General features: G+C 41.3%; 398 protein-coding genes, 3 tRNA genes, 3 pseudogenes and 2 riboswitches (2 of these 406 only partly in view). Of the genes and pseudogenes, 222 read left to right on the top strand and 182 right to left on the bottom strand.

All coding sequences use genetic code 11. From position 1 onward, the window contains the following. The 3 genes from AAFH98_RS13100 to AAFH98_RS13090 all read right to left on the bottom strand — a co-directional run. Window positions 1-210, bottom strand: partial view of a flavin monoamine oxidase family protein gene (locus tag AAFH98_RS13100; RefSeq protein WP_342523188.1) — the 5' end (the start) only. 846 nt of this gene lie to the left of the window's left edge; 210 of the gene's 1,056 nt are visible here — the first part of the coding sequence; its start codon is at window positions 208-210; its stop codon lies beyond the left edge, outside the window. Between the two features lie 219 nt (window positions 211-429). After that, window positions 430-771, bottom strand: a complete 342-nt coding sequence (locus AAFH98_RS13095; RefSeq protein WP_342523187.1) for a cupin domain-containing protein — start codon at window positions 769-771, stop codon at window positions 430-432. A gap of 122 nt (window positions 772-893) precedes the next feature. Then, window positions 894-1,487: a class I SAM-dependent methyltransferase gene (locus AAFH98_RS13090; RefSeq protein ID WP_342523185.1), complete on the bottom strand. Its 594-nt coding sequence runs from the start codon at window positions 1,485-1,487 to the stop codon at window positions 894-896. A gap of 233 nt (window positions 1,488-1,720) precedes the next feature. Here AAFH98_RS13090 and AAFH98_RS13085 point away from each other — a divergent pair, with 233 nt between their 5' ends. From AAFH98_RS13085 to AAFH98_RS13075, 3 genes are all read left to right on the top strand, one after another. Then, window positions 1,721-3,463 carry a Na/Pi cotransporter family protein gene (locus AAFH98_RS13085; protein ID WP_342523184.1) on the top strand — a complete coding sequence of 581 codons (1,743 nt, stop codon included), beginning with the start codon at window positions 1,721-1,723 and terminating at the stop codon, window positions 3,461-3,463. 291 nt (window positions 3,464-3,754) lie between these two features. After that, window positions 3,755-6,355 carry a leucine--tRNA ligase gene (leuS, locus tag AAFH98_RS13080; RefSeq protein WP_342523183.1) on the top strand — a complete coding sequence of 867 codons (2,601 nt, stop codon included), beginning with the start codon at window positions 3,755-3,757 and terminating at the stop codon, window positions 6,353-6,355. Window positions 6,356-6,563: 208 nt separating this feature from the next. After that, a complete protein-coding gene (locus AAFH98_RS13075) occupies window positions 6,564-7,502 on the top strand; it encodes a sodium:calcium antiporter (RefSeq protein WP_342523181.1) in 939 nt (312 codons plus the stop codon). Between the two features lie 57 nt (window positions 7,503-7,559). Here AAFH98_RS13075 and AAFH98_RS13070 read toward each other — a convergent pair whose 3' ends face one another. The 6 genes from AAFH98_RS13070 to AAFH98_RS13045 form a co-directional block, all read right to left on the bottom strand. Beyond that, the gene (locus tag AAFH98_RS13070; RefSeq protein WP_342523179.1) at window positions 7,560-8,987 is read right to left on the bottom strand and encodes a GH3 family acyl-acid amido synthetase; all 1,428 of its coding nucleotides are present in this window, start codon (window positions 8,985-8,987) and stop codon (window positions 7,560-7,562) included. A gap of 93 nt (window positions 8,988-9,080) precedes the next feature. Further along, entirely contained in the window at window positions 9,081-10,244 is a 1,164-nt protein-coding gene (locus tag AAFH98_RS13065; RefSeq protein WP_342523178.1) for a citrate synthase, read from the bottom strand. Window positions 10,245-10,431: 187 nt separating this feature from the next. Next, window positions 10,432-11,214, bottom strand: coding sequence for a nucleoside triphosphate pyrophosphohydrolase (gene mazG / locus AAFH98_RS13060; protein ID WP_342523177.1), 783 nt, complete (start codon window positions 11,212-11,214; stop codon window positions 10,432-10,434). A 69-nt stretch (window positions 11,215-11,283) separates the two neighbouring features. Next, complete coding sequence (locus AAFH98_RS13055; RefSeq protein ID WP_342523176.1) at window positions 11,284-12,555, bottom strand: asparagine synthetase B; 1,272 nt, start codon at window positions 12,553-12,555, stop codon at window positions 11,284-11,286. Window position 12,556: 1 nt separating this feature from the next. Further along, a complete protein-coding gene (locus AAFH98_RS13050) occupies window positions 12,557-14,488 on the bottom strand; it encodes a tetratricopeptide repeat protein (protein WP_342523175.1) in 1,932 nt (643 codons plus the stop codon). Between the two features lie 16 nt (window positions 14,489-14,504). Continuing rightward, window positions 14,505-15,104: a Maf family protein gene (locus tag AAFH98_RS13045; protein WP_342523174.1), complete on the bottom strand. Its 600-nt coding sequence runs from the start codon at window positions 15,102-15,104 to the stop codon at window positions 14,505-14,507. A gap of 249 nt (window positions 15,105-15,353) precedes the next feature. Here AAFH98_RS13045 and AAFH98_RS13040 point away from each other — a divergent pair, with 249 nt between their 5' ends. The 7 genes from AAFH98_RS13040 (at window position 15,354) to AAFH98_RS13010 (ending at window position 23,006) form a co-directional block, all read left to right on the top strand. Then, window positions 15,354-15,596, top strand: a complete 243-nt coding sequence (locus AAFH98_RS13040; RefSeq protein ID WP_342523172.1) for a hypothetical protein — start codon at window positions 15,354-15,356, stop codon at window positions 15,594-15,596. A gap of 17 nt (window positions 15,597-15,613) precedes the next feature. Further along, entirely contained in the window at window positions 15,614-16,423 is an 810-nt protein-coding gene (locus AAFH98_RS13035; RefSeq protein ID WP_342523171.1) for a DUF92 domain-containing protein, read from the top strand. Beyond that, window positions 16,420-17,730 carry a dicarboxylate/amino acid:cation symporter gene (locus AAFH98_RS13030; RefSeq protein WP_342523169.1) on the top strand — a complete coding sequence of 437 codons (1,311 nt, stop codon included), beginning with the start codon at window positions 16,420-16,422 and terminating at the stop codon, window positions 17,728-17,730. The genes AAFH98_RS13035 and AAFH98_RS13030 overlap by 4 nt, the downstream gene beginning before the upstream one ends. A 96-nt stretch (window positions 17,731-17,826) precedes the next feature. After that, entirely contained in the window at window positions 17,827-18,723 is an 897-nt protein-coding gene (locus AAFH98_RS13025) for a tetratricopeptide repeat protein (protein ID WP_342523168.1), read from the top strand. A gap of 166 nt (window positions 18,724-18,889) precedes the next feature. After that, entirely contained in the window at window positions 18,890-21,850 is a 2,961-nt protein-coding gene (locus tag AAFH98_RS13020; RefSeq protein ID WP_342523167.1) for a lamin tail domain-containing protein, read from the top strand. A 4-nt stretch (window positions 21,851-21,854) separates the two neighbouring features. Next, the gene (locus AAFH98_RS13015; protein ID WP_342523166.1) at window positions 21,855-22,076 is read left to right on the top strand and encodes a PID-CTERM protein-sorting domain-containing protein; all 222 of its coding nucleotides are present in this window, start codon (window positions 21,855-21,857) and stop codon (window positions 22,074-22,076) included. Between the two features lie 111 nt (window positions 22,077-22,187). Next, a complete protein-coding gene (locus tag AAFH98_RS13010) occupies window positions 22,188-23,006 on the top strand; it encodes an aldo/keto reductase (protein WP_342523164.1) in 819 nt (272 codons plus the stop codon). A 61-nt stretch (window positions 23,007-23,067) separates the two neighbouring features. Here AAFH98_RS13010 and AAFH98_RS13005 read toward each other — a convergent pair whose 3' ends face one another. From AAFH98_RS13005 to AAFH98_RS12985, 5 genes are all read right to left on the bottom strand, one after another. Next, window positions 23,068-23,796, bottom strand: a complete 729-nt coding sequence (locus AAFH98_RS13005; RefSeq protein WP_342523163.1) for an acyl-[acyl-carrier-protein] thioesterase — start codon at window positions 23,794-23,796, stop codon at window positions 23,068-23,070. Window positions 23,797-23,946: 150 nt separating this feature from the next. Beyond that, window positions 23,947-26,979, bottom strand: a complete 3,033-nt coding sequence (locus AAFH98_RS13000) for an efflux RND transporter permease subunit (protein WP_342523162.1) — start codon at window positions 26,977-26,979, stop codon at window positions 23,947-23,949. Between the two features lie 18 nt (window positions 26,980-26,997). Next, window positions 26,998-30,282, bottom strand: coding sequence for an efflux RND transporter permease subunit (locus tag AAFH98_RS12995; protein WP_342523161.1), 3,285 nt, complete (start codon window positions 30,280-30,282; stop codon window positions 26,998-27,000). Between the two features lie 34 nt (window positions 30,283-30,316). Continuing rightward, window positions 30,317-31,372 (bottom strand): efflux RND transporter periplasmic adaptor subunit, encoded by a 1,056-nt coding sequence (locus AAFH98_RS12990; RefSeq protein WP_342523160.1) that lies wholly within the window; start codon window positions 31,370-31,372, stop codon window positions 30,317-30,319. 225 nt (window positions 31,373-31,597) lie between these two features. Continuing rightward, the gene (locus AAFH98_RS12985) at window positions 31,598-33,262 is read right to left on the bottom strand and encodes an amidase (RefSeq protein ID WP_342523158.1); all 1,665 of its coding nucleotides are present in this window, start codon (window positions 33,260-33,262) and stop codon (window positions 31,598-31,600) included. A gap of 158 nt (window positions 33,263-33,420) precedes the next feature. After that, a riboswitch (cobalamin riboswitch) is annotated at window positions 33,421-33,653 on the top strand. Between the two features lie 26 nt (window positions 33,654-33,679). Between AAFH98_RS12985 and AAFH98_RS12980 the strand changes: the two genes are divergently transcribed. From AAFH98_RS12980 to AAFH98_RS12960, 5 genes are all read left to right on the top strand, one after another. Next, window positions 33,680-34,873: an ABC transporter substrate-binding protein gene (locus AAFH98_RS12980; RefSeq protein WP_342523155.1), complete on the top strand. Its 1,194-nt coding sequence runs from the start codon at window positions 33,680-33,682 to the stop codon at window positions 34,871-34,873. Beyond that, the gene (locus AAFH98_RS12975) at window positions 34,873-35,946 is read left to right on the top strand and encodes an iron ABC transporter permease (protein WP_342523153.1); all 1,074 of its coding nucleotides are present in this window, start codon (window positions 34,873-34,875) and stop codon (window positions 35,944-35,946) included. Before AAFH98_RS12980 ends, AAFH98_RS12975 begins: the two co-directional genes overlap by 1 nt. Next, window positions 35,946-36,974 carry an ABC transporter ATP-binding protein gene (locus AAFH98_RS12970; RefSeq protein ID WP_342523152.1) on the top strand — a complete coding sequence of 343 codons (1,029 nt, stop codon included), beginning with the start codon at window positions 35,946-35,948 and terminating at the stop codon, window positions 36,972-36,974. Before AAFH98_RS12975 ends, AAFH98_RS12970 begins: the two co-directional genes overlap by 1 nt. Before the next feature lie 42 nt (window positions 36,975-37,016). Continuing rightward, window positions 37,017-37,227, top strand: a riboswitch (cobalamin riboswitch). 36 nt (window positions 37,228-37,263) lie between these two features. After that, entirely contained in the window at window positions 37,264-39,195 is a 1,932-nt protein-coding gene (locus AAFH98_RS12965; protein ID WP_342523151.1) for a TonB-dependent receptor plug domain-containing protein, read from the top strand. A 9-nt stretch (window positions 39,196-39,204) separates the two neighbouring features. Continuing rightward, window positions 39,205-40,284 carry a YncE family protein gene (locus AAFH98_RS12960; RefSeq protein WP_342523149.1) on the top strand — a complete coding sequence of 360 codons (1,080 nt, stop codon included), beginning with the start codon at window positions 39,205-39,207 and terminating at the stop codon, window positions 40,282-40,284. 31 nt (window positions 40,285-40,315) lie between these two features. Here the strand turns inward: AAFH98_RS12960 and AAFH98_RS12955 are convergent, their stop codons facing one another. Further along, window positions 40,316-40,570, bottom strand: coding sequence for a hypothetical protein (locus AAFH98_RS12955; RefSeq protein WP_342523148.1), 255 nt, complete (start codon window positions 40,568-40,570; stop codon window positions 40,316-40,318). Window positions 40,571-40,675: 105 nt separating this feature from the next. Between AAFH98_RS12955 and AAFH98_RS12950 the strand changes: the two genes are divergently transcribed. Further along, window positions 40,676-44,293, top strand: coding sequence for a vitamin B12-dependent ribonucleotide reductase (locus AAFH98_RS12950; protein WP_342523146.1), 3,618 nt, complete (start codon window positions 40,676-40,678; stop codon window positions 44,291-44,293). 221 nt (window positions 44,294-44,514) lie between these two features. On the opposite strand, the gene AAFH98_RS12945 is transcribed toward AAFH98_RS12950, so the two are convergent. The 4 genes from AAFH98_RS12945 to AAFH98_RS12930 are packed head-to-tail and all read right to left on the bottom strand — an operon-like array spanning window position 44,515 to window position 49,343. After that, window positions 44,515-45,348, bottom strand: a complete 834-nt coding sequence (locus AAFH98_RS12945) for a 1,4-dihydroxy-2-naphthoyl-CoA synthase (RefSeq protein WP_342523145.1) — start codon at window positions 45,346-45,348, stop codon at window positions 44,515-44,517. Between the two features lie 26 nt (window positions 45,349-45,374). Next, the gene (gene menH, locus AAFH98_RS12940) at window positions 45,375-46,190 is read right to left on the bottom strand and encodes a 2-succinyl-6-hydroxy-2,4-cyclohexadiene-1-carboxylate synthase (protein WP_342523144.1); all 816 of its coding nucleotides are present in this window, start codon (window positions 46,188-46,190) and stop codon (window positions 45,375-45,377) included. Next, the gene (gene menD, locus AAFH98_RS12935; RefSeq protein WP_342523143.1) at window positions 46,187-47,893 is read right to left on the bottom strand and encodes a 2-succinyl-5-enolpyruvyl-6-hydroxy-3-cyclohexene-1-carboxylic-acid synthase; all 1,707 of its coding nucleotides are present in this window, start codon (window positions 47,891-47,893) and stop codon (window positions 46,187-46,189) included. The genes menH and menD overlap by 4 nt, the downstream gene beginning before the upstream one ends. Further along, window positions 47,886-49,343, bottom strand: coding sequence for an isochorismate synthase (locus tag AAFH98_RS12930; RefSeq protein WP_342523142.1), 1,458 nt, complete (start codon window positions 49,341-49,343; stop codon window positions 47,886-47,888). The genes menD and AAFH98_RS12930 overlap by 8 nt, the downstream gene beginning before the upstream one ends. Window positions 49,344-49,559: 216 nt before the next feature. On the opposite strand from AAFH98_RS12930, the gene AAFH98_RS12925 reads away from it, so the two are divergent. Then, complete coding sequence (locus AAFH98_RS12925) at window positions 49,560-50,105, top strand: GNAT family N-acetyltransferase (protein WP_342523140.1); 546 nt, start codon at window positions 49,560-49,562, stop codon at window positions 50,103-50,105. A gap of 11 nt (window positions 50,106-50,116) precedes the next feature. On the opposite strand, the gene AAFH98_RS12920 is transcribed toward AAFH98_RS12925, so the two are convergent. Next, window positions 50,117-50,392, bottom strand: coding sequence for a DUF4290 domain-containing protein (locus AAFH98_RS12920; protein WP_342523139.1), 276 nt, complete (start codon window positions 50,390-50,392; stop codon window positions 50,117-50,119). Window positions 50,393-50,588: 196 nt separating this feature from the next. Between AAFH98_RS12920 and AAFH98_RS12915 the strand changes: the two genes are divergently transcribed. The 16 genes from AAFH98_RS12915 (at window position 50,589) to AAFH98_RS12840 (ending at window position 63,190) form a co-directional block, all read left to right on the top strand. Further along, window positions 50,589-51,581: a PLP-dependent cysteine synthase family protein gene (locus AAFH98_RS12915; RefSeq protein WP_342523138.1), complete on the top strand. Its 993-nt coding sequence runs from the start codon at window positions 50,589-50,591 to the stop codon at window positions 51,579-51,581. Between the two features lie 32 nt (window positions 51,582-51,613). Next, the gene (locus tag AAFH98_RS12910; protein WP_342523137.1) at window positions 51,614-51,934 is read left to right on the top strand and encodes a DUF3467 domain-containing protein; all 321 of its coding nucleotides are present in this window, start codon (window positions 51,614-51,616) and stop codon (window positions 51,932-51,934) included. A gap of 12 nt (window positions 51,935-51,946) precedes the next feature. Then, entirely contained in the window at window positions 51,947-52,801 is an 855-nt protein-coding gene (locus AAFH98_RS12905; RefSeq protein WP_342523136.1) for a M23 family metallopeptidase, read from the top strand. A 40-nt stretch (window positions 52,802-52,841) separates the two neighbouring features. Then, entirely contained in the window at window positions 52,842-53,297 is a 456-nt protein-coding gene (locus tag AAFH98_RS12900; protein WP_342523135.1) for a bactofilin family protein, read from the top strand. Between the two features lie 2 nt (window positions 53,298-53,299). Beyond that, on the top strand, window positions 53,300-53,512 hold the full coding sequence (locus AAFH98_RS12895; RefSeq protein ID WP_342523133.1) for an AtpZ/AtpI family protein: 213 nt from the start codon (window positions 53,300-53,302) through the stop codon (window positions 53,510-53,512). Between the two features lie 404 nt (window positions 53,513-53,916). Next, window positions 53,917-54,951 carry a F0F1 ATP synthase subunit A gene (gene atpB / locus AAFH98_RS12890; RefSeq protein WP_342523132.1) on the top strand — a complete coding sequence of 345 codons (1,035 nt, stop codon included), beginning with the start codon at window positions 53,917-53,919 and terminating at the stop codon, window positions 54,949-54,951. Window positions 54,952-55,012: 61 nt separating this feature from the next. Further along, window positions 55,013-55,234 carry an ATP synthase F0 subunit C gene (atpE, locus tag AAFH98_RS12885; protein ID WP_342523131.1) on the top strand — a complete coding sequence of 74 codons (222 nt, stop codon included), beginning with the start codon at window positions 55,013-55,015 and terminating at the stop codon, window positions 55,232-55,234. Between the two features lie 19 nt (window positions 55,235-55,253). Next, on the top strand, window positions 55,254-55,769 hold the full coding sequence (atpF, locus tag AAFH98_RS12880; RefSeq protein WP_342523130.1) for a F0F1 ATP synthase subunit B: 516 nt from the start codon (window positions 55,254-55,256) through the stop codon (window positions 55,767-55,769). A 4-nt stretch (window positions 55,770-55,773) separates the two neighbouring features. Further along, window positions 55,774-56,322 (top strand): ATP synthase F1 subunit delta, encoded by a 549-nt coding sequence (gene atpH / locus AAFH98_RS12875; RefSeq protein WP_342523129.1) that lies wholly within the window; start codon window positions 55,774-55,776, stop codon window positions 56,320-56,322. Between the two features lie 32 nt (window positions 56,323-56,354). Continuing rightward, window positions 56,355-57,977 carry a F0F1 ATP synthase subunit alpha gene (atpA, locus tag AAFH98_RS12870; protein ID WP_342523128.1) on the top strand — a complete coding sequence of 541 codons (1,623 nt, stop codon included), beginning with the start codon at window positions 56,355-56,357 and terminating at the stop codon, window positions 57,975-57,977. A 3-nt stretch (window positions 57,978-57,980) separates the two neighbouring features. Then, window positions 57,981-58,868, top strand: a complete 888-nt coding sequence (atpG, locus tag AAFH98_RS12865) for an ATP synthase F1 subunit gamma (RefSeq protein ID WP_342523127.1) — start codon at window positions 57,981-57,983, stop codon at window positions 58,866-58,868. 17 nt (window positions 58,869-58,885) lie between these two features. Further along, window positions 58,886-58,972: transfer RNA gene (locus tag AAFH98_RS12860), tRNA-Ser, on the top strand. Between the two features lie 99 nt (window positions 58,973-59,071). Then, complete coding sequence (locus AAFH98_RS12855; protein WP_342523126.1) at window positions 59,072-60,454, top strand: TolC family protein; 1,383 nt, start codon at window positions 59,072-59,074, stop codon at window positions 60,452-60,454. 1 nt (window position 60,455) lies between these two features. After that, window positions 60,456-61,070 (top strand): MlaC/ttg2D family ABC transporter substrate-binding protein, encoded by a 615-nt coding sequence (locus AAFH98_RS12850; protein ID WP_342523125.1) that lies wholly within the window; start codon window positions 60,456-60,458, stop codon window positions 61,068-61,070. Between the two features lie 55 nt (window positions 61,071-61,125). Beyond that, on the top strand, window positions 61,126-62,145 hold the full coding sequence (locus tag AAFH98_RS12845) for a hypothetical protein (protein ID WP_342523124.1): 1,020 nt from the start codon (window positions 61,126-61,128) through the stop codon (window positions 62,143-62,145). 151 nt (window positions 62,146-62,296) lie between these two features. Further along, window positions 62,297-63,190 carry a hypothetical protein gene (locus tag AAFH98_RS12840; protein ID WP_342523123.1) on the top strand — a complete coding sequence of 298 codons (894 nt, stop codon included), beginning with the start codon at window positions 62,297-62,299 and terminating at the stop codon, window positions 63,188-63,190. A gap of 36 nt (window positions 63,191-63,226) precedes the next feature. Here the strand turns inward: AAFH98_RS12840 and AAFH98_RS12835 are convergent, their stop codons facing one another. Together AAFH98_RS12835 and AAFH98_RS12830 are read right to left on the bottom strand one after the other, a co-directional pair. Further along, window positions 63,227-64,129 carry a hypothetical protein gene (locus tag AAFH98_RS12835; protein WP_342523122.1) on the bottom strand — a complete coding sequence of 301 codons (903 nt, stop codon included), beginning with the start codon at window positions 64,127-64,129 and terminating at the stop codon, window positions 63,227-63,229. A 2-nt stretch (window positions 64,130-64,131) separates the two neighbouring features. Next, the gene (locus tag AAFH98_RS12830) at window positions 64,132-64,614 is read right to left on the bottom strand and encodes a hypothetical protein (protein ID WP_342523121.1); all 483 of its coding nucleotides are present in this window, start codon (window positions 64,612-64,614) and stop codon (window positions 64,132-64,134) included. Window positions 64,615-64,700: 86 nt separating this feature from the next. Between AAFH98_RS12830 and AAFH98_RS12825 the strand changes: the two genes are divergently transcribed. The 3 genes from AAFH98_RS12825 (at window position 64,701) to AAFH98_RS12815 (ending at window position 69,252) form a co-directional block, all read left to right on the top strand. Further along, window positions 64,701-65,840: a glycosyltransferase family 4 protein gene (locus tag AAFH98_RS12825; protein ID WP_342523120.1), complete on the top strand. Its 1,140-nt coding sequence runs from the start codon at window positions 64,701-64,703 to the stop codon at window positions 65,838-65,840. A 91-nt stretch (window positions 65,841-65,931) separates the two neighbouring features. Next, the gene (locus tag AAFH98_RS12820; RefSeq protein ID WP_342523119.1) at window positions 65,932-66,678 is read left to right on the top strand and encodes a DUF3047 domain-containing protein; all 747 of its coding nucleotides are present in this window, start codon (window positions 65,932-65,934) and stop codon (window positions 66,676-66,678) included. 72 nt (window positions 66,679-66,750) lie between these two features. Next, on the top strand, window positions 66,751-69,252 hold the full coding sequence (locus AAFH98_RS12815) for an efflux RND transporter permease subunit (protein ID WP_342523118.1): 2,502 nt from the start codon (window positions 66,751-66,753) through the stop codon (window positions 69,250-69,252). Window positions 69,253-69,351: 99 nt separating this feature from the next. Here the strand turns inward: AAFH98_RS12815 and AAFH98_RS12810 are convergent, their stop codons facing one another. Further along, a complete protein-coding gene (locus AAFH98_RS12810) occupies window positions 69,352-70,866 on the bottom strand; it encodes a TrkH family potassium uptake protein (RefSeq protein WP_342523117.1) in 1,515 nt (504 codons plus the stop codon). After that, on the bottom strand, window positions 70,866-72,215 hold the full coding sequence (gene trkA, locus AAFH98_RS12805; RefSeq protein ID WP_342523116.1) for a Trk system potassium transporter TrkA: 1,350 nt from the start codon (window positions 72,213-72,215) through the stop codon (window positions 70,866-70,868). Before trkA ends, AAFH98_RS12810 begins: the two co-directional genes overlap by 1 nt. Before the next feature lie 180 nt (window positions 72,216-72,395). On the opposite strand from trkA, the gene AAFH98_RS12800 reads away from it, so the two are divergent. From AAFH98_RS12800 to AAFH98_RS12780, 5 genes are all read left to right on the top strand, one after another. Then, window positions 72,396-73,757, top strand: a complete 1,362-nt coding sequence (locus AAFH98_RS12800; protein ID WP_342523115.1) for an acyclic terpene utilization AtuA family protein — start codon at window positions 72,396-72,398, stop codon at window positions 73,755-73,757. Window positions 73,758-73,845: 88 nt separating this feature from the next. Continuing rightward, window positions 73,846-74,880, top strand: a complete 1,035-nt coding sequence (locus AAFH98_RS12795) for an NAD(P)/FAD-dependent oxidoreductase (protein ID WP_342523114.1) — start codon at window positions 73,846-73,848, stop codon at window positions 74,878-74,880. A 36-nt stretch (window positions 74,881-74,916) separates the two neighbouring features. Continuing rightward, the gene (locus AAFH98_RS12790) at window positions 74,917-76,719 is read left to right on the top strand and encodes an ABC transporter ATP-binding protein (protein ID WP_342523113.1); all 1,803 of its coding nucleotides are present in this window, start codon (window positions 74,917-74,919) and stop codon (window positions 76,717-76,719) included. 81 nt (window positions 76,720-76,800) lie between these two features. Next, entirely contained in the window at window positions 76,801-78,078 is a 1,278-nt protein-coding gene (rnz, locus tag AAFH98_RS12785; protein ID WP_342523112.1) for a ribonuclease Z, read from the top strand. A gap of 12 nt (window positions 78,079-78,090) precedes the next feature. Beyond that, a complete protein-coding gene (locus AAFH98_RS12780; RefSeq protein WP_342523111.1) occupies window positions 78,091-79,875 on the top strand; it encodes an ABC transporter ATP-binding protein in 1,785 nt (594 codons plus the stop codon). A gap of 6 nt (window positions 79,876-79,881) precedes the next feature. Here AAFH98_RS12780 and AAFH98_RS12775 read toward each other — a convergent pair whose 3' ends face one another. From AAFH98_RS12775 to AAFH98_RS12765, 3 genes are all read right to left on the bottom strand, one after another. Further along, the gene (locus tag AAFH98_RS12775; protein WP_342523110.1) at window positions 79,882-81,054 is read right to left on the bottom strand and encodes an aminotransferase class V-fold PLP-dependent enzyme; all 1,173 of its coding nucleotides are present in this window, start codon (window positions 81,052-81,054) and stop codon (window positions 79,882-79,884) included. Window positions 81,055-81,198: 144 nt separating this feature from the next. Beyond that, complete coding sequence (locus AAFH98_RS12770; RefSeq protein ID WP_342523109.1) at window positions 81,199-82,800, bottom strand: DUF5343 domain-containing protein; 1,602 nt, start codon at window positions 82,798-82,800, stop codon at window positions 81,199-81,201. Between the two features lie 111 nt (window positions 82,801-82,911). Next, window positions 82,912-83,304, bottom strand: a complete 393-nt coding sequence (locus AAFH98_RS12765; RefSeq protein WP_342523108.1) for a response regulator — start codon at window positions 83,302-83,304, stop codon at window positions 82,912-82,914. 253 nt (window positions 83,305-83,557) lie between these two features. Between AAFH98_RS12765 and AAFH98_RS12760 the strand changes: the two genes are divergently transcribed. Then, a complete protein-coding gene (locus tag AAFH98_RS12760) occupies window positions 83,558-83,953 on the top strand; it encodes a response regulator (protein WP_342523107.1) in 396 nt (131 codons plus the stop codon). Window positions 83,954-84,272: 319 nt separating this feature from the next. Further along, window positions 84,273-85,400, top strand: coding sequence for a tyrosine-type recombinase/integrase (locus AAFH98_RS12755; RefSeq protein WP_342523106.1), 1,128 nt, complete (start codon window positions 84,273-84,275; stop codon window positions 85,398-85,400). 68 nt (window positions 85,401-85,468) lie between these two features. Here the strand turns inward: AAFH98_RS12755 and AAFH98_RS12750 are convergent, their stop codons facing one another. Then, complete coding sequence (locus AAFH98_RS12750; RefSeq protein WP_342523105.1) at window positions 85,469-85,663, bottom strand: hypothetical protein; 195 nt, start codon at window positions 85,661-85,663, stop codon at window positions 85,469-85,471. 175 nt (window positions 85,664-85,838) lie between these two features. Here AAFH98_RS12750 and AAFH98_RS12745 point away from each other — a divergent pair, with 175 nt between their 5' ends. Further along, complete coding sequence (locus AAFH98_RS12745) at window positions 85,839-86,489, top strand: LexA family protein (RefSeq protein ID WP_342523104.1); 651 nt, start codon at window positions 85,839-85,841, stop codon at window positions 86,487-86,489. Here the strand turns inward: AAFH98_RS12745 and AAFH98_RS12740 are convergent. Together AAFH98_RS12740 and AAFH98_RS12735 are read right to left on the bottom strand one after the other, a co-directional pair. Then, window positions 86,486-86,797, bottom strand: a complete 312-nt coding sequence (locus AAFH98_RS12740) for a hypothetical protein (protein WP_342523103.1) — start codon at window positions 86,795-86,797, stop codon at window positions 86,486-86,488. The two genes, AAFH98_RS12745 and AAFH98_RS12740, sit on opposite strands and share 4 nt — an antisense overlap. After that, window positions 86,784-87,479: an SOS response-associated peptidase gene (locus AAFH98_RS12735; protein WP_342523102.1), complete on the bottom strand. Its 696-nt coding sequence runs from the start codon at window positions 87,477-87,479 to the stop codon at window positions 86,784-86,786. Before AAFH98_RS12735 ends, AAFH98_RS12740 begins: the two co-directional genes overlap by 14 nt. A gap of 90 nt (window positions 87,480-87,569) precedes the next feature. Between AAFH98_RS12735 and AAFH98_RS12730 the strand changes: the two genes are divergently transcribed. From AAFH98_RS12730 to AAFH98_RS12720, 3 genes are all read left to right on the top strand, one after another. Continuing rightward, entirely contained in the window at window positions 87,570-88,928 is a 1,359-nt protein-coding gene (locus tag AAFH98_RS12730; protein WP_342523101.1) for a Y-family DNA polymerase, read from the top strand. Between the two features lie 92 nt (window positions 88,929-89,020). Then, entirely contained in the window at window positions 89,021-89,608 is a 588-nt protein-coding gene (locus AAFH98_RS12725) for a hypothetical protein (RefSeq protein ID WP_342523100.1), read from the top strand. A gap of 160 nt (window positions 89,609-89,768) precedes the next feature. Continuing rightward, window positions 89,769-91,235, top strand: a complete 1,467-nt coding sequence (locus AAFH98_RS12720) for a hypothetical protein (RefSeq protein WP_342523099.1) — start codon at window positions 89,769-89,771, stop codon at window positions 91,233-91,235. 201 nt (window positions 91,236-91,436) lie between these two features. Here AAFH98_RS12720 and AAFH98_RS12715 read toward each other — a convergent pair whose 3' ends face one another. Then, window positions 91,437-92,492 (bottom strand): 5-methylcytosine restriction system specificity protein McrC, encoded by a 1,056-nt coding sequence (locus tag AAFH98_RS12715; RefSeq protein WP_342523098.1) that lies wholly within the window; start codon window positions 92,490-92,492, stop codon window positions 91,437-91,439. After that, on the bottom strand, window positions 92,489-95,848 hold the full coding sequence (locus tag AAFH98_RS12710) for an AAA family ATPase (protein ID WP_342523097.1): 3,360 nt from the start codon (window positions 95,846-95,848) through the stop codon (window positions 92,489-92,491). Before AAFH98_RS12710 ends, AAFH98_RS12715 begins: the two co-directional genes overlap by 4 nt. Window positions 95,849-96,001: 153 nt before the next feature. On the opposite strand from AAFH98_RS12710, the pseudogene AAFH98_RS15130 reads away from it, so the two are divergent. The 5 genes and pseudogenes from AAFH98_RS15130 to AAFH98_RS12690 form a co-directional block, all read left to right on the top strand. Further along, a pseudogene (locus tag AAFH98_RS15130) lies at window positions 96,002-96,172 on the top strand (competence protein CoiA family protein); the annotation flags it as partial. Window positions 96,173-96,211: 39 nt separating this feature from the next. Further along, a complete protein-coding gene (locus tag AAFH98_RS12705) occupies window positions 96,212-97,675 on the top strand; it encodes a hypothetical protein (RefSeq protein ID WP_473730266.1) in 1,464 nt (487 codons plus the stop codon). A gap of 169 nt (window positions 97,676-97,844) precedes the next feature. Further along, on the top strand, window positions 97,845-101,690 hold the full coding sequence (locus AAFH98_RS12700) for a type IIG restriction enzyme/methyltransferase (protein ID WP_342523095.1): 3,846 nt from the start codon (window positions 97,845-97,847) through the stop codon (window positions 101,688-101,690). 12 nt (window positions 101,691-101,702) lie between these two features. Then, window positions 101,703-102,635, top strand: a complete 933-nt coding sequence (locus AAFH98_RS12695) for a 5'-nucleotidase (RefSeq protein WP_342523094.1) — start codon at window positions 101,703-101,705, stop codon at window positions 102,633-102,635. Window positions 102,636-102,637: 2 nt separating this feature from the next. Then, entirely contained in the window at window positions 102,638-104,011 is a 1,374-nt protein-coding gene (locus tag AAFH98_RS12690) for a KAP family P-loop NTPase fold protein (RefSeq protein ID WP_342523093.1), read from the top strand. A gap of 405 nt (window positions 104,012-104,416) precedes the next feature. On the opposite strand, the gene AAFH98_RS12685 is transcribed toward AAFH98_RS12690, so the two are convergent. The 4 genes from AAFH98_RS12685 to AAFH98_RS12670 all read right to left on the bottom strand — a co-directional run bounded on the left by AAFH98_RS12685 (window position 104,417) and on the right by AAFH98_RS12670 (window position 109,052). Continuing rightward, on the bottom strand, window positions 104,417-106,813 hold the full coding sequence (locus tag AAFH98_RS12685; protein WP_342523092.1) for a DUF3987 domain-containing protein: 2,397 nt from the start codon (window positions 106,811-106,813) through the stop codon (window positions 104,417-104,419). A 78-nt stretch (window positions 106,814-106,891) separates the two neighbouring features. Then, on the bottom strand, window positions 106,892-107,296 hold the full coding sequence (locus AAFH98_RS12680; RefSeq protein WP_342523091.1) for a hypothetical protein: 405 nt from the start codon (window positions 107,294-107,296) through the stop codon (window positions 106,892-106,894). After that, window positions 107,289-107,552, bottom strand: coding sequence for a hypothetical protein (locus tag AAFH98_RS12675; RefSeq protein ID WP_342523090.1), 264 nt, complete (start codon window positions 107,550-107,552; stop codon window positions 107,289-107,291). Before AAFH98_RS12675 ends, AAFH98_RS12680 begins: the two co-directional genes overlap by 8 nt. A 99-nt stretch (window positions 107,553-107,651) precedes the next feature. Next, window positions 107,652-109,052, bottom strand: coding sequence for a hypothetical protein (locus tag AAFH98_RS12670; RefSeq protein ID WP_342523089.1), 1,401 nt, complete (start codon window positions 109,050-109,052; stop codon window positions 107,652-107,654). 284 nt (window positions 109,053-109,336) lie between these two features. Here AAFH98_RS12670 and AAFH98_RS12665 point away from each other — a divergent pair. The 3 genes from AAFH98_RS12665 to AAFH98_RS12655 all read left to right on the top strand — a co-directional run bounded on the left by AAFH98_RS12665 (window position 109,337) and on the right by AAFH98_RS12655 (window position 110,519). Beyond that, a tRNA-Leu gene (locus AAFH98_RS12665) sits at window positions 109,337-109,421 on the top strand. Between the two features lie 33 nt (window positions 109,422-109,454). After that, a complete protein-coding gene (locus tag AAFH98_RS12660) occupies window positions 109,455-109,928 on the top strand; it encodes a DUF411 domain-containing protein (protein WP_342523088.1) in 474 nt (157 codons plus the stop codon). 18 nt (window positions 109,929-109,946) lie between these two features. Further along, window positions 109,947-110,519 carry a TlpA disulfide reductase family protein gene (locus AAFH98_RS12655; protein ID WP_342523087.1) on the top strand — a complete coding sequence of 191 codons (573 nt, stop codon included), beginning with the start codon at window positions 109,947-109,949 and terminating at the stop codon, window positions 110,517-110,519. 5 nt (window positions 110,520-110,524) lie between these two features. Here AAFH98_RS12655 and AAFH98_RS12650 read toward each other — a convergent pair whose 3' ends face one another. From AAFH98_RS12650 to AAFH98_RS12630, 5 genes are all read right to left on the bottom strand, one after another. Then, window positions 110,525-110,881, bottom strand: a complete 357-nt coding sequence (locus AAFH98_RS12650) for a hypothetical protein (RefSeq protein WP_342523086.1) — start codon at window positions 110,879-110,881, stop codon at window positions 110,525-110,527. 4 nt (window positions 110,882-110,885) lie between these two features. Next, entirely contained in the window at window positions 110,886-111,338 is a 453-nt protein-coding gene (locus AAFH98_RS12645) for a DUF6483 family protein (protein ID WP_342523085.1), read from the bottom strand. A gap of 5 nt (window positions 111,339-111,343) precedes the next feature. Continuing rightward, the gene (locus tag AAFH98_RS12640; protein ID WP_342523084.1) at window positions 111,344-112,393 is read right to left on the bottom strand and encodes an endonuclease/exonuclease/phosphatase family protein; all 1,050 of its coding nucleotides are present in this window, start codon (window positions 112,391-112,393) and stop codon (window positions 111,344-111,346) included. 262 nt (window positions 112,394-112,655) lie between these two features. Further along, window positions 112,656-113,147, bottom strand: coding sequence for a 5-(carboxyamino)imidazole ribonucleotide mutase (gene purE, locus AAFH98_RS12635; RefSeq protein ID WP_342523083.1), 492 nt, complete (start codon window positions 113,145-113,147; stop codon window positions 112,656-112,658). Window positions 113,148-113,229: 82 nt separating this feature from the next. Then, complete coding sequence (locus AAFH98_RS12630) at window positions 113,230-114,390, bottom strand: 5-(carboxyamino)imidazole ribonucleotide synthase (RefSeq protein WP_342523082.1); 1,161 nt, start codon at window positions 114,388-114,390, stop codon at window positions 113,230-113,232. 175 nt (window positions 114,391-114,565) lie between these two features. On the opposite strand from AAFH98_RS12630, the gene prfA reads away from it, so the two are divergent. Next, window positions 114,566-115,648 (top strand): peptide chain release factor 1, encoded by a 1,083-nt coding sequence (gene prfA / locus AAFH98_RS12625; protein ID WP_342523081.1) that lies wholly within the window; start codon window positions 114,566-114,568, stop codon window positions 115,646-115,648. A gap of 63 nt (window positions 115,649-115,711) precedes the next feature. Here the strand turns inward: prfA and pckA are convergent, their stop codons facing one another. The 3 genes from pckA to AAFH98_RS12610 form a co-directional block, all read right to left on the bottom strand. Beyond that, window positions 115,712-117,313: a phosphoenolpyruvate carboxykinase (ATP) gene (gene pckA, locus AAFH98_RS12620; protein ID WP_342523080.1), complete on the bottom strand. Its 1,602-nt coding sequence runs from the start codon at window positions 117,311-117,313 to the stop codon at window positions 115,712-115,714. A gap of 401 nt (window positions 117,314-117,714) precedes the next feature. Then, window positions 117,715-120,336: a protein kinase domain-containing protein gene (locus tag AAFH98_RS12615; RefSeq protein ID WP_342523079.1), complete on the bottom strand. Its 2,622-nt coding sequence runs from the start codon at window positions 120,334-120,336 to the stop codon at window positions 117,715-117,717. A gap of 100 nt (window positions 120,337-120,436) precedes the next feature. Next, entirely contained in the window at window positions 120,437-121,015 is a 579-nt protein-coding gene (locus tag AAFH98_RS12610; protein ID WP_342523078.1) for a sigma-70 family RNA polymerase sigma factor, read from the bottom strand. A 345-nt stretch (window positions 121,016-121,360) separates the two neighbouring features. On the opposite strand from AAFH98_RS12610, the gene AAFH98_RS12605 reads away from it, so the two are divergent. After that, on the top strand, window positions 121,361-123,361 hold the full coding sequence (locus AAFH98_RS12605; protein WP_342523077.1) for a PKD domain-containing protein: 2,001 nt from the start codon (window positions 121,361-121,363) through the stop codon (window positions 123,359-123,361). 150 nt (window positions 123,362-123,511) lie between these two features. Then, entirely contained in the window at window positions 123,512-124,396 is an 885-nt protein-coding gene (locus tag AAFH98_RS12600) for a collagen-like domain-containing protein (protein WP_342523076.1), read from the top strand. Window positions 124,397-124,522: 126 nt separating this feature from the next. On the opposite strand, the gene AAFH98_RS12595 is transcribed toward AAFH98_RS12600, so the two are convergent. Continuing rightward, window positions 124,523-125,071 (bottom strand): hypothetical protein, encoded by a 549-nt coding sequence (locus AAFH98_RS12595; RefSeq protein WP_342523075.1) that lies wholly within the window; start codon window positions 125,069-125,071, stop codon window positions 124,523-124,525. Window positions 125,072-125,177: 106 nt separating this feature from the next. On the opposite strand from AAFH98_RS12595, the gene gatB reads away from it, so the two are divergent. The 4 genes from gatB to purD are packed head-to-tail and all read left to right on the top strand — an operon-like array spanning window position 125,178 to window position 130,136. After that, window positions 125,178-126,626, top strand: coding sequence for an Asp-tRNA(Asn)/Glu-tRNA(Gln) amidotransferase subunit GatB (gatB, locus tag AAFH98_RS12590; RefSeq protein ID WP_342523074.1), 1,449 nt, complete (start codon window positions 125,178-125,180; stop codon window positions 126,624-126,626). A gap of 45 nt (window positions 126,627-126,671) precedes the next feature. Next, window positions 126,672-128,045 (top strand): TlpA family protein disulfide reductase, encoded by a 1,374-nt coding sequence (locus AAFH98_RS12585; RefSeq protein WP_342523073.1) that lies wholly within the window; start codon window positions 126,672-126,674, stop codon window positions 128,043-128,045. After that, window positions 128,042-128,812 carry a triose-phosphate isomerase gene (tpiA, locus tag AAFH98_RS12580; RefSeq protein ID WP_342523072.1) on the top strand — a complete coding sequence of 257 codons (771 nt, stop codon included), beginning with the start codon at window positions 128,042-128,044 and terminating at the stop codon, window positions 128,810-128,812. Before AAFH98_RS12585 ends, tpiA begins: the two co-directional genes overlap by 4 nt. A gap of 43 nt (window positions 128,813-128,855) precedes the next feature. After that, window positions 128,856-130,136, top strand: coding sequence for a phosphoribosylamine--glycine ligase (purD, locus tag AAFH98_RS12575; protein ID WP_342523071.1), 1,281 nt, complete (start codon window positions 128,856-128,858; stop codon window positions 130,134-130,136). A 14-nt stretch (window positions 130,137-130,150) separates the two neighbouring features. Here purD and AAFH98_RS12570 read toward each other — a convergent pair whose 3' ends face one another. The 3 genes from AAFH98_RS12570 to AAFH98_RS12560 are packed head-to-tail and all read right to left on the bottom strand — an operon-like array spanning window position 130,151 to window position 133,608. Continuing rightward, entirely contained in the window at window positions 130,151-131,653 is a 1,503-nt protein-coding gene (locus tag AAFH98_RS12570) for an AMP-binding protein (RefSeq protein ID WP_342523070.1), read from the bottom strand. 6 nt (window positions 131,654-131,659) lie between these two features. Beyond that, the gene (gene menC / locus AAFH98_RS12565; protein WP_342523069.1) at window positions 131,660-132,733 is read right to left on the bottom strand and encodes an o-succinylbenzoate synthase; all 1,074 of its coding nucleotides are present in this window, start codon (window positions 132,731-132,733) and stop codon (window positions 131,660-131,662) included. Then, window positions 132,730-133,608, bottom strand: coding sequence for a 1,4-dihydroxy-2-naphthoate polyprenyltransferase (locus AAFH98_RS12560; protein ID WP_342523068.1), 879 nt, complete (start codon window positions 133,606-133,608; stop codon window positions 132,730-132,732). Before AAFH98_RS12560 ends, menC begins: the two co-directional genes overlap by 4 nt. 301 nt (window positions 133,609-133,909) lie before the next feature. Here AAFH98_RS12560 and AAFH98_RS12555 point away from each other — a divergent pair, with 301 nt between their 5' ends. The 17 genes from AAFH98_RS12555 (at window position 133,910) to AAFH98_RS12475 (ending at window position 154,950) form a co-directional block, all read left to right on the top strand. Next, a complete protein-coding gene (locus AAFH98_RS12555) occupies window positions 133,910-136,093 on the top strand; it encodes a glutamine synthetase III family protein (RefSeq protein ID WP_342523067.1) in 2,184 nt (727 codons plus the stop codon). 109 nt (window positions 136,094-136,202) lie between these two features. Next, the gene (locus AAFH98_RS12550; RefSeq protein ID WP_407935510.1) at window positions 136,203-137,525 is read left to right on the top strand and encodes an amidohydrolase; all 1,323 of its coding nucleotides are present in this window, start codon (window positions 136,203-136,205) and stop codon (window positions 137,523-137,525) included. A gap of 225 nt (window positions 137,526-137,750) precedes the next feature. Beyond that, complete coding sequence (locus tag AAFH98_RS12545) at window positions 137,751-138,380, top strand: rhomboid family intramembrane serine protease (protein WP_342523065.1); 630 nt, start codon at window positions 137,751-137,753, stop codon at window positions 138,378-138,380. 57 nt (window positions 138,381-138,437) lie between these two features. Continuing rightward, window positions 138,438-139,304, top strand: a complete 867-nt coding sequence (locus AAFH98_RS12540) for a rhomboid family intramembrane serine protease (RefSeq protein WP_342523064.1) — start codon at window positions 138,438-138,440, stop codon at window positions 139,302-139,304. 70 nt (window positions 139,305-139,374) lie between these two features. After that, the gene (ispG, locus tag AAFH98_RS12535; protein WP_342523063.1) at window positions 139,375-140,631 is read left to right on the top strand and encodes a flavodoxin-dependent (E)-4-hydroxy-3-methylbut-2-enyl-diphosphate synthase; all 1,257 of its coding nucleotides are present in this window, start codon (window positions 139,375-139,377) and stop codon (window positions 140,629-140,631) included. Window positions 140,632-140,650: 19 nt separating this feature from the next. Continuing rightward, window positions 140,651-141,292, top strand: a complete 642-nt coding sequence (locus tag AAFH98_RS12530) for a hypothetical protein (RefSeq protein WP_342523062.1) — start codon at window positions 140,651-140,653, stop codon at window positions 141,290-141,292. 56 nt (window positions 141,293-141,348) lie between these two features. After that, the gene (locus tag AAFH98_RS12525) at window positions 141,349-142,119 is read left to right on the top strand and encodes a tetratricopeptide repeat protein (RefSeq protein ID WP_342523061.1); all 771 of its coding nucleotides are present in this window, start codon (window positions 141,349-141,351) and stop codon (window positions 142,117-142,119) included. An 80-nt stretch (window positions 142,120-142,199) separates the two neighbouring features. After that, window positions 142,200-143,174: a 6-phosphofructokinase gene (gene pfkA, locus AAFH98_RS12520; RefSeq protein ID WP_342523060.1), complete on the top strand. Its 975-nt coding sequence runs from the start codon at window positions 142,200-142,202 to the stop codon at window positions 143,172-143,174. Between the two features lie 23 nt (window positions 143,175-143,197). Next, window positions 143,198-144,973: a glycoside hydrolase family 13 protein gene (locus AAFH98_RS12515; protein ID WP_342523059.1), complete on the top strand. Its 1,776-nt coding sequence runs from the start codon at window positions 143,198-143,200 to the stop codon at window positions 144,971-144,973. 2 nt (window positions 144,974-144,975) lie between these two features. Continuing rightward, entirely contained in the window at window positions 144,976-145,524 is a 549-nt protein-coding gene (locus AAFH98_RS12510) for a peroxiredoxin family protein (RefSeq protein ID WP_342523058.1), read from the top strand. After that, on the top strand, window positions 145,508-146,386 hold the full coding sequence (locus AAFH98_RS12505) for an aminotransferase class IV (RefSeq protein WP_342523057.1): 879 nt from the start codon (window positions 145,508-145,510) through the stop codon (window positions 146,384-146,386). The genes AAFH98_RS12510 and AAFH98_RS12505 overlap by 17 nt, the downstream gene beginning before the upstream one ends. A 3-nt stretch (window positions 146,387-146,389) precedes the next feature. Beyond that, complete coding sequence (pabB, locus tag AAFH98_RS12500) at window positions 146,390-147,673, top strand: aminodeoxychorismate synthase component I (protein ID WP_342523056.1); 1,284 nt, start codon at window positions 146,390-146,392, stop codon at window positions 147,671-147,673. Between the two features lie 157 nt (window positions 147,674-147,830). Then, window positions 147,831-148,850, top strand: a complete 1,020-nt coding sequence (locus AAFH98_RS12495; protein ID WP_342523055.1) for a LacI family DNA-binding transcriptional regulator — start codon at window positions 147,831-147,833, stop codon at window positions 148,848-148,850. 54 nt (window positions 148,851-148,904) lie between these two features. Beyond that, on the top strand, window positions 148,905-149,567 hold the full coding sequence (pgmB, locus tag AAFH98_RS12490) for a beta-phosphoglucomutase (protein WP_342523054.1): 663 nt from the start codon (window positions 148,905-148,907) through the stop codon (window positions 149,565-149,567). Window positions 149,568-149,594: 27 nt separating this feature from the next. Then, window positions 149,595-151,916 carry a family 65 glycosyl hydrolase domain-containing protein gene (locus tag AAFH98_RS12485; RefSeq protein WP_342523053.1) on the top strand — a complete coding sequence of 774 codons (2,322 nt, stop codon included), beginning with the start codon at window positions 149,595-149,597 and terminating at the stop codon, window positions 151,914-151,916. Between the two features lie 36 nt (window positions 151,917-151,952). Next, window positions 151,953-153,335, top strand: coding sequence for an alpha-amylase family glycosyl hydrolase (locus tag AAFH98_RS12480; RefSeq protein WP_342523052.1), 1,383 nt, complete (start codon window positions 151,953-151,955; stop codon window positions 153,333-153,335). 49 nt (window positions 153,336-153,384) lie between these two features. Further along, window positions 153,385-154,950, top strand: a complete 1,566-nt coding sequence (locus AAFH98_RS12475) for an MFS transporter (protein ID WP_342523051.1) — start codon at window positions 153,385-153,387, stop codon at window positions 154,948-154,950. A gap of 231 nt (window positions 154,951-155,181) precedes the next feature. Here AAFH98_RS12475 and AAFH98_RS12470 read toward each other — a convergent pair whose 3' ends face one another. The 5 genes from AAFH98_RS12470 to AAFH98_RS12450 all read right to left on the bottom strand — a co-directional run bounded on the left by AAFH98_RS12470 (window position 155,182) and on the right by AAFH98_RS12450 (window position 166,158). Further along, window positions 155,182-157,050: a glycoside hydrolase family 13 protein gene (locus AAFH98_RS12470; protein ID WP_342523050.1), complete on the bottom strand. Its 1,869-nt coding sequence runs from the start codon at window positions 157,048-157,050 to the stop codon at window positions 155,182-155,184. Between the two features lie 143 nt (window positions 157,051-157,193). After that, on the bottom strand, window positions 157,194-160,064 hold the full coding sequence (locus tag AAFH98_RS12465) for an alpha-amylase family glycosyl hydrolase (RefSeq protein ID WP_342523049.1): 2,871 nt from the start codon (window positions 160,062-160,064) through the stop codon (window positions 157,194-157,196). A gap of 73 nt (window positions 160,065-160,137) precedes the next feature. Then, on the bottom strand, window positions 160,138-161,220 hold the full coding sequence (locus AAFH98_RS12460; RefSeq protein WP_342523048.1) for a SusE domain-containing protein: 1,083 nt from the start codon (window positions 161,218-161,220) through the stop codon (window positions 160,138-160,140). A 44-nt stretch (window positions 161,221-161,264) separates the two neighbouring features. After that, window positions 161,265-163,163, bottom strand: coding sequence for a RagB/SusD family nutrient uptake outer membrane protein (locus tag AAFH98_RS12455; RefSeq protein ID WP_342523047.1), 1,899 nt, complete (start codon window positions 163,161-163,163; stop codon window positions 161,265-161,267). 25 nt (window positions 163,164-163,188) lie between these two features. Next, window positions 163,189-166,158: a SusC/RagA family TonB-linked outer membrane protein gene (locus AAFH98_RS12450; protein ID WP_342523046.1), complete on the bottom strand. Its 2,970-nt coding sequence runs from the start codon at window positions 166,156-166,158 to the stop codon at window positions 163,189-163,191. Between the two features lie 326 nt (window positions 166,159-166,484). On the opposite strand from AAFH98_RS12450, the gene AAFH98_RS12445 reads away from it, so the two are divergent. The 3 genes from AAFH98_RS12445 (at window position 166,485) to AAFH98_RS12435 (ending at window position 169,000) form a co-directional block, all read left to right on the top strand. Beyond that, a complete protein-coding gene (locus tag AAFH98_RS12445) occupies window positions 166,485-167,984 on the top strand; it encodes a sigma 54-interacting transcriptional regulator (protein WP_342523045.1) in 1,500 nt (499 codons plus the stop codon). 74 nt (window positions 167,985-168,058) lie between these two features. Next, window positions 168,059-168,274 (top strand): 50S ribosomal protein L31, encoded by a 216-nt coding sequence (gene rpmE, locus AAFH98_RS12440; RefSeq protein WP_342523044.1) that lies wholly within the window; start codon window positions 168,059-168,061, stop codon window positions 168,272-168,274. A 90-nt stretch (window positions 168,275-168,364) separates the two neighbouring features. Next, the gene (locus tag AAFH98_RS12435; RefSeq protein WP_342523043.1) at window positions 168,365-169,000 is read left to right on the top strand and encodes an MBL fold metallo-hydrolase; all 636 of its coding nucleotides are present in this window, start codon (window positions 168,365-168,367) and stop codon (window positions 168,998-169,000) included. A 1-nt stretch (window position 169,001) separates the two neighbouring features. Here AAFH98_RS12435 and AAFH98_RS12430 read toward each other — a convergent pair whose 3' ends face one another. The 7 genes from AAFH98_RS12430 to AAFH98_RS12400 all read right to left on the bottom strand — a co-directional run bounded on the left by AAFH98_RS12430 (window position 169,002) and on the right by AAFH98_RS12400 (window position 175,062). After that, on the bottom strand, window positions 169,002-169,631 hold the full coding sequence (locus AAFH98_RS12430) for a tetratricopeptide repeat protein (RefSeq protein ID WP_342523042.1): 630 nt from the start codon (window positions 169,629-169,631) through the stop codon (window positions 169,002-169,004). 84 nt (window positions 169,632-169,715) lie between these two features. Next, window positions 169,716-170,234, bottom strand: coding sequence for an LptE family protein (gene lptE / locus AAFH98_RS12425; RefSeq protein ID WP_342523041.1), 519 nt, complete (start codon window positions 170,232-170,234; stop codon window positions 169,716-169,718). After that, window positions 170,221-171,519: a sigma-54 dependent transcriptional regulator gene (locus AAFH98_RS12420; RefSeq protein ID WP_342523040.1), complete on the bottom strand. Its 1,299-nt coding sequence runs from the start codon at window positions 171,517-171,519 to the stop codon at window positions 170,221-170,223. The genes lptE and AAFH98_RS12420 overlap by 14 nt, the downstream gene beginning before the upstream one ends. A gap of 137 nt (window positions 171,520-171,656) precedes the next feature. Next, window positions 171,657-173,021, bottom strand: coding sequence for a tRNA (N6-isopentenyl adenosine(37)-C2)-methylthiotransferase MiaB (miaB, locus tag AAFH98_RS12415; protein ID WP_342523039.1), 1,365 nt, complete (start codon window positions 173,019-173,021; stop codon window positions 171,657-171,659). Window positions 173,022-173,225: 204 nt separating this feature from the next. Beyond that, a complete protein-coding gene (gene pyrE, locus AAFH98_RS12410; protein ID WP_342523038.1) occupies window positions 173,226-173,867 on the bottom strand; it encodes an orotate phosphoribosyltransferase in 642 nt (213 codons plus the stop codon). A gap of 87 nt (window positions 173,868-173,954) precedes the next feature. Then, window positions 173,955-174,428, bottom strand: coding sequence for a phosphatidylglycerophosphatase A family protein (locus AAFH98_RS12405; RefSeq protein ID WP_342523037.1), 474 nt, complete (start codon window positions 174,426-174,428; stop codon window positions 173,955-173,957). Further along, the gene (locus AAFH98_RS12400; RefSeq protein ID WP_342523036.1) at window positions 174,400-175,062 is read right to left on the bottom strand and encodes a CDP-alcohol phosphatidyltransferase family protein; all 663 of its coding nucleotides are present in this window, start codon (window positions 175,060-175,062) and stop codon (window positions 174,400-174,402) included. Before AAFH98_RS12400 ends, AAFH98_RS12405 begins: the two co-directional genes overlap by 29 nt. A 74-nt stretch (window positions 175,063-175,136) precedes the next feature. Here AAFH98_RS12400 and AAFH98_RS12395 point away from each other — a divergent pair, with 74 nt between their 5' ends. The 3 genes from AAFH98_RS12395 to AAFH98_RS12385 are packed head-to-tail and all read left to right on the top strand — an operon-like array spanning window position 175,137 to window position 179,392. Continuing rightward, window positions 175,137-176,423: a competence/damage-inducible protein A gene (locus AAFH98_RS12395; protein WP_342523035.1), complete on the top strand. Its 1,287-nt coding sequence runs from the start codon at window positions 175,137-175,139 to the stop codon at window positions 176,421-176,423. Continuing rightward, entirely contained in the window at window positions 176,420-178,492 is a 2,073-nt protein-coding gene (locus AAFH98_RS12390; protein WP_342523034.1) for a putative porin, read from the top strand. Before AAFH98_RS12395 ends, AAFH98_RS12390 begins: the two co-directional genes overlap by 4 nt. A gap of 15 nt (window positions 178,493-178,507) precedes the next feature. Next, on the top strand, window positions 178,508-179,392 hold the full coding sequence (locus AAFH98_RS12385) for a cell division protein FtsX (protein WP_342523033.1): 885 nt from the start codon (window positions 178,508-178,510) through the stop codon (window positions 179,390-179,392). Window positions 179,393-179,685: 293 nt separating this feature from the next. Here AAFH98_RS12385 and AAFH98_RS12380 read toward each other — a convergent pair whose 3' ends face one another. Then, window positions 179,686-180,429, bottom strand: coding sequence for an NYN domain-containing protein (locus tag AAFH98_RS12380; protein WP_342523032.1), 744 nt, complete (start codon window positions 180,427-180,429; stop codon window positions 179,686-179,688). 348 nt (window positions 180,430-180,777) lie between these two features. Between AAFH98_RS12380 and AAFH98_RS12375 the strand changes: the two genes are divergently transcribed. The 30 genes and pseudogenes from AAFH98_RS12375 (at window position 180,778) to AAFH98_RS12235 (ending at window position 221,993) form a co-directional block, all read left to right on the top strand. Beyond that, complete coding sequence (locus AAFH98_RS12375) at window positions 180,778-181,728, top strand: PstS family phosphate ABC transporter substrate-binding protein (protein WP_342523031.1); 951 nt, start codon at window positions 180,778-180,780, stop codon at window positions 181,726-181,728. Window positions 181,729-181,785: 57 nt separating this feature from the next. Beyond that, window positions 181,786-182,661: a phosphate ABC transporter permease subunit PstC gene (pstC, locus tag AAFH98_RS12370; protein WP_342523030.1), complete on the top strand. Its 876-nt coding sequence runs from the start codon at window positions 181,786-181,788 to the stop codon at window positions 182,659-182,661. Continuing rightward, a complete protein-coding gene (gene pstA, locus AAFH98_RS12365) occupies window positions 182,654-183,511 on the top strand; it encodes a phosphate ABC transporter permease PstA (RefSeq protein WP_342523029.1) in 858 nt (285 codons plus the stop codon). The genes pstC and pstA overlap by 8 nt, the downstream gene beginning before the upstream one ends. Window positions 183,512-183,544: 33 nt before the next feature. Beyond that, window positions 183,545-184,378 carry a phosphate ABC transporter ATP-binding protein PstB gene (gene pstB, locus AAFH98_RS12360; RefSeq protein WP_342523028.1) on the top strand — a complete coding sequence of 278 codons (834 nt, stop codon included), beginning with the start codon at window positions 183,545-183,547 and terminating at the stop codon, window positions 184,376-184,378. A 38-nt stretch (window positions 184,379-184,416) separates the two neighbouring features. Further along, complete coding sequence (gene phoU / locus AAFH98_RS12355) at window positions 184,417-185,115, top strand: phosphate signaling complex protein PhoU (protein WP_342523027.1); 699 nt, start codon at window positions 184,417-184,419, stop codon at window positions 185,113-185,115. 115 nt (window positions 185,116-185,230) lie between these two features. Beyond that, complete coding sequence (locus AAFH98_RS12350; protein WP_342523026.1) at window positions 185,231-186,268, top strand: hypothetical protein; 1,038 nt, start codon at window positions 185,231-185,233, stop codon at window positions 186,266-186,268. A gap of 93 nt (window positions 186,269-186,361) precedes the next feature. Then, complete coding sequence (locus AAFH98_RS12345) at window positions 186,362-187,393, top strand: LacI family DNA-binding transcriptional regulator (RefSeq protein ID WP_342523025.1); 1,032 nt, start codon at window positions 186,362-186,364, stop codon at window positions 187,391-187,393. A 165-nt stretch (window positions 187,394-187,558) separates the two neighbouring features. Next, window positions 187,559-187,834 (top strand): annotated as a pseudogene (locus tag AAFH98_RS12340) (glycosyl hydrolase 53 family protein); the annotation flags it as partial. 7 nt (window positions 187,835-187,841) lie between these two features. After that, a complete protein-coding gene (locus AAFH98_RS12335) occupies window positions 187,842-190,238 on the top strand; it encodes a glycoside hydrolase family 2 protein (RefSeq protein WP_342523024.1) in 2,397 nt (798 codons plus the stop codon). A 145-nt stretch (window positions 190,239-190,383) separates the two neighbouring features. Beyond that, window positions 190,384-191,487: a glycoside hydrolase family 53 protein gene (locus AAFH98_RS12330; RefSeq protein WP_342523023.1), complete on the top strand. Its 1,104-nt coding sequence runs from the start codon at window positions 190,384-190,386 to the stop codon at window positions 191,485-191,487. A gap of 120 nt (window positions 191,488-191,607) precedes the next feature. Continuing rightward, window positions 191,608-191,781: a hypothetical protein gene (locus tag AAFH98_RS12325; RefSeq protein ID WP_342523022.1), complete on the top strand. Its 174-nt coding sequence runs from the start codon at window positions 191,608-191,610 to the stop codon at window positions 191,779-191,781. Beyond that, entirely contained in the window at window positions 191,771-193,108 is a 1,338-nt protein-coding gene (locus AAFH98_RS12320; protein ID WP_342523021.1) for a BNR repeat-containing protein, read from the top strand. Before AAFH98_RS12325 ends, AAFH98_RS12320 begins: the two co-directional genes overlap by 11 nt. A gap of 413 nt (window positions 193,109-193,521) precedes the next feature. Continuing rightward, on the top strand, window positions 193,522-194,721 hold the full coding sequence (locus tag AAFH98_RS12315) for a glycoside hydrolase family 88 protein (RefSeq protein WP_342523020.1): 1,200 nt from the start codon (window positions 193,522-193,524) through the stop codon (window positions 194,719-194,721). A gap of 230 nt (window positions 194,722-194,951) precedes the next feature. Beyond that, window positions 194,952-198,038 (top strand): SusC/RagA family TonB-linked outer membrane protein, encoded by a 3,087-nt coding sequence (locus AAFH98_RS12310; protein WP_342523019.1) that lies wholly within the window; start codon window positions 194,952-194,954, stop codon window positions 198,036-198,038. An 18-nt stretch (window positions 198,039-198,056) separates the two neighbouring features. Then, window positions 198,057-199,754, top strand: coding sequence for a RagB/SusD family nutrient uptake outer membrane protein (locus AAFH98_RS12305; protein WP_342523018.1), 1,698 nt, complete (start codon window positions 198,057-198,059; stop codon window positions 199,752-199,754). A 55-nt stretch (window positions 199,755-199,809) separates the two neighbouring features. Then, window positions 199,810-199,974 carry a glycoside hydrolase family 97 C-terminal domain-containing protein gene (locus AAFH98_RS15110; protein ID WP_407935509.1) on the top strand — a complete coding sequence of 55 codons (165 nt, stop codon included), beginning with the start codon at window positions 199,810-199,812 and terminating at the stop codon, window positions 199,972-199,974. A 34-nt stretch (window positions 199,975-200,008) separates the two neighbouring features. Continuing rightward, window positions 200,009-201,586 (top strand): glycoside hydrolase family 30 protein, encoded by a 1,578-nt coding sequence (locus tag AAFH98_RS12300; protein ID WP_342523017.1) that lies wholly within the window; start codon window positions 200,009-200,011, stop codon window positions 201,584-201,586. Window positions 201,587-201,627: 41 nt separating this feature from the next. Beyond that, a complete protein-coding gene (locus AAFH98_RS12295) occupies window positions 201,628-204,054 on the top strand; it encodes a glycoside hydrolase family 2 TIM barrel-domain containing protein (RefSeq protein ID WP_342523016.1) in 2,427 nt (808 codons plus the stop codon). 133 nt (window positions 204,055-204,187) lie between these two features. Beyond that, a complete protein-coding gene (locus AAFH98_RS12290; RefSeq protein ID WP_342523015.1) occupies window positions 204,188-204,979 on the top strand; it encodes a 3-keto-disaccharide hydrolase in 792 nt (263 codons plus the stop codon). 101 nt (window positions 204,980-205,080) lie between these two features. Next, window positions 205,081-206,445, top strand: a complete 1,365-nt coding sequence (locus AAFH98_RS12285) for a BNR-4 repeat-containing protein (RefSeq protein WP_342523014.1) — start codon at window positions 205,081-205,083, stop codon at window positions 206,443-206,445. Between the two features lie 195 nt (window positions 206,446-206,640). Beyond that, window positions 206,641-209,784 carry a beta-galactosidase, LacZ type gene (gene lacZ, locus AAFH98_RS12280; RefSeq protein WP_342523013.1) on the top strand — a complete coding sequence of 1,048 codons (3,144 nt, stop codon included), beginning with the start codon at window positions 206,641-206,643 and terminating at the stop codon, window positions 209,782-209,784. A gap of 81 nt (window positions 209,785-209,865) precedes the next feature. Further along, window positions 209,866-210,090, top strand: a complete 225-nt coding sequence (locus AAFH98_RS12275) for a hypothetical protein (protein ID WP_342523012.1) — start codon at window positions 209,866-209,868, stop codon at window positions 210,088-210,090. A 232-nt stretch (window positions 210,091-210,322) separates the two neighbouring features. Beyond that, window positions 210,323-211,390 (top strand): aldose epimerase family protein, encoded by a 1,068-nt coding sequence (locus tag AAFH98_RS12270; protein WP_342523011.1) that lies wholly within the window; start codon window positions 210,323-210,325, stop codon window positions 211,388-211,390. 29 nt (window positions 211,391-211,419) lie between these two features. Further along, entirely contained in the window at window positions 211,420-213,057 is a 1,638-nt protein-coding gene (locus tag AAFH98_RS12265) for a sodium/sugar symporter (protein WP_342523010.1), read from the top strand. Between the two features lie 25 nt (window positions 213,058-213,082). Further along, the gene (locus AAFH98_RS12260; protein WP_342523009.1) at window positions 213,083-214,264 is read left to right on the top strand and encodes a galactokinase; all 1,182 of its coding nucleotides are present in this window, start codon (window positions 213,083-213,085) and stop codon (window positions 214,262-214,264) included. A gap of 30 nt (window positions 214,265-214,294) precedes the next feature. Next, entirely contained in the window at window positions 214,295-215,338 is a 1,044-nt protein-coding gene (locus AAFH98_RS12255) for a UDP-glucose--hexose-1-phosphate uridylyltransferase (protein WP_342523008.1), read from the top strand. A gap of 289 nt (window positions 215,339-215,627) precedes the next feature. Further along, a complete protein-coding gene (locus AAFH98_RS12250; protein WP_342523007.1) occupies window positions 215,628-216,074 on the top strand; it encodes a MarR family winged helix-turn-helix transcriptional regulator in 447 nt (148 codons plus the stop codon). A gap of 59 nt (window positions 216,075-216,133) precedes the next feature. After that, window positions 216,134-217,321 carry an efflux RND transporter periplasmic adaptor subunit gene (locus AAFH98_RS12245; protein WP_342523006.1) on the top strand — a complete coding sequence of 396 codons (1,188 nt, stop codon included), beginning with the start codon at window positions 216,134-216,136 and terminating at the stop codon, window positions 217,319-217,321. Between the two features lie 44 nt (window positions 217,322-217,365). After that, entirely contained in the window at window positions 217,366-220,518 is a 3,153-nt protein-coding gene (locus tag AAFH98_RS12240) for an efflux RND transporter permease subunit (protein WP_342523005.1), read from the top strand. Continuing rightward, complete coding sequence (locus AAFH98_RS12235) at window positions 220,515-221,993, top strand: efflux transporter outer membrane subunit (RefSeq protein WP_342523004.1); 1,479 nt, start codon at window positions 220,515-220,517, stop codon at window positions 221,991-221,993. The genes AAFH98_RS12240 and AAFH98_RS12235 overlap by 4 nt, the downstream gene beginning before the upstream one ends. A 133-nt stretch (window positions 221,994-222,126) precedes the next feature. Here AAFH98_RS12235 and AAFH98_RS12230 read toward each other — a convergent pair whose 3' ends face one another. Next, window positions 222,127-223,041: a c-type cytochrome gene (locus AAFH98_RS12230; protein ID WP_342523003.1), complete on the bottom strand. Its 915-nt coding sequence runs from the start codon at window positions 223,039-223,041 to the stop codon at window positions 222,127-222,129. A 192-nt stretch (window positions 223,042-223,233) separates the two neighbouring features. On the opposite strand from AAFH98_RS12230, the gene AAFH98_RS12225 reads away from it, so the two are divergent. The 5 genes from AAFH98_RS12225 to AAFH98_RS12205 all read left to right on the top strand — a co-directional run bounded on the left by AAFH98_RS12225 (window position 223,234) and on the right by AAFH98_RS12205 (window position 228,739). Continuing rightward, window positions 223,234-223,308: transfer RNA gene (locus AAFH98_RS12225), tRNA-Val, on the top strand. Between the two features lie 138 nt (window positions 223,309-223,446). After that, complete coding sequence (gene nusB / locus AAFH98_RS12220) at window positions 223,447-223,911, top strand: transcription antitermination factor NusB (RefSeq protein WP_342523002.1); 465 nt, start codon at window positions 223,447-223,449, stop codon at window positions 223,909-223,911. A gap of 12 nt (window positions 223,912-223,923) precedes the next feature. Next, on the top strand, window positions 223,924-224,589 hold the full coding sequence (locus tag AAFH98_RS12215; protein WP_342523001.1) for a metallophosphoesterase family protein: 666 nt from the start codon (window positions 223,924-223,926) through the stop codon (window positions 224,587-224,589). A gap of 45 nt (window positions 224,590-224,634) precedes the next feature. Continuing rightward, window positions 224,635-225,729, top strand: coding sequence for a redox-regulated ATPase YchF (gene ychF / locus AAFH98_RS12210; RefSeq protein WP_342523000.1), 1,095 nt, complete (start codon window positions 224,635-224,637; stop codon window positions 225,727-225,729). A gap of 106 nt (window positions 225,730-225,835) precedes the next feature. Further along, complete coding sequence (locus AAFH98_RS12205; protein ID WP_342522999.1) at window positions 225,836-228,739, top strand: tetratricopeptide repeat protein; 2,904 nt, start codon at window positions 225,836-225,838, stop codon at window positions 228,737-228,739. A 7-nt stretch (window positions 228,740-228,746) separates the two neighbouring features. Here the strand turns inward: AAFH98_RS12205 and AAFH98_RS12200 are convergent, their stop codons facing one another. From AAFH98_RS12200 to deoC, 4 genes are all read right to left on the bottom strand, one after another. After that, window positions 228,747-229,343, bottom strand: a complete 597-nt coding sequence (locus tag AAFH98_RS12200) for an SPOR domain-containing protein (RefSeq protein WP_342522998.1) — start codon at window positions 229,341-229,343, stop codon at window positions 228,747-228,749. A 14-nt stretch (window positions 229,344-229,357) separates the two neighbouring features. Further along, window positions 229,358-230,227: an aldehyde dehydrogenase family protein gene (locus AAFH98_RS12195; protein WP_342522997.1), complete on the bottom strand. Its 870-nt coding sequence runs from the start codon at window positions 230,225-230,227 to the stop codon at window positions 229,358-229,360. A gap of 105 nt (window positions 230,228-230,332) precedes the next feature. Further along, window positions 230,333-231,859, bottom strand: coding sequence for an aldehyde dehydrogenase family protein (locus AAFH98_RS12190; protein WP_342522996.1), 1,527 nt, complete (start codon window positions 231,857-231,859; stop codon window positions 230,333-230,335). Window positions 231,860-231,921: 62 nt separating this feature from the next. Continuing rightward, the gene (gene deoC / locus AAFH98_RS12185; protein ID WP_342522995.1) at window positions 231,922-232,821 is read right to left on the bottom strand and encodes a deoxyribose-phosphate aldolase; all 900 of its coding nucleotides are present in this window, start codon (window positions 232,819-232,821) and stop codon (window positions 231,922-231,924) included. A 230-nt stretch (window positions 232,822-233,051) separates the two neighbouring features. Here deoC and AAFH98_RS12180 point away from each other — a divergent pair, with 230 nt between their 5' ends. The 10 genes from AAFH98_RS12180 to nfo all read left to right on the top strand — a co-directional run bounded on the left by AAFH98_RS12180 (window position 233,052) and on the right by nfo (window position 252,253). Then, window positions 233,052-233,816, top strand: a complete 765-nt coding sequence (locus AAFH98_RS12180) for a hypothetical protein (protein WP_342522994.1) — start codon at window positions 233,052-233,054, stop codon at window positions 233,814-233,816. 462 nt (window positions 233,817-234,278) lie between these two features. Continuing rightward, window positions 234,279-235,658 carry a PAS domain-containing sensor histidine kinase gene (locus AAFH98_RS12175; protein WP_342523465.1) on the top strand — a complete coding sequence of 460 codons (1,380 nt, stop codon included), beginning with the start codon at window positions 234,279-234,281 and terminating at the stop codon, window positions 235,656-235,658. 12 nt (window positions 235,659-235,670) lie between these two features. Continuing rightward, window positions 235,671-236,342, top strand: coding sequence for a response regulator transcription factor (locus tag AAFH98_RS12170; RefSeq protein WP_342522993.1), 672 nt, complete (start codon window positions 235,671-235,673; stop codon window positions 236,340-236,342). A gap of 153 nt (window positions 236,343-236,495) precedes the next feature. Beyond that, window positions 236,496-236,948, top strand: coding sequence for an Hsp20/alpha crystallin family protein (locus AAFH98_RS12165; protein WP_342522992.1), 453 nt, complete (start codon window positions 236,496-236,498; stop codon window positions 236,946-236,948). A gap of 160 nt (window positions 236,949-237,108) precedes the next feature. Next, window positions 237,109-239,838, top strand: a complete 2,730-nt coding sequence (locus AAFH98_RS12160; RefSeq protein WP_342522991.1) for a cation-translocating P-type ATPase — start codon at window positions 237,109-237,111, stop codon at window positions 239,836-239,838. 116 nt (window positions 239,839-239,954) lie between these two features. Beyond that, window positions 239,955-240,281, top strand: coding sequence for a DUF5335 family protein (locus tag AAFH98_RS12155; protein WP_342522990.1), 327 nt, complete (start codon window positions 239,955-239,957; stop codon window positions 240,279-240,281). A 95-nt stretch (window positions 240,282-240,376) separates the two neighbouring features. Beyond that, complete coding sequence (locus AAFH98_RS12150) at window positions 240,377-249,025, top strand: glycoside hydrolase family 94 protein (protein WP_342522989.1); 8,649 nt, start codon at window positions 240,377-240,379, stop codon at window positions 249,023-249,025. A gap of 121 nt (window positions 249,026-249,146) precedes the next feature. After that, entirely contained in the window at window positions 249,147-250,280 is a 1,134-nt protein-coding gene (locus AAFH98_RS12145; protein WP_342522988.1) for a chemotaxis protein CheB, read from the top strand. Between the two features lie 590 nt (window positions 250,281-250,870). Continuing rightward, complete coding sequence (locus tag AAFH98_RS12140; protein ID WP_342522987.1) at window positions 250,871-251,290, top strand: DUF1761 domain-containing protein; 420 nt, start codon at window positions 250,871-250,873, stop codon at window positions 251,288-251,290. 120 nt (window positions 251,291-251,410) lie between these two features. Further along, window positions 251,411-252,253, top strand: coding sequence for a deoxyribonuclease IV (nfo, locus tag AAFH98_RS12135; RefSeq protein WP_342522986.1), 843 nt, complete (start codon window positions 251,411-251,413; stop codon window positions 252,251-252,253). Here nfo and AAFH98_RS12130 read toward each other — a convergent pair. The 4 genes from AAFH98_RS12130 to AAFH98_RS12115 form a co-directional block, all read right to left on the bottom strand. Then, complete coding sequence (locus tag AAFH98_RS12130) at window positions 252,250-252,990, bottom strand: class I SAM-dependent methyltransferase (RefSeq protein ID WP_342522985.1); 741 nt, start codon at window positions 252,988-252,990, stop codon at window positions 252,250-252,252. The genes nfo and AAFH98_RS12130 overlap by 4 nt on opposite strands. Before the next feature lies 1 nt (window position 252,991). Next, on the bottom strand, window positions 252,992-253,918 hold the full coding sequence (locus AAFH98_RS12125; protein WP_342522984.1) for a DUF1684 domain-containing protein: 927 nt from the start codon (window positions 253,916-253,918) through the stop codon (window positions 252,992-252,994). Window positions 253,919-253,999: 81 nt separating this feature from the next. Next, window positions 254,000-254,626: a hypothetical protein gene (locus tag AAFH98_RS12120; protein WP_342522983.1), complete on the bottom strand. Its 627-nt coding sequence runs from the start codon at window positions 254,624-254,626 to the stop codon at window positions 254,000-254,002. Next, complete coding sequence (locus AAFH98_RS12115) at window positions 254,623-255,648, bottom strand: glycosyltransferase family 2 protein (RefSeq protein ID WP_342522982.1); 1,026 nt, start codon at window positions 255,646-255,648, stop codon at window positions 254,623-254,625. The genes AAFH98_RS12120 and AAFH98_RS12115 overlap by 4 nt, the downstream gene beginning before the upstream one ends. A 107-nt stretch (window positions 255,649-255,755) precedes the next feature. Here AAFH98_RS12115 and AAFH98_RS12110 point away from each other — a divergent pair, with 107 nt between their 5' ends. Next, window positions 255,756-256,262, top strand: a complete 507-nt coding sequence (locus AAFH98_RS12110) for a metallophosphoesterase family protein (RefSeq protein WP_342522981.1) — start codon at window positions 255,756-255,758, stop codon at window positions 256,260-256,262. Window positions 256,263-256,344: 82 nt separating this feature from the next. Here the strand turns inward: AAFH98_RS12110 and AAFH98_RS12105 are convergent, their stop codons facing one another. Continuing rightward, window positions 256,345-257,820 carry a phytoene desaturase family protein gene (locus AAFH98_RS12105; protein WP_342522980.1) on the bottom strand — a complete coding sequence of 492 codons (1,476 nt, stop codon included), beginning with the start codon at window positions 257,818-257,820 and terminating at the stop codon, window positions 256,345-256,347. Between the two features lie 264 nt (window positions 257,821-258,084). On the opposite strand from AAFH98_RS12105, the gene AAFH98_RS12100 reads away from it, so the two are divergent. Continuing rightward, on the top strand, window positions 258,085-259,518 hold the full coding sequence (locus AAFH98_RS12100) for a S10 family peptidase (RefSeq protein ID WP_342522979.1): 1,434 nt from the start codon (window positions 258,085-258,087) through the stop codon (window positions 259,516-259,518). A 60-nt stretch (window positions 259,519-259,578) separates the two neighbouring features. On the opposite strand, the gene rlmD is transcribed toward AAFH98_RS12100, so the two are convergent. The 4 genes from rlmD to AAFH98_RS12080 all read right to left on the bottom strand — a co-directional run bounded on the left by rlmD (window position 259,579) and on the right by AAFH98_RS12080 (window position 264,397). Then, complete coding sequence (gene rlmD, locus AAFH98_RS12095) at window positions 259,579-260,988, bottom strand: 23S rRNA (uracil(1939)-C(5))-methyltransferase RlmD (RefSeq protein ID WP_342522978.1); 1,410 nt, start codon at window positions 260,986-260,988, stop codon at window positions 259,579-259,581. A gap of 18 nt (window positions 260,989-261,006) precedes the next feature. Next, on the bottom strand, window positions 261,007-261,555 hold the full coding sequence (locus AAFH98_RS12090; protein WP_342522977.1) for a cyclic nucleotide-binding domain-containing protein: 549 nt from the start codon (window positions 261,553-261,555) through the stop codon (window positions 261,007-261,009). Window positions 261,556-261,620: 65 nt separating this feature from the next. Continuing rightward, complete coding sequence (locus tag AAFH98_RS12085; protein WP_342522976.1) at window positions 261,621-263,966, bottom strand: BamA/TamA family outer membrane protein; 2,346 nt, start codon at window positions 263,964-263,966, stop codon at window positions 261,621-261,623. Window positions 263,967-264,142: 176 nt separating this feature from the next. Then, complete coding sequence (locus AAFH98_RS12080; protein WP_342522975.1) at window positions 264,143-264,397, bottom strand: DUF2795 domain-containing protein; 255 nt, start codon at window positions 264,395-264,397, stop codon at window positions 264,143-264,145. 193 nt (window positions 264,398-264,590) lie between these two features. On the opposite strand from AAFH98_RS12080, the gene AAFH98_RS12075 reads away from it, so the two are divergent. Genes AAFH98_RS12075 through AAFH98_RS12050 form a run of 6 tightly spaced genes read left to right on the top strand, consistent with a single transcriptional unit; the run spans window position 264,591 to window position 269,914 of the window. After that, window positions 264,591-264,803: a Sec-independent protein translocase subunit TatA/TatB gene (locus AAFH98_RS12075; RefSeq protein ID WP_342522974.1), complete on the top strand. Its 213-nt coding sequence runs from the start codon at window positions 264,591-264,593 to the stop codon at window positions 264,801-264,803. Between the two features lie 27 nt (window positions 264,804-264,830). Continuing rightward, window positions 264,831-266,363, top strand: coding sequence for an amidase family protein (locus AAFH98_RS12070; protein ID WP_342522973.1), 1,533 nt, complete (start codon window positions 264,831-264,833; stop codon window positions 266,361-266,363). Between the two features lie 15 nt (window positions 266,364-266,378). Continuing rightward, complete coding sequence (locus AAFH98_RS12065; protein WP_342522972.1) at window positions 266,379-267,152, top strand: SDR family NAD(P)-dependent oxidoreductase; 774 nt, start codon at window positions 266,379-266,381, stop codon at window positions 267,150-267,152. Further along, entirely contained in the window at window positions 267,145-268,131 is a 987-nt protein-coding gene (locus AAFH98_RS12060) for a M28 family peptidase (protein WP_342522971.1), read from the top strand. Before AAFH98_RS12065 ends, AAFH98_RS12060 begins: the two co-directional genes overlap by 8 nt. Before the next feature lie 20 nt (window positions 268,132-268,151). Beyond that, the gene (gene prmA / locus AAFH98_RS12055) at window positions 268,152-268,994 is read left to right on the top strand and encodes a 50S ribosomal protein L11 methyltransferase (protein WP_342522970.1); all 843 of its coding nucleotides are present in this window, start codon (window positions 268,152-268,154) and stop codon (window positions 268,992-268,994) included. Further along, complete coding sequence (locus AAFH98_RS12050; protein ID WP_342522969.1) at window positions 268,958-269,914, top strand: Ppx/GppA phosphatase family protein; 957 nt, start codon at window positions 268,958-268,960, stop codon at window positions 269,912-269,914. Before prmA ends, AAFH98_RS12050 begins: the two co-directional genes overlap by 37 nt. A 64-nt stretch (window positions 269,915-269,978) precedes the next feature. Here the strand turns inward: AAFH98_RS12050 and AAFH98_RS12045 are convergent, their stop codons facing one another. Continuing rightward, window positions 269,979-270,461, bottom strand: coding sequence for an outer membrane protein (locus tag AAFH98_RS12045; protein ID WP_342522968.1), 483 nt, complete (start codon window positions 270,459-270,461; stop codon window positions 269,979-269,981). Window positions 270,462-270,769: 308 nt separating this feature from the next. Between AAFH98_RS12045 and AAFH98_RS12040 the strand changes: the two genes are divergently transcribed. After that, window positions 270,770-271,408: an RNA polymerase sigma factor gene (locus AAFH98_RS12040; RefSeq protein ID WP_342522967.1), complete on the top strand. Its 639-nt coding sequence runs from the start codon at window positions 270,770-270,772 to the stop codon at window positions 271,406-271,408. A 7-nt stretch (window positions 271,409-271,415) separates the two neighbouring features. On the opposite strand, the gene queG is transcribed toward AAFH98_RS12040, so the two are convergent. The 5 genes from queG to AAFH98_RS12015 form a co-directional block, all read right to left on the bottom strand. Further along, entirely contained in the window at window positions 271,416-272,366 is a 951-nt protein-coding gene (gene queG, locus AAFH98_RS12035) for a tRNA epoxyqueuosine(34) reductase QueG (RefSeq protein WP_342522966.1), read from the bottom strand. A gap of 493 nt (window positions 272,367-272,859) precedes the next feature. Beyond that, window positions 272,860-273,543, bottom strand: a complete 684-nt coding sequence (gene ftsE / locus AAFH98_RS12030; protein ID WP_342522965.1) for a cell division ATP-binding protein FtsE — start codon at window positions 273,541-273,543, stop codon at window positions 272,860-272,862. Beyond that, window positions 273,525-274,319: a class I SAM-dependent DNA methyltransferase gene (locus AAFH98_RS12025; protein WP_342522964.1), complete on the bottom strand. Its 795-nt coding sequence runs from the start codon at window positions 274,317-274,319 to the stop codon at window positions 273,525-273,527. The genes ftsE and AAFH98_RS12025 overlap by 19 nt, the downstream gene beginning before the upstream one ends. Then, on the bottom strand, window positions 274,312-275,319 hold the full coding sequence (pdxA, locus tag AAFH98_RS12020) for a 4-hydroxythreonine-4-phosphate dehydrogenase PdxA (RefSeq protein WP_342522963.1): 1,008 nt from the start codon (window positions 275,317-275,319) through the stop codon (window positions 274,312-274,314). The genes AAFH98_RS12025 and pdxA overlap by 8 nt, the downstream gene beginning before the upstream one ends. 7 nt (window positions 275,320-275,326) lie before the next feature. Further along, a complete protein-coding gene (locus AAFH98_RS12015) occupies window positions 275,327-276,739 on the bottom strand; it encodes a GWxTD domain-containing protein (RefSeq protein ID WP_342522962.1) in 1,413 nt (470 codons plus the stop codon). Window positions 276,740-276,899: 160 nt separating this feature from the next. Here AAFH98_RS12015 and AAFH98_RS12010 point away from each other — a divergent pair, with 160 nt between their 5' ends. After that, window positions 276,900-278,534 (top strand): acyl-CoA carboxylase subunit beta, encoded by a 1,635-nt coding sequence (locus AAFH98_RS12010; RefSeq protein ID WP_342522961.1) that lies wholly within the window; start codon window positions 276,900-276,902, stop codon window positions 278,532-278,534. A gap of 64 nt (window positions 278,535-278,598) precedes the next feature. On the opposite strand, the gene AAFH98_RS12005 is transcribed toward AAFH98_RS12010, so the two are convergent. Beyond that, window positions 278,599-279,825 (bottom strand): ABC transporter permease, encoded by a 1,227-nt coding sequence (locus AAFH98_RS12005; RefSeq protein ID WP_342522960.1) that lies wholly within the window; start codon window positions 279,823-279,825, stop codon window positions 278,599-278,601. Between the two features lie 93 nt (window positions 279,826-279,918). Continuing rightward, window positions 279,919-281,451, bottom strand: a complete 1,533-nt coding sequence (gene lysS / locus AAFH98_RS12000) for a lysine--tRNA ligase (RefSeq protein WP_342522959.1) — start codon at window positions 281,449-281,451, stop codon at window positions 279,919-279,921. Window positions 281,452-281,610: 159 nt separating this feature from the next. Here lysS and AAFH98_RS11995 point away from each other — a divergent pair, with 159 nt between their 5' ends. The 9 genes from AAFH98_RS11995 to AAFH98_RS11955 all read left to right on the top strand — a co-directional run bounded on the left by AAFH98_RS11995 (window position 281,611) and on the right by AAFH98_RS11955 (window position 287,230). Then, a complete protein-coding gene (locus AAFH98_RS11995; RefSeq protein WP_342522958.1) occupies window positions 281,611-282,243 on the top strand; it encodes a 4'-phosphopantetheinyl transferase family protein in 633 nt (210 codons plus the stop codon). 21 nt (window positions 282,244-282,264) lie between these two features. Beyond that, on the top strand, window positions 282,265-283,029 hold the full coding sequence (gene amrB / locus AAFH98_RS11990; RefSeq protein ID WP_342522957.1) for an AmmeMemoRadiSam system protein B: 765 nt from the start codon (window positions 282,265-282,267) through the stop codon (window positions 283,027-283,029). 10 nt (window positions 283,030-283,039) lie between these two features. Then, entirely contained in the window at window positions 283,040-283,900 is an 861-nt protein-coding gene (locus AAFH98_RS11985; RefSeq protein ID WP_342522956.1) for a Rossmann-like and DUF2520 domain-containing protein, read from the top strand. Further along, window positions 283,897-284,226, top strand: coding sequence for an MGMT family protein (locus AAFH98_RS11980; protein WP_342522955.1), 330 nt, complete (start codon window positions 283,897-283,899; stop codon window positions 284,224-284,226). The genes AAFH98_RS11985 and AAFH98_RS11980 overlap by 4 nt, the downstream gene beginning before the upstream one ends. 11 nt (window positions 284,227-284,237) lie before the next feature. Further along, a complete protein-coding gene (locus AAFH98_RS11975; protein ID WP_342522954.1) occupies window positions 284,238-284,750 on the top strand; it encodes a TlpA family protein disulfide reductase in 513 nt (170 codons plus the stop codon). A gap of 5 nt (window positions 284,751-284,755) precedes the next feature. After that, a complete protein-coding gene (locus AAFH98_RS11970) occupies window positions 284,756-285,382 on the top strand; it encodes a thioredoxin family protein (protein ID WP_342522953.1) in 627 nt (208 codons plus the stop codon). An 87-nt stretch (window positions 285,383-285,469) separates the two neighbouring features. Further along, window positions 285,470-285,859 (top strand): 6-pyruvoyl trahydropterin synthase family protein, encoded by a 390-nt coding sequence (locus AAFH98_RS11965; RefSeq protein WP_342522952.1) that lies wholly within the window; start codon window positions 285,470-285,472, stop codon window positions 285,857-285,859. Continuing rightward, window positions 285,852-286,508, top strand: coding sequence for a 7-carboxy-7-deazaguanine synthase QueE (locus AAFH98_RS11960; RefSeq protein ID WP_342522951.1), 657 nt, complete (start codon window positions 285,852-285,854; stop codon window positions 286,506-286,508). The genes AAFH98_RS11965 and AAFH98_RS11960 overlap by 8 nt, the downstream gene beginning before the upstream one ends. Further along, complete coding sequence (locus AAFH98_RS11955; protein ID WP_342522950.1) at window positions 286,508-287,230, top strand: SDR family oxidoreductase; 723 nt, start codon at window positions 286,508-286,510, stop codon at window positions 287,228-287,230. The genes AAFH98_RS11960 and AAFH98_RS11955 overlap by 1 nt, the downstream gene beginning before the upstream one ends. A gap of 77 nt (window positions 287,231-287,307) precedes the next feature. Here the strand turns inward: AAFH98_RS11955 and AAFH98_RS11950 are convergent, their stop codons facing one another. Then, window positions 287,308-288,726, bottom strand: a complete 1,419-nt coding sequence (locus AAFH98_RS11950) for an NAD-dependent malic enzyme (RefSeq protein ID WP_342522949.1) — start codon at window positions 288,724-288,726, stop codon at window positions 287,308-287,310. Between the two features lie 304 nt (window positions 288,727-289,030). Between AAFH98_RS11950 and AAFH98_RS11945 the strand changes: the two genes are divergently transcribed. From AAFH98_RS11945 to AAFH98_RS11930, 4 genes are all read left to right on the top strand, one after another. Continuing rightward, window positions 289,031-290,356 carry an amidohydrolase family protein gene (locus tag AAFH98_RS11945; RefSeq protein WP_342522948.1) on the top strand — a complete coding sequence of 442 codons (1,326 nt, stop codon included), beginning with the start codon at window positions 289,031-289,033 and terminating at the stop codon, window positions 290,354-290,356. A 2-nt stretch (window positions 290,357-290,358) separates the two neighbouring features. Then, window positions 290,359-291,759, top strand: coding sequence for an amidohydrolase family protein (locus tag AAFH98_RS11940; RefSeq protein WP_342522947.1), 1,401 nt, complete (start codon window positions 290,359-290,361; stop codon window positions 291,757-291,759). A 27-nt stretch (window positions 291,760-291,786) separates the two neighbouring features. Beyond that, the gene (locus AAFH98_RS11935) at window positions 291,787-293,106 is read left to right on the top strand and encodes an amidohydrolase family protein (RefSeq protein WP_342522946.1); all 1,320 of its coding nucleotides are present in this window, start codon (window positions 291,787-291,789) and stop codon (window positions 293,104-293,106) included. A 103-nt stretch (window positions 293,107-293,209) separates the two neighbouring features. After that, window positions 293,210-294,025, top strand: a complete 816-nt coding sequence (locus tag AAFH98_RS11930; RefSeq protein WP_342522945.1) for a carbon-nitrogen hydrolase family protein — start codon at window positions 293,210-293,212, stop codon at window positions 294,023-294,025. A 239-nt stretch (window positions 294,026-294,264) separates the two neighbouring features. On the opposite strand, the gene AAFH98_RS11925 is transcribed toward AAFH98_RS11930, so the two are convergent. From AAFH98_RS11925 to AAFH98_RS11910, 4 genes are all read right to left on the bottom strand, one after another. Continuing rightward, window positions 294,265-295,431 (bottom strand): DUF445 domain-containing protein, encoded by a 1,167-nt coding sequence (locus tag AAFH98_RS11925; RefSeq protein WP_342522944.1) that lies wholly within the window; start codon window positions 295,429-295,431, stop codon window positions 294,265-294,267. Window positions 295,432-295,508: 77 nt separating this feature from the next. Continuing rightward, the gene (gene ybeY, locus AAFH98_RS11920; RefSeq protein WP_342522943.1) at window positions 295,509-295,964 is read right to left on the bottom strand and encodes an rRNA maturation RNase YbeY; all 456 of its coding nucleotides are present in this window, start codon (window positions 295,962-295,964) and stop codon (window positions 295,509-295,511) included. 5 nt (window positions 295,965-295,969) lie between these two features. Continuing rightward, window positions 295,970-296,428, bottom strand: coding sequence for a hypothetical protein (locus tag AAFH98_RS11915; protein ID WP_342522942.1), 459 nt, complete (start codon window positions 296,426-296,428; stop codon window positions 295,970-295,972). Between the two features lie 108 nt (window positions 296,429-296,536). Next, window positions 296,537-299,509, bottom strand: a complete 2,973-nt coding sequence (locus AAFH98_RS11910; protein WP_342522941.1) for a glycosyltransferase family 117 protein — start codon at window positions 299,507-299,509, stop codon at window positions 296,537-296,539. A 244-nt stretch (window positions 299,510-299,753) separates the two neighbouring features. Between AAFH98_RS11910 and AAFH98_RS11905 the strand changes: the two genes are divergently transcribed. Further along, window positions 299,754-301,256, top strand: coding sequence for a sodium-dependent transporter (locus tag AAFH98_RS11905; protein WP_342522940.1), 1,503 nt, complete (start codon window positions 299,754-299,756; stop codon window positions 301,254-301,256). Window positions 301,257-301,259: 3 nt separating this feature from the next. Here the strand turns inward: AAFH98_RS11905 and AAFH98_RS11900 are convergent, their stop codons facing one another. From AAFH98_RS11900 to AAFH98_RS11880, 5 genes are all read right to left on the bottom strand, one after another. After that, window positions 301,260-301,796 (bottom strand): PH domain-containing protein, encoded by a 537-nt coding sequence (locus AAFH98_RS11900; protein WP_342522939.1) that lies wholly within the window; start codon window positions 301,794-301,796, stop codon window positions 301,260-301,262. A gap of 32 nt (window positions 301,797-301,828) precedes the next feature. Beyond that, the gene (msrB, locus tag AAFH98_RS11895) at window positions 301,829-302,425 is read right to left on the bottom strand and encodes a peptide-methionine (R)-S-oxide reductase MsrB (protein WP_342522938.1); all 597 of its coding nucleotides are present in this window, start codon (window positions 302,423-302,425) and stop codon (window positions 301,829-301,831) included. A gap of 76 nt (window positions 302,426-302,501) precedes the next feature. Next, a complete protein-coding gene (locus AAFH98_RS11890) occupies window positions 302,502-303,764 on the bottom strand; it encodes a hypothetical protein (RefSeq protein ID WP_342522937.1) in 1,263 nt (420 codons plus the stop codon). A gap of 90 nt (window positions 303,765-303,854) precedes the next feature. Further along, window positions 303,855-304,358, bottom strand: a complete 504-nt coding sequence (locus tag AAFH98_RS11885) for an acyloxyacyl hydrolase (protein WP_342522936.1) — start codon at window positions 304,356-304,358, stop codon at window positions 303,855-303,857. 214 nt (window positions 304,359-304,572) lie between these two features. Beyond that, complete coding sequence (locus AAFH98_RS11880) at window positions 304,573-305,472, bottom strand: cation diffusion facilitator family transporter (RefSeq protein ID WP_342522935.1); 900 nt, start codon at window positions 305,470-305,472, stop codon at window positions 304,573-304,575. A gap of 514 nt (window positions 305,473-305,986) precedes the next feature. Between AAFH98_RS11880 and AAFH98_RS11875 the strand changes: the two genes are divergently transcribed. Further along, window positions 305,987-306,340, top strand: coding sequence for a site-specific integrase (locus tag AAFH98_RS11875; protein WP_342522934.1), 354 nt, complete (start codon window positions 305,987-305,989; stop codon window positions 306,338-306,340). A 2-nt stretch (window positions 306,341-306,342) separates the two neighbouring features. Here the strand turns inward: AAFH98_RS11875 and tadA are convergent, their stop codons facing one another. After that, window positions 306,343-306,834 carry a tRNA adenosine(34) deaminase TadA gene (gene tadA, locus AAFH98_RS11870; protein WP_342522933.1) on the bottom strand — a complete coding sequence of 164 codons (492 nt, stop codon included), beginning with the start codon at window positions 306,832-306,834 and terminating at the stop codon, window positions 306,343-306,345. Between the two features lie 68 nt (window positions 306,835-306,902). On the opposite strand from tadA, the gene AAFH98_RS11865 reads away from it, so the two are divergent. From AAFH98_RS11865 to AAFH98_RS11855, 3 genes are all read left to right on the top strand, one after another. Next, complete coding sequence (locus AAFH98_RS11865; protein ID WP_342522932.1) at window positions 306,903-307,445, top strand: adenine phosphoribosyltransferase; 543 nt, start codon at window positions 306,903-306,905, stop codon at window positions 307,443-307,445. A gap of 154 nt (window positions 307,446-307,599) precedes the next feature. Next, on the top strand, window positions 307,600-308,097 hold the full coding sequence (locus tag AAFH98_RS11860) for a hypothetical protein (RefSeq protein ID WP_342522931.1): 498 nt from the start codon (window positions 307,600-307,602) through the stop codon (window positions 308,095-308,097). A 2-nt stretch (window positions 308,098-308,099) separates the two neighbouring features. Then, window positions 308,100-309,344 (top strand): hypothetical protein, encoded by a 1,245-nt coding sequence (locus AAFH98_RS11855; protein ID WP_342522930.1) that lies wholly within the window; start codon window positions 308,100-308,102, stop codon window positions 309,342-309,344. 73 nt (window positions 309,345-309,417) lie between these two features. Here the strand turns inward: AAFH98_RS11855 and AAFH98_RS11850 are convergent, their stop codons facing one another. Next, the gene (locus tag AAFH98_RS11850) at window positions 309,418-309,819 is read right to left on the bottom strand and encodes a hypothetical protein (RefSeq protein ID WP_342522929.1); all 402 of its coding nucleotides are present in this window, start codon (window positions 309,817-309,819) and stop codon (window positions 309,418-309,420) included. 6 nt (window positions 309,820-309,825) lie between these two features. Further along, window positions 309,826-310,680 carry a 5'-nucleotidase, lipoprotein e(P4) family gene (locus tag AAFH98_RS11845; protein ID WP_342522928.1) on the bottom strand — a complete coding sequence of 285 codons (855 nt, stop codon included), beginning with the start codon at window positions 310,678-310,680 and terminating at the stop codon, window positions 309,826-309,828. A 150-nt stretch (window positions 310,681-310,830) separates the two neighbouring features. Here AAFH98_RS11845 and AAFH98_RS11840 point away from each other — a divergent pair, with 150 nt between their 5' ends. Genes AAFH98_RS11840 through AAFH98_RS11820 form a run of 5 tightly spaced genes read left to right on the top strand, consistent with a single transcriptional unit; the run spans window position 310,831 to window position 314,387 of the window. Then, window positions 310,831-311,289 carry an ATP-dependent zinc protease family protein gene (locus tag AAFH98_RS11840; protein WP_342522927.1) on the top strand — a complete coding sequence of 153 codons (459 nt, stop codon included), beginning with the start codon at window positions 310,831-310,833 and terminating at the stop codon, window positions 311,287-311,289. Window positions 311,290-311,297: 8 nt separating this feature from the next. After that, complete coding sequence (gene rimK, locus AAFH98_RS11835; protein WP_342522926.1) at window positions 311,298-312,221, top strand: 30S ribosomal protein S6--L-glutamate ligase; 924 nt, start codon at window positions 311,298-311,300, stop codon at window positions 312,219-312,221. Then, on the top strand, window positions 312,214-313,161 hold the full coding sequence (locus AAFH98_RS11830; protein ID WP_342522925.1) for a succinylglutamate desuccinylase/aspartoacylase family protein: 948 nt from the start codon (window positions 312,214-312,216) through the stop codon (window positions 313,159-313,161). Before rimK ends, AAFH98_RS11830 begins: the two co-directional genes overlap by 8 nt. Before the next feature lie 18 nt (window positions 313,162-313,179). After that, window positions 313,180-313,530 (top strand): DUF952 domain-containing protein, encoded by a 351-nt coding sequence (locus tag AAFH98_RS11825; protein WP_342522924.1) that lies wholly within the window; start codon window positions 313,180-313,182, stop codon window positions 313,528-313,530. Window positions 313,531-313,532: 2 nt separating this feature from the next. Continuing rightward, window positions 313,533-314,387 carry a M28 family peptidase gene (locus AAFH98_RS11820; protein WP_342522923.1) on the top strand — a complete coding sequence of 285 codons (855 nt, stop codon included), beginning with the start codon at window positions 313,533-313,535 and terminating at the stop codon, window positions 314,385-314,387. Window positions 314,388-314,560: 173 nt separating this feature from the next. On the opposite strand, the gene AAFH98_RS11815 is transcribed toward AAFH98_RS11820, so the two are convergent. After that, window positions 314,561-315,121 carry a DUF3124 domain-containing protein gene (locus tag AAFH98_RS11815; RefSeq protein ID WP_342522922.1) on the bottom strand — a complete coding sequence of 187 codons (561 nt, stop codon included), beginning with the start codon at window positions 315,119-315,121 and terminating at the stop codon, window positions 314,561-314,563. Between the two features lie 542 nt (window positions 315,122-315,663). Here AAFH98_RS11815 and AAFH98_RS11810 point away from each other — a divergent pair. Continuing rightward, on the top strand, window positions 315,664-316,362 hold the full coding sequence (locus AAFH98_RS11810; RefSeq protein WP_342522921.1) for a DNA-binding domain-containing protein: 699 nt from the start codon (window positions 315,664-315,666) through the stop codon (window positions 316,360-316,362). Between the two features lie 461 nt (window positions 316,363-316,823). Here AAFH98_RS11810 and AAFH98_RS11805 read toward each other — a convergent pair whose 3' ends face one another. The 6 genes from AAFH98_RS11805 to AAFH98_RS11780 all read right to left on the bottom strand — a co-directional run bounded on the left by AAFH98_RS11805 (window position 316,824) and on the right by AAFH98_RS11780 (window position 321,504). After that, window positions 316,824-317,648, bottom strand: coding sequence for a DUF3800 domain-containing protein (locus AAFH98_RS11805; protein ID WP_342522920.1), 825 nt, complete (start codon window positions 317,646-317,648; stop codon window positions 316,824-316,826). A gap of 148 nt (window positions 317,649-317,796) precedes the next feature. Next, a complete protein-coding gene (locus AAFH98_RS11800) occupies window positions 317,797-318,894 on the bottom strand; it encodes a hypothetical protein (protein ID WP_342522919.1) in 1,098 nt (365 codons plus the stop codon). 141 nt (window positions 318,895-319,035) lie between these two features. Next, window positions 319,036-319,254, bottom strand: coding sequence for a hypothetical protein (locus AAFH98_RS11795; protein ID WP_342522918.1), 219 nt, complete (start codon window positions 319,252-319,254; stop codon window positions 319,036-319,038). Between the two features lie 203 nt (window positions 319,255-319,457). Beyond that, window positions 319,458-320,150 (bottom strand): ABC transporter ATP-binding protein, encoded by a 693-nt coding sequence (locus AAFH98_RS11790; protein WP_342522917.1) that lies wholly within the window; start codon window positions 320,148-320,150, stop codon window positions 319,458-319,460. Beyond that, complete coding sequence (locus AAFH98_RS11785) at window positions 320,137-321,078, bottom strand: hypothetical protein (RefSeq protein WP_342522916.1); 942 nt, start codon at window positions 321,076-321,078, stop codon at window positions 320,137-320,139. Before AAFH98_RS11785 ends, AAFH98_RS11790 begins: the two co-directional genes overlap by 14 nt. Window positions 321,079-321,276: 198 nt before the next feature. Next, complete coding sequence (locus tag AAFH98_RS11780) at window positions 321,277-321,504, bottom strand: hypothetical protein (RefSeq protein ID WP_342522915.1); 228 nt, start codon at window positions 321,502-321,504, stop codon at window positions 321,277-321,279. A 340-nt stretch (window positions 321,505-321,844) separates the two neighbouring features. On the opposite strand from AAFH98_RS11780, the gene AAFH98_RS11775 reads away from it, so the two are divergent. After that, window positions 321,845-322,252: a nuclear transport factor 2 family protein gene (locus AAFH98_RS11775; protein ID WP_342522914.1), complete on the top strand. Its 408-nt coding sequence runs from the start codon at window positions 321,845-321,847 to the stop codon at window positions 322,250-322,252. A gap of 117 nt (window positions 322,253-322,369) precedes the next feature. Here the strand turns inward: AAFH98_RS11775 and AAFH98_RS11770 are convergent, their stop codons facing one another. The 27 genes from AAFH98_RS11770 to AAFH98_RS11645 form a co-directional block, all read right to left on the bottom strand. Further along, complete coding sequence (locus AAFH98_RS11770) at window positions 322,370-322,861, bottom strand: hypothetical protein (RefSeq protein WP_342522913.1); 492 nt, start codon at window positions 322,859-322,861, stop codon at window positions 322,370-322,372. A 152-nt stretch (window positions 322,862-323,013) separates the two neighbouring features. After that, window positions 323,014-323,433: a hypothetical protein gene (locus tag AAFH98_RS11765; protein WP_342522912.1), complete on the bottom strand. Its 420-nt coding sequence runs from the start codon at window positions 323,431-323,433 to the stop codon at window positions 323,014-323,016. Between the two features lie 210 nt (window positions 323,434-323,643). After that, window positions 323,644-323,988 carry a cupin domain-containing protein gene (locus AAFH98_RS11760; protein ID WP_342522911.1) on the bottom strand — a complete coding sequence of 115 codons (345 nt, stop codon included), beginning with the start codon at window positions 323,986-323,988 and terminating at the stop codon, window positions 323,644-323,646. Window positions 323,989-324,218: 230 nt separating this feature from the next. Further along, window positions 324,219-324,656: a GNAT family N-acetyltransferase gene (locus tag AAFH98_RS11755; protein WP_342522910.1), complete on the bottom strand. Its 438-nt coding sequence runs from the start codon at window positions 324,654-324,656 to the stop codon at window positions 324,219-324,221. A gap of 197 nt (window positions 324,657-324,853) precedes the next feature. Further along, a complete protein-coding gene (locus tag AAFH98_RS11750) occupies window positions 324,854-325,294 on the bottom strand; it encodes a hypothetical protein (protein WP_342522909.1) in 441 nt (146 codons plus the stop codon). A 605-nt stretch (window positions 325,295-325,899) separates the two neighbouring features. Continuing rightward, entirely contained in the window at window positions 325,900-326,472 is a 573-nt protein-coding gene (locus AAFH98_RS11745; protein ID WP_342522908.1) for a TlpA family protein disulfide reductase, read from the bottom strand. Window positions 326,473-326,572: 100 nt separating this feature from the next. Then, window positions 326,573-326,767, bottom strand: a complete 195-nt coding sequence (locus tag AAFH98_RS11740; RefSeq protein ID WP_342522907.1) for a DUF4177 domain-containing protein — start codon at window positions 326,765-326,767, stop codon at window positions 326,573-326,575. Between the two features lie 10 nt (window positions 326,768-326,777). Then, window positions 326,778-326,996: a membrane protein insertion efficiency factor YidD gene (gene yidD, locus AAFH98_RS15105; protein ID WP_407935499.1), complete on the bottom strand. Its 219-nt coding sequence runs from the start codon at window positions 326,994-326,996 to the stop codon at window positions 326,778-326,780. A 161-nt stretch (window positions 326,997-327,157) separates the two neighbouring features. Beyond that, on the bottom strand, window positions 327,158-327,859 hold the full coding sequence (locus AAFH98_RS11735) for a 2'-5' RNA ligase family protein (protein WP_342522906.1): 702 nt from the start codon (window positions 327,857-327,859) through the stop codon (window positions 327,158-327,160). A 130-nt stretch (window positions 327,860-327,989) separates the two neighbouring features. Then, window positions 327,990-328,397 (bottom strand): VOC family protein, encoded by a 408-nt coding sequence (locus AAFH98_RS11730; RefSeq protein WP_342522905.1) that lies wholly within the window; start codon window positions 328,395-328,397, stop codon window positions 327,990-327,992. Between the two features lie 156 nt (window positions 328,398-328,553). Further along, window positions 328,554-329,129, bottom strand: a complete 576-nt coding sequence (locus AAFH98_RS11725) for an HD domain-containing protein (RefSeq protein WP_342522904.1) — start codon at window positions 329,127-329,129, stop codon at window positions 328,554-328,556. A gap of 173 nt (window positions 329,130-329,302) precedes the next feature. After that, window positions 329,303-330,385: a DUF5694 domain-containing protein gene (locus tag AAFH98_RS11720; RefSeq protein WP_342522903.1), complete on the bottom strand. Its 1,083-nt coding sequence runs from the start codon at window positions 330,383-330,385 to the stop codon at window positions 329,303-329,305. Between the two features lie 179 nt (window positions 330,386-330,564). Beyond that, window positions 330,565-330,915 (bottom strand): VOC family protein, encoded by a 351-nt coding sequence (locus tag AAFH98_RS11715; protein WP_342522902.1) that lies wholly within the window; start codon window positions 330,913-330,915, stop codon window positions 330,565-330,567. Between the two features lie 138 nt (window positions 330,916-331,053). After that, complete coding sequence (locus tag AAFH98_RS11710) at window positions 331,054-331,425, bottom strand: hypothetical protein (protein ID WP_342522901.1); 372 nt, start codon at window positions 331,423-331,425, stop codon at window positions 331,054-331,056. Window positions 331,426-331,678: 253 nt separating this feature from the next. Then, on the bottom strand, window positions 331,679-332,224 hold the full coding sequence (locus tag AAFH98_RS11705; RefSeq protein WP_342522900.1) for a hypothetical protein: 546 nt from the start codon (window positions 332,222-332,224) through the stop codon (window positions 331,679-331,681). A 143-nt stretch (window positions 332,225-332,367) separates the two neighbouring features. Then, window positions 332,368-332,868 carry a hypothetical protein gene (locus tag AAFH98_RS11700; RefSeq protein ID WP_342522899.1) on the bottom strand — a complete coding sequence of 167 codons (501 nt, stop codon included), beginning with the start codon at window positions 332,866-332,868 and terminating at the stop codon, window positions 332,368-332,370. After that, on the bottom strand, window positions 332,859-333,521 hold the full coding sequence (locus AAFH98_RS11695; protein WP_342522898.1) for a methyltransferase family protein: 663 nt from the start codon (window positions 333,519-333,521) through the stop codon (window positions 332,859-332,861). The genes AAFH98_RS11700 and AAFH98_RS11695 overlap by 10 nt, the downstream gene beginning before the upstream one ends. A gap of 4 nt (window positions 333,522-333,525) precedes the next feature. After that, window positions 333,526-334,263, bottom strand: a complete 738-nt coding sequence (locus AAFH98_RS11690) for an SDR family oxidoreductase (protein WP_342522897.1) — start codon at window positions 334,261-334,263, stop codon at window positions 333,526-333,528. Window positions 334,264-334,341: 78 nt separating this feature from the next. Beyond that, window positions 334,342-334,914, bottom strand: a complete 573-nt coding sequence (locus AAFH98_RS11685; RefSeq protein ID WP_342522896.1) for a Crp/Fnr family transcriptional regulator — start codon at window positions 334,912-334,914, stop codon at window positions 334,342-334,344. Further along, window positions 334,907-335,803: a CPBP family intramembrane glutamic endopeptidase gene (locus AAFH98_RS11680; RefSeq protein WP_342522895.1), complete on the bottom strand. Its 897-nt coding sequence runs from the start codon at window positions 335,801-335,803 to the stop codon at window positions 334,907-334,909. The genes AAFH98_RS11685 and AAFH98_RS11680 overlap by 8 nt, the downstream gene beginning before the upstream one ends. Window positions 335,804-336,357: 554 nt before the next feature. Further along, complete coding sequence (locus AAFH98_RS11675) at window positions 336,358-336,780, bottom strand: hypothetical protein (RefSeq protein ID WP_342522894.1); 423 nt, start codon at window positions 336,778-336,780, stop codon at window positions 336,358-336,360. A gap of 165 nt (window positions 336,781-336,945) precedes the next feature. Then, window positions 336,946-337,407, bottom strand: a complete 462-nt coding sequence (locus tag AAFH98_RS11670; RefSeq protein ID WP_342522893.1) for a hypothetical protein — start codon at window positions 337,405-337,407, stop codon at window positions 336,946-336,948. A 612-nt stretch (window positions 337,408-338,019) separates the two neighbouring features. Continuing rightward, window positions 338,020-339,060, bottom strand: coding sequence for a TlpA family protein disulfide reductase (locus AAFH98_RS11665; protein ID WP_342522892.1), 1,041 nt, complete (start codon window positions 339,058-339,060; stop codon window positions 338,020-338,022). Window positions 339,061-339,332: 272 nt separating this feature from the next. Then, a complete protein-coding gene (locus tag AAFH98_RS11660; RefSeq protein ID WP_342522891.1) occupies window positions 339,333-340,052 on the bottom strand; it encodes a CPBP family intramembrane glutamic endopeptidase in 720 nt (239 codons plus the stop codon). Between the two features lie 252 nt (window positions 340,053-340,304). Then, window positions 340,305-340,631 carry a hypothetical protein gene (locus AAFH98_RS11655; protein WP_342522890.1) on the bottom strand — a complete coding sequence of 109 codons (327 nt, stop codon included), beginning with the start codon at window positions 340,629-340,631 and terminating at the stop codon, window positions 340,305-340,307. Between the two features lie 42 nt (window positions 340,632-340,673). Further along, a complete protein-coding gene (locus AAFH98_RS11650) occupies window positions 340,674-341,264 on the bottom strand; it encodes a hypothetical protein (RefSeq protein ID WP_342522889.1) in 591 nt (196 codons plus the stop codon). A 93-nt stretch (window positions 341,265-341,357) separates the two neighbouring features. Further along, on the bottom strand, window positions 341,358-343,349 hold the full coding sequence (locus tag AAFH98_RS11645) for a TonB-dependent receptor family protein (RefSeq protein ID WP_342522888.1): 1,992 nt from the start codon (window positions 343,347-343,349) through the stop codon (window positions 341,358-341,360). 257 nt (window positions 343,350-343,606) lie between these two features. On the opposite strand from AAFH98_RS11645, the gene AAFH98_RS11640 reads away from it, so the two are divergent. Further along, window positions 343,607-343,915, top strand: coding sequence for a DUF2752 domain-containing protein (locus AAFH98_RS11640; protein WP_342522887.1), 309 nt, complete (start codon window positions 343,607-343,609; stop codon window positions 343,913-343,915). Window positions 343,916-343,920: 5 nt separating this feature from the next. Further along, a complete protein-coding gene (locus AAFH98_RS11635) occupies window positions 343,921-344,265 on the top strand; it encodes a TM2 domain-containing protein (RefSeq protein WP_342522886.1) in 345 nt (114 codons plus the stop codon). 13 nt (window positions 344,266-344,278) lie between these two features. On the opposite strand, the gene AAFH98_RS11630 is transcribed toward AAFH98_RS11635, so the two are convergent. The 5 genes from AAFH98_RS11630 to AAFH98_RS11610 form a co-directional block, all read right to left on the bottom strand. After that, window positions 344,279-345,121: a DUF5777 family beta-barrel protein gene (locus AAFH98_RS11630; RefSeq protein ID WP_342522885.1), complete on the bottom strand. Its 843-nt coding sequence runs from the start codon at window positions 345,119-345,121 to the stop codon at window positions 344,279-344,281. A 10-nt stretch (window positions 345,122-345,131) separates the two neighbouring features. Then, entirely contained in the window at window positions 345,132-345,602 is a 471-nt protein-coding gene (locus tag AAFH98_RS11625) for a YceI family protein (protein ID WP_342522884.1), read from the bottom strand. Window positions 345,603-345,717: 115 nt separating this feature from the next. Beyond that, window positions 345,718-346,203, bottom strand: coding sequence for a c-type cytochrome domain-containing protein (locus tag AAFH98_RS11620; protein WP_342522883.1), 486 nt, complete (start codon window positions 346,201-346,203; stop codon window positions 345,718-345,720). Between the two features lie 39 nt (window positions 346,204-346,242). Next, complete coding sequence (locus tag AAFH98_RS11615; RefSeq protein ID WP_342522882.1) at window positions 346,243-347,535, bottom strand: hypothetical protein; 1,293 nt, start codon at window positions 347,533-347,535, stop codon at window positions 346,243-346,245. A 4-nt stretch (window positions 347,536-347,539) separates the two neighbouring features. Further along, window positions 347,540-348,067, bottom strand: a complete 528-nt coding sequence (locus AAFH98_RS11610) for an RNA polymerase sigma factor (protein WP_342522881.1) — start codon at window positions 348,065-348,067, stop codon at window positions 347,540-347,542. A gap of 339 nt (window positions 348,068-348,406) precedes the next feature. On the opposite strand from AAFH98_RS11610, the gene AAFH98_RS11605 reads away from it, so the two are divergent. Beyond that, window positions 348,407-349,129, top strand: coding sequence for a Bax inhibitor-1/YccA family protein (locus tag AAFH98_RS11605; RefSeq protein WP_342522880.1), 723 nt, complete (start codon window positions 348,407-348,409; stop codon window positions 349,127-349,129). A gap of 21 nt (window positions 349,130-349,150) precedes the next feature. Continuing rightward, complete coding sequence (mltG, locus tag AAFH98_RS11600; RefSeq protein WP_342522879.1) at window positions 349,151-350,215, top strand: endolytic transglycosylase MltG; 1,065 nt, start codon at window positions 349,151-349,153, stop codon at window positions 350,213-350,215. Here the strand turns inward: mltG and AAFH98_RS11595 are convergent. The 8 genes from AAFH98_RS11595 to metG all read right to left on the bottom strand — a co-directional run bounded on the left by AAFH98_RS11595 (window position 350,212) and on the right by metG (window position 360,224). After that, window positions 350,212-351,975: an ABC transporter substrate-binding protein gene (locus tag AAFH98_RS11595; RefSeq protein WP_342522878.1), complete on the bottom strand. Its 1,764-nt coding sequence runs from the start codon at window positions 351,973-351,975 to the stop codon at window positions 350,212-350,214. The two genes, mltG and AAFH98_RS11595, sit on opposite strands and share 4 nt — an antisense overlap. Window positions 351,976-352,049: 74 nt before the next feature. Continuing rightward, a complete protein-coding gene (gene guaA / locus AAFH98_RS11590; protein ID WP_407935508.1) occupies window positions 352,050-353,600 on the bottom strand; it encodes a glutamine-hydrolyzing GMP synthase in 1,551 nt (516 codons plus the stop codon). A gap of 51 nt (window positions 353,601-353,651) precedes the next feature. Continuing rightward, on the bottom strand, window positions 353,652-354,032 hold the full coding sequence (gcvH, locus tag AAFH98_RS11585; RefSeq protein ID WP_342522876.1) for a glycine cleavage system protein GcvH: 381 nt from the start codon (window positions 354,030-354,032) through the stop codon (window positions 353,652-353,654). Between the two features lie 14 nt (window positions 354,033-354,046). Further along, window positions 354,047-355,393 carry an acetyl-CoA carboxylase biotin carboxylase subunit gene (accC, locus tag AAFH98_RS11580; protein ID WP_342522875.1) on the bottom strand — a complete coding sequence of 449 codons (1,347 nt, stop codon included), beginning with the start codon at window positions 355,391-355,393 and terminating at the stop codon, window positions 354,047-354,049. A gap of 17 nt (window positions 355,394-355,410) precedes the next feature. Continuing rightward, entirely contained in the window at window positions 355,411-355,920 is a 510-nt protein-coding gene (gene accB / locus AAFH98_RS11575) for an acetyl-CoA carboxylase biotin carboxyl carrier protein (protein ID WP_342522874.1), read from the bottom strand. Window positions 355,921-355,936: 16 nt separating this feature from the next. Next, window positions 355,937-356,512 carry an elongation factor P gene (gene efp, locus AAFH98_RS11570; protein ID WP_342522873.1) on the bottom strand — a complete coding sequence of 192 codons (576 nt, stop codon included), beginning with the start codon at window positions 356,510-356,512 and terminating at the stop codon, window positions 355,937-355,939. Window positions 356,513-356,579: 67 nt separating this feature from the next. Continuing rightward, window positions 356,580-357,938 carry a sodium-dependent transporter gene (locus AAFH98_RS11565; RefSeq protein WP_342522872.1) on the bottom strand — a complete coding sequence of 453 codons (1,359 nt, stop codon included), beginning with the start codon at window positions 357,936-357,938 and terminating at the stop codon, window positions 356,580-356,582. Window positions 357,939-358,190: 252 nt separating this feature from the next. Then, a complete protein-coding gene (gene metG / locus AAFH98_RS11560) occupies window positions 358,191-360,224 on the bottom strand; it encodes a methionine--tRNA ligase (RefSeq protein WP_342522871.1) in 2,034 nt (677 codons plus the stop codon). Between the two features lie 244 nt (window positions 360,225-360,468). On the opposite strand from metG, the gene AAFH98_RS11555 reads away from it, so the two are divergent. The 4 genes from AAFH98_RS11555 to AAFH98_RS11540 all read left to right on the top strand — a co-directional run bounded on the left by AAFH98_RS11555 (window position 360,469) and on the right by AAFH98_RS11540 (window position 371,715). Beyond that, window positions 360,469-361,482, top strand: a complete 1,014-nt coding sequence (locus AAFH98_RS11555; protein ID WP_342522870.1) for a helix-turn-helix transcriptional regulator — start codon at window positions 360,469-360,471, stop codon at window positions 361,480-361,482. Between the two features lie 650 nt (window positions 361,483-362,132). After that, the gene (locus tag AAFH98_RS11550) at window positions 362,133-362,732 is read left to right on the top strand and encodes a phage tail protein (protein WP_342522869.1); all 600 of its coding nucleotides are present in this window, start codon (window positions 362,133-362,135) and stop codon (window positions 362,730-362,732) included. 22 nt (window positions 362,733-362,754) lie between these two features. Next, window positions 362,755-370,530 (top strand): cadherin domain-containing protein, encoded by a 7,776-nt coding sequence (locus AAFH98_RS11545; RefSeq protein ID WP_342522868.1) that lies wholly within the window; start codon window positions 362,755-362,757, stop codon window positions 370,528-370,530. A 36-nt stretch (window positions 370,531-370,566) separates the two neighbouring features. Beyond that, complete coding sequence (locus AAFH98_RS11540; RefSeq protein ID WP_342522867.1) at window positions 370,567-371,715, top strand: hypothetical protein; 1,149 nt, start codon at window positions 370,567-370,569, stop codon at window positions 371,713-371,715. 142 nt (window positions 371,716-371,857) lie between these two features. Here AAFH98_RS11540 and AAFH98_RS11535 read toward each other — a convergent pair whose 3' ends face one another. The 3 genes from AAFH98_RS11535 to AAFH98_RS11525 form a co-directional block, all read right to left on the bottom strand. Continuing rightward, window positions 371,858-372,115, bottom strand: coding sequence for a hypothetical protein (locus AAFH98_RS11535; RefSeq protein WP_342522866.1), 258 nt, complete (start codon window positions 372,113-372,115; stop codon window positions 371,858-371,860). Window positions 372,116-372,201: 86 nt separating this feature from the next. Beyond that, window positions 372,202-372,729: an RNA methyltransferase gene (locus AAFH98_RS11530; protein WP_342522865.1), complete on the bottom strand. Its 528-nt coding sequence runs from the start codon at window positions 372,727-372,729 to the stop codon at window positions 372,202-372,204. A gap of 229 nt (window positions 372,730-372,958) precedes the next feature. Then, a complete protein-coding gene (locus tag AAFH98_RS11525) occupies window positions 372,959-373,117 on the bottom strand; it encodes a YqaE/Pmp3 family membrane protein (RefSeq protein ID WP_342522864.1) in 159 nt (52 codons plus the stop codon). Window positions 373,118-373,427: 310 nt separating this feature from the next. On the opposite strand from AAFH98_RS11525, the gene greA reads away from it, so the two are divergent. The 21 genes from greA to AAFH98_RS11420 all read left to right on the top strand — a co-directional run bounded on the left by greA (window position 373,428) and on the right by AAFH98_RS11420 (window position 393,757). Further along, window positions 373,428-373,898, top strand: coding sequence for a transcription elongation factor GreA (greA, locus tag AAFH98_RS11520; RefSeq protein ID WP_342522863.1), 471 nt, complete (start codon window positions 373,428-373,430; stop codon window positions 373,896-373,898). Window positions 373,899-373,902: 4 nt separating this feature from the next. Next, a complete protein-coding gene (locus AAFH98_RS11515) occupies window positions 373,903-375,267 on the top strand; it encodes a UDP-glucose dehydrogenase family protein (protein WP_342522862.1) in 1,365 nt (454 codons plus the stop codon). Between the two features lie 75 nt (window positions 375,268-375,342). Beyond that, a complete protein-coding gene (locus AAFH98_RS11510) occupies window positions 375,343-376,305 on the top strand; it encodes a UDP-glucuronic acid decarboxylase family protein (RefSeq protein WP_342522861.1) in 963 nt (320 codons plus the stop codon). A gap of 12 nt (window positions 376,306-376,317) precedes the next feature. Continuing rightward, entirely contained in the window at window positions 376,318-376,767 is a 450-nt protein-coding gene (locus AAFH98_RS11505) for an NUDIX domain-containing protein (protein WP_342522860.1), read from the top strand. Further along, window positions 376,749-377,993, top strand: a complete 1,245-nt coding sequence (locus AAFH98_RS11500) for a BamA/TamA family outer membrane protein (RefSeq protein WP_342522859.1) — start codon at window positions 376,749-376,751, stop codon at window positions 377,991-377,993. The genes AAFH98_RS11505 and AAFH98_RS11500 overlap by 19 nt, the downstream gene beginning before the upstream one ends. Window positions 377,994-378,031: 38 nt before the next feature. Continuing rightward, complete coding sequence (locus tag AAFH98_RS11495) at window positions 378,032-379,750, top strand: caspase family protein (RefSeq protein WP_342522858.1); 1,719 nt, start codon at window positions 378,032-378,034, stop codon at window positions 379,748-379,750. Then, the gene (locus AAFH98_RS11490; RefSeq protein ID WP_342522857.1) at window positions 379,750-380,607 is read left to right on the top strand and encodes a hypothetical protein; all 858 of its coding nucleotides are present in this window, start codon (window positions 379,750-379,752) and stop codon (window positions 380,605-380,607) included. Before AAFH98_RS11495 ends, AAFH98_RS11490 begins: the two co-directional genes overlap by 1 nt. After that, window positions 380,604-381,596: a phosphate acetyltransferase gene (gene pta / locus AAFH98_RS11485; protein ID WP_342522856.1), complete on the top strand. Its 993-nt coding sequence runs from the start codon at window positions 380,604-380,606 to the stop codon at window positions 381,594-381,596. The genes AAFH98_RS11490 and pta overlap by 4 nt, the downstream gene beginning before the upstream one ends. Window positions 381,597-381,904: 308 nt before the next feature. After that, window positions 381,905-383,356 (top strand): Fe-S cluster assembly protein SufB, encoded by a 1,452-nt coding sequence (sufB, locus tag AAFH98_RS11480; RefSeq protein WP_342522855.1) that lies wholly within the window; start codon window positions 381,905-381,907, stop codon window positions 383,354-383,356. Between the two features lie 54 nt (window positions 383,357-383,410). After that, entirely contained in the window at window positions 383,411-384,187 is a 777-nt protein-coding gene (sufC, locus tag AAFH98_RS11475) for a Fe-S cluster assembly ATPase SufC (RefSeq protein ID WP_342522854.1), read from the top strand. A 5-nt stretch (window positions 384,188-384,192) separates the two neighbouring features. After that, window positions 384,193-385,533 (top strand): Fe-S cluster assembly protein SufD, encoded by a 1,341-nt coding sequence (gene sufD / locus AAFH98_RS11470; RefSeq protein ID WP_407935498.1) that lies wholly within the window; start codon window positions 384,193-384,195, stop codon window positions 385,531-385,533. A gap of 12 nt (window positions 385,534-385,545) precedes the next feature. Further along, complete coding sequence (locus AAFH98_RS11465; RefSeq protein WP_342522852.1) at window positions 385,546-386,799, top strand: cysteine desulfurase; 1,254 nt, start codon at window positions 385,546-385,548, stop codon at window positions 386,797-386,799. Between the two features lie 93 nt (window positions 386,800-386,892). Continuing rightward, window positions 386,893-387,444, top strand: coding sequence for a NifU family protein (locus AAFH98_RS11460; protein ID WP_342522851.1), 552 nt, complete (start codon window positions 386,893-386,895; stop codon window positions 387,442-387,444). Between the two features lie 21 nt (window positions 387,445-387,465). Further along, window positions 387,466-387,801, top strand: a complete 336-nt coding sequence (locus AAFH98_RS11455; protein WP_342522850.1) for a HesB/IscA family protein — start codon at window positions 387,466-387,468, stop codon at window positions 387,799-387,801. 3 nt (window positions 387,802-387,804) lie between these two features. After that, window positions 387,805-388,329 carry a DUF2480 family protein gene (locus AAFH98_RS11450; protein ID WP_342522849.1) on the top strand — a complete coding sequence of 175 codons (525 nt, stop codon included), beginning with the start codon at window positions 387,805-387,807 and terminating at the stop codon, window positions 388,327-388,329. Between the two features lie 78 nt (window positions 388,330-388,407). Continuing rightward, window positions 388,408-389,136, top strand: a complete 729-nt coding sequence (locus AAFH98_RS11445) for an SDR family oxidoreductase (protein WP_342522848.1) — start codon at window positions 388,408-388,410, stop codon at window positions 389,134-389,136. A gap of 2 nt (window positions 389,137-389,138) precedes the next feature. Then, window positions 389,139-390,161: a type 2 isopentenyl-diphosphate Delta-isomerase gene (gene fni, locus AAFH98_RS11440; protein ID WP_342522847.1), complete on the top strand. Its 1,023-nt coding sequence runs from the start codon at window positions 389,139-389,141 to the stop codon at window positions 390,159-390,161. A 63-nt stretch (window positions 390,162-390,224) separates the two neighbouring features. After that, window positions 390,225-391,220, top strand: coding sequence for a polyprenyl synthetase family protein (locus AAFH98_RS11435; RefSeq protein WP_342522846.1), 996 nt, complete (start codon window positions 390,225-390,227; stop codon window positions 391,218-391,220). A 13-nt stretch (window positions 391,221-391,233) separates the two neighbouring features. Beyond that, on the top strand, window positions 391,234-392,127 hold the full coding sequence (locus AAFH98_RS11430) for an outer membrane protein assembly factor BamD (RefSeq protein WP_342522845.1): 894 nt from the start codon (window positions 391,234-391,236) through the stop codon (window positions 392,125-392,127). After that, window positions 392,127-392,729: a nicotinate (nicotinamide) nucleotide adenylyltransferase gene (gene nadD / locus AAFH98_RS11425; protein WP_342522844.1), complete on the top strand. Its 603-nt coding sequence runs from the start codon at window positions 392,127-392,129 to the stop codon at window positions 392,727-392,729. The genes AAFH98_RS11430 and nadD overlap by 1 nt, the downstream gene beginning before the upstream one ends. Then, window positions 392,729-393,757, top strand: coding sequence for a S66 peptidase family protein (locus tag AAFH98_RS11420; protein ID WP_342522843.1), 1,029 nt, complete (start codon window positions 392,729-392,731; stop codon window positions 393,755-393,757). Before nadD ends, AAFH98_RS11420 begins: the two co-directional genes overlap by 1 nt. Window position 393,758: 1 nt before the next feature. Here the strand turns inward: AAFH98_RS11420 and AAFH98_RS11415 are convergent, their stop codons facing one another. From AAFH98_RS11415 to AAFH98_RS11380, 8 genes are all read right to left on the bottom strand, one after another. Further along, window positions 393,759-395,882: a vWA domain-containing protein gene (locus AAFH98_RS11415; protein WP_342522842.1), complete on the bottom strand. Its 2,124-nt coding sequence runs from the start codon at window positions 395,880-395,882 to the stop codon at window positions 393,759-393,761. A gap of 11 nt (window positions 395,883-395,893) precedes the next feature. Further along, entirely contained in the window at window positions 395,894-396,886 is a 993-nt protein-coding gene (locus tag AAFH98_RS11410; protein WP_342522841.1) for an AAA family ATPase, read from the bottom strand. A 4-nt stretch (window positions 396,887-396,890) separates the two neighbouring features. After that, on the bottom strand, window positions 396,891-398,336 hold the full coding sequence (locus AAFH98_RS11405) for a peptidylprolyl isomerase (protein WP_342522840.1): 1,446 nt from the start codon (window positions 398,334-398,336) through the stop codon (window positions 396,891-396,893). After that, on the bottom strand, window positions 398,329-399,261 hold the full coding sequence (locus AAFH98_RS11400) for a hypothetical protein (protein WP_342522839.1): 933 nt from the start codon (window positions 399,259-399,261) through the stop codon (window positions 398,329-398,331). Before AAFH98_RS11400 ends, AAFH98_RS11405 begins: the two co-directional genes overlap by 8 nt. Window positions 399,262-399,267: 6 nt before the next feature. After that, entirely contained in the window at window positions 399,268-400,602 is a 1,335-nt protein-coding gene (locus tag AAFH98_RS11395; protein WP_342522838.1) for a NupC/NupG family nucleoside CNT transporter, read from the bottom strand. Continuing rightward, window positions 400,599-401,237, bottom strand: coding sequence for a thymidine kinase (locus AAFH98_RS11390; RefSeq protein ID WP_342522837.1), 639 nt, complete (start codon window positions 401,235-401,237; stop codon window positions 400,599-400,601). Before AAFH98_RS11390 ends, AAFH98_RS11395 begins: the two co-directional genes overlap by 4 nt. 94 nt (window positions 401,238-401,331) lie before the next feature. Next, window positions 401,332-402,612, bottom strand: a complete 1,281-nt coding sequence (locus tag AAFH98_RS11385) for a lactate 2-monooxygenase (RefSeq protein ID WP_342522836.1) — start codon at window positions 402,610-402,612, stop codon at window positions 401,332-401,334. Between the two features lie 3 nt (window positions 402,613-402,615). Beyond that, a complete protein-coding gene (locus tag AAFH98_RS11380) occupies window positions 402,616-402,855 on the bottom strand; it encodes a hypothetical protein (RefSeq protein ID WP_342522835.1) in 240 nt (79 codons plus the stop codon). Window positions 402,856-402,938: 83 nt separating this feature from the next. Between AAFH98_RS11380 and der the strand changes: the two genes are divergently transcribed. The 5 genes from der (at window position 402,939) to AAFH98_RS11355 (ending at window position 406,734) form a co-directional block, all read left to right on the top strand. Beyond that, window positions 402,939-404,246: a ribosome biogenesis GTPase Der gene (der, locus tag AAFH98_RS11375; RefSeq protein ID WP_342522834.1), complete on the top strand. Its 1,308-nt coding sequence runs from the start codon at window positions 402,939-402,941 to the stop codon at window positions 404,244-404,246. A gap of 88 nt (window positions 404,247-404,334) precedes the next feature. After that, window positions 404,335-405,033 (top strand): NuoI/complex I 23 kDa subunit family protein, encoded by a 699-nt coding sequence (locus AAFH98_RS11370; RefSeq protein ID WP_342522833.1) that lies wholly within the window; start codon window positions 404,335-404,337, stop codon window positions 405,031-405,033. Between the two features lie 7 nt (window positions 405,034-405,040). Beyond that, entirely contained in the window at window positions 405,041-405,604 is a 564-nt protein-coding gene (locus tag AAFH98_RS11365) for a hypothetical protein (RefSeq protein ID WP_342522832.1), read from the top strand. Between the two features lie 23 nt (window positions 405,605-405,627). Continuing rightward, window positions 405,628-406,257 (top strand): hypothetical protein, encoded by a 630-nt coding sequence (locus AAFH98_RS11360; RefSeq protein WP_342522831.1) that lies wholly within the window; start codon window positions 405,628-405,630, stop codon window positions 406,255-406,257. Window positions 406,258-406,266: 9 nt separating this feature from the next. Then, window positions 406,267-406,734, top strand: coding sequence for a peroxiredoxin (locus AAFH98_RS11355; RefSeq protein WP_342522830.1), 468 nt, complete (start codon window positions 406,267-406,269; stop codon window positions 406,732-406,734). Between the two features lie 171 nt (window positions 406,735-406,905). Here AAFH98_RS11355 and AAFH98_RS11350 read toward each other — a convergent pair whose 3' ends face one another. Continuing rightward, complete coding sequence (locus tag AAFH98_RS11350) at window positions 406,906-407,391, bottom strand: methyltransferase family protein (protein ID WP_342522829.1); 486 nt, start codon at window positions 407,389-407,391, stop codon at window positions 406,906-406,908. 1,053 nt (window positions 407,392-408,444) lie between these two features. Here AAFH98_RS11350 and AAFH98_RS11345 point away from each other — a divergent pair. The 10 genes and pseudogenes from AAFH98_RS11345 (at window position 408,445) to AAFH98_RS11300 (ending at window position 414,473) form a co-directional block, all read left to right on the top strand. After that, a complete protein-coding gene (locus tag AAFH98_RS11345; protein WP_342522828.1) occupies window positions 408,445-408,891 on the top strand; it encodes a fasciclin domain-containing protein in 447 nt (148 codons plus the stop codon). A gap of 347 nt (window positions 408,892-409,238) precedes the next feature. Next, window positions 409,239-409,436: a hypothetical protein gene (locus tag AAFH98_RS11340; RefSeq protein WP_342522827.1), complete on the top strand. Its 198-nt coding sequence runs from the start codon at window positions 409,239-409,241 to the stop codon at window positions 409,434-409,436. 57 nt (window positions 409,437-409,493) lie between these two features. Next, entirely contained in the window at window positions 409,494-409,754 is a 261-nt protein-coding gene (locus tag AAFH98_RS11335; RefSeq protein ID WP_342522826.1) for a hypothetical protein, read from the top strand. 138 nt (window positions 409,755-409,892) lie between these two features. Beyond that, the gene (locus AAFH98_RS11330) at window positions 409,893-410,069 is read left to right on the top strand and encodes a YegP family protein (protein ID WP_342522825.1); all 177 of its coding nucleotides are present in this window, start codon (window positions 409,893-409,895) and stop codon (window positions 410,067-410,069) included. A 244-nt stretch (window positions 410,070-410,313) separates the two neighbouring features. Next, window positions 410,314-410,781, top strand: a complete 468-nt coding sequence (locus AAFH98_RS11325) for a GNAT family N-acetyltransferase (protein ID WP_342522824.1) — start codon at window positions 410,314-410,316, stop codon at window positions 410,779-410,781. 85 nt (window positions 410,782-410,866) lie between these two features. Beyond that, window positions 410,867-411,624, top strand: a pseudogene (locus AAFH98_RS11320) (lipase maturation factor family protein); the annotation flags it as partial. 66 nt (window positions 411,625-411,690) lie between these two features. After that, entirely contained in the window at window positions 411,691-412,308 is a 618-nt protein-coding gene (locus tag AAFH98_RS11315) for a lipase maturation factor family protein (RefSeq protein ID WP_407935507.1), read from the top strand. Between the two features lie 70 nt (window positions 412,309-412,378). After that, window positions 412,379-412,834 (top strand): dCTP deaminase/dUTPase family protein, encoded by a 456-nt coding sequence (locus AAFH98_RS11310; protein WP_342522823.1) that lies wholly within the window; start codon window positions 412,379-412,381, stop codon window positions 412,832-412,834. 46 nt (window positions 412,835-412,880) lie between these two features. Further along, window positions 412,881-413,855, top strand: coding sequence for a Gfo/Idh/MocA family protein (locus AAFH98_RS11305; RefSeq protein WP_342522822.1), 975 nt, complete (start codon window positions 412,881-412,883; stop codon window positions 413,853-413,855). Window positions 413,856-413,918: 63 nt separating this feature from the next. Beyond that, window positions 413,919-414,473 (top strand): tetratricopeptide repeat protein, encoded by a 555-nt coding sequence (locus AAFH98_RS11300; RefSeq protein ID WP_342522821.1) that lies wholly within the window; start codon window positions 413,919-413,921, stop codon window positions 414,471-414,473. A gap of 266 nt (window positions 414,474-414,739) precedes the next feature. Here the strand turns inward: AAFH98_RS11300 and AAFH98_RS11295 are convergent, their stop codons facing one another. The 6 genes from AAFH98_RS11295 to AAFH98_RS11270 form a co-directional block, all read right to left on the bottom strand. After that, window positions 414,740-417,331 (bottom strand): alpha/beta fold hydrolase, encoded by a 2,592-nt coding sequence (locus AAFH98_RS11295; protein ID WP_342522820.1) that lies wholly within the window; start codon window positions 417,329-417,331, stop codon window positions 414,740-414,742. A gap of 29 nt (window positions 417,332-417,360) precedes the next feature. Further along, the gene (locus AAFH98_RS11290) at window positions 417,361-418,134 is read right to left on the bottom strand and encodes a lysophospholipid acyltransferase family protein (RefSeq protein ID WP_342522819.1); all 774 of its coding nucleotides are present in this window, start codon (window positions 418,132-418,134) and stop codon (window positions 417,361-417,363) included. A gap of 3 nt (window positions 418,135-418,137) precedes the next feature. Next, window positions 418,138-418,899, bottom strand: coding sequence for a GNAT family N-acetyltransferase (locus AAFH98_RS11285; RefSeq protein WP_342522818.1), 762 nt, complete (start codon window positions 418,897-418,899; stop codon window positions 418,138-418,140). A gap of 107 nt (window positions 418,900-419,006) precedes the next feature. Continuing rightward, window positions 419,007-419,330, bottom strand: coding sequence for a hypothetical protein (locus AAFH98_RS11280; protein WP_342522817.1), 324 nt, complete (start codon window positions 419,328-419,330; stop codon window positions 419,007-419,009). 28 nt (window positions 419,331-419,358) lie between these two features. Further along, a complete protein-coding gene (locus AAFH98_RS11275; RefSeq protein ID WP_342522816.1) occupies window positions 419,359-420,123 on the bottom strand; it encodes a ParA family protein in 765 nt (254 codons plus the stop codon). A 188-nt stretch (window positions 420,124-420,311) separates the two neighbouring features. After that, a complete protein-coding gene (locus AAFH98_RS11270) occupies window positions 420,312-420,440 on the bottom strand; it encodes a hypothetical protein (RefSeq protein ID WP_342522815.1) in 129 nt (42 codons plus the stop codon). Window positions 420,441-420,599: 159 nt separating this feature from the next. Between AAFH98_RS11270 and AAFH98_RS11265 the strand changes: the two genes are divergently transcribed. Beyond that, window positions 420,600-421,094, top strand: a complete 495-nt coding sequence (locus tag AAFH98_RS11265) for a hypothetical protein (protein WP_342522814.1) — start codon at window positions 420,600-420,602, stop codon at window positions 421,092-421,094. Between the two features lie 94 nt (window positions 421,095-421,188). Here the strand turns inward: AAFH98_RS11265 and AAFH98_RS11260 are convergent, their stop codons facing one another. Beyond that, on the bottom strand, window positions 421,189-422,577 hold the full coding sequence (locus tag AAFH98_RS11260; protein ID WP_342522813.1) for a M28 family metallopeptidase: 1,389 nt from the start codon (window positions 422,575-422,577) through the stop codon (window positions 421,189-421,191). Window positions 422,578-422,719: 142 nt separating this feature from the next. Here AAFH98_RS11260 and AAFH98_RS11255 point away from each other — a divergent pair, with 142 nt between their 5' ends. Further along, a complete protein-coding gene (locus AAFH98_RS11255; RefSeq protein ID WP_342522812.1) occupies window positions 422,720-423,931 on the top strand; it encodes a dipeptidase in 1,212 nt (403 codons plus the stop codon). Window positions 423,932-424,001: 70 nt separating this feature from the next. Beyond that, window positions 424,002-425,093, top strand: a complete 1,092-nt coding sequence (locus AAFH98_RS11250) for an alanine racemase (RefSeq protein ID WP_342522811.1) — start codon at window positions 424,002-424,004, stop codon at window positions 425,091-425,093. 57 nt (window positions 425,094-425,150) lie between these two features. On the opposite strand, the gene AAFH98_RS11245 is transcribed toward AAFH98_RS11250, so the two are convergent. The 9 genes from AAFH98_RS11245 to AAFH98_RS11205 all read right to left on the bottom strand — a co-directional run bounded on the left by AAFH98_RS11245 (window position 425,151) and on the right by AAFH98_RS11205 (window position 437,146). Further along, window positions 425,151-427,067: an SPOR domain-containing protein gene (locus AAFH98_RS11245; RefSeq protein WP_342522810.1), complete on the bottom strand. Its 1,917-nt coding sequence runs from the start codon at window positions 427,065-427,067 to the stop codon at window positions 425,151-425,153. Window position 427,068: 1 nt separating this feature from the next. Then, on the bottom strand, window positions 427,069-427,941 hold the full coding sequence (locus AAFH98_RS11240) for a type IV pilus inner membrane component PilO (protein WP_342522809.1): 873 nt from the start codon (window positions 427,939-427,941) through the stop codon (window positions 427,069-427,071). 18 nt (window positions 427,942-427,959) lie between these two features. Then, complete coding sequence (locus AAFH98_RS11235) at window positions 427,960-429,663, bottom strand: PilN domain-containing protein (RefSeq protein ID WP_342522808.1); 1,704 nt, start codon at window positions 429,661-429,663, stop codon at window positions 427,960-427,962. Window positions 429,664-429,686: 23 nt separating this feature from the next. Next, on the bottom strand, window positions 429,687-430,937 hold the full coding sequence (locus tag AAFH98_RS11230; protein WP_342522807.1) for a type IV pilus twitching motility protein PilT: 1,251 nt from the start codon (window positions 430,935-430,937) through the stop codon (window positions 429,687-429,689). Window positions 430,938-431,180: 243 nt separating this feature from the next. Further along, the gene (locus AAFH98_RS11225; RefSeq protein ID WP_342522806.1) at window positions 431,181-431,684 is read right to left on the bottom strand and encodes a cyclic nucleotide-binding domain-containing protein; all 504 of its coding nucleotides are present in this window, start codon (window positions 431,682-431,684) and stop codon (window positions 431,181-431,183) included. A 92-nt stretch (window positions 431,685-431,776) separates the two neighbouring features. Then, a complete protein-coding gene (locus AAFH98_RS11220; RefSeq protein ID WP_342522805.1) occupies window positions 431,777-433,549 on the bottom strand; it encodes a GspE/PulE family protein in 1,773 nt (590 codons plus the stop codon). A gap of 170 nt (window positions 433,550-433,719) precedes the next feature. Further along, on the bottom strand, window positions 433,720-435,063 hold the full coding sequence (locus AAFH98_RS11215; RefSeq protein WP_342522804.1) for a type II secretion system F family protein: 1,344 nt from the start codon (window positions 435,061-435,063) through the stop codon (window positions 433,720-433,722). A gap of 69 nt (window positions 435,064-435,132) precedes the next feature. After that, a complete protein-coding gene (locus tag AAFH98_RS11210) occupies window positions 435,133-436,512 on the bottom strand; it encodes an O-antigen ligase family protein (RefSeq protein ID WP_342522803.1) in 1,380 nt (459 codons plus the stop codon). A gap of 196 nt (window positions 436,513-436,708) precedes the next feature. Then, window positions 436,709-437,146, bottom strand: coding sequence for a hypothetical protein (locus AAFH98_RS11205; RefSeq protein ID WP_342522802.1), 438 nt, complete (start codon window positions 437,144-437,146; stop codon window positions 436,709-436,711). Between the two features lie 823 nt (window positions 437,147-437,969). On the opposite strand from AAFH98_RS11205, the gene AAFH98_RS11200 reads away from it, so the two are divergent. The 7 genes from AAFH98_RS11200 to AAFH98_RS11175 all read left to right on the top strand — a co-directional run bounded on the left by AAFH98_RS11200 (window position 437,970) and on the right by AAFH98_RS11175 (window position 442,543). Further along, window positions 437,970-439,412: a carboxypeptidase regulatory-like domain-containing protein gene (locus tag AAFH98_RS11200; RefSeq protein ID WP_342522801.1), complete on the top strand. Its 1,443-nt coding sequence runs from the start codon at window positions 437,970-437,972 to the stop codon at window positions 439,410-439,412. A gap of 201 nt (window positions 439,413-439,613) precedes the next feature. After that, window positions 439,614-440,543: an acyl-CoA desaturase gene (locus tag AAFH98_RS11195; protein ID WP_342522800.1), complete on the top strand. Its 930-nt coding sequence runs from the start codon at window positions 439,614-439,616 to the stop codon at window positions 440,541-440,543. 70 nt (window positions 440,544-440,613) lie between these two features. Next, the gene (locus AAFH98_RS11190) at window positions 440,614-441,231 is read left to right on the top strand and encodes a carbonic anhydrase (protein WP_342522799.1); all 618 of its coding nucleotides are present in this window, start codon (window positions 440,614-440,616) and stop codon (window positions 441,229-441,231) included. A gap of 98 nt (window positions 441,232-441,329) precedes the next feature. Then, a complete protein-coding gene (locus tag AAFH98_RS11185) occupies window positions 441,330-441,929 on the top strand; it encodes a hypothetical protein (RefSeq protein ID WP_342522798.1) in 600 nt (199 codons plus the stop codon). Between the two features lie 19 nt (window positions 441,930-441,948). Beyond that, on the top strand, window positions 441,949-442,098 hold the full coding sequence (locus AAFH98_RS15100) for an oxidoreductase-like domain-containing protein (protein WP_407935497.1): 150 nt from the start codon (window positions 441,949-441,951) through the stop codon (window positions 442,096-442,098). Window positions 442,099-442,106: 8 nt separating this feature from the next. Then, window positions 442,107-442,331, top strand: a complete 225-nt coding sequence (locus tag AAFH98_RS11180) for a translation initiation factor (protein ID WP_342522797.1) — start codon at window positions 442,107-442,109, stop codon at window positions 442,329-442,331. A 32-nt stretch (window positions 442,332-442,363) separates the two neighbouring features. Further along, on the top strand, window positions 442,364-442,543 hold the full coding sequence (locus tag AAFH98_RS11175; RefSeq protein ID WP_342522796.1) for a hypothetical protein: 180 nt from the start codon (window positions 442,364-442,366) through the stop codon (window positions 442,541-442,543). Between the two features lie 483 nt (window positions 442,544-443,026). Here the strand turns inward: AAFH98_RS11175 and AAFH98_RS11170 are convergent, their stop codons facing one another. From AAFH98_RS11170 to nei, 4 genes are all read right to left on the bottom strand, one after another. Further along, window positions 443,027-443,944 (bottom strand): universal stress protein, encoded by a 918-nt coding sequence (locus tag AAFH98_RS11170; RefSeq protein ID WP_342522795.1) that lies wholly within the window; start codon window positions 443,942-443,944, stop codon window positions 443,027-443,029. Window positions 443,945-443,977: 33 nt separating this feature from the next. Beyond that, on the bottom strand, window positions 443,978-445,591 hold the full coding sequence (locus tag AAFH98_RS11165) for a BCCT family transporter (protein WP_342522794.1): 1,614 nt from the start codon (window positions 445,589-445,591) through the stop codon (window positions 443,978-443,980). A gap of 173 nt (window positions 445,592-445,764) precedes the next feature. Next, window positions 445,765-446,259: a putative metallopeptidase gene (locus AAFH98_RS11160; RefSeq protein WP_342522793.1), complete on the bottom strand. Its 495-nt coding sequence runs from the start codon at window positions 446,257-446,259 to the stop codon at window positions 445,765-445,767. Window positions 446,260-446,459: 200 nt separating this feature from the next. Next, window positions 446,460-447,284 carry an endonuclease VIII gene (nei, locus tag AAFH98_RS11155; protein WP_342522792.1) on the bottom strand — a complete coding sequence of 275 codons (825 nt, stop codon included), beginning with the start codon at window positions 447,282-447,284 and terminating at the stop codon, window positions 446,460-446,462. Window positions 447,285-447,359: 75 nt separating this feature from the next. Here nei and AAFH98_RS11150 point away from each other — a divergent pair, with 75 nt between their 5' ends. Both AAFH98_RS11150 and AAFH98_RS11145 read left to right on the top strand, forming a co-directional pair. After that, window positions 447,360-447,761, top strand: coding sequence for a hypothetical protein (locus AAFH98_RS11150; protein ID WP_342522791.1), 402 nt, complete (start codon window positions 447,360-447,362; stop codon window positions 447,759-447,761). Beyond that, window positions 447,748-448,959 (top strand): hypothetical protein, encoded by a 1,212-nt coding sequence (locus AAFH98_RS11145; protein ID WP_342522790.1) that lies wholly within the window; start codon window positions 447,748-447,750, stop codon window positions 448,957-448,959. The genes AAFH98_RS11150 and AAFH98_RS11145 overlap by 14 nt, the downstream gene beginning before the upstream one ends. Before the next feature lies 1 nt (window position 448,960). On the opposite strand, the gene AAFH98_RS11140 is transcribed toward AAFH98_RS11145, so the two are convergent. Genes AAFH98_RS11140 through AAFH98_RS11130 form a run of 3 tightly spaced genes read right to left on the bottom strand, consistent with a single transcriptional unit; the run spans window position 448,961 to window position 451,858 of the window. Further along, a complete protein-coding gene (locus AAFH98_RS11140; protein ID WP_342522789.1) occupies window positions 448,961-449,725 on the bottom strand; it encodes a lysophospholipid acyltransferase family protein in 765 nt (254 codons plus the stop codon). 34 nt (window positions 449,726-449,759) lie between these two features. Next, the gene (locus tag AAFH98_RS11135) at window positions 449,760-450,203 is read right to left on the bottom strand and encodes a hypothetical protein (protein WP_342522788.1); all 444 of its coding nucleotides are present in this window, start codon (window positions 450,201-450,203) and stop codon (window positions 449,760-449,762) included. After that, the gene (locus AAFH98_RS11130) at window positions 450,197-451,858 is read right to left on the bottom strand and encodes a DEAD/DEAH box helicase (RefSeq protein WP_342522787.1); all 1,662 of its coding nucleotides are present in this window, start codon (window positions 451,856-451,858) and stop codon (window positions 450,197-450,199) included. The genes AAFH98_RS11135 and AAFH98_RS11130 overlap by 7 nt, the downstream gene beginning before the upstream one ends. Window positions 451,859-452,039: 181 nt before the next feature. Here AAFH98_RS11130 and AAFH98_RS11125 point away from each other — a divergent pair, with 181 nt between their 5' ends. Further along, window positions 452,040-452,756, top strand: coding sequence for an FKBP-type peptidyl-prolyl cis-trans isomerase (locus AAFH98_RS11125; RefSeq protein ID WP_342522786.1), 717 nt, complete (start codon window positions 452,040-452,042; stop codon window positions 452,754-452,756). Window positions 452,757-452,816: 60 nt separating this feature from the next. Here the strand turns inward: AAFH98_RS11125 and AAFH98_RS11120 are convergent, their stop codons facing one another. The 4 genes from AAFH98_RS11120 to recC all read right to left on the bottom strand — a co-directional run. Continuing rightward, entirely contained in the window at window positions 452,817-453,518 is a 702-nt protein-coding gene (locus AAFH98_RS11120; RefSeq protein WP_342522785.1) for an inorganic pyrophosphatase, read from the bottom strand. Window positions 453,519-453,896: 378 nt separating this feature from the next. After that, window positions 453,897-455,762 carry an exodeoxyribonuclease V subunit alpha gene (gene recD, locus AAFH98_RS11115; protein ID WP_342522784.1) on the bottom strand — a complete coding sequence of 622 codons (1,866 nt, stop codon included), beginning with the start codon at window positions 455,760-455,762 and terminating at the stop codon, window positions 453,897-453,899. Continuing rightward, the gene (gene recB / locus AAFH98_RS11110) at window positions 455,731-459,345 is read right to left on the bottom strand and encodes an exodeoxyribonuclease V subunit beta (protein ID WP_342522783.1); all 3,615 of its coding nucleotides are present in this window, start codon (window positions 459,343-459,345) and stop codon (window positions 455,731-455,733) included. Before recB ends, recD begins: the two co-directional genes overlap by 32 nt. 3 nt (window positions 459,346-459,348) lie before the next feature. Next, a protein-coding gene (gene recC, locus AAFH98_RS11105; protein WP_342522782.1) for an exodeoxyribonuclease V subunit gamma crosses the window boundary here: on the bottom strand, window positions 459,349-461,373 show its 3' portion. Its footprint extends 1,212 nt past the window's final position; the window shows 2,025 of its 3,237 coding nt (coding positions 1,213-3,237); its start codon lies off the right edge, out of view; the stop codon is at window positions 459,349-459,351.

Below are 461,373 nucleotides of genomic sequence, written 5' to 3'. Positions count from 1 at the left end.
ATCAAGTAAATCCAGTAAATGAGTATGCTTTTTACCCAGCCAAGTGGCGCCCATTTCGATAGGAGCTTCAGCATCGTTACGCAGGGTGTGAATGCGTCCGCCAATGCGGTCTCGGCCTTCTAAAATGGTCGTGGAGATGTCTTCATTTTTGAGTAGGTAAGCTGTAGTTAATCCACTGAGTCCACCACCAAGTACAACTATATTTTTCATCTGCTTCTTATGTAATTTCTTTCTTTTAAAGATAATCTTTATCAATGGAAGGGAAATATATCCAATTTAATGGAGCCATTTGAAGCTGGGAATTGTTTTTTCCTCAAGCTTCATATAGGGAAACGGTTATAGAAAGTGGAATCAGTTGGCTTAGTATTCTTTCATAACCACCAGCTGAAATCGTTAAAAGATCTAATACAGGTGAGGGGCTTGCCTGGACTAAGATGATTGTTGCTCTCCAAAGACAATAGTTATAAGAACGATAGCATCTGATTTAACACTGTAGGAATAGGGCTGTCCCTTTTTGAGATATAACCAATCATCATGCGTTAATGAACTTGCCCTGCCATCTATTTGAAATAGTATTTCTCCCTGTAAGCATTGCACCGAAATTTCACTGTCCAGGACATGTTCTTCTACTGATTTACCCTGTGGCAGGGCCATGCGAATAACTTCCATGTTATCCGTTTTCACCAGCGCATAAGATGTGTCTACATCCAGCTCTTCACGCAAAGATTGAAGATTGATGGGATCCCCTGATTGTACGTGTCCGTAACGCATAATCAACCTCCGATGTTTTGGTGGGTATTGATAGAAGTAATCTAATCAGAATTAGCCAATAGAGAAAACAATAAGACGAATAAATTCTATTTATTACTAAGGGAGAAAAGTTTTTTGGTTTATCAGTCAGAAGTTGGTTTTTGCATTACAATGTAGATGTTTCGTCCCGATTGTTTTTTGGAACTAACAAGTCGAAATCCTGCTTGCGACAGTTCATCGATTGCAGTTTCAGCGGTAACCCCGTGTTGGTTGCCAGAAGAGCGTCCTTCGGGATCAGCCTCAGAACTTCGCGGTTCAAAATCTATGATTGCTAACTTGCCACCTGGTTTTAAGGATTGATACAAGCTGACGTTGAAATCTTTAGGATTAGTAATATGATGATATACCCTGCGTAAATATATAGCCTCGCAACATTGCTCTGGCAGATTGGTACGTTGCGGGTGACCTTCAAGGATTGTAATGTTAGCTGGGTCAGCGTTTTCTATTGCCTGCTTTAATTCTGCAATTTGCGCATCTCCCAATTCGGTACTGTATATTGTTCCCTGGGGACCAATATACTCAGCAATATCCAGCGTTTGGTCACCATCACCCGCGCCAATATCTGCTACTGTTGCACCTTTCTCAATATTGAGTGCTTCAATAATCCATTGAACATCCGATTGGTTGCCCGGTGCTTGCGCACAGGCCAGAGAAGTGAAAGCAAGTATAACGAGCAATATTAAAGGGACTCTCTTACAATAGAAATGGTTTGTGAAAGAAATCATAATCAGAGGATTTGGTTACAAGGAATTATTTAGAGCGAACCACCTTATGGAATAACACATTCGTACAAATAAATCTAAGTTTATTTCCAACTGTATAAAAACGTTGACTTCCGTTATATTAGCTCATCAAAATTTTAGGGAAGCAGTGTTGTACACTTTATTATCAGCATACAAATCGTAGAAGAATGACGTATACTTTTTGGGATTTTCTGCAACTCATTGGAGCCTTGGGAATTTTCATCTATGGGATGAAGGTTTTCAGTGATGGTCTCCAAAAAGTGGCAGGAAATAAATTACGGGCTATTCTTAAAGGGATGACCAGTACCCGCTTTCGGGGCATTTTAACAGGTTTTACTACCACAACCATTACTCAGTCTTCATCAACGACTACCGTAATGGTTGTAAGTTTTGTGAATGCGGGGCTTATTACATTTCTGGAGTCAACCGGGGTGGTTATGGGGGCCAATATTGGTACAACCGTAACAGCTTGGATGATTTCTATTTTCGGGTTTAAAATGCAGATAACACCGTTGGCTATGATGCTGATTGGGGTCTTCTTCCCGTTTATCTTTTTTGGCCGCGAAAAGTTGCAAAACCTTGCCGAGGCGATGATCGGTTTCGGGATTCTTTTTATTGGACTCGATTTTATCAAAAATGGAGTGCCTAATATCCAAGACAATCCCGAAATGTTTATGTTTTTGGATTCGTTTACGGAATTCGGGTTTGCTTCCATCCTTATTTTTGTCGTCGTGGGAACCCTGTTGACCTTAGTTACACAGTCATCTTCGGCCGCTTCAGCAATCACTCTTGTAATGCTATTTGAGGGGTGGATCGATTTCCCTATTGCGGCTGCTATGGTTCTGGGAGAAAATATAGGGACAACAGTTACCGCAAACATTGCAGCAGTGGTTGGTAATGTGTATGCAAAGAGAGCAGCTCGATTTCACTTTGTGTTTAATATCTTTGGGGTCTTTTGGATGCTGTTAATGATTGATCCGTTTTTGATGGGGATCGATAATGCCATGGGCTATTTTATGGCGGATTATACGTCTGTGCTCGGTGCGAATATTGATCAGGTCGGTCGTGCTAATGCAACCTTGGCGGTATCACTATTTCACACGGTATTTAATGTATTAAACGTGCTGCTACTGGTCGGGTTTGTACCCTATATCGTTAAATTCATTGAGAAGTATCAGAAGGAAGAAAAAGACACACAGCACCGACTGCAGTACATATCCTCAGGTATGATGTCTTCGCCCGAACTGTCTATGTCGCAGGCGCATAAAGAAATTGAATTGTTTGCCAAACTGATTGAAAAAATTCACTTTAGTTTTCAGGGGCTATTGTTCAATAAGCAGAACAGGCAAGACCGATTTTTGAAAAAGATCGAAAAGCGGGAACAAATTACCGATAATATTGAGCTGGAAATTGCCGAATATCTGACAAAGATATCGAGTTATAATCTTACTGAAAAAGCAACCCGTCGTATCCGCGGAATGCATAGTATGATTAACGACTTGGAACGGGTAGCTGATATTTATTACCAGATGTCGAAGACTTTTGAGCGGATGCAAAATGAAGGAAGTAAACTTCCGGATGATGCTATGAAAAAACTTGGGCAACTACTCGATTTAGTTCACGATTCCATTCGCAATGTTCGTGAGAATTTGGATAAAGACGGTAACGAAATCGATCTCGATAACTCGATGGAAATTGAAGATGCTATTGATGATTGTCGGGATGAATTAATGGAATTTCATTATGCCCAGCTTGAGAAAAAAATCTATTCAAACGAAGTAGGCTTTATATTTCTGGATTATTTGAATCGGTTAGAAAAAATTGGGGATCACTTGTTTAACGTTAACGAAGCCCTGGCCGGAGTGAAGGTGAAATCAGCTTATAAGACGGTTATGGAAGAAAGAGGCTGATTGCTCTAAGTTATACTGTTGGATTTATTACAACAAAGGAGAGGATGGAGAATCCTTTCTTCAAACCAGCCCAAATTTTGCTTATCTTTGGCGACTGATGATAAGAGCAGTAACGCGTATTTTAAAAATTTGATACTTGGTGAATCGCAGTATCTGTGTCATGCTGAACTGGTTTCAGCCTCTACATCTGATAGATCCTGAAATAAATTCAGGGTGACATAAGATTTATCAACCAGATCATTAGCGTGCTATTACGCAAAAAACTAATATCAAAGACTAAGAAATTACTGAATGAGTTCGTACAAGCCGGAAGATATTGAATCCAAATGGCAACAGTATTGGCAGGAGAACAAAACGTTTAAAACGCCAGAAGATCATGATAAGCCCAAATATTATGTGTTGGATATGTTTCCATATCCCAGTGGTTCGGGGTTACATGTAGGGCATCCCGAAGGGTACACGGCTACCGATATCCTGGCGCGCTACAAGCGCATGAACGGTTTTAACGTGTTGCATCCTATTGGATGGGATGCCTTTGGATTGCCGGCCGAACAGTATGCCGTGAAGACGGGCACGCATCCACGAGAAACCACACAGGAGAATGTAAATCGGTTTCGGGAACAGCTCCAGGATTTGGGTTTTAGCTATGACTGGGACCGCGAAGTGAATACCACTGATCCCGATTATTATAAGTGGACACAGTGGATTTTTCTGAAACTGTACGAGAAGGGACTGGCTTACGAAGATGATGTGCCGGTAAACTGGTGTCCTGAGTTGGGAACCGTGTTGGCTAATGAAGAAGTGATCGATGGAAAGAGTGAAGTAGGTGGCTTTCCGGTTGTGAAAAAGCCCATGCGTCAGTGGGTGCTTAAGATTACCGAATATGCTGATCGTTTGTTGGAAGGGCTTGATGATTTGGATTGGCCGGAATCTACTAAAAAGATGCAGCGCGACTGGATCGGAAAATCCATCGGCGCCGACATTGATTTTGAAATTGCCGGTTATGACGAAGAAATCCGCGTATTTACCACACGTCCCGATACTATTTTTGGGGCAACCTATATGGTACTGGCTCCGGAACATGATTTAGTTGATAAGATTACGACGGAAGATCAGAAAAAAGCGGTAGAAGACTATCAAGAAGAAGCGGCCCGAAAATCTGATTTAGAACGCACGGAGCTTAGTGATGAAAAAACGGGCGTATTTACAGGGGCCCATGCGATAAATCCCGCAACAGGGGAAGAGATCCCCATTCTGGTAGCTGACTATGTATTGGTGACGTATGGCACCGGGGCGATTATGGCTGTGCCGGGACATGATGACCGCGACTGGGAATTTGCCCAAAAGTTTGATCTGGATATCGTAGAGGTTGTTGAAGGTGGTGATATTACCGAAGGAGCTTATACGGATACCGAAGAGGGAACGCTGGTCAACTCGGAAAGTGATGATATTTCACTGAATGGATTGTCGGTTGATGAAGCGATTGAAAAAATCACTGACTGGCTCGAGAAAATCGGGCAGGGAGAAAAAGCCGTCAATTATAAGCTTCGTGATTGGCTATTCTCCCGTCAGCGTTATTGGGGCGAACCATTCCCTATTATCCACGTTGATGGTGAACCAAAGCCTGTTGGCAAAGATAACTTGCCGGTAACCTTACCCGAAATGGATGATTTTGAACCCACAGAAGACGGTGAGCCGCCACTGGCCAAAGCAACTGACTGGGTAAATACCGAGGATCCTGAAACTGGAAAACCGGCTAAGCGTGAAACGAATACGATGCCGCAATGGGCGGGGTCATGTTGGTATTATCTTCGCTATTGTAGTCCCGAATTTAATGAAGGGCCTGTAGATCCCAATGAAGAAAACTACTGGATGCCGGTGGATATGTACGTGGGTGGTGCCGAGCACAGCGTGTTGCACTTGTTGTATGCCCGTTTTTGGCACAAGGTATTGTATGATTGCGGAGTGGTATCTACCAAAGAGCCGTTCCAGCGATTGGTTCACCAGGGCATGATACTTGGTGAGATGGAATTTACTGGTTTCAAAAGTGAGGGCAATTGGATTTCTACTGATGCTGCCGATGAGGTAGAGGATGTTGAGCGTGTGAAGCTAAGTGAAGATCAGGTAGAGAAAAAAGGTGATAACTTTGTGATCAAAGGCACGGAAATCACCGTGGATGCCAAAGCGCACAAGATGTCGAAATCGCGCGGGAATGTAGTAAATCCCGATGATATTGTGGAGCAGTACGGCGCGGATTCCATGCGGCTGTACGAAATGTTTATGGGGCCGCTGGAGCAGGTGAAGCCGTGGAGCACCCAAGATGTGGATGGTGTATATCGCTTCTTGGGACGCGTGTGGCGTCTGATGATTGATGAAGATAGTGGGGCGTTAAATGATTCTGTTACGGATGAGGAACCATCTAAAGAACAGTTGAAAACCTTGCACGAATGTATTCAGAAAGTGACTGGTGATATTGAGGGACTGGCGTTTAATACGGCTATTTCAGCGATGATGATTTTTATCAATGAAGCCAATAAGTGGGATGACCACCCCAAGTCTATTTTGGAGCCTTTTGTTAAGCTTCTGTCTCCGTTTGCACCGCATATCGCTGAGGAGTTATGGAATAGGCTCGGTCATGATAAGTCGATCACTTATGCCGAATGGCCAGAATTTAACGAGGAATACTTGATTTCCGATACGCAGCTGTATCCTATCCAGGTGAATGGCAAGGTGCGTGGAGAGATTCATGTTCCCCGTGAAAAAGCCAAGGATAAAAAGTATGTACTTTCAGAGGCGAAGGCCGACAAGAATGTGAAGAAATATTTGGAAGACGGAAATGTTGTGAAAGAGATTTTTGTCCCCGAACGGATTGTGAATCTGGTTGTAAAATAAAATAGTTGCAGGTTTACATAGATTTAAATCGATAATTTCTGGTATTGTAGTGTAGCAAAAGTTCATCTGATGGTTGGGTTTGCCATCAGATGAATTAGTTTGTTAATAGCATTCGCCCAATTCGTGTTCTGATAACTTCCTTTTCTTTTTTGAGTTAGAAATACTTTTTTCAAGAGAGTATTAATAAAAGTATAACTGTGGGGGCGTTATGATATTTCCCATTGCGATTTTTCTGATTGGGATTCTGCTTATCGTCTATTTTTCCGAAAAATTGGTGGAAGCTACTGTTGGTACTTCCATAGCTTTTAGTATTTCTTCTTTCTTGATTAGCGTTATTGTGATTGGGTTTGACCTCGAAAACCTTGGGCTTGGAGTGGTAGCTTCTTATGAAGGAGTTTCGGGTATCGCTGTTGGTACTATCATTGGGTCGGCGATGGTAGCTGTAGGGCTTGCGCTGGGAATTACGGCATTGGTTGCGCCGATGAAGTTTAAAAAAGTACCGATGCAGATTTCGCTAATTCCTGTCGGGGCCGTGCTGCTATTTGGGACGCTCAGTTTTGATGGCCAATTATCTCGCATTGATGGAGTGATTTTATTACTGGGTTATATTGCCGCAATCTGGTATCTAATCTATCTCGCTCAAAGAGGGATAGATGTTCGTTCCACGGGTGAAGTTGCGGAAGTTTTAGAGGAGGGCAAAGAATTAAGCCGATTGCAGGCGATTATGATGCTGGCAGGGTCACTGGTAGCCATTGTAGTTGGCAGTGAATGGGTTCTATGGGCATCCCGGGAACTTATGGGGGGATTAGGATTATCAGATACCCTATTTGGAATGACAGTTATTGCTCTTTTGGTGAGTATTGAAGAGGTGGCCCGTGAGTTACCCGCAGCATTAAAAGGGCGTCCGGAGATTACTTTCGGGAATATAGTGGGGTCAGTGTTAGCTTTTTTTCTATGTAATGCCGGTATAATAGCGCTTGTTAATCCGGTACCTATAACGAATGAAGTGTTTAACTTTTATCTGCCCTTCAGTTTAGGCATTGTACTTTTTGTAACCTTATTGATGATAAAAAAATCTATTCCGCGTTGGGCAGGAGCGCTATTGGTTTTGGGATATCTGGTGTTTTTTGTCCGGGGATATTGGTAGTTAAATAGAATTTGAATGTCAATATTTTTCGGAGCAATCTTTCAATAACGAGATCAATTATTGAAAAAAAGTGATGTCTTGCTTATTCCGTAGAATAGCGGGCAGTTTACCCTGAGCTTTATCTTTCCCTTTACTGGCTAACCAGTTGTTTATTTGTTGTTGCGAAATAGTATGAATATCAGGTTGGGTTAGCGCGCTACTTTCTCGTCGGATGGCATAATGTCGATTAATTTTACGGAGTTCTTGGTCAATTTTTTGGGAGAGGGTGTTCAGGGTATCTCGATGCAGTGGAGTTTCGGTACGAATGAACCAAATATGTTTGGGAGCAGAGGCATCATCCTCAAGAATAGCTCCAATCGTAAAGTTACCGACTTCAAAATTCATTTCTTCTGAGACATTATGAAGGGCTTCTTCTGCTTCGTAGGCATAAAGTGCTTCCCCGTAATCATCCAACATTTCGCTTACACGTCCCATAACTTTAATTCGCGGGGGATCGGTCTGGGTAAACTCCACAATGTCGTTGAGTGCGTAACGCCACAAACCAGAATTAGTAGTAACCAACATAGCATAGGGCGTATTTGGTTTTACATCCCAAAGCGGAACTGTTTCTTGTACAGCCATTGAATCTTGATCGGGGAGGGGGTTGGGCACAAATTCATAAAAGATGCCGTTGTCAGCCACCAGCTTCATGTCTTTTTTGGCAAGCTTATCAGTAAATGAAAAATATCCTTCCGAAGCCCCGTAGGTTTCGATGAAACTGACATCCGGTTTATCGAGCAATTTTTCCAGATGAGGTTTATAGTTTGCCAGCTTTACGCCGCCGCAGACCAGCAGTGTCAGATTAGGCCAAACTTCCCGAATATTTGATGCTCCCGTTTTATTGAGCACTTCTTTAAACATGGTTAATATCCAGCTGGGTACGGCGGTGATGACCCGAATATCACTGTTTATTGCCTTGGTTACTGTTTGGTTAACTTTTTCATCAAACGGAAGCTGGCTGAGTTTGGTAGGATCAATCAGCTGGAATGGGGTCAGCCACCATGGCGCTTGCTGAGCGGTATAAGCACTTATCTCCCCGATTTGATAGCGATCTTTCTTTTCGAGCGTGCCGGGAATGCTGATATGTTTCCCCCACAGATCAAAGATATTGGGATGCTGCTTGAGGTAGTTTAATACGACCTTTCGCATGAAGGAGCGATCAGCATCAAGTCTTGCATCAGTCAAGGGCAGATGTTTGCCTTCTCCAGAGGTGCCCGCCGATACGGCATATTTGTTGACCTTGCCAGGCCAAAAAATATTTTCTTTTCCTTGTTTAAGAGACTCAATCCGGGATTTAATATCTTCGTAAAAAGAGATAGGGATACGGCCGGTAAACTCTTCAAGGGTATCAATAGACTTAAAATCATATTGTTGACCAAATTCAGTGTCTTGGGCTGTATGTAGTAAACGGAAAAGTTGTTGCTGTTGAATTTCTCGGATAGTCAAAACGGAGATATTTTGCTAATGTCGTTTTAGTAAGAAAATAAAAAAGCCCCGAAAGGTTCGGGGCTGAATATTTAATACAAAGAATTCACCAGGTTATCGGTTTTCAACGGAAACCCATTCTTTGTTCTTTTCACCAATATACAGGGCACGGGGTCGAACAAGGCGGTTGTTTTCGGCTTGCTCAATATAATGGCCCGTCCAGCCAGAAACGCGACTCATAGCGAAAATACAGGTATAAAGGTCAGGTTTGATTCCCATCGAGTAGTAAACAGTAGCAGAGAAGAAATCAACGTTAGGGTCAATATTTTTCTCATCCTTCATTGTTTTGAGGATAGCCTCTGACCATTCATAAAGATTTTCGTGACCGGTTTCTTCAGAAAGTTTTTCAGACATGCTTCGCAGAATACGAGCACGTGGATCCATCGTTTTGTATACGCGATGACCAAAGCCCATGATTTTTTCCTTGCGCTCCAGTCGACCGTGTACATAATCAACCGGATCGGCATCTTTTTCTTCAATATCTAACAGCATATTCATAACCTGCTGGTTAGCACCACCGTGTAGAGGCCCTTTAAGAGCGCCGATAGCACCTGTCACTGAAGAATACATATCAGACTCTGTTGAGCAGATAGCACGGTTTGTAAACGTCGAAGCATTCATACCGTGCTCGGCGTGGAGGATCAAGCAGAGGTCCATTGTTTTTTCGGCCTGTTCTCCGGGCTCTTCGCCGTTGAGCATATAAAGGAAATTGTAAGCTGTGCTTTTCTCACGAAGTGGCGAGATAACCTCTTTTCCATTTCTTGCCCGATCGTAAGCTGCAATAATAGTAGGAATTTTTGCAGTAATGGAAATAGCCTGGTTAAGACGGAATTCTTTTTCGTCGTTTGTTTGTACTTTATGGAAGTCGCCAAGCATAGAAACAGCCGTTCGCAATACAGCCATCGGTTCTGCATTTTTCGAAGTATTTTGCAGATAATTCAAAACCGGTTCGGGCAGTTCACGCTTATTTTGCAGCTTGGTGTTAAGCTCGTCTAATTCTTCCTGGTTGGGAAGGCGGTCATTCCATAAAAGAAAGCAAACCTCTTCAAAGCTTGCATTCTCAGCCAACGTATCAATATCGTATCCGGCATAAATAAGTTCTCCTTTTTCTCCATCGATAAAACTTTTGGTACTGCTAAAGGCAACAATACCTGCAAGACCTTTATTAATGTGCGGATACTGACTTAAATCAATTTCTGTATTTGTGCTCTCAGCCATTCTATACTCCGAAATTTTAGATTGGATATAAACTTTTTGTTGCGGTTAAATGTAATGAAAACAGATGAAAAAATCAGGGATAAGTTGAACGCTATCAATCATTAAACCCTGATTTTAAATATCTTAACGAAAGTTAGGTTAACAGCGTTTACTTAAAGGAGCTTTGATACGCTGAATAGGGAAGGGGCTACCCTTCGTTTAGCTTTTTAGCATCATTCCAGTGTTTGTCCATTTCTTCAAGCGAAGACTCTGAGATAGATTTATCCTCATCTTGTAGCGTTTGTTCAATATATTGGAAACGGTTGATAAATTTCTTGTTTGTTGCACGCAGACTATCCTCAGCATTAAGATCAAAAAAGCGCCCTATGTTGACGAGTGAAAACAACAAGTCCCCAAACTCTTCGCGGCTTTTTTGATGGTTTTCTTCTGCAAGAACCTCTTTGAATTCCTGCAATTCTTCCTCCAGTTTTTCCCAAACCTGTGAAGATTCTGGCCAGTCGAAGCCTACATTAGCAGCTTTTTCCTGCATCCGTTGGGCACGAATGAGGGCGGGAAGTTGTTTGGGGATGCCATCTAATACTGATTCTTTGCCTTCATCCATTTTAATATTTTCCCAGTTTTCAGCAACTTGGTCTTCATCTACAGCAACCTCATCCCCAAAAACATGCGGGTGGCGACGTATTAGTTTTTCTTGAATCGAATAGATTACGTTCTCAATCGAAAACGTATTGGTTTGCTCGGCCATCCTGCTGTGAAAAACGACATGGAGCAAAACGTCTCCTAATTCTTTCTCCAGTTCCTCAAAATCCTCTTCGTCAATAGCTTCAACAGCCTCATAAGCTTCTTCAATGAGATTATCTTTGATACTCTGGTGGGTCTGTTTACGATCCCATGGGCATTCGTTACGGAGAATTTTTACGATTTTAACAAGATCTTCAAAATTTCTGGTCGGTTTTCTGTCTTCTGCCATTGCGAGTTAAAAATGAAGAATTAGGAATTAAAATTACTGAAAATGAGTGATTGCTCATTGCCACCCATTTCAGGTTTTACGTTTTTTCTTTTTAGCAGCGGGAAAGAGAATATTATTGAGAATCAATCGATATCCCGGACTGCTGGTGTGTAAGCTTAAATCGGTAGGAGGGTCATTGACGCGATGTGTGTAATCCTCGGGATCGTGACCAGCATAAAAGGTAAAGGTGCCCTGCCCATAATTGCCATGGATATATTTCACCATACCACGGCCGGGACTTTCGCCTAACACGACAACCGATTCTTTGATTTTATCTTTTTGGAACGCTGTTGTTTGTCCATAGAATCCGCGGATACTACTTACATGATTTTGTGTAAGCATGGTTGGGACGGGGTCCCACTTGGCGGAAAATTCAAAGAGTGTAAAAAAGTCAATCGTTTTATCTACTTCATCAATTTGTACAGGGACATCAATATCAGCGTGCTCATATTCGGAGGGATCAGTACTGAGTACAAAATCAGTAAATGCCAGAGTGTTTTCGAAGTCTAACTTTTGTTGTGCATTGGGATCCATAGGATCACCGTCAAATTGTGACGGTACGATGTCGACTCCCTGAGATGCAAGAGCAATATCAAAAGTATCGGTGCCGGAGCACATAGCAAAAAGAAATCCCCCATTACCGACATATTCTTTGATTTCAGCAGCTATTGCTTTTTTCTCATTGCTTACCTTGTTATACCCCAACTCTTGGGCCATGGCTTCCATTTCTCGAACCTGTTTTATATACCAAGGCTGGTTGCGTGATGAAACCCAGAACTTGCCATACTGACCAGTAAAATCTTCGTGATGTAGATGTAACCAGTCGTACTCCGAGAGTTTACCATTAAGCACTTCCGGGTCCCACACCTTGTCGAATTCCACTCCGGCATACGTAAGGGCCAGCGTTACAGCATCATCCCAGGGAAGTGCTTGTTTGGGAGTATAAACTGCGATCTTGGGTGCTTTGTCAAGTTGAATAACAGAGGTGTTGGCATCGGGCTGTTCAACTTCACTAATTAGTTTTGCGGCTTCAGCATTGGAAATAACTTCTGCTTTAACATTTTTTAGTCGGGTTTTTTTGAGCAGGTTTTCCGAGTAGTTGGTCATAAAGCTACCCCCACGGTAATTGAGTAGCCACTGCGAAGAATTTCCATCCTGCAGATTGTTAAAGATGATGCCGTAGGCTTTAAGATGATTACTCTGTGAGGCATCCATGGGGATAAAAAGTTTATCCTGTGCCTGTATGGATGTACACAGTACAAACGTAATAAGTAGTGGAAGTAAGAGATTTCGGAATCTCATATTAAACCTGTATTTCTTCGAGTTCTTGAATGCGGTTGCGGACATAGGTGGCATAAAATCCATTGGGATATTGAAGCAATAACTCTTCGTATAATTCAATTAACTGTTCAGTAGTTTGGGGAATCGGAAAGTTCTTTTTTTGCGAGCTATCAGATACTGAGGTATCTAAATCAACAGAAGCAATATCATCGTTCGTTATAATTTGATCAGCCAGTTGGGCTTTAACCCACATTAGCCGTTCTTTAATGGGCGAATAGTTACCTTGTTGCTTTAAATACGACGAAACAGCGCGGTAGACGAAATGTGCGTTCTGATCATTTTTTGAATGGTCTAACTCAAGCAGGGCATATCCAATCATTGGATTGGTTGGCTGATTACTTAATAGCTTTTTTATTGTAGTAATTCCTTGTTGGTGTTTGCCGTGAGAAAGATGTTCCATAAAATTAGCAAAAGGTTGCAGCTGAGCACCTGAACTGTCAGCCTGTAATCCTTTTTGAATCCAAATTCGTAGTTTTACCGCATCGTTGGCATAGTAAGAGGTAGTTTGTCGCTCAAGGGCATTAAGCTGTATTTTAGCAAATTCGTAATCTCCGGCAAAAAAGTCAGTTAAGGCCAGGTAATAACGATTTTTTTGAGCCAGATCTCCAATGCGTTCTTGATTATTGCTTTTTGAAAATGAGATACGGGCCTGAGTATATTCTTGATTATAAAGGTACAGGCGTCCCCGAATGTGAGCCTCTTGGGCAGTATGTTTATTATCAGGCGAATTTTCTTTGAGCTGCTCCAGGTAATATTGAGCTTTTTCGGGATCATGAAAAACATCCAAGGCCAAATCACTTAACATTAGCAGAACTTGATCAAGGCGATGATAGGTTGAAGAATTTTTCTGTAGATCCTCAAGAGTCTCTAACGCTTTTTGGTAGAGCTGATCTTTTTGGGAGGACAAGTCGAGATTATGGTCTGCCAAATATTGTGCCCATTGGATGTAAACCTTGCCCAATTCTTCTTTACTGCGATCGGCTAAAGAGGCCACGTTGTTATCGACATAATAGGAGTAGGCTTGCTCAGCCAGCTTAAACTCTTCAGCAGCCAGTAGTTTAGATCCCAAATTATACAGCGTATAAGTAAGATTTGGAGATTGGGCTTCAGCATTTTTGGCTGTAGCAACAGCACGTTTATATAACTTGCGTTCTACGAGTAACCAAATTTCGAGCTGTTGCAGGTTTTGATAGCTTGGGTGATCAGCAGAAAGATCTTCAAGAAAATCCGAGATTTCTAAAATAGCTATGTCATAAATATAATCATCCCGGGCTCTTATTAGTTGCCGCTGGACGAAGCCGAGTCGGTCGGGATTAGTTTGAACAAGATTTAAAAATTCTTTTAGGGCTTGCTCATAATTGCCAGCCTGCATATAGGTTTCACCGAGTTCGGATGCGATTAGAGTAGAGTTGCTAAAGGAGGTTTTTAACTGTTGATAAATCTCAATAGCTTTTTGGTATTCTTTTCGCTCTGTTGCTGTTCTGGCGACGTTCAGATATGCCTGTTGATCTCCCTCTTTTTGCGAAAGAATTTCATCCCAAATGATAAGTGCTTGTTTGTTGTCGCCGCTGATATGATATAGTTCTCCAAGTCGAATCTTCGCCTGGATGCGTTGTTCATTTGCATCAATAGCTTCTTGGGTTATGGCAATAGCTTTGTCGTATTCCTTAAGGTTTATTAAACTTTCGGTAAGCTTGTTGAGATATAAATATCGGTATGGTTCATTTTGATAGAGTTGCTCAAACTTTTGGGCAGCTTCTTCATACTTTTGGGCTCTTAACAGCCGATCAGCCTCAAAATAGGTGTTACTTTGCTGGGCCTGGAGAGGCAGGGAGCAGAGCATCAGCAAAGGTATTGTAAGGATAAGCAATAGGGGGGTGCAACTTTTGTTCATTGGGATACCCATAGCATTATTGATGCGCCAAAAAATCAGGAGCAAAAGATTTCATTGTATTATAAAATCTGTGGAGCGGAAATCCCACTACATTGTAATAGTCGCCCCGTATTTCTTTTACAAAGAGTGCACCATGTGGATCCTGAATGCCATAAGCGCCGGCTTTATCCATGGGACTTCCTGTTGCTACATATGCATTTACAAGTTTGGGATCGAGATCTCCAAAGATAACTTCTGTTTTCTCAACAAACGTTGTCTGGCTAATAATGTTATTATCGTTATCTGTTTTTATAAGGGTTACGCCAGTTAGCACCTCATGTGTTTTTCCGCTCAGTTTTTGTAGCATGGTTTTAGCATCAGAAGAGGAGGAAGGTTTCTCCAAAATGGAATCATTAAATGCTACAATAGTATCAGCGCCAATAATAAGACCATGGTTATATTTGGGAGCTATATCTTCAGCTTTTCGTTGTGCAAGCGTACGGACAATTTCTGCCGGTGACCATTGTGGATTGTAATGTTCATCAACCTCACTGGGGGTAACTGTAAAAGTAAGGTCAATTTTGTTGAGCAGAGTTTTTCGTCGCGGACTTCCAGAAGCAAGAACGATAGTCTTCAAAATAGTAGAATATCCAGATTAAGTATATATTCGTCGCTTATAAGTAGGTGTAAAGCGATATTTTAAGTATTGATTGGGGAAGGTAACTAAAATCCAAACGTTGATCATCCCGAAAGATTTTGCAAATTGATTACTACTTTTTGTAGCTCAATAAATCAATCGTTACTTTTGCTGAAAATTGTGATGAAAGAAATTGAGTGTACAGACGTTACACTTTTCATGGTAATATCATAAAATGACTTTGGTGATATGAGTTCAAATAAAAGAGGACGACATCGTTCTAAGCAGCCAATGATTTTTGATGCCTGGAACTACAAAGTGCTGGCATTAGGAATATTTTTGGTCATTATTGGGTTTGCGGCAATGTATATTGAAAATGAAGTTCAAGGATTTATATCACTCTATGTATCGCCTATCGTAATAATGAGTGGGTATTTGACCGTTGTCGTTGCAATTCTTAAACACGATCAGGGCACTTCTAAGGCAAGCTGATAACAGTGGTGCACCTCATGGATCGTAAGCTCAATGCGTTACTACTTTTTGTAGGAGTCGTCATATTTATTGTTTCTGCTGATCCTACCCAGCAGTGGAATATTTTGGTCGGAATTGTATTGGCGTCTATTTTTTCTTTTGGAGCTTTTGTCTTTAAAGGACTTTCGCTCGATGGCATGTTTTCAGCAATTGTGGTAGGTATTTTCGCTTTTGGTCTTGGAGGATGGAAACTGGCCGTTGTGTTAGTGCTATTTTTTGTGAGTAGCGTCGCCATTTCTGATCGTCCAACATGGGGTAAAAATAATATTCCCGAGTACTCACGAAGAGATGGATTGCAGGTTTGGGCAAATAGTTTTTGGATGGTTGTTTTTTTGATATGTTCTACCATCTTTAAGGCCCCAATTTTTTTGATAGGAGCTATAGCTGCAATTGCAACGGCTACTTCAGATACTTGGGCTACTGAACTGGGTAGTAAAGATCGTGATAATACATATTTAATTACTACTTTTGAACACGTAGCCCCGGGCACTGATGGTGCAATAAGTGTTAAGGGTACGGGAGCAGCGCTATTTGCTGCAGTAATGATTTCTACCGTTAGCGTTTACGTTTTTTCACTTCATTTGTCTGTTTTTATCATCATTTTGATAACAGCCTTTTTGGGATGTTTTATCGATTCTTATTTAGGAGCAATTTTTCAACAGAACAAACGCATAGTAACTGTTCCAGCCACAAAGGTAGAGCTTAAAGTTTCTAATAATTTAGTGAATACTATTTCTACCGGTTTGGGTGGGTTACTGGCAATAATTTTTAAACTGTTTTTTGCATGAAGAAAGTATGGTATAAACAACTACATTGGCAGATTATCATTGGACTTGTATTAGGGTTAATATGGGGATTGGTAGCCAGTATAGGTGGCTTTACAGATTTTACAACAGATTACGTGCAACCAATCGGAACGATCTTTATAAATCTGTTGAAATTGATAGCAGTGCCACTGGTATTAGCCTCATTGGTTGTGGGTGTTACAAGTCTGAATGATGTTGCCAAACTTTCCCGAATGGGAGGTAAGACCATCGGTATCTATATAGTGACTACTATATTAGCTATCACTATCGGTCTTACGGTAGTAAATATTGTTCAGCCCGGTGACTTTTTACCACCAGAAACGCAAGAACAGTTAATGTCGGGTTATCAGAATAATATTGAAGGTTCTGCCGAATCGGCTCAGGAAGTCTTGGACCGGAGCCCCATGACGTTTTTTGTCGATATCGTACCCGAAAACTTTTTTGCAGCAGCCTCGGATAATGGAAATATGTTGCAGGTTGTTTTTGTAGCAATCCTGCTCGGTATTGGATTGATACAGATTCCAGCCGAGAAAAGTAAGTCACTTGTTAACTTTTTTGATTCTCTTAACGAGGTCATCATTAAGATTGTCGATTTGGTGATGAAAATTGCCCCGTATGGTGTCTTTGCTCTAATGGCAGGGGTTATTGTCGATTTGGCGGGTGACGACATCAGGCAAGCCTTAGACTTGCTGGGAGCACTGGCATGGTATACGGTTGTGGTGGTTTTAGGACTATTCCTTCATTTAATGATTGTTTATTCCGGGTTGTTTAAAATATTCAGCAATATGAAATTGCGCGACTTTTTTAAAGCTATTCGTCCGGCGATGTTATTAGGATTCAGTACGAGTTCAAGTGCGGCTACATTACCTGTTACGATGGAACGCGTCGAAAAAAATGTAGGCGTCGATGAAGAGGTGGCGAGTTTTGTACTACCTATTGGTGCAACCATCAATATGGATGGAACCAGCCTGTACCAAGCCGTTGCGGCCGTGTTTATTGCTCAGGCGTTGGGCCTTGAACTGGGAATTGCTCAGCAGCTAACGATTGTACTTACCGCGACTCTTGCTTCCATTGGGTCAGCAGGGGTTCCCGGAGCTGGCATTATTATGCTGGTCATTGTGTTACAAGCTATTCAAGTGCCGGTCGAAGGTATTGCACTTATTTTAGGTGTTGACCGTATTTTGGATATGTGCCGAACGGCAGTGAATATTACCGGCGATGCAGCTGTTGCTGTAGCGGTAGCTCATACCGAGGGATTATTAGGAGAAATGCATTTTGATGATGAATAAGTGAAAGGTGAACGTTGAAGAGCGGGATTCCCTTAGAACTAATGAACAGGTAAATATTATGATTCACGCACATAATCTTATGCTAAGTATATCGGGATGAGGATACTTTATGTTGTTCCCGTTCTCTTTTGTTGTTTCTTTTTGATGGGAGTTGCTGGCAGTCAGGCAAAAATTTCTGCAGATTCCACTTCTTATGAGCATCGATTGGAAGAGGGGATTGATGCTTTTTACAAGTCGAAATGGGTCAAAGCCCAGCGTATTTTTGATGCGTTGAAGCAACAACAGCCAACGGATTCAAGAGCCTATTTCTTTGACTCAATGATTCCATTTTGGAAATACTATTTTGGCGAAAAATCGTCTGAGGCTGCCGAGGAATTTATGCAGCGTTCACAAAAGGCGATTGAAGTGAGTACTCAGCAGCTCAATGAAAACTCCTCAGACACAACCATGGTTTTAATGCTTAGTGGATTGTATGGTTATCAGAGTTTGGTATTAGCAACAGAAGAAAATTATCGGGCAGCGCTTCAAGGGGGGATGACTGGATTTAAATACACCCGGCAGTTACTGTCTATCAATGATGATAATCCCAAAGCTTTAATTGGGAAAGGGATTTTTTATTATATGATAGGCAGTGTTCCCAATGGGTTAAAGTGGGTGACAAATATGGTGGGGATATCGGCCGATATGCAAGAGGGATTGGAGGTTTTGGAACAAGCGGCAAACTCTGACAGTTATATAAGTAATGATGCCAAGATGATTTTGGCCTATCTATACGAGCGGGAAGAGAAGTATGATCGGTCACTGACTCATTTGGAAGAGTTGTGTGAGCGTTATCCTGAAAATATAATTTTTCAATATAACCGAGCCCGGCTGTTAGAAAAAAATAATCAGCCTACGTTAGCCCGCAAAAAGTACCAACAAATTGTGAAAATGAACACGCAAGTATTAGAAATTCTTCAACAAAAAAGTAAGGCGCGTCTTCACAATTTATAACGATCTTTATTAAAAGATGTTTAATAACACAAATGTGAGGCTAAATTTTTGAAAAATAGTATTAAAAGTACGTAATTGAATTTATAATTCAGGATGAAAATTATTGATTGAATTTGAGTAGATGGGCCAAAAGTTACTACCTCTTTTAAATAAAAAAATCATACTTGTGGCTGTCTTTTTGGTGGGGATAGCATTTCAAGAGGGGTATGCCCAGACTACACTTACCTCCGGTGATTTGACCATTGTTACCGCAAATGCCGATGATGACAAAAAGTTTGATTTTGTACCACTCGTTGACCTTGAAACGGGAACAGAAATTTATTTTACTGATGTTCCCTATATCGAAAGTTTAGGGAGTCTGGATTCAGAGTCGAGGGAAGGGGTTCTAAAGTATACTACGCAGGCTAAAGTTGATGCGGGTTCGATTGTTTCTTACAGTGGCTCTGATGGTAATGGCTTTGAACAGATTTCGGGTAATTTTGCTCCCTTAGTCAGTGGTGATAATATAATTTCCTATCAAGCAGATACCGATACTACATTTTTGTATGGCATTGGTTGGGCACGAGGCAGTAGCTGGGATTATAATGAGGGATCAAATACATCCGATATTCCTCCAAACTTAAGTACGACTGCTAATACCATTTTAAATTTAGGCACAACTGATAATTATCAATATGCCGTTGGTTCTGGCACAGCGGGTACGGCTAATACGTTATTAGCTTTGATAGGAGATGAACAAAATTGGATAGATAACGATACAAATGCCTTTTCGCCTTTTGATTCTGACTTTACTCTTTTAGATCCACCCACCATAGCATTTACATCAGAAAAAACTACTGGTGGAGAAGGTTCTACAGTTGATATAGAAATAGAGCTGGTTGAAGCTAATGGGGAGGCAGTCGATGTTGAAGTGGCTTTTGTAAGCGACGCAAGCACGGCAACAAATGGAGAGGATTTTGCAACCTACGCTACTCAAACCGTTAACTTTTCGGACACAGACACTGATGGAACAATCAAGAGTATTGCCATTAATCTAACGGATGATTCTGACTTCGAAGGCTCTGAAAAGGCGGTTTTCCAGTTACAAAATAATTCTACGGGCGCGATCATTAGTCCAAGTACCACTACGTTAACTATAGAAGACAATGATACGCCCCGTATTGTAATTAATGAGATTCATGCTGATCCAGATCCTAATAATGGGGATGCTGATGGTAATGATAATGTAAGTAGCAGTGATGATGAATTTGTTGAGTTTGTAAATAACACATCATCAGATATTGATATTAGCAATTGGACTTTTTCTGATGAATCCGGATTAAGGCATACATTCCCTGCTGGGACATCCATTCCTGCTGAAGGTTCTTTGGTGTTATTTGCGGATGATGAGATTAATCCCAAAGGGAATTTTGGAGGCACCATCGTTCAGGGAAGCAATGAATCACCTACATTAAGTTTGAACAATGGAGGCGATACCATTTATTTGCATGATACAGATGGAAACGAAGTGCTTTCTTTAACATATTCTGCTGCAGATAATGACCAGTCAATTGTCAGAGATCCAGAAATTACGGGTGATTTTGTTGCCCATTCATCGGTAAGTGACAATGATGAGCTTTATTCTCCCGGCACAAAAGTTGATGGCACAGCTTTTGGATCTAAATATGCCATGGGTATTCGTGGCTCTGCGGGATGGCGTCTGCTTTCAACGCCGACTAAAAATACTTCTTTTAAGGATTTATTGGGGGATATTTGGATTCAGGGCATTCAAGGTTCGGATCATGATGGCGCACAATTTAAAAATCTCATGGGCTGGGATGAGGCAAACAAAACATTTACCCCTCCATCTTCAGTTGATGATAACTTAGTTCCCGGTAGAGGGTATGCCGTTTATGTCTATGAGGATGATGATGCAAGAGCATCAGGTATACAGGGCGGTTTTCCCAAATTAGTTAATACAAATCATACTGATGGAACCGAAAATGTTGAAAATGATAGCCCGGTCACGGTCAATGTTACAGCAAATGATGCTGATGGAAGTGGATCCATAGATGGTACTGAAGAAGGATGGAATTTACTTGGAAATCCCTTTGGTACCGATATTTCAGTTGATGCTCTTTTTTTAGCTCTTGAAAATGCAAATTCAAACGTGAATACTAATATTGCTGTTTGGGATCATGATAAATCTGGTGGGCCTGGATATGTACAGCTTAAAAAAGGTGATCAAGAACGATTAGCCCCCTTTCAGGCTTTTTGGGTACGTTATAACACTGATGGCATAGATGCAGATGTGACATTAAACAAAGAGGATTTAGCCGTAAATCAGGGGACTAATTTTATTAAGTCTGCCAGCAGTGAGGAGTTTGAATTTAGTATAGGTTTGCATGGAGAGCAGGGATATTTTGATACGTTTAAATTAGTGTTTAGTGAAGATGGGAATACGGATTTAAATAGATATGACGCTTATCAACTGACCTCGTTAGACGTACATTCTATTAACCTTTATAGTGTTATTTCAAACAATAGAATTACAACGAAGGAGTTGCCTGTTGAGTTGGAAAACGCCATGGAATTTCCTCTTTCTTTTTCTGCGAATGACCGGGATCAATTAACATTCCGGTGGGATGTAGATAGTGATATTCCCAATGGTTGGAGTATAAAATTGATTGATCAAGAATCAGGTAGGGAGATTGATATGAACAATTCACGGGAGTATCAATTTACAGTCAATGCTAAAAGTCAGACTAAAACTGGGGAAGAGGAAAACCTTCTGCATAAAGATACGGGAGAAGAAAAAAAACCTCGGTTCGTATTGTCAATTGATCCCAATATTGGATTAACAAATAGCAGCGAGATTCCTGAATCAGTGAAATTGAATCCCAACTATCCTAACCCGTTTACCAATTCAACGACAATTCCTTTTGAGCTTACAGAACAAGCGGATGTGACGCTAACAGTCTGGAATATGATCGGCCAAAAAGTAGCTACGTTGGTTGATGGGGTTCGAAGTCCAGATGATGATAATGCACCCCGCTGGGACGCCTCCAGCATGCCCAGTGGCATTTATATTGCTCGTTTTGAAGTAAATGGTAATGTGTTTACCCGAAAAATGACGCTAATTAAATAATGCTATGAAATCTGTATTACCCCGTTTTGTAAAAGAAAATTACCAATTGATTTTTGGGATTACAGTGTTTGCGTCATTACTATTTGTAATTCCAGATTCAATGACAGCTCAGCCCGAATTATGGGATGGAGAAGATTCACAGGAGGTTCCTATTGATGGTGGACTTGGAATTTTGGCAGCCGTGGGTGGAGCCTATGCTATTAAAAAATTACGTAATAAAGAATAGCTTTTTTAGATCTGATTTACATTCTCTATCTTCAATGAATCATTTAGTGCAAGAAACTGTTTTAAGCAGTGATCAAATTTTAACCAGAATGGAGTTTTCCTTTTAATACAAATGCAATACAAAAATATTCAGGGTCTCGAAGTACCCGAAATCGGTCTTGGAACCTATAAACTTCACGACAGAGAGTGTTCACAAATCGTACGGCAGGCACTTGATATTGGCTATCGACATATCGATACTGCTCAAATGTATAAAAATGAACGAGCCATTGGTGAGGCACTAAATGTTTCGAATGTGCCTCGGGAAGATATCTTCTTGAGTACTAAAATTTGGCACACCAATTTAGAGGCCGATGACGTCTTGCAATCAACGGAAGAGACGTTGCGGCAGCTCGATACGCCTTATGTTGATCTTTTGATGATACACTGGCCTAACGATCAGTATGATCTTCGTGCTACGATTGAATCGATGCTTGTACTGCGTGATCAAGGTAAGGCAATGAATATCGGGGTGAGCAATTTTCCTCTTCATTTATTGCAAAAAGTTAAAGAGGAGATCCGTGCTCCAATATTCTGTGATCAGGTTGAGTTTCATCCCTTCATAGATCAGCTTGATCTACTGGATTATGCTATTGAAAATGATATTATGATTACGGCATACAGTCCTTTAGCGCAGGGTAAAGTTGTAGAAAACGAAAATATGCAAGAAATTGCTGAAAAATACGGTAAATCACCGGCCCAAATCGCGCTCCGCTGGCTTATTGAACAAGAAAATGTTGTAGCTATTCCAAAAGCTTCGAGTGAAGAGCATCTCCGCGAAAATTTTGATGTGTTCGATTTCTTCCTTGAAGATGAGGATTTTGAACGTATTGATCAGCTCGACAAATCAATGCGTTTGGTTAATCCGAGTTTTGCTCCCAATTGGGGATAAGCTAAAATCTGAGAATAGAATTATTTTGAGCCCTGCATGTTGAATGCGGGGCTTTTTTATTTCAGCCAGAAACTGCTTGAGCTAAAATGTTATTGTCCGAGGGACGGCGCAACTGATGATAGAACGTATAATCTGTATCGTTTTTATATTCCTGAAATTGAGCACCAACGGTATCGCCTAATACAGCTTCGCCCAAAAATGAAATATCTACCTTCCTTACGTTTGTTTCTTCTGGTAGAGTAGCTAACGCCCAATCTACATAATGAACATTATTGACATGTTTGTTAAGGTCTAAATCAGTTTTGCGAACCTCATACTTGTGTTTGTATTTGGGACTTTCTATTTCGGGGAAATCTACCTCAGTTACAGGAAGAACATGTTGGGTATCGTTCGGAGCCATTTGCATAATTTCTTTTGGGATACGAACGGGACGTCGATTTTTAATATTTAAAATCAACCAGTAGCTCAGAGACTTACCGATGACCTCTTGATTACGATCAAGGATTAGAAAATCACGGTGTGCGCGAAGTCCGTCACCGCTCGAAGGCCATGTTTTAATTGTGATGGTTTCTCTCCATTTTGGAAAGCGATCTATCTCAACAGTAAGGCGATGCAGGACCCACGTAAGCTCATTTTTCTGTAGATCTGTGATATCAAACTCGAGCTCCCGTGCATGATTCCCAGCTACTTCTTGCAATAGATTGCAAATAGCTGGCAGGGTAGCTTTTTGTTCAAAATCGATTTCTGAAGCTCTTACTTTAAATGTTTCTTTGTAAGTGATGTTCGACATGGTTCATGGTAATCATTTAGCATTTGGAAAGGAGAAAATACATGTTTCTCACGCGTTTATGAAGCATGAATGGCGTCAAAAATGTAGGTCGGATAATTTATCCGACCTACTCGTACAGATAGAGATAAGTATCTATTTATAGTTACAAAACTAACTTCCTTTTCCACGATGCCACACCCGACTTCCCCAGAGTTTAATATCATCCAGGATAAGATAAATCGCAGGTAGAATGATTAGTGTCACCATGGTAGAAAAGGTGAGTCCGCCAACAATGGCCCGAGCCATGGGGAAATAGGGGGGACCATCACCGCCAATTTGGGTAGTGCCAAAGCAAAGGGGGAGCAGACCAAGTACGGTCGTTCCGGCGGTCATCAAAATAGGGCGCATACGATCTTTACATCCTTTGATGATTGCTTCAAATCGGGTAAGCCCGGTTTCTCGCATTTGGTGGATATGATCAATGAGCACAATACCATTATTAACAACAATTCCCATCAGAATAAGGATACCAATCATAGCCATAAATGAGAAGGTAGTACCAGTAATGGCGAAGAACCAAAATACTCCGATAATTCCAAAAAAGATGGACGTGATAATACTGGATGGGAACAGTACTGACTCAAACAGGGAAGCCATCACTAAGTAAATCAAAAACATGGCCAAAAGAATATTGACCAGCATTTCATCCATAGCTTCTTGGTCTTGCTGGAAGGTACGTCCTTTACTCCAGCCATAGCCTGACGGGTAATTTATTTGGTCAAGGACTGGGAAGATACGTTCTTGGGCCTCCTCCATGGTAATATCGTCGAGATTAATCGTTATACCCAGCGAAGTTTGACGATCTTCTCGCTGAATAGTCCGAGGTCCGCGATCCATCTGGTAGTCGGCCAATGAAGCTAATTGTACGGATTCTCCATTGCCCACATTAACTGGCAAACTCATTAAATCGGTAATCGTTTGTCGATCAGATTTCTGAATCGCAAGTACTACGTCTGTTTCGCCATGCTCACCGCGAACCCGGCGTAAATTCATACCGCGCATTGAGTTGGATACCAGACTTGCAACCTGTTGCGTAGATACATCCATATTGCGGGCACGTTCACGATTCACGCGAACTTGTACTTCTTCAGTGCCGGTCTCAGCCTCCGAACGAACATCAGCTAATCCCGGAACGTCTTGAAGTCGTCGTTCAACTTCTTGAGCAAGATCGGCCAATACATCAGTAGATTCGCCAATGACAAATATGCGGAGCTGCTCACCACCTGTACGATCACGATATTCAAAAGAAGGTTTTCCGATCGCGATTTTTGGCAGTCCTTCTTGTATTTCTTTTTTGATAACGGTGACATCTCTTTCGGCATTGTCATCATCCGTTAACAAAATGGTGGAGGTTGCATTACCTGTCTCGAAATAGGAATATACAGCATCAATCTCGAGTTGCTCCTTGTGAGCGTAGAGAAAATCTTCAATACGGGTTACAGATTCCTCAACTGTTTCAAGGGTATAGGTATCATTGAGATTGTAGTGCAGACGAAGTTCCCGCGATTCAGTGGAGGGGAACATGTCAGTATTGACAAGATTCATTGGAATAGCAACACTGAGGAGTGTTCCCAGTATAACAGCTGACGAAACATATCTGCGCTGTAGCAGCCATCGTAACATATTCCCGTATTTATCTTGTAAAGATTCAATCCAGTTTGATTTATCCGTTTTTTCAGGGGCTGCAATTTTAGATGTTAATAGGGGAATAACGGTAAGTGATATCAACAGGGAAGCACTCAAAGCCAGGATAATAGTTATGGCCACGTGGTAAAGCTGAATAGCAATCATCGAGTCTTCACTGATGATATTTGGCAGAAATACAATGATGGTCGTCAGCGTACCGGCCGTAACCGCCATACCAACTTGTTTTACACCACGTTTTACGGCTTCGATTTTATCATCCATCAAGTTTTGATTGCGATGGATGTTTTCGGTGACTACTACGGCATTATCTACAAGCATACCCACGGCCAGCATAAGTCCCATCATGGAAAGGATGTTGAGCGAAAGATCCAGGAAGTAAAGAAAGCCGAGTGTTACGATTAGGGAGAAGGGGACGGCCAGGGCAACAATCATGGTGGTACTAAAGCGGCGCAAAAACAGGTAAAGGATAATGATAGAAAAAAGGGCACCCAATAGGCCGGCTTTAAACAGTTCTGTAAGGGAGCTGATGATGCCGGTGGCTTGGTTGTGCATCTCAAAGATATTGATCCCCTGCATTTCGGGCAGCTTATTAATCTCATCAATTTCAGCTAATACCCGATCGCCAACTTCTACGGTATTGGCGCCCGACTCTTTAAAGACATCCAGTCCAATGGCATATTTTTGATCAAGATGACGCCCATAGTCGCGTTCGGGACTTCCATACCCAATGGTAGCAATATCACTCAGCCTGAGGTTATCTTCACCGATAATTAAATTTGCAAATTCACCGGGGGTAGTAAGTTCACCGGTAGGACGAACCAGGTAGCGTTTGCCAGCGTCTTCTACTTTACCGGCTGTTACCGAAAAATTAGTTTCACGAAGCTGATTTGCAAGTTCATTTAAATTAACATTATAAGCTCTGAGCCGTTCCGGGATGAGCTCAATACGAATCTGCTTTTTTTCTACCCCATATAGATCCACTTTGGCAACGCCTTGAATACGTTCAATACGCTGTTTGAGGTTGCGATCTAAAAGGTCATAAGCATTAGAAAGATCCCGATTACTCGAAATGCGCAGATTCATCATGGGATTGTCTTGCGCAGAAAACTTATTGATATAAAAGCGCTCCATATCATCGGGAAGTTGATCCCGAATCCCGTCAATTTTTTCTTTTAGCTCCATCGCTTTGAGGCTGATATCGGATCCCATCTTAAACTGTACAAAAATCCCTGCTTGATTTTCGCTCGAGTTGGAACTGATACGTTCGATACCACTAATAGTGGCAATAGCCTCTTCTACGGGACGCGTGATATTTCGTTCTACTTCTTCGGGAGTAGAATTTTGATAAGGTAGGGTAACGTAGGCGCCCGGGAATGAGATGTCTGGAAAATACTCCAGTGGTACCATTCTACTGGCGATAGTGCCGATTATTACAAAACTTATAAATACCATTATCGTGGTAACCGGTCGGCGTAACGAAAGATCTGTAAATTTCATAGCTGTAGGCCCTCCGTTTTAACTGTTAGATTGATCAAGTGCCGGTTTCCGTTTGTACACCTTGCGGTCCATGATGGCATACATTGTCGGTATTACGATCAAAGTGAGCAGGGTTGAGACAATAAGTCCGGCAATTACAGTGATAGCCATTGGAGCCCGCAATTCGGCTCCGTCACCAAATCCTATAGCAAGTGGCAACAGGCCGAGTGCTGTGGTAAGCGTTGTCATAACGATGGGGCGCAAACGCGATTTTCCACCTTCTAATATCGCTTTAATCTTGCTCATTCCACGCTCACGATACTGGTTGATAAGGTCGATGAGCACGATGGCATTATTCACCACAATACCAGCCAGGAGAATTAACCCAATAAATACTACAACGCTAATGGTTGAACCCGTAATCCATAAGCCAAGTATGGCACCTACCAAGGCCAGTGGGATGGTAAATAAGATGATGAATGGGTGGAGCAGCGATTCAAACTGTGAGGCCATCACCAAGTAGACCAAAAAGACGGCCAGTGACAGGGCGAATAGGAGTGATTGGAAAGAATCCGCCATCTCCTCATTTTGGCCAGTAATTTGTGCTTGAGTGCCAGTCGGGATAGCTGTTTGGCTAATAAGTTGTTCAATCTCTTCAGCGGCTGTGGCCAAATCACCATAATTTAGATTAGCTGACACAATAGCAACGCGTTGTTGGGCAACGCGACGTATTTCACTCGGGCCAGTAGCCACTTCGATGTTAGCAATACTGGATAACGGAATAGGTGCTTCACTGTTGGGGTTAATGATAATATTCTGGATATCCTCGACCGACGAGCGATCTTGCTCCTGAGAACGTACCAATACATCAATCTTTTGGTCTCTCCACGAATAGCGCGTCGCTACATCTCCACGAACTTTATTGACAATCAAATCAGCTACCTCATGGACTTGTAACCCAAGAGAAGCCGCCTTGGGACGATCAAATGTAATTTGGATTTCGGGATTGCCTTGTTCCATGGTAGATTTTACATCGGCAAAACGATCATTGGACGACATCTTTTGGAGAACCTCATCGCTCACTTTTTTCAAGTTTTCGAGATCATACCCAGCAACTTCCACCTCGATAGGTGTTTTAAACGTAAACAGTGCCGGGCGGGAAAATTTATATTGTAAACCCGGAATGCGCTGTAAATCTGTGCGCAATTCATTCATCGTTTGTTCCTCAAGTGCCCGATCGGCGCCCGATACCAACGAAACGTTGAGTTCACCCCAGTTTTCACCTCCTTGATTGGGGTTAGCATCCATCTGGTTACCGGTACCCGCAACGGCAAAGGTTGTGTTAATTTGGTTCACATCGTTAGCAGCTTGTTGAACATACTGCATCGCTTTATCAGTTTGCTCAATGGGTGTTCCCGGAGGCAAATTAAATTCCACATTGAATTCACCTTGAGACAGGGAGGGGATAAGTTCCATTCCCAATTGAGGTACAAGCATCAGCGATCCCAGCAGACTTAAGAAGGCGAATGAGATTACAGCAAAACGGTGGCGAAGCGACCAGCGAAGGGCATTGGGATATTTGTCTTCAAGGGTTGAAAACCAGTTCTCGAATCCATTCAATACGGGATTAAGAACAAACATAATGCCTTTGCCAATACCGGAAGTTACTTTCGAACCAATGCTAATGATATAGCTGGGGGCTGTTTCAAAAATGAATAAGCGGGCTGCCCTCATCCATTTACCTACTTTGGTTTTAGGTTCTTTAAGTTTCGGTTTTTCTACTTTTGATTTTTCTCGTCCTGCCAACGAGGAAAGCATAGGAATCAATGTGATAGCCACAACGAGGGAGGCCAGCAGGGAAAAGGTAACTGTCAATGCCTGATCGCGGAAAAGCTGTCCGGCAATGCCATGTACAAAAACGAGGGGAAAGAATACGGCAATGGTCGTAAGAGTTGAAGCAACCACGGCCATACCTACTTCTCCCGCTCCATCACTGGCAGCTTTAAGAGGATTTTTCCCCATTTCACGGTGCCGAGCAATATTTTCAAGCACTACAATGGAGTTATCCACCAGCAGTCCAATGCCCAGTGCAATACCCCCCAGTGACATAATATTGAGGGTGATATCATTACCATACATCAAATTAAAGGTGGCAATAACGGAGACCGGAATTGACAGTGAAATAATAACCGTAGCCCACAAATTGCGCAAAAACAAGAAGAGGATGATAATTGCTAATATACCTCCGATAATACCCGCATCTACCACTTCATCAACCGCAGAAGAAATAAAAGTTGACTGATCAAATACTTTTTGCATAGCCATGCCTTCAGGCAAACGCTCCGATAAGTTGTTCATCTGTGCCTCAACGTTGTTCGCTACATTTACCGTGTTGGCATCACCTTCTTTGTAGATCGCTATTTCTACGGCCTCTTGACCATTTAGGCGTGTGATGGCTTCTCGCTCTTTATATCCCTGCGTGATTTCCGCCAAATCTTTTAAGTATACAGGGTTCCCACCTTGGCTGCTTACTACCACATTTCGGATATCATCAACTGATTTAAACTGATTGAGTGTCCGAACCAGGTATTGTTGTGAACCTTCTTCGAGACGTCCGCCCGAGAGATTTACATTTTCGGCTCCCAATACTTGGTTAATACGTTCAATGGGAACACCAAGATGTGATAACCGATCCTGATTAATATTAACCTGGATTTCTTCCTCCAGCCCGCCGCTAATCTTAATTGAAGCTACCCCCAATGCCGATTGTAAATCTTTTTTCAGTTGCTCATCGGCATATCTACGCAGCTTTTTCAACGTATTAACTTGGCTAATATCTTGTTCATCTTGTAAGCTGGCAAAGTCGACATCCGATGATTGTTGCCTATCATCCTTGAGATAAAAAGCGTATCGCATAATAGGGTCGAGGCTGGGATCGAAACGTAGGATTACGGGCCGGCCTACTTCAAGGGGTAGCTGCAGGGCATCTAACTTTTCGCGCACATCAATACTGGCAAAATCCATGTCGGTACCCCAGGCAAATTCTAAGGTAACATCCGATTGACCAGAACGAGAGATAGAGCGAACCTCCTGTACATTCTTAACCACTCCCAACGCTTCTTCAATGGGTTTGCTTACCAGGTTTTCAACCTCAGCGGGAGCAGCGCCCTCAAAATCCGTACGCACGGTTAGGGTTGGATAGCTGAGCTCTGGCAGTAAATTGATGTTTAGTCGACTCAGTGAAACCATCCCAAAGAGAATGATGCCAATCGTAAACATGGCGATGGTTACCTTTCGGCGAATGGAGAAGTCAATTAATTTCATAGTAGATCCCCGTTAGATAAAATATGCTTATGTGTTATAAGGATATGATTTCAACCATTGCACTGTCTTGCAGGCTGCTTTGACCAATGGTGACCACCGTATCAGACGGAGCCAGCCCTTCGATTATTTCAATATTATTACCATTTGCGTAGCCAGTTCGAATATTTTTTCGATAAGCAAGATTATTCTTGATGACGTACACACTATTTATTCCATCTTCACTGATCACAGCATTCTTTGGAATAGTCAAAGCATTCTGACGAGTATCATAGACGATTTGAACGCGACCAAACATCCCGGGTTTGAGTTGTTTGGTTTCATCTTTTACAGAAACTGTTACCTCAAATGTTCCTGTTTGGGGATCGACAACGGGACTTACTCGAAGTACTTGCCCTTCAAACGTTTTGTTTTTGATGGCGTCTACCTGGATTAATGCTTGTTGACCCTTCTTGATTTTGGACATTTCGTGTTCAGGTACTTTAAGGATGGCAAGAATAGGATCGAAGTCTGTGATTTCGAACACCTCCTGATCCGTATTAATCATGTTACCGGCTTTAATAAGTCGATCAGAAATAACCCCACTGATGGGAGCACGAATTTTTGAATTCTTTATTTTTAGCTGTGCCAGCTCATATTCCGATTTCTGTGCTTCATACTCATATTTTGCATTTTCAAATTCTTGGGCACTAATTAAATTCTTGTTAAATAGTTCTTCCTTCCTATTCAGTTCATTTAACAATCTATCCATAGTAGCTTTCGCCCGTTGTGCTTCCAGTTCCAGCTGCTCATCTTCCAACTCGGCTAATATCTCATTGGTATCCACAAAGTCGCCTTCCTCAACGTGAAGTTTCTTTACAATGCCTCGAACTTTGGATACCACCATGGCTTCATCTTGTGCTTCCAGGGTTGCTGTACTTGAATAGTAAGCAGAAATATCCCCGTTTGAGGCTTTAGCAACTTCTACCGGAATAGCAGCAGTAGAATCTTTGTCAGAAACATTTTTTGATTGTGACTCAGAACCACAAGAAACCGTAAAAATGGTGAGGCTAAATGCTAAACCTAAAACAACCCAACCTGTAAAAGATTTCATATCAATAATCACTTTTTGAACCGTTATTATTTTTGAGAACTATTTGTTTTTCCACTACGTTTTGAATCTCAAAAATGTTACGATGTTTTTTATAGGAGGGAGATTGGACCGACAACTTGATTGCAGGATAGAAGCCTGAAAATGCTAATTATACGTTAGTAAGGAATAAAATAAGGCTGCATGATTGAAATCATACAGCCTGAAAATTGATCAAAAAAAATATAATTAGTTATTAAAATATTCGGGATGCTTTGTATGAAAATCTGTAGACTGCTGATATTGCTGGGAAATTCCCAATAGGGTTCCCTCGTCAAAAAGATCACCAATAAATGTGATGCTCGTAGGTTGACCTTCACCCGTAAAACCATTCGGAACGATCACAGAGGGATGTCCCGTAAGGTTGGTAAGCAGTAGATTATTTCCGCCGTACGTAGGGGATACATACAGATCGACTTCCTGCATCACCGAATCCATTTTTTGGATAAGTACTTGGCGGGCTCTGTTGGCCTGAATGTATTCCACGGCTGGTATAAACCGGGCTGATCGGAATAGATTTGGCCAGGCAGATTTTCCTTGCCGGCGCATTTCATCATCACGGTCAGAGAGTGTAAGTTGGTCAAAAGCAGTGGCGCCCTCGGCCGTTAGAATAAAGCTGAGATCACCAACAGGGTAGTCGGGCAATTCAACAGGAGTGAGTTCTGCTCCTAATTCTTTAAGTTTTGCCAAGGTAAGACTATCGCGACTTCGGTTCTCATAATCGCTGTGAAATGCTGATTCCAGGTAACCAATTTTAAGCGAACTGAGGTCAGTATCTGGCTGATAGTTAAACGGAAGGTTATATACTGTTTGGTCCTTGCCATCGGGACCACGAATGGCATCAAAGACGATCGCGGCATCTTCAACCGAGCGGGTAATAGGGCCGACTTTATCCATGCTCCAACTTAACGCCATAGCCCCGTGTCGGCTCACGCGACCGAAAGTAGGGCGGAGTCCCGTAGTTCCGGTTCTGTTAGATGGGGAGATAATAGATCCCCAGGTTTCGGTACCGATTGCAAAGGGAAACAGGCCGGCTGAGGTCCCCGCCGCTGATCCTGCTGACGAACCGCTTGAACCCTGTTCTAAATTCCACGGATTTTTTGTTGTGCCGCCAAACCAGACATCCCCATAGGCCAGTGCCCCGAGCGTAGTTTTGGCAATGAGTATGGCTCCGGCTTCTTCCAGTTTTTTTGCTACAGTGGCCGTTTCATTTCGCACTTGATCTTTATAGGGAGCCGCGCCCCATGTTGTCTTGTACTCCTTAACGGCAAAAAGATCCTTCAGTCCATACGGAATACCATGCAGCGGGCCGCGATAATTGCCGTTTGTGATCTCCTGATCCATTTTTTGTGCCTGCTGTAACGCGAGTTCTTCGGTAACCGTTACAACAGCTTCAAGGGTATCATCGTATTGTTCAATTCGTTCCAGAAAAAACTTCGTCAGTTCTACAGAAGTAATTTTTTGCTGCTGGATAAGAGAAGCTAACTCTGGTATGGAATAAAAAGCCAAATCGGATTTTGTTTTGGGAAGATCAATATCCGCTGGAATATCCCAGTCATTGGGTTGTTGTGTTTTGTCAAAAGTTTTATCCGAAGGTACGGGATTGAAGTTCAGGGCAGGAGGGACACTGTTATCTAATTTGAGATCCCTGATGTTTTGGTAAGAATTTCGATAATTTTGTAATTCAGTGATCATCGAATCTTTTTCTGCTTGAGTAAACTCAATGCCGATGAGTTTGGAAGCTTCTTCAACGACTTGCGAGGTGATTTCACTATCCAGGATATGAATAGCGGTAAAGGCCAGTATAAATCCCAAAGACAATCCGAAAAGAAGCGTACGATAGCGTTTAATCATGACAACATAATTTGTGAGTGGTTAAATCTTAAAATAGCAGAGTCACGCAAAAATAATAGCGATATTACATGCTTTAAATATTTGAGGCGTAATTTCAGGAATTTCAAAATTGGCTTCTGATTGCTAATACCGTTATTATCAGACATCGCAAAAATTTTACTTACTGATTCAATATCAGGTCTGCATCATTCATGATGGTGCAGTTAAAACGGGAATCCGGTGCTTTTCCTGCTCATTCGGGAGAAAAATCCGGAGCAGTCCCCGCTGCTGTAAGCTCCAACAGCTTTTGACCCTTCAAAACCACTGTTCCGCCCGGAAGGCTTTCGGACGGAACGGGAAGGTTGCCAAAAGTGGAGTAAGCCAGAAGACCTGCCGGTATTGATGACGGGAAAAGCTTTCGGGAGAAAAGCTCAATCCATGATTAATAAACGATTTTTTTATCTCTGTGCAGCGGCATTTTTATTGGGATGGTTCGTGCTGTTTTCATTTTTGGGAGGCTGTCAATCGAATCATAATAAAGATGCTGATTCTCAATCTGATGCCAAAGACCTTTCAGTCCAGTTTTCTGATTCGGTGCATGCCGATTATGCAGAAGGATTTCGCATTACCTATCAGGATGATCATAAGCTGCTGGAAATTTTAAAACCGTTTCAGGACCGAGTGGATACGCTTCGTTACTCGTTGGTGCCACGAGAGATCGTTGATGAGGTTGAGGTTGAAAATACGACTGAAATACCCATCCCCATAAAAAGCTTGTTGGCAACGTCTACAACACATATTGCCTTGGTTGAAATGCTTGATGCTGTTGATGTGATTACGGGAATGGCTGGGGCAGACTATGTTTATAATGAAGATATTCGGAAGGGGATCGGGTCTGGCGATATTGCCAGTTTGCCGCAGGGGGAACTCAACAAAGAGGCGGTGCTGGCTATGGGGCCCGATTTGCTTATGGTATCGGGTGGACAGTCTTCTGATTTTGATAATATTCGGATGCTGATGGATTCAGATATCAATGTGATGGTAAACTCTGAGTGGTTGGAAACGACCCCACTGGGTAAGGCTGAGTGGGTGAAAGTATTGGCGGCCTTGTTGAATAAAGAGACGCTGACGAATAAAAAATTTAATGCGGTTGCTGATAAATATAATCGCCTTCAATCAAAGGTTGATGGCGTTGGGGAAAAGCCGATGGTAATCAACAATATGCCATATAAAGGGGCTTGGTTTGTTTCGGGGGGACAGAGTTTTACGGCGCAGTTTTTACGGGATGCAGGAGCTGATTACCCATGGTACGACTCGGATGAAACGGGAGGGTTGCGAAAGAGTTTTGAGGTAGTTTATGAAATTGGGTTAGAAGCCGATATCTGGATCCATCCCGGGGCAGCAGAATCGAAAGAAGATGTTCTGGCAAAGGATTCTCGCTTCAAGGATTTTAAAGCGTTTAAAACGGGAGAAATTTATAATAATAACAGGAGAATGAGTCTGTCGGGTGGCAATGATTTTTGGGAGTCGGGCGTCGTGCATCCGGAAATTGTGTTGGCCGATTTGATCAAGATTTTTCATCCACAATTATTGCCCGACCACAAGCTTCATTACTATCAAAAAATTGATTGATGAACCGTACCGCTGATATAACGCCACAGCATAAGACGGGGATTAAGCCACTTTATTTTGTGCTATTATTGGTGGCTTTGACGGGATTATTTCTCGTCAACCTCGCTTTGGGATCGGTTGATATTCCGGTAAAAGATATAGTGCATATTTTGTTGGGAGGAGAGTCTACAGCTGATGCCTGGCAAAAAATTATTATAAATATTCGCATTCCCCGGGCTGTAACTGCAATTTTTGCCGGTTGCGCGCTTTCGGTTGGGGGGCTGTTGATGCAGACGCTTTTTCGCAACCCGCTGGCTGGTCCCTCGGTCTTAGGCATTACGGCTGGAGCAAGCTTAGGGGTAGCGATTGTGATGTTGGCAGGAGGAACGATCACCAGCATTTTTGCCATACAGCAATTGTCGGCCATGGGCAGTTGGGTCATTGTTATTGCAGCCAGTTTGGGTTCAGCAGCAGTGTTGCTGTTAATTTTGCTGATCTCTATCAAAGTTCGTGATAATGTAACTCTCCTAATTATTGGACTTATGATCGGTAACCTGACGATTGCCTTGGTGAGTATCTGGCAATACTTTAGTCGTCCGGAGCAAATACAGGATTACTTGATTTGGACCTTTGGCAGTTTGGGAGGCGTGCCGCTCGATCAACTCTGGATATTGGCTGTTGTCTCCCTGATTGGCGGTGGGATTGCCATGGCTTTATCTAAACCATTGAATGGCTTGCTGCTGGGCGAAAATTATGCCCGCAGCATGGGATTATCAGTAACGGGATCTCGTATTTGGATTATTGTGAGCACCAGCTTGTTGGCCGGTGGTATAACCGCTTTTTGTGGTCCCATTGGTTTTGTGGGAATTGCTGTGCCTCACCTTACTCGTTCACTTATGGGCACTAATGATCACCGGGTACTTATTCCCGCCACGCTTCTAATGGGAGCTATCCTGTTGCTGGGGTGTGATATTATTGCTCAGGTCCCTGGATCAACAACTACACTACCGATTAGTGCGGTTACTTCAATGGTGGGTTCCCCAGTTGTGATTTGGGTTATTATACAGCGTAAAAACCTACAGGCCTCTTTTTAATGAGTAATAGTCAGCCTATTATATCGACCCAAGATCTGGATATTGGTTTTCCGGCCAAAGGACGTCGGAAGTTGGCTACGGTTGTAGCATCACGGATAAATGTGGCTATGCAAAGAGGGGAAATTATTTGCCTGTTGGGTCCAAATGGATCGGGCAAATCTACGCTCATAAGAACGCTTTCAGGGTTGCATCGTCCGCTTAATGGGGATGTTATTTTAGAAGGGCACCAGCTAAACCAGTATGCCAATAAACACGTCGCCCGGAAAGTAAGTACCGTATTGACCGACCGTATTACCATTGGAAATATCAGTGTCTACGAGTTGGTGGCTTTTGGAAGATCTCCCTACACCGGTTGGTTTGGATCGCTAAATAAAAAAGATGAAGAAATTGTAGAATGGGCGATTGCATCTGCAGGTATTGAAGAATTTGTCGGTCGCGATGTATTGCATCTAAGTGATGGGGAACGCCAAAAGGTAATGATTGCCCGTGCTTTGGCACAAGATACGCCAGCTGTGCTTTTAGATGAACCTACAGCACACTTGGATCTGCCTAATCGTGTCGAAATTATCCGTTTGCTTCGGAGGTTAGCACATGATACAAATAAAGGTATTCTACTTTCAACGCATGAGTTGGATCTGGCGTTAAAAGCTGCTGATACGTTATGGCTTATCAACAGACAGGGAGAAGTTATTACGGGAACACCTGAAGATCTGGTACTTGAGGGTACTTTTGAATCGGTTTTTGAACGTGATAGTTTTGACTTTGATCGCAGTACGGGATCGTTTCAGTTGCATCAGCCTGCAAAGAAACCGATTTATCTTACGGGGGATACGGTTGGGGTATTTTGGACGCGGCGCGCCTTGGAGCGGGAAGGCTATCAAGTGAAAAAATCGAATGGCACAAAATTGAAGATTAATATTATATCTTCCCAAAATGAATTTCAGTGGGAACTCACAAATGGAAGTTGGGACATTACCTGTAGTTCTATAAAAGAGTTGTTAAATATACTGCGACAAAAATTATCATAAAACGGTTTTTATTTTAAACCGAAAGCCCATACTTTTATAACGCTCTTTGAAATAGTGATCGGTTCCCCATGAAAATGGGGTGAAAAGGGAATTTCGTGCTCCCGAGTATTCGGGAAAATCGGAAGCTGTACCCGCAACTGTGATTCCATTTAAATGTTGTCTCAAATCTTTTATGCCACTATTCCGTCTATTAGGAATGGGAAGGTTAGACAACTGGAAAAGCCAGGAGACCTGCCAATCAATTCTATTTCGAGAAACTTTCGGGAGTTAAAGTTTTAAGAAGATTATAATGACTACTACAAATTCTATGGCTTGCCATAGAGTACTGTATCTTACAGTATTTATGGCTTTTTTTAGCAGTGTATCTTACGCTCAACAAACCTATGTGGCTGATACACTGTCATTTGATGAGATTACGGTCACTGCCACCCGCATTCAACAGCCATTGAACCATCAGCCTACCAGTATTACCTTTATTGATTCTACTCTCATCAGTCTGTTTGAAAACCAGAATATTGGCGAACTGTTAGCGTCTGAGTCTTCTCTTTTTATTAAAAAGAACGGCCCGGGTTCGTTTTCGAATGCTTCGCAGCGAGGACTTTCGTCCGAACAAATTCAGGTGCTTTGGGAGGGTATTCCTATCAACAATGTGATGCTCGGGCAGTCCGATTTATCATTATTATCAGCTGATATGTTTTCAAATATCCAGGTGAGTTCCGGTACACCCAGCACGGCCTTTGGTGGCGGTAGTTTAGCAGGGGCATTGTATCTTTCATCGGATTGGGAAAGCGGTAACAGAGCGTCTTTTCAACAGGGGATTGGCTCATATGGACAGTGGCAGACGTCGATGAAGGGACAATACCAATCCAAGGGGTGGAATTTTTCGGTTCGTAGTCGGGTAGATCACGCCGAAAATGATTATCAGTATTACAATCGAGCCTATAATCGGGAGGAACGGCGTGATCATAATAGGAGTGAGCAAGAGCAGGTTATGGCGACTGTGGCTCATGAATCGGAATACGACTCTTGGGAATCCACGATTTGGTTTGCAGACAGCGACAATCAAATTCCCGGTACTATTCTAAACAATACCCAGGCTCGGCAGGAAGATCGTTCACTGCGCTGGTTAAGTACCTATCAGCGGGAGTGGGGAGAGACCGATATTACAGTGAAAAATTATGTTGACAGAGTAGAGCTCAATTATTTTGATTCCGATATAAATACTGAAAGCTATAGTTCGTATCGGCGATGGATGGTTAGTGCCGATGGCTCTACTCCGTTTAATGAATCTATTTTGTTGAAGGGAGAACTAAGCGGTTCGCTGACCGGTAGTGAGAGTACTAATTATGATGAGGACCATAGTCGCCGTCAGGTAAGTGTGCTTTTCAATCCGGAAGTGGTTCTTTTCAAGGATCGTTTTCGCATCTATCCTGCTCTGCGTGTTGATGCATATAATGATTTTGGAACCGTACTGAGCCCCTCGCTTGGATTAAATTACGAGGTTCTAAACAATAAACTATTTCTGAGGGGGCAACTAAGCAAAGATTTTAATCCCCCAACATTTAATGCTCTTTATTGGGGTAGTGGAGGGAATGCAGACTTGGATGCCGAGCGAAGTAACAGTGGAGAAGCCGGCGTAGTATGGACTCCTTATAGGGCTACTTTTTCGTCGTTAGAAGTAACCGGCTTTTATAGTCAGATAGATCATGGTATCCGATGGTATCCGGATAATAATGGACGATACTCCCCGCTGAACATTGATCAAATTACTACCCAGGGCATTGAAGGGAAATTGGAAAACAGTATTCATTTTGGACCAGGCATCCAGCTTCAGTTGCGGCAATCTATCAGCTTAACAAACACAGAGATAACAGAGCCGCGTTTTTCGGGTGATAACGCCGTTGGACATCAGATGCGATACGTGCCCAAATGGAAATATAATGCTTCTCTGCGTTTACAAAGAAATAAGTTGAGCGGCTTGCTGCAATACCGTTGGATGGGTCGCCGATATACTACTGATACCGAAGAGCTGAGTGCCTCACTTGATCCATACCAGGTAGTGGATGCTACTCTCCAGTTTCAACAAGAATTTTTTGGATTACTAATAGAGGCCCGCTCCAGTGTAAAAAATATTTTTGACCAGGATTATGAAGTCGTACAGTGGTATCCAATGCCACAGCGAAATTTTACTTTTTCACTCACAGCAACATATCAATTCTAATTAACTCGTATGTTTAAACGTTATCTACTTTATTTATTTGCAATTACAATTTTCACCGTATCCTGCGGTGATGACAACAGTACATCTCCCGAACCAGATCCACTGGAAACCACCTCGGTGTATGTGACCAACGAGGGGAATTTTAGTGATGGCAACGGTTCAGTTACCAGTTACGATCCTGCTGATAAAAGTAGCCTTAAAAATGCATTTGAAGATGCCAACAACCGTCCGCTTGCAGGTATCATTCAATCTGCCCATGTAGATGGTGATCGTATGTATTTGGTCATAAATTCGGCCAATAAAATTGAGGTCGTTGACAAAGAAAGTATGGAAAGCCTTGGCACCATTGAAATGTCGGTTTCTCCAACGGCCATTGAAGTTATTGATGATGAAACTGCTTTTGCTACTACGCTTGACTATCAAGCTGATATTGACAGTATTTCTGTTCTTGATTTGTCATCCATGGAAGAGACTGGCCAGCGTATAGGTGTGGGTAACTCTCCGCGTGACATTGTTCGTGTTGGTGATCAGATCTATGTTACCAACAATGGTTCCGGTTATGGAAATACGATTTCGATCATTGATGCAGAATCCAATTCGGTAGAACAGACCATCGAAGTGGGAACTGGTCCCAGCCAGATGGTTGTTGACAATGAAGACCGCATTTGGATAGTCTGTAATGGACGGGTTTCCTATGATGAATCTACTGAAGATGTCCCTGGCAGTATTTACCTTTTGGATGGACAAACCGGGCAAATCCTAAACTTTATAGAATCGGATGATATCGTTGCTTCATCGGGATATAAATACCGGTTAGCACTTAACATTGAAGATGCGCGGGGATATTTGCTCAATAATGGCATTTCAATGATTGACATGAACGATGTTACTCTTTCGGATGATAAATTGATTGATCGAGCATTTAATGCCATTGGTTATTTGGGTCCTGAACAGCGCATTTATGTTGGGCAGAGTAATGGATATAGCCAGCCGGGCCAAGCATTGCTTTATGATTTAGAAGGAGCAGCTGTAGATTCGTTTGCAGCAGGTATAGCGCCCAATGGATTTCATTTTGTCAACGAAAATTAAGGAGAGTTCAATTTTAATTTAAGATTGGATTTTAAATTATATCAGACACAGTGCTCTTTATCATCAAAAGAGTACTGTGTTTTTTTATTTTGTCTATTGGTTTGAGTATTTGGCCAAGTCTTGATTTCTCTTCGTTGTAACTGCTTATCAAGGTAAATTTAAAGTTATCCACAACCCGTTTTAAAATACGGCTGGATTTTTCGAAAAAATATTCTCCCAACCCGTTTTCAATGTGGATAACTCTGGCTTTTTGTGGAAAAGTTTTTGCCTTTTTGACTTGCTCCAAAGTACCAGTCCATTATATTTAATTGATGGAATAAAGAGACATCATTACTGCTTTTCAGTACCTACCAAATTGATATAATTTTTTAAATAAACCGGAGTTAGCTATATGAAATTTTCACGTTTTTATACACAAGAGAAGTGGGACAGCCCATACGGAGATATGAACTTTGTCAGTCGAAAGTCGGAAATTAAAAATCCCGATGGTTCGATTGTTTTTAAGATGGACGAGCTAATTGTACCTGAAAGTTGGTCGCAGGTATCAACCGATGTAATTGCTCAAAAGTATTTCCGTAAAGCCGGTGTGCCTCAGATTACGAAAAAGGTAAAAGAAAAAGGGGTGCCGGAATGGCTTCAGCGTTCAGAGGCTGACGAAAAAGCCATGAAAAAAGAAGGTATTGACGAGGATGATTTTTATGGCGGAGAGTACGACAGTCGCCAGGTATTCCATCGTCTGGCAGGTTGTTGGACGTATTGGGGTTGGAAACACGATTATTTCGATTCTGAAGAGGCTGCAAAAGTATTTTATGATGAGCTCCGTTATATGCTTGCCAATCAGATGGCTGCACCTAATAGTCCCCAGTGGTTTAATACCGGTTTACATTGGGCCTATGGAATTAACGGACCATCCCAAGGACACTATTATGTTGATGGCAAAACAGGCGAATTGACCAAGTCCGAAGATGCGTATTCGCATCCACAGCCGCATGCTTGCTTTATCCAGAGTATTGATGACAACCTCGTAAACGAGGGCGGTATTATGGATTTGTGGGTTCGTGAAGCACGCCTCTTTAAATATGGATCCGGCACGGGTAGTAACTTTTCGAAGGTCCGCGGTGAAGGTGAGCCATTGAGTGGTGGCGGACGTTCTTCCGGATTGATGAGTTTCCTCAAAATTGGTGATAAAGCCGCCGGCGCTATTAAGTCTGGTGGTACCACACGACGTGCTGCCAAGATGGTTACGCTTGATCTGGACCATCCTGATATTGAGGAGTATATCAATTGGAAGGTGAAAGAGGAGCGAAAAGTCGCTTCTATGGTTACCGGATCGAAGGTACTGGAGAAACATCTCAAGAAAATTATTAAGTTGTGTAACAAGCCGGTTGAGATTGATGGCCGTACTTTCAACGGTGCCGTCAGTCGTGATCCTGTTAAGAACAAAGAGCTTGGCCGAGCAATAAAAGAAGCCAAGCAAGATCAGGTTCCACTCAACTATATAGAGCGTGTGGTTCAGCTGGCAGAGCAAGGGTTTACTGATCTGGAATTTGAAACCTATGATACGGATTGGGATTCTGAGGCCTATCGTACGGTAAGTGGACAAAATTCGAATAACTCTGTTCGTATCCCCAATAAGTTTATGAAGGCCGTAAAAGAAGACGGCGAATGGGATCTGTACTGGAGAACAGAAAAGCGGAAAGCGGCCGAGGAAGGACGTGAGCCCAAGCCGTGCAAGTCGATGCCAGCCCGTGAACTTTGGGATGATATTGCTAATGCCGCATGGGCTTGCGCCGATCCGGGAGCACAGTATCACGATACAATTAATGAGTGGCATACATGTCCCAACGACGGACCGATTAACGGTAGTAATCCGTGCTCAGAGTATATGTTCTTAGATAATACAGCCTGCAATCTTGCGTCACTCAACTTGATGAAGTATTTCAAGACGGATGAGTGCCAGGAATTTGATGTGGAATCGCTACGAAATGCGTCGCGAATTTGGACGGTGGTGCTGGAAATATCAGTATTGATGGCTCAGTTCCCATCCAAAGAAATTGCCGACCTTTCCTACAAGTACCGTACGCTTGGACTTGGCTTTGCCAACCTGGGTGCTGCACTGATGGTACAGGGCGTTCCGTATGACAGCGATGAGGGATGTGCTATTGCCGGTGGATTGATGAGTATTATCCACATGAATGCGTACAAGACCAGTGCCGAGATGGCTGAGGATCTTGGAACGTTTGAGCGGTTTGAGGCAAATAAAGAGCCGATGCTGAAAGTAGTCCGTAACCACAAACGTGCGGCCTATAATGCAGATCCCGAAGAGTATGAAGATCTCACCGTGAAGCCGATGGGCATTGATGCCAATGAATGTCCCGATAACTTGTTGAAGGCGGCGCGAAAAGATTCTGATGAAGCCGTAAAGATGGGTGAGAAGCATGGCTATCGTAATGCGCAGGTTACGGTGATTGCACCAACCGGTACCATTGGTTTGGTGATGGATTGTGATACCACGGGAATTGAACCAGATTTTGCTCTGGTGAAGTTTAAGAAACTTGCTGGCGGTGGACACTTTAAGATTATTAACCAATGTGTGCCCAAAGCGCTGCAAAATCTTGGATATAGTCCCAAGGAACGTGAGGAAATTATTAATTACGCTAAAGGACATGGTTCGTTGGACGGCTGCCCACATATCAACGAGGAAAGTCTCCGCGAAAAAGGTTTTGGTGACAAACAGCTTGAAGCCATTGAAGAAGCGCTGCCAAGTAGTTTTGAAGTCAAGTTTGCCTTCAACCAGTGGACCCTTGGCGAAGATTTCTGCAAGGAAGTACTCGACATTTCTGATGAACAGTTGGGTAATCCACAGTTTGATGTCCTTAAGCATCTTGGGTTTTCCAAAGAGGAGATACAGGAGGCTAATGATTACGTATGTGGTACGATGACAGTAGAGGGTGCTCCGCACCTAAAAGACGAGCATTTGCCAGTATTTGACTGTGCAAATCGTTGTGGACGTATTGGTACGCGCTACATTAAGCCAAAGGGACATATTCGGATGATGGCAGCCGCGCAACCGTTCGTATCGGGTGCCATTTCTAAGACTATTAACTTGCCTAATGAGGCAACAGTTGAGGACTTTAAGGATGCTTATATGGATTCCTGGGAGCTGATGCTGAAGGCGAATGCGTTGTATCGTGATGGCTCTAAGTTGAGTCAACCATTGAATAGCCTGAGTGATGTGTTTGAAGATCTGGATGAAGAAGATCTGGACGAGGAAACGAAGGCACAGCAAGACAAAGTTGTGGAAACGGCTGAGCGTATTGTCCACAAATACGTAGCTGATCGCAAACGCCTTCCAAGTCGTCGAAACGGTTATACTCAAAAGGTGAAGATTGGCGGACAGAGTGTATACTTGCGAACAGGTGAATACGAAAACGGCCAACTTGGTGAAATCTTCTTGGATATGCACCGTGAAGGAGCTGCGTTCCGTAGCCTCACGAACTGTTTTGCCATTGCAATTTCACTTGGCTTGCAGCACGGTGTACCGCTCGAAGAGTTCGTTGATGCCTTTACATTTACCAAGTTTGAGCCCAGTGGAACCGTTAGCGGAAGTCCGCATGTGAAAATGACGACTTCGGTGATTGATTATATTTTCCGTGAGCTTGCTGTTACGTATCTCGGTCGAGATGATTTGGCGCATGTTCCTGCAGAGGATATCATGTCGCGCAAAATGCGACCATCCGAAGAAGAAAAACAGCGTTCTGATCGTTCAAAGAATCCGGCAAATAAGCCGGATGATAGTGCTGATCAACCTGAAACAGTAGTTGAATCGCAACCGACGAAACAGGCACAAGCTGCAGCTGATGATGACAGCTACCAGAGTGACTACGAAAAGGCCAAGGAACTGGGTTATACTGGTGATTCTTGCCCTGAGTGCGGTAGTATGACAATGGTCCGTAATGGAACCTGTCAGAAGTGTATTACTTGTGGATCAACCACTGGTTGCTCATAAATATTACTAAGGCTAAATACCTCAATTGCAAAAGCCCGCTGTGTTATGCAGCGGGCTTTTTTTATAGGCTAATATTTTAAGGCAGTGTCATGCTGGATTTATTTTAGCATCTTAAATCATATACTCCATAGATTCTGAAACGAGTTCAGGATGACACGGTAGCTGCACATTAGCTTTAGGATACTTTGGAATTTAATGAGTTTAATGCTTTAGTGGTCAAACTACCCAATCCAGGGATAATCATCCCAGTTGGGTTTGCGCTTTTCGAGGAAGGCGTCGCGGCCTTCGGCAGCCTCGTCGGTCATATAAGCCAGCCGTGTAGCTTCACCGGAAAATACTTGTTGACCGACCATACCGTCATCAACGAGGTTAAAAGCATATTTAATCATGCGAATAGCAGTAGGACTTTTTTCAAGAATTTCCTGTGCCCATTGGTAGGCTGTTTCTTCCAGCTCATCGTGAGGAACGACTGCATTCACCATCCCCATATCATAGGCCTCTTGTGCGGAGTAGTCTCGACCTAAGAAAAAGATTTCGCGCGCTTTCTTTTGTCCCACTTGTCGGGCCAATAGAGCCGAGCCAAAGCCACCATCAAAGCTGGCAACATCGGCATCAGTTTGTTTAAAGATAGCGTGCTCTTTACTGGCGATTGTGAGGTCACAAACCACATGGAGGCTATGTCCGCCCCCAACGGCCCAGCCTGGTACCACACAGATAACCACTTTGCCCATAAAGCGGATAAGGCGCTGTAAGTCGAGTACATTTAGCCGAGGTGTTCCGGCGTCATCTTTATAACCGGCCTTGCCGCGCACGTTTTGATCTCCACCTGAACAAAATGCCCATTTACCATCTTTAGGGGATGGGCCTTCACCCGTGAGTAGTACGACTCCAATGCTGGAATCTTCCCGGACATCCATAAAGGCATCTTGCAATTCAAAAAGCGTTTTAGGACGAAAAGCATTGCGGAGTTCAGGGCGATTAATCGCAATACGTGCTACGCCGTTGGACTTTTTAAAAGTGATATCTTCGTATTCATTGACGGTTTTCCAGTTCATAATAGTCGTGAATATTGAGTAGTGAGTTATAATTTTGTCAAAAAATTTTGTAGCTCCGATTCCAAAGCTTGAGGGTTGTCGAGGTGGATGCGATGTCCCGCCTTGATAGACGAAAAGGTAGCATTTGGCAGTTGTTTGGACAAATGTTGATTAATGTGTTGATATTTTTCGTCGGCCGATCCGGCAATTAAAAGCGTAGGTAGTTTTATGTTAGGGAGATGATCACAAATTGGTGTCATCGATCCCGTACCAAATCCTTGTAATGAAGCTGCGAGAGCCGAGGGCGATTGTTCAGATTGGATTTGATAATATTTTTGAGTCAGCGATTTATCTGGCCGTATTGGCGATGCAAAAAGATCGAGTTTCTTCCAGTCTGATAAAAATGCTTTGAAATCATTAGTGATAGATTCAGCTCGTTCAGCATCAATCTTCTGGCGCTTTTTTCGTTCCTTTGGATCAACAATTCCACAGTTGGTGCTTTCTAAAATTAATCCTTTAAATAATTGGACATGTTGAGATACGATATGAAGTGCCAAGCGTCCCCCCATGCTGTAGCCGTAAAGATAGAGTGGTTTATAATTAAGTTGTTGAATCAAAGAGTAAAGATCAGCTACCTGATACTTTTCTCGATATCGATTTTGGGAAGTAGGTTTAGCGGTTTTCCCGAATCCCAATAAATCGATGGTTACTGGATTACAAAAATTGCTAAGGTCGTCGATTAGATGGTTAAACACCCGCCGATCACCCATGAAACCGTGCAGCATCAATAGGTAGGGTAGAGAATTATCCTGTTGATGAATCGCTAAAGCATATTGCTGATTGTTAACGGTGATATATTTCATGGCTGAAAATCCCAGAGTTTTTTGCGCAATTCCATGGAAGCATCGGGATTGGTTTTACATTCCAGAATTGATAATCCATGATTAGTAGATAAGAATTCTGGCAAATCTATTTTGTTGAGAGCAGAAATAGTTTCAACCGAATGGTAAGGGATGTCATACGTCTCAGCGAGCTTGTTTATATTTGCTTGTTGAGGTGTTTCAAAATAGGTTTCGAAATGTTTTTGATTGTTGGCAATGGGTAGCATTCGAAAGATAGATCCGCCGTTATTATTGATCACAACTATGGCAAGCGACTGCTCCATATTTCTATGATTGAGCAGGGCATTGGTATCATGTAAAAAAGCCAAGTCGCCGGTGAAAAGTACTCCTGACTTTTGAAGTCCGCGGCTAATACCCATAGCTGTAGAAGTAATTCCATCGATACCACTGGCGCCCCGGTTTACAAAAAGCGGGATGTTTGATGCTTGTTCTCCAAATAAATGAATGTCGCGGGCGGGAAAAGAGTTTGATGCCATCACAAAATGTTGATCCGTAAGCTGAGGCGTCAGCCGGTGGTAGATAACGCCATCGGTAAGCGTATTTTTCTGCGAAATGATGTTTCTATAATGAGAGGCAAACTGTTTTGCTGCATCTTTCCATTGGTTGCTCCATTGAGATTTTGTTTGAGAAGAAATACCGGTGGTGCTGAATTTCTTACCCATCCATGCGATACGTTGACTATTGGATAAGGTGGCATCTTGCCAGGAGGTTGTACTGGCAAAATGAACGTGATGGTTGGGTGACCATTGGTCTAATGCAAGTTCCAGGCTTTTGTCAGTCGGTTGAAAGCCAAAGCGGAGGATCATATCTGGGGCAAGTTGAGTTCGCAAACTCTCATTGCGCAAAAATCCCGCGAAGCTATGTATTACTTGTTGTGATGAAATAGATGGCTCTGACAGAATAGGGGCATTTATCTTATTCGCCAGTTCTACAATGGAGGTGGTATCATCACCTGGGGCCAGTGGCCCTACTATAATCAGCGGTTTTTGAGCGGATGAAATCTGTTGTTGAAAGGAGTCATCTAAAGTGATCCCCGTTGAGACCTCCGGAGTATGCCCTTCAGAATCATCATTACTTTTTATATACTCCTGCTGAATTTTTTGCTGGTAATCTGTAGTAGGTTCAAGTGGCTTACGAAATGGAAAGTTGAGGTGAACCGGTCCCCGTTTTTCTCGGGAGATAGAAACAGATTGTTGAGCCAGCATCCGAAGGCGTTTTATATCTTTATCTCCAGTTTGAGGTTCGCCCACGTTCTGAAAAAAAACTGGATAATCCCCGAAAATTTTAAGCTGGTCGATTGCTTGGTTAGCACCGGTTGCATGCAAATGAGGGGGACGATCGGCGGTTGCTAAAATAAGGGGAACTCCGGATTGTCGGGCTTCAATAACTGCGGGATGATAATTGGCTAATGCTGTTCCTGATGTGCAGATTAGCGCGGCCGGCATATTGGTGGCTTTGCCTATCCCCAGAGCGGTAAATGCAGCTGATCGCTCATCCAAAATAACCTGCTTTTTTAACCTTGGATTTATGGCCGCCGCTAATGTCAGGGGTGTTGAACGGGAGCCTGGAGAGATAACGACGTGTTGCACTCCCGAACTTGAAAGGTGTTTGAAAAACGTGTTTGCCCAGCGTAAGGCAATATTACCTTGGTGTGATTCAATCATATTGAAGGGCAGAAAGCAAGGGCTTCAATTTAAGATTTGTTTCTTCCCATTCGGCTTCCGGATCGGAGTCTTCTACGATCCCGCATCCTGCAAAAAGATGTACGTTGTCTTTGTTAAACAGGGCACTCCGGATGCTTACGGCAAATTCAATATCGCCTTTGGCATTAATCCAGCCAATGGGTCCGGCGTACATGCCGCGTTCAAAATGTTCCAGTTCTTTAATATAGGGTTCGGCTTTGGTCCAGGGGTAACCACCTACTGCGGGCGTTGGATGTAATTGCTCGATAACTTCAAAAATGTTGGAATCACTGTTAAGTCGGGCCCGAATAGGGGTATATAAGTGCTGAACGTTTGATAGTTTTTTGATATCGGGACTGGCATGCCGTTGTAAATCATTGGTGAATGGTTCCAGTCGTTCCTCAATATCCTTTATAACAAAGCTATGTTCATCTTGGTCTTTGCGGTTGCCCGACAGCTGTTTCTCTAAGAGGGTATCTTCAGTCGCGGTGGTTCCCCGGCGGATGCTTCCGGCTAATGCTTCGGTGAGGAGTAGTTTATTACGTGCTGAGACCAATCGTTCGGGCGTGGAACCTAAAAAAGTTTTTCCTGATGGCTGGTGGAGCAAAAAGTTATAACAGTTGATATATTGCTCCCGAAGCTTATTGAGGACCTGTGTTGGGGTTGTATTGTTATTTTTGGGAAAGCTGAGATGACGGGCTAATACGATTTTCTCAAATATATCTTCCCGGATCAATTCTTTGGCTTCTGAAACAGATTTAACCCATTTTTGATGGTCAAATCTGTTGGAGGGTAGTGAAGGATTTATATCTGAACCCCCATTTTCTTTGTTGGCTTTCTGGGTCTCTTGCTCCAGGATCTGATCGAGCTGTGTAAGCTGATTGCTTAAATAAGTATTTAATTCGTTAGCTGTATCAAAGGTATCTAAATCAACCGTAAAAGTAACGAGTGAGAATTTGCCATCTTTTATGATGATCCATTCCGGAAGGGTAAAGGTTGCGGGAGCGAAAGAATCCCAGTTTGGACTGTTCAACTTATCAAAGAAGGAGAACCCACCGAGCAGATAGAATCCTGAGTTGGGGTGTTCTATCTCTGAATATTCGGCGGTCTTGTTGCGAATAGCCTGGAATTGATGATTAACTTCCTCAAATCGATTGGGACCATTAGCTGTAATTGTAGTGAGGGCCCCACTGGCAGCAATGGCAAACTCATCATTCGGTTTTTCCCAGTAATATTGAAAAGCATCATCTTTCCAACATATTTCCAAAAAGGCCAGAGGATCAATGGTATCGATAGGAAAACTAATACTGGCAAATTGTGTATCGGAATTGTCGAAGAGCTCCGATAGAAAAGCTTGTAGGTTATGAAAATTATTGGAGGCTGCAAGAGAATCCAAAGAAGCCGCCACCTCTGAAAATTGTTTGTGTGTCATGTATATATAATCTGTGGATCAATATCAGCTTTCAGAACTTTCAATATAAATTGAAAATTAGAATTTCCATAATCCATATTGATGGTTTTTGGTATTCTGCAGAGAGGATATAGCGCCACACGAATTACAATGAACTGGCTTATTGAGCTTAAGATTTTCAAAGTTTAGCCGAAAAAATAGGTATGTGATCCCCTTACTTTAATTTAGATAGGTCCTATGGTACAGATCAAAGCATTTAATTTAGAGAATGTTTCCACTCACTATAAATGGAACAATGACAAGGAGCTCAATTATTATGATTCTGATTATCCGCATCAGCATGAGAGTTTTGAGGCTTTTTTGAAACGTATTAAAGCAGTACTTAATACGGATAATAAAACGAGTGAGCTATTTGAGATCCATTTATCTGAAAGTAATACGTTAATCGGTATCGTAGATGTCCATGCTATCGATAAATACAATAAGCGGTGCTTTGTAAACTGTACGATCGGCGATCGGGATTATGCCGGAAAGGGATATGAGGCTGAGGCACTAAAAATGGTGCTTTCTCTTTGTTTTAATGAAAAGGGGATGCACAAGGTAGGGGCCGCTGCATTTGATTTTAATACCTCATGGATCGAAACTGTAGAGAAGCTTGGCTTTCAACAGGAGGGACAGCTCCGGGAGCATGTGTTAAAGGATGAGGAATACTGCGACAAGCTTATCTTCAGTTTATTGGAAAGCGATTTTAAAGCCGAACCCGTTGCCCCGGTTTTAGCATAGTATCTCAAAGGTTACTGAGCATCGTCATTTCCATCTGAATTAAATGGATTGTAGATACCATATTCATTAGGATCGTAATCAGCAAGTTTGAAAAAGTGTTCCCAAGCTGCTTGGCTTTTTCCATTGTCATCAACCCAATTGGGATGGCTCTGCTTAATGAGTCCCACTGCACGTTTGGCATATTCAATGCGCTCATCTTCGTCTTTAATACGCGGAAGTGATTTTATCATGCGATCTAAATTGTAACCACAGTCAAAATCCTTTGGTTTCTTCTGTTCTACAAACATAAGTTCTTTGTTTTGATGTTTTATTTTTGGTGAAGATAACAGAGTTCAAGCTTCGAATAAAGAAGTTTTTAGCGTAATACAAGTGGATAAACTTTTGAAGTAAATCTTTTTTCGAGTAGACAACTCAAAATTCCTATATTCACGGCACAAGATTAACAACTTTTAAAAGTTTAATAGTAACCATACGTATTATACGATGTATTACAATTCGATATTAGAAACAATAGGAAACACCCCGTTGGTAAAGTTGAATGAGGTTGCCAAAGAATTTGAAGGCACTGTGCTCGTTAAGGTAGAATATTTTAATCCGGGACAAAGTGTTAAAGATCGTATTGGCTTAAAGATGATTGAAGATGCCGAAGAGAAAGGGCTTATTGAACCCGGGGGGACGATTATCGAAGGGACATCAGGTAATACAGGTATGGGACTGGCCCTCGCTGCCACGATAAAAGGATATAATTGTATTTTTACAACTACTGATAAACAGAGTAAATCAAAGATTGATCTGCTTCGAGCATTGGGAGCTGAGGTCAAAGTTTGTCCGACCGATGTAGAGCCTGACGATCCTCGCAGTTACTATTCAGTGGCTAAACGATTAAGTGAAGAAATTCCCAACTCGTATTATCCCAATCAGTATGATAATCCCAGCAATACCAAGGCCCACTACGAGACGACTGGACCTGAAATTTGGGAACAAACCGAAGGAAATGTTACCCATTATGTAGCAGGAATGGGTACCGGGGGAACCATCTCAGGAACTTCGAAGTACTTGAAAGAACAAAATGTTGATATCAAAACGATTGGTGTTGACAGTGAAGGATCGGTATATAAGCATTATTATGATACCGGTGAATTTAGCAAAGACGAGATTCATCCTTATCTAACCGAAGGAATTGGCGAAGATATTATTCCTGAAAACATGGATTTTGATCTGTTGGATGAGGTTGTCCAGGTAAATGACAAAAATGCCTTTCAGATGACGCGTAGATTAGCTAAGGAAGAAGGATTGTTTGTTGGTGGATCTTGTGGAGCAGCTGTTTATGGAGCATTGGAATATGCTCGAAACAATGAATTCGACGAAGATGATACGATGGTTATCATTTTACCAGATAGTGGTACGCGGTATGTTTCAAAGATTTTTAATGATGAATGGATGGATGAACACGGCTTTTTGGATTCCGAAGAGTAATTAAGAAAGCTAATTATTAAGATACTTTTAACATGGCCGATCAGACTAAAGATTTAAAACAGGGACAAATTCAGATTGAATTGCCCGATGAGGAGGCAACCGGTACGTATTCAAACTTGGTGATGATATCGCATTCACCGTCCGAATTTATTTTGGATTTTATTTCGGTAATGCCGGGGGCACCCAAAGCTAAAGTGGTAAAGCGCATGGTGCTTACGCCTGATCATGCCAAACGATTGGTTAACGCGCTGTCCGAAAATATTAAACGGTACGAAAATGAAAACGGGACTATTTCCGATAGCGATGAGATCGATGTCCCATTTAACTATCGCGGACCTACACCGGAAGCGTAATCTCAATGTTTCATGCTTGATTTCTTAAAACGGTTATTTAAAAGTCAAGGCCAGGATCTTACATTTGTCATTTTTGATGATGATCCTGAGTCTTCGACATCCTATACATTTAAGCCTTCAAGACTGTGGAATCTATTCTACCTTTCCCTTTTGGGAGTTGTCATCATCGTTTTGTTAGTGGTGATGTTTACGCCCATCAGTGGATTACTATATGATTCTCATGATGCCCAGCTGCGTGAAGATGTTATCGAGATCTCGAAAGAAGTACAGGCTCTCAAAGATTCATTAGAGGCCCGGGATTCTCAGCTATCAGAAATGCAGCAGGTCATTGCCTCGGGTAGCGATACCTCTTTTTCTGTTAACAGGCAGCAGTCATTTGTAATGCAGGCAATGGGCTCAGAAAGTTCGGAACTTGATTTCACATCTGAGGTAAGTACAAAAGGAATGTTATCTCAAAATGAGATAATATTTTCGAAAATTTTTAAACAGGCACCGGAATTTCCTACAGATTTTCCCGTCAATGGTACTTTTACGCGGGGATATAATCCCGAGACAAACCATTATGGTATTGATATTGCAACCAAGCAGGGAATCTCTTTTGAGGCTATTGCCGATGGATCTATTGTAAATCAGGATTGGACTGTCAATTACGGATATGTAATTCATGTTCAGCACAGCAATGGTATTATTACGGTATATAAACACGCTGCAAGTGTTTCAAAATCTGTTGGGGATATTGTCTTAAAAGGAGATGTTTTAGGAACGACCGGTGATGTGGGAGTATTAAGCTCCGGACCTCATTTGCATCTTGAAGTTTGGAAGAACGGAGTTCCTCAGAATCCTAATACGTATTTAATTAAACCTTAAGCAGTTTATGTTTAATAACAATAAGAAAAGCAACGAAACCATGAGTTCTAATAAATCAAGCAAAAATTTGCCGTCTGTTAATATGATAAGTGAAGGCACCGACCTTAAAGGTACGCTGAAGACGAAAAATGATGTGCGTATCGCAGGTAAATTGGACGGTGAAGCAAAAGCGGAAGGGAAAATTATTGTTTCGTCAACAGGAAAGGTTGATGGAAATATTGAAGCAGTGGATGCCGACATTGCCGGGAAAATAGATGGTGAGGTGCGTGTTACCAATAAACTTATTTTGCGTAAATCAGCTATTATTGAAGGTGATATTTATACTAAAACCATTCTTGCTGAAGAGGGCTCGCAGATTAATGGTTCTTTCCACATGGGAGAAAATGTTAAGCAAGAAATGAAGAAAAACGGATTTTCCGGAAATTCTGTCAATTCGAAATCAAAGGACAAGAAAAAAGAAGATTCCTCAAAAAAGGGTAAGGCTAAGATTAATTAACGTTGGGAAATAAAAAAAAGCCGACAGATTATGTGGAATATATTTCGCTGGGGGGCGAAATAGCAGCTGCGTTGGCTGTACCTATCTTTTTAGGGTATTGGCTGGATACCTACTTTGATACCAGCCCTTGGCTGATATTAGTCGGTTGCCTGGTGGGTATAGTCAATATTTTTATCCTGATCTTTCAGCTTAGCGAACGGCTCAATAAAAAGTAAAGGAGGGTCATTAGTTGGATGTAAAGCTTCAGAAAATTGCGCACAATTTTTTGTGGAAATCCCTGATTGCCTTTTTTGTTTTGATAGGGGGAACCTTAGTTGCAGAGCCCCAATATCTTAGGGCAGGGGTCATCGGATTTTTGCTGAGTTTTTTATTTGTCGGCAGCAATTATTTTGTAATAAAACATATAAAGGCCGAAAATAGCTCAAAGTTTTGGGTTCGTTTTTACCTTTCGTTAGGGGCTCGTTTTATTGCAGTATTGGTAGTTTTCGTGCTGATTTTGAAGACAACAAAAATCCATCAAATTTACTTTACAGTTAGTTTCATAATTTCTTATATTTTCCACTCTGTAATCGAGGTGATATTAATCAATAAACTACTTGAAACTGATAATTAGAATTTAATGCTAAGGGCCTGCCGCCGACTGTTCGTAACGCTACTACTGGTTCTCTTCTTTACCCCATTAACCCAAGCTTCAGATAAATCTGCTCAAGATTCTGATGGTGCTCCTATTGATGTTGTAGGAAAGGTAGTTGACCATCATGAGTTAGCTGTGCCATGGGGCTATGTTCCATTGCCTCGTATTTTCTTGGTTGACGGCGGATTGTCTATATATAGTAGTACCGAATCGGCCCTTAATTCTGGTGATTTTGTTGAGCAGGAGGGGGCAATCACCCCTGCTAATGGATCGGAGATTACGCTTGATCTGTCTATTACTTCTCATTTAATGTATGTGTGGTTTGGGCTTATATTGACCGTTTGGCTTACAATTGCAATGGCTCGACGGTATAGGCAGGGGGTAGGTAGGAAGACCGAGCCCCAGGGATGGTTTCAGAACTTGTTTGAAATTGTCTTCGTATTTGTTCGTGATGATATTGCCAAAACGAATATCCCCGATGCGAAATACAAGAAGTTTGTCCCTTATCTGTTTACCGTTTTTGTTGGTATCTCTTTTATGAATCTTTTTGGGCTTCTTCCATGGGGGGCAACAGCAACGGCTGATGTTACGGTTACAGCTGTTTTGGCAACATTTACCTTTTTTATAACCCAGTGGAATGGTACCAAAGACCACTGGGAGCACGTATTTTGGTTTCCGGGGGTTCCGGGATGGATGCGTATTATTTTAACCCCAATCGAAATTATTGGGCTTTTTACGAAGCCGTTTGCGTTGGCTGTACGTCTGTTTGCCAATATGCTTTCCGGTAAAATTATGATCATCTGTATTCTGGGCTTAATATTTATTTTTGCAGATATCTTTGGAAGTGCAGCCGGTATCGGAATGAGCTTTTTTGCGGTACCATTGACGGTAGCGCTCTATGTACTCAAGGCTTTTGTTGGCGTGTTGCAAGCATATATTTTTACGCTGTTATCGGCAGTATTTATTGGAATGGCTGCTGAGGAGCATGCACATGAAGAAGGGGTTGAGGCCCACGCATAAGAACTTTTTTATTACTACATAATCTAAACCTAAACTTAAAACTAAATAACAGGTATATAATATGGGTTTATTAGCAGCAGGAATCGGAGCAGGAATTGTAGCAGTTGGTGCTGGAATTGGTATCGGTATGATCGGTAAAAGTTCAGTAGAAAGCATTGCTCGTCAACCTGAAGCTTCCGGAGATATTCGTGGCGCTATGATCTTGACCGCTGCTCTTATTGAGGGTGTTGCACTTATTGGTGCGATTGTTTGTATTCTTCTTGCTCTCGGAATCGGTCAATAATAATTATTCATTATAAATTATGATGCTATTTTTAGCAGGCGGAGGTGGAATCCTCTCGTTCAATAGTGGGTTTGCCCTGTGGGTAGCCTTATCACTGGTTATTTTTCTTGCTGTTATGGGCAAGTATGCGGTACCATTGATAATGGAAGCGCTGGAAGAACGCGAAACCCGAATTAAGGACTCTTTGGAATCAGCTGAGCAAGCGTTAGAGCGAGCTGAAAAGATTTCCAAGGATAATGAAAAAGCGTTGCGTGAAGCTGAGAAGAAGGCTCAGAAAATACGCAAAGAAGCTATTGAGGAGGCTGAAATGCTCCGTGCAGAACGGATAGAAAAGTCCAAGGAAGAGGCTGAAAAGATTATTGAAGAAGCCAAAGAAACGATTGAGCAGGAGAAAAAACGTGCAATGATAGAGCTTCGAGATGAAGTGGCGCGTTTGGCTGTAGAATCGGCTTCCAAGATCATCGATTCTGAATTGGATGACGAAAAAAATAATAAGCTGGTTGAAAGCTTTATCACAGACATCTCAAAAAACTAAGTAGATGCCTATAACAAAAGCAGCCCGTAGATATGCGACGGCCCTTTTAGAACTTGCTAAAGAGCGGGATGAGGTCGATTCTATTTTAGAAAATATCGAGCTTATCCATAATACGCTTGAAGGGTCGCGGGATCTGGTTCTATTTATTAAAAGTCCTGTAATCAATTTTGATGACAAGACGCAAGCTCTTGAAAAGATATTCTTCGATGAACTTGAAGAACCTACAAAGCTTTTCCTAAAGCTGTTATCTCGTAAAGATCGCATCAATCTGTTAGATCAGATTGCAGAGGCTTTTATTGAGAAGTATAAAGAATACGCCGGTATTATTACTGTGGGTGTATATGTAGCTCGGGAATTAAATGATGAGCAGCGCAATCTGTTGCATCAAAATTTAGAGCAAAAGACACAGAAGAAAGTGGATATGAATATCACTGTTGACGAAAGCTTAAAAGGTGGTATGGCTATTCGCATTGATGACACAGTAATAGACGGAACGGTTAAGCACAAGCTTCAGAAGCTTGAAGAATCGTTATTGTCAACAACTGTAGAATAGAAATTAAAGACGTTTAAATAACATTTGAACCAATGAGTCAAGTTAGACCAGACGAAGTTTCAGCAATATTACGCAAGCAATTATCCGGCTTCGATGATGAGGCGGATACCTACGATGTAGGTACTATCCTTGAGGTAGGGGACGGTATCGCCCGTGTTTACGGATTGGATAAAGTACAGGCCGGTGAGCTTGTTGATCTTCCTGATTCAAAAGACAAGGATGGCAACTCGGTTCGTGGAATGGTATTGAACCTCGAGGAAGACAATGTTGGTATTGTACTGTTTGGACCTACCAGCGCTGTTGAAGAAGGAGATACGGTTCGCCGGACAAAAAGTATTGCTTCTATTAATGTAGGTGATGGTGTGCTTGGTCGAGTGATCGATCCGCTGGGACGCCCCCTCGATGGAAAGGGACCAATATCAGGCGAAACAATCCGTATTCCACTGGAGCGTAAAGCACCCGGTGTGATTTATCGAGAGCCTGTTACCGAACCTATCCAGACAGGAATTAAAGCTATTGACTCATTGATTCCTATTGGACGCGGTCAGCGTGAGCTTATCATTGGTGACCGCCAGACAGGAAAAACATCTGTAGCTGTTGATACGATTATTAACCAGAAAGAAACGCAGGATACCGATAAGCCAGTACACTGTATTTATGTAGCAGTAGGGCAGAAAGGGTCTACTGTTGCGGGTATTGCCAAGGCATTAGAAGACAACGATGCTATTGATTATTCTACAGTTGTGTCTGCTCCGGCAAGTGCTACAGCGCCCATGCGATTTATTGCTCCTTTTGCAGGTGCTGCTATTGGGGAGTATTTCCGCGATACCGGCCGACATGCATTGGTGATTTTTGATGACCTTTCAAAACAGGCTGTCGCCTATCGTGAGCTCTCGCTTCTACTTAAGCGACCTCCAGGACGAGAAGCTTATCCCGGAGATGTATTTTATCTCCACAGTCGTTTGCTTGAACGTGCGGCTAAAATTATTGACGATGATGATATTGCACAGCAAATGAATAATGTGCCGGAAGAGCTCAAGCCTAAGCTTCAAGGTGGAGGTTCGCTAACAGCTCTACCTATTATTGAAACACAGGCTGGTGATGTTTCTGCATATATTCCTACTAACGTGATTTCAATTACAGATGGTCAGATATTCCTTGATACCGATCTGTTTAACTCTGGCGTCCGTCCCGCTATTGATGTGGGTACTTCGGTATCACGTGTAGGTGGTTCTGCACAGGTGAAATCTATGAAAAAACTTTCGGGTACAATGAAGCTTGATCTGGCGCAGTACCGTGAACTTGAAGCCTTTGCGAAGTTTGGTTCTGATCTTGATCCGGCTACGCAGCGTCAACTGAAACGTGGTGAGCGTACGGTTGAGCTTTTGAAGCAGGATATCTACGAACCGCGTCCTGTTGAAGATCAAATTGCACTACTTAAGATCAATAGTGAAGGGCTCTTGGAAAAACTTGATGTAGATCAGATTCAAGATTTCGAAGCAGAATATATCGAAACTGTTCGGGTCAAGTATTCTGATGAAATGGATGCCCTTGCTGACTCTGGTACGCTTGATGATGAGTTTGGTGAGAAGCTACTGGAGGTTGCAGAAACGGTTATTGCTCAACTTAATGCTACAGAAGAAGAGGAAGCATAATTCATGGCTAATCTTCGAGATATAAGAAACCGGATAGAATCTATAAAAAACACGCAGCAGATTACGCGTGCCATGAAAATGGTTGCTGCTGCCAAGTTGCGTAAGGCGCAAGACCGTATTATTGAAACCCGTCCTTATGCATCTAAGATGAAGGAAGTTGTAGCACGCTTGGTAAGGAACTCTTCCGAGGAAGATGTGCTGTTGCGCGTTCCTGAATCTAAAGATAACGTTTTGCTTATTGTTGTAGGTTCAGATCGTGGTTTATGTGGTGGATTCAACAATAATTTGTTCAAAGTTGTTGAGAAGACTGTAGAAAATGAATACAGCGAATACCAGAAAAGTGGTAATCTTTCGTTAATCTGCATTGGTCGCCAGGCAGTAAAATATTTCGGGAAAAGAAATTATAATGTTATCGCCGAATATCCCGGATTTTGGGATGATATCACCTTTAACAAGGCCACAGATATCATGAAGACGGTAATAGCAGATTTTAAATCTGGCGACTTTGATGAAGTAAAACTTGCGTATAACGAATTTAAGTCTGTTATTGCGCAAAACCGATTGGTTGAAACAGTACTTCCAATTGATCCGGAATCTTTGACAGAGGAAGAAGAGGATTCTTCTGCAACAGAATATATCTTTGAACCTGATGTGGAAAGTATCCTCAAAAAACTGTTACCTTTGCACTTGAATTTACAGCTCTGGAAGGCTATCCTTGAGTCGAATGCTGCTGAGCAGGGTGCTCGTATGACAGCCATGGATAACGCTACGGAGAATGCTCAGGAAATGAAGGAAGATCTTCAGCTTGAGTATAACAGAGCGCGACAGAGCGCAATTACGACCGAGATTTCTGAAATTATTTCTGGTGCCCAGGCACTGGAAGAAGCCTAAGTTTTTTAGTTACAACTGGAGGGATGGCAGAGCGGTTGAATGCACCGGTCTTGAAAACCGGCAGGCCCTTACGGGTCTCGGGGGTTCGAATCCCTCTCCCTCCGCTCTAACGAAAGCCCCTTCCTTATGGGAGGGGCTTTTTATTTAAATAAATCTGCCGGTTATTCGTTGGTAGATATATTTATATTCAAAGATCCTTAATCATGAGAAAAATCATATCTGCATTATCCTTTTTTGTATTGCTCATACCTGCTACATTAGTGGCACAAGATACGGTTCAGGTATCATTGCAATCGTTTATTGAGCGGGGAGTAGAAAATTCTGGTCAGATTGAGTTTGAGAAACAGAAGGTTAGCCTTGCAGAAAACAAGATTGATCAGGCACAATCGCAACGGTATTTACCTCAATTTAATCTTAGCACCCAGCACGGCATTGTACCGGGTGTGGTAAGTCAAACTAATCGTCCTGAGGATGAGTATTATTTGGATCCTGATCTTGAAAATGATTGGGAAAATTGGGCTATTTTTACTCGGGCAGAAGTTAATGCAGTTCAACCCATTTTTTCCTGGGGAGCGCTAAAAAATGCTGTTAAAGCTGCTAAATCATCAGCAATTGCTGCTCAAAAGCAGTTCGAAGGACAAAAAGCGGATATTCGACTTCGTCTTTTTGAATTGTATCAAAGTTATCTGCTTACGAATGAGATTTTGACTCTTCTCGATGAGGCTAAAAATCAGATTGACAAAATTGAGCAAAAAATTAAAGAGCAGCAGGAAGAGGGCGATACGGATGTGGATGAATCCGACTTGTTCAAGTTTCAGATTTTTAAATCAGAGTTTGATATTCGCGCTGAAGAAGTGCGTGAAGAAGCAGCAATGACTCAGCGCATCTGGAATTACGTACTAAATGCTGATGATAATACCGTGTATGTTCCCGATACGAATTTTTTAGATCCCGTGGAAGAAGAGCTAAAAGAGTTGAATTACTATCGATCGTACGCACTCCAAAATCGGGCTGAGATAAATGCTATTGAAGCAGGTATTGATGCAGCTGAATATGGATTGCAGGCACAGAAACAGAAAAACTATCCTACCTTGTTTATCGGGTTGAGTGGTAGTTTTGCAAATACCCCCAATCGTCCGCGGCAGAGTAATCCTTTTATTATTAATAACTCAAACTATTTGTCAGGATCATTTGGGTTAGGAATTCGTCAAAACCTGGACTTCCTAAGTATCCGGGCTGATGTGGAGAAGGGACAAATTCAACAGCGTCAGGCAAAATATTTAAAAGAGGCAGCCGTTGATGGAATTGTATTAGAGATTAACCAAGCATATAAAGAAACCTCGCTTTCTAAAGTAAAAGTAGATAAAACGGACGAAGCTCATGTGATCAGTAAAAAATGGCTACGGCAGGAACAATTGGACTACGACTTTGGTATGGGAGAGACCAAAGATTTAATTGATGCCATGAAAAAGGAACTTGAACTCCGTGTTAAATTAAAGCGAGAGACATTCGACTACAATAAAAATATTGCCAATTTATATCGAAAAACCGGGATGTCTATTTTAGATCTCAAAAATAAAAATTAATATGATGACATTGTTACAACGATTTTCTGTATTATTCTTAGTTACGATTGTGGGATTCGTCTTTATGATCCCTAAAGAAAGTGCTGCGCAGTTAGATAGCACGACTATTCGTACGCTTTTAGAAGAGCGTGATGCTGAAATTAAAGACCTTGTAGGTCCAAAGGGGACTGAGTATAGCCAAGAGCAGCGTGATAAGTTAAAGGATATTATTAATGGGATTATTGACTATCGTGCGATGGCCCAGCAGGCTTTACAGACGACCTACGATACATTGTCGGAGGATCAACGGGAGGAATTTGTTGACCTGTTTTCCACCATTATCCGAGATCAGTCGTTGAATAAACTGGATATTTATCGTGCTGATGTGAAGTACGAGAAAATAGCCGTTGATGACAGTTCGGCTACGGTTCAGACGTTGGCACAGCTCGAGAAGGTGCGAACGCCTGTAACCTATCAGATGAAATTTGAGGAATCCAAAGACCAGTGGGTAGTGACAGACATGATTATTGATGACGTTTCTACGGCGGGATCGTATCAGCGGCAATTTCAAAATGTTATTCGAAAGAAAGGGTACGATTCACTTCTTGAAACGCTTCGAAAAAGGGCTGCTAAATAACGTTTAACAAAGATCTGCTAATACTCTTATATTCGTCTCAACTTAATAACTGTTTATGCTAAAGTCTGTACAGCAAAAAAAGTTAGCCCCAGAGGGATATATCTATGCCACTTATGGCCATCCGCGGTATTTGAAACATGCGGTAGCATCAGTGGTTTCTTTGCGGCGATATGATGAGGACCGTCCGGTGGCATTAACCTGTACTGAAAAGCATAAACAGATTCTTGAAGAGCATAGTCTTACAGGTATTTTTGATCATATCCATATTCTGCCGGAAGAGAATGCTTCTATTGTGGGGTTTAAACACCACCTGCATAAATTTATGTTTTTCGAGAAGAATATATTTCTTGATAGCGATATTATCTGGTGTAAGGAACCTGATTCGCTGTGGCAGTCATTTGAACCATATCCGTTTACGATAACAGGGAACCAAATTTCTGATAATTTTTTCGGTGGCCCCAAAAATGTCGGTATTGTTGGAGATGTCTTATTTCGACGCCGTCAACGGACACTGGATCATTTTGGGCTCACTTATTTGAGCAGGGTGCAAACGGGGATGGTTTATGCCCAGGATTACAGCTTGACGAAAAAAGTGTGTGAACTATCCCAAAAAATGCTGGATCGTAAAAATGAGACCCATTTTAGAAGTCGTACGCTTGAGCAGGGTAGAAGTGAAGAGTCCTGTGAATGGAGTATGGCTATGGCGATGTCGAAGCTTGATATACCGGTTTATCCCTGGCTGCAGGGACATACGAGCCCTCAGTTAGACTATATTTCCGATCTAACATCCCATGATGCTGATTTCGAGTATGTAGTTTGCAAATACTATTGCGATCGCTTTGTGTACAGTTTTCGTGGGTTAAAGAGCAAATTCCTGCGGAAGTTATTAACCAAGATGTTTTCTTTGATACCGGGCAAGGGGGATTATCTGAAAACAACGCCGTACTGTCTTCATTTTGGATGGTATCATCAAAAACAGCCCTTCTTTGAATTTTCAGAGCGAACCTGGAATAAACTAAAGAAGAGTAATAGCCAGATATCTACCAAACAACGTTTGGCAAAATACTCTGAATAAAATAAATATAAGGAAGTCTTCTTTTTAGAATATAAAGCGATGGCCTACGAACTAAAGTAAACCTTTAAAAGTTTATAAGAGGATTGTCATTAATTTAGATCGGGTAAAGAATAGGTGGATTGCTTTCTGGCGTACAAGTTTTGGCCAAAAGTTGTCAAAGGTTATACAGTACAGCTTTGTAGCCGGAATTATATCCTATCTAATTTATCAGCTTACTGAAATTGGATGGCAGCGTGTTTGGGAGTCCCTGCCGGTTACTCCGTGGTTCTATATCTTATTTTTGTTCTTGTATTTTGCATTACCGGTGTCAGAACAATTCATTTATGGTACTTCCCTTAATTTTTCTTTTAAGAAGGGACTCCCGGTCTTTATACAAAAGAAAATATATAATGCTGATGTATTGGGGTATTCTGGGGAGGCTTACTTTTTTGTTTGGGCCAAAAAAAATCTTGAAGAATCCTCGGGTTATATCTTTGGAGTCATCAAAGATAATAACATTATCTCGTCAATTACATCCACTTTGGTGGCAGCTGTCTTACTATCTATTTTTTTATATGTCAGCCAGTTAAACTTACAACAGCTGATCGATATAGATCGCCAATACTTCTATTATGGTGCGGCAGTGGTTGTTTTGATATTGGCCTCGCTGATTTATTTCAGGCATTATATAATCACGATGCCCATGGAAATGGCATCGAAAATATTTGGGATCCATCTGGCTCGCTTACTTTTTGTCTACAGCGTAGAAATTATTCAATGGATGGTTGTAATGCCGGAAGTACCATTATACATCTGGTTCACGTACATGGGGATTAAAATAATTTCTACCCGTATTCCCTTTCTCCCAAGTCGAGATCTGTTATTTATTGGTGCCAGCTTAGAAATATCAAAGTTCCTGAATGTATCAGGGGCTGGTATAGCAGGCATTTTACTGGCAAGTAATGTATTAACCAAACTAATGAATCTTGGCCTATACTCATTTCTGGCATTCCGTGGACGGTTAATTAAAAAGAATGCCGATGACCAAGCGGGAAAAGATTCCTAATCGTTCCCAAGACGATACAAAAATAAGACGCCGGGGTTAGGATATCCTAATACTCCATTGATATGTTTTTCTTAAAAGCGGATTGCTTTCAAAGTTCAGGTAACGATCGATAAGTTTGGCCCAGGGATACCCTATAATGAGCAGTTCATAAATGTATACATCAAACATAATGCTCATCGTTAAATATACCCCAAAGTGCATCATGATAAGTGCAGTAGCTATATAAGGCCGCGTTTTATCGAACCACAAAAGAAAGCCAAAGAACTCGGCAAGAAGCCCGAATACAAGAGACAAGGTGCCTAAAAATCGATAGTCCAAGACCCACTCCTGGACAATATTGGGGATAAACTGTCCCTTTGCGGAAGCCACATCAACACTTCGTTCAGCAATCCAGAGCCAGAGATGTTTGCCAGAAGGCCATGTTAGTCCTGTTCCAATAAGTTTGCTTATTGCAGCGGAGGTATATCCCAATCCAAAGAAGAAAAAGATAAACCCCATGGTGAAGCGCCGGTACTGAACAGGATTATTTCCAAAGAAAAATAGTCCGAGACCCAATGCAAACAAGCTCATCCCAATAAAATTGGAGCCGTGCGATATTTCTCCCAGCGAAAAACGAGATACATAGTGCAGGTGAAAAAAAGCCAGGGCGATCAAGTAAGAATACTTTGGAAAGATCCTGACAAAGCCCAAGATTGCAAAAACAGAAATCAATGCAGCATTGACTAATGAGATATTATGTTCAAACATAAAAGATACGTCAACATATTGGGCAATACCCAAGGGTAGGACGACTTCGCCAATCTGTTGAATATAAGGACCCCATTGCCATGCATATTTCAGTACAAAAACGATAACAAAAAGCTCAAATATTTTAAAAAAAAGAGCTTCACCTTTGGTGGGTTTTTTATCGGTTTTAAATAAGTTATTCCAAAAATTCACGTCTACTTAACTCTTAGATTATTATTCAAAAGTGTGGTATCAGCCGTAAAGTATAGGTAAGGAATAAATTCAACTTTAGGTTTATCATTCTCGGTTAATGAGCCTCGTGCTTGATAAACCAACAGCGTACTATTATCCAATCTTTTTTTCAATAGTTTACGTACTCCTGATTGTTTTTTTTGAGTCCATACCTCAGTTTTAGATAAATAGTTAGCTATATCATTGGTGTTGACATTCAGGGGGTTAAGGGCAACGGTTTGGCCTGGCAAGCCACTTTTATCGGTTGTTTTCCATAGCGAATCGACATGAGTGTGGGTAATATCCTGGACAATAGCTCTCTTCCATGGGTTTCCAGCTTTGGAAAACATCGGGTAAATGCTAAACGGCCAAAATTCCCCGAGATGGGTGGCAACAAGCAAGCCGTAAATGACTAATGTGACAAGCGTTACTTTAACAGATTTCTTGAGTGGGCTTTCTCTCTTCAAAATAAACTCTTGGATAGTTAAAATTTCAGGTTAAATATATGTACTTTTGCCATATCAAAAAAACAAACTACGGCAAATTAATTCCAATGAATTTACTGCTTGTAACTCAAGACTTTCCACCAAAAACAGGAGGAATTGAAACTTATTCTTTTGAGTTAGCGAAGCGTTTCCAAAGAAATGTTGAAAAGTTTGCCGTAATTGCTCCTACGCATCCCAAAGCACCAGCAAGAGATATAAGTATGCCCTTTAAGGTTTTTAGGTTTCCCGTCAAGGATAGCTTGCTGCCACTGGCGACTCCCTTTGGACTGCTTAACGTGATGGGAAATGTCGCTTTTGATACGGTATTGCATGCCCAGTGGCAAACCCTCATTGGTTCGGTGATAACAAGGAAGCTTATCGGGTATCCCCAAAAAATTTTTGTAGCGGCTCATGCCAGAGAGCTGCTCATTGAGCCTTTTTCAGGCCAAGGGGGAGGGATTTCTAAAAGCTTGCATGAATTTAGAAAAAAGTTGTTTGGACAAGTGGATGGCTTTTTCCCGGTGAGCCGCTATACCGCAGATCTTCTTAAAGATGAGGGCGTTCCGAAAGATAAAATTCATGTAGTCAGCAATGGGACTGATCCCCAATTCTTTTCCCCAAAGGATGCCAAGATACTGGCAGAGCAATTAGGAATAGAAAACAAGAAAGTTATCCTTTCACTTTGTCGATTGGTGCCCCGCAAAGGGATGGATTCGGTACTTCGGGCATTAAAAGAGGTAATATATGACGAGCCAAATGTAATTTATCTTGTCGGCGGCAGTGGTCCTGATGCCAATCGTCTTAAAGAGCTACGGGATAGGTTAGGTTTGCAGGAATATGTAAAATTTATAGGACGTATCCCGGAAGAGGAGTTACCCGATTATTATAGTTTAGCTGATGTATTTGTGATGCCTGCAAAAAACGATCCTCCCGATGTTGAAGGGTTTGGAATTGTATTTTTGGAAGCTAATTCCTGCCAAACTCCTGTAATTGGGAGCAAGACGGGCGGCATCCCGGATGCTATCGTTGACGGTAAAACAGGACTGTTGATAGATGAAAATAGCATAGAACAATTAAAAGAAGCGATTTTGAAGCTCATTACCAATCCCCAACTGGCTTGCCGAATGGGCAAAGCTGGCCGGAAACGAATTTTATCAGAAATTAATTGGGATACTTCAGCCCAACACATTTTAGATGAGTTGAAATAATATCTTGATGTTATCAGAGTTTAAATTACATCATAAGACGGTTACAAAACTTAATTACTAATAATTATTCTTCATTGTGAAAACTATTTGTTTGAGAATCCTATTACTGAGTTTCCTCACTATTTTTACTTCTTCATTAAGTTTCGGACAGCCTGAGGTCAAAAAGTTAGAGAATGGCACAATTCTACTGGAAGATTTTGAAGATAATTGGGTGGGTGATTTGCCCGGAGATTGGTATGATCGAGATGGCAATAAACCTCTCTATAAACATAGCATAGAAGAACAGAGAACCTATAAATATAAAGTGCAAGAAGAGGGTGGAAATAAATTTCTTCGCTATGAAGGGACCCGTGCCAAGCATATGGGCTTTCCCTTGATAGATGGAAATAAAAACAATATTTATGACATTAACTTATATGAAACGCCCATTTTGTCGTGGAAGGTGCGAGCTCACCAGTTGCCAGAGGGGGGCGATGAAAAGTCGAGCGATTTAAATGATTCAGTAGCCAGTATTTATGTTGTTTTTGATATGGGACGCGTGGCTCTGGTTAAGGAGGTGCCTAAGTCAATTCGGTATTCTTGGAGCAGTACCCTGCCTAAAGGGGAGACAGGTTCTAAACTTTTTGGGAATCAACAAATTATCGTAGTAGAATCTGGTGAAGAAAAGAAAGGAGAGTGGGTTACATTCGAGCGTAATCTGGTTGAAGATTATCGCAATCGGTTTGGGGATGACCCACCTAAACATCCGTTGGCGATTCTAATTCTTAGTGATGGTAACAGTACGAATAGTCACGTAAAGGCAGACTATGATGATATCATGCTTAAGCCCAAAAAGTAAAACGATTCTTTATAGATAGTTTCATAAAATGGTTAACTTCACGGCCTATCAAAAAATAATGTTCTCATTTTAATGGAAAAGATTCTCCATTTCTTTCGTCCGCTTATAAAACTGAATGCCACTTACCCCTTTTGGGTATTAGCCATTGCTATTGCTTCAGCCATTTTCTTGGGAAGCTATGCTTTGCAGCTAAAAATAGATACCGATCTGGCTAATTTGCTGCCCGAAAAAAATCCACACGTATTAGTGCTTGAAAAATTGCAGGATACTGTGGGAGGAGAAACGGCTATGGAGGTTGCGGTAAAGTCTCCCAGTTTTGCAGATAACAAGCGTTTTATTGATGATTTGATTCGGGAGAGCCTTAAACTCTATGACCATAAATCTGATGATTATTTTTTCAAGCGGGCCCAATTTCGTAAAGAAACCGACTTTTTAGAAGATAACGCCCTCTATTTTGCGACGGCCAACGAGTTGGATGATATAAAATCGTATCTCCGTGATGAGATCCAAAAAGCCAAAGAAGAAGCCAATCCTTTTCTGGTTGATTTTGATGAGGAAGAGGAAGACGAATCGACAGATATACAGGAGTTTGAGGAAAGTTATGATGCACTTATCCCTTCTGAATATCCCGTAAGTGCAGACAGCACTGTTGCAGTATTCAAGCTATATCCCACCGGTTCTAAAAGTGATTTAAGTTATCTGCGTCGCACCTTTGCCTCCTACGACTCACTGTTAACCGCGATGAATCCCCAGCAGTATAATGCTGAAATGGAGGTTGAATACGGGGGGCGCCTAAAGCGACACCTCTCAGAGATTGATTCCATTATGAATGATGTGTTTAGCAGTTTTGCCTCGGGGATTTCGAGCGTATTACTGTTGGTGATGATCTACTTTTCGTTCAAAAAATACATTAACTACCGTCGGGGTAGCGAAGAGGGGAAAGAGCATAGCTTTTGGGAGCATCTGTTACGGCTACCTGTACCTTTACTTGTCATTGGCATACCACTGATCATAAGCTTGGCCTGGACCTTTGGCATCACATACTTTGTCCTTGGCACATTAAATACCATGACATCGGTATTATTTGTGATCCTTTTTGGAATGGGGATTGACTACGGCATCCACTATTATGCCCGCTATATTGAGTTTAGAGCCGATGGAAAATCTATCTTGGATTCGCTGTACCAAACATACGATAACACCGGTTCGGCAATTTTGGTAAGTGGGTTAACGACCGCATTTTCACTTTTCGTATTGGTAATTGCTCAATTTCGAGGGTTCTCAGAATTTGGATTCATCGCGGGCTCAGGCATTATCCTGGCATTATTGTGCATGCTCTTTATCATCCCATCGCTGTTAGTTGTTTTCGAGCGGATGAATTGGATACTCTTCAATGCAAGTGAGACAAAAAGTAGGGCGTCAGAAAACTTGTTTCACCGCTTTCCTTTTGCGCGTTCCATTGTGGTCATGGGATTATTGATATCTGTCGGCGTGGCATTGAATCATCAGCACTTAAACTTTCAGTATGATTTTGGAGACTTGGAGCCCGAATTCCCGGAATATGCTGAATTTAACGAGCTCGAAAATCAAGTTGCCAGCTCTGATAAGCGCAATCCCGCTTATATTTTGGCCGATAATCAAGAGCAGGTGATTGCAATTTTAGAGAAGCTGCGTCATAAGATGCGGACTGATACAACCAGTCCCACTATTTTGGATGTTGAGGCATTGCCAGAACGTTTCCCACCTTCGGATACCGCGGTTACCAACAAGCTTCAAGAAATTGCAGAAGTCCGCGAACTGCTTGGTGATCCTTTTTTAGTTGATCAGGATGATGAACAATTGGATAAGTTGCGGAGAGCAGCCCAAACGACGGAGCAGCTTAATATCAATCAGGTGCCTGATTATTTTAAAAGTCAATTTGTGACACAAGAGGGTGATATTGGCAATTTTGTTATTGTATATCCAAGCGTAGGATTATCGGATGGCGAAAAATCAATTGCTTTCAAGAATGACATAGGGAGAGTTGAGTTGGACAGTGGTGAAGTATTCTATGCCGCCAGTACTTCAATTATTGCAGCCGAAATGCTGGAGCTTATGCGCCAAGAAAGTCCCTATATGGTGGGAGCGACGTTTCTTATGGTATTTATCCTGATGTTGGTAGCCTTCCGATCATTCCGCTGGGCAATTATAGCAATGCTGCCGTTATTGGTGGGGCTACTGTTGCTGTTCGGTATTATGATGCTCACTGGGATGATGTTCAATTTTTATAACTTAGTAGTATTACCAGCCATCTTGGGGATTGGAGAAGATAATGGCGTCCATCTGGCCAGTCGCTATAGAGAAGAAGGCAAAAACAGCATGTGGGATGTACTATCGAGCACCGGCCAGCATATTACGATCGGTTCGCTAACAACCATGCTCGGATTTTCTGGCTTATTGTTTACGAACCATCCTGGCTTGCAATCGCTTGGTAGTATGGCGGTAATTGGAATTGGGATGACCTTGGTAGCAGCACTTACCTTTTTGCCGGCCCTCATTCAATGGCTCGAAGATACCGATTGGATTCGGTTTTAGAATACATTGTATTCTTTTTTTCTGGATGAAGAATACATAGTAAATCGGTTGGTCAATAATGGTTATATCCAGCTTCCGATATCTAACTTCTAAGATTCATTACTGCTTCCAGAAAGTAGGGGAGAAAAGTAGTAGTACGGTGAAGATTTCGAGCCGGCCAATCATCATCATCAGAATGAGTACCCATTTGCCTATTAATGGTATTTGTGCATAATTATCTGTGGGACCGAATTCACCCCATCCCGGACCAATATTGCCCAGACATGCAATACTTGCCCCTATAGCCGATTGTATATCGTATCCCATAGTCGCCATAATGAGTGCACCGATACCAAATAGAATTAAATAGAGTACAAAAAAGCTAAGTACGGTGCGTTGTATATTGTAGTCGATGGTTTTGTCTCCAATGCGGATAGGTAAAATTGCTTTGGGATGGACAATCTGTTTGATTTCTCGGAATGAGTTTCGAATGATAATCATCCACCGAATCATTTTTACGCCACCGCCCGTGGAACCGGCACAGCCCCCGGTAAAGAAAAGAAGAAATAGAAAGAAAGCCCCAAAAGAGTGCCAAAGTTCATAGTCTGCAGTACCAAACCCAGTAGTTGTAACAATAGAAACAACCTGAAAAGATCCGTATTGTAGGGCACCGCCAATGCCATATCCATCAAAAAGCCAGAGAGAACCACTTACTGCCAAGATAGAGATGGCCGTGATGAGCGTATAAAATCGCGTTTCTCGATTGTTGAAGAAGGAATCAAAATTGCCTCTGATGAGCCTGAAGTGCATGGCAAAGTTGATGCCAGCCAAAAACATAAATACGGTTATAACCGTATCAATATAGGCAGAGTCGAAGGCAGCAATGCTTCCATTTTTTGTAGAGAAACCGCCAGTGGCTAAGGTAGCAAAGGCATGGTTGATAGCCTCAAACCAATCCATAGAAGGGTGGAGCCACAGCAATAGAAATTCCACTCCGGTAAAGGCTACATAAACGCCCCAGAGTAGTTTGGCTGTTTCTTGTACTCGGGGAGTAAGTTTATCTGTTGTAGGTCCAGGGGATTCGGCTTGGAAGAGTTGCATGCCTCCAACACCAAGTAATGGGAGGATGGCCAGTGAGAGCACAATAATTCCCATGCCCCCCAGCCAGTGCGAAAGAGATCGCCAAAAGAGAAGACTTTGTGGGAGGGCTTCAATTTGGGGATTAGCGTATCCCCAGCTGGTGGTACCGCCCAGTATGGTAGCTCCCGTGGTTGTAAGTCCACTCATGGTTTCGAAAACGGCGTCGGTATAGCTGGGCAAGTATCCGGAAATAACAAAGGGCAGAGCCCCAACCAGTGAAAGAATGAGCCACGTTAGGCTTACAATTAAAAATCCATCCCGAATACGTAATTCTCCATCCGGACGAAATACGTAGTAAAGTATTCCCCCAAAGGTAAAAGCAATAGCAGCGGAATACAGAAAAGTGTGCCAAATTTCTTCGTCATAGACGAATGCAATAATCATGGGCAGGAGGAGTGCAAATCCCAGAAAAAATATAAAAGCGCCAAGAATCCCGAAAACAGTTGAAATATTGAATTGTCCTCTGCCAATATTGTCGAGATACGTTTTGGCCATTATTTGAATAATGAAGTTATCTTGTCGATTGCTTCGGGTTTACAAAAGATGATGACACGGTCGTTGGCCTGGATAGTAGATTCCCCGGTTGCAATGGTTGAAGAGCCGTTGCGCATAATCCCGCCAATTACACACTCATCGGGGAAGTTTATCTTGCGGATCGATTTTTTAGTGACTTTTGCATTTTCTGCAGCTTGCAGCTCAATAACTTCGGCTTTAATCCCTTGTAGGGCTGCCACTGATATAACGCGTCCGCCCCAAACATGGCGGTGTATTTCGTTAGAAGCTGCCGCCTTTTTATTGATAGCGGCATCAAGACCGATTGTTTGACTCAGAGGGATATAATCGGACTTGGATACGAGGGCTACAGTTTTTTTGACCTCAAGATGTTTAGCCATCAGGCAGGATATAATGTTGGATTCCTCATCGTCGGTTACCGAAATAAAAGCATCAGTATCAGTGATACCTTCGGTTGCTAACAAATCGGGATCGGTTGGATTGCCATTGAGCACAAGTACATCTTTAAGTTCTTTGGCAAGTTCTTGGGCCGTATCGAAATCAGGTTCAATAAGTTTGATATTCCATTTCTTTTCATCCCCGCAAAGAATACGTGCAATCATGGCTCCAATAGGGGTCCCGCCGGCAATCATAACTCTATTAATCTCGATATCGGGCTTGCCGGTTGTTTTTACGACCTCAGGGATGCATTCGGTTTTAGCAAGAATAAAAATTTGATCAAGCGCCTGAATATTTACTTTTCCCCGTGGAATAATCGTCATTCCTTTCCGAGAAATTGCGACGACCCGAAATGTTAGATCGGGATTTTCCTGGGCATATTCAATAATGGATTTCCCTACCAGTGGGGATTGCTTGCCAATGCGCAGCCCAATCATCTGCATCTTTCCATCTGCAAGGGTAACCAGATCATTCGCAGAAGCTCGTTTAATGAGTCGAACAATTTCTTGGGCAGCACTTAATTCCGGGTGAATTAAGACATCAATACCTAAATCGGTAGGCTTAAGTGGGGCATTGGGACGCGAAAGCTCGTCACTTCGAATACGGGCAATAACCATATCAGCACCCAGCCGCTTACTCATCATCGATGCAATCATATTTACTTCATCAATGCTGGTAACAGCGATCAGGATATCGGCGTCTTTAACACCGGTATCGACAAGATCTTTGGCTGATGTAGCATTACCTTGGTGGGTAAGCACATCAAGGTTCTCGGTAACTTTGTTTAAGCAATCCTCATCGCGATCGAGAACAATGACGTCGTGTTTTTCCTTTGAAAGTACGCTGGCCAAATCGTATCCAATTTCGCCAGCTCCAATTATAACAATTTTCACATTGTGCCCTGCTCATTAAAAAGTACGCTTAAGGTCATAAAGTGAAAAGAAAATCGCAATAATAAATAGTAACTCAAGGAACTTAGAGGGAATGAAGAAATTAAGTCTTCCCTTTTATAGTGTATAAGCAAGTCTTATCTTCGCCTCATAAAACATATAATTAACCAAACCGAAGATATCGTGAAAGATTCAATCAGGATTGCATCAGGACAAGGCTTTTGGGGGGACTTGCCCAACGCGCCCATTAATCAGGTACGCAAAGGACCTATCGACTATTTGGTGATGGATTATCTTGCCGAAGTTACCATGTCGATTATGCAAAAGCAGAAGTTGCGCAATCCTGATTATGGATACGCACGCGATTTTGTGGACGTTGTTAGTGAGATTTTGCCTGATATTGCTGAACGAGGTATTAAAGTGATTTCGAATGCGGGGGGCGTGAATCCTGAAGCTTGTAAAGAGAAAATTCTGGAAGCTATTGATGAGCAGGGCTATAAAGATATAAAAGTGGCGGTTGTTGATGGGGATAACATTTTGGATGATCTTGATTCCCTTATTGAGGAAGGTCATCAGTTAAACAATATGGAATCGGGTGAACCAATTACGTCTGTGAAGGATCAACTGCTTAGTGCCAATGTCTATTTTGGCTCGCGGCCGATTGTAGAAGCACTTAACAAGGGTGCTGATATCGTAGTTACTGGTCGTGTTACTGATACTGGATTGACGTTAGCTCCAATGATTCACGAATTTGATTGGTCGTTTGAGGATTATGATAAGATGTCGGCGGGCACCATAGCCGGCCATATTATTGAATGTGGGGCCCAGGTATCGGGCGGAAATTTTACGGATTGGGAAAAGGTGGACGGTTTTGTAGATATCGGATTTCCTATTATTGAGGCACAGCCTGATGGTAGTTTTTATGTGACCAAGCATGAAGATACTGGGGGACTAATAAGTCAGCAGACGGTTAAAGAGCAGCTCCTTTACGAAATCGGGGATCCCACAGAATATATTACTCCAGATTGTATTGCTGATTTTACCTCCATTCAATTACAAGATGCCGGTTCCAATCGCGTAAAAGTATCGGGTATTACGGGGCGGCCCGAAACGGATACTTATAAAATCTCGGCCAGTTATAATGATGGATATAAACTTTCATCAACGCTGGTGTATTCGTGGCCTGGAGCATTGAAGAAGGCTAAAAAAGCCGGTGAAATTTTGAAGGGCAGGGCCGACGCATTGGGATTAGCATATGATGATTTTAGAGTTGAGTATGTGGGAGTAAATGGATGCAGCGAGCAGCCTGTCACGGATACTCTTTTGGCACAAGAGCAGGAAGAAGTTCAGATAAGAGTTTCTCTTTCGGGTGATAGCAAGGAGGATCTAAATCGTTTTGGCAAAGAAATGGCTCCGCTTATCTTAACTGGTCCCAGTGGTGTTACGGGTTTTGCAGGGGGAAGACCCAAGGCCAGTGGAATTGTGGCTTATTGGCCTGCACTCTTGGATAAAGAAGCCGTATCACCACGTGTTCGTATCTATTAACAATTTTTTTGGTATTAACTTAGAAATTTGCTGTAATATTTCGGATTTTACAGTTCTGAAAAATCAATAGAAAAATAGTATTTGAGTAATGGTTATTGGAATTATTGGTGCAAGTATTTCGGGATTAATTGCCGGAAAACGACTGGCAGAAGCAGGACATGATGTAACAATTATTGAAAAAAATCGGTCGTTGGGCGGACGCCTAAAAACGGTAGCGTTGGATGACTTAACACTGGATGTAGGGCTCACTCATTTCGATGTTGAAACGAATACCTTTGGTTCTTTTGTAAGTGATATGGAATCTAAGGGAGCAATACAGAAATGGACAAAGGAATTTAGTCTTTTTGATGGGGCTGAGCTTTATGATGTAGATCCTAATTCAGATGCCCGTCAATATTATTGTGGTACTGCGGGACTTCAGGATATGGCAGAAAGCATGAGTCGTTGGGTGGATATCAAATCAGAGGAAAAAGCCGGTGGCTTAACCTATATTGGACCTGATCGCACGAGAAAACGTTCTTGGATGATCAATTTAACGGATGTTACTGTATTTGAATGTGATGCCGTTATTATTGCCACATCTGCGGTTGATGCGTATGGCGTTATACAAACGGCACAAAATAGAACGCAGACTCGTAAAATTATTCGCCATATTGATGAGGTGCGATATGATGGATGCTTTTCACTTGCGGCAACGTATGAAAATCAAGGTGTGCCTTCGTGGAGGGGTATTGAATGTGAACATAGTTCAATTCGGTGGATCAGCAATGAATCTTCGAAGCAAAATACTGATACCGCTGCTCTTGTAATTCAATCAACCCCTGACTTTTACCGAAAGCACGCACAAAAAAGCGAAAAAGAGATTCAGGAATTACTTCTTGAAGAAGCTTCTGAAATTATTGGAGGCTGGGCACATCGTCCAAAATCCACCTATGTGGAAAACTGGAAGTATTTTAATGCTCAAAATTCTATTGATGAATATTTTATGGAGCTTGAAATGGAAGACGCTCCACTTGCGTTAATTGGTGACTACTTAGGCGGTTCTTCTCTGGAAAACGCTTTTGTATCAGGATATAACCTGGCCGAATATTGGATTAAAAAATATAGCGAAGTAACTGTATAATAATCTGAGAGAGTCAGATAGAAAAAAGAACAATCTGTGGGCTCACTGCAAAAGCTCAATCAATACTTTAAAAAATATAAGGGAACCATCATCCTCGGTTCTCTTTTTCTTACCGCTTCAAATTTCTTTTTGATTTGGATACCGGTATATCTGCGTCGGACTGTGGATGAGGTATCGCAAGTTGATATCGAGGAATCGCCCGAGACTTTTGATTCCATTGTAGAAGTGCTTTTTAGCAGTAGTGCGAGCTGGATATTGGCCAAGAATGCTCTTTTACTGGTAGGAGCCGTATTGTTATCTGGATTGTTACTATTTGCCACACGGCAGACATTGATTGTAGCCTCCCGTAAAATCGAGTTTGATCTTCGTAATGACATCTTCAATAAGCTTTTAAAATTACCACAGCGATTTTATAGCAATTACAATTCTGGGGAAGTATATGTTCGTGCTACCGAAGATGTCTCTAAGGTGCGTGAGTATTTTGGTCCGGCCTATATGTACACGATCAATACGCTTACGCGGATGGGTTTTATCATCACGATGATGATCATTGTGAGTCCTGAGTTAACGATGTGGGCATTGTTGCCACTTCCGTTTCTTTCTGCATTTGCCTACTGGGTAAGTGGGTATATCAATGATTATTCGAGAATAATACAGGAACAATATTCTACCATTGCAGGACGTGCTAAAGAGTCTTTTTCAAGCATCCGATTGATTAAGGCATACAACCGTGAAGCATATGAGAGGCAACGTTTTGAGGATGAAAGCGAGTCGTACCGGCAGAAAAAGTTACGACTTGATTTGGTTGAGTCACTCTTTCATCCCACACTAAACTTATTGATTGGGTTATCGGTGGTAATTGTTGTTTGGAAGGCAGGGCAGCTGGTTATTGAGGGTCAGCTTACGGTTGGAAATATCTTAGAATTTATTGTGTATGTAGCATACTTAACGTGGCCGGTGGCTTCTTTGGGATATACCGTTAATCGATTTCAACAGTCAATGGCCTCATGGAAACGAATTGATCAAGTGCTTACCGAAGACGTTGAGATTGAGGACAAAGGTCATACTGATCAGGAAATAGATGAAATTAAAGGATCAATAGAATTTAAAAACGTATCCTTCAAGTATCCTGACGCCGAAGAGTATGCATTGAAAGAGGTAAACCTGAAAGTGGAAGCCGGGCAGAACGCAGCTATTGTAGGTCGAACGGGAAGCGGTAAAACAACGTTGATAGAATTGATACCACGATTGTTTGATGTAACAGAAGGAGAAATTTTAATTGATAATAAAAAGATCGAATCCATCCCGTTACAAGTATTACGAGAAAGTATTGGATTGGTTCCTCAGGACACGTTCTTGTTTTCTGATACGATTGGAGAAAATATAGCCTTTGGAACACATGATGCATCGCAAGAAGATGTGGAGAAGGCAGCTGAGAAAGCGCAGGTTCGTGACAATATTTTGGAATTTGATAAAAAATTCGAGACCATCTTAGGAGAACGAGGCATTACCTTGTCGGGCGGACAAAAACAAAGAACCGCAATCGCAAGGGCCTTGATTCGGGATCCTAAAATTATAATACTCGATGATTCGTTAAGTGCAGTAGATACAAAAACTGAAGAGGCCATTCTAAAACATCTCAGAAAAGAATTAAAAGGAAGGACAACCTTAATGATTAGCCATCGTATCTCTACAATCAAAGATGCAGATATTATATACTATCTGGAAGATGGCACAGTTGTAGAACAGGGGACTCATGAAGAGTTACTCGACAAAGAAGGCCGTTATTCAGTAATGTATAACAAGCAACTCATCGAAGAAGAGTTGGCTGAAATCTGACGAACAGAAATAGAAAATAAATATAAACAAAGATTGATTGTTTGACCGCAATCTAATCTAAAAATACAAAGAGGTATCACAATGATTATTGTACCATTAGGTGTTGGATCTGCTACACCAACGGCTACACGTCATCTTTCATCAGTAGCTGTATGGAGAGAAGGTAGCGTATATCTATTTGACTGTGGTGAAAACGCACAAATGAGAATGCTGCAGGGAGGATTAAAACGATCCCAAATCGACTGTATCTTTATTTCACATTTTGATACAGATCACTATTCGGGACTTGTTGGTTTATTATCGACCCTGCAACTGCAGCGAAGAGACCGAGAGCTTACAATTGTAGGTCCGGAAGGGATACAAGAGTATGTAGAATGGAATTTTGAGTTTGCAAATATCGATCTTAGCTATCCCATCAATTTTGTGGAAGTTGAGGAAGGTTTTGAAGAAAAACGTGTTGTTGACGAGGATGAATTTTATGTTGAAGCACGTCCGCTAAATCATACGAAGTTTTGTGTTGGGTATCGTTTCCAAGAGAAAGATAAGCCCGGAAAGGTTGATGCTGAAAAGGCTCAAGAACAAGGTATTAGCGAAGATTGGCAATACAAAGAGCTTAAAGCCGGCAATGATGTTGAATTGGATGACGGAACCGTCGTTAAATCAGCAGATATTGTTGGGCATCCGCGACCCGGTGATAGCTTTGCTTATATAACGGATACCAAATATTGCCCTAATTCTGTGAAGTTGGCGATGAATACAAATGTGCTGTTTCACGAATCTACGTTTAGTGAAAGCCTTTCGGAAAAAGCCGAAGAAACAGGACACTCAACAGCTAAAGATGCAGCACGGGTTGCTAATGAGGCAAAAACCAAGCTGCTTGTCATTACACACTTCTCGGCTCGTTACACGAACGAATATGTTCTATTGCGCGAAGCTCGTGATGATTTCTTCCCGACGTGGGTTGCTACCGAGCTGCGGCCAATCTTTACGGATCCGGCGCATGAGAAAGGGATTATTCAGCCCAAGGTTTATCTCAAAGAGATTAACCAAAATAACAATAGCGATAAGAATGGTGGAGGAGATTCTTCCTCTGGAAAGAAAAAGCGTGGCCGGAAAAAGAAGAAGCGATTCCGTAAGCGTAAGAACTATTCAGGAAAGGGTAAAAAATCCCGAAAGAAATACAGTAAAAGCAGTAGTAGCAGTGGTTCGCGCAAAAAGCGCAAACGGCGAAATAGCAATGACAAGAATAACAACAATAATAAAAAGAACAACGGCAATAACGGTGGTAATGGTGGCGATCAGCCTCAACCAAAGCAAATTACACCGCGTACGCCGTTCGATGATTTCGACCGCTTCTAAACTTCTTATAGTGTGAGCAATTCAACAACTGATAAAGCCGTCGATTCGGATCTTCTCCGGCGGCTTTATCAATTTATTCGACCCTATCGTTGGTATGTAGTACTGGGCATTGTACTTACTCTAAGTGCGGCCTTCATGGGGACGGTACGTCCAAAATTAACTCAAATTGCCGTTGATGAGTATATCCGTAATAAGGACTTCCAGGGTCTGCTTTGGATTATTTTGCTACTTGTTGGAGCACTGGTTGGTGAGTTTTTATTACTCGTAGCCAATACATACCTGACGAGGTGGTTTGGGCAAGGGACGCTTTTTAATCTGCGGAATGCTGTATTTGAGAAGATACAGTCATTACACGTGCAGTTTTTTGATAAAAATCCCATCGGTCGACTTATCACCCGAACAACCAGTGATATTGAAGCACTGAGTGATCTGCTTAGCGATGGTGTGGTTAATATTATTGGAGATATGTTCCGTATCTTCTTTATACTGTATTTTATGTTCAGTATGAGCTGGGAACTCTCGCTGGTGGCGATCTCGGTTCTGCCTATCCTTTTTTATGCTACTTTTGTATTTAAAGCTAAGGTTCGGGTTTCTTTTTTAAACGTCCGTGATCAAATAGCTCGCTTAAACTCTTTTGTACAAGAGCACATCAACGGTATGTCGATTGTGCAACTGTTTAACAAAGAAGAGCGGGAGCGAGATAAGTTTAAGAATATTAATGCCGCTCATCGCGATGCATATATCGAAACTATTTTTTACTTCGCCATATTTTGGCCACTTGTTGAAATTATTGCCAGTTTAGCGATGGCACTGGTGATTTGGTATGGAGGGGGACGTGCCCTTATGGGGGAGGTGACTTTTGGTATTCTGTTGGCTTTTGTACAGTATGTACGGGATTTCTTTCGGCCGATTCAGGGATTATCAGAGAAGTTCAATACCCTCCAGTCGGCGTTGGCATCCTCGGAACGTATTTTCAATGTGCTCGATACCGAAAATAAAGTTGATGATCCTGATGAACCAGAACACATCGATGAGGTGAAAGGTTATGTTGAGTTTGAGAATGTTTGGTTTGGGTATAATAAAGAAGAAACCGTACTGAAAGATGTCTCATTTAGAGCAGAGCCTGGTGAAACTATTGCGTTTGTTGGTGCTACAGGGGCGGGGAAATCAACCATCATTAATTTACTTCTGAGATATTATGATATCAATGAAGGGGCGATCAAACTTGATGGAACAGATATTAGAGATTTAACGCTAAAAGAATTGCGTTCTAACTTTGCTCTGGTTCTGCAGGATAATGCTCTGTTTTCGGGTACGATTATGGAAAACATAACACTGGGCAACCCGGATATTTCTAAAAAAGAAGTAAAAGAAACGGCGCGTGAAATTGGGGCTGATACCTTTATCAAAAAGCTACCCAATGGATTTAATTACGAGCTTAGCGAACGCGGGAAGTCCATTTCGATGGGACAGCGCCAGTTAATTTGTTTTATTCGAGCGATGGTCTACGATCCCAATATTCTTATCTTGGATGAGGCGACTTCGAGCGTGGATTCCGAAACTGAAGAAACTGTAAATAAAGCGTTTGAGAAGTTGATGAAGGGGCGTACATCTCTTGTGATTGCTCATCGTCTCTCAACCATTCAGGGAGCCGATAAAATTATGGTAATGCATAAGGGGGAAATCAGAGAGCGGGGTACACATAAGCAGCTTGTTGATAGAGAAGATGGTATCTATCGCAAGCTTTATGAGCTGCAATATAAAGATGAATTACTACCCGCTGTTAAAGAGGAATAGTATCTATCAATCAAGTATGGTTGATAGCGTAATAATGAACTGCTCAATTTCTTGCCTTGTGTTATAATAGTGGATAGAAGCTCTTACAACTTCGGTAAGATTACGTTCTTCCATATCCAGGCGCGTACTTTTGATTGATGATGTGCTTATATTAATTCCTTTTTTGTGCAGCTCTTTTTGGATTTCATTAGTTGAATGCCCATCAACGGTGAAGGTAACAAGTCCCCCTTTGGTTTTACCGATGTCTTGAACCGTGACGTTAGGCAATTCAATAAGTTTTGTTCGAAGCTCCTCAGCAAGCCCCACAATTCGGTTCCAGATGGATGTAATGCCGATAGTATTAGCATATGATACCGCTTCTTTCAATCCCAATATTCCTGCATAATTCATTTCCCAATTTTCAAATCGCCGGGCATCATTTCTGATTTTATAGTCGCCTGATGAAGTCCACTCAGCTGCATGCAGATCAACAAAAGGAGGGGTAAGGTCAGCTAAAACATCTTTATTTACATATAAAAAGCCGGTACCGCGTGGTCCGCGAAGGTATTTGCGTCCCGTAGCTGAAAGCATATCGCAGCCAATTTTCTGTACGTTGATGGGATATTGGCCTACTGATTGGCAGGCATCTACCAAATATAAACAACTGTAACTATGGGCAATTTCCCCAATCTCTTCAATGGGATTGACCAACCCACTGTTGGTAGGAATATGTGTTATGCTGATTAATTTTACCCGATCATCCATTAATTGTTCGAGCGCTTCTACTGAGGTTTGTCCAGCGTTATCACTGGGGATGACTTCAACCTTAACGCTCACTTCTTTTTTGAGTTTTAGATAAGAGATATAGTTGCTGGCATATTCTGCCTTTGAGGTCAAAATGCGGTCGCCTTCACAAAAATCGATTGCCCAAAAAGCCATATTCCAGGCTACCGTAGCATTTTCAATAAGAGCTATTTCGGTAGGTTTAGCATTAATGAAATTGGCAATAACATCATAGGTTTCATTAATTGACTGGCGATATTTATTAGCCGTTTCATAGCCGCCCCATAGGGATTCCTCTCGCTGATAATTAATTACGGCATCAGAAACAGATCTTGGCATTAATGAAGCTCCGGCATTGTTAAAGTGAAGTACATTTTTGGTGCCGGGGGTCTCTTTACGAAGCTTATCTATATCCATAAATCAAAGAAAAAGAATTTGAGTAAATGATATCCATGCACTGAGAAGATATATGAGGCTTAGGATATCTAAAATGGATGCAAATAAAAAAAGGCGATGTGGGTTAACACATCGCCTTTAGTGCGCTTGAAGCAAAAAATAGGATTACAGATTTCCGAACCTGTTTAAAAACTCATCATAGGCCTGTAAAGCAGCTTCGTCTTCGCCCATATTATCAAGTGTTTCGGCTCTGATAATCATGGCTTTTTGCAGGTAATCTTGATGATTTTCGGAGTCTTTAAAACGCTTGATAAGTTTTTTGCTGGCATCCAACACAATAGCATCTTCTTTCTCATTGATGAGCAAGTCAAATCGTTTGCAATGAATAAGGTTAAGTTTTTCTTGCAGCATCTTATCAGAACTGGTATCCATTCTGTCGATCACCGTATTGTATAATGGAAGCAATTCATCAGATGAAGCGTTTTTATTTTCCAGGATATTGACTTTATAAAGCATAGCTCGTGATGCCTGCTCATAAAATTCAGTATTCTCGGAGTCTTTAAAACGATTGATCACCGTCGTTAAAGCTGAAAGAGCTTCGTCATTTTTGCCGAGTTTCAGTAGTGCAATAGCCCGACGGATGATAGCGCGTTCAACAGCCTCCTTAAAGTCGGTTTGCTTGTTATCATATCGGTTGATGATATCTTCAAGCGTGGGTATAAGCTCTTCCCAGCGCTTCATTTTATGAAGAAGATCAGACTTTCGAATTAATGCCTTTTGTACAAATTGGTGTTCTTTAGATAGATTTGGCATAGAACTGGTTGGTTTGGTAGCCTCAGACATGGGTACTTCTAAATCAGTGGGATCAATGTCGGTATTGTTTTCATCGTCAGCTGATGTTGAAGCTGATTTATTATCGGTTGGTAATTGTTCATCATCTTCAAAATCAAAGATATTATCCTCCTCAGAATTCTCGTTATGTTGGTCAGACGTTGTTTCGGTATCATTTTGTTGCGTTATTTCATCTTTACCATTCTTGGTCATATTAAGAGGAGAGTCTTCACTACTATTCGCAAATTCCTGTATGGAGGAATTATCAGTGGTTTGGGACTCCTCATCTTCTATTTTTGAGTTCTCCTGTTCATCAGAGTCAGATTCCTCAAAGTAATTAAGAAAATCATCAATATTGTTATCACTGATTTCCTCGGGAGATATAAACGTATTGTCTTTCTCTACCGAATCGTTTTTTGAACCATTTGAGGTAAGTTGAGAGTTTTCGGCCATAACCGTTTCTGATTTGTACTCCTCATCAGCATTTGTAGTAAGCACCTTGTCAATTGTGGAAGGGCCTACGAAGGAAACAATTTTTTCGAAAGTTCCAGAAATGTACTTGATAATAAGATCAGTTTTATTGCCCTTGAAGTGAGCATCAAAAACTTCCTTAATTTCTTTAAGTGACCGTTGGTGGATATTGGGATGCTGGGCAAAAATACCTTCATAGGCATTTAAAAGTCCCTTGGCTAAAGCCACTTTTGTTGTTTCGGGATGTTGAAATTCCTCGAAATATTTGGACGGTTTGCCATCATTGTCAATAATAGAAAAGTCTTTAAGAATCCGAATAACCAGCAGATCATTTGGGTCAGAATAAGACAAGCGTTCTAACAAATCGCTGTTGATAGTAATATCCTCAGCATGATAATTTGCCAGCGTTTCAACGATGGACTCGAAATTTTTTGTATTTACTAAAAAAGCCTCTGATACTTTCATAACATGAATAGTTTGTTAGCCGTGAAATTCTATTTTCGAAAATTCGCAGCTAAACCACTAATTAAAAACCCCTAATAATGGGGAATAGGGGTTAGAATTTTGTAATAAATGTTACGAGGCGGTTGTAGGGAAAGCTTTAAGAAAAGCACTCTCGAGATTTTCCTTTGACAGAGGCTTTTTTAAATAATCAACGTAATTAGTTTGATTGGCCCGTTGGAGGTGGTTTGGATCATCCGAAGAGGTGATATACACTAATTTGACATTGCGGTGTTTCTTAATCTCTTTAGCAGCTTCTATACCATCAATTTCATCGGCAAGATTAATATCCATGAGAATAATATCGACCGCCCCAATGCGTAGGGCAGACTCGATAGCCTGGGCTCCCTTTGAGCTGGATCCAATAACCGTGTGTCCCATTTGGTTGATAAATCGTTCAAGGATAATCTGCTGAATATTATCATCCTCAACAATTAATACTTTTTTTGAAGTTTGGTCCGTTTCCATAATAAATTGAATTTCTGCAAATGGGATATAATGCCTCACATGAGTATGTAAAATTAGTATTAATTATACAATTTCCCTGATTTTATTTTTAAGATTTTTTCAGTGGGTTTTTACAGATTGAGTGAGCAATTTCGCCGCATTAAAAAACACTTAATTAACAAAACTTAAGCGATCAGTAGGGACAAAAGTCGTATTTTGTAAAGGATTGAAAACATATCCAAAACCCCTATAAAAAGTATTATCCTCTTTTAAAATGAAGCGGGAATATCCTCCAAAAATATTTATCGTCGATGATTCTGAAGTACAGTTAGTATTATTGAAAAAGGTATTGCGAAATGAAGGATATCAGGTAAAGGCATTTGTAACAGCACAAAAATTGTTAAATAGATTAACTGATGAGGACCCAGATTTAATTATCTCTGATATTGATATGCCTATGCTGAATGGATTTGAATTAGTTCAAAAGATTAAGAGTAGGGGGGATCTTAAACAAGTTCCCTGTCTTTTGGTTTCGTCTAAACCCCCTTCCACCATTCAGGAAAAAGTACGAAGGGTAGGTGCGGCCGGTTTTATCCAAAAACCATTCAAGCATCATTTCTTAAAAAATACAATCCATAGCTTGTTAAACAGGCAAGTAAGAAGCGCATAAGAACATTCACAGTTGATCCTAAAAAAGTGTAATTTCGGTTGTAGAAATAGCAGCTTATCTGTTATATTCAGTTTCTCAAAAATAAATGCCCGAGTGGCGGAATTGGTAGACGCGCCGGATTCAAAATCCGGGAAAACCCCTCCTCAAATGATGCAAAGGCTGATTATTCAATTTTAGACACCATTTAGACACCAGATTTACCCCCTCAAAGCGTACTTCTAATAACTGGATTATAAAAGTTTTTTACTATCCAGAGCCAATCTAAGGAGTATTCTCATTTTAGCCTTCCATTACAATTAAAACTAAATGGAGGTTTATTATGGACTTTTCTATTTACCCGTTGCAACGATACGACAAAAACCGACTATACATCTTTTTTGAAGATGAAAATGGTGATCGAATTCGTCGGTCTACAGGCGTAAGCTATCCTAAAGGTGCGTCGAAGAAAAAGCGAGAGCAGGCTCACAAGCAAGCAGAAGAAAAAGGGATAGAATTGGTATTGGATCACTTTAAAAATCATCGGCAACATCAGCAGGAAAAAGAGAAAGCCCCGCTTTTTTCTACTTATCTTGACGAGTATTATTTACCGGATCTTCGAAGCAGTAGGGCCGAATCAACCTATGATCGTTATAAACTTGCTTTTAACCACTTGCTTCGTATTTGTGGAGATTTACCTTTAGATGAATATGACCGGCAATTAATATCTAAGTATAAACTTTATCGCTTGAATAAAGACCAAGTAGAAAAAACGACCATTGATCTTGAATTGCGATCAATAAAAGCTTGCTTCTCTTGGGCTGAAGACTATGATTTCTTGATAAAAAACCCTTACGAAGGGAAGGATATTTTATATAATACTAAAAAAACAAAACGGGCATTTACCAATACAGAAATACAAAAATTACTCAAACATACTGAGGGAAAATTAATTGGATTGGTGATCCGCCTGGGATATTTCACTGGAATGCGTATTGGTGAAATGAATCAGCTAAAATGGAATATGATCAATTTTGAGGAGCGCTATATTGATATTCCACCGGAGATTACCAAAACCGATAAGGGACGTTTGGTTCCGTTAGAGAAAAAACCATTTAATATCATCAAGATATTTGAGCTTACACTGAACAAGAAAATGAAGAAAGCCCCGAAGTATTATAAAGGCAAAACAAAGAATAGCTGTTACGTGCTTCCGAAAGAGCGGGGGCATGGGCAATATTCACTGCGAAGTATCCAGCAAAAATTTAGGCGAACAATGCGGAAAATAGGTCTTCCGGATGAGTTGAAATTTCATTGCCTGCGCCATTCATTTGCAACCCATACGCTTGAAAAAGGAGGAGAAATGTATGCAGTAAGCAAGCTAATGGGGCATTCAAGTACCAAGGTTACCTCAGAATTTTATGACCATACGGATTCATTAAGCTTTCGAGAAACCGCTGGTTTATTATAAAATATAAAACTCCCTATGATAGTTTATACATAGGGAGTTTTAATCCTTCTTTCTAAAAAAAAGGTTAATTAACTGAAAGAAGCTTTTTCTTTCAATTTTTGAATGGATTCATCCAGATGGTTCATGTCATACATAATTTCATTAACCAACCACTCCATAGATGGATCCTCGGCAATAATTTTGAGTACATTGTCCAAGCCTATGATCGTGTTTTTTAAAGCCTCTTCAACTTGTTGAGAATTATTTTTTGTTTTGGTATTCAAGGTAGTCAGATTGAGTTACTTTTATTTAAGTGAATTAAAATTCCGGTTAATATAATCTGATTTAAGCTACCATATTCTATTTAATTTCACTTTTTCCAATTTTTATAGGGGAACCAGTAAACTTTTATTTCTTTTTCCTTTAGGTTAATTTATGTGTGAACACACATAAATAGCTATGGCTGACCTTACCAATAAACAACAACAGTTTTACGATACGCTGATCGCCTATGTCCGTAAGCACTTTCGTTGGCCAACCTACAAAGAGCTGGCCGACCGGCTTGGTTTTAGCTCAGAAAACAGCGTAACCCAGTACTACAATGCACTGGTAAGTAAGCAATTTCTTAAAAAGGATAGCCAAGGCAATTATACCTTTACCAATCCGACTGATGTTTGGATGGCCCGGGATGAGGAACAGGTGAGCCGTTCAATACCAATCTTAGGTGAGATAACTGCGGGTACGATGGAAGAAGCCATAGAAGCGGATTTAGGAGAAATTACCATTGGTGATTTCTTTCCCAATGCCTCGAATGTATTTGGGCTTCGAGTGAAAGGCGACAGCATGAAAGGTTTAGGTATCTCTACAGGGGACAAGGTCATTCTGTCAAAAACAGAACTCCGAGATGGAGACGTAGGAGCGGTATTATATAACGGGGATACGACACTAAAACGAGCTCATGTCAGAAAGAATGGCGTTCGCTTGGAACCGGCCAATCCTGACCATGATGATATTATTATTGAGCCCGGGGAATTTGAAGAGGTTCGGGTATTAGGCAAATACCTGGGACATATCAGTGAAGATGGACTGGTGAAAGCTTCTTACAATTAGTCCAAGAGCATGCCTGCTTCTTCATAGACCAGATACCAACCTACTTTTTTCGTGTCAAAAACAATATCCAGGTAGCGGTCGTCTTTGGTTTGCAGGGTGATATGGATCTGCTTGTGTCCGTGGCCAACTGGTTCTTCGTGGCATTTGCGAATTTGTTGCACGTGATGGACCTGTCCGTTTTGACGCTTGATGCGAATCGGTTGCAGGCGTTTGGTTATCCCGTTTTGCTTATCAGCAAAGGAGGCCACCGTCGTAATAACAATCAGTGGCTCAGGCTCTTTCTCGCTATGTTGGTTACTGCCACTCATCGACCTCTTCAATTAGCTCAGGACCATTATTTTTGGTGGAATTCACTTTTCGCGACACCGGAAAGCGGTGAATTGCTTCATCTGGATAGGGTTTGAAAATGCCACCATCATAGTAGACCTTGGTATTTTCATTGTCAGGGTCCAGCCAAAAGTCAAAATCCTCTTCGCTTAGGATAACCGGCATGCGACGTTTAGTATGGATTTCTCCAATAATATCGTTGCTTTCAGTCGTAATGATCGTAAACGAGGGAATCCGTTTGGAACCGTCCGGTGATTCCCACTCATGATATAACCCTGCCAGTGGCATGATAGGTTTTTCGGCCATTTCAAAGCCGTAGGGATACTTCTCTCCATTCGAACGTTTCCATTCGTAAAATCCCGAAATGGGTACAATACATCGACTTTTCTTAAATGGACCTTTATAGGCAGCTGTCTCCGTAAGTTTTTCGGCTCGTGCGTTAAAATAAGGGTATTTGGGCTTGCCTTCCTTTTCATAGAAGGGAATAAGTCCCCAGCGAAATTCTTCGATAGAACGGGTCCCATTTCGTTGCAACACAATTGGGTTTTGCGTGGTCGGTGCCACGTTAAAGTTCGGCAGTATCTCATCAATATCGAACGGAACTTCGAACATATCCTTGCAGGCCTCCTGAAATTTAATATCTCTCCAATATCGTCCACACATAAGACTCCTGTTTGATTATTGTTGGCAATGTTTTAATATATGTGTAAACACACATATATAATATAGCTTCTTTTTACTGTCGCTGTCAATATGAATATCCCTGATTTTAATAGTCTCCCTGAACTGCCCGATCCCGGTCGCTACCAACTAAATAAGAACGTCCACAACATCACGCGGTACCAAACCATAGCTGCCGACATGCAGCATCCGGGGAACTCTCCGCGTCTGTATGTGCACGTAGATATGAACGCCTTTTACGCACAAGTCGAGCAGCTCTGCTATAACCTGTACGGTATGCCAGTGGTCGTGGGCGGCTGGCGCAAGCCGGACGGAACGGTTAAAGGGATTGTGGCCACCAGCTCGTATGAAGCTCGGGCTTGGGGCGTGAAGACCGGCATGAGCGCTTTGGAAGCTTATAAGCTTTGTCCGCATGTAATCTTTAAGCAAGTGGACTACGAAAAGTACCGGGCGTTTAGCAAACGTATCAAAGATGTGTTGGACAGCTTTTCCCCGGATGTAGAAGCCTACAGTATGGACGAGTATTTCTTGGATATTACGTGGAAGCTGGAGGAATCCTATGAGCAATTGGTGGAATTCGCCTGGGAGATGAAGGAGGCTATTTATGAGGAAACCAGTCTTCGGTGTAGCGTTGGAATATCGACTTCTAAGACCTACTCCAAGCTGGCTTCGGATTTAGAGAAACCAGACGGACTTACGGTGCTGACAGAGGAGGAAGAAATTAAAGAGAAGATCTGGCCCTTACCTGTTGATGAGGTGTGGGGTATCGGTAGCCGTCGGTATGCGAAGATCAAAGGTCGGGGCATTACCACTATCGGTGAGGCTATCGCGCGGGGCTATCCGCTTTTTCAAAAGCTGTTTGGGAAATACTTTGGCAAGATGCTGTGGGAGACGGTGGCCGGAAAAGACCGGGCAATTGTAAGCGATGACAGCGAATATATTCCGGAGCGAGTATCATACGGCCATACGTTTTCGACGTGGACGGATGACCCGTGGAAGGTGGCCGGAGAGTTTGCCAAGGCGACTAAGCAGGTCTGCTACCGCCTAAGAGGATACGGAAAGAAATCAGACAAATATTTTGGCAATGTTCGCTTTCAAGGGCAAGAGAAAGAAGGATTCTCCTTTACGTTTCGAGCTCCGGGACTGACAAACTTAGATGGATACGTACTCCGAAACTGCCTGCAGAAAGCCCTGCCGATGCTATTCTACTGCAAAGACCAAGGCAAGAAGTTTCGGGCAATCATGCTGGGTACGACCAAGTTAAATATGACGACACAAGCCGAACTGTTTTTCCAGGAAAATCCCAAAGTAAAGCGAATGTACCAAGCTATGGATTATCTGAACAACCGCTTCGGATTAGATACCATTGATCACGGTATTGCTCAATTTGACGTGAAGGGGAATACCCATTTTAAAGAGCGGTCGATATAAAATGAGTGAATTTTGGTCTTAAATGAAAAAATATAGCATAGGTTAAATTTATTAGTAATATTCTTGGGCAATTAGAAATGGAAAGTAGTTATATGTCAATATTTGAAGATATTAACTTTGAAGAGAGGGCAAGAAATTTAACACTGCCTGAATTTGATCAACAATTGCTGTCTTATCCTTTAATACTAAAACAGTTTGATGGGGTATATAATATTGAGCCTGAATATATCATACTTGGTGTCGAATTAATTAAGGGATGGTTAAATTTACCTCAAGAAAGCTTCAATTATGACAGTGAAGATTTGGAGTTTATGGTTAATAAGTTCAATGGCGCATTTAACGAAAATATTTCTTTTCAGGAGCTAACAGACCTTGCTTTATATTTTGGGAATTTTGAAGCAACTACAGCCATGCTTCATTTTCTTAATCCATATAGTTATCCAATTCATAGCCCAGAAATCGACAAAGTTCTTTACAAGAAAACTGCTACCACCCTGAAATGGGAGGAACAATACCTTTGGCAATTCATTGAAGCCTGCCAGTCATTTAGTAGCTACGATTATGGTATGTCAACTCAGATAGAAAATACAGTTTCAGATAGACTGACAGAAGCGGGATATGACTATAAAGTTGATAAAATGCGTGCGATTGAAATGTGTCTTATTTATGGTGATGATTAAATCTAAAATCAATTAACCAATGTTTCCCAATTTTTAACTCGGCTTTCTGAAAAGGAACGTCCGTATTGAGGTTTTAAATCAAAGTTACATATTCATTGCTTAATGAAATTTCTTTTATCTTCAAGGCCAAAATTAAATTAGCTTTAGAAGTTCATAAATAATGCAATTTGCACTTGATAAAAATGGGAATAAAATAAGCCCCAAACATTCTGGCCAAAAAGCAAGATGTCCAGTTTGTCAAAGTATAGTGATAGGACATTATGGAGAGTTTAGACGTCATTGGCAACATGAGAGTAAAAGGGATTGTGATGAATGGTCAGGCGAAGAAACTCAATGGCATGTAGAATGGAAATCCCGATTCCCCGATGAATGGCAAGAAGTCGTAATTAGTAAAGCTGATGAAATTCATCGTGCAGATATCCAAACCCCAAGTGGAAAAGTACTGGAATTTCAAAACTCACCAATTTCTTCTTCTGAAATAAGAAGAAGGGAAAATTTTTACGGTGATATGATTTGGATAATTAATGCTGAAGAATTTAAATCACGTCTTCAATTAAAAAGTGTAGTCAATAAAAATTTACAACGAATAAAAAGGAATGCCCAAAGAGACCTAAGCATATTAAAACAAGGAGTATCAAAAAGAATAGATAGACTAAAAAATGAAATATCCTCAGTAGAATCCTCGATTGATTACGAAGTGTCAAAAATTGAAGAAAACGATGATTTAATTTCAAAATGCAAAGGTAAATTAAATAACATAACCTCTCTCGCTGATAAGATCTTAAATCATTGGTATTCAAACGATTTGATTTGGAACAACTTGATATCCAGAATAAAATGGGAGGTAGCAGATGTTTACAAAGAAGATTACCTAAATAAAAAAGAAAAAATTGAGCAGGTAAAAAATAAAATAAATTCCATTAAGGAGCAGTTATCTTACATCAATAATAAAGAGGAGTTAGAAATAAGGGAACAATCTTTTAAGATTGTAAGCTACAATGAAATTAGTCCCCAAAACTATACCAATACACAGGTAATCAAAAAAGAAGACAAAAATACTTTATTTCCAGAGTTAATGTCCATAAGTAGTGATAAAGAATTTGAACGTTATTCTTATCGAAGAAGAGACTACCTCTTTCTTTTGGACTTAACAGAAATAGTCAATTCGTTAAGGCGTAATTTGGAAAATCTGGAAAAGCAATTGATCAATCAAAAGGAACAAATTATCCTCCAAAAACAAGAGCTTATAAAAGATTTACATGAGTTAGTCGAGTCAAAAATTGATAAGCTAAACAAAGAAAACAACAACTTGTGGGCTAAAGTAGAAGAGTTGAAAGAATCAAAAAAGGAGTTAATTCAAAAAAAATCTAAAATAGTTAACTCAAAAGAAAGTTTTTTGAAAAAGGAAAGAGAAAAAATAGTTAGTGACACAAAAAGTAAGGGCTTTGAGATTATGCGTACCCAAAAAGGTCACTACGAATTTGATTGGAAACAAAAAAGAAAAAGCTGGAATATGGCTTCTTGTCCGCTATACTTAGATTTCGGGGAGGGTTATTTGTTTAAGAAAAGTCAGAATGAACTTAAGCGGATATCTATTGATGACTTTGTAAGGAAGTTTAAACAATAATCTAATTTTGATAAGTCTTTACAATTAGGTTCTTCAAGATCAAGGGCGTCTATGATATAGGCTTTTAAAATACTATGCATCAAGAAAAATATGCGAAGAGTAATTATTCATACCAGGCTTTAAGAAGAGCCTAATTCATACAGAAGTTCTATTTAAATTCCTCAAAATTTAGTTCTAATATTGGGATGTTTACAAAATTACTTATGCTGAAATATGTTTAATTAAATCTATTAGTTCGAAAAGTTCAGCCTCAATGTTTTCCCATTCGTTATTCAAATCTACTGTCTTAAACGTCAATGCTTGATCATTCCACGTATAAGTAGCATGAATGGAATCTCCCACATCCGGATAAAGCAACATGCCTTCTACCTTTTTATTTTCAGGATTGGGAATATGCTGCATATAGGCAAAGATCTGATACATATTGGGCGACTTAAATGAGATGGAGTCTATATCTTCACGACGGGCCATTGTTTTGGAATAAAACTTGGTATCAATAATAATGATACGCTCATCGTCTTCTAATACGATATCGGTAAACATAGAGGGCATTAATTCGTTGTGCTCCTCTATCTCAGATTTAAAGGGCCAAGGAAAGCTGGGACTTTTTACTTTGTATCGATTTTGTTCTCTCTGATAAAAGTTAAAGACAAACGCTTCAAAGAGACGAGCCAATTTTTGATGATCTCGGGTAAAGTCCCTGAATTGATATCGCTGCCCAGATTCATCCAGTGCTGAAGATTCAAATATTAGCTGGCAGATCTGTATCAAAAATCCGTAAAAGGCATTGTTCCGATGTATTTGAACTTGTGTAAAATGGTGACCTTGTAGGCGAATCTCTTCAACATCGGAAAATCGGTAATAGATCTCCTTTAACTCTCGATGCAAACCATTCTCGATTTCAGGCATTTGTAAGAGCCGCAATACCGTAGATTTAAGAATGCGATTGGGTAACACGTTGCGGCTTAGTTCATCATACTGGCACCAAGCTTTTTTATTCTGAAAAGAAAGACTACTTAATGATTCATCGATTAACAGCTTCCCTCGAATACCCGGGATTTCCTCTTCTTTCTGCCGGTAATTTCGATACAGTCCCCGCTTGAATAGATAGCTACAGCCGTTGGCTAATACTTTACCCAAAAGGTTGGCCACCTCCTCAAAATCGTCAATCCCAGCCTTGGTTAGCTCGGCTTCATCCAGCTTATCCCAAGCGTAGCTTAATAGGTAATAGATATTTTGGACCGGTACCTGCTTCATATCGTAAGCAGTTGCTCTTCAATTTCTTCTACTTTGGTAGGTTTATCAAACCAATATTCATTAAGAAGCGGTATAATTTCGTATTCGATGATATTTTTATACCAATCTTCGTCACCGTTCTTGGTACCACAAAAATAACTGTGTCCAATCTGGTAACCAGGTCCAGGCCCCAGCTCTTGTTTATCAGCTATTTTATTGTTCAGTTCACGGAGACGCTCTACAATGGTATCAATTAAATGCTCTTCAACACCTCGCTCTTTAAGGTGGTTCTGGAACTTATCCCCGAAGTTGGGCATCATATCAATAAAGACAAACCGTCGGCGAAGAGCATAATCAACCATAGCCAGCGATCGATCAGCCGTATTCATTGTGCCAATGAGATGTAGATTCTTCGGGATATAAAAGTTGGGATCATCTTCACCTTTCCTATAGGGCAACTTAACGGTAAAATCTTTACCACGCTTATCATTTTCGATGAGCATCATGAGCTCACCAAAAATCTTACTTAAATTTCCACGGTTTATTTCATCAATGACCAAGAAATACGGTCTATTTTCTGGGTCTGACTTTGCTCGCTTACACATCTGCATAAAAATGCCGTCCTTCAGCTCAAAGTGATCTTCTGTGGGACGATAGCCTCTGATAAAGTCTTCGTACGAGTAGGACTGGTGAAATTGTACGACTTCTATACGGTTTCGATCTTTAAAACCAGACATTAGCCAGGCTAAACGCTTAGCTAAAAATGTTTTTCCAGTACCTGGAGGACCTTGTAGTATGATATTCTTCTTATACTCTAACAGATCGAGAATATTTTGGAGCTCTTCTTCCTGCATGAACACTTCATTCAGTGCGTCCTCCATGGTATAGGGGGAATGTTGTTGGACCCCGTTAAATGCCAGATCTCGTATCGTCAAGAATTCATCTTCTGTAAGCTTAAATAGGCTGCCTTGGTTATTATTCAGGACAGAGCAGCTTTCCAATTCAGGAATCGATTGTAAGGCATCCCAACCCGGTTGATTCGGTGTAAACTCTTTTAACCTAAATGTAAATTTTTCTTTGTCGTCATCATCAGTATGCAGAGCTTCTGTAACTTCCAGTACGGCTTTAACGCGCTTTACCGGAGTAGATTCATATCCAATTATCAAGTCACCAGGCTCTACTTCTTGAAAATGTTGGTATATACGTCGTTTGTTTCCATTGTCATTGCGGGATGTATACCATTGCTCTTGTCCCACTTCTTTCTCAGAAAAACGCCAAATATCCGGATTCGCATTTAGCCACCAGTAATTGCGATCTTCTTCAGCTACCTCTTTACTGACATCCGATTCTTCTTTGGATACGTGATTTTCGTACAGCCAACTAAAAAACTGATCTAATTCCAACGGTATGGTTGTTTCGGTTCTCCTACCAACGATCTCTTTATAAAGTTCTATAAGTGGACTTAGCTGATTGTTATATCGAATAAAGAAATCACCAAACGATTCTCCACGTTCACGGGATATATCCAATTCCAAAAAGGAGGTAGCTTCTTTATCTCGGCGATTATAAAACACGTATTTTTCAGGGAATAAATACCCAACTAATTCACCGTAAAAGGATTCAGCCAAATATTTTAGATGATATTCGCTGTCATTATCCAGCATTGCATTGATTCGATCTGATAACGGATCATCGCCATAGGCCAGATATAAAAACGCCTTGCGATAGCGTTTGATGTCATGATTGGGATCGCCAAAAGCTCTTTTCAAGGCTAAAGCGTTAGTAGCAAGGCCATGGACTTTTTCCCCCATCTCTTGAAAATCACTCCACTCAGCTTGCTTCAAGTTTTCTTTTTTAAAGAAATCCTGAAAGTACTCATACCTTCGTTCTACAAAGGCTCTTTCTGTAAAATGTTGGTCAGCTACTTCTGAAAACTTTTTAAGATAGCTCTTAACCTTTGGTAATCTATCTGCTTCCATATCAAAAACGTCTTTAAATACTTCTCTTTTATATTGATCATCAAATACAGCTTTCTCAAAGAAATCGTTATTGTACTTTTTAAAACTGGAACTTTGAGTACGTTCTAATTCTTTTAGAGAAGCAGCTGTGATACTATCAAATTCTTCCTGCAATTCGGTATAGCTCTTAGTCCAATGGAAATATGCCTCTGGTGGTCCATTAAATTTTTCACCGGTTTTTGAGTTTACTCTGCTATTTGGATGAATAAATCTCCATGGTTTTTCCTTATCAGCATAGAAACTTAAACAATAGCGCTGCCCGATAGTTAGATTTAATCTTGGGCTGTCCGTGCGAACGCTAAAGACTACTCGCTGATCGGAAGGTTCTACCTTTAACTCTTTGACAACTTTTTGGAGGCCATTGAAATATTTTGAGGCTTGCTCATATTCCATTTGGTCCAAAACCTCTTTAAAATCACTTTCGGACTCTTTTTCACCTTCTAAGGTTCTGAATAAAATATCCTGAGCCAGTAGGTTTAGATTATCATCTTCGTAACAGTCATCTGTCAACGTTTTTCGAGATAATTCTATCAGCTCTTTATCCTTAGAGATAAACTCATCAATAAATTTTTCTATAAGCTCTAAATAATGAATATATCGTTCACCGGCTGAAGGTCTATCAATCCCTAATAAATCAGTATAATCTGAGTAAAAAGAATACTTATAGAAGGTGTATTTATCTGGATACCTAAAAGTAAGATAGGTAGCTATAGTACGCTCATCTTGAAATGATCCTTTATCAGGATAATGCTCTCTAACTAATTCTTCTGCTTGCTCACCAAAATCATCAATTCGTTTTTTCACAGGAATTGTCTCGTCATACAGCATCTTAAATAACGAGCGAGCCTCCTCCGGATAATCCTCTACAAAGTGAATAAGAGTCTTGCTCCTATAGTCCAATAGATTACCGAACTCAATACCTTGAGCCATTTCAGCAAAGTTTTCAGCATCAATATCCCATTTTTGTTGAAATTCTTTTACAAGCTGCCACTTATATAGCTCTTTTTCGTTGTTATCCGCTTGAATTAATTTCTTATAACGTTCAATTAACTCTTTCTGAATTGAATTGTAATCGGTGTCCGGTTCAGCTACTTCATCTTTCTTAGGAATAATGTCATATCCTAATTCTTTGAGCTTTTTAAAAGCGGGAGTCCCTTCACCACCTTTAAATTCACTTGGGTCCAGCTCTTCTCCATTAGCATATTTATTAGCTATGGAGAGGACTAATTTGGGAGGATAGGTCTTACCATCACAAAGAAGGTCGTATGTTGTTGAATGGCGACCTTGTGGCACTCCCTTTTTATCTATTTCTGCCAACGCATTGTTAATGTGCTCCTTCGTAATATTTTCAGGAATCATATCTCTAAACAAATGGATTACTAATTTATTAATTCATTTGTAATAAAAATTATTGTTAGCAATAAAAGAAATTTACTTCTGATTTGTTGATTCATAAATTTTAGATTAAAGTATATCACAAAATATACTTAAGTACTTTAGCCAAATATAGTTATGTCAGGGGATATAAAACTACCCTTTGGCCTCAAAGAGGGGCGATTATACCACATTACAAAAGTAGAGAATGGGTTAAAATGCAATTGTATTTGTCCTAACTGTGAAGCTAAATTAATTGCACGCAATCAGGGTAAGAAGAAGGTTCCACATTTTGCACATTATAAATCTACGCAATGCCCAGGTTCACTTGAAACGGCTATTCATCTTATGGCTAAACAAATTATACAGGATGAACTTTTAATTTATACTCCTAAGTATTCAAAAGAGACGATAGCCTATGATGATGAAGGGATACCTCATTACGGTAAAAACACTCATATCCCACCTGACAATGTTGAGTTTGACAGAGTCGATGTAGAAGTGTCAAAAAGTGGATATAGACCAGATGTTATAGCTTTTAAAAATGGGAAATCTTTAAATATAGAAATCAAAGTTTCTCATGAGGTGGATGAGGAAAAAGCTTCTTTGATTAAATCAGTGCAAGAACCAATGCTTGAAATTGATTTAAGTGATTTAACTGAAGACACACTTTTAGATATTGAGCAATTTAATTGGGAGGTAATACAGAATGTCGAAAATAAAGAATGGATTCACAATCCTAAGGGAGAAGAAAATTATGAAAAGAACTTGGCTCAATTAGAAATAAAAGTTGAGCAAATAAACAAAAAAATTAGAAAGCAGAAAGAAAAGAAAAAAGATTTCAAAGAGCTTAAGGAGAAAAAACGAGAGCTATATCAAGAGGATTTAGAAAGATTAGAAAAAGCGAAAGACAGTAAAGAAATAGAAGATCGTCTTGGCAAGTTGGAAAGTGCAAACTCTAATCTTATACGGAAGCAATTTCAACACATTGGTTATGAGGAGGAAGTAGGCCCCAAAATATTTTCTGTTCAAACTGATAGTGGTTGGATATTTCAAGTCCACCCAAAAGTTTGGCAAAGTGCTATTTTTCTAAAGTTCATACAGGATGAATCCGTTGATACTATAATAAAAGCCAACAAGGTCAAAAATTGGGTGGTAAACAAATATGGTATTTTAGACTTTGTTGAAACCTTGAATTCTATAAAACAAAAGCATAAAAAAATAGGCAAGAGAAGAGGGAAATGGTATGGAGAGAAAGGGGCATGGTTTTTTTCAGATGAGGAGAATTGGATGATTGATAGTCCCTATAAACCAATTGTACAGTATTTAAACTACCTTGCAGAGATTAATATTCTCAACACAGATGACGATGATTATAATAAATTTAGAATTAGGATCAATAGTTGGGATAAATATTTAGCTCATTTGAGAAGGTTAAGAGCTATAGGAAAGAGGAGGTACAAAATAGCGAAAAAGAGAAAGCGCGTTCAGTATCTATATAGTAAGTTGGTTAATCTCATGAATAGAAGACTTGTAATGAAAAGGATACAAGATATGATTGCATCTGAAAAGAGGGTGTTTGAGCAAAATGAGAAAGAGGGACGAAGGTGTAAGAAGTGTTTGTTATACTTTTCTAAATTGGATGGTGATAGTTGTCCGTTTTGTGAACATGATGACTTTAAAGAAGTTTTAATTTCAGAATCCAGTATAAAAAATGCTAAACATCGTCATGCTTGTAATACAAGCATTCCACAGGCAGTGGAAGCAGCACCAATTATTGACGATTCAATTCTTAATGTTAAGGGTAAGTAAGTATTCATTATTTGAAGCACTTAAAGATGTGTAAGCGGTAGTGTAAACTGAACTCTGTATTTAAGCAGAATATGTTGGCTAATTTTTAGTGTAAATTCTGTTTTGCTCTTTCCCTCTGCAGTCCTTAGAATGAGGCCTAACAAAAAGTTGGTTTTTTAACTATTTACTGATGCAGATAGCGACGATTTCCGCAAGACGAGCCGTTGATAACGCTTTCCTTCAAGAGTCTATCACAAAAACCGAATTTGAGACCTTTCGTCAGCGTTTGTTGAAGCTGTTAAATGAGGCGGATGATGCGGTCAAAGACAGCGAAACCGAAGAACACCTCAAAGGATTAATGAAGCCCTTCTTTGATAACACTAATTTTGAAGAAGAGCACTATATCAACACCAAGGAGCGGCAGGATTTAGCAATCCACAACGGTAAAACCCGCCAGTCGAAGGTAGGGGTGATTATAGAAGCCAAACGCCCTTCTAATAACAAAATGATTACCGGGGATGATCTGAATCGCAAGGCCTTCCACGAGACGATTTTATATTACCTGCGGGAACGCATCGATAATGGCAATGAAGATATTAAGCATATCATCATTACCGATACCTACCAGTGGTATATTTTCGATGCCCAGGATTTTGAACGTCATTTTTATGAGTCGAAAACCTTAACGGGATGGTATGAAGAGTGGAAACAGGGACAAAAGGTAAGCTCGCGTACCGACTTTGTATATAACCATCTTTCGGCGTTTGTTGATGAGCTGGATACCACGATTCAGGCAGCTAAGCTGGATATCACAAAATACCGTACGCTGTTAGAGAAAGAAGAATTAAGTAGAGATGAGCAAAAAAAGCTGGTTCCGGTCTTTAAACTATTTACGCCAACGCACCTACTCAAGCAACCCTTTGCCAGTGATAGCAACGAGCTCAACAAGGCGTTTTACAAAGAGCTGCTGTATATCATGGGGCTTAAGGAATACAAAGAAAAAGGGACCCACTATATTACGCGACTGGATGAGGAGAACCGTCAGCATGCCTCGCTTATTGAGAATACGATTACCCAGCTCAAAAGTGTGAATGTATTATCACGGCTGCCGAATCGATCGGAGTTTGGGGACGATGAAGAAGAGCAGCTATTTAATGTGGCCATCCAACTGCTGATTACCTGGATCAATCGCATCCTGTTTTTAAAGCTGTTGGAAGCCCAGCTCTTCAAATATCATCGCGAAGATGATCGGTTCCGGTTTTTAAATCACCGTGACATTGAGGAGTACGATGGACTGAATAAGCTTTTCTTTCAGGTATTGGCCGTACCGGTTGAAGAGCGTTCTGATCGCATTAATACGCATTTCGGTCATATCCCATACCTGAATAGCTCACTTTTTGATGTGGCTGATATTGAAGCGGATGCCATCTTTATTTCCGCTTTGGAAGACGGATTAGAAATGCCGGTTTATAACCGCAGTAAAATTACGGATCGGGATGGTCAGCGTCTGAAAGGAGAAGAGCTATCTGCGCTCGAATACCTGCTGCGCTTCCTGGATGCCTATAACTTTAATACCGAGGGCACAGCCGAAGTTCAGGAAGAAGCCAAGACGCTGATCAATGCGTCGGTACTGGGACGTATATTCGAAAAGATTAACGGCTATAAGGATGGCTCATTTTTTACGCCCGGCTACATCACCGAATATATGTGTCGGGAGACCATTCGTCGGGCGGTGGTACAGAAGTTTAATGATGAGTACAATGGGTGGGAATGTGAAGATATTGAAGAGGTATCCCAAAAGATTGCTCGTCATGAAGTCCCGTATGATGAAGCCAACAAGATTGTAAATAGCATTACCATTTGTGATCCGGCCGTAGGGTCCGGACACTTTTTGGTTTCGGCCTTGAATGAACTAATTGCTATTAAAAGTGATCTACGCATCTTTGTGGATGAGGAGAATCATCGCATTCGGGATGTGGATATTAGCGTGGATAATGATGAGTTAAGCATCTCAGTGGGACAAGATCCCTTCTTTGAATACCGGGTGCACCACAGTTGGAAGGAGAACAATCGTTTAGAGCGTACGGTCGGCTCTGATACCCAGCGACTGCAGAAAGCTCTGTTCCGCGAAAAGAATATCCTCATTGAAAACTGTTTGTTTGGGGTAGATATCAATCCCAATTCCGTCAATATCTGTCGGCTTCGCCTGTGGATTGAGTTGCTCAAGCACGCCTATTACAAAGAAGGTACGGACTTCCAACAGCTTGAAGTACTACCCAACATTGATATTAACATCAAGAAGGGCAACTCGCTGGTAAGCCGTTTTGATCTGGATGCCGACCTTTCTCAGATTCTGGCCAACAACGATGATCTGACGATTGAAGAGTATAAACAAGCCGTACGAAGCTACAAGGAAACCGGTGACCAGGAGGATAAACGGGCGCTGAAAAAGAAGATTAACTCTATTAAGGAGAGTTTCTCAGTGGGACTTAAAGAACTGCACCCCGTCCGACAAAAACTTAAAAAGCAGCGTGAGGTACTGATTAAGGAAGAAGCCAAGCTGGACTTGTTTGAGGGCGGAAAGAAGAGCAAAAAGGACCAGAAGAAAATAAAGAAGACCAAAAAGAAAATTGGCAAATTGGAAGAGGAGTTAGAGGAACTTGAAAGTGCTACCTTCTACGAACAAGCCTTTGAATGGCGGTTTGAGTTTCCTGAAGTGCTGGATGAGGACGGAAATTACACCGGCTTTGATGCAGTGATTGGAAATCCGCCTTATGTGCGACAAGAAGCGTTGAAAGATATAAAAGATTATTTGTCAGAGAGTTTTGAAGTGTATTACGGCACTGCTGACCTATATCAGTATTTTGTAGAACAAGGTATTAATTTGCTTACACATAAAGGTACCTTTCATTACATAGTTTCAAACAAATGGCTGAGGACAAATTACGGTCAACCACTTCGTGAATTTTTAAGTAATTATCAGTTAAAATCACTGATTGATTTTGGTGATCTACCAGTTTTTCAGGAAGCGTCTGCTTATCCATGCTTACTTCAGATCAATAAAACTGAGGTAACAGAAAGTTTTAAAGCAATGGAAATAGAATCTCTCGAATTCGAAGATTTAGCTTCGCTAATTGCTGAAAGTAGTTTTAGTGTAGACCAAACAAAGTTACTTGATGAAGGATGGACTTTAGTAGGAGAAAAAGCCCAAAAACTTATTGAAGAATTAAGGGCAAAAGGGACAAGAGTTGAAGACTATGCAAATGATAATATCTATCGGGGGATTATTACTGGTCTAAATGATGCCTTTCTGATAGATAAAGAAACTAAAGATAAACTTATAGAAAAAGATAGAAAGAGCACTGACCTGATAAAACCTTTTCTCGTAGGAAATGAGATTAAGAGATACAAAAAACCAATAAATGAGTCTTTCGTAATTCTAATACCTGATGGATTTACAGAGAATAATGCAACCTCAGAAAATAAATGGAATTGGTTTAAAAATGAGTATCCAGCAATTGCAAAACATTTAGAAAACTTCAAGAATAGAGCTAAGAAAAGATACGATCAGGGCGAATATTGGTGGGAATTAAGGGCATGTTCGTATTACGATCAATTTGCGGAGGATAAAATAGTTTTCCCCAATATTTGCAATCGTCCAGAATTTACTTTCGATACTGATAACAAAATTACTAATCAGAAATGCTACATAATTTCATTAAATGATAAATTTCTATTAGGTGTCCTTAATAGTAAAACCACGCATTTTTTATTCGAAGTCATACTTCCGAAACTTAGGGGGGACTACTATGAGCCAAGCTATGTCTATTTTAAAGAATTTCCTATCCCCAGTGCTAACAATTCAGATCTACCACAGAAAATAGAATCCCTTGTCGATCAAATCCTCACTGCCAAAGAAGAAGACCCTGAAGCTGACACCAGCAAGCTGGAGGAGGAGATAGACCAACTTGTTTATGAGCTTTATGGGTTGAGTGAGGAGGAAATTGGGATTGTGGAAGAGAGTGTGGGTAACTAAATCTAAACTACGATGCCATATCCAATTGAAAAAAAGCTTGTTGTTGGTATCTCATCCAGTGCCCTCTTTGATTTAAAAAAAGAAGACAAAATTTTTAGAAGAGACGGATTAGAGGCCTACAAGAAGTTTCAAATACAAAATCGTGAAACAATACTCGAAAAGGGTTTGGCATTCCCATTTGTAAAGAGATTCCTGAATATTAATGACGTCTATGATGAAAAAGTACCTGTTGAAGTAGTTTTATTATCTAAAAATAGTCCGGAAACAGGGGTACGAATTTTTAACTCAATTCAGGAATATGATTTAGACATTACAAGAGGAGTCTTCACCTCTGGGAAATCGCCCCATGTATATCTTCCATCATATAATATCTCCTTATTTTTAACTACGGATCAAGATGATGTGAATAAAAGTATTGATCTGAACTATCCAGCTGGTTTGATACTTAAATCAGATATTGAAGATGATGACGAGGAGATGGAACTAAGAGTCGCCTTTGATTTTGACGGAGTTGTAATTGATGATGAGGCAGAAAAAGTTTATCAAGCTGAAGACCAATTGGATGCTTTTCATGATCATGAAACTGAAAATGTCGTAAAACCTCATAGTCCCGGAATATTAGCTGATTTTTTTAGAAAATTAGCCTTCTTTCAGAAGTTAGAGTCGAAGAAAAAAGAAAAAGATCCTGACTATAATAAAATACTTAAAACTGCAATTGTTACTGCTCGTAATGCACCTTCTCATGAAAGAGCAATTAATACTTTGGAGCATTGGGGTGTTTCAGTAGATGAAATGTTCTTTTTAGGAGGGATTAAGAAAAAACGAGTACTGGAAGTGTTAAAACCTCATTTATTTATTGATGATCAAAAATCTCACCTCGATCAGGATTTAAAAAATATTACTTTAGTTCATATTCCATTCGGTATAGCTAATAAAGATAATTAGATATGAAGCATACAATTCCACCATACTACGAGAGAGTAAAGGAGGGGAGTGTACGAAATGATTTTTTCAATCGAGAGGATTTCAAGGATAATTTGACAAACCTACTCTCGTCAACCGAGGATTCTCTGACATTAACCATTAATGCTGATTGGGGTGAAGGTAAAACAACCTTCATCAAACTCTGGAAGGATGAGCTTGAGGAATCAGAACAATTTATTCCTATCTATTACGATGCGTTTGAAAATGATTTTGCCAGTGATGCATTTATTTCAATTGCCGTAACTATTCAAGAGGCTATAAAGAGACACTATGAAAAGTTTGATTTAGATCATGACAAGGAACACCTCATTGATGGTTATAAAGAAGTAGCCAAAAAATTAGGTATTGAACTTGTTAAGATGGGGGCTAATACAACATTAAAATTAGCTACCGGAGGATTGTTAAAAGCGGATAGTATATGGGATATATTATTTGATAAAGCAGAAGAACTGGATAAACGAGAGAATAAAGGGCTTGTATCAGAAAAATATGATGCCTTTTTAAATAGAAGAAAAACGATCCAAGAATACCAAGAAGCCCTGGAAGCTTTATTGGAAGTTGGGCCGGATATTAAAGATAAAAGGATAATATTTTTCGTAGATGAATTAGATAGGTGTAGACCCGATTTTGCTATTCATGTAATAGAAAAGATTAAGCATTTATTTAGTGTTTCTCATGTCAACTTTGTGTTGGCTATAAACCGGGAACAGTTGGTTGAAATTGTTAAACATGCTTATGGAGTAAATGAAGATGATGCATATGTATATTTACAAAAATTTGTCCATGTAGAAACAAATTTACCTACTCTAAAAGATTTACGGACTAATGACGATGATAATTTAAAGTTATACATTGAAGAATTAGTTGACTCATTTCAAATAATAGAAAGTATTTTTGATTCTGAGGGCCTTTATAATTTGATCCGAAAATCTTGGAGATATGTTGATTATAACCCCAGATCAATTGAACGGACATTAACTCTATTTTCTATTTCTATTAGTAGCTGTAGAGAGGAAAAGAAGAAGGATTTTTATCCCCATATTTTACTATTGAGTTTATTAAAAATACATATACCACCGATATATAAGGATGCAAAAGGAAATGGTCGAATTATGAAAAAAATTAGAAGTGAAGATGCCGTTGTAGGAGGGAATTTTATAGATTATTTAAAAAATGATTTTTTCCCAGAGTCTAATATTACAGGAGGTGCCTCTAACACTGTTGAAATAGAAAGTTTGAAAGAAGCTGCAAAAATAGTTGATATGTATGACTTACCTTCTGATTTAAAGATTAACAACATTAAAGTGAAAGATTTAGAGTACGAAGTTTCTGATTGATAAGCTTGTAATTGAGGTTGAAGAGTTAGCCGGAGATGTGTTTTCTCAATACGTCTGAAGTTGAAGGCAAAAACATAAAACCATAAAGCCGAACCATAAAACCATAATCCCATAAAAACATAACTGGAACTGTCTATTATGGGAAGTATTTAACGTTTAACAAGCTATGAAATTCAGCCTAATTGTTTGACAAAATTGTATAACAAAGAGCTTAGAACCATTAATAGAGACTATAGTACAAGGTTTTAGGAAAGTTTAAACGTCAGTGTTAGGTAGGGCAAAATGTAGAGCAAACGTATGACAAATAGAGAGGCTTACCTACCTTTTGCCAGGTTGCCATTCTTGCCTTTTGTGCCATTTGAGTTGAAAGCGGCAAGAATGGCAAATATGGCAACCGTGGCAAAATTAGTGATCCGTTTTGACATACGATCCGTGTGCTTTTTTATAAAGAAACTCTTGATCGCATAACTTTTTTAAATAGTTGCGTACGGTACGTTCGGGTATACCCGCTTCATAACCATAAAAATAGGCCTGATTGGTTTCAAATCGCTCAGGCAGGGCATAAAAAAAGCGATTCATGGTTTTGTTGTTAGAAGGTTTGGCGGAGCTACCGGGGAGCAAGTGAAACAGCCGAATGGCATGGTCCAGAAAGTTTTGCGCCAGCCCAATACTTACCTCCATGTCTGCATTGGTTACGATTAGTGTTGAGCGTTTAACAATTTCTGGTTTAGTTGCTATTATATTTCTGACAATACACATAATGGCGGCTATTCGAAGTGCTATTACCGCAATCCGTTGATTATTTGATTGCAGGTACCGGCTCATTCCATGGTCTTCGAGCTCCTGCATCTTATGCATAAAGGTATCATTGAGGTAGTCCCAATGACGGTCTTCTAATTGTATGACAAGCGGAGATTCTTTCTCTTTTAAGATATTATACGTTTTGAACATCACCGATGAAAAATGGTCTAACTTTTCAGCGAGTTGTTGGGAGTTATTCGTGGGACGGTGGGTCTTCCACGTCAATTTGGATTCAAATGTATAATAGGCATACCGGCTGAAGTGTCCGTTTTCTGCATTGTCAAACAGTTTCGAAAATTGGTCAAACGTACCAGACATAAAAATTGATAGCTCAGGCCGTTCGATATACATATTATCGTTCTTTCGTCTCATCGTTGAGGGTTCGTGATGGAATCCCTTTCGTATAACATCCGTAAAATCGCCCCAATCCTGTCGGGTAGCATTGACAAGGGTATCGATTTCGGTTTCAAAAATAAGTCCACGTCCATCGTTATGGGCTAAAAAGTCATACAATGCCCGAGAGCTGGTATTGCCCGGCAGGAATAGTTGACGCGGAATAGGCTTAGGGGTTTTCTCTTTATCCTTTTTGGGTAATCCTTCCCACTTTAGTAGTTCCTTTTTACCGTCTTCAATAAGTTTGTTGTTTAACTGATGACCAATCTTTCGAGCCTTTTCAGCGATTCCTTTGCCAGATCCCGGTTTTGCTATAACAATGGTATAAAGATCAGGAGAATAAGCTCCATCTCGATGAGGAATATGTACGTTAGGCAAATGGGCAGATAACACTGGAAGGGCTGCATTAAGGAACACATCACGTTCGGACTGGTCGGGAAATAGGTCCGTGATTTCTTTTAATGCTTTGGGCAGTCTTTCAAAAACCTTGTCGCCGTGTGGTTTGGCCTGTTGCACGTTCCATTCATTGCTGAATATATCCGAAAGACGCTTTTTTCTATGTTGGATTGTGGTTCCTTTGGCAAGAATCTTTTTATACACTTTTTGAGGGTCTGGCTCTTGCTTAAAATAATCCGTTATATCCTTGCATTTGTTGTTAGTGAGCTTCGAAATGTTAACCAATTCAACATTCACGTTATTATTAGTAACCGAACGGTTAACATGTTGGGTAAACGAGTGTGCAGTTTGTTTGACAGAGTTCGTATCACAGTCAAATAGAATCTTTATAGTATGAACGTGTTTAACGATTCGTTTTAAGTCATTGGCTTGTTTGTCAGACATTTCTGGGATTTCACCGGATGCAATGCTTATAACATCAATCACATCGCTGTATCGCTCGCTAAGCATCATCGCCTCACGAGGTGACTTACAAATAAACAGAATCGATTTACCGGTTAGCTGACCTGTGCCAAACCAGGAATCTTTCGGCTTGCTCCCTTTCATCATTCGGATAACTTTTTCCCCGTTTTCCCGACGATACAACTGCATACCTGTAGGATAGGGAATAGATAGCCAGTCTTTATCCCATTGTGTTTTAATACCACAATTGAACCTTTCAAGCGTCTCCTTGGAGATTAAATCGTATGACGATAGCTGTTTTAGTAGTGGGTGGTGAGGCTCATTTGTTAGGCGATTTCGATCGTTTTCATTGGGAAGTTCAGCTATAAGTTCATCAATATCTTTAGACAGTTGGTCGTCTGTATGACCATTTGAATAGTTTGATGTCTGAATATTTGCGTATTTGGTATTTGTTTGATCAACAAGGTTTAATAGTTGTCTACCAACCACTGGTTCTATCTTCTTTACGGCTTTATAAAAGCTAATATTGAGTATTTTTCGCAGTAACGTAATGATATCACCGCTTTCGTTAGTTCCATGATCAGTCCAATAACCAGTTTTAATATTAATACTAAAGGATGGGTTCTGTTCGTCCCGAAGGGGACTTAATATTGTTTGTTGTTCACTACCATTTGGAGAGATATTTAGGTTCAAAATAGTAGTTAAAATCGTTTTAACTTCGTTGGGATATAGTTTTTCAGATATACTCATCTTATAAAAAGTAATTTCTTTTGGTTGTACGGAGATAAGAATGGAGAGGGGGATTGAGTTCCCTCTCCATGTATTTGATTAGCTCACAAAGTTGACGACATCTTCCCACAGGTAACATGGTTGACCATAGAGATGCTTACTTTCCAACTCTGCTAAGTTATCGATGTCTAATTGGGCAATCGGAATCTCCCAAATACGGGCGATTTCCTTCTTGTCGACATACATCTTCAGGTCTTTCCGTAAGATCGCTGTGAGATAATCATTGAGATAATGGCAGCGAGGTTTCCCGCTGATAAGTGAAGTAAACTCGGTGATTATTCGGGCAAATACATCACGTGATCGGTTAAGCCTTCGTAGAGCTCTGCCATCAGGTACAAAACTGGTATCCAGGTTGTATTCCTCTGGGTTGAACTCATTGATATGTATGGCCATATGTGAAGCAAATATCCACAGATCGAAATCGTCTAAATTTAATCTATTCATTGGTGTCCTCCTGATTGTTTACAAGTGATCGTTCTTGGGTTAGAGATGGGCGTTTAGCACGACGAATTCGTAGGGCTTTGGCAGCCGCTTTGAGGTCGTCGGGCGACCACAATCGTCGTCCACCAATCATTTCAGGAGGATCTATAGCTCCAGCTCTTATTATATTGTCAAGGTCGTAATAATGGACCTCTTGCTTGATTTGTTGCTGTAGGTATTCTACAGCCTCACCAGTAATTAAGAAGTGTTGTATTTCCATGATTGAGATATTCGATTAACGTTTCTGCAAGAATTACTTGCATTGTAGTCGAATATCTCAATACCGGGAGAAGTGGGACTGGATAGTAAAAATATTTTACTATCCAGATATTAGATCATCAAAGAAATAATCGAGTTCGCTTTTCAATCCTTCATTGTGATCTCTTGAATAAAACCCAATATGTTTTGCCATTTCTACAAATAGATAAAGAGTAAGCTCAAATAACAGCCGTTTTTTAAAATCAAGTTTAAAGTCAGGACGTTGTTCAATCACTTGCAGATTGGGGTGTTTTTTTAGCTTTTTGGAAAAAATTGACGATGGCTTAATGTCTATAAGCTCATTAATTCCCTCGTTAATTATATACACATCTAATAACTCGACTAAATCATCTATGCTAAATTTTCTGTTATATAAGTTGACTTTATTTTTATCTCCATTATATAACCTGAATTCAATATTTGTTAATACTTCATCAATGCAAATGTCAATGATTTCATTTTCAATTGCTATGTATTCGGCACCAGTGAGAATAAGATGTTCCGCAAAAAAACGAGGCCATTCTTCAACAGGGCTGTTAAAAAGTTCTTCTTCCTTTAATTTTATGGTTTGATATCTTGTACCTTGAAACCAGATTTGTTGGTCTTCAAAGTGGTCAGGGGTTGGGAGAAAAGGATTGATTAATTTTTCTTGCTCTTTTAATGTCTTTCGATCTGTATTTCTGGACGAGCAGACATTAAATGGCACTTTTAAGGTTGGGTAATCAGGCAGAATATAAGGAAATGGCTTGGAATCAATTTTGGAAACATTATTATAAGAGACCTTAGAATATGTTTCTCTCAATGTGTTTAAATCCTTAGAGCTATAATTTCTCAGCGCTTTCATATATAGATTATTCAAGAAGGGAGCCGAACCTTGAACCCCACTTATGAAATAATTTTCATGGTCGTGGTGCTTAGGAGAATTTTCCTCATTATTTAAAAAACAGTCTATTAAGCTGAGCACACGAAGTCGAATATTTCTGTCGAAGAGGGGATAGACCTCCTGCACATTCAGAGGTCTATGGACGTTGAAATTCTTTAAAATAAATAGCTTTCTCTTTGTCGATAAGCCCTTGACGTATCTTGGCTCGGTTGGTTTATCTTCCTTAAAATCAAAATGAACATCATGAATAATACCTTTACGTGCCGACCTAAGACGTATTGAATTTTGGTGGGATACGCTTTGTATATAGGAGTCTCTAAAAAACTCATCAATTTTGTAATCTTCGTCAATTATGTCAATTCCTAATGCTTCGCCTAATAGCTCTCTGTAATTAAATACATCGTGGTCTTTGGTATAAGTTCTCCACTTGGATTCTCCTCGAATGCCAGAGGGCACTTCAACGGAAATCTTGGCATTATGCTCAATTAAATAGTCGAAAAACCTGATCACTCGCTCTTGATAAATTGAGATTACTTTCGATTTAATTTCTTTCTCTTTTTCCTCTTTAGTGTCAGCCATTTTTTATCTCAGTTTATTCTTGTTGCATTAAAAAAAATCGCTGAGAAAATACGAAAAGAATGTTGTAGAAGTAATACTCAAACTGTTATATTCATCGCGTATTCAAATACGTTCTTTTAAAAAATGAAGGCTGAATGAAATAGATAGTCCTTAGACACCAAATAGACACCAAATCAGGTGTTAAAAATGCCCTTTTTTACGGGCTTAGAAGTACGATGGAGGACATAGTTCTAAAATCATTTAATCGGCCTTAAGTTGTTGGGAAACAACGATTTAACACATTTGCCTGAGTGGCGGAATTGGTAGACGCGCCGGATTCAAAATCCGGTGGCCATTGCGGTCGTGTCGGTTCGAGTCCGACCTCGGGTACTTTTCATTTCTTTAACGGCAAGCAACCCTGTTATGAAGCCCAAAAAATTTCTTACTTACGCAACGCTGATCATATTAATAGCCGGTGGGGCCATCTGGTATATTGTTAACGATTATTATAATCGTCAGGACAATAGCGCCGCCGAAGTAACCATGTACAAAAACGAAGGATGCCAGTGTTGTGAGAAATGGGCTGTTTACATGCAAGGTAATGGATATAGTGTTAAGTCAATTAATTCGCCCAATCTGTATGGTGTTAAAGCTGACCAGGGGATCCCGCAAAATATGGGAGCTTGCCATACGGCTATAGTAGGTGATTATGTAGTAGAAGGGCACGTTCCGGCAGGGGATATTGAGCGGTTACTTACGGAAGAGCCTGACGCGCGCGGATTGGTTGTACCAGGCATGCCAGCCAGTTCTCCGGGGATGAATACAAAAATAAACGAGCCTTACAAGGTATATTTGCTTAAGAATGATGGTAGCACCGAAGTTTTTGCCCAACATTAATGGCGAATTAACTGGATTATGAAGAAATCGCTAAGCATTTTAGGACTTTTTCTGACTTTCAGTGCTTTCGTATTTTGGGGATGCAATTCAGAAAGTAATTCATCACAAGAAGGCCCCACAAAGCCACTTGAGCAACTTGATCCCAGTTCAGCAACGTTATATCCTGCCCAGCGCCAAGCAGAAGCGCGTGATTTTGAAGTTACGTTATTAAATGGTGATACATTCACCTTATCTGATTATCAAGGACAGGTCGTACTGTTGAATATTTGGGCTACCTGGTGTGCACCTTGTCGACAAGAAACGCCAGATCTGCAGGAACTCTACGAAAAATATAAAGAAGATGGCTTTATGATATTGGGTGTTTCTATTGATGAGCAGGGCGAATCGGTTGTGCGTCCGTTTATTGAAGAATACGATGTAAGTTATCCAATTGTCATCGACCAGGGAGAGATTATGGATAAGTACGGGCCTACCATGGGAATCCCAACAACATATATTATTAATAAAAAAGGGAATCTTGAGTATTTTGCGGTAGGAGCACTAACCAATAAAGAATTGGAGCCGAGAATTAAAACGCTTCTCGAAGAATAGTTTTTTTAGATATTTGTTGATTTACCGTGATCTTTAGGCGGCAAATTGCCCGTATAGCTAAGACTTTGGTCAATAAATTTCTTTAGTGCTTTTGAATGGGAATACACCTTTTCTTCAACCATGATAAAGTCATCATACAAGTCTTTGTCAGGTAAATATCTTCTGACTCCCTTTTTTGCGATTAGTGAGTTAGCCAGGGATTTACCGATGCGAGCAATGAGAAAATCCTCATAGATACCAAGACACATATTACCATTTAGAAGATACCCCACACCGCCACCTTCTTTTTTCTTTTCCAGCTCCTCGTTTGCAATCAGATGGTGATCTAACAAGTCTTCTAATCGTTCATTGTATTCAGCCACAGTACTATTTTTTTAACGCATTATTTACCTGATGAAGGTAATCGCTGTTCAGCTTTTGAGTAAGATGATCAATTTTTGTGCTGATATCCAGTGGAACCGTCGCTTTATTTTCTTTGAGTATCCTTCGATAGAGGAGAAGTGCCTGAGCGTAACATTTCTGGGATTGAGAATAGGATTCTTTCTGTTTCATCTTTCCTTCTTCAAATAGCAAATCGGCTGCGGCCGCGGCTAATTCTGATGTAAAATTTCCATCACGGCAAAAAATGCTGATAGTATCTGGCAAACTTAGTTCGTGAAAAGCATCAGGTCGATCTTTGGTAAGCCGCTCAAAGGCATTGTGGATATCCTGGATAGCCTCTTTAGGTTTTTGCTGATTCTTCTTAAAGATAACCTGTTGCAGCAACTGTGTTAAATATTGAATTTGCCGCATCAGAAAGTCTTGTTGAAATATTGACATTTCAGCTAAGTCCCTTCCTTGATTTTATCTTTAGCTTGTGTTTCTTCAGCGTCAGTAGATTCAGGTTCTTCTTGTTTGATGTCAGCATCTTGCTCGTAGCTTAATTTAATATAAACAGGAAAATGATCTGAACCTATATATTCAAGCCGTTGAAAGGTTACAAGTCTAAAATGATTGGAGTGAAAGAAATGGTCAAGCGAAAACCGAACAAATGGATATTGGGCATGAAAGGTATTATAAAATCCGCGCCCAATTCTGGGATCCAGCAGACCACTGATCTTTTGAAAGAGGTTGTTGGTTTTTGACCATGCCACATCATTCATGTCCCCCATTACAATTACTGGTGTATCTATATCTTTTATTTTTTTGCCAACGATTAAGAGTTCGGCATCGCGTTCGGTAGAGGTATTGTTTCCCGTAATAAAAGGGGGACGTGGGTGAAGCCCATAAAGAATAACTTCGTTTTGACCGAATAGTGTTATACGTGTTTTTATAGATGGAATGTCATCTTCAATCCAAAAATTAATTTCGCTGTCATGAAGTTCAAACTTAGAATATAAAGCCATCCCGTACTGATTATCTTGCGGCTGTTTTATATGATGGGGATAGCTACTCTCAACTTCCTGAAGTTCATTTAACCAACATTCATCTGTTTCAATAACCAGTAGTATGTCAGGATCATGGGTCTTGATCAGTTTTTTTAGTTTATTCGTATTGCGGTTGGTCATCTGCACATTTGAGCACATCAGGCTTACTGTAGAATGGTCGTTATATTGGTTTCTATGCTCTACTTGTGGTGATGCTATGATGGTATAAGGATAGATCATGTATCCTTGGTAGAGGGTACAAGCAGCCAAGATTGATAGAAGCAATTGATCGGTATGGTTTATATCAGGGCTGTAAAACAGGTACCCTGCCATAACCATGAGTGAAAGAATGACAATCTGCAGCCGAGGAAAATCAAATCCCCTGATCCACCAATTATCCTTAGGTATAAAGGGTAAAAGAGTGGCGGAGATTAAAAATATGCCCAATCCAAATAGTATAGTTTCCAATGACAAGGGATAATTTGATAAGGGTCGAAATTACTCTCTTCTCTTAATAGTAATATTGGGATAGATTTGTTTCTGTACAAAGAAGATTTTGTAATTCAACCTCTAATAAAGAATTTTAGCATAAACCCACTTCACCGTCTATTTGCCAAGGAAATGATTCTGTAGCTAACTAAAAGCAGGACAATAAAAAAACTCCCTCCTTAACTAAAGGGGGGGGTTTTAAGATGATTGCTAATGTAAAATTGGAGAGATAAATATAAATTTATGTCAAGTTCTTGGTTTTAGCCCGGGAATCCTCCGCCATCTGTTTGTGGTATTTGGATAACTTTTCTGCTAGATCGTTATCTCCAGTACTCAGCATTCGAATAGCTAACAGGGCAGCATTCCCTGCTTTCCCAATCGCGACAGTAGCAACGGGCACACCCGGCGGCATTTGTACAATAGAATAGAGGCTGTCAAGTCCGCTTAAAGTGCTTGTTTTAACCGGCACGCCAATAACCGGAAGCGTTGTATGGGCCGCAGTCATGCCCGGCAGGTGAGCAGCTCCACCTGCTCCCGCAATAATAACTTTGATCCCTTTGTCACGAGCTGTTTTTCCATATTCAGCCATATCATCAGGTGTACGGTGGGCCGAAACGACCTTTTTTTCGTAGGAGATATCGAACTCATCTAATATATCGCAGGCGGCTTTCATAGTAGGCCAGTCACTGTCACTCCCCATAATGACGCCAACTTTAGGCTTCTCGGAACTCATATAGTTTGATCAGTTTAGTTCAGTTTTTAATTACATCAAATATAGAATTCACAACTCAGAAATCAGAATTATAATGGTTGGTTTAAATTCTAATAGCGTCGGTTAACTGTTGGGCTTTTTTGTAAGTGGATTCCATTTCGTCACCTAACAGGGTATAGTGGGCCATTTTTCTACCAGGACGGCTGTCAAGTTTCCCATAAACATGGAGGTGACCATCAGTATTTCTAAGCCCTTCGAGCGCATTATCAATTTGGGCATCACGCTCATCGGTACCAAGCAGATTAATCATCGCCACGGCCGGGGCACGAAGTTTGGGTGATCCCAGGGGAAGGCCCATTACGGCACGGACGTGATTTTCGAATTGGGAAGTGATACATCCTTCAATGGTATAATGTCCTGAATTATGGGGACGTGGTGCAGATTCGTTAAGAAGAAGCTCTCCATCAGGAGTCAGGAAAAATTCGTAGGCAAAAATCCCCTTGCCATTGATAGCCTCAGTTGCTGTTACAGCCATCTGCTGGGCTTTTTCCTGGATGGATTTAGAAACCGGTGCCGGAGATTTGACTCCTACGCAAATATGGTTCTCTTGTACGGTTTCGCAGCAAGGATAAACAACATGTCCCGTCTCATTTCGGGCAACTTGAACGGCTAACTCATGGGTGAAATCAACAAAAGCTTCAGCAACAATATCGCGACCGCTGTGCCCGCCAAGATTTTCATAGGCCACGATTGCTTCGTCAATATCGCTGACGGTTTCGTTGCCATAGCCGTCGTAGCCTCCTTTGGATGATTTCAAAACGTAGGGCCAGCCGTGCTTTTCCCCAAATGTTGTTAGATCTGATTCCTCTTCAATAAGTTTGTAAGGGGTAACCGCAAGTCCAGCATCCTCAAAGGTTTGCTTTTCAATTAGCTTGTTTTCGATGAGCGAAAACGTATCGGGAGAGGGAAAAATATTCGTACCACTTTGTTCTTGTGCCGCCCGGAGAATTGCAGAATCAATAAATTCATTCTCCAACGTAAGAACATCGCAATTTCTGGCAAAATTAGTTAGGTCATCAACCGAGTCATATGAACCGGTTGTTGCGTGTGGCGTCATAAATTGGACGGGCTCGTTTTCATCCCGATCAGAAAAAACGCCTATTTGGATACCATAGCGAAATGCCTGCAAACCCGACATGCGAGCTAACTGTCCGGCCCCTAAGAAACCGAGTTTAAACGTTGCTGATAAAGGATTTTTCTGCATCAATCTGTGAACTTTAAAATTCTAAAATTTGGAAGCTGAACTTAATAATAATTCAGCTGGGAATTAAGGAAATAGATCGAATGATTTGAACCATATATCTATTCTTAATTTTGCTTAAAGTATCGTATTTTATGAGCCATAAAATAGAAAATAGTCTACTAAAAAGTAGAAGTACATGGATATTGAAGCAAAGTTAGAACAGGTTCGAGAACGATTTGAAGAGGTGACGGCGGCAATGAGTGATCCCTCGGTGTATGATGATCCAGCTCGATATACTGAGCTTACCAAAGAGCATAGCGAGTTAAAGGAGTTGGTAGAGCTTTACGAGGCATGGAAAGATACGAAGAGCCAGATTGCTGGAAATGAAGAGCTGATTGAAGAAGGAGATGATGCTGAGATTACGGAAATGGCTAAGCTTGAATTGGAAGAGCTAAAGCCAAGGCTTGAGGAGTTAGAGGAAGACATTAAATTTAAGCTTATTCCTAAAGATCCAGATGATTCGAAGAATGTGATTGTGGAGCTGCGTGCGGGAACTGGGGGTGATGAAGCGGCTATTTTTGTGGGAGATCTTTTTGATATGTACCGCCGATATGCTGATAAAAAGGGGTGGAAGCTAAGTATTTTGAGCTTCAGCGAATCTACGAAGGGGGGATATAAAGAACTTAATTTTGAGTTAGAAGGCGAAGAGGTGTATGGCGTAATGAAGTATGAAAGCGGTGTACATCGTGTACAACGAGTGCCGGAGACGGAAACACAGGGACGCGTTCATACTTCGGCGGCAACTGTTGCGGTATTGCCAGAGGCCGAAGAAGTTGATATCGAAGTAAATACAGCTGATATCCGTGTGGATACGTTTCGTGCCAGTGGGGCAGGAGGACAGCACGTAAATAAGACAGATTCTGCTGTGCGCTTAACTCATGAGCCCAGTGGTGTGGTCGTAGAATGTCAGCAGGAACGTTCGCAGCATAAAAATAAATCGAAGGCGATGAAGATGTTGCGTTCAAAGCTATATGAGAAGGAAGAAGAAAAACTTCGCAAAGAGCGTGAGGCGGAACGGAATAGTCAAATTTCCACGGGTGATCGAAGTGCGAAAATTCGCACCTATAACTTTCCACAAAGTCGGCTGACGGATCATCGCATTAATTTAACGCTATATAATCTGGAAGATATTATGAAGGGTGAGATTGAAGAGGTTATAGAGGCGTTGCGCGTACAGGATAATCTTGATAAGCTGAATGCTGTAATGGAGGAAGGGTAGTTATTGGTTATTAGCTATTGGGGAAATTTCCCCAATAGCTAATAACGCTTGATCAATAACTAATTATACTTTCGGTCCGGCTTTGATAAGTTCTTTGCTTGCTTCATCCTCAAACTGCTTGAAATTTTTGGCAAACATTGCCGCAAGTTTTTTCGCTTTCTCATCATAGGCTTCTTTATCGGCCCAAGTATTGCGAGGAATCAGTATTTCAGAGGGTACCCCATTAATCTCTTCTGGAATAGCTAATCCGAATACCGGGTCAATATCAAAAGTTGCATCATCGAGATTTCCATCTAATGCCTCGCTTAACATTTGGCGCGTGTGGGGAAGATCCATGCGATGACCTTCGCCGTACGGTCCGCCGGTCCAGCCAGTATTTATTAACCATACTGTTGAGTTGTGCTTTCTGATTTTATCGGCCAACAGCTCGGCATACACGGTTGGATGCAATGGCATAAATGGAGCGCCAAAGCAAGCCGAAAATGTAGCTTGTGGTTCAGTTACACCGCGTTCGGTACCCGCAACTTTTGCGGTATAACCACTTATAAAGTGATACATCGCTTGCTCGGGAGTTAACTTGGAAATTGGTGGCAACACTCCAAAAGCATCACAAGTTAGAAAAATAACATTACTGGGATGGTTGCCCATGCTGTCATCTGCCGCATTGGGAATGTAGTGGATGGGATAGGAACAGCGCGTATTTTGTGTATAGCTGGTATCGTCAAAGTCGGGAGACCGGTCATCTTCATGAAGAACAACATTTTCCAGAATAGTTCCCGGCATTTTTGTCGTAGCATAGATGAGGGGTTCGCCTTCTTTTGAAAGGTTGATGGTTTTAGCATAGCAACCACCCTCAATATTGAACACCCCATCTTCGCTCCATCCGTGTTCGTCATCGCCGATTAGCACTCTGCTTTGATCAGAAGAAAGCGTTGTTTTTCCGGTTCCTGATAACCCAAAGAATACGGCGGTATCTCCGTCTTTGCTCATATTCGCGGAGCAATGCATAGCCATCACATCTTGCTTGGGAAGCAGATAATTCATTACTGAGAAAATACCCTTTTTAACTTCCCCGGAATAGAGTGTTCCACCGATCAGGATAATTTCTTTTTCAAAGTTGACGAGTACAAATGCTTCACTACGCGTGCCGTCTACTTCGGGATCGGCTTTGAAGTTTGGAGCCGCCACGACGGTAAAGTCCGGATTGTGATTTTTAAGTTGCTCTTTGTTTGGACGAATAAACATATTATGTGCAAAAAGCCCATGATAAGCAGCTTCACTTACTACCCGTACATTCAGTTGATATTTTTCATCGGCACCGGCATAACAATCCTTTACATACAGCTTCTTATCCTGCATGTAACCGGTTACTTTTTCAAACAAATTTTTAAAAACTTCCTCATCAGTAGGCTGATTTATATCACCCCAATCGATATCATCATGAATCGAAGGTTGATCAACGATAAATTTATCTTGGGGAGAACGTCCGGTATATTTTCCAGTTAAAACTCGTAACGCATAATCCTTTGTTAAAATCGCCTCTCCATTTTCAATAGCTTCTTCGTAAAGTTCTGGAGGAGTGAGGTTCCAAATTACTTTTTCGTTTTCTTCTAACCCTAAATAGTCGAGTCCAACTTTGCTGCGGGGGTGTGAATGCTTACTCATTGATAAGTGATTTTTTATTCCTTTAGCAGTTTGATGTTACAGCGAGATGTAAAAAATTGAGGGGTAAGTAGCCCTCATTAACAGGTGCTAAGTATAAGAATAATTATGATGAATATATGTCACAAATAAGGAATATGAATTCTTTAGAGGTCGAAAGCGCTTACATCCTTAAATTAAAATAATTGATTCTCTATTTTGTTAAATTAATTACAGAATAATGTGAGTTTCAAAACTAAATAAAGTTTATCCAGTTATTAGGAAAGGACATACGCGGAACAAAAAAATAGGAGAATTTCAAAGTTACTACTATGGATTAATGGGATTTATGCTTTTTTGGGTAAAAGTGGGATTTGAAAGTATAAGAGGAATAGTAGAGGTAGAACTCGGGTTGAAGAGAATGTTCAAGCAGATTTTAACTTATTTACGCACTTATTAATAAGTTTTTTAGTTGCTTGTAGCTCTTTATCACTTTTTCCATTATAGTTTTCTATTTCAAGGGCTTCTTTTAAAAGAGGATGGGCTTTTTTATAGTTTTCTCTGCCTATTTCCATCTTTGCATAACTAATCAACATTTCTGCTAAGAGTGGATGTTTATCTCCCATCCCTTTTCTAAGGAAACTAATCGATATAGTAAAGTACTTTGCGGCTTTATCAAGGTCTTCTAACCCTATGTATATATTTGTATAAGTTGCATTAAAATGAGCTTTAAAAGTGACATTTGATGGGTAATTGGCATTAATGATTTTAATGGCTTTATCAGCTTTTTGTTTTGCTCTTAGAAACTGATTCATTTTTATCAAAACTTCAGCTTGTCCCCGAATGGTATAGGCATATCTCCAATGATCTGCTCCAAGAGTCTCTTTCAATATCGTCCCCGCCTCTTTTGTATATTTAAGAGCTTCTTCAAAATTACCCAGTTTGCGATTGATGAGAGAAAGCCCCCAGAGCGTTGATGCAGTTAAATTATGATTTGGTCCCAGAGCACTATTTCTAATTTTATATGCTCGTATGCTATATTCCAAAGCTTTTTCATACTGTTCTAAAGAGATATATACGTTGCTAATATTGTGATATATGGTACCAACCTCAGGATTATTTGCCCCATATACCTCTAATCTATATTCGAGAGCTTTTTTGTATATCGGTAATGCTTCTCTTAATTGTCCCAGGTTTTTAAGAGAAATGGCTTTATAATTATAGTAATCGCTTTTTTCAATGATTGCTTCTCTATCATCACCAAAAGTGCTTGGATCTAATTTATCAAGAATCTTTAATGCCTCTTGGTAATTTTTTTGTTCTGTGTAAAGGTTGACTAGATTGTACTTTAAAGTGCGGTATTCATATGTATTGGTAAGATTATTAGCTTTAAACAAAGAATCGCCTGTTTGAAATGCCCGTACCGCTTCTTCAAAATCACCAGCTTCATAAGCAATTTGGCCATATATAGTTGGAACATCTACCGTGTTGATATTATGTTGTTCTACAGAATGTGTTATTAAATCAAAAGCTTCGCTGCTTAGTTGTCGGGCAGATTCAATTTTAGAAAGTTTTACCTGTACTTGGGCAATCACGCCAAGTATTGTTGCACGATTAACCGGGTTTAGTTGCTGTTCATTTATATTCGCTATCCCCGCATCAATGACTGCACTTACTGGAATGTCTTTGCCAGGTGTACGTTCAGGCAAATTGCTATCAAACAAATCAATCATAAATTTAGAAACTTGTTCAGCTCGTTCAGCCTGACGTTCTGCTCGTTGGGCTTGTAGCTGTGCTTGATTTCTTTCCTGGGCTATACGCCAGGTATAAAATCCAGAAAGACCAATAAGCAGTAGGATAATTCCGACGGTGACAGTGATCCCTTGTTTATGCCGTTTAATAAATTTTTGGCTACGATAGTTAAAAGAGTTTTCATGTGCCGTAACTGGGATACCTTTTTGGTAATTCTTTAGTTCTTCCAGAAACTTATTAGCCATACGGTAACGATAGTCGGGTTCTTTGCGGATGGCTTTTAAAGTAATAGCATCCAAATCTCCTTTGAGTTGTTTCTTAATTTTAGGATCAGAAACTTTGGTGCTGGGCTTGGTAGGGTTCTGCTTAAGAATTATTTGCTCGGTCTGATAGGTGGTACAATTCGAGAAGTCAAAAGGTGGAACGCCAGCCAAAAGTTCATAAAAAATGATTCCCAGAGAATATAAATCCGTTGCGGTAGTAATATTCGTTTGTATAATCTGCTCGGGTGCAGCATATTTAGGCGTTAGAATACGCGATCCGGTTTGGGTAAGGTTTAGATCTTCATCCGATTCTAACAGTTTAGAAATACCAAAATCCAGGATTTTTATCTCATCATTATCATTGACTAATATATTATCTGGTTTTAAATCTCGGTGGATTACCAGATTTTCGTGTGCATAGCGTACCGCTTCTAATACTTGTTTAAAGAGATGGATACGTTGCTTTATTGAATAACTTTTTTGCTGGCAATATTTAGTAATGGGAATTCCGTCAACATATTCCATAATGATGTACGGAAAACCATCAGATGTAATGCCACCATCGTAGAGATGGGCAATGCCGGGATGATTGAGACCCGCGAGAATTTGCTGTTCTCTTTTAAAACGTTGAATATTTGTTTCAGTAGCCCGATTCTGGCGAATAATTTTAATAGCAACCTGATGATCAAACGAATCTTCTGTACGTTCCGCCCGAAAGACCAATCCCATACCGCCTTCGCCAATTTGCTCTTTAACAGTATAAGAGCCGAGTTGTGCACCTATAAAATCAGGAGTACCTGAGAGTGATTCCAAATCATCGGTAAGATCACTATAAAAATTATTGTGGTTACCTTTGAGTTCTTCGAGCCAACCTTCGGAATCAAAAATAGAGTCAATTAATTGGGTGACTTTCGTTTTTAGATGTTGGTTGTGTCCACAGGTCTGTTCAATGTACGAAAGCCGTTGATCTTGAGGAAGATCCAATACTTCGTCAATAATCGTTTCTATCCTTTCCCAATGTAGATCACTCATAATGATAGCATGATTGATTTATGATGTCCTGATTATGCAAGAGGAGTGAAATTCCCCTTTCTTTTTTGGATATACGTATTTAAGCAGCAAATTAGCTCACTTACTCTATTTCAAACCTGCTTTTTAGTTTGTTATATAGCCATCCCCGTGCCTTCATCCAATCTCTTTTTACCGTACTTTCTGATATATCAAGGGCTTCGGCCGTTTGTGCAATGGTCATTTCCCCAAAAAAACGCATTTCGATAACGCGTGCCAGGCGATCATTGAGTTCTTCTAACTCATCAAGAGCGGCATCAATATTTATTAATTCCTTGGCTTGCTGCTTTTGTGCATTTAAAATCCCATCGATAAAAGTAACATCTTTTTCTTTTCCACCTCTTTTATCAGCGTACTTTTTTCGGGCATGATCAATAAGGATTTGTCTCATACATCGTGAAGCGATAGCCAGAAAATGTGTCTTGTCATTAAAACTTATTTGTGTTTGGTCAATCATTTTGAGGTAAGCTTCATGCACAAGCTCGGTCTTCGAAAGCGTGTGATCGGGACTTTGCCGCGACATATGAGAGTGAGCGATGCGGTGCAACTGGTCATAGATAAGCGGATATAACTTATCAAATATACCATTTTCGCCCTTGCTAAGTCGCTTCAAAAGCTGCGTAACTTCAGAACTATTACCCATAGAACCCGTAGATTTTTTTCTGTGTTAGCACGTGCCGAAAATTATATGTGGCTGTTGTGCAGATGAATAGTTAGCTAATTAACGTAAATAAATTGGTTTAAGCCAGTTGATTAATCATGCAATAGTTATGTGGTTGGGTAATAGGAAATCACAAAACGGAATTGGACTATTTCCTGCCTGGGGATATTGGATGATTTTGGTATCCCTTACAACGAATAAAAAGAAATTTCGGGCAATTTGAACTCTTTTCGAAATACGTTTCGCATCTCATTAGTAGTGGGGATTACCCCTATAGATTCAACACAGGTTATCAACTAAAATCAAAATAAAAAACTACTTATGAAGATGACACGAACTTTACTTGGAATATCAATGGTGGTGTTACTATTGGTTAGCGCCTGCAGTGACAGTCCATCAGGAACAGATGATAATGGGAATGCAACAAATGATGCCCCGTCAGCGGTAGCTGATGCAGACAACGGAACAATTAATGTGGGAGAAGAAATTACTCTTGATGCTTCTGGTTCTACCGATCCCGACGGGGATGACTTGTCCTTTGAATGGAGTTTAGATACTCCCAGCGGCAGCAGTGTGCAGTTGTCGGATGATCAGGCTGAAGCTCCAACGTTTACCCCTGATGTAGCAGGAGATTATTTGGCTACGCTTACGGTTAGTGATGGCAATGGTGAATCGGATAAGGATGACGTGACGGTAACGGCAGAGTCAACAATTGTTGAGATTGCTGATGATATTACGGAAGATGAAACCTGGATCCCTGATAATCACTACCGGGTGTTGAATAAGATAGATGTGCGGAATGGTGCTACATTGACCATTGAACCAGGTGTAACAGTAGAATTTGCCTCTGATGCCGGTATTCATGTTAATGCTGATAATTCTGTACTTGTTTCAGCTGGAACTGAAGAAGAACCCATTACCTTAACCGGAGAAAATAAATCCAAAGGATACTGGAGTGGCATTTTTATTTCCTCAAATACCGTGGAGAATAAAATAACCCATACTACCATAGAATATGCGGGAAGTAATGAAGCCGGTACGTATTTTGGGGCTGCCGCTTTAACGGTTGACCGTGCAAAAGTACAACTCGCTGATGTTACCATTACAAATAGTGGTCAGCATGGCATTCAAACGCGCAGAGACGGGTCAGAATTTGCAATGCAAAACATGACCTTTGCCGAAAATGAGGGATATCACGCCTATATCCATATTAGCCAGATTGGATATTTTGACGCAGCAACTATCTTTGATGGGGGATACGTAACAGCTTTTGGTGGAGGCACTACCGGAGATATGAATGTATCAGCTCTTGATGGTGCTAAATATCAAATCGAAAATAATGTGGACTTTGAACATCATATCGTAATTGATGAAGGCGCGGAATTTGAGTTTGTTCCCGATGCGGGTATTGTGGTTCGTAACGGTGCTGTTATTGAAGCCGTGGGAACAGAATCCAATAAAATTGTATTTACCGGTACCAGTAAAACACCAGGAGCGTGGCGCGGTATATTTATCGGTTCCGCCTCCGTAGATAATATTATGGAGCACGTGGATATCAGCTATGGGGGCAGTACCGCTATGGCTACCTATTTTGGTAAAACCAATATGGTGATCGACAATGCCAAGATTACCCTTCGCAATGTTTCTTTTACTGGCAGTGCGGGTTATGGTATACAAACCAGACGATCGGGCTCCGAATTCAGCGTGGAGGATAGCTACTTTGAGAATAATACAACTCATGATATGCGTATTCATCCGACTCAGATTGATTTTATTGATAGTCAAACCAATTTCAATGGAGGGGATGTTGAAGTATATGGAGGAGATACGGAGTCAACGGGATCTGAGACCTGGAGTAACCTGAATAACGGAACATTCTATTTCACCTCTACGGTCTCTATCGTGAAAGATGTAACGGTAGAAGCCGGGGCTCTTTTTGAGATGGGAACAGATGTGGTTTTAAAAGTTCCTGGTGGAAATAGTCCGGGATATATTAAAGCCATAGGAACATCCAACGATCCTATTGTATTCACCGGTCGGTCTAAGGCTAAGGGGGCCTGGGGTGGCATATGGATTTCTTCGGGTTCACTGGAAAATGAAATGGACCATATCGTAATAGAATATGGAGGTGGCAAAGATCTGGATATCTATATGGATGCCGGAAACTTAGGGGTGCATAGTGATGCCTATTTGGAACTTTCGAATGCAGCTATTGAGAATAGCGCTAACTATGGAATCATTGTCAGAGATAGTCGGGGCGCCCAGCTCAATATGGGTAGTAATGTCACATATTCCCATAACAGCAATGACAATTTATATAACTACTAAGTTTGTAGGATAAATTCACATTCAAATAGCCTATAAAAGCGGGACGTTGATAGCGTCCCGCTTTTTTTTTGAGCTGATTCATGCTCTGTGTTTCGTAGATACCTATGGGATACCTCTGTAAAAAAATAATCAATTAAATTTTTGAGAGTTATGTATAAACTAAGTCGAATGGTGTTAAGTATTCTTTTAGTAAGTCTAATTGCATTAGCATGCGAAGGGCCGTCAGGTACGGAAGGACCTCAAGGCCCGCAGGGAGAGGTAGGTCCGATTGGACCCGCAGGTGAAGACGGTAGTGTTATGTATGCCGGTACAGGGGAACCGAGTGAAGACGTAGGAGATATAGGCGACTATTATCTTAATCAGGATACCGGCGAATTGCATGGCCCCAAGGATAATAATGGATGGGGCAATCCGATTATAGTACTGATGGGAGAGGATGGAGCCGATGGAGAAAACGGCAGCCAGATTCATTCCGGTACTGGAGCACCAGATGCTTCTTTAGGAGTTGAGGGAGACTATTATTTGGACAAGGATAGCTATGAACTGTATGGCCCGAAAACAGACAACGGCTGGGGAGCACCCTTAAACCTAAAAGGAGCTGACGGGAATGCAAATGTGACGCGGTACATTTTTCCAGGGCATGATTTTGAGCAAATTCAGGGTAAAATATTACAAATTCCAGATATTGATAGTGAAGAGCAGATGAATCAAAATGCTTGGTTTGTATATTTGATTGATTCTGATCCCAATATAAATTCAGTTCATATTCCAATTCCGGGTTATGGGTGGCGAATGGATACTCATTATGGGGTTTTTATAGGTTGGGACCATGATAGTTTCTATTTTTCCGAGCCTAGTGTATTATGTGTTATTGAAGTTGATGGTCCGGGAGAGGAATATCAAGGAATTGAAGTAGTCCGTATCGAGGCCGCCAACACCGAGGATATGAGTAAACAGAAGGCTTCTGTAATCCCCGATCATTTGGATCCTTCCAATTACAAATCTATTGCCGACTATTATGGATTTTATAAATAAATATTTCTGATAGAGATAGGCACCTTGGATGCCATCGCCTTAGGGCGGTGGCATTTTTTATTTTGGATGAAAAATAATCAATGAAATTATAATTGATTCAAATACCCAATGGTATTAAGATCGCTTTTATAAGTTAAAATAGGCCGCTTGCTCATTTGGGATATGAATATCAGGATTTTTATCACTGATAAATCGCATAATATCAGCAATATCGTCTACTTTTAGCGTAATAGAAGCAGATTGATCCCCAAGAAGTTTATAAAACGTTTCGTCGCCTTTCTTTTGATAGAGCAAGTGATAACTCGTAGAAAAATCGAACAGAGCTTCGTCGGCGTCTCGGGAGGTATGGGGCGTAAACTTCAGTTGTTGTAGATTATCGACCGGAATACGAAGGGTATCTGTTTTTAGATCACCTTTTTTGATATCTATCATCAAGTCTGAGTCTCTAAAATAGAGAATGAAATGATAAAGAGGTTCCGATAACTTGATAATGCCAGTGAAACTTATGGCATAGAGGCCCAATGCAAGCAGTTGCCTAACGTTAAAGGGATACCAATCCATTGTCACGAACGAACCAGCCAGCAGGTAGGTACCCACAGCAGTGGCAACCAAAATAATTAATCCCCAAAAAAGATGGTTGCTTTCTTCAAATACATGCAGTTCTTTATGTCTCATTGTTATTGCACGGTGAAGTACCGATTTTATATCAGAATGATTAATAAAAGTCCCAGACGTTTAATATCTTTCGCCATCAAAAATAACAAAGTAATAAATTTCAGCGATGAGCAGTTCGGTTTACGAAAATTATGAAGCAGTTATTGGGCTTGAAGTACATGCCCAACTTTTAACGGAAAGTAAGGCTTTTGCCTCGGTTTCAACAGAATTTGGTGGGTCGCCCAACACGCAAGTTACGCCACTTTGCCTGGGGCATCCCGGAACACTGCCTGTTTTGAATGAGAACCTGGTGCGGTACATCATTAAGATGGGATTGGCTACGAACTGTGATATAGCTCGTAAATCAATTTTTGCCCGTAAGAATTACTTTTACCCCGATCTGCCTAAAGGGTATCAGATTTCGCAGTACGAAACTCCCATTTGTAAAGATGGGCATATTTCTATTACTGCTGATGGCTACGATAAGGAAATTGGTATTACCCGTATCCATATGGAGGAGGATGCCGGGAAGTCTATTCACGATCAGGACCCGTTTAATACCCTGATTGATCTTAACCGTGCCGGTGTTCCGCTTATCGAAATTGTTTCGGAGCCGGATATCCGTACGGCCAAGGAAGCGTATGAGTATTTAAAACGTATCAAACAGATTGTACAGTATCTTGAGATCTGTGATGGTAACATGGAGGAGGGGAGTCTCCGCTGTGATGCCAATGTTTCGGTACGTCCAAAGGGACAAGAAGAGTTTGGTACACGTACGGAGCTCAAGAATATGAACTCGTTTCGCAATGTGGAACGGGCTATCGAATTTGAGATTGAGCGCCAGATCGACCTTATTGAGTCGGGCGGAGAAGTGGTGCAGCAGACGTTGCTTTGGGATGCCAACAAGATGGAAACGCGCATGATGCGTACAAAAGAGGAGGCGCACGATTATCGCTATTTTCCGGAGCCAGACATTCCTCCGGTGGTAGTTACCGATGAGATGCTTGATGATATCAAGTCAGAGCTTCCCGAGATGCCGGATGTACGCAAACAGCGCTTTATAGATGAGTTTGATATGAGTAAAGATGATGCACAGACACTCACCGAAGACCGGTATTTAGCAGATTATTACGAAGAGGTGTTACGACATGCTGGAAACCCTAAAGCGGTATCGAATTTAGTTTTAACGGAGGTGCTGCGAACTCTTAACGATCGTAGTATTGATATCCAGGAGTTTCCTATTGGGGAAGAGCGGTTGGCAGGACTTGTTCAGCTTCGCGAGGATGACAAAATTAATTCATCAGCCATGACCGAAATTTATGATGCGATGTTGAATGAGGATAAATCAGCAGAAGCATTAGCTAAAGAGATGAACCTTGTTCAAGTTTCGGATACTGGCTTCCTGGAACCTATTGTAGATGATGTAATTGAGGAGCATCCGGATGAAGTAGAGCGGTATCGAGACGGTAAGAAGGGGCTTATCGGCTTTTTTATCGGACAGGTTATGCAGCGTTCGCAAGGTAAAGCGAATCCACAAATGGTGCGGGAAATGATTACTGAACGTCTGGAAGCGTAATAAACTGGGATCAGTAAACTTAATGTTCTATTTTATTTAATGGCTATGTTCAAACGTATAAAAGGCTTGGTAGCGGTATTGCTTGTAGGGCTTGTTAGCTGGAGTTGTTCAAGCGAACCCGAAACAAAGAAAGCTCATATCTCAGGAAACTTTACGGTTTCCGACTCTATCGACAGCAGCGGAGATTTCTCCGGCATCGGTTTTACCGTCATTAAAAGAGATTCTGCCAACGCCGATGCGGATACCCTTTTCCATGCGGTTACTGATACAAATGGTAGCTTTTCGGGTTTTGCTAAATTCCAGGAAAAGCGACGTTATCCGGCTATTATTAGTCGAAATAATCGCAATTTAGGGCGCAGCGGTGTTATATTGGCTGATGGGGATTCAGTGTTTATAACTGGACAGCTACCCAACTTGCAAGAGACGCTGACTTATGATTCTCGAGAACACGACGCGATGGAGACATTTCAACGACTTGGAAGAAATTTTCGCAGGGTTATGGATTTGGCTCGTGCCGGTCAGATTAAGGGGGATACGTTGCGCGATGAACTCCAAAAGTGGACAAACCTTTATTGGGATGTTTATGATGATGAGCAAGGCACATTTGCATCTAATTTTGCAGCTCGCGAAGCGATCAAAATTTTGGAGATGTACGATCAACCCCAAATGATGAATCGCATTCGTTTGGTCGACGAGCATGATGATTTAAGTGATTTAGGGGCAACGTTTGGAAAGCAATATTTAGCAGAAAACAAAGGACTTGATTCTGCACTGGTCTATATGGATTCGTTAGCAAAAATGACTGAAACGGAAGATAATGCCAGTCGAATTGCACGTGAAAAAATAAAGCTATTATACGACAGTGCCCGGGTTGACCAAGCACAAGAAGAGCTTGCAGCTTTTAAAAAGCAGTTCCCTGAAGATTCGGCCAGTACTTGGGCCAAATCAATGACGTATGACCTAACGTATCTGTCTCCGGGTGATACTATTCCTAAATTTCAGTTCTCTCAAAATGGACAGGTATTTAGCCGCGACTCCTTGTTAGAAGCTCCGTATATTTTGGAGATTACTCGATTGAGTAATGGCTTATACCAAGAACAGTTTGATCGTACTGTTGTCATACACAGTATCTACAAAAATTATGGCCTTCAAATTGTGACATTACCATTGGATGATAGTCAGGTAACAGTAGATGCTTTTTTTGAAGAACGGGTAAAGCCATGGCCGGTAGCGGATGCAAAAGCATTTGATCGTGAAGAATTGCTGGAACTGTTTAATATCCGTTTAGTCCCCACTCGGTTTTTGGTTGACAAGGAAGGCCGAATTGTTAGGAAATACGTGGGTAACGAGTTTGACGATGTAATACAAGATATTCAAAAAATTATTAATAAAGACAATAACGAGGAACCTGCATCATGAGACGTTTTTTAATTGCTGGTAATTGGAAAATGAATTGCGGCCCTAAAGAGACTTCAACACTCTTACAGGGGATTGAGGAAGAGATGAATACCTTGCCAAAGGAGGTTGATGGGTTGGTTTGTCCACCTACTATTTCGCTAACTACAGCCGCTGATGAACTGCAGAACATTGATGGTATGGCATTGGGCGCCCAAAATATGCATTATGAGGATAATGGCGCGTTTACCGGTGAAGTGAGTACGACAATGCTGAATGAGGTAAACTGTGAATATGTGATATTGGGGCATTCCGAACGCCGTCAATATTTTGGTGAAACCGATAAAACTGTTAATGCCAAGGTTAACAAAGCACTGAATGACAGTTTAAAACCGGTTATCTGTGTTGGGGAATCTCTTGAACAGCGTAAAGCTGATGAGCATGTGCTACGTGTAAAAAAGCAGGTTCAAGGTGCCTTAATTGGGGTAGAGGATGAAGATGCTGATAATATAGTTATTGCATATGAGCCAATATGGGCGATAGGTACCGGTGAGACTGCAACTCCGGATCAGGCTCAGGAAATGCACAAGATGATCCGCGAAGTGCTTGCAGAGCTTTATACAGAAGCAGCAGACAGCGTTCGCATTTTATATGGCGGAAGTATGAAACCTCACAACGCTGAAGAGCTGTTGGAACAGCCTGATGTTGATGGCGGTTTAATTGGTGGTGCTTCACTAAAAGCCGATAGTTTTACCAAGATTATCAAAATTGCAGAACAGTTGTCCTCATAAATCCAAATTTTTTATCAGTTTTATTTAAAAGTAAGCGCATATTATGAATGTATTATTACTGGGTAGCGGTGGACGTGAACACGCTATGGCATGGAGTATTGCAAAATCTGATAACCTTGACCAGCTGTTTATTGCGCCTGGTAATCCTGGTACGGCCCAAGTAGGTACGAATGTAGATCTTTCGTTATCTGATTTTGAGGCGATTCTTGAATTTATTGAGGATAAAGAAATTGCTCTCACTGTAGTGGGACCAGAGAAGCCGCTTGTTGATGGTATCACTGATTTTCTCGAAGAAAAAGGACACAAGGTTTTTGGCCCCTCCAAAGTCGCAGCTCAGCTTGAAGGCAGTAAGGAGTTTGCTAACGAGTTTATGAAAAAGAATCGTATTCCTACGGCAGATTTCCAGACCTATTCCCGCAAGGAGTTTGACAAGGCGTTAAAGGTGATCAAAAGTAAAGATGAATATCCAGTCGTCTTAAAAGCAGATGGCCTTGCTGGCGGGAAGGGGGTATTTATTTGTGAATCGGCGGAGGAAGTGGAAAAACGCCTGGATGAACTAAAAGAAGATGAACGTTTCCAAAAAGCGGCCCAGAAGTTGGTGGTCGAAGAGTTTATGAAAGGCGAAGAAGCTTCTGTCTTTGTGATATCCGATGGGAAGACAGCTAAAATTCTTCACTATGCGCAAGATCACAAACGAATTGGAGAGGGCGATACCGGACTTAATACCGGAGGGATGGGGGCATATTGTCCAACACCGGTAATTGGGAATCGTATGTTACAGCGGGTGGAAAAAGAGATTATCTTACCCACAATTTCGGCTATGTTGCTGGACGAAAACCCTTATAAGGGGATTTTATATTGTGGATTAATGATTACCGAAGATGGTCCCAAAGTAGTCGAGTTTAATTGTCGGTTAGGGGATCCCGAGGCGCAGGCCGTATTACCGGCGCTGGAGTCTGATTTTCTTGAGCTAATGGAAGCCGCTGTGAACGAAGAGTTAAATCAAAAAGAAGTACGAGTTGATGACAATTATCGCTGCTGCGTGGTATTAGCTTCGGATGGATATCCTACTAAGTACGAGAAAGGGAAGGAAATTTCAGGGCTAACTGATGTTTCTGAGGATGCTCTTGTATTTCATGCTGGGACAAAAGAACAAGACAGCAAAACATATACGGATGGTGGACGTGTATTAAGTGTGGTTGGAGCGGGCGAATCTCTGGAAGATTCTATTACAAATACCTATCGAGAAGTGAAGAAAATTAATTTTGAGAATCGCTATTATCGCTCAGATATTGGCGCCAAGGGATTAAAGTATACCAGCTGAAATTAGTTTTTTATCTATCCTTCGGCTGATGTGAGAAATAGTTCGGGCAGATTTGCGCGAATTATTTTCTCTGTTCTTGTTTTAGGCAGGGCTTCAACATTGATTATCTCCTTGGGGATTTTATAGTTTGCTAATCGTTTTTTTAGCTTGTTTTTAACCGAATGGTAGTCGACATGTTTGCCATTCTTGGTTACAACAGCAGCAACGACTTTAGTCCCCCATTTTTTATCTTCAATACCGAATACGGCAGCTTCTTTTATGTTAGGCAGTTTACATAGCTCCGATTCTACTTCGAAAGGAGAAACATTTTCGCCGCCGGTAACAATACGGTCAGATCGGCGCGTATCAATAAAAAGTTGGTTGTTGGCATTAAAATAGCCAAAGTCACCGGTTTTAAACCATCCATTGTCATCAAAGAATGTCGTATTGTCAAGGTATTGGTAGCCATCAAATACCTGGGGACCTTTAATCCAAATTTCTCCAGAGGTGTTTATGCTAACAGGTTTACCGCTCTCATCACGAATTTGAATTTTGTTGGGCTTCAATACCGTCCCCACGCTTTTGATAGGTCCGTAAGTGCCACTTGGTTTAAGGATAGGATTGGCTGCAATTTGAGCACAGGTTTCCGTCATACCGTAGCTTGGAACCAAGGGAACGCCTTTGTTTCGGCATTTCTTGATGAGTTCTACATCAATAGGACCCCCTCCCAATAAAATCGCTTTGAAATTTTTGTGTACAAAAAAAGCTGGTTGCTCCAATAACCTGCGTAACATGGTGGGGACCAGAGACGCTACTTGGAACAGCTTGTTTTCTGTTAAAAAGGTGGTAATCATTTTAGGATGAAAACTTTTCATCCTAAAAATAGCAGATCCATAAAGAATAGAGCGCAGGATAATTGAGATTCCGCCGATATGATTTAATGGTAGGCATAAAAGCCAAAAGTGATTTTTGCGGGGTTTAAAATTATGTGCAGATGCGTGGGCAGCATACAACATTTGCCTGCGCTTGAGCGGAACAATTTTGGGGGTTCCAGAAGTAGTGCCGGAAGTAAAAAAGTATCCAAAGATCTGGTCTGGATCGTTTGTCGGGGTAAAGTTTTTAGCATCAAAACCAAGGACCACTTCCATATTCAGTGACCGTGGCAAATCCAGCTGCATAATGTCAATAAAGTCGGGATACTCTATTGTTGACTGTAAATCCTTATCGGCAAAAATAAGACCGGGATCAATTTGGCTAATTTGGCGATTAAGCTCTAATGGGGCTGCTTTAATATCAAATGAGACGAAAGGAATTCCCAGTTTCCAGCAGGCGGCAATAGCGAAGATGAGGGTGTCTGACGACTGGGCTAAAAACCCCACAGGTTTGTTGAAATCATGATCGAAATCGAAGAGAAACTGGAGGAAGAAGTCTTCGAATTTTTCCAAGTCGGCATACGAATGCAGCCCAAAACTGGATCCAAGGAAAAGATCATCGGAACGCGGTTCGGAAAATGTGGGTATGTCGTTTACGCCACTCACTGTGTGCTAAAATACATTGGTGAAAATTTGTTGCCGATTAAAATCGATGGTGCCTAATTTGCAATCCATTATTGCAAGATAACCGTTTGAAACAAATGAATCATCTTGCAAAACATCATCCTTTAAAAGATGACGGGTAGAAAGTCCATGTGCTATTTGAGAGGAGCCAATCCCCGCAGCCAAAATACCCGAAAAATAGCGACCCACACTACCTTCGAGGCTGGTTGTAACCACTACTTTATTATTATGAGTATTTGCAAGCCGTTTTGTTTCAAAATTTTTTTGAAAACTTCCCGTGACCATTGGTTTTAAGATTAAATAGTCGGTATAGGGGAGTAAGTTAGGCCAGTACGAATGCTGTGTTGTTGATTCATCAAGGGCTATGGGAATTGGTATATTTTGTGAGAGGGTTTCACAATTTTCCGGAGTATTATCGGTAAGTGGTTCTTCGCAGTATTCTATATTTAATGGGGCTAAGTCATTACAAAACGAAATGGCTTGATCCAGTGACCAGGCTTGATTGGCATCCAAACGAATGGTGATATCCGGGAAATGTGATCGAATTTTTTTGATCAATTTGAGTTCACGGTCGAAATCTATGCCAATCTTGCCTTTAAACGTCGTATATCCATTTTCTTTGTTTTCTTGGATTCGGGAAAGAATGCTTGAGTCGGTCAGGGAAATGAGCGCATTAACAGGAATTTTTTCTTCGTATTCTGAGAAGATATGTTCGACTAATCGTTGGTTATTGTTCTGTGCTTCAATTTGGTAGGCCAGAGAATCTAATCCAAATTGCAGAGAAGCCGGAATTAATTCCCTTTTATAAAGTTTTGATAAAAGTTGAATAGGTTTACCAGCGCTTAAAATATTGTTAATGTGATCTTTGTGAGTGATCAGCTTTTCTTTTACTTCGGCAATGTCCTCAGAAGAAAAGCCGGGAAGAGGAGCAGCCTCTCCATACCATTCGAATTGCTCGGTTCGATAAACCAAGATAATGCCATTCCGTTTGGCATATGTTCGATTACTTGTGGTAAGAGGGGTTACAAATGGGAGCTGATATTCGAAGCAGTTAAAAGTCATAGAGAATCCACAATTATTCCGATACTAAACAATATACCATAAGCCGTCATAAACTGGGCTGTTTGTTTTAATAAATTGTTGAAGGTTTCTTTATCGTCTTCAAACCAGACTTTCTTTAATAATAAAATTCCGAATGGAATAATTAGGAATGGAAGAAATATGATGGCACCATAATGCAGCTTGAAATAAAAATGAGGTGGTATGGCAAAGGCAAGGCATAGCATAGCCAGATATTCAATCCGTAAAAAATTTTCGCCGAACAATACACCCAAGGTATTTTTGCCAGCTCGGACATCTTGATCAACATCCCGTAGGTTATTGATCACCAAAATGTTTGTCGAAAGGGCGCCAACAGCAAGAGAAGCCCAAAATGAGCTGTTACTCCATTCCAGGGCATTTACATAGTAAGTGCCCATGACAGCGATTATCCCAAAAAAAATGAATACGAAGAGATCTCCGAGTCCATTATAAGCCAGTGGAAATGGTCCGCCGGTATAGAGTATTCCAAATAAAAGAGAGGCTATACCGATTCCGAAGATGACCCAGCCGGCATGCCATACAAGATAAAGTCCAAATAAAAAGGCAATGGCCATCGTAACGATCGTAGCATTACGCATTCCTTGTTCTGATATGAGCCCTTTTGATGTAGCTCGTTCAAAGCCGATACGGTCGTCGGTATCAGCTCCCTTTTTAAAATCGAAATAGTCGTTGGCGAAATTGGTGCCAATTTGAATCAAGAAAGCACAGAGCAGGGCAATAATAGAGGGGATCCAAAGCAGTTGCTGATCGTGAAATGCAAGTGAAGCACCAACGCATACTGGAACAAAAGCGGCGGCAAGGGTTTGGGGACGCGCAGCTTTTATCCAAATGCTCATCTTCGATGTATTTTTCATACCTAAAAAATGGGGAAAAGTTGTGGAAAAAGTTTCGGCCCAATTATAGCAATAAATTGATCGCTTAAAAAAACAAGCTATTTTTTATGTGTGGTAAATTTATTTAGATGAGAACCCGACAAAATGCTTATTTAATTAAAAAAATTAATTAAATTTATTATATACCCTTTAAAAGTTATATGTTAATAATAATTTAATTAAATAATTTGTGCAGTGTATTTGATATCACTTATATTTAGGGCAGTTTAAAATTCCAACTTAACAACTACATTCTCTTACTCCAATGACAAAAGCAATGCGACGATATGATCCGCTGGCGGCTGCGCGAAATTGGTCGCCCAAATCGAATGGTAAAAAACACGAATCTATGAATATCACCGAAATTTTCGGTGAAAATACTTTTCAGCAGGAAGAGCTTGAGGAACGGCTGCCGAAAGCCATCTGGAAAGATCTCGAAAAGACGATTGAAGAGGGGGAGCAGTTGAACCCTGAAGTGGCTGATGCAGTTGCAGTGGCTATGAAAGACTGGGCCATGGAGAAGGGAGCCACTCATTTTACACATTGGTTTCAACCATTGACGGGACTAACTGCTGAGAAACATGACAGCTTTATTACGCCTAACCAAGGTGGTGGAGCTATTGCAGAGTTTTCGGGATCTGATCTTATTCAGGGTGAGCCCGATGCGTCCAGCTTTCCCAATGGTGGTTTGCGACAAACGTTTGAAGCTCGTGGATATACAGCTTGGGATCCTACATCACCGGCCTTCATTATGGAGAATGATAATGGGTGCTACTTATGTATTCCTACTGCATTTGCATCATGGTCGGGCGAAGCTTTGGATCACAAGACACCTATTTTGCGGTCTAATGAAGCGTTGGACAAGCAAGTTAAGAGAGCGCTAAAACTTTTTGATGTAGATGCCAAACGCGTTTCTTCGACGGTAGGATGCGAGCAGGAATATTTCTTGATTGATCAGGAATTTTTCTATCGCCGTCCTGATTTGATGACAGCCGGTCGAACGTTGGTAGGTGCAAAGCCGCCACGTGGACAAGAGCTGGATGATCACTATTTTGGTACGATACAAGAGCGCGTGCTGTCGTTTATGCTGGAAGCTGAAAAGGAATTATACAAGCTGGGAATTCCGGTAAAAACGCGTCACAACGAAGTGGCACCGGGCCAGTTCGAAATCGCTCCAATATTTGAAACGTGCAACATCGCGGCCGATCACCAACAGCTGATGATGATCACCTTAAAACGGATAGCACGTAACTATGGGTTCGAATGCTTGCTTCATGAAAAGCCGTTTGACGGACTTAACGGCAGTGGAAAACACTTAAACTGGTCGTTAAGTACCAGCAGCGGTATAAACTTGCTTGAACCTGGAGATAATCCGCATGACAACAGACAGTTCCTGTTTTTCTTTACCTCTATTTTAAAAGCTGTATATGAGCATCAGGACTTACTACGGATTAGCATTGCTCATGCTGGAAATGATCATCGCTTGGGAGCAAATGAAGCACCGCCAGCTATTATTTCGGCGTATATTGGAGATCAATTAGCTGATGTTATTGAACAATTGCTGAATGGTGGAGCCAAGGAATCGAAACAAGGGGGGCTGCTCGGATTAGGTACACCCGTGCTACCGTCATTGCCAAAGCATGCTGGTGATCGAAATCGAACCTCACCTTTTGCCTTTACAGGTAATAAGTTTGAGTTTCGAGCTGTAGGGTCAAGTCAGTCAATTTCCTTCCCTATTGCAGTGTTAAATACCATAGTGGCTGATGCTATTGACAAACTATGCACCGACCTTGAAGAAAAAGTGGATAGCGGTACTCCTCTGGAAGAATCCCTTGGTAAAGTGATCCGAGAGGCGTTATCTGATTCGAAAGATATCATCTTTAATGGGGATGGTTATTCCGAAGAATGGGAGAAGGAAGCGGAAGAACGTGGTTTGCTTAATTTGCGAACGACGATGGATGCGCTGCCAAAGTTAACAGACGACAAAAATGTTGAGCTCTTTGAAAAACATAAAGTGTTAAATAAACGAGAGATCCATTCACGGCAGGAAATTTGGGCGGAGCAGTATTTAACGACGCTCAATATTGAAGCAGATACCACCGAGTCGATGGCTAAAACGATGATCTATCCAGCTGCTGTACGTTACATGAATGAGCTCTCAGAAAATGTAGAGCGCATTGATAAGCTCGGGTTAGAAAATCGGGGTTCACTTGAAATGCTTAAAAAAGTAAATAGCGGATTGAATGATCTCAATGATGCGTTGGAAGAACTTCGTGAAGTTGTTCTTCAAAGTAATGGCGATTCGGTCCTCGAAAGTGCTACATACGTTAAAGACGAGGTACGTCCGGCTATGACAAAGATCCGTGATTCGGTTGATTACTTGGAACGGCATGTTGCTGACGATTACTGGCCACTGCCGATATATCGTGAAATGCTGTTTGTAAAGTAATATACCAGGCATAAATATTAACTGTAGTTATTTAAACCCTCGGGATTTTGGAAATCCTGAGGGTTTTTTACTATGATAGGTTTTAATTAGAACTAAATTCGGGAAAATGATGAAAAAAGTAGGCATATGTGGGATGTTAATTGTATTGCTTGTTTTAGGTTTAGAAAGCCAAGCAGTAGCACAGCAAGAGCATTCCCAGAAAATAGATGAGCAAATTAATGAACAGACGGAAGAGATATTTGGTCAGGTTGTTGAGTGGCGTCGTCATGTGCATGAAAATCCAGAGCTATCAAACAGGGAAGAAGAAACGGCTGAATTTATTGCCGATTATATGCGTGAGCTTGGACTGGAGGTTGAAACGGGGGTTGCGCATACGGGAGTTGTAGCAATTTTAGAGGGGGAAAATGACGGTCCCGTAGTTGGTTTACGCGCTGATATTGATGCTTTGCCGGTGAAAGAGCGGGCTGATGTGCCATTTAAATCGACAAAAACGACGACCTATTTAGGTAAAGAAGTGGGGGTTAGCCATGCCTGTGGACATGATACACATGTTGCGATGCTCATGGGAGCAGCAAAGATACTTTCTGATATGAAAGATGAATTAAATGGAACGGTTAAATTTATTTTTCAGCCAGCTGAAGAGGGGGCACCTCCGGGAGAAGAAGGCGGTGCCGAGTTGATGGTTAAAGAAGGAGTATTAGAAAATCCGGATGTGGATGTTGTATTTGGACAGCATATAAATTCGCAGACCGAAGTCGGTAAAATTCGATATCGTCCCAAAGGGACCATGGCAGCTGCGGATCGCTTTGTTATTACTGTTAAAGGAAATCAAACGCATGGGTCTACGCCTTGGACCGGTGTTGATCCTATTGTAACATCGGCAAAAATAATTGAGGGGTTACAGTCTATTATTAGCCGTCAAACTGAATTGACGAAAGCAGCGGCCGTAATATCTGTTGGAAAAATTGAAGCAGGCGTTCGAAATAATATTATTCCTGAAGAAGCGGAAATGATTGGGACTATTCGCACGTTGGATACCGGAATGCAGGAGATTATTCATGATAAAATACGACACGTAGCTACAAAAACGGCCGAAAGTATGGGAGCAAAAGCGGAGGTCAAAATTGAGAAGGGATATCCGGTGACGTATAATGATCCCGAACTTACCGAGCAGATGTTGCCTACCCTGCAGGATGCAGCTGGATCAGAAAATGTGATATTGTCGGACGCTATTACGGGTGCTGAGGATTTCTCGTTTTTCCAAAAGAAGGTACCCGGATTGTATTGGTTCGTAGGGGGTATGCCTAAAGATATGGATCCGTCAGAGGCAGCCCCACACCATACTCCTGATTTTTATATCGAAGAAGAGGGGATGAAACTGGGTGTTAAAACGATGGTACAACTTACGGTGGATTATATGAAGCAACATTAGCAATGAGACAACAGTTTTTGTTATAAATTTCAATCTAACATTACAGGACTGCCACAAGTGTACATCTTGTGGCAGTTTTGTTTTTTTACGATTAATCTGACAACAAAAAGACCGATTAATCGTATGTACATAAGTCGAGTTGACTGCGCTTTATCTGTTATTAGATTTGACGATTAGGAACCGTATATTCCATCAAAATAAATTGCTAATAAATACCTCATATTCTTGAATTATCAATCATCGCAATACAGCCCGAATACGCAATTTTCGATTTTTCCACCGGCTGTAAAACACTTGCTTATTATTAATATACTGGCTTTTGTAGCATTGAATACCCCAATGATTGGTCAGTTTTTGTTCGAGTTTGGAGCGCTCTGGCCCATTGGTTCGGGACGCTTTGACGTTTGGCAATTGGTATCGTATATGTTTTTACATGCCGGATTTGGGCATATCTTTTTTAACCTTTTTGCCTTGTGGATGTTTGGGCAGGCTATCGAAAACTTTTGGGGAACCAATCGCTTTGTAACCTATTATTTTTTAACCGGTATTGGTGCGGCCTTGCTTCATATGCTTATTGGCGGTGGTGGTGCTCCAACATTGGGTGCTTCGGGCGCAGTATATGGAATTTTACTTGCCTTTGGGATGATGTTTCCCAATCGGCCGATCATGCTTCTGTTTCCTCCCATCCCAATAAAAGCCAAATATTTTGTAGCTATTTTTGGAGCTATTGAACTTGTTAGTGGACTTACAAGAGCGAATTCCGGGGTTGCCCATTTTGCTCATTTAGGAGGGATGCTTGTAGGTTTTATCCTGATAAAATATTGGGGATTAAAAAGCGAAGAATCTTACTACTAACTGAAAATTTTTTTTAACTTTATGTCATGCAGCAAAGTTTAATGGCAGACGCGACTCATGTATAACGATTCTTTTGGTAACTCAGTAAAACGCGGTTATTGGGGATTACCTGTAGCAATACGGGTGATTATTACCATCAATGTAGCAGTTTTTATTCTTCAAACGCTGCTGAGCATTTTTAGTCCTGCCTACAGTACTCTTTTTGTTGATGTTTTTGCCTTTTATCCCGAGTGGCAAACGGCCCTGTTTCAACCGTGGAGGGCAATTACCTACATGTTTTTACATGGCGGGGCTTTTCATCTTTTATTCAATATGCTTTGGCTGTGGTGGTTGGGACGTTCCGTGGAAGAATCGATGGGGCCCCGAACATTCTCGGTGCTTTATTTTGGGGCTGGAATTGGTGGAGCGTTATTCAATATTGTTGCGGCTCCGTTATTAGGCTTTAATCCTGTTATCGGCGCCTCCGGGGCGGTATATGGCATTATGGTTGCTTTTGCGATGCTGTATCCCACCATGCCTATAATGCTTATTTTCTTCCCCCCCATTCAGGCACGATACGTGGTGGCTGGGCTTATTGCTATTGATGCATTGCTTTTGGGATCCTCAGATGGAACAGCGCGAATTGTCCACTTGGCCGGTGCTGGAATTGGGTATTTATTGATGAAGTACCATCGTCAAGGTAACGATCTAAGTCGCTGGGTACTACCGGTTGAGCAGTTTTGGTATCGGTTAAAAGGTGTTTATCAAAAGCAGAAATCCCGTCCCAAAAATAAAAATATGCATGCTGTTTCGGATGTTGAGGTTGTCGATGAAGTTGATCAGTCGGAGCTCGATAAGATTTTAGAAAAGATATCCCAGAAAGGGTATGATGGACTTACCAAAGAAGAGAAGCAAAAGCTCTTTGAACTCAGCAAAAAAAATTAAAGAAATTTGAATGATTTTAATCGTACTCACGGTTTAACCAAGTACGCTTAAAACAATAAAAGTATGTGTTATGTCTCACATTAAACGACGAGATTCTATTCAAGTAATGGTTGGCGATGTACCGGTAGGGGGCAAAGCGCCTATTGTGGTGCAGTCGATGACGAATACTGATACTGCCGACGTTGATGCTACTGTTGAGCAGGTTAAACATTTACATCGCTCGGGATCCGAGATTGTGCGGATTACGGTTAATAATGATGCTGCTGCCAAAGCGGTACCCAAAATTAAGGAGAAACTTTTGGCAGATGATGTGACCGTGCCCTTGGTGGGAGATTTCCATTATAATGGTCACAAACTGCTTGTCGATTATCCAGATGCGGCACAAGCCCTTTCAAAGTTTCGGATCAATCCCGGCAATACCGGGACCAAAACACGGGACGAAAATTTCTGTACTATTGTAGAGCAGGCCATTAAGCACGATAAACCAGTACGTATTGGTGTAAACTGGGGCTCGCTTGATCAGAAGTTATTGGCTAAGAAGATGGACGAAAATAACGAGCTCGAAAATCCGAAATCGTCAAAGCAGGTAATGCTCGATACGATGGTCGAAAGTGCACGTCGTTCTGCTGAGCTGGCTGAAAGTGTGGGACTTCCATCCAATAAAATTATTATTAGTTGTAAGATGTCGCATGTGCAGGATGTAGTACACGTATACGAACGCATTGCTGAGCTACTCGATTATCCGCTGCATGTGGGACTAACCGAAGCGGGCATGGGTATGAAGGGGACAGTAGCCAGTACGGCTGCGTTGTCGGTATTACTGCAGCAGGGTATAGGTGATACTATTCGTGTCTCTCTTACCCCGAAACCTGGTGGGGATCGTGCAGAAGAAGTCCGCATCTGTCAGCAGATTTTGCAATCGCTGGGGATCCGAAACTTTGTTCCCCAGGTTACGGCTTGTCCCGGTTGTGGTCGTACTAATAGCACATATTTCCAAGAATTGGCTGATGAAATTCAGGATTATTTACGCGAAATGATGCCGATCTGGCGCGATGTGTATCCCGGCGTTGAAGAAATGAATGTGGCTGTAATGGGTTGCGTTGTAAACGGCCCTGGTGAATCCCGCAATGCCAATATTGGTATCTCGCTGCCAGGTACGTTTGAGGAGCCCAAAGCTCCGGTTTATATGGATGGCGAACATTATACGACTCTTCGCGGTGATGGTATTGGCGAAGAATTCCGCAAAATACTGGATGACTATGTCATGCAAAATTATGGAAGTTCGAATGGACAGGAAGAAAATGAAGCGGTCGAGGAGCCTGCGTAAAGGTCAATAAGCCTCATTTATGGTTAACAAGGGATTACAAAAAGTTATTAATGTATTTACGGTAGGTTTATTTGCGTTGCTTACCATTTCTTGTTCAGGAGAGCAGGATCAAACAGTAGATCAACAATACTTGGATTCCCAGGAATACAATTCTTTTAAGAAAGACACCGACCAGGAAATTGAGCGCAGTGCCAATAAAGGAATGAATATTGGACAGCAATTACAGACTCTTTCGACGTGTGAATCTACTGCTCAAATTACTTCGCCTGCTACTTTTGGATGGGATGAAATGCAGGATTACATAAAGGGTACTGAATGCCAGCAAGACCAGGAAGGTAGTCGTATCATCTTTTTTGGAAAGCAGCAATGGCAGAATCATTTCTTGGGATGGTTTTTGATAGAATACCAGTCAGCTTACCGCGATGCAGAAATTGTAGTTGCAACATTTCATGGTGGACAATTACGTAGTTTCCAAACAGTTGGTGTTTTTGAAAAAGTACCGGCCAGAGAAATTTCTACGATTATTTCAATAAGCGAAAAAAATGGTGCTCTATATATCAAATCTGAAACCAATAGAAATATTAAATATCCGCTAAAACAGGAAAATACAATAGTTGTAGAATATCGTATTGATGATAGCGGTGGTATCAGTGAATTGTGATAAATATATTATCACAGACTAAAATTATTAGTGAGAGTTTCAACGAAATCAAGCTTATGACACTATTAAAAAAATCCATCTGGTTGAGTGCTTTTTTTATCCTTTTACCGCTTGTTATGTTAGGTCAATCGGATGGGATGGACAAAACGGCCCGGGCAGATTCATTATATAGTACGTTTCAAGAGGAAGAAGCACTGGAACTGTATCGTGAAATCTTAGAAGAAAATCCCCAAAATTATACGGCACTTTGGAGGTCCAGTTTTTTGCACTCCAGAATTGGTAATCGCTTTAAAGATGAAGATGACAAAAAAGATTATTTTAATCGTGCCATTGAGCTTGCAGAACGCGCGCTCAAGGTCGATTCTACAGACGCACAGTCGAACTTTGTGATGGCTGTTGCTATGGGGCGAAAAGCACTCATTTCAGGAGCCCGTGACCGCGTAGCGGCCTCCCGCGATATAAAAAAGTATGCAGACCGTACTCTTGAGATAGAACCCAATCATGCAGGAGCATGGCACGTACTGGGACGCTGGCATTTTAAAGTGGCTAACTTAAGCTGGGTGGAACGTACGGCTGCCAATACGTTATTTGGAGGTATTCCGGGCGATGCAACAAATCAAAAAGCGGCCGACGCTATCCAAAAAGCGATAGATCTCAATGGCGAAAATATTTTATACTATCTTGACCTTGCTAAAGTGTATGAGGAGATGGGTCATGACGAACAGGCAATAGCCGTTTGTGAGAACGCCGTTGAGTTGGAAAGTAGAACCCCTGATGACCCTATGTTAAAAGAACAGTGCAGAAAACTTATCTTTGATCTCCAATAATTGTTATGTTACGCGATTAAAATTGGATAGTTGATATTTGCACATCCCAATAATTTAGAATTACAATTCTTCAATAAATAATGGAACGAATAGGTGTACTTACATCCGGTGGAGATGCCCCGGGTATGAATGCTGCCATACGTGCAGTCGTGCGAACATGTGTGTATTATGATATGATTCCTTATGGGATCTATCAGGGGTACGAAGGGCTTATCAAAAACGATATTGAAAAGATGGATGCCGGTTCGGTGAAGCATATTATTCACCAAGGAGGAACTATTTTAAAGTCGGCCCGCAGCGATGCGTTTAAGACCGAGGCTGGTATGGAACAAGCCTGGGAAAATATCCAAGAGAATAACCTTGATGGTCTTGTTGTTATTGGTGGGGACGGTACCTTTACCGGGGCTATGAGGTTTGGCCAAAAGTATGATTTCCCCATCGTTGGAATACCGGGTACTATCGATAACGATATTTATGGTACCGATTTCACTATCGGTTTTGATACGGCTGTAAACACTGTGGTTGAGGCTGTGGATAAAATTCGCGATACAGCTACTTCGCATAACCGCCTGTTTTTTATTGAAGTGATGGGACGTGATGCCGGATTTATTGCTGTGTATTCAGGAATTGCTGCCGGTTCAGAGGAAATTTTGATTCCGGAGGAAGATCGCGGTATTGAAAAACTTTTTGATTCGCTTGCTCGTACGTCCAAGCGAAATAAATCATCTCGATTGGTGATTGTTGCTGAAGGGGATAAGAATGGTAGTGTTTATGACCTGGAAGATCGGGTAAAAGAAGAATTTGGTGACCGATATGAAACAAAAGTAACCATCTTGGGACACGTTCAGCGAGGCGGTCGCCCCAGTTGTACCGATCGGGTGCTGGCAAGTCGGTTAGGGGTGCTTTCAGTTGAAGGACTTAGGGAAGGTAAGCGTGATGTTATGGTTGGTATTCGCGACCGAAGTGTTCGCTATACTGATTTTGAAAAAGCAACAAAGCAGAATCCCAAAATGGATGATGAACTTCTGCGCATTGCTGATATTATTTCTATTTAAGAGGTTTTTAGCCTAATTGCGTAATGGAAGATGAGCTGAAAAATACATCATCGAATGGTGAGTTTGTTGATACCACTTATCATGCTCCAGAATGGGCTAAACATGTCATCTGGTATCAAATTTTTCCAGAGCGATTTCGAAATGGCGATTCCAATAATGATCCGAGCCGCGAACGGGTAGGAGGGCCCGAAGGTTGGGAAATTTCGTCGTGGACTGGTGACTGGTATAAACGGGCCGATTGGGAAAAGTCACTTGGCAACTCATTTCGTGATGGGGTTTTTAAGCGTCGTTACGGTGGTGATCTGCAGGGTATTATTGATAAACTGGATTACCTACAGGATCTGGGGATTGGCGGCCTATATTTGAATCCCATTTTTGATGCGGTATCGCTTCACAAGTACGATACCAGTCATTATCATCATGTTGATCGTTTTTTTGGACCTGATCCCGAGGGTGATGTAGAGATCATGAAGCAGGAAAATCCTGAAGACCCCGAGACGTGGCAGTGGACCTCTGCTGATAAACTTTTTTTAGAATTGATTGGTGAAGTCCACAAGCGAGATATGCACATTATTATTGATGGTGTTTTTAATCATACAGGCACTGATTTTTGGGCTTTCCGGGATGTACAGAAGCTACAGTCAAAATCGAAGTACAAAGACTGGTATGCTATCAATTCATTTTCGGATGGTGATAGTCAAAAGTTTGATTATGATGGTTGGTGGGGTGTTAAAAGCTTGCCCGAATTACGGGAAGTGGATGGTACGTTGGTAGAGCCTATTCGTGAGCATATTTTTGCAGTTACCAAGCGATGGATGGATCCCAATGGTGACGGTGACCCTTCTGATGGGATCGACGGTTGGCGATTGGATGTTCCGGAGGAAGTGGGTAAAAAGTTTTGGAAGGAGTGGAATGCAGTAGTGCGAGATATTAATCCCAACGCCTACACTGTGGGAGAAATTTGGACGGATAAAGGTAGTGAATGGGTTAACGGTGAGCTCTTTACCGCGGCTATGAATTACCCATTTACGGAAGCTGTACAAGACTATATGATTGACCAGTCGATGGCAGTATCTGATTTTATGAATAGGCTACGGCATTTACGAGAAGGGTTGCCAGATTCTGCTGAACTGGTCCAACAAAATTTAATGGACAGCCATGATACTCCCCGTTTGGCTTCAATGATTGTAAATCCGGGTCGTGATTTTGACACAAATACCAAGCCTGAAGAGGGGTTTGAGATACGTAAACCCAATGCTGAGGAGCGTCGTTTGCAACGGCTTATAGCACTTTTTCAATACACCTATGTGGGAGCCCCCATGATTTTTTATGGCACCGAAGCAGGTATGTGGGGGGCAGATGATCCTGATGATCGTAAACCAATGTTATGGCCTGATTTAGATTATGAGGCGGAGTCCTCGCATCCGTTAGATCAGTACCGTTCTGCCGATGAAAATACTTTTGACGAAGAATTATATCGTTGGTATAAAAAACTGGCAGGAATTCGGAATGAGCATTTGGCGTTGCGGACGGGAGAATTCCAGGAATTGTTGGTTGATAACGAACGCGATATATTTACGTTTGTTCGCTTTTGCAACAAACAGATGTTTTGTCTTGTAGCAATAAACCGATCCTCCCAAACACGTAAATTAGAGATTCCTGTTTATGAGTTTAAAATTTTGGAAGGACGGCATCTGGAAAATGTAGTTACCGGAAACAGGGCAGTAGTTGATGATGGCGTCGCTACAATTACGCTTCCCCCAATATCAGGAGCAATTTTGTCACCCGAACAAGATTAATTATGCGCATTGACCCCAAGTATTTTAATACCTTTTTGTTGGTTGTAGCAATTGCTGCGGCTTCACTGATAGTCTATTTTATTGTGAGCAACCGCACGGCCGAAGAGTCTGATTTTAAACAAAGAATGTTTGCCCAGGATTCGTTGCAAACGATTTGGTGGAATAAAGCACAAACGGATGATAGTGTAAGAGTAGCCGATTTTGAAGGTCAATTTGTGGTGCTTGATTTATGGTCAGATTGGTCGGATGCATCCCTAAAATCACATCGAGAGCTCACGAAGGTAAAAGAAGAATATTCTGATAAAGTGGAAGTATTAGCAGCTGCGGTAGGGCTTCAAAAGCAGCAGGTTGATTCCTATATCAAAAAGCACCAGTTTCCTTTCAAATTTGTTGCGGGATCTCAACAATTTTCTGCTTTTAATATGCCGGGATTGCCTGTACAGTTTGTCTATGATCAACAACTTGACCTTAGACACGTATTTTTGGGATATTCTGATGATAGTCAATATGATAGTTTACGAGTGCTGATAGAAAATGAGCAGCGAGAATAATTGGGTCATTTTTGATGGTTCTTTGGTGCCGGATGATCGTCCGGTAGTGCCTGTGGTTTCTCGTGGGTTGATGTACGGAGATGGTATTTTTGAAACGTTTAGAACCTATCAGGGACAGGTTTTCTTGCTTGAAAAACATATAGAGCGGCTCCATTCTGGGATGGAATTATTAGGGATGAATCTCACTTCAAAACTTGAGATAAGAGCGATTAAGAAATCGGTATACCAGCTGCTTCAAAAGAATCAGTTGCAAGAAACTAATGCTATTATAAGATTGCAGGTATGGCGAGGTGGGAGACGTGGTTATCATCCCCAGGAAAATAGTGGACTCCATTTTTCGATTACTACTTCTGTTTGTCCTGATGAGTTTGCATATCCAACCTTAAAAAGTGTTGACATCCGACGAATACCATCGCAGTCCCTGCCATCGAAAGTGAAGCTGACCAATGGCATTAATTATATCTTAGCTGCAAAAGAAGCTCATGCGAAAGGTGCTGATGAGGCCCTGATGCTTACCGTTGATGATTTTGTATCAGAAACAACTATTGGCAATATTTTTTGGGTGAAGGGGCGTGCCATCTTCACTCCGGATGAAGCATGTGATCTGATTCCAGGTATCACTCGAGAGGCAATTTGTAATATTGTTGGACAAAGCGATCAATGGGATTTACATAAAGGTAGATTTCAGTTAGATCATGTTTTTGAAGCCGATGCAGTTTGGATGGCGAATTCGGTACGGGAACTATTGCCGATAAAAAGTATCGATGAAAGGACTTTTGATGTTAACTCGGCAGCGGTTGAGAAATTAAAGCAAGCTTTTAAAACTCTTCGTACCAAAAACCTTGAATCACTGATCGAATAACCGATGACTGACCTGCTGAGATATACGCGTTATTTTGCTTCTCAGGGAGAAGTGGTTTTGTTGCAGTCCCAGTTAACAGAACATCCATCGGCAAGGTTTTCATTTTTAGCAGCACAACCATCCGCAAAAATTGAAGCGTATGGGGAAAATATTATCACCCAAATTGGGGAAAAGGAAAGCCGTTATACCGAGAATCCGTGGGAAGCATTACATGATTTTCGGGACCGAGTAGATAATTGGCTGTTCGGTTATCTTGGATATGATCTTAAAAACCATGTGGAACGATTGCACTCATCAAATCCCGATGAGGTTAAGGCGCCTGATCTCTATTTTATGAATCCGGGGGTATTGTTGCGCTTTGATCACTATAGTGGGGAGACGGCTGTGTTAAAAGGGGAGCTCTCTTCGGATAATGAAATGACTTTAAAGAACAGTACAGATTCTAACGCTTTTAAATTTGGAAGGTTGTACTTTCAAACGAGTCGAAAAGATTATATACAAAAGATTTACCAAGCACAGCAGCACATTAAAGAGGGAAACTTTTATGAAGTCAATCTCTCTCACCAGATGAAGGCCTCATTCGATGGTGAATCAGTTGATCTATACCAAAAGATGATGGAGGCTGGACCAGTACCTTTTGGCAGTTTTATGAAGGTCGGAGATCTATCGATTTGCTGTCAATCGCCGGAGCGTTTCCTTCGTAAAGAAGGAGCTACGGTATACTCTCAGCCGATAAAAGGAACAGCTAAACGAGGGTATTCAGGCGAAGAAGATAAGAGCTTGGTTGATGCATTGGTATCATCAGAAAAAGAGCGGGCCGAAAATTTGATGATCGTAGATTTGGTGCGCAATGACTTGAGTAAAATTGCTCAACAGGGGACTGTAGAAGTAACTGAGCTTTTTGAGGTTCAATCATTTGAGACGGTACATCAGATGGTGTCGACTATTAAGGCACAAACGATGGAAGCAAACCCTGTTGAGGTTGTTAAGGCATGCTTTCCGATGGGATCGATGACGGGCGCACCCAAAATTAGTGCTATGAAAACCATTGAAAAGTTGGAGGATTATAAACGAGGCATCTACTCGGGAGCAATAGGGTACATAACGCCCGGTGGCGATTTTGATTTTAATGTAGTTATTCGCACAGCAATTATAAAAAACGAACAATTATACTATTCGGTAGGTGGGGCCATAACCGGTGATTCGGACCCTGAACGGGAATGGGAGGAGACACAAGTTAAAGCTCGTGCGCTCATAGATGCTGTTGAAAACCACCGAAAAGTATAATTACTTGTTAAAAATGCTTATAGCAGGGCTTGAGGGGTTATTGGTAGGACTAAAAAGAGGGGTTGCGAAATCCTTTAAATTGGTTATTATTACAAATGTAAGCCCTTACATTTATTTTTAAATTATCTTTGTAATTAGGAGTTAGAGGAACCTACAATTGGCTGGAAGTACAATTTATGATATCGCAAAAAAAGCGGGTGTAAGTATTGCTACTGTATCAAGAGTGGTTAATAATAGTGATGGTATTGCAGATAAAACGAGGGAGAAGGTATTGAAGGTAGCTGATGAGCTTGGATATTACCCGCAAGCTTATGCACAGGGGTTGGCGCGAAAGAAAAAGAATATCATTATGGTTGTGGTACCAGTGCTGTCGAACTACTTTTTTATGGAAGTGTTGGCTGGTATACAGGATGAGATATCCAATTATGATTATGATCTTAACATTTTTAACGTGCAGAGCAATGGCGATGATAATATGTTTTCTCAGGTTGAAAATATTATCAAACGTCAATGGGCGGATGGGTATCTCTTTATTTCAACACATATGCACGACGAAGAGCTCAAGAAATTACAGAATTATGACATGCCCATTACACTGATTGACGAGTCACATCCCGGGATGGACTCGGTATCTGTAGACAATGACAAGGGCATTGAAAAGGCTATGCATTACTTTTTAGATCAGGGGATGACTCGTATTGCCATGATTAGCGGTATGAAGACATCAAAACCTGGTAAGCAGCGCATTGAGGGGTATAAGAATGCTCTTAATGAAGCGGGAGTAGCTATTGATGAAGAATTGATTGTGACCGGGGAATCAACGTACCGTGATGGCTTTTCGGAACAGAATGGGTATGAGGCTATGAAGAAATTGCTTGACTTACCCAATCCCCCTCAAGCGTGTTTTTGTACCTCTGATATACAGGCGGTGGGAGCAATGAAGGCGATGGAAGAAAAAGGTCGGCAGATTCCTATTATTGGATATGATGATATCACCATTTCCAATTTTATTGGGTTGTCTACTATTCGCCAACCCATGTATGATATGGGGACGTTGGCAACCAAACGGTTAATGGAACGAATGAGAAACAGGAATATGGATCCACAGCATAAAGTGTTTGCCCCCGAGCTTATTTTACGTTCCTCTACAGATGTAGAGCTTGAAGAACAAGCCTAAATGTTCAAAGAAGGTCACCAACAAATTTCCAATTTTAATGTTTTTATCTGATTTATGACGAAACCTGAAGCGTGTATTTTCGATCTTGACGGCGTTATTGTTGAAACATCGGATGCTCATTTTAACGCTTGGCAACGGCTGGCAGAATCACTGGATATATCTTTTGGAGAGGAATTTAATGAGCAGTTAAAGGGAGTGAGCCGGCGAAAATCAATCGAAAAAATTTTAGCCCTGGATGATCGTGAGCTCCCGGAAGACGAAATTCAACAACTTATGGATAAAAAGAATGGCTGGTATCAGGATTCTATAGCAGAGCTTACGCCAGATGATATTCTTGATGGGGTACCAGAATTTTTGGAACAACTGCAAGAAATGGAGATTCCGTTGGGAATAGGATCATCCAGTAAAAATGCACCTTATATTATTGATTACCTACAGTTAAATAGTACATTTGGTGTTATTATCGATGGAAATAAAGTTGAAAATACGAAGCCTGATCCCGAGGTGTTTCTAAAAGGAGCCCGGGCATTGAATGCCGATCCGGTTAAAACAATTGTTTTTGAGGATGCCGCTTCAGGAGTAGAGGCGGCGAACAGGGGTGGTTTCGTTAGTATTGGCGTCGGCTCCGAAGAATATTTAGGAGCGGCTGATCTTGTGATTCAGAACTTTAAGGATTTAACACCGGAGAAACTTTTCAATCAAATTAGTGACAAGTAACATACGCGATTAAAATTTCACGATTTTATGAATAAGTATTTAAAAACGGATAAATGGAAAATTGTTGAAGAAGGTTTTGACCCTGCCCGTCAGCGTTCTTCAGAAAGTATTTTTAGTATTGGTAACGGACATATGGGGCAGCGTGCTAATTTTGAGGAACACTATAGTGGCGATTCGCTGCAGGGCAGCTATATCGGGGGTATTTATTATCCTGATCCCACCAAAGTAGGATGGTGGAAAAACGGGTACCCCGAATATTTTGCGAAGGTGCTTAATTCGGTTAATTGGATTGGTATTGATGTCCATATTAACGGTGAGCAGTTAGATCTGGCTAAATGTACGATCTCTGATTTTACGCGAACTTTGGATATGAAACAGGGCTTGCTGCAACGGAGTTTTGTAGCTGAGCTCGAAAGTGGCAATAAAATTGCGATTGAAGCTTGTCGCTTTGTAAGTATGGAGCGGTCTGAAGTGGGAGTGATTGAGTATGCTATAAAGCCGCTTAATTTTTCAGGTTCTGTTTCACTTAAGCCATATATCAATGGCAAAGTGTATAACGAGGATGCTAACTATGATGAACTGTTTTGGGATGAGCTGCAGCAAAATTCGTTTGATAATGGTGGAGTCATAACGACCAAGACAAAAAAGCTCGACTTTCATGTGTCGGCGGCAATGAAAAACGAGCTCTACAAAAATGGCCAGCAATTGGATATTGGCGGCAGTGGCTCTATCTCTTCTATGTTTGCTGAACAATTGTATGAATTACCAGTAGAGGAGAATGATGAAATTTCTTTGCATAAATATGCGGTGGTCGCTTCTTCTTTGAACCATGATCGTAAGCGCTTACATTCGCATACTAAGCAGTCTGTGGCTGATGTGGCTTCCGTTGGATTCGATCAGCTGAAACAAGAACACATCGACCGTTGGGCAACGATTTGGGAAGGAAGCGACGTCCATATTGAAGGGGATGATGAGGCCCAGCAAGGCATCCGATTTAATATCTTTCAACTCTATCAAACCTATACGGGAGAAGATGAGCGCTTAAATATTGGTCCCAAAGGGTTTACCGGCGAAAAGTATGGCGGTTGTACTTACTGGGATACCGAGGCATACTGCTTGCCGTTTTATTTGAATACGGCCCCTGACAAGGTGGCTCGGCAGCTATTGTGGTACCGCTACCGGCACCTGCCCAAAGCTATTGAAAATGCCGAGAAGCTCGGATTTACAGATGGTGCTGCATTGTATCCCATGGTGACAATGAATGGGGAAGAGTGCCATAATGAGTGGGAAATTACGTTTGAGGAAGTCCACCGTAATGGTGCTATTGCTTATGCTATTTACAACTATATCCGTCACACCGGCGATGAATCATATCTCCAAGAAGCGGGACTCGAAGTACTAATTGCGATCTCCAGATTTTGGAGCCAGCGTTTTAACTTCTCTGAAAAGCGTCAGAAGTATGTTATGCTTGGCGTTACGGGTCCCAATGAGTATGAAAATAATATCAATAACAACTGGTACACCTCGTATATTGCTTGCTGGTGCATGCGCTATACGATGGAAGTGGTTGATAAGGTGCGTGAAGAAGCGCCGGAAGCATTCGAAGAGATTCAGCAGAAAACATCGTATGATGATACGGAAACCGAGCGCTGGAAAGATATTTTAGATCGGGTTTATCTTGGTGAAAATGGGGATCTTGGGATTTTCTTACAGCAGGATAACTATCTTGATAAAGTTCAGCGAACAGCCAGTGAGCTCGATGAAAGTGAGCGACCTATTAACCAGTACTGGTCGTGGGATCGTATTCTGCGTTCTTGCTTTATCAAGCAGGGCGATGTGGTGCAGGGTTTGTACTTTTTTGAGGATCATTTTGATGAAGATACGATTCGGCGCAATTTTGATTTTTACGAGCCTCGTACGTTACATGAATCGTCGCTTTCGCCCTGTATTCATGCGATAATGTCCTCGAAGCTTGGCTACGAGGACAAGGCTTATCAGCTTTATTTGCGGACGGCACGTCTCGATTTAGATGACTATAACAAGGAGGTCCACCAGGGGTTGCACATCACCAGTATGGCCGGGACGTGGATGTCGATTGTAGAAGGATTTGCCGGCAAGCGGGCCAAAGATGGTCAGCTGTATTTTACGCCTTCGTTACCCGAAGAGTGGGATGCCTATTCTTTTAAAATGCTGCATAATGGTAATCGACTGAATGTACGTGTTGAGCCGGAGCGGGTAACGGTCAGCTGTGAGAAGGGCAGTGAAACAACCTTATTTATTTACGGAGACGAATATACGGTTTCGCCGGACAAAGAAGCCGTGGCAGCAGCATCGGTACTGAGCCGATAACCAATTTTTTAATGATCAAATAAACCAACTATCACTATGATAAATCGTTCCTCATTTTATACCCGAATACTACCGGTCGTATTACTGTTTTCGGTTTCTGTGTTTACTCTGGGCTGTAGTAATACTTCCGAGCAGCAAGCAGATCCGCAAGAGCATATTGAGCACCCGGAGTGGTCGAAAAGTGCTAATATGTACGAGGTCAATATTCGGCAATATACCGAAGAGGGTACCTTCAAAGCGTTTCAGGAGCACCTGCCACGTCTTAAAGAAATGGGGATCGATATTCTTTGGTTGATGCCAGTCCATCCCATCGGAGAAAAGAAGCGCAAAGGAGAGTTGGGCAGCTATTATTCTATCAAGGATTACACGGCTGTAAATCCAAACTTTGGGACAATGGAAGACTTCAAAGAATTGGTTGAAGCAACTCATGAGCATGATATGAAGTTGTTTTTAGATTGGGTGCCCAATCATACGGCTTGGGATCATCCATGGACCGAAGAGCATCCTGAGTACTACATGAAGGATTCTACCGGTGCTATTACTTATGAGGCGGACTGGACTGATATTGCGCAGCTCAATTATGAAAACAAAGAGCTGTGGGATAAGATGATCGAAAAAATGAAGTTTTGGATTGAAGAGACCAATATTGACGGCTATCGCGTAGATCACGCGGGACATGATATTCCATTAGACTTTTGGAAACGAGCTATTCCTGAAGTGAATGAATCAAAAAAAGATTTCTTTTGGCTGGCCGAATGGAATACCCCTGAGATGCATCCTTGGTTCGATGCTACCTACACATGGGAGTTCTTTCACTTAATTACAGAAGTTGCAGCGGGTGAGGCTCCGGTTGATGAGATTACAGCACAGATAAAAAAAGATCAGGAGCGATTTCCAGATCATGCATATCGTCTCTATTTCACTTCCAATCACGATGAAAATTCCTGGAATGGTACCGACGAAGAGCTTTATGGTGATAATTTCGAAAATTTTGCAGTGTTAACTGCTACCATTGATGGTATGCCGTTGGTATATAGCGGACAGGAGACAGCCTTGGATAAACGGCTGGAGTTTTTCCAAAAAGATCCCATCGAATGGGAGGACGAAGAGTATGAAGATTTCTACCAAACGCTGTTTGAGCTGAAAGATCGTAATAAAGCGCTCTGGAATGGTCAGTATGGTGGTGATTTTGTACCAGTAGATACCGAATCAGACGGTCAAACGTATGCCTATAAACGGGTAAAAGGGGATGATGAAGTATTTGTGATCCTGAATTTTGAAGGTAGTGAGCAGGATATTTCTTTCCCCGATTTAGTGGAAGAAACGGAATACACCGATGTATTTAATGATGATACGATCACCGTTAACAGTGATGGCATTACACTTGGCGCCAATGCATATATAGTTCTTGAAAAATAACAGTCAGCGTGGTTTGAACTTTCTATCATCTCAATGAAAACATATTGCCATGAATAAACAGACGGAAAAGCCTAAGCTAAGTTTTTGGGATATCTGGAATATGAGCTTTGGCTTTTTGGGGATACAATTCGGATTTGCTCTCCAAAATGCCAACGTTAGCCGTATTTTTGAAACTCTCGGTGCAAGCGTGGATGATATTCCCATTTTGTGGATTGCGGCTCCGGTTACGGGATTGGTCGTCCAGCCCATTATTGGTCACCTGAGCGACCGCACTTGGAATAGCCTGGGTCGTCGAAGGCCCTATTTTCTATTTGGAGCAATCTTTGCGTCACTGGCATTAATTATCATGCCCAATTCGCCTGTGTTGTGGGTGGCAGCGGGTATGCTTTGGATTATGGATGCCTCGATTAACATTTCTATGGAGCCATTTCGAGCTTTTGTGGGGGATATGCTTCCCGCTGACCAGCATACCAAAGGATTTGCTATGCAGACCTTCTTTATTGGTACAGGGGCCGTGATTGCATCAGCATTGCCGTATATTATGACCAACTGGGTGGGATTGGCCAATACCGCTGGACCTGGTAAAATTCCGCCGGCCGTACAATGGTCGTTTTATATTGGTGCAGCTACTTTTTTGGGAGCTGTTCTATGGACGGTTTGGACGACAGAAGAGTATCCACCCGAAGAGCTTGATCGATATTCAGAAAATGAACCGGGAGAAGGGTCTATCATTGATGCCGCGAAAAAAGGAGAGATTGATACCGGTACTGCGCAGCGAAAGTTCACCATTGGTGGAGTTTTAATTGCTGCCGGACTTGCGTTAACCTATTATATTTATGGCGCTAATTTTGAGCAAGAGCTTTACATATTTAGCATTGGTGTAGCAGTATTTGGGTTGGTTATGGCTGTTGCCGGGTTTATGCAGCAGACATTGGGCAAAGATGAACACGGTTTGGTCGTGGTTGTTTCTGATTTTTTAAGTATGCCCAAAACGATGGTTCAGCTTTCGGCGGTGCAATTCTTTTCATGGTTTGCATTATTTGCCATGTGGATTTATACCACTGCTGCGGTTACGTCGCATGTATACGGAACCAGTGATACGACTACGGCGCTCTATAATGAGGGAGCCGATTGGGTGGGAATGTTATTTGCTATCTACAATGGGTTTGCAGCTCTTATTGCATTTGCATTGCCGTATTTTGCAAAATTGACCAGTCGCAAGATTGTGCATGCCGTTTCCCTGTTGATAGGAGGAGTAAGCCTTGCAAGTATCTATCTGATAAGTGACCCCATGATGCTCATTCTGCCTATGTTAGGCATTGGTGTAGCCTGGGGCAGTATTTTGGCTATGCCGTATGCTATTCTTTCGGGAGCCATTCCTGCCAAGAAGATGGGCGTGTATATGGGATTGTTTAATTTCTTTATTGTGATTCCACAGATTGTGGCGGCCAGTATTTTGGGAACCATGCTTAGAAATCTCTTTAGTGGGGAAGCAATCTTTGCCCTGATAGCAGGAGGGGGAGCAATGGCGTTTGCTGCCCTCATGATGATTTTTGTGGATGACAAAGCCGCACAAGAAATGAACGAGCCAGATGCTCTTGAACCTGCCGAATAATTATTTATTCCCATCCGGTGGCTGGGTTTGCCATCGGGAATATCATAGTCTGATGATTTATTGCCAGGCTATAGCTAAAGCAGAGTACCGAAAGGATAGTTTAATTGCCCAGGCTCTATTCGTTGTGCAGAGAGCTATGTAACCAGATTAGATAGTTAAGACGAATACAAAATGCCCGACCCATTAAAGGTGCCGGGCATTTTAAATAAGATTTCTTATGTGGAATAGTTCTTATTCCAACTCCAGGATAAGCACTGAACGGGCTGGAATTTCGAGGGTGTCCAACTCATACGTTTGGCCAGTAATAACATCGGTTCCTTTGCTAAAACCACCCAGTTGCTCGTAGTAGTAATCGGTGTCTAATGTTTTTGCTTCCTCCGCCTTGTTAAAAGCCACCATTACCGATTTTTCTTCGTTATATCGAAAGTAAACATAGGTACCATCATGATTGGGCGCATATTGCATGAGCTTGCCATCGTGGATAACGGGATTGTTCTTTCGCCAGTTGACCAGCTTTTTGACGAATGATTGGGCCTCTTTTTGCTTATCCGATAAGCCTTTACCCGTAAAACCGTTTTTGGTATCGCTTTCCCATCCCCCGGGGAAGTCTTCGCGGATTTGTCCGTGGTCGTGTTCTTTTTCGTTACTCATTAGTAGTTCCGTACCGTAGTAAAACTGCGGAATACCCCGCATCGTCATAATATAGGCCAGTCCCATTTTGTACAGGTCCAAGTCTTGGTTTACCTGACGATAAAAACGATCCATATCGTGATTATCGGGAAAGATCACCATATTAAAGGGATTGGCATATGCATAATCAAAACTCAGGGTTTCGTATAGGTCCACAAATCCACTGCCCCAGCTTTCTTCGCTGGTTAAGGCATCAACGAGGGTGGTCTGGATGGGGAAGTCCATCAGGCTGGGCAGGCAGGAACTAAAGTCGTCGGGCTTGTCGCTGCCGCGCTGCCATTTAGATATTACTAACGGATCAACACTCCATTCTTCACCTACAATATTAAAGTTCGGATACTCTTCCATAATGCGGCAGGTCCACTCAGCCATAAATTCCTGTCCGGCATAGGGATGGGTATCGTGACGAATGCCACCGAGTCCTGCATACTCGATCCACCAGAGGCTGTTGTAAATTAGGTAGTCGGCCAACAGGGGATTATCCTGATTTAAGTCGGGCATCGATTTCACAAACCAGCCGTCTGTCATTCGTTTTGTGTCGATATCAGAGGCGTAAGGATCGTGTAGTGTGGTTCGCCGGTGATTGGTTTGCTGATATTCATCGGGATAATGCACCCAGTCCTCGGTAGGCAGATCATTCATCCACCAGTGGTTAGAGCCCGAGTGGTTCATAATCATATCCATAACCAACTTGATACCCCGTTTTTCAGCTTCTTCACTCAGTTTTTTATAAAGCTCATTGCTTCCATACCGTGGATCTACTTTGTAATAATCGGTGGTGGCATAGCCATGATAGGAGGAACTTTTCATGGCATTTTCTTTTATGGGATTCAGCCAAATAGCCGTAAAGCCCATTTCTTCGATGTAATCCAGATGATTAATAATGCCTTGGATATCCCCACCGTGACGTCCGTAATCATCATCCCGATCGAGGGAGTCCTGGTAACCCGCTATGCTGTCGTTGTTGGAGTTACCGTTGGCAAAACGATCAGGCGTAATCAAGTACATCACATCCGAGGAGTTGAATCCTTGACGCTGAGCAGAGTTTTCCTCCCGCTCTTTGAGTTCATAGGCGTGACTAAGTTCCTGTTTGCCATCTTTCGATAAGGTAATATCAAAGGAGCCGGGCTCAGCATCCTTGGAGATATCCAGGTAGACAAACAGGTAGTTGTCGTTTTCTACCTTTTGGATACGTTTGATGATAACGCCTTTATAATCAATAGCAGGAGAGAGGTCCCCCACATCATCACCGTAGATCATAAGCTGGAGCTCGGGATTTTCCATCCCAACCCACCAATGAAGCGGCTCCACACGATCGATATTATAATCTTGGGCATGGGCGGATCCAAAGAGAAAGAGCGTGAAAAAAAGTGAGAGAATCAGCGAACGAAAGTTGTGATTTATGGGCATAATATTAGAGTTAGTATTATAAATGTGATCAAAAATAGAAACCTGATAAAGATTTTTGTTGAGTAATAATTGTAGTATTCTCGTGACCTTGCTGTGTCCCGACTTTCGGGGGTAGGGTCTGTTTCGGTATCATAATTTAATATTTACTTCACCATCATCATTTTTTTGGATTTGATCTCGCCACCGGCTTGTATTCGGTAAATATATACGCCCGAGGAAAGATGAGAAAAATCCACGGTGATTTCTTTGTCGGCTCCGGCAGTCTGTTCGCCTAAATCTTGTTCAAGAACTTTTTGTCCCAAGATATTAAAGACTTCCAAATGTACCTTGGCATCCTCGGGCAGGTCGTAGGGAATAGTAGTGGATGGATTGAATGGATTAGGGTAGTTTTGGTGTAGCTCTAATTTCTCAGTGGTCTTACCTTCTCCGTCACCATTTTTACTCTCAAACGAAACTGGATTACCGGCCGGCTTTTCAAACTTCTCGGTCGTATAAATATGAAATTCACCCGCTTGCATGGTAATGGTGGTATCGGTATCACTGACCGACAGCGTATCCCCGGAAAAGAAATCGTACCATTCACCGGACTGCGAAAACTGGGGCTGTAAATCGGCATCTTCAACATCAAAATTACCGGCAATAGTTACTTCCATTTTGGGATGGCTGATCGCAATTCGTTTGGTCGTACCATCGACGTTCATTGTCACCTCCGATTCTTTGGATGTAAAGGCTTCATGCGACGTACGAAGTTTGATAAGGGCTCTGTAGGTGTCATACAGTTTTTTACGTTCTTCATCGTCGTAATAATCCCATCGAATGGGTTTGGGCGATGTCCGGCAGGCATCATTAACAGAGCCATCTTCACAGTGATTAATGCTGTAATCGTAGCCTAATTCCCCAAACTGCCAGAACATTTTAGGCCCAGGTACGGGAAAGAAAAAGGCCGCTGAGAGCTTCACGCGATTTAATGCCGTATTTTCGTCTGTGATATCATAGTTGCCATTACTATTGCTGTCGCCGTAGTTAAGGTTTTCAAACATTAGACGCTCTTCGTCATGACTTTCCATATAGCCCAGTAAATTGGGGGCATCCCAGCTGCGCTCTTCATAATAAATGCCCGAAAAATCGCTTTCCTCGTTGTCGTTATACGCCATGGAGGCTTGTTTGTAATTGTAGTGTTGGTTGCCCCAAAGTAGCATGCCATAGTTGGAGAGTTCCTGCTCTTCGCTGTTAGCAGTCAGATGTTCAAGAATTACGTATGAAGAGTCATCTACTGCCCACTGCTGATCGGCCATGCGCTTAAGAAGCCGGATGCGATCATCATCCCGATCCCATCCGTCTCCGGAATTTTGAGTGAATCCCTTGGTGAAATCAAAGCGGTAGCCATCTGCATTAAATTCCTCCAGCCAGTAGCGGGTGACTCGATCCACGTAATACTTGGTGGCTTGTGACTCGTGATTGAAATCATATCCCCAGGAATAGGTTTGATTGGGAGATTCAACATTTAGGTATGGATTCTCAGCTATAGGTCGCCCGTAATCTCCCTCATTCCAGAGCCGTACCAGCGGTGATTGACCATACACGTGGTTCAGCACGATATCCAATATAATCGCCATGTCGCGTGAATGGGCTTCGTCAATGAATTCCTTAAGGTCTTCAGCAGGGCCGTAATATTTATCCGTTGCAAACAAAAAAGAGGAGTTGTAGCCCCAGCTGCTATTGCCCTCAAATTCCATCACCGGCATCAGTTCAATAGCATTAACACCCAGTCGGTCGAGATAGTCCAAGGTATCGGTAAGGGTTTTGTAATCGTGATTTTCTACAAAGTCTCGAACCAGCAATTCATAAATAACAAGCTCGTCATCCTCCGGGCGATCATATTGCTCGTGCTGCCATTGGTACTCAGCTTTGCCAGGTTGTAGTATGCCAACCGCAAAGTCAGTTTCCTTAGGGTAAGGTTGTAAGCCGGGATATGTTTCTTCGGATATATATTGGTCCTCGGGATGTAGGATCTTTTCCGAATAGGGGTCGGCCACGCGAACTTCTCCGTCCACCAAATATTGAAAGCCGTATTCCTTGTTAGGATCGGGTATATCAAATTCAATCCAGTAATAGCTACTATCAATATTTACTACTTCTTTGTTCATGAAGTAGTTAGGATCAATTTTCCAATTCGTAAAACCACCAATTACGTAGACAAACTCCTTGTCCGGCGCAAAAAGCGAAAGCCGAATGGTATTGTCATCCACGTAGGTAATACCGTCTTGCAGACCTTGTGGGCGTGCCTGTTCGGTCATTTCGGGATTTACAATTAGTTGCTGTGACAACGTATCTGAGGTGGCACCGTCAGTACCAGCCAGTGTAAGTGTGTAGTTTCCCTTAGTGGATGCGTTAAAATTGTACGAGAGACTTTGGTCTGTAACCTGTTCTTCCTCTTGTCCATCGATAAAGAGTGTGAGTTCGTATTCTGTGCTGTCGGTTATGGCGCTGCCTTCAATCGTGATACTGCTGTTTAGCTCGTAAAATGATGGGTCTTTGGTCGGATTGTCGAATTCGACTGTGAATCCTTCGTAAACAGTAGCAAAAATATCTTCTCCGTCGTCATCCTTGCCTTCCAGCGCTCCGTCGCTGCTTCGAAAAACGAATGCCATCTGCTCGATTGTTTCTTCTTCAGATACACCATAGTACTCCCGAATAGAGGGGGTGATTTCCAAGGTATAAAGATCCGGATTATTGGCATCACGCTCCATTTTCGCTTTTTCGATATTTTCGTCCCATTCGGCAACAACATATTTCCAATCTGAATTGTCTGTACTTTCATCAGTAATGACTCCTGTGTGGGCATAGACATCCCCGGAGTAGTCCTCGAGTCCGCCGGTCCCTTCGGTGGCGTCAAAGGTAATGGTCACAGACTGGTCGAAGGTAGGAAATTCTGGAACGGTTGTGATAACTTGCGCCTGCGCTGTAATAATAAGCCCCAATATAAATAGGAGCGTAGTAGTAATACGTCGCATAAAAAAGTAGAGTTAATAAAAAAGCCCACCCATCAATGGATGAGTGGGCTTTAATCTGATGATTAATTTTAACTTAGTTTTGTGTAACCGTGTAACTAAATGGTGCTTCACTAAGGTCAAGTTCAATGGTATAATTACCGGCTTCTTCAATAGCGATGTTACTACCACCTAATTCAAGCCTGCCGTCACCTTCGTCATCACCATATTCTATATCCCACGCATCGTTTGCACGGAATTTCATTTCACCTGCAGACAAGTTCAAATCAATAGTCCACACCTTATTTGCTGAATCATATGTCATATTATGGTCTGATATACCTTCATCTTCATTGGCCCATCCATTTGGTGTAGCACTACCAGTAACAGCCCATTCGGTATTTGTTACTGAATAGGTCAGGTCATTTAGGTCTACCTCCATATAATAGTATCCAGATTCGGTAAGAGAAATATTGTCTCCACCTTCATCTAAGGTACCATCAGCTCCGGTATCACCCCAGTCGCCATTATCCCAAGTGGGATCAGGAGTAAACTTAAAAAGATTATCTGTACCAGCCATATATACATAGCCCTCATACATATCATTGTCTTCAAAAGAGTAAAGGGCAGGAGCATCGCTTGGAGTCCAGTCAGTGCCTTCATTACTGGCTCCTTGATAGCCACCTGGTACGTAAATTTCCGGATAGCTAATCTCTGCAAAGTAAGGCGTAATTGCTATTGTTTTCGCTGTAGAAATTACTGGTGAAACTGATTCGTCCGGAAGAGAAGCAACTACTCTTAAATCAATTGAGTGCTCTTGACCTGTAGCGAATTCTTCACCGATAAGGGCATTATTTAGGTCTTGTGTTACAACATCATAAGAAGTTTGTTGCGTTCTATCGAGTTCAACAAAACCAGAGTCACTGCCAGCTTCGGCAAACTCAATGGTGTATGTTGGAGCCGATGAGAAACCGAAGTCAGGTTTAGACCATTCGATAGTCATTGCAACTTCTTCGGCATTTTCCTCATTAAGGGCAAAACTTTCACCAGATGAGGGAGAACTTATTTCGGGTGCTTCAGGATCTGAAGAGTTAGCAACAGGCCCAAGCTCCCCTTTGTCGCAAGAGGAGAAGATCAGGAGCCCGGCCAATAAAAATGATAGTAGGCTTAGTTTCTTCATAGTAATTCGGTTTTAATATTTAAAATCGTTTGACTCAGACTAAATCAGTAGCCCGGGTTTTGGGTTAAGTTTAGGTTTGAGTTTACATCGGCAGCAGGAATAGGGAACAGGTTATACCGATCATCTGTGCCTCTCCCATCAGAGGATTCTCCTTTCCATGACCAAACATATTCGTTGCCGGTAAATTGTCCATATCGAACGAGATCAGTTCGGCGATGGCCTTCCCAATACAGTTCTCTTCCTCGTTCATCGAGGATAAATTCGAGTGTAAGGTCACCAGAACTGATATCTGCTATATCAGAACCGTATGAACGTTCTCGGAGATCGTTTATAAGACCAACAGCTTTGTTCATATCACCCGAATTTCCACGCAATGTGGCTTCTGCGTACATTAGGTAGACATCGGCAAGGCGGAACATTGGGAAGTCAACATCTACAAAAACGGCATCTGATCCTGACTGGCCACTTTGTGTAACATTCTTCCACTTTGCAAGACCATAGCCATTTGTAAATTCTGCCAGTGTTGGAATTTCTTTTTCCTGGCCGTCAGTAAACAAGGTGTTTCGGCTATCAGCAGCATCAACCTCGTAGGTCATGTTGTTTAGATCTACAGTCATTCTGTGAAGACCTGGTTTTTGTAAGATGATATTACTTCCACCTGCTTCGAGATTTCCATCCGCTCCACCGTATGATTCATTCCAGTCTCGTTCAGCAGTAATTTGTATTTCTGCTCCTGCGCTGTTCACATAAAAGTAACCAGTGTATACATCGTCATTATTTTCTGAGACAAGGGGGGGAGCATCAGCCGGAGACCATTCGGCTCCATAACCACTATTTGGTTGATATCCACCGGGAACGTATACTTCGTTGTTTCCACCAGGATTTTCTGTTTCGTATCCTTCAAAACGTTCACCCTCATCCAGTTTATCTACAAACTGCGGAGTAGTGCGATGTCCGGCCCAGGCTTCGCCTGTGCCAAAATTAGATGGATTCATATTACCACCAATAGCAGCATGGTGGATGAAGGTTGTTCCACCGTACGTTTGGGTATTCACACCATCAAAGGGGATAGAGAAAATCAATCCTTCGGCTTCATGGTTATCGGCCATGAATAAGTGCTCATAATCTTCATCCAGGGTATAACCACCTTGATCAATCACATTGTTGGCATAAGTAACGGCATCGTCATAACGAGCTTCATCAGTATACACTTCTGCATTGAGGTACAGTTTCGTTAACAGCGTCCAAACGGCACCCTGATCAGCACGTCCATAATCGTTATCACCAGGGGCAGGCATTTCACTTTCAATTTCAGTGAGTTCAGTCTCAATGTAATTGAAGAGTTCCTGTGCACCAATTGGTTCTGGTTGGTAGGCCCCAACAGGATCGTCTTCGGTTACAAATGGTACGTTGCCACCAAACATATCGAGTGCATGCCAGTAACTAAGTGCCCGCAAAAAACGAGCTTCAGCAAGGTACTGCTGCACCTGCTGGTTGTCATTGCCTTGGGCATTACGAATAAACTCGTTAGCAAGGGCAATTTGATAGTATATTCGGCTGTAAAGCGCCATGACAAAGTCATTGGAGGCATTCCATTCTTGGTAGTTGAATTCGGGAAGGCCCGTATCATTCCATCCTACAACAGCTTCGTCTGTTGAGATTTCTTGCGCAACCCACAGCTGTCGAATATAGCTTGAAAAGCCTTCATCGATGCCCTGGATATCAGGATTACCTGCAGGTCCTTGTTGACCCGTAGTGGCAAACCCTGCATATAACTTAGCCAGTACTTGACGGTATTTATCTGGACCGGTGTATACTGACTCTGATGTTTCAACATCGTCATCAATCGGACTGGTATTGAGATCGTCCGTACACGAAGTAACAGTAACAGCCATTAAGGCAATTAGTGCTACCGAAACTATTTTTAGTTTTGTGTTAAACATAATGGTCGGTTTTAAAAAATTTCAATTAAAAGTTCAGGCTAAGGCCGAGAATAAAGGTACGTGGCCGTGGATATACTTCATTGTCTATGCCATTAAATACCTCGGGGTCAAGCCCACTGTAATTGGTTATTACAAAAGCATTTTGCACAGTACCAGAAACGCGCAGCGATTTAACCCGGTCAAACAGATTATTAAAACTGTATCCTACCGACATATTATCCATTCGGAGGAATGAAGCGTTTTCGACATAGTGATCAGACATATATTGCGCATTGCTGAATCCATAATCGTTGATGTCGGTCATTGCATTATTTAAATAGCCCTGACTGTTGTACATAAACTCGTATACCGTGTGATTAGACGCTACGTTATTGTATACATAGTTTCCAACATTTGCCCGGGCAGAGAAAGAGGCATCCCAATTTTTGTATTCAAACCTGGAAGAGAAGCCAAAGGTAAAATCAGGTGCAGGGTCTTCATAACGGTATTTATCATCAGCTGTTATCTGTCCGTCACCGTTACGGTCAACATAAACGCCGTCTAAGGGGTTTCCATTTTCGTCGTACACTTGTTCATACACAAAGAATGAACTTCGTGGATGCCCCTCACTGTGAATTTGAATGGTGTTACCTACGCCTCCAGAAATGCCACCGGTTTCTACGCCAATGTAGTTTTCAGACTCAACATTGGTAAGCTTGGTGATTTCGTTAACGTTGTGAGAAGCGTTAAATCCTACTTCTAAGTACGAATCTTCGGTAGATATCAAGCGTCCTGTTACATTAAACTCGAGCCCTTGTACTTCAAGCGTACCAATATTGGATAGGATTCGGTTCGTGAAGTTTGTACCAGCGGGAACAGGAATCACATTCAACAGATCGTCCGTTCTGCGATGATACGCTTCAACAGAACCAAACAGTCGGTCATTAAAGAACCCGTAATCTAAGGCGACATTATAGGTTGTCGTTTCTTCCCACTTTAGGTTCGCGTTATAACCTTCGGGACGCAGGGTAGTAACAAAATCGTTACCAAACAGATATCGTGCAGTGGATTCACTGGCTGTGTATCGTGCAAGATAGGGATAATCACCCTGGCCAATACGCTGCTGACCTGTTACCCCGTAACCCAAACGTAATTTGAGCTGGTTAAGGTCTTCAAACCCATCTAAGAAAGACTCTTCATGTATTTTCCAGGCAACTGCTGCAGAAGGGAAGAGTCCCCAGCGCTCATCTTCAGCAAACCGGGAAGTACCATCTTGACGCAAGGTAGCGGTTAATAAGTACTTATCATTGAACGTATAGTTCATTCGTCCAAAGAATGAGACAATATAATGTTCAGTTCTAAAGTCAGTGTCCTCATCAACAACCAACGTATCGGAGGTGTTGAAATTGGTAACATAATTAGAACTTTCTTCGTAATGATGTTCCCAGGAATATCCAGCTGTTACATCCAAATTACTGTTTATCGATTCCAAATCTTCTTTATAGTTCAGGTAGAAATCGAGGAGTTCATTTTCTTTTCGTTGATCGTAAGATTGACGTGTACCATTAGGTTCGCCTTCTCCAACATAGTCAAAAGCAGCTTGGTCTGTTATCCTGATACTTCCATCTCCTACATCAGAGTAGTCAAAACCAAGATTTAATGTAGCCGTTAAATTTTCCTGGAACGGCATTATATAGTCAAATTTAGCACTACCAATTGTACGATATGTCGTAGCTTCATCTTTAGTTTGTTCCAACAATGCCATTGGATTTGCCGGTGCAATCGAAATTGGATTACCATTTTGCCCCGTCCAGGCGTAATAGTTGCCAAAGTTATTTTCTACACTTACTGGTTTTGTGGGATCGTACGTAATAGCCGTATTAATGGCTCCACGCTCAGCAAACCGGTTATCAACACGTGATCCTTTTAAGTTAAGATCAACTTGTAAGTCATCATCAAGAAAAGAAGGATTCACTGCGATAGATCCCGTAAAACGATCCATACTGGATGTTTTGAGGATACCGTTGCTGCCATTGAACCCTAAAGAAACGCGATATGGGACGTTACTTGCTGCACCCGAGAAACTGATGTTGTGTTCTTGACTTATGGCATCATCATAAATTTGACTTTGCCAGTTTGTATTTGCATCCCCGAGTAGTTGTTGAGCAGATGGATTCAGGTTTTCTTCAACGGTCGAACGAAATTCATTAGCTGAAAGAACATCCACCTCTTTGGTTTTGGTTTGATACGAGAGTTTGCCGGTGTAGCTGGCTTCAAATCCTCGTTCGGCACTGCCGCGCTTGGTAGTGATAAGAATCACACCATTTGAAGCACGTGAACCATAAATGGCTGTTGCTGAGGCATCTTTCAGAATGGAAATTGATTCGATATCATTGGGATTAATAGTATTAAGTGGATTACGCATCCCTGAAACACTTTCCCCATCAAGAGGCACCCCGTCAACCACAAAGAGGGGATCGTTGCTTGCTGACAGGGAAGACCCACCGCGAATTCGTATGGTTGTTCCACTGCCGGGTGCACCATCATTTGATGTGACGTTAACACCAGCGGCTTTACCTTGAAACAATTCACCAGCATTCGTAACAGCTCCTTCGTTAAAATCACTAGCATTGACGGCTGTCACCGAACCGGTATTATCATCGACATCCTGTGTTCCGTAACCAATAACAACAACATCTTCTAACTGTTGTACATCGGGAGAGAGCGAAACTTCGATGTTTTGTTGTCCGTTAAGAGGTACTTCTTGGGTAACGTAACCGACAAAAGAAAAGACCAGTGTTTCTTCTAATGAAGGTACATTTAAGGTGAATTCACCGTCTATGTTAGTAGCCGTTCCGCGTTCGGGCATATCTTTGACCGTAATATTAACACCGGGCAGGGTTTCACCTGTTTCGGCATCTATTACCGTTCCCGAAACGGAAGTCTGTGCTAATCCGGGTAGTGTAAGACCCAAGATCAGGCATGACGTAATGAGTAGCTTTTTGATAGGTATCATAGAGTTTGGTTTAGATTATTGTGGATATTCTGAACATACTTTTCAGTAGCTAAGTGTGTTGATCGAATTTAAAATGTTACTTATGAAAGCGCTTACATTCCGTACAAAAAAATAAGGATTCCAGTAGATTATGTAAGCGCTTTCATTGCTTCTGATATCTAAGGATTTCTATGGAGAGTTTCAAGTGGTTTTAAATTACATTTTGCTCATACCTTCAGCAATGATATTGCCTGAAGGTATTAAATTTTCGGTTGATATTGTTGCGGGGATGAAATGATTTTGGGTGTTATCGGGTTTACTATCTCTCGAATCAAAAATAATTAAGAATGGATTGTATGCGAGAACAGGTAACAACGCTGGGAGAATTAAGGGCTTCGGATTGGCAATCGAAATCGGTGAAAGAAGAAGTGCGTCAAAATCTTATTAAAAAGATAAAAGCCGATGAGCCGATCTTTTCCAATATTTTGGGATATGATAATTCGGTAATCCCTCAGTTGCAAAATGCGCTGTTGTCCAAGCATGATATTATTTTACTGGGGCTAAGGGGGCAGGCCAAGACGAAGATATTACGTCAGCTTACAGTCTTGTTGGATGAGTATATGCCTATTGTGCGGGGATCAGAGATCAACGATGATCCTTTTAATCCAATATCAAAATATGCCCGTGAGCTGGTGGATGAAAAAGGCGATGATACGCCGATTGAATGGATACACCGAAGTGAACGCTATGGCGAAAAACTGGCTACCCCGGATACGGCTGTGGCAGATCTTATTGGTGATATTGATCCTATTAAAGCAGCGGCTGAAAAACTAACCTTGGCCAATGAAAATGTGATCAATTTTGGATTGGTCCCCCGTACCAATCGGGGAATTTTTGCTATTAACGAGCTTCCTGATCTGCAGCCGCGTATACAGGTGGCGCTCCTTAATATTATGCAGGAGCGCGATATCCAGATTCGAGGTTTTAATGTGCGTATCCCGCTGGATGTACTGATGGTGTTTTCTGCCAATCCCGAAGATTATACCAACCGTGGTAGTATTATCACACCGCTAAAAGATCGAATCGACTCCCAGATTTTAACGCATTATCCCAAAGAGTTAGACACGGGAATGAAAATTACCGATCAAGAGGCCTGGATTTCCAGAGATAGTGCCATTGAGGTTACGGTTCCTTCTATTATTAAAGAGTTGTTAGAACAGGTGGCGTTTGTAGCTCGTGAATCGGAATACATCGATCAGAAAAGCGGAGTTTCTACAAGAATGACGATTACGGCGATGGAGCAACTGGTTTCTGCGGCAGAGCGCAGGGCATTAACAAATGGTGAGGAGAATACGACGGTTCGTATTACGGATGTGTTTCATATTTTGCCGGCGTTGACTGGAAAGCTGGAACTTGTTTATGAAGGTGAGCAGGAGGGGGCTCTCAATGTAGCCAAGCATATCATTGGTAAAGCGATAAAGAAAACATTTGCCCAGTATTTTCCTGATCCTGCAGAGCAGAAGAAAAGTGAGGAAAACATGTACCAACCGGTTTTAGATTGGTTTGCTGATGGAAATACACTGGAGATTGGTGATACCATAAGTCAGGATGAATATGAGCAAAAATTGAAATCTGTAGAAGGTTTAGCTTCTCTTGTAGATGGCAATTCACTGTTGGATAAGAGTAGCAATAAGTTTGTATTAATGGATTTTGTGATTGAAGCGTTGCACCAGCATTCGATGGTGGGTAAAGAGGATTTAGACAATGTCCGAAGTTATTCGGATATGCTGGGTAGCATGCTCGGATCTATTGACGATCTGGATGATTTCGATGATTTTGATAAGTGATTGTGATTGCAAGTAGGTTGATAAGGCCTTATATTTAGCGACTGAATAAAGCAATAAAGAAATTAATTGATCCCATGAAAGACGGAATTCACCCAGAGTACAACGAAATCACGGTTGTGATGAGCGATGGTACAGAATTTAAGACTCGCAGTACGATGGATACCCAAGACGGTGTGTATCGAAGCGAGGTTGATTCTAAAAACCATCCCTTTTACACCGGTAACATGAACTTCCAGAAGAAGGCCGGACGTATCGATCGTTTCAAGAAGCGTTACGGAAAAGAAGACTAAGTACTGGAAGATTTGGAATTTTGGGGTGCATTTCGATGAGAGATGCATCCTTTTTTTTATTTGTGAAAACTATATAGCCCATCCATTTTTATGAATATATCTTCGTTTACTGTTGGACCTTTTGCTGAAAATACTTATCTGTTGACCGAAGGAGGGGAGGCCTTGCTAATTGATCCCGGTTTTGTAGAAGATCAAGAATTTGAGCACGTAAAAAAGAAGCTTCGGGAGCATGATATTGATCTCCTTGCGGTACTGCTAACACATGCCCATGTCGATCATGTATTGGGATTACAGCGTGTGCTGGATGATTTTGATGTGCCCGTCTATCTTAGTGAAAGGGATCGGTACTTGTGGAATAATTTCGGGTCCCAGGCGGCGATGTTCGGCCTAACTTCCAATGATTTTGATTTTGAGCCGGAAGTATTACCCGTTACAGAAGAATGGCAGATTGGTGATTTTTCGTTTGATGTGCGCTACACGCCGGGTCATGCGCCCGATCATGTATCCCTGTATAGTTCAGAGGATGGAATTGTTATTGCCGGAGATGCTCTCTTCCGAGAAGGCATTGGACGAACTGATCTTTACAAAGGAGATTTTAAGGTGTTGGAAAAAGCAATTCGTGAACAGCTTTATTCCCTTCCGGATGATACAGTGGTGTATCCCGGACACGGGCCAAAAACGACTATTGGGCACGAAAAGCAGGCCAATCCCTTTGTAAAAGCATAGGTTACTCTCCTTCGTTTTCTTCTCGTAAAGCTTTCAACCGAGCTATCTCTTCGTTATAGTGGTCCTTTTTATTAGGATGAAGATTTATTAGCTGCTCATATGTATTGATGGCAGCACTAAATTTTCCTTGCCGTTCATGAATTTGAGCCAGGGTTTCTGATACGATATCATCGACATTATCACCTGGCATTTGTTTTTTAGATTTAGTTTGTGTCTCTTCTTCTTTTTGCGGACGAATCCTCTTTGATTCTACAGAAGAAAGTTTTTCAATGAGGGAGTCCAGATTAAGAACCGGGCCGGGTTCATCAATCGTAGAAGAGGTTTTTGTAGAAGCAGATGTAGATTCAGGGGTCCATGCTTCTAAAGTGTTAGGATGACTCAAATAGTAATGCAGCTTTTCAAAGAAAGGACTGCCGGGAGCAAATATCCGTGCCTTGAGAGCTTCGTCTACCGCTTGATCGTCCATACCTTCGAGGTGATAAAACCAAGCCAAAAGAAAGTGTCCCACCGCATCGGGACCACGTTTTTTGAGCTGTTTTTTTAAGCGTTTTGTTGCTTCAATAGGTTCTTTATCAAAATGTTCGGCATACGAAGCAAGAGATTTAGGAATTTTGAACGGTAATTGAGGCATTGGCTAAATTTTACTGATTCCCAACCGATTTAGAGTTCAATTATATACACAGATTTATAAAAACGATCAAAATGGAATTTGATATTACCAACCGCTTACAGCATCGTTAAACATATTATTAGCCACTTGATTGAGGGCTTCAGCAGCGGCATTGGTTTCTCCTTCGATAGGATTTTCATTGGTATCGTATGTTTCTGATCCCCGGAAAGTGCTACTCCATTCTGCCTGTTCGTTGTCGGTGTATTGAAAAGTAGCCCGAACGGTAATAGTAACTTCATTAAGGCTACTTTGTCCCTCACCCGTTACACTAAATGGTTCGTTGGCATAGTTGGTAATAGATCCTTCCAGAACTGCATCGGCAACATCCCGAGAATTGGCAAGCTGTAAACGGGTTTGATTGATAAAACGATTAATGAGTGCTTCATTTAGACGATCACTTAGGTTACCAACACCCCCTGACGATTGATCTGCAAAGAAGGGAATATAAATAGAATTTACATCATCGGGGATTGAGGTGCCGGTAAAACTATAGCGAAAACAACCACTTAGCGCAAATGCGATAATGAGTATCGCAACTACACCTGAATTATTATTGTAGATCATATTGGTCCAGCTTACGGTAAAGAGTACGTTCACTTACGCCCAGGGCTTCGGATGCTTTGCGCCGGTTGCCATCATATTTTTTAAGAGCTTGTTCGATCAAAAACTGTTCGGCCTTTTCAATAGAAGGAATATTCTCTTCACTAAAAAATTTCGAAAATGCATTTTCTTCCGTTTCATCTTCTTCAGAAATATCAGCTTCCGTAAAAGAATCGATACCTCCAATTTCTTCATCTGCGGCATCACCTACGTTTATGTCCCTATCTGACATATTACCTTGGCTAAACTCATCTTGGATGTTCTGAGGTAATGCTTTCATATTTTTTTGCGAGAAGGTGGAGTAGAGAAATGTACCCAACATTTTTTTCAGGTCGCCAATATCACTTTGCAGTTCAACCAAAGCCCGGTAAATAAGACGTTGGTCTTCACCACCAAGGGAGCCGTTGGATTGTTGATTGGACTCTTTATCCGCAAGAATAGGTAAGTTATCAGCTGAACCGGTATGTTGCCGTCCCTTGAGGTATTTCTGAAGTGTATCAGTATCAATGAATTGTGACTTTTCGAGTACAACCAGTTGCTCGGCTACATTTCGAAGTTCACGGACGTTCCCCGGCCAACGATATGAAATTAAAAGCTCTTTGGCTTCATCTGAAAATCCTTTAAAAACAGAATCGTATTTGGCAGAAAATTCAGTAACAAATTTTCGAAATATGGGGATAATATCATCGGGACGCTCGCGAAGAGGGGGGAGCTTAACCTTGACCGTATCCAGCCGGTAATACAAGTCTTCTCTGAATTCTTCATCCTGAACCAACTGCCACAAATCTTTATTGGTAGCTGCTACAACACGGACATCTGTTTTTCGAACTTTACTGGAGCCTACACGGAAATATTCCCCCGTTTCAAGGACACGCAATAATTTTACTTGTACATTTGCGGGAGTATCGCCAATCTCATCCAAAAAGATGGTACCGTTGTCAGCTTTTTCAAAATACCCTTGACGTGCTTCGTGTGCTCCGGTAAAAGCACCTTTTTCGTGACCAAAAAGTTCACTTTCAATAATCCCTTCGGGAATGGCTCCACAGTTGACAATCACCATATCGTTATCTTTGCGGTGACTAATCTCGTGGATGGCTTTGGCGGTTACATCCTTACCAACTCCACTTTCACCTTGAAGAAGGACGGTAATATCAGTATCGGCCACTTGGATAACTTTGTCAATGACTTGCTTTAGCGCGGCCGATTCGCCAATAAGTCCAAATTGTTCTTGAAATGCTTCACGATCCATAGAGGAGAAGCTGATTAAACTAAATTTGTATTAAGCTCTTTTATGTATATAAAGGTAATAATTACTGCTTTAGATCCATAAACAATTAATGTGAATTGTCCGGTCAGCAGGGGTTCGTATTAAGTAATAATTGACGATTAAGCCGCAACAGTTTCTTGGTCATACTCTTTAATACTACTTTTCTTGATAACATCACCCATCAAAGTTGCAGAGGTACAGTCGGTAATGGTCACTTCAACATAGTCGCCTTTTTCGAGATTATCTTGACGGTCAAAAACAACCATTTTATTTGTATCGGTACGGCCGCATAGTTGCTCATCAGAGCGCTTACTGGTGCCTTCAACCAAGACAAGATGACGTCGGCCAATTTCTTTTTTGTTGAGCTCTTCCTGGATATTCATTTGCTGTTCAATAATCTCTGAGAGACGACGTTTTTTAACATCTTCCGGCACATCGTCTTCGTATTTGCGCTGAGCTAAGGTGCGTCCGCGTTCAGAATAAGCAAACATATACGCAAGATCGTATTTCACCTTGGCCATAAGTGACATCGTATCCTCATGCTCTTCTTCGGTCTCTCCACAAAAACCAGTAATAATATCGGTCGATAAGGTAACTCCCGGAATGATATCTCGCATTTTTTCAACCAGTTCTAAATATTGTTCGCGGGTATACGGACGTCGCATTCGTTCGAGCACCTCGTTATTTCCGGATTGAGCTGGAATGTGGATATAATTACAGAGGTTTGGTTGCTCGGCAATAATTTCGAGCAATTCTTCCGGGAAGTCTTTGGGATGTGGAGAGGAGAAGCGAATGCGCATTTCTGGATCAACCTGGCTGGCCTTGTACATCAGATCGGCAAAAGAATTTTCCCCATCGTCGTAAGAGTTTACGTTTTGTCCCAGCAGGGTAACCTCTTTATATCCTTGATTGCTAAGCTGTTGAAGTTCTTCAATAATACTGTCAGCCTTGCGACTGCGTTCTCGTCCACGTGTAAAGGGAACCACGCAAAATGCACACATATTATCGCAGCCACGCATAATCGTAACAAAAGCACTCACCCCATTATCATTTCGGCGCACCGGCTTGATATCAGCATAGGTTTCTTCGAGCGAAAGGATCGTATTTACAGCTTTGCGTCCGTCATCGACATCCGAAAGCAACTTGGGCAGGTCGCGATAGGCATCCGGACCTACGACAAGATCAACGAGCTCTTCTTTTTCCATAATTTTTTCGCGGATACGTTCGGCCATACAGCCCAGAACGCCTACTGTCATGTCTTTGTCTCGTTCCCTTTTAAGTGCTTTAAACTCTTTAAGGCGATTCCAAACGCGTTCTTCGGCATTTTCCCGGATCGAACAAGTGTTAATAAAAACAACTTCAGCATCGTCAGGTTCGTTGACCGGCTGCATGCCTTCTTCCATCAAAATGGAGTTGACAATTTCGGTGTCAGAAACGTTCATTTGACAGCCGTACGTTTCGATATAAAAGTTACGTTGATCCACGTTAGAACGGTGTTTTGTTACGAATTGATTAGACTGGTGAATATAAGGAGAGTTTAGCTCTTTATGAAGCTGTTGTTTTAGGTTGGTAACAGGGTATAAAGAGCCAAAGGTTTATCTTATGACGATATTAAGAATTTCAAAATGCAGGTCTGGTTACAACGATAAACGTTGCAACCAGATAAAAGCACTTGAAAAAGTATAGATTTAATTTGGCCAGGTGTCGGGAGTTTTACGCCATTCGGCCAATGTCTCCAGATCAGATTTATTCACGTAATCGTGTTCGCTGGCTACATCAATAAGCGTAGAATAGTCGGTAAGGGTAAACATAGGTACGCCCGCATCCTTAAATCGTTTGGTCGCTTTATCAAATCCATAGGTGAAAATGCTTAGCACGGCTTCAATTTCGGCGCTGATAAACTGCAGGGCTTCGACTACTGAAATAGCCGACCCGCCGGTAGAAATAAGGTCTTCAATAATTACCGTGGTTTCGCCTTTTTGGATGCCACCTTCAATCTGGTTACCCAGCCCGTAAGCTTTTGCTTTGGCACGGACATATGACATTGGTTTATCCATATTTTCGGCTACCCAAGCCGCGTGGGGGATACCTGCAGTGGCGGTACCCGTAATGACATCAACGTCAGAATATTTTTCGTTTATAAATTCAACGAACTTTTTCGCAATCTTCTTACGTATTTTTGGATAACGCATCGTCAGCCGGTTATCACAATAGATAGGGGAATTCCAACCCGAAGACCACGTAAATGGATCGTTGGGGCGGAGGATAACCGCGTTAATCTTAAGTAAATCGAGTGCAATTTCTTTTGAAAATTGTTGATCAATAATCATATCCAATTCTTTTCAGTTTATTTTGTGATCAAATACTCACTGATGATAGTGCAATTTTATTAAGGTGTTAGAATCCAAATATTATGATTAGATGATATCTAAAATAAAAAGTAATCCATGCATACAGATAAAGGCATATACGCCTGCCAGGAGATCATCTAACAAAATGCCCCAGCCACCTGGTACGCTTTGCAGCTTGTTGACCCCCAGTGGTTTTTGAATATCAAAAAAACGAAAGAAGATAAAACCAACAAGCAGGAGCGATAAATCGTATGTCAGTTCTCCTGTAAATGAGATAGCAACAAATGCCATAGCCTGGCCAGCAAACTCATCCATCACCAGGGGAGAAGGGTCGCCGCCCCATGCTTCTTCGCATGCCTCTGATACCCATACGGTCAAAAATGAAAAGAGTACAGTTAGTAAAGCCATTCCTATAACAGGACTATACGTCCCCATAAAGTAAATAGGAAATAGCGCAAAGAAGCTACCCCATGTGCCGGGGGCATTGGGCAAAAATCCCGCATAGAAACAACTACCGAGTATCGGTTTTAGTTTTGGCATCACTGTGTATTGAAAAAATATTTTTATTTATATAAATGTATTCTAATCCTGAGTATACGGTGATAATAACGATGGCGATCATGGCCCATCCTAAAAGCCCGGACTCTAATAGCTGAATGCAGTAGGCACTAAGCCAGACATCCGTTTCGATAAAAACACCTACCATTAATACCAGATACAAAAAGAACATCTGGCTCAGGGTTTTTACTTTGGCTGTAAGTCGGGTATCCATAGTGATGTTACGGTAGTCAGCCAGCATACGCATCCCTGTAACTAAAATATCCCTAAAGACGATAACCCCTATAGCCCACCATGGAAATTGTCCGGCATCAATAAAGGGCAAACAGATAAAACCTGCAAAAGTTAAAAATTTATCAGCCAGTGGGTCTAAGAAAACCCCGTAATCGCTTTCTACACCATATAGTCGCGCAATATATCCATCAAAAAAATCGGTGACTACAGCAACGGCAAAAATACCTACACTAAGAGCACGCCACACTACTTCGTCCTGAACATACAGGATCAAAAAGATAGGAGCTAAAATTATCCGGATGGTGCTCAGTATGTTGGGTATTCGACGCACGGCCCAAAGATAGTAATTGTTATAGAGAATTAAATCTTTTTTGTAGAGCAATTATTTGCTTCGAAAAGGGGTGATTGTTTAATATTTTGATCAGCGTTTTATGAATTCCTTAAACCTTTTGATACATGCAGTGTAGAATTGTCAGCATAGGTAACGAACTGCTGATTGGCGATACCGTAAATACGAATGCCAGCTGGTTAGGCGATGTGCTTACCGAGGCCGGTATTGAGGTGACGCATGTTTATACCATTGGGGATGATTTGCAGATCATGAAAGAAGTGCTTGAAGAATCGCTTTCCGCTTCCGATCTGGTCATCACAACTGGGGGATTGGGGCCTACTCATGATGATATCACCAAGCAGGCTGTAACCGAACTTTTTGATTGTGAGCTTGTTTTGGATGAATCGGTACTCAAATTCATTAAAAAAGTATTTAAAAAGCGTAATATCCCTTTTAGTCAGTCGAATTACCATCAGGCCGAAGTGCCGGATTGCTGTGAGGTATTTTTTAATACGCAGGGTACAGCACCAGGCATGTGGTTCGATAGGGATGGGGTAAAGCTGGCGGTACTGCCGGGGGTACCCCACGAAATGAAGCATCTGGTGAATGAAAAAGTGTTGCCCAGGATTCGCAAGATTAATGGAGAAACGGAGTTTCGCCGCTCTCATTATATTACTACGGCTGGCATTGGTGAAAGTACACTTAGTGATGAGATTATTGGTTCGCTGGATGACGTCCTGCCTGACCATGTAAGTGTAGCCTATCTACCAAGTACACAGGGTACGCGTATCCGTATAAGTGCCTTCGGTCGATCCGATAAGGAGATTGATGACCGTATTGGTATAGTCATTAGTCACATCAAGAAGAAGGCTGGTAAATACATTATTGGAGAGGGCAAGGATTGGAATTTGTCGCAATCTGTTGGAGAATTGCTGGTTGAAAAAGGGCTCACAATAAGTGTCGCTGAGAGTTGTACCGGCGGACATATTGCCAATGCTATAACCGACGTGCCGGGCAGTAGTCGATATATGCTGGGCGGCCTTATTGCGTATGCCAACAGCGTCAAAGTTAATCAGCTTGGGGTTTTATCGGATGATTTAGAGAGCCAGGGTGCGGTAAGTAAAGTGGTGGCGCTGCAAATGGCAAAAGGCGTAGCTGAGCGTTTGGGTGCCGATATTGGTATCTCCACAACGGGGGTGGCCGGACCCGGAGGAGGAACGAAGGAAAAGCCGGTCGGTACAGTTTGGATTGGATGTTGGAGCAGTAAAGAACATTTTGCAATCAGGGCACGATTTACCAATGATCGACTCATCAATAAAGAACGCTCGTCGGCCGTTGCCTTAGAGATAGTCCGCCGCTCCATTTTGGGAATAGATGAAATGCCATACGGATTTAAAAAACAGTCTGCTTGAAATCATTACGTATTACATATCTTATTTGTTTGCTGCTGGGGTTTTCCTCAGTGGGTATGGCGCAGGTGGATACCACAGCTGTAGATTCGGTAGCCTTGGATTCGACAGTCATTGACACGCTTTTTTTATTTAGTCCAGAGTACACCTTTCCTGCTGATACAGTAGCTCTTAGTACAACCGCTACGGATACCCTATTTTTATTTCCACCCACCTTTTCTGCTGCCAACGATACTATAGAGATAGGAGAAGAGAAGGAACAGCTTGTGGAGATACAACCATGGGACTTTCGTGCGCCAACGGGAGCTAAAAAGGCAGCAACTGATAGTACCTTGCGATGGCAAAACTGGCCGGACTGGACGTATAAACTAAATCGTGAACCCGGGATTATAAGTTATCGGCTGGGGACCAGCTACCGATCGAATGCCGTGCAGCGTAATGCGCATGAGCCGCGTTATCAGCAGTTATATTGGGAGGATATTTCACTTAATGACCCGGTTTCGGGAACGGTAAATTGGGGAATTATTCCACAGAGTAAGGTTTCGGCGTTTTATGAGCGTGATGTGGGTACAATCCATCGATCTCGGTATTTTAATCACCAATATTACATCAATAAGCCACTGTCGAGGTTAATATACAGCGAAAGTAAGTTTAACCATCGCAACCTTGAGTTTGAAGTGAGCCATAATTTGTCCCAGCGTACTAATATTGAACTGAGCTATTGGGATCGACGCACAGGGGGTGAATATGATAATTCTCAAACTACCGGTCGACAAATTTATGCCAAAGCCAGTCATCATTTGGGGAACAACCAGTATTTGAAATTAAACTACGTTACTAATAGTGATGATGTGAGTCTACCATTTGGATACAACATTCCCAACCATTTTGCCTACAACTTTGATCGTTATACGACCTCTCCTAATCAACCATCTGCAGTTTCTGAGAAGAGCACCAGTATATTGGCTTTGAACTACTATCAACGCAAGGCTGATTCAACGGAAACCAACGATCACTTCCGGGTGGGATTATTTCGTAAAGCCAATGAACGCTTGATAGATGTAACAAACGACACCACCGGGTATAGCTTATCATCGTATGGTGCAAATATTCGTAAATGGTGGCAGTGGGGCGGGCTGGAGTTGGAAGGGGGAGCTAATGGCCAGTACTTTTTAAACAATACGCCCACACAACGAAGTTTCTTCGCTGATAACTGGGGCACAGCCAGGGTTGATGGTAGCTTGAGTATTGATGTGATTCCATTTTTAAGCCTGATTGGCGATGCTGAATTTCAAATTAGAAGCGATGGGTTTCAGTCTTATTTGCTGAATGGGGAAGGAGAAATGTTTATAGGCGATTTTCTGCTTTCAGCCGGACTCTCATCGGGATCGGTAATGCCTACGCCGCAACAGCTGTATTGGGATTCCCAGAATTTAAATGGTAACCCAGACTTACAAAATGAAAAAGTGCAGGAGGTTCGCGGGGAGCTTAAATATCATATTACTCCTGATACTAAAATTGGCGTTCGCGGGCAGCATAAAGATATTACCGATGGCATTATGATGTCGGATAGTTTGTTTGCAAATGTTGATAGCTATGCCTCGCAGTCGGCTACGGCCTTTTTCGAATGGAATTTGACCCATTTTGAATTTGAAGGATCAACGATTTTCCATCGCTTTGCAGACAGTTATCTTTCGCCGACGGGAACTATTCCTATGCAGCCACAGGAACGTTTGTGGTTAAAAGGTAGTGCGTATTGGAAGGGCTATCTTTTTGATCGTGCTACGTATGTAAAAGCGGGTGTTTCCGGGATGGCGTCGCCATTTCGGTACCAGGCCGATCACTATAATCCTACATTAAATTTTTGGCAACCGCTGAGTGCTGATCAGCAGTTGCCGATGTATAATCGATTAGATGTAGATATATCGGCACGGGTGCGGTCAATTATGTTTATTTTGCGATGGGAAAATGTGCTTGACGATGTTAGTCAACTCGGCTACTTTGAGACTGCTCAATATCCCATGTCGCAACGGCGATTTATTTTTAGCGTACGGGCACTTTTTAGAAATTAAAATTGACTTTACAGCATGAGTTTAGGTTATGTAGTTAAAGAAGGTATTGCCGGAATAAGTCGTGCACGTCTGGCAGCATTTACATCCATGTTCTCACTGTTCATTGCAGTTTTGCTGTTGGGATTGTTGGCTCGATTGGGATACAATGGCTATGAGGTTGCCCAATCGCTTAAACAGTCGATTGATGTAGAGGTTTTTTTGGTAGATCTTGATGATCGTACTACCAATGAACTGTCTCGGGAGTTTGAACAGCAACAACTGGTTCAGGAGGTTACCTACATTTCGAAAGACAGTGCTGCGGCAATTTTTGAAAATGAATTTGGCGCGGCGGGGAGTTCATTAGCTGATCTAAAATTTTTGCCTGCTTCCTTTAAGCTCAATATCGATCCCGATGCTGATGTATCGCAAGTGGATTCGCTGGTTGGTGAAATTCAGGAATATCGCGGTGTGGATGAGGTACAGTTTAATCAGCAATTGCTCAAACGTATAGAATCAAACTTTGAGACAGCAGCAATGGTTGGTGGTGGTTTGGGCGTTTTAATTTTGCTTGCCTCGATGATTTTGGTTTTTAACACAATTCGGTTGACGATCTATGCCAAACGTGATCTTATTAAAGCAATGAAATTGGTAGGAGCGACCAATGGATTTATTCGTCGACCCTTTGTTGTAGAAGGCGTTTTGCAGGGGCTTATTGCAGGCTTGCTTGCTGTGGGAGTAATGTTTGGCGCATTCCATTATATTCTACCCGAATATATACCCCAGTTGGGAATACTTGAATGGCCATTTGGTCGCTGGTATTACCTTTGCGGAGCGATGTTGTTGCTGGCAGTGTTTATGGGTTTTTGGGGCAGCCAGTGGGCTGCGCGGAAGTTTATTAAAGAAACTTCTATTTCAGAGTAGAGAATAGAAAGTAGGTGGTTTGGATTCAGTTAACTGCTGCAGATCAATAAAAAATCCTGCTCGGCATTTAACCGAACAGGATTCATTTATGGCCTTATTTATTATCTAGTCCCAATCATATTGGGGATTCCCCCAACTGTTAGTAAGACCATCGAAGTGGGTAATCCTTACAATTTTTTTAGAATTTTATTAAAAGCGTTGGGAGAGAAATTGATCCACCCATGTTGATGCTACTAATTTTCAAAGTTATAAACTTGAATTAGGAGGGGAAGAAAACGTTGAAGTAAATAATCCTACTTTCGCTTATCTTTAATATATACCGCTTTCGATTGCCCTTCACCTGTTGAGCGTTCTTCAATCTGAAAGAGATTTATAGCTTTCACAAGGTTGCTTAGCTTACGGTATCCATAATTACGTGGATCAAATTCGGGAGACTGTTTGGCGATATAACTGCCTGCTTGGCCCAGATGTGCCCAGCCACTTTCATCAGAAGAAGCTTCAATGGCATTCCGCATCAAATTAACGAGCTTCGTATCTTGTTTTAGTTCGTTGGTACTCATACGGTGGATAGAGGATTCTTCGGTAGTTTCTTCCTCACTTCGCAGCACTTCGGTATAGATAAACTTATCACAAGCCGCTACAAAAGGATCAGGCGTTTTCTGTTCGCCAAATCCGTATACAACAAGTCCTTCTTCACGAATACGGGCAGCCAGCTTAGTAAAATCACTATCGCTTGATACAATGCAGAAGCCATCAAACTGGCCAGTGTATAGCAGATCCATAGCATCAATAATCATGGCGCTGTCGGTGGCATTTTTGCCAGTGGTGTAGCCAAATTGTTGTATGGGCTGAATGGAGTGATCGAGGAGGTGTTCTTTCCAGCCGCGGAGTTTGGTGGAAGTCCAGTCGCCGTAAATGCGTTTAACATTCGCTGTACCATATTTGGCAATTTCAGCTAAAAGTCCCTCAACAATGGCAGGTTGAGCGTTATCGGCATCGACGAGCACCGCTAATTTGTGGGAAGTTTCTTGATCCATATTTCATATTACATTCAATTAAAGTGATAAGGGCATTAATTTACGATATTAACGCTTAACTCCAAGAGGAGAGCCCATTGTATAGCTGAAGTTGTATCCATGGGATTGTTTGCAATTACCTATTCAAGGGCAAAATCAGCTATCGCTCCGCGACCAACTTTTGATTAAATCATGCACAACATTTTTTTCGAAAATTAACAGTAAGTCCTTTTGAACGGGATTTGGAGAGGGTTGGACGTCAATATTTAACATTGGCTTAACAAAAGACTCTAAATTTTAAAATACATTTAAACATCAAATTTCAGCGCACAAAATCACATAAACGGTCAATTCTAAATTATTGAGATAATGGTTAAAAAAATATTTGTACTTATCCTGTTCAGCGGTGTTTTCTTATATTCATGCGGATCAGGTGGATCCACAGAGCAAATCCAGATTGATGGGTCCAGCACTGTTTTTCCGTTAACCGAAGCCATTGCAGAAGAGTATAGAAGTGAGGCTCCCAATGTTCGTGTTACGGTTGGTCGCTCAGGAACAGGTGGGGGATTCCAAAAGTTTATCCGTGGAGATATTGATATTAATAATGCCTCCCGTGAGATAAAAGAAAGTGAAGTGGAGGTGGCGCGTGAGAATGGCATAGAATTCCTTGAGCTTTCTGTGGCTTATGATGGTTTGTCGGTTGTTGTGCATCCCGATAACGACTGGGTGGATTATATAACGGTTGAGGAGCTTAGAAAAATTTGGGAGCCCGAAGCACAGGGTGAGATAATGAATTGGAGTGATGTGCGCGAAGAATGGCCCGATCGTCCCATTAATTTGTATGGCCCTGGAACGGCATCAGGAACCTATGATTATTTTACAGAAGCTATTGTAGGTGAAAGTGGAGCAAGTCGAGGCGATTTTACGGCAAGTGAAGATGATAATGTGTTGGTACAGGGGGTGAGTACTGATCAGAATGCTCTTGGCTTTTTTGGTTTGGCATATTACGAGGAAAACACAGAGAAGTTGAAAGTTGTGCCTGTAAAGAATGGTGACAAAGATCCAGTTGAGCCTACCGTTCAGACGGTATCCAACAACACTTATACACCGCTTTCCCGACCACTTTTTATTTACGTTACGGATAAGGCCGCTCAACAATCGACGACTAAAGATTTTGTTAACTTCTACTTAAATAATGCCTCTAACGTTACTCGTTCGGTGGGATATGTTGCAATGCCTGACTCTCTTTACCAGAAAGAGCTAAACAAGTTCGAAAAATTTAGCGCTCAATCAGTTAGCGATACAACTGTAGCCGAATAATTGTTGATTGTTGCCAGGCAAATCTGGCAACAGTTTTAAAATCCTACTTAGTCAGGTATGCGAGTACAAGAAAAGATCATTGAAAAAATTCTGGCCTTATGTGCCATTATTACCATACTTACGACGCTTGGAATTATCTTGATTCTGGCTGTTGAGGCGGTAAGCTTTTTTGGCGAAGTAAGTATGGTCGAATTTTTTACTTCAACAGAGTGGACTCCGCTTTTTACGCAAAAGAGTTATGGAATACTCCCACTGCTGTCGGGGACGGCATTAACAACCTTGATTGCAATTGCAGTGGCATTGCCGGTGGGTATTATTATCGCGGTTTATCTAAATGAATATGCCACCGATCGGATGCGCCGGATTTTAAAGCCCCTGTTAGAAGTTTTGGCGGTAGTTCCTACAGTTGTATACGGTTTTTTTGCGCTGATGATAGTGACGCCATTTTTAAAGATGTTTATCCCCGGCATATCGGGATTTAATGCCCTTTCGCCCGGTCTCGTTATGGGGATTATGATTATCCCCTTTGTATCTTCACTCAGTGAAGATGCGTTGAGCTCAGTTCCCGATTCACTGCGTCAGGCATCTTTTGGGATGGGATCGACAAAGTTTCAGACTGCTTTCCGCGTGATGGTTCCGGCCGCCTCATCAGGGATTATTGTCTCGGCTATCTTGGCGCTTTCTCGAGCCGTAGGCGAAACAATGATTGTAGCTATTGCAGCAGGTATGCAGCCGCGCTTTTCGTTTGATCCCACCGTGCCCATACAAACGATAACCTCCTATATTGTTCAGGTAAGTATGGGAGACGTTCCACACGGATCAATAGCATACCAGACTATTTTTGCGGCCGGTATTACGCTCTTTGTGTTCACTTTTATCCTGAACAATATTAGCTATTGGATCAAATCAAGATATCAGGAGAAATATGAATAACGCTCAGAAAAGCAGACTGTTAGATAAAGGTTTTCGTTACCTCGGTATCGGCATCACGATTTTGTGCCTGTTGGTATTGGCAATCTTCGTGGGATTTGTGATTTATATGGGGATTGAGCGACTCAGTTGGGATTTTTTGATCAGTTTGCCGTCCCGTTTTGCTGAACAATCCGGTATTTATACGGCTTGGATTGGTACCGTTTGGGTATTGGTATTTACAACGATTATTTCATTTCCACTGGGAGTTGGCGCGGGCATTTATTTAGAAGAATATGGCAAAAAAAGTCGACTCGCTACCTTCCTGGAAATTAATATAGCGAACCTGGCAGGAGTGCCTTCTATTATTTATGGTTTGCTCGGACTCGAAGTGTTTGTCCGCATGATGAAGATGGGCAACAGCATTTTAGCTGGTTCGCTTACGTTGGCGCTGTTGATTTTGCCGATCATTATTGTATCAACCCGAGAATCACTCCGTGCGGTTCCAAGCACGGTTCGGGATGCCTCGAATGCACTTGGGGCATCAAAATGGCAGACAATTTGGCATCAGATATTGCCAGCTTCTTTTGGCGGTATATTGACGGGGGTTATTCTGGCGCTATCGCGAGCAGTAGGTGAAACGGCGCCGCTGATTGTGGTAGGTGCACTGGCGTATGTTCCATTTGCGCCAGCGGGACCATTGGACGAATTTACCGTGCTGCCCATACAGATTTTCAATTGGGTTTCACGTCCGCAAGAAGAGTTTTTGATTAATGCTGCGGCAGCAATTATCGTATTATTGTTGATAACGTTTGCGATGAATGGTATTGCGGTTTACCTGCGTAATAAGTGGCAACGTAAAGTAAACTGGTAGACCTCATTTATTTTTAATTCGATCACTATGATAATGGATTCAGATACAACACAGAGTAAAAAGCCAAGGACATCACAAGTAGAAACGAAGCCGAAGCTGAACTCAAAAAATCAGTCATTTAAGCTACAGGCCAAAAATGTGGATGTGTTTTATGATGATTTTAAGGCCATTGATAATATCAGTCTTGATGTTATAGAGCAATCCATCACCGCTTTTATTGGACCGTCGGGTTGTGGTAAGTCTACCTTTTTGAGGTTGTTTAATCGTATGAACGACAACATTGATGGCTTTCACATGAATGGAAATATTCTGATGGATGGCAAGAATATTTATGATCCCTCAATTAGGGTTGAGGAGTTGAGAAAGACGGTAGGAATGGTTTTTCAAAAGCCCAATCCATTTCCAAAATCTATTTTTGAAAATGTGGCTTATGGCTTGCGCATACAGGGCATCAAGGATGAAGAATTTATTGAGAATCGCGTTATTGAATCTTTAAAACAAGCCACGTTGTATAGCGAGGTAGATGATAATCTTGATAAACAGGCGTTGGCATTATCTGGTGGACAGCAGCAGCGACTTTGTATTGCCCGGGCCTTGGCGGTGAAACCATCGGTATTACTAATGGATGAACCTACTTCGGCGCTCGATCCTATTTCATCCGGAAAAATTGAGGATTTGATTCACGAGTTAAAGAAAGAATTTACTATTGTGATTGTTACTCACAATATGCAGCAGGCGGCGCGAGTAAGTGATAATACCGCTTTCTTGTATATGGGCAATTTGGTAGAATACGGTGATACACAGAAAATATTTACGAACCCTGAGAAAGATCGCACGCAGAATTATATCACCGGTCGGTTCGGATAGCATCAGTACACAAAGTTTCCAAAAAATATATTATAAATATGGCACCACAACATTTAGATAGCGAGCTCAAATTGTTAAAAGATAATGTGCTTGAGCTGATGTTTTTGGTCAAGAATCAGCTCGAAAAGGGACAGAGAGCACTTGATAATTTTGATGAAGAGCTGGCTCACGAAATAATGGCTAACGAAAAAAGAGTGGACAGCCTTGAGTTGACCATTGATCGTGATTGCGAAAATCTATTGGCTCTTCATAATCCCGTTGCCGTGGATTTACGTTTTGTGATGGCGGCATTTAAAATTAATTCTGACTTAGAACGCATTGGTGATCATGCAAACAGTATTGCTAAGTATATTGTAGATTTCGGGCGTAAAATTGATGAGGATACGCTCAAAAAGATGCGTTTAGATGAAATGTATAATACATCAAATAAGATGGTGAGCAACGTTTTTAACGCCTTTATAACTGAGAATACCGATTTGGCTCGAAAAGTTTTTCGTCTGGATGAAACGCTCAATGAAATAAACAGGGATGTGTCAGAAGCAACCACAGACCTTATTAAAGAGAATATTGATCAGACCCAAAATTACCTGTACTTGTTTTCTATTATTCGAAAGCTGGAGCGGGTAGGAGACCTCACTAAAAATATTGCCGAAGAACTCATCTTCTTTATTGAAGCCAAAGTGCTTAAGCACAAGAAGATGAAATCAAAAAATGGTGACAACGGCAATTCTCAATAGGATTTTTTATTATAATTTACTGGGATTTACCTGCAGTTTTTTCTTCTAAGTAAGCACCTTATACCTGCAGCTTTTTTAAAAAAGATCAGATCAGCACACTAAAAAAAATAAATCTATGGGTTACCGTATATCAGTTATAGGGATACTATTGTTATGTTTGTATGCTATGCCGACGGCTGCTCAAGTCTCTGTTAGCGAAGATGCTACACTCAGTGGCAAAGTGTACAGCGATTATTATTGGATGGCACAGCATCATAACGAAAATATTGAAGGGAAAAACGGTTTTTGGTTTCGTCGTATTTATGCGACGTATAACCATGATTTAAACGAGTCATTTTCGACCCAGTTGCGACTTGAGATGAATTCGTCCGGTGACTTTGTAACCAACACTGAGATGACCCCTACCGTTAAAGATGCCTACCTAAAATGGTCGAATGGTACGCACGAAATTTATGCAGGAATCTCTGGGACCCCCATGTTTGGGCTTACCGAAGATGTATGGGGCTATCGTTCGGTAGAGAAGTCTCCACAGGACCTGTATGATTTTAGCAGCTCCCGTGATTTTGGCTTGGCGGCCAAAGGGAAGTTGGGATCAGCTGAAAAAGTCCAATATCACTTGTCTTTAGGCAACGGTAATAGTAATCGTCCCGATATTGATAAAGGGAAGAAAGTAAGTTTATCCATGGCATATTATTTTACGGATAAACTGGTGGTCGAGGGATATACCGACTATAATAGTCAGACTAATAGGGCTGACAGTTATAGTGCTCAGGTGTTTGGGGGGTATCAATCCGATGATTTAAATATTGGTGCCTTATATTCCAATCAGTACCATGAAGGTACTCTTGGAGGGCGTTCGCGAAATCTGGATTTAGTATCAGTATTCTCGAACTTCTCGATCACCGAAAAAGCCAAAGGATACCTGCGGGTTGATCACCTTTTTGATGGATACCAGGGAGGGAGGAATAATTCATATATCCCATTTGCTGAAGAAGTTGAGTCGACCTTTATGGTTGCCGGAGCCGACTTTCTGCTTGCAGAAAAAATCCATCTGATGCCCAACGTTGAGGCTGTTGTGTATGGCGAAAATGCGCAGGGTTTATCACCTGATACTGATATCATCCCACGAATGACGCTTTATTGGGAGTTTTAGACAGTCGGGAGAATAGTTATTCGGTCATTATCAAAAGTCTGTAAAGCTGATTACATTACCCGGTTGAATAATTGTTAACTAAAAAGCTGAAAAGTGGGTTCAGAAGTTACCTTAAAAAATATTGCTGATGCATTGGGCGTTTCGGCTATGACCGTTTCTCGTGCTTTAAATGATCGGGATAACGTAGATGAGAAAACCAAAGAACGAGTGCGTAAAAAAGCACGCAGTATGGGATATACCCCTAATCGTGTTGCCAAAAGTTTGGTATCTCGTAAAACGCATACCATTGGGGTTGTCATTCCCGAGATTACACACGCCTTTTTTCCTGAAGTTGTCCGGGGTATCGAAGAAGTAGCCTATAATTCTGATTATCAACTTTTTCTAACCAACGCCAACGAACAGTTTGATCGCGAAAAAGAGGCGATTGAGACACTGCGGGCACAACGTGTGGATGGGTTACTTGTCTCATCATCACTGACAGAGGAGGACTATGTGTTTTACGAAAGTATTATTGAAGGAGGAGCGAAGGTGGTGTTCTTTGACCGCTGTATTGAGGATATTGGTGCCAGCTGCGTGAGCGTTAATGATCGTGAAAGTGCAAAAGAAATTACTGAACATTTAATTGTCGAGCATAGTTACACAGATATTGCCCACTTAAGTGGACCGCAAAAAGTCTCCATTGGAAAAGAACGGTTGGAGGGTTTCAAAGAGGCCCATAAAGCTCACGATTTATCCATCAATGAAGAATTTATTGTACAGGCCGGATTTAAAGAGAACACCGGTTACGAAGCCATGGTGAGACTTTTGGAACAGCATGAAGGTAATTTGCCACAAGCTATAGTGGCTGTTAATGATCCTACGGCGATTGGTGCTATTAAAGCACTTAAAGAATATGGTCTGCGTATTCCAGAAGATATTGCTATTGTTGGTTTTACTGATGATATACGTTCGCCATTGCTGGAAGTACCCTTAACAACTGTTCATCAGCCTGCATATGAAATGGGAGAGCGAGCTGCAGAAAAATTGATACAGGTTATTGAAAATGATGATCTGTCAGTTGAAAAAATTGAGGTACCAACTTCGCTCAAGATACGCTCTTCATGTGGATGCAATTCTACAGACTGAGTTCTGTTAAAAACTGTAATTTGATCAATTTTATTTGATTACAATTACCATAACTGTATATTTTTGTTATTGATGTTATCGATAACATTAAATTAGTTATGGGTTGCTTATTCCAACCTTTTAGCGATGCTTGTTGAAGCAGCCTATGTTTAGACTCTCGAAAATGCTGATAACTATAATAATATTTTCAACCAGAATGCACATGTAGATGGATATCCTGCCACCAAAGAAGGTCAGTGTGATTTTATGGTCGATCTCACCAATGAAATTATAGCCGGTGGAGGAACCGGTATCATGTATTGGGAGCCAGCCTGGATTACTTCTGATATGAAAGATCGCTGGGGTACGGGATCATCATGGGAAAATAATGCTCTTTTTGATTTTGAAGGGAATGTCCACGAGGGCATTGAGTTTTTGCAGCATGAATATGAATACAATTAATGGTTTTATGATATCAACAATATTAAAGAGGTACTTCGTATTTGTTATTCCATTGTTAATTCTTATTGGATGTGGCTCCAAAAACAAAGCATCAGAATTTACAGACCATACCACGCTTAATTTTAATAGTGATTGGCAGTTTGTCCGCGATGCGGGTACTACAGTAACGGACGAGCTTTTTAGCAAGCAGAGCGAACTTGCCTGGGAAGAAGTGGCGCTGCCGCATACCGCACACATCGAGTCGTTGGTCATTGAAGATCAGCAGTGGCAGGGCACGGCTTTTTATCGAAAGTTCTTTGAGATTAATTCTGAAAACAGAGAAAAGCAGATTGTCATTAAATTTGGCGCAGCCATGCACGAAGCTGACGTATACCTCAACGGAGAAAAGCTGATTAATCATAAAGGTGGCTACCTGCCTTTTCTGGTAGATATCACTGATTACGTGCAGTTTGATCAGGAAAATGTGCTGCTGGTAAAGCTCAATAACGAGGATAATCCGACTATCCCGCCCGGGAAACCCATCGAGAATCTGGATTTCAACTATTTTAGCGGACTCTATCGTAACGCTTATTTACTGATGGATGACAAGCTACATATCTCCGATCCCATTGCCGCTGATCGCGTAGCTCGTGGTGGAATCTTGATTAGAACCGAAGAGCTCACGGATGAATCTGCAACCGTATCTATACAGACAGATATTGTTAACAACGATGAAGGTGTGCAGTCAGGAGCTGTTCGATTAGTCCTTCGTGATTTAGAAGGTAACGTTGTGGCCGAGGATCAGACATCCCGAGAAGAAATTTCAGCAGGCACTTATCATCAATTTGATCAACAGTTTACCATTTCCAATCCCAACCCATGGTCGCCCGATAATCCTTATTTGTATATGTTAACGGTAGAGCTATACAAGGATGGCGAAGTGGTTGATACCAAGCAGGAGAAGGTGGGCATCCGAACGTTTGGTTTTAACGAGGATAACCAGTTCCTACTAAACGGAGAAGTGTTGCGGCTGCGTGGGACAAATCGGCATCAATCGTATCCATACATTGGTTATGCGCTGTCGGATAATGCCCAATACCGCGATGCTTACAAGATAAAAGAGGCTGGGTTTAATTTTATTCGCACGGCTCACTATCCACCGTCGCCTGCTTTTTTAGATGCGGCCGATAAGCTGGGATTATTGTTCATGAACGCCATTCCCGGCTGGCAGTTTTTCGGGAATGAAGAATTCCAGCAACTTGCATATCGCGATATACGTCAGATGATTCGCCGCGATCGTAATCATCCCAGCATTGTTCTTTGGGAAGCCTCGCTCAACGAATCTGATATGCCGGAGGCTTTTATGGATAGTGCTCATGCGATTGTCCATGATGAGCTACCATACCAAAATACGTACTCTACCGGTTGGATGGATTACGCTTATGATGTGTTTATTCCGGCACGTCAACATGCTGATCCACCAGAATACTGGAACAACTACAAAACGGATAAACCCTACTTTATTGCCGAATATGGCGACTGGGAATATTATGCTCATAACGCTGGATTTAATCAGGATGAGTTTGAGGATTTGACGGAAGACGCCCGAAATTCGCGTCAGCTGCGCGGTGATGGGCAAAAGCGTTTGGCTCAACAGGCTTTGAATTTTCAAGAAGCCCATAACAGCAATCGAAAGGGCAATTCTTTTGGGGATGCTAATTGGGTGATGTTTGATTACAATCGCGGATATGCCGATAACTTAGAAGCTTCGGGCATTCGTGATATTTTTCGTATTCCAAAGTTTACTTATTACTTCTATCGTAGTCAGGCCGGACCAAATTTGGAGTCCGACGCCAAGTTTGGAAAGCCGATGGTCTACATAGCCAATTTTTGGTCGGATAAAAATTTTACCACTGCCAAAGTATACAGCAATAGTGAAGAAGTAGAGCTGTTTTTGAATGGAGAGTCATTGGGACGTCAATCGCCCGACAGTAATCGGGTGGCTAGTTATTTGAATAATCCGCCCTTTACGTTTGAGCTGGATGAATTTGAGCCCGGAACACTTCGGGCGGTCGGCTATATTGATGGGGAGGAGGTCGCAGCCCACGCTCAAACTACTCCCGGTGAACCCGCTGCTATTGATTTGGAGATAGATCTTAGCAATAAACCACTCGAAGCCGGACAAAAAGACGTGGTATTTGTCTATGCTTCGATTGTGGATGAAAATGGAACCGTAATTCCCGATGCCGAGCACGATATTTCATTTACTGTAGAAGGCGTAGAATTGGTAGGCGATAATCCTATCAACGCCGAAGCCGGCATTGCTACCATTTTACTGCGAGCTGGCGATAAATCCGGATCAGTAACTATTACTGCAACAAACGAGGAATTAGAACAGGCAACTAAGCAGGTAGAAATAGAATGATTATTTAGATAGCCTACTTAAACGCGTGTCACCCTGAATTTATTTCAGGGTCTATTACAACAGATGCTGAAACGAGTTCCATATGACATACAGTGTTTGGTTTAAAAAGGGACAACAATAAAAAGAATAGTTAAACCATATCGTGATGAAGACATTTCTTACTAAAATTATTGGATTTTGTATTCTGTTCTTTGCGGGAGTTAGCCATAGTGTTGCCCAAGACTCCACCAAGCCTAAAGGCACCGTCGATATTACCTATGCCGTTGGGGCCGACATGTCATTTCTAAAAAGCGCCGAAGATAACGGTAAGAAATTCAAAGACAACGGTGAAGTAAAACCCGGACTCGATATTTTTAAATCCCATGGCTACAACTGGATACGCCTGCGTCTGTTTCATTCTCCCGATGAGTTGCCCAATGATTTAGACTATACCATCGAGTTAGCCCAAGAGGCCCAAAAACGAGGATACAAATTTCTGCTCGACTATCACTACGCCGATAGCTGGGCCGATCCGGGAAAGCAGCCTATACCCGAAGCTTGGAAGGACTTATCAGTAGATGTATTGGCCGATTCTGTCTATCAGTACACCAAAAATACGATTGAGGCTTTTCGGGAGGCTGGTGTTATGCCCGAGATGGTTCAGATTGGGAATGAAACGCGCAATGGCATGTTGTGGCCTACGGGAAAACTGCCCGATAATTGGGACAATTTTGCCAAGTTGGTGAAGGCTGGTGTTGATGGTGTGGATGCCGGACGAGGACAGGCCGCACGTCCGTTGATTATGATTCACTACGATCAGGGTGCAGACACGGATGGCACTAAAAAGTATTACGACAGATTTAATTCCTACAATATTCCCTACGACATTATTGGGCTTTCATACTACCCATGGTGGCATGGGAATCTGTTGGAGTTACGCCAAAATTTATTATCGCTGGTAAAAAACTTCACAAAAGATATTATTCTTGTAGAAACAGCCTATCATTGGCAGCCATCAGAGTATGAAGATACGATTGCACCGTATCCCGAAACACCAGCCGGGCAGCGAGAGTTTTTAGAATCCGTAAATGAAACATTGCTCAATATTTCATCCCCAAAAATAAAAGGGATTTTTTGGTGGGAACCGGCCGTAGAAGGTGGGTTGGGTGCTCGAAGTTATTTCGATGACGAGGGCAATGCTTTACCGGTAATGAATGTGTTTGATAAATATCGGCTGGGCCAAAAAGAAGAGCAGGGAATACCCGATTAGAAGAAGTTGATAAAAGATCAGATTAATAACGTTGTTAAGATACTGTTTAATTATTGTTAGTTATTTAGAAATGTTTTTCTACTAAATTTTAAGTCTCAATGGTAATAGATATTCATATTTGTGAGTTTAAATGTAACACTTAAACCTATTTGTCAGCCGGCTTATAAAATAGGGAAGAAAGTCGCCCAGAAGCTGGTCAAAACGATTGTGGATCCCGAAGAAACTGACGACATCGAAATGTTCACTATGCTGAAGGTAAGGCAATCGTGTGAGGAGGATGAAAATGAAATATAAGGCCTTTCTTCTGTTTATCGTACTGGGTCTATTTAGCTGTAATATTTCAATCGGACAAGATAGAGATTCAACCAAAGAATACAGGCAGTATATTCCTATTGATAAAGGCTGGGCTAAAAATTCAATAAATACAGTAATCTTTCGTGAGAAAAGTGTGTTTAGCCGTAATGGCAGCCAATATGTTGCTTATTATGATTCTGTCGGACAAATAATTGTAGCCAAACGGACGCTTGGTACAGAAAACTGGGAGATATACCCTACCCGATTTCATGCTGATGTAAAAGATGCTCATAATTCTATTAGTTTGACTGTTGATGGTCGCGGAATTATACATTTGGCTTGGGGAATGCATGGCGATGAACTCAAATATGCCAAGAGTAAAAGCACAGATAGCTTATCATTTTCTTCTGTAACATCTATGACGGGAAAGCATGAAGATGCTGTTACATATCCACGTTTTTATAATCTGTGGAATGGTGACTTGCTGTTTTTGTATAGATATGGTGAGTCGGGTAGTGGTGATATAATGCTTAATCGTTATGATACCGATTCTCGCATGTGGAATATCGTACAGCATCCGTTGATATCGGGAGAGGGAGAACGTAATGCATATATGAACTCATTAGCCATTGATGACAAAGGAGGATGGCATATTTCATGGACCTGGCGCGAATCTTGGGATGTAGCTACAAATCATGATATCATGTACGCCTATTCGCCGAATGAAGGAGGTGAGTGGTTGGACTCAAAAAGGAATACGTACGAATTACCCATTGATAGTTCAAATGCTGAAGTAGTTCATAATATTCCCCAAGGGAGTGAACTAATTAATCAAACTTCTATGACTATTAATAGTGATGGAGAACCGGTAATTGCAACCTATTGGAAACCCAAAGATCAAGAAGTTCCCCAATTCTATATCGTGTGGAATGACAATGGGGAGTGGAAGATGGAGCAAGTTGGAAAGCGTACGCTTGATTTTTCACTTAATGGAGGTGGTACCAAGCGCATTCCTATATCAAGACCACAAATTATAGCGGGATCGCAAAAAGATCTTTACTTAATTTTTCGTGATTTTGAACGAGGAGGTGGGATTTCTATAGCGGTATCAAAAGATCCAGAATATAAACAATGGGAAATTGAAAATATTTATCAGAAGTCTATAGGGTTGTGGGAACCGAATTATGATTCACAGGTATGGAAGACCCAAAAAGAACTCCATTTATTTGGACAGTTTGTGGGACAGGGAGATGCTGAAGAAGTAGAAGAAGTTAAGCCTCAATCCATTTTTATTTATAAGTGGATTCCTTTTTTGTATAGAGATTAGGTTTAATTAAAATAATCAAGCAGAAGCGTCTGAAAAGTTTATTGCAACTGGATAGAATATTTTTCAATATAAACAGCAGCGATGATATCGCTAACATAGCTAATAGTCGCACACAATTATGTATTATACGTAATCTGACTTGGAGGATGCTAACCAAACCCATGAGCTTCCTGATCGTGACATAATTACTGTTAACATTGATCATAAATAATGGGGAGGGAATGATAGCTTGAGTCAAAATTCTTATCCACTAATCACCATATTAGTTAAGGGGTCAGTTATATAGCTATAGTTTTTTAATTCGTCCTATTTTGGGCGACTATGATACGTTTACCAAGATATATCAAAAAAATAATCCGTGGTAATACAAGATTGGTTCAATTGAAAATGCTAATGATAGTTGTTTAAATAACATGAAAAATTTTATTGTCTTTGTTTCAATTCTGTTGATATGGGTGGGGTGTCAGAAATCCGGAGAATCAGAAAAAGAGTTAGAGGAATTAATAGAACATTCTCTGGAAACGGCTGTTACACAATATAAAGCATTGCATGAAGCTGTACCTGAGGATCGCTCACCACAGACCATTGTTTCAACGACTAACGACTCCCTGGTTACCAGTGAATCAGACTGGTGGGTGAGTGGTTTTTTCCCGGGCAGTCTGTGGTATTTATCTGAGTTCTCAGAATCCGATTCCCTGAAAAAAATTGCAAAAGAGCGTACCTGGGCAATAGAGCAAGAAAAAAATAATGCTTCGGATCATGATATTGGATTTAAGATATATTGTAGTTTTGGTAATGCTTTTCGCATAACCGGAGATTCGGCATACGCCGATGTGATGATGACGGCAGCCGAAACGCTTACCAAACGATACGACGAAGACGTGCAGGCTATTAGGTCATGGGGTGACAAGGACGATCAGGAAGGTCCTTATCAAGTTATTATTGACAATATGATGAACCTGGAACTTCTGTTCTGGGCTACCGGGTATAGCGGAGATTCAACATACGCTGATATTGCTATCAATCATGCTGATAAAACCTTAGAACATCATTTTCGTGATGATGGAAGCAGTTATCATGTCGTTGACTATGATCCTCAAACAGGCGAAGTGCTTGAAAAAAGAACCGCACAGGGTTATGCTGATTCATCTGCATGGGCCAGAGGACAGGCCTGGGGGCTCTACGGTTATACAATGGCTTATCGGGAAACAGGCTTTGATCGCTATTTAAAAAAAGCGAAAGAAATAGCAGATTTTTTGCTTGATCATCCCCGGCTGCCTGATGATAACATTCCGTATTGGGATTTTGATGCTCCTAAACAGGGGGGAGAGAAATTACGTGATGCTTCTGCTGGAGCAATAATGGCTTCCGCTTTACTGGAATTAAGTAATTATGCTGGAAATGAAAAAGAAGTAACTTATTACAAGAATGCAGAACAAATTGTTCAGAGCTTATCACAAGCCCCCTATCGTTCAAAAGTAGGAGAAAATGCTAATTTCTTGCTACAACACAGTGTAGGTAATATGCCCCAGGGTGGTGAGATAGATGTTCCCTTAACTTATGCTGACTATTATTATTTAGAGGCGATGAAAAGATTATTTGAATACAGATAAAAGGGATTCTCTTTACTGGAAACTCGGGGCAGCCTTATCATAGGGTTTCCGGAAAGTAATTCCAGTTTTACTATCGATGTGATAGAAAATTTTCACCTCAATTAATTTTTGTTTGATAAGTAATTCATTTTTCACCAAGTTAAAAGCACAATGTTAGCGATAACATTAGATTGATTGCCTTAATTTAAAATTGGCAAAATGATCAGCATAATTAATAGGGATACTTTATTATGAAACTAAGATACACTTTGCGGATTCTTTTTATTCTGGTGTTTGTAACCGGTTACAGTATAGCTGAAGCTCAAAATAATACGGTTTCAGGTACAGTAACTGATGTAGAAACTGGTGAGGTTTTACCCGGTGTAAACATTTCAGTTCAAGGTACTAAAGCTGGTACGAGCACTGACAGGGATGGTCAATATGAGTTAACGATTGATGACCTGGAAGGGACGTTGGTTTTTTCTTTTATAGGATATAAGCAAAAACAAGTACCCATTGATGGGCAGACAACGATTGATGTTGAATTAAATCCTACAACTATTTCTGGGGGGGATATAGTTGTAGTTGGCTATGGTACACAGGAAGAGGCTACTGTAACTGGATCGGTATCTTCTGTTCAAGGGGCTGATTTAGAAAAAACGCCTACCGCAAATCTTTCGAATACGTTTGCGGGAAGAACACCGGGAATTATTGCAAATAGTAGGTCAGGAGAGCCAGGTTATGATGGATCAACGCTTAGAATTAGAGGATCTGCTACTTTAAATAATAATGATCCTTTGATTGTGGTAGATGGGGTACCGAGTCAGATTGGTGGTTTAGACCGCTTAGATCCGAGTAATATTGAAAGTGTATCTGTTCTGAAAGACGCATCAGCTGCTATTTATGGATCAAGAGCTGCAAATGGCGTTATTCTGGTTACTACTAAACGTGGGCAAGAAGGAGATATCCAGGCGGAATATTCATTTAACCAAGGATTTTCCATGCCGACAAGAGTTCCAGAAATGGCTAATTCAGCTGAGTATGCTACAATAGCAAATGAAATAAGTTACTATAATAATCCCAATGGTGGATTGAATCAACGATATACAGCAGAAGAAATTGAACTGTTCCGTAGTGGGAGTGATCCACTTAATTATCCCAATACTGATTGGTTGGAAGAAACTTTGAAACCAGTAACAATGCAGAATAGACATAATCTTGCAGTTTCTGGTGGTAATGAAAATGTACAGTATCGGGTTTCAGCTGGTTTCTTAAACCAAGATGGATTATATGAAAATGGGGTAACTAATTATAAGCAGTATAATGTTCGTTCAAATGTAGATGCCGAGGTGAACGACAATCTTGATTTAGGACTAACATTATCTGGACGTCAAGAAGACCGTATTTATCCTCAGTCTCCGGCATCAAGTATTTTCAGATCAGCTTATAGAGCTTATCCAACAGTAAATGCGTATTACCCAGAAAATGATCTCCCATCTTACGGTATAGAGGGCAGTAACCCGGTTATGATGGTTACAGATGCAGGAGGGACTACTAAGAATCCCAGTTATGTTCTAAATGGGAAATTAAACGGTACTTATGAATTGCCTTTTGTTGATGGAATCTATTTGGATGGATTCCTTTCAGCTGACAAAGAATTCAATATTAATAAATCTTTTGCCAAACCTTATACGATATATCAATACGAAGAGCAATCCGGTGATTTTAATGAAGAAATTGTGGGAGGAAGTAGTCCTAACCTTACTGAGTCGCAGGATAATACCTCGTTAGTAACAGCAAATATCAAATTAAATTTTGAGCAGGAGATCGCTGGTTATCATAATATCGAGGGTTTTGTAGGATACGAACAAAGTATCTATGAAACAGACAATTTTAGTGCTACCAGGTTAAATTTTCCAACTTCAGTTTTGCCAGAGCTTTCCCAGGGTGGATCAGCGGCAGAGGACGCCTCAAATGAAGGATCAAGCTATAGAGAAACCAGGAGAAATTATTTGGGTCGTTTAAGCTATAATTACCAGAGTAAGTATATGATGGAGCTACAATTTAGATATGATGGCTCTTCAATCTTTCCCGAAGGTCAACGATATGGTTTCTTTCCAAGCGTATCTGCAGGATGGAGAATTTCCTCAGAACCCTGGTTTTCAGAAAATGTTTCTTTTGTTGACGACTTGAAAATAAGAGCTTCTTATGGAGAAGTTGGAAGTGATAGGGTACCTGCTTTCCAATATTTTAACAATTATACCTTAGATAATAGGTATGCAACCGGTCAAAGTATTAAAACCAGTGCTTACTTAACAAAGTTGGAGAATTCAAATATTACATGGGAGGTCTCAAGAAAAGCTGATATAGCAATTGAAGCTGTTTTATTTGAAAATTTAACTTTTGAGACAACAGTTTTTCATGAAAAAAGAGAGAATATTCTTACTTCCAGAAGTGGTTCTATACCACAAGTTACAGGTATTGTCAATCCATATGATAGTGAACCATTAGTCCCAGATGAAAATATTGGTGAAGTAGAAAATCAAGGTATAGAAGGACAGGTTCAGTATGAAGGAGGCTTTTCTAATGAATTCCAATATACAATTGGTGGTAATATCACTTATGCCAGAAATAAAGTCATTTTTATGGATGAAGCGCCAAATACATTGGACTACCAGAGTCAAACCGGAAAACCACTGGGTAGCCAGTTGTTATATAGAGCAATTGGAATCTTTGAAGATGAGGAGGCTTTGGAAAATTATCCCCATGTTTCAGGCGCACAACCGGGAGATCTAATTTATGAAGATTATGATGGTGATGGTGAAATCACTGCAGATGATCGTGTTCGTGTAGATCGAAGTGATTCTCCTGAAATTATTTATGGATTTAATGTAGGAGCAAACTGGAAAAACTTTGATCTCTCAGTTTTATTTCAAGGACAAGCCAGAGTTGCTCAGTATATCTTACCTGAATCGGGAGATGTCGGCAACTTTCCTAATTATTGGGCCGAAAATAGATGGCGCCCCAATGATCATAGTGGAACTTATCCCCGTGTTACTACCAGGGCATCCTCTTCTATTAGTGGAGGAAATTATCCCAGTACTTTTTGGCTGAGAAATAGTGCCTTCTTGAGACTTAAAAATGTAGAGTTGGGGTATAATATTAGCCCCGATTTATTACCGGGAGTAAATTGGAGAGGAGGACGTGTCTATATTAGTGGATATAACCTCTTGACGTTTACACCAGCTAAAGGATTTGATCCTGAAGGCTCAAGTGGGAGTGGCCAATTTTACCCACAGCAAAGAATATTTAATGTAGGCTTCAGTCTGAAATTTTAAACAATTATGGATAACGCTATGAATAAGAATAGATATACATATATATATTCAACGATATTGTTATTAGTCTTATTAATAACAAGTTCTTGTGATCAAGACCTATTAAATGTTCAACCTACAGATCGTTTAGCAGATAATGCAATATGGCAAGATTCTTCATTGGTTGAGGCATTTGTTATTAATACATATATAGGTCCACGTCTGACCAACAAAGAAGGTGTGGAAAGTAGTGGCGCTGGATTTGGGCGTACCTGGGAATATGCTCTCTGGAGTTCTCTTACAGATGAATCAATTTATAATAATGATGATGATACCTGGCTGATACAAAGAGGAGAACTTTCTCCAGCCAATCTGGGTATAGCTGGTACAATCTGGGGAAGAAGTTACCGTGTAATCCGCGATTGTAATCTTTTCTTAGACAATATTGATGATGTTAATATGAGTGAGTCTAAGAAACAAAGGCTTACTGCTGAAATTAAGTTTGTACGTGCATATCGCTACCATGATTTAATTAGAAATTATGGGGAAGTGCCTCTTATGGGAGATGAAGTGTACCAACTTGAGGATAACTTATTAGCAGAGGACTTGTATGAAAAAGCAAGCATCAGCGAAGCCATTGATTATGTGGTTTCTGAGCTGGATAAAGCGGCACAAAATCTTCCGACTGATCATAATTCTAATTGGGAAAAGGGAAGAGCTACTAAAGGAGCAGCTTTAGCATTAAAATCCAGATTACTTCTATATGCAGCCAGTCCACTTTATACAGATGGAAATAATGACCCAAATAAATGGCAAGCAGCAGCAGATGCGGCAGAAGAGGTAATGAATATGCAAAAATATTCATTATATCCCGATTATGGAGAGTTGTTTTTGACACCATACAATAATTCTGAAATTATTTTTGAGCGTGTATATACCTTCGATAATCGTCACCTGCCTTTAGAGATTGCTAATGGACCGAATGGATACGGTGGTTGGGCTGGAAATACTCCCCTCCAAAACTTGGTGGATGATTACGAGATGGATAATGGGATGCCTATAGATGAATCCGGTTCAGGTTATGATCCCCAAAATCCTTATGAAGATCGCGACCCCCGATTTTACGAAACCATTCTTTTTAATGGTGCTGAATATAGGGACCGAGAGGTAGAAACTTTTGTCCCCGGGGGCAGAGATAGTGAAGACGGGCAACAGCCGTGGAATACGAGTAAAACAGGGTACTACCTTAGAAAATTCATCAATCCTGATTTACCTATTACTAATCCTTGGAATGGTCAAAGCACTCAGCCTTGGATATATATTCGCTATGCTGAAGTATTGCTCAATTATGCAGAAGCTCAGAATGAAGCAACGGGACCTGATGCAAGTGTTCATGATGCTGTTAATGAGGTTAGAAACCGTGTTGGAATGCCTGATCTGCCACAGAATCTAACCCAAAGCGAGATGAGAGAACGCATTCGTAATGAACGTCGTATTGAATTAGCATTTGAAGAACATCGATTCTATGACGTAAGACGTTGGGAGATAGCCATGGATACCGAGAATGAGCCAGCATATGGCATGCGAATCACAAAGAATGGTGATGGTAGCCTGGAATATGAACGTAAAGTCGCTTTGGATGGTCGTAGCTTTGAAGAGAAACATTACTGGCTACCAATTCCAAGAGAAGAAATACAGGCATCAGATGGTCAGTTAGAACAAAATCCCGGTTATTAACAGGTTAAATGGGGGAGATACCAATGATCGGGTATCTCCCTTATCCATTTACTAAATAACAGTATTAAAACAGTACTCATTTTTTTATAGAGATGCTCCTGAATCAGGACAGCAGCCGAAGCTAATTATTATTGAGGAGAGGGAGGTTAATGCAACTGATGATCTGAAAATTCAACTTGCTTCTGCTGGCGGGTGTGCTATAGAGTTTATCTCAAGTTAATAACAATTAAAAAGATCCTATCATCTATTTATATATGAAAAGTAAAATATTTCTGGGACTTCTACTCATTTTTATTGGATGTGATGGTACCGTTAAGGAAAGGAATAATAGTTCTGATTCGGAGTCAGAAATTTTGACTCTGACTGTAGATTTTGAGAATAAACAACAAAAAATTGAAGGATTTGGTGCTTCTGACGCATGGAGTACCCAATTTGTAGGAAAAAATTGGCCTCTGGAAAAACGGGAAAATATAGCAGACTATTTGTTTAGTACTGAGATAGATTCTCAAGGTAATCCAGAAGGAATAGGATTATCAATATGGCGATTTAATATCGGGGCAGGGAGTGCCCGCCAAGGCAATGAAAGTGGTATTGGCGATCCTTGGCGCCGGGCCGAAAGTTTTCTGGCTGCAGACAGTACTTATGATTGGAGTCGTCAACAGGGGCAGCAATGGTTTGTAGAAGCCGCATCCCAGCGGGGGGTAGAGAATTTTATTGGATTCGTGAACAGTCCCCCGATACTACTTACTAAAAATGGTCAAGCCTATGGGAACGGTGGCGAAGAAGCTAATATTTCTGAATCAAATTATGAGCATTTTGCCGATTATTTGGCTCAGATAGCCCAGTATTTTAGCAGTCAGGGAACCCCTTTGAGTTACATTAGTCCCGTAAATGAGCCCCAATGGGATTGGTCACAAGATAATGGGCAAGAGGGTTCACCTTATCAGAATGAAGAAATTGATGGAGTAGTTAAGGCTCTGGATCAGAAACTTCAAGAATATGATTTAGATAGCAAAATTGAAATACCAGAAACAGCTCAGATCGATTTTTTATATGATGGAGATCTTTCTGGCAGAAGCAATCAGACCGAACACTTTTTTGGAGCGGGAAGTGAAGTAAAAAATCTCTCAACGATAGCTCCTAAAATGGCGGCACATAGCTATTTTACAACTTGGCCAGTTGCGGATATGATTGAACACCGTCGCCAAGTACGCAAAAATATAGAGAATGCTGATGAGCCTATTGATTACTGGATGTCTGAATATTGTATCTTGGCCGATAATGAAGAAATCCAGGGCAATGGGCGCGATTTAGGTATAGATCCAGCCCTTTATGTAGCCAGGATTATACATTTTGATTTAACTATTACCAATGCTGCATCTTGGCAGTGGTGGCTTGGTGTTAGTCCTTATGATTATAAAGATGGACTCGTTTATATAGATAAAAACATAGAGAATGGAGATATCTATGATTCAAAATTACTTTGGGGATTAGGTAACTATAGCAGATTTATACGGCCGGGTTCAGTCCGGTTGGGGCTTAGTCGGTCAGATGATGCTACAGCAGAAGAAGCTGCCATGCAGGTAATGGCCTCCGCTTATGTTCATGAGGATAAAGGACAACTTACCGTTGTACTTGTAAATTATGGGAATTTGGATAAAGAGATTTCGATCAGTATTAAAAATTCTGGAGATCAAAGTTTATCTGAGTTTGTACCATATCTCACATCCAGTGATAAAAACCTGCAAAGACAAGAGTCAATACCTATTAATGAATCAATTACGGTTCCTGCTCGATCCATAATGACTTTCCAAGCTGATCTTTCTAATTAGTATACCTGTGTGACCTTGAATCTATAATAATGAGGTATTTTATGCGCTTTCTTAAAATTTTGGGAATTGCTTTATTCTTAATTTTGAGCATTTCGTCGCTTTTATTAGCGCAGCCGGTCAGGGAGAAAATAGATTTTAATAATAACTGGAAGTTTCAGTTAGGAGAGGCCCACGGAGCTCAGTTTACTTTATTTGATGACAGTGAATGGCGTACTATTGATACACCTCATGACTGGAGTATAGAAGAGAAATTTAGTAAAGATCTGGCAAGTGGACAGGGCTATCTACCGGGAGGGATTGGATGGTACCGTAAAACTTTTACTTTATCGGAAGATAAGCGTGATAAAAAGATTCAACTCCTTTTCGATGGAGTTTATCAAAATGCAGAGGTTTGGATCAATGGCGAATACCTGGGAAAACGTCCATATGGTTTTATCAGCTTTAGTCGCGAATTAACTGAACATCTTAATTTTGGAGATCAGGAAAATGTAGTTGCTGTACGTGTTGACCATTCCAATTATGCTGATGCTCGCTGGTATACGGGTAGCGGTATTACACGGCAGGTTTGGCTTAAGGTGATGAACCCGGTGCACATCAAACAGTGGGGTACACATATTCGAACTCCTGAAGTTTCAGAGAGTGAGGCTGCCGTTAAGGTAACAACTACCTTAGTAAATGATTCTGATGAATCACAGAATATTACTTTGAAGGGAATGGTCAATAAATCTGGAAAAAAGATTTCCAATGGGGAAACCTCTGTACATCTACCTCCAAATTCGGAAAGGAAAGTGGATCAGGTCCTAACAGTTGACAATCCCAACCGATGGTCTGTTGAGCATCCTCATCTTTATGATTATGTGACGGAAATTTATAGCAATAACAATATTTATGATCGAAAGGAAACGAAATTTGGTATTCGAACCTTCCGATTTGAAGCCGATGAAGGATTCTTCCTGAATGGAAAATCTATGCTTATCAAAGGGGTTTGTCTCCATAACGACGCCGGTTCCCTGGGATCCGCTGTACCCAAACAGGAATGGAAAGATCGTCTTAAAATTATGAAAGAGATGGGAGCTAACGCTATCAGGACAAGTCATAATCCTCCGGCACCAGAATTGCTTGACTTGGCTGATGAAATGGGTTTTATCGTAATGGATGAAGCTTTTGATGAATGGGAAATTGGCAAGAAAAAATGGATTAAAGGATGGAATGTTGGGGAAGAAGAAGGGGCAGCAGGGCTTAATACCTATTATTCACAACATGGATACAGCGATTTCTTTGAGGACTGGGCAAAAAAGGATTTGCAGGATATGATTCGCCGCGACCGGAATCATCCCTCTATTGTATTATGGAGTATTGGAAATGAAATTGATTATCCTAACGATCCTTATACCGATCCTAATCGTGATAATTATCAGGAATGGCGACCAGACGGTTACCACGTAACTGAAATTGCTCGTAAGTTATACGACTATGTAAAAGAAATTGATACTACCCGTCCGGTAACCGCGGCATCAGCAAATATACCCTTGGCAAATGAAACCGGGTATGCTGCTTTACTTGATGTAGTAGGATATAACTATCAAGAAGAATTTTATGAAGAAGATCACCAAGATTTTCCTGGTCGAAAAATGATTGGTAGTGAGAATGGTGATTCCTACGAAGCATGGTTGGCAGTTAAAAATAACGATTATATACCAGGACAGTTTCTATGGACGGGTATCGATTACTTGGGAGAAGCTGGGCAGTTTCCCAATCGTAGTAATGGATCTGGTCTGGTAAGTTTAAGCAATGTCCGGAAACCTGGTTTTTATTATCGGCAAAGTTTATGGTCTGATGAGCCAATGGTTTATCTATCAACTATAAATCCTTCGGATGAAAATGACTGGCCCGAGGTTCAATCTCACTGGAATTGGGAAGATTATACAAACGAAGAAGTAGAGGTTATTGCCTATTCTAATGCTGAAAGTGTTGAGTTATACCTGAATGGAGAATCTATGGGAACAAGAAAAATTAGCGAAGCTGAAAACCATACACTTCGTTGGAGTGTTCCTTATCAAAATGGTACACTGCGTGCTGAAGCTAAGAATGAAGGAAAAAAGGTAGCTACCTATACACTGAGTACTGCTGGTGAACCATATCAAATTGAATTGAAACCTAATCGATCAGAAATACGAGCTAATGGTAAAGATATCTCTAGCGTAGAGGTTATGGTTACCGACAGAGAAGGAGTTGTTGTGCCTGATGCGCGGCATAAGATTAATTTTATGATTGAGGGTGCTGGCCAAAATATTGGTGTTGGAAACAGTAATCATAATAGTATTGAGCCTTATAAAGCAGATTATCGGAAAGTTTATAATGGCAAGGCACGGATTATTTTACAATCCAATGGCAAGCAGGGAGATATTAACGTGAAAGCAACAGGAAAAGGGCTGCAATCTGCTGAGGTGACCATTAAAGCTCAATAAGTAATTTTCTATAAAAGATTAATCTAATTCAGATAAATCTATTGAAGGTGGAAATATTAATATGATTGACATTAAAACACTTAATTATGGAATTAAAGAAATAGTTGATTCACCAACTGATGAAAAGAGTTAAATGAATAATACAACATATATTTTATTAATAGCTATTTCGGTGCTTTTTATCTCCGGTGGTGCTACAACACAAACTAAAGATAGTACGAAATGGCAACCCCTCTTCAATGGTAAAGATATAGATGATTGGATTGTTAAAATACATCATCATGAAGTGGGCGAAAATTATGCCAATACATTTAGGGTTAAAGACGGAGTTATCCAGGTAAATTATGGTGACTATGACAAATTTGGGGGACGTTTTGGTCATTTATTTTATGAGGAATCTTTTTCTTCGTATCACCTAAAGTTCAAATATAGATTCACGGACCAGTGGTTAGAGGATGCACCTGACTATACTCATAGAAATAGTGGTGTAATGTTTCACGCGCAGGATCCAGAAACAATATTAAAAGAGCAAAATTGGCCTATTTCTGTTGAATACCAGATGCTGGCTGCTGACAGAGAAGGAAATCCGAGGCCAACGGCCAATATGTGTTCTCCCGGTACTGATGTGTTTTATAAGGGGGAGATCGATGACCGACACTGTATTAATTCTACATCTGGTAGTTTTGAATGGGATGAATGGATAAATGCTGAGCTTGTTGTTTACAGCGATTCACTGGTGATCCATAAAGTAAATGGTGCAAAAGTTTTGGAATATACCAAACCCCAGATTGGGGGTGGGGTTGTAAGTGGTTTTAACCCTGATATAAAAGTTGATGAGAAAGCTTTAACAGAAGGTTATATCGGTTTGCAAGCCGAAGGGCAGGGCGTAGAATTTAAGGATATCAAGATCAAACCCTTAGAATAAACCACAAATTAAGAGTTAAAAACTGGCTGATAATAGCCAGTAGAAGATTGAATAGAAACTGAGATTAGTTATCTCTCTTAAAAATTACATTATAAAAAATCGTGGAACACAATAGTCAAAATATAATTTATCCTGGTCTGACTAATAGCAGATATTTCATTTTAGGTTTTCTGTTATTAGGGATATTCGTTGGTTGTTCAGAAAGCTATGACGAGAAATCGCCAACTATAGGAGCAGACTTTCCGGTCTTTACAGAAAATGGTGCCTGGTGCTGGTTTTCTGATCCCAGAGCGGTCTATTTTGAAGGTAAGCACCAGCGTACGTATGCCGGATGGGTCAGCAGTGAAGGGGATATTGTAGTTGGGTATTATGATCACGAAGATTCAACTACTCAAACAAAAATTATCGATCCAGATTTTCAGGCAGATGATCATAATAATCCTTCTATTGTGATTAGACCTGATGGTAAGCTTCTTGTTTTTTATTCCAAACATGCTACAGAAGAACCTATTTTGTTGCAGAGGTCTAAAAGTCCTGAGGATATTATGGAATGGGAGGGGCCAGAGAAATTAGATCTCAATGATGATGAAAAGTATAACAAGTATAGTGATACCTATACGTACACTAATCCAATCTACTTGGAGGATGAGGATACGTTATACCTTTTTTGGCGTGGGAGTGATTTTAAGCCCAATTATGCTTTTTCTAAAGATTGGGGAGAAAGTTGGAGTCGCGGAGAGATAGCAATTTTGCCCGACAGAGAATATAAAGATCGCCGCCCATATGTAAAGTTGGCTTCTAATGGACGAGATAAAATTCATTTTGCTTTTACACAGGGGCATCCTCGGCTGGAGGAGAACAACAGTATTTACTATATGGCTTACAACGATGGAGAATATAGTAATGCCGATGGATCAATGATTGCTGATACCCTACCTATTGCGCCGCCCGAAACCGACTTGGTTTATAATGGCAATGAAGGTCCAAAGGCATGGATTTGGGATGTGGCAGCAGATCAAAATGGAACGCCGGCTATTGTTTATGCTACTTTCCCAAATGATTCTACCCATATCTATCATTATGCAAAATGGGATGGCAGTAGTTGGCAAAATCATAAGCTGGTTGATTCCGGACGATGGTTCCCCGAAACACCGGAGGGGGAGCAGGAACGTGAGCCCAATTATTCGGGGGGAATTGCCTTGGATCACGAAAATCCCAATATCGTGTATTTGTCCCGCCAGCGGGAAGGAACATTTGAAATAGAAAAATGGGTCACCCCAGACGGTGGAAAATCATGGCAGCAGGAATCGATTACCACCGGTTCTGATACTGATAACGTACGTCCTGTTGCTATTAGAAATGCGGTGGAGGGAAATAAGCTCCAGGTATTGTGGATGCTTAACGAAGAATACATCCATTATACCAATTATAGTAGTTCCATCAAGATGAATCAGGTAGCAGAATAAATCACTGCTAGTTTTAGCTCAATCTTATGAGTTTTTTTAAAAGAAAATGGAAAGATACATATAGAACGTAATAATATAAGTGTCCAGGGTGCAATTACCCTATTTGGAGTGAGATGAAAAGTGCTGTTACACTTTCGAAAAACTGAATTTTTAAAAAATCATTATTGATATAACACCGACTAAATTCAAACAATTATGAAAATCCGATCGATATTTCTGACTGTCTGTATTTTAATTGTATTTTCTGTAGGAAATATATTTTCTCAATCATCAGAAAATGATTGGGAAAATCCCCAAATAATAGAAAAAAACAAGCTCCCATCTCATGTGAATGTAATTCCTTTTGGGGATGAGAATATAGCCCAAAAGGGTGATTACCGGGAATCAACTTTTCACCAGTCGTTAAATGGAGACTGGAAATTTAAATGGAGCAGAAATCCAGCCAGGCGTCCAGCTGATTTTTATCAGGAGGACTTTAACTATAGAAATTGGGAAACGATTAAAGTACCAGGAAGCTGGCAAATACAAGAATACGGGACGCTTTTATACACCAATACAGCTTATCCTTTTGAAAAAAATCCACCGCATATTCCATCTGAATATAATCCAGTGGGATCATACCAAAAAACGTTTACCGTACCTGATACATGGAAAGACAGAGAAGTAATTCTCCATTTTGAAGGCGTGTCATCGGCGATGTATGTATGGATAAATGGTGAGAAGGTTGGCTATTCACAGGGCAGCAAACTACCTGCTGAATTTAATATTAGTCCATACTTAAAACAGGGAGAGAATAAAGTGTCTGTTGAAGTGTATCGCTGGTCGGATGGGAGTTATTTGGAAGATCAGGATATGTGGCGTATGAGCGGATTACAACGCGATGTTTATCTTTACTCGAAGTCTCAATTTTCAATTGAGGACTACCATGTCGAAGCGGGCTTAGAAAATAGTTACAAAGATGGAGTTCTGGATTTAAGTATTTCGGTACAAAATAATACCAATAGGAATGTTAATGGCAATGTTAGTTATCAATTGTTAGATGATGAGGGTAAAAAGGTTAGTTCAGGTAAAGAATCCATAGAAGGGGATAATTCGCAATCAATACAAGTTTCTCTTAAAGACAAATTACCCGATGTAAAGCGATGGTCTGCCGAAAATCCCCAGCTATATACCTTAGTGATCCGTATGGATCATCCCAATATTGATAAGCCCGAGTTTCTTACTCATCAAGTTGGTTTTCGTACAACAGAGGTGAAGGATGGTCAATTGCAGGTAAATGGCAAACCTATTTTGCTAAAGGGAGTGAATCGCCATGAGCATGATCCGGTAAAAGGGCATACCGAAAGTAGGGAGGATATATTAGCTGAACTTAAAAAAATGAAGGCTCATAATATTAATGCAATCCGGACGGCTCATTATCCACAAAACCCATATTTATATAAACTGGCAGATCAATATGGATTCTATATTGTGGGAGAAGCAAATATTGAATCCCATGGTATGGGAGTTTATGACTACCCGGAATATGGGTACCGAATGAGTAGTGAACTTGCTGAAGATCCGAAGTGGGAAAAAGCTCATTTGGATCGAATCCGGAGGATGGTAGAACGAGATCGAAACCATGCTTCTATTATTATCTGGTCGATGGGGAATGAAGCCGGGGCCGGGCGGAATTTCAAAAAAGCGTATGAGTGGATACATGAAAATGACAAAACGCGTCCAGTTCAGTATGAACAGGCTTGGACGGACGATTATACTGATATTGTTGTTCCCATGTACCATCGGATTCATGAGATGGAAGAGTTCGTAGAATCAGGTGACCCCCGGCCAATGATTCTTTGTGAATATTCGCACTCAATGGGGAACAGTACCGGGAACTTAGTCGACTACTGGGATTTGATCGAGAGTGAAGAACAGCTGCAGGGTGGCTTTATTTGGGATTGGAGAGATCAGGGAATTTTGCAGGAACTACCCGATGGATCAACATATTGGGCCTATGGTGGGGCTTTTGGACCCGAAGATACCCCAACTGATGGACCATTTGCTTTTAATGGACTATTATTTACCGATGGTACTGCTACGCCAGCCCTTAAAGAAGTCAAGAAAGTGTATCAATATCTCAAATTTGAGCCAAAAGATCTTCAGAATGGCGTTATTACTATCAGTAATCAGTATGAGTTTGTTAATACGGATAGATTTACATTCAATTGGGAGGTTTTCGAAGATACACAAAAAATAAAAGAAGGTGATGAGCTTATAGGGAATGCTATAGAACCCGGAGAAAATCGCAAGGTAGGTATTCCGATCGGGGATATAGAAATCAACCCTAACAAAGAATATTTCATAAACGTCTATGCCCGGATGAAAGAAGATACCGGTTTGTTGGAAAAAGGACATATCGTAGCAAAAGAGCAGTTTAAACTTCCTTTTGAGCAGAGTTCGAAGAAAATTGCAGATAAACAGTCAGAAAAAATCACGCTATTTAAATCCGATAAAGATTTTCGGATTGAAGGGGACAATTTCACCATTATCTTTGATCGGAAAGGCGGCTTTCTAAAGACGTATATTGTTGATGGGCAACATTTGATAAAAAGAGGGCTCAAACCTGATTTCTGGAGAGCACCTACAAGTAATGATGCTGGAGATGGGTTACCCGAACGTGCTGCAATCTGGAAGAATTTGGCTGATCAATGGGAGCTTAAAGCAATGGAATCCACGATTAGGTCAGAAAGCGAAATATTTATTTCCACGGAATCAATATTTGAAAAGAGTCAATCATCTTTCAATGCTGATTATACTATCTATGGCAATGGAGCTATAAAGGTAAATGCTTCATTCAAAGCAGCTAATGATACATTGCCGGAGCTTCCCAGGTTCGGAATGAGTATGGAACTGCCTGGCGAATTTAAAAACATAAAATGGTTCGGGAGGGGTCCTCATGAGAATTATCCGGATCGCAAAACCAGCGCCTTTGTGGGAGAATATTCAGGCACTGTTTTAGAACAATTTGTCCCTTATATGACTCCCCAGGAAAATGGGAATAAAACGGGCGTACGATGGGCAAAATTGCAAAATGAGGATGACATGGGTTTAATAGTAAATAGCTTGTCTGAACCTCTTAATATAAATGCTCACCACTATAGAACAGAAGATCTGGAAGGAGAACTCGATTACTATTACCAAGTACCAACACGTGATTTGGTCGAACTTCACATCGATTATAAACAGCGTGGAGTTGGTGGTGATAATAGTTGGGGGAATATGCCTTTAGATAAATATCGCTTGTTAGAAGATGAATATCACTATGATTTCGTCCTTCAGCCCATAAAGAATCAATAGATAGGTAATCTAATTGTGATTCATAATGCCCAAACCTTTGTTTTCGCATTTGTATTGCTCTTTGTCCTATCCATTTCAGCGATGGGACAAAGTAGCGATATATGTCATGAAAGATGGATCGATTTTAATAAAAATGGAGAGAAAGATATCTATGAAGATCCGAATAAAAATATAGTACAACGTGTAGATGATCTGGTATCTAAAATTGGACAAGTAACAGGCTCAGAAGCTAAAGCACTGGGATATACTAATATTTATTCTCCAATTTTGGATATTGCCTGCGACCAGCGATGGGGTGGTTTCTGATAGTCGTGCAGTCGGGCGATCTTCTAAAGACATCCGATTAAAGCATTCTTTTGAAGCAATTTAAATATGGTATATGGCCTATTAAAAAAACGTATATGCTTGGACTCAGTACTTGTAATATAGCTTTGTTATCGCTAACATTAGCATGGCGTTTTGTAGTTATTCTATCAAAGTGCCACTACCATCATAATTAAATTTGATGGAATCAGTTTTTTAATAAAAACAGTCATATTTGTATAACGAGATCCCACTACAAGAGGAATTTCAATCTGCTGTTAACGGCATTGATGCACGCCTTTTTCAACTCGAAAATGAAAAAGGCATGCAGATAGCCATTACTAACTATGGTGGACGCATAGTTAGCTGGTTGGCGCCCGATAAAAACGGGGAGTTCGACGATATCGTGCTTGGTTTTGATAGTATTGATGGATACCTCAATGCCGATGAGATTTATTTTGGTGCTTTGATTGGACGTTTTGGCAACCGTATTGATGAGGGCGAATTTAGCCTCAATGGTGAGGATTATGAGCTGGCTACGAATGACGGTTCCAATCACTTGCATGGTGGTCCTGGTGGATTTCATAATGTGGTGTGGGATGCTGAGCAGTTGGATGATCAGCACTTAGTGTTGACTTATTTCTCTGAAGAGGGGGAAGAGGGGTATCCTGGGAATCTCAAAGTGAAAGTCCAGTATATTCTTACTGATGACAACGAATTAAAAATAGATTACACCGCCTCCACCGATCAAGCAACGCCGGTTAATCTGACCAATCATGCTTTCTTTAATTTGGGTGGAGCAGCCAGTGGTACTATAAACAATCATGAACTATTAATTGAGGCTGATTATTATACGCCCGTTGATTCGACGCTCATTCCCACTGGAGAGATAGCTTCTGTGGAACAAACACCATTTGATTTTACAAATGCAAAATCCATGGGTAAAGATATTGATAACAAAAGTGAACAGCTCGATTTTGGAGAAGGATATGATCACAATTTTGTACTTGATAAAGAAAATAATGGTAAGCTAACACGGGCGGCCAAAGTTCATGAACCCAACTCCGGAAGGACAATGGAAATTTATACAACAGAGCCCGGAATACAATTCTATAGTGGTAATTTTATGGATGGTTCTGATGTTGGCAAAGAAGGTGAACCCTACAAGTACCGAACAGCGTTTTGCCTTGAGCCGCAACATTTTCCCGACTCTCCCAATCAAAATAATTTTCCATCCACCATTTTAGAACCAGATAGCGTTTATCATTCACTTTCCGTATATAAGCTGTCGAGTAATAAATAGCTTTATTTGAAAATAAATAAACTGTTTTTATGGAGTTTTCTGTAATTGATACTATTGTTTTTTGTGCCTACGCTTTAACAATTGTTGCTATTGGCCTCTGGGTTTCGAGGGATGAAAAAGGACATCAAAAAACAGCTGAGGACTATTTTTTGGCTGGGAAATCCTTGCCATGGTGGGCTATTGGGGCTTCCCTGATTGCTGCCAACATTTCGGCTGAGCAGATTATTGGAATGTCCGGCTCCGGTTTTGCAGTGGGATTAGCTATTGCCTCTTACGAATGGATGGCAGCGGTCACATTGATTATCGTTGGTAAGTATCTGTTGCCCATTTTTATCGAAAAAGAAATTTTCACCATTCCGGAATTTGTTGAACAGCGCTTTAATACTACGCTTAAAACGATCTTGGCCGTTTTCTGGATTGCTCTGTTTGTCTTTGTGAATCTGACTACTGTGCTCTATTTAGGGGCTTTGGCGCTCGATACCATTATGGGTACCGGCGATGGAAGTCTGATGATGTACGCACTTATTGGATTGTCAGTTATTGCAGCTGCTTATTCGCTATATGGCGGACTTGCGGCGGTAGCATGGACGGATGTTTTACAGGTTGGATTACTGGTTTTGGGAGGTTTTGTGGTTACGTTTGCAGGCCTCTATAATCTTACGCCCGAAGGCGGTTTGATCAATGGCATTACTCACCTTTATGACGTGGCTGGCGATAAGTTTGATATGATTTTGGAACAATCGAATCCTGAATTTAGTAATCTGCCTGGTATTGCGGTCCTAATTGGTGGTATGTGGGTGGCCAATTTATATTATTGGGGATTCAATCAATATATCATACAGCGTACGTTGGCTGCCAAATCATTGAAGGAGTCACAAAAGGGTATTATTTTCGCAGGCTTTTTGAAGCTAATTATCCCTTTAATCGTGGTTATCCCCGGCATTATTGTTTATGTGTTGTTTAACCAGCCCGAAGGAACTACCCAAATTTCGGGAGTAGTAGATGTATTCACTCAGGCCGATGGAAGCATTAAATATGATAACGCCTACCCTTGGCTTATGAAGGTTTTTCTATCGCCGGGGTTCTTGGGGTTAGTAGTAGCAGCGCTTGCGGCGGCTATTGTATCGTCTATGGCTTCAATGCTCAATTCGGTGGCTACGATATTTACGATGGATATTTATATTCCATACTTTAACCAAGATGCGACGGATAAACAGACCGTAAACATGGGACGGATATCAGCGGGGGTTGCATTGATTACAGCTATTATTGTTGCGCCACAGCTCGATAATGTGCCCCAGGTGTTTCAGTACATTCAGGAATATACAGGAATGGTAAGTCCCGGGATATTAGCTGTCTTTTTGATGGGATTATTCTGGAAAAAAACGACATCAAAAGGGGCAATTTACGGGGTCTTATCTTCTATTGTTGTTGCAGTGTTCCTAAAAACACCGGCTGTTCAGCTACCCTTTTTGGATCAGATGTTGTATACGCTCATCATTACAATTGTAATTATTATGGGTGTAAGTTTAACGACCAATCCTAAGGATGAAGATCCAAAAGCGATACATACAACATCCGAAATGTTTAAAACAAGTCCGGCGTTTAATATTGGGGCCTATGTTATTTTAGTCATCGTTGCTGTATTGTACGCCGTATTTTGGTAAGTGAAATAATAAAAGTTAAGGATTGATGGAGCAGTTGATTCAGCGAATTAAACAGGAATTTGAAGATCGTTTTGGTGAGGAATATAACCTTATTAAGTCACCGGGGCGCGTTAACTTGATTGGGGAGCACACGGATTATAATGATGGATTTGTACTTCCCGCAGCGGTGGATAAAGCTATTTATTTGGCAATTAATGTTAACGGTACCAATACGTGCCGGTTTTATGCCATTGATAAAGAGGAGGAGTTTGAAACTGATATTTCTGATTCGATTGAGAAATCAGGTCAAGGTTGGCCGAACTATCTTCTGGGGGTAGTAGATCAGCTTAATAAAAGTGGCTACGATGTTTCGGGATTTGATTGCGTCTTTGGTGGAAATGTACCCATTGGGGCCGGAATGTCGTCTTCGGCAGCACTGGAAGGTGGTGTACTTTTTGGATTGGCCAAACTTCATGGGTGGGAAGTTCCACCAGTGGAGATGGCTAAAATTGCTCAAAAAGCGGAGAACGAATTTGTGGGCGTACAGTGTGGAATTATGGATCAGTTTGCAAGCCTGAATGGGAAAGAAGGGTATGCCTTAAAACTGGATTGTCGGACACTGGATTATGAATATTTTCCTTTTAACAGGGATGATCTTCAGATTGTATTGTGTGATACCCAGGTACGCCGCGAGCTGGCCTCGTCGGAATATAATGTCCGCCGCAAACAGTGCGAACAAGGTATTGAAACGTTGCAGCAGTGGGATTCCGATATTGCCAGTCTGCGAGATGTTGAACTTCGGTTTTTACTGAGTCACGAGGAAGATATGGATCCAATTATCTTTAAACGCTGTAAGTTTGTGGTGGAAGAAAATAAGCGCGTAGTTCAGGCTTGCGAAGATCTGCATAAAGGGGATTTGAAATCTTTTGGTCAGCGTATGTACCAGTCGCATGCGGGGTTACAATTGGAGTATGAGGTGAGCTGCGAGGAGTTAAATGTGTTAGTGAGTATTACCCGCGATTTAGAAGGGGTATTTGGCGCCCGCATGATGGGTGGTGGGTTTGGCGGCTGTACCATCAACTTGGTGCAGGAAGAACATGTTGAATCGTTTGCTGATCAGATAAAAGAGCAATATCACAAACAACTGGGTAAAGAAATTAAAATCTATCAGACGAAAGTTTCGGCGGGAACAGACTTAGTGAAACAGTCGGAACTGGCTTCTAAATAATTGTTTGATCTTAAATATACGTATTGATTTATGTCGTTAGACCTTGATAATCACTCACACCGCAGATGGAATCCATTAACAGGAGAATGGGTACAGGTATCGCCGCATCGGGCAAAACGTCCGTGGCAGGGACAGGAGGAAGAAACGCCGGGCAGTGAAAAGCCAGAGTATGATCCTGAGTGCTATTTGTGTCCCGGTAACGACCGAGCCGGGGATGCCAGTAATCCGGAGTATGATTCCACTTTTGTATTTACGAATGACTTTAGTGCTCTTAAGCCAGATGTACCATCCGAGGAGTTGAATACTGATGATCTGTTGGTCACAAAAGGGGAGAAGGGTATTTGCAGAGTTATCTGTTTTTCGCCGCGCCATGATTTAACATTGCCCGAGATGGAGATGTCCCAAATTCGCGATGTGGTTGATCTTTGGGTTAATGAATATACACAGCTGGGCAATCGGGATTACATCAATTACGTACAAATTTTTGAGAATAAAGGAGAAATTATGGGATGTAGTAATCCGCATCCGCATGGACAGATTTGGGCACAACAGACCATTCCCGATGAAGCGTCAAAAGAGTTAAGGCAACAAATTAGCTACTTCGAGGAGCATGGCAAAACTTTGTTATTGGATTATCTGGATGTAGAGCTTGAGCTTGATGAACGTGTTGTGGTCTCCAATGATCATTTCGCTGTGGTTGTGCCATATTGGGCATTCTGGCCTTTCGAAACCTTGCTCATCAGTCGTCGACCCTTTGGCCGATTTACAGATATGACTGAGGAGGAGAAAGATGCGCTGGCTGATATCGTAAAACAGATTACGGTCAAGTATGATAACATTTTTGAAGTTTCTTTTCCGTATTCCGCAGGTTTTCATCCAGCACCAACGGACGGCAAAGATCATCCCGAGTGGCATTTTCACATGCATTTTTATCCGCCATTGCTGCGTTCGGCAACGGTTAAAAAGTTTCGTGTCGGATATGAGATGTTGGGTACTCCACAACGCGACATCACACCCGAAGCCAGTGCTGAACTAATTAAAGATCTTTCAGATGTTCATTATAAAGAGAGGTAGTTATAGGTAACTGTTTTGCTTGAAAAACTTTTGGCAAAACAGGGGTTTAGGGCGATTGATTAGCTTTCCAAAGTAAATATGCCCCCAATTTGGGTAGGGGGGGTATTTTCTCGTCGGTGTTTCTTTTAAAAGTCCGGTAACTACCGGGCTTTTTCTTTTTAAAACAAGTAAATCTTACCTGTTCAAATGCAAAATATATTAAAATAAATATTTTTATAGGTTAATAGTTGACTATATCAACTAAATATATTTATCTTCACGGGTCCTGCTGTTAAACAGAAAATGTATTATGGATTTACATCAGAAATTGTACTGCGAAACAACCGGTTGCCGCATGGCTTATGTGGTTAAAGAAATTATTAAAACGTTAAGAAAGCGTTTTGATGAAGAGGGTATTGAGTTGACTATTGAGCAGTTTTTTATCCTAAATATTTTGGATAACGAAGATGGGTTAATTTTGCAGGAGTTGGCTGATACCCTTGATAGGGATAAATCAGCGATGGTTCGTCACATCGATGGCCTCGAGCAGAATCACTTTGTTACACGTGTAACAGATGAGGAGGACAAGCGGCGAAAGTTGTTGTTGCTTACCAAACCGGGCATGAAGGTATTGGAAAAGGCTCGTCAAGTAGACCAGCAGGTTGACGAAGAAGTAAATAGTACGGTTGAAAATATTGATATGGACAAGTTTGAAGATGCACTTACAAAGATGTATAAATTTTTAACAAGCAAATAGTTGATTATATCAACTTGAATATTTTAAAAATTATCAATCAGTTAACAGGCAAATTTGAAATGAAGAATACGTATCGTTCAGTACAAATATTAATCATTATTGTAGTTGTATTACCACTGTTCATGGTTTCTTGTGGGGAGACGAATCAACAGCAGGGACAACAACAGGTTGAACAATATTCTGTTTTGGAGCTTCAGCCCCGAAGTATCGAATTGAAAAGCAGTTATCCTGCTACGCTGGAAGGGAAGCAGACGGTGGAAGTTCGTCCGCGTGTGCCCGGATATATAACTGAAATGCATGTTGATGAAGGAGACTTGGTATCTAAAGGGCAGGTGCTTTTCACTCTGAATAATGAAGAGTATAAACAAGAGGTGCGTTCGGCTAAAGCAGATATTCAAGCAGCCAAGGCAAGGGTAAGTACGGCTGAAGATGAGGTTGAGCGCCAACAGAATTTGGTTGATAAAGAGATTGTGAGTCAATATCAGTTGCAATCAGCCAAAAATGAATTGGAATCGAATCAAGCAGCTTTGGCACAGGCCGAGTCTCGGCTTAAAAATGCAGAGGTTAATCTGGGATATACCCAGGTTAAAAGCCCGGTTAATGGAATTATTGGAACAATTCCGTATCGCATCGGAAGTTTAGTAAATAGTTCTATATCGCAACCAATGACGGTTGTTTCGGATATTTCTGAAGTTTACGCTTATTTTTCGATGAGTGAGCGCGAGCTTTTGGAGATGGCACAAACTGTTTCTGATGATGGGGGAAATAAAACGGTTCAACAACGTGTAGCAGAAATGCCAGAGGTTAACCTTCTGCTTGCCGATAACACGAAATATGAGCATCAAGGTACGCTTAAGCTTGCCAGTGGATTGATTGATAGAGAAACCGGTTCGGCGTCTTTTCGTGCAACTTTTCCTAATCCTCAGGAGATTTTACGTAGCGGTGGATCAGGAAATGTTGAAATTCCTTTTAACCAGGATTCGGCTATCGTCATTCCCAAAAAAGCGACGTATGAAATTCAAAATAAACGATTTGCATACGTTGTAACAGACAGCAATACGATTGAAAGTCGAGAGGTGTCGGTATTACCTGTTGATACGAAACAACTGTTTGTAGTTGACGAGGGGCTTTCGGAAGGAGGGCGAATTATTGCATCGGGGATTGGTCAATTAGATGATGGGATGACAATTAAGCCCAATCTTGTTGATGCAGATAGTTTGTATCAATCTCTCAAGGATTCTGAATAATCGCCTACAACATAAAAGCTTTATTAGTTTAGAATTTAGATATAATGATTAAACGATTTATACAGCGACCGGTACTATCTACGGTTATTTCTATTATTCTTGTGATTTTGGGATATCTGGGGTATAACGCATTACCTGTTTCATTGTATCCTGAAATTGCTCCACCTACTATTCAGGTGTCGGCGACCTATCCCGGTGCCAATGCGGAAACAGTGCTGAATAGTGTGGTTGCCCCTCTTGAGGAGCAGATAAACGGGGTAGAAGGGATGACTTATATGAGTTCTACCGCGAGTAATAATGGTCGCGCCCAAATTCAGGTTTATTTTGAGCTTGGAACAGATCCAGATATCGCGGCGGTAAATGTGCAAAATCGAGTTTCTCAGGCCAGCAATTTGCTCCCGCAGGAGGTGACACAAACAGGGGTTACGACTCAGAAAGAGCAGACAAGTCGGTTACTCATCTTTACGATGTATAGTCCCAATGGCACACATGATGGCACCTTTTTGGAGAACTATGCCCGGATTAATCTGATTCCAAGGCTGCAGCGTGTTAATGGTGTAGGAACAGCCGATGCCTTTGGGGCAAATACGTATTCAATGCGGATTTGGATGAAGCCAGATAAGATGGCTTCGTACAACTTGGTTCCTTCAGATGTTATAGCGGCATTGAATGATCAGAGTTTTGTGGCAGCTCCTGGCTCTATTGGAGAAAACAGTGGGCAAGCATTTCAGTATACGATGAAGTACAAGGGGCGTTTTTCTACTGCAGAAGAATATGAAGATATTATTATTCGTGAGGGATCAGAAAATGGAGAATTGCTTCGTTTGAAAGACGTAGCTGATGTAGAGCTGGGATCGCAGACCTATAGCGTACACTCTACGGCCAATGGGGGCCCCAGTGTGGGTATGTTTGTATCTAAAACAGCGGGAGCTAATGCCCAGGAAGTGGTCGAAAATGTGAAGGCTGAAATTGAAGCTGCATCAGAAAACTTTCCGGATGACATTGAGTACACGACGGTATTTGACGCCAATAGTTTTCTTACGGCCTCCATTGACAAATTATTTGTGACCTTTTTAGAGGCCTTCATCCTTGTGTTTATAGTAGTATTTGTGTTTTTGCAGGATTGGCGGTCGACCTTAATTCCTGCCATTGCCGTTCCCGTGTCTATTATTGGTACTTTCTTCTTTCTTAACCTGTTTGGATATAGTGTCAACTTATTAACGCTGTTTGCGTTGGTACTGGCCATCGGAATTGTAGTAGATGATGCCATTATTGTGGTAGAAATTATTCATGCCAAACTTGAGGAAGGGGCCGAATCGGGTATGCAAGCGGCTATCGATGGGATGGATGAAATTGCTGGTGCCATCGTTTCCATTACTCTGGTGATGGCTGCTATTTTTGTACCTGTAACGTTTATTACCGGATCTACAGGGGTATTCTTTCAGCAGTTTGGGATTACCTTGGCAACAGCTATTATCATATCAGCAGTGAATGCCTTGACGTTAAGTCCTGCGTTGTGTGCTTTAGTCTTGAAACCCGAGCACAAACATATCGGCGAAAATAAGTCCCTTACCGATCGTTTTGCCATTGCTTTTAATACTGCATTTGATGTGGGAAAATATCGCTATCGTCAGGTGTTGGGATTTTTTACTCGTAATGCCTGGGCTGCAGTAGCGATCGTAATAGGGGCCATATTGGGCTTTGGAGTGCTATTCCAGACCACACCTACGGGATTTGTACCTGATGAAGACCAGGGAACGTTTTTTGCAAATGTAAGCCTGCCAGCTTCCGCTTCATTGGAGCGAACCAAAGAGGTAATGGCCGAAGTTGATGAAATTATGGCTAATACAGAAGTTATCGAATCCCGATTGGCCATTTCTGGATTTGGTATCATTAGTGGATCGGGAAGCCAGTATGGATTTATTGTTGGAAAGCTCAAGCACTGGGATGATCGAGATACCGATGTTAAGGAAGCGATAAATCTACTTCGTCAAAAAACATCGGGTATTAAAGAGGCGGATATCGTTTTCTTTGCTCCACCGGTGATTTCGGGTTTTGGAAACACAAGTGGCTTTACGGTTAATGTTCAAGATCAGTCCAGTGGTTCGCTTGAGGAGCTGGATCAAGTGAGTAAAAAAGTTCAGCAAGAATTGTTTCAACGTCCCGAGGTACAATATGCTACGTCCTATTTTCAGACTGATTATCCGCAATATATGGTAAATGTTGATGTTGCCAAGGCACAGCGGGCCGGATTTTCGGTACAATCTATCATGAATGTTATGCAGTCGTATTATGGTGGACTGTATGTATCCAACTTTACTCGATTTGGTAAACTTTATCGGGTTTATGTTCAGGCCGATGCCGAAGATCGCGGCTCGGAAGAGAGTCTGCAGCAGATTTCGGTCCGTAATCAAAATGGGCAGATGGCTCCTTTGAGTTCGTTTGTAGATCTTGAACGGGTATATGGACCACAAAACGTATCCCGATTTAATCTCTTTAATTCAGTGGAAGTGACTGGTGCTACCAATCCTGGGTATAGTTCGGGAGATGCCATCCAGGCAATTGAAGAAATTTTTGCGGAAGAGATATCCGAGGATTATACCTATGCGTATTCTGGACTTACACGGGAGGAAAGTCAGTCAAGTGGACAAGAGATCGTTATTTTTGCGCTCTGTCTGTTGTTTGTCTATTTCTTGTTGAGTGCCCAATACGAAAGTTATTTGATTCCCTGGGCTGTTATTTTGCCGCTTCCTATTGGTTTAATGGGGTCGTTTATCTTCGCCAATATCTTCGGCGTTGCCAATAATATCTATCTGCAGATTTCAGCCATTATGTTAATGGGATTGTTGGCTAAGAATGCGATTCTGGTGGTTGAGTTTGGGCTTCAGCGGCGCCGAGAAGAGGGCATGAGTATTGTTAAGGCTGCTATTGATGGGGCCGAGGCACGGTTGCGTCCTATCTTGATGACCTCTTTTGCTTTTATCGCTGGTTTGCTGCCACTGGCTTTAGCAACGGGCATCAATGCCAATGCGAATCAATCAATTGGGATAGGTACTGCAGGAGGAATGTTCATCGGTACATTTGTAGGATTGTTGGTCATTCCGGTGCTCTTTATCATCTTCCAAAAATTGCAGGAGAAAATTTCGGGGCCGCCGGAAGTCGTTACAAAGCGTAGAGAAAAAATTCTGAATCCGTGATAAACGAACTAAAAAATTATTTAACTGATTTTATGCTTTCTCGTCATTATTCAACACTCATAGCGGCGCTGGTGATTACGGTTTCACTGTCGTCATGTATCGCCACAAAATCGTATGAGCAGCCCGAGATGCAGACGAAAGATCTGTATCCTTTCGAGCAAGTAGAAATGGATAGCACAACGCTGGCTGATATGCCGTGGCAAGAGGTGTTCAATGATTCCCAATTGCGTGATCTTATTGAAGAAGCGTTGGAAAACAACCTTGAACTCCGGAGTGCTATCGAGCAAATTCGAGTTGCTGAGGCCGATTTCTATCAGGGGCGAATGAGTATGCTGCCAACCTTGTCTTTAGGCGCAAATGCCTCTTATAATGAACAATCTGATAATGCCAACAGTTTGGGGGGCATGGGAACGGGATCCATTCCAGCCAGTGAACGATATTCAGTATCGGCAAGTTCAAGTTGGGAACTCGATGTTTGGGGAAAATTGACAAGCGCCAAGAAAGCAAGCTATGCTGCTTTGTTACAGGCAGAGGCTACTCGTCGGGCTGTGCAAACCCGGCTCATTGCACAAGTGGCAAATACCTACTACCGGTTGTTGGCCCTTGATGAGCAGCTTGAAATTACCAAAGAAACAGTTGAAAACCGCCGACAGGATGTTGAAGCCATCAGGAGTTTGCAGGAAAGTGGGTTAGTAACGGGAGTTTCGTTACAGCAAAGTATTGCCAACCGATATGCCGCTGAGGTGACCTTACCGGAATTGCGTCAACAAATTACAGAACAAGAGCATGCACTCAGCATTTTGCTGGGACGTTCTCCAGGTGATATTGAGCGTAGTAGCTTGGACAAGCAAACAGTTATTGATTCTCTTGCTACCGGCGTACCGGCTCAACTGCTCAGAAATCGTCCTGATATTATTGCTGCAGAGCATTCTTTTCGGAGTGCTTTTGAGCTGACAAACAATGCTCGGGCACAATTTTATCCTTCGTTACAGCTTACAGCAGAAGGGGGATATCAAAGTCTGCAAACTGATGATCTCTTTCAGCCGGGATCCATATTCTATAATCTTATTGCCGGTGTTACCCAGCCGATATTTAACAGGGGGCAAAACAAGGCCCAGTTGAAACGTAGTAAGGCTCGTCAGCAGCAGGCTAAATTGGAACTTCGGAGCACGGTGATAAATGCCAGTAGCGAGGTCTCAAATGCGTTAAGCAAATTTAAAAATGCCGAAGAGAAGAAAGAGTTAACTACAAAACAACTTAACGCCCTTGAAAATGCCGTTGAATACTCACGCGAGCTGTTACAATATGGCGAAGCCAATTACACCGAAGTACTAACAGCCCAACAAAATTATTTATCAGCCCAGCTATCCGATATCAATAATCAATTGCAACAATTAACCGCTGGCGTAGAGCTTTATCGCGCCCTGGGCGGGGGATGGAACAAGAATATCATCCAACAAAATGAAGAAAACTAACTTGAAGTAATTTTGTCTCATAACCTAACCTATAGCACAGTAGCTTAACCACCTACTGTGAATCCCTAACGAGAGTCGCACTGTGAAAGGTGCGGCTTTCTTTTTTAAGTCAGCTAAGTAACAAAATTTTTAGCTACTCACCTAATAGCTCTTCAGGTTGCCATGGATCCGTTCGATCGTTATACGAGTTGAAGATTTGAATAATCTCTTCTTGGGTAATATCAAGATAATCGCCTGTGCTTTGTTCTCTTAGATAATTAATAGTTGCGGCAATTTCAGCAAGACTTAAACGAGCCTTAAATGCAGGCATGGTTCCCCGATACGTTGTTCCATTAACTTCAATATCTCCTGTTAGTCCATCGCGGACAATACGCACGGGAATAGATTTATCACCGGTTATCCATTTTGAATTAACCAGTGGAGGAAAGGTATTGCCGAAGCCTTGCCCATTACTTCCATGACATGAGGCACAGTGTTGGGCGTAAAGATTTGCTCCATTCAGCATGTTCGGATTGCCTTGTTGGTTGACCGGTTTCTCTTCCAATTGCTTTGGAACAGGCATGATCTCCAAGAGTTGTTTTAAATGTTTACTTTGTTGCCGGTGCTGTTGGGCTATCTCTTTATTTCCCCTTTGTTGATGTTCATACTCCATTTGTTGGTGCATGCTTATCATCTGGCTGTACCATTCTCCTGTCATGCGGTCTTGTATTCTGGAGTGCATGGATTGTCTTGTCATTTGTTGCCCCTCACCATCATGATCCATAGTTTGTCTATGATTTGTCATAGTATGATTGTGATTTTCACTCATTTTCTGATGCATCGCTTGGATTCGAGGGTATAAAGTGCGCAGTTCCTGGGGAATCTGGGTGGTATCATGTTGATAGGTTTTCATCAACGTCTCAAATGATTGATGCATCTCATCAAACTCAGTTGCCATTTGCTGTTGTTGAGAAGCGCTCATATGTGAGGAATCTCCGATTTGGCATCCCGTTAAAAAGGCCAACAAAATCACAATAGTGAATGAGAGATATATTTCTGATAGCTTCATAAGCTTATATTCATTAAGATTTGAATACTCATTCCAATAAAAGAAAATGTAAGAGTTCGTTCGACCATCAAAATTAATAATCCTTTTACTGGTAGCGTTAATCAAATATTTTGGTGAATAAAGGTTGTTATCAATGGTAAAAGATGTGTATATTTAGCGCTCTTGAATTGATGTATTGATCAATCCAGATATGGGTGCTTAGCTCAGTTGGTTTAGAGCGCATGCCCGACACGCATGAGGTCACTGGTTCGAATCCAGTAGCACCCACACACAGCAAAGCCTGTTGCCCATTGGGTATTACAGGCTTTTTCATTTTTTAAGAGTACGGTCTCAGCTGCGAAATTGCATCCCGGAAATATTTCGTACATTGAGAACAATGAATTAACGGATACTGGTATATAGACAATGGCCCAACGCAGAGAAGCACGAGAAGCAGTTTTACAAGCATTATATGCTATTGAAATTGGTAAAGGTAAGTGGAAAGATGTGATACAATCGGTTATTAAAAGCCAATTGTCAGATGATTCAGAGACCTTTAAATTTGGAGAACGTCTCTTTTTAAAGATTGTTAATAACCAAGATGAAATTGATGAAGTAATTAAGAATCATCTAAATAACTGGCGATTGGAACGTCTAAATGCGATTGATCGTCTGCTACTTAGAATGGCAATTGCCGAGTTTCTGTTTTACGAACAGATCCCAACCAAGGTGTCTATTAATGAAGCCATAGAGATTGCCAAAAAGTATTCTACTAAGAAGTCCGGTAATTTTATCAACGGTATTTTGGACTCTGCTTTGGAACAGCTGCAGGAAGATGGGCGTATCAACAAAAAAGGACGTGGACTAATTGAGTCGTCTTTTAAATCATAGAGCCTACGAATTGTGAGTGAACGTAAATATATCGCAATAGGTGATATCCACGGTTGTTTTCATAGCATGAAGGCACTCTTGGATAAACTGGAGTCGTATTATGATCGGCAGTTTATTTTTGTTGGTGATTATATTGATCGTGGTCCCGGTTCAAAACAAGTTGTTGATTATCTGTTGGACTTTAAAGAGAACGTTGACTGTGTATTTCTGCGCGGGAATCATGAGCAAATGCTTTTGGATTCCTTTCAAAAGGGCAGCAAGAGTATGTGGATGATGAACGGGGGACGGGAGACGATTAAGTCCTATAACGCAAATGGTGATACACTTTCGTTACCTGAGTCTCACAGAAAGTTTTACGAAAGTACACGCCTGTATTACGAAACGGAGAATTACTTTTTTGTCCACGCGGGATTATCTCCAGCTAAAACGATTGCCGAAAGTATTAAAGATGAAAAGGAGCTACAGGAATTCCTTTGGGAGCGATCACATTTAAATGCCTTCGAAACGCCCTGGGAAAAAACCGTGGTTTTTGGACACACGCCGCGTCCCAAACCAGTACAGAAAGATAAAATGATTGGTATTGATACCGGCTGCGTTTTTGACCGCGTGGGATACGGAAAACTTACCGCGGTAAAATTACCCGAAGAAGAATTTATACAACAGACTGCCCTTGACTGAGCAGTTATTAACTAATTGACTAATATTTTTAATTTACTGTAATACATGAGTTTACGATGTGGAATTGTAGGGCTTCCGAATGTAGGAAAGTCTACTTTGTTTAATGCGTTAAGTGATGCCGGTGCTGATGCCGCAAATTTCCCGTTTTGTACAATTGATCCCAATGTAGGAGTAGTTCCCGTTCCGGATGAGCGGTTAGATACCCTTTATGATATCGTTGGATCGGAAGAAAAAATACCAACCAGTGTTGAGTTTGTCGATATTGCGGGATTGGTAAAGGGGGCATCAGAGGGCAAAGGAAAGGGCAATGCGTTCCTTTCTCATATTCGTGAAGTCGATTTGATTGTTCACGTTGTTCGTTGTTTTGATGATGATAATGTGGTTCATGTCGAAGGAGATGTAAATCCCACTCGTGATGTACATATCATCGAAGACGAGCTTATTTTAAAGGATCTTGAGTCGGTAGAGAAGCGTCTGGAAGGGCTTAAACGCGATGCCAAAAGTGGCGAAAAAGAGGATATCCGCCGCATGGAGATCGTACAACGCCTAAAAGAACATCTCGAAAATGGCAATGCCGCACGAACTTTTGATGCCGGTGACGAGGAGCGAAAAGCTTATAAAGAGCTTTTCTTATTATCAGAGAAGCCAGTGCTTTATGCGTGCAATGTGTCAGAGGATGATCTTAATTCGGGCAATAAATGGGTAGATGAAGTCAGAGACATTGCTGCACGTTTTGATGATGAGGTTGTGACATTCTGCGCCAAAATTGAAGAGGAGATTGCGGAGCTTGATGAAGAAGAACGAGCGATGTTTTTAGAAGAGCTTGGGGTTGAAGATGCCGGCCTGGAGCGACTCATTCGAGCGGCTTACAAAGAACTTGGGTTAATTACTTATTTCACAACCGGACCAAAAGAAACGCGAGCCTGGACCGTTCGAAAAGGAGCCAAAGCTCCAGAAGCTGCGGGTGTCATTCACAGTGATTTTGAACATGGATTTATTCGTGCTGAAACAGTTAGTTATGAAACGTATAAGGAGCTTGGTTCCGAAAAAGCGGTTAAAGATGCCGGCGAAATGCGTCAGGAGGGTAAAGATTATATCGTGCAGGATGGCGATGTGATGCTATTTCGGTTTAATGTATAAACTAATACGGCTATAATTTACGCTCTTTTACAGCATACGGTTTGCTTTCTGGTGGTGTCTTTAGTTTAATATTGTTCTATCAACAGTTAAGCTAAAGCCCACAAAAATGTTTTGGTCACTTACCCGAAAGCTACTACTCTTTTTATCAGTACTTCTTTTTGTTGCTGGATGTGCCGACGAGCCTAAGTCACATGTCAATAATGTTGATGACGCCCGTGAGCTGTTAGTTCAACAGCGGGAACAGGCGTTACAGCAGGTAGAACAAGAAGTCACTTCCGAAAGTATCCAAAAGTTGATTACGCTTGGACTTTGGGATGAAGCCGAATCTTATCTGTCGGAGGTTGAGCAAACCGACATCCCGATGGCGCTTGTAGAAGCACGTCTGTTGATCAAAAAACATCAATATACAGAAGCTGAGCAGATTGTATCATCTGTTTTACAGAACCAGCCCGATAACCGCGAAGCATTGTTGTTACAGGCTGAGCTCGATATCCAGGCCTGGAGGCTGAATCACGCAGATCAAAAAGCGAAAAAGTTATTGGGATTAGAGGCAAAAGATCCAGAAGCTGGATTTATTCGAGGAAAGATTGCGCTACTAAATCGCAATTATAACGGAGCGTTACAGTGGGCCCAAAAAATACAACGGTGGGATTCCAATTTTGCCGGTGGATATTGGCTTGAATCGGAAGCACATTTTTGGTCTCAAAACCCCCAAAAGGCTGAAGCACCCTTGCAAAAAGCGTTATCTATTGCTCCTTTTGATGCCGATGCCCGTTTCAGCTATGGATACGCGATTTGGCGTAGGGTAGATGCTACCCAACTCGATAATATGGCAGCGCAATGGAATTTAGCGTTGGAGGTAAATCCATTGCACTACCTTACGCATTGGCATTTTGGCAACGGTCATACCAACCTAACGTATGCAGATTACACACAACCCACCGACAGTACGGTCCGTAGCTTATTAGATAAAAGTGAGGGACTAATTGCAGAAAATCAGCTTGAAGAAGCTATTGAGATCACCCGTACGGTGGGAGGGGAATATCCCAAATCTATATTGCCGGCTATGACACGCGGATCTATTTATTATATGGCTTACGATAGGGAACGCGATACACGATTAGATTCAGCTCAAGCAATTTTTGAACGTGTCTTAGAAGAGAAACAGAATTATGGTCCAGCCCATAATGGATTGGCGGCGGTTATCAAACAGCGGCAATTTGAGCAGCTGGATGAATTTGAAGCGCTGGAGGATTCTATAGCGCAAACACCGGTACCGGCTACAGGCGGCGTTTTTTATGATGTGTTTCCTGATGCGCAATATTATCCCGGTGATCGGGTAACGAAAATGATTGCCCAGCAAATTGGTCCAAGTAAGGCATATTTACCTATGATTGATAAATTTGGATCTGACTTTGCCATTCCGCCATTACATATTGATTTGGCCGAGGCGATGGATAACAACTACTTTCGGTATGGTACTACTTTTGATAATCGCCAGTGGATGGATATCCGCGGTGTTGGCAGTGGGGCTACGGGCATTGAGTATCTTGAACGAGGCGCTCATCTGGAGCGGAACGTGTTGGCGCATGAGTATGCCCATTTGTATCATGGACGAATTTTGACGGATCGCGAAGATCGACGTATTCGAGCTTTATACTATGATGCGATGAGAAATGATCATACACTCGATTATTACGCGGCCAACAATGAGAGCGAGTTTTTTGCTCAAGGATATGCAGGATTTTTATCAGAGAAAAAGGTGCACCCACTGAATCACAAATCAATGAATACTCGGGAATATATTCGTGAAAAAGATCCGAACTTTTATGCTTTTTTGGATTCTCTGTTGAGCAAGCAGCAAGAGTATCTGTCGGGTAACGAGGAGGTCTTCGATGACAACTGGGCGCAAACCTATCTGGCGCTCGCAGAACGTTCATCAGATGCGTCAAAGGCTCATCTTGATACGGCTCTTTCTTATAGCGCTGATTATATACCGGCTATTTTAGAATATGCAGAAGTAGAGGCTGAGGAAGGAAATTTTAACATAGCTGATAAACAAGTAGCCAAGGCCAGGTCGTTGGATTCGAATTATGCCCCGGTATATGTAACTGAGGCTGAGGTGTTACATCAGAAAGGATTACGTGGAGAATTGTCTTTTGATGATTCTATAGAGCGGCAGGCTTCGTTGTTTGATGAAGCTGAAAAGCTTGAAAAGGATTTAGCCGAGCGTGCTCAACTAAACCGCATTCAGCGCGATCGTTATTATCAATATGGACAAATGGGTAAGGCACTGGAAGTTGCTAAACAATATGTCGAGGAGGGGCCTACCATTTCAACGTATTTACGTGACCGGAAAGAAGAAGCCGAAGCTGATTATTATGTGATGCGAAGCGGTATTGGCTATTCTGCTGAAGCGATTGGTTTTTTCGAGTCACTGGTGGACCAGAATCCTCAAAATTTTTCATACCGCTTGATGTATAGCGATGCATTAATTAAAGCGAAACAGCTGGAGAAAGCGGAATCAATACTACAGGAAGGGCAGCGTATTTTGGAGTCGGCCGGAAACGAGCGGGCTGATTATGCGTTGCGTAGAGCACATGTTCACCTGCAAAATAATGATAGAGAGCAGGCAAAAAAGATGTTGGTTCAAGCACGAACCAATAAGCTTAATGTCGAAGATCAGTTATTGAAAGCACGGCTCTTGCTGAAATTAGATCAAGTGGAAACTGCCGAAGAAATCATCAATTCCATTGACGTAACGTTACCTGTAGAGCAGGCTTCACTTAATTATACAAATGCCTTGTTAGCCGTAAACAGTGGTAATGTTGAAAAAGCGAAATCAGTGTTGAGAGAAGCCCTGTCAAAAAATCCGTACCATTTGAAAGCAAGGGTCTTACTGATGTCGATACTTGATGATGAGGGCAGGGAAGAGGAGAAATCAGAATTAATGGATGAGAGTGATCAACTTACAGTTCCATTGGGTCCCGATTTCATGGAAGCAATTTAAAAGTTGCTCAGTTATCTTCGGTGTTTAGCGAATCTGCCGATAGTGGCTCAGGTTTTTTGATTTGAAACGTTGCCGTATCAGCGGGGACGTTGGCAGGTTCAATACGATCATGTACCACCCAGGCATCGGGATACTTAGGCTTGATTAGGCGCGAAAATTGGTTAGCCTGATTACGCTGTTGGAAATCACCGATATGAACTTTGTAATAGGGTTGACGGAATGAGACATATGCATCTGCCGAGTAACCAGTAATAGTTGTATCAGCCCACATACGAAATGAGTTGGCAACAGAATCAGCATACTCTACCTTTCGGGTCGATAAAATTTGAATACGAAATCCGTCATATGGGTTTCTGTTTATTTCCTCTTTCGAAGAATCTGCTTTCAAATATATTTCCGGAATATCCTGCTTTTGGGTAAGATAAACATGATTCAATTGACTGCGGGTATTATCCAAAAGGGCAATAGCTTCAGAGTCTGAAGTTTCTTCTTCTGTTACAATAGGTTTGTCCTGCTCTTGGGTAGTTTCTTCGGTGCTTTTACAGCTTATCAAAAGTCCCACCGCAATCGTTAAAAGAATTGTGATCCAAAATGTGCGAAACATGGTATACAGTTTTTTTAGTAACCGACAGGGTGCCAGGTTGTTTTTGTTTCTTGGAAATCAGTAATGAAATAGGGCGATTGGGCTTCATCAGAAAGCCAATCATCTATCGGTTTGTACCGAACTCTTTTAAGATTTGTAGTTGTATTTTCATCAATTTGTTTCCTTTGTTCTGGATCAATATCAGGATCTGTATAAAAGAAAGCGTTAACATCTTTATGGGTTGTCATGTGTTCCAAGAGCTCATCACGATGGCCCGTAAGAATGTTTACCACTCCGCCGGGTACGTCTGATGAATTAAGAACCTCTGCAAAACTGACTGCACTCAATGGATACTTTTCGGATGCCAGAATAATACAAGTATTGCCACCAATAATGACGGGTGCCATCACGGAAACCAATCCTAAAAGGGGGCGATCTTCGGGCGCCCAGATATTGACGACACCGGTGGGTTCGGGCATTGAAAAATTAAAGTGTGAGCTTGCAACAGGATTTATCGTACCGAATACTTGCTGATATTTGTCCGACCAGCCTGCATAGTAGATCAGGCGATCGATGGAGGCGATCACTTCTTCTTTGGCTTTTTTGGTTTTATAGCCAATGGTTTCGAGCTCTTCTATAAATTGTGCCTTTCGGGTTTCGAGCATCTCGGCAATGCGATACAAAATTTGTCCGCGGTTGTAAGCGGTACGACCATTCCACCCGGCCTGTGCTTTGCGTGCAGCTACAACAGCATCCCGAACGTCTTTTCGGGAGCATTGGCAGGCGTTGGCCAAAATATTGTCATCGCCGTCGTAGACTTTGTAATATCGTCCCGATTCGGTGCGTGGAAAATTACCGCCCACGTATGTTTTATAGGTTTTCGAAACTTCTATTCTGTCAGACATAACAATAAATTTGGATAGAACACGGATTTAGCTGATCTAACGAATTTTCACAGATTAATCTGTGATTATCTGTCTAATCCGTGTTATTTGTGTTCAATTATAATTCTATTTCAATTTCACATAAGGATACAATCCCTGCAGCCCACCTTCGCGACCTTCGCCGCTTTCTTTATAGCCGCCAAATGGTGAGGTGGGATCAAATTTGTTATAGGTATTTGACCAGACCACGCCATTGCGGATTTTGCTGCCGGTTTTAAATATTTTGGAACCTTTATCAGTCCATACCCCGCCGGCCAATCCATAGGGCGTGTTATTGGCTTTTTGGATACCTTCCTCAGCTGTTCGGAAGGTCTGGATCGTAAGTACTGGTCCGAAAATCTCTTCCTGAACAATCCGATTTGATTGTGCTACATTAGTAAAGAGGGTAGGGCGACAAAAATATCCTTTCTCTGGAATTTTACACTTACTTTGGTACATATCAGCGCCTTCATTTACGCCAACCTCCAGGTACTCATTAACTTTATTATATTGTTGCTCGGAGTTGATGGCACCGATATCTGTGTTTTTATCTAACGGGTCGCCCACAATAAGCGTATCCATGCGGTCGCGAAGCTTTTGAATTACCTTGTCAGCAACACCTTCCTGTACAAATAGCCTTGATCCTGCGCAGCATACATGTCCCTGGTTAAAGAAGATCGCATTGATAATACCTTCGACCGCCTGATCTAAAGGCGCATCCTCAAAAATAATGTTAGGTCCCTTTCCGCCTAATTCAAGCGTATAGCGTTTGTCGGTACCTGCCAGTGATTTTTTAATAATTTTTCCAACCTCAGTAGAACCGGTAAAAGCAATTTTGTCGATATCATCGTGGTTGACAATAGCTGAGCCCGTTTGTCCAGCCCCGGTAACAATATTAACTACGCCATCAGGGAGGCCGGCATCCCGACAAAGTTCTGCAAATTTTAGTGCAGTCAGCGATGTTGTTTCAGCCGGTTTCAGTACAACCGTATTTCCTGTTGCCAGGGCGGGAGCTATTTTCCAGGCCAACATCAATAAGGGGAAATTCCAGGGAATAACCTGTCCTGCCACCCCTAAAGGTTCAGCCCTTTTGCCGGGGAAAGCATAATCGAGTTTGTCGGCCCAACCTGCATAATAGAAAAAATGCGCAGCTGCCAAGGGAATATCCACATCGCGGGACTCTCGAATAGGTTTACCTCCATCCATACTTTCGAGAACGGAAAACTCACGGGCCCGTTCCTGGATGAGTCGGGCAATGCGGAAAATATACTTACCTCGTTCTTTAGCGGGTAACGTAGACCAGCGTTTATCAAAAGCTTTACGTGCTGCTTTTACCGCTTTATCAACATCTTGTTGTGTTGCCTCAGCGAAAGAGGTTAGTTTTTCTTCCGTGGCCGGATTTAAGGAGTCGAAATAGCGTCCTTTTTCGGGAGCCACAAATTCGCCGTCAATAAAAAGCTCATACTGATCTTTATATTCTGCAAAGTCAGCACTTTGGGGAGCATCATCATACTCCCATAACCCATCAAAATTTAATTTAGAACTGGGGGATGACGGTTTATAAGGCTTTTCTTCTATCGTTTCTTGATCAGCTGTTTTTGTATTCTCAGACATATTCTTGAACGTATTATTTCAAACTAATTAGTACAAATGACGGTTACGTAGGATCGCTTCTGTTAGTCATTTGAAAAATAATCGGCGCTTTGATAGACACCTGTTTTTTGTTTAACGATTTGCATCAGCAGGTCGTTTGTTAGTGAGCTGGCTCCAAAACGGAAATATTCGGGAGTCAGCCAGTCTGTTCCCAAGGTTTCTTTGACCAGTACCAGGTATTGAATAGCCTGTTTGGCTTTTCGGATGCCGCCCGCCGGTTTCATGCCCACCATCCGTCCGGTATCGTAAAAATAATCTCTGATGGCTTCCAACATTACGAGTGTCACCGGTTGGGTGGCCGCAGGTTTCACTTTTCCGGTGGATGTTTTAATGAAGTCAGCTCCGGCATGCATAGCTAAGTCGCTGGCCTTCCGGATATTTTCATACGTTTGCAGCTCACCAGTTTCTAAAATGACTTTGAGATGCGCGTCACCACAAGCTTCTTTAACGGCAGAAATCTCATCATACACATAGCTGTAATTGCCCTTAAGAAACTCACCGCGCGAAATAACCATATCCACCTCATCGGCGCCGTCTTCAACTACCTTTTTTGTTTCTTCAAGTTTAGCTTCGAGGGTCGTCATTCCGCTTGGGAAAGCTGTTGCTACGCTGGCAATATTGATGTCGGTACCGCGGAGTGCTTTTTTAGCTACACTCACCATATTTGGATACACGCAAACCGCAGCAACGGTGGGTAGATCCGGCATAGCGGCGTGCGGCTTTTTGGCCTTTTGACACAGTTGAATCACTTTGCAAGGCGTATCCATTCCAGCCAGAGTTGTCAGGTCGACCATCGATAATGCCATCGTTAGCGCTTGAACTTTAGACTCCTTTTTAATGCTTCTTGAATTTAGTCGGGCGACCCGCTCCTCAACGCCCACTTCATCGATGGGGGTTGTTTTTGCTATATCTGAAATATTCAAAATAGGTTGTACTTGATTTATGCTTCGTGATGGATATTACCGTTTAAGGAAACATATAAATATCCTTTTGAAGGTAAGAATAGATTAGAATTCCCCCAAAATAATACGGGTAATTCTATGGGTCCATGTTTTGGATACATGGGGTCGTATGTAAGGGAATCCCTTATACCACAGTGTTTTAGAATTTTGTAAAGTGTAATCTAATCAATTGGAATTAAGGTGAGGGAACAGTGAAAGTATTAGAGAGTTATGAAGAGGCTTTGATGAATATATCCCCCAAGGAATGGCCGGCATATTTAAAAGAACATGCTTTTATTTCGGGAAATAAATTCAATACAGAGCTTGCCGAGACTTTTGCGCTCGTTGGTACGGTACTGGATTTTAAAAAATTTATTGGTATTGATCATTTGGAAGGACCGACGGGTACGTCAGAGTCTTTTTTGACGTACTGTGGAGTATTGGGATATGGAAGATACCTATCAAAATATTACGATCATGGGTTATTTATGCAGCTTCGTCAGCGTGCAAATGATCCCCGGTTAGAAATTTCACAGGGTGTGGTAAAAGCGTTACAATACATCGCTAAGAAAAAGTTTGATAAGCTTCTGTTATATACTGATGACTGGAAAAATGGCACTCCGCTGGAACAGTGTGCTTGTATAGGAGCCGTCTGTAATGCTAAAGTATTATCAAGCAGGACACAGGCTGAATCAGCTATTGAGCTATTGGATTGGGTGACAGCCACCTTTTTTGATAAACCTATTGTGAGTGGTGATTATCTTATTTTACAGGAACAGTTGATAGAAAGCTGGAAAGTTGCTGCTTCACGAAATCCCGAAAAAGCCCAACGAATGATTGAACGGTGGATTAAGGAGGAGGATGCTACGATAAATTCTATTATGGAGAAGATTATAACATCAAATTATATGCAGAAAATCGATTCAGAATGGGCCGATAGATGGTTGGATAATCTAAACAACAAGTATAGGGCATAATCCTACAAAGGTGATAAAGAAACATCCTTGCTATGGGCTTGTACAATATATGGAAACACAACATTATGGTGAGTACTGCTTTTGAATTCTGAATGTTGGAAGTGTCGATGTTTGATGATCAGTTTTAGGGAGATGCATAGAAGCGGGTGCGCCATGGGGAGATGAGGTAATACTCATCTCCCTTTTATTTTTTTGAAGATATAATGGTGTTGAGAAGTTTATGCCCCATGATGACAGGAAAATACATGCATAGCTGCTGATCGTGGTGTAAGGAAATTCCCTACATCTTGTTGGAGATAATGAATGGTAGTTCTTCAATTTTAAGATCACTATTGTCAACCATCACATATCCGGTATATCGCAGAGTGTTTTATATTAGAATTTTTCTATTGTAGGTCACATTTAGTGACTTTTATATGAATTAGGAGTATAATCTAAAAAAAGGGAGTGATTGTGAAGGACATGCCAAAACAGGAAAGGCCTGATTCTCGTGAGGTTTTAGAGCACATAAGTCAGTGTGTAATTACTACAGACCTGAATGGAATTGTTACATACTGGAACAGAGGATGTGAGCAAATATTCGGCTACGACCGAATGGAGATGATAAATAAGTCATTGAGCAAGATTTATCCCTTTGTAGCTGAGGAACAGTTCCATCATGATCTTGAAATGCTTCGTTCGGGAGAAGAAGTTAGGGGGCAATGGAAAAGTATTACCAAATATGGAGAGATTATCTGGATTGATGTACACGCGAAGCCACTGTTTGACAAGCAGGGGAATCCGAAGGCGGTTATTGCATCGGCTCATGACATTGGGCCGCTAAAGGCAGTTGAAAAAGAGTTGGAGGAGAGTAAGGCTCAGGCACAAGCTATTTTAGAAACAACGGTGGATGGTATTATCACTATCGACAAATATGGGGAAATAATGTCTTTCAATTACTCAGCATCCCGAATATTTGGATATAGCGAAGATGAGGCTACAGGAATAAATATTAAAAACCTTGTGGCCGAACCTCACGGGAAAGATCCGATTAATCATTTAGACAAATACCAGTCGAATGAGGTTGTTGGATATCGCAGAGAGTTAAGCGGGAAGCGTAAAAATGGATCGGTTTTTCCTATGGAGTTATCGGTAAGTGAAGTCGATTGGGAGGGCAGCCAGATTTATACTGTGGTTGTAAATGATATTAGCGATCGAAGGCAGTTAGAAAAAGAAATATTACGCATTTCCGAAGAGGAACGCCGAAGCCTTGGCCAGGATTTGCACGATGGTTTAGGACAAATGTTGACAGGAATTTATCTCATTAGTAAGAATTTGGCACAGAAATTGGAGACTAATGATTTACCGGGACATAAAGAGATACAAGAAATATCAGATATGGTTAAAGAAGCTGATGAGTATGCAAAAGTATTGGCTCGGGGTTTAGTGTATGTTGATATGAAAAAGGAAGGGTTAAATGCCGCCTTGAAGCAGCTTGCAGGCCAGGTTGAAAAATTATTTAATATTACTTGTTCGGTGAATATGAAAGAAGATATTAATATAAACAATGATATGCAGGGCATGCATTTATACCGAATAGCTCAAGAGTCTATAAGTAATGCAGTAAAACATGGAAAGGCGAACAATATTGAAATAGGATTAAATAAAAAAAATGGTTCGTTACAGTTATCGATAAAGGATAATGGAATTGGTTTTGCCAAATCTCAAGAGGAAAAAAAGGAGAGTGGGATGGGCATTCATATTATGCGTTATCGCGCAAATATGCTATCGGGTCGGCTCGAGATATTTGAAACCGGGGATCAGAAAACAAACGTCGTGTGTAGTATTCCTTTTAACAATTAAGAATAAAAGAATATGTCTAATAACTTTAAAAAGAAAATTGTTTTAGTTGATGACCATCCCGTTATGCGTAAAGGGTTAGCTCTAATATTTGATTCAGACCCTGCTTATGAAGTTATTGCGCAACTTGATCGCGCCGAAGAACTGATTCAGCGTTTGGATGAGTTAGCTCCCGATCTGATAATTGTTGATGTATCACTTCCTGGGATGAACGGACTTGAATTAGTAAAACACATAATTTCACAAAAAGAAGATCAAAAAATCCTGGTCGTTTCTCGTCATGATGAATCGCTGTATGCCGAACGGGTGATACGCGCAGGGGCTAAAGGGTATGTCATGAAGCTGGAAGCTGGAGAAGTATTGCTTAAAGCTGTTCGCAAGGTCTTGAATGGTGGTATTTATGTAAGTGACGAGGTCAGTGAACGGCTATTAATGGGAATGGCACGGGGACAAAAGAGGGTGATGGAATCGCCCATTGAAAAACTCAGCGATCGGGAGTTGGAAGTGTTTGAACTTACCGGTAAAGGCAATAGTACACGCGAAATTGCTGAAAAACTGCATCTTTCAGTTAAAACCGTTGAATCATACAGAGCGCGGATAAAGACAAAACTAAATTTAGAGAATGCCACCGAGCTTATGGTTCATGCGGTTAAATGGGTTGAAAATGAGCATTCAAGTATTAAGTAAATACGGATGTAAGATAAAATCCTATCTATGATTTTGTTGATGTCCTACATAGATAAAAAGGAGGCTATTGCATTGATGTAGAGCGACAAATTTTATGTTGGATGTCAGGGATTTCCCTGAATAACAAATATAAAATTTAAAATAGGAGTAACTATGAAGCAACTAACCCGATATCAACCATCTGCTGCCCCGGTAAGTAATTTGCGAAGAGAAATGGACCGTATTTTTAATGAATTAATTCCCTTTAGCTGGCGACTTGATGAACCAGAAACAGGTATGTCAATGTGGACTCCCATTACGGATATGATGGAAACTGACAATGAATACCTACTTGAAGTTGAGCTTCCCGGACTAACCAAGAAGGATATTCAAATCAATTGCCAGGATAATGTCCTTTCAGTTGAGGGGGAACGTAAGCATGACAAAAAAGAAGAGCGCCCGGGTTACTTGCGAAGCGAGCGTTCATACGGTGCATTTAAACGGTCTATTATTTTACCTACTTCTATTTTGGAAGACAAGGTAAAAGCCACATTTAAAGATGGAATATTGAAAATAACGGTTCCCAAAGCCGAAAAGAGCAAGAGAAAAACAGTTCCCATTGAATAGGAATTTTTTCGTGACTTTTAAAGGGCTGCGTTAAAACGCGGCCCTTTTTTATTTGATGTGTATATAGGTCAATAATGAAGGAATGTATACATTTAAACTATTGGGATGTGATAATTTGATAGTATAGTTAATACTATCAGAGATAGCAGAGCGCTAACTTATGTATGGTATAGATAAAAACGAGATGGAGAAACCGGTGGAAGGGGACATCAATCAGCAGTGGTATAAATTGGAACCAGATCGGTTATGCAATCTATTAGAGACTTCTTCCGAACAAGGTCTTAGCCGGCAAGAAGTACGAAAGAGGGTGAGTTACTGGGGACCTAATATTATTGAGACTGAAAAGGAGGTTACACGATGGCAGATAGCCATGCATCAGTTCAAAGACCCCCTGATTTATATCTTATTGGGGGCGGCATTTGTGACACTACTTTTGCAGGATTATTTTGATTCTATCATAATTGTGATTGCTGTTTTGTTGAATGCTATTATAGGTTATATACAGGAAAGGAAATCACAATCAGCAATTCGATCCCTCACAAAATTAGGTATTCCGAAAGCCCATGTCATTCGTGAGGGTAAAGAACTGGAAGTTCCAGGTAGTGAATTGGTACCCGGTGATATCGTACTGCTTAGTTCAGGTGGCAGAGTATCTGCTGATATGCGTTTGCTTTCTGTTAAAGGGTTGGAAGTAGATGAATCGGCTCTTACCGGTGAGTCTGCGGTTATTCATAAGACGAGCACTCCATTGGATCAGGAAAAACTATTGCCTGCAGATCAAAAAAATATGGTGTTTTCCGGAACTACGGTGGTTAAGGGACGGGGGAAAGCCGTAGTAGTTCGCATTGCTGGCTCCACAGAATTAGGAAAAATAGCGAAATCTGTACGCGATATTGGTATTGTAAAAACGCCTTTACAGGAAAAAATGGATCACCTTGGGCATACGATTGGCTATCTGGTTTTGGCCTTTTCGTTGATTATTGTTGCACTGGGTAATATCTACAGTATGGATCCTGATGAAATCTTTGTTACTGTTGTTGCGATGGCGGTTTCAGCTATTCCCGAGGGGTTGCCGGTTGTGTTAACTGTTACGCTTGCAATAGGTGTAAGCAGGATGGCTAAAAGGCAGGCTGTTATCCGTTATTTACCAGCTGTAGAAACTTTGGGAAGCACTACTGTTATCGGTTCCGATAAAACCGGTACGCTTACTAAAAACCAGATGACGGTTCGCCATATTTGGGCGGATAACCAGCTATTTGCCACTACAGAAACAGGATACCAACTTGAGGGGATGGTTGCGAGGGATGGGAGACCTATCGAATTAAAAAAAGAAAGTGGCTTATACTACGCTCTTCTTGCTGGCACATTAGCTAATGAAGCTAATATAACCGGCTTGGAGTCAGGAGAACCCCAGGGGGATCCTACAGAAATAGCCCTGCATGTATCGGCTTTTAAAGCAGGAGTTCAACTTTCTGACGTTCATTTGTCATTTCATGAGATAGATATATTACCATTTGAGCCGGAAAAGCAATTTATGGCAACCTTAAACAAGAATGCTGATGGGCGATTTATTTTTTTAAAGGGGGCGCCTGAGGTGGTTATAAACAAATGTTCTCACCAAGTGGTAGATGGCCATATAATTTCAATTGATCGGGAGAAAGCACGTAAGGCTGCTATAAAAATGGCCGGCAGAGGGCTTCGGGTGCTGGCAATGGCATACCGCAGGAGTAGTAGTAATTTGCTTTCTGAAAAAGATGTGCAAGAACAATGTTTTGTCTTGGCGGGCTTACAGGGTATGGAAGATCCCATCCGACCAGAAGCTATAGAGGCGGTACAAATTGCCCATGAAGCAGGAATCCGGGTAATAATGATTACCGGAGACCATGAGGAAACAGCTGTTGCCATTGGTCGCCAGCTTGGTCTGGATCCAGATGGGAAGGGGGCACTGGAAGGAAAGACGCTGGGTCAGCTTTCCGATGAAGAATTTGATCGCAAGCTAAGGAACATAAATATATTTGCTCGCGTGACGCCGGAGCATAAGTATCGGATTGTTAAACGGCTTAAACAAGTTGACCATATAGTTGCTGTTACTGGCGATGGGGTTAATGATGCGCCAGCGCTGCGGGCAGCCCATATCGGTGTTGCAATGGGCAAAGGGGGGACCGATGTAGCACGAGAAGCATCCGATATGGTACTTTCGGATGATAACTTTGTTACGATTACAGCAGCAATAGAAGAGGGACGCATTGTATTTTCAAATATTCGCAAGGTCACCTTTTTTTTGCTTTCAACGGCTGTAGGAGAGCTTATCGTTATTTTTGTTGCTATTTTGATGAACTGGCCGCTGCCCTTTATTGCCGTTCAGATTCTGTGGATTAACTTGGTCACGAGTGGATTACAGGATGTTGCATTGGCCTTTGAACCAGGTGAACCGGATATTCAGAAACGTAGACCACGTCCTCCCAAAGAAGGTATTTTAACGGTTCGGTTGATGGAAAGGCTTGGGGGTGTTGGTCTTGTTTTAGCGGTTGGTACACTCTATAGTTTTTGGTGGGCTATGGAACAAACCAATAATTTAGATATGGCACGAACCGTTGCCATGACGCAGATGGTTGTTTTTCAGTTTTTCCATGTTCTTAACTGTCGTTCGTTAGATCGGAGTTTGTTTACGCTTAATTTCTTTTCTAACAAATTTTTGTTCTTGAGTTTATTTTCCGCACTACTTGCTCATATATCGCTACTTTATGTTGACTTCATGCAGGCTACTTTCAGGACTGTTCCACTTGCAGTAGAGCAGTGGGTAATGATTTTTTTCGTGGGATCTTTTGTGATTATTGGCGGAGAGTTTGACAAACTGATTAATAAATGGAGAAAAAGCTTCATTGGTTAACTGTTGGTTGTAGTGGAAATACTGACATTTCAGAGGGGTATCACCTTTTAACAAAGAAGGGTGGATTTTTCGCATCTTTTGAAATCCGGTAATTGTTAAGTCATAGAGGGAGTACTATGAAGTCGAAGAAAATTACAAAAGAACAGTGGCAAAAGTATTTTGATACCTTTTCAATGAAGTATCTTCAAGATGAACAGCCTGAATATATTGAAATTCAGTTGCTGTCAGAAGATATGGGAGCCCAACAAGAGATTCGGTGGACGCCGCTGAGAGGTATTACGTACGACCCCAAAAGCGATATCTTGGAGATTCAGGTTGATAACATGGATCACCTCATCTCGCACCCCAAAGAAATCTATGTAAATGAGGAGAAGGGTGGTTGGCTAACAGGGATGATGGTCATCCGGAAAGATGGGGAACGAAGCATCATCGACATACGATAAATATCAACCTTAAAAAACGGGCAGAAATAGTTTGTAGATGTGTGTATTTAAGTCACATCTCATCGTTATTTACTGTCGGGATAATGTAGTCGAATATGGCAACTGAAACGCAGGTCCATTTCAATAAACAATATTTAAAAGAGGAGATTACCCAACTTGCTAAATTACAGCAATCTACGCTTGAGGCTGAACCTATGCAGCCTATTGGGAGTGTGCTTTCCTCAGCAAAAGAGACGCTGACCGAAACCTATCGAGTATTGGCGCGAGCAGCCAAAAAAAATCGAGAATTGAGCACAGCAGCAGAGTGGCTTATTGATAATTTCTACATTATTCAGGAGCAAATTGTACAGTTAAAGGCTGACCTTCCCGAATCATATTACAAGAAATTGCCGCGCTTAACGCAGGGAGAGTTCAAAGGTTATCCACGGACGTACGAAATTATACAACTATTGGCTTCGATTAGTGATAATACAATTGACCGTGAGAATACAACTGATACAATCAGAGCCTACCAGGAGGTAGACATTTTAAATTTGGCTGAAATGTGGTCGGTTCCGCTGATGAACAGAATGGTGTTGATCGTCAGGTTGGCCGAAAGCAGTAAAAAACTGCTCCGGGATCGCAACATGCAGGATGATATTGATAGCCTAATTACTGAAAAAATTGCCGGGGATACGGATGAGCCCGGTTTCATTCTTCGGAAGCTGTCCGAAATTGTAGATCAGCAACCTGATTCCATGCGCTTCTTGATTATATTGGCTCAGCGATTACAAGCTCGTGGAATGCTGACTGAAAATGAACGTCGTTGGTTCGAGTATAAATTTTCTCGCTGGGAATCTAACCTCGAAGAACAGCTACGCAGTCGAACGCAACAGACCTCTCGACTCCATCTTAGTATCCAGAATGCAATATCCTCATTGCGCGAAGTTTCAGAAACCGATTGGGCCTTGTTTGTAGAAAGCTGTTCAATAGTGGAACGTATTCTCCGGCTTGATCCAGCGGATAAATATCCACAAATGGATTTCAGTACCCGAGATTCCTATCGAAAAAAGGTTGAGAAACTGAGCACCTATTCGTCACATAGCGAACAGGAAGTGGCTGAACATGTTTTAATGCTGGCCGAAAGTGCTGCTCAAAATGGTACGGCAGAACGTAGCAAAAAAATGCATATCGGTTATTATTTGATTGGTGATGGGTACAAAGAGATTTGTCGTAGAATCAACTACAAAAAACCGGTGTCAGAATGGATGCATGAGCAATTTCAAGAGCATCCTACTATCTATTTTTCGATGGTAGCTATTCATTTTATTGCCCTTATTAGTATTGTGGGTCTTGCTACAAATTTAATTGATCGTCCCCATTGGGTTATTTTCTTCACAATTTTAGTGGCGCTATTTCCAGCATTAGAACTTTCGATTGTATCGACGAACAGGATACTGTCATTTTTTATTCCGCCACGTATTTTGCCTAAGCTCGAGTTTAAAGGTTCTATACCTGATGAATACCGGACGGTGGTGGTAGTACCAACTATACTCAATTCTCCCAAAGATGTTGAGAATCAGTTTGAGCTGCTCGAGATTCGTGCCTTGGCGAATGCCAACGAGTCGATTCAGTTTGCTCTGTTGTCGGATTTTCACGATTCGAAAACAGAAAGCAAAGAAAATGATGAGGCTGTTTTGAAAGCCGCCCACGAGCAGATCAATCGCCTCAATATTCAATATGACAGTAAGTATGGAAATAAGTTTCTTTTTTTTCACCGTAAGCGATTGTGGAACGAATCAGAGCAGCAGTGGATGGGGTGGGAGCGAAAGCGTGGAAAGCTCGAAGAGTTTAATCGATTGCTAAAAAATCTGGATACAGAAACAAGCTTCAAGGTTACAGATGAAGATTTCCTGGCGTCAGTAAAGAAAGTTCCGGTCACCTTTGTTATTACGCTTGATGCGGATACGAAGCTGCCGCCAGGCAGTGCACGAATGCTCATAGGTACAGCCGCTCATCCTTTGAACCGCCCAAAAATTGATTCCCAGAAAAATATGGTTACCGGCGGATATGGCATTTTGCAGCCGCGCATTTCTATTCCGCCTAAATCAGCAAATAAAAGTAGGTTTGCTAAAATTTATTCTGGCAATGTGGGACTTGATCCCTACACAACGGCCGTCTCTGATATTTACCAAGATCTATTTGGCGAAGGGGTATATACCGGCAAGGGATTGTATGATCTGGAAACCTTCGAGACTGTACTCGATAACCGATTTCCTGATAATAGAATTTTGTCCCACGATTTATTGGAAAGTACCTACCTGCGTACCGCACTGCTGACTGATATTGAGTTGTTCGATGATTTTCCTACAACCTACCTGAGTTATGTACAACGACAGCACCGCTGGATTCGAGGCGATTGGCAAATATTGTTTTGGCTTTTTGGGAAGGTTCCATCCGTTGACGGTAAAAAGGTGATTAACCCAATTTCAGGGCTCTCAAAATGGAAGATTTTTGATAATCTTCGTCGATCAATAACTCCTGCAGCGATACTTATTTTCCTGTTGGCAGGATGGTTGTTCTTGCCGGGATCAGCTTTAATATGGACTGCCGCGGTATTCGGAATTGTGGCTTTCCCGATCTACTCCAGCTTTTCTACCGATATTTTTCGACGACCACAGCGCGTAGGTTGGCGTTTGTATCTGGATAAAATCCGTGCTGATTTAAAGATGAATACCGTCCAGTCAGTTACGAGTTTCCTCAACTTGCCGCACCAGGCGTATATCTCGCTGGATGCCATAGCCCGAACACTTTATCGATTATTTGTCACCCAAAAGAACCTATTGGAGTGGAAGACAGCAACCCAGGTCGAGAAGAAACATGCCAATGGTTCAGTTTGGGATTACTGGCAGCAAATGTGGCCCAATATATTTTGGGGTGTGTTTTGTTTGGTGTTGGTATCGGTGTTTTCAAAAGCTGTTTTGTTCATTGCCGGTCCCGTTTGTTTGGGCTGGCTGGCAGCTCCATATTTCGATTATTATTTGAGCCGACCGATAACATCATCCCAAAAATCTCTTTCTAAAAAACAGCAATACGAATTACGTAACTATGCACGGAGAACATGGCATTTCTTTGAGCAGCACTTAAACGAAGAGCATGCGTGGTTGCCGCCCGATAATGTACAAGAAGAGCCGTTTATAGGAGCCGTGGGACGTACCTCTCCCACAAATATGGGGTTAGCTTTAACATCTGTTTTTGCTGCTTATGAGTTGGGCTACCTGACTCTTACGGAAATGATAGATAAACTCGAAAATATGATGCAGTCGATGGAGCGATTAGACCGCTATCGTGGACATTTTTATAACTGGTACAGCACTCAAATAGGGGAGGTTTTAGATCCTCATTACATATCAACCGTTGATTCGGGAAATTTAGCGGCTTCGCTATTAGTTATTGAACAGGCTATGAATCAACTGGCGAAACTGCCATATCCCAACCCTAAATTTTGGAAGGGGCTTAATGATACGATCCAGGTGTTAAGTGATATGGAGGATGAGTTGGAAGATCTTCCCAAGTATGATGCTTTGTTTCAAGAAATTGATGGTCTAATTGCTGATCTACGTAAACATATTCCTAACCGGCCACCGGATACATTGTCAGAATGGAAAAGATTGCTTTTAGATCTTCGATTTAAAGCAAATCAGCTTAGCGAATTGGCTCCGGTTGTATTAGAGATTTCGTTTGAAGATCAAAAATATCAGGAATGGAGCGATTGGCTAAAACGACCAAACCAGCAGATTGAGCATCAACTTAAAGAACTTAATGCGTTTAAGGGGGCGGAGAAAGAGCATACTTTTGTAGAAAACCCGACAAGTAATCCATCGCCACGAAATACACATTATCTCGACTTGCTAAACAGGGCTTCTGCCATCAGCGCTACCTGCAGGAAGTTGGTGATGCAGATGGACTTTTCGCTGGTTTATGACGATGACCGGGAACTATTTAGCATTGGGTTCAATGTTGATCGCGCCCAACAAGATAATAGTTATTATGATTTATTAGCCAGTGAGGCTCGGCTGGCGTCGTTCATTGCTATTGCCAAGGGGGAAGTGTCACCTGAGCATTGGTTTAGGTTAAGCAGGCGGTTAACCAGTATTGAGCGGAATGAGATTTTACTGTCGTGGGGCGGCACTATGTTTGAATACCTGATGCCTCTTCTCTTTATGTCGCGTTATGAAAATACGCTGCTTAGTAATACCTATGACAATGTTGTTTTGTGGCAACGTAATTATGGCTCTTTGAAAAATAAGCCGTGGGGATTTTCAGAGAGTGCATATAATGTACTGAATATGGAATTACACTACCAATATCGTGCATTTGGGGTACCGGGATTAGGATTACGACGCGGGTTGGCTGAGGATTACGTTGTGGCACCATATGCCGGTATGCTTGCGCTTATGGTAGAGCCGGTAGAAGCTTTTGAAAATCTCTATAAATTACGCTCTGAGGGGGTTCTGGGTAGTAATGGTTTTTATGAAGCTGTAGATTATACCTCCCGTCGGCTAACGGATGAAACTGATAGGGAGAAAGCGTTGGTAAAAATGTATATGGCTCATCACCAGGGGATGAGTTTATTGGCTCTCACCAATGTATTGCAGGAACAAGTTATTCAGCACCTGTTTCATGATCATCCCTTGGTGAAAGCATGTGAGTTACTGCTCCAAGAGCGAATTCCACGGGGTATTCCTATTAAAGAACCTCGTCCGATTGATGTTGAGTTGGAACCCACAGAAGAGGAACGCCCGGTTTCCATTATTGATCATGCTGGGATTGAGGATTTAGATGCTTCGCCTCCACGGACTCATATACTTTCTAATGGTAATTATTCGACTTTGTTAACCCATTCCGGTACCGGGTTTTCTTATTCTGGAGATATCATGCTCACGCGATGGCGTTCTGATATAGTAACCGATCCATATGGGTTGTTCTTTTATGTCCGTGATTTGGATAATGGAGAGTATTGGTCGGTCGGGCATCAACCGGTCAAGCGGAAGGCTGACCGCTATGATTCTTGGTACCATGCAGGAAAAATTCAGTTAGCCCGTGTAGACAACTGGATCGAATCATTTATGGAGGCTTGTGTATCGCCTGAAGATGATATCGAGCTTCGTAAAATTACATTAACTAATTACTTTAATAATAAGCGACGCATAGAAATAACAAGTTATTCTGAAGTAGTTCTAAATACCCAGCAGGGAGATCGGGCACACCCGGCTTTTTCGAATCTATTTGTACAGACTGAGTTTATTCCAGAGCATCATTCTATATTGGCTAAGCGACGGCCCAGATCTGAAGAGGAGGAGGTGATGTGGTTAGTACATACCGTTGCCAGCAATGGATCGGAAGAGGGTACGCATAACCTTCAGATAGAAACCGATCGCGGTCGGTTTATTGGGCGCAACCGATCATTGCAAAATCCAGCTGCCATGGATCCGGGAGTTACCTTGAGTGGATCTGTGGGAAATGTTAAAAATCCTATTGTGAGCATACGTAGGGTGGTTACGTTAGGACCGGGGGAAAAGAAAGAGCTTACTTTTGGCCTTGGAAAGGCTCACAGTCGTGAGGAGGCTGTTGCCATGGGGGATCGATATGATAATCCCTATGCTACCGATCGCGTGTTTGAGTTGGCTGCTATTTACGGCAATGTAGAGCTGGAGCATCTGAACTTGAGCGGTGAACAGGCGCAGTTTATCCAGGAACTCACCGGTTATCTTATCTATAACTGCGAATTATTGCGGGCCGATGAAAACATCTTAAAGCAAAACAGGAAAACACAATCTGCCCTTTGGGCGCATGGCCTTTCAGGGGATGTGCCAATTTTAGCCTACCACATTGATGACAAGAAATTTATCCGGGAGGTAACACTCTTGCTTAAGGCCCATCAATTTTGGCGTCAACGAGGATTAAAAATCGATTTGGTATTTATTAATGATCATCCGCCATCATACGTTAATGAACTGCAAGAATTAATACATCAGCAGATTCAACATACCTCTGAGCATTACGCAAATAGAGATAAGGGAGGCATTTTTATTCTTCGCGGGGATGAGATGAGCAGGGAGGATCAAATTTTGATTGATACTGTTGCACATGTAGTCCTTAAAGGAAAATTGCCCAGCCTGCAACAATTGAAGCGGGTGATTAGCGTAAAGCCCACCACTACAGATAAGATTTATCACCCTGTAACAACTGTGGCATCCAAGAATGGTTCAAGCGAGATAGCTGATAACTTGCTATTTTATAATGATTATGGAGGATTTTCAGCCAATGGTAAAGAATATATTATCACCATTTGTTCAGATCCTGATTCGGGAGTCTTGGTGTTTCCACCTGCTCCATGGATTAATGTGATTACAAATCCGCAATTTGGCTTTTTAACAACTGAGAAGGGATCATCCTACACATGGAGTCGTAACAGCAGGGAGAATAAGCTCACTCCGTGGTCGAATGATGCAATTACAGATCCCTCGGGCGAAGCTATTTATCTGCGTGATGAAAAGGAGCAACTGTTTTGGTCGCCATTGCCTCAACCCGTTCCAGGAAGTTCATTTTATAAAGTTTGCCATGGACACGGCTATTCCACATATAGCAGTAAGACCCTTAATATCAGCCAAGAGCTTACCACGTGGGTTGATAAAGATAAGCCGATCAAGTTTATGCGATTGCAGCTTGTTAATGAGGACTTGATGGATAAAGAGCTAACCCTCTTCCGGTATATTGACTGGGTGCTCGGTATTTTCAGGGAAGATGCGACCCGACATATTTTTACTACTGTTGATGAGTCGCTTCATGCCATTTTCGCCCGTAATTACTACAATAATGAGTTTGCTGGGCGCGTGGCTTTTGCTGGATTTTTTGCTAATAAAGGCGTTGAGAATATAAGTTTCTCTGCTGATCGGAGTGGATTTATAGGGCGTAATAATAGTTTAGCTCATCCTGAGGCGGTAGTGCATGGAGAGGAACTCAATGCCCGTTTCGGGATTGGCTTTGAGTCTTGTGGGGCCTCAAAGTGTTCGTTTACTTTAAAATCGGGTGAGTCAATAGCCCTTACTTTTTACTTGGGAGAAGTCGAAAGTGAAGAAGAAGCCCAGAAAATTATTTCAGGATTGCAGTCACAAAATGCGGTGACAAGCTCACTATCTGATGTTAAAGCGTTTTGGCGAACAATGTTAGAAGGGGTACAGGTAAAAACACCCGAGCCAGATATCAATATATTGATGAATGGGTGGTTGGAATATCAGAATATTGCCTGCCGCATGTGGGGACGCTCGGGCTTTTACCAAGCGGGTGGAGCATTTGGGTTTCGCGACCAGCTGCAGGATGCTACGGCGGCCTGCTATCTTGCTCCCCAGCTAACGAGGGAGCAGATTTTGTTGCATGCAGCACATCAGTTTGAGGAGGGAGATGTGCTGCACTGGTGGCATCCACCAACAGATCGGGGAATTCGTTCGCTAATAACGGATGATCTGTTGTGGTTACCCTATGTAACTGCTTTTTATATTGCTCATACGGGGGATGAGGCTGTGTTAGAGGAGGAGGTTTCATTTCTGACTGGTCGATCATTGTATGAAGGGGAGCATGAAGCCTACCTACATCCAGAAGTGTCCGGCGAACAGGCAAGTTTATATGAGCATTGCTGCCGGACGATTGATCGATCATTAACCGAAGGTCCGCATGGGTTGCCACTTATTGGAGGAGGGGATTGGAATGATGGGATGAACCGTGTTGGCTTAAAGGGGAAGGGAGAAAGTGTATGGCTTGGATTTTTCCTATATGCTATTCTCACCGATTTCATCCCGTTTGTAGAAAGTAAAGAGGACAGTAAACGGCTTCGCAAGTATCAGGCCTATCAAAAAAAGTTAAGAAAAAGATTGAATAACGAAGGTTGGGATGGAAACTGGTACCGTCGGGCTTACTATGATGATGGGACGCCCCTCGGATCTGCCCAAAACGACGAATGCCGTATTGATCTCATTGCTCAAGCATGGTCGGTAATTTCTGGCGCGGGAACTCCATCAAAAGTTGCAAAAGCATTGCAATCAGCTGAACAGGAACTTGTTTTCGAAGAAGAGGGAATGATCAAACTATTAACGCCGGCCTTCGATCAGACTGATAAAAATCCGGGATATATTAAAGGCTATATTCCCGGGGTGCGGGAGAACGGTGGACAATATACGCATGCGGCATTGTGGTTGATAAAGGCGTTTGCCGAGTCAGGTAAAATGGAGAAAGCAATTTCTTTTATGAAAATGTTACTACCCATAAATCATGCTCGAAAAAAAATAGATGTCGAACGTTATCAGGTTGAGCCCTATACTGTTGCTGCTGATATATATGGAGAGCCTCCCTTGATCGGGATGGGCGGTTGGACGTGGTACACCGGGTCGGCTGGGTGGATGTATCGTGTGATCCTGGAGTCTATTTTGGGAATAAAAATTGTAGGAGGAGACCGTTTAAATATTACGCCTTGTTTGCACCCCAATTGGAAACGTTATGAGTGTTGTATTAAAAATATATTCCCGGATTCTGAATTGGTGGTACAAGTTCATAACCCTGATAAATTATCGGAGGGTGATTTTGTGGTGACTCTTGATGGAAAATCTATATCTGCTAATAAGCGGACGGTGCAGTGTAAAATCCCAAATACTCCGGGCCAACATCTTTTAAAGATTGACGTTCATCCATCGATAAAAGGAGGAACTTAAATAATGTTGGGGTGGTAGAAATTACTACATTGCCATGCTCGCTGAACGTACAGAGGTTGGAGAATGCAATAGATACATTTACAACTGAATTGCAATATATACATCCCCATTTCCCCACATTATGGAGCCAATTACTGTTCTTATCATTGATAACGATATCTTAGTTAGAAGGGCAATTACCACCATTTTACAAAAGCATCAAGAGTTCCGCGTGTTTTGGTCAGATGGTGAATGTGAGGATGTCGTGACATGCACTAAAGAAAAACAGCCCGATATTGTTTTGCTGAGTATCCAGAGTATTGAAGGGAATGGACTTGACAAATTGCAGCGATTGAAATCGGCATTTGCACAGTTGCCAATAGTGGTGTTAAGTCCCCGTGATGAAGAGGGGGCACAGGCCGCGATCACCTCATTAAGACTTGGTGCTATTGACTTTATCACAAAGCCAGAAACGGAAAATCTAATTTTGTTTGCTGAACGACATCTCGAAAAGCGACTTCAGCCGTTGTTAAAAGCCATCCGTAAAATTGGAACCTATGATAATTTGAATAAAGGCATTTTGGAGTCATATATCCATCCACAAAAAAGTTTTGAAGATCTTCATAGTGGTTCTTTAGAAGATCAGTCAATTGAAATAACAGTGATGGGAGGTTGTACAGGAGGTGTGCAATCACTGTTTAACATGTTGGGTAACTTACCTGTTGATTTGGATTTTCCCATTGTAATAGTCCAGCATTTGCCCCGGGTATTTACCAAATATTTAACAACAAATCTTGATAGAGCTTGTGCTATTTCGGTGCAGGAGATGGAGGATGGAGCGCAGCTGTTACCAGGATCTGTATATATTGCGCCCGGAGGATATCAGTGTGAGGTGTCAAAGTCTGGCCTCAACAAATATGTAGCAACAGTGTATCGTGGAGCCAGAGAACATAGTATGCGTCCCTCTATCGATGTGCTTTTTCGATCTGCGGCACGTGCAGGAGGTAGCAAGGTGATGGGAGTGTTGCTGAGTGGATGCGGTAGAGACGGCCTGGCGGGTATGGAGGCAATCCACAAGCAGGGTGGACAAGTGATTGTGGAGGATCCGAGAACAGCTATTGCTCCCATCCTACCACTAAAGGCTATGATGAAAGGAATTGTTAAGGCCTATTATCCATCCGAAGATATCGCCCGGGCGTTGACAAGCTTATCTGTATCATCATCAGGTAAAAAAGCGGAAGAGGACACAAAACAGGCGACCAACTTTATTTTTTAGGGGATAAAGATTTTTGACCGTAACATTTTTATCCTATCAAGAGCCTTGTCATTGTGTACTATCAAGAAGCAGCGTATCTCGGAAGGTTGGATATGGCAAATAAAAAAGCCAACAGTTTCCTTCTTTTGGAATTCCCCAAAAAAAGTAATGGAGGTATAATCTCAACTCCGATATTTCGAAGCACCCTCAACTGTTGGCTTTATGTCGGTATATAAATACCGACAGTTTTAAAACCGTTGCACGCCACTTGAGTCGCCTTAGTCAGGTTAATCTCTAAGAAGAAGCTTACGGTTATTTTAAGCTTGCCCTTCTCTTGCCGTAGCAATTGTCAGGCCGTGCAATTTCAATATGTCAATCTCTCTCTGTTAAAAGTATAACTGATTAGAAAACATTTGTAAGTAAGTGAAAAGATTAATGAGCTGTAGCGGTTTATCTTACATGGAAAAGAAGAGTGATTATCCCTTATAACTTGTGTTGAATATTTTGTTAATCAACTGGCTGTTATGGGGTTAATAAAAATTATTATAAATTTTATTGCAGGTTGAGTAATATTTAATTGGTTAATAACATTAAATAAAGGGGATACAACTATGGACTTTTCAAGTATTAATTTATTGGCAGTACTGGTCGCAACACTATCAACATTTTTGGTCGGTTGGCTTTGGTATGGACCATTATTTGGCAAGGCGTGGATGGCTGCCGTAGGGTTTACAGAAGAGGATCTGCAAGAGGGAAATATGGCTAAGATTTTCGGGTTAGCTTTTATTTTTGAATTCATCATGGCCTTTAACCTGGCCATGTTTTTAACTGGGTCGCCGGAGGCAGCTGAAACAATGACAGCCACAACGGGAGCCTTTTATGGTTTTTTGACTGGATTTGGATGGATATTCTTTGCTCTTGCAGTAAATAGTTTATATGAGAGGAAATCGTGGAAATATATTTTCATAAACGGGGGATATTGGACGATTGCTTTTACAATAATGGGACTAATTTTAGGAGCTTGGACATAATAAAATAGTTTTCGTAAGTCCTTAGGATGTTAAAATGTCTGAGGGTTTGCTCTTTCGGGAATCTTTCTTTTCTTATCGGCTATTTACTAAGGTTATAAGTCGAAGTGAAATAGTTTAGATATGAAATATGTTGGAGCGCATGTTAGTGCTGCCGGTGGCGTTGAAAATGTACCAAAGCGTGCTCATGATATAGGAGCTAAAGCATTTGCTTTGTTTACGAAGAATCAGCGCCGGTGGGAAGGTCCACCACTTACCAAAGAGAATATTGAGGGATTTAAGGAAGCCTGCGCAGAATTTGGTTACACGATGGATCAGGTAATGCCACATGACAGCTATTTGATCAATCTTGGCCACCCAGAAGAAAAACAGTTGCAGAAGTCACGTAATGCTTTTCTGGATGAGCTGCAGCGGTGTGAGCAGTTAGGAATAAGGTTGCTTAATTTTCATCCGGGTAACCACTTAGATAAAATGAGTGTAGAAGATTGCCTGGATCGTAATGCAGAATCATTAAATTGGGCATTGGATAAAACCAGCGGGGTCACCGCTGTTATTGAAAATACGGCGGGTCAGGGGACCAGCGTGGGGTTTAGGTTTGAATACCTTGCTCGAATTATTGATGGCGTTGAAGATAAAAGTCGGGTTGGCGTATGTATTGATACATGCCATGCTTTTGCAGCTGGCTATGATCTCTCAACGGAAGAGGGATTTAGGCAGATGGTTGATGAATTTGAGAGCATGATTGGGATTGAATATCTGAAGGGAATACATCTAAACGATTCTCAAAAACCGTTGGGTAGTCGTTTAGATCGCCATGACAATATCGGTGAAGGAAAAATTGGTTTAAAAGGATTTGAACTGCTGATGAATGATCCGCGATTTGATGACATTCCAATGATTCTTGAAACGCCCAATACTGAACGATGGCCCCAAGAGATTGCAATGCTTTATGATATGATAGATTAGTGGATTCGACCCAACCGCATAAAAATGGGAAATGTTACATTAATGGCTTCCATATTAGTTAATTGTGACTTTAATTGTGCAATAGTTTTATCAACTGGATTATAGTCGTGCTCAGATTTAATTTTTTGAACGGCAGACCAGCTGTTGAAGTAGCCTGCTAACTGATCAATAGTCCATTTATAGGTTCTGGAAAATTTTGGCGTTTTAATCTCATCGAAAGGGAAGGGAATTGTTTGGTATCGCTGGTCGAGATACGTTCTGTTTTCGTTAAAATATTGCCCGAATGCATGCTCGTATAATTGGTCAATAATGGGATTAAGCTCATTCGAAATGCGAATCATCCCATAACCAATAACTGCTAAAAGAGCGTTTTCGCGAGCAGTTCTACGGACTTCTTTATAAAAGGCTTTAAAGTCGAGCCAGTGGATAGCTTGGGCAATGGTGATCAGATTAAACGTATTCTTGGGCAATCCAGACGTTTCAGCAGGTGTATTTAAATAGGTGATATTTTCTTTTTGGGGAGCAAACTGGAGCTGTTCTTCACTTATGTCATTTGCCCAAACCTTATCAAAATAATCAGATAAGTAACCAGCCACTTGTCCGGAGCCGGTAGCACAGTCCCAGGCAGCCCGTTGGTCGTTAAGATGCTTAAAAATGTATTGGTACATCTCCTCCGGGTAGGTGGGACGATACTTTGCATAGAGATCAGCCTGTTTGGAGAATCGTTTTTCCGACATCTTAATAGCTTTGAGCGTTTTCAAACATTTTTTCTCCCGCAGGAATGGCTATTGGTAAACGGTTCTGTGCCGGCGGCAGGGGACAGGTGGCAAATTCGGTGAACACACACGGTGGATTATAGGATTTGTTGAAATCGAGATACGTTATACCGTCTTCATTTGGTGTGGGGATATAGATGTACTTGCCACCTCCATAGGTCGTTTCGCCATTTGTTTTATCCCCATAGATGATGAAAAACTTATCGTCTTTTTCGGGATGATTGAGTGGAGCCAGGCTGTATTCTTTGCCATCAATCGTAAATTCAAGCATGCCATAAAGGGTATCTGGCATCCCTTCGTTTAATACATCGGGAACGATAATGGAACGAGGCTCATCAAAAGCATTAAATTGAGCCTTGATCTTCCATGTTGGCTTTATTGGAAAGCGTTCAATTCCATCAAAATTTCTAATATTAGGATGTTTCTCATCCACAAGCCGGATGTAATGCATGCCTCGTCGGTCAAGGAGGTACCAGCGAAATGATTGATGTGCTAATACCGTGCCTGAACGAGCATTACCAGGTGTCATTGTTATCTTAGTAACGGTATCCTGTTGCTGGGTGACGGTAACATCATCATTTATTTCTACAGTAACAATTGTGTCATTTTTTGTAATTGTCCCAATTTCAGGAGCCGCTTTGGAAGGAAAGATAATATCATTGGTAGAGTCGGAACCAAAGGTATGAGTTCCCTCGTGAATCTCGAATAATCCTGCCAGCTTTAGCCAATCTTCGGGGCCTTTAAGATTATTGATTCGTTTCTGGTGCCAGTCATTAACTTCTTTTACGTACTCGGAAGAAGGATTTGGTTCAAAATTACAGGACAGAACAATAAATGCCAGAACAAATATTCCGATAATTGGGGACAATATCGTTCGAATAAAATTCATAAAACAGTGAGTGTTTTAGCAGGAATAATTCAATGCAATAACAGAATATGCCAGAGTTACGTTTGTGGGACTATCAAAATGTTAATCTAATTGTAGGTCGAGATCAACTGATTTATAATTGCGATAGAAGAAGGGGATGAGAATTGCTGCAAGGTAACAGGCTATTCCTATGGCAATAAAAGTTAATCCATAGGTCATATCGTATTCGAGGGCATCCATCCGAACCAACAAATTATACCAGTCGTGAGATTCTTTTCCCAGTCCACCAATGAGAGGCAATTGGCGCGCACTGCCATCAGCGGCATAGGTTGCTACATCCAGCCAGCTAAAACCAAGCAGCAGAAAAGAAAACTGGAGCCCAATAGATTTCCTATTGATCCAGAAAAAGAGAACAATGGCCAGTGGTAACAATACTTGAAAAAGAGATCCACCAAGGATGGTCAAAAACCGCCAGCCGAGTAGACCAAAAAAAGTATGTCCTGCCTCGTGGACAATCAAAATAAAGGTATCCACAAAGAGATAGATAATATCGAGGGGAAACGGGTAACTATAATTGACGGCAAAGAAAATGTTATAATTAAGCGCCCAGTAGACCTGATGGATCGAATAGAACATAAATGGCAGCATAATCAGGGATGCCCACCATCGTTTTAAAAATGAGATGAACTGACCTTTAAGCTGGTCTCGATCTATAGCTGAAAAATTCATACTCCAAATATCTCAGTAAATTTCTGTTTTCCCTTGAGGAAGTATTCTACGGCGATGGATTTTGGGAGCATCGTCGCAGGGTTATCAGTAACAGTCCGCTGTTGTAGTCGCTTATGCCGTTTCTGGTAGGTGTTGTGAAATCCTTTCCAAAAATCAAGATGGGCTCGACATATGGCTTTGCACGAGTCCCCATCGCCTTCGAAAAGTGTTTTGGCAGCTGCAGCGATGTCGAGCAGGTAGCGCCCAATAAATTGCCAGGACAACGAATGAGGACTTCCATTTTTCCAGATCATGCGTAGGTTATTGCGATAGTTATAATAGAGCTTACGGGGAGAATCCATTGGTAATGAGCCGCCCCCGAGATGATGGACAGTGCTTTCAGGGCAATAGCGTACCTTGTATCCCAGGTTCCAGAGATGCCAGCAGAGGTCAATTTCTTCCATATGGAATTCGAAGTCTTCATCAAACATACCAGCCTCGATAAACTGCTCTTTTCGAACCGCTAATGCTGCACCACTGGCCCAGAGAATATCTGAATCAAAATCATACTGTTCTTCATCTTTTTCGAGTGTATCAAAAATGCGTCCTCGGCAAAAGGGATAGCCAAAACGATCCAAAAATCCGCCTGCAGCACCGGCATATTCAAAATATTGAGGATCAGAATCCCAGAGCATTTTTGGCTGGGCTGCAGCAACATCGCGATATTTCTGAAAGCAATTTGCCAGTCCATCAAGCCAGCTTGGTTCCACGCGCACATCATTATTTAAAAAAAGGAGAATATCACCCTTTGCATAGGGCACAGCCCGGTTATTGCCGCCACAGTAACCGTAGTTTTTATCCAGCTCGGCAATTTTTACGTTGGGATAATGTTTTTTTACCCATTTCTTGGAACCGTCTGTAGAGGCATTATCTGCTAAAATAATTTCAAAATGGGGATAGGTTGTTCCGACTACGCTCGGCAAATAATTTTTTAGATGATGCAGGGCGTTCCATGAGACAATAATGATACTAAAAAAGGGCATATTCGATTTTGAATGATCGATAAATTGTTTTTCTTAAGTTTTTCCTGGAATCATAAGATAGCAGTGACAAACGTTGCTAAGGAGCTGAAGATGATAAAGAATCAACTATGATCAAAGTAGGATTAATATCAGACACCCATTCGTATCTTGACCCGCAAGTGCTGGAGTATTTTGAGGATTGCGATGAAATTTGGCATGCGGGAGATTTTGGAACGCTGGAAATTGCTGATACGCTGAGCGATGTGGCTCCGTTGACAGGAGTGTATGGGAATATTGATGGACAGGATATTCGTCAGGAATACCCGCTACACCAGCGTTTTTCACGTGATGGCATCAATTTTTGGATGACACATATTGGCGGCACCTTAGGACGCTATTGTATCCCTATTCGGGAAGAGATGGAGAAAGATCCGCCGGATGTATTTATTTGCGGGCATTCGCACATCTTAAAAATTGGTCGGGACCAGGAAAAAGATAAGATGCTTTTTCTCAATCCCGGGGCCGCCGGACGATATGGCTTCCAAGTATATCGAACATGTGTCCGCTTTTCGATTGATGATGGAAGTATTCAGGATATGGAAGTAATAAATTTAGGAAAACGGGGAGAGGGGTAATAAGGTTTTATTATTCCCATCCCGCGGCTGAACTTGCCGTCGGATAGTATAAAGAAAAGATCCCATCTATAAGAAGGATGTATTAATTCTCAAATCTGTTGATAAGCTCTACGGCATGAAAGGCCGAAAGCGTAACCAGTGGAATGCCGCCGCCGGGATGCGTGCTGCCGCCCACAAGGTATAATCCCTTTATAGAACGACATTTATTTTTTGGGCGCATAAAGGCTGACCACTTGCTGTTGGATGAAGTCCCGTAAATACTACCTTTATTGCTCCGGTATTTCTGGTAGAAATCTCTGGGCGTAATGGTTTGCGAATATGTTATATGATCACTTAAATCCGTTAACCCTCGTTCTTGTAGTTTTTGAATGATTTTCTTTGAGTAGGTACTTTTTTCTTTAGACCAATCAATTGTATCAGAAAGGTAGGGGGCATTGACTAATAGAAATAAGTTTGATCCGCCTTTCGGAGCATGATCAGGATTCGAGTGCGAAGTATTGGCAATATAGATGGTGGGATCTTCGGGCATTATTTTCGCGTCGAAAATCTGTTGGAACTCCTTTTCGTAATCCTCCGAAAAGAAAATATTATGGTGACTGAGCGCATTGTAAGTTTTGTCGGTCCCAAGCATAAGCACAAACCCTGAGCAGGAAGGCTCAACGCTGGCTACTTTTTTGCGTTTAAAACTCGAAAGGTCGTCTCGGTTGACAAGGTGGAGATAGGTTTCGGAGGCATCCGAATTCGAGACCACGATGTCTGCCGGCCATACGTTGTTATCAACGTCCGTAATGCCAGAGATAACGTTATCTGAGCTGTTGATTTTTGTGATCTCGGTTTCGTAATGAATGGCCACCCCTTGGCTTTGAGCCAGTGAGGTGAGTCCTTCAATGAGTGAATACATACCGCCGTTGATGTAGTAGCCACCCATAGAAAGTTCAACATGGGGGATAACATTAAGTGTTGCCGGTGCTTGAAAGGGAGAAGAGCCGTTGTACGTGGTAAAACGTTTGAAAAATTTACGCAGTTCTTGGGACTTGAAGTTATCATTGACCCGGTTGGATACGGTCGTAAACGCATCAATTTTAAAGAAATCTGTGAGGTTAAGAGAGCTCAAATCCGACAGCCCGTATAAGGGATTAAATAAAAAAGCCTCTTTGGTGTGTTCGTACAGCTGCTCGGCATAGGTTAAAAACTTTTTATAGGGTTGAACATCATTGGGAGCAAATTCTTGGATCTGCGCTACATTGAGTCCGGTATCCTGATAACAATCGAATTGTACGCCACTGGGGAAAAAGTACCGGCAAATAGGATCAAGGGGGCGAATATCGAGAAAATTAGCAATATCCTCATCACAATACTCAAAGAGCTTTTCCAAGATAAATGGCATGGTAAGCAGAGAGGGACCGGTATCAAACCGAAAACCGTTGGCTGAATGCTCGTTAATTTTACCGCCCGGTGCACTGTTTTTTTCGAGAATAGTTACGTTGTGCCCCTGATGTGCTAAAAGGCAAGAGGTTGCAAGTCCACCAAGTCCCGCGCCAATTATTTTTATATCCATATCATACGTGAGTATAAGCCTGTTTGAGCGCTATAATAACAATTACATTTATGATTTCATTATAGATTGCAACATTGTTTAACAACTTTTCACGTCCTGATTGGCAGCAGCACTTGTATCTGAAAGCTGGAAAGCTATTTTAAGGGCATAATCAAGGTAAAAACGTAATTCATCATAAATACATTTGTTATGAAATTTCTATCAATAATTCGCACGACTGCAGTGCTCTTTGTATGTAGTTTCCTTTTAATAGGGGAAACGGAAATGGCACTTGCACAATCTATAGAAAGCAAGGTTGATACTACAATCACCACACAACATGAACAGACCATTAACGGGCAAGATGTTGAGTATACGGCAACAGTCGGCAATCAACCCGTTTGGAATGATGATGGTAAGCCCATTGCCAGTTTGTTTTATACGTATTACAAGCGAACGGATGTGGAGGATAATAAACGGCGTCCATTGGTTATTTCATTCAATGGTGGACCTGGTTCGGCGTCGGTTTGGATGCATATTGGTTATACAGGTCCCAAGAAGGTGAAGATTAGTGATGAAGGCCATCCGGTGCAGCCTTACGGTGTGGAAGAGAATCCCCATTCTATTCTTGACGTGGCAGATATTCTGTATGTCAATCCGGTGAATACCGGTTTTTCGCGGATTGTTGATGAAGAGGTTGAACGTGAGACGTTTTTTGGTGTCAATGCAGATATCGGATATTTAGCTGATTGGATTGATACCTTTATTTCTCGTAACGATCTCTGGAAGTCGCCAAAGTTTTTGATTGGGGAAAGTTATGGTACCACGCGAGTGGCAGGTTTGGCTGATGAGCTGCAGTCCTCGCAGTGGATGTTCCTAAATGGTGTGATATTAGTTTCACCTACAGGACTTGGAGTCGATCGTGATGGTCCCGTAGATGATGCACTGACGCTGCCATATTTTACGGCTACGGCTTGGTATCACGATGCATTGCCGCAGGAGTTACAGCAACAAGATTTAAGTGAAATTTTACCTGAAGCTGAGGAGTTTACCGTAAATGAATACATATCAGCTTTAACGCGTGGCGGAACCTTGAGTGATTCAAGGAAACAGGAGATTGCTGAGAAGGTGGCCTATTATTCAGGAATTGATAAGCAGAAAGTGCTTAATCATAACCTAAGAATGTCTACTTCCTTTTTTGGGAAAGAGTTGTTGCGGGATAATAAAGAGTTGACCGTTGGACGTCTGGACTCACGATACCGTGGTCAAGATCGGGATAATGCCGGGAATCGCTACGATTATGATCCGGCTTTAACAGCCTGGAACCATGCTTTTACGCCTGCCATTAATGATTATTTGCGCAGCGATTTGGGTTATGATACTGACCTTCAATACTGGATGTTTGGTCCGGTTCATCCCTGGGATCGTGACGGCAACCGTACGGGCGAAAACTTGCGGTCAGCGATGGCAGAGAATCCTTATCTAAATGTACTGGTGCAGTCGGGTTATTATGACGGCGGTACCCCGTATTTCGATGCGAAATATACGATGTGGAATATGGATCCCAGCGGTAAGTTGCAAGATCGCATGTCGTTTAAAGGATATCGAAGCGGACATATGATGTACCTACGGAAAGAGGATCTGAGCACCTCCAATCAAGATATCCGGGAGTTTATTCGACAGTCAATCCCTGAAGAGGGTGCGCCTGCAAAGTACTAAAGGGGAGAAGAATATTTTTGTAAATACTAAAGCCTGGGGTTTTACCCCCGGGCTTTTTAATTATTCTTTTAGCCGAAGTTTTGCGACTGTTTCAATGTGATAGGTTTGCGGAAACATATCTACCGGCTGGACTTCTAAAATATTGTATACTTCGTTTAGCTCTTCGAGATCACGCGCCATCGTTGAACTGTTGCAGCTTACATATACCAACTTGGGTACTTGAAGTTCTTTCAGTCTCTCCACCACATCGGGGTGCATGCCAGCTCGCGGAGGATCGGTGATAAGGCAGTCCGGCGTTCCATGCTCGGAAGTAATTTCTTCTGTAAATACATCTTTCATATCTCCTTCAACAAAAGAGACATTTCCGACATTATTCTCTTGGATATTTTTCTGTGCATTTTTTACAGCAACTTCTTCTAATTCAATACCCAAAACGCTTTTACAGCTGTCACTTAGAAAAAGGCTAAGTGTTCCTACGCCACAGTATAGATCATATAAAACGTCATCTTCGGATAGCTCGGCGAAAGACTTTGCGACCTCATAAAGACGTTCTGCCTGGGCGGTATTTGTTTGGAAAAAATCATTCGCTCCAATGTTAAAATGATACTTCCCGATTTTGTCTGTGATATTGCCGGAGCCATATAACACTTTTTCGTATCGGCCTTCGGCAGTAGGTCGCCGCGTATCATTTACGTTATTGACGATAGTCGTTATTTCTGGAAACTCATTTTGAAGGGCATAAGAAAGTGCCTCAACTACATCCTGGTTATCCTTATACGTAACAATATTGACCATTAGATCATCAGTATGCCAAGCCTTGCGAATTACCAGATTGCGCATAAATCCTTCATGGTCAATGCGATTGTAGGGAGCAATATCATGCTCGATACACCAAGAGCGAACAAAATCCAAAATGTTGTAGGAGATAGGGTGCTGAAGATAGCACTCATTGATGTTCAAAATTTTGTCAAACCGTCCCGGGGCATGCAGGCCGGCAGCAAAGCATCGATCATCAACATATTCATCACGATTAATTTCCTCACGGCTCAGCCAGCGTTTGTGACCCATGGAGTATTCCATCTTGTTGCGATAATGGAAGGCATTGTCACAGCCAATAGTAGGGGTTACTTCCATATGAGTTAGCCCGCCAATGCGATGCATGTGATCCTCAACTTGGTCGCGCTTAAATTCAAGCTGATGCTTATAAGAGACATGCTGCCAGTTACAGCCGCCACAGTGCTGGGCATGCTGACATTTAGGTTCAATACGATGTGGTCCTGGCTCCAAAACATCGAGCAATTTCGCTTCGAGATAGCTCTTTTTCTTTTTGATGATACGCGCTTTTACCCGGTCGCCGGGAGCTGTATTCGGTACAAAAACGGCTAATCCATCAATTTTACCAATACCTTTACCTTTGTAGGCTGCCGAGTCGATAGTAAGCTCAACATCTTCACCTTTTTTAAATGCCATACTGCTCAATAATCAAAATTAGTTTTCTTCATTATCCTGATTCATATATGTTTCGAACTGAAGAGAAAATGCCCGTTCGGCAGAGCTTACTTTTTTAAGCTCATTTGTAGTTATCTCAAGTTGCTTCATGGCAATCATAGCCAGGGTTTCCATGAATTTTACGGCAATGGTAGGATGCCGTTTTTTGAGCGTTTCAAAGTCAGGTTTAAAAAATCCCAAGAGGGTACAATCAGTTAAACACTTTGCACTTGAGATCCGCCGTAGTTCGTACCCGATAGAGAGGGCGCCAAAGCTTTCAGGAGATTCAATAATATAGCTTTGTGTTTCCTCATCCTTATTTTCAGGTTCGGGTTCGACAATAAGTTCAACTTTTCCTTCTTCAACAAAATACATTCCCGTACCGGGATCTCCCTGATAGTAGATATGTTCCTCCTCTTTGTAGTTTCTGCGATGGCAGTATTGGAGAAACTCTGACCGTTCGAGCATCGTCAGGTTCTTTAAAAACCGGGACTTAAAAATAATATCTGTTTTATTCTTGAGTTTCTTAAACTGCTCAGAATTGAACATAATCCCTAAGAATTAGGTTAACGTTTTTCAGAATTTATTACTGTAAAAGGTAATAATTACCCTCGTTAAAAAGAATGCCCGATCCCAAAAGTAAAATAGGGGGAATTATTGTTAAACCATCCATTTTGTAGATCGTGGATTCGAAAAGCAAAATCAAATCGAATGACGACGTAATCCCAATCTAACCGAAGGCCAAGCCCCGAACTAACGGCAATTTGCTTATAGAATTCATCAAAACGGAAACGCCCCAATTCAACAAGTTGCTCACGTTCTCCTGCAGATATTGTCTGTTCATTATTTTCGGGAGCTGATGTTGGTAGTTCGGTTCGTGGGCCATACCAAATATTACCGGCATCGGTGAATAGTGCAGCAATCCAATCTGAGGATAAAAAGTTGCCAATAATTTGTTGACGTACTTCTATTTGAGAAAGTAGTTTAATTTGTCCGCCTGTAATGGTAAGGTCATCTCTTGAAATTCCACCAGGACCCAAGCTATAAATATCCCATCCCCGAATATCATTGGCGCCACCGGCATAAAACCGTTGATTTAACGGGATGTTCGTGCTTTTACCATAGGGAAGTGCTACGCCCATAAATCCTCGGTAACCAAATACCGCATTATTGGAGAGGGGAATATACCGACGATAATCGGCTGTTCCCTTCACAAAACGACTGTAAGCAAGACTGTTTTGGCTGCCGGGAAAAATTGCAGGTAAGTTTTCTTCAAGGGTATCCGGCGTAACAATGTATCGGTCTGTCAAATAGGGAATGTTACCTCCTGAAGCAATAGAATATTCACTGAAATATCCCTGATTCCTTTTGATGAGATCCGTGCGTTGGCTACGGAAGGTGTAGCGAATAATAGATGATACCTGCGGACGAAAGTCTTCTTGAATCTGTTGGTATTGAAAGGAGTCTTCCCCAAAACGATTACGCAGAGCATTTTCAAACTCAGGAGAAGGATCAGTATCAAGGAGATCTAATTCAATAAGATCTAAAAAGCTTGAAAAGCGATCGCTATGCTGTACCTCGTATCGAAGGTTGAACCGGATATCAGAGTTAATATCAAAGAGCAGTTGGTTCGATCGGGTGAAAGTGAGAGAGTATCGTGTTAAACCATTTGAGAAAAAGACATTGTTATCAAGCGAGGAAAAAGGGAATATCAGTCGTGGCAGAGAATATTGGAGCCGAGTTTCAAAACTACGAAAAAAGCGTCCATCGTACGATTGTGAAGTCGTATCGGTATCTGAAGCGATATCGCGCACTGTTTCCGACCGCACATATTCAAAGCTTCCATTGACCCCAATTTGAAAGTTCTCAGCCTTGCCAAAAAGGTTGTTATTGGTGTAGGTGAGACCGGCTCCTGATCCATACCCATACCTGCGCATTCCAAATAGGTTTAAGTTAACCGAATGTTTAGGCTGGGTTTGCAGAGAAAACATCACGGGTATCTCTTCTTTGGAATAATCGGATAGGGAGCCATCCTCACTGAGGCCAAATTGACGAATATTCAACATGCCCAGGTTTTGGAATTCATTGACTGTTCGGATATAGAGAGAGTTATCAAAGGTTTCACCCGGTTCAAAAAGTATCTGATCGGTGAGTAGGCTCCATTTTGTTTGAGCGGCATCTTCCTTCCGCAGGAAAATGCTTTTGTTATTGATCGTAAAGGGAGAGCCTTGGAGGGTATCGGCTTGGTTGTATCGTAAAGAATCGCCCGGCCCGGATAAGCTTATGTGAAGGTCTCCGAATCGGTACTTATCGCCGGAATTGATAGTAAAAAGAGCATCCAGCTGATGTGGGTTTGTTGTATCCCTTTTCACCAGCAAATTGACAGAATCTCGCTGTACCGCAGCATATCCATTATTCTTTAAAAAGTTAATAAGCCTGGTACGCTCGGTGTTTAGTTTATTTTCGGAGTATTGTTGCCCAACGCTAAATGTTGAGTCATTGATTTGCTCATGAGTAAGGGGGCTATTTCTAAGAAATGTTTCTTTCTTAGTGGAGTCCTCGAACGCAGGAAGTCCGGTATACCCTAATGTTTTAATGGAAAAGGCAGGTCCTTCATTAATCAGAAAAGAAACCTCAACCCGATTTTTTTTAAACTCTACAATGTTTGTATCGACCTCGGCTTCAAGAAAGCCAACGGTTTTGTAATACTGTTTAATTCGTTCAATATCATTGGCTACGGTTGCTCGGTTCAGATACGAAGGTTCTTCCCCAAAACGGCCGGTGAGCTGCCAAATAAAATACCAAGGGGTGAAGCGTGGAATGCCTAAAAACTCTCTATTCGTCTGTGTACGAATTAACGTTGCAAGGGTATTATCTTTGACGTTATCGTTGCCCACAAAACGAACAACACGAATAACGTTATTAGTTGTATCATTTTCTACCGCCAAATTTTGAGACATACCTTTTGTAGGGCAGGTCAATACAAGGCCGGCAAATAATAATATTGCTACAAGAGAACGAGAGAGATAAAGCTTCAATGGAAATGTAATTAGCAATTGACTTGTGGCATTCAAAAAAAACGGTTGCATGAAGAAAATCATGCAACCGCAAAAATACATTCTTTTTTCGTCAAATATTAAACATCATCGTAATCGAAGCCTTCATCGTCTTCATTATGGAAGAAATCTTCTTTTCCGATGTAGTCTGGCCAGATATCTTCTATACTCTCGTAAACAACATCTTCGCCTTGTTCAATTTCTTCAAGTTCATATAAATTATCGAGCACCTGTTGGGGACTCCCATTGCGTTCAGCCCATTCTATAAGTTCATCGCGCGTTGCGGGAAAAGGTGCATCATCTAAAACGGCTGCTAATTCAACAGTCCAAATCATAAAAAGTAGTTCGGTTTTATTTTTTAAAGTTCAAAATACAATCTTCAAAACCTTTTTGAAGGTTTGTCACATTAAATTCAATACAATTTTTAAGGAAAATGCAATTATTTTTTCCATTTTATCACTCAAAGGTCTAATAAATTATTGTTATCTTCCTGAGTCATAATTCTAACTACAAACTAAGGAATTTATTATGGGAAGTTTCGGCGGAATGGAGATTTTGATTATCGGCCTGGCTATTCTTCTTTTCTTTGGTGCTAAACGGATTCCCGAACTTGCTCGAGGCTTGGGACAAGGAATGAAGGAATTCAAAAAGGCTTCCAATGAGATTAAAAAAGAGCTGGAAGAAGGCCAAGAAGAAGGGTTTGAGAAAAGCTCTGACCAAAATACCGAACAAAAGCAGTAAGATTAATTAAAATCCATTTCTAATCCATTGAGTTTTACAAATTTTAGCCAGATACAACAGGCAATTCAGTCTGGTGATACCACACTTTCAAATATTGTACAATCATACATCGATAATATTGAGCAGCAAAATGAAGAAGTGAATGCTGTTGTAAGTATTGATGAGAAAGGAGCACTCGAAAGGGCACAACAAATCCAGGAACGGATCGACAATGGTACCGCCGGAAAACTGGCCGGTATGGTAATAGGAATAAAAGATTTGATTTGTGAAAAGGATAAACAGGCGACCTGTGCTTCAAATATCCTTTCCAATTTTGAAAGTGTTTATGATGCTACGGTTGTTGAGCGTTTAAGAGATGAAGATGCTATTTTGTTGGGACGCTTGAACATGGATGAGTTTGCCATGGGATCATCAACCGAAAATTCTATTTATGGACCAACAAAAAATCCCATAGATACGTCCAAGGTTTCCGGTGGATCTTCGGGAGGAAGTGCTGCTGCTGTGGCTGCTGATTTTTGTACAGCTTCGCTCGGTTCCGATACGGGAGGCTCTATTCGTCAGCCTGCTTCTTTTTGTGGGGTTGTAGGCGTAAAACCTACCTATGGACGTGTTTCACGTCACGGATTGGTGGCTTTTGCGTCTTCGTTTGACTGTATCGGGCCGTTAGCCCATAGCGTTGATGACGCAGCGCTTATTCTTGAAACCATTGCCGGACCCGATCCCAATGACAATACATCATCAAGCCGAACAGTACCCGACTATACAGAAGGACTCAAGAATCCGGATTCCAATATTAAGATTGGGGTCCCGGAGGAATATTTTGGAGAAGGATTGGATGAGGAAATCCGAAAAGGGATAAAGGATAAATTGTCTGAGCTTGAAGAAGCCGGAGCGGAGTTGGTACCGATCCACCTTCCACACATGAAATACGGTATTGCAACCTACTATATTTTAGCAACCGCAGAAGCATCCAGTAATTTGGCTCGTTATGATGGTATTCGCTACGGACATCGGGCCGATATTAAAGATGTTGAACAGGATTTAAAGGCCGAGCAAGAGGCGTTAGAAAAGCAAATAAAGCAGGCTAAGGGAGAGGAAAAACAGAAGCTCGTTGATGAGCTTAATGATATGGATTCATCACTTATCCGCCTATATAAAAAGAGCAGAACCGAAGGCTTTGGTCCTGAAGTTAAACGCCGAATTATGCTGGGTACCTATGTGCTTAGCGCAGGTTATTATGATGCATATTATGCTAAGGCTCAAAAAGTGCGCCGACTAATCAAGCAGGATTTTACGGAAGCATTTGAAGAAGTCGATGTTATTGTTTCTCCAACAGCACCGACCACGGCATTTGATCTGGGGGCAAATCAGGATAATCCTGTACAGATGTATCTGAATGATATTTATACAATATCAGCTAATTTAGCGGGAATTTGTGGCATTAATATACCAGCCGGAACGCATTCGGATGGTTTGCCCTACGGGATGCAGTTTATGGCTGACACCTTTGAAGAGGGTAAGCTTTTTAATGCGGCAAAACTCGTAGAACAATTGGATTAATCACGTACTATTTTAATGATGAAAAATAGGATTGAGGGAAACTGGGCATTTATTACGGGGGCAACGGCAGGTATTGGCAAAGCTACGGCTGAACTATTTGCTGAGGCCGGTTGTCATCTTATCCTGAACGGACGACGAGAAAATCGCCTTAAGGAGTTAAAACGTACGTTGGAAGCGGATTATAATATCAACGTAAAGTTAGCCGCTTTTGATGTCAGAGATCGGGATGCAGCTAAGCAGTTTTTAAGTTTTTTGGAACAGCCGATCGATATTTTAGTCAATAATGCCGGATTAGCCAAAGGGGTTGATGCTGTTTTTGATGCTCAATATGATGACTGGGATACGATGGTAGATACGAATATTAAGGGAGTGCTTAATATGACGCGGCTTATTTCGCCACGAATGAAAGAGCGTAATGTCGGACATATTATAAATATCGGCTCCATCGCCGGACATGAAAGCTATCCGGGGGGATCTGTTTATTGTGCTACGAAACATGCGGTAAAAGCTTTTACTGAAGCTACGAAAAAAGATCTGCATGGTACCAATGTTCGAGTTAGTATGGTTTCTCCGGGATTAGTAGAGACTGAATTCAGCGAAGTTCGTTTTAAAGGAGATGCAGACCGTGCTGATGAAGTGTATGAAGATATGGAACCACTCGTTGCCGAAGATATAGCAGAAATTGTCCATTTTATTGTTAATCGCCCTCCACACGTAAATATTATGGATACAATCGTTTTTCCTGTAGCGCAGTCTTCGTCAATGATGGTGTCTCGGGACAATGATTAAATTGCGGATTTTATTACTTCTTAGCGGACTTTTATTTTTCCTTATTTCTTGTGAAGGAGGGGATCAACAACAGTTTTCATTTGAAGAGCAGGGCCAAGAAGTACCTGAATTTAGTGCTGATAGCGCTTATCAGTTTATTGGTCAACAACTGTCTTATGGGCCACGAAACCCCAATGCGGAAGGGCATAAGTTAACCAAAGAGTATTTGCTAAATAGGCTTCAGGATTATGCCGGTCAGCGATATGTATTTTCGCAGCAGTTTACGGCTCAGGGATACGACGGCGATAGCCTTGCGCTTTCAAATATTATTGCTTCGTTTAATCCACAGAGTAGTGATCGTATTTTTCTTTGTGCCCATTGGGATACACGTCCACGTGCAGACAAGGATTCTCTTAATCAGGATAAACCTATTTTAGGGGCTGATGATGGAGGTAGTGGTGTAGGAGTTCTGCTTGAGTTGGCGCGAATATTTAAAGATAATCCTCCACCGATAGGAGTAGATATTGTTTTGTTTGATGGGGAAGATTATGGAAGGGAAGGTGATTTCTCGAAATATTTTCTTGGGTCAAGGCATTGGTCCGAAAATCCACCGGTAAAAGGATACAGCCCGCGTTTTGGTATTTTACTGGATATGGTTGGAGGTAAAAATGCTCGGTTTCCCAAAGAGGGATATTCCATGCAGTTTGCACCTGGTTTGGTAGAGGGAATATGGGATGTTGCTGAAGATAAAGGATATAGTAATTTATTTATTAGTGAGCAGGGGAATAGGGTATCTGATGATCATCTGGTTATAAATCGTATTTTGGGAATACCGACTATCAATATTATTCATTATAGTCCCAGCAATAACGGTGCCCAGTTTGCTTCTTATTGGCATACACATAATGATGATATGTCGATCATAAGTAAAAAAACATTAAACGGAGTTGGCGAAATATTGGTTGAACTTATTTATAACCGTATCGAAGGTTCAAATTGAAGGTATTAGTATAGCTATTTATGAAGTATTTGAAATTGGTTATTCAAATTGATGATCAATACCAAGAGGGTTTGATTGCTGAACTTTTCGATATGGATTTTAACGGTTTTGAACAGCGTAATGAGAAAATCATCACCTATATTCAAAAAGAACGGTTTGGCATTAATGATCGAGAACGGATCGATACCCTGCTTGCGGCATATCCTGGGAATGGATTTATAGAATCCGAAGAAGTGGTAGCAGATCAGAATTGGAATCAGAAATGGGAAGAAACAATTAGGGCACAGGCGGTTGGTAAATTTTTTATCAAACCCACTTGGTCGAATGAATCTGTTCCCGATGACAAAATATTACTTAAGATTGATCCCAAAATGTCCTTTGGTACGGGATACCACGAGACTACACGATTAATTTTAAAGTTGCTTCCCAATGTTATTTCGGAGGGAGATCAGGTTATTGATGCCGGAACAGGGACTGGAATTTTGTCTATAGCATCCATAAAACTTGGCGCAGCACAGGTTCATGCTTTCGATATTGATGAATGGAGTATTGAAAATACGGAAGAGAATATCTTGCTCAATGAGGTCTCTGATAGTATAACAGTGGAAAAGGGATCATCAGAAGTTATAGAAAATCATCAAAAGGCCGATGTAGTGCTGGCAAACATTGAGCGGAATACTATTTTAGATATCTTTGATGATCTACATAAGGTACTAAAAGAAGAGGGGACGCTTGTTCTTTCAGGGCTTTTGAAAAGTAACCAGCTTGCAATGGAAGAGCGTCTTGAAGGAGATTATCGTATTACAAGCATACCACAAGAAAACGAATGGATCGCTATTCAAGCAACGAAAATAGTCTCGTGAAAGCTTCTATAGATATAGGTACGAATACAGCGCTGTTACTGGTAGCAAATAATCAGGATGATGGTACTCTTGAGGTATTGGAAGAGCAACAGCGTATTCCACGGCTTGGGGCCGGGGTAGATGAGCAAGGTTATTTGTCGACTAATGCGATAGATCGCGTTATCGCTTGCTTGGCTGAGTACAAAAATATCCTTGAAGAAAAATATCCTGATATCTCGAATAATGAGGTTGTTGTGACAGGGACCAGTGCGGTTCGGGATGCAGAAAACCGAAGTGTGCTCATCGATTTGGCAAAGCTTAAAACCGGATTTGATATTCAAATTTTGAGTGGAGAGGAAGAGGCAGAATATACTTTTTGGGGAGCCCAGAGTGTGTTAAGTGGTATTGATAGTGATAAATCCCAATTGGTGCTTGATATAGGAGGGGGGAGCACGGAGATTGCTTATGGCAGTAGTCAGTTGCAGGACCGTTATTCGTATGATATGGGATGCGTGCGGTTTACCGAACGGTTTTTGAAAAATAAGCCTCCGTCCATGTCTCAGATCTCTGATTGTCGTGCCGCAATTCAACATATGTTGCAGGATTATAAAGTTAATATTGCTGAAGATGCGGTATTAATTGGCGTAGCGGGGACGGTCACTTCACTGGCTTTTATAGATCAGGGGTTAACCGAATATGACGGTAAAGCCTTGCGGGGCCATCTTATAAATCGATCTACACTTAACACATATATCGATCAATTTTCAGAAATATCGGCGGATGAGCTTGCGGAAAAATATCCAGCAGTTATGAAAGGGAGAGCGGATATATTTTTAGCCGGATTGCTTATCCTTGACGGATTCATGGAGATGTATGGATTTAAGGAACTGATTACTTCTACGGGCGGGATACGGCATGGAGCTATTTTGACAACTTTTTAAAAAAAAATAAAGGGCGCTCAAAAAGAAGGAACGCCCTTTATTCTTTGATAATAGTGGTGAATTCCTACAGGTCAAAACGTAGTCCTGCTGATATACCCAATTGATCAGCATTGCCTAACACATATTTTAATTCACCATACAGATTGGCAAAATCCAAACCATATTCAGCACCCCCTCCGAGGTTTAGTCCAATTTCAGAGTCTGAAGTTGATCCAAATTGCCCCAAATCTACCGATAGGTTAGCATAGTTGAGGCCAGCTAAGCCGTAAAGTCGTACACCGTCTTCAGCCATAAAATTATAGTGCCCATTTACATTAAGTTCCCACCAGTCATAGTTGTCTGGAAAGAAAATAATGAAATCGGCAGCACCATTAATTTCATCAGTGAAGCCATAAACGGCTCCAGCCTGAATACCAATTGCTTCTACTTCGCTACCGAAAGCTAACCCTCCGCCAGCTTTAAATGTTTCTGCCTGGGCATATGCATTAGAATTAGAAAAGAATATCATCCCCAATATTAAGCATCCTAATGTTAGTAGTTTTTTCATAGTTGTTTTTATTTGGTTAAGAGTAGTTATTATTTGATGAAATGATTTTCTATCGTTAGTAAGACACTTTTACCAAGTAATCCTTACAAAATATATACGATTTTTTTTTTAAAATCGGTTCATATTTTTTTAATCCTTAAAAGGAGAAATATATTATTAATACAATATCGATATTCCTATTTGGAATAATAATGTAACAGTTGGTTATATGACTTTATGTTTTCAAATTGTGATGGGAATAAAGCGACAGTTTTACTAAGTTTGAACCGAAATTAATCTTAGTAAATATTTTCCTGTCGTAACTGGAAATGTCTGATTCAAAAGCTTCAAACTCACAAACATCCGATTCTCCTCGAGAAAATGCATCAGAAAGTAGTCTCGAAGATGATGTCCTTGTAAAAAAGGCAAAGGGAGGGGACGAAAAGGCTTATAAAAAGCTTGTCGACAAATATGAGCGCGCCCTTTATTTTCATATCTTAAAGATGGTAAAAGATCGGGAGCAGGTTGAAGATTTAGTGCAGGAAGCGTTTGTGAAGGCTTTTGACAATCTGAATACCTATAGCAATTCTTATGCTTTTTCTACATGGCTATATCGGATTGCCACTAATAATACCATTGATTACCTGAGGAAGAAGAAGTTAAAAACGCTCTCTATCGATAAACCCATGAAGACGAAAGATGGAGAGATGGAAATGCAGCTTCCAGACGAATCGGCAAGTACTGATCGTGATATTATAAAAAAGCAGCGAAAGCAAATTGTACAAAATGCGATTGATGATCTTCCAGAGAAATATCGAAAGGTGATCGAATTGCGTCACATGGAAGAGAAAAGTTATCAAGAGATTGCCAAGGTATTAGATAAGCCGCTGGGTACGGTAAAGGCTCATATTTTTCGGGCTCGTGAACTTCTTTATAAAACTCTCAAAGATAAGAGGCACCGTTTTTAACGGTTTACTAATTCTTTTGTAAACTTTGAGCGGCAGCGGCAACATTGTCTTTATACTTTTCAAATTTGGCTCGCCGCATCGCACTGCCTTCGAATAGAGCATCGTATTGAGGAATATCCAGTTCTTCCCAGAAATTGATGTCGTGATCCAATAGCTTTTGGCGCGGGGAAAGGTCTTCCATTTTTCCATAGGTCGCATCACGATTCCATGGACACACATCCTGGCAAATATCACAGCCAAACATCCATCCCTCAAGGTCATCCCGGTAGTCCTCTGGAATTTGATCTTTTAACTCTATGGTCAAATACGAAATGCATTTTGTGGCATCAACACGGTAGGGCTCGTAAATTGCATTGGTCGGACAGGCATCGATACAACGTGTACAGCTGCCACAATGATCGGTAACAGGGGTATCGTAATTGAATTCAGCATCTACAATCATCTCCCCGATAAAAAAGAACGATCCCATATTTTTGTTAAGGATGTTAGAATTTTTGCCCATCCATCCCAGTCCTGATTTTACGGCCCAAGCTTTATCCAAAACGGGGGCCGAATCCACAAAAACGCGTCCTTCTAACCCGCCGAGGAGTTCTTTTGTTTGTGCGAAAAGTTTTTTGAGCTTCTTTTTATAAACCTTATGGTAATCACGTCCCTGGGCATATTTGGCAATCTTCGGCTTGTTTCCATAACGATCTTGTTGCCGTTCATGATCGGGATGATAATAGCTGCCAATAACAGAAATGACCGACTTTGAACCGGGCACAAGCTTGGTAGGGTCTACCCGTTTGTCGAAGTGATTTTCCATCCAGCCCATGGTACCGTTGCGATCTTGGTTAAGCCATTCGCGCAGTCGACGTTCTTCTTTCTCAAGACGACCGGCTTTGGCGAACCCACAAGCATTAAATCCTAAACGGAGGGCAAATTCTCGTACTTTTTGTGTTCGCTGGCGCAAGTTCATGGATAGAAACAGACATCTTAAATATATCTAACTGAGATATGTAAAGGTAAGGGATTAAAACGAGATATCTAACAATGTTGCAGTAGGTAAGCTGGTTTTAGTCCAACGAGTGATATGGAGTTGTTCTATTTGAACAGCAGGAATTGCAAAAGCAGCGTTATCTTGTGATATCTTTAAAAGGACAGTAGAATTTTTGTTTGATGATTGAATGGATTTGCTATTGGTAATTATGCCACTCACTATAGTTGCAAATATTATTCCGGGTCCGGTAGCTTTGGTTGCCAGTAAGCCCGCAATGCCTGCCCCACCTCCAATGATGCTGCCAAGAAGAACGTTGCCAAATGAGGCATTAAATGGGAGGGGCGGTCAATAACAAAAATCCCAAAGTGAAACTTATTGTTAGTTCTTTTATGGATAGATCATTGAATTTGAAGGTAACTCAAAAACCTATCAATATCTTAGGTAAAAAAGTTGTATAGAAATAAGAAGAGAATTAAAGTTTATTGACTTCTATATCCTTAATGTGACCATCTTCAAGCTTGAGGGTACGATAGGGATATTTTTTCACGGTATCATAATCGTGGGTTACCATTAGCACCGCCATGCCGCGATTATTAATTTGTTTAAGGAGCTCCATGATGGAGGCCGAGGCTTCGGGATCGAGATTTCCGGTTGGCTCATCGGCTAACATAATACGCGGCTCGTTGGCTAATGCCCGGGCTATGACTACACGCTGTTTTTCGCCGCCAGATAGATCTTCGGGCATGTTCTTACGTTTGTGGCTCAGTCCAACCATCCCAAGCACTTCAAGCACCCGTTGTTTAATAAAACTTTTCTTTTCGCCGGTTACTTGCAGTGAAAAGGCGACATTGTCAAAAACGGAACGGTCGGGCAGCAGCTGAAAATCCTGAAATACAATTCCCAGTCTTCGACGCAAGTAGGGTACCTTTTTATCGGGCAGTGTAGTGACATCCATATCGGCAACGCGTACAGAACCTGAGTTGGGAAGCAAATCTCGGTAGATCAGGCGCAGGAAAGAACTTTTGCCGGCTCCGGTTTGACCAATAAGATACGTGAACTCCCCGTTTTCGAGTGAAAAGTTGATATTATCAAGAACGGGTTGGTGATTATATGAAACCGTTACGTTAGAAAATTCAATTACTGATTGCTGGGACATTGTAAAACCATTGTTATTCGTAAACTCTGTTCATCGGCTTCTTCAAAATCAAAACCGCTATACTTCGCGATTATGTTATACGCTGTTTGATCGATAATATCAAGCATTTGTTGCAGGGTATAAATTCGCTGATGATGAATTTCGTGATATTTTTCGATGACAGTTTCCTGATCGGCGTCAAGCTTTTCTATTTGAAATGCATTTTCATGAATTTGCTCGTTCGCATTGTATCGGCTTTTCCTAAAATAACGATAATTATTGTCAGTATATCCCTCTTCGTTATTTAAATATTGAATTGCTTGTATGGAGTTTTTGGGGGTAGTGAAATCAAAAATAAGTAATCCACCGGGTCGTAGTACCTTTTTTGTTTGTTGTAAAAATGTAAGTACTTCTTCTGGATTGTCCAGGTAATTAATGCTATCAAATACACTGAAAGCAACATCAAACGTTTGGTCTAAGTTAATATCAAGAAAGTCCATGATTTTAAACGTTACATTGCAAAACATGGACTTATTTTTTTGACGGGCTTTTTCAATCATCTGGGGGGAGAGGTCGGTGCCCACCACGTTATAGCATTCCAGCTCATCCAAAAAAAGCGAAACGGAACCCGTGCCACATGCCAACTCCAAGATATCTACCGGTTTGGGATGGTGTTGAAGCATAAGGGCATCAATAAAGTCGGCCCAAAGTTCATAATCAACGTTTTCCATTACCGCATCATAAATGTCGGCCAGTTTACTGTATTCGGGCAAGTGGTTCTCAGTCTGATTACTCATCATTAATAAGCTTTTTTGCACGATTGGTGATGAGTGTATTTGCCAGTGTAAAAGCTTCGATGAAGGAAGAGGGATCAGCTTTGTTTTCGCCAGCGATATCGAAGGCCGTACCGTGATCAGGGGACGTACGGATAATTGGCAGGCCAGCCGTAAAATTGACACCACCCCCAAAAGCGATTGTTTTAAAAGGGATAAGTCCCTGATCGTGATACATTGCTAAAACTCCATCAAATTGCTCATATTTTTTATTTCCGAAAAATCCATCGGCAGGATAGGGACCGGAAACAGTAACGCCATCTGCTTTACTCTGTTCTATGGCTGGAACAATAATTTCTTGATCTTCGCTGCCGATTACTCCACCATCTCCAGCATGGGGATTCAAACCCAAAACAGCTATGTCAGGTTGTGCAATCCCAAAGTCACGATTAATGGAGTGCTGCATTATGTGAATATATTTTTGTATTAACGATACAGACAGTGACTCGGATACATTAGCTATTGGAAGGTGTCCCGTTACCAATCCCACTCGTAACTGCTCGTGAACCAACATCATCATAAAGTCAGTGGTGTTGGTCTTTTCGGCCAGAAATTCGGTGTGTCCGGGAATATGATAACCTGCTAAATTTACCGCCTCTTTAGAGATAGGGGCTGTTACTAAAGCGTCAGCCTGGTTCTCCTTACAAAGTTCAATTCCTTTTTCAACCGCAAGCATGGCACATTTTCCCGACTGCTTTGTAAAAGATCCCGGGGTGATGTTAAGTTTTCTGTCAGAATAACTTTCGAGCAGGTTTATCTTCTGATTTGTAATGTCAGTTATACTTTTAGCATAATGATAATCGAACGCTGTCGAAAGATTATCAGACCAGAAATCAAGTACTTCGGTAGAACTCAAGATTATTGGCGTGATTCCATCCAAGTTGATGGATTGCAATGATTTTATAACAACCTCAGGACCAATGCCATTAATGTCGCCAATACTTATTGCGATACGTTTTCGCATGAATACGCTATCTTGACTGTTTCGAAACAAGTTTAAAGTCACCAAATCCAGTTGTAGCCCGAAATATAAATTCCCTGTTGGGATAGGTCCACACCTCGGTGGTTGCACCAGAAGTTGGAAATTTTCGATTTATATCTTGTGGAGGACCAAATTTAATATAGACCTCACCGCGATCACTGTTATATCCAATGGTGTTTTCAGTGGAAAAATTATTATAGGCGTAATCAATGCGATTGTAATACTCGGCCATCAGTTCATTGAATTCAGTATCAGGAGTGGGGTCGCGTTCTTCCCAAAAAGTTCTGAACTTTTTCTCTCGTTCTGCAGCAGACCCGCTATCTATTTTACGTATCGTTTTTTTATCCGCAATGAAACGAAGCATCTCAATGGCTACATCTAAATTCAGCAGACTTGTAGGCATATCTTTCCACTGGGATCGATAGGAATCACGGGCAATAATATTTCCGGTACCGTCTTTAATTTCTATGCGGTATAGTGAATTTTGAAAACGGCTATTGGGAATTTCAAGGATAGCATAGGTATAACCATTATCGACTTCTGTAAGATTTAAATAGGGGGTGCCATTTTTTCTTTGCAGCTGTGGACGTACATTCGTTTTTACTTGATCAGTCGTTAATTTTGTAGAATAGACCGTATTTTGGCGCGTAGTATCTTGTTGGTAGGTGTTTAGCTTGGTAATATCTACCGTATAATTTTCATTATCATCATATTGTGGCAGATATGCGATGGCAAAGAAATCCTTGGCATATTCTACGGCATTGCCCGATGCATTGAGAATAAATTCAGCAGAATCATTTCCGTCATTAAATAATGGGCTGACCAAGATATTGCCCACCTTTTTTTTGTCGTAGGGCGATATCTGTATTTGACGTGTCCGTGAAATGCGACTTTCTGCTTGATCGCCTTGTTTCATTTGTAATACATAATTGTAGGAGCCGGGTTTTAAATTCACCTTAATATAGCTACTCAGGAATTTACTGTTAGATTGGGTGCTGTCATACTCTTTGGCATATACCGTATCATCCCAAAATGCTCTCCCGGCGGGTTCCAATCCTTGTATAGAGAGCTCTTCTTTCTTCAAGTCCGAAGTGCTGGCATCTTCTTTCTTAAAAACCTCCAACATCAGGTTCATACTGCTGTAAAATTTGTTTTCAGAAGACCGGTCGCTGTTTTTCTTGAAAGGGAGAGTGTTGTAGGGAATATGAAATATGATGGCAAATTGAACTAATTCATTTTCATTCCCCGGTAACGTTAATATTTCAAAATTGGATTGGGACTGTTGCTGACGCATTACGAGATCTCGGTAGCTGACATTGCGTTGGGCAAAGACATCCGTAGAAAAAACGACAATGATCAGAAAAAGTAGTATTGATGAGAGGTATTTTTTAAACGTATTCACAAGCCAATAGGTTATATTAAGTAAGTTAACATCCCAAAAGCACAAATTAATGAACTTTCAGTGGAATAGGTAAAATCAATGCTTTTGTGATTGCTAAAATTCATTATTTTTGAAACGCTTTTGAAACGCAACTATTACTTATAAATAATAGATTGATCATATGAGTTCCCAAGATGCTAATGATGCTTCTCCAAAAGACTTGAAATCGTTGATTGAAGAGATCAATAATACAGAAGAAGAGATTAAGAAGGGAGGTGGAGAAAAGCGAATTAAAAAACAGCATAATAAAGGTAAGCTTACAGCCCGGGAACGCATTGATCAGCTTATCGATGAGGGAACAAAGTTGTATGAATTGGGATTGTGGGCTGGCTATGAGATGTATGAAGATGAGGGTGGATGCCCATCTGGTGGCGTTGTTACGGGGATTGGTACCGTATCTGGGCGCGATTGTGTGATCGTTGCGAATGATGCCACTGTAAAAGCGGGCGCCTGGTTTCCGATAACGGCCAAGAAGAATTTGCGTGTCCAGGAAATTGCCCTCGAGAACAAACTGCCGATTCTTTATTTGGTGGATTCAGCCGGTGTTTACTTGCCTATGCAGGATGAGATTTTTCCCGATAAGGACCACTTCGGGCGCATCTTTCGAAACAACGCCCGCTTAAGTGCCGAAGGCATCCCACAAATAGCAGCTATTATGGGTAGCTGTGTGGCCGGTGGTGCTTATTTACCGATAATGAGTGACGAAGCGCTGATTGTAGATGGAACGGGAAGCGTTTTTCTGGCTGGAAGCTATTTGGTAAAAGCAGCCATTGGTGAAGATGTAGATAATGAAACTCTTGGCGGGGCGACTACTCATACCGAAATCAGCGGTGTTACCGACTATAAGGTGGAGGATGATGAAGAGTGTTTGTCAACCGTTCGAGATTTAGTAGATAAATTAGGTCCCTTTGATAAAGCCGGGTTCAATCGCAAAGAAGCTGTTGCACCAGCCCGCGATGCCACCGAAATTTTTGACGTCTTTCCCGATGATCGTACCAAGCCGTACGATATGAATAAGGTGCTTGAATGTATTGTTGATGAGGATTCCTTTACAGAGTTTAAGAAAGGATATGGGCAGACGCTTATTACCGGCTTTGCTCGCGTTGACGGTTGGAGTGTGGGTATTGTAGCCAATCAGCGTAAGGTTACGCGTACTAAGCAGGGCGAAATGCAGGTCGGCGGGGTTATCTATTCTGATTCAGCTGATAAAGCTGCTCGTTTTATTATGAACTGTAATCAGAAGAAAATTCCTATTGTTTTTCTGCAGGATGTATCCGGTTTCATGATTGGTAAGCGGGCTGAGCATGGTGGCATCATCAAAGACGGTGCTAAAATGGTGAATGCGGTATCCAACAGTACGGTTCCCAAGATTACCATTGTTGTTGGTAATAGCTATGGGGCTGGTAATTATGCCATGTGTGGACGTGCTTACGATCCGCGTTTTATGTACGCCTGGCCGTCGGCGCAAATTGCGGTGATGGGTGGGACACAAGCTGCTAAAGTGTTGACACAAATTCGCGTATCTGCGCTTGAAAAGAAGGGCAAGGAGATCACCGAAGAGGAGGAGCAAGAGATTATGAAGGAGATCAGTGAGCGGTACGAGCATCAGACGGATGTCCGATATGCTGCTGCACGCTTATGGGTGGATGGCATTATTAATCCTGTTGATACGCGCGATCGCATTTCTCACGCTATTAAATGTGCGAACCACAATCCAGAGATTGAGGAGTTTAAGACGGGGGTTATGCAGGTGTAATGGAGTAGGTAAAAGTGGCTTTGCCTCTTCTCATGCCGCTGCTCTGCTGTGGAATGGAAAAGGTTTATCGACCGTATGCAATCACTTTAAGCGGGTCAGTTTTAGCTGCAATACGTGCTGGCAGCCACGAGGCCAAGGCACATAGGAAAAGCGTTACACCAGTAACCAGCACGAAATCAATCATGTGAGGTTCAACGGGAGCATAGGCCATATAGTAGTTTTGCTCGGAGAGTGGGATAAGTTGGTAGGTTGATTGGAGCCATGCAAAAACAAGGGAAAGAATGATACCAATTGATAAGCCAACGACGGCCACAAATAACCCCTCTAACAAAAAGACACCCCGGATACTTTTATCACTGGCGCCAATGGTTTTAAGGATACCGATATCCCGCGTTCGTTCCAGAACCATCATCAACACAGTGCCGATAAGGTTAAACGCTGCCACGATAATCATTACCGCTATTACAAAGGGAATGGTTTCTTCCTGGAGATCAACCCAGGCAAATATACTGCTGTAGCGTTCATAAATGGTTTGCGCGAAATAGGGATAACTGAGTTCACTATCCAGTTTTTTACCGAATGCTTCGATATTAGATCGATCTTTTAACCGTATTTCTATCATCGAAGCCTCTTCGGGCGATTGTTGGAACAATGTTTCTATATGTCCACGCGAGGTAAGGGCAAGGACATCATCAAACTGCCCGATGCCCGTTTGGTAAATGCCCGTTAGTCGAAATTGTTGGATCTCTGGAGAACTGAGCGGAGAAGGGAGTCCGTCAACGGTATAAGCCGTCAACGTCGAGTTGATATCAGCATTAAGCGTATTAGCCAGCTTTGATCCAATCACAATGCCGGGACGTCCACTGCTATCAGCTGTAAGATCATAGCTGCCTTTGCTAATATAATTTCTGATTTCCGTTACATCGCCGTTGATGTCCACCCCTTTTAAGAGCGTTCCGGTAACATCGTCCGGGGTTTGCAGCATGGTTTGGCCATCAATGACGGCCTGCGCCTGATCAATTTCAGGATAGGATTCTAAATCTGACAGCAGAGTATCGGCACGATTAATGGTATTGCCGCCAAAGGTTGTTACAGTAACGTGAGGGGCAAAGCCAAGTACTTTATTATCGATGACGGATTTAAAGCCATGAACCACCGACAAGGCAATTAGCAATCCCGCTGAACCAACCGCAACACCGGTAATAGCCATAATTTTGATAAAGGATAGAAAGCGCGAACCTTTTCGCTTTCCTTTAAAATAGCGCTTGGCTAAATACCACTCGAAGTTCATCTGGTTGTTATTTGTTAACTGTTATTAGTTATTTGGTTATTGGCTATTGATGGCTGATTGATGCCCCAATAACCAATAACGAATAACTATGTACTACTTCTCTGGCTTCATTTGTGGGAAGAATAAGACGTCACGAATGGAATCAGAGTCGGTCATGATCATGGAAAGTCGGTCGATACCGATGCCAAGCCCTGCCGTTGGAGGCATACCATATTCAAGTGCTTGCAGGAAGTCCTCGTCGATGGTCATGGCCTCTTCATCACCTTGTGCTCGTAGTCGTGCCTGTTCTTCAAATCGTTTGCGCTGATCTACAGGGTCATTGAGTTCAGAAAATGCATTGGCGATCTCTTTTCCATTACAGATACATTCAAAGCGTTCGACGAGTCCCTCTTTTTCGCGGTGCTTCTTGGCAAGCGGACTCATTTCAATGGGGTAATCCGTAATGAATGTAGGCTGAATGAGCTTGGGCTCAACATATTCCCCGAAAATTTCATCAATAATTTTGCCCTTGCCGTAGCTATCTTCAAGCTCGATATCGAGTTCTTTCGCAGCTTTTTTAAGTTCTTCTAAGTTCTTGCCATACAGGTTTTTGCCTGTTTCATTTTCAATAGCTTCGAACATCGGAATGCGAGGCCAGGGGGCAGAGAAATCAATCTCATTATCGCCAACGGTAACGGTGGTAGAACCGTGCATTGCCTTGGCTACATTTTCGATCATATTCTCCACAAATTCCATCATCCAGTTGTAATCCTTATAAGCCACGTAAAGCTCAACTTGGGTAAACTCCGGATTGTGAAAACGGGAAAGTCCCTCGTTGCGGAAATCTTTTGAGAATTCATAGACGCCGTCATATCCACCTACAATAAGTCGTTTTAGATACAACTCATTGGCAATACGCAGGTAGAGTTTCATGTCCAGCGCATTGTGATGCGTTACAAAAGGCTCAGCCGATGCTCCTCCGTAAATAGGTTGTAGGATTGGAGTTTCAACCTCCATATAGCCCTTATCGTTCATGAAATTACGCATTGCCTGTACCATTTCGGTGCGCTTCTGAAAGACGTCACGAACTTCAGGATTGACAATCAGATCCAAGTAACGCTGACGATATCGCTGTTCCTTATCCGAAAAAGCATCATACACTTTGGTTTCGCCATCTTCTTCAACCTCTTTGGGGAGGGGAATGGGGCGTAGTGTTTTGCTCAATAGAACAAATTCTTTGGCATAAACCGTGGTTTCGCCGGTACCTGTTTTAAAAACATGTCCTTTAATTCCGACAATATCACCAATATCAGTCAGACGCTTAAAGACTTCGTTATACTCTTCTTTACCGACATCATTTTTTCGGATATATACCTGTATTTCTCCTTCTGAATCCTGCAGGTTGAAGAAGGTAGAGCCACCCATAATGCGTCGCGTCATCACACGTCCGGCTACTGAGACCTTTTCAACATCATCTTCGTCCTGGTCGTCCTTCTTGATCAACTCGGGATTTTCCAGGATCTGTTTACTCTTATGGGTTACATCAAAGTCATATGGGTAGGGCTCGTAACCCATCTCCCGTAGTTCCTGTAATTTTTCCAGACGTATTTCGTGTTGTTCGCTTACTGAGGACTCAGTATTGCTCATGAGAAAATGATATTTAGTTCTTTTTTGCTAAGGATTATCAAGTCGCAAAAATAAAGAATTCAGTACAAAATTGTGATTTTTTTCTCCTTTGTAATTCATAGGTTTATAGAAGCATTATTATAACGTTTTAGCTGTGTCTGAGGACCAATAAACAACCCGATGAGCAAGCCCCTGTCAGAAATAATAGATCCCCTGCCGTTTGAAGGTACTTTTTCATTATCAAGAATTGGTTCGGTTTCTGCCGAAGCGATTAGCCAGTTAGGTGATAGTGAAAAAGCAGAACTTGAAGAATGTAGTAACCTGAAACGCCAACAAGAGTTCGTTAGTTCTCGGGTTGCTCTCAAAAAGATGGCTAAGGAAATGGGGGAGCAACAGCAGTTCGAAATTCTAAAAGATGAGTTGGGACAACCTTATGGACGATCCTCATCCCAGATATACTTTGTGAGCATTGCCCATACGAATGACTCCATTTTTTGTGGACTAACACAAGCCGACCCCATTGGGGTAGATTTGGAACCGGTAGATCGAACAGTGCCCGAACGACTTGAGCAGCGTATTACTCATCCCAAAGAAAAAGAGTTGATTACAAAGATGCCTGCTATTCAGTTATGGACGATCAAGGAAGCCTATATTAAACTGCGAGGCAAGGGGCTTCGGATGAATATGAACGAGGTGCAAATCGGGAAGGAAAGCAGTAGACTTTTTGCAGAATTAAATGATGACAAAAGTGCTAAAATTTGTAGTTTCAGACTGAAAAATAAGTGGTTGGCAATAGCCTACTATCAGAAATAAAAAATAGCAGTAAAACTTTTTATGAATATTACCTCCTTTTCTCGCGAACAGATTCAGGAAGGAATTGACAATGCCCGCAAAGAGCATGTGGAACCGAATGATCACATCAGGGTGTTGTTTGCGCCGGAACGGATTAATGAAAACAATTTTGAACGTGCCTGCGATATTTACAGCAGGGTAGATATGTCGAATTATGATACGGTGGTGGTTGTAGAGTCCCACGATGAAAAGCTTGATAAAAAGCTTCCAATGGCTTCGAATGCCACTTTTGAGACCTCGATCGGAGAGGTGCCCGTTGATGATTATATGCGCAATGAGTTTTGCGATGAGGATGATGATTTCTTTATTCATGATGAAGCTTTTGACAAGGATATCAGTTTGTTCCAGCAGCTCATGTTTTTACAAACGCTTTCGGATGATTTTAAGGCGTTGAGCGTTCAAATTGCCGATCCCGATCCAGCCATTGTTAAAGAAATTGGATATGTGCTGGAAGAAGTTCTGGCTTCTCGAAGTGCGTTATTGGTATTCTGTTGTGAGCTGGATAACGATCGCAAAAAGGAGTTCGAGAATGTTGTTGAGATGGTGGAAAATAAAAATGAATCGGGACTCATGAACTATCTTAACAGTGGAGAATCGAAAATTAAAGGGACGACTGCTTTTATCGCTGGTATTATTGTAGCTAATAAATGGGGGCTTGATCTTCATTTCTTACGCGGCAAGTATGATGATTATATGGGTAGCTTGTTAACCGGTTACGCCGATCGTCAGAAGGTCGTTTTTTCTTAAATTTATGCCAGTGCCCGAGATTACATTAATTGGTACAGGGGGATTGGGCCAAACATTGGTCCGGGCATTGTCAGAAGTTAATATCCCCATTAAAAGCATTTTTAACCGTACGGTTGATAAAGCACGAGATATTGCCGTGGAGTACGGTATTTTGACCCATGGTAAACAACCGGATAATATCGGTCAGCTTGGGAATCTCATCTTTATAACGGTTACAGATAGAGCGATAGAGGAGGTAGCCCAACAGCTAAGCAGGCTTTCCGGTGATTTTAATGATTACACGATAGTACACTGTTCGGGAAATGAATCGGCAGAGCTGCTTCACCCTCTGCGTGTAAAGGGAGCTTCGGTAGCATCTTTTCACCCACTGCAGACGTTTACGGAGCAATCTGACGCTAAGGCTTTCCAAGATATTTATTTTTCCCTGCAAGGTGATAAGACGGTTTTTCCGCTCCTGGAGAATATTGCCCAGAAATTAGGGGCTCAGACGTTAGAAGTTACCGCTGATCAAAAATCGAACTTGCATGCAGCAGCGGTGATGGCCTCTAATTATTTGAATACGTTATTAGAAGCGGCTATCGATACGGCTTCTTTAAGTGGTTTATCCCCGGAAAGAGCTAAGGAGGCACTCCTTCCGCTGGTTGCAACTACGCTTCGGAATATTGGGGAACAGTCTTTTGAAAATGCGCTTACCGGTCCTATTAAGCGGGGTGACATTGAAACCGTAAAACGTCATATTGAATTACTGCGAGGGCAACCTGAACTAATGACTATCTATCAAACCCTGGGAAAACGAACGGTGGCCTTGGCAAAAAGATCCCAAAAAATAGATAGCCCCACAGCCCAGACTTTGTTGGAGGTATTAGCATGAGCAAGACCGAAGACTATTATGAGCGTGTTTATGACGTTGTTAAACAGATCCCCCGTGGTAAAGTGACAACCTACGGTGCTATTGCTCGGTATCTGGGGATTGCTTCAGGGGCACGGATGGTGGGTTATGCTTTGAATAACGTGACTGAATCGAACATTCCGGCTCATCGTGTTGTTAATAGAAATGGTGAGCTTACAGGCAGGAGCCATTTTCCGGATGATACGATGCGTGAACGCCTCGAGCAGGAAGGGCTAACGTTTATTGATGATTACCAGATTGATATCGAAAAACATTTTTGGGATCCAACCGATAATTTAATGAATTAAGTATCGTAATTATGCTGTTTAATAAGGTCCGGTTTATATGTATATCATTGTTGCTAATACTGGCATCAGTGGATGTTTATGCCCAAACTGATAGGAGCGAACCACTGCTTAAGGATGTTTCCGGGAATGAGTTAACTGAGATTATTGACTCGTACCAAGGAGATAAAGCAGTCTTGGTCAATGTGTGGGCCACGTGGTGTGCTCCATGCGTTGAGGAATTTCCATATCTTGTAGAGTTGAAGCAAAAATATCAGGATCAGCTGCAAGTTATTTTTGTTTCGGCAGATTTTCCTGCGCAGCGCGACCGGGCAGTGGAATTTTTGAAAGAACAAAACGTGGATTGGACGACCTATTTTAAAACGGGAAAAGATCAACCTTTTATAGAAGAATTATCTAATGATTGGAGTGGAGCATTACCGTTTACTAAAATTGTAAATAAGGAAGGAAAAGTCGTTTCCAATTGGGAGCAGGGAGCTGAATACGAGAAGTTTGAACGGTTCATTAAAAAAGCAATAAACAACTGAATATCATGAAATTACATAAAATACTTTACGTTATTCTTACCACCGTTGCGGTGGGATTAGCCGCTTTTATGCCTGTTGAGGATAAGTCGGCTGACCGCTTAGAAATTGGTGCCCAAGCACCCCTTACGGATGTGGAGGTAACGGATGTGTCCGGGAAGGTGTTAACGCTTGACGAAGTAGCCGAAAAGAATGGATTGTTAGTGAATTTTTCTTGTAATACATGTCCATGGGTGAAAGCGTGGGAAGATCGATATAATCCCATTGCAGATTTAGCAGAAGAAAATGATATCGGTGTTATTGCCCTAAATCCGAATGCGGCTATTCGAGATGGGGGCGAATCGATGGAAGATATGAAAGCACGTGCAGAGGCCAGTGGATATAGTTTTTATTACGCATTAGATGAAGGAGCTAAGCTTGCTGAAGCCTTTGGTGCTACACGGACCCCTGATATTTTTCTCTTTAATGGTGATATGGAGTTGGTGTACACTGGTGCTATTGATGATGATGCCAAATCAGCAGAAAATGTAGAGCAGCACTATCTAAAAGATGCGATCAATAATTTAGTGGCAGGCAACAAAATTAATCCCACTACCACAAAGGCTTTGGGTTGTACGATAAAGTGGCCTAAGTAATTCCAAATTGTCGCAATATTTCCTTATTTTTGGAGGCTTGCCAGAAGTGGCAGGCCTTTTCTTTTGGAATTAAATTAACTGCAGCGAATGCCTACGTGGACGTTACATACGGAATTTAAATTTGATGCCGCTCATTTAATTGAGGGCTATGATGGCAAATGCGGACGTATGCACGGGCACAGTTATAAGGTACATATCTCGGCAAAGTCGCATGAGCTAAATCCATCAAAATATCTTGATAGTGATGATATGGTGTGCGATTTCAAAGAATTGAAGTGGGCAGCCAAAGGATCAGAAAAGGGTGGGCTTGACCATTCGGTGCTTAACGAAGAGCTGCCTGTAAACCCGACAGCCGAACGTATTGCAGAGTTTATTTATAAGGAAACACAGCAGCGCATTCCCGAGGGTATTACGTTAAACGTAACAGTTTGGGAAACAGAAAATAGCTGGGTTGAATATACAGAAGAACATGTTTAACGAGATTGATCAGGAAAAATTAGAAGCGCTTATCGACCAGGATGAAATGCGGTCGGTAGCGTATCCGTTGGTGGAGGATTTCTATACTATTCAGGGCGAAGGGGCTCACAGCGGACGTCCGGCGTATTTTATCCGTACTGCGGGCTGTGATGTTAACTGCTGGTGGTGCGATGTTAAAGAAAGTTGGGATGAAGAGCAGCATCCACCAAAAACAGTTGAGGAAATTGTACAAGGAGCTAAGGAAAGCGGTGCTGAATTTGCTGTGATTACTGGTGGAGAACCGCTGCTACACGACCTTGATCCATTAACGTTCCAGCTAAAACAAGCCGGATTGCAGGTCCATATTGAAACGAGCGGTTCATCGCCAATTTCCGGCTATTTGGATTGGATTACGTTATCCCCGAAACGATTTAAGGAACCGTTGGATGATATATTTCCCTATGTGGATGAACTCAAAGTAGTTGTGCTGACGAACAAAGATTTGGAATGGGCAGAAAAAAATGCTGCTAAATGTCCCGATAGTACCCAACTGTTGCTTCAACCCGAATGGGAAAAAGAGGGGGCTGTTGAGCTTATTGTTGACTATGTGAAAGACCATCCGGAGTGGGGCATCAGCCTGCAGACACATAAGTTTATGGGTGTACGATAGTGGCTGATCAGCGGAACCATGCTGTTGTTATAACTGGTGCCAGTCGCGGTATTGGCCGGCGCATTGCCCAGGCCTTTGCCCGAAATACCGATTATGCTCTTCTGCTGATAGCCCGCACAAAATCTGATTTAAAAGACACACAAACACTTTGTCAAAATATTGCGGATAATGAAGTTGTTATCGCAGGTTGTGATGCTTCCAATGCTAAAACAGTAAAGAAACTGAAGGTTCCTAAAAACTTTCCTTCTCCTAAGATTATTATTAATAATGCGGGATCTTTTCTGTTGAAGAAGTTGCAAAAAACGACACATGAAGAATTTGCGGAGCAGGTTCAGTCAAATTTATACTCTGCAGTTAATATAACACAGCGTTTTTTGGATGATTTGAAGGCAAAATCCCATGCCTTGATTATAAATATATGTTCGGTAGGAGCTCTGGAGGGACTTGAAGACAGCGGAGCATATTCAGCCTCAAAACATGCCCTGTTGGGATATACCCGCTCTCTTCGAAAAGAATTGCTGAATACTGAAATAGGCGTTACGGCTATTAATCTCGGACAAACGCAATCAACATCTTGGGAGGGATCCCTGATTGATCGCGATCTGCTAATTGATCCGGATGATGTGGCAAAGATTATTCTGAATCTTGTTGATCTATCTCCAAGAACAGTGGTCGAAGAAATTCTGGTTAAGCCACAACACGGTCGTGTGCCACCGATGTAAAGAATCTATTATTAATAAATAAACCCTGAGAATTTTGAAAATCCTCAGGGTTTTATGCATATAAAAGGGGAGATAAATTAAGGCTTTGTTCTACGAGCAACTCCGCTGTCATAAGCGGCTTCTTTAACCGCTTTTGATACCTTTCGAACCACATCTTTATTGAAGACACTGGGCACGATGTATTCTTCACTGAGTCCTTCTTGATCAATGCAGTTTGCTATAGCGTGTGCTGCTGCTAATTTCATCTCTTCATTGATATCTGTTGATCGTGCATCAAGGGCGCCGCGGAATAGGCCAGGAAAGGCTAATACATTATTGATCTGATTGGGATAGTCACTGCGTCCCGTTGCAATAATGCGAGCTACATCCTGAATTTCTTCCGGCATAATTTCGGGTACCGGATTAGCCAAGGCAAACACAATGGGATCGTCTGCCATGTTTTCAATGGCTTCATAGGGGACCGTGCCCGGACCGCTAACTCCAATGAGAAGATCGGCATCATTCGTAGCTTCCAAGAGTGACCCCGATAAATTTTCAGGATTGGTATGTTTGGCCACCCACTGCTTGCTGGAATTCAGTTCATCTATGCGATCTTCATTAATGATTCCTTGCCGATCGCAGCAGAGAATTTCTTTAACGCCCGCTTCGCGGAGTATTTTCGTGATTGCTACACCGGCAGCGCCAACACCAACGATAACAACACGTAGATCAGAAAGTTTTTTGTCAGTAACCTTTAGAGCATTAAAGGTAGCCGCCAAAGTTACAACAGCTGTTCCGTGCTGGTCATCATGGAAAACGGGAATATCGAGCTCTTCTTTTAATTTCTCCTCAATCTCAAAACAGCGGGGAGCTCCAATATCTTCGAGGTTGATTCCTCCAAATCCCGGTGCCATCCACTTTACGGCATTTACAATTTCATCCACTTCTTGGGTATCCAGGCAGATGGGGTAACCATCAACTTTGGCAAACTCTTTAAAAAGCATAGCTTTTCCTTCCATAACAGGCATCGCTGCTTCGGGACCAATATTACCAAGTCCTAATACCGCTGACCCATCACTTACAACAGCAACCGAATTTTCTTTAATGGTCAGAGAGTGGACTTTCTCATTGTCTTCAGCAATAGCTTCACAAACACGTCCCACACCAGGGGTATAGGCCATAGAAAGGGAATCACGGGTATCAACCGGGACCTTGTTTTCAATACGAATTTTGCCACCCAAGTGCAGTAAAAATACGCGATCGGAGACATTGCGAACTTTTACGCCGTCAATTCCTTTAATCGCTTTTACAATAGCTTTGGAATGGTCTTCATCGCGTGCACTAACGGTGAGGTCGCGCACCTTGTAATTTCCTTCCACTCTGACGACATCCACAGCACCGGGATCGCCTTTTTGATCTGCAATTTCACTTAAAATCTTGGCCAGCATTCCAGGTTTGTTTTCGATATACAAACGCATCGTAAAACTATAGCTGACACTCGGTTGTACTTCACTCATGGGGTAATTCTTTTCCGTTTATTAGTTTCTTCAGTCAAAAATTTTGAACTGCAAAGTTACAATGCTTAGCACTGTGCAACAAATTCAATTCTAATCTTTATTGCAATCACGTTGCATATATCCGATATATAGAGGCACAAGTGTTATAATATCGCAGATAGGGCGTTCAGAATAAAAAAATGCTGCGAAAGAGAGTCTTGGGTTAACTTTTTTAGCTTTACATCTTTTTTCCTTTCACAACTTTCAATTAAAAATGAATATGATATATTCCGATTGGTCTTATCAATTCAAAAATAAACTACCTATGAAGAAAACAGTTCAAATTGTTTCGCTAAGTGTTGTTCTTCTGATGGTATTTTCCATACAGGGATGGTCACAATCGGCTCCGGCCGAAGCGTTAAAAAATGTGACGATCCATACTGCTGACGGAAATACTATCCAGGATGGAACAATCGTTTGGCGTGATGGAGTCATTACTGATGTTGGTGATAATATTAATGTTCCTTTTGATGCATATGTATATGATGGCGGGGATAGTCTGCATGTTTATCCTGGATTTATTGATGGGTTAGCCCAGTGGGGCAGTCCTGATGTTGAAGAAAATGTATCAACGCCGGAGGTTCCGGGAGATCCGGCATATGATCGGGCAGGAATACAGCCCCAAAGGAGTCCCTCCGATCTTATTCAGGATGACAAGATTTTTACTGAAGCAGCCAAGATGGGGTTCACGGCGGCTAACCTGGGATTAAAAGGACAAATGCTTCCCGGTCAAACAGATTTATTCTTGATTAGTGAAGAATCTACTGCTGATAACTTACTGCACGGAGGAATCGGAATTTTTGCACAATTTGAAGAAGCCCAGGGACAAGCTTATCCATCTACTACGATGGGCGTAATGAATCAATTCAGGCAACTGTTTAATGATGCAAAAGCCTTGCAACAGCACGAGCAATATTTTGCGTCACTATCTTCAAATTATCCAGCACCAAAGAAAGATAAGGTGCTTGAAGCACTATTCCCGGTAATGGATAATGAACAGCCGTTTTATTTTGTGGTTGATACTGAAGAGAATATCGAGCGTGTTTTTTGGCTTCAGGATGACCTCGGTTTTGATGTGGTAATTGTATCCGGCAAAGAAGCCTATAAACAAGCAGATGCGCTTAAAGAGCGTGATATTCCAGTGTTGGCAAGTGTTGATTTGCCTGAAGAACCCGAATGGCAAAAGGCTGACGAGGATAAAGATCAGCCTGAAGTAACGGAAGAAATGCGCATTTTTCGTGATAAGCAGTTAGAAGCCTATAAAGCTGATATTGAAAATATATCTAAACTTATTAACAGTGGTGTGCAGGTAGGATATGCTTCTAATGGTCTTGAACTGAAGGATATCACCAAAAACCTTAAGACATTGCAAGAAGAAGGGGGACTTTCGGATACAGAAACTTTGCAATTGATGACGCAATCCACGGCTAATATTTTGGGATACGGTGAGAAGCTCGGCGATATTAAATCGGGGCGACTCGCGAATTTTACCGTGTTTACCGAGCCATTTATGGATGAAGAATCAAAGGCTGTTTATTCGGTAAGTAATGGCAGTGTTACAGAATTTGAATCAGAATCTTCAGGGGAATAATTATGAAGAAGATTGTATTACTATTTATTTTTATAGGATTGAGTCTTGCGGGGTATGCGCAGGATAAAGGATCCGTGTTAATTGAAAATGGAACGGTTATTACCATTACAGATGGTAATAAGGCGAATACTGATGTATTGATAGAAGATGGCATCATTACGGAGATCGGTCAAGATTTATCGGCTCCACGAGGAGTAGAAACGGTCGATGCTTCCGGAAAATATGTAATGCCTGGTATTATTGATGCGCACTCCCATATTGCAAGTGTTGATGTAAATGAGTGGACAAATCCCGTGACGGCCGAGGTTAGCATGGAAGAGTCGGTTGATCCCAATGATATCAACATTTACTGGGCGCTGGCCGGTGGTGTAACATCTATTCACTTGATGCACGGTTCGGCCAATGTAATTGGTGGCCAGAATGAAACATTGAAACTCCGTTACGGTACGGGGATGGACGAGATGCGGTTTGATGGTGCACCACGGACCATTAAGTTTGCGCTTGGTGAAAACCCAACACGTGTCCACGGACAAGGCTTTGACGTTCAGCCGAGAACTCGTATGGGGGTTGAGCAAGTTATTCGTGATCATTTTGATGCTGCTATCGATTACAAACGTAATCGGGCCGAATATCTGGATGCTAAAGAAGCATATGAAAATGGAGATCGCTCTACGCCGCCTGTTCCAGTTGCTAAGAACGAACGGTTGGAAGTTCTTTCTGATATTCTGGATGGCGAAGTCTTGGTTCATACGCACTCTTATCGCGCGGATGAAATTACCATGCTGATGCGTGTTTTTAATGACTATGGAATCGAAGATTACACCTTTCAGCATGCTAATGAGGCATTTAAGGTAGCGCCAGAACTCAAGAAAAACGGGGCCTATACCTCGGTATTTGCCGACTGGTGGGCGTATAAGTTTGAGGTCTATTATTCTACGGCTTACAATGCTTCTATTCTCAATGCTAATGGCGTTAAAAACAGTATTAACTCCGATAGTGGAGAGTTGATACGTCATCTTAATCATGAGGCAGCCAAAGCAGTGCATTATGGAAATACCTCTAAACAGGATGCCTTAAAAATGATTACCATTAATCCTGCTACCCAACTTGGTATTGATGATAAGGTTGGCAGCATTGAAGAAGGCAAACATGGCGATGTAGCAATCTGGGATGACCATCCACTGAGTATTTATAGCAAGACATTGAAAACGTTTGTGGATGGTAAGAAATATTTTGATCGGGCTGAAGATAACGATGATATGCGCCTGAAAGTAGATGCCGAGCAAGATTTTGAAGCAGCATCTGGACGTTGGTACAACGAGAACGGACGTCATGCTGAAACATGTCTGCAGGGGGCCGAAATTCGGTTCAACAAGCAGGGCATGAAGCTGCAAAGCAAATAAATTTAAAGACTATAGGACAATATTATTATGAAGTATGTTAAACAAATATGTTCAGCTCTTCTCTTTATTTGCTTTTTGGGGATGAGCGCCGAAGCCCAAATCACTGAAAAAGCAGAATTTGGAAAGTTTGCTATAACGAACGCTACCGTCCATACGGTAACAGATGGCACAATTGACAATGGCACTGTTCTCATAGACGGTGAAAAGATCGTCAGCGTCGGTACAAGCGTGAGTATCCCGCAAGGGTATAATCGGATTGATGCTGGAGGCAAACATGTCTATCCGGGTTTTATAGACTCGGGAACGCAGCTTGGCCTGCAAGAAATTGGAGCCGTTGCGGTGACAAACGATCAGGCAGAGCTTGGCGATTTTAATCCTCATGTTCGGGCATTTACAGCTATTAATCCCAGCAGTGTCAGTATTCCGGTTACACGCGTAAATGGAGTAACGAACGTTATTTCATTACCTGTATCAGGACGAATTGCGGGAAAGGCTACGCTTATTGATCTTTATGGGTATTCGCCGGATTCAATGGCCGTTACCCCTAATGCCGGTTTGCACTTAAACTGGCCAAGTTCACAGAAAGGCGGTTGGTGGGATGACCGTACTGAGGAAGAGGTGCAAAAAGAGTACGAACAGGACCTCAAGAAGCTTAAGGATTTTGTGAGTCGGGCTGCATTTTATGATAAGATGATGACCGACTTTGAAGAGAATCCCGAAAACAAAGATCAGCCTGATAAAAATAAACGAATGCAGGCTATGCGTGAAGTGGTGAATGGAGAGGTGCCGGTTGTTATATCGGTGGATGCCAAACAGGACATTCTGAATGCTATTGAATGGACAAAAGAGCATCCTGAAATGGAATTCATTCTTGCTGGTGTTCGAGACGGCTGGCGTGTTGCAGAGGAAATCGCTGATGCAGGTCTACCATGCTTGGTATCAACATTATATACCCCCAATCGCGATTATGATAACTACCAGCGGCCGTATCAAAATCCGGCAAAACTACATGAGGCAGGGGTAAAAGTAGCGATCGCTACTGGTGGTGTTGAAAATGTACGTAATGCACCATATCACGCTGGATTTGCTGCTAATTATGGGTTAGGTACCGAAGAAGCGTTAAAAGCAATTACCATTAATGCAGCCGAAATTTTTGGCGTAGCTGATAAGCTTGGCAGCATCGAAGAGGGGAAACAGGCGAACCTCTTTATTGCTGAAGGTGATCCCTTTGAGCCCATGAATCATATTACGGATGTCTTTATCCGTGGCAATAAAATTCCGATGGTGAGTCGTCATATTCAGCTCTATGATCAATATCTGGATCGCGGAGCACAAACCAGTAAGTAAAATTTATTTATAGTATTTATAAGGCGCGGCATGAATAGTGTCGTGCCTTTTTTATTTTAGGGATGTAAGTAGAGTAACTGGTTATCAAATAAATTGACCTGCTATGTTTTCTGAGCCGTACCTTGCTGCTGTTATACAGATGAACAGTCAAACTGATATTGAAGCTAATTTAGAACAAGCTTATTCGTATATCGGGCAGGCAGCACGGGAGGGTGCCAAAGTAGTGGGACTGCCCGAGAACTTTTCTTTTTTAGGTGGATTATCAATGCGGATGGAGCAGGCCGATGCTATTGCCGAACAAGTACCAACGTTCTTATCAAACACGGCTAAAGAGTTTGGGGCTTATATTATGGGAGGGAGCTATCCTGTTCCTACAGGAAATGGCAAAGTATATAATTGTTCCACGCTTTACAATCCCGAGGGAGAACAGGTTGCAACATATAACAAAGTACATCTATTTGATGTCGATTTAGGAGATGACGAGTCGTATCGTGAATCTGATTACGTGGAGGCGGGAACCCCAGATCCAATAGTTCATAAGGATGATCAAATTGGGAACTGGGGATTGACGGTTTGTTATGATCTGCGATTTCCTGAACTGTATCGCGCGCTTGTAGATGGGGAAGCAGAAATACTATCGATCCCCTCAGCTTTTACGTATACCACGGGACAAGATCACTGGCGGCCATTGCTGAGAGCCCGAGCGATCGAAAATACGTGCTATATCTTCGCACCCGCGCAAACCGGAATGCATGGTAAAAATCGCAAAACCTGGGGACATGCCATGATTATTGACCCGTGGGGAGAGGTGATCGCTGATGTGGGAACAGAGCCGGGTATTGCAATGGCAGAAATCAATCCAGATTCTTTGCAAGGATTTCGTTCAAAAATCCCATCCCTGCAACACCGACGGATGTGATTATTTGCGCCTTTTTACGTTCATAGGGTGTAAGGCTTATTATCAGTCTGTATTTTTGATCCATTATCATAAGTATTTCAATCGGAACGAAGTATATATGTTGGTAGGAGTGAAGTACCTATATTATGATGAGTGAAATATATATCATGATGATGGAAGGAATAGGTTAGTGTCTTATGTAAATGAGAAGAGGGGGGCTGATTAGAAAACTATCTGTTTTTAAACGGCAGCTAGTTTTCTCAGGTAACATTATTACTCATTTTGAATAACAGTTGATCCACCAGTAATATAAAGCTGCCGAGGATTCCCAAGATGGTGATGCAAAGCAGCGGCTCCCAAATCACAAATCCACCGATAACACCCAGTACAGCTCCAAGGTATTGGATATACCGCAATTGTTCGTTGGTAGCAGATCGAATAATGTTTGAAATTTTCTGCTCATCATAACTGCGGAGGTTTTCCTCGACAAGGGCATGTACATCAAGCTGGTTTATGAGTTTATAGAGTAGGGAGGTAACGATATTTTCGATGCCTTCGCTGTTTTGGTCGATTTTCTCAGGAAGTTCGTCCAGCAGCGTATCCATCTTGTCCAGCCCGTTTTCTACTGAGGTCGGGATTTGTACCAACGCCTCTTCAATGATTTCTTGCATCTGCTGTCCCTTGACGAAGGTATATGTTTTAAGGGCAATTTTTTCGAATGATTTATTATGCAGGGCTTCTTCAATTTGCGTTAGAATACGTTTGGCAAGGGCTGCGCGAATTTCAGGGTTGGCAATCATTTCATCAAGGTATTGGACGACCCACTGTTTTAAATCACTGCGAAAAGCGGGATCATCAATAATATTTTTTACATAGCGCGTGGAGAGCTCGCGGTATCGTCCTATGATATTCGATTCATTAATTTTCTTTTTGATGATTTCTGGGTTAATAAGATCCTGCGAAACGGTTTGGGCCAATCGAAAAGCAATACGATTTTTTTGAGCAGGGATCAGTCCATGTCCTAATATAGGACGCTTTTGGGCCGGCTTAAATAACATGGTAATAGCCAGCCAGTTTGTTAAAAAACCGATTAACCCACTTACACTTATAATTCGAAGTAAACCGTCAAAAACCAACAGCTTGCCAAATACTTCTGTATCGAACGCATCAAAATCCCAGAAAAAGGAAAAGATAAATAGTCCTAAAAGGAGGTAAGGTATAGCTGATAATATTGAAACCAGGGTAGAACTGTATTGTTGTTCTTTGGCAGGTTTAATCCTTGTTTTTGCAGGTGCTTTTGAGAGACTGCGAACATCAGTATAGCGACTGATTATTCCCCATAGGTATCGACCGTGTTCCCGCGTTTTTTCTTTGGCAGCCTCTAAGGCATTTTGGGTATCATTTTCTGATAGGTGATGATCCGGCATGATATGAAAGATGTACAATTATAACTTGAAACCACTGTACGTAAATATGGGCAAGGAGTTGTGAGAAAACAACTGTGCTATGAAGAGAGAAGATCTTCAATCTTATGAAGATAAAAGTTTTCTTTGCCGGTCATCTGCTCTTTCGTTTCTTGGGATTGATCGTCATATCCCACCAGATGTAATAAGCCGTGAATATAAATCCGTAAAAACTCTCGCTGTTCTGATTCGTCAAACTCGTGAGCTTGTTCCTTAATGCGCGGGGCACAACAAAAAAGTGTTCCTTCGATATTATCATTGGTTTCAGCATCATCATACCGAAAAGAGATAATATCAGTTACATAATCCCGGTCAAGGTGCTCTTTATTTATCTCGATGATTTTTGCTTCATCAACATAGACTACTTCAACAAAATTGAAGCTGCATTCTTCGTGATCAGCAATTTGTTGGGCTATATCCGAAAGAAGATGCTCATCAAAGGGAAGTGGGGCATCGGTTTGGTTAAAAACCTGAATATCGAATGTAGACTCAGCCATTAGGTCTAATCTTCATCAAACGAAAAATCATCCATATCTACCGATTCGGTAAGCGACAGGGCGATAGCGCTCATCATAAGATCTTCAGGCAATTGAGTAAAATCACTGTTGAGTATGATTTCACTGACGTTAGCATATAAACTGCAACCAGCTCCTTTTTCAACGATTAATCCTGATGTGCGTTCATTTTGTCGGCCAAAGAACGTTACCTGCTGCAAAATATCACTGGCGATAAACGCGGTACAATTATGCAGTTGTAAGAATGTTTCCTGCGCATAAACCGACACCATATTTAGGTTTTTGCCTTTTACATCCATTCCTAAATGGATTTCAAGGGCCAGTCGGCGGTTTTCTTCTTCGTTTACAACTTCTAATCGGTAAACATCATCGCCCAACGGTTTTGCTTTAGATCCCAAAACCTCAGCAATTGCGTCGATATTTTCTTTGGTAAACTGATGAACCATTGGTTAGAACAATTATGCAATATTTCGTTTGATTCGATGGAATATAATATGCTAAGCGTTAAATTAGAAATTAATGAGCTTAGTATATTTCATCGAAGTTAGGACTTTTTATAGCTGGAACCTATCGAATTCCTTTTTATTTTCTTCTTTGGTTGCAGGTATTGATATGCGGCCACCCGTAATTTCATTCACGCGATCATGAAGCTGAGTAGCCTCTTCATCATTGCCATTCATAAAGTAGATACGTTGAATAATCGTTAGATGGCTGATAGCTCTTGAAATATCTCGAGCAACTTTTTGTCGTTGCGAGCTAATACCTTGCATTCGCTGCTGGAGCTGTTGTTGCGTTTGCATGTCCGCATTCTGTTTTGCCTGTTCAGCATCCTGTGTCAACTGGGCAATTTGAGATTGGATATTATCATAATCTGCAATAGTACTTTTAAGGTTTTCTATGACATTTGGTTCAATCTCACGAGCTAACTCAGCAGCATTTTGGGTGCTCCCCACATCAGCATAGCTATAAGCATATAGTATGCTTGAATTGGTGTTATTCGTATTTAACGGCAGGCGTTCTTCACCCCACTCAAGCCAGTAACTGGCACTGTCGGGCTTACCCATTTGTTTGTACTTGTTAGCCAGCTCGGTGATACTGAATCGGTAATTGCCGAGCATTCTACGGATGTTTTCGTCCAAATAGGTGTCGGGATTATTCCATTGTCTGAACTGGAAGTTCGATAACCTTTTTGCATGAATACTTGGATCCATCCAGCCATAGCCCTGTGATTTACGACGTTGCGGCACCACACGAAAGGCCTTGCCTTCAAACCGGAAATAGTTTTGCAGGTTCATTTGACTCTGGTTGGATACCGTATTAGCAAAATAAACGGGACGTTCCCAATCGTTAGTTTTAAGGATATCCAGAATGATTTCATCCTGTACCTGTGTATAGTATTGGCGATTACCTTGACGATCTTGTCCGGCCGGACGCCCTTCGTAATACCAGGCGACTTCATTATCAAGAGAATCTACGGGTAGCTGGAAGCCAATCTTAGATAAATCGAACCCAAGTTCTTTATCCGTATCTACCCCCATAGCTTTTTTATATTGGTCCATATCACTAAAGATGGTATCCAATCTTTCTTTATCAACAGGTATACGAAGCGTATCTGGGTTATGGATCGAGTATCCTCGCGAAGAAAGTTCATCAATTTCATCGTTTGTCAAGGAAATTGGCAGTGGAGCAGATTCATGGGACCACTGATTTTTTAGTTGCTTGATATACCAATCGGTATTAAGCAAACTCAGGCAAACAATGCGAACATCCGTGCGAATGCCCTCAACTTCCTGCAGGTACCAAAGGGGGAAGGTATCGTTGTCGCCATTGGTAAAAAGAATAGCGTTTGGTGCCGTGGAGTTGAGCAAGTTATACGCATAGTCGGGTGCTACATATCGCTCACTGCGGTCATGGTCGTGGAAATTTTCCATGCCCATCCATACCGGAGCAGCTAAAAACAGTACTCCCAAAATAGCATAAGAAGCTATCTTGCTTGATCTTAAATAATCTTTAACTAATTCTATTATGCCAATGCCTCCCATGCCAATCCATATGGCGAAGGCAAAGAACGATCCCACGTAGGCGTAGTCCCGCTCTCGCGGTTGCATGGGGGTTTGATTGAGGTAGAAAATGATGGCCAGGCCCGTAAAAACAAACAGCGCCAAGACCGATAGCGCGCGCTTCCAATCATTTTGGAAATGGAATAGCATCCCAAATAATCCCAACAGAAAGGGAATATAGAAGTAACTATTATGGGCAGGATTTTCTTCATGTTCAGTTTCGGTGAAACCAGACTGCCAGCCGGCATCCTGAATATCAGCATCACGCCCAATAAAATTCCACGCAAAGTAGCGCCAATACATGTGGTTGACCTGATACCGTAAAAAGAAATCTAAGTCACTCGAATATTGTGCATATTGTTGCACATGCTGTGGTTTGGTTGAGTACCGACGGGGGAAAAAAGCTTCCTCATCTCTGTTAATAGTACCTTGGCTATTGTCATAAGTATTACCGGTAAGCAACGGCGTTTGCCCGTATTGCTCGCGTTCCAGATAACTGATAAAAGCCTCTACCGTTTCTGGGTCATTTTCATCAATGGGAGGGTCAGCAATAGAACGGATAAATATCAGTGAATACGATGAGTAGCCGATGAGAATCATCGTGTAGCAAAGAATAATGATATTCGCCATCCGGTGACCGTTCTTCTGGGTGTAATAAAGGCCCCAACCCATAGCAAGCGTGACAAGAATAATAAATCCAACCGGACCAATCAGTCCATAGCTGGCATTTGTAATCCATTCCAGCAGACTGGGGATACCCTGAATGGTACCCGGGTAAACCAATAAAAAGGCACCTGCTGATGCTGCCATCAATACTCCAAATGACTGGTAACTAAATTCATACTTTTTGAAATAAATGATCAGTGCCACAAAAAACAGGGCAAGGAGGTTTAGCAGGTGGATTCCCAAGGCAATCCCAAACAGATAGGAGATCAGAATGATCCAACGCTCGTTGTAGGGCTTATCATGATGTTCGGCCCAGACCAATGCAAGCCAGACGACAAGCGCTGTAAACAGCATCGAAAGTGCATAAACTTCTGCTTCTGCTGCGCTAAACCAAAACGTATCAGTAACGGCAAATGTAGCGGCGCCGAGAATAGCTCCACCATACATACCGATTTTATCTATAACGAGCATCTTATCAGGAGCTCCTTTCCATTCACGTACCAACCGTACTACAATGAGGTACAACAGCATAACGGTTAATGCAGAGCTTAAGGCACTAATAAAGTTGATGCTTGCTGCTACATAAGCAGTGGGCATAAACATGCTAAAGATGCGTCCCAGCAATGAGTAGAATGGGGCTCCGGGAGGATGGTTGACTTGTAGACCATGACCAACGGCAATAAATTCTCCGGCATCCCAAAAACTGGCGGTGGGAGCCATTGTCAGTGTATAGAGAATAAGAGAAGCGAAAAACGTGATTAAAGCTAACGTACGGTTGGTCGTCTTATGATTCGAAAACATTCGTACCTAATACTTTAAAATGCTGTTTGATTGAATTCTTTAGCAGGCAATAATAGTGATAGGCATGATGGAATCAAAATGATATTGTACCTACCTGATTGTACCCGAATGAATTTTCTAACGATCAGGAACCGGCAATATTTTTTTAAAAGACGTTATGATTTTCTGTTTTGGTTGCCACTTCCAAAAAAAATCCTTAAAAATAGGCGCTGTTAATACAAATAAAATTATTGAGGATTCTTTTATGGGCGGCAATAATCAAAATGGAAATCTTTTTTCATCAAAACTGGGATTGATTCTCAGTGTGTTGGGAATCGCTGTCGGTACGGGAAACATCTGGCGATTCCCGCGTATTGCCGCACAAAATGGGGGGAGTGAAGGGGCTGGAGCTTTTCTTATCGCTTGGATTACCTGCCTGTTTTTATTTTCTATACCACTAATTATAGCTGAATACGGCATTGGGCGACATGGGCGAAAAGGAGTTATCGGCTCATTTATCAATTTAGTTGGTAAAAAATATGCCTGGATGGGTAGTTTCGTTGGCTTTGTTGCTACGGCTATCATGTTCTATTACAGCGTTGTTGCCGGATGGTGCCTGTACTATCTGATTGAATCGGTTACAGCAACTCTGCCGGCCAGTGTAGAACAAGCTGAAACTGTTTGGTATAGTTTCCAGGGGTCGGCGTGGCCTTCTGTTTTTCATGCTATCATGATTGGGTTGGGTGGCCTCATTGTTGTAAAGGGAATTTCATCTATTGAGCGAATTAACAAAGTGCTTATTCCTTCGTTACTGCTCGTGGTTGTAATTTCACTGATTCGTGCTGTAAGTCTTCCTGGTAGTTTTCAAGGTCTTGAATATCTGTTTACACCCGACTGGGCTACTCTTTCACAGCCTAGCCTATGGCTCGAAGCCCTCACGCAAAACGCCTGGGATACCGGGGCCGCATGGGGACTTATCCTCACTTATGGTGCTTATATGCGTAAAAAAGATGATATCACCATTAGTGCACTACAAACGGGTATTGGGAATAATATTGTGTCGCTGCTGGCTGCAATGACTATTTTTGCTACCGTATTTGGTACGCTGGGTAGTAGCATGGGCAATGGAGAGATTTTGGATATTATGAAAACCTCGGGTCCGGCCTCAACGGGACTTACCTTTATGTGGATGCCTCAACTTTTCAACGAAATGGCTGGGGGCAAGATTTTTGCCATTCTCTTTTTCTTAGGATTGACTTTTGCTGCTTTTAGTTCGCTTATCTCAATGATTGAGCTGGCCAGCCGTGTTTTTGTGGATATGGGATTCCCCCGAAAAAATGCCACTATCGCTATTTGTGTAACCGGCTTTTTGCTGGGGATGCCGTCAGCACTTTCGACTGATATTTTAGCCAATCAGGATTTTGTGTGGGCGGTTGGCTTGATGGTCTCAGGAGCCTTTATGTCGTTTGCCATCATCAAATTTGATCCCGATAAGTTTCGTTCTACCATCGTAAATACGGGGGAACACCGCTTCGAGTTGGGCAAATGGTGGACCGTCATCATCAAATATGTTGTACCGGTTGAAGTGATTTCACTACTTATCTGGTGGATTTATTTAAGTATTACGGCTTACGCGCCAGACAGCTGGTATAATCCGCTAAGCGCTTTTTCTGTAGCCACCATTGCTGTGCAGTGGGGTATCGCTATGGGACTATTCTACTTGTATAATGATAAAATAGCCGAAAAAACGGTGAGCGGATCAGAATAGAAGTTATTGTCTGGAATCTATTTTCCGGTCGATACTTTTGAGTGAATCGCGAATTTCTTTTAAGACTGCTAATGTGGATTCCCCATTGTTGCTTCCGGAAGAACTATATTTGTTATCCGTTACGTTATCTCGTTGCTCGAGCACTTTTTTCCGGAAATCCGAAGCATCTTTAATACCAATTAGGGTAAGGTCAGCTTGTCCCTGTCCGCTGCCCCCAGCCGTTTCTACCTTTAAGATACTGAGGCCAAAATATTTTAATAGCGGGCCTTCTTTGAATGTCAGATCCTGGATCTTATCCAACGGAATAGTCCGCTCAACATGAAAGATAATTCCCTTCTCAAAACGGAGCGCGCGGGTAGTGAGTTCAGCACTAAGATTATCAAAATATTTATTTATGAAGTATGGAGCTACCAGAAAGTAGATAGGGAGGAGTACGATCCCAACAATTGTTAGTGTTGTGATGATAGCTCCATAAATTAGCAGGTAGCGTTTAATGCGTGTATTGAATTCTGCCTTTTGTAAGGTTTTGGATTGCGCCATGGGAATAGTTAGTTGGAATTTTTAAAACAGTCTTAATTCGTTTTATTATCCAAGTTGGATAAGTTTTCAGTATCGGTGTTAGATAGGTCCATTTCCACAAAATCGAGCGCAGCAGAATTCATGCAATAACGAAGACCCGTCGGTTCGGGGCCATCATTAAACACATGCCCAATATGAGATCCACAGCGTGAGCAGACAATTTCAGTACGTGTCATAAACCAGCTGTTATCCTCTTTTTCGTCTACTACAGAAGGTTTTATCGGCTTCCAATAGCTGGGCCATCCGGTGCCAGAGTTATACTTATGCTCGGATAAAAAGAGCGGCTGACCGCAAGCACCGCAATAATAAACACCTTCTTTTTTGTTATTATAATACTCGTTTACATATGGTAGCTCTGTGCCGCGATCTCGCAAGACATCGTATTCATCATCAGTAAGAATACTATGCCATTCCTCTTCCGTCTTTTGGACTTCATATTCCATGGTATCAGTGGCTTGAGTAGCTAAATCACTGCTCATGCTTGTTCCGGCATGTTTTATCTCGTGCTGCTTTGGGGATTTATCACTGGTACAGTTAGCTATAATGAGTACGGTAAAAAATATGAGTGGAAATATCTTGAGTGCTTTCATAACAAATTACTTAGTTAAAGGACACATTATTAACAGTACAACGGATGTTCCCATTCGGTATTTTAGTAATGGCTAATCAAAAAAGTTCGACTCCAACTGATAATCCAAGCCAAAAAATATATTCTCTACCTTTGGCACCAAAATCAAAAAGTCGGTATTGTGTATAGCTATTTCGACCGGGGACTTTAGAAATTAGCATATTTAAAGTGGGACCGCCGTATAGTTTTAATTCCTCATAAAATTCTTTACCAAACAAAAGCCGATATTTGTATTTGGAGTTCAAGTCTGATGTCCATCCGCCCTCGTTAATTTTGAAGTAGGAGAAATCTGTATATAAGAAATGGTTTTCATATTCATGATGACGGCCAATACTCCATCCAATTTGCCAAACATCCCGGTCGAGCAGGGGATTGTATCCAATGGAAATCATATTATACACTTCGTGGGTGCCTAATTTTAGGCCTACATTGCTAAAACCTGTTTCGCTTGTCCAGGTATCGATATTAACACGACCATCCCCGTAATAGCTGATCAATCCAACAGGAACGCCTTCAAACTCTCGGGCATAGTTAATGAGGCCGAACTGAATACCTTGCGCATTGTCGGCCACGTTTACTAATCCTGATTGAATACCCTGAAAAGATTTGCTGGCGTTAATGGTTGACAGGGCAATACCTTGAAAGGATTTTGAATAATTTAGGACGCCGGATGCGGCAATACCCTGCATATCGTCCCGGGCAATATTTAATAAGCCAGAAAACAGAAGTCCCTGCATATTGCCTCCCGAAATATTAGCAGTCCCGGCTCCCAATAATCCCTGCATATCGGTGTTGGATATATTTGCTACTCCCGAAAATTGAAGTCCTTGAGAACTTTCCCTGGACAGGTTAAGAATTCCTGCCAGCTGAACGCCCTGCATATCGCTGTTCGACCAGTTCCCAATACCTGCAAGTTGAATTCCCTGCATGTTGGTACCGCTGTAATTTGCTAATCCCGCCAATTGAACACCAGCTGTGTTTTGACCGGTATAGTTTGCTAAGCCGGCAATTTGCACGCCATGAGCATAGTATTTGTGGGCGTTAACAAGTCCGCCGAATTCAAAGCCGTTTTCAAGTCCCCCGTGATAACCGGCAAGTATATTCCATGAGTACTTAGCTGCATAATTATGGGCATCAATACCGTTTGTGGTTAAACCGGGAACCAAGGTAAATCGAAAGGTTCGATATTCCAGATCATATTCCTTCCAATGTTGATCAGATCTGTCTTGCGCCCCAGCAAAAGAAGTGATAATCAATAAGAGTGCTACAGAGCCAACAAATTTGTAAAGATACCGTCCCATCTTCGTTGAAAATTTAAATGTATTGAGATTCTATTTTCGGGAGGGGGTTTACGAATCTAAGCTGAAAAAGTTTAACGAAAGAGGAGAGATCTAAAAAATAGTAAATCCGGTGTAAAAAATATTTGAATCAACTCCGGGATTCACTTCCCCAAACTGTCCGTTAGACATATGATGATATTTGTATCCCGCCGATAGAGAAATATTTTCTAAGACCATAACCTCAATACCACCGCCCAGTTCTAACGTAAAATTGAACGGTACGCCGCGCTCATCAGGGAAGGGTTTTTTGAAATACATGAAGCCGGCCGATGATTTAAAGAAGGGTTGGATAATATTGTTTTGATTGATGTTTAATTGAAAACCAATAGGGGTGATACCAAAACCACTAAAAGATCCTGAACGGTACCGAGGAGTATCCGAAAGGGTATAATTGGCCGCTAAATTAGCTTCTGTCACATATTCCAATAAGTGTCTGTTGTTATATGTCGCCAATTTTCGGTTATACCGAATGGTATAAATACTGAGTGTTGCCTCCGGAATTTTTCCCCAAAAGCCCTTTGTTGAAGCAAAAGAGTAGCCAGCGATGAAATTCATTTCATGAACACTGCTTGTCGACTTATTAACCCATGAAAAACGATCAGTAAAGTGAGAGCTTGACTCCGGCTTGTTTATGTTGTTTCTATCTTGTGCATAGATACTTCCTGCTATACTTAGGATAAAAAAAACCTGTAGTATTATTCTAAAAATCATTTGTACAGCTAATTGTTATAAAAATATTTATATGGCTTTACCTGAATTTATTATCGAGTTATTCTTCTGCTTCTATGAAAACCCGTTTCACTAAGGGATGTTTTTCTTTTATTTGGTCTGTCAATTTAGAAATATCTTGCTCGATGGAAGCGACTTCTAATGAATCTTTAAAGTTAACGCTTAAATTGACCAGGATATAATTTGGTCCCATGTGTAATGTCAAGACCTCATTAACGTTAGATATAGCAGCGTGATTTGAAGCCATACCAGCAATGCTATTAATAATTTTTGGATCAGCACTTTCTCCAATAAGCAATCCTTTTGTCTCATATGCCAGCCACGCAGCAGTAACTCCTAATATTATTCCAATAATAATGGAAGCAATACCATCAAATATATAGAGGCCAGTCCATTGTCCCAGAGCAATACCAATAAAGGCAACAAGTAATCCTAATATAGCGGCTGAGTCTTCAAATAGCACGACAAAAAAGGTAGGATTTTTTTCTTTACGTACCGTCTCAAAATAGCCCCGATCACCACTCACTTTATCAAACTCTTTCCAGGCAAAATACCAGGCAAAGCCTTCAAATATCATCGCTAATCCTAAAACTATATAATTTATTAAGGGGTTTTGAACAGGGTGGGGATCCATCAAGTTATGAATACCTTCATAGATCGAGATACCGGCTCCAACAGCAAAAATCATAATCGCAACTATAAAGCTCCAAAAGTAGATTTCTTTGCCGTGTCCAAAAGGATAGTCTTTATCCGCTGGTTTTTTAGCCTTTTTGAGTCCAAGCAGAAGTAATACTTGGTTTCCAGTGTCTACCAAAGAGTGGATTCCTTCCGACATCATAGCAGAACTGCCAGTAAAAACGGAGGCAATAAATTTTGTGATGGCTATGAGCCCATTGCCAATTAGAGCTGCATAGATAACTTTTTTTGAAGATGCGGCCATATTATATGTAGATCTATTTAAAAGAAGGTAATTGTTTTGCTATTGATGTTTCCAATTATAGGTAAATAAATCGTGTCCCAAAAAGTAGAGCTACGACTCTTTTAATCGTGATATATGTACATGAATTTTTCCCGGGGAATATTATGAGGCTTCGCTCTTTTGATGATCTTACTAATAAATACAATCAAAGGTACAAAAGGAAACTGGTATAATTATTATTGATTATTCTTTTAACTATTTGATATATATGCTTTTAAATAAAATATATAGAAGTATCGCATGGCAATACTTGTTGGTAGAAAATACCTTAAGAAAAATAATGATTTGCCGATAAATATACTTCGTAGGTTACTTAACCACGTTTTGTTTCAATTTATCCAATCAGTAGGTACATAAATGGTGATGATAAAAGTAGTTTGACTGATTTCTGAATAGATTTGTAAACAGGCCAAATCTGTAAGGATTCCGGGTGAAATCGATCATACTTATAGAGGATAACTAAAAGCTTAAGGCTATGGCAAAATCGATACTATTGAGTAAGATCCGAACAGAAATCAGAAGACGAGGAATGAATTATCGGGCCGAGCAGACGTATATCGGTTGGATTACCCGGTTTATCTACTTTCATAACTTGACCCATCCCAATAAGATGGGAGAAAAAGAGGTCGTTGATTTTTTAAATCACTTGGTCAATCAGAGAGAGCTCCCCGATTCGATCCAAAATCAAGCCCAAGAATCACTACAGTTTTTATATAAATATGTTCTGGGGTCGCCTTTGCCCAAATTGAAAGGCGTTGTAAAAGGGGAGGCGCCCTACAAAGATTGGTCCGATAGTGGGTATCAAGAACACCAAATTTCTGCTACATAACTTTAGGCTTGACCATTTCCTTCCGATCTACGCTCTTGGAAAAATTGTCTTAAAATTCCTTCGCAATCCCGTTCCATAAATCCCTGTAATATTTCTACCTGATGGTTTAGTTTATTATTGGAAGCAATATTGAAAAGACTGCCACAACTGCCGGCTCTTGTATCCCACGTACCAATAACAACGCGATCTAATTTTGACCATACAAGTGCTCCAGCGCACATAGGGCAGGGCTCAAGGGTAACATAGAGCGTACAATCTTGTAAATACTTTTCCCCAAGTGTTGAGCATGCTGCGGATATGGCCAACATTTCTGCGTGGGCGGTAGGATCGTTAAGGCGTTCTGATTGATTATACCCCTTACCGATAATGTGATCATCTTTAACCACGACAGCGCCTACAGGCACTTCTTTCTCTTCATACGCCTGTTCGGCCAGCAAGTAAGCCTGGTGCATAAACTTGAGATGTTTTTGGGCACCTGAAATATCAGAGTTCATTTTATTTGCTTCCTTGGAGGTGAAATAACTATTATCAGATTGGTAATTTAAACCAAAAAATACGGTAAATGGACGGAGTTAAACAACAAATAATTGCACTGCTTAAAAAGAATATTCGCAACATACCTGATTTCCCCAAACCGGGTATTCAGTTTAAGGATATTACGCCACTACTTCAGAATCCGGATACTCTTGAGCTTACATCGCAAGTATTAGCTCGTCCATTTAGAAAAAAGAATATTGATTACGTCGTGGGATTGGAATCTCGTGGATTTTTATTTGGCACAAACCTGGCTCAAGATCTTCATGCTGGGTTTATTCCCATCAGAAAGCCGGGTAAATTACCGGCAGAGACTGTTTCGGCCACTTATGCGTTGGAGTATGGAGAGGATACTATAGAAATGCATAAAGATGCCTTCTCGAAAGGAGACCGGATTCTTGTTCATGATGATCTTATTGCTACTGGTGGTTCTGCTAAAGCGGCCACTGATTTGGTCCAAAAGTTAGGCGGAGATGTGGTGGGATATTCTTTTATTATTGCATTAGAGGCTCTTGAAGGCGTTAACATGTTACCGGATCACATTCAAAAAGAGGTTTTATTATCGTTATAACGTATAGACTGTCTATGCACGCCCATCTAAAACCTGTTAGGAGGGAAGAAGTCCGTTAGCCAATCATTAACGGGAACATTTATTCATAAGACCCTTTATAAGTAATTGTACAACATTAAAATAGTACAATTACTAATTAACAAGTGTTGGTCTTATGAAATTATTAATACAAACGGTAACAATGGTATCAGTGATTGCGGCCTTGCTGTTAACCGGCTGCAAGCAATCAATGGTTATCAGCCAGGTTGACTACTCGCAATCCATTGAATCAGTACTACAACCGGATGAAGACGGTACGGTTGAAGATAAAAAGCACGGGCTAAAGTTTAATATTAAGCCTATTCAATTTGCGGAGACACAGGACTCATCTTCCGTTACAACTGAGCAGGTGCGCTATATTCGCGGTCAGGAAGGGTATTACTATATTACAGCTCCTGACTATAAACATGTATATGTGATGGCCCCTGAAAAAAATAAATTGGTATTAAGAGAAACGTTGAAAGTTTCTGATGAAGGTATAGGTGAACCCGCTTTTAATCAGCGTTTATCTTATATCCAGCTACTTAACCGTTCTACCGGTGACGTTTGGAAAGTGAATGCCGACGAGATTCAAAAACAGGAATCGCAAATGGCCAAACGGGAGGAGAATTAACTATGAAACTACGAATAATAGTATTACTTACGGTTTTTGCAGGTTTTTTTTCAACTACTGCTATAGCGCAGCAGGCGCAATCGGATTATCAAATTCAACAGGAATTTAAGCAGCAGTATGCTGATTATGAGCAAGAGCTTGAAACTATTGCTGAGCCTGATAGTGCTGAAGTATTAATTGAATCCATCAAAGCATTTGATGAAAAGTACAGCAATCACGAAGAACTGCTTAATAGTGCACTATATCCAGAGACGTATAACAAAAAGATAGAAGAGTTGAAGAAGTCTTCAGTAAAAGCACTTAACAGGACTGAGACGATTACCGAGCAGCAGCAAAAGCTTCAGAAAATGGAAACGAAGCTTGCTTCGTATGAGGAGAACTTAAATCAGCTTGACCAGCAGACTGATTCTCTGAAAACAGCCATCCAAAAATCAACCGAAAGTGAGAAAGAACTCTCGGGAATGGTGCAGGAATATCGTGAGCGCTTGGAAAAGCGGGATGAGTTAATCCTCACATTTATTGACTCCATGGTGGTTACCTACCAGGATATGGATCTTGAGGCTTTGGAAGAGTTGGAAGATTATGATGGAAAGCAGCGTATTAAATCCAACGATGCCTTAAAATTAGTCCATGATATTACAGAAGAAAACCTGCAAATACTGCAGCGCAATTCTACTAATCTTCAATTAGAGGATTATATGAGAATGGCGGAAGTGAATTATCAATTTGAGCAAATGTGGCAAAAGCTGGGTGATAAGATCCGGGAAGTTTATGACGGTAATAACGCTGAAATGCTTGCGAATAATACCGACCGCAATATAGAGCAGTGGAATACTCAGTTAAATACTCATACAGTGAATGCTCTTAATGACTATTTTGCTCAAAAGGATATTGAAATAGAGTCTTTTGAATCTGCTGATCAATTTCATGCTTCGTTGAATAATTATTTGGATCGAAAAATAAAACAGAGCAAAGAGGATCGATCCGAAGCCAATTATGAAGATCTGCAGCAGTTCAAGGAGTTCTGGAATCCTGTACAAATGGAGTGGACGAATAGTTTAACGTATGCTGATATTTTGAATACGGATGAAATGGCTTCTTTAAATCAAAAGGTAGATACATGGACGCAAGAAGCTCAGCCCCGATCCAATAACATTTTGGTCTATTTGCTGGGTGGAAGTGTGTTATTAGCAGTAGCACTGGGCGTGATGCTTATTCGTGAAAAGAAAAACAAGCGATCGGCTTAGTATTTAATTAGACAAAAAGAGTCTATAATAAAAAGGGATCCGTTATTGTGACGGATCCCTTTTCTAATTTAAACTAAGGTTCTTGCTTGCTGTCTGCTGCTTCCTCTTGATCCAAAAGTTTAATAAATAAAGTCATCGAGCTGGTTATGGTATAGTATTCCTTGCATGCTTTTATTAACGCAAAAATAAGTAGAGCCCACGCTCCTATGCCAATGGCAAGGTCGCTCCAGTGCCAACTCATGCCAAACTCGATGAGATACCAGAAGGCATAAAGAGTTCCAATAAATACACTGAATGAAACTGACCAAAAGATATTTTTTGCTTTATCAATTTGATGTTCAGCAAATTCCTTTAAGCGGTTTTCTTTGAGCAGTTGCTTATCCTTATAGAGGAATAAATCAGTGTAGATATTTGTAGCTCCTGACGTTTGTAATTGCTCTTTAAAGAATTCTTCAAGGACTTCTTTGTCAGCCATACTATATCAATTTTGCTTAGGATTTAAGCGTGCTTTTTTGGCACTGTCTTTTTGTGCAGAAGAAAGGGAATCATCAAAATTATAGAGTGCATTTTCCCACGAGCCATATACGGGATTGGGAAGGATATACCAGGATCGGTTCCACCGGTTGTTATTTGCAACTACTAACTCATCTCGCTGCTGTTGTGAGATTCCTTTTGCCGAAATAAAGTCATTCAGGTCATCGCCGAAAAGCATGATAATACGATGGTTTTTAGCCACATGGGCCCGGCGTTCTGTTTTTGCTGAGGTCCAATTTTCGCGTTCATGGTTACTTAGGATGCGATCTTCATCCTCATCAAGTGGAAAGCCCAACTCTCGAAGGTTCTTACGGGTAGCTTCTTCAACTTTAGCTTCGCGGTTGGTGAGATAGAAAATTTCAACGCCCTGTTCAGCTGCCTGTTGGGTGAATTCTACAGCTCCGGGAACGGCATTAGCGTTGGCTTCCCTAACCCATGCATTCCATTGCTGTAAATTAAAACTACTGTTTTGTTTAATCATGCGAGCCTGGAAAGGGGAGTTATCGAGCACGGTTTCATCCACATCTAAAATGATAGCCGGAGGCAATTCTCTGAGTGAAGAGTCCTCTTGCTTGGGGGAGGCGGTCCAGTAGGAATCCTCAAGAGCCATCGAAAGGTTGTTAGTTGCTGTTTGATACACGGACGTTGTGAGAGCTTTGTACTCCGCAGCATTTTGAACCCAAAGCGTGGCCGAAGTGGTAGGATGTTGTAAGGTGGATGTGCTACTACATCCCGCAACAAACAATAGTATGAGGAAAGTGAATAATGGCAGTTGTTTTTTAAGGGTAGAGAAGGTGATCATAAATAGATTCTGAATTGCATTATTTTTAAATATATAAGGTATTAAAAAGTAATAATATTTAAAGGATGGAATATCCAAGTTAGCAGATGATACAAAGTGGAATAACTTGTATACTTGGGTGGGTTCATTAACGAATAATGTGATGAAACGATGGCTGCTAAAAGAAAGGAGTTGAAAATAATTGGCAGGTTAGAGCTAATCGATTTTCCCCAGTGGGATTTATATGATATCGATGCCAAGATTGATACGGGAGCGTATACTTCAAGTTTGCATTGTCATCATATAAAATCTGTTGAAAAAGAGGATGGGGAATATGTGCGGTTTAATTTGCTGGATCCATCGCATGAAACCTATAACGAAAAGCTTTTTGAGCTGCCCATCCACCGAAAAAAGGTGGTTAAAAGTTCCAATGGACAAAAAGAAGAACGCTTTGTTGTTAAAACGAAAGTTCAACTTTTTGATCGCTTATTGACGGCTGAACTGTCGCTGACCGATCGCTCTGAAATGCGGTATCCGGTGTTGGTGGGACGAAAATTGATTAGCGGTCGTTTTTTGGTTGATGCATCCAAGAAATACATAACGAAAAAAGAAACGCAAGAACATAGCTAAACTTATACATGCACATAGTTGTCTTATCTCGAAATTCTAAACTTTATTCAACCTCACGCCTTACCGAAGCGATAGAAAATGCTGGCCATGAGGCTACAGTCTTAGATCACTTAAAATGTGATATCGTCAGTGAAAAAGATAATCCCTGTATTTATTATCGGGGGACGAAAGTTGAGGGCGTGGACGCCGTCATTCCTCGTATTGGGGCTTCGGTTACGTTTTATGGATCTGCGGTGGTCCGTCAATTTGAAATGATGAAAGTGTTTACAGCCGTTGAGTCGCAGGCGCTGGTACGATCGCGTGATAAACTGCGAAGTTTGCAAATTATGGCTCGAGCCGGTGTAGGAATGCCCAAAACGGTATTTACGAATTATTCTACTGAGGTTCGCAAAATTATTGAATCAGTTGGTGGGCCTCCGCTTATTGTGAAGCTTTTGGAGGGTACCCAGGGCGTAGGTGTTGTGTTAGCCCCAACGTTTAAGGCGGCAGAATCGATTATCCAGGCGTTCCATAGTATGAAGGCGCGGGTTATTGTGCAGGAATTTATTGAAGAAGCCAAGGGCGAAGATATCCGCGCTTTTGTAGTGGACGGCAAAGTTGTTGGCGCAATGAAACGAAAGGGCGTGGAAGGGGAATTCCGCTCGAATATCCATCGGGGAGGTACCGGAGAGTTAATTCAACTTACTGATGAAGAACGTCGTGCGGCTCTTATTGCGGCCCGGGCAATGGGGTTATCGGTTGCTGGTGTAGATATGTTGCAATCTGAACGAGGTCCGTTGGTCTTAGAGGTTAACTCTTCTCCTGGACTTGAAGGTATTGAATCAGCAACGGGAGAAAATATCGCCTCTCGTATCATTTCTTTCGTTGAACGTAAGGCTATTGAACTCAAGAATAATCCCAGTGAGAGTTTTAACTTAACTCGCAATGCCTGATACTATTACGATTAACGACCACGAGGTTGCGCCGGGTGAACAAAAGGAAATTCAGCTTAATATTGCCCGGCTTCCAACATACACGAATATTGACTTACCCGTTCATGTATTTAGGTCCAAAGAAGATGGACCAACCTTATTGTTAACGGGCGGTTTGCACGGTGATGAGCTTAACGGCATTGAGATTATCCGCCGTATGATTGCTAAAGATCAGCTTATGCCCAAGCGGGGCAGTGTCATCGCTCTTCCGTTAGTCAACGTCTATGGATTTATTCAAAATGTACGCGGCTTGCCGGATGGTAAAGATATCAATCGGAGTTTTCCCGGAGTAAAGGGCGGATCACTGGCACGTTTGTTGGCGTATACGCTGATGAATGAAATTGTGCCACAGATCGATTATGGCATCGATTTTCATACTGGTGGCTCGGCCCGGGCAAACTTTCCGCAAATCCGTTGTACGTTCGATGACGATAAGAATGTTGAGCTGGCCAAGGCTTTTGAACCGCCGTTTGTGGTCCATTCTTCACTCATCGAAAAATCATTTCGCAAAGCTGCGCATAAAAAAGGGAAACATATTTTAGTATATGAATCTGGCGAATCTACGCGTTTTGATGAGTTTGGCATCCAGGAAGGAATGAACGGTACCCTGCGCTTAATGAAATACCTGGGGATGAAAACCGAGGCTCCGAAACCTATCCAGCAGACCGAAACGTATAGAAAAACGACGTGGGTGCGGGCCAAATATGCGGGATTGTTTAAGGCTAAAATTTCACTCGGTGATAAGGTGAAAAGGCGCCAGGTATTGGGATATATTACTGACCCCTACGGTAATGAACAATTTAAATTTAAGTGCCCGCACGAAGGCAGGGTTATAGGATTAAATTATGCAGCTGTGGTACACAAGGGGGATGCACTTTTACACTTAGCTTACGAACCATAATTAGTTTTACATTTTACCATGCAACACGATCTATTATTTCATATAACGACAAAAGAAGACTGGAAGAAATACAACAACAGCGGAAATTATGAGCCGGAATCTCTTGAGGAGGAAGGCTTTATTCACTGTTCTACGGGAGACCAAGTGCAGGAAACGGCGAATCGTTTATTTAGTGATCAAGATGAAATTTTGTTGTTGATTGTTGATGGCAACATGTTTCGCGAAGACATCAAATATGAGCGAGATGAAGATAGTGGAGAGAAATTTCCGCATCTATATTGCCCGTTAAATACTAACGCTGTTATTGATAAAATAAACATTAAGGCTGAAGATGATGGCACCTTTGATATCTCAGTAACGAGCTCCTAAACATGGTTAAGCAAGCGATATCCCATATCAAAAATATTGCTCAGATTCCTTCTTTCAGTTCTTACGAGGAGCGGTTGCATCCCTACATGCACCAAGTATTTGAAAATGTTGACGGTGCTAAAGAGCTGTCCGTACCGGGAAATAATCTGATCTATAAAATAGAACGGAATCCCAATAAGCGGTACATAGCATTCGCTGCTCATTTGGATAAAATCAATCACTATGGAACCGATTACCCGAATCCATTGCCTGTAGACATGGTAAATGGACAGATCGAAGGGGCCATGGATGACAGTGCCGGCATGGGGATTGTTACGACTTTGGCTGAGCAGGCAGCAACCCACGATTGGCCGAACGTGCTGTTTTTCTTTTCTGAAATGGAGGAGAAAAAGGGGTTGAAGGAGCACCCTGAGTTGCTCAAAGAGCATGGAAAGGGACGAACGCATGGTATGGGGGCACGTCGTATTGCAGAGGCCTGCATCAAACAGGATATTATCCCCAAACAGGTTATTACCGTGGATACTACGCCGTTGTTTAAGGGCGAGCAGGGGATAGCCCTTTACGCAAATCACTGGGAGTTAAATGATTTAACTCCTTCTAAGTTCTTGAAAAAAGAGACAAAACGGGTAGTACAGCGTTTCCTTGATATCGATTCTGATATCCGAGTAGACAACAATACAAACGATTATCTTCATTATGGCAAAAAGTTCAATGAACAATCCGATGAGCCCATTGTTTCTATTGCACTTGAACCATCTATTTATCCCTATCACCAAAAAGGAGAGCGGGTATTTGTCGATGATATTCAGCGCTGTTTAAATATTCTGAGAAGGTATTTGGATACGTTTTCTTTGTGAATCGGCACGCTTCCTTATACAACCCGGCTGCAAAAGGAGGTGCGTATTCAGACAAGATAGATCAATTACAAGCAGCAACTTCAGGTTATGAAATGGAAGCATTTACCAACAAGTACATATGTCGCCGGGCATATGATGTTGCTTTCCGTTCGAATGGGAGGCGGTTCTGCCAATTAATTGTTATTGGAAGGGGAATCTGAATCTAATGAGTGAATAATTCTCCCTTCGCTAACAAATGAAATACCTTGACTTTGAGCAGCACTAATCATCACCGATTCTATAACCGGCTGGGCTACAGAGTGTTGGGCTTCCCAAATGACCAAGAAGTTTGCTCCTACTCCTCCTCGCAAGTCATCTTCTTCTACTACATATGACACTGAAGAAAGTGGCATAATCTCTTTTGGGGACTCTAAATACTTTTGAACTAAAGTACCCTTGGAATCATAATAATAAACCCTGGTAATAGTAATGGAAGAGCTAAGATCCGTATTCCGGATACTAAGGGTGGCCGTTAGGTTAAAGGTTCTCTGAGCATTCCTTTGATAAATATGAGAATATACGGGCACGTAAACAGTGGCACCGGTGACCGCATCAGTGCTATAGGTAATAAAATCTGAATACGTAGCTAAGGTATCGGTATCCCTGAAATTCTTATCAGCCCCTTCTTGGTTACTGCTTTCTCCATCCCCGGAGCAAGAAAGCATTGCAAAGCTTAAAATCCCAGCAAGTAACATTCTCAAAAATCTGTACTTCATAAGCATTGTGTGATGATGAAATCATTTTATTACAGATAAATATATAAGAAAAGCTGGTGAAATGTTTAGTAGACTAAAACTAAGCTAACCTTTGTTTAATTCATTTACTCCCATGGTAGATGTTTGAACCGTATTATGTAATTGGGGAGAGGAATTTCTTGCTGCAATGTTGGAGCGGCTCTAAACATAGAGCGCTCAGCAAATTTGTTGGTGTCCATTTCGTTGCCCGGATAGCCCAAAAATCATTCCTGTACAAATAAACTGTAAGGATTGCTTTTCTTATCGGTCTTACTAAACAGAGAGGAAAAAAAGTCCCATCAAGAGATGCCTTCCGGAGGTGTTTCTTTCATAAACTACAAGAGGGTTGAGCCGGGGATTAAAAACTATTCCGGCGCATGTGTGATGGGCCACGAATATGAATTGCTATGCGGGGCGGGCTGTATAGCAGATACGGAGAGCAACGCGAAGCAAAAACATTCGTTAGACACCTATCAAAACCCTGTTAACTAATACTAATAATTATGTTACAGTACTATTTGATAAAAAATGAGATAAACAATGGTTCAGATAATTATATAGCCGTAAGCAGTAATTTGAAAACCTTTACCATCGAAGACGTTTTTGATGAAATCGTTCATCCCGGCTCTTCCATAAGTAAGGCCGAGGCACTGGCGACCTTCGAGTCGCTGACCGAGGGCATTATGAAGCTGGTACGGCAGGGCAATTCCGTGGTGACGCCACTGGTGAATATCCGGTCGGATATCAAGGGCGTTTTTGAAACGGATGAAGATACCTACGACTCTTCCAAGCAGCAAGTGGTGGTAAATATGTCGCCCGGGCTACGCTTGCGCTCGGTAGAAAATGAGATCGAGGTGACGAAGGTGACACAACAAAAGCGCGAGCCGATGTTGCTTCACTATTACGATAATACCTCCGATACCAGCGACGAATCCATTACCCCGGAAAAGGGCGCACGCATCACCGGGAATATGCTCAAATTCGACGAAGAGGATACCGACCAGGGCATTTTCTTTGTGAATGTCGATGATGGCACCGAAACACGCCTGGATAATCGCTTGCTCCGCAATAAGCCGAGTGAGCTGATCTTTAATAATCCCACCTTGCCGGCCGGTAATTACGAGCTGGAAGTGCGTACGGGACTATTAAACGGATCATCCATCCGTACGGGCAGGCTTTCGGCCTCGTTAACGGTAGCGTAATGGTATCGTAATTATAGATATATACCATTTACTGATATTAGAGTATTCAGGGGACTTAGAGAGAGAGGCCTCTTTATAAGCGGGTGCAGGAGTTGCACTCCAATGAGGCCATTAATAGCGCATGCCGGGTTCTTCGTTAAGGACCCGGCATTTTTTATGGATGCATATAGTGTTTTTAGTATTTGATCCCAGTGCTGAATTAGTCTCAACCTATTGGCGCTGCATCAACAATGTACTAACCTGACCAACGGATAAGCTAAGGGTATTTCCCAATAAAGTTATCAACCAGCCGGATTATGTGAATACCCCCTGGGGGTATTGCAATTATCCCTTAGGGGATATTTCAATTATTACTATAGGGTTAGTCCAATTATCCCTATAGGGATAATTGTATTAAGGGGGGGGATGTTCTGAAGGGATAATGAGACCTGTCTAAGTTAAAGCGCTGGTTAAGTTTACTTTTATTGTAGAAATTTGAGGAATTCTGCTACACACTCTTCAAAATTTTCATTGCTTTTACTTACTAGTACTCCTCGTGACATTAGAGCATCTTTTTTAAACCCATTTAACTTTTCTAAGTAAATTTTTGTGGTATCTATACCAATATTTTCATAGTGGTCATCTCTAAATGATTTAATACCATCTCTAAAAGCACCAATCACTAAATCAGAAAGCTGTAAACCTATTGAATGATTCATATTTGCAAAGTATACAGAATCATTAAAACCTAGTTCTTTTAAATTACCGCAGTAGTAAGGCACTCCATCAACTGATTGCCCTTTATTGTATGCGTAGTAAAATTCTCTATTAAATGGTTTTGGATTATGACTATCGGGCCAATCTAAAATGATAGAAAAGGATGAGGTGTCATAGGCGCAATAACCGACTCTCATTAATGCGTTAGAAAATGAATATCGAAGTAAATCATATTTTACCTGATCTAAGTCTTTTTTCTTTTGAAAATTTTCAATACATGACAAAACAATTTTATATTCAGTATCTGCTAACTGTGAAAATATATCTTTCCTCCAATCCTTTGAATTCTTAAGAAGGGCTTGGTAATCATCTTCTAAACCAAACTCTTTATATTTATCTTCTAGATCTCTAAAGTTCCATTTTACTGGCATGTTTGGATGAGTATAGTCTGACTTGATATTTCTAAATATTTCTGAAACTTGATCTAAACTTTCTTTAGAGATGACTATTCCACCGAGTATGAAAATATCAGGGATTCTATTTCCTTTTTTTGATCGAAAGTCAGTATGATCAGCAAACCAATAGTTCATTAATTTATAACCTTACTTATAAATATCGTTAACGAAATTGCCTATGAGGTATGTACGTAAAATAAATACTGAATTGATTAATAATGTACGTAAAGCTAAAAGCCAAAAGTCAGCAGGAGAGGGCAAGGTGCGTCCGCTTTATGCTCGGTTAAACTTCTCTGCCATCTAGATTCTTAAAAAGATCGTCAAAAAGTCGATTCTCAATTTCTAAAGCAGAGTTGACTGGTTCTAAGTACTTTGAATTAATTTCATCTATTTCTGATCTAGTAGTTCTGAAAAACATTGAATGTGGTTTCTTACCATTAATGTTGATATGAAATGATAATACAAAAGTATTGATGTCTACCTGTGATTTATTCAAGAGTGAGAATATTTTGTAAGCATATGAGCAAACTGAATCATGGATTTCAAAGACATCAGGACTTGCAACTGAAACATGGACATTAAACCAAGCTTCTTCTCCTTTTCTTTGATCTAAAAATTGTAGCCTAAGATCACCATCTAAAAAATCTTTGGTCTTAAGTGGATTCAATTCCTTTAAGTCATGAGACTCTAGATACTTTTTTAACGCTTTCTTCTCCTTTGAAAAGTCTTCTGATTTCTCAGGCTGTTTTGAACCACTCTGAATTTCTAATTGTGTGTACTTAAAAAGGTTCGGTAAGAAATTGATTATCCGATAGATTGAATAAAGTAGAATCAATAAAGTTGAATAGAATAACCCCTTGCTTGTAATTTGTAAACTGCTGGTTGAGTAGTATGAAATAACAACTGGATAAACAACAAAAATGGTGATAGTAGAAAGCAGAAGAATATTACTGAAAAAACCTAGATTACGTATATAGCAAAAATAGCTCCGAATGCTACCAAATCTTTGCGGAACTAACTTTTCGGAGAAAATTGTATGTAAGTAGCCTAACTGCTTGTAATAGTCCATTAGTGATTTGATGAAAAGGAATGCAAAGAGATAAAATAAACAAGATAGCAGAAGAGGGTACATTGTTAGGTATAATGCAGCGATAGGAACTATTGTCAAATAGCCTAAGGAAATCAGTAGGTTTTGTCCAAATTTCACATAGTATTCCAGAAACATATTTCGACTAAACTCAAAAGAAGAGAAGCCATCTTGGATAACATATATCAAACCCGCAAATGCTAGACCAAGCAATACACCTGAAATCGATAATAAAGTTCTATAGTAATTTGAATAATCATTTAAACTAGCTGGGTCTAGTAAATTTTCAATCATAGGTTACAATTTATTTGATAAGCCTAGCTTAAGTTTATTCATATCAAAACAAATAGTAGATATCTAAACTATAAGATGCAAAAGGGAGGCATGGGTATAGCGAGGCACGTCCGCTTTATGGGTGGGTTAGGTAGGCGAAATCTAAGTTGCTTGGGCAGGTTTTGACGAAGCAAACATTTGATATGTTTGAAAAGCGAGGCCAGCAATAACTAAAATAGTTATTAGAAGGCCTACGATAAAACCTGCCTTGTAGGCCAAAGATTCGTTAGAATGCATAGCAGGCATTAAGTCATTTAATAGCCGCTCACTTAATTTGAAAACAAAGAAAATTAACCCCGAAATAGTTAGTAATTTTTTCATTGCTAATCTTTCTTGATTAAATGTCAATATAATCTATAAAACAAAAGATACATTCGCCACCTAACCTTAGTTCATTCATGCCTATGGTAGATATCTAAACCAAAATATGCAAAAGAGAGGTGTGCTATGTTAATCAATAAAGGGTAGGTAACCAGGTGACGAGGCCTGTCCAAGTTAATGCGCGGGTTAGGTATTTTGTATAATTATTGACTAAAAATACTCTGAATAATTGATTCAGTGTGTTGAGTGATATCTGATTTTATATATTGATTTATATGTTGAAAATCAGGTTTACTAAATGTTTGTTGAACCGAGCCGTTATTTAAATAGCTGATTCTATCACAGTTGAGTTTTAAAACCTCAAGGATGTGCGAGGTTAAGACTATAATTTTATTCTCTTTTTTTAACTCTTTTAAAATAAGATTGAGGTTTTCGACTGTTTCGAGGTCCAGGCTATTAAAAGGTTCATCAAGAAGCATGATAGGCTTATCCTGTGATATAATACCTAGTAAAGCCAGCTTCTTTTTCATGCCACTGGAATAAGCGTCAATAAGTTTATTTAAGGGTAGTTTAAAAATCTCATTCCACACCCCCACATTAAATGTGGGATTCCCACGAGATAGCAAATCAATATATTCTACCCCTTTCATATAAGGATAAAACTGTGGTTGGGTTTCTAAATATCCTATTTGCGAAATATCAAAATTGTTATCCGGAACGATGATTTTTCCTTTTGAGGGGGGCATTACCCCATAAATAATTTGAAAAAGAGTAGTCTTGCCAGCTCCATTGGCTCCTAATACCCCATGGATATTACCAGCTTTTAGCTCTAGAGAAAAATTATCTAGAACTTTTTCTTCTCCATATGAAAAGTGAATATTTTTAAGTTTTAACATATTCAGGGAGTGCATTGATAGCTTTTTTCCAATAGAAGTAAAGAAATGCTATTCCTATCGGAAAAAATAATATTGTGCTTATAAAAAAAATGACAAAAGGAATTTGATTGTGAATTTCTGATTTGGCTTGCCCAAACCAAGAATATTTATAAAGGAGACAAAAGCATATTGAACATTCAGTTATAATCAGTAATAGTACTAAGATGTACCATAGCTCTAAATGAAAAAGCAAAAATAAAACGTAAAATGGTAGAAACAATAAATGAATAAACATTGAATGATCCTTCAGCTTGGCCCACAGGAAATTTGAGTTTCTGGGATATGCCTCAATCAGTTCTTTAGATTCGAGATGAGTAAAAGCTTCTGAAAAGCTTGCAGCTAAGATGAGCATAGCCACAGATATTGCAATAGCATTAGAACTTAGGAGGACCATAAAAACAAAACTAAACAGCAAAAAGAATTTTCGTTGCCGCATATAGCTACGCCATTCAAATAAGTTGACTGGAATCCACTTGATAAATGGACTATTGCCCTGATATTTTTTTTCGACCTTGAGAGATGGTAGAAACAGTATTAAAGTAATTAATAAGTGGCCAAAAACTATAGCCGACCATTGTTGAAAGTAAACTAAGAAAAGAGAGTAGGGAAGTATCAGGGAATGATATTCTCCTGCAAAAATAATTTCTTTTTGAAGATCTAATTTTCTGAGAAAACTTTGATCTTTTCGCAACAGGTGAATGGGTAAGATTATCAACGGATAGATTAGTACAGCTAGCAAACCATTACCTGAAATTAAATCGGGCAGCTCAAATACTAACAAACTGGTTATTATTACCAACAAAAAAGTACGGGCAAACCCAACTTGCTTAAATAGTCGCCAAAGTTGTTTTAAGCGAAATATTAAGATCTTTGATACAAGTGATTCCAACACTTTTTAGAGTAAAAATTGAGGTTAACGACGGTAAGATACCTAACGACATTGCGCATAAGGGGCGTGCAAAACAGCGCCGAAGCCATTTAAAATGTACTATGGAAACGGACAAATTAAAACCGGCAGCCAACGGCGAGGTGCGTCCCACCTAATGCGCGGGCTATACAAAGTTACAAGTTGTAGAAAAGAGCGAACTTAATTTTGGTTGGTCTTTTCATTCACGGTTTTTGGGAAAAGATACATTTCGAGCAAAATCGAAAATTGTACGAATGCAACCAACAGGTAATCTGTAGTTGAAATGTGGGCAAAAGAATCTTCAAATAATACACCAACAAATATAATTAAGGTGTAGAGTGCTACAATGCCAACTATGATAGCCCAAACTTTATACCAAAGTGGTCGATCTTGAATTTTATTTAGCATGCTTAGATAAAACTCTTGTTAGAATTTACTTTGTATAACCTTAGTTCATTCATGCCTATGGTAGATATCTAAACCAAAAGATGCAAAAGGGAGGCATGCTATGTTAATCAATGAAGGACAGACAACAAGGTGGGGAGGCCTGTCCGGGTTAATGCGCGGGGTAGCTACATTATGAACCAGCAGTGGTTCTTTTAGTTGTAAAGTCGCTGGCCGTTAATAACTATTACACAAATGGTTATAAGTATATGTTTATATATAACTTATAAAAATAAAAACGCCCTTCTTATATAAAGGTTTTCTACTTTATAGGTAACCCAAAACAAAAACTATAGAGAGTGTTATGAAGAATATAGAATTAGCAAAAACCGGATATAAAAAATTTAGTGAAGGTGATATTGATGGTGTTCTTGCCATGTTTGATCCCAAAATGGAATGGCATGAATGTAACGGATTTCCCTTTATTGAGGGCGATGGCAAATTTACAGGACCCGAAGCGGTAGCTCATGGTGTTTTCAGCAAGATTCCCGAGTATTATGATCACTTCAATATTGAAATTAAAGAACTTATGGAATCCGGAGACCACGTAATCATGAAGGGATATTATACGGGAACTTGGAAAGCCACTGGTAAGAAGTTCAAAGCTAATGCAGTGCATATCTGGACGGTAAAGGATGAAAAGCTTACGAGCTTCTTCCAAGCTGTAGATACGGCTACTATAATTAATCCTGTGAAAGCCAAAGTAATGTAGCTGACTACATTGCGCATAACCGGCGCACGTAAAAGTGTTGCGTTGAGTAAATAACATAAAAAGCCAAAAGCTGGCAAGAGAGGGCGAGGTGCGTCTCCTTAATGTGCGGGGTATACCTTATCTATCATTAATTTCATTGGCATCAAATGAAATTGCTTCTCCTTTTTTAGTATATCCTTCAATTTTAAAATTCCAATCTCCGTCAGGAATATCCCAGTACCAACGTTGTCCACTAATATACATTTGGCCTGTAAGCTGTTTTATTTCTTGAGGAGCAATTCTGTAGGTGAGCAGTTGATCCGTACAGATAAATTTATCCGGGGGTCGGTTATACCAAACCGGTTTATCCTCTTTCGAATAAGCAATAACATTGAAAGCGCAGGGACCTGTTTTAATGCTGGCTGTGTCAGTACCGATATTTTCTACTTCTATCGTTGTATTTAGTGAGTTAACAGAAGCAGACCATGAGATTTCTCCATGAAATTTTACATCTCCCTCTATGCGTATGTCATGCCAGGGTTCTGTGGGGGCTTCGATGTTATTAACAGAGTCCTGGCATCCAAGAATACAGAAACAAACAAAACCCAGTAGCGTGAATTGGCGAATCATAGATAAAGGTATAACGACATTGCGCTTAACCGACGTGCGTACGGTTGTTTATTCAATTTTCAGTTTACTATTTGGTGAGAAGAAAGTAAAACGAATAGGAGAGGGTAAGGTGCGTCCAAGTTAAAACGCGGGTTATCCCAACTTTTAATAGGTTAGTCTTGTCTAAATTCTAAATCAAACTTTGAAGCAGCATCTTTTAATTTTTGCTCAATTTGGCTGTGTTGGGATTTACTATAGATTGGAAGGTGAATCTTATCATGGACACCAGATTGCCGGTATTGAATATGAATATGCTTTTTATCTAGTGAAATGGCTCTAAGTTCTCTCCACTTAACTGATTTATCCCAAATTGAGGTTTTTTGAGTTTTAATCCCATTCTTATCAATTAAAAGTTCGGGTTGCTGAACTAGTGAATATCCTTTGCGAATAAAAACCCCAGCTATAATAGCGCAAATCCCGGTAAAGACACTGGATAACCAATGATCTGATAATCCGCTGTTTACATAGTCATAAGCATGTAATCCAATAACCAATGCACCTAGAAAAAAGAGTATCAGTGAAAGTAGTTTCATGTATCTCGTTTCATAATCCATGCGGATAGTAATTGGCTCCATCGATGTATGATTGAGTTTAAAGTTGGTATAACCTAAGTTTATTCATACCTATAGTAGATATCTAAACTATAAGATGCAAAAGGGAGGCATGGGTATGGCGAGGCCTGTCTGCTTTATGCGGGTTATACCAAGAAACTGAAATGGCAATTAAATCCAGAGCAAGTAGAACTAATAACTCCATTCTGGTTTTCCACCTTCTTTATTTGAAGTAACATTGATTCCCATTACCAATAGTTCTACATCATGTTCAGCTTTTGGGGCATGTTCAACTCCCTTGGGGACAATAAACATTTCTCCTTCTTGAAGGGTAATATCTTCTTTGTCTCTTAGACGGATAGTTAATTTTCCCTTGTAGACAATAAACACTTCATCTTGGTCATCATGTTTATGCCAATTAATTTCGCCTATTCCTTTAGCTAACTTAAGAATAGAACCATTTGCTTCGCCTATTATTTTCTGCGTCCAGTATTTTTTAATAGAGTCAAATTCGTTTCTAAGATTAACCTTTTTCATAACTTATATATGTTAAGATAGTGTTTTGAATCTATGAATTTAGCTCAACTGATTACTCCGTTAAGCTATAGGGGAATTGGAATGTATTTATAAGCTATTCAGCTCTTAGTATAACGACATTGCGCATAAGCTGCACGCGAATTACTGTTGAGTTAGCAATTAATGAAAGAAAAAGCCTCAAGACCAAAAATGACAAAGAATAAGTGAGGCACATCTGTTTTATGGGCTGGTTATGCCACACTTCTTTTCATGATAAAATGAGTTTTTGTTTCATCGACTGTTTCAAAACCGAACTGTTTATAAAACCGCTTAGCAGGATTCACCTTTAGAACTTGCAACTTTAAGGACTTTTGCTTGTTGTCAGAAGTATTAATTATTCTTTTTAAAATTGTAGATCCAATACCTTTATTCTGGAATTGAGGAGCAATCTCAAAACTTGCTACAAAAAGTTCATTTTCTCTGTCTTGAATTTCGATAGCTCCGATTGTTGTATCATCAAGTATGATTAACTGAATATTATTTGCCTCAAATCGATTACTGAAATACTTTTCTTGAAACTCTTCATCCCATCCCCAAGTCTCATCAACATAGCTCTTCATTGTCGTTTTGTGAAGATTCCAAAGAAACTCATAATCTTCTTCTTTTGCTTGACGAAGTGTAATTTTCATAATGGATTAAAAGTGTGGTACAACCTTAGTTTATTGACCTTAACGATGGTAGATATCTAAACTGAAATATGCAAAAGAGAGGAAGGGAATGCTAAGCTAATAAATAAAAGAGCAGTAGTGGCCTACTCACCGAAGCTTTTGTTTTTAGGCGTAGAGAGAGTGAGTCGCGTTCGCTTGAAGGGGGGCATACACCCAATTTATTGTTTATACACAATTTCTTTAGAATCGGTTAATTGCTGAAGGTAATTTTTTAAGTTTTTAACTTGGTCTTCTGTATGTATAGGAAGTTTAATTCTTTCAGTAGAGCCAATACTTTTTGTTAATTCAATCCTGTTCTTTTTTACTTCAACGGCTTTAATCTTAGACCAATCATATTGTTTTTGTCTTCCCCAAAAGCTATTCTGCGAAATACCATCCTGACTAATTTTGAGAGATTGTTTTTTAGCTGTACCCGGGAAGAAAGCAAAGGAGAGACTGCAAACAATGCCAATGAATGCATTCATCCAGTCAATGGTACCTTCATATCTATATTTGATGGTCAAAATACCAATGAAAAATCCCAGTGCAAGGGTTCCGATAAACCGAATAATCTTTATGAATGTAGTATTCGTGTCAACTTTTAGTTCAAACGGTTCCATTTTTCCTTTCTTTATTAATATTGATTACTAACTTAATGAAGTATTTGGGGGTATAACGACGCTTGCGGACTACTACGCTGCCTATACGTAGCCGAACTACGCTTTGGCAAAGGCCGGTAAAACTTAAGCACAGGTAAGGAGGTACATCCCATTTAATGTGTGAGTTAGGTAAAGTAAAAAGTTCTGCATTATACTTTGTTTTTAAAAAAGTGAGATCGTAAAACTATATCCAAGAGCAGTATAACTGTGAAAAATACCATTAGACCACTATTCAATAGGTCATTGTAATCAAAAATAAAAAAACGTATTCCATACGTAATAAGGCTTAAAACACCGAAAATCATCAAGATTTTATACCAAATAGGGCGATCTTGAATTTTGTTTAGCATAATTGAAAGGTCTACAACTTGAAAATTACCTTACCTAACTTCTGTTTATCTTACTATCAAAACTATGGTAGATATCTAAACTATAAGATGCAAAAAGCGAGGGGTTACCATCCTAATAGATAGAAGGCCGGTAAGGAGATACCAAAGCCTGCCGTACTCCAACCCGTGGGGACCAAGTTATGCATGGATATAAAAGTGCCTTTTAACATTTCGGCACTATTTATTTAAAACTTCTCCAAGAGTCTTGATTAAGTTATCACCCTTAAGCTTATTCTTCGCTTTGGGAGATTGAGCACCATTCAACACCACACCATTAGGGTCAATTAGAAAAACGGAAGGATAGCTGCGGACATTATATTTTTCAATTATCTCAACAGGTTTGTCTGCTTTTAATGGTACAACTATTTGAGTCCAAGGTATATCATTATCATTCACATAATTGACAACCGCTTGTTTGTTATCATCGGCAGCAACGCTAATAAATGTAATGTCATCACTGTATTTGGAATATGCTTCTTTTAAATAAGGCATGTTTTCCAAACAGGGTTTACACCATGTACCCCAAAAATCGATGAGCACATATTCACCTCGATAATCACTCAATTTAATCTTGCCACTATTTAATGTTTCATAAGCGAAGTTGGGGGCCTCGCTATTTGTAGAAAGACCTTGGTTAGTGGGAAAGCCGCCTGGGGGAGGTGGAGGCGCTTTTTTTCCTTGTCCAAAGGAGACACTTGTTAAAATTAATAAGCTAAGAAATAATCCCAATGCAGTTTTTAGATAGCCCATATTAACTTTCTATTAGTGGTCATTGCTGTTTAGTCAATACGCCCAATGATCTTGCACATAAGGGGCTGACGTCTACTTTATGTGCTAATTAGAATACTGCTTACTTTTCTTTCGAAAAGATTAAGAAGTGTGTTTCTCTGCTAAAAATAATGGCAACTCGTTTTGTTTCATGAATAGTTCTCTCCAATTCCCAGCCTTTTTCGGCTGCACGATTGATAACCGCTTCCATTTCGTTATGATCAAGGTTACCTGTTAAACAACCCGTGGAAAATGGGATTACTTTGTATCGTCTCATAAATAAATATTTAAGGGTTAGGTGGTTTATCTATTTCTTTGGGTAGGTTAGCATCACACCGGTGCAACCTATCTCTTGTTAGTTTGAGAGCCTTCAAAAAAGAAAATTGCTGGAAACAATGTTTGGCGTACTCCGAGCAAGTCGGCTCAAATTTGCATACCCCATACGAACGCCTTTTGGGCAGCACTTGATAGATGTTGATGAATAAAATTGCCAACGTATTGAGCATATCTTGCAATGCTTTATTGAAGCACTCTAAACTTGTTTAGATTAAAACCCATAGTAGATATCTAAACCGAAAGATGCAAAGGGTGGTGGAATGTTGGACTGGTAATTATAAGAGAGAGAAGGAGATGGGCAACCCAGACTGTTTGATGCAGTGGTAATACGCTACAACAACTTTTGATTGGCCAAGGAGAATTTAGCAATAGGGGTTACCTTTTCTTGTTGCTGATACCAGTCATTACCAACCAGTTCTACTTCATTAATAGTACAGCTCCCCAAATATCGATCTCTTAGCTGGGTAATCTTGGCAATAAATTTCTCAGCACTTTTAAGGGATGTTTTAAATCGAACGGCTGTCACATGAGCGGTTTGTAACTCATATCGTTTGTCGATGGAATGTTGTAAGCTGGAATGATTGAACGCTTTTCTCAGCTTATTTCTCAGAATGGTTAACTGATCACCCTTTGGAAATCCTTGAACCAATATACAAGAAGGAGAAGCGGTTATCCCACGAAATGACACCTCTAAAGGAGCAATGGAATTGATAACAGATTGCACGACTTCCTGGTACGCGGCCTGATCAATCTGATCAAGACTAAAACCGGGATAACAGGAAATGATAGATAAAATCGTTAGATGTAAATCCGATTCCGGGTAGTAATATTGATAGGGGGCTACGTTTCTGATTTCCTTTAGAGTATTTGCAATGTTTCGCTTTACTTGCTGCGAAGGCCGAGCTAATAATGTTACTCCATATCGGTTGTCATACTCTGAATTGATGAAAGGGTCAAGTTCAAATTCATTACGCTTAAACTTTTGAAGGGATTGGTTCCATAGCTTGTTATAATGATTCTTTAAGTGCACCATTTGAAATTATTTTGGTAGCATACTACCCTTAGTTTATTCACAGTAAATCTATGGTAGATGTCTAAGTTCTAAGATGCAACGGTGGGTTGAGTCTTTATATAAGAGAGGAGGGGTAAACATATGTTTTAATCTATTTGCCGTTGTAAAATACATTCCATTTATGGCCATCCGGATCTGCAAACCCACAACTGTACCAATCGTTATTTCCCCGGATGTTTTGTGGCTTGCTAAATAGCGTACCACCTGCTTCTTGAACTACTTCTGCCCACTCATCAACTTCTTCTTTACTGTCAGCCGAAAGAGTAAACATGACCTCATTACCTTGTGTTAAATCTGCAATTTCTCCACCCAGCGAAGGTTTAAGGCTTTCGTGTGAAAAGAAATGAACTACAAAATCGTCCTCACCAACAAAAAAGCTGGCTAACTCATATTCATTAGGAAATTCGCCATTAGGTCTGAACCCCAATGCCTTGTAAAATTTATAGGTTCTTTCGACATCTTCTACCGATAGGTTCGCCCAAACGTTTTTTGTTTTCATATAACGACTCTTTATTCATTATCAGTTGATATCTGTATGGTACCGATTGGATGAGTCTTTTACGGGGTGAAAATACGACATTTCCACGGGTACTTTGCGACAATATATTCTAACAGTACAAGAGCGTCCTCTTATTGAGCAGACCTACCCAAATCCTCATTTATTGGATTTGTTGGCGTGTTTACTTGTTTCCTCATCTAATATTTCACGGATTGATGCAATAACAGGATGGTCAGCGGTATACTCCTTTCCGTATTCCAGGTTAAAGGCATAATCAAAATCCTCGGGATTCTTTCCTTGATTATGCTGAATAATAGTTTCTAACTTATCGAGTGCTTTGGCTGTTTTAGCTTCTTTGGATGAAGCGTTTTCGTATTCATCCCATAACTCTACCAATTCAGATTTTATATCGCCAGGTAAACTGGCTGCAAGCTGTAACAAGTCATTCCGCTCGTTTACTGCCTTAGGTATTGAATCATCTTGAGATGGAGCTGGAATGTCTCCGTTTATTGCTTCTCCCAAGTCATGAACAATACAAATTTTAATGACTCGTGACATATCAACTTCTGGAAAATGTTTGTTAAGGATAAGGGCCATAAGACAAAGCCGCCATGTATGTTCTGCCACACTTTCCGTTCGTCCGGTTGACGTATGGCTGGAGCGGTAGGTGTTCTTTAGCCGTTCGGAATCGCGTAAAAACTTAAGAATCCCTTCGAGTTCAATGTTTTCCATTCTTTGTTAAAGTTGAGTTTGTAAAATTATTCGTTTCTTATAACAACCTTGAACCTTCCGACATACATCAGAGATTAACTAATAAATGAAAGGGAGGCAAGGAGGTGGGGCTTCGTCTTCATTAACTTTAGCGTAGGTGGGCAGCACGTCCCATCTAATGCTGGCATTTACGCTTAATTTTTTATTAGATCACTTAGATGTACCACTTCAACTCCCATCATTTCTTTTAGATATGAATCAAGAAATGACTTGTGAGAAGCTCCTATAGTAATTAAAACACGTCCACCCGGCTCACGAGCAGTTGCAGAACGGATATGAGCAGCAGTTCTCAGGTTGCGTTCTTCCCAAAGAGCAAGCCGAGAGCGCAACGTTTCGTTAGAAGTTTCAAGAAAAATATTACGCCATTCTTTCTCTTCGCTTTTATCAACGTAGGCAGGGGAATTCATATACTTATACAAAGGAAGCCAGGTACTGTCTTCCAATCCTTGTTGCAGAAGATCATCATATTTGACTAAATAGGGTGCATTCTTTAATGCCTGCACAGTAGAATCATCTAATGCTTTCTCAAGCTTAGTTTTGATTTCAGAATAGTAATCTTTCTCCAGGTGATCATCAATTGGATATACCCGTTGGAGATTTAATTGATGAGCAAGCCTAAGTGAAATTGACGAAGATTCGTCTGCGGAGTTGATGGTCTCAGTGAGGCCTTTTACCGTACCTTCGGGGATAACCGATTGATTTGATCGAGTTTCCTTACTTAGATAAGACCATTGCAGGGCAGCGGTATGCAATCGGTAGGAAGCGAGCAGATGATTGATTAATGCTAATCTTGTACTGTCTGTAATATCTTTGGCACTTTGCACTTTAGCCAACAGAGAATCAGCGACCATGTTCGCTTTTTGCCAAGTAGTATCAAGAGCTTCTTGTGCTTTTGATCCATATTTATGTTCCTTGCTTGCAAAGTTATTAAACGGTGATTTATAAGGATTGCCCCGGCGTTCCATTTCGGCAATCTGGGCACCTGAAAGTTCTTCTACACCAATCATAGTGGGCGCATAGTCTTCCAAAACATCGATTAACGGATCAACAAGGGTGGGAGAAAAAACGTCCTCATGATCGCTTATGTGATGAGTTGCTAAAACAAGGACTTTAGTTTTTTTAATGTCGTTGGCGGATGACTCTCCTTGATATTGGGCAATAACGGAATCAGATAATACTAAACTAAAAATTGATAATAGTATTAAAACGAAACGCATAATAAGAATTGGGTTTAAAAATTATACTCTCGATTTATGTTATACTGACACATATGTTTACGCGCATATAAAATTCTTGTTCTGTTAAATAGTGAATAGAACGTTAAAGAGCCAAAGTAGGTGTTTGGCCACCGGGGGGCACTAATGCGTCGTGGAGCTAAACGGCTGAATAGATTATATTAAAGATGACTCAAAATATTGATGATTTTTCCATTGGGGTCTTTGACAAAGAAACGACGAACGCCCCAAGGCTCATCAGTAAGGGGGTATACAATCTCAATGTTTTGATCTTTTGCCTTGGCAAATATTTGGTCAACCTCATCTACTTCAATACTAACATCTGGATGCGGTACATCTGGTTCATTATTTCGGATGATACTTACTTGGGAAGTTGGATTACTTTCTGAGATAAAAGTAATGATCCAATCCATGTCCATCGCTACTTTTAATCCTAAGAAATCTTCGTAAAATTCAATGCTCTTCTGGGGAGCTTCTGATTCAATGTTTGGGACTATTCTCTTAATTGACATTTAATATATATTTGCTTTAGGATTCTAATAAGGTATAGAAGCTAAGTTTATTGATATCAAAACCCATCGTAGATATCTAACCCGTATTATGCAAAAGGAGGGAGCAGCGCAACACTTTAGGAAGAGTGGTACAATACGTTAGTCAACCGTAATATTCAGTTTAACCACTGTTACCTTGCTGCTTGGACTTGCTCCATCGGAACCCATACTAAGTTTGAGCTCAACACTCTGAGTTCCTTGAAAACCAGCTTTGGGTTGATACTGATAGACGGCCTCCCAGTTTGTTGTAGAATCACGTACAATAGTGCTAACCTCATAGTTGTCAGGCTGCCGGACAATGGTAGCCCCTTCCTCTTCACCCGAAATTCCCGTTGGGTATTCAAAAACCTCCCCACTATTAATCGATATATTGTACGTCTCTTCTGTCACATTGGGATCCGTTGTATTTTGACAACTGGTTAATATAAGAAGCAACACTACCGGAATGGAAAGAAAACGGAAATTCTTCATAATAATGTCTCTTTTTTGTACAGGCAATGCCTTATGCATAGCAATAAAGTACCAAGACCTTAAGATAATTATGAAATAAAGATTAACTAATAAATGGAAGGGAGGCAAGGAGATGGCACTTAGTCTTTGTTAGTTTTAGCGTAGGAGGGAGGACTATCTCCATTAATGTGTGAGTTAACTGTTTAAATAGCTTACCTTTATCTTAACCTATGGTAGATAGCTAATATCTGTGTTGGGTACTGCAACCGTTCAATTAGTAAAGGTTAAATGACGTGCCAATACTCATGTATTCACCCCAGAAATTAAATCGATATATATTGATATTAAGGTTAACCACCTTTCCAAATCCAATAGTATTGCTGATAAGAATACCGAATCTCGAAAAGTTAGTTTTCCTTGTATCATAAAATTGAAGTTGGCCATCTCTCCAGCCGGCAGTATCTACGTATTTTTCTACCCCCACTTGGTAAGACCCACCGGCACCAATACTCCAATCTACAGCCTTATCTATGATCTTAATATTTAGCCCCAGATCTGAATAGAAGCTTCGGTGATAGCTTTTTTCTTTAAACAAAGGTTCATATTCTTCAACTTGGTTAAAATCCCAGAACCCATTTAAAGTTACATTTGCAGAAATATTAGAAATCAGACGTTGTTCAACTTCAAGAGTAGGATTAAGTCCAACAAAGCCTACATTGGTTGACTCAGCAATATTTAAACCGGCTTTAATGGAAGGCTGAGCTAAAGAAATAGTGGTTAGAAAAGACAGAAAGATAATTGATAAGAATACTTTCCTCATGATGGGGATAGCTTTTGTTGTATTGAGGTATCTAACTTTTTTATTTGGGTATTATCTATAGTAGATATCTAAACCGTAACATGCAAAGGAGTGGAAGAGACTATAATTAGGTCATCAGGGTACAGATTACATAAGCTCTTTAATTAAAAAACCGGAACAGGCATTCCTTCATAATAGTTATCGGAGGAGGGACGAAATATTTTTTCAATGCTTTTGGATGTACGATCAATCCAGACTTCCAGAACTGGTGTTTTATTCACCGCCTTAAGCAATATGTCTTGATCTTTAGCTTGACCATCAGGTCCAAAATGGACCAACGAAAAAATAATTTTATAGCGACTTTGGTCTTTATTACTTGGCCACTCATGGGTAGGCACCTTTCCGTCAGGTATATGCATTGGTACCTCTGATACAAAAAGAGAAGCGGGCATTACATAGTTGATAAACCGTTTGTTCTGATCTCGATACTCTTCCAAATGGGTTATTACCGACGAATCTGCGTTTACAATATAGACCATTTCGGCTATATCATTGGCATCAATTTGGCCAAGCGAAAGGTAGACCTCATGCTCGGTGGTGTAGGTATAGAGGTTATTAACTGCATAGCTATGGATTCCCCTTGCTACAGCAAAAGTTACAAGCATAACAAGAATATAAATCCTATGGACCCAACGATCTTACTCATCTTCTTTTGGGGCCGCGGCAAATAATAAAATAACTGTTCAATAGCAGGCGGAAAAAACATGCCGGTTTGCGAGCAATACTCTTCATATCCAGCAAATCTCTGCTTGCATTTACGCTCTTCTAACCGTGCCAGAAAGAAGTAGGCAAAACATACTGTAACAAATCCAAACAACACGAGATAACGGGGCCAGACCAGCACCATCCCAAAACTGGAAATCATGAGGGCAAGGTATTGCGGATGCCGAATGTAGTGATAGATGCCACCGAAAACAGCTCCACTCTTCATCAGCTTGTTCCAGTAAATTTGTGCCGCGCCTGCTAAGAATGCCCCGAACCCTCCCAAGAAAAGAGTCATCCCGATTACTTCGTGCCAAGTGATAAACAATGATTGCGTTACACGGGCAATGTGTGGCATAAAAAAGCTGATAAGCCAGCTTGTAGATCCGGAAAGGGTTAGCGCCTCAAGTCCGGGTCCATAGATGCTGTAAATATATGCCGCAAATGGGCTGAACATGTAAAAGAATTCGAAGGCGATGAGACCATAGAACAGTAGGCTTGCCCAAAAAGCACTTTTTGTAGCGTTGGTCGTTCGATGATTATTTTCTTGTTGCATATGGTTATAAGCTATTTAATTTTCGGAAGGCAAAATTGGGTGCCAGACGGGAAAGTAGATAGAGTAGTTTAACCTTACCCACTTGCACCTCTTTATGTCCCTTTTCAATCCCTTCGATCATTTTCCTAACTGCTTCTTCCGTTGGAATAGCAATATCAGGTGGGTTGCCTTGATGCCAGGGGGTATCAACCGCTGGAAATTGGACTTCAACAATATCAATTGGTGAATCGGTGGATTGCGATCTCAAAACCTGGGTGAACGAATGTAGCGCCGACTTAGTAGCGTTATAGAACGGATAGATCGTGCGCGGTACATATACGAGTCCGGTTGTGATGTTTATAATACCGGGATTTTTGTTGTTGTTCAGGATGGGGGCAAACAGCTTTGAAAGTCTGATAGGAGCCATCAGGTTGGTCTGGACCTCTGCATCAGCTTTTTTAAGGATGTCGTCATCCCGGTAAAAATTTTCGACGTGGACGATAGCAGCATTGTTAATCAATACATTGCAATGGGGATGGTTCTCAAGAACCCAGTTACGCAATTGTTTACAATCCGACGGCTTAGATATATCACATTGCAGGTAATGAAGGGAAGGTAGTTTTTGCTTAGCTCGTTGCAGCTTTTTCAGGGTTCGCCCGCAAATGAGTACCTTGTTTTTTCTTTCGAGGAGTTTTTTGGTCAGCTCTAAGCCAATGCCAGAACTTCCCCCGGTTATAAGAATAGTATTGTTTTGAAGTACCATAATCGTTGTATCCGTTTTTGATTATGGTATAACGTATGGATCCCCAGGTGGGCAGTCATTGATCTATGTTAAGAGATCTTATTTTTTTCTAATCCTGCTAAGAGATTCGGGAGCGATGCCTATGTAAGAGGCGATAATGTGCTGTTTAATTCTTTTTTCAAGATCGGGATATCGCTTCAAAAAAGCGTGATACCGCTGCTCGGCATTCATTAATAAAAATTGGCGTTCCCGCTGTACTTTGGCCAGGTATCCTTTCTGCAGAAGAGTGACCAAAAAATTATTCCAACAGGGATCTTCTGGAAACAGTTGGCGAAATTTATCATAATCTACGGTCTCAATAACAGCATCCTCGAGTGCCTCAATAGAGTAGTGGGCCGGACTGTTTTCAATAATCGCATCATAAGCACTTAGCACCGAGTTAACATCAAAGAACCCCTTGGTGAATTGCATTCCATCCTCGGTGGTATAGAAATACCTGAATAGTCCCTGCTTTACAAAGGCAATGTTTCTGGAAATCCGCCCAGCCCGGACAAAGAAATCTCCCTTTTCAATATGTTTTACGGAAAGAAGATCGCGAAATTTGTTTTCCTGTTCAGCAGGAAGGTCCGTAATTGTTTTGATAAACGTTATAAATTCACTTTCTCTATTCATTTTTTTCTGCTTTCAATTTAAACCCCTGCTGTTCAACTACATTTTTCCAGTTATGTTTTAGATACCAGCTAAGCCAACCAATACCAGCAGTAAAAAGTAATATCCCAACCCAAGCATTTGAAATGTACGGTTCAGTTGTTTCCCATCTGCTATTGCTAAAAACAAACGTTTCATCAGCAATGATAAAAAACGAAGCAATACTATTGTTGGCAATATGAATCAAAATTGGAATGATTAAGGATCTTGTTTTTAGATATACAAGGCTGAGGACAACACCAGAAATAAATGCGCCCACCGGCTCCGAGTGTAGAATGCCAAAGATAACAGAAGAGATAACTATTGCCCAGCTATAGTTGTATTTAGCACCTATACGTTCAATCATAATACCCCTGAAAATTATTTCTTCCACTACTGGTGCAACAACCGTGATCATTCCCAAAAAGAGTACATATTGAAGCAATGTAGTCTCAGGGCCAAATTTAAATAGTTCAGTATTACTGAGCCAGTTTAAATAATTATCTGCAGCTCCCGCACTTATTTCATTCAAAACAAGAATAACCATCCATGCCACTCCAATTGAAATGATTATTAAGGGAATAGCAATAAATACTTGCGAAAGTTCGTCTGAGTCTCCTTTGACAATAAAGCTGAAAGGCTGATTAGTTTCCCGTAGTACCCAAATAATGAGTAAAAAGGGAGTTACATAAACAGCATAACTAATGATGATATTTTGCCAAGAGCTATCGAGGTCAAATTCATTCACGACAAGATAGGATCCAATAACCGAAAGAATAATAAAGAAGAGAATCGAAAAGAATCCTTTTTTAAGTGAGATTCTGCTAAAACGTTTTCGAATTCTCCTGATCCCTTGATTACCTGAATTTTTCATTTTTATATCTTGATAGAGTTATACGTCTAACTGTTGGTCGATGATTATTTGTGAAGACAAGCCTGTTAAATCACCTACGATTAGTTATTCATACTAAAACTCATAGTAGATATCTAAACCATAATATGCAAAAGTGGGAAGGGATATTATGTTACTCATAAAAGGGTAAAGATACCAGGGAATGTGCCATGCTCCGATCTATTAAGTGTTTTAATGGGGTAGTACGAGTTAAATGCCATTGGGATTATTTTTGGGATTCTGCTTTTCGGAAACCTTTGATAATAATACCAATAGGAATAATTGAAGTCCAAAATAAAGGAGTGGTAACAATAGAAGAGAGATTGGGATTATCAATATGAACGATGCTTAAAAAACCAAGTAATATCCCTAAGAGGAAGAAACCAAATATAATATATTGAAGGGATTGCCAATTAAAGTTTAATGATAAAACCTGTAATGAAAATGAATCCTTAGTCATAATGATTTCTAAAGTGTACCTAACGACTTTAATATTCCCCACCATTGAGCCCCTTAATATACAGGTTAAGTGGCTGTTATGATGTTTTAGAGATCGTAATCCATGAGTCCTTCCCAAAGGTTATGGTGTAAATAACATAGAAGGCCACCAGCAAGGTCAACAAATGGATGATAGATATTGTTGTTTGAAAACTGTCCAAAAGATATTCTGACCCAATCTCTGCAATTAATAATAGACCGAAGAGGGTAAATGCTTTGCTATAATACCGATTGCCTTGAATGTTAAGTTTAAGATTCTTCTTATCATTGAATTCAAAGTTTTTAGCATTACTGCTAAGCCGACCAACCTTGGCTTGAATGGTAATTTCATTGCTATCCAGCGATAGTGTTTGTTGGCTATCATTCTGTAAATCAGCAATGTGTTTATCATCAACAATAATAGAGTAGGATCGAAATCTATAGATTTGTTCTTTGGGGCGATTTAAAACCAATTCATTCATATGTAAATGATTAAATTTGCAAGAATAGCTAATCTTGGGGTATCCTTTAATAAAATAAATAGTAGATATCTAAAGCATTAAATGCAAAAGAAGAAAAAGGAATGCTATACCAATAAATGAAAGGGGGGCAATAGGATAGAGATATTTGCCGGAATCAATCAGGGATCAGGTGTTTTTTAATCTTTGTAGTGATTCGGGACTAACAAAGCTTTTAATAATTCTTTCTGTGCCATTCTCTTCAAAGCTTAATTCAACCAACCTGCCGAAATAGTTATTTTGACTAACCCCGTTGATATTCTGGATAATTATTTTGCTATCGGCCTGTGGCATATCACTTATAAAAAAGGGAGAATAAAGCCTAAGAAATGAAGCCCCATTTTCCTGGTCAATTAAATCTAATATTCTCAGGGATTTCGTAAATCGATAAATTGGCAAGATGAGAAAAAGGCTGATGATTCCTAAGCTGACAGAAATAATGTTTTCCGAAAATGCTTCAACAAAACCTATTTGGCTGGACTCTTTGATAAAATGGACAACAGCAAAAATTCCAAATATGTAAACAAGAACAGATAAGAAAACTACGTTGTAAACTAAAAAGCTGTTTGAAAGTTTTTGAGTATTCTTCATGATTGATGAATTATTTTAAAACGTCCAACGATATTGCGCAAAACCGGCCACGATCAAATTGTTGGATTGCTAAATAATGAGTGGAGAGTTAAAGGCCAGAAAACGACAGCTAACCCAATCACTAAAACCTTAATGTAAGAAGGTGTGGAACGCCTCGGCGTCCCCAGAAGACAATAGAACGTTATAGTTTTTTTGAATAAGACCTTTTAGAAAGAGAATAAGAGTAAAAATAAACCAAGTACCCAACATATGGCGAACACCTGATTAAATGTTGATTTATCTAATTCCTTCTCAATAAGCTTTGTAGCACCTGCAATGAGTAATGATGCTATGCCAGGAAAAATAATTATTCCGGTTGTTCTAAGAAGCCAATTTCCAACATTGAATGACTCTAACCTAAATTCTATAAAAATACTTATGGCTAAGCTTAGAAAAACAATTGTAGGCCAAAAATATTTATTCTTGATCATACCTAATTTGTGGTTCTCTAATTTATAGTTGTATACCTACCCTTAGTTTACTCATATTAGACTCATAGTAGATATTTAAACCTTAATAATCAAAGGAAGTAGAGGGGCGAGACACCTGTACTGTTTGGGTCAACAGCTATTGTCATTGTTCTGCGAACAACTCCTTAAGCTTCTCTTCGAGCTCATGACCATGAATGTCTTTCGCAATGATGACACCGTCCTCATCCACAAGAAAGTTTTTAGGGATTGCCGTGATGGAGTACTCTTGGGCAATTTTGTTGGAATACCCATCGACTGTAGATACATTGATCCAGATTCTGTTGTCCTCGTTAATCGCTCGAACCCATCGGTCTTTTTGATACTCAATACCAAAGCCGAAAATTTCGAACCCGGAGGGGTGGTACTGTTCATACATTCTTATTAAGTGATCACTTTCTGACCGACAGGGACCACACCAACTACCAAAAAAATCTATTAGGGTGTACTTGCCAAGATTATCATAAAGAGACCGCTCCATGCCAGATGTATCGGGGGCGACTATTTCTGAAACTTCGCCGCCGAGGGAAACCTGCTTTAAAATTCTAACTTTCTCTGATACCAGTTCTGCAACCTCAAGCCCTTTATGCTCTTCAGCAAAATCAGCGGCCAGCTGTTCATAGTAATCCAAATGTTTATCACCATTCCAGCGAACCATAGTCGGATAGATCGCGATTGAAGTTCCCATCTTCTTAACCGGATGTATTAGGGTATCACGATAAGCTGCTTCTGCCTTCAATACCCGGTCCCCAAGATTTTCAATTTGTTCAGCATCTTCCGGGTTATCTTCAGCAAGCAAATCGTCTAATTGTCCTCTTATGGGGTACACTGTTTCTTCCAAAACCTCCATTCTGAACGCCTCATATTCTTCAAAAAGTTCTGTGTCCGGCGAACCAGATACGTCATATTCCCTTTCAGAGGGAATATTCATTGTAATGTGTTGCCCAGAATCAGCAATGAAGGGTATTTGCAGGGAGTCATGAATACGCAATCGGTAATAATGAGGCTCAAGACTATAGGATGCTGAAAACGAACGGTCGGCATCTACCAACAAGGTATCCACGATATCAAACTGATTTGCGTTTAACCCCTTTGCTTGTTGCAGCAGCACATGCTCGGTATCGATGTTATTTAGGGTTCCTTCCACAGAAAATACCGTTTCATTTTGTTCCGTAGTACAGGAGAAACATAGTATTATTGAAGCCACCAGTGGTATGAGAGACGTCTTGGAAATCACGATATATTGATTATATGATATTAGAAATTGATTCAGCCAACAAAAGTGCACACCTATTCCATGTTTAACCCAATATAGATAATGCCTTGGAGGTCTTTACAAATATAAGGCTGTTATAGTTCGTTAAACCTTGCATAAAATGTTAGTGGCTGCAAAGTGTCATCGAAGAACTGCTGATGAATTTAATGATAATACATGTAGTAGGTTAGTAAGATTGCTAACATGTTGTATGTCCCATGAGCTATTATCGATGCCGTTAACCGTTTGGTATATAAGAATAACACGGTATAAGCAATAGTTGGAATTAAAATGTCAACCCATCCCAACGTATCTGACGGTAAATGTCCGATAGCAAAAAATGCAATTGATAATACGGCAGCAGTATATAGTCCAGTCTTTGGATTCTTAAATAGGTCTTTTAGTACATTAATGAAGTAACCTCGGTTAAAAATTTCTTCGGTGATACCACCCCCAATGACACCCAAGGCTATAAACGAAAACGTACCTACTAATGTACCATCAAACATTGAGAGCATTTGAGTGATATCTGCCCTTTCTGCTCCACCTGTATTGGGGATGATCCATCCGAATTGCAAAGCTGTCCAGATCAACCCGACTAATAATCCAAGGAGGCTATCGGTTTGCCAATGCTTGCCAGACCAACCGATATAATGGAAATCTTTATTTAATAATCCGAGTGAAAAATAGATTAATGAACCAACAGCAATAAGTTGGAAAAGTGCGATAAACAATAAGTTTACTCCTGTAAGACCACCGTTAATTTTTGTGATTCCAAAAAATAAGTTTGGGAGTGCAAATAGAATAAATCCTGCAACTATAGTAGAAATAAAAATAACAAGGGCTTTTTTCTTACTAATGGTTCTGTCGTCTATTTTTACCATTTAATGAATGCTTAGTTCTTTGATTAAAAGCCTCTACGGAATAATATTTTACGTTGTTGCATATACATGCCAGAAGGATTTTATGAGTTAATACATATGAAGAGCTATAAGCTTTGTTTACTCCATATAGAAATCATGGCAGGTATTTGAATCCTGAGATCCAAAAAGGGAAGAGTTACTCAGTAGTATGTTTTAGGCAGAGTATCTATATCACATCCGATGAAATATCCAACAATAGGATGGAGAGTTTAATTACTTTTGATCCAGCTTACGCTGTGTTAGGAAAGAAATCATCCATATAATTGCCCAGCCAACGCCCGCATACCACCATTGAAAACCCAGGAGGGTAGCCGTATTTATGGCATAAAGCAGGTGTGTAAACCAGTCAGGGGCTGATGTTTGGGTTTTATTCATCATATTCATAAACCCATCACCAAAATAGACCAAGAGTTTTGTAAACAGCAGTAATCCCGTATATCCCCATACAAGACCACTTAAAATGGTGTTAGATGTAAGAACGGCAGCAACAATTACGCCTGTTGCAAGAAGGTCAACGATCACATCTTTAAGCCAAGACATAAGAAACTATCCTTTGTTAGATGGTAATTCTAAAGCATCCAATTAAAGAATAGTAAGACTCTTTATCCAAACTAATTCACTGGAACTTTTTCCGATATCATCTCTGCGCATCGAACTCTTTAGGGTCCACCCGTCTTTGGGGGAAGTTGCATTAACGAGATACCCTTCGATATGAATAATATGTCCTTCTCGAAGATCATTTATCTTGTCACGAACAGCCTTAGTTGAGCCAATGAGATGCATATTTGAAGCATGTTGCCACATCTGCTGTTTTTCGAGGGGAGGGGCTGCCATTTCCCAGTAGAACGAGCGGTCGGATTGTCGGACCAGCAGAGAACTTAAATTCCGTTCATCAGACATCGGTCCCCAGCCTACCACAACATCGGTAGGGATAAGATCAGCATACTTATCAAAGTAGTAGTTTTTAATGGAAAGTACGCGGGCCTCAAGATTGATGGTTGCTTTAGGAGTAATCTTAAATCCTTTATAGGCAAATGTATCTGCATTATATGTGGCTTCCTGAACCGGAGTTTCAGGAGCTACTACACCCGGTCCATGCTCAACCGGTCGCGTATCCCAGTAATAATAGATGCCGCCTATCAGCAATACAATAAAAAGTAAATGTTTAATCATAATAGTGTCCCATTTCTATCATGTTTACATACTCAAGATAGTACAATCGCTGTTTGTTACAAGTTAAAATGGCTTTAAGAAGGTTAGGCCTTTCTAAAAATTGACCGAAATCCCTGCCTGCCAACTCCTTCCGGGAGCTGGCTCAAAATATCTTCCGCCAAAAGCATTTACCGAAACAGAACCGTTATATCGAGTATCAAAAATATTATCAATATTCATAAACGGCTGCACTTCAACGCTTTGGGAGCGAAATATTTCTTGAAAGCTAAATGAAGCATCAAAAACGTTATAGGCTTCATTTTCGGCTGTGTTGAGATTATCGGCCATATAACTACTTATATGCTTATAGGTTAGAGACAACGAAAAGTTCCCGGGTGTCCAGTGGAATTGGCTATTGAATCGAAAGGGAGCAATGCCAGGCACTTCATTGTCTGATAGTGATTCCCCTTGAGGAGTTTGCGCTTCTTTAAATGTAGCCTCGGTGATGGTTGTATTTCCTGATAGGGTTATATCTCGATGTACGTTCCAGCTGAGGGTTGCTTCCAGCCCGGTATGATGGGTTTTTCCCTGGTTTCGATAATAGGTGGGGCCATCGGTTTGGAGCTGATAGGGGAACAGCAAATCGTCGATCCAAAGTCGGTAAAACGTGAGGTCGTAGGTTAAGTTTTGTGGAAGAATGCTGCCTCTGATGCCTGTTTCAATACCGACTGTTTGCTCGGGCTTTAAGTTGGGATTAAAACCATTGCCACCACTCGGACGATTAACTAATTCAGTGGTAGTGGGTGCTTCAAATGAGGTGCTTAGATTGATAAATATGTTTTGATTCCCCGGCTGATAGTTTATGCCTACATTGGGACTTAACGACTCAAACGTACGACTTCCGGATTGGTCGGCGGTAGGGGCATCGGTATTAAAAGTGATACGGTCGTAGCGTAATCCGCCCAGGATATTAAAGTTGTTGATAGAATAGGTGGCTGTTGAAAACAACGCCTGATTCCAAACCTGCTCAACCTGATCGACGGTTGTAGCCCCTCGTCTGGCATCACCTACATTTTCAAACTCTTCACGATCATCATGTTGAAACTTGGTTTCGACACCTACTTTAACTTTGAGTTGTTCCCAATCTTTATCAAAAGTCGTTCGCAATCCACCCGCCGAACGTTGAACGGTAATAATTCCAAAGGGCAGGGGATTCGATAAATCACGATAAATGCCATAACCGGTAATATCGAGGGTGCCAGTATCGGTTTCAAGCATATATGAAACACCTGCTTGCTGTTGGGCTATCTGCTTACCGGCTCCTGCATCTACAAAAGAAGATACCGCATTGGTAGGATTATTTTGAGCATCCTGGGCCGTTAGGGCGCTCGGATGCTGAGCTTTGGGCATATTGATAGTGGCTGCCTGGTATTGGAGCCGGCTCTTGGAAGTGAGGTTGACAGATCCGGTAATGCCTGACCGAAATACCTGGGCAGCACTGTAATCCCGAAAACCATCCGTGTTTAAATAGCTTGTGTATCCATTAACCTGGTGGTTGGAGCCCGAAACGGAAAATTGTCCCTCAACTTTCTGGGTGCCATAGGATCCCGCCATCGTTTTCAATCTAAGATTACTCCCTTCATTAGATGGAGGGTTTGTTGACAGATATAATACGCCACCACTGCTGTTTCCCCAATAAGTAGCCGCAGGCCCCCGTAGTAATTCGGCCCGACGAATAAAGGCCGGATCAACGATATTGAGCATCGTTTGTCCATCGGCAACGGTAAGTGGCATGTCGTTTAATACCACCTGTACGCCCCGAACGCCAAAAGCAGCACGCCATCCCACCCCTCGAATTGTTAGTCGTTCTCCTAAGGCATAATTTTGTCGATCACTAACCCAAATGCCCGGCATTTGCTGACTTATATCTTCGAGTGAGAGGGTAGCACTGCCATTAATTTCATTCAGATCTTTTGATAGGGTGCTCAATGCTACAGGGGCTTCTGCCGAAGTTACCACGGAGTGCATCGCGGTAACTTCGATAGGATCCAGATCCACCTTTAAACTATCATCGACTTCTTGGGCAATAATAGCCGCAGGGCTCAAGAGGAAACAAAAAAATAATAGAACTAAAAAAGAGTTGTTGCTATCTGTTCTTTTATTAAGGCAAAATGGTAAAAGTTGATTGATCATAACTATGGTCAAAGGTTTAAAACATCAGCGAATTCAGTGGTGACAACAAAGGGAAATAAAAAGGCATTCCTTTTAAAGGGTAATGTCAGCAATAAATTTTCTTACATTTTCGACAAATATTTACTTCTTTCATGTAACACAGATAGGGGAAATGACGTACTTGTATGGTGATGAGAAATATTATTAAACATCTGCATAAAAACTACTTCGAAGTTGCGGCTTTTAGCATAGGCCTGATCTTGCTGGCTTTCATGGATCCTAATACGACAACAGGTCCGGGATTATGTCTGTTGGAAAACTTGGGATTTCAATATTGTCCGGGAGATGGATTGGGGCATTCCATATCATTTTTCTTTCGAGGTGAGTTTAGTAATGCATTGCAATCCAATATATTAGGACCTTTTGCCGTATTTATTATAGGTGGAAGAATTATATATATAGTATATAAAAACAGTTTAAATCATAACAAAATATTATAAGTATTATGGCTAATGTAATTGATTATTTACCAGAGCTTGAAGGGGATGAAGCCGCCTATATTTCCAAGGTGATGGAATCGATGGATGAGAAGACAGCTGATCGCTTTACCAGGGTGTATCGAGCGCGGAGAAAAGATCCACAAACTGTTTTATTAACAGCACTTGTTGGATTTTTTGGCGTAGCCGGTATCCATCGATTTATCGTTGGCCAATTGGGGATGGGACTATTGTATCTCTTTACTGCAGGACTCTGCTTTATCGGAACCATTGTGGATGTCATCAATTACAAGAACTTGGCCTTTGAGTATAACCGAGAAGTGGCCCGCGATGCTGTCTCATTAATTCAATAACAAGCATCAGGGGTTACAGACCAAATATCCGATTTACATTAAATCCAAACCGGAAATCACCGGCCCAGAATTGTTCTCGATTTTGGGCCATTACATATTGTTCCAAATGCCAGCGGGTAGAGGTAAAGAACATCTGAAAAACATGTCCACCAGTTTGGATATTAAGTCCAAGCGAAAATGCGTTATTTGTATCGGGATTTTTATCTCCCAGTACTGGATAATATTCTGTAATTAACGAATAACGTTCTGATAGATTAATCTGGGCACCCATTCCCACGGCAAATAGGTTGTTTACATTTCCTGCCGCTACGGTACTAAAATGTCCATACATGGGCGACAGCTGCAGACGTAGCTGTTCATTTAGTTTTTTGGATACTATAGCCGATACCAACGTGCTGATATCATCTTCGAAAGGTTGACGATTTTCTTGTGTTATGATTCCCAGATCCCCCTTGAGTGATATACTTAGTGGCACTTCACCATTGGTATTTTGGCGTAACAAGGCGTATTTAGTTCGTAAATCAACAACGTTAAACAGGGAAGAACGACCAATCCCAACCGACCATTTATCAGAAAGCCCAATATCAATCCCAAGACGCACATTTTGAATATTATCTAACCCAAAGAAATTTTGGATGGGTCTCGTCGTAGCAATCCCAAAACTGTGCATGATCGTTACATTTAAATTACCGCCTTCGAGCTGTTCAGTAGTGGCTTGAGAAACAAGGGTAGGAGTCCAAAATGTTTCTACAGGTTCTACGACTCTGGCCCGCTCCCTTTCCATTTGAGCTTTGCTTGGCACAATAGATACGAGCAAAAAGAATAAAAGGAGTACGGTTGATTTCTTTGAAGTCATAGCAAATAGATTAAACAGGGGTTAAGGTCGCTGATATCGACACATCTATCATTTCGCTAACACGATAAAATAAAATACCGGGTGGTTCAATATTATAATCCTCCATGTTGAGGGTCCACGAAGCGTTTATTTTCAGGCCATTGGGAGTCTTTTTAAGCGTGCCAGTAATAGAAGTCTTGTTCGAAACCCCGTGAACCGTAAATTCTCCTTCTACCGTTACGTCTTGCGGATCAGTATTTTCCAAATCAATTTCTGAATTAATTTTGCCATAGAACTCAGCAAAAGGGTGTTTCTCAGCTTCCAGAGTTCGTAACATATCATTATCACGTTTATTAATTCCGGTTTTTAACGTGTTCACGTCTACATAAAAATCTACGATACTATCGGAGAAAGTAATTTTACCTACCAAATGATCTGACTCTCCGGTAAAGGAATGCAGGGGAACTGAAGAATCAAATTCAACATGTCCTTTTTCAGTCATATAGCTTTGCGATTGTCCAGATGCCACAGTTGGAGAGCATAACAGGCCAATAAATATGATCAATATGAAAGTCAATTTATTCATCATAAATTTCTGTTATTGGTGAGTTTTGGGATTAGTTGTCAGGAGCCCCATCTTCAATCCAGGCCCTGATAGAATCAATATCTGCCTGAGATAACGGGTCACGTTGGTAGGGCATACGTTCACCTCTTTCAGGACTGGGTTCAATTTTATCAATAAGCGGACTTTCATCAGGGTTATCGGGATTGATAACCAGCTCCTGATATTGGTTGCCCTCACTGTTAACAGCATTTTGATACGAACTCAAATTAACACCACTTTCCTGCGTGCCGGAGTCGTGACAACCACTTGTAGCACAATTGCCTTGAAAGATAAGCTCTATATCCTGAGAATAACTAACATTTCGATTTGGATCAGGGTCTGGATCAGGATCGGGGTCCGGTCCGGTGCTGGAATCTCCACCACATCCCGATAGCAGTAACCCAAACGAAATAATTAATGTCCCAAAGAATGCTTTATAACTTCGTCGGCTAATAGTACAAAACCTATTATCTTTTTTTGAGAATATTGTTGTACTCATAATTGTGCCCTGATTTTAATTTACATTTATGCCGCTCGATTAGGGAAGATTGTAGTTAACTGAAAAAAGTGATCCCATGGAGTATAGCTTTACATTACCCCAACCCACTTCCTGGATGGGTACTTTTAAAAAGGGTTCTATACGAATGCTCATATTGTTACTGATATCCTGTTCAAATCCCACTGAAACCATAGCATTACTCATCCAGTGACGAGTACCAGTGCGCTCTTGCCAACGGTCTGGCTGACCAGAACTGTTATAACCACTGTATTTAAATTGATATTCTTCATTCAGCATAATGTAAGACGAGACCCCGCCTGAGGCATATAATCGGGAATGGTCAAAATGTAGAACGTTATATTTTAAGCTGATGGGGATGTCTATAATCAAACACTGAGCGATCGTCTCATCAGGAACAGCACCATACGACCAGTAGCCTTCGGGCGGACTATAATCATTTCCACGAGCTGTGTACTGTACTTTTGAATGGATAGCTCCAGCTGATAGAGAAAGATTCCGGGAAATAGCGTATTCAACCGAAAGCCCCAGCTTATAACCCGGATTGTGGAAGTTAGAAATTCCTCCAACAGTACTTATATCAGGTCCCCCCATGATACCAACCGTAAATTTAGATTGTGAACGTGGGGCCAACTCTGTTTGGCTATTTAAACCGCCCGGAGCACGATTTTCATTAGTACTAATACCTTTATTTGAGGAAAAATCACGTTGATTATAAACCGACTCTAAACTCTTGGCAGAATGATTGAGAGCTTCTCTATCTACATCAATTTCAGATGTATAAGCAAGTAAGCTGCCTGTGATTAGAGGAGGAGGTTCTGATAGGTCCGCCAAACCTATTGTCTGTTGTACACGTGGAGAGGTTGCCCCCTCATTTTCTGACGTACCAGCATCATCTGAGGTACTATTTTGAAAGTGATCTACGAACCCATCCGACTCTTGGTTATCATTAGCCCCTTCATCAGAAGCCGATTGAGATTCGTTACCCGGAGTTGAAAAATCAAAAAGGTCATCAACTAAAATATTAAATGGAGGATTTTCTGGATTCGTGACCCGCTCATTGGTTGTTAATCGTTCATTTAGTTGATTGATCTTTTGCTGCTGTTGATAAGTAACATAAGCTAATATCGAAAATAGAAATACCAGTGCTGCAGCAACTGCATAACGTTTCCAAAAGCTCTTTTTACTATGATCAATTGCATCGAGCTGACCCTCAAGCTTGAGCCAATCTTCTTCCCGGTATTGTATGTCATAATCCTGGAGCTTCTTTTCGAAAAACTCTTCCAAAGGATCATTATGTTTTTTGTTTGCCATAACGTTAGATAAAACTTTTCTCTATTATTGCCTGCAGATTTTTCTTGGCTTTGGATAGGTTTGATTTAGACGTCCCAACAGCAATACCAAGCATTTTAGCAATTTCTTTATGTTTAAATCCTTCAATTACATAGAGATTAAAAACCGTCCGGTATGCAGGTGACAACTGTTGAACCATCCCAATGATTTCATCATACGATATACCACTTAGGATTTCCTCTTTTTTAGCTTGTTTATGTTCAACCGATTCGAAATCTGTTTTTTCAACCTCACTTTGTGTTTTGTGGTAATGATTGATCGCGGTGTTAACAATAACTCTGCGTAGCCAAGGTTTAAAAGGACGGTTTATATCATATTTGTCGATGTTAGAATAAACTTTCATAAACGCATCATTAAGTACTTCAACAGCTTCTTCTCTCGAGTTGGTATACCTCAGCGTAATGCTCATGCCATAGGCATAAAACGTTTTGTAAAGCTCCTTTTGACTTTTCCGCTGCCTCTTACGACAGCCTTTTATGATATCGTCAATCAAGATTGAACCTATCCCGTTATAATTTTCCGCTCTCAATTAATGATACAAGGATTTTAGACAAATGGTTGCCTCGGAAATGAAATTAATTTTAAACGGGAGTAGGACACTAAGGAGGGATGGGTAAAATAAGAAGCTCCCAACCGGTCAAGGCTGGGAGCTTTTTCTTTAGGGCATTTGGAGCTTAGAAACTCCAAATTGTTGCTCTTCCACTCGGCTACTACGATTACCAAACGGTTTTGTTACACCAGAATCATCATAAAATTTTTAACTTCAGATATTGTTATTCCTAATACGGAGACCGTATATTGAGCACTCAAAAATTTTAACATAATCGTTTTTATGAGATCCGGAAATCCAACGCTTAGCGAAAAGACATTCCAAAATATTGATAGCACAACCAGTACTTCTGAAGGAGCCATGACGGTCAGCGGTACAATTAATAAAACAGGCATGCTTTTCCTCGTTTTATTAATAGGTGCCACTATTAGCTGGTATCAACCTTCACAGCTATTTATATGGGGCGGCGCCATCGGAGGTTTTATTTTGGCAATGGTTACCATCTTCAAAAAAGAATGGTCACCGTTTACAGCTCCTGCTTACGCCGGGCTTGAAGGCTTATTTTTGGGCGGCATTTCCGTCATGTACGAAGCAGCATATTCAGGAATTGTTTATAACGCCATCTTATTAACACTCGGCGTTTTTGCTGCTATGCTTATTGCCTATCGCTCGGGTTGGATCAACGTTACACAGAAATTCCGAACAGGAGTTATGGCAGCAACCGGGGGCATCTTTTTAGTATATATTGCCAGTTTTGTCTTAAGCTTTTTCGGAATTAACATCAGCTTAATCCACGGTAATGGGCTTATGGGTATTGGGTTTAGCTTAATTATCGTTGGAGTAGCAGCGCTTAACCTGGCACTTGATTTTGATATGATTGAAAAAGGGGCAGAAGCTCGAGCTCCTAAATATTTCGAATGGTATACTTCATTTGGACTCATGATTACACTTGTCTGGCTTTATATCGAAATGCTTCGACTGTTGTCTAAAATACAGCAGCGTTAATTACTTTAGGAGTTACTCATTTTGTTTAAGAATAGATTTATACCTCTATCCCGAAGTGAATTTATCGGCGGCCTTCTGTTATTGTTGATAGTTACTTTTTTAGTTGCTGGATTGCGATGGGCTGTATTGTATAATGGCGAAGCTATTTCACCAAAAGGAACAGCCCATCTATATTTAGAAGAAACAACTGATCTCGGGGAATTATCGAGTATACTGGCTGACCCATCCTACATCACCAGTGAGGAGGAGCTAAAATGGGCCGCGAACTTGCTGGGATGGAGAACGTTTCAAAGCGGCCACTACTTAATTGATAAACCATATGGATACGAGGAATTCCTTTCAAAATTAGCACGCGGCATTCAAGATCCCGTCAATGTTACAATATTACCAGGTCGACCCGAGGGAGATATTGTCCAACGCGTAGCTAATCAACTCAAATTTGACTCCCTATCTTTTCATCAAACTGTTCGAGATTCGAGCCTTTTAGCAGAACTCAATTTAGCCCCTAAAGATGTTATCGGCCGACTTTATCCCAACACCTATTCCGTATATTGGACCATTACTCCTAATGATTTCTTCAAACGTATCTACAGGGAGTTTAATAAAGCCATAATTGAAAAGCACCAACAGCAATTTAGTGAATTGGACCGATCTGTTGATGAAATTGTGACGTTGGCCTCAATCGTTGAATGGGAAGCCCAAAACCGGGAAGAGAAGAAGACTATCAGTGGCTTATACTGGAATCGACTGAACAGGGGAATGCGTCTGCAGGCCGATCCGACAGTGAACTTTGCTGTAGGGGAACGTCGTCGTTTGTTATATGACGATTACCGCATTGACCATCCCTATAATACATATCAGTACCGGGGTTTGCCCCCGGGACCTATTACTAATCCCGATGCTGAATCTATAAAAGCAGCCTTATATCCCGAAGACCATGACTACCTTTACATGGTGGCTACACCTGATGGGGAACACGCCTTTTCGAAGACCTTTGAAGAGCACAAACAGAAAAGTGCTAAGTGGCGGCAATGGCTACAGGAACAATACCGCATTAAGCGTATGAAGGAGCAAAATTCAGATTAATCCTGTTTTAAAACAGGCCGTATCCCACCTTTAGAGATCTCGAATATTTTAACTTCTTGATTGATGTGTGTTCCTTTAAAATCAATATTGCTAATCAAGCCTTCGTATTTTCCCTGTTGTTTTAATGCATTTTTTAAATAAACGGGATTACCAATGCGATTAAGTGTTTGCAACACATAACTGGCAACGTCATACCCAATCATGGCAAAGCGATCAGGCTCAGTGTCAAACCGCTGTTTATACCGTTTTTTAAACTGTGTAACAGCTTCATTTTTTTGGTTGACATAGTAACTTTCCGAAAAGTAGATAGGCTGATTTTCAAGCTGGATTTCCGGGATATCAAAATTGCCCCATTCCTGGGAACCCAAAACAGGTATATTGCTACCCATAGCCTCTAAATCGACTAACAATAACTCCGCAAGGGTAGAGGCAGCCTGTCCTGTAAATGGCGCATAGATACCATCCAGATAATGGTAATTGCCCAAGCTATCAATTTTTGTACTGTCAGTGGTAAAGTATTTGGTATAATCAGTAAGGTCGAATCCTTGAGATTTTAAATCCTCAACAAAAAAATACGAAACCTTTGCTCCCAGCTTTTCAGCTCGTTCACGGAAAGCAAAAGCCGAGGCTTCCCCTAAAGAGTTTTTCTCTGCCAATACGGCTAAGGTATCCATGCTAAGGCTCTGCACCGCATATTCTGCCATTTTCCGTCCGTGAGAAGTAAAGGTAGGATTTACTTGATAAACATACGGATTGTCGACGTTCAACGTATCAGAGTTTGCCAGAGGAGCAATAAGCGGAATTTGATATTGTTCGGCCAAGCCTGCCATTACCTGGGCGGGTTCAGAAAACAAGGGACCCAAAATGGCATCTACATTATAATTCCAGGCTAAGTTAGTCATTGCATGTCCTGCTGAATCCATGTTTGCTGCCGTATTCTGATGCCGAATAAAGGCTTTTTTATCAGCATGTTGTCGATTGAATTCCTCAGCGGCTAATACGTATCCAAAATGAAGCCCTTGGGCAACCTGCAACTCAGAACCAGCATTTTCATGCGCAGGAAGGGCGGCCCCGATATCATAGATAATTCCTTGTGGAGTTTCAGTCCGTCGACCATACCGTTGTTCTGTAGCATAATTTACTGAATCAGAAATAACTTCACGCAACTCTCGCATGGCATTACTGGCGGTATCAATCTTTGTTTTAACCAGCTGATCGTACAGCGTGCGTGCATCTTTAAGTGGAACTTTCCCAATAACTGATTCGATCAGATCGAACTTTGTTTGAGGTGATTTTGCTTGTTGAAATGCCTTTTTACGTTGATCGAGCGTTAAAAAGGCAAGAATTTCATTATAAAGCTGACGTCCATCGTTTACCACCTGTGTTTGAACTTCGTTCTGCTGCAAGTCGTAAAGCTGATTTAATGCATCGCCATAAAGTCCAAGCTGGAAGTTAACCAAGGCTGAGGTAAATTGCGCTTCCAGATAAATATCGTCATTTGATTGCTGATCAACCTGATTTAAATATGTTTTAGCTGTTAGGTATTGTCCGAGGCTATAATATGCTTTCCCCGAATACAGTCGTGCTTCAGGAGTTTCCAGACTGTTAAAAACTTGTACCGCATCTTCAAACTGCCCCTGTTGATAATATTCTACACCTTCATCAAAAGATTGAGCCAAAGTTACTGCAGGCCATACCGTTAAGATCGCGATGATCACAAAAAAGAATGCATAGAAAAAGTTTCGAATCGAAGTGTTCATAATAATCTGTCAGCTAATAGTTTTATAAGCAGTATGCATTATACTAACTCTCTTGATCCATTTTTGTTCATAGATTATTCCCATTCGATGGTTGACGGTGGCTTTGAGCTCACATCATACACCACGCGATTGATGCCTCGAACTTCATTGATAATCCTGTTAGAGACATGTGCCAAAAATGGGTGGGGCAGATGGGCCCAGTCGGCCGTCATACCATCAACGCTGGTAACGGCCCGCAACCCAATAGTAAATTCATAGGTACGCTCATCTCCCATAACACCTACACTTTGCACTGGCAATAGCACAGCAAGAGCCTGCCATACTTCATCATAGAGATCATTTTTACGGAGTTCACTGATAAAAATATCATCAGCCTCACGAAGAATATCCAATTTGGGACGATCTACGTCCGAAATAACCCGAATGGCTAAACCCGGCCCGGGGAAGGGATGACGCTTGATAAAGTTTTCGGGAATTCCCAACTCTCGCCCCACATTGCGGACTTCATCCTTAAAAAGTTCGCGAACCGGTTCAATAAGGTCAAGGTTCATCTCCTCAGGTAAACCACCTACGTTGTGATGTGATTTGATTGTGGCCGAAGGCCCTTTAAAGGAGATACTTTCGATTACATCTGGATAGAGTGTACCCTGCGCCAAATATTTATACGAATTATCGTGAGCGATCGCATCATCAAAAACTTCAATAAATGTCTCCCCAATAATCGTACGTTTCTCTTCGGGATCTACAATGCCTTTAAGACGTTCTAAAAATTTGTCACTGGCATCAATACCTTTAACAGGTAGGTGCAACTGCTCTTCATAGAGTTCCAATACATTTTCAAACTCATTCTTGCGAAGCACACCGTTGTCAACAAAAATACACTGCAGCTGATCGCCAATAGCTTTGTGAACAAGTGTTGCCACAACCGTAGAATCAACACCACCACTAAGGCCACAAATTACACGATCATCCCCAACCTTTTCACGAATTTCTTCGATGGTTGACTCTATAAATGAATGGGCCGTCCAGCTACCTTTGAGGTTGCAGATACCATATACAAAATTTTTAAAGATCTGCTTGCCATGTACGGTATGGACAACCTCGGGGTGGAATTGTACTCCATAAATTGGGTGTTCGATATGTCGTACAGCGGCCACTTGGGCATTATCGGTATGACCAATAATAGTGTATTGATCAGGCAATTCCTTTATATGATCTCCGTGACTCATCCAAACAACGGATTCTTCGGGAATCCCTTTCAAAAGGTCGGAACTGTCGTCAACAATAAGCTCTGAACGTCCAAATTCTCGGCGTTCAGCTTTTTCCACGCTACCTGGAATTTCGCTATGTGCCAAAATTTGAAGCCCATAACAGATACCAAGGGTAGGAACATCCCAGTCAAAAATATCCTCATTGAGACCAGGAGCATTTTCATCGTTAACACTACTGGGGCCACCCGATAAAATCACACCACGGGGCGGATTATCCGAAAAGTTAGAAAGATCTTTATTAAAAGGATGGATTTCGCAATAGACATTAAATTCGCGAACTCTACGGGCAATAAGTTGTGTATATTGTGATCCGAAATCGAGTATTAGAATCCAGTCTTGGGGACGGTGTTGCATAATCAGATAAGGAGAAAATAAAAAGGCACCCTCGAGGGGTGCCATTAACATTTAAGCGACGATTTCTTCGTATTCTTCGGCCGACATCAGCTCATCGAGCTGTGACTCATCAGCTATCGAAATTTTAACCATCCAGCCATCCCCGTAGGGATCGTCGTTAACGAGTTCTGGTTCCATTTCGAGTTGCTCATTGATTTCCACAATTTCTCCACCGATAGGAGCGAAGAGTTCAGAAACCGTTTTCACTGCTTCAACCGTTCCAAACACTTCATCCTGATCAAACTCGAAGCCTTCCGGTTCAATTTCGACAAATACAATATCACCAAGCTCACTCTGGGCAAAATCAGTAATGCCAACCGTAGCCGTACCGTCGCCATTATCTTTAATCCATTCGTGTTCTTTGGTGTATTTCAGATCAGTGGGATAGCTCATATTAGTAGGTTAAATCAGTTTACAGGGTTATATTTAAACTCTTCCAAGTACTTCGTATTGAAAGTACCGTTTTTGAAGTTTTCATCATCCATCAGTTGGATATGATAAGGAATAGTGGTTTTAACTCCTTCGATGATAAACTCTTCAAGCGAACGCTTCATGCGTTTTATAGCATCTTCGCGGGTTGGAGCGCTTACAATCAACTTACCAATCATTGAGTCGTAATTGGGCGGAATTCGGTATCCAGCATAAGCATGGGTATCAACCCGAACACTATGACCGCCAGGAGTGTGAAACACTTCAATTTTTCCAGCAGAAGGACGGAAGTTATGTTCAGGATCTTCTGCATTGATACGGCACTCAATAGCATGTCCACGCATTTTAAGCTCCTTTTGCTCAAGCTCATGTCCCGCAGCCGCTTTAATTTGCTCAGCAACGAGATCATAGTTGGTAATTTCTTCCGTCACCGGGTGCTCAACCTGGATTCGTGTATTCATCTCCATGAAATAGAAATTCTTGTCTTTGTCGACCAAGAATTCTACCGTCCCGGCTCCTTCATAATCTACCGCTTTCGCTGCATTAATAGCAGCCGTTCCCATTTCTTCGCGCAGTTCTGGTGTCATTAGGGGAGAGGGCGCTTCTTCTAAAATCTTTTGGTGCCGCCGTTGCAGAGAGCAATCACGTTCACCTAAATGAATAACATTACCATGCTGATCGGCCATAATCTGGATCTCAACATGGTGTGGATCTTCGACAAACTTTTCGATATAGACGTCGGGATCATCAAAAGCCGTTTCAGCCTCATTTTTACACATGCTGTATGCATTTTTGAGGTTGGCTTCTTCGTGCACCACACGCATACCACGACCGCCGCCGCCGGAAGAAGCCTTGATAATACAGGGATAGCCAATTTCTTGGCAGATCTCCCGAGCCTCTTCCAAGCTCTCAACAACGCCCTCACTACCCGGCACCGTTGGAACACCACTGTCTTCCATAGTTTCCTTAGCCATTGATTTATTTCCCATAGCATCAATACTTTCAGCAGCAGGACCAATAAACTTAAGGTCGTGCTCTTTACAAATGCGTGAGAACTCACCTTTTTCGGATAGAAAACCATATCCGGGGTGAATGGCGTCTGCGTTAGTAATTTCTGCAGCAGCTAAAATATTTGGAATTTTAAGATAACTATCCTTGCTCGGAGCGGGTCCAATACAAACAGCCTCGTCAGCAAACTTCACATGCAGACTGTCACGGTCGGCTGTAGAAAATACAGCCACCGTTGGAATTCCCATTTCTTTGCAAGTACGAATAATACGAAGTGCAATTTCGCCTCTGTTGGCGATAAGAATTTTATTAAACATGAATTTATCTACTGATTTTACCCGATGATAAAGAGCGGTTGATCGAATTCTACGGCTTCGCCATCCTCAACAAGGATTTTCTTGACTTCACCGGAGTATTCAGATTCAATTTCATTCATAATCTTCATAGCCTCAACGATACACAAGGTCTCACCTTTCTCCACAGAATCACCAACTTTTACAAACGGGTCATCGTCAGGAGAGGGGGATCGATAAAAAGTACCTACTATAGGAGACTTAACGACATCGCCCGAAGGTTCATCGCCACCTCCAGATTCTTCAGCAGACTCACCACCTCCACCAGCTGGCGCCTGTTGGGGCTGCTGAGGGGGTTGCTGTACCGCCTGTTGTTGAGGTTGAGGCTGAGCCGGAACCTGATACTGCACCGGCATTTGTGGGGCCGATGATTCCTTGATATCCGGTTTCTTCTTTACCTTAATCTTAAAATCCCCTTCTTCAATAGACACTTCATTGACTTCACTTTCTGCAATGAGATCCAGAAGATTTTCAATGACTTTTAAATCCATAATAGTTTATGAGTAGTTAATTTGATGTTACTCGTTCAATATATTCTGATGTTCGGGTATCTACTTTTATTTCTTCACCTTCATTAATAAATAGCGGAACTTGTACGGTAGCACCCGATTCTAACGTAGCAGGTTTACTTCCTCCGGTAGCAGTATCGCCTTTAAGACCCGGACGCGTTTTAGCTACTTTTACTGTGATATGATCTGGCGGCTGTGCATACAGTACCTCTTCGTTATCAACGTCAATAACCAACGTACATTCCTGTCCTTCGGCTATAAATTCTGCTTTTTTTACATTTTCTCCAGATACAGGGAGCTGCCGGTATGTTTCGCCGTGCATAAAATAGTGCAGATTCCCATCCTTATAGAGAAATTGGTACGGCTGATGCTCAACCCGAATCTCTTCCACATCTTCGCCGGAACGGAATTTCTTCTCAATATTCTTTTCGTTGACTACCCCTTTTAATTTTGTGCGTAAAAAAGCACCGCCTTTACCAGGTTTAACATGCTGGTAGTCCACAATTTCGTACAGCTCATTATTAAGCTGTATTACCATTCCAGTTCTAAAATTTGATGTCGAAACTTTTGCCATAAGTTGTATTAATAATCTTCAAAAATTAGTGCCGAAAAATACGAGGAGCCGAGAAGGATAACAAGCCTTAAATTATATCCAGACCAGACAGTAAGTTATAAAGGATAGCCAGGGGAGCAATCACCTTAATAAAGATTGGCCATACCTTGGCAAAGATACTTGTCATGATACCTGGGTAACCATTCTCCATTTCTTTAAGAGCATTATCTGTTTTCCAATAGTATCCCAAGAAGATACAAATTAAGAACCCACCGAGGGGGAGACCCACCTCGTTAAAAATAACGACAAATACATCAATGAGGGAGGTATCGAAAGAGATAATTAGCGAAATAATAAGAACACCACCTCCAATAAGTTTAGCCGCTTTGTTACGACTCATATCGTGCTCGTCAATGGCATAGGAGACAGGAACCTCCAGCAGTGAAATTGTGGATGTAAGGGCTGCAAGGCTAAGTAAAAAGAAGAAACTGGCTCCGAAAATTAGTCCCAACAAGCCTCCAATTTCGTGAAAAAGTTCCGGAAGCACCTGGAAGATCAAGGCGACGCTGGCTAACAAGTTGCCACTTTCATCAAAAATGGGCACTCCTTGAGCCTGGGCCATATACATTGTGGGAATGATCAGAAGTCCGGCTAAAAAGGCAATTGTAGCATCTGTCAAGGTAACATATGCAGCGGCTTCGGGAATATTTTCTTTCTTGCTGAGATAGGAGCCATATGTAATTAAAGCGCCCATCCCAAGGGAAAGGGAGAAGAAAGCTTGTCCCATCGCTGAAAATATTAGCCCCGGAGTTACCATGGAAAAGTCTGGGAAGAGATATTCTTTTATTCCAACACCTGCACCAGGCTGGGTAAGAACGTAGCCAATCATAATGACAAGAATAGCAATAAGGAGTGGCATCATTAGTTTAGTAGCTCGCTCGATACCGTCACTGACGCCTCCCAAAATAATCGAGACTGTGCCCCCCATAAAAACGGTTGCAAAGACAGCGTTTATGGGACCATTTCCGGTGTCTGATATCCACGTAGCCCATTCAGACATCCCAAAGTAAAAGAAGAATTCTTCGAACACATAGCTGACTGTCCAGCCGGCAATGACGGTATAAAAGGCAAGGATCATGACACCACATAAGATCCCCCACATTCCAATAGCGGAATACATTAACTTATTATCGCCGAGAGCTTTAAAAGCCCCCACGGGATTTCGCCCAGTCTTACGTCCCATAGTCAATTCGGCCACCATCACCGGAAAGCCGATTGCAAAAGCACATAACAGATAAATGAAGAGAAAGGCGGCACCACCATTTTCAGCGACCTGAGTAGGAAATCCCCAAATGTTACCCAGTCCAACAGCTGAGCCCGCAGCTGCTAATATAAATCCCAGTTTCGAATTCCAATTTCCCCGTGAAGTTGTTGTCGAATCAGCCAAAAGTCAGATCCCCGTCGTTAATTTTGGTTTATAAGCATTAAAATAAAAGTCGCCGTAAAATGTAATGCAAGATGCTTACTTACAAGTCAAATTTTTGAAAAGATGTTAATCTATTAATGTTACGCTGAACTTGGTTAAGCATCTGTAACTCATATCGTAATAAAAAAGGTGATTTTTTTATAGACCCTGAAACAAGTTCAGGGTGACACAGCACTGATCGTTGTTACCAAAACCCTGCGGATTTAAATAAAACTATTTTATAACACTGCCTGGTTTGGCGTCAGTGTCCACAAATTTTAGTGATCCATCTTCCTCTTCGGCCATCAAAATCATCCCATTGCTTTCGACCCCCATCAACTTTTTAGGTGCCAAATTTGCTACCACAGACACTTTTTGGCCTACTATCTCATCGGGATCAAAATCATTTGCAATTCCTGAGACAATGATCCGCTCTTCAAAACCAAGGTCGACCGTTATCTTCAGAAGCTTATCAGCTTTTTCAATGGCAGAGGCGGCAATAATTTCTCCGGCCCGAAGATCCATCTTCATGAAATCCTCAAACTCCATATTCTCCTTAAGTGGTTCGTAGTTTTCTTTCGCGCTGTCTTCGTTATCTGCTGCTCGTTCTTTCAATTTATTAAGTTGTTCTTCTATTTGTTCATCTTCAATTTTTTCGAATAGTATTGCCCCCTTATTAATTGAGGAATTGCTTTCCAAGATGGAATCAGAAATAGCATCCCATGAGGAGCCATCATCGATATTAAGCTCTTTCCGTAGTTCGGCCATCTTGTTTGGCAAGATGGGATCAAACAACACGCTCAATGCCGCTGTAATCTGCAGGCAAACATGCAGCGTATTGCCACAGGTTGTGCGGTCATTTTTTCGTGTTTGCCACGGCTCCATTTCGGTAAAGTATTTATTACCAATACGAGCCAAATTCATCGTTTGAGTTATAGCCTCGCGAAGCTTAAAGTTTTCGTATGCTTTGCTTATTTTTTCTTTCTGCTTGGTGATTTCCTTAAGCGTATCCAGGTCTTTATCGGTAGGATTATCGAGCTCCGGAACTTTCCCATCGAAATAGTTCTCTGTAAAAGAAGTGGTACGGTAAATAAAGTTACCAAGCACATCTGCAAGCTCACTATTTACCTTATTCTGAAAATCTTCCCAGGAAAAGTCGGAGTCTTTTGTTTCAGGGAGATTTGTACCCAATACATATCGCATCAAGTCGGCATCAAAATCCTCCAAGTATTCATCCAGCCACACAGCCCAGCCACGAGAGGTAGAGAGCTTGTTGCCTTCTAAGTTTAGGAATTCATTAGCTGGTACATTTTTAGGCAATACATAATCGCCATGCGCCATCAGCGTGGCAGGAAACATAATACAGTGAAAAACAATATTATCTTTTCCAATGAAGTGAATAAGATCTGTTTCTTCGTCCTGCCAATAGGTTTTCCATTTCTCAGGCTCACCTTGCTGAGCCGCCCATTCTTTCGTAGCAGAAATATAACCGATGGGCGCATCAAACCAGACATACAGCACTTTGCCGTCGGCATCCTCAAGCGGAACCGGAACGCCCCAAGTAAGATCACGGGTTACTGCTCGATCCGCCAAGCCATCATTCAGCCAGCTTTTTACTTGGCCCATCACATTAGGTTTCCAGTTTTCTCGGGTCTCCAGCCATTTTTCGAGCCGCTCCTGGAAATCACCAAGCGGCAAATACCAGTGGGTAGTTTCTTTAGTCTCGGGCGTATCGCCGGTAATGGCACTCTTGGGATTTTTAAGCTCCGTAGGAGAGAGGGAGGTTCCACAACTTTCACATTGATCGCCATAGGCCTCTTCATATCCACAATTCGGACAAGTGCCCTTCACATACCGATCGGGAAGAAACATTTGGGCTTTGGGATCATAAAGCTGCTCCTCGGTCTTTTGTACAAAAACCCCATCCTCATATAGTTTCGTAAAAAACTCTTGGGATGTTTTATGATGAACTTCTGAACTGGTACGTCCGTAGTAGTCAAAATCAATACCAAAATCATCAAAAATCTGTTTGTTCTGCTCATGGAATTTATCCACAATATCCTGCGGACTAACGCCTTCTTTTTCGGCTGCTATAGTAATGGGGACACCATGTTCATCTGATCCACAAATATGAACGATATCTTCTCCCCGTAACCGCTTATAACGGACATACAAATCGGCCGGTAAATAAGCGCCGGCAAGATGACCTAAATGTATGGGACCATTGGCATAGGGGAGGGCAGAAGTAACAAGCGTACGTTTGGACATGAATCAGATTTTTGAAATTGGATTTCCAGAAGTCGAAAATAAGAGTATCGGTCCTAAAATGACAATATGGTATTGGTTTTTTTACGTAGACTGAGTGATTAAACAATGAATAACAAGTAAGACCAAATCATTATTGAGCAATAACGAAGCCCCAGAATATGAACTGCATTTTTGCATACTTTTTATTACTCTTGAGCAGACGGCGAAAATGTACAAGGCTTAACAGGGTACCCCAACATATTTTATGAAAGAAGAATCAGATACGGTTGAACTGCAGCAACAGTTTTTCCCCATTTCGACTTTCCATGCTGTGATGGACAAATGGAGCGATCTGCTTGATCATGATCCCAACCGTAATGTTTATACCGCTGACAACGATTACCACAATTTTGAGTTCGCTTATCAGCTGCTGGCTGATGATGTATTAATTTTACACCAAAAGACCGAGTGCCATGTAAAACACCGGATGGAGCTTCTTCCGCGAGAAGAAGGTAAATTCTATACGCTCAAATGTCTGCTCGATCAAAATAAACCAGCCCGCCTAATTAACGGTGACAAGCATTACGATATGCACCAAGGCACTATTGCGTTTTTTAGTAATTACGCCAATTATATTACGGAACTGCCCGCTGGTTATTATGAAGAAAACCTGCAAATTGTGATTAGTCATAACTTTATCGATGAGTACATCAACAGGCAACATATATCTCATCCTCGTATGCAGCGCATTATTAACGAACCCACTGATTGCATGTTTGTTATTCCGCAATGGCCAGCTCCCGTTAAAGCAAAGGTTAAACAGTTAGCTCAAACAGTTTTAGACTCCTCATCGTCCGCTCCTAATAAACTTCATCTTCTTACCCATATCAGTAATACGCTTGATACGCTTTTTCGACTACAGGTATCCCAAAACGAAGAAACGATCAGTCCCTCTGCTTTGACTCAAAATGTAGCCCACCAGGTTACAGCTTATTTGGATGAGCGCCTTTCCATATCATTCCCGGGCATGGATTTTCTTGCGTCCACTTTCGGGGTATCTGTGTCGGGTTTAAAACGAAACTTTAAACAAGAACTGAATATCACCCCCTTTCAATACTACCGGCAGCAACAAATGCAGCTGGCCCGCCAAAAGCTGGAAGAAAATGACAACAGTGTTTCGGAAGTCGCTTACCAACTGGGTTTTGACAATCCCTCCAATTTTATTCGGGCGTTTAAAGGAGAATTCAATATTACGCCCGGACAATACCAAAAAGAGTAAAGGGCAAAAAGGTAATAAGGTTTACTTAAATACCTCAGTTAAAGAACTGTTTTGATTCGTTTTTTGATTACAAAAAAAGGAATAGTATAACCTCAAAATAAAAGGAACACCACAAAAGGTATTTAACTATGAGACCTATTTATATGGTCTCCCCACCCACAAGTACCCTGTTTCACTACCCTCAAGTAGTCTCATGCACTACCCAGAAGCTGCCCTTTACTATGTAGTGGTTGCGTATAGTACGATGTAGAGAGTGCACACAGTACTATATGATTGGTCTGCATAGTACTACGTAATCCGATTACGTAAGTAAGACCACACAGGTCAGGATAACGTGATATGGCAAATGTTTTGACTTTTTGTCGTATTAAGCACCGATTGGGCTTATCTGATTATTTTATTTGACCATATCTGAATATACCTGCCAAGAAGGAATTTCTTTTCTTTAGAAATGGAAAAAAGAAATTATGGTTTTTGAGGAAAAGTTCAGATTACGTTGGCAACCATAAAGACTACTGTTGTACGCAAAGGCTTTGCTCTATTAATCTTGCTACCCAATTCGGTTTATGAATTCCTGTCTTGGCTTAAACAATTTGGATTCACCCGATCATTTCATCTACAAACATATCAATTTAAACCAATAGACGATTATGGACGGAACTGTAGGAGAAATACGACTTTTTGCAGGCAAAGATATCCCTAAAAATTGGGCCCCTTGCCATGGACAAACATTACAGATAAGCAATTACGAATCCCTTTTTGCTGTAGTAGGAAGTACGTATGGGGGAGACGGAGAGAAGAATTTTAAACTACCGGACTTACGAGGAAGGGTTCCAGTAGGGGTAGGAAAAGGATCAGACTTCGATCAAATAAAGCTTGGGCAAACCGGTGGTAAAGAACAAAACCGGCTAACGCCTCCACAACTTCCGCCCCATACTCATGGCGCCACAGCTACCTCTAAGCTACAAATTACCGTAAATGAAGAACAAGGCAATCAAATAAATCCCAAAGACAATTATTTAGCCAAGAACTACTTTCAGGAAAGCCGAGAGACAACGCATGATGTGAGAGCCTATCACAGCAGTTCCGGCAATTCAACACTGAACAACGATAGTATTTCGGGTTCAATTGAAGTAACCATTGGTCAGACGGGGAAAAGTGAACCTATTCCTAACCGACAACCCTACCAGGGACTAAACTATATCATCTGTTTTAGAGGGCATTACCCTTCGGCACAAAAAGACCAATAAATTCTATAGCCATTACCTGCTCATGAAATTCATGGGAAACCACATCCTAAAATATGTCCTTTTCATTGTCCTTCTACTTCCTATTTCGGCCTGGGGCCAAACCCAACTGCTGACGAACAGAGGGGCCGAAGATGGTAGTGGTTCTTTAGACGGGACTCTTGAAGGAGATTGGATAAATTCGACAGGCGGAGCTTTCGATGAGGTGAGTCAAACAAAAAGCTTTACCCCGGATGCCCAGAGCGGGAGTATCATGTTTTTTGAAAACTCATCCAATAATTTGGCTACCTATATAGAACAGACAGTAGATGTATCGGGTTGGGCTGGCAGTATAGATGCGGGCGATGCAACTGTTGATTTCAGTGGCTGGCTTCGGACCAACTCTTTAGATGCCGATAAAGGCAAGTTTACCGTTACATTTTTGGATGGCAGTAATACGGATATAGAGAGTTTTGATTCCGGTTTTCTCGAATCCGACGGAGCATGGCAACAGGTGAGTGATTCGCGTACGGTGCCTTCCGGCACCCGTTCAGTACGGCTACGCCTTCATTCCCAAAACGAAGATCAAAATGACAGCGGGGATGCGACTTTCCATAATGTGTTTTTTGACAATATGTCACTGATTATACAAGATGCTAATGCGGGTCCCACTACTATTTATGTGGATACCGATGCCACCGGCGCCAACAACGGCACTTCTTGGGCCAACGCCTACACCTCTCTGCAAAATGCTCTGGACCAAGCCACCGATAACGATCAAATCTGGATCGCCGAAGGCACCTATTATCCCGATGAGGGTACCAATGTGTCCGAGGGAGATCAAAACGCCAGTTTTACCATCACCGGTGATCAGGACGGACTCAAGATTTATGGCGGATTTGACGGCACGGAAAGCCAACTCGACCAGCGCGATATTTCGGGCCACCGTACCATTTTATCTGGTGATATTGCCCAGGATGATGATCCTTTTGCCCCCAATACAGACAGCGATGGTGATCCTGATACGTTTAGTGGCACCGATCATATTAACGGTACCAACAGCAACCATGTATTATTTATTGATGGTGATAGCAACGATTCTATAACGAATGCTACGCTTTTTGACGGGCTTACCGTGACCGCGGGACAGGCGAAGGGTAATGATCCCGAAAAACACGGTGGGGGGCTTCTTTGTTGGGGGGAAGGGGCAAGCAGCGAATGCAGTCCCACCTTAAACAGGCTCATTTTTGTAGGAAATACTGCAATTGAACCCTATGGGAATGGTGGAGCAATATATAATTCAGGTGCAAAAAATTTAATTATCAATAACACTATTTTTTATAGAAATAGTACATCGGGAGAATATGGAAAGGGGGGAGCTATGACCAATTTTTCCGAAAATAATCCGACGGTCACAAATACGATATTTGTCGCCAACCGGGTATCAGGGCAAAATGGTAATGGGGGAGCCATCTTTAACGACGGCCTAAATGCTAAACCTGTCATCACCAATACTATTTTCTATGAAAACGTTGCCAACGGAGGGAATAATAATATTTACAACATGACCATGGCTACTGCCACTATTAGCCATTCTCTTATCGAGGGCTCGGGCGGTAGTTCAAACTGGAATAGTGATTTGGGTACCGATGGGGGCGGAAATATTGATGCCAATCCCCAGTTTGTAAATACCTCCAATCCCGGCGGAGTTGACGGAATGTGGTTTACTGATGACGATGGGTTTAGCCTTCAAGCAAGTTCCCCTGCTATCAATGCCGGAGACAATGATGCAATTCCATCGGGAATAAACACCGATATTGCCGGAAATACCCGTATCCGGGGCAACACCGTTGATATGGGCGTATATGAAAGTACGGTCGCAAGCAATCCGCCGGTTTTTACTTCAAGTTCATCCGCAACCGTTGATGAAAATTTCACAGGCATTGTGCTGGATGTTAATGCCAATGATGGCGACGGTGGGGGCAATGATGTCAATATCAATTACAACTTTACCGGTGGAGGCGATGCGCCATTATTCCAAATTAATTCTACGACCGGCGAAATTTCCTTGGATGTGCCGGGCGATTTTGAAAATCCCAATGACAATAATGCTGATAACAATTATGAGCTGGAGGTAACAGCTGGCGACGGAGACGGCTACACAGATCAACATATTACCATCACCGTGACTGATGTGAATGAATCACCCACGGTCGCCAATGCTATCTCCGATCTTACCGTAGATGAAGACGCCGCTAATGAAACTTATGATCTGACTAATGTTTTTTCTGATCCCGAAGACAACAGCTCCGATCTCACCTTCTCGGTGCAGGGCAATGATAACAGCGGCCTGGTCAATGCCTCTGTGGATAACAGCACGGATCAGCTCACCCTCGATTATCACTCCAACCAGTCTGGGACGGCTAATATCACTATCCGTGCCGAAGATAGCGGCGACCAGACCATGGACGATTCCTTTACTATAACGGTAAACCCGGTAGCCGAAACTTTTTATGTGAATAGAAATGCCACGGGTTCCAACAACGGCTCTTCGTGGAATAACGCCTTTCAGTATCTACAGGATGCCTTAGCTGCCGCCGGCGGCGAAGACCAAATCTGGATCGCCGAGGGTATCTATTACCCCGATGAGGGCACTAATGTGACTGCCAATGACGAAACAGCCTATTTCACTATTACCGGCGATCAGGATGGACTCAAAATATACGGCGGCTTCGACGGAACGGAAACCCAGCTGAGCGACCGCGACATTTCGGGCCATCGTACTATTCTGTCTGGTGATATTGCCCAGGATGATGATCCCTTTGCCCCCAATACTGATAGTGATGGCGACTCCAATACCTTTAGTGGAACGGACCATATTAATGGCACCAATAGCAATCATGTGCTGTTTATAGATGGTGATAGCAATGGTTCTATAACCAATACCACGCTTTTTGACGGGCTTACCGTAACCGCGGGACAGGCGAAGGGGAATGATCCCGAAAAACACGGTGGTGGACTTTTTTGTGAGGGTGTGGGATCTGGTAGTGAATGTAGTCCTACATTAAACAGACTCATCTTTAAGGGGAATACTGCTATTGGATCATATGGTCATGGTGGAGCCATTTATATAAATAGGACAAGTAGTTCTATTATCAGTAATACCATTTTTTATAGTAATAATGTATCAGAAGAATATAGTGAAGGTGGTGCAATTAAAATGAGTGGTGGAGATGCGTCTGTTGAGCTATTGATCATAAATAGCGTATTTATTAACAACCGAGCCTCTGGGCCAAATGGAGATGGTGGAGCTATTTCAAATCAAGGTACAGACACAAACACTGCAATTTCTAACACCATTTTTTACGACAATCATGCTGAGAGGAATGGGAATCACATTCATAATCAAGAGATTTCACTCTCTGTCCACCATTCGCTCATTGAAAGTGGTACAGCAGGTGTATATAACTTTTTAGGAGATGAAACAACCTATCTCGATGAAAATGGCAATTCGGTGTCTTTTGCGAATAGCACCAACATCGACGCTAATCCTCAGTTTGTAGATGCCTCTAATCCTGCCGGGGCTGATGGTACCTGGTTTACCGCTGATGATGGACTCGTTTTGCAGCCTGTTTCACCTGCTATAGACGCCGGAGATAACGATGCTATTTTTTCGGGCATTTCTACCGATATTGCCGGCAATGCCCGCACCCGTGGTGGCACGGTAGACATGGGGGTGTATGAGGCAACACCCAACGGTCCGCCGTCTTTTGTTTCCGGTCCTATTTCGGTAAGTATTGATGAACATAGCTCTGCCGGAACAGCTATTGCAGATATCGATGCCACCGACGGAGATGGCGGTGCAGCCGATAATAACGTTACCTTCGATATTACGGGCGGCAATCCCGATTATAACAGCGATGGCACTGCCGCTTTTGCCATCGATTCTAACACTGGAGAAATTACGGTGGATGACGCGGCCGATGTTGATTATGAGGGTGGTAATTCGGTAACGCTGACAATTGAGGCCACCGATGATGTCGGACTTACGGCCAGTGAATCAGCCGATGTTACGATCAATGATATTGCGGAAACATTCGTCGTAGACGGGGATTCGCAGGACTCGTTTGACGGTAAATCGGAAGCAGAAGAACGAGCTGATGGCGGCGGACTGGATGTATATGAGGCCATTGGGCTGGCACAAGTGGAATCCAGCAGCCGTGATACCATCCGCATAGAAGAGCCGCAAACATCCTCGGAACAGATCTTTGTATCCGGCAAGCCGCGGCAGGTCAATGCTGTGCTGGAAGTGGCATCCGGTGTAACACGCACGGGTACCAACGGGGCCTATATTTTCAGTGCTGACGGCAGCTCATTTGAGAAAATTATCAATAACGGTGATTTGAAGCAGGGGCAGGGTAGTTCCGTTGATCCGACGCTGGCTTTCTACATTCAAAATACCACCCTTGCCAACGGCTTTGAAAACAACGGACTCATTAGGAACGACTACGGAGCGCCGAAAAATCAGCTCATTCTTATAGATAATGCTTCTACTATTGCTGGAGATATTATTAATACTGGTACTATGGCGGGAGCGGCTGTGGGTTTCGATATCAGGACGTCTGTAGACGGTAACTTTATAAACAGCGGTACCATTTCCGCCGACAGTTACGGGGTTTATCTTGCACAAGAGGTTGATGGAGATGTCACCAATTCGGGAACCATGACCTCTGTAGGAAATGCCCTGCGTATTGATGGAACCATCAGCGGTACGCTGGTCAATGAGTCCGGCGGTACGCTCGAAAGTTCAGCTAATGTTGCCTTACAGCTGGGCAGTGCCAATCATACGGTAACTAACAGGGGCGATATTACCGGAGGCAGCGGTATAGCTGTTAACCTGGGCGATGGAGATGATACCTTTACCGCTGAATCAGGGATAATTACCGGTATTATTGAGGGTGGAGCAGGGAATGATATTCTCAATGGACGTAATGCTGACGAGGAGTTAGACGGCGGCCTTGGTGATGATATTATTCGTCCGGGCGAAGGTGTCGATACGATCACGCTGGGTGATGGTGCTGATGAGGTTATTGGTTCCGAATCTGAATTAAACGGAGATACCATTACGGATATAGCTGAAGGAAATTCAGTATTGCTCAAAGGTTATACCGGCTTGTCTTATCCCGGCACTGTACGTAAAAATAATGGTCAGCTCGAAATCGATGTTTCTCAAAACGGCTTTGGGGGATCTGATGATATCATCATTAAAGCGGATGGTATTAAGGATGTGTACATCGATGTCCAGGATGAAAAACAAGATACCAGAACTCGTTTCCTCACCAATGACGGCCCCATTCTTTCTGACATTGATGATCAAACGGTTACCAAAGATGGGGCTTCTCTTTCGGTAAGCTACTCCGTCAGCGATCCCAATACCGACCTTTCAAAGATAGATGTCACGGCAACATCCGATAATCAATCATTGTTTCCAGATCAAAATCTTGCATTAACAGGAAGTGGTTCTGACCGTACTATTGAGCTTCAGCCCAACCCCGGTAAAAACGGTACAGCTACGGTTACCTTAGTAGCAAGTGATGGTAGTAAACGATATCATTTAACGTTTGATGTTACTGTTGATATTAAGGTTCCTGAAAAGATTGTACTAACTGCCCCCAAAGATAAGACCGAAGATGTTTCGGTAACGCCCACCTTGGAGTGGAAGTCACAATCAGACATTGATACCTACGAAATACAGTTGGCTACTGAAAACTCCTTTGAGAAGGATGAAATCATTATTAGTAAAACCAGTATTACCAAACCCAATCTACAGATTGATGAAAAATTAGACAGAGAGGCCAGCTACTACTGGCGTGTACGTGGTACAAACGCGGGTGGAAATGGGGAGTGGTCGTCAAAGTATCAGTTTGCGACTCTCCCCGTTCTTCCACCACAAGTTACGCTTAGTAGTCCCAGTAATGAAAGTGGCAGTATTACTCTTGATGGAACACTTACATGGGAATCACTGGATGAAGCCGATTCTTATGAAATCGAAATTGCTACCGATGAACATTTTTCTGAAATCAAAGTTCAAGAGAAGGGACTTACCTCCGCTGACTTTTCCCTGGATGGCTACCTCAATAACAATAGAGTCTACTATTGGCGGGTTCGTGGAATCAATAGCGCTGGTAGTGGGCCATGGGCCGAGTCATGGCGTTTTGTAACTACCGCTGCTGCTCCTGAGTTATCATTTCCCGCTAACAATGAAGAACAGATAAGTATTGCTCCGGAACTCTCTTGGCAATCTCAGCAAGAAAAGAGTACATATCGTGTCCAGCTGGGTACCGATAATCAGCTACAATCAATTGTGCTGGATACTCTTGTAGAAGGAGTATCACTAAACCTCCAGGGACTTGATACTGAGACCGAATATTTTTGGCAGGTTCGAATTGAAAATAATCTTACTACAAGTCCCTATAGCAAGGTTCGAACATTCATGACACGCATTCCACCCAAAAACAATATACAAGAAGAACAAATTACTTTTGGGGACGGGAATAATTCCGGCAATGAACGTAGTTTACGTGCTAATGATTATCGGTTAGTAGGGTTACCCGGTCGTAAAGAAGTATCAGTTGACGAACTTTTTGACGGGGAATATGGTACTGATTGGAAAGTTTTTTCGGATAATGGCAATGCTAAAAATTATCTTGAAGAATACTCCAGTGACAACCCCTTCAGCTTTACTGAAGGTAGGGGCTATTGGGTGCTAAGCGAAAAGCCGATTACGTTGGGGGGAAATATTGATCCCGTTCAAATTTCAGAAGAAGATACTTACTCCCTTAACTTAAAACCGGGATGGAATATTATCACCAATCCTTTTGGAAGCGTCATCAAATGGGAACAGGTGCAGATCTATAACCAGCAAAATATTATGCTCTTCGGGTATGAGGAAAGCTTCTTTGAAAGTGATGAACTGGCTCCATTCCATGCCTACTACGTGCACAATGATAATGACCAAAATCTGGAGCTCGAAATACCCTATACCAGTCTCGAAAAACGAACAAACAATGAAGAGCAGAAACAGCTTGCTAAATCAAAATCACTGTCAGGGGAGATAGCACTGGATATCCACATTGAAGATAGTAAGCAACCAGCCCGGGTACATATGATATATGACCAGGATGTTGATCAGCGGAAAGCCTATACGCAGTATATGCCACCATTAAAGCTGAGCAAGTTCGGTGCCACAATTGTGGATGAGCAGAAATCAGCACGTGAAAAGATGCTGCATACTATAGGAGATACCTATGACCGTGACCGTAAACAATACACTGTGGAAATAAAAGCTACCACACGCAAGAAAATTGAATGGTCACCCAACATATCAGGATTTACTACAGAGATGGCGGTATTAGTTATCGAGCCAGACAAGGGACGCTCCAAAATACTCAGCGATGGGGAGTCCTATACCTTTATGGCCGCAAAGGGTCGTAAACAATTTGAGGTTTACACCGGATCGGTTGACGAACTCAAAGAGGTTCAGGAGAATATGCTTCCAGAACAAGTTAAGCTCAATAAGAATTATCCAAATCCTTTTAATCTCACCACGACAATACAGTTTGGCATTGAAAAGCAGAGTGATGTGATCCTGGAAGTGTATAATATTCTGGGACAAAAGGTTCAAACGCTTGTCAATGGATCGATGAAAGCCGGATGGCACAAAATAAGATTTAATGGTAGCCGGTTAGCCAGTGGTACCTATTTTTATCGATTAATTGTGGGGCAGAAGGTCCAAACAAAAAAAATGGTACTCATTAAATAGAGAATGCTTATAAATAAAGATACAAAACAATCAACGATGAACTGGAAAGTAGTCCGTATAATTGGCCTTGCATTCGTTCTGATAACTGCCATAATCAGCCATGGCATTGCGCAGCAATCAAATATTAAACTTTCGGTGGATCCTGCAAATGGGGCTGCTGATTCAATGAAGATATATATTAGCAAAATCAAGCAGGGGATCAATCATCCCAAAAGTTGGAAAGGCATAACGCTGCCAGGAAATCATCCCGCTATTGGATTACTGAATAATGTAATGGATACCAAAGGGATAACAGCTATGAGAACAGCTGAACCGTTACATGTACTATCCCATCCTGACGGGACATATGAGATACGTGATATCTATGTAAAAACGGCTCAGACGGATACGCTTGAACATCGGGCATTATCCTTACAGTTCAACAGTGATGCCCAACTAATTGGTGTTAAGCTGGTGGATCATCTCCATAATTATCAATTAGCGTTGGACCGTAAGATCGAGGCCAGTTCACGAAAAAGGGCAGAGGTAGTTAAAACACTCCAGACCTTCCAGAATGCACTCACAAATGAGGACCCGCAGAAAGTTTCATCAAGCTTAGCCTCAAATGCCCATATCGTAAAGGGAGATATTGTGCGATACTTTTACCAGGATACCATGGGTCCGTATTTCAGGTATACGGCTATATCTGCGGATGAGTTTGCGGCATCAATTAACGATTCAGAAAACTCCCAAAAGGTAATTACATATGATGATATTAGTGTATATCAATTTCCCCAATTGCAGGATGTATTTGTAACTACCTTTCATCAAAAATGGCAAGATAGGGCCTATTCGGATGAGGGATATGTTGCAATGGTTATAGATCTCCGGGATGGCGTTGAGGTACCAGTTAGAGTGTGGCAGGATGGGGAATTTGAAACTGGGCATTTGGAAAGCCAATTATCACCCATTACGAAAATGACGGTGCCTCTGCTCAACAGCAACCTGTATAACCAAACGGGAATTTCTTTTGACCTCCCTAATTCTACTTCTAAAACTAAGCACAAAGGATTTTTGGCAACCAATAAACGCTGGCTACTGTTAGGGGCCGGGGCTTCAGCAGCAATTAGCGTTGGCACCCTGTTATTAACAGGCAGTGGAGAATCAGAGTTACCCAATCCACCGGGAAGACCTGCAATGCAATGAAGTTACCATTAGTGCAATTAATTGATGCTTGATTAGTTTGCCCTTTAATGATCGTAGCATTGTTATTTTTAATATCAATGCTACTAATATTTAAAGCTAAAATGCATTGACAAAAATTTTGTAACCCTGGATAATACCATGTTTAAAACAAGCAGATATTTCCCCCACTATTTCCCGAAGCAGAGGTAGTGTTGGTATTGTCTGCAATCACGTCAATCTGAGCAAAAATATTGTTTAAGGCTTCTTCTTTAAACTTACCTATGGCAAATAACTCCTTTTTTCCATTAGAAAACGTCATATGAACCTTGCCCGATAGTTTATAATGTCGTTCTCTCAGCTTATAATATCCTTTGTATTTACCGGTGATATAATATTCTCTCAAACTTTTACTTGTATTCAAACCGTCCTCAATTCTGATTTTTTATATAACATATGCAAATAGGATCTAATAAATTTACAACAAGGGGGATCAATTAACAATAGGAGTTACCAATATTTTTCTAAAAATGCATATAGGGCGACCCCTACTGTAACGGATACATTTAGAGAATGCTTATGTCCATATTGAGGAATTTCCACAAAATCATCAATAAACGGTATTAGTTCATCATCAATGCCGGTAACCTCGTTACCGAAAACGAGGCATACATTATTTTTTTCAGGGATACTGTAATCCGGCAATAAAATACTTTCAGTCGTTTGTTCCAGCCCAATGATGGTATAATTATCTTTTTGTAATTCCTCGACGGTTAACTCAACGTCATTTGTATGATCCCAATTCACATACTTTTCTGCTCCAATAGCAGTCTTGGAAATTTCCGGCCGAGGCGGGGTAGGGCTATATCCCGATAGCAAAATACTATCAATCCCAAAAGCATCGGCACTTCTAAAAGCAGCCCCCACATTATGCATACTACGAACGTTATGGAGCCATATTTTAAGATTTCCCAACTCCTGAGGGGTATCACGGTCTAAGTTTTGTTCCAGAATTTCTTTGGTACTTAGTTTCTTCATCTAAGACTAACGATTTGAATATTCTCTTTTACTTACAAGTAGGCACAAAGTACAAATTTTGATTGGTGAAATTTAGAGAAGACAAATTAAGTATTAGATTTGATCACCATCTTGTTTAAATCTTTGCTCTTTACATTTCAAAGGAAGAGGGCGTCCTTTTTGTCGAAATAATCGCCATTCAATCTAAATAAGTAAGAATACGGGCAAAGTGCTCTAAATCAGTACGCAATTACTTTCGGGCAATGATCCAAATAGCATGGACAATTCCGGGAATATATCCCAATACTGTAAGCAAAATATTTAACCAGAATGCGCCTTTTAAGCCTACTTCTAAAAATACACCAAGGGGAGGAAGGATAACGGCAAATATTATTTTTAGTAGATCCATTTTTCACTGATTTAGGGATTAAAAAAATTACCTCGATTACCTTTTTACCATATCTATATCTTCGTGATTCTTTAATCTAATATATATCCACGCCTGACAGTAATTGCAATAAAAAATACGCTTAGTTAAAACTCCTCAGTATATGATTGTGTAAGAATTTTGTCAGTAATTTAGATGATATTTTATATTTGGAAACAGAGGACAAATCATGGTATTTTAAGGTGCCTGCAAAAAGTGTCAGCTTTGATAGCTGGCATTTATTATTTGTAGGACTTGCATAAACAAGGATTTAAATCAAAGAAAAAGCACCGTGGACAAGAATTATCTATCACGAGAAGGTTATGAAAAGCTTGAAGCAGAGTTAAAAGACTTAAAAACCCGTGGTCGACAAGAGATCGCTGAAGAAATTGCCGAAGCTCGGGCAAAGGGCGATTTGAGTGAGAATGCAGAATATGATGCAGCTAAAGAAGCCCAGGGCATGCTTGAAAAACGTATCGCTGAACTCGAGAATGCCTTGGCCAATGCCCGTATATTAGATGAAGAGGATATCAAAACCGATAAAGCATATTTGCTTTCAACGGTTACAATATATAACCATACGGTAGAAAAAGAAGTTAAATACACGCTCGTCTCCAAAGACGAAGCAAATTTTAAGAAGAATAAAATTTCTGTCGAATCTCCAATTGGCCAGGCTATTCTGGGTAGCGAAATAGGTGAAACAATTGATGTAGATGTACCGGCAGGAACATTAAAACTGGAAATTAAAAATATTGAGCGATAGATAAATGAATATAGCAGTGATAGGAACGGGATATGTGGGGCTGGTCAGCGGGACCTGCTTTGCCGATTCCGGCAACAACGTAACGTGCGTGGATATTGATGAAAGCAAAATTGACCAGCTTAACGATGGCCAGATTCCGATTTACGAGCCGGGCCTGGAAACCATCTTTGCCCGCAGCCAGCGGGAGGGGCGGCTGCAGTTTACCACCGATATCGCCGAGGCAGTGCCCACCGCCGACATCGTCTTTCTGTGCCTGCCGACCCCGCCGGGCGGCGACGGGCAAGCCGACCTGAGCGCGGTGATGGCCGTGGCCAAACAGCTTGGTCCCATTGTCGACCACTATACGGTGATTGTCAACAAATCCACCGTGCCGGTGGGGACCGGCGACCGTGTGGAGAATATTATTGCCGACCACGTGGACCCGGAGCTGTTTGATGTGGTCTCCAACCCGGAGTTCCTGCGGGAAGGGGCCGCCGTCGAAGATTTTAAATATCCCGAACGCGTGGTGATCGGCACCGAAAGCGAGCAGGCCGCCGAGATTATGACTACCCTCTATGAGCCGTTTGTCCGCTCCGGCAACCCCATTATTACGATGGACCGCCGCAGCGCCGAGCTGACCAAGTACGCGGCCAACGCCATGCTGGCGACCAAGATTACTTTTATGAACGAAATGGCCAACATCTGCGAGAAGGTGGGCGCCAACGTTGACCATATCCGCCGCGGCATCGGCACCGACTCCCGTATCGGCAAGCGCTTTCTGTTTGCCGGCATCGGCTACGGGGGCAGTTGCTTCCCCAAAGATGTGCAGGCCATCCACCATACGGCCGCCCAGCACGGCTACGACTTCAAGATTGTAGATTCAGTGATGCAGGTGAACAACGCCCAGAAGGTCTCTATCGTCCGAAAGATGGAAGCCTACTACGACACCGACGACTTCAGCGGGATGACCTTCGGGATCTGGGGACTGTCCTTTAAGCCCGAAACCGACGACATCCGCGAAGCCCCGGCGCTGTATATTGCTGAAGAGCTCGTTAAGCGAGGCGCGAAACTGCTGGCTTACGACCCCGAAGCAATCGGCACGTTCAAGCAAGCGACGAGCCAAGCGGTGCTGGACAACACGACCTTTGTCCACGACCAAAAAGCCGCCCTCAACGGCGCCGACGCGCTGGTGATCTGCACGGAGTGGAATGAGTTTCGCCGGCCGACCATCGATAACTTTGGCGACGAGATGAAAACTCCGGTTATTTTTGACGGACGCAACCTCTATGACCTTAAACGAGCCGAAAAAGCCGGTATTACTTATATCAGTGTGGGTCGGCCAGCAATTGGCGTGGAGAAAAATAAGATTGTTGAAGAAGCTGAAGAATAATTTTTCTGAGGTCTATTTCAATCAGAAATAGACCTCAATGATATCTTTCGGCTATAACCTTAATATTACTACACTTTGGCAGATTCCACATCGCAAAAAAAACGTGTTCTCATTACAGGAGGAGCAGGGTTTTTAGGTTCACATCTCTGTGATCGCTACCTTAAAGAAGGGTACGATGTTATCTGCATGGATAACCTTCTAACGGGTAGTGCCGATAATATTGCTCATCTTATGGGTAATAACTCGTTTAAGTTTATCAATCACGATGTTACAAACTTTATCCATGTAAAAGGGAATTTAGATCTCATCCTGCATTTTGCATCCCCGGCATCTCCTGTAGATTATCTGGAAATGCCTATTCAGACATTGAAGGTAGGCTCACTTGGAACGCATAAAGCACTGGGACTGGCGAAAGAGAAGGATGCTCGGTTTTTGCTGGCTTCTACAAGCGAAGTCTATGGCGACCCGCTCACACATCCTCAGAAAGAAACTTATTGGGGCAATGTAAATCCCATTGGACACCGTGGAGTATATGACGAGGCCAAACGTTTTGCAGAAGCAATGACGATGGGATACCACCGCTATCATGGAATTGATACGCGTGTTGTACGGATATTCAACACCTACGGCTCGCGCATGCGTTTGCACGATGGCCGGGCACTACCAACATTTATGCGACAGGCATTAAGTGGCGAACCATTGACGGTCTATGGGGATGGTTCGCAAACGCGCTCGTTTATGTATGTAGATGATCTTGTAGAAGGAGTTTGGAGACTTTCTAAATCTGATTTTGTAGAACCTATAAACATTGGAAACCCCGAGGAAATAACCATCCTGGAATTTGCTAAAGAGATAATCGAACTGACCGGTTCGGATAGCGATATTATCTTCAAAGAACTTCCAAAAGACGATCCCCAGGTACGTCAGCCGGATATTGGTCGGGCCAAAGAAGTATTAAATTGGGAGCCAACGGTAGACCGGAAGGAAGGATTAGCGGAGGCTCTGAGCTATTTTAAAGCCCAAGTCATAGATACGTAGCCAGATCATCTCATGAAACGCCTTATTGATGTTTATCCCTATAGCTACGTAAGTAATGAGGTGAAATTCCTTATTTTAAAACGTACTCATAATGTTATATACGGCGGACAATGGCGGATGGTTGGAGGAAAAGTTCAACAAGATGAAACAGCTTTTGAAGCAGGGGTTCGGGAACTTTGCGAAGAAACGAATTTAAAACCTACACTATTTTGGGTGCTTCCATCCATAAATCAATTTTATGATATGAAAAGCGATGCCGTAAAGCAGATTCCTGCTTTTGGAGCAGAAGTCGACAAAAATGCTAACATCGTATTAAATCACGAGCATGAAGATTGGAAATGGATTTCCCAAGATAAGATAGATACCTATATTCAATGGCCGGAACAGAAACGGCTGATGAACTTATTAGCAGATATTGTAACATCAAATCAAATTTTAGAGGAGTGGATCATAGCATCGTAGCAAACTTTTATCGCCACTGGGCAATAGCTATTATATTATTGTTTATTGGATTTACAGTCCCCAATGAATCCTTAGCCCAAGAAGATTCCTCGTATGAACTTCTTCCAGCTCCTGATATTTGGTACAATAGCGTGGATGGGGTTAGGACAGGAGTACGAGTCCGAGGGCAGATTCCCGGCACGTTTGGCGATGGTCCCCATCGACTTAATGCTGGACTTTGGCTGGGCACAAATATTCCCACTCATCCTGTATCATATTACCTGCGCTTTACCGAACCCATTCCCTCTATTTCAGATTTTGGGAGCGAAGGAAGCATCTCATTAGAGAGCCTATACCGAACTGGATTTCAACAACATGGCATCACCTTTAATAAACGTTGGCAAACCGGATTTAATGAATTGAACTACAAGGAGTTAGCAATAGGAGTTCGAGCAGAAGATCGCTTTAACTCTGACTATTTGCTATACCAACAACTGTGGCAAAACCAATGGTTATATTTGGCCAATGCCACCTTAGATCTCACCAATGTGAATGGGCTTGGACGATATGCACTCTCTTTTTCTGCTGATATTAACTTAGGAGGAGAAGCCGATTCCTTTTTGCGGAGTGCCGCTATACTTCGACAGCAAGTTAACCTATCAGAACGTTTTTCGTTATTTGGGCGACTATACACTGGCATTGCCAGTAATAATACTGCACCGGAATACCTTTTCACCCGTAGCTTTCGTTCTCCACGAAAATGGATGAACAGTGGATTAACAAGGGCACGAGGTACGATACCACCATCTTGGATGCAAATTGGAAACATACAGGTTACCGGTGGCCCTAACTTGCGAGGCTATCTAAAGAATGATATTCAGTCCCTGAATAATGGTACAGCACCGCTTTACACATCACTTTCGACTGTTAATATGGAACTCAATTATCCAAATCCTGCTGCAAAAGCGTTAAAAAATATCCCGGTTATAGGCGGACTTATTGATCTTCGCTCGTATGTATTTTTCGATGCCGGAACATCCTTAGGTATAAGCCGCTTTGAAGAGAGCAGGGTACTCTCTGATTCTGGACTGGGCTTTTTATTTTCGGTGGATATTCCTGATTATTTAGGTAAAAGCCGAGGTCTGGTGTTGCGATATGACTTACCTCTTTGGCTTTCGCATCCCGGAAATGAAGAATCATTCAAATTTCGTCAGCTCTTTGGCATTGGCGCAACAATATCACTTTAAGAAGGTTGAAAGCATATTTTTACATAGCGATCATATGTATGTTATCGGGCTTTTTGGGTTCGTGTACCAGTGCTCGATGGACTGTGCAGGAAAAACAGTCTGTCGACCATTCAGAATCTGAAATTGTTCGGGAAAATTATTTCTTACAGCAAAGTGGAGAAATAAATTCTGGAAATCCTGTCCTGAGTCTTGAATTATTTACTAAAACGGAATATGAATATCCGCAACGGGTTTTGGTACAGCGAACCATACAAGATTATCAATTGCGATGGGGATCGGTTGCTTTAGGGATAGGAGGGGCCACCATGGCATTTTATCTGGCCAATGCAACTGATTTTGGTCATGACACCTCTACCAAAAGATGGACCTTAAATGGAATGGGCGCATTAATGCTTGCTTCAGGCTTTTTAAATATGAAAGCCGTAGGTGATCCACAACCCACCGGTGAAGAACGGTACCTTCGGAGTACTGGTACTACAACAGAAATTGATACCATGCCAGCCAATAGTTCTATTGATACTACGGCATCGGTTTATATGCTCTACAATGATCTGATTATTTTTGAAGATAACAATCAACAATTATCAAACGGCAAGCTCAATATTCCTGTAGGAGATGCTCTTGAGGATCTAAATTTATCCGGTGCTAACCCCGGTAGTGTAACGGTTGAGGTTTTGTTTGCCGATTCCCTTTATCAATATGAATATCCTATAGAATCTGTCTTGCAGCCTTATGCTGTAGTTAATGATCAACTAACAGCCTTACGAAGCAGTGCTAATGAGAATGACGATAATGTACTGGCAGATCTTGTAGAGGGCAGCGAATTGAAGATCAATAACATTAATGACGAATGGTATCAAGTATTGTATGGCATATCAGAAACCTATATCAAAAAATCTTCTGCTGATATCATCTGGCGATCCGAAGATTATACGATAGAAGATCAGGTTGCCGTACCCCGCGTACCTTTTGGCAATGTGGATGTTGAAAGCAATATCCCTGTACTAAATCAGCAGAATAATAATGCTAAGGCATTACTGGTTGTAAATCAAAATTACGAAGAGCCGCTAAACACACGCAATTTTGCCTTTCGGGATGGCCGACTCATTCGAAGTTACTTGGAAAATGCTTTGGGATATAAGGAAGAAGATATTCACCAGTTAGCTGATATCCCCGACAGTGATACGCTTAATACGGTACTTTCATCCATCCAAGAAAGTGCTAATGACAGCACCGAATTCTTTGTCTATTTCAGTGGGTATGGAACCATCGAAACACAAAATAGTGCTAATGAACTGCAGCTGTTAACTGTTCCGTCAGAAGCCAAAACTGACTCAACCATATCGCTGCGTAGTATATTTAGCGAAATTGGAAAGGTATCATCAGCGAAGACTATTGTCCTTAGCGACATCGATTTCTCGGCAAGCAATCAGAAGGGTAGAACACCAGAAAATCAGCAACAGAAAATCATGGAGTATACGGTTTCGCCATTAACTGATGCCCATCCGAATAGTTCTATTCTGTTTGGAGCCCGACTCAACAACGTGTCTGGCTTGTATATGTCGCAAGGTGTGGAAAAAATGCATCATATTTTCCCATATTTCTTTGCCCGAGCCCTGCAAGAACGCCGAACGACTATTTCTGATATCTATCAATACCTTGAGCGAAATGTCTCGTACACATCACGCAAACTTTACGACCGCCCTCAATCACCGCTGCTATTCGGCAATACTCAACTTAATATAGTCAGTGAATAATGGCATATTTGTACTTGCTGTTAAGTTCTATATGCTCTCTGACTATTGCCCATCTGCTCAAAGTTACCGAAAGTAGAAACTTGCGAACCCTCAACACACTCACTGTCAACTATTTGGTGGCGGGTGTTTTTGCATTATTTGTAGGATACACTGGTGCGCTTAGTGCAACGCTCTCGTCCCATATAACTGTACTTCTTATATTCTGTGCCGTTGTGGGTGCCTTTTTTATCGGGAATTTTGTAGCCTACAGCAAATCAGTCCATGCAAATGGGGTCGGCATCACTATTGCTGCTATGCGCTTGTCGCTTTTGGTACCCGTTGTCATTTCCATCTATTGGTATGCCGAGTATCTTAATGCCATCAAAATTATAGGTATCATAGGTGTTTTTGGTGCCATGATATTACTCATCCCCAAGAAAAATAATATCAAAATAGGATCTATAAGTGCCTCGTGGTTATTGGTTGGTATTTTTGTACTTACCGGTTTTGCCGATGCTTCGCTAAAAATCTATGAGGAGGAGTTTAGTACGAACCTCAATGAACTCACGTTTATGGGCTTAGTTTTTACGGCTGCTTTTGTAATTGGATTGGTGATCAGTCTTTTCCAAAAAGGAAAACTTATCACCAGGCAAGAAGCCATTTTAGGGACAGCTATAGGAATCCCCAATTTGTATAGTTCTATTTTTTTAATTTATGCATTGGGAGGTATCAGCGGATCGGTTGCTTATCCTGTCGTAAATATTTTAAATGTTTTAGGTGGCACACTGCTCGGCTTATTTATTTGGGATGATACCGTAACAAGGAAACAATGGGCCGGCATCGGAGCTGCCATCATAGCCATAACGCTATTATTATGAGTGCCAATACTAATATTATTCAACAGATCAGAGAACGGGCTTCCAAACAAAACAAGACCATTGTATTCCCCGAGTCGAGTGATTCACGAGTATTACAAGCCACTGTTTTTTTAATTCAGAACCAGATTTGTAATGTCCAACTCATCGGAAGCAACAGGGAGATAGCCGATATAGCACATCGGTCAGGAGTAGTGCTTCCTGATGAAATCAGTTATTTGAACTCTAATACTGTGCAAGACAAAGATGAGCTAATCGATTACCTGTATCAACGGCGGAAGCATAAAGGGGTTACGAAAGATGAGGCTATGCAAGCACTTAACGACCCATTGTATTTGGGGGCGACGCTGGTGGCTACCAACAGGGCGGATGGTTGTGTGGCTGGATCGATGGCCACGACTGGAGACGTTATCCGTGCAGCCATTCACAGCATTGGGCTTCGGCAAGGAAATAATACGGTTTCCAGTACTTTTTTGATGGCTCTCGAAGGACAGCCGCCACTAACATACGCCGATTGTGGAGTAGTACCATATCCGGATGTCGAACAGCTGGCCGATATTGCTATTGAATCGGCCCGTACTCATAAATTGTTGACCCGAGAAGAATCCAAGGTGGCAATGCTTTCCTTTTCGACCAAAGGCAGTGCTCAACACGAACGAACAGAGCTTGTAGTAAAAGCTACAAAACGTATCCAACAAAAAGCCCCACAGCTAACTGTTGATGGTGAACTACAGTTTGATGCTGCTTTTGTCCCCGAAATCGCTCAGCGCAAAGCACCTGGCTCTCCTATAAAAGGGCAGGGTAACGTGTTTGTTTTTCCTAACTTAGATGCTGGTAACATCGCTTATAAAATTACCGAACGGTTGGCCGGGGCATCGGCAACGGGCCCTATTCTGCAGGGGCTGGCTAAACCTATGATGGATCTTTCACGGGGTTGCCACTGGCAAGATATTGTTAACGCTGCCTGCGTTGCTATTTTAATGGGAGAATAGTACAAAAATGTCCGCCCATAAATACTACCTATCTCCATAATAGCATTTTTCGATTAGTAATCGGGAAGATGCTATCCGATCTTTACACACTAAAATGAAGTATTGAAGGGAGGTAATATTTCCGTCTGAATTAAGTTTAAGTTACAGCCAATAATCCTTATATTTGAGGCTCTGTGAAAGCGAGTTCTATCAATAGTTCGATTGGGTCTAATTAGAATTAATCCAAATCCAGTCTCGAACGTCGCAGCATTAATTACTGTTTTAGAATTAAATTGACGAAATCGTAAAATTTACCGCAATAATTTCTTATGAGTGAAACTGAAGCGTTAGAATCCATGGTTGGTGGTGAGTATAAGTATGGTTTTACCACCGATGTGGAATATGAAGATTTTCCCAAGGGTATCAATGAGGATATCATCCGCGAAATTTCTCGTCGCAAAGATGAGCCGGAATGGGTACTTGAATTCCGTCTGGAAGCTTTTGAAAAATGGAAGCAGATGGAAGAGCCCGACTGGCCGAATGTAGAGTACGAGAAGCCGGACTTTGATAACATCCAGTATTATTCTTCAACAAAAAAGAAGGATGGCAAGAAGAATCCGGATAGTCTGGATGATGTTGATCCGCAAATTTTGGAGACCTATGAAAAGTTAGGGATTCCCCTTGAAGAGCAGAAGCAGCTGCAAGGTATCGCTGTTGATGCTGTTTTCGACAGTGAGTCTATTTTTACCACTTTTAAGGAAAAGCTTGCTGATGCGGGCGTTATTTTCTGCTCTATCTCTGAAGCTATTCAGGACCACCCCGAGCTGGTGAAAGAATATATGGGATCGGTTGTTCCCAAGGGTGATAACTTTTATGCCGCATTGAACTCGGCTGTATTTTCAGATGGATCATTTGTATACGTTCCCGAAGATACGGTTTGTCCAATGGAGCTTTCTACGTATTTCCGTATTAATAACATGCAATCGGGACAGTTTGAGCGTACACTTATTATCTGTGAGGATAATAGTCACGTAAGTTACCTCGAAGGGTGTACGGCACCGCAATACCAACAAAACCAGTTGCACGCAGCTGTTGTTGAATTAGTTGCCCTTGAAGATGCTGAGATTAAATACTCAACCATTCAGAACTGGTATTCCGGTGATGAAGAAGGGCAGGGCGGAATCTTTAACTTTGTGACGAAGCGAGGACATTGCCGTGGAGACAATTCCAAGATTTCCTGGACGCAGGTAGAAACAGGATCTGCCATTACGTGGAAGTATCCAAGCGTAATTATGCAGGGAGATAACTCTGTTGGTGAGTTTTATTCTGTGGCGGTAACAAATAATCGTCAGCAGGCAGATACCGGCACGAAGATGATTCACGTCGGTAAAAACACGAAGAGCACTATCATTTCGAAGGGCATTTCTGCGGGTAAATCTCATAACAGCTACCGCGGACTTGTTAAAATCAGTCCTCGAGCTGAGGGAGCACAGAATTACTCGGTTTGTGACTCAATGCTTATTGGGCAGACTTGTGGGGCGCATACCTTCCCATATATCGAATCGGCTAACCCGACAGCAAAAGTAGAACATGAGGCATCGACCAGCCGCGTAGGTGAAGATCAGATCTTTTATCTGCAACAACGTGGTATGGATGAAGATGATGCAATTTCGCTTATCGTTAATGGTTTTGCTAAAGAAGTATTACAAGAACTGCCGATGGAGTTTGCCGTTGAAGCTGACAAATTGCTCGGTATTAAGCTCGAAGGCAGTGTAGGTTAATCTTATATAGATCAGAAAACTTTTTAATCAAAAATATTAGAGGAATAAGGTAACGTGTTAGAAATCAAAGATTTACATGTTTGTGTTGAAGAGGATCCATCAGAAGAGATCCTTAAAGGAGTTAACTTGACTATTAATGACGGTGAGATCCATGCAATTATGGGTCCCAATGGGAGTGGTAAAAGTACTCTTTCTAAAGTTGTAGCAGGACATGAGGCCTACGAAGTTACACAAGGCGATATCCTGTATAACGGAGAAAGTATTTTAGAACTTGAGGCTGATGAACGTGCTCATTTAGGTATTTTTCTCGCTTTCCAATATCCTGTTGAAGTGCCCGGCGTAACAAATAAGAATTTGCTTCGCCAGGCATACAATACCATTGCTCAAGAACAGGGACGTGAAGAGCTGGATCCCCTTCAGTTTGAGGATTATGCCCATGAGAAGCTGGAACTCGTTGACATGGATCCCGCATTTTTGGATCGTAGTGTCAATGCCGGATTCAGTGGTGGTGAGAAGAAACGTAATGAGATTTTCCAGATGGCAGTACTCAATCCCAAGCTCTCGTTCCTCGATGAAACGGACTCTGGATTGGATATTGATGCCCTGAAGATTGTTGCCAATGGCATTAATCAGATCTCAAGTGAAGATAACGCCGTTGTTCTAGTAACACACTACCAGCGCATTTTGGATTACGTAACGCCCGATCACGTGCACGTAATGATCGACGGCAAGATTGCCAAGTCCGGCGATAAAGATCTGGCCATTAAGCTTGAAGAGCAAGGCTATGATTGGATAACTGACGCAGTATCTGTAAATGGTGAACAGCAATAATTAACATGGGTAACGTGAAAAAACAAGAACGAACGTTTTTACAAGACTTACTTAACTTTCAGGGTTCACTGAATGGCAAGTCTAAATTCTTAGACGAAGTACGCCTCAAAGGGGCAGAGGAAGTTCGCAATATTCCATTTCCTACAAAGAAGATTGAAGAATGGAAGTTTATCAGTCTCCGAGATCTATATAAAGATTCATATACTTTGGCCTCGGACGTGGATGTTGAACTCCCAGATATCAGCGAGCATTACCTGCCGGAAAGTGAAGGCGCACGCATGGTATTCGTCAATGGAACATTTTCTGCGGAGCATTCTTCTACGGATGATATTCCCGATGAGGTCGTTATAGGAAATATCGCTAAACTGGCCGAAGAGGATAACGAGCTTCTCAAAGGACACCTCAACAAATATCTTGAGAATAATTTTGAGGAAGATATTTTCTCTTCATTTAATAAGGCCTTTTTAACTGACGGTGTGTTTGTCTATGTCCCTGAAGGACTTACGGTTGATGTACCGTTGCACATGCTTTTTGTTCAAACGGATGCCGATGAGAAGTACTTTACAACGTCACGCAGTGTCGTTGTTGCCGATAAAGAATCAGAAGTAACAATTGTTGAAGATCATATCGGACTTGGCGACAACAAGTATTTCAATTTGCCTGTTGTAGAAGTTAATGCTGAAGAAGAGTCATATGTGAAACACACTAAGATTCAGCGCGATAGCAAGGAGGCTATCCACATTGCACGAACGGCTGCTTTTGTACATCATCATGCTGATTACGAGTCATATACAATTACACGAGGTGCCAAGCTTTCACGTAACGAGCCTCGTATTTCGCAACGTGATGAAGAAGTTGAGTTTACGGTAGATGGACTTGTACTTATTGATGGCGACCAGGTTTCTGATACGCACTCCGTGATGGATCACCGTTTCTCGCACTGCGAAAGTCACCAGTTGCACAAATGTGTGATCACGGGTAAGGCACACTCCGTATTTAATGGAAAGATTTTTGTCCGTAAAGACGCGCAAAAGATCGATTCTTTCCAAGAGAACCGGAACCTGTTGCTTTCTCGCAAGGGATTGGTCAACACCAAACCTCAACTTGAGATTTTTGCTGATGATGTAGTCTGTACACACGGTGCTACTGTAGGACAGCTTGAAGAAGATGAGCTATTCTACCTTAAAAGCCGCGGGTTGAATGACCAGCAGGCACGCGAAATGCTTATTTACGCTTTCGCACTCGAAACCATCGAAAATATTACAGTCGACTCTGTGCAAGAACTACTGGTAGATGAAGTCCACAAATTCACTGAGAATCAACTCGATTCTAAACTTACAGTATAATAAAGGTTAGCAATGGCTGAAGCTGCAACAAAAACCAAGCAAAATGTAGATTTTTCTCGCATTCGAGAACAGTTTCCTGTCCTTTCGCAAGAGGTCAAGGGACAGCCCTTGGTATACCTTGATAATGCAGCTTCAAGCCAGATGCCTACGCGGGTAGCAGATCGTATCGATGCCTATCATCGCAACGAGCATGCAAATGTACACCGTGGTATTCATACGCTCAGCCAAAAAGCGACTGATGCTTATGAGGAGACTCGTAAAAAGGTGCAGCAGTTCATCAATGCTGAGCACCAAGAGGAAATCATCTATACCACTGGGACAACCGATTCAATAAATTTGGTAGCCCATAGTTTTGGTGACCGGTTTATTGATGAAGGGGACGAGATTTTAATCTCAGAAATTGAGCATCACGCAAATATTGTTCCCTGGCAGATGGTTGCCGAACGAAAGGGAGCCAAGGTACAAGTTATCCCTGTTAACGATGATGGTGATATCATCTGGGATGAGTATGTGAATCTACTTAATGAAAAAACTGCAATTGTCGCTGTCGGACACGTTTCAAATGCTTTAGGCACCGTTCATCCCGTTAAAAAGATGATTGCCAAAGCTCATGAATATGAGATCCCCGTATTGGTGGATGGAGCCCAAGCCGTACCACATACGCCTGTCGATGTTCAAGATTTGAGCGCCGACTTTTACGCTTTTTCAGCGCATAAGATGTGTGGTCCTACCGGCTTTGGCATTCTCTATGGCAAGAAGCAATATCTTGATAAGATGCCTCCATATCGCGGTGGAGGAGATATGATTGACAAAGTTTCGTTTGAAGAAACTACGTATAATATTACCCCTCATAAATTTGAGGCAGGCACGCCGCCCATTGCAGCGGGCATTGGCTTTGGTGAAACGATCTCATTCTTGGAAGAAGTTGGGATGCAAAATATTGCTGACAAAGAACACCAGTTACTTTCATATGGTACAAAGCAGCTACAGTCGATAGATGGTATTCGTATCATCGGTACATCTCAAGAAAAAGCCTCTGTGCTTTCTTTTGTACATAATAATATTCATGCCGCTGACATTGGTACAATTTTAGATCAGCAGGGCATAGCCATTCGTACTGGCCACCATTGTGCACAACCGACGATGCGTCGATTTAATGTACCCGCTACAGCACGAGCGTCACTCTCATTCTATAACACTAAGGATGATATCGACCGTTTAATCGAAGGAATTAAAAAAGCGATATCTATTTTTAACGACTCATAATTCCAGCTTAAGTCGAAGCTGTGAATTGAACTATTTTATATTTATATTCGTTCTAAATAGTGAAATTTTAAAAGCTATTAGACCAAACTTACTATGCCAAAGATCAAAGAAATTGAACGCACCCCAAATCCCGATGCCATGCGTTTTGTATTGGGAGATCCCCTGACCAATGGAGTTACAAAATCATTTGAAGATGCTTCAGACGCCGAACATGATGAATTGGCGTCAGCACTTTTCGATATCGATCACGTAATTAATGTGTATTACGTTGATAAATATGTGACGGTAACCCAAGACGGTGATGCGGTTTGGTCAGAGCTTCTTCGTCAACTCGCTCCCCCCATTCGTGAGGCGAAGCAGCAAACAGATGCCGAGGAAGATGAGGAAGTACATGCTACGAAAGAGGTTCAGGAAACGGATGATCCTCGACTTCAAGAAATTAACCAGCTACTTGATGAGCAGGTTCGACCATATTTGCTTGCTGATGGAGGTGGGCTTAAGATCTTGGGTCTTGACGGCAACCGTTTGAAAGTCCACTACCAGGGAGCCTGTGGGACTTGCCCAACGGCTACCAGCGGAACACTTTATGCTATCGAGAGCATGGTTAAACGCATTGATCCCGAGATACAGGTTGTCTCTGTTTAATTAAACAGGAAGGGGTATTTTATGTCAATTTCTATTACAGAACGCGCTGCGGAACGTATCAAGCAGATTCGAGAAGAGCAGCAAATCGGTGAAGATGCACTCCTTCGTGTTGGCGTCGTCAGTGGAGGTTGCTCAGGGCTTACCTATGATCTTGAATTTGATACCAAAGAAAATCCTGATGAGGAAGAGCAGCAGTTTGAGGACAAGGGGATTAGGCTCATCGTAGATATGCGCAGCTTTCTGTATCTCTCTGGTACAAAGCTCGACTACACCGATGGATTAAATGGTGAAGGGTTTCACTTTCATAATCCGAATGCCAATCGCACATGCTCGTGCGGAGAATCATTTTCGATCTAAGCTATGGCTACAGATACACAAGGAGAAATTGTCAATAAGGTCAAACAGTCTGATAAACTGATTACCATCGATCTACAAAAGTATTTCGATGAGACCCCCAGAACTGAGTTAGATCTAAAACAATTTCTTTTTAAAGGGATGATTCTCAAGGAGCAGGAATTCCGCGATTCGCTTGAAGAACACGATTGGAGTCAATATGATGGGCAGTATGTGGGCGTATTTTGTTCTACTGATGCTATTATATCTAAATGGGCATATATGCTTGTGGGACAGCATCTTGCAGGTCATGCAAAAGATATTTTCAAGGGGCAAAAAGAGGATATGCTTTTCGAATTATATCGCCGTAATCTGGAAGGTCTCGATTGGTCAGCATACGAAGATAAGTTTGTAATCCTCAAAGGATGTTCAAGCAAGGAAAAGCCCGTGCCCGAGAGCGTATATTTACATGCTACTCAAAAGCTCGTGCCGTACGTAAAAAAGTTAATGTATGGAGAAGCTTGCTCGAACGTTCCGGTGTATCGCGATTAACAGCTTTATCATTTACTTGGATGCCCACCGTCCGATTCTTACTTTCAAGCAGGACAAATTTTAACCAATCTATTAACTGTGTACGCATTAGTCACCGGAGCATCCCGCGGCATTGGAAAGAGCATTACAAAAGCATTACTAAGAGATGACTTTCGGATAATAGGTACGGCCCGATCTTCTGAATTCCCTAATGAGTTTACTCAGAACAATCGTTTTCAATCTCTATATGTAGATCTGTCCGACCCGATCGCTGTAGAAAAAAAGATCAAGCCGATATTTGAAAGGGAAGAAGCTCCAAATGTGCTCATCAATAATGCTGGAATTTTCAAGGAATCTGGCTTTGATAAAGGTGATGAATTTTGGCTGGAGCAGTGGGATCAAACAATGCAAGTAAATCTTCGTGCTCCAGCACTTATATCAAAATGGGCCTTAAATCGATGGACCAAAGAAGGGGAGGGATATCTGATTAACGTATCGTCTCGAGCTGCTTATCGCGGTGATACGCAAGAGTATTCAGCTTATGCGGCCTCTAAGGGCGGATTAGTCGCTTTTACTAAAAGCGTGGCCCGCGATTTCGGAGAACAGGGTATTTCGGCCTATTCTATAGCGCCAGGCTTTATCAAAACAGATATGGCAATGGATTCTATCGATGTATACGGCGAAGAATATTTGACCCAAGGCATGGCTTTTGATGAGATCACTTCTCCCGATGAAGTAGGCGAACTTGTGGCATTTCTTGCAAGCGGAAAAGTGCCACACATGACAGGATCGACGTTCCATATTAACGGTGGAAGCTACATGATTTAATTATGAGTATTAAAGACCGCAAAAAAGATCATGTTGATTTAACAGCGGCGGGAGATATGAGCTATCAAGTTCCTACCGGATTTGAACAGTACTATTTTGCTCATAACGCACTGCCGGAAATTAATATTGATGATGTATCCACGCAGACAACTTTATTGGGACGCTCATTTTCATTTCCACTGTTCATTTCATCAATGACCGGCGGGTATACCGATGCTGGTGCTGTTAATGCTATTATTGCCGAATTTTGCGCTGATTATAATCTACCGTTTGGGGTTGGTAGTCAACGCATTATGCTTGAAGATAATGATGCTGAAGCTTCATTTTCTGTGGTGAGAGAAAAAGCCCCCGATGCATTTATTGCTGCCAATATTGGTGGTGCACAGCTGGTAGGAGGCTTATCTCCGGATGGCCTGCAACTTTTGATAGAATCTATAGAAGCTGATGCCGTTATCGTACATTTGAATCCCCTCCAAGAACTGATGCAGCCTGAAGGAGATCGTAACTTCAAAGGCATTGAAGAAGGAATCCAACAGCTTTGTTCAGATACTAATTTGCCTGTCATTGTTAAAGAAACGGGAGCTGGAATTTCCGGATCCGTTGGTCAGCGATTATTGGAAGCTGGTGTGAACATCATTGATGTCGCCGGTGCAGGAGGGACCAGCTGGGCCAAAGTGGAGAATGAACGAGCTTCAAATAAAAATCCTGATACTGATTTCAATAACTGGGGGATTCCTACGTTAGAATGTGTTACACAGCTTACAAAACTGAAGTCGACCCATAACTTTGAACTCATTGCCTCAGGGGGTATCCGATCAAGTCATGATATTGCAAAATCGCTTTGTTTGGGTGCTGATTTTGCTGCTTCTGCACAACCTATTATTAAAGCGATTGTAGATAATGGCTACGAAGGACTTGAAGGGTTATTTCTAAAATGGAAAAAACAGTTGATTACTATTCTTACACTTTTGGGGTGCGAGTCGCCTTCAGAATTAAATCCCAACCACCTAAAACTGAAGCAATAACATCTCCAAAATGTTGTTGTAAATTACTTATATTTGGCCTTTTGTAAACTCAGCTACAAGAACTTGGAAATAACAGATCAACAGCAGCAAATATCTGAACAAATTGAAGAGCAACTGGAAGCATTAGATTTGCCAGAAGAGCCGTCGTTACTCTATGACCCGGTTCGATATACACTATCATTGTCTGGCAAGCGTGTGCGTCCTTATTTAACGCTCATCGGCTGTGGTATGTGTGGTGGAGATCTTGAAGAAGCACTTCCTGCAGCAATATCTATTGAGTTGCTTCATAATTTCACCCTCTTGCATGACGACATTATGGACCGAGCTGAGACTCGTCGCGGGGAACCCAGTGTATTTAAAAAGTGGAACTCTAACACCGCGATTTTATCTGGTGATGCCATGTATGCCAAAGCCTTTAAGCAGCTTCAATATTATGGGGAAGAAGATTCATATTCAAAAAATCAGTATAAAACGATCTTAGACCTTTTCCTGGACAGTGCCGAAACGGTGTGTGAAGGGCAGGCTTTTGATTTGATGTTTGAAAATCAGCCTGATGTTAGCATTGAGGAATATATTCGGATGATTGAAGGAAAAACCGCGGCCTTAATAAGCGGTGCTCTTGCCATGGGTGGGGCTGTTGCAGGCGTTTCATCTGATGTTCTCGAAGAGTTACAATATGTCGGAAAAAAAGCAGGTATTGCATTTCAAATTCAAGATGATTTATTGGATGCGACCGCTGACCCCGATAAGTTTGGCAAGAAAAAGGGAGGGGATATCATTGAAGGTAAAAAGACATATCTCACCCTGCTTGCGCTTGATCGCTGTAATACAAAACAAGAAGCCGAACTGAAGGCTATATTAGGTGATCCTGAATCTGAAATTGAACAGATAAATCGTGTTATTGGCATTTATGAGGATTTGGATATTATCCAAGACACTAAAAAGGCGGTGCAATACCATTACCAAGAAGCTTTAACTCATCTTGAAGCATTTGAAGATTCAGCATACAAAACAGAAATTTTTAGTTTTTTTAATCGTTTGATCTCTCGTGAATATTAAATCACAAAAAATAATGTATAAGATTTCTACCCTAACCCATAAGTTTTCTTGTCTCTTACTATTAGCATTCGTTTTTATATCCTGTAAAAATGATGCCCTTATTCAAAGGGGAGACTCTTTGGAGGTTGCTTATGACAAGGCAATGGCCTTTTATGAAAAAGAGGATTACACTGAGGCTGCCGAGGCTTTTGAAACGGTAGTACAAATTGCCCGCGGTACTGAATATGGACAAGATGCTCAATTCTATCTTGCTGAATCATATTATAATGACGGTCGCTATTTGTTGGCGGCTTCGGAATATGAACGGTTTATTTCCCTGTTCCCCCGAGAAGAACGTCGGCAAGAAGTTCAATTCAAAGAAGCATATTGTTATTACAAACTCAGCCCACGGTATAGATTAGATCAAAAATATACCCGTACGGCCATTGAAAAATTTCAGCTTTACACTTCTCGTTTCCCAAACTCGGAACGGGCTGATGAGGTAGGAATATATATATCCGAAATGCGATCTAAGCTGGCTAAGAAGCTGTATCATTCAGCAAATATGTATATGCGGACTGATCGCTATGAAGCAGCTATCATTTATTACGATTTAACGATTGACAAATATCCCGAGACCAAATGGGCGCAACGTGCTTTAGTGGATGAAATAGAAACCTATAATACGTATGCAAGTCGTAGTATTCTTCCACGGCAAAAAGAACGTTATCAAAAGGCAATAGAATCTTACGAAACGTTTATTCAGTTATTCCCAAATGGGGAACATCGCGAAGAGGCTGAAGAGCTTGTTGATGAAGCACGATCAGCAATAGCTGAGCTCCCTGATGATATTCCTGTTGTTGAAGAAGAAGAGGAGGAGGAGGTCCAGCAAGCTGAACAGAATACACAAACAACAAATACAAATTAATGTCACCCCCCGGGAAGAGCATAGGAATATTAGGGGGGAGTTTTGACCCTGTACACAAGGGGCATATTTCTATTGCAAAATCATTTCTGGAATCTGATTATATTGATGAGTTATGGGTTCTTTTAACCCCCGACCCACCTCATAAAACAGAAACTTCGCTTGCTGACTATCGTTATCGGTTAAAAATGCTGCAAGCGGCATTTGGAGATATTGAAGGAGTTAACGTTAGCGACCTTGAGAATAAGCTCTCTCAACCTTCATATACTATTCAAACCCTTAAATACTTATACGAAACCTATCCGCAGCACAAGTTCTTTCTTTGTATTGGAGGAGACTCTTTTCAGGATTTTAAAAGCTGGAAAGATTGGCAACAAATTCTTGCACACTGTAACCTTCTGGTAGCCAAACGGCCGGGAACCAATACAAAAAACATGGATGACTCTATCCTGAAAAATACTTATTTCATCAATCACCATCCCATAGCTGTCTCTTCAACCGAAGTTAGAGAGTTGGTACGAACCGGCAACGATATTTCCAACCTGGTTCCGAAAGAGGTTGAACAAATCATTGAAACAAATAACCTATATAACTCTATTGATTAATGATGGATCGCAAAGGATTTCTACGACTGATATCTGCTGGTGGATTAGGATCGCTATTTGGGTCAAGTATACATTCTAACGGCACTAAAAACCCAACGATCAAGCCTACAGCACTAAAAAAAGGCGATACGATTGGACTCATAAGTCCGGGGTTTATCTTACCTGAGCGCAAGCAGTACGATAAGATTGTAGATCAAATACAAAAACTGGGTTATACCGTTAAAGAAGGCCCCAATGCGCGTAACACCAACGGCTATCTGGCCGGAACTGATAAAGAGCGAGTCGCTGACCTGCATGCCATGTTTGCTGATGATTCAGTAGGTGCCATCTTGCCTTTTAGAGGCGGCTGGGGCTGTAATCGCCTGTTGCCACTTATTGATTTTGATCTGATTCAAAATAATCCCAAAATAATTGTGGGATTCAGTGACATTACTACATTGCTACTGGCAATTTATGCTAAAACCGGATTAATTACTTTTCATGGTCCCGTAGGAAAATCGGATTGGACAGATTTTACTGTCCAGCATTTCCGAGATGTATTACATGGAACCAACGATTATATAGCTGAAATACCTGAAGGCAAGTTGTGTGACGACTGCAATTCATTATCGGTGATTACCCCCGGCCAAGTTTCGGGACGTCTTTTAGGCGGGAATTTAACCGTACTATCAGCCATGATGGGATCAGATTACTTGCCCCAATGGCAAGACAATATCCTGTTTATTGAAGATGTGGGTGAAGCCGTATATCGCATTGATCGCATGTTAACACAGCTTAAGTTAAATGGCGTACTCGACCAAATATCAGGCTTTGTATTAGGACAATGTAACAGCTGTGATCCCTCAAATTCATACAGTCAATCATTACATGACGTACTAAATGACCATATTAAGCCCCTTGGTATCCCGGCATTTTCGGGAGCGTTAATAGGGCATATCGAAAACATGACAACTCTTCCCGTTGGTTTACAAGCTTCAATAGATGCTGGTAAGGGAACAATATCAATTGGAGAATCAGCTGTATTATAAATCAGGGTAGGGAGAGATACTTTCGGATAATCCATTCTGCACACAATAGGAGAATCATAAGAAGAAACCACCCCAAATGTTGATGTAAATAAAAGAAATCGGTTTCTGTTTTCTCCTGTGAATTCAACAGTTCACGGCCATTCAAACGATCCCAAAAATTGGCCAGTGAATCAAAAGGAATATATTCTCCATCGGTACGCTGGGCAAGCTGACGTAGCAGCTGATCATTCCTGGTTGTATTAATAAACTCAGCATTCGAAGCACTCACTGAAAACTTACCTTTTTGGGTATCTAAAACCCGATCTCCCTTTTGTGCCGAACCCTCGAATGAATACAAACCTTCCGGCAACGGCGTAAGATTCAGTCGATAATTTCCGTTATTGACATGCTCCATCGAATAGGTACGGCTCTCCATTGAGTCCGACTGAATGGTAACCATAATGTTTGCATCCGGCTCACTTTCACCGCGCTCATTCACCAAGCTGGCATTAAACATCACATTTTCAGATCCTGAAAACGATGATTTCTGTGGCTGCATATCGAGCAATTCATTATCAGGATCAGTAGCAGTCCAGCTAATTATATTTTGCCATAGCTGTCGTACAAATTGCTGAACCTCGGCATTCGGATTTTGTTGATATCGATACCAGTTAAAAGCAGCTATCATCGCTTGACGTCTATTACCAAGCTCTTGAACCGTAATTACAGGTTGCCCAGTGGGTTCTCCCTGATGTACACTTTGAAATAATACCTGTGTCCCCGTTACGGGCATTATATTATCAGTTGGAAATGCCAAAGGCGGGAGCCGATTAAAAGTTACAGGGGTTAACTCAAGAATAGGATGGTCAGTATTCTCGATGTTTAAATGTAACGTTACAGGTGAATAATTCCTGAGATCACCTGCATTAACCGGCAGCTGTGCAATCTCTTCTTCAAATCGTCCGGCCCCAAATTGCGGAGTAGCTGCCACAATATAGGGCACTTCTTCGATTATTAACTTTAGCCTCGTTTCTATATCGGCAGATAATCCTGTTTGGGGATATCCATGAATAATTACTAAGTCAAGCGAATCGGGATCAACATCAAAATCTCCTTCAATAAAACGATTACCTTGCAACCATGTTCGGTTTGTGAGGCTGGTATTTTCATCCGAAAGCAATAGTGATCGTACAAATCGAACATCAGGATGAACTTCGAGAGCCAAAGATAAAATACGCTGCTTAGTATCCTGGACATCAATACTAAACCGTTGCGTATTATTTTCGGCAGTCCATTCTCCTTCCAGGGTAGGGATATGAATTTCGTACTGCTGTAATCCTTCCTGATTAAGCAAAAGCTCAAAATTTATTTCTGAGCTACTATTCTCTATTTCTGGTACAACGGTCTTCGTTGATAAAATTTCGTCCCCCTTTCTAAGCTCAACCGGTATTGAAGCTCCCTGAAACCCCTGACTATTAATTGTTACAGTAACAGATTGTGTAGTATTCAGGTAACCACTCGAGTTTGTTGATATTGAAGAAACCAACACATCCTCCTGAATGGTCGTATCACCCACTCCGATCGTAAAAACAGGTATCTCCAAGTCAGATGTCTCATAAATAGGATTTCTGCCCATTGTATAAATACCATCACTAACCAAAATAGCTGCATTAATATCATTTTCTTGACCTTGGATGGCTTCTACTGCGGCAGAAAGGTCTGTCTGGTCGTCATTAAATGTTAAGCTATCAAAGGAAGTGGGGTTTACGCGATTCCCAAAAGATAAAGGATTTAGATTAACCGCATCAGACTCTGGAAAACGTAATGTGTTTAGGACTTCGTTATAACTGTCACGGCCTTGATAATCAGCTTTTTGAATATTAGTGCTCGCTGAATTATCCAGTAATACTAAAATATTAGCTGGTTCTAAGTAGGATGTTTCTGTCTTTATGAACGGATTAATCAGTACCAGCAAGAGAATTCCAAAAACCAATGCACGCAACGTAATCAGGGTATAGCGAAACTTTTTTGGAACACTCTGAATAGTTGAATATGACCACCACGATAAGACTGTAGTACTGATAAAAATCAGGATATATACCCAAAGGGGCAGAGAGGCTTGAAATCCTTGAAAAATGAAGTCCACAGCGGTTGTCTTTACATTTCCTCGAGCAACATTCCAATCAGCTTGTCTACGGTTAATCCCTCGGCTTCGGCCGCATAATTATTTACAATGCGATGACGAAGTACCGGTTTGGCCAAAGCTCGAATATCTTCTTCCGAAACATTATAACGTCCACGTGAAAGAGCCCGTGCTTTGCTTCCCAAGATTAAATATTGCGATGCTCTTGGCCCAGCTCCCCAACTCATGTATTTTTTTATGAACTCTGGGGCAATATCCGATTGTGGACGTGTTTTTGTAACCAGTTCTACAGCCGACTGCAGAACGCCTTCGGGCACAGGTACTTCCCTGACAAGGTCTTGCAGCTCAATAATTTGCTCTGCATTTAAAACGGGATTGATTTCAGCTTCCCCCAACGATGTTGTCTGACTTACAATATCCTGCTCTTCCTGGAGCGATGGATAGTCGAGCCACAGGTTAAACATAAAACGATCGAGCTGTGCCTCGGGCAGGGGATACGTTCCTTCCTGTTCAATAGGATTTTGTGTAGCCAAAACAAAGAACGGCAGTTCAAGGGGATAAGTATGTCCCGCAGCAGTAATATGAAATTCCTGCATTCCTTCTAATAAAGCCGCTTGCGTTTTAGGAGGGGTACGGTTAATCTCATCCGCCAAAATGATATTCGCAAAAATAGGGCCTTTGACGAATTTAAAACTCTTCTTGCCCGTTTCACGATTATCCTCAATCACTTCGGTTCCGGTAATATCACCAGGCATCAAGTCGGGCGTAAATTGGATCCGACTGAAGTCTAAATTCAGTGTTTGTGATACCGTCTGGATCAGCAATGTTTTTGCAAGCCCGGGCACCCCAATAAGTAAACAATGCCCCCGAGAAAAAAGACACAGCAGTAGCTGATCTAAAATTTCTTCCTGCCCAATAATGACTTTCCCAACCTCTTTTCGTATCTGCTGAAAAGAATCTTGAAAAAAGTCGACTGCCTCAACTGACTCCTCGGGGATAGAACTCATATTATTAGTTTACCTCGGCCTCAGTTCCTGTATTATTGGCATTCGACTCATTAGGAAGCATCTGCTCAGTATCAGTACTCACATTATTAGGAACAGATATTTTGTATTCTACATACATTTTATTCCGCAATTTAGAGAGTAGTTTACTCATATGCTCCACTTGCTTTTCTTGCAAAGCGGCTTGTTTAATACGGTTATAATCCTGTTTTAGATTTGCTCGGTGCTCCTCAATACGTCGGTCAAGACGAACAATACGAAACGCTCGTTGCGATTCATTTTCTTCGCCCATCGTAAACGATTTTGGCTCAGAAATATCACCAACCTCAGCAAGTAATAAGACAATGCGGTATAAAGCAGGGTCTAACTGTTCGAGTGCAATTAATCGTTCACCGGTTTGCGGATTCAACACGCGACCACCTTGTGGTGCTGTATTGGGATCCTCAGAGTGCTTGCGAGCCATCTCTGCAAACGTAATATCATCATTGGTCAATACAGAATCTCGGATCTGTTCCAGCTTATCAATCGCTGCCTGGTCGTCATAGCTTTCACCACCAACCTCGATAAGAATGTGATTGGTATCGATCTGGTCACCTTGGCGTTTATTCAAACGGATGACATGAAATCCAAAACTGGTTTCAACAACCTGAGATATTTCCCCGGGCTCAAGTGCAGAAGCTGCCGCAGAATACTCAGCAACAAAGTCATCGAGCGACATCATTGGTAATTTTCCATCCGATGATGCAGATGGACCGTCACTGTACTTTCGTGCCATCTCCTCGATGGTTTTATCGTGATTTAACACCGAGTCGCGAAGCTGTTTCGCCAGTTCACGAGCCTGAGTTCGTGCATCTTGCAAGGGTGGGGGGACGGCTACAATTTGTGATACTGCTACCTGCTCAGGAATTTGGGGTAAAGAATCCTGAGGAATCTTGTTAAAGTACTCTTCTACTTCTGGACGGGTAATAGAAACCTTATTTCGCTTTTGTTGTTGGAATTGCTGTACCACCATTTGTTCACGATAATTGTCCCGCAGGTCGGCCCTTATTTGCACAATACTTTGACCCATTTGTTCTTCAAGTGCTTGCTCACTTCCAACTTGATCAATAAATGAATTAATTCTCTGATTAATTTGCTGATCAACCATTTCATCACTAACAACAATAGAATCGCGTTTAGCCTGGTCCAGCATCACATAGCGATCGATGATATTTTCCAGTACGGTGTACCAAATATCATCACTAAACGAAACCCGTTGGTTTTGCTGCTGCTGGAGCTGCATCAGATACTGTTGAACTTCCTGATCAACATCAGATTTTAAAACAATATGATCATTAACAACAGCAACTATTTGGTCAAGTTTCTTTTCAGAAGACTTATTTTGTGCGTGTGTCAAGAAGGGGGTTAATGTTAATGAAACAACAAAAAAGAGCAGTAAATAAACTTTATTCATTCGATAAGGTATTTTCAAGTGTGTCTTGAACCGTTGTGTTTTGATTAGATTTAGATGATAAAACGTTAAAAGTCTCGACTTCATTATTCGATTCTGCCTTAAGATAAAGATTCTTTATGAACGAACTTAAATTTCGCTGCCGGTTGTTTAAGGTTAACCAATCCTTTATCTGTTCAGTTAACCAATTTAAATCGGGATGATTGCCTTCGGCTTTAGTATCCATCAATTGAACAAAATGGTAAACACCATTAACACGTTGAATGGGGGATATTTCGCTCTGCCCAATGACATTGAGGTATCTGTTCATAATATCAATACCTTGTGCTGCCATTGATATCGGCCAATATTGCTCAGCTTCACTAAGAGCCCTGGAGGGATCAATAGCATACTCTTGGGCTACCTCAGCCCAGGGAACGCCTCCTAACAAATCCTGACGTGCATTACGTGCTTCAGCCAGCGTTTTCGTTCTCATATGCCGATATTGAACAAAATCTTCTTCAAGTACAAACTGATCCTTATTTTTCTGATAATACGAACGTGCCTGCTCATCGGTAGCTGTTAGTTCTTTCTCTGCATTAGTCAATACATAATCTTTCAGGGCCTGACGCAAAACCTCGTCTCGGGCTTGCTCTATTTTTTTCTGTATTTCTTGCTTTTGATGCAATCCCAACCTTTTCGCTTCCTGCAGCAATAATTGTTGGCGAACCCAGCTGTCCCGATACTGCATAAGGGCATTTACACTGTCTTCCGCTAATACATGATCAGGAATATCATCCACCGCTTGATCAATGGTTAGGTATTCGTTACCCACTCGTGCAAGCGAGTTTTCGGTGTTCCCCTGCATAGACTGATCGCAAGTGGTTAACAGATAACCTAATGCGAACAAAAATAGGAAAATTGGTATTCGACGAATATCGATAAACATATCTTTTTAAAATAATATTCCAGCAATAGTGGCAGTCATTAAATTGGCAAGGGTACCGGCCAGTACCGCTTTAAGACCAAATTCTGCTAATTCTGATTTACGACTTGGGGCCAAGCCACCAATGCCTCCAATCTGGATCGCAATAGAAGAAAAGTTTGCAAATCCGCACAAGGCAAACGTTGCCATTCGTACCGTTTTTTCGCTAATGGCGGAGGCACTGACCATCTCAGACAACTGCAAATAAGCCACAAACTCATTAAGTACCACCTTCGTCCCCAGCAAAGATCCCATATTAATAGCATCTGCCCAAGGAACCCCTACAATAAAGGCAATAGGAGCGATAACCCAGCCCAGTACTCTTTCAATAGTTAGTTTACCATCAGTAATGAGCGAATTAATGCCCGTAAAACTGCCAATACTTTCCAGAAAGTAGTTTCCCATTGCAAGTAACGCGATGAATGCCAATAGCATAGCTCCAACATTAGCAGCTAATTTTAATCCTGTCCCAGCTCCCGTCGCCGCTGCATCAATACCGTTGGCATCCGTCTGTTCAATTTTCATATCGACTTCTCCTTTCGTTACCGGCTCATCATCTTCGGGATACATAATTTTGGCAATAACAAGTGCAGCCGGGGCCGCCATTAAACTTGCACCTAACAACTGCTCGGCAAACATTAATCGTCCCACATCAAGGGCTACATCATGGGCCTGTGCATACGAATTGCCTAACATCTGTACATAGGCTGCCATAACACCACCCGCGATTGTGGCCATACCACCGGTCATAACTGCTAAAAGTTCGGAGCGCGTCATTTTTTCAATGTACGGCTCAATAACAAGAGGGGCCTCGGTTTGACCGACAAAAATATTTGAAATTACCGATAATGACTCGGCACCGGAAGTACCCATAATTTTCTGCATGCCCTTTGCCATATACTTTACAATGCGTTGTAAAATACCGTAGTGGTAAAGAATGGCCGTGAGCGAGGCAAAGAAAATAATCGTTGGAAGAACCTGGAAAGCAAAAAAGTTACCCATACTGCCATCCATACCCGGACTTTTAGCCAGATCGCCAAAAATAAATTTTGCTCCCTCCGTGGTAAAATCCAACACAATAACGAAAAAAGAAGATACCCAGCTAAAAAAGTCTTTCGGCCATCCCAAGGGAGACCAATATTCTGCCATCTGGCGACCTTTAAGAATAAAGATGGCCAACACAAACTGAATACCGAGTCCAGTGCCAACCAATCGCCAATTAATAGCTTTTCTGTTCGTACTGAATAGCATCGAAATACCGATAATAGCCACCATTCCGATCATACCACGCAGAATATCAATCATGATCCGTTTTCTTCATTTATATTATCTTGTTTCTTGATGGGCGTAATAGGTTTTCCTCGTCGTTTGTCAACAGGAGGGCGATAACAATGCCGTGCTCGAGGTTCATAGGCATCTGTTTCACCTACTAAAACCCGTTCTTTATTTTCTACCACACGCTGAGAATAGTGTGCCATAGTTCCACTTTCGGCACATACGGCATGTAATTTAGTTACATATTCTGCAATAGCAAGCATTTGGGGCATTGGTTCAAATGGACGACCTTCAAAATCCATATCCAGCCCAGCTACAATAACTCTTTTCCCGTCATTGGCCAACGTATTAGCTACGTTCATAAGCTGCTTGTCGAAAAATTGGGCCTCATCGATACAGACGACCTCGGCTTCGCCAGTGAGCAAAACAATTTGATCGGCCGTATCTACTACCAAACCAGGTAGCGAATTTTGGTTATGAGAAACAACGTTCTCATCATCATACCGATTATCAACCTTTGGTTTTACTACTACAACCTTCTGTCCCGCAATATGAGCACGTTTAGCTCTGCGAATAAGTTCTTCTGTTTTTCCGCTAAACATCCCCCCACAAATAACTTCAATCCAACCAACTTTCTGTGGTACAAATGACGGTTCGTTAAGCATATATTTCTTTTATGAGATAATTCTGAATACCCTGAGTAAAGCATGGAATATATCTTTGTAAGGGTAAAAATAAAAAGACGAATTCTATTTGATGTTATACCGATTCCAAGTGCTCTTCCGAGATTTCAGAAACGGTTCTACATCCTGATAAGGCCATCGTTAATTCGAAATCTGCACGATAGTTTTTCAAGACTTCTCGAACGCCTTGCTCACCCGAAATACCCAAGCCATACGTATATGGTCGCCCTAACAATACGGCATCAGCTCCCAAAGCGATTGCTTTATACATATCGCTGCCCGATCGAATACCACTATCCATTAGTACTGGTATATCGCCATTAACTTCTTTTATGATGTTAGGCAGTGCCTCAATGGCACTAATAGCTCCATCAACCTGGCGCCCCCCATGATTTGATACAATGATGCCATCCATATCATGCTCGATGGCTTTTTTCGCATCATTAGGATTGAGAATGCCTTTTAAGAGAATGGGCAAATCAGTGAGCGATCGCAGAAATGAAAGATCATCCCACGTTAAAGAGGGGCGCGAATAACATTCAATAAATGTTTTTACCGCTCTGCGCGGGTCTTTAGATAGTAGATTATTCCAAAAGCCACCGGGATAATTCTTAGCCATTTGAATCAGTGCTTTTATTGAACTCCACGTTAATTTAGGTGGCTCGTCTGCATCTCCGAGTTCCGTTTGCATCAACCTTTGGAACACCGGATCGCTGCTGTACTGAGCAATTCCTCGTCCGCGCAAAAAAGGAAGATAATCTAAATCCAGGTCACGTGGTCGCCAACCCAGCATCGTGGTGTCGAGCGTTAAAACGATCGCTTCGCATCCACAGGATTCAGCGCGACGTACAAAACTTTCCACCAGCTCGTTCGAAGTACTCCAGTATAATTGAAACCAGCGCGGCGAATTACCCATAGCGGAGCTACAAGTCTCCATATCAACCGAAGCCTGGCTTGAAAAAATAAATGGAATATCTTCGGAAGCAGCCGCTTTCGCAACAGCCAAGTCGGCACCGGGATGCGCCATATCTAACACTCCAATGGGTGCAAGTAGAAATGGGGCAGGGTAGCGATTTCCAAAGAGTGTAATTTCGGTATCACATTGTGATACATCGTTTAACATCCGAGGCACAATCTTCCACTGGCTAAAACCGTCCCGATTTGCTCGTTTTGTTGATTCACGCCCCGCCGAACCGGCAATATAGGCATAGGCTTCATCGGAAAGATGTTCTTTCGCGGCTAACCGAAGTTTGTTGAAATCGATAGGTATCGTTCGTTTTTCCCCCTTCAGTGATCCCAAAAAAATATCGGTTTGCCTTCGTCGTGAGAAAGGCTTTCCTGAAGCTTTTGAAGCCATTGCTTATTTAATTTCTTTCTCTTTCATTAGCTGGCTTTGCCGATACATATCAACAAAGACCCATATAATAGGATAGGGAGGGAACAGGATAGAAGAAATAAGTTTGAGAGTTTTACTTTTTGATTTTTTCATCTGAGAAATGCCTGCTATACCGGCCATCCAAAATATAAAAGCGATAAAAATTAAAAATGCTACCGTTATAGATCCTAAAAAGCCGAAGTTATTATAAAAGGTTTCAAGCATTGAGTTTATACTCTACTTTGATCGTTAAATTCGTTATTTTTGTGGCTTGTCATTGAAAATAAAATATAAATAATAAATACCACATGCTCCCTGTAGTTTCTATCGTAGGGCGGCCCAATGTAGGCAAATCTACTATTTTTAATCGGCTTATTGGCAGCCGTAAAGCAATTGTTGACGACCAATACGGTGTAACACGTGATCGACATTATGGTGAATCGTTCTGGAACGGGCGTGAATTTAATGTAATTGATACCGGCGGATATTTACCCGATGAAACGGATATTATGATTCAGGGCATTCGGGAACAGGTTCATATTGCTATTGAAGAATCCGATGTCATTCTTTTTGTCGTTGATACCGAGGCTGGTATTACCAGTTTGGATCAGTCTGTTGCCCAAATGTTACGTCAGGAAGAAAAACCTGTACTGCTGGTTGCAAACAAAGCCGATAATGAGGAACGTGAGCTCAATGCCACCGAATTCTATGGATTGGGTTTTGAAGAGTTACATCCTATTTCTGCATTAAGCGGGCGTGGAACAGGCGATCTGCTCGATAAGCTTACCGAATTACTTCCGGAAGAAAAAGATGAGCCCGAATCATCTATCCCAAAATTAACCGTTGTAGGGCGACCAAATGTGGGTAAAAGTAGTTTTATAAATGCTCTTTTAGATGACGAACGCTGTATTGTAACAGATATTCCAGGTACTACGCGCGATTCGATTAACAGCAAACTGATCTATAATGAAAACGAATACATTCTGATTGATACAGCCGGGCTCCGCAAGAAGGCCAAAGTAAAAGAGAATGTAGAGTTCTATAGCACAGTACGGACAGACCGTGCCCTTAAAGAGTGTGATGTAGCGTTGCTGATGCTTGATGCCATGCGGGGTTTTGAAGAACAGGATAAACGTATTTTACGTAATGCTGCAAAGTATAATAAGGGTATAGTAATATTGCTGAATAAATGGGACTTGGTACCTGACAAGGACACAAATATTCATAAAGAGTTCGAAGAATACGTATATAGCCGTGTTCCTATGATGAAATGGATCCCCATTGTATCAATATCGGCACTGCACCGTAAACGCATTCATAAAGTTATTGATGTTGCAGACAAAGTATTGGAGGAACGGAAGAAAACGATCAAAACATCTGATTTGAATGATTTTATTGAACGTATCCTAAAGGAAAAACAACTGCCAGTGCGGAGGGGAGTACCGTTGAAAATAAAATATGGGACACAGGTAAAATCCAACCCACCCGTTTTTAAATTTTTTATGAACAAACCATCAGAGTTACCAGCCAGTTATCGTCGTTATATTGAAAATAAAATCCGTGAGGAATTTAAATTTACCGGCGTTCCTATAACAATGAGATTTGTTCAGAAATAATTAATATTCCTTTTGAAGTGAATCGCTGAATCAGTTATTTTTCCAGCGATATTACGTTGAGTAACAACCAATTTTTAATTGCATACTCATGCCAACACAACAAAATTTAGAGCAACCCAGAGCTAACGCGCTCAACGAACAGTATGAACGTGAGCGTTCTTTTTCATTTCTGGAAAATTTATACCTACCTGAGGTTTTTAAAGCCCTATGGTACACCCTGAAGCAAATGTTTCAACCCAGTGTAACCCTTCAATATCCCGAAGAAAAATGGGATCCGCCTTCTATATTTCGCGGTCGGCCAGTACTTGTCGAAGATAATGGCAAAGAACGTTGTGTAGCTTGTGGGTTATGTGCTCGAGCATGTCCACCGTTGGCTATTAGTATGCAGGCGAACGAAGATTCCGATGACCCCAAAGAACGGTATCCGGATTTCTTTGAAATTAATATGCTCCGCTGTATTTATTGCGGATACTGTGAAGAGGTTTGCCCTGAAGAAGCAATTGTCATGAGTAAGGATTATGACATTGTTTTTGAATCCAGGGAAGAGGCTATTTACGATAAACAGCGCTTGTTAGTACCTAAAGAAGACTTAGAAGAACGTTTGGAGTTTCTACGAGAATACAAAAACCGTCAATTTGGTCAATTTTGGGATTTTCAGGAAGAAAATAATATTCACTCTGTCCGTGACCGCGATCGGGAGTTTAATTCTGGTCTTTCTCTTGTTGAAATGCTCGAACAACAGAAGCACAATGATAATGTAGAGCCCGAATCTGAGTGGGTGAGATAATCTTATCATGACTGATCGAGAAATCTCGCAGGACGAACTGGATCGGCTGGTTGATGATGCTTCCTATCTACAGGATGAGGCCGAAGCCATGCAATATGTTATTGATACGGTTCCGTACGATGAAACACCACCAGAGGGACGTTCAATAGCTGAAATGTTGTTACTTATCGATCATGCTCAACTTTCTTATTATCGTCCTATCTTAGAAGAAGCTATTGACAATCCAAGGCCGACCCATCTCGATAAATTTACGCACTTCAGAGAAAGTTTTGAGCCGGATGAAGAAAAGCTTCAGGATGTCCACAAGATCCTTAAGAAAATAGCGAAGCACCGGGCTGGACTTGTAAATGCGATCAAGAACGTACCATTAATCGACTGGGAAACCGTTGTCTATAAAAACGAATCTCAGCTTCTTCTTTTTGATGTAATGGAAGAGATGATCCGCTTTGAACGTGGAATTTTAAAAGATATCGCAGACCAAGTTCGTGTCTATAATCAAGATAAACAGCGAAAACGCGATATTGAACAACGCAGATCGCAACGAGAGGGTCAACCTACCTCAGATAATTAACCCCTTTAAACTGCATTGTATTTATGGTTTGGGTCACATTGTTAATGGTATTGGCAGGAGCATTTGTTGCTGCTAAATTTTTCAGTCTTACAAATAAAAAAGGACGATTAAAATACCTGGGACTCACTGTTGCATCTGTATTATTTACCATAATGCACCTTGCTTTATTTATAGACAATCTTTCTTCAGGTTCAGAAGTGACCACTGCTGCGGAATTTATTTTTGAATGGGGCCATATTACAAGCTTGGCATTTATACTAAGCTCGTTGGCAATTTTCATTAGGGAATCTAAGCCTGTCTTTGCACAATTCCCCATGGTTTATACGGCACTTCCATTACTTATTATCATATCCTATTTATTGGTTCAAGATACCTATGCACTCAAAACTTGGCTTTTAGCTATATACCAGGGAGGAGCTATACTTGTGGGCCTGTTAATGTATTCCGTTTATACGTATCGCAGAAGTGAATACCGTTTAATATTAGGAGGGGTGATACTTTTTTTAATTTCATATATCCTTTTCTGGCATGTTCCATTGATAAGCGAATCATATGCTTGGACATGGAAAATAATGATTATTATAGCTATGGTTGTTAGCATATATGGGTATGAAGATACAGAACAACAAATTCCAGCTACAGAAACAGTTTAATTTTTAGCTATGAAAGCAACTGTTAATACCAAAGCCCCTGACTTTACACTCCAAAATACGGACGGGGATCAGATAAGCCTTTCTGATTTTAAAGGAGAGTCAAACATAGTATTACTCTTTTTTCCGCTTGCATTTTCCAGTACCTGTACCGAGGAACTCTGTACGATTAGAGACAATATGAAAGTCTATAATTCCTTAGATGCCAAGGTATTAGGGATTAGTGTTGATAGTTTTTTTACATTAAAAGCATATAAAAAAGCTGAGAATTTGAATTTTACACTTCTAAGTGATTTCAATAAAGAGGTATCCCAAAAGTATGGGGTTTTATATGATGATTATTTTGGAATGAAGGGAGTTTCTAAACGAGCATCTTTTGTGATTGACGAACAGGGTACTATAAGACATAATGAGATATTAGAAGATTCCAGCCAGCTTCCCGATTTTAAAAGGATACAAGAGATATTAACCGAAATATAGTTTCTACTTATAGTTGGAGGGGTTTTTGAGAAATTTATTCGTAAGGGGAGGTTCTCCATACAAACAAGTATCCCAATAGAAATTGAGAGACTTAAAAGCGACAGCATAGAAGAGGCATGTCCAAGTCAATGCGCCAGCTGGTCGTATAGGCAACAATTCTTATCTATTAGATTAGAACCAGCGTGGTACGTTGGACCGGTATCTACGATATTCTTCTCCGAACTTTTGTTCAAGATACTGCTCTTCACGAGCTATTACGCCATAACGTAGGTATACATATAGGATAGGTAAGGCAGCGATAAGCCACCAAGTATTGATCAAAAAGGATAGTCCTATAAATTGAAGAAAAACAGCGATGTATATCGGATTACGCGATCGGGCATAGGGTCCGGATTCTAAAATATTGGTAGTGGGTTTCTGGAATAAGGGTGTTGTCTTGGCTTTCTTAAAAACCTGCAAACAAATTACTTGAAGAACAATTCCGCTTCCCAAAATAATAATACCGGCAATTATCACAATTGTTGCAGAAGTTATATTAAGTGGAAAAAATATATGTAAGAAAATACTTGTCACCGCAAGTGTTAACCCCACTAATGGGGGAAACAAAACGACCTGGGCCTGCTTTAGGTTATTATCTCCAGCTGATGCTTTTTCCATAACTGAAATTTATCAATCTTCACAAATTTTACAACTATTCTTACAATATTAAGGATATATCAAGCAGTTTTTTTAACGAAGTAGAGTGCCTTTAGTAAATTTACCTGATAGAATATTGCAAAAGGTCTACTGGCCGATAGGGAGGCAGGAAGATGTATCACTCAGTCTATATTAATGACTCAAAACATCAATCTTAATATGAATATGTAGAACGTGCAGATAAATACCCCAGGGAAAATAACGACTTAAGAGAACCGGTTGCCATACAGGAGCAAAGGTTAAATTATTTTATTTTGGTTGTCCCTAAATATTAAAGCGGTTGTCTCTCGATAATAATAATAGTGAAGGGTTTGGTAGGCAATACCACCAATTATATTAAACCAACATTACTTTACATAATATAAGTTATACGACAAATATAGACTATCATATAAATATCTTATTATTTAAGGGATCATATTCTCCATGCTACAAAATTATTTTAAGCATTATCGTAAATTGGTTTTATATCATTAATATATCTGATGACTAAGATTAACTTCGTCTTGCTATTTGTTTTATAACTATGACTAAATATTTCTGAGATTTCTACATAAATACTAATCTCTGTTTTTAAAAAAGTGCTAATTAAAGTGCTAATTAAAGACCCTACCTTTTTTAGCATTTATTGGTTGGTCTGTAATTTTATAATCATTCCAAACGACTTCTTGATATAGCAAAAAAATATCTGAACCCTTTATTAGCTACATTTTGGTTAACTTATTTCACTAATATACCAAAATAATGCCCTTTATAGTGTTTAAGCGGTGATATTATTTAAATTTTGATTTTAAGAGGTTTAAATTAAATTCGAATGGTTTAGTATGTCTAAAATCACTATTTGGCAATTTTTAGCCTAATTTATCATATGAAACAGTTTTTATTAGAGTGAGTATCACTTTAAAGCACTGATTTTCTATTTAGAGATTAATAATTTGTATCTCACAAAAAACACACTATAATAGCGATAGATATTCATCAGGATTGTAACAAAAACCTTAAAGCAACTGAGCTATGAAAGTCTTCCAAAAGATTCTTCGCTTTGCCTGCATCATGACTCTATTTTTATGTGTCACAACAGTCCAGGCGCAGTCAGTCATTGAAAAACTGAAATCTAATAGTCAAACTACCCAGTTTGCTCGGGCGTTGGAAAATGCTGGTATTGGCGATAGGCTTTCTCAACCCGGACCATACACTGTTTTTGCACCTACAAACCAAACGTTTTCAAACTTAAGTACGGGTCAACAATCCGATTCTAACTTATTACTAAACCACATTTTAACAGGAATGGCTACCGTACGCAGCTTACGAGTGATGTCTGATATTTCTTGTTTAAGTGGAAAAAGGATTTCAGTTCAAAGTAGCGGTTCTGGGTTGGCTGTTGAAAATAATCAGATCACCTCACCTAATATTAAAGCTAACAACGGCGTAATTCATATTATTAATGGGGTTATTGAATAATTACTCAAGCCTTCAAATTGCTCTTAAGCTATTGGGATCTAATCGGATAGCATATTCATCTGTATCACTTTTTATAACCTCTCCATCTGCATGAATATCTATACCGTCAGGAATTTTTAAACGCACATCTTCAATCTCTTACGAAACGAGAAAGAAATCCTTTGGGCTGTCCTGCAAGGCTGTTATTTTTCTAACCTTCCCTACGTTAAAAAGTTTTATTGCCGGTTACTTAATCACTGGATCCCCCAATCCCCGGGTCGTCTCTTTATACATTCACCTTACTGGTCTGCAAATTTTATGTTATGTTTGAAGCAGCTAACTAATTTTATCTAAGGACTATTTCGTTTATGGAACTTATGGATCGCCTGCGTGATGCTATTACCGATTACATTCAAGAGAATGGCGTAGAATACCGGAGGTTGCTTGTTTCAAGAACCTTCTATACCAAATTAGAAAAAGAAGCTGAGGAGCACGACGTACCTATTGACCTACCTAACCTGGAAATTAAAGATAACGTAGACTACGATTTTAAACTCCTGCCCTAATATCACAGGGATGGAACACTTTGGCCGATCCTGAATATAAGACCTAAAAAAGGTTGTATGTTTTGGATTGGCTGTGGTGCCCTACTTATCATCTTTTTCAGCTTTCGGGCTTATATCAATAACCGGAAGAAATTCCGAATGAAGATAACGGGTGACCAATCATCCCGATTATATTTTTACTTGCTGCAGGGAGGAAACTTGCTCCTTATTATCTCCGGACTTTTATTTCTGATGCTTGCTATCGTAAGTCACGTAAATGGTTTTGAAGTCATTTTTTCTTCCGATGTTGCTTACCATATAAAGATTAACGGCAGCTGATAGCATGATAATTTCCAACGATACCAATTAAGCCTGCTACTACAAAAAATGGGCTTAAAAGCTTGTAAATCGTACTCATAATTATTATTTATATAAGACGTAACATTAAGTTTAAACAAATAAAGAAAGAAACACGTTATGCCACGATGTGAATTATACCAGGATGCCAAAGGCGGATGGAGATGGAGGCAAACAGCCAAAAACGGCGATATTGAAGCCTACTCCGACGGTAGTTTTGAAGACAAAGAAGAAGCGAAGAAAGACGGAAAAGAAAACGGAAATTGCACAAGTTACACACGAAGTAATTCATATTAATTGAATTATCAAGCACTTGTAAAGCTGCTTACTGTAATAGTGAGCAGCTTTTTTTATTTCAAGCCCATCGGGTGCAGTATGATAGAGAGACTTCTATATTCGGGCAAATAAATCGGAATTTTCTTGGAACATAAGTAGTTAATTTCATTATACTTAAAGCTCATTTATTACGGCTTTTACATATTTGTGCCATATCTCAAACTAACTACTTATAGGTCAAATCAGGGTTATTACCCTTATTTCTATGGAAATACGATTATACAAAAAAGGCGATATCGAACAGATTGCACATTTGCTTGGCGATACTGTTAGCATTTTAAATGCTGAAGGATACACTGAAACAGAAATTCATACCTTTGCCCCCGACAGCATCCACTTTAAGGATTGGGAAGAAACATGCTTAACGAACTTTACGGTGGTTGCCGAAAGTAACGGCCGAATTGTTGGTATTGCACAAATAGATTATCGAGGCCACATCAGCTGCTTTTACTGTCACCCCGATTACCGGGGACGTGGACTTGGCAAACAGCTCTATTTAGCGCTTGAAGACTATGCCAAAGGCAAAAGTATTGGTACTATCCATACCGAGACCAATGCACAAGACCGGGCGTTTTATTTCAAAGTTGGGTTTAGTACCGTCCAAAAACAACAGGTATTGCTTAATGGTAAAATTGAAACCACCTTCATTATTGAAAAGGAGCTAACGAATTGATATAGATCGCTCCAATGCTGATTTTATGGACTGAAAGCACTTTGTAGCAGCTGTTACAGTCTTTAAACTTGCGATAAATATTTCTATGATTGAGGGGATTTATCATTCGGATTATTGGGTAAGTACCTTCATCATTCAGCGAGGAATAGGAGCTATTTATGCCATCGCTTTTTTGGTCGCAATCAACCAGTTTCGTCCCCTGCTGGGTGAAAACGGGTTAATGCCTGTACCTCGATTTTTAGAGCGAGTGTCATTTAGGCAATCTCCCAGCATCTTTCACTGGTATTATTCCGATCATTTCTTTGCTTTTATTGCATGGACGGGATTGGTATTGTCTATAATAGCTGCATCTGGGCTTTCTGATGTGGGTCCCCTTTGGCTTTCTATGCTGATATGGTTTCTGCTATGGCTCCTGTACCTCTCTATAGTTAATGTAGGTCAACTTTTTTACGGTTTCGGATGGGAATCGTTACTGCTCGAAGCCGGTTTTTACGCTATTTTTCTGGGCCCCATCCATTACCAGGCTCCCATCATCATTGTTTTTTTATTGTGCTGGTTGGTATTTCGGGTCGAATTCGGGGCCGGACTTATAAAGATGCGGGGGGATGAGTGCTGGCGTAATTTGACGTGCCTGAATTATCACCACGAAACGCAGCCCCTGCCAACCCGTCAAGCCGACTATTTCATAACCTGCCCTCATCAGTTCATAAGGTCGAAACGCTTTCGAACCATGTTGTACAGCTTGGAGCTGTTTGGCTGCTCTTTCTTCCGCAGCCGTTGGCCACCATTGGCGCGGGACTTATCATTCTATCCCAGTGTTATCTTATTATCAGTGGAAATTATGCATGGCTCAACTGGTTAACCCTGCTATTGGCCTTTAGCGGTATTAGCGACTCATATATTCAGTTTATGATCCCCATTGAAGCTCCTGCTACCCTTGCTGCCGACCCCATACTTGGTATCATTACCGTTGTTATAGGGGTAGTCGTCGCCTATTTAAGTATTGATCCCATTAAGAATATGATCTCCCCACAACAGCGGATGAATGCCAGCTTTAATCCCCTTCATTTAGTAAATACCTACGGGGCATTTGGCTCGGTAACTCGTACGCGGCACGAAATTATTATTGAAGGCACTACGGATGAGGTTATTAATGACAACACCGACTGGAAAGCCTATGAATTCAAGGGTAAGCCCGGTAATCCCCATAAAATACCGCGGCAATGGGCGCCCTATCATCTACGTCTGGATTGGCAGATGTGGTTTGCAGCAATGACCTCGATCCGAAGAAATCCATGGCTGATTATCTTTATACAAAAACTACTGCTGGGTGATAATAAAACATTAAGACTATTATCAAATAATCCTTTTAATGACCATTCTCCCAACTATATACGAGCACGACTTTTAAAATATGAATTTACGTCTTCTCAAGAATATAAGGAAACAGGCAAGCGGTGGAACCGATCATTCGAACGGATGTATATATCACCGACATCACTACAAGATTTATCGCACCTTTATTGATCAGAAATCATCTTTGAATAAGCTATTTTCTTAAGAAAATAGAATCCCAACAAAAAATAATTATTAGCCAATGTTTTTTCTAAAGTCAGATGAATTACGCGATCATATTGATACTATCATTCACCAGGAAACCCAACAGCACGCCACCCATTTTGATTTAACCGTGGATAAGATTTACACCTTTACCAAGGCCGGCGCCCTTGATTTTGGAGGTAGCGAATATAAAAAAGCCGAGACGTCCCTTGTGGAACCAAAAAAAGATCAGGGCGATGACTATGGTTGGTGGAATTTACCGGCGGGCCATTACCAAGCAAAAATGAATGAGCAAATTAAGGAAGTGGAAGACACAGTAGCTCTCTTAGGATTGCACGAACATGCGCAATCAGCTGGTATTATTGGGAACGCCACTTATGTTTCACTTGATGAGACGGCAAATGAGATTACCTTCAATTTTACTACGCCAGAGCCAGGCTGTAACATCAAAGAAAATGCCCGCTTTGCCGTCTTATATTTGTTGGCCAGCTAATATTTTGGGATACTTCGCATCATAAAAATCATCAGCCATTATTAATATGAGAACCATTCGCTGGGGCATTATAAGCACAGCCAAAATTGGGATTGAAAAGGTTATTCCGGCTATACAGCAAGCCGATAATTGTGAGGTCAAGGCGATTGCGTCACGCTCTGCCGATAACGCCCAAACAGCTGCTCAAAAGCTTGGTATCTCCCATTCGTACGGATCGTATGAAAAACTGTTAGCAGATTCATCCATTGATGCTGTATACAACCCCCTGCCCAACCACTTGCATGTCCCCAAGACAGTAGCAGCGCTGAAAGCCGGCAAGCATGTGCTCTGTGAGAAACCTATCGCATTGGATGGTGAAGAAGCACAGAAGCTTTTAGCAGTAAGTCGCAAGTATCCCAATTTAAAAGTGATGGAAGCGTTTATGTACCGGTTTCATCCCCAATGGCAAAAGGCGAAATCACTTATCGCTAATGGTAAAATCGGTAGGCTGCAAACCGTTCATTCTGTTTTTGCCTACTATAATGATGATCCGGCGAACATTCGCAATAAGGCGGATATGGGTGGTGGCGGACTTATGGATATCGGGTGTTATTGTATTTCGCTGTCTCGCTACTTGTTTGGTGAGGAACCTACAAATATATCGGGATATTGGAAGATAGATCCCGACTTTGAAACAGATTACCTATCCTCCGGTACACTTCAGTTCGCTGGCGGTACGGCAACATTCTCTTGCTCAACGCAATCCACTCCGCATCAACAGGTTGAAATATTAGGCACACATGGACGAATAGTGATTGATATTCCTTTTAATGCTCCACCCGATAAAGCAACACGATTGTGGTTATATAAGGAGGGCAACCGTAAAGAGATCTCTTTCCCTGCTGTTAATCAATATACTTTACAGGCTCAGGCCTTTGCTAAGGCTGTTATTGCGGATGATCCTGTGCCAATCCCTATTAAAGATGCCGTTGATAATATGAGGACAATCGATCGATTCCGAGAAAGTGTTGGGCAAAAATAATATCACCACAAAAATTATTTAATTCTTATCTTAAGCTAACGTTTTAATTCGCATAGCGATATCATGGGTCAAAAAACTGAGAAAATATTTGAGCGGGCAAAAGAGAATTTAGAAAATGAAAATCATGAGCATGCCCTGCGCTTGTTTAATCAAGTTTTAAACAGAGAACCTTCTCACAAGCAAGCCCTTCGTAATAAAGGACTTTTAAAGGTGTTGAATGGTGATTCCGAGGAAGCAGAAGAATTTCTTCTTTTTGCTACAAAACAGCAGCCAGAGGATGATCAACTATATCAACTGCTTGGCACCCTGTATCACAACAACGGCAAACCTCAAAAAGCGCTTGCACAGTTTAAAAACGCAATTGATTTAAATGGGGAAAATTTGTCTGCTTTACAAGGGGCAGCGATGATTTTTGCTCATATTTTGGGTGAACATGACCGGGCTATAAAATATTTCACCAAAGCGATCGACATAAATGCTGACAATGCTGAATTGTTATTTAACAGGGGTTGCAGCTTTATGATCTCAGAAAAAATGGACGAGGCAGAAAAGGATTTTCGGCGGGCTGTTGAGCTTGATCACACAAAAGCGAAAGAGATGCTTGAAAAGTATTTTTAGGACGAGATTGAATGCCACTGCTTTCATCAAAGCACTGGGTTTACTCTTGGATGGGTAGCAGGTGCTTCTAATATCCATAGGATGGCAAGTTCAGCCGCCACACGAACAAGGCATTCAATTCCTCTTCTCTAAGAGAGATTTGCAGTGGGTGCTCTTCAAACAATTCAACTTCCCTATATTTAGCAACGGATTGACCTATCTTATGGATTAAACTCAGTGTTTTATTGGGGGTTGGACGATTTCTAATCCCGAATCTGTTTTAAATTCTATCTTTCAGGGGTCCTAACAGAAGCTTTAAAGACCCGCTTTAAAAATGGGTAAACGTTGGTAGCCTCTTCCCCTTTGGCAACTACTTGCTGCCCTATTTGAAAAGCTATTTGCCACTGCCCCATTAGCACTTGTTGCCCCTCAAAGAAAGAATACTGTTCATCATAAATATTAACTGACTCAGAACTTACGCCATTTACCTCAACCACTTTTAAATCTTGCCCTTTTTGTAAATCCTCATAAGTGGGTACCTTGATATCAAATCTCCCAAAATAAAACCCATCTGCTGATTTTGCGATCTCATTCATCTTATTTTGCAGTGCATTGGTTATAAGCTCTTCCCCGTCATAGAATACAGCTCCCCGTGCATGAGTACCCAGTTCGACCAAGGTTATTTCTTCTCCTTGATCGGGAATTTCATATAAACGGTGATCATTCGCTTGCAGGTATACCTTAGCCATATTTACCATCTGATTATTTGCCAGGATAAGCTCCTGTAACGTACGCTCTCCATCCCCTATGACCTTGGGTAGTTCTTTTTTGGTAATTGAATAGATATGACCTTGATCTTCATCTGGCATCCGGTAATAAAAAACACCAACCTCCTTCCCTATTATATACTCTTGGATAATTACGTCAGCTTCTGCCTTGGAAAGGTAATCCTGCAGTTCATACCGATCTTTTACGATGGAGACCCCTTTTCCTCGTTCTCCCACATCTGGTTTTGCTACAATAGGATATCTTAAATCACGCTTCTCCATAAATATATCGGCTTGGGATAACCGTTGCTCAAAAGTATTACTGGCGGTGATCTTGGTGTACCGAGCTATATGTGATTGATCATCAAAAAGATCTAAAATAGCACTTTTAGACTCACCAATGATTCCTCCATCAGGGATTGCCGGGTTTGCAGCCGTAAATAAGGTTAAGCATCGGTATTTAATCCCCAGAGAAATGATATAAAGTCCAACAGGTATGTACAGAATGAGAGGCGACCAGTATTGCCAGCGGGTCAACTTGCGATAGCGAGACAGCAATAGTCTTCGCCCTTTGTAACTGAAAGCGGGAACAATCACTTTAATCAGGAAAATGATAAAAGCAATTGCTCCCAGAAAGACCCAGAGCGCATAATCTTGATAGACCGAAAAATATCGCAATAACTCGTTACCAAGCAGTTTAGATATTCCTACAATAATGGGGGTCCAAACTAATCCTGAAAGGATAAAGTAAAATAAAAACATCCAGAAGCCCGCCCGAATGACACCGGCACTAAAGTAGGTAGGTAGCCTACTGCCGGGTAAAAAACGGGTGGCTATAATGATGGCCGGACCTTTTACCTTAAACCATTGCGCACTCTTTTCGAGATCTTTTTCTGATATTATCCATTTTAAGGGTGCTCTTTTAATGGCCGGGCGCCCCAATATTCGTCCGGCTGCATAAAGTCCGATATCCCCAATAAAAATACCTAAGAAACATGCCAGCACGGCCGGACCGAAGCCGATTAATCCGCGAGCCACCAGTAACCCGGCGCCAATGCATGTTAAGTCCTCACTAATAAGTGTACCTAATATGATAATAATCATGATAATCAGTAGAGAAAGGCCCTCGAATTTGGCGAATTCTACATTTGAAAAGGATTTCTGAGCCTCTTCAATACGTTCTTTGGATGCATTGGCAGCGGTCTTTGCTCTTCCGTGTTCAACACTTTGGATAAACCTATTGATACGAGAGCTTACAGAATCGCTATGTGTTTCTAATAAATCATGGTCCGCATCAAATAACGTAATTTGACTTTGTGGCACAATGCGATGATGCTCTTGGGCTGCAGCAAGGGGAACCAGGGGATCTTCCTTTCCGTGCAGAATAAGCATGGGCTTTTCATACTCCTTCAGATGAGATCGAATAGGCCGCTGATCAGACTCATATTGGCGCTTGGCGTAAGAAACGTCCCAGTCAAAGGCATCAAAAAGTCCAAAATGCGGAATGGCATTATGCAGTAGCCAAACCGCTGTAAGCTGTAGGCCATGCACGGCATGATTAAGCCGATAGCTGCCCAATAATTCCAGCTCTTGTACCCCAATCGCTCCCATTAATCCCAGCGAGGAGATCTTCTCGGAGTGATTGTGAGCGAGGTAGATCGCACTGGCACCGCCCAATCCAAAACCAAATATATGCGCGTTTGATACATTAAGCTGATCCAGAAATTGGGAGGTATACACGGCAGATGTTTCAAAAGAATAGCTGGGTAGATTATCATTCTCGATACCATATCCGGGTAGAAAAGGGACTAAGATCCTCATTTCAGAAGACAACTTCGGTATAATTTCCTGAAAGACCTCCGGCCCTTCAGGTCCACCGGGTAATAATACGATAATTGGCGGATTCTCATTCTTACCCGTATAAACGTCTTTATAATCTATGGATATGGTTTCCTCTTGAAGCGTCTGGTCGTTGGCAACAACCTTTAATTCAACAGATAGATCGGTGTTGCTTTCTTCTGGAATTGGGGCCTGGAAAAAGAATGATACAAGATGAGATGCTGCAAGAAGCGCAATGTAAATGAGGATATATTTTTTCCACCTATGAAGCATCTAAAACAATATTATGAATTGCTATGGTATTAAGAAGTAATTACTGGTTTAAATGATTTAGATACCGCTTTTTGCAGTTTGCTTGATAACACTTTCCGGTCCTTTGCTGAAATGCTTTCCCCAAAATCTATAATCACTTCAATGTGTTTTATTTTTAATAATTCCCAAAAATGAGGCAAAAAGCTCATGTCTCCCCACCAACAAACATGTGACCATGCGGGACGATCAGTATCAAGGCTACGATACGAAATAGAAGCGTAATGAACTGGCATATTTTTTTCCGCGGGATAGTTTAACAAAGAGGATTTAAAAGGTAAAACCTTCTTTCCTTTTGAACTTGTTCCCTCGGGAAAAAGGATGACTCCCTGTTCGGCATTTATACTGTCTGCAATTTGTTTATTCATTCGCTTGACATCGCTACGCAATTGCCGGTCAATAAAAAGGACGCCTAACTTCTGGGTGGCCCAGCCAAAAAATGGCCATGATTTTATTTCACTCTTGGCAATAAACGTAGCATCCAAATAATACCACAGTGGAATAACATCAACATAACTTAAGTGATTCGAGACCAGGAAAAATGGTGCTTCGGGAGGATTCCCCGTAACTTTTATGTTAAATCCCAACACTTTTGAGGACCATCGCGCCCACCATTTTATTACCTTGTTTTTCCACCGGACCACCCCACTTTGACTTATGAAGCCCAAGAGTATATCACCCATTGCGGTAGTAATAACCGTGGTAACGGTGATCGTCAAGAATGCTATTATACGAAGGAATGCCCGAAAAGTGTCTTTCAAAGCCATAGCTTAACGAAAAAAGAGTGATCGCGACCGGTCGTCAAGGTTTTCAATATCAACCAGAATTAAAAAATCGATGGTCTTAAAATTACAATCCAATGCTGGTTTTGAAAGTACTGTTGCTCCTATATCAATATAAAGCTCAAACAGTTCGGGCAACGTTACCTGGTGCCACGCGTTGGTATCTCTCTCCATTTCAGGACATGCGAAATCACTTTTAGTAGTTACTTGCAGTGAAGGGTTAATTAAATCGTTATGATGCAAGTAATCCCAGACAATCCAGCCTTCTTTGGGATCAATACTTTTGATTGAACAACATCCCAAAAGATAACGCGATTTAGTCATCTCCATATATTTTGCAATCCCCCTCCATAAGAGATATAGAACACGTCCATTTCGGTGCTTTTTTTCGATGCAGGCCCGTCCCACTTCCACGGCATCTTCAAGGACATCCGACGGCAATGCAGATAAATCAAATTCATCTGCTGTATATAAGCCGTAGCCTTCTTTTGCTTTTTGATATGTTTGTAAACGATAGGTACCAATTACACGGCCCGATTGTTGTTCAATAACAATGAGATGATCGCACTGCATATCAAAACGGTCAATGTCGAGCTCATATTCATGGGATCTTTCTAATCCTTCACCCAGTTCGACATTAAACACGCGATAGCGCAGTGATTGTGCCGCTCGCATATCGGATTCCGTTCTTGCCAGGCGGAGTTCGTACCGGCTTGTAGAGAGAAGTTTTTCGGGAAGTGTTGAATTCACAGATTATCAGTTACTTATTACTTTTCCTTTAGAATAAGTAACTGTATGGAGAAATCGAACTATGAAACTGTTATTAATTTGCAAATTTATTTAAATGACTCCCCTCTTTAAGTGTGGTTTGCGATCCATTCGCGTAACGCCATAGACACTAATGAGGAGTAATAGATATCCTTATGGTCGGCCACCGATTTTATTTTGTCAACCAGTTCAACTTCGAGGTAGTAACTCACCACCTTTTTTTCTGACTTTTGACGTTTTTTGGGCTCCGGTGATTGGTCGGTAGAACTGCCACTTTGGGAAGAAACAGCAGAAATTGGTTTTTTGGGCTTTTCCTTTGTCTTTGACTCATTCCGGTCAGGGATAAAAGCCATTGTGCTTTTCTTATCATTGAATCCAAAAGGGCTGCTCCCTAAACTTTTATTATCAGACATAATGCTTTACTGATCCCTATTCCAATTTCTACGCGTGCTGCAATTGTCCGTTTAATATCTCTTTCGACAAGGCTTCATAATCTTTAGCCCCATGGCTGTCAGGAGCATACTCAAATATTGTTTTATGATGACTGGGCGCTTCGGCAAGGGCTACATTATCCCGAATAAGAGTATTGAAAACCTTATCGCCAAAGTAATCTTTTATGTGATCGACGACTTCTTTGTTCAGATTTTTACGACCATCATAAAGCGTGCAAATGATACCACTAATCTCGATATCGGGATTAAGCCGTTCTTTAACGATTTGGATCACATCCATAAGTTTAGAAAGTCCGTGAAGCGCCAAATATTCCGATTGCACTACAATAAATAAATCTTCAACGGCTGTAAAAGCATTGAGCGTTAATAGGCCTAAATTTGGCGGGCAGTCGATAAGAATGTAGTCGTAATCTTTGGATAAACTATTTAGCTTGTTTTTTAGTATCATCTCCCGGGCCGGTTCATTGGCAAACTCCATTTCTGCCCCTGACAAGTCTATTGAGGACGGCATAATATCGAAACCGTCATGACTGATAATAGCTTCATCAGCCGAGATATCTCCTTTGAGAACTTCGTATATACTTTTGTCCAGTCGGTTTGAACTAAGCCGTAACGAATAAGTTAAGTTCGCTTGTGGGTCCAAATCCACCAGTAGTACACTAAAACCATGCTTGGCAAGACCTGCCCCCACATTGATAGTTGACGTTGTTTTCCCTACTCCTCCTTTTTGGTTGGTAAAAGCGATCGTTTTCATAAAACACACTGTTTAAGGATTCCCGAATACTCAATTATTAATTGGAGCTATGCCCCTTTATTTAATAGAGTATCAACAATGTGTTTTGTTACAGAAATATTAAAATTATTTAATATTTCGATTGATTAACAGTCAAAAACTGTTAATAGAGAATAGGTTAAATAGATATTTCCCTATTTTTTAGATACTCAAAAATTTGGGAAGAAATAATTAAATATAAATTGGACCGCATAAATAAGTGCAACAATTCCTGCTGCAAATAAAATTACTGCAATTGCAATTGTTTTCCCTTCAGATTCTTTCTTTTTTTGAGCCATAATCAATTTTCCCTAATGTGATATGTGCAAGAACAGTTTCCTTATTTTAAAGGTAATCTATAAGTCAGCTCCATGAGGTGCAAGGTAAAAAAGAAGATTTTTATATTTTTGCACCTACTACAGAGCTAACATAATCAGTAATTAAATTAAGAGTATCCAATGCAGCCTACCGTATCAGTGACCGAAGCTAATTATGATTTTTGGAAAAGCGGTACCATCATCTCTGCCCTTGCAAGTACTGTGATATTTATTGTATTTCTGATGTTAGAAGATCCATTCTGGATAAGTATAACCCGATTGGGGGCTTTTGTTTTTTTTGCACTAACAGTGCTTTGTTACCTGCAAATAATGAATGGTCCGATAAGTGTGTTATTGGATACGACGGATAGTGAAGTTATTATTTCCTATCAAAAAAAAGGAGAAATTATACAAGAAGAGGAGTTTGCAAAAGAGACCGTCAAAGAGGTTTTTGCTACTTCAGCAGGAGTTAATGTAATGCTACAAAATTTAAAACCCTCTATTAAAACGTTTAAAATACGTTTTACCGATACTGATCGAGAATTAAACCTGTTTGAATTTAGTGGTCGCCCGCTACTATTTGAAAAGTCATCACAAGAAAAAGTCGAACAATTTTTTAAAACTCTTCTCACTTAAGTTGTTGGAAGAGAGCTTTGAAAAAATATGTGTTATCCTGAATGGCTGGGACAGGGCAAATTTAGCACGACATGATTGTTTTTATGTAGATGACTTACAAGGCAGGGGTAGGAAATACGGCCGGACTCTCGTGTCCGAAGTTATCCACGGAACGAACGCCAAAAATAAAATTATCTCTGGGCACATCTTTAAGCCGGTATTCTAAGGTATCTCCAACAAATTTTGAATGCTGCCAGTGTGGTTGAGATGGCCTGCGCCAAACAATATTATATCCTTTGAAATCCGGTTCTTTATTAGACTTCCATTTCAATCGAGTATCAGTAAACGATTTATCAATAACAATTTTTACTCTTGTTGGAGGAGCCGGTGCATCGGCCAGCGTCGCCAATGTTATAGCATTTAGCCTCGTGACATTGGCAGTATAATCAAAGTTGATAAACTTGGGTAGATCGCCGTATTGTTTTCCATCCTCGGTGCGTACATCTTGGTCATGACGTCGATGTTTCTCGGTAAGCTGACTGATTCTAACAGATGGATAATCATACTCGAGAAAGGCCAAATGATCTCCTTTATGCCAATACCGATCTTTTCGATAGATCAGGTCAACTGAAACGTCATTAAAATATTTTTCACTAATATGATACATGAATCGCCCCAACTGGCGGCTCGGAGTATCATTTTCTCCACCTGTATGTAACAACGTTTGTTGATATTGAGTTAATTTACCGTCAGAAGAAATTCCGGGAGCAAAAACACGAACGGTGTCTGGTTTCTTTATTCCACGGTGGTTACCAATAATATCATTATTAAGAATGCCGGCAATATGACGATTTTGTGAGGAGGCCTGCTCGGCAATATATTTGGCGCCCAGTTGCCCCTGCTCTTTTCCGGCTAAAGCCAAAAATACTATAGTAGCATCAAATTCATAATTCGACATTACCCTTGCCAACTCAAGCACGGCTGCCGTTCCGGATGCGTTATCACTGGCTCCCGGAGCCTGACTTCTTGCATCCATAAGATCAGAGGCACGAGAATCATAATGGGCCGTAACAAGATACATACGATCTTTGCTCTCTAATTGTGTACCGGGCAGATAAGCTAATATATTAACGATTTCCGTTTCTGCTTCAAGTTTTGGCTGATCATCTGCTGTAAAAGAACTGTATTGCACATGCAGCCGCCCATTAGAGCGTTGTTGATAATCTTTAAATTGACCGTAGACCCACCGGCGGGCCGCGCCTATGCCTGTGGTGTCACTGGCGGTGTCAGATGCAGTGTGACGTGTATAGAATGAGGTAAGCTCACGAATATTGGCTTCTAATGTGTCCGCAGAAATTTCTGCTTTTATATCCTGGATTTTTTTCTCATAGGTGTTAGTTTCTTTGGTATTTTGAGTCCGATTGTTGTCGCAGCTCACCCAAAAACCAATGATGAGCAGACCAATAAAAAATGTTCTGAATCTATGTAGATGAATTTTTGCCATAGTAGGTGGAAGAGTTGCCTAAGGTCATTTGCTAAATCATAAAGGTTTGAGTATCCAAATGTTGTAAAATGTTTTTTTAATATTTGGAAAGGTTCAATTTTTGATCAACATTCAACGGAATCTACAATCAAAAACAAACAGGATGAATAGCATAAAAAATTTTAGTGTTATCGTATTAGTGGTATTGATTTTTGCCAGCTGTTCGCAGCAGGATCAGTATCAACAGCAAGCGAAAAATCTTGCTCAAAAAGTAATAATTGTCGATGGACATATTGATATGCCCTATCGGTTGAAGGATAACTGGGTGGATGTATCCGTATCTGCTCCAGATCGCGACTTTGATTATCCCCGAGCGAAAGAAGGCGGGCTTGATGCTCCTTTTATGTCCATTTATATCCCTGTTAAATACCAAGGGACTGGGAATGCAAAAGCTGTGGCTGATAGCCTTATTGACATGGTTGAGGGCGTAGCTTCTGACAATCCTGATAAGTTTGCCATTGCAACTTCTCGTGATGAGATTCAGACTAATTTTGAGAAAGGTATTATTTCACTACCGCTGGGCATTGAAAACGGTGCTCCCATTCAGGCGTTATCGGATGTGGAATATTTCTATGATCGTGGGGTTCGCTATATTACCCTGGCTCATGCAAAAGACAACAGAATCAGTGATTCTTCTTACGACACAACCGCAAATACCCACAATGGTCTTAGCGAGTATGGCAAAGAGGTGGTTCATGAAATGAACCGACTGGGCATGATGGTAGATGTATCACATATTACTGATAGCGCTTTTTATGATGTTATCGGCACTTCCGAAGCTCCGGTTATTGCTTCTCATTCTTCGGCACGTCATTTCACTCCCGGATTTGAACGGAATATGGGTGATGACTTGATCAAGACACTTGGCGAAAATGATGGGGTTATCATGATTAATTTTGGATCTACATTTTTGGATAGTGCGTCCCAAAACAGTGGCGAACAAGTTCAACAAGAAATAACCCAATTGCTTGAAGAAAAGGGCTTAGATCCTGAAAGTGAGGAAGGTAATCAGTTTAGCGAGCAGTATTTCCAAGATAACTTCCAGTTTAGTACAGTCGAAAAAGTTGCTGATCATATTGACCATGTCGTAAATCTTGTGGGTATTGACCATGTGGGACTGGGCTCTGATTACGATGGTGTTGGTCCTACCCTGCCTACGGGCCTTAAGGATGTATCTACCTATCCAAATCTATTTGCAGAGCTGTTGGAGCGCGGATATACCGAAGAAGACATTGAAAAAATAGCGTCTGGTAATGTGTTTAGAGTGTGGCAAAAAGTGGATGAAGTTGCTGCCAGCATGCAATCCGAAAACTAATACAATTTTTACATATCAGCCCTGATTATATACGTAATCGGGGCTTTTATTTTGATACAAATTAATCTTTATGAAGAATATCACATCCCCAACCCTTTTGCTCGATGAAAACATTTGTAAGATCAATATTCATGCAATGGCAAATAAGGCAAAAGAACATGATTTGGATTTTAAGCCACACATGAAAACACACCAGTCGGCCACGATTGGTCATTGGCTTAGAGATGCCGATATAGAGGCTACAACAGTTTCTTCAGTAAAGATGGCTCAATATTTTGCCAGACATGGATGGAATGATATAACCATCGCCTTTCCATGCAACATTCGTCAGATTGATGACCTCAATGAGCTTGCTGCCAATATTTCGCTCACAATATTAGTCAATAAAACAGATGTAGCAAAAGCCCTTGATAAGAAACTGCAATCCCCTGTTAGTGCTTATATCGAAATTGATAGCGGATCGGCCCGGAGTGGATTACCCTCGGATGATATTAGGGAAATTAGATCTGTTATAGAGGTAATAAACACATCAAATAATATAACTTGGGCTGGACTTTACTCTCACCCAGGCCATTCCTATGCCTGCCGATCTAAACAGCAAATAGAGGCTGTCCATCACGCTGTCATACGACAATTTAAACAACTTAAGGATGAATTATCCCAAAGTTATCATGACTTTGAAGTTTGTATTGGGGATACTCCTTGTTGCTCGATTGGAGATACTTTTGGCCCGGTGGATGCTATTAGCCCCGGTAATTTTGTATTTTATGATCTAATGCAGCAGCAAATTGGCAGTTGTAAATTTGGTGATATCGCTGTTGCTATGGCTTGTCCTATTGTGGACAAGTATGAAAGTCATAATCAATTGATTATTCAAGGAGGCGCAATTCACTTTTCAAAAGAGTTCATGAAAACCAATGACACTACTCATTTTGGATTGGTTGCTGAACGGAATGATAATAGCTGGAAACCTGTAGAGCCTTATTCCTACGTCACAAAACTATCCCAAGAGCATGGTGTGGTATCATGTTCAGCAAAGCTGTTTCAAAACTATGACATCGGAGATATGGTTACTGTGTTACCTGTGCATTCATGTCTGACAGCCAATTTGATGAGTGGGTATCAGACTATCGGTGGAGAGCAAATTTCCATGATGAAATAAAAATGGGTACTCAAAAATATATCTGAATACCCATTTTGAATATAATTTCTGTATGTGTTACTGAGCCTTATACAACCAGGCATCAGGGTTTTGATTCTGCTTGATATCTCTAAGGGCTTTTTGGGCACTTTCCAAGTTATCAAAACCTTGATATGAGACAAGGTTTATATCAGATCCCTGCATTTTGATAATTGATGAGTTATAGCCATTGGCCTCTAATTCCGATTGTAAGTTATTAGCATTTTCCATCACTGAAAATGATCCGCCAACAACATAGTAAGTGGAAATGTTATTAGTAGGCCCAGCATTATTGGCAGAATCTTGGGTATCAGAATCTCGTGCTGATTCTTCCCCATTTGTTGAGACAGAATCTTCTTCGTATCCCCCTCCTAAGTTGAGCTCAACCTTTTCTGTTTTAACCTCAGGATCCTGGAGAGTTTCAGAGGCTTCTTCCCCGTCATTATTTTCCACTGTTTCGGAAGGTGTATTTTCTTCCTGACCTTGTTGCTTAAGATCTTCAGAGTCAGCAGTATCTTGTTGTCTTTGATCTTCTTCCTGAGGTTCCTGCTCCGTATCCGAATCCTCAAAATTATCCATCTCATCTTGCTCAATAGGATCTCGATTCATGATCTCTTCTCCGTCCCGAATTTCTTGCTGCATGCGATCCCGTTCATCCTGTAGAATCTCATATTTTGAATCATAAGACTCTTTACCATATCGTTCGGGGATCGTAGGCTCTAACGAAGCTTGAATCAAAATCACGAGTTCTCTCATCTGGAAGTCATGCGACTCGTAGCCAAAGAGATATCGTAATCCAAAAAACCAAGCCGGCAGATCCTTCAAAATGGGTACCCCTCTCCTTACATCAGCCTTTTCTGTTCGGTACAACCCTGCAATAACTGTTGCTTCTCCATCGAGTAACAATGATTGTGTCGTTGCTTCCTGCTTATTGATAATGGTACTAACAGGATCAGGTTGTGCAGATGAACGTTCAGCATCAATATCCAGATGGATAAAAGTAGTATCTTGCTGGGTTATCACTTGGGGGGTTACCGTAAGAATGGTACCTACCTGGAAGAAGTTTTCAACGACATTCCCTGCAATATCACGTTGTTTAATAGAAAAGTCTTGACCAACCTGTATTTTACCCTCCTGGCCATCCATAACTTTTACCGTGGGAGAAGCTAAAATTTCTCCCAGGTTATCGGCTTCAAATGCACTAAATAAAGCTTGGACATCAATGCCAGTGTTGCCAATTTCCCCGACGTTAATTAAGGCATTAAACACATCTTGTGAGACACTCTGAGCACCTTTCGAATTTACTTGTACAAAAGGTCCGTCAAAATCTGCGCTTGGTACTTGTGAGCCTTGCTGACCCTGACCGCCCCCTTGTTGTCCACCCCCACCTTGACCTCCACCAAGGGCCGACTCTGGAACATTTTCAGAAATTGTAGACCAATCTACTCCAATTTCTTGCAAGGCTCTGCGATTCCCTTCAAAAAATATCGCATTTATTCGGACCTCGTGGGTTTGCGTTGTAGCCACCGGTCCTTCTCCATCTGCTGTTCTCGCTGTTTGGGGAGCAGTTTGGCCTTCTGTTTCAGCTTCTAACGATTTTCGTGTAACAATTTCAAAAAAGTCCTGTTTGTCAACTAAATGCAGTTCATTAACGCGTAAAATCAGCTTGAGAGCATCCATCCAATGCATGGGAGGAACCGAAATACCAATATTTCCATCCACCTCTGCACGATTCACAATAGCTTTACCACGAAATTGTTGAGAAAACTCATTGATAACATCCACAGCCCGTGTAAACGAAGTGCTTCGGTCAAACCGAACTAATTCTTCGGGGTTGGTATATTCTCTGAACTCTGCAGGTAGATTATCTCTATTCTGACTAAATACACTACTTGTAGCCAGAAATAAAAATGCCGCAACAAAAAGAATAAACTTATGGTATCTAAAAGAATTCATATCAATCACTACTTTCATTTTCATCGTTATTGACCTGCAAGGTTACGCGTTCAACAATTCCACCTTTATTGAGTCTAAAAGAAGCAGATCCCTCATCAATATCAATCGATGTCAATTGTCCGAGATAAACGTCATCTCCCTCAGAGAGTCGCTGCATAATTCCTTGTTGATCTAAAAGAAAAACTTTGTTTGAGCTTACCGCCAAAAGGGTACTATTTTCTACATCAATTAAATTATTCTCATTATCCTTTACAGCTCTAATAAGTGGATAAAATGGATTATAAACCGATCCTCGTAAATTATTAGTTATGGCAAGCTCTGATTCATCTAATAATCTTACGCGATCATAAAAGCTTTTTAGAGAAAAACGAAAATTGACCTTGCCATATGAATCGAGCTCATTAATGGGATTAATGGATACTTGACTCACCTTATTTAACGGTCTGCTTAATTCAATCTGGCGAATAAAATTGATGAAATTTCTATAGTATCCCTGACCGGTAACCTGCATGTTAATGACACCGTGCTGGTTATAAGTGGTTGAATCAGAAAAATTGAATGTAAATTCGGTATAAGCCGACCCCGTACTTACCCGGTTAAGAAAATCGTAGACATTATCTTCATTGCTATTGGGATAAAGGACTTTGTAATAGTTATCAAAAAACTTAGTAGCTTCTTTAAACTGATTTTGAAGTGCTGGTAGCTGATCAGCTCGTTGTTGTTGTTGATTTAGCTCTTGTCTTGTCTGCTCTACATTTTGCTCAAGCTCATCTAATTTTGGTTGCTGATAAAAATAGATATAGCTCCATCCGCCACCAATAAAGATGGTTAAGACAATGAGAAGAATAAGAGTATTTCGTACACCGTAGGACATATTGCTAAGCTTGCTAAATTATTTGCCAATCAAGTTTTTTACCTCTTCAGGTGACGAAGGTGAATAAATTGAATCGGACGCTGCAAATGATTGTATCAAAATTGAAAATGTATATACCTGTTTTTCGCGGATCGTTTCGTTATTTACACTCAATAAAGTTGCTTCATCAAAAATATTTACAATCTCCGGTATTCTGTTACGGTAAAGAGTATAACCCTGTATAAATGTGCCATCACCCGACTGTGAAAAAGAAGTTATCCACGTGTTATTTACTCCATCAACACCCTTGTTAAGCATATCAAGTTTTTCCGACCACTCTTTACTACCTTGCGTAAGTGTATCGAGCATCGTCAGCTTTTCTTTGAGCACCGATAAATCTTGCTCCAACTGACCAACTTCTTCTACGATAGGATCTAAGCGTTCCAGCTGCGAATTCATCTGATTTAACTCACTGGAATAAGAATCAATTTGTTGCGCATTTTGAGTATAGAAATAATTAAAGGTGATAGGTGTCAGAAATATCAGGAATAGAATGAGCAACCCATGCCATTGCAGCTTAAATATCTTTTGCCGGTCTTCTACATATTTTGGAACAAAAGAAATATCAGGAAAAACGTCAGCCTTAGCTCCTGAAGCCGCCAAAGCTGTGGCTATTGCTGTAGTAAATGCCGGAATAGCAGAAGATTCGACACTTTCACTTTCAATATATTCCTCTTTTACCTGTAGATCTTCGACATGGATATCAGGGAAGTTTTGTTTAAAGAAATCTACAGCCTCAGCCCCTTTTGTATTGTTGGCAAGAATAATACGATCTAAGCTTGGTACTTCTCCAGTATCAAGCTGAAAAAGAATTTTACTAAAGACTGTGTTCATGAAGGATTTTTTCTCCGTTCCCTCATTAATGATGGGAGAAACCAACCAAACTTCTTCTCCCTTCATAAACACAACCCGGCACGATTCTTTACCGAACTGAATGATTCCCGTCATTTCATCGGGATCCAGCTCATAATTAGCCCGGACCATACCCACAAGCCCAACTTCATCCGGAATAATATCTTGTATTATTAACTTTCCAGTATAAAGCTCACGGGTCCTATTTATTGCCTGAAGAGTAACCGATTCATCTTCGACAGATCCCAATAACAAAGATCCATCTTCCCTGATTTCATATGAATAATTATCCGGTGATTTTGGAGTGCCGTAAATCGACTCCAGTTTGGCTTCCAGATCTTCAATAAGATCTTTCTTTTTGACTTCTGAAAAGTCAGTATCACGAATAACCTGGAAAATAGTATCTCCAGCCGGGATATTTAGCCCTAAATTAACTTTATCGCTATCAATGTCAGCAAGAATATTATACAGAAGAAGTTCATTCGATTGTGGGGCCTCAGACTCCTCAACCATATCAAGTCCCACTTCCTCATTACTGGTATCTTCTTCTAATTCAGATAAATCCAGCTCATCCTCAATGCTTTCTTCTTCGCTTTCTTCATCTTCTTCTAATCCAAAAATAGAATCTGCATCAGCATCTTCTTCAAATACGGAATCTTCTTCAGCATGAGCATTCCGATTCTGAGACTGTGATTGAGACTTTATTCTTTCAACGAGAGAAAATCGGTCCAGTTTAACAATTCTAACCGAGTTCCCTTCCACACGTAGTTGTGCTACTCGGATGAGGTCATCCTGTACCGCTATACCCACATATTCATTTTTTCCAAACATCCGGTACGTTTATCCGTCGTAGATTAATATTGCGTTTCTGAAATTAGCTGCTTAAGCCTTTTCTTATTATTGGCGTTATTGATAGCTTCTTCCTTTGAAATCTTGCCTTCATCATACAGGCGCTTAAGATCTTGTTCCATCGTCATCATTCCTTGATCACTACCCTCCATCAACATTTGATAGATCTCGTTGATGTTGTTATTTCGGATAGCAGCTTTTACCGAACTCGTAACCATCAGTACTTCTTTCGCAAGAACTCGCTTACCATCGAGACTTGGGATTAACTTTTGACTAATAACACAGGTCAAAACATCCGCTAAACGGGTACGAACTCGATTTTGCTCATTTACGGGCACCTCTCCCAGAATACGTTCAATACTTTCCATTGCTGAACTGGTGTGAAGAGTCCCAAACGTTTTGTGGCCAGAGTCGGTGATCTCAAGAGAAGTCATAATCGTTTCAGGATCGCGAAGCTCACCTATAACGATGATATCAGGGTCTTGGCGTAACGCTTGAATAGCCCCTTCTTTAAACGAAGCTACATCGCGACCAACCTCACGATGGCGAACAACAGACTTTTTGGGCTCATGAACCAATTCAACCGGAGATGCAATAATTACAATATGAGAATCTACTGTTCTATTATTGGCATCTATAACGGTATCAAGCGTTGACGACTTACCCGAACCTGTGATTCCGGTTACCAGGGTCATCCCGTATTTATAATATTTAAGGCTGAGTGCCTTGGCTACCTCAGGATGAAGGTTAAGCCCTTTGAATGGACGTATTTCATTATCAATTTTACGCATATTCAGGGCCAAATGCTCCAAATCAAAATACATATCGGCACGATAGCGTTTAGCTCCAGCAATAGAATCTGTTCCGGCAAGTGAATAAGAGAAGTCTAAGTTTCGATTCTCCAACAGGTGCTCTCTTTGACTGGGCATAATAAGGTTATGCAACAAAAAGTCTGTCTCAGTCAGGGTAAACTCAGGAGCACTTTCATCAGGTGACTTATCTCCATGGATGCGATACCACACCTTATTACCACACCCTGGACCACCCAGATCGATATCAGAAGCCTCATTTTTGTACATTTTTTGGAGGAGCTTTTCAATAACATCCCGAAGTTCATGGCGTGTTTCTTCAGGTTGGCTGTCCACAATTTTTCCTATTTCTCTATGCCGTTCCAGCCCCTTAGAACTGTCCCGCAGTTGATTTGCGAGCGGTTCTATAAGTTCCTTAACCTTATTTTTTTGTACCCCTACTTCCATTTATAGTCCAATTTTTACTTGCTGCAAATGTTTAATAACCCTGCTGCTCGTTATAAAGAACAGTTGAAGAACAATTTGTTACGAACTTTATCGATAAAGAACACACATCTATTTATTAATCCAAATAAATAACGGAAATTCATTAGGTTCTCTCACAAAACATTAAATTTTTCTAATATTTCCAAATATAAATTGACGGATTTCAATATATAAGAAGGTTTAAAACAAAGTCAGGGCAAACAGTTACCAGCTGTTATCGTCTAAAAGGCGTTTTTTAAGTTGTAAGAGCTGGACATTCATGTTACTTATTTTCTGCTGCTGAATCTCTATGATATTCCGGGTAAATATATTGAACAGTTTCTCGGGTTTCTTCCGGAAAAAGTTTAAAGCTTCATATCGCTCAAATTTGAGTAGTTGTGAATCCCCTTCCGAGACCACTTTTGCCATCCTGTTATTTTTACTAAAGAGAAAGGTTTCTCCTAAAAAACTACCTTTCGATAATGTTGCTAATTGAATATTGTCTTTCCAGATAGAGACTTTACCCTGTGAAATCAAATAAGCAGAATTCACGTACTCCGCTTCATTAATTATTACATCGTCTTGTACAAAACGTTCTTCAGTGCCAAGATTGAGGAACTCCATTATATCTTCGTAGTGGAAGTTCCTTAGTAATAAAGGCGGTTCTTTTAAAAATTGCCGAATGTATTCGGGCGTCGCTTCTTTTTCTGCCTGATTATCCGTTGCCATAACTTTTCTCCAAATTTAACTTATACTACCCCTTTTCGGACATCAATAATATTAAGGATTATTTGTTTTTACCCTAAACGTCTAAGAGTTTTTTAATCTTCGATTGTAATTGCTGCAATTTCTTCAATGGTTGTTAATCCATTTTTAATACGCTCCCTGCCAGAACCTCGTAAACTCAACATCCCCTGACTCATGGCATATTCTTTAATAGCTACTTCATCAATTTCATCACCAGATTCCAAAATCATTTTTCTTATTTCTTTATCAAAATAGAGCGCTTCCATAATAGCCGTTCGTCCTTTATAACCATTTGTGCACTCATCACACCCAACGGCCTTATAAAAAGTTGTCTCTTCATACTCTTCTTCGGTAAAACCAATGCCCTTGGCAGTTTCAATATGTGGACGATATTCTTCTTTACAATTCTTACACAATGTTCGAATAAGACGCTGCGCCATAATTAAGTTAACCGCATTGGCAATCAAAAATGTTTCGACCCCCATCTTATAGAGTCGAGAGATGGCACTGGGTGCATCATTAGTGTGTAGGGTTGAAAATGTTAAGTGACCGGTATTAGCCAGCTTAATAGCAATTTCAGCAGTTTTAAGGTCTCGAATCTCTCCTACCAACACAATATCCGGATCGTGACGCAAAATTCCCCGCATGGCCAAATCGAAAGTCATATGGTTGCTTATTTTAAGCTGTCTCGCTCCTTCAATAAGATATTCTACAGGTTCCTCTACCGTAAGTACGTTTACTTCAGGCGTAATTACATAGTAAAGCGCTGCAACCAATGTCGTCGACTTACCACTCCCGGTAGGTCCTGTTACAATAACGATACCTGATGGCTTTTCAATAGCTTTAACAAAATCTTCTTTTGCCTTTTTCTGGAGGCCCAACACATTCAGGTCGGTAATTACTTCGCGATCATCAAGAATACGTATAACGATGGACTCAAACTTGCGATCGAACTGCGCCCCTACCATTGGCATAATAGAAACACGATACCGAATGTTATGACCATCCACTTGCCGCTGGATAAAACCATCTTGCGAAGCATCTCGCTCAAAACGGTCTACGTTCCTGGTTTTATCTTTCACAACTGCCGATATCGCTTCCGGCTTCACATTATTCTGTTGATGCCAGAGCTGTAATTTACCATCAATCCGAAATCGGATATCGGTAGAAGTTGGTCCGCATGGTACAATGTGGATATCACTGACCCCTTTCCGAACCCCCTCAACCAAAAACCCTTCAACCAGAGAGTTAAGCATGCTCTGGTTAATTTCAGCATCAATTTCTTCTTCGTTAATTTCTTCGGCTTCTTCCTGAAGATCTGGTTCTTCATATTCAATCTCTTCAAGGAGATCCAAAAACTCATTTTTCTGCTCATAAACTTGCGTCAAAATTTGTTCTACAAGCTCATAACGGCAGTATACAATGTGATGTTGTTTGAAATTAAGCTTAGAGACAATATTGGAAAGCGTTGGGTCGGAGGGGTCCGCAGCTGCGATAGTCAACGTATTTTGATTTTGCCGCAGTGGCACTGCCTTTTGATGAACCAGCTCATCGATAACCTCGGTAGGTAGTTCATCAATGTGAGACTTAATTTCTTCAATAGCCTCATCATCTACCGAATCCTGATCTGTGAAGACTTCTTCAAAAGCGTAGATTGAGGCAATCTCACTCATCACCTGATGGCGATCGATGCCTAAATCCTGATACAAAATTTGTCCTAATCGCCGGTTCGAAGAATCAGGTTCTTCACGTAATATCGCCATGGCCTCGTGAAGCTGATCCTCAGTAATAATATCCCGGTTCACCAGAATATTACCAATATGTCTACGTGTATTCACTTTTCCCATTAAAAGCCAACAGTTAACTCAGAAATCAGTTATGAACATTGTGAATGTTCCACAATATACATTTTCGTATAAGAAATGTAAGTAAAATATTGTGGCATTCATTATTAGTTTTCAGGCCTCATTACCAAACTATTATACGGTCACCAAGTAAATATACTATTACTATTCACCTACATACCACCCGAGTTGGGTTGTATTAATGCAGACTCAGCGGATACAATGGTAATAGCAATCAACGCGATCATAATAAAGATATTTACGCCCAGACTAATCATATCCACAATGGTATCCATTTTATAGGTTGTTTGGGTTTCGTAGTATTGAGCAAGTTGCTTGGCATTTTGTTTTAATGCTCCCGACTCAGCCCCAAGCTTAAAACGGCTGATAGCTGTATCGGTAAACACGCCAGTAGCTTTCAGCGATTCAATAAGGCCTGCCCCCTCGCTTAACATCATCTTAATAGCCACCTCTTTAATCTGTTTCTCCATGTACTTATTACGACAGGCTTCGGCAGCCACTTTGATGACCTCAATATTTTGTCCCGATCCACTATATAGGGTATAAAAAACACGGGCAAAAATTTCGATACTGGTTTTGTGTATTAGATCACCAATAACTGGAAGTTTAATAATGTTTTTATCCTTCCAAAGCTGTCCCTTCCTGGTTTGAGTCAGCCAATACCACGCCCCTGCAATGGGAATTATATGGGCCAAAGTTAAGATAAGCCAGTTGTCTTGCAACCAATAACTCATCTCCAGTGTTGCAGCTGTCATAGGCGGAAGCTGGATATCCATCTCTACAAACGCTTCAGCAGTAGCGGGAAAGATGTAACCCACATAAAAAAGGATTACACCAATTGTGGCTACAACGGTTATGGCCGGCATAAGTAGTGATCGACGCAGATTACTTTTAAATTCTGCGTCGCGTTCCAAAAATTTAGCAGTGCTTCGAAATACCTGGGCCATATTACCACTGGTTGAGGCTACACTTAACATATAGGAAGCAAATTCCCCAAACACATCTTCATGCTTGCTATACACCTCATCCCCTTCCTTGCCATCTTTTAGATCTTTCTGAATGGTAGCTATGGTCTCTTTCATACGCGCGTTGGTCGTATCCTCATGAAGTAGTTCCAAAATCTCATCAAAGCTCAGCTGCTGCTCTAAGAGATCGGCACTTAGACTAATAAAAGTCACTACTTCTTTTTGGGGGACTCCTCCCTTAAAGTCAAACCACTTTTTGTTGATGCGGATGACCTTATAGCCCAACTTGACTAATGCTTTTTCAACCTCCTCTTTAGAATAAGCCTCCTGTTCTCCCGTAACCGGATCTTTGGTTCCTTTCTGTACTTTGTACTGGTAGGTTTCTTTTTTGTCAATCCCTTTAACCTTGAAACCGTTTTTTCGAGCCAGTTTTTCTACCCGCTGCTCAGCTTCTTTTTTACTCCCCGCCTCAAACTCCGATTTGATCATCTTGCCCTGTGGCGAAATAGCTCGTAATCTAAACTCCGGCATAATCCCTGTTACTTATAATTTGATAGTAGATGATGTTACTCTAACAATGATCAGTAAAACTTGGGTTTGTTACAAATTGGATTTTTCGGTTTGCTTGAGTTCTATTGTATCAAGTTTTTCGAAACCTATTTTCCCCTGTTGCCAAAAGCGAGGCCTAAAAACGTGTCTGTCCGTTTCTTTTACAAATCTTTTTTCATTTTCTCGCAAAGTTGGTATATCTCGAATTAAAACAGATGCTAATACAATCGCGGCAATAATTATAAATAACTTTGAAGCATATACATAAAAGGTATTAATAGATATATATATATCTTGTTCAGACTTTCCTTTGTTGTATAAACCCAAGACTGTACCAAAAACCAAAGCCAGCCATAATTGGCTCAAAGGCATTACTATTACCCCACTAACTAAGCTATAACATAAACCTGCTAAAACTGATGTTGTTAAGGAAACTTTGATAATTGCAGTATCATCTAAAATATCTGATTTTACTTTTAAGTTCTTTTTAGTTTGTAATATCCACGTTTTAAATCCCATACCGGCTACTATTAATACGCCTATTGTAGCTGGATATCCCAATTCATACAATAGTTGTAGTATAGAGTTATGGGGATGACTTGGTGTAAAGCCGGTATGTATTTGTGCGAATGACATGGGCCCATGGCCAAAAATTGGCTGTTCTAAGGACGAAAAAAAAGTTTGGGGCCATAATGTCAATCTGGGACTGCCCCCTCTGACCATAGATTTGGCTGAACTGGTATCAATAGGAATAATGTCAAATAGGATGACCTTCAAAAGGTATCCTAGCAAAAGTGTTCCTAAGAAGTACCATATCCAACGGTGTATATGTTTTTTTAAAAAAAACAATGAAACCAAAGCTGCTGATAAAGAGCTTAACATAATGCCACGACCAGCCGACTGTATCAATAGCATCCACCAAATTACAGTAAGCAAAAAACAGAAAATTCCAGCAGTTCTTTTTTTGGGCATCATTACCAGACCTCCTCCAATTAATAAAGGAAGCGTGAAGGCTTGCACTTGGTTAAAAAAACGGATGTTTACAAATCCTGTAATACCTCCTTTAATACCTGATGCAGGCCAAAGGGGAAAACTTTCGTAGCCAGACATAAAAAATGTATACCCAATACTAAATTTAAGCACATAGAGAAAAACAACAATACAAGCTGCTGAGACTACCATATACTTCCCATAATAGTAGTTTTGGGTTACATGAGCAGTTATTAGAGCAACCCAAATTACCATTAACAATAAACTTATTTCAACAGCACCATAAAAAGGGGAAGACGAAAATAGTGTTGAAATAAACGCCAATAACAATATGCATAAAAAGATTATCCAAAAGTAATTAGGTAATTGGCGAAGTGTTTTCTTCAATTGTTCCTTGGATACAAAAGCTGTCAATACTCCAATAAATATAAGTATAGTCAACTGTAGTATTCGTTTCTCATTATAGAGAAACATTAAGTCAGAAAAGTAAATGACCGGCGTCAGTATAGGTACGAGAAGAACCGCAAATAAAGCGATGCGAAATACCATCAATACATTTAATAAAGCTTAGGGATAATATTAAATAAAAAAGGCTCCAAATAAATTGGAGCCTTTTTATATAAAATATATGGATCTATTAGGAACCAGCCGTATATGCTATACCTTCAGACCCGCCACTGGTTTGGAGAATATTATCTGGAACTATAAACGCAGTTAAAGTTCCTCCAGCTGTTGATGGGGTGCCTTGAATTTCAAATTCATCTGTACTTCTTGATTGTATCGAATAGGTTCCATTTTCAGTTACACAATCAGTACCATCAACAGTTCCTTGACAAATATCGTCAATTTCAATTTGATCTCCATTAGTATTAGTAAAGTCCTGTCCTCCACCACCCATCATGGCTGGTTTCATATACCATCCTTGAGCAGTTGATGCCATTGATAGTATATCCTGACGAGCAGCATCTACATTAGCGCTGTCGCTGGCACTTGAGAAAGTGTTAATAGCCACTACCGTAGCGATACCTACGATAATCGTCACGAGTATTACGAGTAAAAGTTGTTGTTGTCCCATAGTTATTACCTATTTGTTAGATGATTGTTTATTAGTTAGATCTTTTGTTGAAAAGCCGCCCGAACATCCCCGAATGACTTTCCCTTTCGTTCACTCAATAAGAGTTCCCGAATAATCGTTTGTTACAATTTTTTTATTCCTTACAAGATTAACTCTTAACCAAAGAGCATTCAAGTTAATTTTTCTTAAGCCATATTCAAATTTCCTAATTCAAATATTACAGGACCTTAAGTGAAATGCAAGCTAAATATTAGAAATTTTTAATATTTTAAATAGTTTCGGCTTTATGCTAATTAAATTATGGCCTTATTCAAAATAACTGTTGGGTATAAACCTTTTAGAACTTTATTGGTTATGAGTTTATAACTTGGATCAAATGAACAAACAATAAAGGTCATTGGCCCCCTTAAAAATTAGCTAACCATTGTAAGTCTGAAAACAATCTTCTGGTTAAAGTTCCTGAAAAGAGATTGCCTGCCTATACCGAAACTTTTGTAATATGGTAACTAATATGTTGTAGAAGGCTCCGCACAGGCAGGCCACATTTCGTTTGCGATGATAGTATGGATTTTTAGTAGTTAAAATACTACAAGTCATTATCTCACGGAAGTTCGAGTCTGATATTAAAATATCTAAGTCTTACCAACGACCACGATTTTAATTGTATCCAAGGTCCAAGAAAATTATACTGTTGACAACACGGTCCTATTACCTTAAAATGAAAGGAAAGTATTAATATTTTTTAATATTAGTAATTGCGTTGGTCACGATATCTCTTTTATAAAGAGCAAAACATCTAATTAGTTATAAAACCCTCAGTTCAATGCAGAACCGCCTATACCTCCTCTTCTCCATCATTATTGTATTTATGTTACAGGCCTGTACCGCTGGCAGTGACACAGTTATTATTGCCGGACAGGTTATTGAAGAAAGTTCTGGCAACCCCATTAGTAAGGCCATTGTCGAACTAACCCAACCCGAAAATCTTCAACAAACAGCTACAACCGACTCTGCAGGAAATTTCTCTTTTGATGTGGATCCCGGAAGTGAAACTGTAAGTGTAACGTTGGAAATTGACAAACAGGGATATCAGTCACAAACGACAAACTTTAAGCTTGCTCCAGACACTGATGTTGATGATTTAGTCATTGAATTACAATCAACAGATAGTTCTGGAGATGGTAGTGGTGATGGTGGAGGCGATGAGGTTGGCGGAGAACCGGAAGGACCGGCAGCTATTATCCTTGAAAGTATATCAGAGCAAGCAATTTTTATAGAAGAAACTGGTGATAATATTAGTACTGCATTCACTTTCCAAGTTGTTGACTCAGCAGGCCGGGCATTAAATGCAAATGGAGCGGTAGATGTTGATTTTGAAATTTTATCCGGACCTGGGGGCGAAGAAGAAATTATTCCTAAAACAGCTACAACAAATTCTAATGGTGAAGCAACAACTTCCCTATTTAGTGGTAATGTAGCCGGACCTGTTAAGGTCCAAGCAAGTGTAGATCGAGAAGACTTGGGCATAACAATAAAATCTACTCCTGTTCTTGTAGCTATTCACGGGGGGTTTCCAGATCCAGATCACTTCAGTATTTCTCCTGATAAGTTCAATTTCGAAGCTTATGATATTAATGGGGTAAGGAATCCTGTTACTGTTATTGTTGGAGATAAATTTTCAAATCCTGTAAAACCAGGCACGGTTGTTTACTTTAACTCTACCGGTGGAGTTATCCAGGGCTCGGGAGAAACAAATGAGGACGGTATCGTCACCGTTGACATGATTTCCGGAGATCCTCGTCCCGATGACGGTATATCTGGTAGTGGCGGACGTCCCGGCTATTCAACTGTTACGGCAACTACGGTTGATGAAAATGACAACCCTATTTCTAAAGAAATAAATGTCGTTTTCTCCACAAGAGCGGCACAAATAAGTGCTACTCCTACTACATTTGATCTGGATCCCAACGGCGGAGAAAAGTTTTCGTATACCGTTACTGATATGAATGGAAATCCAATGGCAGCGGGTACTCAGATTTCCGTTGAGGCTGGTGAAGGTATGGAAGTTACAGGAGATGCTGATTTCACACTTGGTAATCACCTATTCCCGGGACCAGGCGCTACAGAATTCAACTTTTCAATTCGAGATACCGATGAAGAATCAAATGATCCTGCTGATTTAACAATAAATATTTCAGTAACAACTCCCTCTGGTAATACTACTACCTATACTGAGATATCAGGGACTCGTCGAAAAAGTTTTTAAACTATTCTAATTAACAATTTTACCTTCAACCCTGTTAGAGTTCTGAACTCTGACAGGGTTTTTTGTTTTAGGACAATAATTGGACTGTTCTGCTCCATTGTCGCAATCAATACTCCTTCTTGATCAATCTTTCCATTACCCAATAACAATTATTATATTTTCCGGCTGATTTTTGAACCTATGTAATAGTTTAATCAATAAATGGAAGCACCATATACTCCCGAAGAGTACGACAAAGATCTTGATAACATTAACTGGCTTAGCGGACTGCCGTTTATTTTACTGCATTTAGCAGTAGGATTGGTATACTGGGCGGGATTTAGCTGGACAGCCTTAGCAGCGTTGGGGATCACCTATGTCGTACGCATGTTTGCTATTACCGCTGGTTTTCATCGTTACTTTTCGCACCGAACCTTCAAAACCAGCCGCCCCTTTCAATTTATCTTAGCATGGCTGGGCACTTCAGCGGCACAAAAAGGTCCCTTATGGTGGGCCGCCCATCACAGGCATCATCATAAACATGCCGATACCGAAAAGGATGTTCACTCACCGGTACAACGCAGCTTTTGGTGGTCGCACGTGGGATGGATTCTTAGCAACCGTTTTAAGAATACCAATTACGATATGGTAAAGGATTTAAAGAAAATACCTGAACTTAAAATTCTCAACAAGTATCACCTGATCCCTCCTATTCAACTGGCAATTGGAACGTTTGTGGCAGGCGAACTTCTCAACTACTATTTTCCTTCGCTGGGTACGTCTGGTTTTCAACTATTGGTTTATGGATTTATCATTAGCACTGTTCTGCTCTACCACGGAACTTTTACCGTAAATTCTCTTGCTCATGTATTTGGTAAACGCCGTTTCGAAACGACTGATGACAGTCGCAATAACTGGTTTATATCACTTATAACGCTTGGTGAAGGTTGGCACAATAACCATCACCGATTTCCATCATCCGAACGACAGGGATTCTATTGGTGGGAATTTGATTTCTCACACTATACTCTTAAAGTTCTTTCCTGGTTTAAAATTGTTTGGGATTTACGCGTACCTCCCGAACGGATATATGCTGAAGGAAAAGTTTTTAAGCGGCCACCGGAGGTCATTGATCATCCCGGTAAGCGCTGATATTAAGTGCCTTAAAGCATTCTTGAGTTTAATTTATTAATAAAATTTGTCAATACATTTTAACTTAATTATGGAAAACCTATCACAAGTCTTCGAGAACAACCAACAATGGGCTGATAACATCAAACAGCAACAACCGGATTTCTTTAAAGAATCGGCCAAAGGGCAAAGCCCCGACATTTTGTGGATCGGATGTTCTGACAGTCGCGTCCCTCCTGCACAACTTACCGAACTTGGCCCGGGGGATCTATTCGTGCATCGTAACATTGCGAACGTTATTCCTCACTCCGATATCAACAGTCAATCGGTAATACAATATGCTGTAAGCGTGCTGAAGGTACGCCACGTTGTGATATGTGGACACTATGGCTGTGGCGGCGTAACGGCAGCGTATGAGGATGACAACCTGGGGCTTATCGACAACTGGTTGGCTAATATTGAGGACGTATACCGAACACATCAGGATGAAATTGAAGGCCGGGCATCCGAAGAAGAAAAGCTCAATCGTTTCTGTGAGCTCAACGTCCAGGAACAAGTGAAGAATATGAGCCACTCTCCTTTTGTTAAACAGGCTTGGGAGGCGGGACAAGATCTTACTGTTCACGGACTTATTTATGACTTGAAGTCCGGCTTGCTCAACGACTTGGATATCAAAATAAATTCAATAGAAGAGGCTGCAAACCTATAAACTTAGCTCTTCGGTCTAAGGTGTAGGATTCATATATTTCGGCAGCATACGAAATTACTTTAACTGCTTTTGTTAACTTCTTTAAACTTTGCAATCTGATGGATATCAAAACCCCTGAAAATAAATTCCAAGATGTTTCTTACGGAGAACAAGAATACAAGGACCTTCTCCAGCATTTAGTGGAAGACGTCACCAAAGATCGTCACCACCTAAGTTTATTTTTGGGGATTTATGTACCCAACAAGCAAAAAGCATTAAAACAGCTCGAAGATAAGCTGAATAAAAAGGTTACTATTGTTGATACGGCAGAGCTTGTATCACGCATTGAGTCAGAAACCTATGAAAAGCTTGATCAGTTTTTTGCGGATATGCATGAATCAGATGACATCCTTTACTTCAAGAATGGGGATAAGCTCTGTGGCGTTTATACCAGCAGCTCACACTCTCACGTCAAATATGCTACTCCACAGGAACGGTATTTTCTCGAGAAGGTTAAGTCGTTTAGCGGACTTGTTATTGTGGATATTGAACAATTTTCTGATGCTGATAAGACGCTTCGTCGGGCTGCTCACTCTATTGTTTCATTTACACTACCAAAATCAAAGTTTAAACGGGCCATTTGGCATTTGAAGAATTTTTCTCCCCACGGATTTGAACTCAAGACTACTCGTCCTGAAGCATACGGCGAAGCAAGTTAAATTCTTTTAGAACTATCGAATGCGTAAACCGATTAAACCTCTGCCTACTGATTGCTGTGGGTCGGGGTGCCCAAAATGTATTTATGAAATCTACGAAGAGCATTTAGCTAAATATAAAGAGTGGCAAAAACAGCAAGAACATCCCAATAAGAAAATTAATAAGCAGTAAGGTTATTTATGGCTATTCAAGTTAAGTTAGATACCAGTGGACGACGCGGCAAATCGGTTACGATGATTTCTAATATTCAACATAATCCACAGGTGATTGAAAAACTCGAGAAGCAACTAAAGCAAAAGTGTGGAGCTGGTGGAACAAGCTATGCAAAAACAATCGAAATTCAGGGCGACCATGTAGATAAGGTCCGATCCTTTTTGCAAGATGAAGGGTATAACGTCAAATAATTTAAGGTTTTATCAATATTACGAGGTACTCTATGAGTCTGGATATTTCTAAAGAAGAGTATGAAGAAATTTTAGAGCAAATTAAGGATGAAGATAGTCCGGTAGGTATTGATGCGGGAAAAACACATGTACTTATCCTGCAAAAGTTAATGCGGTTGGAACGACGACTGGAAGCTCTTGAAATGCGTTTCTTTGAAGAAGAGGAAGAGTAATAGCTATTCATTTTATCCTTTCTACCGGTTGTTAGATCAGAATCTGTAATTTTATACAGAACCCATCCGATCACAAGCTTAGCGTTGAGATGGGAATCGTATAAACATGCCAAGGTTATCTTGCGATCAGATAAAGCAATTTATTAAATATCTGTCGTATCATATCTCTGTTTTGGTACAAGATACAACCAGCAACATTCCTTTCCTTGCACCTTAGGCAGATGAGCTCTATAACAAGAAATTAGGCCTACCCCCACCCCTTAATACAAATATCCTTAGGGGATATTTGTATTACCCCTATAGGGATAATTGGACTAACCCTATAGTAATAATTGAATTATCCCTTAAGTAATAATCCGACTAACCCTATAGGGATATTTTAAATAGGCTATGTATCCAACATGAAATCCTACTTCTAACGCTGCATAATCCATTTACCCAAAGCGCTATGGAGATACAAGGTTCTTGGTACGGTGTGGGATGTTAATCCCCCTCCAAGAGACTTCGTAGCAGCCCGATGTGTTCTTCCTTTTCTTTATAAATGAGTACTGGAATTCCAAAATGATAATTGGCCAGACTATCAGCCATTTCATTGGTTATGAGTGCAGCGGCAGAGGATTTGCTCTTTGCTCCAACCACCAGCATATCGGCCCGGGTATGTAGCGTTAAATTATATATTTTGTCTGCAGGTTTCCCATCCTCATTAACTGTAAAGGTGCAGTTAGGTAATTCTTGCAACTTAAAACTTTCTTTGAAATCGGTATACTTTTCTCGGAGGTGCTTGTCCATCCGCTCGGAATATTTATCAGAAGGGATATAGGGAAAAAACTGCTTGGGATACCGGTACACATACTGAATATGTAAGTTAGCCTCAACCTTTTGCGCTAATGATTGGGCAAAACGAACCGCCCGAGCCGAAGCTTTTGAAAACTTTATAGGCACATGCACATTTTGAAGCTGATACTGTGAATTTTCTGCAACAAACAAGAGAGAACAATGGGCATATTTCGTGATCTTTCGCGCTAAAATGCCCTCTCCTTCATACCCTGTTTTCTTTCCGACAACCAACAAATCGGGATCAAATTCTCCAAGAGAAGATAATAGTAACTCTGTGGTATCCCCTTCGCGGACAATAATATTTATATGTGGACTGTCAGCATCAAAATATTGATGAACCTTCTTCTTTAACTCTTCTCGAATTATGCTTTCTAATGATTTCGTAGTCTCAACCTCTGGAAATAGTTCTGCAAGTTCATCAGAAATACCACTGTCTTCCACAACGTGGATAAACGTAATTTGCTCCGGTTGCTTTATTTCCGAAAAGAAATCCAAATACCCCAGGACAAGCTCATCCATATTCGTTAAGTCGAGACCAACCATCCAGTGCTTAAATGATGTCATAATAGAATAAGTATAATTTATTCTGTTGCTTATTTAACTGTCTCTTTCAACAAGCTTAGTGATCAATGTGCGGTACGATTCGCGTTCTTTCTTTTTGTTGCGCTGTATTTTCTTCTGATGCGCCTCACTCAGTCCTTTATACAAGCTGTAGCACATCAATAACAGGATAAACAAAAATGGTAATCCTGTGATGATAGAAGCCGTTTGTAAGGCATTCAATCCTCCTCCAAGTAACAGCACAGCTGCTACGGCCCCCTCGGTTTGCGCCCAGAATATGCGCTGCCCCACGGGAGCATCTAATTTGCCCCCGCTGGTCAAGCTATCAATAACGAGTGACCCAGAATCGGATGATGTTACAAAGAAGCTCATTACCAAAATGATAGCAATAATAGATGTAAAAAAGCCAAGCGGAAATTGTTCTAAGAAAACAAACAATGCTGTTGCGACATTATCTTGCACAGCAACCCCAATATTTCCAATTCCCTCCATCTCAAGGTTTATGGCAGTTCCTCCAAATGCGGCCAACCATAAAAAGGTGACCATACTGGGCGCAATTAACACCCCTAAAATAAACTCTTTTACGGTTCGGCCTTTGGATATACGAGCGATAAACATCCCTACATAAGGCGACCATGACACCCACCAGGCCCAATAAAAGACGGTCCAGCTATTTTGCCAAGTTGAACCTTCGTAAGATTCTGTCCAGAAACTATACGAGAGAATATTATTGGCGTAATGTCCAAGGTTTTGGACAAAGGAATCCATGATGTAAATAGTGGGACCTACAATCAGCATAAACACCAAAAATAGCACGGCAATGCGAATGTTTGCTTCACTAAGCACACGCACTCCTTTATCAATTCCAAGTATCACCGATAAGGTTGCAACCATGGTTATGCCTACAATAAGCCCTACTTGCAACCACACCGTATCGGGTGTAGCAAATAAATGATTAAGTCCAGCGCTTACTTGTTTTACCCCCAGTCCCAGCGAAGTGGCAAGTCCAAATAAGGTGGCTAAAACAGCAAGAATATCGATGACATCTCCTATCCAGCCTTCAATACGATCACCCAATACTGGATGAAATACAGATCGAAACGAGAGCGGTAACCCTTTGTTAAAGGCAAAAAAAGCTAACGAGAGGGCAACAATAGCATAAATACCCCAAGCGTGAAATCCCCAATGCAAGTAGGTTAAACTCATAGCCTGTCGGGCAGCCTCAACACTTTCTTCCGGGGCCATCGGGGGACTCAAATAATGATAAATCGGCTCAGCAACGCTCCAAAACATGATCCCAATACCCATTCCCGCGCTAAAGAGCATGGCGAACCAAGCCATGGTACTGAACTCAGGCTTAGCATCGGCTCCACCCAAGCGAATATTACCAAATCGACTAAAGGCGATAACCAGGGAAAAAATGAGGAACGTATTTACCGACAGGATAAACAACCATCCAAAATTATTAGAAATATAACTTTGGGCGGCACTGAACATCGTTTCTGCTTGCTCCCCCATGACTAAGGTTGTAACAATCATGGAGAAAATAAGCACAACCGACGGCCAAAAGACGGGATTATGAACGTCGAAATACTTTTTAATGCCTTCTCTTTGTGATGACTCTTTAGAATCTTGATTTCGTAAGCTCATTAAAACAGACGTTAAGTAAGCTTTTTGAAATTAATTATCCCTACTTTTACCCAATGTAATTTTATTTAACAATAAAACGTTCAATGCAAATTAATTGGATCTATTAAAAACAATAAAAGGGATATGGGGTTTGAACCATATCCCTTTATACAAATAGATAGAAAGTGTGGTAGCTATAAGTTCACTTTACTTTCTCTTTTAGGATCCAAGTCATAAAGTGATGATACCGTTGCCTGCACGGTTTTATACCATTCATTGCCGTACTTATCGTTAATCTCATAAAAGTCTGAGAAGTCGGGTTTGCGAACCTTCATCTTCCACTCTTGGTTCTTGGCTTTGTATACTGGATCTACATGCAGAAGCTGATGAAAAACGACCATCTCGCGGGTTTTCTGATCAAGCATATCCCACATTTCACCCGAGATTTCGATCAGGTAATTGTGCCCGGAATAGTATTCAACTTCTCTTGAGGCTTTTTTGCATTTCGCGGCTTTGTATTTGGACAGATTAGGATATACCAAAAAGTAACCAATAGAAGCGGGACCAAAATCAAGACTTTCTCGCTCAATAACTGTTTCTGCAATTTTCGCTACTTCGGGGGATTCCATTAGCTGCTTATTGCTATGAGCAACCGTATCTCCCGGCTTTAAAAAATCATTGTCTTTCATGAACGTACTGCTTTGGAATTTAAATTCTGAATTTCAAGGTTGCTAAAGGTATGATTCTAAGGCGATCTTTTCATCCGTAATCAGTAAAATAATTTACCCTTTTATTCCCATCTGCTCGCTGGGCTTGCGATCGGATGGGGGTATTAGGCTTATTAATTATTCATGGGACGACAAATCCAGCCGGACCACGAATACTGTATTTATTCTTCCAATTGGCAACGGGGACAAAAATAGATTTTTCGTCCGCCTGTTTTATCTTCTTCAATGATAGAACCACATTTATGACAGCGATCATCAGTACGTTTGTACACAAAGTGTCGATATTCATCATACGATGCATTCTCCCGTTTAAGTGCTTCCACAATCTTTTGATCATTGGTGATCCCCCCCGTTTCGTATGATCGTGTAGTAAGTTTGTAAGTAGCTTCAGCAAGTGCTTCTTTTTCCTCATCCGAATATTCACGCAGCTTTTTTCGAGGATCAACCTTAGCATAAAACATAATTTCACTGCGTAAATAGTTGCCTATACCACTCACAAATCCCTGGTCAAGCAGTAAAGTGGTCAACTTGCGATTCTTGAACTCATCAGACGTAAACTGTCCCAAAACATCTTGATACGTCGTATCGGGGTGTAATACGTCTGGACCCAATTTCTTGATATAAGGATGTTCACCCACCTCTTCCCTATCCAGCATCTCAATTTCAGAGGCTGAATACAGATAGGCCGACTTTTCACCATTGTGAATAGCCACGCGCAATGACCGATTCGTATCCGGCTCCTCATTAGCATTACTTACCATCCACTTGCCATATAGCTGGTTATGGCTATACATTACCTTACCGGTATCAAAAAATGTAAGCAAGGCTTTTCCTCGAGCTTCTACATTTAGAACAGATTGTCCTTTAAGCTTTGACTCGTAATCCTTTAATTCATCAAAGGCGAAAAAGAGCTCATGGATGGGTTTGTCTTTAAGAGCATTTGTCAATGAATCGGCCGTTCGCCAAATTTCTGGTCCTTCTGGCATAAAAAATTTGTTTATTTAGCTTTTAGAATTTTCACTCAAATGTACAAGATTAATCTGTAAATCGTTTCCCGCTTTATGCTTCGAACTGTCATTGCCATTACTGCAGGATATTTCTCTATTACCGCACTCAATAGTTTTGTGCACCTTATTATTTCTATTTATTTCAAAACAGAGGTAACCCTAACCGGTGTTGCATTCTTACCATCCATCACATGGACTGTTGGTGTAACGATATTGCAATTTGCATTTGGATTATTTGGTGGATTATTGGCAACTACTATTGCACAGAATTCGAGCAAAGTTATATTGGGATTTATCCTTATCATGGTGGCTGTAGGACTCATTAATTATTCTATGACAGTCGAAACGGAACCACTTTGGTATTTAATTATGGCTCCTATATTAACGATTTCTGGTATTTATATGGGCTATCGACTGCAAACTCAAAATACATCGCCTCAACATGAACAAGCTTAAGTCTTTTAGTTTGGGATTACTTGCTATCCTCATCGTAGGATGTTCTATACAACCAAGTACTCCTGAAGTATTTGATAATCCAGCGAGTGGTAATAGTATGTATCCCTTTCTCTATAATACAGGTGATCAACTGTATATGAGCTGGATTACCTCAAGTGCAGATGGTAATTATTCACTTGAATTTTCATCTTATAGCAATGATCAATGGTCAGCTGTTAACACTATCGCATCTGATTCTACCTGGTTTGTAAACTGGGCGGACTTCCCCTCCATCATTGCTGATAAACATGGCCCTGTCGCCGCTCACTGGCTCAACAAAAAAGAAGGCGGCACCTATGCCTATGATGTAAACATTGCGGCGTTTAACAGCAATTCAGGGGATTCGAGCAAAGCCATCACCCCACATAGCGATGGCACACCTACCGAACATGGATTTGTTTCGATGATTCCCTGGGATGATGATTCCTTTTTAGCCGTTTGGCTCGATGGACGTAAGACAGATGGTAGATCGGATGAGGATTATTATAATCTCGATTATGCTATGACACTACGTGGAGCGGTTATTAACCAAAATGGCGAGATAGAAGAGCGCTATATCATTGACGAATCAGTTTGTGACTGCTGTCAAACCTCTCTTATAAAATCAGGAGATACCGTTATTGTGGCGTATCGAAACCGAACAGAAAATGAAATTCGTGATATTTATACGAGCCGATTTGACGGACAGCAATGGTCTAATCCCGAAGCCGTCTATAATGATAACTGGGAAATTGGTGCTTGCCCTGTAAATGGCCCAAAGTTGGCTGCAGAAGATTCATTAGTTACTGTAGCATGGCATACAGCAGCCCAAGGTACCCCCACTGCTAAGTATGCTTATTCCACTGATAAAGGACAAACCTTTGAAAAGCCTATAAAATTAAATAAAGGCAGGTCTTTAGGTCGGGTTGATACCGAAATTATTGACGGTCGTATCTACGTATCGTGGATAGAGAAAAACAATACTGAAACGAAGCTAAAAGTTTCTACTTTTAGCGGGCAAGAGAAGCTTGAAAAAACTCAAACTATTGCTACACTTGATGAGTCCCGTAAAACGGGCTTTCCCCAGATGGAGCAGTTGGGCAATAATTTAATTTTCGCGTGGACTAATCCTGATAGCGCTCAAACAAAGATTGTAACAAAAAAGTTAAATCTTGATTGATCTAACTCTTAACCAAGTTATCTATCTGTTCGGGGTTTTCATTCCGCCATTCTGAGAGTTGGTCTAAAATAGCTTGACGCACCTCTTTGGTTAAAGATCGAATATCACTACGGTCGAGTCCTTCGGTAGGAATAGGGTCAAGTATTTTTAACTTAATCTGTTTGGCAACTCCAAACTTCCAGCTTCGTTTGGGTAGTGTATTCTGGGTGCCGTCAATAACCATCGGAAGAATGGGCTTTTGCTCTTTAATAGCCAAGTCAAAGGCCCCGGCTTTAAATCGGTTAAGGTTTCCATCACGCGAACGGGTTCCCTCTGGGAAAAACATTACCGAACAATTATTATTGAGATAATGTGTAGCCTGCTTAAAGGTTTGCTCTCTCCTATTGGACGCTCGACGATCGACCGAAATATCTCCGGCAAGAGTCATCATCCATCCAACAACAGGCGTTTCAAAAAGCTCTTTCTTGGCTACCCATTTCATCTCCCAGGGTAAGTTTGAAATTAGTGGAATATCAGCCTGGGAAAGGTGGTTGCAAACCATGACGTACGGCCTTCGATCATCAATATTCTCGTAGCCCGTAATCTTTATTTGCCAGTTGGGATTTATTTTGGAAATATATTTCCCAAGCTTACGAAATAGTTTACCGGTTCTGTAACGAGCGGGATCACGGTCAAAAAATCGACTAACAGCAAGTAGCGGCAGCCAAATAAAGATGAGGATTACGACCCCAATCCAAATAAGTAGGGATTTTACGGTTGATGACATAGAAATCTCTTTGGGTCAATAGTTGAAATGTCGACTATTCATCAGATTGACTATGTTGCCTGATATCCTGAGGGATTTCCCAATCCAACAATGGGTTATCAGTCTTTAGCTGGTAATGCCCTGAACGTCCATCAAGCTGGTAAATCTCAATACGTTGTACCTCAGATATCCATGGCAAAGATACAAAGAAATCAATCTTTTTGCTTTCTCTGTCTCCAAGAGGGATATCCATTTTCTCGAAGTTTATCTGTTCTAAAATGATATCCCCGTCAGCTAAAAGATGCGCCTGGTAACGGCCCTGCTGTTGTGACTTCATAAAAGGCTTGTTACGCACTTCATGATTGACCACTTTTAACGTGCTGTCAGCCTCACTTAATGACAGGATAAGTGATTGCGGAGCCAACTGATCTTTTTCAGCACATCCAAAAAGAAACAGTGATAAAGCTATAAGCAGTATAAAGGATTGGATTTTTACCACAACTTGGGCAACATGCTTTTAATTATACCCCATATTCCTTTCGCCGGTTTTAATGATCGACGATTGCGTGCCACAGCTCTTTCAATTATTTCTGGCTGAAAAATATCTTCCTCTTCCTGAGATTCTCTGATGTGCCGAGGAATACTTGCTTTTTTGCCCGATCGACCTGAACTATTTTTCTTAGGAGAACTCTTTTTGTTCTTTTTCTTAGATTCCTTTTGCCCTTCCTTCTCTTTTGTATCTTCTTCCTCTTCGGGTTCTTCCTTGGGTTCTGGAATCGAAGTGTCTCTAAGGCGTTCGGGACGAGGTACGCGCGTATCTTTCTTGGATTGCGATTTCTTTTTCGGGGCTAATTGATCCTTACTTTCTTTCTCTTTGGTTTCTGGCTTTGATGATTGCTTATTCCCCTTTTGCCGTTTCGCGTATTGACTTTCTTCACGCGTAACTGGCTTTTTATCAGAATCTTTGTGCTGCTTGGCTTCTGCTCTTTCTTTGGGTTGACGTTCTTTTGAAGACCTTTCTTTCTGTTGGTTCTCTTCTTCCCCAACATCAGCCACCTCTTTTACTGATAACTGATCACCCACTACGTTTTTGATCGCATGGTAATACTTTTTGTCTTTATTACTTACAAAAGTAATGGCCGTACCCTTTTTGTCATACCGTCCTGTTCGGCCAATGCGATGTATATAATCTTCGGGGTTATTGGGGACATCAAAGTTTACAATAAGCGATACATCGTCAATATCAATGCCTCGGGAGAGAACATCAGTCGCAACCATCACAGGGTGGCTTTTATTTTTGAAAAGCCGTAAAGCCTCATTACGCTCATCCTGATTACGATCACCATGCATGCTCACCGCATTAACACCGCGCTTTTTGAGCATCTGTTCCACCTGATCTGTTCCCCTTTTGGTAGCACAAAATACGATAGCTGTTTTGTATTTATCGGCATCAAAAAGTTGTTCAAACAAGTTGAGCTTCTTTTTGGGATGTACAAAATAGATTTGCTGATCTACGCTATCCGCCGGTTTGGAAACCTCAAATTCTACCTCAACCGGATCTTTCATCACCTGGTCAACAACTTTTTGGACTTCCTCAACCATCGTCGCCGAAAATAACATCGTTTGACGCTCTTTGGGAAGCTGCTCCACAATCTTCATCACATCCGGCAAAAAGCCCATGTCAAGCATGCGGTCAGATTCATCCAACACAAGATATTCCAGTCCGCTAAAATCCAAATTCAGCACATTCATCTGATCAATCAATCGCCCGGGAGTAGCTACAATAATATCAACGCCGGCCCGAATTGCTTTCACCTGCGTGCCATAGTCGCTGCCTCCCGTTACTGTGGCTGATGTAATGCCCGTATGATATCCCAATGCAAAAATCTGTTCTTCAATTTGCTGGGCAAGCTCCCGTGTCGGGGATAGAATAAGTGCCTGAGTATCATCAGAATTATTCTTAGTAATCTTCTGCAACAATGGAATGACAAAAGCTCCGGTCTTACCTGTGCCCGTCTGCGCTGCACCAATTACGTCTTTACCATCTAAAATAAGGGGAATACATTCGTCTTGGATAGGGGTCGGCTCGCTGTAACGCAGATCCCTTAGCCCCATCATAAGTTCATCGCTCAGGTCAAACTTTTCGAAACTCAATATGCTATACTGATTAATTTACAATTGCTGTGATATGCGGATTTCCCGAAAGAAGGTGCCAAAGATACGATTTTATTAGCAATTCACTTAACACGCATCACAATTTTTTTAAAGGTAAATTTTGGATAACTTCGAAGCCTATAACCAAATCAGAATGAAACAAAGTATTTAATCACCTACCATGAAACTACTTTATTATACATTTTTCACTTTCTTGGCCGGAATGGTTCTGCTAAGCGGCTGTAACCCCAGTTCGGGAGATGTTTCCCTTAACAACGAAGCCGATAGTTTAAGTTATAGCCTGGGCTATCAAAACGGTCAATTTATGGCTGAGAGCGGCATGGATGATATTGATCCAGAGGTCGTAAAAGCCGGTCTGCAGGCAGCTTTAAATAAACAAGACTCCAAGCTTTCGGATGCTGAGATGAAACAGGCTATCCAGAAGTTTCAGATTAAAGCCCGACAAAATGCCCAACAAAAGAAAATGGAAGAAGGGCAAAATAACCAAAAAGAAGGTGAAGCCTTTTTAGAAGAGAATAAAAATAAAGAAGGTGTTCAAGTAACGGATAGTGGCTTACAGTATAAGGTACTTGAGGAAGGTTCCGGCGCATCACCATCCGAAGAAGATCGGGTTCGCGTGGATTATGAAGGAACTTTGATTGACGGTACTGTTTTTGACAGCTCCTATGAACGTGGTGAGCCTGCAACTTTTCCTCTAAACCGTGTGATTCCTGGCTGGACCGAGGGACTACAACTGATGAAAGAGGGAGCAAAATATAAGTTCTTTGTTCCGGGCGATATTGCCTATGGACAAAATCCTCCTCCCGGAAGCCCAATTGGAACAAATGAAACCCTTATTTTTGAGGTCGAGCTTCACGAGGTAAACCCGGAGGAATAACAGCGATTTGCTATTGCATAAGAATCTGGCAGGATTTAGTTCCTGTCAGATTTATTTATTTTAGGATGCTCCCAATCCTGAATTAATGAGCTCAAACAACTCTTTTCTATCCATATTGAAGCGTTTGTTGTAATCCTTACGGCTTCGTCTTATCACTTCTTTGGCTTCTTTGGAGTTATAAATATGGGTGATTTCTACCTCACGTTCCTCTTCACTAAACGGACGCTGCTTGTATGTCAAAAAGTAATGAGACAGACGTTCAACAATATGCTTCGGCACTTCTTGGATATCTTTCATATCACCGTATAAAGCATCCCCCCTCATAACAGCAATAATTTTATCATCAGCCTCTTCCCCATCAATCATGCGAAATCCACCTACCGGAATAGCATCTAAAATGAGATTACCATGCGGAATATTACGTTCGGTAATCACACATATATCCAAAGGATCTCGGTCGCCTTCAATATCTTTGCGCCCCGTTTTTTGCATACAATACTCTCCCACCTGTTCATCACAGAATGTTTGGGGGACAAACCCATAAGGTATGGGGCAAATATTTGAAAATCGCTGGGGCCGATCTACCTTCAAATACCCACTCTCTTTGTCAAGCTCATATTTCATCGTATCACCGGGTACAATTTCGATAAAAACCTTAATTACATCAGGACTTTCCTCCCCGATGTCGATTCCATGCCAGGGATGTGGTTTTGAAAATAGCTTCGTAAGCTTTAAGAAACGACGTATCTGTGAACGTTCCATAATAGTTTTTGGACTAAAATCTTGATTTAGTGAATGCGATAAAGATAGCAAAAAATTGTCTCTTTAGATAAGATCAAAATAAAATTGGCATCCAGTCAGATCTTCTGACCAATAGCACGAAAAGGAAGGGACAAATTATCAACAGAAAAGAAATGGTAGGAATATCTCAAAAAATAAACAGGGCCGAGATCAATCGGCCCTGTTTTGTACGTTGGCTTTTCGGGGTACAAATCAATGGTTACAATAGATAAGTAACCAGGGATCAGTATGTTCAATAATTAGTACTTAGAAAATTCATCTTTGTTCCGAATTTTTCTTACTTAATTATTGAGTTAGAATAACGACTTCAATTCCTGAATATTGGACTGGATATCCAAGTTATTTATGCCACATATAATCCGTTAAGCCGGATGAACGGCGAATATTTCTCTTGATACCCTCTTTAAGAATAGATTCTTTTCCGAGAATAGTAATTGCTGTGCGTGCTCTTGTAAGGGCTGTATAAATGAGTTCTCGGCTCAACACTTTTGAAACTGTGCGCGGTAATACCAGCATCACTTTATCAAATTCTGCCCCCTGACTTTTATGCACCGTTAGTGCATAGGCCGTACTAAAATCTGTTAACCGATTGGGAGCTATCCCACGCACTTCACCTTCATGCTCAAAATATACGCGGAGCTCTCCATTCTCATCCGCTAAACAAATACCAATATCCCCGTTATAAAGATTCAATGAGTAATCATTACTATTGATGATTACTGGTTTACCAACATACCACTTGGCATACTTGGGGATCAGATTCTTCTCATGGAGAATCTTCGCCGCCAACATATTTATATTCTCTACGCCCGTTGCCCCTTTCCGGTGCGCCGATAAAATTCTGAACTGCTTAAAATAGTCTAACGACTCTTTGGGAGCATTGGCATTGATCATCGCCTCAAAATAAGATGGCAGCTTTCTTTCTATAGCCGCTTGTAAAGCTTCACTGCTTTCTATCTCGTTAAGTACAACATCATCAAACTGTTGATCCTGGAGAACTCTTACTGCTCTATCAGCTTTTCCACTGTTGACCGCTTCACTAAGCTGGGCAATACCACTGTCGACGTTAAAGCGATAGCTCTTCGTTAACAAGGTAATGTTGTCGCTGAGTGTGTTACTATTTGCGACGATATATTTATTGGGAATACTTATCGATAACTCACTAAGCCAGTCATGATGCTCCTCAGAGAATTTATTCTCGTCAGGTTGGCAAATATCCCCGAGCACAGAACCAGCTTCAACGGAAGCGAGCTGATCTTTATCCCCCAATAAAATGAGATGGGCATCATCAAGCAAGGCTTCCATTAGTTTACTCATCAGTGCCTGGTCAACCATCGAAACTTCATCAACAATTACTAAATCATACGGAATAGGATTCTCTGCATCATGCCGAAAACGGGCACTGTGTCGCCTTGCGCCAAGTAGCTGGTGCAAGGTTTGAGCATTTTCGGGAATAAGTGCTCGAATCTCATCAGCAACGGCAAGCCCTTCCCGGGCTTCCATGATTGAATTTTTAAGCCGTGCAGCAGCCTTTCCCGTTGGGGCAGCCAACGCTATATCGATGACAGTTTCTGACTGTTGATGCTGTTCTAAAATGAGAGCTAAAATGCGTACAACCGTTGATGTTTTCCCTGTTCCGGGTCCACCAGAAATGATGGACAATTTATTTCGTACTGAAGTTGCCGCAGCCACTTTTTGCCAATCAGGCTGCTCTGTGCTATGCTTAAATAACCGTTCCAGCCCCTGTTGCAAAAGTTCTACATCAACATTGTCTACTTGTATGCAACTTTTTTGGATGAGCCCTTGGGCCAGCGTGTGTTCGTAATACCATAACTTGTGCATGTAAATGCGGTTGGCATCGTCCACAATAAGAGGCTTATAATCGCCCGGTGATCCAACCACGGGAGATTCCTGCAACGACCGACGCCATGGTTTTACCTCTGGTGCTCGTAATGCCATCTCATCATGGGCTTCCTCAAAAAGTAACTGCCCGGCATAATCTTCCATAGGCAAACAGACATGCCCTTGCCTGTATAAGTGGCTGACCATCACTGCCGCAAGCAATACATCCTTTGAAATACCTGGGTGTTGATCACTTAGAAAACGACACAGCTCAACATCAATAGGACGAATAACATCATCATCACGGAGGAGCTTTAATTTCTGCATCAATTTACGCATGCTTCCCTCCTCTGATGTATTCATCTAATTTAGTAATAACCTCTTCATCGGGGCAGTCAAAATAAATCCCTTCCCGACCCTCGTCATTCATTCCCCGCAAGAAAAGATAGAAAGCCCCTCCAAAGTGTTTCTGGTAGGAATAATTCAGTAATCGTTTCTGCAAAAACCGGTGCAGTGCCACTGTATAAATATGATATTGCAGGTCATACGAGGCTTCCTGCATTTCATCAATAAGGTACTCTTGACTATAATCTTGGATAGAATCACCCAAAAAATTCGTTTTATAATCGAGCAGATAAAACTTGCCGTTAAACTCAAATGTCAAGTCAATGAATCCCTTTAAAAATCCCGATTCTGCCCGACCTCGATTATCCCATTGCGGTGTGTTTTCATTACGGATAATCCTCAACAGTTTCCTGGTTTTGATGTCGCTGTTTTGATAATAAAACTCCATTTCGGGAATCAACTTTTCCTCATCAATAGCTGAAAGTGTTAGTTTAGAATCTGTTGGAAGTAATGGTTTGTTAAGAACTGTCTCCAACATATCAGCAACCACTGGCATCCATTGTTCATCAATTCCCTGCATCTGCAAGTGGTCAGCAATAATTTCTTTTTCAGGATTAGCAAAATCGATATTTTCAAAAATATTATGGATGCATGTCCCGGGTTGTGGGCCTTTTGGAAAAGTAAATATAGAGCGAAATTCAGTCTTGTAGCCAGAATCAACTTGGATATCATTATAATCCATAAATTGATCATAATCTGGCATGTCAGGATCGTCCTCTTCCATCCAGCTGCTCAGGGATGAAAAACTGGAAACCTGGTAACCAGTATTGAGTGGAGTTTGTCTTGTAAAAGATTTCGTCAAAAACTCGTTTTTACCGTTATCATCAAACAGATTAGTCTGCTTATCTATGGTAGGCTTGGCACTGGGAGCTTCCAAAGTAAAATATTGAGGATATTCCTCGCATAATTGCTGTAGACTATCTTCAAAAGGTTCATTTCCAATCCCGCGATATGACGTACTGATCGTCTCGACCAGTAAGTCATGTACCTTTTCAGGTTCCAAAAACAAATATCCTAACGGTGAAAATTCTGATCGCTTGGCATAAGCCCAGCTCAAATAACAACAATGTTCAGCCCGGGTCATCGCCACATATGCCAACCGTAGACTTTCGGATAGTTCCTCTTTGGCAATGATCAATCGTTTTTCATTGCGATCATCATCAGACTTACCATGCAAATCCAAATATGTTTTCTCGAGATTATCAGGATCGTGATACACCAACGGTTTGCCATAATCGCTGTACTTTGGACCATGCCATAGAAAAGGACAAAACACAATGGGATATTCAAGCCCTTTACTTCGATGCATAGTCACAATTTTGACCAGTTCCTCGTCGCTCTCAAGTCGCAATTGTTCCTCATCCCACTGCTGTCGGTTATCCTCTTGACGTTTTTTTGCCAACCATTTTAATAATCCTCGCATGCCGCTTTTTTGATTACGAGACTCGGCCTGCAACAGTTCTCCAAGATGCAGCAAATTTGTCAGCCGACGCTCTCCTTCACTATGCTGAATGATATGTTCAGCGATATTAGTCTTATTAATAAGCGAACGAAACATAGCCGAAAAACTCTTCTCCTGCCATAGCTGGTGCCATTCCCTAAATTGCTCCAACACAGAAAGCCAGCGCTGTTCATCTTCTTCGATATCATAAATTTCTTTGGCTGAGAAAGTTGTTAATGGTAACGCCAGTGCCGCTTTAATTCGCGACTCGTTCGCCGGTTCAACAACTGCTTTCAAAAGTATTTCAACCCAGCCGGCTTCCACACTGTCGAACACACTTTCCTGGCTGTACTGTACGCTTTTAATCTTCCTTTTGCGCAATGCCTCAGCCATCATTGAGGCCTGATCGTGCGTTCTCACCAGCACGGCTATATCTTTAGCTTCAACGCTATTCTTCCCAATCTTGATTGCTTTAGATTTCCCGCCCTCAATCAGTCGCTCAATTTCTTGAGCTGTATCTTCGGCTACCATCTCTTTCGCTTCTGCTTTGTTAAATTGATCCCGATCCTCCAACGAAAGATTACGAAATCGAATAGGTGGATACCTGTTATCGTATTCTACCAACGATTGATAATCCTCCCTGTTTTTACCGGGCTTCACCGATTCGTACGGAATTTGATCAAGAATAAAAGGATTGTCATGCTCTCCCCACAAGGTATTCAATCCCTCAATGAGGGTAGGCACGGATCTAAAATTACGTCCCAAATCAAAAGTATTTTCCGCTGGTGCATCACGTTTTGCTTTGAGATACGAAAATACATCTGCCCCGCGAAAGCTGTATATCGACTGTTTGGGATCCCCAATCATAAATAAGGCGCCATTCGAATCCTTATACACCGTGCGAAATATATCGTACTGATTGGGATCGGTATCTTGAAACTCATCAACCATAGCAATGGGATATTTCTGTCTCAACCGGTCTGCTAAATGGATCCCCTGCTCCCCATCCAGCAAAGCATTGCGCAGCCTCAACAACAAATCATCATACGATAGTACTTGCAGCTCCTCTTTTTTCTGGTCAAGCTCGTTACGTAAAAAATGCAGTAGATCCTTTTTAAAGGTGATTTCAAACTGCAGTATAGAATCTAATTGGGAAAGATATTCCTCGGCCAGATCAAAAAAGGAATGAGCTGGAATCTGGTCATATCCCTTGTTAAGGTTATCTTCAAGCACCGACTGCGTGAAATTTGTAAACTGCTCGAAGGGTTGAATATCAATAAAATCGGATGTTAAAAACTCATCCATATAGCTAAACCAGTTTGCTAAATAATCCTTGCGGTATTTACGGCCATTCATACAATCCGAAAGGAGAAGTGACAATATCTCATCACGATCACTTTTCCAATTGTTTTGCATTTGTTCAAAAATCGATCTCAGATCATTTAACTCATGTTGTATTTCTGAGACTGATGGAACATTGGAGGGAATAATATCAAGATAAGATTTGCCAATATGCTGACCGACCTTAACGGCAAACTTTTCAGGATTATATCCCTTATTCAAAAGCAAGTTATACAATGGCTTTTTTGCGGGATTTTGGGAGACCTCTGCGACCCAATTGCGCCAGTAATCATCTACGGCCTCCAACACCAACTCAGAATCATCTCCAATCATCTCTGCATCGTACATGGCGCGACTCTCAAAAGCCTGCTCCTGCAGTACCTGATAACAAAATCCGTGAATGGTATGAATGGCCGACTCATCAAAAGTCCGCACAGCCCGGTTAAGACGAGCTATAGCCTGTTTATGATCATCGGTATGTGTAAGCAGCTCATGCAAAAATTGATCATTCTCATTATCCACTTCTCCCTTTTTAAGAACAGCAATGGACTCTCGGATTCTACTGAGCAGCCGATCTTTAAGCTCTTTAGTAGCTGCTTCGGTGTACGTTACCACTAAAATATTGCTCACCGAAACATCACGCTCAATAAGTGCCCGGATATAAAGTGAGGTAATGTTATACGTTTTCCCCGTGCCGGCACTGGCTTCAACGAGATTGATACCAGAAAATGCAATGTCGAATGGCTTGAGTTCTTTCATTTGCTACAATTCCCCTATTATTGATTCAAAGAACGGGTCCCAAAACAATTCCGACACTTTTTGAAATTGCTCCGTTTCCAGTGGATTTTTGTCCCCCAACAGCAATTTATTATAGGGATCTTCCCCTTCTCCGGGATAAGAGCTATATTCGCGCTTCCATTTGCCATAGGCCTTAGATAATCCCGATTCTTTATCCTCATTGTTGAAACAAACTTTTTCGGCGTACGCAAAAGAAGCATCCGGAAAAAAGTAACAGTTATCCTGTAGTCCTTGCCAATATCGCTCAAGAAGCTGCTCTAATACTAATTCAGAATTTTCTACCGGTCTCAGGCGGTGTTCTACGAAGCTTTTGCGCTTGTGCCGAGTAAAAAGTCGGCTTATGCCCGGATGACTATCTGGTTTTACTTTTTGCAACAGGAGATGTTGTATCCATAAATCAATCACATCTTTAGGACGCATGCTTCCAAATCGATATGAGATACGCGCCTTTTGGTACATATCTGATAAGGTTCCAACGACATGAAAGTCACCAACGTTTATATCTACTTCGAGGTCTTCGATATGCTGCTGATCTAACACTTCTTTGATATTATGGCCAAACTCTTTTACCTCATGTACCTGCTTATTAAAAGCTCGTTCCCCGCTCCATCCCTCGGGCAATAAGTCACGAGCTTGCACATTTTTATGATAGTCATCCAGTGATTTATTCTTAAAAAAACGATCCAATAATTCCTGTCCAACCTGATAACTTTCAAGCCCTGATAATACGAACGGTTCACGATCATCGGTAATCACCTCTTCTTCTTGCAAATATATTCCCAACCGATGTTGTAGTAAAAATTTTGCGGGATGCTGAAAGAAACTGATCAAATTATTGATAGAAAGCCGTTTCCACTCTTCGTCTGGTTCAGGAAGTTTTTCATCAAAAAATGGGGTTCCTTCAGCCGTAGAATCATCCAACCGTTGACTTACTTTTTTCTGGGTATCAGAATAGCTAAAAAAGTTTTTATCCGTAAAATACTTGGGACTAAATGCCTGCAAACGATGCTTTTGCACAAGATCATTGAGATCAATGCCATAATGCTGCTCCAGTATATCGATAAGCTCTTCCATTACTACTGAAGGCGGAAACTCCGCATCCTGACGATTGCTTTGCCCTACGTAACTGAAGTAGAGGTTTGTTCGAGCGGAAAGCAGGTTTTCTAAAAAAAGATATCGGTCTTCCTGTGCTTGTACGGGGTCTCCGACTTGCGTATCCAAGTGCATCAGATCAAACTCTATGGGGATGCTGGAACGTGGGAAAGCATCTTCATTCATCCCAATCATACCAATGACGCTAAATGGGATGCTTCGCATGGGCATCAGCGAGCAAAACGTTACTCCTTGACCAATGCGTCCTCCTCCGGTTGACTTCTTTTGTAGACGTTCATCTAACCAACGACGTATAATTGCAAATGATATCTTTTGCTGATGTCCGCCTAACCGGGCATGTTCAACAAGGGCATTTATAGTCTCCCTAATTTGCGATACCTCCCAAAAGAAATCGCGAGAATCCGGCAACAAATCATCAAATACTCTGTTAAAAATATTTTGCCACTCATCAGGCGTCTTTGGTTTATCAACAGTTTCGTTTATTTCAAACAGGTGATTCAAAAAAGCAGACAGGCGTCCGGCCAAATCCGCATCTTCCGAACGCTCAATCTCATTGTAGGCAAAAATATTATCATACAATTGATCCTCTGAGGGTCGCATCATATATCCCAGCAAGACACGCCGCAATCCCGAGCGCCAGGTAAAATGATCGCTCTGAGGCAGCCCTATCTGTTTTTTGTTCTCACCATCTATGCCCCAGCGTATTTTGTTGTCAGAAACCCACTGCTCAATCCGATTTAAATGATCTTCGGTCAGTTCAAATTTTGTTCGGATCGCATTTGAATCCAACAAGTCGAGAACGTCAGTAACTTTAAACCGACTTTCAACTACATTTAGAATCTGTGTGAACGTTTGTGTAATGGAATCACTTTGGGT

Source organism: Fodinibius sp. Rm-B-1B1-1, assembly GCF_038594945.1.
GTDB classification, from domain to species: domain Bacteria; phylum Bacteroidota; class Rhodothermia; order Balneolales; family Balneolaceae; genus Fodinibius; species Fodinibius alkaliphilus.
The sequence above is the reverse complement of the archived record's forward strand: the minus strand, read 5'-3'. Positions and strand labels throughout refer to the sequence as shown.

Coding starts and splice junctions, on each gene's coding strand:
- AAFH98_RS11935 (WP_342522946.1), top strand. CDS start 291,787: ATGAAGTATGTTAAACAAATATGTTCAGCTCTTCTCTTTATTTGCTTT.
- AAFH98_RS11790 (WP_342522917.1), bottom strand. CDS start 320,150: ATGTTAAAACTTAAAAATATTCACTTTTCATATGGAGAAGAAAAAGTT.
- AAFH98_RS12985 (WP_342523158.1), bottom strand. CDS start 33,262: ATGATTAAACGCTATCGTACGCTTCTTTTCGGATTGTCTTTGGGATTT.
- accB (WP_342522874.1), bottom strand. CDS start 355,920: ATGGATTTAAAAGTCATTGAAAATCTTCTGGATCTCATTGCAGAAAGT.
- amrB (WP_342522957.1), top strand. CDS start 282,265: ATGAATATTACCTCCTTTTCTCGCGAACAGATTCAGGAAGGAATTGAC.
- AAFH98_RS11140 (WP_342522789.1), bottom strand. CDS start 449,725: ATGTCATCAACCGTAAAATCCCTACTTATTTGGATTGGGGTCGTAATC.
- ispG (WP_342523063.1), top strand. CDS start 139,375: ATGTCTCACATTAAACGACGAGATTCTATTCAAGTAATGGTTGGCGAT.
- AAFH98_RS12125 (WP_342522984.1), bottom strand. CDS start 253,918: ATGAATTTTATTCGAACGATATTGTCCCCAATTATCGGAATATTTGTT.
- fni (WP_342522847.1), top strand. CDS start 389,139: ATGAGTATTAAAGACCGCAAAAAAGATCATGTTGATTTAACAGCGGCG.
- atpG (WP_342523127.1), top strand. CDS start 57,981: ATGGCTAATCTTCGAGATATAAGAAACCGGATAGAATCTATAAAAAAC.
- AAFH98_RS11880 (WP_342522935.1), bottom strand. CDS start 305,472: ATGGCCGCATCTTCAAAAAAAGTTATCTATGCAGCTCTAATTGGCAAT.
- AAFH98_RS12455 (WP_342523047.1), bottom strand. CDS start 163,163: ATGTTTAACACAAAACTAAAAATAGTTTCGGTAGCACTAATTGCCTTA.
- AAFH98_RS13035 (WP_342523171.1), top strand. CDS start 15,614: ATGGATCGTAAGCTCAATGCGTTACTACTTTTTGTAGGAGTCGTCATA.
- pabB (WP_342523056.1), top strand. CDS start 146,390: ATGACTGACCTGCTGAGATATACGCGTTATTTTGCTTCTCAGGGAGAA.
- sufB (WP_342522855.1), top strand. CDS start 381,905: ATGAGTGAAACTGAAGCGTTAGAATCCATGGTTGGTGGTGAGTATAAG.
- AAFH98_RS11540 (WP_342522867.1), top strand. CDS start 370,567: ATGAACTGGAAAGTAGTCCGTATAATTGGCCTTGCATTCGTTCTGATA.
- AAFH98_RS13000 (WP_342523162.1), bottom strand. CDS start 26,979: ATGAAATTTACAGATCTTTCGTTACGCCGACCGGTTACCACGATAATG.
- AAFH98_RS12755 (WP_342523106.1), top strand. CDS start 84,273: ATGGACTTTTCTATTTACCCGTTGCAACGATACGACAAAAACCGACTA.
- AAFH98_RS12430 (WP_342523042.1), bottom strand. CDS start 169,631: ATGCCTCAATTACCGTTCAAAATTCCTAAATCTCTTGCTTCGTATGCC.
- AAFH98_RS11715 (WP_342522902.1), bottom strand. CDS start 330,915: ATGTCAATTAAGAGAATAGTCCCAAACATTGAATCAGAAGCTCCCCAG.
- AAFH98_RS12745 (WP_342523104.1), top strand. CDS start 85,839: ATGGCTGACCTTACCAATAAACAACAACAGTTTTACGATACGCTGATC.
- AAFH98_RS11255 (WP_342522812.1), top strand. CDS start 422,720: ATGAATAGCATAAAAAATTTTAGTGTTATCGTATTAGTGGTATTGATT.
- AAFH98_RS11760 (WP_342522911.1), bottom strand. CDS start 323,988: ATGAAAAAGGTTAATCTTAGAAACGAATTTGACTCTATTAAAAAATAC.
- phoU (WP_342523027.1), top strand. CDS start 184,417: ATGGCACCACAACATTTAGATAGCGAGCTCAAATTGTTAAAAGATAAT.
- pgmB (WP_342523054.1), top strand. CDS start 148,905: ATGACGAAACCTGAAGCGTGTATTTTCGATCTTGACGGCGTTATTGTT.
- AAFH98_RS11770 (WP_342522913.1), bottom strand. CDS start 322,861: ATGATTCGCCAATTCACGCTACTGGGTTTTGTTTGTTTCTGTATTCTT.
- pta (WP_342522856.1), top strand. CDS start 380,604: ATGAGTGCCAATACTAATATTATTCAACAGATCAGAGAACGGGCTTCC.
- AAFH98_RS11950 (WP_342522949.1), bottom strand. CDS start 288,726: ATGAGTGAAGTACAACCGAGTGTCAGCTATAGTTTTACGATGCGTTTG.
- purD (WP_342523071.1), top strand. CDS start 128,856: ATGAATGTATTATTACTGGGTAGCGGTGGACGTGAACACGCTATGGCA.
- purE (WP_342523083.1), bottom strand. CDS start 113,147: ATGAGTTCCGAGAAGCCTAAAGTTGGCGTCATTATGGGGAGTGACAGT.
- AAFH98_RS11550 (WP_342522869.1), top strand. CDS start 362,133: ATGGACGGAACTGTAGGAGAAATACGACTTTTTGCAGGCAAAGATATC.
- AAFH98_RS12275 (WP_342523012.1), top strand. CDS start 209,866: ATGGGACAAAGTAGCGATATATGTCATGAAAGATGGATCGATTTTAAT.
- AAFH98_RS11465 (WP_342522852.1), top strand. CDS start 385,546: ATGGCTGAAGCTGCAACAAAAACCAAGCAAAATGTAGATTTTTCTCGC.
- AAFH98_RS11275 (WP_342522816.1), bottom strand. CDS start 420,123: ATGAAAACGATCGCTTTTACCAACCAAAAAGGAGGAGTAGGGAAAACA.
- AAFH98_RS11675 (WP_342522894.1), bottom strand. CDS start 336,780: ATGAATGAATTGGTTTTAAATCGCCCCAAAGAACAAATCTATAGATTT.
- pyrE (WP_342523038.1), bottom strand. CDS start 173,867: ATGATTATTGATCAACAATTTTCAAAAGAAATTGCACTCGATTTACTT.
- AAFH98_RS11225 (WP_342522806.1), bottom strand. CDS start 431,684: ATGGCAACGGATAATCAGGCAGAAAAAGAAGCGACGCCCGAATACATT.
- AAFH98_RS11795 (WP_342522918.1), bottom strand. CDS start 319,254: ATGAAAAAATTACTAACTATTTCGGGGTTAATTTTCTTTGTTTTCAAA.
- AAFH98_RS12290 (WP_342523015.1), top strand. CDS start 204,188: ATGAATAATACAACATATATTTTATTAATAGCTATTTCGGTGCTTTTT.
- AAFH98_RS12255 (WP_342523008.1), top strand. CDS start 214,295: ATGTCGTTAGACCTTGATAATCACTCACACCGCAGATGGAATCCATTA.
- rpmE (WP_342523044.1), top strand. CDS start 168,059: ATGAAAGACGGAATTCACCCAGAGTACAACGAAATCACGGTTGTGATG.
- AAFH98_RS12915 (WP_342523138.1), top strand. CDS start 50,589: ATGTATTACAATTCGATATTAGAAACAATAGGAAACACCCCGTTGGTA.
- AAFH98_RS11875 (WP_342522934.1), top strand. CDS start 305,987: ATGGCAAAATCGATACTATTGAGTAAGATCCGAACAGAAATCAGAAGA.
- AAFH98_RS12525 (WP_342523061.1), top strand. CDS start 141,349: ATGACACTATTAAAAAAATCCATCTGGTTGAGTGCTTTTTTTATCCTT.
- AAFH98_RS11395 (WP_342522838.1), bottom strand. CDS start 400,602: ATGATTGATATTCTGCGTGGTATGATCGGAATGGTGGCTATTATCGGT.
- AAFH98_RS12480 (WP_342523052.1), top strand. CDS start 151,953: ATGATAAATCGTTCCTCATTTTATACCCGAATACTACCGGTCGTATTA.
- AAFH98_RS13055 (WP_342523176.1), bottom strand. CDS start 12,555: ATGAGATTCCGAAATCTCTTACTTCCACTACTTATTACGTTTGTACTG.
- AAFH98_RS11385 (WP_342522836.1), bottom strand. CDS start 402,612: ATGGCTTCAAAAGCTTCAGGAAAGCCTTTCTCACGACGAAGGCAAACC.
- AAFH98_RS11860 (WP_342522931.1), top strand. CDS start 307,600: ATGAAATTATTAATACAAACGGTAACAATGGTATCAGTGATTGCGGCC.
- AAFH98_RS13005 (WP_342523163.1), bottom strand. CDS start 23,796: ATGTCGAACATCACTTACAAAGAAACATTTAAAGTAAGAGCTTCAGAA.
- AAFH98_RS12475 (WP_342523051.1), top strand. CDS start 153,385: ATGAATAAACAGACGGAAAAGCCTAAGCTAAGTTTTTGGGATATCTGG.
- AAFH98_RS11265 (WP_342522814.1), top strand. CDS start 420,600: ATGCAGCCTACCGTATCAGTGACCGAAGCTAATTATGATTTTTGGAAA.
- AAFH98_RS11495 (WP_342522858.1), top strand. CDS start 378,032: ATGTTATCGGGCTTTTTGGGTTCGTGTACCAGTGCTCGATGGACTGTG.
- AAFH98_RS11660 (WP_342522891.1), bottom strand. CDS start 340,052: ATGGTAAAAATAGACGACAGAACCATTAGTAAGAAAAAAGCCCTTGTT.
- AAFH98_RS12240 (WP_342523005.1), top strand. CDS start 217,366: ATGATTAAACGATTTATACAGCGACCGGTACTATCTACGGTTATTTCT.
- AAFH98_RS12605 (WP_342523077.1), top strand. CDS start 121,361: ATGACACGAACTTTACTTGGAATATCAATGGTGGTGTTACTATTGGTT.
- AAFH98_RS11355 (WP_342522830.1), top strand. CDS start 406,267: ATGAAAGCAACTGTTAATACCAAAGCCCCTGACTTTACACTCCAAAAT.
- AAFH98_RS12810 (WP_342523117.1), bottom strand. CDS start 70,866: ATGGCCAAAACGTATCTCGACAATATTGGCAGAGGACAATTCAATATT.
- AAFH98_RS11850 (WP_342522929.1), bottom strand. CDS start 309,819: ATGGCTGACAAAGAAGTCCTTGAAGAATTCTTTAAAGAGCAATTACAA.
- AAFH98_RS11730 (WP_342522905.1), bottom strand. CDS start 328,397: ATGAAAACAAAAAACGTTTGGGCGAACCTATCGGTAGAAGATGTCGAA.
- sufD (WP_407935498.1), top strand. CDS start 384,193: ATGGGTAACGTGAAAAAACAAGAACGAACGTTTTTACAAGACTTACTT.
- AAFH98_RS12375 (WP_342523031.1), top strand. CDS start 180,778: ATGGTTAAAAAAATATTTGTACTTATCCTGTTCAGCGGTGTTTTCTTA.
- AAFH98_RS12175 (WP_342523465.1), top strand. CDS start 234,279: ATGCCAAAACAGGAAAGGCCTGATTCTCGTGAGGTTTTAGAGCACATA.
- AAFH98_RS12450 (WP_342523046.1), bottom strand. CDS start 166,158: ATGATACCTATCAAAAAGCTACTCATTACGTCATGCCTGATCTTGGGT.
- rnz (WP_342523112.1), top strand. CDS start 76,801: ATGATTATTGTACCATTAGGTGTTGGATCTGCTACACCAACGGCTACA.
- AAFH98_RS12145 (WP_342522988.1), top strand. CDS start 249,147: ATGGAGCCAATTACTGTTCTTATCATTGATAACGATATCTTAGTTAGA.
- AAFH98_RS12695 (WP_342523094.1), top strand. CDS start 101,703: ATGCCATATCCAATTGAAAAAAAGCTTGTTGTTGGTATCTCATCCAGT.
- AAFH98_RS12740 (WP_342523103.1), bottom strand. CDS start 86,797: ATGAGTGGCAGTAACCAACATAGCGAGAAAGAGCCTGAGCCACTGATT.
- AAFH98_RS11855 (WP_342522930.1), top strand. CDS start 308,100: ATGAAACTACGAATAATAGTATTACTTACGGTTTTTGCAGGTTTTTTT.
- msrB (WP_342522938.1), bottom strand. CDS start 302,425: ATGAAAGCACTCAAGATATTTCCACTCATATTTTTTACCGTACTCATT.
- AAFH98_RS12075 (WP_342522974.1), top strand. CDS start 264,591: ATGGGAAGTTTCGGCGGAATGGAGATTTTGATTATCGGCCTGGCTATT.
- AAFH98_RS12190 (WP_342522996.1), bottom strand. CDS start 231,859: ATGTCTGAGAATACAAAAACAGCTGATCAAGAAACGATAGAAGAAAAG.
- AAFH98_RS11900 (WP_342522939.1), bottom strand. CDS start 301,796: ATGGCGCAATCCAAAACCTTACAAAAGGCAGAATTCAATACACGCATT.
- nei (WP_342522792.1), bottom strand. CDS start 447,284: ATGCCAGAAGGACCAGAAATTTGGCGAACGGCCGATTCATTGACAAAT.
- AAFH98_RS12510 (WP_342523058.1), top strand. CDS start 144,976: ATGCGCATTGACCCCAAGTATTTTAATACCTTTTTGTTGGTTGTAGCA.
- AAFH98_RS11810 (WP_342522921.1), top strand. CDS start 315,664: ATGTTACAGTACTATTTGATAAAAAATGAGATAAACAATGGTTCAGAT.
- rlmD (WP_342522978.1), bottom strand. CDS start 260,988: ATGGCATTTAAAAAAGGTGAAGATGTTGAGCTTACTATCGACTCGGCA.
- AAFH98_RS12405 (WP_342523037.1), bottom strand. CDS start 174,428: ATGCCAAAACTAAAACCGATACTCGGTAGTTGTTTCTATGCGGGATTT.
- AAFH98_RS12170 (WP_342522993.1), top strand. CDS start 235,671: ATGTCTAATAACTTTAAAAAGAAAATTGTTTTAGTTGATGACCATCCC.
- AAFH98_RS11735 (WP_342522906.1), bottom strand. CDS start 327,859: ATGGTGCACTTAAAGAATCATTATAACAAGCTATGGAACCAATCCCTT.
- AAFH98_RS12245 (WP_342523006.1), top strand. CDS start 216,134: ATGAAGAATACGTATCGTTCAGTACAAATATTAATCATTATTGTAGTT.
- AAFH98_RS11635 (WP_342522886.1), top strand. CDS start 343,921: ATGGCTAATGTAATTGATTATTTACCAGAGCTTGAAGGGGATGAAGCC.
- AAFH98_RS12855 (WP_342523126.1), top strand. CDS start 59,072: ATGAGAAAAATCATATCTGCATTATCCTTTTTTGTATTGCTCATACCT.
- AAFH98_RS11910 (WP_342522941.1), bottom strand. CDS start 299,509: ATGTTTTCGAATCATAAGACGACCAACCGTACGTTAGCTTTAATCACG.
- AAFH98_RS11205 (WP_342522802.1), bottom strand. CDS start 437,146: ATGGGACAACAACAACTTTTACTCGTAATACTCGTGACGATTATCGTA.
- AAFH98_RS11240 (WP_342522809.1), bottom strand. CDS start 427,941: ATGTCCTACGGTGTACGAAATACTCTTATTCTTCTCATTGTCTTAACC.
- AAFH98_RS11250 (WP_342522811.1), top strand. CDS start 424,002: ATGAAGAATATCACATCCCCAACCCTTTTGCTCGATGAAAACATTTGT.
- AAFH98_RS12460 (WP_342523048.1), bottom strand. CDS start 161,220: ATGAAGAAACTAAGCCTACTATCATTTTTATTGGCCGGGCTCCTGATC.
- AAFH98_RS11830 (WP_342522925.1), top strand. CDS start 312,214: ATGCCTGATACTATTACGATTAACGACCACGAGGTTGCGCCGGGTGAA.
- AAFH98_RS12685 (WP_342523092.1), bottom strand. CDS start 106,813: ATGAGTATATCTGAAAAACTATATCCCAACGAAGTTAAAACGATTTTA.
- pstB (WP_342523028.1), top strand. CDS start 183,545: ATGGATTCAGATACAACACAGAGTAAAAAGCCAAGGACATCACAAGTA.
- AAFH98_RS11925 (WP_342522944.1), bottom strand. CDS start 295,431: ATGCCGGATCATCACCTATCAGAAAATGATACCCAAAATGCCTTAGAG.
- AAFH98_RS12705 (WP_473730266.1), top strand. CDS start 96,212: ATGGCTAAACAAATTATACAGGATGAACTTTTAATTTATACTCCTAAG.
- AAFH98_RS11680 (WP_342522895.1), bottom strand. CDS start 335,803: ATGAAAAATTCAGGTAATCAAGGGATCAGGAGAATTCGAAAACGTTTT.
- prmA (WP_342522970.1), top strand. CDS start 268,152: ATGAAGTATTTGAAATTGGTTATTCAAATTGATGATCAATACCAAGAG.
- AAFH98_RS11630 (WP_342522885.1), bottom strand. CDS start 345,121: ATGACTTCAAAGAAATCAACCGTACTCCTTTTATTCTTTTTGCTCGTA.
- AAFH98_RS11180 (WP_342522797.1), top strand. CDS start 442,107: ATGGCTATTCAAGTTAAGTTAGATACCAGTGGACGACGCGGCAAATCG.
- atpA (WP_342523128.1), top strand. CDS start 56,355: ATGAGTCAAGTTAGACCAGACGAAGTTTCAGCAATATTACGCAAGCAA.
- AAFH98_RS12845 (WP_342523124.1), top strand. CDS start 61,126: ATGCTAAAGTCTGTACAGCAAAAAAAGTTAGCCCCAGAGGGATATATC.
- AAFH98_RS11720 (WP_342522903.1), bottom strand. CDS start 330,385: ATGCGTTTCGTTTTAATACTATTATCAATTTTTAGTTTAGTATTATCT.
- AAFH98_RS11975 (WP_342522954.1), top strand. CDS start 284,238: ATGCTGTTTAATAAGGTCCGGTTTATATGTATATCATTGTTGCTAATA.
- AAFH98_RS12515 (WP_342523059.1), top strand. CDS start 143,198: ATGGAAGATGAGCTGAAAAATACATCATCGAATGGTGAGTTTGTTGAT.
- AAFH98_RS12540 (WP_342523064.1), top strand. CDS start 138,438: ATGTATAACGATTCTTTTGGTAACTCAGTAAAACGCGGTTATTGGGGA.
- AAFH98_RS13095 (WP_342523187.1), bottom strand. CDS start 771: ATGCGTTACGGACACGTACAATCAGGGGATCCCATCAATCTTCAATCT.
- gatB (WP_342523074.1), top strand. CDS start 125,178: ATGAGCAGTTCGGTTTACGAAAATTATGAAGCAGTTATTGGGCTTGAA.
- AAFH98_RS12305 (WP_342523018.1), top strand. CDS start 198,057: ATGAATAAGAATAGATATACATATATATATTCAACGATATTGTTATTA.
- lysS (WP_342522959.1), bottom strand. CDS start 281,451: ATGAGCAATACTGAGTCCTCAGTAAGCGAACAACACGAAATACGTCTG.
- AAFH98_RS11915 (WP_342522942.1), bottom strand. CDS start 296,428: ATGGTTCATCAGTTTACCAAAGAAAATATCGACGCAATTGCTGAGGTT.
- AAFH98_RS12825 (WP_342523120.1), top strand. CDS start 64,701: ATGAATTTACTGCTTGTAACTCAAGACTTTCCACCAAAAACAGGAGGA.
- yidD (WP_407935499.1), bottom strand. CDS start 326,996: ATGCTCAATACGTTGGCAATTTTATTCATCAACATCTATCAAGTGCTG.
- AAFH98_RS11360 (WP_342522831.1), top strand. CDS start 405,628: ATGGTTTGGGTCACATTGTTAATGGTATTGGCAGGAGCATTTGTTGCT.
- AAFH98_RS12010 (WP_342522961.1), top strand. CDS start 276,900: ATGAGTTCCCAAGATGCTAATGATGCTTCTCCAAAAGACTTGAAATCG.
- AAFH98_RS13025 (WP_342523168.1), top strand. CDS start 17,827: ATGAGGATACTTTATGTTGTTCCCGTTCTCTTTTGTTGTTTCTTTTTG.
- AAFH98_RS11695 (WP_342522898.1), bottom strand. CDS start 333,521: ATGCAACAAGAAAATAATCATCGAACGACCAACGCTACAAAAAGTGCT.
- AAFH98_RS11530 (WP_342522865.1), bottom strand. CDS start 372,729: ATGAAGAAACTAAGTACCAAAGAAATTCTGGAACAAAACTTAGACCGT.
- AAFH98_RS11350 (WP_342522829.1), bottom strand. CDS start 407,391: ATGGAAAAAGCATCAGCTGGAGATAATAACCTAAAGCAGGCCCAGGTC.
- recD (WP_342522784.1), bottom strand. CDS start 455,762: ATGAATACATCAGAGGAGGGAAGCATGCGTAAATTGATGCAGAAATTA.
- AAFH98_RS11450 (WP_342522849.1), top strand. CDS start 387,805: ATGGCTACAGATACACAAGGAGAAATTGTCAATAAGGTCAAACAGTCT.
- AAFH98_RS11335 (WP_342522826.1), top strand. CDS start 409,494: ATGTTTTGGATTGGCTGTGGTGCCCTACTTATCATCTTTTTCAGCTTT.
- atpF (WP_342523130.1), top strand. CDS start 55,254: ATGATGCTATTTTTAGCAGGCGGAGGTGGAATCCTCTCGTTCAATAGT.
- AAFH98_RS11220 (WP_342522805.1), bottom strand. CDS start 433,549: ATGGGAAAAGTGAATACACGTAGACATATTGGTAATATTCTGGTGAAC.
- AAFH98_RS11305 (WP_342522822.1), top strand. CDS start 412,881: ATGAGAACCATTCGCTGGGGCATTATAAGCACAGCCAAAATTGGGATT.
- AAFH98_RS12025 (WP_342522964.1), bottom strand. CDS start 274,319: ATGAGTAATCAGACTGAGAACCACTTGCCCGAATACAGTAAACTGGCC.
- AAFH98_RS12960 (WP_342523149.1), top strand. CDS start 39,205: ATGTTTAAACGTTATCTACTTTATTTATTTGCAATTACAATTTTCACC.
- mazG (WP_342523177.1), bottom strand. CDS start 11,214: ATGGCAGAAGACAGAAAACCGACCAGAAATTTTGAAGATCTTGTTAAA.
- AAFH98_RS12670 (WP_342523089.1), bottom strand. CDS start 109,052: ATGGCTGACACTAAAGAGGAAAAAGAGAAAGAAATTAAATCGAAAGTA.
- rimK (WP_342522926.1), top strand. CDS start 311,298: ATGCACATAGTTGTCTTATCTCGAAATTCTAAACTTTATTCAACCTCA.
- AAFH98_RS11270 (WP_342522815.1), bottom strand. CDS start 420,440: ATGGCTCAAAAAAAGAAAGAATCTGAAGGGAAAACAATTGCAATTGCA.
- AAFH98_RS12735 (WP_342523102.1), bottom strand. CDS start 87,479: ATGTGTGGACGATATTGGAGAGATATTAAATTTCAGGAGGCCTGCAAG.
- AAFH98_RS11405 (WP_342522840.1), bottom strand. CDS start 398,336: ATGAATAAAGTTTATTTACTGCTCTTTTTTGTTGTTTCATTAACATTA.
- AAFH98_RS12205 (WP_342522999.1), top strand. CDS start 225,836: ATGTTTTGGTCACTTACCCGAAAGCTACTACTCTTTTTATCAGTACTT.
- AAFH98_RS12115 (WP_342522982.1), bottom strand. CDS start 255,648: ATGCCCTTTTTTAGTATCATTATTGTCTCATGGAACGCCCTGCATCAT.
- AAFH98_RS11200 (WP_342522801.1), top strand. CDS start 437,970: ATGCAGAACCGCCTATACCTCCTCTTCTCCATCATTATTGTATTTATG.
- AAFH98_RS11365 (WP_342522832.1), top strand. CDS start 405,041: ATGACTGATCGAGAAATCTCGCAGGACGAACTGGATCGGCTGGTTGAT.
- AAFH98_RS12335 (WP_342523024.1), top strand. CDS start 187,842: ATGATATCAACAATATTAAAGAGGTACTTCGTATTTGTTATTCCATTG.
- AAFH98_RS12550 (WP_407935510.1), top strand. CDS start 136,203: ATGAAAAAAGTAGGCATATGTGGGATGTTAATTGTATTGCTTGTTTTA.
- AAFH98_RS11145 (WP_342522790.1), top strand. CDS start 447,748: ATGAACAAGCTTAAGTCTTTTAGTTTGGGATTACTTGCTATCCTCATC.
- atpB (WP_342523132.1), top strand. CDS start 53,917: ATGCTAAGGGCCTGCCGCCGACTGTTCGTAACGCTACTACTGGTTCTC.
- AAFH98_RS12795 (WP_342523114.1), top strand. CDS start 73,846: ATGGTTATTGGAATTATTGGTGCAAGTATTTCGGGATTAATTGCCGGA.
- AAFH98_RS12100 (WP_342522979.1), top strand. CDS start 258,085: ATGGCACTTGCACAATCTATAGAAAGCAAGGTTGATACTACAATCACC.
- AAFH98_RS11620 (WP_342522883.1), bottom strand. CDS start 346,203: ATGAGTACAACAATATTCTCAAAAAAAGATAATAGGTTTTGTACTATT.
- AAFH98_RS11745 (WP_342522908.1), bottom strand. CDS start 326,472: ATGGGCTATCTAAAAACTGCATTGGGATTATTTCTTAGCTTATTAATT.
- AAFH98_RS11640 (WP_342522887.1), top strand. CDS start 343,607: ATGAGAAATATTATTAAACATCTGCATAAAAACTACTTCGAAGTTGCG.
- AAFH98_RS12110 (WP_342522981.1), top strand. CDS start 255,756: ATGATCAAAGTAGGATTAATATCAGACACCCATTCGTATCTTGACCCG.
- AAFH98_RS12585 (WP_342523073.1), top strand. CDS start 126,672: ATGTTCAAACGTATAAAAGGCTTGGTAGCGGTATTGCTTGTAGGGCTT.
- AAFH98_RS11780 (WP_342522915.1), bottom strand. CDS start 321,504: ATGCTAAATAAAATTCAAGATCGACCACTTTGGTATAAAGTTTGGGCT.
- AAFH98_RS11555 (WP_342522870.1), top strand. CDS start 360,469: ATGAAAGAAGAATCAGATACGGTTGAACTGCAGCAACAGTTTTTCCCC.
- AAFH98_RS12300 (WP_342523017.1), top strand. CDS start 200,009: ATGAAAAGTAAAATATTTCTGGGACTTCTACTCATTTTTATTGGATGT.
- accC (WP_342522875.1), bottom strand. CDS start 355,393: ATGTTTAATAAAATTCTTATCGCCAACAGAGGCGAAATTGCACTTCGT.
- AAFH98_RS12615 (WP_342523079.1), bottom strand. CDS start 120,336: ATGAGTGATCTACATTGGGAAAGGATAGAAACGATTATTGACGAAGTA.
- AAFH98_RS12485 (WP_342523053.1), top strand. CDS start 149,595: ATGAATAAGTATTTAAAAACGGATAAATGGAAAATTGTTGAAGAAGGT.
- AAFH98_RS11960 (WP_342522951.1), top strand. CDS start 285,852: ATGTTTAACGAGATTGATCAGGAAAAATTAGAAGCGCTTATCGACCAG.
- AAFH98_RS11185 (WP_342522798.1), top strand. CDS start 441,330: ATGGATATCAAAACCCCTGAAAATAAATTCCAAGATGTTTCTTACGGA.
- AAFH98_RS12330 (WP_342523023.1), top strand. CDS start 190,384: ATGAAGACATTTCTTACTAAAATTATTGGATTTTGTATTCTGTTCTTT.
- AAFH98_RS11460 (WP_342522851.1), top strand. CDS start 386,893: ATGCCAAAGATCAAAGAAATTGAACGCACCCCAAATCCCGATGCCATG.
- AAFH98_RS12120 (WP_342522983.1), bottom strand. CDS start 254,626: ATGAATTTTTCAGCTATAGATCGAGACCAGCTTAAAGGTCAGTTCATC.
- AAFH98_RS11750 (WP_342522909.1), bottom strand. CDS start 325,294: ATGGAACCGTTTGAACTAAAAGTTGACACGAATACTACATTCATAAAG.
- AAFH98_RS12725 (WP_342523100.1), top strand. CDS start 89,021: ATGTCAATATTTGAAGATATTAACTTTGAAGAGAGGGCAAGAAATTTA.
- AAFH98_RS11410 (WP_342522841.1), bottom strand. CDS start 396,886: ATGAGTTCTATCCCCGAGGAGTCAGTTGAGGCAGTCGACTTTTTTCAA.
- atpH (WP_342523129.1), top strand. CDS start 55,774: ATGCCTATAACAAAAGCAGCCCGTAGATATGCGACGGCCCTTTTAGAA.
- AAFH98_RS12395 (WP_342523035.1), top strand. CDS start 175,137: ATGCAGTGTAGAATTGTCAGCATAGGTAACGAACTGCTGATTGGCGAT.
- AAFH98_RS11820 (WP_342522923.1), top strand. CDS start 313,533: ATGGTTAAGCAAGCGATATCCCATATCAAAAATATTGCTCAGATTCCT.
- AAFH98_RS12530 (WP_342523062.1), top strand. CDS start 140,651: ATGGTTAACAAGGGATTACAAAAAGTTATTAATGTATTTACGGTAGGT.
- AAFH98_RS11865 (WP_342522932.1), top strand. CDS start 306,903: ATGGACGGAGTTAAACAACAAATAATTGCACTGCTTAAAAAGAATATT.
- AAFH98_RS12105 (WP_342522980.1), bottom strand. CDS start 257,820: ATGGATATAAAAATAATTGGCGCGGGACTTGGTGGACTTGCAACCTCT.
- AAFH98_RS13040 (WP_342523172.1), top strand. CDS start 15,354: ATGAGTTCAAATAAAAGAGGACGACATCGTTCTAAGCAGCCAATGATT.
- AAFH98_RS12090 (WP_342522977.1), bottom strand. CDS start 261,555: ATGTTCAATTCTGAGCAGTTTAAGAAACTCAAGAATAAAACAGATATT.
- AAFH98_RS11775 (WP_342522914.1), top strand. CDS start 321,845: ATGAAGAATATAGAATTAGCAAAAACCGGATATAAAAAATTTAGTGAA.
- AAFH98_RS12320 (WP_342523021.1), top strand. CDS start 191,771: ATGAAATATAAGGCCTTTCTTCTGTTTATCGTACTGGGTCTATTTAGC.
- AAFH98_RS12710 (WP_342523097.1), bottom strand. CDS start 95,848: ATGATTCCTGAAAATATTACGAAGGAGCACATTAACAATGCGTTGGCA.
- AAFH98_RS12910 (WP_342523137.1), top strand. CDS start 51,614: ATGGCCGATCAGACTAAAGATTTAAAACAGGGACAAATTCAGATTGAA.
- AAFH98_RS12230 (WP_342523003.1), bottom strand. CDS start 223,041: ATGAAGCTATCAGAAATATATCTCTCATTCACTATTGTGATTTTGTTG.
- nadD (WP_342522844.1), top strand. CDS start 392,127: ATGTCACCCCCCGGGAAGAGCATAGGAATATTAGGGGGGAGTTTTGAC.
- AAFH98_RS11160 (WP_342522793.1), bottom strand. CDS start 446,259: ATGAAAGACAATGATTTTTTAAAGCCGGGAGATACGGTTGCTCATAGC.
- AAFH98_RS12140 (WP_342522987.1), top strand. CDS start 250,871: ATGGACTTTTCAAGTATTAATTTATTGGCAGTACTGGTCGCAACACTA.
- AAFH98_RS11845 (WP_342522928.1), bottom strand. CDS start 310,680: ATGATCACCTTCTCTACCCTTAAAAAACAACTGCCATTATTCACTTTC.
- AAFH98_RS11605 (WP_342522880.1), top strand. CDS start 348,407: ATGAGATCCGGAAATCCAACGCTTAGCGAAAAGACATTCCAAAATATT.
- AAFH98_RS12200 (WP_342522998.1), bottom strand. CDS start 229,343: ATGTTTCGCACATTTTGGATCACAATTCTTTTAACGATTGCGGTGGGA.
- AAFH98_RS12260 (WP_342523009.1), top strand. CDS start 213,083: ATGGAGCAGTTGATTCAGCGAATTAAACAGGAATTTGAAGATCGTTTT.
- AAFH98_RS12050 (WP_342522969.1), top strand. CDS start 268,958: ATGGATCGCTATTCAAGCAACGAAAATAGTCTCGTGAAAGCTTCTATA.
- AAFH98_RS11195 (WP_342522800.1), top strand. CDS start 439,614: ATGGAAGCACCATATACTCCCGAAGAGTACGACAAAGATCTTGATAAC.
- AAFH98_RS12850 (WP_342523125.1), top strand. CDS start 60,456: ATGATGACATTGTTACAACGATTTTCTGTATTATTCTTAGTTACGATT.
- AAFH98_RS12560 (WP_342523068.1), bottom strand. CDS start 133,608: ATGAGCATTTGGATAAAAGCTGCGCGTCCCCAAACCCTTGCCGCCGCT.
- AAFH98_RS11970 (WP_342522953.1), top strand. CDS start 284,756: ATGAAATTACATAAAATACTTTACGTTATTCTTACCACCGTTGCGGTG.
- AAFH98_RS12995 (WP_342523161.1), bottom strand. CDS start 30,282: ATGAAATTAATTGACTTCTCCATTCGCCGAAAGGTAACCATCGCCATG.
- AAFH98_RS12970 (WP_342523152.1), top strand. CDS start 35,946: ATGAGTAATAGTCAGCCTATTATATCGACCCAAGATCTGGATATTGGT.
- AAFH98_RS12815 (WP_342523118.1), top strand. CDS start 66,751: ATGGAAAAGATTCTCCATTTCTTTCGTCCGCTTATAAAACTGAATGCC.
- AAFH98_RS12920 (WP_342523139.1), bottom strand. CDS start 50,392: ATGTTTGTAGAACAGAAGAAACCAAAGGATTTTGACTGTGGTTACAAT.
- AAFH98_RS11945 (WP_342522948.1), top strand. CDS start 289,031: ATGAAGAAAACAGTTCAAATTGTTTCGCTAAGTGTTGTTCTTCTGATG.
- AAFH98_RS12505 (WP_342523057.1), top strand. CDS start 145,508: ATGAGCAGCGAGAATAATTGGGTCATTTTTGATGGTTCTTTGGTGCCG.
- AAFH98_RS12945 (WP_342523145.1), bottom strand. CDS start 45,348: ATGAACTGGAAAACCGTCAATGAATACGAAGATATCACTTTTAAAAAG.
- AAFH98_RS11345 (WP_342522828.1), top strand. CDS start 408,445: ATGAAAGTCTTCCAAAAGATTCTTCGCTTTGCCTGCATCATGACTCTA.
- metG (WP_342522871.1), bottom strand. CDS start 360,224: ATGTCCAAACGTACGCTTGTTACTTCTGCCCTCCCCTATGCCAATGGT.
- AAFH98_RS11805 (WP_342522920.1), bottom strand. CDS start 317,648: ATGAACTATTGGTTTGCTGATCATACTGACTTTCGATCAAAAAAAGGA.
- AAFH98_RS11190 (WP_342522799.1), top strand. CDS start 440,614: ATGGAAAACCTATCACAAGTCTTCGAGAACAACCAACAATGGGCTGAT.
- AAFH98_RS11455 (WP_342522850.1), top strand. CDS start 387,466: ATGTCAATTTCTATTACAGAACGCGCTGCGGAACGTATCAAGCAGATT.
- efp (WP_342522873.1), bottom strand. CDS start 356,512: ATGGCAAAAGTTTCGACATCAAATTTTAGAACTGGAATGGTAATACAG.
- AAFH98_RS11890 (WP_342522937.1), bottom strand. CDS start 303,764: ATGGGACGGTATCTTTACAAATTTGTTGGCTCTGTAGCACTCTTATTG.
- ftsE (WP_342522965.1), bottom strand. CDS start 273,543: ATGTCCCAGCAATCAGTAATTGAATTTTCTAACGTAACGGTTTCATAT.
- AAFH98_RS12680 (WP_342523091.1), bottom strand. CDS start 107,296: ATGAATAGATTAAATTTAGACGATTTCGATCTGTGGATATTTGCTTCA.
- AAFH98_RS12655 (WP_342523087.1), top strand. CDS start 109,947: ATGAAGAAATCGCTAAGCATTTTAGGACTTTTTCTGACTTTCAGTGCT.
- queG (WP_342522966.1), bottom strand. CDS start 272,366: ATGAACTTGCGCCAGCGAACACAAAAAGTACGAGAATTTGCCCTCCGT.
- AAFH98_RS11290 (WP_342522819.1), bottom strand. CDS start 418,134: ATGGCTTTGAAAGACACTTTTCGGGCATTCCTTCGTATAATAGCATTC.
- AAFH98_RS11325 (WP_342522824.1), top strand. CDS start 410,314: ATGGAAATACGATTATACAAAAAAGGCGATATCGAACAGATTGCACAT.
- AAFH98_RS11300 (WP_342522821.1), top strand. CDS start 413,919: ATGGGTCAAAAAACTGAGAAAATATTTGAGCGGGCAAAAGAGAATTTA.
- AAFH98_RS11595 (WP_342522878.1), bottom strand. CDS start 351,975: ATGAACACTTCGATTCGAAACTTTTTCTATGCATTCTTTTTTGTGATC.
- AAFH98_RS12900 (WP_342523135.1), top strand. CDS start 52,842: ATGAGTTCTAATAAATCAAGCAAAAATTTGCCGTCTGTTAATATGATA.
- lacZ (WP_342523013.1), top strand. CDS start 206,641: ATGAAAATCCGATCGATATTTCTGACTGTCTGTATTTTAATTGTATTT.
- AAFH98_RS11515 (WP_342522862.1), top strand. CDS start 373,903: ATGAATATAGCAGTGATAGGAACGGGATATGTGGGGCTGGTCAGCGGG.
- AAFH98_RS12420 (WP_342523040.1), bottom strand. CDS start 171,519: ATGGATCGTGAAGCATTTCAAGAACAATTTGGACTTATTGGCGAATCG.
- AAFH98_RS12720 (WP_342523099.1), top strand. CDS start 89,769: ATGCAATTTGCACTTGATAAAAATGGGAATAAAATAAGCCCCAAACAT.
- AAFH98_RS12040 (WP_342522967.1), top strand. CDS start 270,770: ATGTCTGATTCAAAAGCTTCAAACTCACAAACATCCGATTCTCCTCGA.
- AAFH98_RS12160 (WP_342522991.1), top strand. CDS start 237,109: ATGTATGGTATAGATAAAAACGAGATGGAGAAACCGGTGGAAGGGGAC.
- AAFH98_RS11655 (WP_342522890.1), bottom strand. CDS start 340,631: ATGTCTTGGCTTAAAGATGTGATCGTTGACCTTCTTGCAACAGGCGTA.
- AAFH98_RS11280 (WP_342522817.1), bottom strand. CDS start 419,330: ATGTCTGATAATAAAAGTTTAGGGAGCAGCCCTTTTGGATTCAATGAT.
- atpE (WP_342523131.1), top strand. CDS start 55,013: ATGGGTTTATTAGCAGCAGGAATCGGAGCAGGAATTGTAGCAGTTGGT.
- AAFH98_RS11825 (WP_342522924.1), top strand. CDS start 313,180: ATGCAACACGATCTATTATTTCATATAACGACAAAAGAAGACTGGAAG.
- ybeY (WP_342522943.1), bottom strand. CDS start 295,964: ATGGCTGAGTCTACATTCGATATTCAGGTTTTTAACCAAACCGATGCC.
- AAFH98_RS12610 (WP_342523078.1), bottom strand. CDS start 121,015: ATGGGTAATAGTTCTGAAGTTACGCAGCTTTTGAAGCGACTTAGCAAG.
- AAFH98_RS12595 (WP_342523075.1), bottom strand. CDS start 125,071: ATGAGACATAAAGAACTGCATGTATTTGAAGAAAGCAACCATCTTTTT.
- AAFH98_RS11420 (WP_342522843.1), top strand. CDS start 392,729: ATGATGGATCGCAAAGGATTTCTACGACTGATATCTGCTGGTGGATTA.
- AAFH98_RS11690 (WP_342522897.1), bottom strand. CDS start 334,263: ATGGTACTTCAAAACAATACTATTCTTATAACCGGGGGAAGTTCTGGC.
- AAFH98_RS11995 (WP_342522958.1), top strand. CDS start 281,611: ATGAGCAAGCCCCTGTCAGAAATAATAGATCCCCTGCCGTTTGAAGGT.
- AAFH98_RS11230 (WP_342522807.1), bottom strand. CDS start 430,937: ATGGAAGTAGGGGTACAAAAAAATAAGGTTAAGGAACTTATAGAACCG.
- AAFH98_RS12765 (WP_342523108.1), bottom strand. CDS start 83,304: ATGGAAACGGACCAAACTTCAAAAAAAGTATTAATTGTTGAGGATGAT.
- AAFH98_RS11165 (WP_342522794.1), bottom strand. CDS start 445,591: ATGAGCTTACGAAATCAAGATTCTAAAGAGTCATCACAAAGAGAAGGC.
- AAFH98_RS12950 (WP_342523146.1), top strand. CDS start 40,676: ATGAAATTTTCACGTTTTTATACACAAGAGAAGTGGGACAGCCCATAC.
- AAFH98_RS13065 (WP_342523178.1), bottom strand. CDS start 10,244: ATGGCTGAGAGCACAAATACAGAAATTGATTTAAGTCAGTATCCGCAC.
- ychF (WP_342523000.1), top strand. CDS start 224,635: ATGAGTTTACGATGTGGAATTGTAGGGCTTCCGAATGTAGGAAAGTCT.
- AAFH98_RS12770 (WP_342523109.1), bottom strand. CDS start 82,800: ATGAAAGTATCAGAGGCTTTTTTAGTAAATACAAAAAATTTCGAGTCC.
- AAFH98_RS11380 (WP_342522835.1), bottom strand. CDS start 402,855: ATGCTTGAAACCTTTTATAATAACTTCGGCTTTTTAGGATCTATAACG.
- AAFH98_RS11175 (WP_342522796.1), top strand. CDS start 442,364: ATGAGTCTGGATATTTCTAAAGAAGAGTATGAAGAAATTTTAGAGCAA.
- AAFH98_RS11310 (WP_342522823.1), top strand. CDS start 412,379: ATGTTTTTTCTAAAGTCAGATGAATTACGCGATCATATTGATACTATC.
- nfo (WP_342522986.1), top strand. CDS start 251,411: ATGAAATATGTTGGAGCGCATGTTAGTGCTGCCGGTGGCGTTGAAAAT.
- AAFH98_RS11260 (WP_342522813.1), bottom strand. CDS start 422,577: ATGGCAAAAATTCATCTACATAGATTCAGAACATTTTTTATTGGTCTG.
- AAFH98_RS12250 (WP_342523007.1), top strand. CDS start 215,628: ATGGATTTACATCAGAAATTGTACTGCGAAACAACCGGTTGCCGCATG.
- AAFH98_RS12760 (WP_342523107.1), top strand. CDS start 83,558: ATGAAGCGGGAATATCCTCCAAAAATATTTATCGTCGATGATTCTGAA.
- menH (WP_342523144.1), bottom strand. CDS start 46,190: ATGAAATATATCACCGTTAACAATCAGCAATATGCTTTAGCGATTCAT.
- pfkA (WP_342523060.1), top strand. CDS start 142,200: ATGGAACGAATAGGTGTACTTACATCCGGTGGAGATGCCCCGGGTATG.
- AAFH98_RS12645 (WP_342523085.1), bottom strand. CDS start 111,338: ATGTCAATATTTCAACAAGACTTTCTGATGCGGCAAATTCAATATTTA.
- menD (WP_342523143.1), bottom strand. CDS start 47,893: ATGATTGAATCACACCAAGGTAATATTGCCTTACGCTGGGCAAACACG.
- menC (WP_342523069.1), bottom strand. CDS start 132,733: ATGACTTTTAACTGCTTCGAATATCAGCTCCCATTTGTAACCCCTCTT.
- AAFH98_RS11815 (WP_342522922.1), bottom strand. CDS start 315,121: ATGTTACTTGCTGGGATTTTAAGCTTTGCAATGCTTTCTTGCTCCGGG.
- AAFH98_RS12350 (WP_342523026.1), top strand. CDS start 185,231: ATGGGTTACCGTATATCAGTTATAGGGATACTATTGTTATGTTTGTAT.
- AAFH98_RS12980 (WP_342523155.1), top strand. CDS start 33,680: ATGATTAATAAACGATTTTTTTATCTCTGTGCAGCGGCATTTTTATTG.
- AAFH98_RS11800 (WP_342522919.1), bottom strand. CDS start 318,894: ATGATTGAAAATTTACTAGACCCAGCTAGTTTAAATGATTATTCAAAT.
- pdxA (WP_342522963.1), bottom strand. CDS start 275,319: ATGCGAAAACGTATCGCAATAAGTATTGGCGACATTAATGGCATTGGT.
- AAFH98_RS12555 (WP_342523067.1), top strand. CDS start 133,910: ATGACAAAAGCAATGCGACGATATGATCCGCTGGCGGCTGCGCGAAAT.
- AAFH98_RS12630 (WP_342523082.1), bottom strand. CDS start 114,390: ATGCAGAAAAATCCTTTATCAGCAACGTTTAAACTCGGTTTCTTAGGG.
- AAFH98_RS11525 (WP_342522864.1), bottom strand. CDS start 373,117: ATGGATCTACTAAAAATAATATTTGCCGTTATCCTTCCTCCCCTTGGT.
- AAFH98_RS11940 (WP_342522947.1), top strand. CDS start 290,359: ATGAAGAAGATTGTATTACTATTTATTTTTATAGGATTGAGTCTTGCG.
- AAFH98_RS11670 (WP_342522893.1), bottom strand. CDS start 337,407: ATGAAGAATACTCAAAAACTTTCAAACAGCTTTTTAGTTTACAACGTA.
- AAFH98_RS12080 (WP_342522975.1), bottom strand. CDS start 264,397: ATGATTTGGACTGTTGAATTAGCAGCCGTTTTAGATGATGCACCTTTT.
- AAFH98_RS11685 (WP_342522896.1), bottom strand. CDS start 334,914: ATGAATAGAGAAAGTGAATTTATAACGTTTATCAAAACAATTACGGAC.
- AAFH98_RS11765 (WP_342522912.1), bottom strand. CDS start 323,433: ATGAAACTACTTTCACTGATACTCTTTTTTCTAGGTGCATTGGTTATT.
- AAFH98_RS12315 (WP_342523020.1), top strand. CDS start 193,522: ATGAAAAATTTTATTGTCTTTGTTTCAATTCTGTTGATATGGGTGGGG.
- AAFH98_RS11545 (WP_342522868.1), top strand. CDS start 362,755: ATGAAATTCATGGGAAACCACATCCTAAAATATGTCCTTTTCATTGTC.
- AAFH98_RS11700 (WP_342522899.1), bottom strand. CDS start 332,868: ATGCTTGTAACTTTTGCTGTAGCAAGGGGAATCCATAGCTATGCAGTT.
- AAFH98_RS11430 (WP_342522845.1), top strand. CDS start 391,234: ATGTATAAGATTTCTACCCTAACCCATAAGTTTTCTTGTCTCTTACTA.
- AAFH98_RS12085 (WP_342522976.1), bottom strand. CDS start 263,966: ATGTCTCAAAATTTGGCGGTAGAAAATGATACAACTAATAACGTTATT.
- AAFH98_RS12445 (WP_342523045.1), top strand. CDS start 166,485: ATGGATTGTATGCGAGAACAGGTAACAACGCTGGGAGAATTAAGGGCT.
- AAFH98_RS12600 (WP_342523076.1), top strand. CDS start 123,512: ATGTATAAACTAAGTCGAATGGTGTTAAGTATTCTTTTAGTAAGTCTA.
- AAFH98_RS13085 (WP_342523184.1), top strand. CDS start 1,721: ATGACGTATACTTTTTGGGATTTTCTGCAACTCATTGGAGCCTTGGGA.
- AAFH98_RS11295 (WP_342522820.1), bottom strand. CDS start 417,331: ATGCTTCATAGGTGGAAAAAATATATCCTCATTTACATTGCGCTTCTT.
- AAFH98_RS12295 (WP_342523016.1), top strand. CDS start 201,628: ATGCGCTTTCTTAAAATTTTGGGAATTGCTTTATTCTTAATTTTGAGC.
- AAFH98_RS12130 (WP_342522985.1), bottom strand. CDS start 252,990: ATGTCGGAAAAACGATTCTCCAAACAGGCTGATCTCTATGCAAAGTAT.
- AAFH98_RS11390 (WP_342522837.1), bottom strand. CDS start 401,237: ATGCTTAACGAACCGTCATTTGTACCACAGAAAGTTGGTTGGATTGAA.
- AAFH98_RS12990 (WP_342523160.1), bottom strand. CDS start 31,372: ATGAAATCTTTTACAGGTTGGGTTGTTTTAGGTTTAGCATTTAGCCTC.
- AAFH98_RS11725 (WP_342522904.1), bottom strand. CDS start 329,129: ATGGAAAACATTGAACTCGAAGGGATTCTTAAGTTTTTACGCGATTCC.
- AAFH98_RS11215 (WP_342522804.1), bottom strand. CDS start 435,063: ATGCCGGAGTTTAGATTACGAGCTATTTCGCCACAGGGCAAGATGATC.
- AAFH98_RS15100 (WP_407935497.1), top strand. CDS start 441,949: ATGCGTAAACCGATTAAACCTCTGCCTACTGATTGCTGTGGGTCGGGG.
- AAFH98_RS12715 (WP_342523098.1), bottom strand. CDS start 92,492: ATGAAGCAGGTACCGGTCCAAAATATCTATTACCTATTAAGCTACGCT.
- AAFH98_RS12060 (WP_342522971.1), top strand. CDS start 267,145: ATGATTAAATTGCGGATTTTATTACTTCTTAGCGGACTTTTATTTTTC.
- AAFH98_RS11930 (WP_342522945.1), top strand. CDS start 293,210: ATGTTTTCTGAGCCGTACCTTGCTGCTGTTATACAGATGAACAGTCAA.
- guaA (WP_407935508.1), bottom strand. CDS start 353,600: ATGCAACACCGTCCCCAAGACTGGATTCTAATACTCGATTTCGGATCA.
- AAFH98_RS11340 (WP_342522827.1), top strand. CDS start 409,239: ATGGAACTTATGGATCGCCTGCGTGATGCTATTACCGATTACATTCAA.
- AAFH98_RS11650 (WP_342522889.1), bottom strand. CDS start 341,264: ATGATTAAACATTTACTTTTTATTGTATTGCTGATAGGCGGCATCTAT.
- AAFH98_RS11400 (WP_342522839.1), bottom strand. CDS start 399,261: ATGTTTATCGATATTCGTCGAATACCAATTTTCCTATTTTTGTTCGCA.
- AAFH98_RS12045 (WP_342522968.1), bottom strand. CDS start 270,461: ATGAAAAAACTACTAACATTAGGATGCTTAATATTGGGGATGATATTC.
- AAFH98_RS12150 (WP_342522989.1), top strand. CDS start 240,377: ATGGCAACTGAAACGCAGGTCCATTTCAATAAACAATATTTAAAAGAG.
- AAFH98_RS12155 (WP_342522990.1), top strand. CDS start 239,955: ATGAAGTCGAAGAAAATTACAAAAGAACAGTGGCAAAAGTATTTTGAT.
- lptE (WP_342523041.1), bottom strand. CDS start 170,234: ATGATCTACAATAATAATTCAGGTGTAGTTGCGATACTCATTATCGCA.
- AAFH98_RS11705 (WP_342522900.1), bottom strand. CDS start 332,224: ATGAGGAAAGTATTCTTATCAATTATCTTTCTGTCTTTTCTAACCACT.
- AAFH98_RS13030 (WP_342523169.1), top strand. CDS start 16,420: ATGAAGAAAGTATGGTATAAACAACTACATTGGCAGATTATCATTGGA.
- AAFH98_RS11235 (WP_342522808.1), bottom strand. CDS start 429,663: ATGTTTGGAAAAAATGAATATGTGGGTATAGCGGTACAGGATGACCTC.
- AAFH98_RS11125 (WP_342522786.1), top strand. CDS start 452,040: ATGAAACTACTTTATTATACATTTTTCACTTTCTTGGCCGGAATGGTT.
- AAFH98_RS11710 (WP_342522901.1), bottom strand. CDS start 331,425: ATGAAGAATTTCCGTTTTCTTTCCATTCCGGTAGTGTTGCTTCTTATA.
- gcvH (WP_342522876.1), bottom strand. CDS start 354,032: ATGAGCTATCCCACTGATCTGAAATACACCAAAGAACACGAATGGATT.
- AAFH98_RS11625 (WP_342522884.1), bottom strand. CDS start 345,602: ATGACTGAAAAAGGACATGTTGAATTTGATTCTTCAGTTCCCCTGCAT.
- AAFH98_RS12265 (WP_342523010.1), top strand. CDS start 211,420: ATGGAGTTTTCTGTAATTGATACTATTGTTTTTTGTGCCTACGCTTTA.
- AAFH98_RS12310 (WP_342523019.1), top strand. CDS start 194,952: ATGAAACTAAGATACACTTTGCGGATTCTTTTTATTCTGGTGTTTGTA.
- AAFH98_RS12005 (WP_342522960.1), bottom strand. CDS start 279,825: ATGAACTTCGAGTGGTATTTAGCCAAGCGCTATTTTAAAGGAAAGCGA.
- AAFH98_RS12195 (WP_342522997.1), bottom strand. CDS start 230,227: ATGTCTGACAGAATAGAAGTTTCGAAAACCTATAAAACATACGTGGGC.
- AAFH98_RS12930 (WP_342523142.1), bottom strand. CDS start 49,343: ATGACACACAAACAATTTTCAGAGGTGGCGGCTTCTTTGGATTCTCTT.
- AAFH98_RS12385 (WP_342523033.1), top strand. CDS start 178,508: ATGAGTTTAGGTTATGTAGTTAAAGAAGGTATTGCCGGAATAAGTCGT.
- AAFH98_RS12165 (WP_342522992.1), top strand. CDS start 236,496: ATGAAGCAACTAACCCGATATCAACCATCTGCTGCCCCGGTAAGTAAT.
- tadA (WP_342522933.1), bottom strand. CDS start 306,834: ATGAACTCTGATATTTCAGGTGCCCAAAAACATCTCAAGTTTATGCAC.
- nusB (WP_342523002.1), top strand. CDS start 223,447: ATGGCCCAACGCAGAGAAGCACGAGAAGCAGTTTTACAAGCATTATAT.
- AAFH98_RS11840 (WP_342522927.1), top strand. CDS start 310,831: ATGGCTGCTAAAAGAAAGGAGTTGAAAATAATTGGCAGGTTAGAGCTA.
- AAFH98_RS11615 (WP_342522882.1), bottom strand. CDS start 347,535: ATGGCAAACAAAAAACATAATGATCCTTTGGAAGAGTTTTTCGAAAAG.
- AAFH98_RS11505 (WP_342522860.1), top strand. CDS start 376,318: ATGAAACGCCTTATTGATGTTTATCCCTATAGCTACGTAAGTAATGAG.
- AAFH98_RS11490 (WP_342522857.1), top strand. CDS start 379,750: ATGGCATATTTGTACTTGCTGTTAAGTTCTATATGCTCTCTGACTATT.
- AAFH98_RS13010 (WP_342523164.1), top strand. CDS start 22,188: ATGCAATACAAAAATATTCAGGGTCTCGAAGTACCCGAAATCGGTCTT.
- AAFH98_RS11370 (WP_342522833.1), top strand. CDS start 404,335: ATGCCAACACAACAAAATTTAGAGCAACCCAGAGCTAACGCGCTCAAC.
- pckA (WP_342523080.1), bottom strand. CDS start 117,313: ATGAGTAAGCATTCACACCCCCGCAGCAAAGTTGGACTCGACTATTTA.
- tpiA (WP_342523072.1), top strand. CDS start 128,042: ATGAGACGTTTTTTAATTGCTGGTAATTGGAAAATGAATTGCGGCCCT.
- AAFH98_RS11330 (WP_342522825.1), top strand. CDS start 409,893: ATGCCACGATGTGAATTATACCAGGATGCCAAAGGCGGATGGAGATGG.
- AAFH98_RS12775 (WP_342523110.1), bottom strand. CDS start 81,054: ATGGATATAGATAAGCTTCGTAAAGAGACCCCCGGCACCAAAAATGTA.
- AAFH98_RS12925 (WP_342523140.1), top strand. CDS start 49,560: ATGGTACAGATCAAAGCATTTAATTTAGAGAATGTTTCCACTCACTAT.
- AAFH98_RS13075 (WP_342523181.1), top strand. CDS start 6,564: ATGATATTTCCCATTGCGATTTTTCTGATTGGGATTCTGCTTATCGTC.
- AAFH98_RS13015 (WP_342523166.1), top strand. CDS start 21,855: ATGAAATCTGTATTACCCCGTTTTGTAAAAGAAAATTACCAATTGATT.
- AAFH98_RS11965 (WP_342522952.1), top strand. CDS start 285,470: ATGCCTACGTGGACGTTACATACGGAATTTAAATTTGATGCCGCTCAT.
- AAFH98_RS12435 (WP_342523043.1), top strand. CDS start 168,365: ATGAATATATCTTCGTTTACTGTTGGACCTTTTGCTGAAAATACTTAT.
- AAFH98_RS11120 (WP_342522785.1), bottom strand. CDS start 453,518: ATGGAACGTTCACAGATACGTCGTTTCTTAAAGCTTACGAAGCTATTT.
- pstA (WP_342523029.1), top strand. CDS start 182,654: ATGAATAACGCTCAGAAAAGCAGACTGTTAGATAAAGGTTTTCGTTAC.
- AAFH98_RS12905 (WP_342523136.1), top strand. CDS start 51,947: ATGCTTGATTTCTTAAAACGGTTATTTAAAAGTCAAGGCCAGGATCTT.
- pstC (WP_342523030.1), top strand. CDS start 181,786: ATGCGAGTACAAGAAAAGATCATTGAAAAAATTCTGGCCTTATGTGCC.
- AAFH98_RS12730 (WP_342523101.1), top strand. CDS start 87,570: ATGAATATCCCTGATTTTAATAGTCTCCCTGAACTGCCCGATCCCGGT.
- AAFH98_RS12700 (WP_342523095.1), top strand. CDS start 97,845: ATGCAGATAGCGACGATTTCCGCAAGACGAGCCGTTGATAACGCTTTC.
- AAFH98_RS11150 (WP_342522791.1), top strand. CDS start 447,360: ATGCTTCGAACTGTCATTGCCATTACTGCAGGATATTTCTCTATTACC.
- AAFH98_RS12470 (WP_342523050.1), bottom strand. CDS start 157,050: ATGCCCATAAATCACAACTTTCGTTCGCTGATTCTCTCACTTTTTTTC.
- prfA (WP_342523081.1), top strand. CDS start 114,566: ATGGATATTGAAGCAAAGTTAGAACAGGTTCGAGAACGATTTGAAGAG.
- AAFH98_RS11905 (WP_342522940.1), top strand. CDS start 299,754: ATGGGCGGCAATAATCAAAATGGAAATCTTTTTTCATCAAAACTGGGA.
- AAFH98_RS11980 (WP_342522955.1), top strand. CDS start 283,897: ATGAGCAAGACCGAAGACTATTATGAGCGTGTTTATGACGTTGTTAAA.
- AAFH98_RS12380 (WP_342523032.1), bottom strand. CDS start 180,429: ATGGATCAAGAAACTTCCCACAAATTAGCGGTGCTCGTCGATGCCGAT.
- AAFH98_RS11740 (WP_342522907.1), bottom strand. CDS start 326,767: ATGAGACGATACAAAGTAATCCCATTTTCCACGGGTTGTTTAACAGGT.
- AAFH98_RS13050 (WP_342523175.1), bottom strand. CDS start 14,488: ATGAACAAAAGTTGCACCCCCCTATTGCTTATCCTTACAATACCTTTG.
- AAFH98_RS11315 (WP_407935507.1), top strand. CDS start 411,691: ATGATCCCCATTGAAGCTCCTGCTACCCTTGCTGCCGACCCCATACTT.
- AAFH98_RS12975 (WP_342523153.1), top strand. CDS start 34,873: ATGAACCGTACCGCTGATATAACGCCACAGCATAAGACGGGGATTAAG.
- AAFH98_RS11245 (WP_342522810.1), bottom strand. CDS start 427,067: ATGAATTCTTTTAGATACCATAAGTTTATTCTTTTTGTTGCGGCATTT.
- recB (WP_342522783.1), bottom strand. CDS start 459,345: ATGAAAGAACTCAAGCCATTCGACATTGCATTTTCTGGTATCAATCTC.
- AAFH98_RS11170 (WP_342522795.1), bottom strand. CDS start 443,944: ATGACATCATTTAAGCACTGGATGGTTGGTCTCGACTTAACGAATATG.
- AAFH98_RS12660 (WP_342523088.1), top strand. CDS start 109,455: ATGAAGCCCAAAAAATTTCTTACTTACGCAACGCTGATCATATTAATA.
- AAFH98_RS12675 (WP_342523090.1), bottom strand. CDS start 107,552: ATGGAAATACAACACTTCTTAATTACTGGTGAGGCTGTAGAATACCTA.
- AAFH98_RS12065 (WP_342522972.1), top strand. CDS start 266,379: ATGATGAAAAATAGGATTGAGGGAAACTGGGCATTTATTACGGGGGCA.
- AAFH98_RS12965 (WP_342523151.1), top strand. CDS start 37,264: ATGACTACTACAAATTCTATGGCTTGCCATAGAGTACTGTATCTTACA.
- AAFH98_RS12690 (WP_342523093.1), top strand. CDS start 102,638: ATGAAGCATACAATTCCACCATACTACGAGAGAGTAAAGGAGGGGAGT.
- AAFH98_RS11885 (WP_342522936.1), bottom strand. CDS start 304,358: ATGAATTTCATCGCTGGCTACTCTTTTGCTTCAACAAAGGGCTTTTGG.
- leuS (WP_342523183.1), top strand. CDS start 3,755: ATGAGTTCGTACAAGCCGGAAGATATTGAATCCAAATGGCAACAGTAT.
- der (WP_342522834.1), top strand. CDS start 402,939: ATGCTCCCTGTAGTTTCTATCGTAGGGCGGCCCAATGTAGGCAAATCT.
- AAFH98_RS11755 (WP_342522910.1), bottom strand. CDS start 324,656: ATGAAAATTACACTTCGTCAAGCAAAAGAAGAAGATTATGAGTTTCTT.
- AAFH98_RS12465 (WP_342523049.1), bottom strand. CDS start 160,064: ATGCGACGTATTACTACTACGCTCCTATTTATATTGGGGCTTATTATT.